General features: G+C 44.5%; 406 protein-coding genes, 6 tRNA genes and 3 pseudogenes (1 of these 415 cut by a window edge). 172 read left to right on the top strand and 243 right to left on the bottom strand.

Going from position 1 to position 461,373, the window contains the following annotated elements:
- Window positions 1-148 precede the first annotated feature (148 nt).
- From MY523_RS07855 to MY523_RS07845, 3 genes are read left to right on the top strand one after another with little or no spacing between them, the layout of a single operon-like run.
- Complete coding sequence (locus MY523_RS07855) at window positions 149-571, top strand: MAPEG family protein (protein WP_250658234.1); 423 nt, start codon at window positions 149-151, stop codon at window positions 569-571.
- A gap of 55 nt (window positions 572-626) precedes the next feature.
- On the top strand, window positions 627-1,079 hold the full coding sequence (locus tag MY523_RS07850; RefSeq protein WP_250658792.1) for a phosphate-starvation-inducible PsiE family protein: 453 nt from the start codon (window positions 627-629) through the stop codon (window positions 1,077-1,079).
- Between the two features lie 28 nt (window positions 1,080-1,107).
- Entirely contained in the window at window positions 1,108-1,380 is a 273-nt protein-coding gene (locus MY523_RS07845; protein ID WP_250658233.1) for a hypothetical protein, read from the top strand.
- A 60-nt stretch (window positions 1,381-1,440) separates the two neighbouring features.
- Here the strand turns inward: MY523_RS07845 and MY523_RS07840 are convergent, their stop codons facing one another.
- Window positions 1,441-3,303 (bottom strand): acyl-CoA dehydrogenase, encoded by a 1,863-nt coding sequence (locus tag MY523_RS07840; RefSeq protein ID WP_250658232.1) that lies wholly within the window; start codon window positions 3,301-3,303, stop codon window positions 1,441-1,443.
- Window positions 3,304-3,451: 148 nt separating this feature from the next.
- Between MY523_RS07840 and MY523_RS07835 the strand changes: the two genes are divergently transcribed.
- The 4 genes from MY523_RS07835 to MY523_RS07820 all read left to right on the top strand — a co-directional run bounded on the left by MY523_RS07835 (window position 3,452) and on the right by MY523_RS07820 (window position 7,840).
- Window positions 3,452-4,423, top strand: coding sequence for a GlxA family transcriptional regulator (locus MY523_RS07835; protein WP_250658231.1), 972 nt, complete (start codon window positions 3,452-3,454; stop codon window positions 4,421-4,423).
- A gap of 88 nt (window positions 4,424-4,511) precedes the next feature.
- Window positions 4,512-5,420, top strand: coding sequence for a M23 family metallopeptidase (locus tag MY523_RS07830; RefSeq protein ID WP_250658230.1), 909 nt, complete (start codon window positions 4,512-4,514; stop codon window positions 5,418-5,420).
- Window positions 5,421-5,555: 135 nt separating this feature from the next.
- Window positions 5,556-7,469 (top strand): DNA topoisomerase III, encoded by a 1,914-nt coding sequence (locus MY523_RS07825; RefSeq protein WP_250658229.1) that lies wholly within the window; start codon window positions 5,556-5,558, stop codon window positions 7,467-7,469.
- A gap of 116 nt (window positions 7,470-7,585) precedes the next feature.
- Complete coding sequence (locus MY523_RS07820) at window positions 7,586-7,840, top strand: cold shock domain-containing protein (protein WP_250658228.1); 255 nt, start codon at window positions 7,586-7,588, stop codon at window positions 7,838-7,840.
- A gap of 65 nt (window positions 7,841-7,905) precedes the next feature.
- Here the strand turns inward: MY523_RS07820 and MY523_RS07815 are convergent, their stop codons facing one another.
- Window positions 7,906-8,244, bottom strand: a complete 339-nt coding sequence (locus tag MY523_RS07815) for a YkgJ family cysteine cluster protein (protein ID WP_370301522.1) — start codon at window positions 8,242-8,244, stop codon at window positions 7,906-7,908.
- Window positions 8,245-8,442: 198 nt separating this feature from the next.
- Between MY523_RS07815 and MY523_RS07810 the strand changes: the two genes are divergently transcribed.
- The 3 genes from MY523_RS07810 to MY523_RS07800 all read left to right on the top strand — a co-directional run bounded on the left by MY523_RS07810 (window position 8,443) and on the right by MY523_RS07800 (window position 13,480).
- The gene (locus MY523_RS07810) at window positions 8,443-9,231 is read left to right on the top strand and encodes a ribonuclease H family protein (protein WP_250658227.1); all 789 of its coding nucleotides are present in this window, start codon (window positions 8,443-8,445) and stop codon (window positions 9,229-9,231) included.
- A 101-nt stretch (window positions 9,232-9,332) separates the two neighbouring features.
- Window positions 9,333-11,219, top strand: a complete 1,887-nt coding sequence (locus tag MY523_RS07805; RefSeq protein WP_250658226.1) for a propionyl-CoA synthetase — start codon at window positions 9,333-9,335, stop codon at window positions 11,217-11,219.
- Between the two features lie 236 nt (window positions 11,220-11,455).
- Entirely contained in the window at window positions 11,456-13,480 is a 2,025-nt protein-coding gene (locus MY523_RS07800; protein ID WP_250658225.1) for an NADPH-dependent 2,4-dienoyl-CoA reductase, read from the top strand.
- 59 nt (window positions 13,481-13,539) lie between these two features.
- On the opposite strand, the gene MY523_RS07795 is transcribed toward MY523_RS07800, so the two are convergent.
- Window positions 13,540-14,130 carry a Crp/Fnr family transcriptional regulator gene (locus tag MY523_RS07795; RefSeq protein WP_250658224.1) on the bottom strand — a complete coding sequence of 197 codons (591 nt, stop codon included), beginning with the start codon at window positions 14,128-14,130 and terminating at the stop codon, window positions 13,540-13,542.
- 371 nt (window positions 14,131-14,501) lie between these two features.
- Here MY523_RS07795 and MY523_RS07790 point away from each other — a divergent pair, with 371 nt between their 5' ends.
- Window positions 14,502-15,062 (top strand): Hsp20/alpha crystallin family protein, encoded by a 561-nt coding sequence (locus MY523_RS07790; RefSeq protein WP_250658223.1) that lies wholly within the window; start codon window positions 14,502-14,504, stop codon window positions 15,060-15,062.
- Between the two features lie 69 nt (window positions 15,063-15,131).
- Here the strand turns inward: MY523_RS07790 and cynS are convergent, their stop codons facing one another.
- The 3 genes from cynS to MY523_RS07775 all read right to left on the bottom strand — a co-directional run bounded on the left by cynS (window position 15,132) and on the right by MY523_RS07775 (window position 18,247).
- Complete coding sequence (cynS, locus tag MY523_RS07785; protein WP_250658222.1) at window positions 15,132-15,581, bottom strand: cyanase; 450 nt, start codon at window positions 15,579-15,581, stop codon at window positions 15,132-15,134.
- A gap of 44 nt (window positions 15,582-15,625) precedes the next feature.
- Window positions 15,626-17,347 carry a bifunctional protein-serine/threonine kinase/phosphatase gene (locus tag MY523_RS07780; RefSeq protein WP_250658221.1) on the bottom strand — a complete coding sequence of 574 codons (1,722 nt, stop codon included), beginning with the start codon at window positions 17,345-17,347 and terminating at the stop codon, window positions 15,626-15,628.
- 66 nt (window positions 17,348-17,413) lie between these two features.
- Window positions 17,414-18,247 carry a formate/nitrite transporter family protein gene (locus MY523_RS07775; RefSeq protein WP_250658220.1) on the bottom strand — a complete coding sequence of 278 codons (834 nt, stop codon included), beginning with the start codon at window positions 18,245-18,247 and terminating at the stop codon, window positions 17,414-17,416.
- Between the two features lie 467 nt (window positions 18,248-18,714).
- Here MY523_RS07775 and zwf point away from each other — a divergent pair, with 467 nt between their 5' ends.
- Genes zwf through eda form a run of 4 tightly spaced genes read left to right on the top strand, consistent with a single transcriptional unit; the run spans window position 18,715 to window position 23,410 of the window.
- Window positions 18,715-20,217: a glucose-6-phosphate dehydrogenase gene (gene zwf, locus MY523_RS07770; RefSeq protein WP_250658219.1), complete on the top strand. Its 1,503-nt coding sequence runs from the start codon at window positions 18,715-18,717 to the stop codon at window positions 20,215-20,217.
- Window positions 20,214-20,936, top strand: a complete 723-nt coding sequence (gene pgl / locus MY523_RS07765; RefSeq protein ID WP_250658218.1) for a 6-phosphogluconolactonase — start codon at window positions 20,214-20,216, stop codon at window positions 20,934-20,936. Before zwf ends, pgl begins: the two co-directional genes overlap by 4 nt.
- Window position 20,937: 1 nt before the next feature.
- The gene (gene edd / locus MY523_RS07760; protein WP_250658217.1) at window positions 20,938-22,743 is read left to right on the top strand and encodes a phosphogluconate dehydratase; all 1,806 of its coding nucleotides are present in this window, start codon (window positions 20,938-20,940) and stop codon (window positions 22,741-22,743) included.
- 40 nt (window positions 22,744-22,783) lie between these two features.
- Window positions 22,784-23,410: a bifunctional 4-hydroxy-2-oxoglutarate aldolase/2-dehydro-3-deoxy-phosphogluconate aldolase gene (gene eda / locus MY523_RS07755; RefSeq protein ID WP_250658216.1), complete on the top strand. Its 627-nt coding sequence runs from the start codon at window positions 22,784-22,786 to the stop codon at window positions 23,408-23,410.
- 54 nt (window positions 23,411-23,464) lie between these two features.
- Here eda and MY523_RS07750 read toward each other — a convergent pair whose 3' ends face one another.
- The 4 genes from MY523_RS07750 to xrtA all read right to left on the bottom strand — a co-directional run bounded on the left by MY523_RS07750 (window position 23,465) and on the right by xrtA (window position 31,579).
- Entirely contained in the window at window positions 23,465-23,695 is a 231-nt protein-coding gene (locus MY523_RS07750) for a hypothetical protein (protein ID WP_250658215.1), read from the bottom strand.
- Between the two features lie 127 nt (window positions 23,696-23,822).
- The gene (locus tag MY523_RS07745; RefSeq protein ID WP_250658214.1) at window positions 23,823-25,073 is read right to left on the bottom strand and encodes a tyrosine-type recombinase/integrase; all 1,251 of its coding nucleotides are present in this window, start codon (window positions 25,071-25,073) and stop codon (window positions 23,823-23,825) included.
- Between the two features lie 377 nt (window positions 25,074-25,450).
- Window positions 25,451-29,920: a Kelch repeat-containing protein gene (locus MY523_RS07740; protein WP_250658213.1), complete on the bottom strand. Its 4,470-nt coding sequence runs from the start codon at window positions 29,918-29,920 to the stop codon at window positions 25,451-25,453.
- 144 nt (window positions 29,921-30,064) lie between these two features.
- Window positions 30,065-31,579 (bottom strand): exosortase A, encoded by a 1,515-nt coding sequence (gene xrtA / locus MY523_RS07735; protein ID WP_250658212.1) that lies wholly within the window; start codon window positions 31,577-31,579, stop codon window positions 30,065-30,067.
- A 346-nt stretch (window positions 31,580-31,925) separates the two neighbouring features.
- Here xrtA and MY523_RS07730 point away from each other — a divergent pair, with 346 nt between their 5' ends.
- Window positions 31,926-32,957, top strand: coding sequence for an acyltransferase family protein (locus MY523_RS07730; protein ID WP_250658211.1), 1,032 nt, complete (start codon window positions 31,926-31,928; stop codon window positions 32,955-32,957).
- 128 nt (window positions 32,958-33,085) lie between these two features.
- On the opposite strand, the gene MY523_RS07725 is transcribed toward MY523_RS07730, so the two are convergent.
- The 8 genes from MY523_RS07725 to MY523_RS07690 form a co-directional block, all read right to left on the bottom strand.
- Entirely contained in the window at window positions 33,086-35,719 is a 2,634-nt protein-coding gene (locus tag MY523_RS07725) for a PA14 domain-containing protein (RefSeq protein WP_250658210.1), read from the bottom strand.
- Window positions 35,720-35,948: 229 nt separating this feature from the next.
- A complete protein-coding gene (locus tag MY523_RS07720) occupies window positions 35,949-38,633 on the bottom strand; it encodes a tetratricopeptide repeat protein (RefSeq protein ID WP_250658209.1) in 2,685 nt (894 codons plus the stop codon).
- Window positions 38,634-38,644: 11 nt separating this feature from the next.
- Window positions 38,645-40,012: a PEP-CTERM-box response regulator transcription factor gene (gene prsR / locus MY523_RS07715; protein ID WP_250658208.1), complete on the bottom strand. Its 1,368-nt coding sequence runs from the start codon at window positions 40,010-40,012 to the stop codon at window positions 38,645-38,647.
- 280 nt (window positions 40,013-40,292) lie between these two features.
- Window positions 40,293-42,344 carry an XrtA/PEP-CTERM system histidine kinase PrsK gene (gene prsK, locus MY523_RS07710; protein WP_250658207.1) on the bottom strand — a complete coding sequence of 684 codons (2,052 nt, stop codon included), beginning with the start codon at window positions 42,342-42,344 and terminating at the stop codon, window positions 40,293-40,295.
- A gap of 32 nt (window positions 42,345-42,376) precedes the next feature.
- Entirely contained in the window at window positions 42,377-42,622 is a 246-nt protein-coding gene (locus MY523_RS07705; RefSeq protein WP_250658206.1) for a hypothetical protein, read from the bottom strand.
- A gap of 168 nt (window positions 42,623-42,790) precedes the next feature.
- Window positions 42,791-43,738, bottom strand: coding sequence for an SDR family oxidoreductase (locus MY523_RS07700; RefSeq protein ID WP_250658205.1), 948 nt, complete (start codon window positions 43,736-43,738; stop codon window positions 42,791-42,793).
- Window positions 43,738-44,553: a lysophospholipid acyltransferase family protein gene (locus MY523_RS07695; protein ID WP_250658204.1), complete on the bottom strand. Its 816-nt coding sequence runs from the start codon at window positions 44,551-44,553 to the stop codon at window positions 43,738-43,740. Before MY523_RS07695 ends, MY523_RS07700 begins: the two co-directional genes overlap by 1 nt.
- A 385-nt stretch (window positions 44,554-44,938) precedes the next feature.
- Window positions 44,939-45,790, bottom strand: coding sequence for a YiiX/YebB-like N1pC/P60 family cysteine hydrolase (locus MY523_RS07690; protein ID WP_250658203.1), 852 nt, complete (start codon window positions 45,788-45,790; stop codon window positions 44,939-44,941).
- 212 nt (window positions 45,791-46,002) lie between these two features.
- On the opposite strand from MY523_RS07690, the gene MY523_RS07685 reads away from it, so the two are divergent.
- Window positions 46,003-46,416 carry a phasin family protein gene (locus MY523_RS07685; protein ID WP_250658202.1) on the top strand — a complete coding sequence of 138 codons (414 nt, stop codon included), beginning with the start codon at window positions 46,003-46,005 and terminating at the stop codon, window positions 46,414-46,416.
- A 189-nt stretch (window positions 46,417-46,605) separates the two neighbouring features.
- Here MY523_RS07685 and MY523_RS07680 read toward each other — a convergent pair whose 3' ends face one another.
- The 3 genes from MY523_RS07680 to MY523_RS07670 all read right to left on the bottom strand — a co-directional run bounded on the left by MY523_RS07680 (window position 46,606) and on the right by MY523_RS07670 (window position 49,744).
- Window positions 46,606-47,220 carry a TetR/AcrR family transcriptional regulator gene (locus MY523_RS07680; RefSeq protein WP_250658201.1) on the bottom strand — a complete coding sequence of 205 codons (615 nt, stop codon included), beginning with the start codon at window positions 47,218-47,220 and terminating at the stop codon, window positions 46,606-46,608.
- A 142-nt stretch (window positions 47,221-47,362) separates the two neighbouring features.
- A complete protein-coding gene (xthA, locus tag MY523_RS07675) occupies window positions 47,363-48,175 on the bottom strand; it encodes an exodeoxyribonuclease III (RefSeq protein WP_250658200.1) in 813 nt (270 codons plus the stop codon).
- Between the two features lie 102 nt (window positions 48,176-48,277).
- The gene (locus MY523_RS07670; protein WP_250658199.1) at window positions 48,278-49,744 is read right to left on the bottom strand and encodes an HD domain-containing protein; all 1,467 of its coding nucleotides are present in this window, start codon (window positions 49,742-49,744) and stop codon (window positions 48,278-48,280) included.
- 365 nt (window positions 49,745-50,109) lie between these two features.
- Between MY523_RS07670 and MY523_RS07665 the strand changes: the two genes are divergently transcribed.
- From MY523_RS07665 to sixA, 5 genes are all read left to right on the top strand, one after another.
- Window positions 50,110-51,297, top strand: coding sequence for a PP2C family protein-serine/threonine phosphatase (locus MY523_RS07665; RefSeq protein ID WP_250658198.1), 1,188 nt, complete (start codon window positions 50,110-50,112; stop codon window positions 51,295-51,297).
- Window positions 51,290-51,802 (top strand): STAS domain-containing protein, encoded by a 513-nt coding sequence (locus MY523_RS07660; RefSeq protein ID WP_250658197.1) that lies wholly within the window; start codon window positions 51,290-51,292, stop codon window positions 51,800-51,802. Before MY523_RS07665 ends, MY523_RS07660 begins: the two co-directional genes overlap by 8 nt.
- A gap of 184 nt (window positions 51,803-51,986) precedes the next feature.
- Window positions 51,987-53,015: an NAD(P)H-dependent glycerol-3-phosphate dehydrogenase gene (locus tag MY523_RS07655; protein WP_250658196.1), complete on the top strand. Its 1,029-nt coding sequence runs from the start codon at window positions 51,987-51,989 to the stop codon at window positions 53,013-53,015.
- A gap of 59 nt (window positions 53,016-53,074) precedes the next feature.
- Window positions 53,075-53,347 (top strand): DUF4389 domain-containing protein, encoded by a 273-nt coding sequence (locus MY523_RS07650; RefSeq protein WP_250658195.1) that lies wholly within the window; start codon window positions 53,075-53,077, stop codon window positions 53,345-53,347.
- A 21-nt stretch (window positions 53,348-53,368) separates the two neighbouring features.
- Window positions 53,369-53,851, top strand: a complete 483-nt coding sequence (gene sixA / locus MY523_RS07645) for a phosphohistidine phosphatase SixA (RefSeq protein WP_250658194.1) — start codon at window positions 53,369-53,371, stop codon at window positions 53,849-53,851.
- Between the two features lie 97 nt (window positions 53,852-53,948).
- Here the strand turns inward: sixA and MY523_RS07640 are convergent, their stop codons facing one another.
- The 11 genes from MY523_RS07640 to phnR all read right to left on the bottom strand — a co-directional run bounded on the left by MY523_RS07640 (window position 53,949) and on the right by phnR (window position 64,739).
- A complete protein-coding gene (locus MY523_RS07640; RefSeq protein ID WP_250658193.1) occupies window positions 53,949-55,127 on the bottom strand; it encodes an aminotransferase class V-fold PLP-dependent enzyme in 1,179 nt (392 codons plus the stop codon).
- A gap of 59 nt (window positions 55,128-55,186) precedes the next feature.
- Entirely contained in the window at window positions 55,187-55,351 is a 165-nt protein-coding gene (locus tag MY523_RS21925) for an SMR family transporter (protein WP_370301446.1), read from the bottom strand.
- A gap of 28 nt (window positions 55,352-55,379) precedes the next feature.
- Window positions 55,380-55,940, bottom strand: a complete 561-nt coding sequence (locus MY523_RS07635; protein WP_250658192.1) for an HD domain-containing protein — start codon at window positions 55,938-55,940, stop codon at window positions 55,380-55,382.
- Window positions 55,941-55,959: 19 nt separating this feature from the next.
- Window positions 55,960-56,613: an HAD family hydrolase gene (locus MY523_RS07630; RefSeq protein ID WP_250658191.1), complete on the bottom strand. Its 654-nt coding sequence runs from the start codon at window positions 56,611-56,613 to the stop codon at window positions 55,960-55,962.
- A 132-nt stretch (window positions 56,614-56,745) separates the two neighbouring features.
- On the bottom strand, window positions 56,746-57,669 hold the full coding sequence (locus MY523_RS07625) for an EamA family transporter (RefSeq protein ID WP_250658190.1): 924 nt from the start codon (window positions 57,667-57,669) through the stop codon (window positions 56,746-56,748).
- 5 nt (window positions 57,670-57,674) lie between these two features.
- On the bottom strand, window positions 57,675-58,547 hold the full coding sequence (gene phnX / locus MY523_RS07620) for a phosphonoacetaldehyde hydrolase (RefSeq protein WP_250658189.1): 873 nt from the start codon (window positions 58,545-58,547) through the stop codon (window positions 57,675-57,677).
- Complete coding sequence (locus MY523_RS07615) at window positions 58,544-59,656, bottom strand: 2-aminoethylphosphonate--pyruvate transaminase (protein ID WP_250658188.1); 1,113 nt, start codon at window positions 59,654-59,656, stop codon at window positions 58,544-58,546. The genes phnX and MY523_RS07615 overlap by 4 nt, the downstream gene beginning before the upstream one ends.
- Window positions 59,657-59,777: 121 nt before the next feature.
- Window positions 59,778-61,550 (bottom strand): putative 2-aminoethylphosphonate ABC transporter permease subunit, encoded by a 1,773-nt coding sequence (locus MY523_RS07610; protein WP_250658187.1) that lies wholly within the window; start codon window positions 61,548-61,550, stop codon window positions 59,778-59,780.
- Window positions 61,550-62,626 (bottom strand): putative 2-aminoethylphosphonate ABC transporter ATP-binding protein, encoded by a 1,077-nt coding sequence (locus tag MY523_RS07605; protein WP_250658186.1) that lies wholly within the window; start codon window positions 62,624-62,626, stop codon window positions 61,550-61,552. The genes MY523_RS07610 and MY523_RS07605 overlap by 1 nt, the downstream gene beginning before the upstream one ends.
- A 144-nt stretch (window positions 62,627-62,770) precedes the next feature.
- Entirely contained in the window at window positions 62,771-63,793 is a 1,023-nt protein-coding gene (locus tag MY523_RS07600) for a putative 2-aminoethylphosphonate ABC transporter substrate-binding protein (RefSeq protein WP_250658185.1), read from the bottom strand.
- A gap of 226 nt (window positions 63,794-64,019) precedes the next feature.
- Entirely contained in the window at window positions 64,020-64,739 is a 720-nt protein-coding gene (phnR, locus tag MY523_RS07595) for a phosphonate utilization transcriptional regulator PhnR (RefSeq protein ID WP_250658184.1), read from the bottom strand.
- 785 nt (window positions 64,740-65,524) lie between these two features.
- Between phnR and MY523_RS21920 the strand changes: the two are divergent.
- From MY523_RS21920 to MY523_RS07585, 3 genes and pseudogenes are all read left to right on the top strand, one after another.
- Window positions 65,525-65,698: pseudogene (locus tag MY523_RS21920) on the top strand (helix-turn-helix domain-containing protein); the annotation flags it as partial.
- A gap of 136 nt (window positions 65,699-65,834) precedes the next feature.
- On the top strand, window positions 65,835-66,731 hold the full coding sequence (locus tag MY523_RS07590; RefSeq protein ID WP_250658183.1) for a radical SAM protein: 897 nt from the start codon (window positions 65,835-65,837) through the stop codon (window positions 66,729-66,731).
- Between the two features lie 28 nt (window positions 66,732-66,759).
- Window positions 66,760-67,338: a DUF1285 domain-containing protein gene (locus MY523_RS07585; protein WP_250658182.1), complete on the top strand. Its 579-nt coding sequence runs from the start codon at window positions 66,760-66,762 to the stop codon at window positions 67,336-67,338.
- Between the two features lie 162 nt (window positions 67,339-67,500).
- Here MY523_RS07585 and MY523_RS07580 read toward each other — a convergent pair whose 3' ends face one another.
- Window positions 67,501-69,120 (bottom strand): IS1182 family transposase, encoded by a 1,620-nt coding sequence (locus tag MY523_RS07580; protein ID WP_250655547.1) that lies wholly within the window; start codon window positions 69,118-69,120, stop codon window positions 67,501-67,503.
- Between the two features lie 282 nt (window positions 69,121-69,402).
- A complete protein-coding gene (locus MY523_RS07575; protein ID WP_250658181.1) occupies window positions 69,403-71,058 on the bottom strand; it encodes an electron transfer flavoprotein-ubiquinone oxidoreductase in 1,656 nt (551 codons plus the stop codon).
- Window positions 71,059-71,567: 509 nt separating this feature from the next.
- Between MY523_RS07575 and MY523_RS07570 the strand changes: the two genes are divergently transcribed.
- Both MY523_RS07570 and MY523_RS07565 read left to right on the top strand, forming a co-directional pair.
- A complete protein-coding gene (locus tag MY523_RS07570; protein ID WP_250658180.1) occupies window positions 71,568-72,317 on the top strand; it encodes an electron transfer flavoprotein subunit beta/FixA family protein in 750 nt (249 codons plus the stop codon).
- A complete protein-coding gene (locus tag MY523_RS07565; protein WP_250658179.1) occupies window positions 72,318-73,250 on the top strand; it encodes an electron transfer flavoprotein subunit alpha/FixB family protein in 933 nt (310 codons plus the stop codon).
- Between the two features lie 167 nt (window positions 73,251-73,417).
- Here the strand turns inward: MY523_RS07565 and MY523_RS07560 are convergent, their stop codons facing one another.
- The 9 genes from MY523_RS07560 to MY523_RS07520 form a co-directional block, all read right to left on the bottom strand.
- Window positions 73,418-75,394, bottom strand: a complete 1,977-nt coding sequence (locus MY523_RS07560) for an acetoacetate--CoA ligase (RefSeq protein ID WP_250658178.1) — start codon at window positions 75,392-75,394, stop codon at window positions 73,418-73,420.
- Between the two features lie 19 nt (window positions 75,395-75,413).
- Window positions 75,414-76,304, bottom strand: coding sequence for a hydroxymethylglutaryl-CoA lyase (locus MY523_RS07555; RefSeq protein ID WP_250658177.1), 891 nt, complete (start codon window positions 76,302-76,304; stop codon window positions 75,414-75,416).
- The gene (locus MY523_RS07550) at window positions 76,294-78,315 is read right to left on the bottom strand and encodes an acetyl/propionyl/methylcrotonyl-CoA carboxylase subunit alpha (RefSeq protein WP_250658176.1); all 2,022 of its coding nucleotides are present in this window, start codon (window positions 78,313-78,315) and stop codon (window positions 76,294-76,296) included. Before MY523_RS07550 ends, MY523_RS07555 begins: the two co-directional genes overlap by 11 nt.
- Before the next feature lie 2 nt (window positions 78,316-78,317).
- Complete coding sequence (locus MY523_RS07545; protein WP_250658175.1) at window positions 78,318-79,181, bottom strand: enoyl-CoA hydratase/isomerase family protein; 864 nt, start codon at window positions 79,179-79,181, stop codon at window positions 78,318-78,320.
- Between the two features lie 76 nt (window positions 79,182-79,257).
- On the bottom strand, window positions 79,258-80,865 hold the full coding sequence (locus MY523_RS07540; RefSeq protein ID WP_250658174.1) for a carboxyl transferase domain-containing protein: 1,608 nt from the start codon (window positions 80,863-80,865) through the stop codon (window positions 79,258-79,260).
- Between the two features lie 53 nt (window positions 80,866-80,918).
- Complete coding sequence (locus MY523_RS07535) at window positions 80,919-82,088, bottom strand: isovaleryl-CoA dehydrogenase (protein WP_250658173.1); 1,170 nt, start codon at window positions 82,086-82,088, stop codon at window positions 80,919-80,921.
- Between the two features lie 43 nt (window positions 82,089-82,131).
- Complete coding sequence (locus MY523_RS07530; RefSeq protein WP_250658172.1) at window positions 82,132-82,512, bottom strand: MerR family transcriptional regulator; 381 nt, start codon at window positions 82,510-82,512, stop codon at window positions 82,132-82,134.
- A 151-nt stretch (window positions 82,513-82,663) separates the two neighbouring features.
- A complete protein-coding gene (locus MY523_RS07525) occupies window positions 82,664-83,326 on the bottom strand; it encodes a transglutaminase-like cysteine peptidase (protein ID WP_250658171.1) in 663 nt (220 codons plus the stop codon).
- A 48-nt stretch (window positions 83,327-83,374) separates the two neighbouring features.
- Window positions 83,375-84,043, bottom strand: coding sequence for a type II secretion system protein N (locus tag MY523_RS07520; protein ID WP_250658170.1), 669 nt, complete (start codon window positions 84,041-84,043; stop codon window positions 83,375-83,377).
- Between the two features lie 268 nt (window positions 84,044-84,311).
- On the opposite strand from MY523_RS07520, the gene gspE reads away from it, so the two are divergent.
- The 11 genes from gspE (at window position 84,312) to gorA (ending at window position 94,396) form a co-directional block, all read left to right on the top strand.
- Window positions 84,312-85,829 (top strand): type II secretion system ATPase GspE, encoded by a 1,518-nt coding sequence (gene gspE / locus MY523_RS07515; protein WP_250658169.1) that lies wholly within the window; start codon window positions 84,312-84,314, stop codon window positions 85,827-85,829.
- A gap of 3 nt (window positions 85,830-85,832) precedes the next feature.
- Window positions 85,833-87,047, top strand: a complete 1,215-nt coding sequence (gene gspF, locus MY523_RS07510; RefSeq protein ID WP_250658168.1) for a type II secretion system inner membrane protein GspF — start codon at window positions 85,833-85,835, stop codon at window positions 87,045-87,047.
- A 45-nt stretch (window positions 87,048-87,092) separates the two neighbouring features.
- A complete protein-coding gene (gene gspG, locus MY523_RS07505) occupies window positions 87,093-87,530 on the top strand; it encodes a type II secretion system major pseudopilin GspG (RefSeq protein WP_250658167.1) in 438 nt (145 codons plus the stop codon).
- A gap of 27 nt (window positions 87,531-87,557) precedes the next feature.
- Window positions 87,558-88,121, top strand: coding sequence for a type II secretion system minor pseudopilin GspH (gspH, locus tag MY523_RS07500; RefSeq protein WP_250658166.1), 564 nt, complete (start codon window positions 87,558-87,560; stop codon window positions 88,119-88,121).
- A 2-nt stretch (window positions 88,122-88,123) separates the two neighbouring features.
- Window positions 88,124-88,555 (top strand): type II secretion system minor pseudopilin GspI, encoded by a 432-nt coding sequence (gene gspI, locus MY523_RS07495; protein WP_250658165.1) that lies wholly within the window; start codon window positions 88,124-88,126, stop codon window positions 88,553-88,555.
- A complete protein-coding gene (gene gspJ, locus MY523_RS07490; RefSeq protein WP_250658164.1) occupies window positions 88,555-89,325 on the top strand; it encodes a type II secretion system minor pseudopilin GspJ in 771 nt (256 codons plus the stop codon). Before gspI ends, gspJ begins: the two co-directional genes overlap by 1 nt.
- A gap of 80 nt (window positions 89,326-89,405) precedes the next feature.
- Complete coding sequence (gspK, locus tag MY523_RS07485; protein ID WP_250658163.1) at window positions 89,406-90,422, top strand: type II secretion system minor pseudopilin GspK; 1,017 nt, start codon at window positions 89,406-89,408, stop codon at window positions 90,420-90,422.
- 79 nt (window positions 90,423-90,501) lie between these two features.
- Window positions 90,502-91,800 carry a type II secretion system protein GspL gene (gene gspL / locus MY523_RS07480; RefSeq protein WP_250658162.1) on the top strand — a complete coding sequence of 433 codons (1,299 nt, stop codon included), beginning with the start codon at window positions 90,502-90,504 and terminating at the stop codon, window positions 91,798-91,800.
- A gap of 2 nt (window positions 91,801-91,802) precedes the next feature.
- Entirely contained in the window at window positions 91,803-92,327 is a 525-nt protein-coding gene (locus MY523_RS07475) for a type II secretion system protein M (protein ID WP_250658161.1), read from the top strand.
- A gap of 35 nt (window positions 92,328-92,362) precedes the next feature.
- Window positions 92,363-93,001 carry a GNAT family N-acetyltransferase gene (locus MY523_RS07470; RefSeq protein ID WP_250658160.1) on the top strand — a complete coding sequence of 213 codons (639 nt, stop codon included), beginning with the start codon at window positions 92,363-92,365 and terminating at the stop codon, window positions 92,999-93,001.
- Between the two features lie 42 nt (window positions 93,002-93,043).
- The gene (gene gorA, locus MY523_RS07465; protein ID WP_250658159.1) at window positions 93,044-94,396 is read left to right on the top strand and encodes a glutathione-disulfide reductase; all 1,353 of its coding nucleotides are present in this window, start codon (window positions 93,044-93,046) and stop codon (window positions 94,394-94,396) included.
- A 34-nt stretch (window positions 94,397-94,430) separates the two neighbouring features.
- Here the strand turns inward: gorA and MY523_RS07460 are convergent, their stop codons facing one another.
- From MY523_RS07460 to MY523_RS07440, 5 genes are all read right to left on the bottom strand, one after another.
- Complete coding sequence (locus tag MY523_RS07460; RefSeq protein ID WP_250658158.1) at window positions 94,431-95,279, bottom strand: ExeA family protein; 849 nt, start codon at window positions 95,277-95,279, stop codon at window positions 94,431-94,433.
- Between the two features lie 91 nt (window positions 95,280-95,370).
- Window positions 95,371-96,198 (bottom strand): CpsD/CapB family tyrosine-protein kinase, encoded by an 828-nt coding sequence (locus tag MY523_RS07455; protein ID WP_250658157.1) that lies wholly within the window; start codon window positions 96,196-96,198, stop codon window positions 95,371-95,373.
- Window positions 96,199-96,210: 12 nt separating this feature from the next.
- Window positions 96,211-97,968, bottom strand: a complete 1,758-nt coding sequence (locus MY523_RS07450) for a GumC family protein (RefSeq protein ID WP_250658156.1) — start codon at window positions 97,966-97,968, stop codon at window positions 96,211-96,213.
- 21 nt (window positions 97,969-97,989) lie between these two features.
- Window positions 97,990-99,174, bottom strand: a complete 1,185-nt coding sequence (locus MY523_RS07445) for a hypothetical protein (protein WP_250658155.1) — start codon at window positions 99,172-99,174, stop codon at window positions 97,990-97,992.
- An 85-nt stretch (window positions 99,175-99,259) separates the two neighbouring features.
- Window positions 99,260-99,940 carry a polysaccharide biosynthesis/export family protein gene (locus tag MY523_RS07440; RefSeq protein WP_250658154.1) on the bottom strand — a complete coding sequence of 227 codons (681 nt, stop codon included), beginning with the start codon at window positions 99,938-99,940 and terminating at the stop codon, window positions 99,260-99,262.
- A 473-nt stretch (window positions 99,941-100,413) separates the two neighbouring features.
- Between MY523_RS07440 and rfbF the strand changes: the two genes are divergently transcribed.
- The 9 genes from rfbF (at window position 100,414) to MY523_RS07395 (ending at window position 110,126) form a co-directional block, all read left to right on the top strand.
- Window positions 100,414-101,184 (top strand): glucose-1-phosphate cytidylyltransferase, encoded by a 771-nt coding sequence (gene rfbF, locus MY523_RS07435; protein WP_250658153.1) that lies wholly within the window; start codon window positions 100,414-100,416, stop codon window positions 101,182-101,184.
- On the top strand, window positions 101,185-102,240 hold the full coding sequence (locus tag MY523_RS07430; protein ID WP_250658152.1) for an NAD-dependent epimerase/dehydratase family protein: 1,056 nt from the start codon (window positions 101,185-101,187) through the stop codon (window positions 102,238-102,240).
- Window positions 102,241-102,293: 53 nt separating this feature from the next.
- On the top strand, window positions 102,294-103,520 hold the full coding sequence (locus MY523_RS07425; RefSeq protein ID WP_250658151.1) for a class I SAM-dependent methyltransferase: 1,227 nt from the start codon (window positions 102,294-102,296) through the stop codon (window positions 103,518-103,520).
- Between the two features lie 38 nt (window positions 103,521-103,558).
- On the top strand, window positions 103,559-104,752 hold the full coding sequence (locus tag MY523_RS07420) for a class I SAM-dependent methyltransferase (protein WP_250658150.1): 1,194 nt from the start codon (window positions 103,559-103,561) through the stop codon (window positions 104,750-104,752).
- A 13-nt stretch (window positions 104,753-104,765) separates the two neighbouring features.
- Window positions 104,766-105,992: a class I SAM-dependent methyltransferase gene (locus tag MY523_RS07415; protein ID WP_250658149.1), complete on the top strand. Its 1,227-nt coding sequence runs from the start codon at window positions 104,766-104,768 to the stop codon at window positions 105,990-105,992.
- A 48-nt stretch (window positions 105,993-106,040) separates the two neighbouring features.
- Entirely contained in the window at window positions 106,041-106,985 is a 945-nt protein-coding gene (locus tag MY523_RS07410; protein ID WP_250658148.1) for a putative capsular polysaccharide synthesis family protein, read from the top strand.
- Between the two features lie 79 nt (window positions 106,986-107,064).
- On the top strand, window positions 107,065-108,201 hold the full coding sequence (locus MY523_RS07405; protein ID WP_250658147.1) for a phosphotransferase family protein: 1,137 nt from the start codon (window positions 107,065-107,067) through the stop codon (window positions 108,199-108,201).
- A gap of 68 nt (window positions 108,202-108,269) precedes the next feature.
- Window positions 108,270-109,184, top strand: a complete 915-nt coding sequence (locus tag MY523_RS07400; protein ID WP_250658146.1) for a glycosyltransferase family 2 protein — start codon at window positions 108,270-108,272, stop codon at window positions 109,182-109,184.
- A 72-nt stretch (window positions 109,185-109,256) separates the two neighbouring features.
- Window positions 109,257-110,126 carry a sulfotransferase family protein gene (locus tag MY523_RS07395; RefSeq protein WP_250658145.1) on the top strand — a complete coding sequence of 290 codons (870 nt, stop codon included), beginning with the start codon at window positions 109,257-109,259 and terminating at the stop codon, window positions 110,124-110,126.
- Window positions 110,127-110,299: 173 nt separating this feature from the next.
- On the opposite strand, the gene MY523_RS07390 is transcribed toward MY523_RS07395, so the two are convergent.
- The 3 genes from MY523_RS07390 to MY523_RS07380 form a co-directional block, all read right to left on the bottom strand.
- A complete protein-coding gene (locus tag MY523_RS07390) occupies window positions 110,300-110,725 on the bottom strand; it encodes a type II toxin-antitoxin system VapC family toxin (RefSeq protein ID WP_250658144.1) in 426 nt (141 codons plus the stop codon).
- Window positions 110,722-110,961, bottom strand: a complete 240-nt coding sequence (locus tag MY523_RS07385; protein WP_250658143.1) for a type II toxin-antitoxin system Phd/YefM family antitoxin — start codon at window positions 110,959-110,961, stop codon at window positions 110,722-110,724. The genes MY523_RS07390 and MY523_RS07385 overlap by 4 nt, the downstream gene beginning before the upstream one ends.
- Before the next feature lie 295 nt (window positions 110,962-111,256).
- On the bottom strand, window positions 111,257-112,723 hold the full coding sequence (locus MY523_RS07380; RefSeq protein WP_250658142.1) for a lipopolysaccharide biosynthesis protein: 1,467 nt from the start codon (window positions 112,721-112,723) through the stop codon (window positions 111,257-111,259).
- Window positions 112,724-113,203: 480 nt separating this feature from the next.
- Here MY523_RS07380 and MY523_RS07375 point away from each other — a divergent pair, with 480 nt between their 5' ends.
- Window positions 113,204-114,196 (top strand): hypothetical protein, encoded by a 993-nt coding sequence (locus MY523_RS07375; RefSeq protein ID WP_250658141.1) that lies wholly within the window; start codon window positions 113,204-113,206, stop codon window positions 114,194-114,196.
- Between the two features lie 7 nt (window positions 114,197-114,203).
- Here the strand turns inward: MY523_RS07375 and MY523_RS07370 are convergent, their stop codons facing one another.
- Window positions 114,204-115,064 carry a formylglycine-generating enzyme family protein gene (locus MY523_RS07370; protein WP_250658140.1) on the bottom strand — a complete coding sequence of 287 codons (861 nt, stop codon included), beginning with the start codon at window positions 115,062-115,064 and terminating at the stop codon, window positions 114,204-114,206.
- 513 nt (window positions 115,065-115,577) lie between these two features.
- Between MY523_RS07370 and MY523_RS07365 the strand changes: the two genes are divergently transcribed.
- The 4 genes from MY523_RS07365 (at window position 115,578) to MY523_RS07350 (ending at window position 119,953) form a co-directional block, all read left to right on the top strand.
- Window positions 115,578-116,357 carry a sulfotransferase domain-containing protein gene (locus MY523_RS07365; RefSeq protein WP_250658139.1) on the top strand — a complete coding sequence of 260 codons (780 nt, stop codon included), beginning with the start codon at window positions 115,578-115,580 and terminating at the stop codon, window positions 116,355-116,357.
- A 9-nt stretch (window positions 116,358-116,366) separates the two neighbouring features.
- Entirely contained in the window at window positions 116,367-117,602 is a 1,236-nt protein-coding gene (locus MY523_RS07360) for a glycosyltransferase family 4 protein (RefSeq protein ID WP_250658138.1), read from the top strand.
- Between the two features lie 33 nt (window positions 117,603-117,635).
- Complete coding sequence (locus tag MY523_RS07355) at window positions 117,636-118,925, top strand: hypothetical protein (RefSeq protein WP_250658137.1); 1,290 nt, start codon at window positions 117,636-117,638, stop codon at window positions 118,923-118,925.
- A gap of 161 nt (window positions 118,926-119,086) precedes the next feature.
- Window positions 119,087-119,953: a glycosyltransferase family 2 protein gene (locus MY523_RS07350; protein WP_250658136.1), complete on the top strand. Its 867-nt coding sequence runs from the start codon at window positions 119,087-119,089 to the stop codon at window positions 119,951-119,953.
- A gap of 139 nt (window positions 119,954-120,092) precedes the next feature.
- Here the strand turns inward: MY523_RS07350 and MY523_RS07345 are convergent, their stop codons facing one another.
- Entirely contained in the window at window positions 120,093-121,826 is a 1,734-nt protein-coding gene (locus tag MY523_RS07345; protein WP_250658135.1) for a polysaccharide lyase domain-containing protein, read from the bottom strand.
- Window positions 121,827-122,001: 175 nt separating this feature from the next.
- On the bottom strand, window positions 122,002-123,117 hold the full coding sequence (locus MY523_RS07340; RefSeq protein WP_250658134.1) for a glycosyltransferase family 4 protein: 1,116 nt from the start codon (window positions 123,115-123,117) through the stop codon (window positions 122,002-122,004).
- A gap of 508 nt (window positions 123,118-123,625) precedes the next feature.
- Here MY523_RS07340 and MY523_RS07335 point away from each other — a divergent pair.
- Window positions 123,626-125,683: a heparinase II/III family protein gene (locus tag MY523_RS07335; protein WP_250658133.1), complete on the top strand. Its 2,058-nt coding sequence runs from the start codon at window positions 123,626-123,628 to the stop codon at window positions 125,681-125,683.
- Between the two features lie 186 nt (window positions 125,684-125,869).
- Here the strand turns inward: MY523_RS07335 and MY523_RS07330 are convergent, their stop codons facing one another.
- The 6 genes from MY523_RS07330 to MY523_RS07305 form a co-directional block, all read right to left on the bottom strand.
- Window positions 125,870-126,634, bottom strand: coding sequence for a uroporphyrinogen-III synthase (locus MY523_RS07330; RefSeq protein ID WP_250658132.1), 765 nt, complete (start codon window positions 126,632-126,634; stop codon window positions 125,870-125,872).
- A gap of 58 nt (window positions 126,635-126,692) precedes the next feature.
- Complete coding sequence (locus MY523_RS07325) at window positions 126,693-127,091, bottom strand: GreA/GreB family elongation factor (RefSeq protein ID WP_250658131.1); 399 nt, start codon at window positions 127,089-127,091, stop codon at window positions 126,693-126,695.
- A 295-nt stretch (window positions 127,092-127,386) separates the two neighbouring features.
- Window positions 127,387-128,553, bottom strand: a complete 1,167-nt coding sequence (locus MY523_RS07320) for an alkaline phosphatase PhoX (RefSeq protein WP_250658130.1) — start codon at window positions 128,551-128,553, stop codon at window positions 127,387-127,389.
- 42 nt (window positions 128,554-128,595) lie between these two features.
- Complete coding sequence (locus MY523_RS07315) at window positions 128,596-129,795, bottom strand: glycosyltransferase family 4 protein (protein WP_250658129.1); 1,200 nt, start codon at window positions 129,793-129,795, stop codon at window positions 128,596-128,598.
- A complete protein-coding gene (locus MY523_RS07310; protein ID WP_250658128.1) occupies window positions 129,779-131,092 on the bottom strand; it encodes a nucleotide sugar dehydrogenase in 1,314 nt (437 codons plus the stop codon). Before MY523_RS07310 ends, MY523_RS07315 begins: the two co-directional genes overlap by 17 nt.
- A 214-nt stretch (window positions 131,093-131,306) precedes the next feature.
- Complete coding sequence (locus MY523_RS07305; RefSeq protein ID WP_250658127.1) at window positions 131,307-132,680, bottom strand: CREC-EF hand family protein; 1,374 nt, start codon at window positions 132,678-132,680, stop codon at window positions 131,307-131,309.
- A 749-nt stretch (window positions 132,681-133,429) separates the two neighbouring features.
- Between MY523_RS07305 and MY523_RS07300 the strand changes: the two genes are divergently transcribed.
- Window positions 133,430-134,884, top strand: a complete 1,455-nt coding sequence (locus tag MY523_RS07300) for an undecaprenyl-phosphate glucose phosphotransferase (RefSeq protein WP_250658126.1) — start codon at window positions 133,430-133,432, stop codon at window positions 134,882-134,884.
- A 356-nt stretch (window positions 134,885-135,240) separates the two neighbouring features.
- Here the strand turns inward: MY523_RS07300 and MY523_RS07295 are convergent, their stop codons facing one another.
- A complete protein-coding gene (locus MY523_RS07295; RefSeq protein ID WP_250658790.1) occupies window positions 135,241-136,968 on the bottom strand; it encodes an SLC13 family permease in 1,728 nt (575 codons plus the stop codon).
- 5 nt (window positions 136,969-136,973) lie between these two features.
- A complete protein-coding gene (gene cysC / locus MY523_RS07290; RefSeq protein WP_370301439.1) occupies window positions 136,974-137,567 on the bottom strand; it encodes an adenylyl-sulfate kinase in 594 nt (197 codons plus the stop codon).
- Between the two features lie 211 nt (window positions 137,568-137,778).
- On the opposite strand from cysC, the gene bioA reads away from it, so the two are divergent.
- Window positions 137,779-139,071 carry an adenosylmethionine--8-amino-7-oxononanoate transaminase gene (bioA, locus tag MY523_RS07285; protein ID WP_250658125.1) on the top strand — a complete coding sequence of 431 codons (1,293 nt, stop codon included), beginning with the start codon at window positions 137,779-137,781 and terminating at the stop codon, window positions 139,069-139,071.
- Between the two features lie 20 nt (window positions 139,072-139,091).
- On the opposite strand, the gene MY523_RS07280 is transcribed toward bioA, so the two are convergent.
- The 4 genes from MY523_RS07280 to MY523_RS07265 form a co-directional block, all read right to left on the bottom strand.
- Window positions 139,092-140,348: a cyclic di-GMP phosphodiesterase gene (locus MY523_RS07280; RefSeq protein ID WP_250658124.1), complete on the bottom strand. Its 1,257-nt coding sequence runs from the start codon at window positions 140,346-140,348 to the stop codon at window positions 139,092-139,094.
- Between the two features lie 67 nt (window positions 140,349-140,415).
- Window positions 140,416-141,429, bottom strand: coding sequence for a dihydroorotate dehydrogenase-like protein (locus MY523_RS07275; RefSeq protein WP_250658123.1), 1,014 nt, complete (start codon window positions 141,427-141,429; stop codon window positions 140,416-140,418).
- Window positions 141,422-145,087, bottom strand: a complete 3,666-nt coding sequence (nifJ, locus tag MY523_RS07270) for a pyruvate:ferredoxin (flavodoxin) oxidoreductase (protein WP_250658122.1) — start codon at window positions 145,085-145,087, stop codon at window positions 141,422-141,424. The genes MY523_RS07275 and nifJ overlap by 8 nt, the downstream gene beginning before the upstream one ends.
- 370 nt (window positions 145,088-145,457) lie before the next feature.
- Complete coding sequence (locus tag MY523_RS07265; RefSeq protein WP_250658121.1) at window positions 145,458-145,616, bottom strand: DUF2986 domain-containing protein; 159 nt, start codon at window positions 145,614-145,616, stop codon at window positions 145,458-145,460.
- 169 nt (window positions 145,617-145,785) lie between these two features.
- Here MY523_RS07265 and MY523_RS07260 point away from each other — a divergent pair, with 169 nt between their 5' ends.
- A complete protein-coding gene (locus MY523_RS07260; RefSeq protein WP_250658120.1) occupies window positions 145,786-146,385 on the top strand; it encodes an RNA polymerase sigma factor in 600 nt (199 codons plus the stop codon).
- Window positions 146,379-146,645, top strand: coding sequence for a zf-HC2 domain-containing protein (locus MY523_RS07255; protein ID WP_250658119.1), 267 nt, complete (start codon window positions 146,379-146,381; stop codon window positions 146,643-146,645). Before MY523_RS07260 ends, MY523_RS07255 begins: the two co-directional genes overlap by 7 nt.
- Before the next feature lie 74 nt (window positions 146,646-146,719).
- On the opposite strand, the gene lpdA is transcribed toward MY523_RS07255, so the two are convergent.
- Together lpdA and MY523_RS07245 are read right to left on the bottom strand one after the other, a co-directional pair.
- Window positions 146,720-148,915, bottom strand: coding sequence for a dihydrolipoyl dehydrogenase (gene lpdA / locus MY523_RS07250; RefSeq protein WP_250658118.1), 2,196 nt, complete (start codon window positions 148,913-148,915; stop codon window positions 146,720-146,722).
- Window positions 148,916-149,097: 182 nt separating this feature from the next.
- A complete protein-coding gene (locus tag MY523_RS07245) occupies window positions 149,098-149,490 on the bottom strand; it encodes a hypothetical protein (RefSeq protein WP_250658117.1) in 393 nt (130 codons plus the stop codon).
- A 216-nt stretch (window positions 149,491-149,706) separates the two neighbouring features.
- Here MY523_RS07245 and MY523_RS07240 point away from each other — a divergent pair, with 216 nt between their 5' ends.
- Window positions 149,707-150,042 (top strand): DUF4156 domain-containing protein, encoded by a 336-nt coding sequence (locus MY523_RS07240; RefSeq protein ID WP_250658116.1) that lies wholly within the window; start codon window positions 149,707-149,709, stop codon window positions 150,040-150,042.
- 48 nt (window positions 150,043-150,090) lie between these two features.
- Here MY523_RS07240 and MY523_RS07235 read toward each other — a convergent pair whose 3' ends face one another.
- Complete coding sequence (locus MY523_RS07235; protein ID WP_250658115.1) at window positions 150,091-150,627, bottom strand: outer membrane beta-barrel protein; 537 nt, start codon at window positions 150,625-150,627, stop codon at window positions 150,091-150,093.
- 24 nt (window positions 150,628-150,651) lie between these two features.
- Complete coding sequence (locus MY523_RS07230; protein ID WP_250658114.1) at window positions 150,652-151,479, bottom strand: DUF3943 domain-containing protein; 828 nt, start codon at window positions 151,477-151,479, stop codon at window positions 150,652-150,654.
- Between the two features lie 365 nt (window positions 151,480-151,844).
- Here MY523_RS07230 and MY523_RS07225 point away from each other — a divergent pair, with 365 nt between their 5' ends.
- The 5 genes from MY523_RS07225 (at window position 151,845) to MY523_RS21915 (ending at window position 156,000) form a co-directional block, all read left to right on the top strand.
- Window positions 151,845-152,813 carry an NAD(P)H-dependent flavin oxidoreductase gene (locus MY523_RS07225; RefSeq protein WP_250658113.1) on the top strand — a complete coding sequence of 323 codons (969 nt, stop codon included), beginning with the start codon at window positions 151,845-151,847 and terminating at the stop codon, window positions 152,811-152,813.
- 112 nt (window positions 152,814-152,925) lie between these two features.
- Entirely contained in the window at window positions 152,926-153,630 is a 705-nt protein-coding gene (locus MY523_RS07220) for a crotonase/enoyl-CoA hydratase family protein (protein ID WP_250658112.1), read from the top strand.
- 219 nt (window positions 153,631-153,849) lie between these two features.
- On the top strand, window positions 153,850-154,122 hold the full coding sequence (locus MY523_RS07215) for a helix-turn-helix transcriptional regulator (RefSeq protein WP_250658111.1): 273 nt from the start codon (window positions 153,850-153,852) through the stop codon (window positions 154,120-154,122).
- Window positions 154,119-155,342: a type II toxin-antitoxin system HipA family toxin gene (locus tag MY523_RS07210; protein WP_250658110.1), complete on the top strand. Its 1,224-nt coding sequence runs from the start codon at window positions 154,119-154,121 to the stop codon at window positions 155,340-155,342. The genes MY523_RS07215 and MY523_RS07210 overlap by 4 nt, the downstream gene beginning before the upstream one ends.
- Before the next feature lie 424 nt (window positions 155,343-155,766).
- The gene (locus MY523_RS21915; protein ID WP_370301438.1) at window positions 155,767-156,000 is read left to right on the top strand and encodes a cysteine-rich CWC family protein; all 234 of its coding nucleotides are present in this window, start codon (window positions 155,767-155,769) and stop codon (window positions 155,998-156,000) included.
- 14 nt (window positions 156,001-156,014) lie between these two features.
- On the opposite strand, the gene MY523_RS07205 is transcribed toward MY523_RS21915, so the two are convergent.
- Entirely contained in the window at window positions 156,015-156,788 is a 774-nt protein-coding gene (locus MY523_RS07205; RefSeq protein WP_250658109.1) for a ferredoxin reductase domain-containing protein, read from the bottom strand.
- A gap of 131 nt (window positions 156,789-156,919) precedes the next feature.
- Between MY523_RS07205 and MY523_RS07200 the strand changes: the two genes are divergently transcribed.
- From MY523_RS07200 to MY523_RS07180, 5 genes are all read left to right on the top strand, one after another.
- A complete protein-coding gene (locus MY523_RS07200; protein ID WP_250658108.1) occupies window positions 156,920-157,828 on the top strand; it encodes a LysR family transcriptional regulator in 909 nt (302 codons plus the stop codon).
- 154 nt (window positions 157,829-157,982) lie between these two features.
- The gene (locus tag MY523_RS07195) at window positions 157,983-159,005 is read left to right on the top strand and encodes a DUF1852 domain-containing protein (RefSeq protein WP_250658107.1); all 1,023 of its coding nucleotides are present in this window, start codon (window positions 157,983-157,985) and stop codon (window positions 159,003-159,005) included.
- A gap of 26 nt (window positions 159,006-159,031) precedes the next feature.
- Window positions 159,032-160,132, top strand: a complete 1,101-nt coding sequence (locus tag MY523_RS07190) for a methionine synthase (RefSeq protein ID WP_250658788.1) — start codon at window positions 159,032-159,034, stop codon at window positions 160,130-160,132.
- Window positions 160,119-160,949 carry a sulfite exporter TauE/SafE family protein gene (locus MY523_RS07185; protein WP_250658106.1) on the top strand — a complete coding sequence of 277 codons (831 nt, stop codon included), beginning with the start codon at window positions 160,119-160,121 and terminating at the stop codon, window positions 160,947-160,949. Before MY523_RS07190 ends, MY523_RS07185 begins: the two co-directional genes overlap by 14 nt.
- A gap of 196 nt (window positions 160,950-161,145) precedes the next feature.
- Complete coding sequence (locus tag MY523_RS07180) at window positions 161,146-162,849, top strand: protein adenylyltransferase SelO (protein ID WP_370301437.1); 1,704 nt, start codon at window positions 161,146-161,148, stop codon at window positions 162,847-162,849.
- A 347-nt stretch (window positions 162,850-163,196) separates the two neighbouring features.
- On the opposite strand, the gene MY523_RS07175 is transcribed toward MY523_RS07180, so the two are convergent.
- The 8 genes and pseudogenes from MY523_RS07175 to MY523_RS07140 form a co-directional block, all read right to left on the bottom strand.
- On the bottom strand, window positions 163,197-163,418 hold the full coding sequence (locus tag MY523_RS07175; protein WP_250658105.1) for a hypothetical protein: 222 nt from the start codon (window positions 163,416-163,418) through the stop codon (window positions 163,197-163,199).
- 130 nt (window positions 163,419-163,548) lie between these two features.
- A pseudogene (locus MY523_RS07170) lies at window positions 163,549-163,704 on the bottom strand (GTP cyclohydrolase, FolE2/MptA family); the annotation flags it as partial.
- A 33-nt stretch (window positions 163,705-163,737) separates the two neighbouring features.
- Window positions 163,738-164,157 (bottom strand): phosphoribosyl-AMP cyclohydrolase, encoded by a 420-nt coding sequence (hisI, locus tag MY523_RS07165; RefSeq protein WP_250658104.1) that lies wholly within the window; start codon window positions 164,155-164,157, stop codon window positions 163,738-163,740.
- 177 nt (window positions 164,158-164,334) lie between these two features.
- A complete protein-coding gene (locus MY523_RS07160; RefSeq protein ID WP_250658103.1) occupies window positions 164,335-165,375 on the bottom strand; it encodes a nickel/cobalt transporter in 1,041 nt (346 codons plus the stop codon).
- Window positions 165,376-165,401: 26 nt separating this feature from the next.
- The gene (locus MY523_RS07155; protein WP_250658102.1) at window positions 165,402-166,073 is read right to left on the bottom strand and encodes a DUF1007 family protein; all 672 of its coding nucleotides are present in this window, start codon (window positions 166,071-166,073) and stop codon (window positions 165,402-165,404) included.
- A 50-nt stretch (window positions 166,074-166,123) separates the two neighbouring features.
- Window positions 166,124-166,801 (bottom strand): DUF1826 domain-containing protein, encoded by a 678-nt coding sequence (locus tag MY523_RS07150; RefSeq protein ID WP_250658101.1) that lies wholly within the window; start codon window positions 166,799-166,801, stop codon window positions 166,124-166,126.
- Between the two features lie 116 nt (window positions 166,802-166,917).
- The gene (locus MY523_RS07145; protein WP_250658100.1) at window positions 166,918-167,778 is read right to left on the bottom strand and encodes a metal ABC transporter permease; all 861 of its coding nucleotides are present in this window, start codon (window positions 167,776-167,778) and stop codon (window positions 166,918-166,920) included.
- Complete coding sequence (locus tag MY523_RS07140; protein WP_250658099.1) at window positions 167,771-168,544, bottom strand: ATP-binding cassette domain-containing protein; 774 nt, start codon at window positions 168,542-168,544, stop codon at window positions 167,771-167,773. The genes MY523_RS07145 and MY523_RS07140 overlap by 8 nt, the downstream gene beginning before the upstream one ends.
- 167 nt (window positions 168,545-168,711) lie before the next feature.
- Here MY523_RS07140 and MY523_RS07135 point away from each other — a divergent pair, with 167 nt between their 5' ends.
- The 4 genes from MY523_RS07135 (at window position 168,712) to MY523_RS07120 (ending at window position 172,967) form a co-directional block, all read left to right on the top strand.
- Window positions 168,712-169,740 (top strand): zinc ABC transporter substrate-binding protein, encoded by a 1,029-nt coding sequence (locus tag MY523_RS07135; RefSeq protein ID WP_250658098.1) that lies wholly within the window; start codon window positions 168,712-168,714, stop codon window positions 169,738-169,740.
- A gap of 49 nt (window positions 169,741-169,789) precedes the next feature.
- Window positions 169,790-171,238: an aldehyde dehydrogenase family protein gene (locus tag MY523_RS07130; RefSeq protein WP_250658097.1), complete on the top strand. Its 1,449-nt coding sequence runs from the start codon at window positions 169,790-169,792 to the stop codon at window positions 171,236-171,238.
- Window positions 171,239-171,552: 314 nt separating this feature from the next.
- A complete protein-coding gene (locus MY523_RS07125) occupies window positions 171,553-171,957 on the top strand; it encodes a PA2779 family protein (RefSeq protein WP_250658096.1) in 405 nt (134 codons plus the stop codon).
- A gap of 53 nt (window positions 171,958-172,010) precedes the next feature.
- Window positions 172,011-172,967: a PA2778 family cysteine peptidase gene (locus tag MY523_RS07120; RefSeq protein ID WP_250658095.1), complete on the top strand. Its 957-nt coding sequence runs from the start codon at window positions 172,011-172,013 to the stop codon at window positions 172,965-172,967.
- 210 nt (window positions 172,968-173,177) lie between these two features.
- On the opposite strand, the gene MY523_RS07115 is transcribed toward MY523_RS07120, so the two are convergent.
- Together MY523_RS07115 and MY523_RS07110 are read right to left on the bottom strand one after the other, a co-directional pair.
- Window positions 173,178-173,549 carry a helix-turn-helix domain-containing protein gene (locus MY523_RS07115; protein ID WP_250658094.1) on the bottom strand — a complete coding sequence of 124 codons (372 nt, stop codon included), beginning with the start codon at window positions 173,547-173,549 and terminating at the stop codon, window positions 173,178-173,180.
- A 66-nt stretch (window positions 173,550-173,615) separates the two neighbouring features.
- Window positions 173,616-174,119, bottom strand: coding sequence for a hypothetical protein (locus MY523_RS07110; protein ID WP_250658093.1), 504 nt, complete (start codon window positions 174,117-174,119; stop codon window positions 173,616-173,618).
- Window positions 174,120-174,459: 340 nt separating this feature from the next.
- On the opposite strand from MY523_RS07110, the gene MY523_RS07105 reads away from it, so the two are divergent.
- Window positions 174,460-174,738: a type II toxin-antitoxin system RelB/DinJ family antitoxin gene (locus tag MY523_RS07105; protein ID WP_250658092.1), complete on the top strand. Its 279-nt coding sequence runs from the start codon at window positions 174,460-174,462 to the stop codon at window positions 174,736-174,738.
- Window positions 174,739-174,741: 3 nt separating this feature from the next.
- Window positions 174,742-175,026 carry a type II toxin-antitoxin system RelE/ParE family toxin gene (locus tag MY523_RS07100; protein ID WP_250658091.1) on the top strand — a complete coding sequence of 95 codons (285 nt, stop codon included), beginning with the start codon at window positions 174,742-174,744 and terminating at the stop codon, window positions 175,024-175,026.
- Window positions 175,027-175,243: 217 nt separating this feature from the next.
- Here MY523_RS07100 and MY523_RS07095 read toward each other — a convergent pair whose 3' ends face one another.
- Complete coding sequence (locus MY523_RS07095; RefSeq protein ID WP_250658090.1) at window positions 175,244-175,726, bottom strand: imm11 family protein; 483 nt, start codon at window positions 175,724-175,726, stop codon at window positions 175,244-175,246.
- Between the two features lie 339 nt (window positions 175,727-176,065).
- Window positions 176,066-176,485 carry a hypothetical protein gene (locus MY523_RS07090; protein WP_250658089.1) on the bottom strand — a complete coding sequence of 140 codons (420 nt, stop codon included), beginning with the start codon at window positions 176,483-176,485 and terminating at the stop codon, window positions 176,066-176,068.
- Between the two features lie 85 nt (window positions 176,486-176,570).
- Here MY523_RS07090 and MY523_RS07085 point away from each other — a divergent pair.
- A protein-coding gene (locus MY523_RS07085; RefSeq protein WP_250658088.1) for an IS3 family transposase occupies window positions 176,571-177,739 on the top strand; the annotation gives its coding sequence in 2 pieces (ribosomal slippage) (window positions 176,571-176,832 and window positions 176,832-177,739; 1,170 coding nt in all).
- A 110-nt stretch (window positions 177,740-177,849) separates the two neighbouring features.
- On the opposite strand, the gene MY523_RS07080 is transcribed toward MY523_RS07085, so the two are convergent.
- The 3 genes from MY523_RS07080 to MY523_RS07070 all read right to left on the bottom strand — a co-directional run bounded on the left by MY523_RS07080 (window position 177,850) and on the right by MY523_RS07070 (window position 179,310).
- Window positions 177,850-178,398: a hypothetical protein gene (locus MY523_RS07080; RefSeq protein ID WP_250658087.1), complete on the bottom strand. Its 549-nt coding sequence runs from the start codon at window positions 178,396-178,398 to the stop codon at window positions 177,850-177,852.
- Window positions 178,399-178,687: 289 nt separating this feature from the next.
- The gene (vapC, locus tag MY523_RS07075; protein WP_250658086.1) at window positions 178,688-179,080 is read right to left on the bottom strand and encodes a type II toxin-antitoxin system tRNA(fMet)-specific endonuclease VapC; all 393 of its coding nucleotides are present in this window, start codon (window positions 179,078-179,080) and stop codon (window positions 178,688-178,690) included.
- A complete protein-coding gene (locus MY523_RS07070) occupies window positions 179,080-179,310 on the bottom strand; it encodes a hypothetical protein (protein ID WP_250658085.1) in 231 nt (76 codons plus the stop codon). Before MY523_RS07070 ends, vapC begins: the two co-directional genes overlap by 1 nt.
- 852 nt (window positions 179,311-180,162) lie before the next feature.
- Here MY523_RS07070 and MY523_RS07065 point away from each other — a divergent pair.
- The 7 genes and pseudogenes from MY523_RS07065 to tnpC all read left to right on the top strand — a co-directional run bounded on the left by MY523_RS07065 (window position 180,163) and on the right by tnpC (window position 185,022).
- Complete coding sequence (locus tag MY523_RS07065; RefSeq protein ID WP_250658084.1) at window positions 180,163-180,408, top strand: type II toxin-antitoxin system CcdA family antitoxin; 246 nt, start codon at window positions 180,163-180,165, stop codon at window positions 180,406-180,408.
- A complete protein-coding gene (locus MY523_RS07060) occupies window positions 180,408-180,725 on the top strand; it encodes a CcdB family protein (protein ID WP_250658083.1) in 318 nt (105 codons plus the stop codon). The genes MY523_RS07065 and MY523_RS07060 overlap by 1 nt, the downstream gene beginning before the upstream one ends.
- A 124-nt stretch (window positions 180,726-180,849) precedes the next feature.
- Window positions 180,850-181,836: a transposase gene (locus tag MY523_RS07055; RefSeq protein WP_250658082.1), complete on the top strand. Its 987-nt coding sequence runs from the start codon at window positions 180,850-180,852 to the stop codon at window positions 181,834-181,836.
- Between the two features lie 216 nt (window positions 181,837-182,052).
- A pseudogene (locus tag MY523_RS07050) lies at window positions 182,053-182,274 on the top strand (group II intron reverse transcriptase/maturase); the annotation flags it as partial.
- A 478-nt stretch (window positions 182,275-182,752) separates the two neighbouring features.
- A complete protein-coding gene (gene tnpA / locus MY523_RS07045; RefSeq protein ID WP_250655120.1) occupies window positions 182,753-183,067 on the top strand; it encodes an IS66 family insertion sequence element accessory protein TnpA in 315 nt (104 codons plus the stop codon).
- The gene (gene tnpB / locus MY523_RS07040) at window positions 183,064-183,423 is read left to right on the top strand and encodes an IS66 family insertion sequence element accessory protein TnpB (RefSeq protein WP_250655121.1); all 360 of its coding nucleotides are present in this window, start codon (window positions 183,064-183,066) and stop codon (window positions 183,421-183,423) included. Before tnpA ends, tnpB begins: the two co-directional genes overlap by 4 nt.
- A gap of 24 nt (window positions 183,424-183,447) precedes the next feature.
- A complete protein-coding gene (gene tnpC / locus MY523_RS07035) occupies window positions 183,448-185,022 on the top strand; it encodes an IS66 family transposase (protein ID WP_250655122.1) in 1,575 nt (524 codons plus the stop codon).
- Here tnpC and MY523_RS07030 read toward each other — a convergent pair whose 3' ends face one another.
- The 3 genes from MY523_RS07030 to MY523_RS07020 form a co-directional block, all read right to left on the bottom strand.
- Window positions 185,023-185,517 (bottom strand): GIY-YIG nuclease family protein, encoded by a 495-nt coding sequence (locus tag MY523_RS07030; protein ID WP_250658081.1) that lies wholly within the window; start codon window positions 185,515-185,517, stop codon window positions 185,023-185,025. It lies immediately after the preceding gene.
- Between the two features lie 118 nt (window positions 185,518-185,635).
- A complete protein-coding gene (locus tag MY523_RS07025) occupies window positions 185,636-186,061 on the bottom strand; it encodes a hypothetical protein (RefSeq protein WP_250658080.1) in 426 nt (141 codons plus the stop codon).
- Between the two features lie 98 nt (window positions 186,062-186,159).
- The gene (locus tag MY523_RS07020; protein WP_250658079.1) at window positions 186,160-186,450 is read right to left on the bottom strand and encodes a carboxymuconolactone decarboxylase family protein; all 291 of its coding nucleotides are present in this window, start codon (window positions 186,448-186,450) and stop codon (window positions 186,160-186,162) included.
- Between the two features lie 709 nt (window positions 186,451-187,159).
- Here MY523_RS07020 and ltrA (MY523_RS07015) point away from each other — a divergent pair.
- Entirely contained in the window at window positions 187,160-188,452 is a 1,293-nt protein-coding gene (gene ltrA / locus MY523_RS07015) for a group II intron reverse transcriptase/maturase (RefSeq protein ID WP_370301520.1), read from the top strand.
- Between the two features lie 649 nt (window positions 188,453-189,101).
- Window positions 189,102-190,394: a group II intron reverse transcriptase/maturase gene (gene ltrA, locus MY523_RS07010; protein ID WP_370301520.1), complete on the top strand. Its 1,293-nt coding sequence runs from the start codon at window positions 189,102-189,104 to the stop codon at window positions 190,392-190,394.
- A gap of 656 nt (window positions 190,395-191,050) precedes the next feature.
- Here the strand turns inward: ltrA (MY523_RS07010) and MY523_RS07005 are convergent.
- The 5 genes from MY523_RS07005 to MY523_RS06985 form a co-directional block, all read right to left on the bottom strand.
- Complete coding sequence (locus MY523_RS07005; protein WP_250655473.1) at window positions 191,051-192,181, bottom strand: IS91 family transposase; 1,131 nt, start codon at window positions 192,179-192,181, stop codon at window positions 191,051-191,053.
- Window positions 192,182-192,558: 377 nt separating this feature from the next.
- Window positions 192,559-192,963, bottom strand: a complete 405-nt coding sequence (locus MY523_RS07000) for a hypothetical protein (protein WP_250658078.1) — start codon at window positions 192,961-192,963, stop codon at window positions 192,559-192,561.
- Window positions 192,964-192,995: 32 nt separating this feature from the next.
- Complete coding sequence (locus MY523_RS06995) at window positions 192,996-193,700, bottom strand: hypothetical protein (RefSeq protein WP_250658077.1); 705 nt, start codon at window positions 193,698-193,700, stop codon at window positions 192,996-192,998.
- Between the two features lie 246 nt (window positions 193,701-193,946).
- Window positions 193,947-194,798 (bottom strand): SPFH domain-containing protein, encoded by an 852-nt coding sequence (locus MY523_RS06990; RefSeq protein ID WP_250658076.1) that lies wholly within the window; start codon window positions 194,796-194,798, stop codon window positions 193,947-193,949.
- Between the two features lie 17 nt (window positions 194,799-194,815).
- The gene (locus MY523_RS06985; protein WP_250658075.1) at window positions 194,816-195,277 is read right to left on the bottom strand and encodes an NfeD family protein; all 462 of its coding nucleotides are present in this window, start codon (window positions 195,275-195,277) and stop codon (window positions 194,816-194,818) included.
- Between the two features lie 201 nt (window positions 195,278-195,478).
- On the opposite strand from MY523_RS06985, the gene MY523_RS06980 reads away from it, so the two are divergent.
- Window positions 195,479-196,768, top strand: a complete 1,290-nt coding sequence (locus MY523_RS06980) for a DsbA family protein (protein WP_250658074.1) — start codon at window positions 195,479-195,481, stop codon at window positions 196,766-196,768.
- Between the two features lie 40 nt (window positions 196,769-196,808).
- On the opposite strand, the gene MY523_RS06975 is transcribed toward MY523_RS06980, so the two are convergent.
- A complete protein-coding gene (locus tag MY523_RS06975) occupies window positions 196,809-197,270 on the bottom strand; it encodes a nuclear transport factor 2 family protein (protein WP_250658073.1) in 462 nt (153 codons plus the stop codon).
- A gap of 145 nt (window positions 197,271-197,415) precedes the next feature.
- Entirely contained in the window at window positions 197,416-197,550 is a 135-nt protein-coding gene (locus MY523_RS21800; RefSeq protein ID WP_256469610.1) for a hypothetical protein, read from the bottom strand.
- 298 nt (window positions 197,551-197,848) lie between these two features.
- On the opposite strand from MY523_RS21800, the gene MY523_RS06970 reads away from it, so the two are divergent.
- A complete protein-coding gene (locus MY523_RS06970) occupies window positions 197,849-198,514 on the top strand; it encodes a glutathione S-transferase family protein (protein ID WP_250658072.1) in 666 nt (221 codons plus the stop codon).
- A 101-nt stretch (window positions 198,515-198,615) separates the two neighbouring features.
- On the opposite strand, the gene MY523_RS06965 is transcribed toward MY523_RS06970, so the two are convergent.
- Window positions 198,616-199,020, bottom strand: coding sequence for a hypothetical protein (locus MY523_RS06965; protein ID WP_250658071.1), 405 nt, complete (start codon window positions 199,018-199,020; stop codon window positions 198,616-198,618).
- Between the two features lie 377 nt (window positions 199,021-199,397).
- Between MY523_RS06965 and MY523_RS06960 the strand changes: the two genes are divergently transcribed.
- Window positions 199,398-199,793, top strand: coding sequence for a hypothetical protein (locus MY523_RS06960; protein ID WP_250658070.1), 396 nt, complete (start codon window positions 199,398-199,400; stop codon window positions 199,791-199,793).
- 25 nt (window positions 199,794-199,818) lie between these two features.
- On the opposite strand, the gene MY523_RS06955 is transcribed toward MY523_RS06960, so the two are convergent.
- From MY523_RS06955 to MY523_RS06945, 3 genes are all read right to left on the bottom strand, one after another.
- Entirely contained in the window at window positions 199,819-200,856 is a 1,038-nt protein-coding gene (locus MY523_RS06955; protein ID WP_250658069.1) for an ACP S-malonyltransferase, read from the bottom strand.
- Window positions 200,856-203,294: a thiamine pyrophosphate-dependent enzyme gene (locus MY523_RS06950; protein ID WP_250658068.1), complete on the bottom strand. Its 2,439-nt coding sequence runs from the start codon at window positions 203,292-203,294 to the stop codon at window positions 200,856-200,858. The genes MY523_RS06955 and MY523_RS06950 overlap by 1 nt, the downstream gene beginning before the upstream one ends.
- A gap of 62 nt (window positions 203,295-203,356) precedes the next feature.
- On the bottom strand, window positions 203,357-204,532 hold the full coding sequence (locus MY523_RS06945; RefSeq protein WP_250658067.1) for an acyl-CoA dehydrogenase: 1,176 nt from the start codon (window positions 204,530-204,532) through the stop codon (window positions 203,357-203,359).
- Window positions 204,533-204,723: 191 nt separating this feature from the next.
- On the opposite strand from MY523_RS06945, the gene MY523_RS06940 reads away from it, so the two are divergent.
- Window positions 204,724-205,578 carry a LysR family transcriptional regulator gene (locus MY523_RS06940; RefSeq protein ID WP_250658066.1) on the top strand — a complete coding sequence of 285 codons (855 nt, stop codon included), beginning with the start codon at window positions 204,724-204,726 and terminating at the stop codon, window positions 205,576-205,578.
- 23 nt (window positions 205,579-205,601) lie between these two features.
- Here MY523_RS06940 and MY523_RS06935 read toward each other — a convergent pair whose 3' ends face one another.
- The 3 genes from MY523_RS06935 to MY523_RS06925 form a co-directional block, all read right to left on the bottom strand.
- Window positions 205,602-208,190, bottom strand: coding sequence for an efflux RND transporter permease subunit (locus MY523_RS06935; protein WP_250658065.1), 2,589 nt, complete (start codon window positions 208,188-208,190; stop codon window positions 205,602-205,604).
- Window positions 208,191-208,239: 49 nt separating this feature from the next.
- Entirely contained in the window at window positions 208,240-208,857 is a 618-nt protein-coding gene (locus MY523_RS06930; protein ID WP_250658064.1) for an MlaC/ttg2D family ABC transporter substrate-binding protein, read from the bottom strand.
- Window positions 208,858-208,972: 115 nt separating this feature from the next.
- Window positions 208,973-209,632, bottom strand: a complete 660-nt coding sequence (locus MY523_RS06925; protein ID WP_250658063.1) for a class I SAM-dependent methyltransferase — start codon at window positions 209,630-209,632, stop codon at window positions 208,973-208,975.
- Between the two features lie 311 nt (window positions 209,633-209,943).
- Between MY523_RS06925 and MY523_RS06920 the strand changes: the two genes are divergently transcribed.
- Window positions 209,944-212,196 (top strand): YgiQ family radical SAM protein, encoded by a 2,253-nt coding sequence (locus MY523_RS06920; RefSeq protein WP_250658062.1) that lies wholly within the window; start codon window positions 209,944-209,946, stop codon window positions 212,194-212,196.
- On the opposite strand, the gene MY523_RS06915 is transcribed toward MY523_RS06920, so the two are convergent.
- Complete coding sequence (locus MY523_RS06915; RefSeq protein ID WP_250658061.1) at window positions 212,183-213,061, bottom strand: DHH family phosphoesterase; 879 nt, start codon at window positions 213,059-213,061, stop codon at window positions 212,183-212,185. The two genes, MY523_RS06920 and MY523_RS06915, sit on opposite strands and share 14 nt — an antisense overlap.
- A gap of 387 nt (window positions 213,062-213,448) precedes the next feature.
- Here MY523_RS06915 and MY523_RS06910 point away from each other — a divergent pair, with 387 nt between their 5' ends.
- From MY523_RS06910 to MY523_RS06890, 5 genes are all read left to right on the top strand, one after another.
- The gene (locus tag MY523_RS06910) at window positions 213,449-215,014 is read left to right on the top strand and encodes a SulP family inorganic anion transporter (RefSeq protein ID WP_250658060.1); all 1,566 of its coding nucleotides are present in this window, start codon (window positions 213,449-213,451) and stop codon (window positions 215,012-215,014) included.
- 190 nt (window positions 215,015-215,204) lie between these two features.
- Complete coding sequence (locus tag MY523_RS06905; RefSeq protein ID WP_250658059.1) at window positions 215,205-215,618, top strand: hypothetical protein; 414 nt, start codon at window positions 215,205-215,207, stop codon at window positions 215,616-215,618.
- 119 nt (window positions 215,619-215,737) lie between these two features.
- Complete coding sequence (locus tag MY523_RS06900; protein WP_250658058.1) at window positions 215,738-216,616, top strand: OmpH family outer membrane protein; 879 nt, start codon at window positions 215,738-215,740, stop codon at window positions 216,614-216,616.
- A 331-nt stretch (window positions 216,617-216,947) separates the two neighbouring features.
- Entirely contained in the window at window positions 216,948-218,855 is a 1,908-nt protein-coding gene (locus MY523_RS06895; protein ID WP_250658057.1) for a putative bifunctional diguanylate cyclase/phosphodiesterase, read from the top strand.
- 165 nt (window positions 218,856-219,020) lie between these two features.
- A complete protein-coding gene (locus MY523_RS06890; protein ID WP_250658056.1) occupies window positions 219,021-219,602 on the top strand; it encodes a hypothetical protein in 582 nt (193 codons plus the stop codon).
- Window positions 219,603-219,700: 98 nt separating this feature from the next.
- On the opposite strand, the gene MY523_RS06885 is transcribed toward MY523_RS06890, so the two are convergent.
- From MY523_RS06885 to MY523_RS06870, 4 genes are all read right to left on the bottom strand, one after another.
- Window positions 219,701-220,000 carry a hypothetical protein gene (locus MY523_RS06885; RefSeq protein WP_250658055.1) on the bottom strand — a complete coding sequence of 100 codons (300 nt, stop codon included), beginning with the start codon at window positions 219,998-220,000 and terminating at the stop codon, window positions 219,701-219,703.
- 149 nt (window positions 220,001-220,149) lie between these two features.
- Window positions 220,150-220,746, bottom strand: a complete 597-nt coding sequence (locus MY523_RS06880; protein ID WP_250658054.1) for an SCO family protein — start codon at window positions 220,744-220,746, stop codon at window positions 220,150-220,152.
- 1 nt (window position 220,747) lies between these two features.
- Window positions 220,748-221,218 (bottom strand): hypothetical protein, encoded by a 471-nt coding sequence (locus tag MY523_RS06875; RefSeq protein ID WP_250658053.1) that lies wholly within the window; start codon window positions 221,216-221,218, stop codon window positions 220,748-220,750.
- A 17-nt stretch (window positions 221,219-221,235) separates the two neighbouring features.
- Entirely contained in the window at window positions 221,236-221,634 is a 399-nt protein-coding gene (locus MY523_RS06870) for a PilZ domain-containing protein (protein ID WP_250658052.1), read from the bottom strand.
- 384 nt (window positions 221,635-222,018) lie between these two features.
- Between MY523_RS06870 and MY523_RS06865 the strand changes: the two genes are divergently transcribed.
- Window positions 222,019-222,444: a response regulator gene (locus MY523_RS06865; RefSeq protein ID WP_250658051.1), complete on the top strand. Its 426-nt coding sequence runs from the start codon at window positions 222,019-222,021 to the stop codon at window positions 222,442-222,444.
- An 11-nt stretch (window positions 222,445-222,455) separates the two neighbouring features.
- Here MY523_RS06865 and MY523_RS06860 read toward each other — a convergent pair whose 3' ends face one another.
- A complete protein-coding gene (locus tag MY523_RS06860; RefSeq protein WP_250658050.1) occupies window positions 222,456-222,998 on the bottom strand; it encodes a helix-turn-helix domain-containing protein in 543 nt (180 codons plus the stop codon).
- 210 nt (window positions 222,999-223,208) lie between these two features.
- Between MY523_RS06860 and MY523_RS06855 the strand changes: the two genes are divergently transcribed.
- Window positions 223,209-223,388, top strand: a complete 180-nt coding sequence (locus tag MY523_RS06855) for a hypothetical protein (RefSeq protein WP_250658049.1) — start codon at window positions 223,209-223,211, stop codon at window positions 223,386-223,388.
- 28 nt (window positions 223,389-223,416) lie between these two features.
- On the opposite strand, the gene MY523_RS06850 is transcribed toward MY523_RS06855, so the two are convergent.
- The 18 genes from MY523_RS06850 to MY523_RS06765 form a co-directional block, all read right to left on the bottom strand.
- The gene (locus tag MY523_RS06850) at window positions 223,417-224,541 is read right to left on the bottom strand and encodes a helix-turn-helix transcriptional regulator (protein WP_250658048.1); all 1,125 of its coding nucleotides are present in this window, start codon (window positions 224,539-224,541) and stop codon (window positions 223,417-223,419) included.
- A gap of 93 nt (window positions 224,542-224,634) precedes the next feature.
- Entirely contained in the window at window positions 224,635-226,476 is a 1,842-nt protein-coding gene (recD, locus tag MY523_RS06845) for an exodeoxyribonuclease V subunit alpha (protein ID WP_250658047.1), read from the bottom strand.
- On the bottom strand, window positions 226,469-230,032 hold the full coding sequence (gene recB, locus MY523_RS06840) for an exodeoxyribonuclease V subunit beta (RefSeq protein ID WP_250658046.1): 3,564 nt from the start codon (window positions 230,030-230,032) through the stop codon (window positions 226,469-226,471). Before recB ends, recD begins: the two co-directional genes overlap by 8 nt.
- Entirely contained in the window at window positions 230,029-233,391 is a 3,363-nt protein-coding gene (recC, locus tag MY523_RS06835; protein ID WP_250658045.1) for an exodeoxyribonuclease V subunit gamma, read from the bottom strand. Before recC ends, recB begins: the two co-directional genes overlap by 4 nt.
- 114 nt (window positions 233,392-233,505) lie before the next feature.
- Window positions 233,506-233,718, bottom strand: coding sequence for a hypothetical protein (locus MY523_RS06830; protein WP_250658044.1), 213 nt, complete (start codon window positions 233,716-233,718; stop codon window positions 233,506-233,508).
- A 90-nt stretch (window positions 233,719-233,808) separates the two neighbouring features.
- Entirely contained in the window at window positions 233,809-234,261 is a 453-nt protein-coding gene (locus tag MY523_RS06825; protein ID WP_250658043.1) for an immunity 22 family protein, read from the bottom strand.
- Between the two features lie 95 nt (window positions 234,262-234,356).
- Window positions 234,357-234,860 (bottom strand): MarR family winged helix-turn-helix transcriptional regulator, encoded by a 504-nt coding sequence (locus MY523_RS06820; RefSeq protein WP_250658042.1) that lies wholly within the window; start codon window positions 234,858-234,860, stop codon window positions 234,357-234,359.
- A 124-nt stretch (window positions 234,861-234,984) separates the two neighbouring features.
- Window positions 234,985-235,473, bottom strand: coding sequence for a glutathione peroxidase (locus MY523_RS06815; protein WP_250658041.1), 489 nt, complete (start codon window positions 235,471-235,473; stop codon window positions 234,985-234,987).
- Window positions 235,474-235,619: 146 nt separating this feature from the next.
- The gene (gene nspC, locus MY523_RS06810) at window positions 235,620-236,810 is read right to left on the bottom strand and encodes a carboxynorspermidine decarboxylase (protein WP_250658040.1); all 1,191 of its coding nucleotides are present in this window, start codon (window positions 236,808-236,810) and stop codon (window positions 235,620-235,622) included.
- A 119-nt stretch (window positions 236,811-236,929) separates the two neighbouring features.
- Window positions 236,930-238,141: a saccharopine dehydrogenase family protein gene (locus tag MY523_RS06805; RefSeq protein WP_250658039.1), complete on the bottom strand. Its 1,212-nt coding sequence runs from the start codon at window positions 238,139-238,141 to the stop codon at window positions 236,930-236,932.
- Between the two features lie 253 nt (window positions 238,142-238,394).
- The gene (speA, locus tag MY523_RS06800) at window positions 238,395-240,305 is read right to left on the bottom strand and encodes a biosynthetic arginine decarboxylase (protein ID WP_250658038.1); all 1,911 of its coding nucleotides are present in this window, start codon (window positions 240,303-240,305) and stop codon (window positions 238,395-238,397) included.
- 185 nt (window positions 240,306-240,490) lie between these two features.
- Complete coding sequence (locus MY523_RS06795; protein ID WP_250658037.1) at window positions 240,491-240,877, bottom strand: DUF2218 domain-containing protein; 387 nt, start codon at window positions 240,875-240,877, stop codon at window positions 240,491-240,493.
- Window positions 240,878-240,923: 46 nt separating this feature from the next.
- Window positions 240,924-241,700, bottom strand: a complete 777-nt coding sequence (locus MY523_RS06790; RefSeq protein WP_250658036.1) for an ABC transporter ATP-binding protein — start codon at window positions 241,698-241,700, stop codon at window positions 240,924-240,926.
- On the bottom strand, window positions 241,700-242,800 hold the full coding sequence (locus MY523_RS06785; protein WP_250658035.1) for a FecCD family ABC transporter permease: 1,101 nt from the start codon (window positions 242,798-242,800) through the stop codon (window positions 241,700-241,702). The genes MY523_RS06790 and MY523_RS06785 overlap by 1 nt, the downstream gene beginning before the upstream one ends.
- A gap of 19 nt (window positions 242,801-242,819) precedes the next feature.
- The gene (locus MY523_RS06780; RefSeq protein WP_250658034.1) at window positions 242,820-243,992 is read right to left on the bottom strand and encodes an ABC transporter substrate-binding protein; all 1,173 of its coding nucleotides are present in this window, start codon (window positions 243,990-243,992) and stop codon (window positions 242,820-242,822) included.
- 263 nt (window positions 243,993-244,255) lie between these two features.
- Complete coding sequence (locus MY523_RS06775) at window positions 244,256-246,268, bottom strand: TonB-dependent receptor domain-containing protein (protein WP_250658033.1); 2,013 nt, start codon at window positions 246,266-246,268, stop codon at window positions 244,256-244,258.
- Window positions 246,269-246,392: 124 nt separating this feature from the next.
- Window positions 246,393-247,811, bottom strand: a complete 1,419-nt coding sequence (locus MY523_RS06770; RefSeq protein ID WP_250658032.1) for a sensor histidine kinase — start codon at window positions 247,809-247,811, stop codon at window positions 246,393-246,395.
- On the bottom strand, window positions 247,808-248,497 hold the full coding sequence (locus tag MY523_RS06765; RefSeq protein ID WP_250658786.1) for a response regulator transcription factor: 690 nt from the start codon (window positions 248,495-248,497) through the stop codon (window positions 247,808-247,810). Before MY523_RS06765 ends, MY523_RS06770 begins: the two co-directional genes overlap by 4 nt.
- Window positions 248,498-248,860: 363 nt before the next feature.
- Between MY523_RS06765 and MY523_RS06760 the strand changes: the two genes are divergently transcribed.
- The 6 genes from MY523_RS06760 (at window position 248,861) to MY523_RS06735 (ending at window position 258,035) form a co-directional block, all read left to right on the top strand.
- Window positions 248,861-250,219 carry an MATE family efflux transporter gene (locus MY523_RS06760; protein WP_250658031.1) on the top strand — a complete coding sequence of 453 codons (1,359 nt, stop codon included), beginning with the start codon at window positions 248,861-248,863 and terminating at the stop codon, window positions 250,217-250,219.
- Between the two features lie 331 nt (window positions 250,220-250,550).
- Window positions 250,551-252,422, top strand: a complete 1,872-nt coding sequence (locus MY523_RS06755) for an IucA/IucC family protein (RefSeq protein ID WP_250658030.1) — start codon at window positions 250,551-250,553, stop codon at window positions 252,420-252,422.
- Window positions 252,409-254,319: an IucA/IucC family protein gene (locus MY523_RS06750; RefSeq protein ID WP_250658029.1), complete on the top strand. Its 1,911-nt coding sequence runs from the start codon at window positions 252,409-252,411 to the stop codon at window positions 254,317-254,319. The genes MY523_RS06755 and MY523_RS06750 overlap by 14 nt, the downstream gene beginning before the upstream one ends.
- Window positions 254,320-254,417: 98 nt before the next feature.
- Window positions 254,418-255,791 carry an AMP-binding protein gene (locus tag MY523_RS06745; protein WP_250658028.1) on the top strand — a complete coding sequence of 458 codons (1,374 nt, stop codon included), beginning with the start codon at window positions 254,418-254,420 and terminating at the stop codon, window positions 255,789-255,791.
- A 34-nt stretch (window positions 255,792-255,825) separates the two neighbouring features.
- Window positions 255,826-257,163: a DUF6005 family protein gene (locus tag MY523_RS06740; protein ID WP_250658027.1), complete on the top strand. Its 1,338-nt coding sequence runs from the start codon at window positions 255,826-255,828 to the stop codon at window positions 257,161-257,163.
- 2 nt (window positions 257,164-257,165) lie between these two features.
- Entirely contained in the window at window positions 257,166-258,035 is an 870-nt protein-coding gene (locus tag MY523_RS06735) for a sugar phosphate isomerase/epimerase family protein (protein ID WP_250658026.1), read from the top strand.
- 52 nt (window positions 258,036-258,087) lie between these two features.
- Here the strand turns inward: MY523_RS06735 and MY523_RS06730 are convergent, their stop codons facing one another.
- On the bottom strand, window positions 258,088-258,756 hold the full coding sequence (locus MY523_RS06730; RefSeq protein ID WP_250658025.1) for a DNA-3-methyladenine glycosylase I: 669 nt from the start codon (window positions 258,754-258,756) through the stop codon (window positions 258,088-258,090).
- A 136-nt stretch (window positions 258,757-258,892) separates the two neighbouring features.
- On the opposite strand from MY523_RS06730, the gene MY523_RS06725 reads away from it, so the two are divergent.
- A complete protein-coding gene (locus MY523_RS06725; RefSeq protein ID WP_250658024.1) occupies window positions 258,893-260,107 on the top strand; it encodes a pyridoxal phosphate-dependent aminotransferase in 1,215 nt (404 codons plus the stop codon).
- 27 nt (window positions 260,108-260,134) lie between these two features.
- Complete coding sequence (locus tag MY523_RS06720) at window positions 260,135-260,581, top strand: hypothetical protein (RefSeq protein WP_250658023.1); 447 nt, start codon at window positions 260,135-260,137, stop codon at window positions 260,579-260,581.
- On the opposite strand, the gene MY523_RS06715 is transcribed toward MY523_RS06720, so the two are convergent.
- From MY523_RS06715 to MY523_RS06690, 6 genes are all read right to left on the bottom strand, one after another.
- Window positions 260,567-261,514, bottom strand: coding sequence for a class I SAM-dependent methyltransferase (locus MY523_RS06715; RefSeq protein WP_250658022.1), 948 nt, complete (start codon window positions 261,512-261,514; stop codon window positions 260,567-260,569). The genes MY523_RS06720 and MY523_RS06715 overlap by 15 nt on opposite strands.
- A 7-nt stretch (window positions 261,515-261,521) precedes the next feature.
- Window positions 261,522-262,652, bottom strand: coding sequence for an ATP-NAD kinase family protein (locus MY523_RS06710; protein WP_250658021.1), 1,131 nt, complete (start codon window positions 262,650-262,652; stop codon window positions 261,522-261,524).
- Between the two features lie 80 nt (window positions 262,653-262,732).
- Window positions 262,733-263,413, bottom strand: a complete 681-nt coding sequence (locus MY523_RS06705) for a flagellar brake protein (protein ID WP_250658020.1) — start codon at window positions 263,411-263,413, stop codon at window positions 262,733-262,735.
- A 36-nt stretch (window positions 263,414-263,449) separates the two neighbouring features.
- Window positions 263,450-264,589: a 4-phosphoerythronate dehydrogenase PdxB gene (pdxB, locus tag MY523_RS06700; protein ID WP_250658019.1), complete on the bottom strand. Its 1,140-nt coding sequence runs from the start codon at window positions 264,587-264,589 to the stop codon at window positions 263,450-263,452.
- Window positions 264,590-264,602: 13 nt separating this feature from the next.
- The gene (locus tag MY523_RS06695; RefSeq protein ID WP_250658018.1) at window positions 264,603-266,090 is read right to left on the bottom strand and encodes a DEAD/DEAH box helicase; all 1,488 of its coding nucleotides are present in this window, start codon (window positions 266,088-266,090) and stop codon (window positions 264,603-264,605) included.
- Between the two features lie 146 nt (window positions 266,091-266,236).
- On the bottom strand, window positions 266,237-266,782 hold the full coding sequence (locus tag MY523_RS06690; RefSeq protein WP_250658017.1) for an elongation factor P hydroxylase: 546 nt from the start codon (window positions 266,780-266,782) through the stop codon (window positions 266,237-266,239).
- Between the two features lie 343 nt (window positions 266,783-267,125).
- Between MY523_RS06690 and dsbD the strand changes: the two genes are divergently transcribed.
- Window positions 267,126-269,000 (top strand): protein-disulfide reductase DsbD, encoded by a 1,875-nt coding sequence (gene dsbD / locus MY523_RS06685; RefSeq protein ID WP_250658016.1) that lies wholly within the window; start codon window positions 267,126-267,128, stop codon window positions 268,998-269,000.
- 19 nt (window positions 269,001-269,019) lie between these two features.
- On the opposite strand, the gene tusA is transcribed toward dsbD, so the two are convergent.
- Complete coding sequence (gene tusA, locus MY523_RS06680; RefSeq protein WP_256470520.1) at window positions 269,020-269,262, bottom strand: sulfurtransferase TusA; 243 nt, start codon at window positions 269,260-269,262, stop codon at window positions 269,020-269,022.
- A 186-nt stretch (window positions 269,263-269,448) separates the two neighbouring features.
- Here tusA and MY523_RS06675 point away from each other — a divergent pair, with 186 nt between their 5' ends.
- The gene (locus MY523_RS06675; RefSeq protein WP_250658015.1) at window positions 269,449-269,733 is read left to right on the top strand and encodes an antibiotic biosynthesis monooxygenase family protein; all 285 of its coding nucleotides are present in this window, start codon (window positions 269,449-269,451) and stop codon (window positions 269,731-269,733) included.
- A 119-nt stretch (window positions 269,734-269,852) separates the two neighbouring features.
- On the opposite strand, the gene rlmM is transcribed toward MY523_RS06675, so the two are convergent.
- Window positions 269,853-270,920: a 23S rRNA (cytidine(2498)-2'-O)-methyltransferase RlmM gene (gene rlmM / locus MY523_RS06670; RefSeq protein WP_250658014.1), complete on the bottom strand. Its 1,068-nt coding sequence runs from the start codon at window positions 270,918-270,920 to the stop codon at window positions 269,853-269,855.
- A gap of 88 nt (window positions 270,921-271,008) precedes the next feature.
- Here rlmM and MY523_RS06665 point away from each other — a divergent pair, with 88 nt between their 5' ends.
- From MY523_RS06665 to MY523_RS06590, 16 genes are all read left to right on the top strand, one after another.
- The gene (locus tag MY523_RS06665) at window positions 271,009-272,883 is read left to right on the top strand and encodes a sensor domain-containing diguanylate cyclase (protein ID WP_250658013.1); all 1,875 of its coding nucleotides are present in this window, start codon (window positions 271,009-271,011) and stop codon (window positions 272,881-272,883) included.
- Window positions 272,884-272,966: 83 nt separating this feature from the next.
- Entirely contained in the window at window positions 272,967-274,529 is a 1,563-nt protein-coding gene (locus MY523_RS06660; RefSeq protein WP_250658012.1) for a methyl-accepting chemotaxis protein, read from the top strand.
- Window positions 274,530-274,562: 33 nt separating this feature from the next.
- Window positions 274,563-275,300 (top strand): helix-turn-helix domain-containing protein, encoded by a 738-nt coding sequence (locus MY523_RS06655; protein ID WP_250658011.1) that lies wholly within the window; start codon window positions 274,563-274,565, stop codon window positions 275,298-275,300.
- A 330-nt stretch (window positions 275,301-275,630) separates the two neighbouring features.
- Window positions 275,631-277,058, top strand: coding sequence for a cytochrome-c oxidase, cbb3-type subunit I (gene ccoN / locus MY523_RS06650; protein ID WP_305883236.1), 1,428 nt, complete (start codon window positions 275,631-275,633; stop codon window positions 277,056-277,058).
- An 11-nt stretch (window positions 277,059-277,069) separates the two neighbouring features.
- Complete coding sequence (ccoO, locus tag MY523_RS06645; protein WP_250658010.1) at window positions 277,070-277,678, top strand: cytochrome-c oxidase, cbb3-type subunit II; 609 nt, start codon at window positions 277,070-277,072, stop codon at window positions 277,676-277,678.
- Between the two features lie 6 nt (window positions 277,679-277,684).
- On the top strand, window positions 277,685-277,870 hold the full coding sequence (locus tag MY523_RS06640) for a cbb3-type cytochrome oxidase subunit 3 (RefSeq protein WP_250658009.1): 186 nt from the start codon (window positions 277,685-277,687) through the stop codon (window positions 277,868-277,870).
- Complete coding sequence (gene ccoP, locus MY523_RS06635; RefSeq protein ID WP_250658008.1) at window positions 277,863-278,759, top strand: cytochrome-c oxidase, cbb3-type subunit III; 897 nt, start codon at window positions 277,863-277,865, stop codon at window positions 278,757-278,759. The genes MY523_RS06640 and ccoP overlap by 8 nt, the downstream gene beginning before the upstream one ends.
- 211 nt (window positions 278,760-278,970) lie before the next feature.
- Entirely contained in the window at window positions 278,971-280,398 is a 1,428-nt protein-coding gene (gene ccoG, locus MY523_RS06630; RefSeq protein ID WP_250658007.1) for a cytochrome c oxidase accessory protein CcoG, read from the top strand.
- A gap of 146 nt (window positions 280,399-280,544) precedes the next feature.
- Window positions 280,545-281,051, top strand: a complete 507-nt coding sequence (locus tag MY523_RS06625) for a FixH family protein (RefSeq protein WP_250658006.1) — start codon at window positions 280,545-280,547, stop codon at window positions 281,049-281,051.
- The gene (locus tag MY523_RS06620; protein WP_250658005.1) at window positions 281,052-283,475 is read left to right on the top strand and encodes a heavy metal translocating P-type ATPase; all 2,424 of its coding nucleotides are present in this window, start codon (window positions 281,052-281,054) and stop codon (window positions 283,473-283,475) included.
- A 96-nt stretch (window positions 283,476-283,571) separates the two neighbouring features.
- On the top strand, window positions 283,572-283,790 hold the full coding sequence (ccoS, locus tag MY523_RS06615) for a cbb3-type cytochrome oxidase assembly protein CcoS (RefSeq protein WP_250658004.1): 219 nt from the start codon (window positions 283,572-283,574) through the stop codon (window positions 283,788-283,790).
- A gap of 29 nt (window positions 283,791-283,819) precedes the next feature.
- A complete protein-coding gene (locus MY523_RS06610) occupies window positions 283,820-284,503 on the top strand; it encodes a sulfite exporter TauE/SafE family protein (RefSeq protein WP_250658003.1) in 684 nt (227 codons plus the stop codon).
- A gap of 123 nt (window positions 284,504-284,626) precedes the next feature.
- Complete coding sequence (gene hemN, locus MY523_RS06605; protein WP_250658002.1) at window positions 284,627-286,018, top strand: oxygen-independent coproporphyrinogen III oxidase; 1,392 nt, start codon at window positions 284,627-284,629, stop codon at window positions 286,016-286,018.
- Window positions 286,019-286,181: 163 nt separating this feature from the next.
- A complete protein-coding gene (locus MY523_RS06600) occupies window positions 286,182-286,712 on the top strand; it encodes a phosphoribosyltransferase family protein (RefSeq protein WP_250658001.1) in 531 nt (176 codons plus the stop codon).
- Between the two features lie 36 nt (window positions 286,713-286,748).
- On the top strand, window positions 286,749-287,330 hold the full coding sequence (locus tag MY523_RS06595; RefSeq protein WP_250658000.1) for a Tll0287-like domain-containing protein: 582 nt from the start codon (window positions 286,749-286,751) through the stop codon (window positions 287,328-287,330).
- Window positions 287,331-287,637: 307 nt separating this feature from the next.
- On the top strand, window positions 287,638-288,177 hold the full coding sequence (locus tag MY523_RS06590) for a hypothetical protein (RefSeq protein WP_250657999.1): 540 nt from the start codon (window positions 287,638-287,640) through the stop codon (window positions 288,175-288,177).
- Between the two features lie 27 nt (window positions 288,178-288,204).
- Here the strand turns inward: MY523_RS06590 and ttcA are convergent, their stop codons facing one another.
- Window positions 288,205-289,053, bottom strand: coding sequence for a tRNA 2-thiocytidine(32) synthetase TtcA (gene ttcA, locus MY523_RS06585; RefSeq protein ID WP_250657998.1), 849 nt, complete (start codon window positions 289,051-289,053; stop codon window positions 288,205-288,207).
- Window positions 289,054-289,302: 249 nt separating this feature from the next.
- Here ttcA and MY523_RS06580 point away from each other — a divergent pair, with 249 nt between their 5' ends.
- Window positions 289,303-289,932, top strand: coding sequence for a TetR/AcrR family transcriptional regulator (locus MY523_RS06580; RefSeq protein WP_250657997.1), 630 nt, complete (start codon window positions 289,303-289,305; stop codon window positions 289,930-289,932).
- Window positions 289,933-290,016: 84 nt separating this feature from the next.
- Here the strand turns inward: MY523_RS06580 and MY523_RS06575 are convergent, their stop codons facing one another.
- Window positions 290,017-290,829, bottom strand: coding sequence for a DUF547 domain-containing protein (locus MY523_RS06575; protein WP_250657996.1), 813 nt, complete (start codon window positions 290,827-290,829; stop codon window positions 290,017-290,019).
- Window positions 290,830-290,899: 70 nt separating this feature from the next.
- Here MY523_RS06575 and MY523_RS06570 point away from each other — a divergent pair, with 70 nt between their 5' ends.
- The gene (locus MY523_RS06570) at window positions 290,900-291,535 is read left to right on the top strand and encodes a DNA-J related domain-containing protein (protein ID WP_250657995.1); all 636 of its coding nucleotides are present in this window, start codon (window positions 290,900-290,902) and stop codon (window positions 291,533-291,535) included.
- Window positions 291,532-292,560 (top strand): polysaccharide deacetylase family protein, encoded by a 1,029-nt coding sequence (locus tag MY523_RS06565; RefSeq protein WP_250657994.1) that lies wholly within the window; start codon window positions 291,532-291,534, stop codon window positions 292,558-292,560. The genes MY523_RS06570 and MY523_RS06565 overlap by 4 nt, the downstream gene beginning before the upstream one ends.
- 39 nt (window positions 292,561-292,599) lie before the next feature.
- Here MY523_RS06565 and MY523_RS06560 read toward each other — a convergent pair whose 3' ends face one another.
- From MY523_RS06560 to MY523_RS06495, 14 genes are all read right to left on the bottom strand, one after another.
- Window positions 292,600-293,853: a MalM family protein gene (locus tag MY523_RS06560; protein WP_250657993.1), complete on the bottom strand. Its 1,254-nt coding sequence runs from the start codon at window positions 293,851-293,853 to the stop codon at window positions 292,600-292,602.
- On the bottom strand, window positions 293,853-295,481 hold the full coding sequence (locus tag MY523_RS06555) for an OmpP1/FadL family transporter (RefSeq protein WP_250657992.1): 1,629 nt from the start codon (window positions 295,479-295,481) through the stop codon (window positions 293,853-293,855). Before MY523_RS06555 ends, MY523_RS06560 begins: the two co-directional genes overlap by 1 nt.
- Window positions 295,482-295,508: 27 nt before the next feature.
- Entirely contained in the window at window positions 295,509-296,519 is a 1,011-nt protein-coding gene (locus MY523_RS06550) for a hypothetical protein (protein WP_250657991.1), read from the bottom strand.
- Between the two features lie 54 nt (window positions 296,520-296,573).
- Window positions 296,574-297,374, bottom strand: coding sequence for a C39 family peptidase (locus MY523_RS06545; RefSeq protein ID WP_250657990.1), 801 nt, complete (start codon window positions 297,372-297,374; stop codon window positions 296,574-296,576).
- Between the two features lie 277 nt (window positions 297,375-297,651).
- Window positions 297,652-299,520 (bottom strand): SurA N-terminal domain-containing protein, encoded by a 1,869-nt coding sequence (locus tag MY523_RS06540; protein ID WP_250657989.1) that lies wholly within the window; start codon window positions 299,518-299,520, stop codon window positions 297,652-297,654.
- Between the two features lie 113 nt (window positions 299,521-299,633).
- Window positions 299,634-299,906: a nucleoid-associated protein HU-beta gene (gene hupB, locus MY523_RS06535; RefSeq protein ID WP_250657988.1), complete on the bottom strand. Its 273-nt coding sequence runs from the start codon at window positions 299,904-299,906 to the stop codon at window positions 299,634-299,636.
- Window positions 299,907-300,156: 250 nt separating this feature from the next.
- The gene (lon, locus tag MY523_RS06530; RefSeq protein WP_250657987.1) at window positions 300,157-302,583 is read right to left on the bottom strand and encodes an endopeptidase La; all 2,427 of its coding nucleotides are present in this window, start codon (window positions 302,581-302,583) and stop codon (window positions 300,157-300,159) included.
- A 194-nt stretch (window positions 302,584-302,777) separates the two neighbouring features.
- A complete protein-coding gene (gene clpX, locus MY523_RS06525) occupies window positions 302,778-304,061 on the bottom strand; it encodes an ATP-dependent Clp protease ATP-binding subunit ClpX (RefSeq protein ID WP_250657986.1) in 1,284 nt (427 codons plus the stop codon).
- 194 nt (window positions 304,062-304,255) lie between these two features.
- Complete coding sequence (clpP, locus tag MY523_RS06520; protein WP_250657985.1) at window positions 304,256-304,888, bottom strand: ATP-dependent Clp endopeptidase proteolytic subunit ClpP; 633 nt, start codon at window positions 304,886-304,888, stop codon at window positions 304,256-304,258.
- A gap of 142 nt (window positions 304,889-305,030) precedes the next feature.
- A complete protein-coding gene (gene tig, locus MY523_RS06515; protein ID WP_250657984.1) occupies window positions 305,031-306,341 on the bottom strand; it encodes a trigger factor in 1,311 nt (436 codons plus the stop codon).
- A 379-nt stretch (window positions 306,342-306,720) separates the two neighbouring features.
- A tRNA-Leu gene (locus MY523_RS06510) sits at window positions 306,721-306,805 on the bottom strand.
- Between the two features lie 56 nt (window positions 306,806-306,861).
- Window positions 306,862-306,937 (bottom strand) — tRNA-His (locus MY523_RS06505).
- A 40-nt stretch (window positions 306,938-306,977) separates the two neighbouring features.
- Window positions 306,978-307,054: transfer RNA gene (locus MY523_RS06500), tRNA-Arg, on the bottom strand.
- A gap of 56 nt (window positions 307,055-307,110) precedes the next feature.
- Window positions 307,111-307,187, bottom strand: a tRNA-Pro gene (locus MY523_RS06495).
- Window positions 307,188-307,439: 252 nt separating this feature from the next.
- Between MY523_RS06495 and folD the strand changes: the two genes are divergently transcribed.
- Entirely contained in the window at window positions 307,440-308,294 is an 855-nt protein-coding gene (gene folD, locus MY523_RS06490; RefSeq protein ID WP_250657983.1) for a bifunctional methylenetetrahydrofolate dehydrogenase/methenyltetrahydrofolate cyclohydrolase FolD, read from the top strand.
- A 102-nt stretch (window positions 308,295-308,396) separates the two neighbouring features.
- Here folD and cysS read toward each other — a convergent pair whose 3' ends face one another.
- Both cysS and MY523_RS06480 read right to left on the bottom strand, forming a co-directional pair.
- Entirely contained in the window at window positions 308,397-309,803 is a 1,407-nt protein-coding gene (gene cysS / locus MY523_RS06485; protein WP_250657982.1) for a cysteine--tRNA ligase, read from the bottom strand.
- 74 nt (window positions 309,804-309,877) lie between these two features.
- Window positions 309,878-311,554, bottom strand: a complete 1,677-nt coding sequence (locus tag MY523_RS06480) for a glutamine--tRNA ligase/YqeY domain fusion protein (RefSeq protein ID WP_250657981.1) — start codon at window positions 311,552-311,554, stop codon at window positions 309,878-309,880.
- 237 nt (window positions 311,555-311,791) lie between these two features.
- Here MY523_RS06480 and MY523_RS06475 point away from each other — a divergent pair, with 237 nt between their 5' ends.
- Together MY523_RS06475 and MY523_RS06470 are read left to right on the top strand one after the other, a co-directional pair.
- Window positions 311,792-312,313, top strand: a complete 522-nt coding sequence (locus MY523_RS06475) for a peptidylprolyl isomerase (RefSeq protein WP_250657980.1) — start codon at window positions 311,792-311,794, stop codon at window positions 312,311-312,313.
- The gene (locus MY523_RS06470) at window positions 312,313-313,044 is read left to right on the top strand and encodes a UDP-2,3-diacylglucosamine diphosphatase (RefSeq protein ID WP_250657979.1); all 732 of its coding nucleotides are present in this window, start codon (window positions 312,313-312,315) and stop codon (window positions 313,042-313,044) included. Before MY523_RS06475 ends, MY523_RS06470 begins: the two co-directional genes overlap by 1 nt.
- 41 nt (window positions 313,045-313,085) lie before the next feature.
- Here MY523_RS06470 and MY523_RS06465 read toward each other — a convergent pair whose 3' ends face one another.
- On the bottom strand, window positions 313,086-313,697 hold the full coding sequence (locus MY523_RS06465) for a MiaE family protein (protein WP_250657978.1): 612 nt from the start codon (window positions 313,695-313,697) through the stop codon (window positions 313,086-313,088).
- Window positions 313,698-313,994: 297 nt separating this feature from the next.
- On the opposite strand from MY523_RS06465, the gene acnB reads away from it, so the two are divergent.
- Complete coding sequence (gene acnB, locus MY523_RS06460) at window positions 313,995-316,592, top strand: bifunctional aconitate hydratase 2/2-methylisocitrate dehydratase (protein WP_250657977.1); 2,598 nt, start codon at window positions 313,995-313,997, stop codon at window positions 316,590-316,592.
- 276 nt (window positions 316,593-316,868) lie between these two features.
- A complete protein-coding gene (locus MY523_RS06455) occupies window positions 316,869-317,354 on the top strand; it encodes a CBS domain-containing protein (RefSeq protein ID WP_250657976.1) in 486 nt (161 codons plus the stop codon).
- Between the two features lie 64 nt (window positions 317,355-317,418).
- Here the strand turns inward: MY523_RS06455 and MY523_RS06450 are convergent, their stop codons facing one another.
- Window positions 317,419-317,850, bottom strand: a complete 432-nt coding sequence (locus MY523_RS06450; protein WP_250657975.1) for a YiiD C-terminal domain-containing protein — start codon at window positions 317,848-317,850, stop codon at window positions 317,419-317,421.
- A gap of 204 nt (window positions 317,851-318,054) precedes the next feature.
- Here MY523_RS06450 and MY523_RS06445 point away from each other — a divergent pair, with 204 nt between their 5' ends.
- Complete coding sequence (locus MY523_RS06445) at window positions 318,055-319,041, top strand: NAD(P)H-quinone oxidoreductase (RefSeq protein ID WP_250657974.1); 987 nt, start codon at window positions 318,055-318,057, stop codon at window positions 319,039-319,041.
- Between the two features lie 71 nt (window positions 319,042-319,112).
- Here the strand turns inward: MY523_RS06445 and MY523_RS06440 are convergent, their stop codons facing one another.
- The 3 genes from MY523_RS06440 to MY523_RS06430 are packed head-to-tail and all read right to left on the bottom strand — an operon-like array spanning window position 319,113 to window position 322,128.
- Window positions 319,113-319,997, bottom strand: coding sequence for an HpcH/HpaI aldolase/citrate lyase family protein (locus MY523_RS06440; RefSeq protein WP_250657973.1), 885 nt, complete (start codon window positions 319,995-319,997; stop codon window positions 319,113-319,115).
- A complete protein-coding gene (locus MY523_RS06435; RefSeq protein ID WP_250657972.1) occupies window positions 319,994-320,857 on the bottom strand; it encodes an HTD2 family dehydratase in 864 nt (287 codons plus the stop codon). The genes MY523_RS06440 and MY523_RS06435 overlap by 4 nt, the downstream gene beginning before the upstream one ends.
- Before the next feature lie 59 nt (window positions 320,858-320,916).
- A complete protein-coding gene (locus tag MY523_RS06430; protein ID WP_250657971.1) occupies window positions 320,917-322,128 on the bottom strand; it encodes a CoA transferase in 1,212 nt (403 codons plus the stop codon).
- A 116-nt stretch (window positions 322,129-322,244) separates the two neighbouring features.
- Here MY523_RS06430 and MY523_RS06425 point away from each other — a divergent pair, with 116 nt between their 5' ends.
- The 6 genes from MY523_RS06425 to mce all read left to right on the top strand — a co-directional run bounded on the left by MY523_RS06425 (window position 322,245) and on the right by mce (window position 330,067).
- Window positions 322,245-323,297: a zinc-dependent alcohol dehydrogenase family protein gene (locus MY523_RS06425; protein WP_250657970.1), complete on the top strand. Its 1,053-nt coding sequence runs from the start codon at window positions 322,245-322,247 to the stop codon at window positions 323,295-323,297.
- A gap of 284 nt (window positions 323,298-323,581) precedes the next feature.
- Window positions 323,582-325,270: an acyl-CoA dehydrogenase family protein gene (locus tag MY523_RS06420; RefSeq protein ID WP_250657969.1), complete on the top strand. Its 1,689-nt coding sequence runs from the start codon at window positions 323,582-323,584 to the stop codon at window positions 325,268-325,270.
- 15 nt (window positions 325,271-325,285) lie between these two features.
- Window positions 325,286-327,316 (top strand): protein meaA, encoded by a 2,031-nt coding sequence (locus MY523_RS06415; RefSeq protein WP_250657968.1) that lies wholly within the window; start codon window positions 325,286-325,288, stop codon window positions 327,314-327,316.
- Window positions 327,291-328,316 (top strand): P-loop NTPase family protein, encoded by a 1,026-nt coding sequence (locus MY523_RS06410; RefSeq protein ID WP_250657967.1) that lies wholly within the window; start codon window positions 327,291-327,293, stop codon window positions 328,314-328,316. Before MY523_RS06415 ends, MY523_RS06410 begins: the two co-directional genes overlap by 26 nt.
- Before the next feature lie 44 nt (window positions 328,317-328,360).
- Window positions 328,361-329,611 (top strand): crotonyl-CoA carboxylase/reductase, encoded by a 1,251-nt coding sequence (ccrA, locus tag MY523_RS06405; protein ID WP_250657966.1) that lies wholly within the window; start codon window positions 328,361-328,363, stop codon window positions 329,609-329,611.
- 54 nt (window positions 329,612-329,665) lie between these two features.
- The gene (gene mce, locus MY523_RS06400) at window positions 329,666-330,067 is read left to right on the top strand and encodes a methylmalonyl-CoA epimerase (RefSeq protein ID WP_250657965.1); all 402 of its coding nucleotides are present in this window, start codon (window positions 329,666-329,668) and stop codon (window positions 330,065-330,067) included.
- Between the two features lie 88 nt (window positions 330,068-330,155).
- On the opposite strand, the gene htpX is transcribed toward mce, so the two are convergent.
- From htpX to MY523_RS06345, 11 genes are all read right to left on the bottom strand, one after another.
- The gene (gene htpX, locus MY523_RS06395) at window positions 330,156-331,007 is read right to left on the bottom strand and encodes a protease HtpX (RefSeq protein ID WP_250657964.1); all 852 of its coding nucleotides are present in this window, start codon (window positions 331,005-331,007) and stop codon (window positions 330,156-330,158) included.
- Window positions 331,008-331,061: 54 nt separating this feature from the next.
- Window positions 331,062-331,694 carry a dTMP kinase gene (gene tmk / locus MY523_RS06390; RefSeq protein ID WP_250657963.1) on the bottom strand — a complete coding sequence of 211 codons (633 nt, stop codon included), beginning with the start codon at window positions 331,692-331,694 and terminating at the stop codon, window positions 331,062-331,064.
- A 33-nt stretch (window positions 331,695-331,727) separates the two neighbouring features.
- A complete protein-coding gene (mltG, locus tag MY523_RS06385) occupies window positions 331,728-332,759 on the bottom strand; it encodes an endolytic transglycosylase MltG (protein WP_250657962.1) in 1,032 nt (343 codons plus the stop codon).
- Window positions 332,756-333,619 carry an aminodeoxychorismate lyase gene (gene pabC / locus MY523_RS06380; RefSeq protein ID WP_256470554.1) on the bottom strand — a complete coding sequence of 288 codons (864 nt, stop codon included), beginning with the start codon at window positions 333,617-333,619 and terminating at the stop codon, window positions 332,756-332,758. The genes mltG and pabC overlap by 4 nt, the downstream gene beginning before the upstream one ends.
- A 13-nt stretch (window positions 333,620-333,632) precedes the next feature.
- Window positions 333,633-334,883 carry a beta-ketoacyl-ACP synthase II gene (fabF, locus tag MY523_RS06375; RefSeq protein ID WP_250657960.1) on the bottom strand — a complete coding sequence of 417 codons (1,251 nt, stop codon included), beginning with the start codon at window positions 334,881-334,883 and terminating at the stop codon, window positions 333,633-333,635.
- A gap of 115 nt (window positions 334,884-334,998) precedes the next feature.
- A complete protein-coding gene (acpP, locus tag MY523_RS06370; RefSeq protein ID WP_250657959.1) occupies window positions 334,999-335,232 on the bottom strand; it encodes an acyl carrier protein in 234 nt (77 codons plus the stop codon).
- 116 nt (window positions 335,233-335,348) lie between these two features.
- The gene (gene fabG, locus MY523_RS06365) at window positions 335,349-336,092 is read right to left on the bottom strand and encodes a 3-oxoacyl-ACP reductase FabG (protein WP_250657958.1); all 744 of its coding nucleotides are present in this window, start codon (window positions 336,090-336,092) and stop codon (window positions 335,349-335,351) included.
- Window positions 336,093-336,191: 99 nt separating this feature from the next.
- Complete coding sequence (fabD, locus tag MY523_RS06360; protein WP_250658783.1) at window positions 336,192-337,130, bottom strand: ACP S-malonyltransferase; 939 nt, start codon at window positions 337,128-337,130, stop codon at window positions 336,192-336,194.
- Between the two features lie 161 nt (window positions 337,131-337,291).
- Window positions 337,292-338,389 carry a phosphate acyltransferase PlsX gene (gene plsX / locus MY523_RS06355; RefSeq protein WP_370301519.1) on the bottom strand — a complete coding sequence of 366 codons (1,098 nt, stop codon included), beginning with the start codon at window positions 338,387-338,389 and terminating at the stop codon, window positions 337,292-337,294.
- The gene (rpmF, locus tag MY523_RS06350; RefSeq protein ID WP_250657956.1) at window positions 338,379-338,558 is read right to left on the bottom strand and encodes a 50S ribosomal protein L32; all 180 of its coding nucleotides are present in this window, start codon (window positions 338,556-338,558) and stop codon (window positions 338,379-338,381) included. Before rpmF ends, plsX begins: the two co-directional genes overlap by 11 nt.
- A 41-nt stretch (window positions 338,559-338,599) precedes the next feature.
- Entirely contained in the window at window positions 338,600-339,139 is a 540-nt protein-coding gene (locus MY523_RS06345) for a YceD family protein (protein ID WP_250657955.1), read from the bottom strand.
- A gap of 114 nt (window positions 339,140-339,253) precedes the next feature.
- Here MY523_RS06345 and MY523_RS06340 point away from each other — a divergent pair, with 114 nt between their 5' ends.
- Entirely contained in the window at window positions 339,254-339,844 is a 591-nt protein-coding gene (locus tag MY523_RS06340; protein WP_250657954.1) for a Maf family protein, read from the top strand.
- 237 nt (window positions 339,845-340,081) lie between these two features.
- On the opposite strand, the gene MY523_RS06335 is transcribed toward MY523_RS06340, so the two are convergent.
- The 3 genes from MY523_RS06335 to rluC form a co-directional block, all read right to left on the bottom strand.
- The gene (locus tag MY523_RS06335; RefSeq protein ID WP_250657953.1) at window positions 340,082-341,053 is read right to left on the bottom strand and encodes a S49 family peptidase; all 972 of its coding nucleotides are present in this window, start codon (window positions 341,051-341,053) and stop codon (window positions 340,082-340,084) included.
- Between the two features lie 126 nt (window positions 341,054-341,179).
- The gene (locus tag MY523_RS06330) at window positions 341,180-341,824 is read right to left on the bottom strand and encodes an HAD-IA family hydrolase (protein ID WP_250657952.1); all 645 of its coding nucleotides are present in this window, start codon (window positions 341,822-341,824) and stop codon (window positions 341,180-341,182) included.
- Complete coding sequence (gene rluC / locus MY523_RS06325; protein WP_250657951.1) at window positions 341,824-342,816, bottom strand: 23S rRNA pseudouridine(955/2504/2580) synthase RluC; 993 nt, start codon at window positions 342,814-342,816, stop codon at window positions 341,824-341,826. The genes MY523_RS06330 and rluC overlap by 1 nt, the downstream gene beginning before the upstream one ends.
- 1,017 nt (window positions 342,817-343,833) lie before the next feature.
- Here rluC and rne point away from each other — a divergent pair.
- Both rne and MY523_RS06315 read left to right on the top strand, forming a co-directional pair.
- Window positions 343,834-346,653, top strand: a complete 2,820-nt coding sequence (gene rne, locus MY523_RS06320; RefSeq protein ID WP_250657950.1) for a ribonuclease E — start codon at window positions 343,834-343,836, stop codon at window positions 346,651-346,653.
- Between the two features lie 83 nt (window positions 346,654-346,736).
- Window positions 346,737-347,306 (top strand): YecA/YgfB family protein, encoded by a 570-nt coding sequence (locus MY523_RS06315; protein WP_250657949.1) that lies wholly within the window; start codon window positions 346,737-346,739, stop codon window positions 347,304-347,306.
- 17 nt (window positions 347,307-347,323) lie between these two features.
- Here the strand turns inward: MY523_RS06315 and MY523_RS06310 are convergent, their stop codons facing one another.
- Window positions 347,324-348,175, bottom strand: a complete 852-nt coding sequence (locus MY523_RS06310) for a PHP domain-containing protein (RefSeq protein ID WP_250657948.1) — start codon at window positions 348,173-348,175, stop codon at window positions 347,324-347,326.
- 151 nt (window positions 348,176-348,326) lie between these two features.
- Between MY523_RS06310 and MY523_RS06305 the strand changes: the two genes are divergently transcribed.
- From MY523_RS06305 to MY523_RS06295, 3 genes are all read left to right on the top strand, one after another.
- Window positions 348,327-348,626, top strand: coding sequence for a YciI family protein (locus MY523_RS06305; protein ID WP_250657947.1), 300 nt, complete (start codon window positions 348,327-348,329; stop codon window positions 348,624-348,626).
- Between the two features lie 93 nt (window positions 348,627-348,719).
- Complete coding sequence (locus tag MY523_RS06300) at window positions 348,720-349,385, top strand: TIGR04211 family SH3 domain-containing protein (protein ID WP_250657946.1); 666 nt, start codon at window positions 348,720-348,722, stop codon at window positions 349,383-349,385.
- Between the two features lie 218 nt (window positions 349,386-349,603).
- Window positions 349,604-349,915, top strand: coding sequence for a PilZ domain-containing protein (locus MY523_RS06295; protein ID WP_250657945.1), 312 nt, complete (start codon window positions 349,604-349,606; stop codon window positions 349,913-349,915).
- Between the two features lie 107 nt (window positions 349,916-350,022).
- On the opposite strand, the gene rraA is transcribed toward MY523_RS06295, so the two are convergent.
- From rraA to ppsA, 4 genes are all read right to left on the bottom strand, one after another.
- On the bottom strand, window positions 350,023-350,511 hold the full coding sequence (gene rraA, locus MY523_RS06290; protein ID WP_250657944.1) for a ribonuclease E activity regulator RraA: 489 nt from the start codon (window positions 350,509-350,511) through the stop codon (window positions 350,023-350,025).
- 1 nt (window position 350,512) lies between these two features.
- Window positions 350,513-351,202 (bottom strand): NAD(P)H-binding protein, encoded by a 690-nt coding sequence (locus MY523_RS06285; protein ID WP_250657943.1) that lies wholly within the window; start codon window positions 351,200-351,202, stop codon window positions 350,513-350,515.
- A 27-nt stretch (window positions 351,203-351,229) separates the two neighbouring features.
- On the bottom strand, window positions 351,230-352,252 hold the full coding sequence (locus MY523_RS06280; protein WP_250657942.1) for an alpha/beta fold hydrolase: 1,023 nt from the start codon (window positions 352,250-352,252) through the stop codon (window positions 351,230-351,232).
- A 75-nt stretch (window positions 352,253-352,327) separates the two neighbouring features.
- On the bottom strand, window positions 352,328-354,697 hold the full coding sequence (gene ppsA, locus MY523_RS06275) for a phosphoenolpyruvate synthase (protein ID WP_250657941.1): 2,370 nt from the start codon (window positions 354,695-354,697) through the stop codon (window positions 352,328-352,330).
- Between the two features lie 280 nt (window positions 354,698-354,977).
- On the opposite strand from ppsA, the gene ppsR reads away from it, so the two are divergent.
- The gene (ppsR, locus tag MY523_RS06270) at window positions 354,978-355,796 is read left to right on the top strand and encodes a posphoenolpyruvate synthetase regulatory kinase/phosphorylase PpsR (protein WP_250657940.1); all 819 of its coding nucleotides are present in this window, start codon (window positions 354,978-354,980) and stop codon (window positions 355,794-355,796) included.
- Window positions 355,797-355,936: 140 nt separating this feature from the next.
- On the opposite strand, the gene MY523_RS06265 is transcribed toward ppsR, so the two are convergent.
- The gene (locus MY523_RS06265) at window positions 355,937-358,867 is read right to left on the bottom strand and encodes an insulinase family protein (protein ID WP_250657939.1); all 2,931 of its coding nucleotides are present in this window, start codon (window positions 358,865-358,867) and stop codon (window positions 355,937-355,939) included.
- A gap of 322 nt (window positions 358,868-359,189) precedes the next feature.
- The gene (locus MY523_RS06260) at window positions 359,190-359,630 is read right to left on the bottom strand and encodes a methylglyoxal synthase (protein ID WP_250657938.1); all 441 of its coding nucleotides are present in this window, start codon (window positions 359,628-359,630) and stop codon (window positions 359,190-359,192) included.
- Between the two features lie 207 nt (window positions 359,631-359,837).
- On the opposite strand from MY523_RS06260, the gene MY523_RS06255 reads away from it, so the two are divergent.
- The 3 genes from MY523_RS06255 (at window position 359,838) to MY523_RS06245 (ending at window position 363,164) form a co-directional block, all read left to right on the top strand.
- A complete protein-coding gene (locus tag MY523_RS06255; RefSeq protein ID WP_250657937.1) occupies window positions 359,838-360,341 on the top strand; it encodes a hypothetical protein in 504 nt (167 codons plus the stop codon).
- A 191-nt stretch (window positions 360,342-360,532) separates the two neighbouring features.
- Window positions 360,533-362,011: a PEGA domain-containing protein gene (locus tag MY523_RS06250; RefSeq protein WP_250657936.1), complete on the top strand. Its 1,479-nt coding sequence runs from the start codon at window positions 360,533-360,535 to the stop codon at window positions 362,009-362,011.
- An 82-nt stretch (window positions 362,012-362,093) separates the two neighbouring features.
- A complete protein-coding gene (locus MY523_RS06245) occupies window positions 362,094-363,164 on the top strand; it encodes a response regulator (protein WP_250657935.1) in 1,071 nt (356 codons plus the stop codon).
- Window positions 363,165-363,257: 93 nt separating this feature from the next.
- On the opposite strand, the gene MY523_RS06240 is transcribed toward MY523_RS06245, so the two are convergent.
- From MY523_RS06240 to MY523_RS06205, 8 genes are all read right to left on the bottom strand, one after another.
- Window positions 363,258-366,134 (bottom strand): sensor domain-containing phosphodiesterase, encoded by a 2,877-nt coding sequence (locus MY523_RS06240; protein ID WP_250657934.1) that lies wholly within the window; start codon window positions 366,132-366,134, stop codon window positions 363,258-363,260.
- 315 nt (window positions 366,135-366,449) lie between these two features.
- Window positions 366,450-367,031 (bottom strand): CDP-archaeol synthase, encoded by a 582-nt coding sequence (locus MY523_RS06235; RefSeq protein ID WP_250657933.1) that lies wholly within the window; start codon window positions 367,029-367,031, stop codon window positions 366,450-366,452.
- A 61-nt stretch (window positions 367,032-367,092) separates the two neighbouring features.
- Window positions 367,093-367,710 (bottom strand): CDP-alcohol phosphatidyltransferase family protein, encoded by a 618-nt coding sequence (locus tag MY523_RS06230; RefSeq protein WP_250657932.1) that lies wholly within the window; start codon window positions 367,708-367,710, stop codon window positions 367,093-367,095.
- Window positions 367,707-369,395 carry an AMP-binding protein gene (locus tag MY523_RS06225; protein WP_250657931.1) on the bottom strand — a complete coding sequence of 563 codons (1,689 nt, stop codon included), beginning with the start codon at window positions 369,393-369,395 and terminating at the stop codon, window positions 367,707-367,709. Before MY523_RS06225 ends, MY523_RS06230 begins: the two co-directional genes overlap by 4 nt.
- Before the next feature lie 45 nt (window positions 369,396-369,440).
- Window positions 369,441-370,550, bottom strand: a complete 1,110-nt coding sequence (locus tag MY523_RS06220; protein ID WP_250657930.1) for a hypothetical protein — start codon at window positions 370,548-370,550, stop codon at window positions 369,441-369,443.
- Window positions 370,550-373,282: a phosphoenolpyruvate synthase gene (locus MY523_RS06215; protein WP_250657929.1), complete on the bottom strand. Its 2,733-nt coding sequence runs from the start codon at window positions 373,280-373,282 to the stop codon at window positions 370,550-370,552. The genes MY523_RS06220 and MY523_RS06215 overlap by 1 nt, the downstream gene beginning before the upstream one ends.
- Before the next feature lie 131 nt (window positions 373,283-373,413).
- Complete coding sequence (locus MY523_RS06210; protein WP_250657928.1) at window positions 373,414-376,197, bottom strand: hydroxymethylglutaryl-coenzyme A reductase family protein; 2,784 nt, start codon at window positions 376,195-376,197, stop codon at window positions 373,414-373,416.
- A gap of 117 nt (window positions 376,198-376,314) precedes the next feature.
- Entirely contained in the window at window positions 376,315-377,298 is a 984-nt protein-coding gene (locus MY523_RS06205) for a UbiA prenyltransferase family protein (protein ID WP_250657927.1), read from the bottom strand.
- 347 nt (window positions 377,299-377,645) lie between these two features.
- Here MY523_RS06205 and MY523_RS06200 point away from each other — a divergent pair, with 347 nt between their 5' ends.
- Window positions 377,646-378,497, top strand: coding sequence for a 6-pyruvoyl trahydropterin synthase family protein (locus tag MY523_RS06200; protein WP_250657926.1), 852 nt, complete (start codon window positions 377,646-377,648; stop codon window positions 378,495-378,497).
- 114 nt (window positions 378,498-378,611) lie between these two features.
- Window positions 378,612-379,040: a DUF3010 family protein gene (locus tag MY523_RS06195; protein WP_250657925.1), complete on the top strand. Its 429-nt coding sequence runs from the start codon at window positions 378,612-378,614 to the stop codon at window positions 379,038-379,040.
- 201 nt (window positions 379,041-379,241) lie between these two features.
- On the opposite strand, the gene MY523_RS06190 is transcribed toward MY523_RS06195, so the two are convergent.
- The 4 genes from MY523_RS06190 to MY523_RS06175 all read right to left on the bottom strand — a co-directional run bounded on the left by MY523_RS06190 (window position 379,242) and on the right by MY523_RS06175 (window position 381,807).
- A tRNA-Glu gene (locus tag MY523_RS06190) sits at window positions 379,242-379,317 on the bottom strand.
- Window positions 379,318-379,350: 33 nt separating this feature from the next.
- Window positions 379,351-379,426: transfer RNA gene (locus MY523_RS06185), tRNA-Ala, on the bottom strand.
- A 70-nt stretch (window positions 379,427-379,496) separates the two neighbouring features.
- Window positions 379,497-380,990 carry a glutamate--tRNA ligase gene (gltX, locus tag MY523_RS06180; protein WP_250657924.1) on the bottom strand — a complete coding sequence of 498 codons (1,494 nt, stop codon included), beginning with the start codon at window positions 380,988-380,990 and terminating at the stop codon, window positions 379,497-379,499.
- Window positions 380,991-381,174: 184 nt separating this feature from the next.
- Entirely contained in the window at window positions 381,175-381,807 is a 633-nt protein-coding gene (locus MY523_RS06175; protein ID WP_250658782.1) for an MBL fold metallo-hydrolase, read from the bottom strand.
- 215 nt (window positions 381,808-382,022) lie between these two features.
- On the opposite strand from MY523_RS06175, the gene MY523_RS06170 reads away from it, so the two are divergent.
- Entirely contained in the window at window positions 382,023-383,030 is a 1,008-nt protein-coding gene (locus MY523_RS06170) for a zinc ABC transporter substrate-binding protein (protein WP_250657923.1), read from the top strand.
- 35 nt (window positions 383,031-383,065) lie between these two features.
- Here MY523_RS06170 and MY523_RS06165 read toward each other — a convergent pair whose 3' ends face one another.
- Both MY523_RS06165 and MY523_RS06160 read right to left on the bottom strand, forming a co-directional pair.
- Window positions 383,066-383,977 carry an AEC family transporter gene (locus MY523_RS06165; protein ID WP_250657922.1) on the bottom strand — a complete coding sequence of 304 codons (912 nt, stop codon included), beginning with the start codon at window positions 383,975-383,977 and terminating at the stop codon, window positions 383,066-383,068.
- Between the two features lie 58 nt (window positions 383,978-384,035).
- The gene (locus MY523_RS06160; protein ID WP_250657921.1) at window positions 384,036-384,902 is read right to left on the bottom strand and encodes a transporter substrate-binding domain-containing protein; all 867 of its coding nucleotides are present in this window, start codon (window positions 384,900-384,902) and stop codon (window positions 384,036-384,038) included.
- Window positions 384,903-385,097: 195 nt separating this feature from the next.
- Between MY523_RS06160 and dusA the strand changes: the two genes are divergently transcribed.
- The 4 genes from dusA to MY523_RS06140 all read left to right on the top strand — a co-directional run bounded on the left by dusA (window position 385,098) and on the right by MY523_RS06140 (window position 388,451).
- The gene (dusA, locus tag MY523_RS06155) at window positions 385,098-386,129 is read left to right on the top strand and encodes a tRNA dihydrouridine(20/20a) synthase DusA (RefSeq protein ID WP_250657920.1); all 1,032 of its coding nucleotides are present in this window, start codon (window positions 385,098-385,100) and stop codon (window positions 386,127-386,129) included.
- Window positions 386,130-386,232: 103 nt separating this feature from the next.
- The gene (gene tal / locus MY523_RS06150) at window positions 386,233-387,189 is read left to right on the top strand and encodes a transaldolase (protein WP_250657919.1); all 957 of its coding nucleotides are present in this window, start codon (window positions 386,233-386,235) and stop codon (window positions 387,187-387,189) included.
- Window positions 387,186-387,650, top strand: a complete 465-nt coding sequence (locus MY523_RS06145) for a tellurite resistance TerB family protein (protein WP_250657918.1) — start codon at window positions 387,186-387,188, stop codon at window positions 387,648-387,650. The genes tal and MY523_RS06145 overlap by 4 nt, the downstream gene beginning before the upstream one ends.
- A 63-nt stretch (window positions 387,651-387,713) precedes the next feature.
- A complete protein-coding gene (locus tag MY523_RS06140) occupies window positions 387,714-388,451 on the top strand; it encodes a glycerophosphodiester phosphodiesterase (protein WP_250657917.1) in 738 nt (245 codons plus the stop codon).
- A gap of 73 nt (window positions 388,452-388,524) precedes the next feature.
- On the opposite strand, the gene sthA is transcribed toward MY523_RS06140, so the two are convergent.
- The 10 genes from sthA to MY523_RS06090 all read right to left on the bottom strand — a co-directional run bounded on the left by sthA (window position 388,525) and on the right by MY523_RS06090 (window position 399,287).
- The gene (sthA, locus tag MY523_RS06135; protein ID WP_250657916.1) at window positions 388,525-389,919 is read right to left on the bottom strand and encodes a Si-specific NAD(P)(+) transhydrogenase; all 1,395 of its coding nucleotides are present in this window, start codon (window positions 389,917-389,919) and stop codon (window positions 388,525-388,527) included.
- A gap of 58 nt (window positions 389,920-389,977) precedes the next feature.
- Window positions 389,978-390,214: a (Na+)-NQR maturation NqrM gene (gene nqrM, locus MY523_RS06130; protein WP_250657915.1), complete on the bottom strand. Its 237-nt coding sequence runs from the start codon at window positions 390,212-390,214 to the stop codon at window positions 389,978-389,980.
- A 10-nt stretch (window positions 390,215-390,224) separates the two neighbouring features.
- Window positions 390,225-391,304, bottom strand: coding sequence for an FAD:protein FMN transferase (locus MY523_RS06125; protein WP_250657914.1), 1,080 nt, complete (start codon window positions 391,302-391,304; stop codon window positions 390,225-390,227).
- A gap of 10 nt (window positions 391,305-391,314) precedes the next feature.
- Complete coding sequence (gene nqrF / locus MY523_RS06120; RefSeq protein ID WP_250657913.1) at window positions 391,315-392,541, bottom strand: NADH:ubiquinone reductase (Na(+)-transporting) subunit F; 1,227 nt, start codon at window positions 392,539-392,541, stop codon at window positions 391,315-391,317.
- Window positions 392,542-392,587: 46 nt separating this feature from the next.
- Window positions 392,588-393,199, bottom strand: a complete 612-nt coding sequence (gene nqrE, locus MY523_RS06115; protein WP_250657912.1) for an NADH:ubiquinone reductase (Na(+)-transporting) subunit E — start codon at window positions 393,197-393,199, stop codon at window positions 392,588-392,590.
- Window positions 393,199-393,864, bottom strand: coding sequence for an NADH:ubiquinone reductase (Na(+)-transporting) subunit D (locus MY523_RS06110; protein ID WP_250657911.1), 666 nt, complete (start codon window positions 393,862-393,864; stop codon window positions 393,199-393,201). Before MY523_RS06110 ends, nqrE begins: the two co-directional genes overlap by 1 nt.
- Before the next feature lie 3 nt (window positions 393,865-393,867).
- Window positions 393,868-394,671 carry a Na(+)-translocating NADH-quinone reductase subunit C gene (locus MY523_RS06105; protein WP_250657910.1) on the bottom strand — a complete coding sequence of 268 codons (804 nt, stop codon included), beginning with the start codon at window positions 394,669-394,671 and terminating at the stop codon, window positions 393,868-393,870.
- A complete protein-coding gene (locus MY523_RS06100) occupies window positions 394,664-395,857 on the bottom strand; it encodes an NADH:ubiquinone reductase (Na(+)-transporting) subunit B (protein WP_250657909.1) in 1,194 nt (397 codons plus the stop codon). Before MY523_RS06100 ends, MY523_RS06105 begins: the two co-directional genes overlap by 8 nt.
- 2 nt (window positions 395,858-395,859) lie before the next feature.
- Window positions 395,860-397,206, bottom strand: a complete 1,347-nt coding sequence (locus tag MY523_RS06095; RefSeq protein ID WP_250657908.1) for a Na(+)-translocating NADH-quinone reductase subunit A — start codon at window positions 397,204-397,206, stop codon at window positions 395,860-395,862.
- Between the two features lie 608 nt (window positions 397,207-397,814).
- Window positions 397,815-399,287 (bottom strand): glyceraldehyde-3-phosphate dehydrogenase, encoded by a 1,473-nt coding sequence (locus MY523_RS06090; protein WP_256470519.1) that lies wholly within the window; start codon window positions 399,285-399,287, stop codon window positions 397,815-397,817.
- A 290-nt stretch (window positions 399,288-399,577) separates the two neighbouring features.
- Here MY523_RS06090 and mfd point away from each other — a divergent pair, with 290 nt between their 5' ends.
- Window positions 399,578-403,045, top strand: a complete 3,468-nt coding sequence (gene mfd, locus MY523_RS06085) for a transcription-repair coupling factor (protein ID WP_250657907.1) — start codon at window positions 399,578-399,580, stop codon at window positions 403,043-403,045.
- A 171-nt stretch (window positions 403,046-403,216) separates the two neighbouring features.
- Window positions 403,217-404,044: a CsiV family protein gene (locus tag MY523_RS06080; protein WP_250657906.1), complete on the top strand. Its 828-nt coding sequence runs from the start codon at window positions 403,217-403,219 to the stop codon at window positions 404,042-404,044.
- A 58-nt stretch (window positions 404,045-404,102) separates the two neighbouring features.
- Here the strand turns inward: MY523_RS06080 and MY523_RS06075 are convergent, their stop codons facing one another.
- The 8 genes from MY523_RS06075 to MY523_RS06040 all read right to left on the bottom strand — a co-directional run bounded on the left by MY523_RS06075 (window position 404,103) and on the right by MY523_RS06040 (window position 413,255).
- On the bottom strand, window positions 404,103-405,848 hold the full coding sequence (locus MY523_RS06075) for an HAD family hydrolase (RefSeq protein ID WP_250657905.1): 1,746 nt from the start codon (window positions 405,846-405,848) through the stop codon (window positions 404,103-404,105).
- Window positions 405,849-406,137: 289 nt separating this feature from the next.
- Window positions 406,138-406,878 (bottom strand): S-methyl-5'-thioinosine phosphorylase, encoded by a 741-nt coding sequence (locus MY523_RS06070; RefSeq protein WP_250657904.1) that lies wholly within the window; start codon window positions 406,876-406,878, stop codon window positions 406,138-406,140.
- 29 nt (window positions 406,879-406,907) lie between these two features.
- Complete coding sequence (locus tag MY523_RS06065; RefSeq protein ID WP_250657903.1) at window positions 406,908-408,047, bottom strand: mechanosensitive ion channel family protein; 1,140 nt, start codon at window positions 408,045-408,047, stop codon at window positions 406,908-406,910.
- A 52-nt stretch (window positions 408,048-408,099) separates the two neighbouring features.
- Complete coding sequence (nagZ, locus tag MY523_RS06060; protein WP_370301517.1) at window positions 408,100-409,116, bottom strand: beta-N-acetylhexosaminidase; 1,017 nt, start codon at window positions 409,114-409,116, stop codon at window positions 408,100-408,102.
- A 119-nt stretch (window positions 409,117-409,235) separates the two neighbouring features.
- Complete coding sequence (locus MY523_RS06055; protein WP_250657901.1) at window positions 409,236-409,730, bottom strand: L,D-transpeptidase; 495 nt, start codon at window positions 409,728-409,730, stop codon at window positions 409,236-409,238.
- A gap of 86 nt (window positions 409,731-409,816) precedes the next feature.
- A complete protein-coding gene (locus MY523_RS06050) occupies window positions 409,817-410,458 on the bottom strand; it encodes a TetR/AcrR family transcriptional regulator (protein WP_250657900.1) in 642 nt (213 codons plus the stop codon).
- 349 nt (window positions 410,459-410,807) lie between these two features.
- Window positions 410,808-412,097: an ammonium transporter gene (locus tag MY523_RS06045; RefSeq protein ID WP_250657899.1), complete on the bottom strand. Its 1,290-nt coding sequence runs from the start codon at window positions 412,095-412,097 to the stop codon at window positions 410,808-410,810.
- A gap of 285 nt (window positions 412,098-412,382) precedes the next feature.
- Window positions 412,383-413,255: a hypothetical protein gene (locus MY523_RS06040; protein WP_250657898.1), complete on the bottom strand. Its 873-nt coding sequence runs from the start codon at window positions 413,253-413,255 to the stop codon at window positions 412,383-412,385.
- Window positions 413,256-413,542: 287 nt separating this feature from the next.
- On the opposite strand from MY523_RS06040, the gene MY523_RS06035 reads away from it, so the two are divergent.
- Window positions 413,543-413,959 carry a CBS domain-containing protein gene (locus tag MY523_RS06035; RefSeq protein ID WP_250657897.1) on the top strand — a complete coding sequence of 139 codons (417 nt, stop codon included), beginning with the start codon at window positions 413,543-413,545 and terminating at the stop codon, window positions 413,957-413,959.
- A gap of 23 nt (window positions 413,960-413,982) precedes the next feature.
- Here the strand turns inward: MY523_RS06035 and MY523_RS06030 are convergent, their stop codons facing one another.
- Entirely contained in the window at window positions 413,983-414,966 is a 984-nt protein-coding gene (locus MY523_RS06030) for a tRNA dihydrouridine synthase (protein WP_250657896.1), read from the bottom strand.
- Between the two features lie 241 nt (window positions 414,967-415,207).
- On the opposite strand from MY523_RS06030, the gene MY523_RS06025 reads away from it, so the two are divergent.
- Entirely contained in the window at window positions 415,208-415,819 is a 612-nt protein-coding gene (locus tag MY523_RS06025; protein WP_250657895.1) for a riboflavin synthase subunit alpha, read from the top strand.
- A 123-nt stretch (window positions 415,820-415,942) separates the two neighbouring features.
- Here the strand turns inward: MY523_RS06025 and MY523_RS06020 are convergent, their stop codons facing one another.
- Window positions 415,943-417,106 (bottom strand): methyltransferase, encoded by a 1,164-nt coding sequence (locus tag MY523_RS06020; protein ID WP_250657894.1) that lies wholly within the window; start codon window positions 417,104-417,106, stop codon window positions 415,943-415,945.
- 275 nt (window positions 417,107-417,381) lie between these two features.
- Between MY523_RS06020 and elbB the strand changes: the two genes are divergently transcribed.
- The gene (elbB, locus tag MY523_RS06015; RefSeq protein ID WP_250657893.1) at window positions 417,382-418,035 is read left to right on the top strand and encodes an isoprenoid biosynthesis glyoxalase ElbB; all 654 of its coding nucleotides are present in this window, start codon (window positions 417,382-417,384) and stop codon (window positions 418,033-418,035) included.
- 353 nt (window positions 418,036-418,388) lie between these two features.
- On the opposite strand, the gene MY523_RS06010 is transcribed toward elbB, so the two are convergent.
- The 15 genes from MY523_RS06010 to urtA form a co-directional block, all read right to left on the bottom strand.
- Window positions 418,389-418,679 carry a putative quinol monooxygenase gene (locus MY523_RS06010; RefSeq protein ID WP_250657892.1) on the bottom strand — a complete coding sequence of 97 codons (291 nt, stop codon included), beginning with the start codon at window positions 418,677-418,679 and terminating at the stop codon, window positions 418,389-418,391.
- 199 nt (window positions 418,680-418,878) lie between these two features.
- The gene (locus MY523_RS06005; protein ID WP_250657891.1) at window positions 418,879-419,646 is read right to left on the bottom strand and encodes a substrate-binding periplasmic protein; all 768 of its coding nucleotides are present in this window, start codon (window positions 419,644-419,646) and stop codon (window positions 418,879-418,881) included.
- A gap of 168 nt (window positions 419,647-419,814) precedes the next feature.
- The gene (locus MY523_RS06000; RefSeq protein ID WP_250657890.1) at window positions 419,815-420,777 is read right to left on the bottom strand and encodes a pseudouridine synthase; all 963 of its coding nucleotides are present in this window, start codon (window positions 420,775-420,777) and stop codon (window positions 419,815-419,817) included.
- Window positions 420,778-420,975: 198 nt separating this feature from the next.
- Window positions 420,976-421,629: an urease accessory protein UreG gene (gene ureG, locus MY523_RS05995; protein ID WP_250657889.1), complete on the bottom strand. Its 654-nt coding sequence runs from the start codon at window positions 421,627-421,629 to the stop codon at window positions 420,976-420,978.
- A 75-nt stretch (window positions 421,630-421,704) separates the two neighbouring features.
- On the bottom strand, window positions 421,705-422,370 hold the full coding sequence (locus tag MY523_RS05990) for an urease accessory protein UreF (RefSeq protein ID WP_250657888.1): 666 nt from the start codon (window positions 422,368-422,370) through the stop codon (window positions 421,705-421,707).
- A gap of 7 nt (window positions 422,371-422,377) precedes the next feature.
- Window positions 422,378-422,821: an urease accessory protein UreE gene (gene ureE, locus MY523_RS05985; protein WP_250657887.1), complete on the bottom strand. Its 444-nt coding sequence runs from the start codon at window positions 422,819-422,821 to the stop codon at window positions 422,378-422,380.
- Between the two features lie 65 nt (window positions 422,822-422,886).
- Window positions 422,887-424,593 (bottom strand): urease subunit alpha, encoded by a 1,707-nt coding sequence (gene ureC, locus MY523_RS05980; RefSeq protein WP_250657886.1) that lies wholly within the window; start codon window positions 424,591-424,593, stop codon window positions 422,887-422,889.
- A 41-nt stretch (window positions 424,594-424,634) separates the two neighbouring features.
- Window positions 424,635-424,940: an urease subunit beta gene (locus MY523_RS05975; RefSeq protein ID WP_250657885.1), complete on the bottom strand. Its 306-nt coding sequence runs from the start codon at window positions 424,938-424,940 to the stop codon at window positions 424,635-424,637.
- A gap of 26 nt (window positions 424,941-424,966) precedes the next feature.
- Entirely contained in the window at window positions 424,967-425,269 is a 303-nt protein-coding gene (gene ureA / locus MY523_RS05970; RefSeq protein ID WP_250657884.1) for an urease subunit gamma, read from the bottom strand.
- Between the two features lie 42 nt (window positions 425,270-425,311).
- Window positions 425,312-426,292, bottom strand: a complete 981-nt coding sequence (locus tag MY523_RS05965) for an urease accessory protein UreD (RefSeq protein ID WP_250657883.1) — start codon at window positions 426,290-426,292, stop codon at window positions 425,312-425,314.
- Window positions 426,289-426,984, bottom strand: a complete 696-nt coding sequence (gene urtE, locus MY523_RS05960; protein WP_250657882.1) for an urea ABC transporter ATP-binding subunit UrtE — start codon at window positions 426,982-426,984, stop codon at window positions 426,289-426,291. The genes MY523_RS05965 and urtE overlap by 4 nt, the downstream gene beginning before the upstream one ends.
- 4 nt (window positions 426,985-426,988) lie before the next feature.
- On the bottom strand, window positions 426,989-427,762 hold the full coding sequence (gene urtD / locus MY523_RS05955) for an urea ABC transporter ATP-binding protein UrtD (protein ID WP_250658780.1): 774 nt from the start codon (window positions 427,760-427,762) through the stop codon (window positions 426,989-426,991).
- Between the two features lie 59 nt (window positions 427,763-427,821).
- The gene (urtC, locus tag MY523_RS05950) at window positions 427,822-428,907 is read right to left on the bottom strand and encodes an urea ABC transporter permease subunit UrtC (RefSeq protein ID WP_250657881.1); all 1,086 of its coding nucleotides are present in this window, start codon (window positions 428,905-428,907) and stop codon (window positions 427,822-427,824) included.
- 3 nt (window positions 428,908-428,910) lie between these two features.
- The gene (gene urtB, locus MY523_RS05945; RefSeq protein ID WP_250657880.1) at window positions 428,911-430,557 is read right to left on the bottom strand and encodes an urea ABC transporter permease subunit UrtB; all 1,647 of its coding nucleotides are present in this window, start codon (window positions 430,555-430,557) and stop codon (window positions 428,911-428,913) included.
- A gap of 147 nt (window positions 430,558-430,704) precedes the next feature.
- Window positions 430,705-431,997, bottom strand: a complete 1,293-nt coding sequence (urtA, locus tag MY523_RS05940) for an urea ABC transporter substrate-binding protein (RefSeq protein ID WP_250657879.1) — start codon at window positions 431,995-431,997, stop codon at window positions 430,705-430,707.
- Between the two features lie 435 nt (window positions 431,998-432,432).
- Between urtA and MY523_RS05935 the strand changes: the two genes are divergently transcribed.
- Window positions 432,433-432,849 (top strand): hypothetical protein, encoded by a 417-nt coding sequence (locus MY523_RS05935; RefSeq protein ID WP_250657878.1) that lies wholly within the window; start codon window positions 432,433-432,435, stop codon window positions 432,847-432,849.
- A 256-nt stretch (window positions 432,850-433,105) separates the two neighbouring features.
- On the opposite strand, the gene msrA is transcribed toward MY523_RS05935, so the two are convergent.
- Window positions 433,106-433,747 (bottom strand): peptide-methionine (S)-S-oxide reductase MsrA, encoded by a 642-nt coding sequence (gene msrA, locus MY523_RS05930; protein ID WP_250657877.1) that lies wholly within the window; start codon window positions 433,745-433,747, stop codon window positions 433,106-433,108.
- Window positions 433,748-433,907: 160 nt separating this feature from the next.
- Here msrA and MY523_RS05925 point away from each other — a divergent pair, with 160 nt between their 5' ends.
- On the top strand, window positions 433,908-434,405 hold the full coding sequence (locus MY523_RS05925) for an acyl-CoA thioesterase (RefSeq protein WP_250657876.1): 498 nt from the start codon (window positions 433,908-433,910) through the stop codon (window positions 434,403-434,405).
- A 330-nt stretch (window positions 434,406-434,735) separates the two neighbouring features.
- A complete protein-coding gene (locus MY523_RS05920) occupies window positions 434,736-436,121 on the top strand; it encodes a substrate-binding domain-containing protein (RefSeq protein WP_250657875.1) in 1,386 nt (461 codons plus the stop codon).
- A 5-nt stretch (window positions 436,122-436,126) separates the two neighbouring features.
- Here MY523_RS05920 and MY523_RS05915 read toward each other — a convergent pair whose 3' ends face one another.
- Entirely contained in the window at window positions 436,127-436,927 is an 801-nt protein-coding gene (locus tag MY523_RS05915; protein ID WP_250657874.1) for a methyltransferase, read from the bottom strand.
- A gap of 87 nt (window positions 436,928-437,014) precedes the next feature.
- On the opposite strand from MY523_RS05915, the gene MY523_RS05910 reads away from it, so the two are divergent.
- Window positions 437,015-437,281 (top strand): acetyltransferase, encoded by a 267-nt coding sequence (locus MY523_RS05910; RefSeq protein ID WP_250657873.1) that lies wholly within the window; start codon window positions 437,015-437,017, stop codon window positions 437,279-437,281.
- A 55-nt stretch (window positions 437,282-437,336) separates the two neighbouring features.
- Here MY523_RS05910 and MY523_RS05905 read toward each other — a convergent pair whose 3' ends face one another.
- Both MY523_RS05905 and MY523_RS05900 read right to left on the bottom strand, forming a co-directional pair.
- Window positions 437,337-438,344, bottom strand: a complete 1,008-nt coding sequence (locus MY523_RS05905; protein ID WP_250657872.1) for a methyltransferase — start codon at window positions 438,342-438,344, stop codon at window positions 437,337-437,339.
- A 99-nt stretch (window positions 438,345-438,443) separates the two neighbouring features.
- Window positions 438,444-439,301 (bottom strand): cell envelope integrity protein TolA, encoded by an 858-nt coding sequence (locus MY523_RS05900; protein WP_250657871.1) that lies wholly within the window; start codon window positions 439,299-439,301, stop codon window positions 438,444-438,446.
- Window positions 439,302-439,474: 173 nt separating this feature from the next.
- Between MY523_RS05900 and MY523_RS05895 the strand changes: the two genes are divergently transcribed.
- Together MY523_RS05895 and MY523_RS05890 are read left to right on the top strand one after the other, a co-directional pair.
- The gene (locus MY523_RS05895; RefSeq protein ID WP_250657870.1) at window positions 439,475-439,660 is read left to right on the top strand and encodes a hypothetical protein; all 186 of its coding nucleotides are present in this window, start codon (window positions 439,475-439,477) and stop codon (window positions 439,658-439,660) included.
- A gap of 343 nt (window positions 439,661-440,003) precedes the next feature.
- Window positions 440,004-440,798, top strand: coding sequence for a substrate-binding periplasmic protein (locus MY523_RS05890; protein ID WP_250657869.1), 795 nt, complete (start codon window positions 440,004-440,006; stop codon window positions 440,796-440,798).
- Window positions 440,799-440,831: 33 nt separating this feature from the next.
- Here MY523_RS05890 and MY523_RS05885 read toward each other — a convergent pair whose 3' ends face one another.
- Window positions 440,832-441,581: a TIGR01621 family pseudouridine synthase gene (locus MY523_RS05885; protein WP_250657868.1), complete on the bottom strand. Its 750-nt coding sequence runs from the start codon at window positions 441,579-441,581 to the stop codon at window positions 440,832-440,834.
- On the bottom strand, window positions 441,578-443,539 hold the full coding sequence (locus MY523_RS05880) for an AarF/UbiB family protein (protein WP_250657867.1): 1,962 nt from the start codon (window positions 443,537-443,539) through the stop codon (window positions 441,578-441,580). The genes MY523_RS05885 and MY523_RS05880 overlap by 4 nt, the downstream gene beginning before the upstream one ends.
- A gap of 205 nt (window positions 443,540-443,744) precedes the next feature.
- Here MY523_RS05880 and MY523_RS05875 point away from each other — a divergent pair, with 205 nt between their 5' ends.
- The 5 genes from MY523_RS05875 (at window position 443,745) to putP (ending at window position 452,264) form a co-directional block, all read left to right on the top strand.
- On the top strand, window positions 443,745-444,497 hold the full coding sequence (locus MY523_RS05875; RefSeq protein WP_250657866.1) for a pseudouridine synthase: 753 nt from the start codon (window positions 443,745-443,747) through the stop codon (window positions 444,495-444,497).
- A 334-nt stretch (window positions 444,498-444,831) separates the two neighbouring features.
- Window positions 444,832-446,259 carry a wax ester/triacylglycerol synthase family O-acyltransferase gene (locus tag MY523_RS05870; RefSeq protein WP_250657865.1) on the top strand — a complete coding sequence of 476 codons (1,428 nt, stop codon included), beginning with the start codon at window positions 444,832-444,834 and terminating at the stop codon, window positions 446,257-446,259.
- Window positions 446,260-446,489: 230 nt separating this feature from the next.
- Window positions 446,490-447,239: a helix-turn-helix domain-containing protein gene (locus tag MY523_RS05865; RefSeq protein ID WP_250657864.1), complete on the top strand. Its 750-nt coding sequence runs from the start codon at window positions 446,490-446,492 to the stop codon at window positions 447,237-447,239.
- A gap of 253 nt (window positions 447,240-447,492) precedes the next feature.
- Window positions 447,493-450,708: a bifunctional proline dehydrogenase/L-glutamate gamma-semialdehyde dehydrogenase PutA gene (gene putA, locus MY523_RS05860; protein WP_250657863.1), complete on the top strand. Its 3,216-nt coding sequence runs from the start codon at window positions 447,493-447,495 to the stop codon at window positions 450,706-450,708.
- Window positions 450,709-450,737: 29 nt separating this feature from the next.
- Entirely contained in the window at window positions 450,738-452,264 is a 1,527-nt protein-coding gene (gene putP / locus MY523_RS05855) for a sodium/proline symporter PutP (RefSeq protein WP_250657862.1), read from the top strand.
- A 54-nt stretch (window positions 452,265-452,318) separates the two neighbouring features.
- Here putP and MY523_RS05850 read toward each other — a convergent pair whose 3' ends face one another.
- Window positions 452,319-453,116, bottom strand: coding sequence for a DUF1338 domain-containing protein (locus MY523_RS05850; protein WP_250657861.1), 798 nt, complete (start codon window positions 453,114-453,116; stop codon window positions 452,319-452,321).
- An 82-nt stretch (window positions 453,117-453,198) separates the two neighbouring features.
- Window positions 453,199-454,215, bottom strand: a complete 1,017-nt coding sequence (gene astA / locus MY523_RS05845) for an arginine N-succinyltransferase (protein WP_250657860.1) — start codon at window positions 454,213-454,215, stop codon at window positions 453,199-453,201.
- A 145-nt stretch (window positions 454,216-454,360) separates the two neighbouring features.
- Here astA and MY523_RS05840 point away from each other — a divergent pair, with 145 nt between their 5' ends.
- On the top strand, window positions 454,361-454,786 hold the full coding sequence (locus tag MY523_RS05840) for an Lrp/AsnC family transcriptional regulator (protein ID WP_250657859.1): 426 nt from the start codon (window positions 454,361-454,363) through the stop codon (window positions 454,784-454,786).
- A 32-nt stretch (window positions 454,787-454,818) separates the two neighbouring features.
- Here the strand turns inward: MY523_RS05840 and MY523_RS05835 are convergent, their stop codons facing one another.
- From MY523_RS05835 to cspE, 4 genes are all read right to left on the bottom strand, one after another.
- A complete protein-coding gene (locus tag MY523_RS05835) occupies window positions 454,819-455,754 on the bottom strand; it encodes a LysR family transcriptional regulator (protein WP_250657858.1) in 936 nt (311 codons plus the stop codon).
- A 292-nt stretch (window positions 455,755-456,046) separates the two neighbouring features.
- Window positions 456,047-457,642 (bottom strand): isocitrate lyase, encoded by a 1,596-nt coding sequence (locus MY523_RS05830; RefSeq protein WP_250657857.1) that lies wholly within the window; start codon window positions 457,640-457,642, stop codon window positions 456,047-456,049.
- 524 nt (window positions 457,643-458,166) lie between these two features.
- Window positions 458,167-458,889, bottom strand: coding sequence for a patatin-like phospholipase family protein (locus MY523_RS05825; RefSeq protein ID WP_250657856.1), 723 nt, complete (start codon window positions 458,887-458,889; stop codon window positions 458,167-458,169).
- 150 nt (window positions 458,890-459,039) lie between these two features.
- On the bottom strand, window positions 459,040-459,246 hold the full coding sequence (cspE, locus tag MY523_RS05820; protein WP_250657855.1) for a transcription antiterminator/RNA stability regulator CspE: 207 nt from the start codon (window positions 459,244-459,246) through the stop codon (window positions 459,040-459,042).
- Window positions 459,247-459,610: 364 nt separating this feature from the next.
- Here cspE and MY523_RS05815 point away from each other — a divergent pair, with 364 nt between their 5' ends.
- Entirely contained in the window at window positions 459,611-460,468 is an 858-nt protein-coding gene (locus MY523_RS05815) for a PA4780 family RIO1-like protein kinase (RefSeq protein WP_250657854.1), read from the top strand.
- 45 nt (window positions 460,469-460,513) lie between these two features.
- On the opposite strand, the gene MY523_RS05810 is transcribed toward MY523_RS05815, so the two are convergent.
- Together MY523_RS05810 and MY523_RS05805 are read right to left on the bottom strand one after the other, a co-directional pair.
- Window positions 460,514-460,906: a hypothetical protein gene (locus tag MY523_RS05810; RefSeq protein ID WP_250657853.1), complete on the bottom strand. Its 393-nt coding sequence runs from the start codon at window positions 460,904-460,906 to the stop codon at window positions 460,514-460,516.
- Window positions 460,907-460,987: 81 nt separating this feature from the next.
- Window positions 460,988-461,373, bottom strand: partial view of a succinylglutamate desuccinylase/aspartoacylase family protein gene (locus MY523_RS05805; protein ID WP_250657852.1) — the 3' end only. The gene runs 1,192 nt beyond the window's last position; 386 of the gene's 1,578 nt are visible here — the last part of the coding sequence; its start codon lies beyond the right edge, outside the window — the gene reads right to left on this strand; the stop codon is at window positions 460,988-460,990.

Below are 461,373 nucleotides of genomic sequence, written 5' to 3'. Positions count from 1 at the left end.
CAACTACTGATGAGTGATATAGAGTATTAGAAAGTCGCTAATATATGCCTATACGGCTACGTCATAAGCTAAATCAGAGTCTATAACCTCTTAGTAGCGATGTATTGTATCAAGAAAAATCATAACCATTCATTGCAGGAAGCTCTATATGAGTAAAATTGATATTCTATACCCAGTACTCGCGCATGTTTTGCTTGTTGTGTTGTTATATATTCCACTGGTTATCAGGAAAGCACAAGCAGTTAAAAGCAAGGCGGTTGATCTAAAGGTGACAGCGCTTAACAATCAGGCCTGGACTGAGGATGTCATTAAAGTATCAAATAATATCGCCAATCAATTTGAAACCCCCATACTCTTTTACGTACTCTGTATTATTGCGGTATTAACAAGTACGGTTGATATGTTAGGGGTTGTTTTAGCGTGGAGCTACGTCGCTTTGCGTTATATTCACTCATATATCCATACACACTCGAACTATGTTCCATACAGGATGCGTGTGTTCGCTTTGTCTCTGCTTATATTGCTTATTATGCTGATAAACACTGTCGTGCAGTTGGTCAACTTAACTTAAAAGCTATACATATCACTCGCCGCTTTCAAAAAACAAAATATGGTTAACTGTGAATATGAGACATGAAGAGATACCAGAAGAACACTCCGACCCGTTGATTCGGTTTTTGCACCGGGCGATTAGGGTAGCGGTTAAATTTCTGGCCGTATTAATGGTGCTGGTGATACTTTGGAGTATCGCAGATGTTGTGTATGTGCTGTACCAGAAAATGCATACGCCTCCCTATTTTTTGCTGGATGTAGGCGATATTCTCGAGACGTTTGCGGCGTTTATGGCTGTGTTGATTGCGATTGAAATATTCACCAACATAAGGCTTTATCTCGGGACTAATATCATTCCCGTTCAACTGGTTATTGCGACAGCGCTGATGGCAGTAGCCCGAAAAGTCATCGTGTTAGACCTCAAAGATGTGACAGCCGAGCAGATAGTGGGGCTATCTTTGGTCACGATAGCGCTGGGTGTCTCATATTGGTTGGTGCAAGTAAAAAACGCTGAAAAAGCTCAATGAGTAAGGTTGCATATGTAAAGGTGTCAATATGAGTGAAACCGTTGTCGTCTGTATTGTTGTTATTGTCGCGCTTATTGCCCATATTGGATTGTTTAACTGGATAAAATTCAAGATGGATGAAGCCGCAGTAGTTAGCTTCTTCAAAGCGCAATCTGAAAATGCTATTAGCAACCTAGACGCCATTTCTGCGAGCACGGGTATCCGTCGTTCGCGAGTTTCAAATATATGCCACAAAAGCAAAGCGCTTAAATCCGCAGGGGAGCAGTGGTGCTTGAGTGACCGCGTTAAAGCTTTGCTCTAGCGCCAATATCTCATCCTAATGCTTATTGTTAGCCGTTAACTCCTCCTCTCTGGATAAGACCTAAAACCATTCGCTTTTCATGGCCATACAGGTGTCGTCTCTGCGTGAAAGCAGTGACAAGTCTTGCTGAATGCTGGGAAGTTCCCAGTTAAAAAAGTACTGAGCGGCGTGTAGTTTGCCCAAATAAAAGTCACTTTCTTCACTATTAAGTTGCTTAAGAGCACCTTGCTTTATCAAGCCTTCTCTGGCGGCATTCGCTTGTCTTAACCACATCCATGCGACGACGACTTTACCAACCACATTCATATAGCAGGTTGCGTTCGCCAGGGTTTCATTAACGCGCTTATCGGCAAGATCCCCGCCCAGCTGAACAGTGACTTTTTGAACAAGGGAGAGCGCTGATTTCAGTTCGTTGGCCCATTCTGATAGGCGGTTATCGTCGCCGTTAGTTTCGTTGCTCGCCGCCGTTTGAGTCTGATTAACAGACAGAGCATGTTCAATATCGGCTTGAATTCGTTTGCCCAAAAGTTGCAAGCCTGAGCCCTTATGTTGCCATACTTTACGTCCCAGCAGGTCAAGTGCCTGGATTCCGTTAGTACCTTCATGAATCGGGTTAAGGCGGTTGTCACGCCAAAATTGCTCAACAGGGTACTCCCTTGTATAACCCGCTCCGCCCAATACCTGTATAGCCAGGTCATTTGCTTTTGTCCCATACTCGGAGCACCAGGATTTAATAACCGGCGTTAACAAATCCAGCAATATCTGCGTCTCAGCAACACCGCTTTTATCTTCCAAGGTATTGATATCGTCTAGTAGGGAGGCGCCAAATAAGCAAAGAGAAAGACCGCCTTCTACATAAGACTTTTGCGCCAGTAACATACGGCGGACATCGGCGTGATCAATAATTGGAACTGGCGCAGAAGTGGGGGCGTCTGTAGTGTGCCGCCCCTGTATGCGTTCTCGTGCGTACTCAAGTGAATACAGGTAACCACGGTAACCAATCATGGACGCGCCCATTGCAACGCCTACGCGAGCTTCATTCATCATTTGGAACATGTAGCGCAGCCCTTGATGCTTTTCGCCAATCAAGTAACCCACGCAAGAGCCATTCTCGCCAAACGACAAAGCCGTTGACGTCGTACCACGATATCCCAGTTTATGAATAAGGCCGGTTAGTGCAACATCGTTACGGTGCTGCGGTTGCCCCTCTTCGTTCAAAACAAACTTAGGCACCAAAAACAGTGAAATACCTTTAACACCCACAGGAGCCCCTTCTATTTTCGCTAATACCAAATGCACGATGTTTTCTGTGAGCTCGTGATCTCCGCCCGAGATAAACATCTTGTCGCCCTTGATCAAGTAGTGCCCTCGATCTGTTTGTTTTGCAGACGTGCGTATATCTGCAAGGGAAGAACCTGCATGGGGTTCGGTCAGTGCCATCGTGCCACTAAACCGACCTTCAAGCGTGGGGCTTAAAAACTGCTTTTTTAAGGTATCACTTGCAAACTTGTCTATTAGATTTGCCGCTGCTGCCGTTAAAAATGCGTAGCCTGAGGTCGAAGGGTTTGCGCTGGTAAAGTATCCCATGCAAACAGACATGATCACCTCGGGTAACTGCATTCCGCCTAGCGCGTATGCTTGCCTCCCGGCGATAAAACCCGCCTGCGCTAATGCGTCAAAGGCTTCTTTCACTTCCGGGATAATAGTGACATTTTTGCCATCAAACTCCGGCTCTTGGCGATCCAGCTTTGCGTTGTGTGTCGCGAATAGATTCTCTGCTATTTTTGCGGCGGTACCAATAGCCGCATCAAAGGTTTCCTGGTTATGCTCTGAAAAATGCGCTCTGTTGGGGAGCGAAGCAGTATTGAGCACTTCATATAATTGAAACTGAACATCGCGAGCACTTAACAGGGTGTTTGACATGGGAAGCCTTTAAGCATGTTGAAAGACAAGAAAGATGAAGACAAATCAATAAGTTCACTATCTCATAGAAATTATCTCGATATAACTGTCCTGTATGACATAATGTGTGCTGATCACGCCAATATCGATATAGTAATCGGGAACCTATATGCGTCATGTCACTGTTTTAGGATTTGATTATGCTTTTGCATCTGCAATTACAGGGGCTGCAGACCTGTTAAGTACCGCAGGTGTTACATGGAACTATATACATGGCCAGGCATTGGAATCGCAGTTTACGGTTGAGGTGGCAACACTGAAAGGAACCCCCGTTAAGTGTGCCAATAATATCGAAATAAAAGCACATAGGGCATTGTTTGATATTGAACACACTGACTTAATATTGATACCCACGATTGCCGGTGACATCCAACAGACACTTGAGCGCAATGGTGAATTAATGCCTTGGATTATAAAGCAGGCTGAGTTGGGAGCAGATATAGCGAGCAATTGTACCGGCGCATTTTTACTGGCTGAAACAGGTCTTTTGGATAATAGGCTTGCAACGACACACTGGGGCTTTATTGATGAATTTAGAGCACGTTATCCGAAAGTTAACTTGCAGGCCGATCAGTTAATAACCTCTGACGGTCCCTATTTCTGTTCAGGTGGAGGAATGGCCTGGTTAGACATGGCTCTATTCCTGATAGAGCGTTACTGCGGATATGATGTTGCCATTGCAAGTGCAAGGTCAAATGTCATCGATATTACCAAAACAAGCGGATCGACTTACAGTAGTATTCCGGGAAGGCGTTATCACCAGGATAGTGCAATCCTTAGTTTGCAAGATTGGCTCGACCAAAACTATCGACAAGATATTTCAGTCGCCTCTCTCGCTGGAAAAATGGCAATGACGGAGCGCACCTTGATAAGACGTTTTAAGCAAGCGACAGGGGATAGCCTTATACACTATTTACAGAGCTTAAGAGTTGATGCCGCCAAAAAACTGCTCAAGAGAGAGCATATGACAGTCGAATCGATCACTCACGAGGTTGGCTATAAGGACGTTTCGTCATTCATAAGGTTGTTTAAGAAGCATACGGGGGTATCGCCAAGTGCGTATCGAGCACGTTTTTCATAAAGACGTGTCTAAAGAGTATCGGGATTGAAAGACTCTCAGGAGGGGAGCTGTGCGTTATAAAATAAAACAGTATGAGGGGGGTATCTAAATGAGAGTACTCGCTATTATTGCCTCGCTCTTTGCGCTACAAATTTTTTGTATTACAACGTCTAGTGCACAAACTGTTTATAAGTATCAAGACTCAAAAGGCCGTTGGCACTTTACTGATAAAAAGCCCACGTCAGAGCGTTTTGAGCGTTCGGAGTACAAGAAAAATATTAGAAAGCGGGCGAGGCCTTCTCTTGTCACCAAACGAGAGGGCCTGCAGCAGCAACTGTTTGCGTTTAACCCCTACTATGGCCCGGTCGAATTCAAGGTCGTTTATGGGGAGTCTGCCAACAGCTTCAAAACGTTGGTGTTGCCTGCTAAGTCGAGCAAGCTTCTCTTTACCTATGGCAGTGAATACCAGGCAAAACCAAAACACAGATACTGGTGGGTCGCGGGTGACCCGGAGGCGGAGTCAGAATCTTACATCTATACACCCCCAGTACCTAAAGGCAAAGGCTTTAGAATTACACAGGCATTTGGCGGACGGTTTTCTCACTCGAAAGAACCCAGCTATTATGCGGTTGATATAGCAATGCCCGTCGGTACGATTATTAAAGCGGCCAGGGCAGGGGTTGTGATGTCGGTAAAAGATGATTATCACATGGGGAGCGTGAGTAGTAAGTACTTTTTAGATAAAGCAAACTTTCTTACCGTACTGCATGATGATGGCACAATTGCCAGTTATGTCCACATTCTGCTTGGAGGCCTTATGGTTAAGGCGGGGGATAGAGTAGAGGTCGGTCAGTCGCTTGCGCGCTCAGGTAGCACAGGTTATTCAAGTGGCCCTCATTTGCACTTCGTGATTAGAAAAAATATCGGGATGAAGCAAAAATCTATTCCATTTAAGTTTCGTTCTAACGACGGAACGCCGTATAAACCAGAGAGGAATATGTATATATGGCGCTATTAAAGCGCGCTGTTGGCTCATAACATAGCACGAATCTCTATAGATGTATCTTGCGTCCATTTATTATAACCAGTAGTCTATACAGTGTTATGGCTGCTTTGGTCAGCCAATGCCCGATTATCCACTCTTAATGGCCAAATGAAACTTTATATCGCTGAAAAACCAAGTTTAGGCAGAGCAATTGTGTCTGCGTTGCCAAAGCCCCATATTAAACAGGACGGATTTGTTAAGGTAGGAAACGGGGATGCGGTTACCTGGTGTATTGGCCACATACTGGAGCAGGCCGAACCTGATGCCTATGACCCGGCTTTTAAAAAATGGCAGTTAGAACATTTACCGATATCGCCCAATCAATGGAAGCTGATTCCCAAACATAAAACAAAAAAACAGTTTAATGTTGTTAAGAAGCTTATCAAGCAAGCGAAAGCTATTGTGCACTGCGGTGACCCCGATCGCGAAGGACAATTACTGGTTGATGAAGTTATCAACCATGTGGGCGTTTCCAGTAGCGTCAAAACAAACCTGCAACGCTGTTTAATCAGTGACCTTAATCATGCAGCGGTTGCAAAATCATTATCAAACCTACAGCCGAACAGCCATTTTGCTGCCCTCTCTATTTCTGCACTGGCTCGATCAAGAGCTGACTGGTTATACGGGATTAACATGACGCGAGCCTACACAGTGCAAGGCCGGAAGGTGGGTTACGAAGGTGTCGTTTCGATAGGTCGAGTTCAAACCCCTTTACTGGGGCTTGTTGTTAAGCGCGATCTGGAGGTTGAGGATTTTAAACCTACCACATACTTTGAGGTGTTGGCTCATATCCAGCACGAGCCTCACCCTCCATTTACTGCCAAATGGCAACCTAGTGAGGCATGCTTACCTTATTGTGATTCCGAAGGCAGGGTGATTAATAGAGCACTGGCTGAAAACGTTATTGGCCGGATCTTTAATCAGCAAGCAGTGGTTAAAAATGTTGAACGCAAACCCAAAAAACAGGCACCTCCTTTGCCGTACAACTTATCGTCACTGCAAATCGATGCGTCCAAGCGGTACGGCCTTAACGCCAAGGTCGTATTAGATACGTGTCAGGCGCTATATGAGAACCATAAGTTAATTACCTATCCCAGGTCAGATAATCGCTATTTGCCAGAGGCGCACTTTCATCAAGCGTCAGATATCATCCAGGCAATTAAGGCTACGAGCCAGCTAAAGGGGGAATGCGAAGGGGCTGATAGCGGAATAAGAAGTAAGGCCTGGAGTGACGATAAGGTTGGTGCCCATCACGCTATTATTCCCACGGCCGCGAAAAACCGCGCCATGCTTTCAAGCGTTGAAAGCCAGGTTTACGAATTGATAGCCAGGCAGTACCTTATGCAGTTCTATCCGCGCTGGGAATATGTCGATGGCAAAATTGAACTGGATATTGCCGGGGGCGTTTTTGTCACGAAAGCGCGGCATACCACGGCTATTGGCTGGAAGCAGTTACTGCCATCCTCCGGTTCGAAAAATGAAGATAACCTGCCAGACGTTAAGAAAGGGCAATTGTTATTCTGTGAACGCGGGGAGGTGTTAGACAAGCAAACGAAGCCTCCAGCAGCTTTCACCGATGCAACCTTGTTGGCCGCCATGACGGGTATTAGCCGATTTGTCTCCAATCCAGAGGTTAAAAAAATACTCAAAGATACCGACGGTCTGGGGACGGAGGCAACACGAGCAAACATTATAGAGTTGCTCTTCAAAAGACATTTTATTGAGCGCAAAGGTAAGCATATACACGCCACACCAATAGGGCGAGGGCTAATAACCAGTTTACCTGAGGCAATGACCTTGCCCGATATGACCGCACAATGGGAGTCAATGCTTAACAAAATCAGTTTAAAAGAGCAGAATTACACCGACTTTATGTCGCCTCTGGATAAATCGTTACTTGACTTGCTGGATTACGCACGCTGTAATCTTCCTATTGGCTTGAAAGGGCTTAAACAGAAAAAATCTGCTAAATTTATAAAAAGAAGAAAAAACAGCAAAAATGTAAGTGCGCGAAGTCATTAGCAAAGCGCTGAGGCTCAATTTCCCTATTAATAGAGGTTAATACCTGGATGTGTCCAAACAGGACTCGTCGTCGTTTTAGTTTGCCATCATCATGTCAGCACATTGGAGGTTCTATTTTGCAAACTGTTGTTAAAAAGTGGTTTAGAGATAAAGAGTATGGTTTTCTTGAGAATGGTAGTGGGCCTGATATTATGGTCCGCAAAGCAGACTTACTAAACTGTCAGTTTCTAAGAGTTGGCGTAACCGTTGAGTTTGAATGCCATGCAGATAAGTCAAAGCTTGTCGCTAAAAAAGTTAAGCTATCCCATCAAAAGAATCAGCATAATGGCGGTAGAAACGTTAAACAAAACCCTTTTGGTGTGATGACCTAGTTTTGATGTGATGATATAGCCTATCGCATAAATCGTCAGGTGGTAGCAGGTCGGCAGTTTACGAGTTAGAGCTTTCCCTCTGTGTCAGGATAGTGTTTTTCTGAATAGTTGCTTCGTGCACTCACACACTCATCTTCACCCATTGCAAACTCTCTACATATCAATGGTCTTTTTTCGTAAATTGAGCACATCATCGTGTTGCGGTTCAGTGCTGCGCACCATCCATCATCAAGCCGGGCCATGGTTTCACTGCCCCATTTATCTGTATCTATATAGTGATCGGGTACGCCTGTATCAGTAATAATCATTACTTTCATACGGCAACATATCGCTTCACAGCTTGAGCAGGTGGCTTTGCTATTATCGGTATTGTCGGTCTTGTTGATAGTATCTGTGAGATTAATATTATCTGTGAAATTAATATTATCTGTGAGATTAATAGTATCTATGAGATTAACTGTCATTGTTGGCTGCTGCTGTGTAAGTTGAGTAGGTATATAATTTCCTGCGAGAGTCCACCAATCATTGACGCAGATGGCAAATTATACCCGGTAGTAAAACAATTAACTGTTAGTTCGACCAAACAATCTTAAGGAAACATTGTGGCATCGAAATATTATGTAGTGTGGCGTGGTAGAGAAACTGGAATTTTTACTGATTGGGCAACCTGTAAAAAGCAGATTGATAAGTTTGCTGGTGCAAAATATAAATCATTTAAAACGTTAGCTGAAGCGGAGTCTGCCTTTAAGGGGAGCTCAGTATCGTCAAGCGTGGGGACAAAAGGCGGAAGTGCTCCACAAGCAACCAGGCGTAAAGCGAACACAGCAAGTCGTACAATAAAAACCTACTCCGCTCAGGAGGTTGAGCAGCTTAAAGCAGAAACAAAAATTTTTACTGATGGAGGCTGTGAGCCGAACCCAGGCGAAGCCGGGTCTGGGGTGGCGGTCTATCGAGACGGTAAAATAGATAGCCTGTGGTATGGCCTATATAATCCGAAAGGCACTAACAATACTGCTGAGCTCAATGCGTTGCACCAAGCGCTGCTGATGGCGGAAAACGAGGTAGATGCAAAACGAACCGTTGCCATTTTCTGTGATTCAAAATACTCAATTCAATGTATTACACAATGGGCTGCAGGTTGGCAGAAAAAAGGCTGGAAGAAGCCAGGCGGAGAAATTAAAAATCTTGAGCTGATTAAAGAGATATTTTCACTCTACCAAACGCTAAAAGAGAATATAAAAGTACTTCATGTAAACGGGCATGTTGGGGTTGAAGGCAATGAGTTGGCTGACCGAATGTCTATTTTGGCGATGGAGTCAAAAGAGGAAGCATTTGTTCGTTATACCGGAAACATTGATGTTCCTGCAATACTGGCATTAAGGGCCGGCTAAATGATCACCTTGTTAGCCTTATGTCTTAGATGAATTGATCAAATAGTGTTCTAAACTCTTTGTAATTGTATACAATTTGTAACGTTGCAGGGAGTTTTGTCATGTCATACAACGCCACCTATAATTCATCGATCTCAAACCCCGAAACTTTCTGGAAGAAAAAATCTGAACTTATTGCCTGGTATAAAAAACCAGAAAAAATCCTTGGCAAAACGGACGAGGGATTAGATTGCTGGTACGCCGACGGTGAACTTAACACGTCTTATCTTGCGCTAGATTACCATATCGAACAAGGCCGAGGGGATCAAACGGCCTTGATCTATGACTCGCCTGTAACGAACACTGTTGAGAAATACAGTTATATAGCGCTTAGAGATAAGGTCGCTTTGTTTGCTGGAGTACTTGATGATTTAGGTGTTGGCAAAGGTGATCGAGTAATTCTTTATATGCCAATGATTCCAGAAGCTGCAATAGCGATGCTGGCGTGTGCGCGAATCGGTGCTATTCACTCGGTTGTATTTGGAGGTTTTGCTGCAAACGAGCTAGCAGTGAGAATTGACGATGCAACGCCAAAAGTTATCATTTCTGCGTCCTGCGGAATCGAAATCAACAAGGTGATTGCATACAAACCGCTATTGGATCAGGGGGTTGAACTAGCCGAGCATACGCCATCTAACTGCATTATTGTTCAGCGTGACCAAGCCCCGTGCACTCTCGTTGAAGGTCGGGATCTTGACTGGAACTCACTCGTAGATCAAGCAACCCCGAAAGACCCTGTTTCAGTGCGTTCGACAGACCCGCTTTACATACTTTACACCTCTGGTACGACGGGCAAGCCTAAAGGTGTAGTGAGGGATAATGGCGGCCATGCAGTCGCAATGCGATATAGCATGGAGTGGGTCTATGGTGTTAAGCCTGGCGACGTATACTGGGCGGCCTCTGATGTAGGGTGGGTCGTAGGCCATTCATATATTATCTACGCACCGTTATTAACGGGGTGTACAACTATTTTGTATGAAGGTAAGCCAGTTAAAACACCGGATGCGGGGGCTTTCTGGCGAGTCTGCAGTGAGCATAAAGTGAAAATACTGTTCTCGGCACCCACCGCGTTTCGAGCCATACGTAAAGAAGACCCAGAGGGTCTACTTATTAATCAGTATGACTTAACTTCACTGGAAAGGCTGTATTTGGCGGGCGAACGGCTTGATCCGCCGACCTACGAATGGCTAAAAGAAAAATCTGGTATACCCGTGCTTGATCACTGGTGGCAGACAGAAACTGGTTGGGCCATCGCTTGCAACCCCGTGGGTGAAGAGCTGATGCCTGTAAAACCGGGTTCTGCAACCATGCCGACGGTTGGGTTTGACGTACAGATATTGAACGAGCACGGCGAAACGGCACAACCCAATGAACAGGGAAATGTTGTTGTTAAGCTGCCCATGCCACCAGGTTGTTTGTCGACCATATGGAATGATACTGCGAGATATAAGCGTTCATATCTGGAAACGTTTACCGGGTATTATCTATCAGGTGATGGAGGCTATATAGATGAGGACGGTTACTTGTTTATTATGGGGCGTACCGACGATGTGATTAACGTAGCAGGGCACAGACTCTCGACAGGAGAGATGGAGGAAATCGTTGGTTCACATCAAGCGGTGGCGGAGTGCGCTGTTTTTGGCGTTGCAGATCCACTAAAAGGGCAAGTGCCGATAGGGTTAGTGCTGCTTAAAGATGGTGTCGATGTAGATGAGGAGATACTGGAAAAAGAACTCATTCAACTGGTACGTGATCAGGTGGGGCCGCTAGCCTGTTTCCATCGTGCAATGGTAGTGGATAAATTGCCGAAAACCCGGTCAGGGAAAATATTACGCAAAACGATTCGTCAGATAGCGGATGGAGAAGATTACTCTATACCGTCAACCATTGACGATCCGACGATCCTAGCGGACTTGGAAGAGCGCTTTGCCGCACTGGGGATGGCTTAGCACCAGCCAGACACAATGAAATGGTGAAAAGGGTGAAAGGTTTACCCGGTTTTACCAAACCTATTATCAAATGTTAAGGAACGCAACACAGGTAATGATTAGTATGGTCGATAATTAGACAAAACTCTGGTTTATCTAAACTCAGAGTGAATACAAAAAAACTAATTCAGCATGGCCTTTTTATATACGTGACGGTTCACGTTCAAAGCGGTGCTGAGAGATACCTGGAGATAGAGATGTCAGCAAAACGTTACCCAAATATGTTAAAGCCTCTGGATTTGGGTTTTACCACCCTTAAGAACCGCGTACTAATGGGCTCTATGCACACCGGTCTTGAAGAACAGCCCGATGGCCTGGAGCGCATGGCCGCATTTTTTGCAGAGCGCGCGCGGGGTGGTGTTGCGTTGATTGTTACTGGTGGTTTTGGGCCAAGTGCAGAGGCCGCAACACACCCTCAAACGCAACTCATTAAGACCAAAGAAGATGCGTTGGCACACCGGGTTATTACTGATGCAGTACACAAAGAAGGCGGTAAAATCTGTATGCAGATTTTACATACCGGCCGCTACGCCTTTAACCCAAATTCAGTCGCTCCTTCTGCCGTTCAAGCACCTATTAACCCATTTAAGCCTAAAGCGCTTGACGAAGAGGGGATCGAAAAGCAGATCAATGACATCGTACAACTTGCAGTTAACGCGCAAATAGGTGGCTATGACGGTGTTGAGGTGATGGGGTCAGAGGGTTATTTCATTAACCAGTTTTTGGCCAAACGAACTAACCATCGAGATGACCGCTGGGGTGGTGAGTACGAAAATAGAATGCGCTTGGCCGTTGAAGTTGTCAGACGGGTGCGCGAAGCAGTTGGCAAAGAGTTTATCATTATCTACCGCCTGTCAATGCTAGACCTTGTAGAAGGCGGAAGTACTTATGAAGAAGTGCTTCAATTAGGCAAAGCGATTGAAAAAGCCGGTGCAACGATTATTAATACCGGCATTGGCTGGCACGAAGCGCGTGTTCCGACCATTGCGACCAAAGTTCCTCGCGCGGCATTTACATGGGTGACTGCGAAGTTCAAGAAAGAGCTGAACATACCACTTATTACCTCTAATCGTATCAACACGCCCGAAGTGGCTGAAGAGGTTTTGGAGCGTGGTGATGCCGATATGGTATCGATGGCACGCCCATTCCTGGCTGATGCGTTTTTCGTACAGAAAGCGATTGAGGGTAAGAGCGAAGAGATCAATACATGCATTGGTTGTAATCAGGCCTGTCTCGATAATGTATTTAGCGGCAAACTAACCAGCTGTTTGGTTAACCCTCGGGCATGTCATGAGACAGAAATGGTTCTTAAGCCAGTCGAAACCGTTAAAAAACTGGCTGTAATTGGTGCAGGGCCTGCTGGCTTGGCCTTTGCGACAACCGCCGCAGAGCGAGGACATCAAGTCACACTATTTGATGCTGCTGATCAAATCGGTGGCCAGTTCAACATCGCAAAACAAATTCCAGGTAAAGAAGAGTTTTACGAAACACTTCGCTATTTTGGTAAACAAATTGAAAAAACGGGGGTTCATTTAGAGCTAGGGCGCAAAGTCACTGTTGATGATTTAAACAATAATGATTTCGACGAAGTTATTATTGCAACAGGCATTCAGCCGCGTTTGCCGGAAATTGAAGGCATCGACCACCCTAAAGTACTGGGTTACCTTGATGTTCTTCGAGACAAGGCTGATGTTGGCAAGAAGGTTGCGGTGATTGGCGCAGGTGGCATAGGCTTTGATGTCTCTGAGTATCTGTGTCATAGCGGAGAAGCAACCAGTCAGAATATTGAGGCGTTCATGAAAGAGTGGGGCGTCGATATGACCCTTAAAGCCCGCGGTGGCATTGAAGGCATTGACGCTGAAGTAGCGCCCTCTGCGCGCAAGGTTTATCTGCTGCAAAGGAAGAAATCGAAGGTGGGTGCCAAGCTCGGTAAAACAACGGGGTGGATTCACCGCACCGGACTTAAGAACAAAGGGGTTAACATGATTCCTGCATGTTCGTATGAAAAGATTGATGATCAAGGGTTACATATTGATGTAGCGGGCGAAAAACGCGTTCTTGATGTTGATAATGTGGTGATCTGTGCAGGACAAGACCCATTAAGGGATTTGGCAGAAGGGTTAAACAAGCCTTATCAACTAATCGGCGGTGCCGACTACGCTGCTGAGCTTGATGCAAAGCGTGCTATTGATCAGGGCACACGACTCGCGTTGGCAGTCTAATATAGGCCATTGCGTTGCGGGCAGCTAGTCAGGCTGCCCGCACTCCTGGCTTCTTCTTTTTAATTAGTCTGGTTAAGATTCTTCTTTAGTCTGGATAGACTGACTGGCGTCATACCTAAAAATGAAGCGATGTGATACTGAGGAATTCGATCCAGTAGATGTTGGTATTCTTTGCAAAACCAACGATAACGCTGCTCACCATTGCATATTAAACGTTTGGCATCGCGCTTGGCGTTGCTGACAAACAAACTATGCATAAAGGTTATTTCAAAGTTCAGTATTTCCGGTTTATCCAGAGCATATGCGTGAAACTTTGGATAGTTTGCGATCAGTAAGGTGGCTGGTTCAATAGTCTGAATGTAGTACGGGCAGGGAGCTCCGCTTACGAAGCTAGAGATAGGTCCCAGTAGCATCCCTTCCTCATAAAAGCCTTCGTTTACTTCGTTTCCTTCCTGGTCGACATAGTAAATTCGAACCAGACCTTCTGCGATGTAAAAGAACTCTTCACAACTCTGGCCCGCTTTGATCCAGTGTTCACCCTCATCGAGTTGCTGCAGATGAAAAAAGTCTATGAACCGGCTCCAGTCAGAAAGTTCAGCTTTAAAGCGTTGTTCGAGTGTTTCACGCATTTTTAAAAAATGTTGATTCACAGCTATTCCTGTATTGGATACTCAGACTAAGTGCATTATCTTAATATGCGTTATCAGTTCGGCGATTATCGCCCACTCAAGTACGCCAGTAAAGCGTGAGTTCCTATTTAAGTTGCTGAATACTCGTCACTCTTTGGCGTATAAATCATCTAGCTATAAACAGCTGTATCCATAATAAAAATTGGTCTTTCAGTGCTTCTTGAATAACACTCATGCCGCAATTATATACTCAACAGGAAGCAACAAACGTCAGTTGAGAGTTGACGTTAGAGCTTTAGGGTAGAGGTTGTCTCTGAGCTGGTTGGTCTACCGATAGTCGACGATAAGATGGCTCAGAGTCCTTAGTAATAGTAACGAGAGGAGGGTGCGCTATGGATCTTAAACAACTAAACCCCTGGAACTGGCTAAATCATGAAGAAGGTGAAAGGCGTGAAAGGGAACGTAACGAACACTCTTTGGCGCCCAGCCCTATGATGCAAAGCCCTATAATGCGTTTGCATCAGGATATTAACCGTTTGTTTGATGAAGCATTTAAGGGATTTGGCACTTTGCCAACAGGTTGGGATACGTCCTTTTTCAGCGAGCAGACTAACTTGCTAAAGCCCAATATTAATATTGAATCAGATAGCAAGAACTACACGATCTCGCTGGAAGTGCCAGGCGTAGATGAAGACGCGGTAGAACTTGAGGTGTCAAATGATACGCTGGTAATAAAGGGTGAAAAGAAGCAGGAGAAAGAGGATAAAAATAAAGAGTATCACCGTATGGAACGGACTTACGGGAAATTCCAAAGGGTCTTATCCCTTCCAGAAGATGCTTCGCAGGATGATATTAAAGCAGACTTCAAAAATGGGGTTTTGACGATCAATATACCTCGCAAGGAAGTTGCAAAGACTAATGTAAGGCATATTGATATTAAAAAGGCGAGTTAACGCTATATTGTTGTCTGCAACATGACCGAAAGGCAGCCTGATGAGGCTGCCTTTCTTTTATATACAAAGTTAGTAGGTTTTATAGGGTAAGAATTTACCTGACAGGGTCACATCAACTCTGTCTCCGTTTGGGTTTTTTTCTCGCTTGATATCCATCGAAAAATCAATAGCGCTCATTATTCCATCACCAAACTCTTCGTGTATAAGGGCTTTAATCGTTGACCCGTATACATTTACCACTTCATACCATCGGTACAGAAGAGGGTCTGTAGGAACGGCGGTGGGCAAAGACCCTTTATAGGGAGGAATTTGTAACCATGCAATGGCTTCGTCTGGGAGCTCAAAAATATTGCCAACGATCTCTGCTTGCTGCTTACTAAAGGTCATCTGCCCCAGGCAAGCTGCGGTCGTCCACTCTTTTGAAAGTTCAATAGAGGCTGCTACTTCACTCCACTTGATACCTTTCGCTACTTTTTTTGAAAGAATCAGGTTTGTTACCTCTTCACGACTGTTAATCATTATATTCTCCGATTATTTAGATTGACTAGAAGGATTCATCATCGTTATTGACTGATCAGGTAAACGACTATCATGGCGAGTATTGCTGAAATACCTTGCCATACCCTTACTGGGTTTCGCTGTATGAGAGGAGGCCGTGTTTTTTCTATGAACCTGCGGTTTGGCTTCTTCAAGTCATGGATAAACTCGAAAACCTCTTCATACCTGTTTTCCGGGAAAGGGTGAACGGCTCTATGTATTGCATCGTCAACCCATATTGGAATCTCTACCTCGTCATTGATAATCGTGCGGTACCAAAGTTTTTTTTGCGCTGCTCGAGTTTTGGCTTTGGCTACGTCAGTATCATATGGGTAGCGTCCAGAAAGTAAGAAATAGGTGATGACGCCGAGTGAAAACAGCTCGGATTTGACCGTACCCGAGCAACCCAAAAAATATTCCGGTGCACTATAGAGCGCAGTTCCTTTTAAATAGGTCAGTGGCTGTTGTACTTCTGTTTCAACCAGGCCAGCAACGCTAACAGAACCAAAATCTATAATTTTTACGGTACCCTCCGTATCGATCATAATATTCTCTGGCCTTAAATCTTGATGCAGCATTTCCATTCGATGAAATGCATGTAGACCCTTTGCAATTTGCTCTACAATACCGCGAACCGTTTCAAGCGATGGTTTTGGGTTGTCTATTGCCCATTGAGCAAGGGTTTGGCCTTCTATAAATTCAAACACAGTGTAAATGTACTGGCGTTCCCGGTCGGGCCGTTTAGCCTTAAGTACATGAGCGCTGCTGAGGCGTCTGGCTATCCACTCTTCAAGTAAAAAGCTCTCTATATAACGCTTATCGTCGTGGGAATTTGATGTCGGTATCTTCAAGACAACGTTCTTTTTAGACACCTTGTCTTGCGCTAAGTAAACCAGGCTGCGGCTACTTGTATGGATCTGGCGCAGAACTTCGTATCCGTCAAATTCAACACCGGCTGTTAGTGCTGGCGGAAGATTTAATGCTTCAGCAGTTTTTTTAATGTCGTTGTGAACGTCTGTGGGAAGTGATTCAATTTTAACAATTTGTATGGTTAGGTTATCCTCGCTACCTTGGTTATATGCATGCTCTGCAATCGTGCGGGCGGCCTTATTCAGGTCATCATTATAATGTCTGACTGTTTCAACTATTTGTTGTGTCTTAACGAATTCATAGACCCCGTCAGTGCAGATGATATAAATGTCGTTGTTTTGAAGGGGAAGCGCTTGATAATCGAACTCGCACTGGGCAGCCATGCCCATTGCCCGGCTAAGATAACTTTTTTCTTCAGTTTCCCATAAGCGGTGATCGTGAGTTAGTTGTTCAAGGCCGTTCTCATTGAGGCGATAGACTCTTGAGTCGCCCACATGAAAAATATGAGCGGTGAGATTTTTTAGAATGACTGCGCTAAAAGTGCAAACATATCCTTTGTCTCTGTCGTAGCGACTTGAATCCTTTAAGGACTGAGAGTTTAGCCAGGAATTTGTCGCTTTTAACACTCGTTCGGCTGAGGTTTTTACCGACCAGGCTTCTGACGTGCAGTAGTAGTCTTCAAGAAATGCATTAACGGCAGTTTCGCTCGCTATATGACTTACATCGCTGGAACTAATGCCGTCAGACATTGCGATCGCAACGCCTTTCAGTGCTAGTAGTGAATCATTGGGAAGGCGGGCGCCATGATTGTCCTGGTTTTCTGACTTTCTGCCGCGATCAGAGCATTGTCCAAGGGAAACCTTGAGCTTTTCTTTCATAATACTCATTGTATAAACAAGCCTAAACAGATTTACCGGGTTTAGGCTTGTTTAACCTATTGAAGGTTATGCCACTTTGCTCATGTAGGGTTCAGCTGAGCGCTTTGGTGCCGTTTTGACGTGTGTTGTATACAAGGTTAACCCTGTAAAGGCGAGACCGCCGATTAGGTTGCCTAACGCTGTTGGAATTTCATTCCAGATTAGGTAATCCATAACCGAGAAGTCCCCCCCCATGATGATACTAAAGGGGAATAAGAACATGTTTACGACTGAGTGCTCGAACCCCATAAAGAAAAATAGAAATATTGGCATCCACATCGCAATAACCTTGCCGCTAACTGACGTTGAGATCATTGCGCCTACAACACCGAGAGATACCATCCAATTACACAGCATTCCGCGTATAAAAATAGTTAACCAACCATCAGCGCCGTATTGTGCATAGCCTAGTGTGCGTGCTTCGCCAATGCCTGCTACCTTCTCTCCGATAGGGCCAGCCTCGACATTAAACCCGTAGGTGAAAATAAACGCCATCATAAACGCGACGGTGAGGGCTCCAGCAAAGTTGCCTACAAAGACTAGTCCCCAGTTTCTCAACACGCCCTTGGCTGTAACGCCTGGGCGCTTATCGAGTAGCGCTAAAGGCGCTAACACAAACACTCCCGTTAGCAAATCAAAGCCCATTAGGTAGAGCATGCAAAAGCCGACCGGGAATAATATTGCTCCGAGTAAAAACATTCCTGTTTTAACTGCGACGGTAATTGCGAACACCGCAGCTAAAGCTAATATTGCTCCGGCCATAAACGCTCGGATTAAGGTGTCTCTGGTAGACATAAATATTTTTGATTCTCCGGCGTCCACCATCTTGGTGGCAAACTCGGAAGGCGCTAGATATGACATATCGTTTCTCTCTTCACTAGTATCATTTGTTTAAGTGCAAATGGTTCTAACCATATTCCTGTAAACGCAATTGATATGCCAGATATAAAATATTACGAAATAACAGAGGGATACGCTATTTTATATGCAGAAAATAGTGATTTTTAACGAGCAGCCAGAATCAATTTACGGGCGATATTAAGACATTCAACTTAAGATATTTCGCATCCTGCACACCTTTTGTGCACGCATCAAGCAAAGGCCTTGGCATGTTATTCTAGCTGATCACTATCGTCAGGCTGGTCTCTATTGATCGACATAATCTTTAAATGCTTGGCTAGGATGCTGTTTGGCCTTACCCTAATAAACTATGGTATAACGATAAGTCTGACTGCGGTAAGCATGTCTCTTTTTCAGTTTTGTGGCTTTACCGTTGTTACATCCGAAGTTGTTCAGCGAGTCAATTTGTAATAGGGGCCGTATTGATTATGATGCCGTTAAATGAGCCATTTGACTTAGTGTTGTTTGGGTCAACTGGAGACCTATCTACCCGCAAACTCTTGCCAGCACTGTTTTCGCTATACGCTGACGCGAGGCTTCCTAATGAGTGGAGGCTGGTTGCTTTATTTAGACGAGAGCACAAAGACTTTATCGAAACGTTGCACAAGTCTGTCGGGGTTAAACACGACCTTAATGATAAAAAATTAAAATCAAAGTGGGCGTCTTTCACAAAACATGTTGTCTGCTTGTCATTTGACGCAACAGAGCCTGATAACTACGGTGAGCTAAAGGAGCTGGTTGAACAGCAAGCCGACAGCAATAAGATATTTTATCTTGCTACGCCGTCAGCGCTGTACGGAAAAATATGTAATGGGTTAGCCAAGGCCCGCTTAAATAGCTTAAAAAGTAGAATAGTGTTGGAAAAGCCTATTGGTTCAGATTTGGCTTCTGCGAAAAAAATAAACCAACTGGTGTGCCGCCACTTTAAAGAGCAGCAGATCTTTAGAATCGATCATTACTTGGGGAAGGAGACTGTTCAAAATCTGCTGGTTTTGCGGTTTGCCAACACAATATTTGAGTCTCAGTGGAATCAGAAATATATCGATAACATTCAGATTACGATATCTGAAACCTTGGGGGTTGAGGAGCGAGCACAGTTTTACGATCACGTGGGTGCGCTTAGGGATATGGGGCAAAACCACCTTTTGCAACTGCTGTGTATTGTCGCCATGGAGCCTCCTGCCCGGTTTAACCCGGATGCCGTTCGTGATGAAAAAGTAAAAGTGCTTAGAGCGCTTCGAGTACTGGGCGATCAGGACGTACAAAAAAAAGTCGTTAGGGGCCAATACAGTTCAGGTATTTCGAACGGCGTCGCCGTCGCTGGTTATCTGGACGAGGAGGGCGTAGCTCCTTCGAGTGAAACAGAAACATTCGTCGCCATGAAAGTTGAAATTGATAATTGGCGTTGGGCTGGGGTTCCTTTTTACCTTCGAACGGGGAAGCGGTTAGTTCATAGAGCCTGTGAAATTGTTGTCCACTTTAAGGAAGTTCCCCACTCAATTTTCGACTTACAGCATAAAAATACCATGGCCAACAAGCTGGTATTTCGACTCCAGCCTGATGAAGGAATCAGGTTAAAACTGTGTGAAAAGAAAAGAGGCCCAGGTGTTAGTGTGCGGTCAACCGAGCTTAGTTTAAGCCCTGACTACCTTAACCGTAAACATATACCTGATGCTTACGAAAGACTGCTTGGTGATGTCATTAGTAATAATCAAACGCTATTTGTCAGGCAGGACGAACTAATCGCTGCCTGGGAGTGGCTTGACCCAATTTTGAAGCACTGGGATGAGTCAGAGCAGGAGCCTGAACCCTATATTGCCGGTAGCTGGGGGCCAGCTGCTGCCACACTATTGCTGGCTAAAGACGGTCGTCTGTGGGATGAGACAAGCAGCCCTCTACAAGAGAGTATGCTTAACGAGGGGGAAGAGTGATTGAGCGATTATTTAATAACCATCAGGAAATGCTCAACGAGCTTGTAGATACAATTGCACGAGATATTTCGAGGTCTATAAAAGAGTCGGGCGAAACTAGTCTCGCGGTCAGTGGCGGAACAACACCTGTTAACCTATACGACGGTCTTTCCTTAGTCGATTTGAGCTGGCATAACGTCACGATAACCTTAACAGATGAGCGTTGGGTACCTGTTGATCATACTGCGAGTAATGAGAGAATGGTTAGGCAGCACTTATTACAGAATAGCGCTCAAGGTGCTCGTTTTATCAGCCTTAAAACTCATCATCCTTCAGCAGAAAAGGCTGAAGCTGAGCTCGAAAAGTATCTTCAAAATGAACTCCCATCTTTAGACTTGGTCATATTAGGGATGGGGGCTGATGGCCATTTTGCTTCGCTGTTTCCGCATTCCGATGTTTTAGCAAAAGGGTTGGATCTAAGCAGTTCCAGGCAGTGCCTGGCGACCTTTGCTCCGTCAGAGCCAAAGGAGCGAATATCTCTTACTCTAGCCAAAATTCTAACAGCAAAGAAAATCTATCTGCTAATGACAGGTGAAGATAAATTGGCCGTATATAGGCGTGCTTGCAAAGAGATTAACGCAAGTGCGGTGCCAAACTTACCCATTACAGCAGTACTCAAACAAGACGCTGTTCCGGTAACCGTATTTTGGGCGGCTACTAGCGATAACAAGGCGAGCTGATATGAACAAAACCATATCTATGATTACAGATCGAATTTTGCATCGCAGTGCGCAAAGCAGGGCTGCCTATCTTAACAAGGTTGAGACGGCGTTTGTGCAAGGCCCAGCAAGAAGCCAGGTAAGCTGTACCAACTTGGCGCATGATGTGGCGGCGTCCACAGACCACGAAAAGTTAATTCTTAAACAGCGTGAGCAGCATGCAAATATCGCTATTATCTCTGCCTATAATGAGTTACTTTCAGCGCACCAACCGTATAGCGCATACCCGAAACTTATAAAGGAAGCCGTTGCTAGAAAGGGGCATGTCGCGCAGTTTGCCGCTGGTGTTCCGGCAATGTGCGATGGCATTACTCAAGGCCAGCCAGGTATGGAGCTTTCGCTACTGAGCCGTGATGTCATAGCGATGTCCGCCGCAGTTGCATTGAGCCACAACGTTTTTGACGGCGCTCTGTACTTGGGAGTTTGCGACAAGATTGTGCCCGGCCTGCTAATCGCGGCTTTGGAGTTTGGTCACCTGCCAGCGGTATTTGTACCAGCAGGCCCTATGCCAACAGGTTTACCGAATAAACAAAAAGCGCACATCAGGCAGCAGTATGCAGAAGGTTTAATAAGTAAAGACCAATTGCTCGAAGCAGAAGTTAAGTCCTACCACTCTCCTGGTACTTGCACGTTTTACGGGACGGCGAATAGTAATCAGATGCTGATGGAGTTTCTTGGTCTGCATCTTCCTGGTTCATCTTTTATTCCGCCTGGCACTGAATTGCGGGATGCACTGACAGTATCGGCCGCGGAACAAATATGCAAAATTACAGCACTTACTGATCACTATACCCCACTGGGAAAAATGATTGACGAAAAGTCCGTTGTAAACGCAATGATTGGGCTTATTGCCACTGGAGGCTCTACCAATCATACCATTCATCTTGTTGCGATTGCTCGTGCCGCTGGGATAGTGATCAATTGGGATGATTTTTCAGCATTGTCAGCCGTCGTTCCTTTGCTCGCTCGGGTCTACCCTAGTGGGGATGCTGATATTAATCAGTTTCATCACGCAGGAGGTGTCCCACTGGTTATTAAGGAGCTTCTTGAGCTTGGTATGCTGCACCGCGATGTAGCGACGATTATGGGGCAAGGACTTGAAAAGTATACTCAGAGACCTTCATTGGGCAATCAAACTTTGTCCTGGACAGCCTCCACTGAGAGCCTTGATAAAAGTATTATCAGAATAGGTTCTGACCCCTTTGCAGCCAGCGGCGGCCTCTGTTTGATTGCCGGAGATATTGGACGGGCCATTGTAAAACTATCGTCTGTGCCCGAAAAGCATCACAAAATCAAAGCTCCAGCAGCCGTCTTTTGTTCGCAGGAAGCCGTTAAACAGGCCTTTGAAGAAGGGTTGCTAGATAAAGATTGTGTTGTAGTGGTAAAAGAGCAGGGGCCACGCGCGAACGGAATGCCCGAACTGCATAAGCTTATGCCTGTGTTGGGCGTATTACAGGATAGAGGCTATAACGTTGCGTTAGTGACGGATGGGCGTTTATCGGGTGCATCGGGTAAAGTGTTATCGGTGATTCATGTCACCCCGGAAAGTAATGCAGGGGGGGCTATTGCAGTGATCGCTGAGGGAGATGTTATAGACATTGATGCGGTTAAAGGCACTCTGTCAGTTAATGCAGACCTCCAGTCCAGACTGAAGCAGTTTACCAATGAGAGTCTCAAGCAAAGTTCAAGCAGTCTGGGAAGAGGGTTGTTTCAAGGCATGAGATCGAGAGCAACATCAGCAGAGGAGGGGGCTACAACGTTTCAATAGCGACAATTACTTGCCCTTCAAGGATATAAGGAAACAACTGATGAATAAATCCGATGCTATGTTTGATGCTTGGTTATTGCATACCAAGCCCGTTATTCCGGTTATTGTGATTGATGATGCTGAAGATGCAATATCACTTGCAGGCGCACTTACCAAAGGCGGAATTCGATTAATTGAAATTACGTTACGAACACCCGCAGCGCTTAAAGCAATACATATCCTGGCTGGCAGTTTTCCCGATATTATTGTGGGTGCAGGAACAGTAGTGAGGCCTGAACAGGTCGCAGACGTTGCAAAAGCGGGTGGGCGTTTTATTGTAAGCCCTGGCTTTTCACTTGATATTGCCGAACAAGCCGAGAAACATGGATTAGCTTATTTACCCGGCGTTGCTACAGCAACAGAAATTATGACAGCGACAAGTAATGGGTTTAATTTCTTAAAGTTTTATCCGGCGGCCCAGGCCGGCGGTGTTGATATGTTGAAAGCGTTCTCCGGGCCTTTTCCTAACGTTATCTTTTGCCCGACAGGGGGGATCAGTGAGCTGGACTACCTTAAGTACCTTGAACTGAGCAACGTGAAGTCTATTGGTGGTTCCTGGGTTGCTTCACGCAAGCTTATTGCGGATAAACAGTGGAATGAAATATACGAGCTTTCAGCCCGGATATAGCCGCAGAAGTTCAAATTTTCTCAGAACCGAAGACTATTTGTTTAACAACAGCGTTTATGATGTCTCAAGCTCTTGAAGGTGTGCATTTATTTCCTCAGTCGATTGTTGATACACGCTGACCGCTTTTCGGATCAACTGAACCTGTTCCAGTGCAGTGAGGTTTGTACTATTAAATGAGGGGGAAACGCCGTAATTTGTTGACCCGGGTCGACCATTAAACTTAAAGACACTACCTGAACTATGTGTCACAAGTTGCTGTTTTATTGAAACTTTCCAATCATCCATAATATAACCATACATTGAGTTGAGCGACACAAAATTGTAGCAATAATTCCTACGGTGTGTAAGTCGCTTTAGTAAATAACGTAGGTTAATGCTGCGTATGCTTATATTCTTTTAGATTAGCCGACTGTTAGCTTGGCTTAATAGACTTCTTTCGCGCCGACGCATGCCTTTCACGCAGTTCAACGTCAATATACTTGTCAGTAATTGCGCTTGAGCCGTGCCCGGCATCATCTCTTACGTGTTCTCTTGGGCGGCGCTTAACATCGTCGGAGATTCCTGTGTGGCGGAGCCAGTGAACCGTCGCTGTTTTTAGCCGCTCAGAATCCTCAATGAACCCATCTTCAACCATCCGTTTGACGGCTGCATCAAAACAAGTTTGTACAATATTTCTGATCTGACGCGTGCTTGATACAGCACCCGTTCCCCTGGTTTTTGGGATGAGTGGAGTCTGCTCTCCCGGGTAGGGTAAAACAGATAAATTCCTATAGGTTCGGTAGCGCTTTAAAGCGGCCAGCATTTCATCACTGACAGAAACTGATCGCTCTTTGTTACCCTTACCAACAGTGATAAACCACCAATTGCCATCCATATCTAGCTGAAAGTCTCCCATTTTGGGGTACCAGCGCTCACTTTGTGTCAGTTCGGAAATACGCAGATACATGCCATACAGCGCGTTCATGACAAACAGCGTTCGCTCGTGCACAAGCGGGTTTTGTTGCGCCATTATTTCTGCTGTTTCAATTACATATTCCCATTGTAAATCAGATAAGCGGCGAATCTTTTCGCTCTGCTTTTTGCGGATGAATTTACTCTTTTGGCGAATAAGGGCAATAGGGTTGACGTCACTGTGTTCTTCCTGAATCAGAAAGTTAAAGAAGCTACTGAGAATTGAAAAGATCGCTTGAAATGATTTTTGTGATAATACCCAGTTATTGATATCTGGCGTATGTTCAGACGAGTACTCAACTTTACCCACTTTAGAAACAAAAGGTCGCCACTCCCGGTTAATAACGCGTTGCCCATGCTGGTCAACAAAGCGAGAAACCGTTTTCAAACCAATCCACTCCTTAGGGGGATGTTGACAAAAGTCCAGAAAGTCATCTATTTCAGAACGTCGTATGTCTTTGAGGCTAATACCTGCCACGAACCAGGCCCATTGCAATAGACGCTCAACTTCTCGGCGATACGACGCAAACGTATCGGCACTACCCCGATAACTGCATAAAAACTCACAGGCAATATTATAATCTGATTCGGCATTGGCTGGTGCATCTGACTTTATACGAGCCAGCACAGTTGGGTTTTTCTCGTACTTCTCTTCTAGCATCACTTTAAGCGTGTCGAACAGGGGGAGGGGGCTTTTATGTTTATATTTCAACGCTATTTGCTCTTTGAGTCTTATTGTTGCCTAACGGTAAAACGAGTAATCAATATACCGCATAGAGTGGCCATAGTGTAAAAATTACTATCGACTATCACAAAATAATTTTTACTTTAATAGCTGCAAAATCAATTTTTTGGGCTAATTGGTGGGTCGTAGTTGAAGAAGCACTAATGACTTATTACGTGTGCTGTTGGGGGCGAGGGGCTTAACTGTGACGAAGACATTCAGTAAGTATATTTCTTCGAGTAAACGTGACTTCCGTATCCTAATCTTTATTTGAACCTAAAACAGACTTTATGATGTTGCTAACGGGGTAATAGCTGCATTGACTGCTCCGGTAAAGGGGAGTCCCTTTACCGGAGTATTGCTGTTTAGCGGGTAAACTTCTCGGTTGTATTTGTAAAAGAACTGCCTCCTTTTTCTCCGCCACCATTTATGTAAAGCGCATTATTGATTGTAGAAAATGCAGCTCCGTGCCTCGGATAAGGCGTTATAGGGAGGGCCGTCCACGTGTCGAAAACAGGGTCATATTCTTCATTTTCCCTGAACATAAAGTCGGGAGCTGCGGGGTTATACTCTCCTCCAATTACTTGTATTTTTTCGTTGAGTGCGCCAACCACCATTGTCCTTCTTCCTGTTGGCATATTGGCTATACTGTTCCAACTATCGTTTGCTGGGTTGTATACCTCGCCTGATGACTTGGTTCCATTTATTGTTACGCCATTTGATGTACGCTCTCGTCCACCAATAACGTACAACTTGCCATTTATGACTGCTGTTCCAGGGTTATCCCTCACCTCATTCATTGGTGAGCCTGACGACCAGGAATTGCTAACAGGATCATATATTTCTAGAGTATTAATAGAGGCTCCAGATTGATCCATACCGCCAGCAATATAAATCAAGCCGTTGATGACTTCGGCTCTAATTCCCCCTCTCGCTGTTGGCATATTGGCTATAGCGCTCCATGAGTCACTTGCGATGTCGTATCTATATGCCTCATGAGTTGCACCAGAAAAGGGAAGAGTGGAGCCGCCGAAAACGTATATCGCATTGTTAAACGCAACTGCGGCAGGATTTTCTACTGGGGTTCCTGGTTTGTTGGTAAGTTGGCTCCAGGTATCAGTTGAGGTCGAATATTCGAATACGCTGTTAACTGGGCCAGAAGGTGTTTTACCGCCAACAGTGTAGAGTTTTCCGTTGTAAGAGGTACTACCTGAATCTAACAGCGATTCTGGTGAATCAGAAAGCGACTCCCAACATCCGCTAGAAACAGCTCGTAGCGAGGTAATTTTTCCACTTCCAAACTCGGCTACAAATATGTCTCCACTTGAGTTTTCTGAGAGTGTTAGAGGGTCATTAAAATTACCGACCAAACTCTCCTGCGATAGCACGGAATTCCCACTCTCATCAAGCCGAACTCTTACAATGTTATCGCCCAGTGAGTAGTTGGTAATTAGCAGGTTTCCTTTAAGCTGACCGCAGACCGCATTTGACTGATACTCAATAATGCCATTTGAAGATGTATGGGCTCCTATAATGGCAAGAGGTGGTTCATAATTTAGAGAAGGCGTAACTCCCTGGTAACTGCCATCTTTAAATACGCACTCGTCTATAGAGGGGTTTGGGTGGCCATAAAACATCCCTTCTTTTAATTGTAGTAGTAAGTCTGGTTGTTCAAGTGGATTTTGACCTCCTTGAGTCCATGGTGTTGGGCTGGCAAAACCAGAGCAGTCTGGGAATGGTTGCGCCGGGAAGGCGCCAGTAACGCCTAAACCATTGTCAGGGGCGTAAATTGAACCATTCGAGTGAAATACAAAATCGTAGGTATTTCTAAGACCGGTAGAATAAGCGGTCACATCGCAAGGCGCTGGGCCATAAATATCAGCATTATTCGCGCAGCTTCCATCAAACCCGCTAGCAAATACATCAGCTACCACCAATGCTGCGGAAAGAGGTTGCTCTGCTCGATCTCCGAATTCCGTTGGTACGTTAACCGGAGCTCCTGCGCCAGTGTTTCCGCCAATTGCAATATATAGCCTATCATCTGGGCCAAAGTGTAGACTGTTTGGTGCATGATTGGCTTTGGCTCTAGGGAGGCCCGTGACAATATCTTCAACAACGCCAAAACCTGTACCGCTTAATCTTGATACTGTGCCTGAGTTGGCAACCCCATTGTCAATTGAGGGGCTGGAATGAGAAACCCAAAGCGAAAAGTCACTAGGATCCGACGCACTATCTTGATGATAAGTGATTCCTAATGTAAGTCTGCCCCCATGCGTACTGGTTAAAGAACTGATAACTTCGTCATCAATGACGTTAAGATTGTCATCATAGGTCAGCGCATGAATGGTTCCAAATAGCTCAGTTACATACAGTCGGCCATCAGGAGCCCAGACCATGCTGGTTGGAAAGCTGATATCATAAGACTTGCGTGTAAAGTCAAAATTAGTTCCGCCAGGAGGCGTTAGGTTTTCTTTAACGGTAAAGTGATCAAATGTATAGGTCAGCTCTGTCGTGCTATGACGGTTTGTTGCGAATATGCCTGCAAAAGATCGGGTTCCAATTTCCGGGTCAATACCGGCTGCGTCAAAGCTAAACATTTCAGGTGATACGGTTAAGGTATCGACCTTGTGTTCAAAGCCGCCATTAATTGAATAATAACCGGTGACAGTTTTGCTGGATGGCGTTGCAATTATTCTAAACGTAAGATCTGAGGATGAAACGTTGGGAACATTAACGTACGTGCTACTGCTGATTACCCCGCCACTCTCGTAGGCTAACTCAACGGTAGCGCCTGAGGGAGTTGAAAGCAGTACTAGCTTAACGTAATGATCTTCATCAAACCCAAACCACAGCCCGGCTTGCTCATAATTTCCCGACCCTTCTGGGGGAGATATTAGCGTTGTTGATATGTCGGTTATTTGATTAGGGCCTGCGAAGCCGACGCCCAAGGCATTGTTAAGGTTATTGTTAGCAAGGTATTGTATTCCCGCTGTTGTGGTTAGCACCAGATTATCACTGCCGGTATCAACTTCAAATTTACTATTCAGCAGCCCCCCGCCATTGCTGCTGGGCTGGATATAAGTAAACCCTGTGCCCATGTTGTTTTTGTCTAACAGGTGCCCATTGTCTGTGTCGAAGTTTAACTCATAAGGAAGAGGCACTTTAATTGCTGAGCAAATCACTGGGGCGCATTTGTCACTATCAGAGATTGTAACATTGACAATAATGCTTATAGAGTCGAATGAACTGGCGGATACCGTCAGTACGCCTTGATAGCTACCGTTAGCCAGGCTATTGGTATTCACTTTGATGGTAATGTCTTCGGGAGTTAAACCGGTAGGTGAAGTTACTGTCAACCAGCTCGAATCACTTGCTACTGAATAGTTTGTAGCGGTGTTGTCGCTTGTTGAAATGGTCACTAGTTGCGATACTTCGCCAGAGTTTGGGGTACTACTTATGTTAATCGTACCGGAACTGGCTTCCAATATATGGCCAAACTGTGAAACGGTCATTGCTACCGGCAAACTAGCAGTTTCAAAACCAGGTGAAGAAACCTGTATATTTGCGTTATGCGTTCCATTGGATAAACCCGTTGGATCAAGTGTTACCAATAAGGTTTCCGGTGCTGAGCCAGTGGAAGGGCTAACGGTAAGCCAGGGTGCGCTACTTACCGCACTATATAACGGGCTAGAACCGTCAGCCGCTGCATTGAGGCCAAGCAATACGTTAATTTGAAGTGGTGAACTACCCGATATGACATCTTCGTTTATTATTGATGGTGAAAACAGAAAACCACTGGTAGAGTTTGCAACTGAGAAGTTTGCGGTTACGACTTCTTCGCTAGAGTCGTTCATGATGACTTTTGCCTGCAGTGTATGAAAACCGTCAACAAGTGTGGTGGTATCATACGGAATTGCGTTTGTGTTTGTTTGAGTTCCGCCTAAATCAAAAGGCTTAACGTTCTCTATTTTTGTGGCAGGGTCTGTTAGTGGGCTGTCTAGGAAAAACTGGACCTGTTTTACATTATCTTCTGGTGAAATAAATATGTGAGTGTCGCCTGACAGAGTTGAATCGTTCAATATAGATGGCGATGATCGATCACTTTGGTCGCTTACCAAAAGTTGATAAGCACCTGTACCTTGAGCGGTAACCAATAGAGTTATGGATAGTTGAGTGGGGTGAAGCCCAGTCGCTGTAAAATTTATAACTGAATTGTATTCACCGGGCGTCAATGACGATGGATCTATAACAACATCAATATTTGAAGGTGTCGTGCTGGAAGATCCGGATACGTTAAGCCAAGACGTCGACTCTGTTACATTATATACGGAGTTAGTTCCATCACTGGCAGAAACAGTGGTGCTGAGGGTAATCGGAGAGGAGCCTTCGGTTACACTTGCGTTTAATAGGGCATTTCCAAGTACCAAGCTAGGCTCGCTATTGGCAACCAAAAATTGTGACTCTAGTACTTCTATATTGCCGGAGTTGTCTTCTATCTCTACAGATAAGCTATGGTATCCGTCCGTTACAGTAGTGGTATCAAATGCAATTGCGGTATTGTCTAGTTGCGTTCCTGCAAAATCGTACGGTTCAAGGTTTTCTATTTTTGTCGGCTGTGTGCTTGTTCCAGTATCAAGGTAGAAGCGAACCTGTTTTGTGCTTGTCGAAGTCGGTTCTGCATAAATATATGTGTCGCCGACTAGTGAAGCACCTTCCAGTAATACCGATGCGCTGCGATTGGCATTTGGACTCGCCCGGAGTTCTGAGGCGTTGGCCTGAACAGCTAAGCATGTGGATAGTAGGGTTAATAAAAGGTAATTTATTATTTTTTGCATTATTCTTCCCTCATGTTGGTCGTGAGGAATAGAGCAAAAAACGAACAAATATCTATAGAGTCTTTAAGAAACAGATAGATATTTGTGCTGGAAGTATTCTCTCTTGTTAGAAATCACATGAAGTGTAAAAATATGTGACATCAGTCACATATTTTTATTGACGTAAAGGTTTAGTTCTAGTTTGGCTGAGTTAAGGAATTGAGCTGAAATACGTTTTTCATCTGCACAATCAGTGCTACATTTTATTCGTGCATAAGTTAGGGTAGAAGGAGGGCTGCCAACCAAAGGCCTAATTACCTCAAGCAGTTTTGCGTTTAGGCGGCTGCTGGTTTCGGTGTAAGAAACATTATATTGATAGGTAATCAGTTCTCGTTTGTCGGTTTTTTCTTTAATCACTATATAACCATACGTATTGCCTTCCGGGCGAAGTTGTCCTGAAGACAACTTTATATAGCGCTTACTGCTAAATAAATGGTTGTTAAAGTTAATTAATTCCTTTCCTGGGGCTTGTTGTATGTAGCTTCTTATTGATAGTTGAATGTCATGCGCCTGATTAGAATAGATACCATCAAATGCAATATCGGGCGCATTAAACTGTGGAGGTTCAATCAAGTATTTCTTAAGGTAGCTTCGTGTCCAGTCTCCAAGTTTTGATGGGGCTGCTAAGCTACTAATTTCTACATCATTTGAGGTGTTTGCCATTGATATGGCAGCATATCCAGGGGCGCCAAACGCTGCAATGAAGGCTAGAAAAATAACTAATATAGCCGCTTTCCTACTAATGCTGTTAGGCGTCTGCTTACCAGCGGACTTATTTTCCTTTGTTTGATTATCTGCGTTTCGTTCAAGCTTGTGAGCGAGGAAAAATAACGGGATCAGTGTTACGGCAAAAACAAGCCATCCAAAGTGATCATGTTCGTTAACAAGCGAGTGCTGCATATTGGTGGCATTCCCTGCCAGAATAATTATAAAGACTCGAATCCAGTTCGCCACCAGTGCTATCAAGATACCCGATGCGATCAATATGGCTGTAGAGGCAAGGCGGGTATAGTTTAAGTAGCTATACAGTGTGGTGAGCGTCATACTGATAATCAAGTATCTTAGCCCTGAGCAGCCACCGGCTATTTCAAATTTCCCAACAGGCAGTGTGACGAACACATCCTCTATGTGCGCTGTGACACCTGCAATACTTAATAAAACACCGTTAACATCGGTGGTGATATATTGAAGAGGAATTATCAGTACATCCCAAATAGGGATAGCAAAGTAAAGAAATGCAATAGGGAAAATGAGCTTTTTAGATGCTTTCCAGCCTAGAGTGGTTAAACAAAAAAGCCAGATTATCCATGGAAGAAGAAGTTGCTGTATTGCCTCGATGCTAGCGTAGTAAGCGAGTACCCATAGAACACTTGAGCCAAAAATAAGAAAAACACCCCAAGGGGCTGGTCTAAACTGGGCTTCTGGCAGCTCTCTTAATACCATGAATAGGTAATAGGCGCTTATCGCTAAGACCAACATGCCGTGAGAATATGACTCGTCAAACTTATTCCAGCGAACCCAAAGGTCAGTCAGCGTTGGGAAAAAGGAATATACAAACATCGCCATAAAGGCGATAAACAAAAAGCAAAATGTTTTCTTCTGTACTATTAAACTCTGCATATCCCTTTACCCTGTGGGGCTCCATAATGAAGTGCAAAATCTAGCAGATGTTGCTTAGCGGTTAAAGTGCAATCGGTTTATATTTTACGTTTGTTATCACTTGCTACAAGAATACGTTGATTACCTTCTCCTTATGAGTTGGTTATATGCCTGTAAGGGTAATCTTCATAGCAGATCTATCCTCTTGCTTATGATGTTTTTGGTTTAAAAAATTGATTTCACTACTATTTATATTGGTATTATTTATGTAGAATCCCTAAATCGAATTTTGAGATAAAAATAATAACTGAATTTCGTTGACCCCACACTTTACACTTATCTACATTTGTAAAATTAGGAATAGCGAATGGCAGTTAGACGATTGGAGTCTCTTGATGGATTAAGGGGAGTTGCCGCTGTAGCGGTTTTAGCTTTTCACTATATATATCACTACAACCGATTATACGGACATGGCTTTAACGTCCCTGAGTGGACATTTGCTGGTTACTATGGCGTCCATCTGTTCTTTCTCGTTAGTGGCTTCGTTATCTTTTGGACTCTGAGCAAATGTGAGAAACCCTTTGACTTTATATGGTCTCGTTTTACTAGGTTATATCCTGTTTACTGGGCTGCCTTATCATTAACGTTTCTTGCTGTATCTATTTATGGTCTAAGTGGGCGAGAGGTATCCTTAGATACTTTTGTGGCAAACCTGCTTATGATTCATGAATACTTAGGATTCAAGCATGTGGATGGCGTGTACTGGACGCTAACACTTGAACTTGCATTTTACTTCTGGATGTTCCTTCTATTTATTCTTAATCAGCTCAAAAATATAGAAAAGTGGCTGTTATTGTGGCTCACAATTGCAGCTATGTTTTTTATATCAGGGCTCGACCAGAAAACCGATGCACGAATAACAAAATTTTTTCTGTTCGATTTCATTGCTCTTTTTTCAGCGGGTATTTGTTTTTATAAGGTGTGGAGTCAAAAGGCAAACGTGCTAACCGCTATAGTTCTGGGGGCGTCATTAGCATTACTTTTTATTATCTACTCTTTTAAGGTTTCGGTAGGCTTAACCTTAATGTACTTTGTATTTTACCTTGCGATTTCAGATAAAATAAAACTCCTTAGAAATCCCGTGACTGTTTGGTTGGGGGGAATCTCATATTCGTTATATCTAATACATCAAAATATTGGCTATATGATAATACAAGGGGCATATTCGTATGGGGTTTCGCCTGCAATTGGAATTACTATAGCCACCATTGTTTCAATACTCCTTGCTGTTATCTTAACTTATAAGGTTGAGAAACCTAGCATCATTATTCTTAGGCGGATCTATCAGAAAGTGCCTGATAAAATAAGCTTCTTCACTGTAGCGAATAAAGATGGTTAAACATCTTCTAGTCCTTTGAAATAGACTATTAAGTTTTTATTTGTTGTTCTAGTCATATTTAATTCGAAAGCAAGCTCTCCCCGTTAAGGGGAGGGTATCTCCTTCACGTCCCTGCGCAAATGAACTCACTATTTCAGGGTAGCCCGCACTGGCGATGACGCAGGCCCTGTTAGCCCGTTGGTATCGGTTACTTTAATGTAAAAGTCATAAATACCAGGCTGTAGCCCCTCATAGGTGTGTGTTAGTTGATAGGGAGAAGATATTTTTGTATCAACAAGTGAGCCCGAGTCTTTTGAGTAGCTGACTGTGTACGATGATATTTCACTTGTTTGCAGCGAACTACCATCAACTCGTTGTGTGGGCGCAGTCCAACTTAAAGTAACGGTTCCACCTGTAATTACGATACCCTCTTCTTCTGAGGGTGGATCTGTTTCGTCTGGAGGAGTTACAGGTGGAGGAGTTACTGGTGGAGGTGTGACCGTTCCTCCGTCTGAGCCACTGGGTGGTGGTACAAGGCCTGTAGCTCCAGGGTTTGAGTTATTAGCAAACTCTTCACTATTTGTAAGGCCATCACCGTCATTATCTAGTGACCCATCGTTACTATTGAGAGGGTTAAGTCCATACTGAACTTCCCAAAAATCCGGAATTCCATCCTTATCTGTATCCGTTGAGAGGTCGGCTTCTATATCTGTAAAGGCTGCGAACTCTTCACTTACCAGGCTACGCGTTTGACTGGCTGACTCCCATTCCAATTTAATAAACGCACTGCCTAGGCCTTCTGCGTATTCGAGTATTAGGTCGTAGGTTTCGCCTGCGTTTAGGTTGACTGTTCCAGTATGGGTCGATGTAGAGCCTGGCTCCCAATGCTCGACAATAACATTGCCGTTGACGTAAAGCCGTGTGTAGTCGTTAGCGGTAACGTAGAAGGTATAGTTTTCACTGCCTGAGGTATGAGAAGGAGTCAGTCTGGATAAGAACCTAACCGAAAAGTTATCACTTGGAACCCCTGAATATGGACTGGACTTACCCCAATCAAAGTCAATGACTGGCTCCTGTTTTGTGAGAATGAAGTTGTCCATTTTAATGCCAGAGAAATACTGAGCTGTAAAGCCTGCAAGCTGCTGACTTGGTTTTTGCGAGTTTAGATACGAGGTTAAATTGTCAATGCCATCGCCGTCGATATCCCCGTCGGCATCTGATGGATCAAAAGGGTCTGTGCCGGTTATAAGCTCCCAATAATCGTGAATCTGATCACCATCACTATCAGTTACTTTGTCATTGCTGGTATCAATAGTCTGAATCTTTGAACTATCAAGCAATGCAAGTGACCGGCTGGGCGTTTTAAAACTTAACTTGATAACGGCGCTTCCAACACCTTCTGCGTATTCGAGCTTAATTGGGTATTCGTTACCTTTTTCAAGATTGATCGTACCCCTATGAGCGGTTGTTGAACCTGTCTTCCAGTGGTCAATAACCAATACATCCCCGACCCATAGTTTTACGTAGTCATTTGCGGTAGCCTCAAAGGTGTAAGTGCCTTGTTCGGTTGCGGTGTAAAAGCCCGTAAACCGTACTGAGAAATTGTCATCAGGCACATCTTGGTCTGGCGCTCCTCTAGCCCAGTCAAAGTTAATTGAACTATCGTTTCTGAATTTTACCGGGTCTATTAAAACGCCTGTTCTAAAAAACTGGGTTGACCAGCCTGCTACCAGGTGCTTATCAGGTGCGGGTGGTTCAGGAGGGGCTGGTTTTGAGTCGCTATCATTAGCATCTGTGCCGGCGACATACTCCTCATAGTTTGATGCGCCATCTTGGTCAAGGTCGAGTGCAGCGTCACTTGAATCCAGAGCATTAAGGCCGTAGGCTACTTCGTAACCATCGTCGATGCCGTCTCCATCGGTATCCTGATTAAACGTATCTGTTCTAAGCAAAAATTCATCAAGGTTGTTAAGCAGGTCGCCATCTGGGTCGGCTATGGCGTCTGAGCTATCTAAGGGATCAAGCCCTACTGCAAGTTCATAACTATCGGGGAGGCCATCTTCATCACTATCACTGGGAGGAAACGTGTCGTTATATGGTTGTCCAAAGCCTCCGTCATAATAACCAAGGCGATACCCTGTTGAGTACCCCGCACTCGAATCTTCATCTGCCATATCTATAGGGGAGAGGTTTTCTCCTGGAATGATCTGTCTAGAAATACCGGGACCTTCCCAGTAAACAGCGAGTTGATCGCTACCTGATCCTTGCTTTTGAAGGGCTTCAATATAGTAAACTTTGCTTGATTCCAAATTAATCGGAGCTGACTTCTGAGTTGCGTATTTTTGTATATCGCCAACTGCCGCATAACCATCCATATAGGCAACGAGTCGTTTGTTATTAGGGCTTTCTCCAGTAGATATCCAGAGTTCGCTTGAGTCATTGCTTGTAATATAAAATGTATATGCGCCAGATGTCTCAGGGTATAAATACCCGCGAATTCGACTGCCATAATTTGTTGCTTTGTTTGTTGCACCTTTAAAGCTGTTAAGCGTAAGAGTTGAGTCCGGTTGCGCAACGAACTTGTTAGACTTTGTAAGGTCACGGACTGTTGTTCCACTTATTTCATCCCAAAACTCTTGAACGATTGTGCCTTTATTTGCAGTGTCTGGCCCAGCTGCAGTGGGGGGGAGCGTTGATATATCAACGTCATCATCCTGGGTGCCCAGAATTGTACAACCGGACAAAATGCTTAAAGCTAGCGTAATGCAAAATAAGTAGCGCATAGTAAAAGTCCTGTTATTCTTGTTCAAAAAACGAACTAATTATTTGTGTAAGTTTTAGTTAAGAAAGGTAACTAATCAAGTTAGACTTCTGGAATAGCCTAATTCTTTTGTTATGAAAAGTACTACGGATATAGGCGTTAGTTATTTTGGTCAGTGCTTTTGTCGCTTTGGAATAAAGCGTCTGAAGGGGAATTAGGGGGAAGGTATCCCCCTAGTTATAGGCCACTTTTTAGTTAAAATTTTCAGGGTCAAAAGACTTTCCCAAAGACTTGTATGCAGCCATTAGGTGTTCTTTAATTTCTGGTGAGTTTTTGTCGAGACGATAGGCTTTTTCAAGAACTGAACTAGCCTCTTCTGTGCGGCCGTTTTTAAACAGTATCCAACCATAGGTATCTAGAATAGCGGGATTCTGTGATGCAATTTCAGACGCGCTTTTGGCTAACTCTTCGGCTTTAGGGTTCTGTTTTTCATGATACAACCAAGCCAGGTTATTCATTGCGACCGCATTACTCGCTTGCACTGTTAGTAGCTGCTCATATATTGCGATTGCAGCGTCTTTGTTTCCGGCTTCTTGATGACTCATGGCGAGCATTGTCATCACGCGAGGGCTGTTCTTTTCAATTTCCAACCAATCCTCAAGAGGTTTGAGAGCCTCATTGCTCTCAAGCTTCTTCAGTGTCTGTGACATCCTGATCGCCAAAAGTTCAGAGGGCTTTAATTGCCAGGCTTGGGAGTACTCATTTATGGCAGATTCATAGTCTTTGTTTTGAAAGTAACGGTTTGCGATAAACTCATAGGGCAGGGGAGAATCTTTATGCGACTTTTTAAGGTCATTAACCAACTCTAAACCGAGCTCTTCTTGATTTGACAGAAAATAGATATTTGCAAGCAGAATGTTCAGGTCAATGTCATTGCTGTTTTGCTTGGCGATTAGGGCGTCGATGAACTCTTTAGCTTCTTTGGTTTTTCCTTCGGAGACTAACCTTTTTGCTTTTTGTTGAGCTGCGCCTTTTATCAGGTTTTTAGCAATAAGGTTGTTGCTAAAACGAGGGTCCTGGATAATAGAAAGCGCCTTATCAGTTTTGCTCTGCTTTAGATATAGCTCTGCAAGAGCAAGGTTTGGAACAGCCGCATCAGGAACTTCAGCAACAAGCTTCTCATAAATTGAAGTTGTTTGATCGATACTTCTGGTTGAGTTCAGATAACCATATAGTATTCGGTTCGCATCTGCTGAGTCAGGTGCTGCCACTACCGCTTGATATAGCGCTTTTTGTGCTTCTTCTGGTTGGCTGTTTTTCGAATACGCCTTTCCCAGGTTAATGTGTATTAAAGGGTTTTCTGTATCAATCTTTTTGGCATTATCAAACTCTTTTATCGCTTGAGCGAAGTTATCATTGCTCAAGTATAGTGACCCAAGCACTAAGTACCCTTCTGCCGAGGTTTTGTTTTTACTGATCCACTCCTTCGTAATTACCAATGCTTCTTCAGTTTGATTTAGGTCGCTTAAAAGGTAGCTGTATAGCGTAAGTAGCTTGCTGTTGTCTGGGTGATCTTTATAGGTGTCTTTTACAAAGGACAATGCTTTTTCTTTATCGCCTGTTTTGGCCAACGCTTGGGCATACTTTATCTTCAGCTCAATGTCATTGGGTGCTTTGGAAATAGCGTCTTGAAGGTTATTAATTCCCTCATCATTAAGCCCGGAAGCGATTTGAGATATTCCAAGGAGTGACCGCATGGATGCATCAGAGTCGTTTTTGTTCAACCCCAGTTGAAGAGTATCGATAGCAGATGATGCCTTGTTCAGCTTAAGTTGTAACGATGCAAGCAGCTTAACAATTTCTGGCTTGGTATTGTCATTGACATACATGGAGAGGAGGCGCTCGGCTTCTACAATGTCACCTTGTGCATTTTTAACGACACCCAATAAAATACCACTGGGATTATGAGCGGATGAAATATCAAGAATGGCGTTAAGTTCCTTTTCAGCTTCGGCGTATTGTTTCTTCTGGAAGCTTGCCAGTGCAGTCTCAAAGCGCAGTTTGATCTCACCTGGAATCGATTTATCTAATATCTCTTGGTAGCGGCTGGCTTCCACAATTTTGCTTTGTTGTCTTAATACATAAATAAGCGATGATATTGTGGCATACTTCTGCGGCGTCATTGTGTCGACTTGAGATATATCTTCAAGCGCTCTTATATAAGACTCTTCCGCCTCTTCAAACTTTTGTTGAATGTGTGCCAATCTCGCTTTCCAAAGCCACACATCCGTTGTCGCATTTCCTGACTCTGTGATTTCTAGAACTATTTCCCGAGCGAGATCTGGGTTTTTATTTATAAATGCGACCTTTGATAGCCCTAGCTTTGCATCGATGTTTGTTTTATCAGTCGCCAGGATTGAATCAAGCTGCTTCTTTGCACTTTCAGTGTCGCCTCTAGTGAGGTAGATATCAGCCTGCAGTAATTGCTCTTCAATAGTGCCAGGTTTGAAATTTGACGCAATATAGTTGAGTTCAGATTGAGCCTGATCCAGCTTTTGTTGAATGTATAGGGATTTAGCGAGTAAAAAACGTAGCTGCTGTTCGTGCCCTTGAAGGTTAACTCCCTCTTTATTGAGCAGCTCTTCAATTCTTGTCTCGACCTCGCCTGGGCTGCCAGCGAGCAACAGCGTTTCAAATATAAGCGTGTACGGTTGTAAACGATTAGGGTACAACTGAATTGCACTGGTTGACTCTGAAACAGCGGCTTTTAACTGTCCCTGGTTCTGGTAAAACTTTGCCTGATCGATATGACTTAGAAACTGCACCTCTTTAGGCGAGGGAGAAGCGTTTTCTGTGTCATCACTACAGCCAGTCATTGATGCAACTGATACAGCCAAAATCAATGCAATTAAAGGGGAGGTCGATTTGTTCTTCATCCTAGTCTCGCTTAATCCGTGTTTTGTTCATTGGTTGCTAGCTTGTACTTATCAGTCAAGTTGTACAATGTAGGTCTGGTTACACCTAATAGTCGTGCAGTTTGTGCCATATTGTACTGAGCTATCTGTAACGCGTGTTGAATAGCATGTTTCTCTGCGGTCTCTCTCACTTGCCTTAGATTAAGAACAGAGTCTGTGGTGTTGCATGGTTCGCTGAGTTCAAGGTCTTCGGCGGTTACGCGCTTTCCATCAGCCATTATTGCTGCGCGCTTAACTTTATTAATCATTTCCCGAACATTACCTGGCCAGCTATACTCACGAATAGCGCCAATAGCATCATCAGTGAAATTCAGGTTTGGGCGATCAAGTTGATTTGAAAAGTTGTGCAAAAGAGACTGGGCGATTAAAACTGCATCGCCTTCCCTATCTTTTAGTGGAGGAATATTTAAGGTGATTTCACTGACTCTGTAATATAGGTCTTCGCGAAAATCGCCCATTGAAATTAGGTTTTGAATATCCTGGTGAGTTGCACAAACAACTCTGACGTCTACAGGAATCTCTCTAACGCCGCCCACGCGTTCAATAACCCTTTCCTGAAGAAACCTGAGCAGCTTGGCCTGTAGAGGCATCGGCATATCACCGATCTCATCGAGGAAAAGTGTTCCCCCGTCGGTCATTTCAATTTTGCCTTTTTTGGTTTGATTAGCGCCGGTGAATGCGCCTTTCTCGTAGCCAAAAAGTTCACTCTCAAGCAAGTTTTCAGGGATCGCGGCACAGTTTATCGCAGAAAAGGCTTTGTCACATCGTGGGCTCAAGTCGTGTAGCGCCTTGGCAATGACCTCTTTTCCCGTTCCGGTCTCACCTAAAATGAGTGTGGTGACGTCCGCAGGTGCAATTTTTTCAACTGTTCGGCAAATTTTAAGCATCTGTGGGCTGTTGGCAATCAGGCCTTTCAGCGTAGAAGACTGTTGAGAACGATTAAACTCGATGTTCTCTTTTTCCAATTCATACAGCCTAAAAGCCCTGTTGACGACAAACGATAATATATCGGCATCAAGGGGCTTTTGATAAAAGTCGCATGCTCCATTGCCAACTGCTTTTACCGCATTTTCTTTTTCCTCTCGCCCGGTAACAACGATGATTTTCGTGTTTGGGGCGAGGCGAAGGATTTCGTCTAGCAAGGCAAAACCTTCGGATGAACCACCTGGGTCTGGAGGAAGCCCCAAATCCAATGTGACTACTTGAGGTTCTACGCGTCTTAAGTGAGATAAAGCAGACTCCCTGTCATCGGCGATATAGACTTCGGTATCTTCGAAACACCAACGCATTTGGCTTTGCAAGCCAGGGTCGTCTTCGATAATTAGTAACTTTTTTTTCACCGGGAGATTATTTCCTTATTTGGTCTATAGAGGTTCTCTTGCCCCCATTTGACGAGAGCTGAAAAATTCTAGCGTGCAAGATAACAACTTGGGTGCTAAAAGGGAACGCGGTTGTTTGCACGAATGATTAGAGTGTGAACCTTATTCAATACATAGAGTATAAATTAATGAGTGGCTTTACAATACTCAAACCAAGCTAAACCCATGATATTAATCGTTTGCTTAGTCAATTTGGCTATATCTACAAATTTCGTATCTACATATAATGCGCTTCTGGGGGCTATGCCGTCGGTATTTTTACGCTAAAGCATGAGCCGATTCCTTGCTGGCTTGTTACATCAAGTGAGCCACCTATTTTTTTGATATATTCACGGCTCTGATAGGCTCCAATCCCCATACCGGTAAGCCCTTTTGTACTCTCAAAGGGCTTAAATAGCTGATTTTTGATAAAGTCTTCACTCATTCCTATGCCTGTATCCTGAATAAAAAGCACCGCAAAACCAGGGGAGGTTTTGACTGAAATGATAACTTCACCGTCTTTATCTGTTGCATCCTGCGCATTCTGTATAAGGTGTCCCAAGACAGTATGAATTTGCTCTTTTGAAGATCGAATTAGAATTTCTCTGTCTGGAAGGTGTACTTGTGGCACAGGAAGTGTTTTTGAATGATGTGAGACAACATCCTCCAGTAAAGGGCCAAGCTCTATCAACTCGGGGGCTTCTTCTTCTGAGGGGTTCCGAATTTGCTTTAACAAATAGCCCATTTTCTGCACCGCGTGCTCTGTTGTAGAGATCATATCATCTACAAATGCCGGATTACTCTTGTGCTTGTCGGCGTTTTTTACAAGTAATGACAGCTGAGCAATGATCGTTTTAAGGTCATGAACCATAAAAGCGGAGGTTCTATTCACTGCTTCGAACTGCTTTGATTCTGCAAGCCGCTCCTGACTCTGGCTCTGCGATAGGTAGCTACACGCCTGCCTGGAAACAACTTTTATCAAGTCGTAGTTCTCCCAGTTTAGTTCCATTCGTGTATAGGGTTGCGCGACAAGGACTAAGCCCATTAACTCATTTCCCAGGAAGAGAGGAATAACCAACCAGGGAGACGGATGGTTAAGTATAATTTCGGGAATTTCCAAAAGGTTATATGTCGTTGGGTCGTTATTGTATTCGTTGAGATTTATTATCCAGTCGTGCTCACGAAAATACTCAATAATATCCGCGTTGGCATCGATCAGATCATGCTTGATCGTTGGACTGTTGAGGTAGCCTCTCGCGGTAAAATTCCCTTCGTCATCTTTGCACCAGAGTACACCTGCGTTGCTTTCGACAAGCTTTGCCAAAATCCTGATGATACTGACCGGGAGTTCTTCATCTGAGTCGGAGAAAGATAGGGTCTTGGTGCTCTTGAGCCACTCTTCTCGATAATCGTACTTATAATGAAAGAAGTTCTGGCTGATAAAAACCATTAGCTTGGCCCTTAATTTAGGCGAGCTAAGGAGAAGTGTCAGTATTGTCACTGCGGTAAAGAAAAATAGTACCTGTACCGCATCACCCCAAGTGCCACCAAACGTACGGAGGTAATAGCCTCCCAACGATATAGCGAGCAAGTAGCCACCTGCGAGTACCAGTGACCCGGTGTAAAAAATGACCTGCCTGGAGACCTGAACTTCTATCGGCTGCTTACGGCTGTTAATCATAGTGAGCGCAATCAGAGGCGCTACTACGGCATTGACTGCGCCACGGGAGTCCCACATCGGGCTCGATATTTCCTGAAACAGAAATGCATCCGAATACATCAAAAAGTCATAGCCAAATATGGCGCCTATCGCGATCGACAGGTACTTAATGCTAGATCTCCCGTAGATATTGGCATTGCGCCATATCTGTTCGAGCAGAATAAGCCCTACCAGGGATAATGCAATTTGCCCGGCCAGCAGAACTTTCCCTGATACCAGATCTACGTCGGTAATACCCTCAATTAATACTGCAACCAGCATCAGCAATAGTACGACCATTGAGCCGAGTGATAAGACTCGCCGTGAGTTTTCTATATTGCTCGTTGGCACAAACTTGATACCCAGAAGAGCATATAAAACGCCAAACCAGGCGGCATTTCTCAATATTTCTATTGAATAGCGGATATAAAACGGGGGAGAGTTATAGCGTAGCTGATAGGCAAGTAAACCCAGCCAGACACATGTGAGTAGTGAAGCAATAAACAGTGAACGGTCGGTATTGCGTCTTAAGTAGCTTTTTGCAATAAATGCAGTGACTAAAAAATAGATGCCAAACCCAATAGCGTGACTGAGGGTTCCAAAAGATATATCCATAGTTTTTATATTTGCCTGGTGCCGCCGCTACGTTAAGTTTCGTCGAGTATACAAAAAGCGACAAAGGACGTAAAAAGTAATGTCGGTACTATGAATTGAATAAGTGGAAACGCAAGCATCATAAACCCTGACACAATCCAAATATTTTTCACCGTTTTTTTTCGCCTGCTGTATTGTTTGGTAAATCGTCTACGGTAAAAGTGCTCGGGGTCTGGTTTTTTTTGGTAGGCCCATTTGGGAGTTAATACTTTACTGACCCACTGAATGATATCCAACATAGTCCCACTCCTTATTATTACTGCGTAAAACAGGGCCGACATGCAGAGAGAATATAGCGATCGTATAAGTAAGGATATTAGTACAAATATTGAGACAGGGAAGAGCGGTTGCGGACTCATGCTACATAGATACCGCAGCCTATTGGCTGCGGTATCGAATATTGCAATTTAGCTGGGGTTCTTCATCTCCCTGTAATAGCGGAATATTTCTTTAAGTGGGCGCTTCACCTTAAACCCAAATGTTCTGTTAAAACTCCTCCCATCTATTACAACCGGGTATTTAAAATAATTAAGCAAAAAAGCTGGGAAAATTTTCAGATCCATTACTTTGGTAAGAAATTTCGGTAACCCAGGGGGGATCGAAGGCAGTGGAACTTTACTGCAACCTGCTAACTCCAAGGCTTGTTGATATGACACCCAGTCTTCGGGAGCGACATTATAGATGCCAGACTTATTTTTTTCGTACGCTAGCACGATCGCATCCGCCATATCATCGATGTGGATAAACTGCATTACCGGCGAAAAGCCCGCTAATACCGGGGCATGTTTGCTAGAAAGTAGTAAGCTCATCGTGTTTTGAACGCCAGGCCCAACGATATTGCAAGGGCGCAGGATGGTGATATTCAGGTCACGATATTTCCAAAGGTATATGTTTGCCAAATTCTCAAGTTCGACAGAATCTATTAAGTCCATCGTGAGTTCGGCAGCTTTAAGCGGTGCGGTTTCATCGATCAGCGCAGGGTTGTAAGCGTTGGCACCGTAGACATGATAAGTGGAAAGAACAATAACCTTCTCGATGCCGTACTTGTGACTAAGTTCCAGTAGCTTTTGGGTTCCCAGAACATTAGCGTTGTAGCGCCTCATACGGGTTTCTTCGCTAGAGGTAATTCTCCCCAAGTGAATAACCCCATCGAAGTCGTATTTACGAAACAGGTCTTCAAAAACACGTTTGTTAAAATTTATTTGATAGCTGGGGATATCGTCACTAAGGTATGTTTGCTTACGAAAATCGACTGCTACGATTTGGTATGTATCGCGCAGACGGTTAATCACCTGTTGCGCCAGCGCACCTGCTGCACCAGTGATCAGAACGGTTGGTTTCTGTTTTTTACTCATTAGAAAAGCCTTTTTCTTTCGCTTAGTCCTTTGTCGATAAGGTCACTGATAACAGATTTGACTTGTTCAACTCGACGGGTGACTTCTTCTTCCCTGACATCTCCGCCTTCGAACTTCATTGGTTGTCCGAAATTTAAGCGAACCTTTGCGGGGAGTATGAACGGGAGCGTTACCGGCACATAGGGAATACCCAGCAACTTGGCCAGTGGTTTAATATTGGCAATAGCCGGAATGGTTTCTTCACAGCCTACCACGCCACAAGGGACGATGGTTGCGTTGTATTTCATTGCCAAATGCATAAAACCGTTGCCAAATCGTTTAAGCTGATAGCGGTCTTTGTAGAGCTTACCTGACCCTCTAATTCCTTCTGGAAACACGATAACCGCTTCGTCATTTTCAAGCATCTTTGCACAATTTACAGGGTCGCCAAGCACGGCCCCGGTTTGATTCAAGAAGTTGCCTAAAAATGGAACCGTTGGGAAAAAGCGCTCGATCATCGCCCTGGGAAGTCTTGGAGACACTTTTCTGGTGGCTAGCGCGTAGCCAATAAGTGTTCCATCTATGGGGAGTTGGCCGCTGTGATTGGCGATAATTAATACTGGACCATTTGCTGGTATATTTTCTATGCCGTCTGTTTGCACTCGAAAGTACTTGTTATAAACGGCACTATAAAGGGAAAGAACAATTTTATTGGTTTCGGCGTTAAACCCCCATGGGTCATATCCAAGCGTACCGACTGATTTTTCGATCTTATCTAACTGCGCGTCTAGCTCCTTAGACACGAACTTTTCCTTTAAATACGACTTAAGGCTCATTAGTTTCTTCCTGTCATCCAAATAAGCATTTTGGTGTTCATTGTTGTTTTTGATTGTAAGCCCGATGTCGGTAATAGTGACCTATTCTAACAATCGGTTTTTTTATAATTGAAGAGAGTATATCTATTTGATATGCAGGTTACTAATCTTGATCAAAAAAAACCCGGTCACCTGGGGAAGGTAGCCGGGAAGAGTGTGAGTAGTATCCATGAAAGACTTCCTACTAGACTGGCAGCAGGGTTATGCAAACCAGTCACATCTAAGTATTGACGAAGTTCTCAATTTTTCAAATTAAAATTGTACAAATTTTAATCACATTTACGCATATATTATTAATGCTCTAGTTAATTACGACATAACAGCTTATACGTTGCTCGATGGTATGTTATTGGGTGGGCGAAGAGGGCTTTTTGTCGGTAATGTACTGACCCTCTTCGTGGCTTTTCAATATACCTTCTCTGGTCCAGGGCATCAGGCGGTAGTGCGGCTTGGCTTTCGAGTAATCGATAAATGGGTATTTAATGATGTCGAAATAAGGTGAGTAATCGAAATCACTTGGGGTGCACAGTTTTGGGTTTCGTCTATACACTTTTACTTCATTTTGGTCATTTCTCTTAACGAGCGGAAGTATCGGATACTGGATTGATGCAAACGCCTCTGCAATCATTGTTGAGCACACTGTTTTAGTTGCTAGCCCAATGTTGTGCTGGAATATGCTTGAGCGCCAACGCCTGGGCATTACTCGCCAGGGGAACAAAAAACGAGCCAAGTCAAATATCTGTCTAATGTCATAGTCAGAACCGAGTCTACTGATGGCGTAATTGACGACGCTTTGCATATCTCTGTAGGTTAAATCTCGAGGTCTACAAATTCTTATATGATCTCTGTCGTAGAAGGTTAGTGGGCGTACTATGGTTCCTTTCCCCAGTTCACTCTCTACTATTAATTGAACATCGGGTTGCCCATCAAAAAACGACTTGACCCGCTCTCTACTCATGGGGTGATTTATTTCATGCAATCTCCCCAAGTATAGGGCTGCATGTGACCATCGGCTCTGCGTTAGCAGTTTGATAACTTCACTGACACGCGTACGCCCTTCGACCAGAATGACATCTCCGGGTTTAATTTCGTAACGAACACGTTCGAAGTCGCTAAGGGGGATTTCACTAGGAGGGTGTTCGCGATTTAGCCACTTTACAACTAATTCAATGAGAGTGTGTTTTGCTCTCATTCCCATTCTCTGCACCCTGTTTTTAATTGGCTTATTTTATTGTCACTTATTAAATTTATAGTTAATAAATCGTATTTGACCAAGTTATTTGTGAGAAACGCGATACAAACTACAAATTTAGTCGCTTTTTAAGTGAGAAAAATGAACTGTTCATTTAGAATAGCTGTAGCTGGCACCGTCCGTGCTGTTACGTTTTTTATCCTGAGGTTTCGTTGGATATGTCCGATAAAGAAAATATGAAAGATACTCATTCAGAAGAGCTTTCAGACGAAAAGCAGCTCTCCAATAAAATAAAAGATTCCGCTCGCCAGATTTGGCTAGCGGGCTTAGGTGCCTATAACAAAGCTGAGGAAGATGCAGGTAAGATCTTTGATAAACTCGTAAAAGAAGGCGAAGAAATTGAAAATATGACCCGTGGAGTGGTCGAAAAAAGGATTAAGGTCGTAGAAGATACGGTAGAAGGCGTCAAAGAAAAAGCTAATGGAACAATTGGTAAGCTTGAAAGCGTGTTTGATCAGCGTGTTTCAAAAGCGCTCCAAAAAATGGGCATTCCTACCAGAGCAGAAATAAAAGAACTGGAAGCTCAAATTGCAGATCTTAAAAAACAGTTAGAAGAATCTCGCAAAGGTTAGGTTAGTATCTGTAGCCTTGATGAAAACAGGTACGACCGGAATCAGGGTCGGGTAGTTTGAGTTTCGGTGCCCCCTTGATTCCGCTTCACCGCTACCAGTTTGTTTATATGTGAGTAGCCTTGATGAAAGGAGATATGACTGGAATCAGGGTTGGGCAATTGAGAGTTATTTAACTTTTAGATGCTGAGCCTAAAGGTAAGCTTCGCCCATTTCACGTAATATCGCCCGTTCCTCTTCACGTAAGTAAGGCAGCACAAGAGTCATTACCTGATAAACTCCCTGGTTTAGCGTTTCATCACTCTGCTCGCCATCCATTACCATCGAAAAGCTTACCCAGTAGGTGGCCGTAAGTACGATGCTTTTACAAAGTGCGTCTATTTCTTGCTCAGAGGCTTTTAGAATTCCTTGCTGAGCAAGGTTTTGGCAGACCTGCCGAGAAGCGTTTTTCTTTTTAGCCATTATCTTCTTAAACTTGCCTGCGAGTTTTTCATGCCTCGACATAACGTTGACTAAGTCTTGATATAGGAAACGATACCTTGCAATGACTTCGAAGATTAAGTGAAGAAATAGCCACTGGTCTTCAACAGATAGGCTGGATTCAGGTACGTCCAAAATTTCGGCAATTTCTCTCTCGTACCAGTTGAATAGTTCACTGAGAATTTCAGTTTTGTTTTTAAAATGATAATAGAGATTGCCTGGACTGATATCCATTTCATCGGCAATTTGAAGGGTTGTAACATTAGGCTCACCACACTCATTAAATAACTCAAGTGTTGTGTGTAGTATCCGCTCTCGGGTTTTCATTGTTCAAAATACGTCCTGTAACTATAGCGACATAATAACCTGTTTAAAATGCCTAACACAAAGGGCTTGAGCAAAGTCTTACCAAATAGGATAACTACTTCACATCGCAGAGCCCTTTATGCAGTATATGGGTTAAAGGTCTCTAAAGGTTAAAGTCTGACCAGATCGGACAGTGGTCAGATGGTTTCTCCATACCCCTAATATCGTAATATATTCCTGAAGCGGTGAGCGTGCTTATTAGAGGGGGGGTTGCCCATATCTGGTCAATTCGTAACCCTCGTTTTGGCTCTCTATCAAACCCCTTGCTGCGGTAGTCAAACCAGCTGTATAACTCCGCTTCGGTCGGGTAAAGCTTGCGATAGCTATCCTCCAGCCCCCAGCTTTTCATTCTTTCCAGCCATTCTCTTTCTTCTGGCAAAAAGCTGCACTTTCCTGTGCGTAGCCATCGTTTAGCGTTGTCTGGGCCTATTCCAATATCAATATCTTCTGGAGAGATGTTTAGATCGCCCATGACAATAACGTTTTGTGTGTTGCTATATTGTTCGGTTAGCAGGTGTTGAAGGTCTTCATAAAATTTCTTCTTGGCCGGAAATTTAGTTGGATGATCCCGGCTTTCTCCCTGAGGAAAATAACCATTGATTACCGCAAGTTCCTGGCCGTTAACTTCAAAATGTCCAACGATCAGTCGTTTTTGATCCTCTTCATTGTCAGATGGAAACCCTTTCATTATTTTTGTTGGTTTTTGTTTCGAGAGCAGTGCAACACCATAATGGCCTTTCTGCCCCCAAAACTCGACATGATAACCAAGAGATTCCACGTCAGACAGCGGGAATTCAGGGTCATGAACTTTGGTTTCCTGAAGGCCAATGATGTCTGGCGAATAGGTGGATGCAAGATGTTCAAGCTGATGTAGTCTAGAGCGAAGTCCATTAACATTAAACGATACTATTTTCATATGCGTAATTTGTTTAGTTTCCAGTTACTGATAGTGTTTTTAACGGTTAAATTAATGTGTTCTGTTGTAACGTAAATTAATACGCGCATTTATATAAGTTTGCTATTGATCCAGGCGGCTTGGCTTTATATAAAAGTGAGTAATCGTACCATCTGTGAATTTGTTAAAAAAAGTACTTACCTCAGGAATCAACCTTAATTGATGTTTTTGGGTGATTGGGTCTTTTACAAGCACTTTCATCTGATCGAAGTTATCACTTATTTCTGAAAATTTTGCATTCATGGTACATGATACGACTGAAGACTTATCAACGTTGAGCTGAATCGCAAGCTCATGCTTACGCTGATCAATTTCTGTCGAGGGCAGGTCAAACTGGGTGTCAATGTGCTTTAATTTGACTCGGTTGATAATGCAATAAGAATAGCTATCAGGCCTTTTTCTGGCATGGCTTCTGAAACATTCCCAGAAATAATTATCTGTTAAATGTCTGAACTCTGTTAAGTCAGTTAAACACTCATTTACATAGGCTTCAACTTCTGGGTTCTCTAGAACTTCATTTATGGCTTCTCTGAGCAACCAGTCAAACCCCAGTGCTGTTTTATGTGCATAAACGTGGCGATACATCTGGTTTCGGCTATAGACGAAATCTTCCAGCGCGCTCAACCCTTTCGAGGTGACTGCAAGTCCAAGCCAGGGTGCCTTTGGCTCCCAGCCAAACCGAAGATTGCTTAGCAGGTGGTCAAGATTGAAACCTCCAATGGTTACCGATGAATGGAAACCATCCCTTAGCATGTAGTCTGCTCTATCAGCATCGACTTCACCGGAAATAATTGAAGATAACAATTGCTTAACGAGTTGAGGTGCGGAAGCGCCGTTCTGCCACTCCATAGACTTATTAGGAGTAATAAATTGCCAAAACTGCTCTGCATGTTTGTTAAATAAGGTGCTGGTTGATGCGTCAGTGGTTTCCATTATTGCAAGCACATCTATGGGGTAGATACCTGACTCTTCAACGTCTACATCTGTTAGTAACTGGTGTGCGCATCGTACCGAGTAATGCTCATGTTCCAGTGTGCCGGGCGGTGTTGAATACAGTGGTGTTGTGTCGATCCCGTCCCATAGCTGTTCAAAAAGGCCGGGAGACCTCATCATTTTCTTTATTTTTGATGTTCTGGTGAACTGGTGAGAGAAGCTGGAGTGTCCGCAGTCGTGCAGCAGACAGGCTAGCCTGATAACCTTGTTGAAATAATCAATGGCAAAAAACTGCTCTTTTGTTGTGCTTTCTTTAGCTTTGTAGCGTCTTGATTCAAGGTAGCTTTTAACCATTGAAAGGAAAATTCTCTCACCTACATGCATTACTCCAATACTATGTAAAAAACGAGAATGGGTTGCGCCAGGAAATACTAGCGAAAGAATGTCATTTTGGCAGATATTGCGCAGCCGCTGAAAAAGAGGGTGGTCTATAATGGCAACTTCATGTGGGAATAGAGGGATACCGCCATGAACGGGATCCATTATCAGTTTAGTGTGAGCCCCAAGTAAGTCTTCAGGAAAATAATCTATAACCATTCAAGTACCTGCTATATATTGTAGGCGCAACATTCAAGTAGCCTAAGGTCGAACAGAGAAATTAGTATGCATGCTCTAAATTATGAGCATAACCTTAAAAATAAGGTTTCACACATGGTTTTTAAAATTTAAAATAATAAAGCGCCATAACAACATAGTGGATATTTATAATATCATCGGCTTTAGTGAACAATTTTGTTAACTCGTGTGAACTTACAGCGAGTTGTGATGGTTTTCACGGTATTCACTGCGGCGGACGTTAACCTTCATAAACGCTCTAATAAAGTTAGACTTGTTATCGACGAGGCCTATACTGAAATGTATGTAAACCTGTTACTTAACAGCACATTTGTGGTTTTCTAGTTATGTCAAGTCACGCCGAGAGAATGCTCGTAATCGATAAGGATGATAATTGTCGCCATTACTTATCGGATGGTTTGCTTGCGGTCGGGTATTACGTGGTCTCAGTTAAAAACATCAAAGAGGCGCTCGTCAGCATAGCGAATGGTCGTCCTGACCTTATTTTTGGGGATTTATCCTCCGATGAAATCAGCTTATTGTCAAAACTCAAAGACCCTCAGTTTCCACCTTCACCTGTGATAGCGTTCTCTCATACTGACAATGCATCAGATGTTGTAACAGCATTGAGGGCCGGGGCGTCTGACTTTATTATAAAACCAATCAAAGACTTCTCACTGGTTGAAGAAGTGATTAAACGTATTTTTGAACAAATTCGGTTGGTTAGGCTAAACCAGCGTTACAGGGTTGAACTTGAAGATGCTAATAGAGAATTAAAAGCAGGGATTGCAGAACTAAAGGCTGACCAGAAAGCAGGCTTAAAAGTTCAAATGAAAATGCTGCCTGAGCGCGAAAAGAAGTTGAAGGGAATTAAATGCAACCATTTAATTAAGCCTTCTCTTTATCTTAGTGGCGACTTTCTGGATTATTTTAAAATAGATAGTACAAAAGCTATTTTTTACATTGCCGATGTTTCTGGTCATGGTTCTTCTTCTGCATTTGTTACGGTGTTATTAAAAAACCTGTCCAACCGTTTGCTTAGAAACTTCAAAAGAGGGTCTACTGACGATATCCTCTATCCTGACAAGATTCTGCATCGAATTAATCGCGAGCTTCTTGAAAATGACTTTGGCAAACATCTTACGATGTTTGTCGGGGTGCTGGAAAATGATACCAATAAGCTTACATATTCTGTTGGAGCACACTTTCCTATGCCTGTGTTGGTCGTCGACGGAAAAGCGGAGTATCTCGAAGGAACCGGTATGCCCGTTGGCTTGTTCGAAGATCCAACATACAGAGTGTATGATCGTGTTCTGCCTCAGAAATTTGACTTATGGATGTTTTCAGATGGCATCCTTGAGGTAATCAAGGCAGATAGCCTGGCAGAAAAAGAACAGAAGCTACTAACATTAGTTGAAAATAGTGGTCATAGTATTGAGTCTCTGGCTGAATCAGTGCAGCTTAATGAAATGAATGAGTTACCAGACGATATTGCAATTTTGACTGTTTCCGGGGTAGATAATCAAGATGGCTAGCTATAAGATTTTACAGGCTGAACAACAAGGTATATATGTATTAAAGTTCGTAGGTGAAATACGCTTATATCTTTGTTCAACGCTGGATATTATTATTGACTCAATGTCGTCAAACCCTGTGTTTAAGACGGTTGTCATTGACCTGACCGAGACAACGATCATCGACAGTACAACGCTTGGTTTATTAGCCAAGATAGCGGTACTGGCCCGTAAGAAAAGCTCTTTTTTACCTACTATTATCTCCACCAACCCAGATATCACTCGGATCATTCAAACTATGGGGTTTGGTGAGATCTTTATCATCATGAAAGAACCTGCAGCCGAATTATCTGAGCTGGAAGAGATCCCCATCCTTAAAGCGACCGAGCAACAGGTAAGAGAGAAAGTGCTTGATGCTCATCTCACTTTAATGGAGCTGAATGACTCAAACAAAAAAGAGTTTAAAGACCTGGTTCAAGCGCTCGAATGCGAAAATATTGTTGAGCAGGCAGCGCTAACTCATTGAAATCCTCAGAACACTTCTAGATACTATAATTCTTTATGTAACGTAATGATTGCAACACTAGTATATTGATAGTGTTGCAGCAGGCTCGTTCAAGAACATGCGCTGTGTCTACTCATCCTGTACAGATAGATCATACAGGGCGATGGCGTCAGGGCTTTCTTATTATTATAACTCTGGTTTAGATATGTCAGTTACTAGAACAATTACTGTATTGGGTGGTGGTAGCTTTGGTACTGCAATTGCGAATATTGCCGCCACCAATGGTCATCGTGCTTTTTTGTGGATGAGAAACCAACAGCGAGCAGAAGATATTCAACGCATGCGCGAAAATAAAAGGTATATGCCAGATTACCATTTGCATGACAACCTCATCGCTACAACCGAGCTTGAAAGCGCCGTATCCCAAAGTGACATTATTTTTGTTTCGATACCCAGTAAATCGTTTCGCTCAGTCGTTGAAAACGCCCGCCAGTATATTAAGCCTAATCAAATAGTTGTTAGCACAACAAAAGGGATAGAGGGCGACTCATTTTTGCTAATGAGCCAGATTTTAGAAGAGTTGTTGCCGCAAAACCCTGTTGGTGTGTTGAGTGGCCCCAACTTAGCAAAAGAGATCGCGCAAAAAACATTAACTGCAACCGTTATTGCAAGCGAGTCGCCAGATGTGCGGTCTAGCATTCAAGAGTTACTGGGGTGTAGTTACTTTAGGGTCTATGCAAACCTCGATATTTACGGCGTTGAACTGGGAGGCGCATTAAAAAATATATATGCCATCATGTCGGGGTTAGCGGAAGCCTATGGGATGGGCGAAAACACAAAGTCCATGCTGGTTACCCGAAGCTTGGCCGAAATGAGTCGCTTTGCGGTATGCTTAGGCGCAAACCCTATGACATTTCTCGGCTTGGCGGGAGTAGGGGATTTAATGGTTACCTGTAGTTCTTCTCTTAGCAGGAATTACAGAGTCGGTTATGCGGTAGGCAAAGGGCAAAATCTCGACGAGGCGATAGCTGAGCTAGGTGAGGTCGCAGAGGGAATTAATACGCTACGCTTTGTTAAGCATAAAGCCGATGAGCTTGAAGTTTATATGCCGCTTGTTCAAGGCCTTTACTCAATTTTGTTTGAAAAGAAAGAAATAAAGAGCATCATCAGTGGAATGATGCTGGCTCAGCAGAGTACGGATGTGGAGTTTATTCTTCCAAGAAGCGAAGTTTAATTAAGTGCGACAACGTCTAATATACAGAAAATGCTTAAGAAATTTTAAAAGGGAATATTATGTCTGATAACAGAGAGTATGATAAAGAAGCACATTGGTTAAGAATTATATACATGATAGGTTTTTACGTCGTTTATAAAATAATTGATTTATTAATTATTGTTATGCTGATACTTCAAGCTGTTGTCACAACGTTTGGGACTGGGCCAAACCAAAGGCTAACTGAGTTTGGTGCCTCTTTGGCGACGTATGTATCACAAATAATACGCTTTCTTAGTTATGCCGATGAGAAAAAGCCTTACCCATTTTCGGAATGGCCGAAGGGTAAGTAAGCTCATTAGTGGAGATAGGCTATGCTAGACATTTTTTTGATGCGCCACGGTGAGGCTTCATTTAATGCCGATAGCGATATTAACCGGGAGTTGACCGTCCGAGGCCAGAGTGAAGTTCGCCGCGCAGTTAAAGGCTTGTCAGAGCAATTTGGGAGCGTGGATCAAGTCTGGTCGAGTCCATACCTGCGAGCTAAGCAGAGTGCACAAATTGCCATAGAGGAGCTAGGGGGCAGGCTAAATATTCAGCAGAGGCTGACCCCGGATTACAATCCATCAAAGGTGGCTGAATGGCTTTATCAGCTAGATGGTGAGGCAAGTTCCGTGTTGATCGCCTCTCATATGCCTCTCGTTGGAAAGCTTGTCAGCTTAATGGTTAATGCAGACCTTCTTCACCCGGTATCGTTTGGTACTGGCATGATTGTGCGCCTCACTGCTGAAAGCCCGTTTGATGGTTGCTTCACAGCGAGGCATATTGAGCCACTAATGGTTGATAATAACCAGTAAGAGCACGCATGGCGTGTAGGGTTATCTACCACTCAAGATCTTAACTGTAATCTTAACTTTAGTCGTGCAAAAGTCTCGTTTAGATTAGATCTGCCAATTACTGATTTTGTAACTGGCATACTGTGGTTTTTACTATTTCAATGGCTCTATCGATCACATGTTCTGGCGTGTAGAAATGGGGAGAGAATCTAACGCCGCCACCCCGACAGGCACAAATTACGCCCGCTTTCATTAGCTCGCTATACAGTTCATTAGGCTCTATGCCGTTAACGGTAAATGTGACGATTCCGGCCAGGCGGGGGTGTTCAATTGACGAAACAAACTCGATTCCGGGTATGTCCTTCAATTTGCCAATGAGGTAAGAGATATTGCTATCAAGCGCTTCAGAGATGGTCTCTATACCTATCTCATTTATAAGCGATAAGCTAGCATTTAACGCATGAATGCCCAGCATGTTTGGGCTTCCGCATTCAAAACGAGTGGCATCGGGTGCGAGCTCCCAACTGTTACGGGTGTAGTCACCTCGATGTTTGACCATATGCCAGCCATATTGGTTTAACGTCATGCTGTCGCGTACTTCTGGCTTTACATAGAGCAAAGCCAGGCCTTCTGGCCCCATCATCCATTTATGGCCGTCTGCAACAACGAAGTCAGCCAGGCTTTGGGCAATATCAAACTTATATGCCCCTAAACTCTGTATGGCATCGACACAGAATAGTACGTTCTTTTGTTTGCAAACCTTTCCAAGTCGATCAATATCAATTTTCAACCCTGATGCATATTGAACGGAACTGATAGATACGAGTTTTGTTTTGGATGTTAACCGCTTTTCAATAGCGCTTACGGGATCATCCTTATCAATATTCACTACTTTGAGGTTTACGCCTTTATTTGATAGCGACTCCCATACAATTCTATTTGAAGGGAACTCCTGATTACTTATCACTATCTCATCGCCTTGCTCCCACTGAAGTCCGTAGGCAATGATCGACAAAGCTTCGGAGGTGCTTTTTGATAGCGCAATGTCACTGGGGGATGGCGCGTTGATTAGCTTGGCCAGGTGTGCTCTCAACGCAGACTCGGTTTTTAACCACTCAAGATAGTTTGTCGCGCCAAAAATAGCATTTTCTTCCGCAAAACTTGAGACAGCAAGCTGTGTTCTTTTCGGCCAAGGGGAAACCGCTGCATGATTTAGATAACAGATATCGTTATGGAGAGGGAATTCACTTTTTAGTTTCGTTCCAAGCGCGTTGAGTGAGTGGCGAGTGTGGTTCACGTTAGTACCTTTTTATTGATCAGTAACGGTTTAATCTTGCTCAATTTGGGCTGTCGAGTTTAGCTATTATAGTTGAATTTAACTGTTACTCTTCGAAAGGCCAAGGAGTAACCTGTAACAACAATGAGGTTTGGACCGATTAGGCGAAATTGTTCGGTATACTTTTGCGAAAAGGTCGCAATGACCTCAGCAAGAATTGCTAAGGAAAGGAAAACGAAACTCATTTAGTGGAGTACCCATAGGTTAGTTGGGTTAAGAAAGGTATTTCTCAATACGCCTAAGCCAATAATCAAGTTGTGGTAGATTGAAATCATCTGCTTTTCCTAATTCGTCTAATTCACGAAGACGAATAGCTTGATCAAAGTGTGGGGATGATTCGAAGTTGAGGCATTCTGCTTCGGTAAAAGGTCCGCCTTGCTGCGCTAACGTGGCTTTGCTGGCTTCACTTAACCCTCTTTCATAAGACTTATTTCTAGTGACAAGATAACGCTTGGCTTCTACGTGCATTCCAATGGGAATACAAACTTTTTCTGGTAAACCTTGCTCCAGTAACCATTGTTCTGCCAACGAATCGTGTTGCGGATAGCCTAGGGCATCACGTCCTTCGATCTCTTGATCTTCTGCTATCAAATGGCCTACATCATGAAGAAAAGCTGTAATGGCAAGCTCTTCTCCATAACCTTTTTGATCTGCCCACCAGCCGCATTGGGCCATGTGCTCATACTGTGTGCAGTTTTCGCCGTAATGGCGTTGTCCATAGTCTCGGTACAAACGTTCTAATTGAGTAATGAAGCTGTTTGTTAGTTTTGCCATGATCTGAACCCTCTTTGTGTTAACGTAGGGATATAATTTCCCATGTTTGCTCACGAGCAATTCTTTCCAAGACCGGATCGGGATCGACGGCGACAGGGCGATTTACCGCCTTTAGTAGTGGTAAGTCGTTTAGTGAATCACTATAGAAGCTGGCTTGCTCTATATTGTGCCCCCGTTTAGCTGCCCATTCCTGAGCACGTTCAACTTTGCCTTCACGAAAAGTTGGCGTGCCTTCAATTTCACCTGTTATAAAGCCATCTTTAACTTCCACATTGACCGCCAAAACATGATCCACATTAAGACGTTCTGCTATGGGTTCAACTAGGTGCGTGCCAGTGGCAGAAACAATTACCAGTTCTTCGCCTTTTGCCCTATGTGATTCCAGTAGATCGAATGCCTTGGGAAGCAAAAGGGAAGGTAGAATCTGATCTAGAAAATCATTGATGAGTTCTCGTACCTGCATTTTTCCCAGGTTGATAAGGGGAGACAGGGTGTAGCGCATGTAAGCGGACAGATCCAGATTTCCGGAATCATAGTCAGCCATATAGGCTTCGTTTACGGTGAGAAAATCTTCAGGAGTACGTAGCTCGCTGTTAGCAAGATACTCCGAAAAGGATTGAGAACTGTCACCCGAGATTAGAGTATTATCAAGGTCAAATAGTGCTAGAGACATAGGTGTTATCCAGATACTTTGCCTTGCCTGGCTGGTGCGCAGGTTAAGCGAAATTTTACGTTAAAGGGATTAACCAAGTGTTCTGAAAAACGCTTGGAAAATACGTTCTGTGTGCCTTCCATATTTGTTTAACTATCCTAACGCAACCGCTAATAGACCACTGAATGTGATCGCAACGCCTACGAGTTTGGGCATGTAGAGGTGCTCATTAAGCCAAACTATTCCCATCATCACTCCAATAGGAATACTGATCTGACGGAAGGCAACGACATAGCTGACGTTACTGACGTAAGCCATGCTGGCTACCACGAGGGCATAGGTTCCGAACATCATGACGGCGGTAAGTAAGCAGTGATGTAGTGAGTTTCTGACAAGCTTGGGCACTTGCTGTTTGTCACTAGGACAGAAGTAAACGAAAAGAGCCATCCAGACAGAGGCACTGATACCTTGCAAAATGACATAAACCAAGGCGATATCACCTGCACTTGTTAGTACCTGTTCTGTGCCGGGTGAGCTTAAACTCCGCATGAGAGAGGTGGCTTTGTCGTCGACGAGAGAATAGCCGGCAGTCGAGAAAGCAGCCAGAATTGCGAAGGCGGTTGAGCGATTAAGGTAGTTGTCCAGGCTCAGGTCACTGAACTTCCGCATTGGTACTAGCAAGCAGCCCCCGACAATAAGTACTATTCCGATGATTGCTTGTAATGAGATGCTGTCACGTTGACCCAGAATAAAGGCTGAGATACAGACAATTATCAGTGGTGAAGATCGCGCAATGGGATAGGCGATGGACATATCTCCTGATTGGTAAGCTGCAGCTAACCCCCATAGATAGAGGCTCTGAAATAAGCCTGTTGCCACCAGTAGCCAGATGATTTCGGTTGATAGCGCTCCGATTAAATCCAGATGCCATAGCAAATAAGGTGAGAACAGCGCCGATCCTCCCAGCGTCACTATAAAGAAAAATGCCAGGGTGGGGCTGAACTTCTTGCCATAGAAATTCCAGCCAGCATGAGCGACAGCTGAAATCAGGATTAGAACCAGAGCGGTTGTGGTCATTCGGCTTAAGACTCCGCGCTAATGACGCGCCCCATCAGTCGATCAGAATCGGGTGATAGCCCTTGGGTCAACCAGTCATTAACTTGATCAACCGCAAGCGCCAGATCTGCAACGCTATCGATGATGATGTGGGTTCCATTTGCTTTAAAACGTTGAATGGCTTTTGTTCTAAGGTTCTGTTTTTCAACTGGCCCAATAGCCTGCCAATCCTCCATGCTGTAGCCTGTTTCGTTTCCGGAAACGGCAACGCCAACGGTCCACATCCCGGCTGCAAGGCCTTCTTCGATACCAGGGATTGTGTCATCAACTTTGATACAACTACGCACATCACTAACGCCAAGCTCTAAGGCATTTTTTAGGCTCATGTGTGGAAAAGGGCGACCTTTGGCAACTTCCGATGCGCAAACGCTGCTCTCAGGGGCATAGCCGTGACCTCTAGCAATTTCAGACAAGGTCTCAAGCATTTCTCTGTTATAGCCTGTGTTTGCTCCGATTTTGATACCTCGATCTTTAAGAATGCTAACAGTATCAAGCCAACCGGGAATGGCTTGGGCGCATTCTCTAATAGCATCAAGCTGCAAAGGCAGAAAATCATGATAAAGTCGATCAATAACCTGTTCATCTGCTTCTTTATCATGCTTATCTAACCAAGCTTTTTTTATTCGCGGCATCGCTAACAGCTGAGTGATGTGTTCACGTTTTTCAGTCCCCATCGGTTCACGTGCTTCGTCAGTGGTAATTGGTACGCCGTTGGATTCAAAAAGTGATTGAAATGCCCTGATGGGTGCCATCGAACCGAAGTCATAGGTGGTGCCAGCCCAGTCGCAAATGACGGCTTCAACCTGACCTTGGAATACGCGTTGAAAAGCTGTGCTCATGACAATTCTATCTCCATTACGTTTAAAACTTCACTAATCGTGGATAACAACCGAGCAACCTGCGGGGTATCAATTTGACCGATACAGCCGATGCGGAAACTCTCGGTTTCGGTAAGCTTGCCTGGATAGATTACGAAGCCCCGGTGTTTCAGTTCCTGGTAGAACCGTTTAAAGTCAAAATTAGGATGCGCTGGACTCAAAAAGGTGACGATAATCGGAGACAACCATTCACTATCGAGAAGCGTGTTGAATCCAATTTCTCTCATCCCGGAAACAAGCAGATCCCGATTGCGCGTGTAGCGAGCCAGCCGTCCAGAGACACCGCCTTCATCTGCGTGTTCTTTCATTGCTTGAGAGAAAGCGGCAACCGTATGCGTGGGAGGGGTGTAACGCCACTGACCGGTTTTTTCCATATACTGCCACTGATCATAAAGATCCATGCTCAGGGAATGCGCGTTGCCTGAACACTGTTCTAAAACAGATTTCTTGATAATGGAAAAACCAAATCCTGGTACACCTTCAAAACACTTATTGGCAGAAGAAATCAGTGCATCAAAGGGCAGTGTGTCGGCATCGATAGGTAATGCGCCAAAAGCACTCATGGAGTCTATAATTAGCTTACAACCGCTCTCGAACACCTCTTTCGCTACCGCTTCAAGAGGGTTGAGAATACCGGAACTGGTTTCGCAGTGAACGATAGCAACGGTCGTAATGGTCGGGTCGGATTCAAGCATTTTCCTAACCTCTGCAGGGTCAGGAGGCAGATAATCGCCCGTGTTGATGCTAACGTAGGGGCGGTTTAGGTAGTCACAGATTTTCCCAATGCGTTGCCCGTAAGCGCCATTCATTAGTATGAGTAGCTTGTCTTCAGTGCCAAGCAAGGTGGCCAAGGTAGCTTCTACAGCAAAGGTGCCGCTGCCCTGCAGTGGTACACAGGCATAGTTTTCATCGTCGGCATTCGCGGCCTTGAGAAGATTGCTTCTTATTTCGCGAGTTACCTCGTTGAAATCGTCGTCCCATGAACCCCAATCAGTGAGCATTGCCTCCTTAACTGTGTGTGTAGTCGTGATAGGGCCGGGTGTCAGAAGGTAGTAGTCGGGTTCACGCATAGTTTTACCTAATCTTTGATTTCTTAATTAACAGCTTGGTCTCGACTGAAAATTCGTCGTGATCCAAATTGAGTTTTATTTGTTAATGTCGTATGGGCCTGATTCTGTACTTGTTGGGCGTCTAGCTGGGTGCTATCTGAAGCGATTCACTTTGCTCTCGATATCGCCACCGTTGTGTTCGCTTGAGAAGGAAATTTCCCACTAGCCACTGGAGACTTTTAGCGACGATACAGGTCAGCATGATCATGACGGCCATGGCTGCGGCAGGAGCAATATCTCCAGCATCATCCATATTGAGAACCGCAACGGATGCCAGCATGGTGTTATAGGAGTAGAGGAATATGACGGCAGAAACCGTCGTCATGGCATTGACGAATAAATAGATAGCGATTTCAAGCACTGCTGGTAAGCAGACGGGTAATGATACTCTCCAGAACGTGGCGAACTGAGACACTTTTAAGGATGCAGATACAGATTCAAATTCGGGATCAATCTGTTTTAGAGCAGTGACAGCGGTAAGGTGGCATACAGTATAAAAGTGAGTAATGGTGCAGATGACGAGAATAACCATCGTACCGTAAATGCTATTTAAGGGATTGTTAGGCGCATTAAAAAAGAAGATGTACGCTAGGCCCAGTACTAGCCCTGGTACGGCCAAAGGGATGATCGCGACTAGGTGGAAAACCTGTTTTAGAATAATGAATCCCTTTAGCTTCTCAACTAGATAGGCATTGAAGAAGATGAAAAAGGTACCGAATACAGCTGTATAGCAGGCCATGCGAATTGAATTCCAGTAAGCGTCCCAGCCTCCGCCGTCCATTAAATCAAACTGATAATTGTTGAGCGAAAGGTCCAAATTGTAAGGCCAGAAGGTGACAAATGATGCGTAGATTGCCATTCCGATTACGCCAAGAATAACAATGGATGTCAGAGTCAGTAGCAATAGGAAGCATCTATCTGTCCACGGACGGGGTTCTGGTACCCAGGGTACGGCTTTGGACGTTAATAAGGCCGATTGGCGACGTTGCACCCAGCGGTCTGCAAGAAAAGTCAGAATTGCCGGGAACAAAAGGATAACACTAACCGCTGCGCCCATTTCGAAATTCTGTTGGCCGATAACCTGCTTGTAGATATCTGTTGCTAGCACATTGTATTGGCCTCCAATCACCTTCGGTACGCCGAAGTCAGTAATGACCAATGTAAACACGACGAAAGCGGAACTGATCAAACCATACTTAACGCTGGGTAGTGTTACTGTGAAGAAGGTACGCAAGGGAGATGCGCCCAAGACCTTGGCGGATTCATAAAGGCGGGCATCGCTATTACCCATAGCCGTTAGAATGATCATCAAGGCGTGAGGGAATGTCCAGAAACAGGAGCCAATGACAATACCGATAGGCCCATAAATGCTTTCACCCATTAATAGCTCTTTTAACACGCCCTGATTACCAAAAAGATAAACCAGGCTAATAGCAGGTAATAACGAAGGGGCCAAAATGGGCAGAACTAAAACCATTTTGAAAACGCCTTTGGCTTTAATCCTGGTTCGGCTGATCGCGTATGCTGCGCCGAAGGCCAGAGAGGTGACAATCACGGTGCTGATTAGCGCCATGGTTAACGAATTACCAAAGGAGTTAGCGAGACTTGGCGTTGACACGTAGTGCGCGAAATTGGCTAAACCAACAAATTCTCCACTCTGGTTTTGAACACTTTTTGAAAGCAGACTGTATAGTGGCAAGACAACTAGAATGAATAAGGCGATAAGGCCAAAAACCATTGCACCACCGAGTACTAACTCATCCGTACTACGACTTTTTAGCCAGTTCCTTTTTGCGATACCTTCGCTATTAATGGCTTGGCTATGAGTAAAATTTTGGCTGGTACTAACTATCATTACGCTAACTCCGAAAACAAATGCAGGCGATCTTTCGGAAGTTGCAGTTCAACTGTCTGTCCTGCACTCAGCTTTAGTTCGGCCATTTCATTCATAGAAATATCCGCGATGATAGGCTCTTTATGTTCACAAATTGCTAAGTGAGATCTGACTTTTGATCCCATGAACTCGAGATCGAGGACAGTGCCTGAAATAACATTGTGACGATCACCATTGAGGCGTAATCGAATGTCTTCAGGGCGCACGGCAACTTTAACGGGTGTGGTTTCGTCAAGTCGCTCTAGCTCGGAATACTCAAGTTTAAGTGCTCCGCTGCATAAGGTTTGATTCGCGCCAATTTGGCCATCTAAGAAATTCATCTCACCGACAAAGTTAGCGACAAAAGGTGTGTTCGGTTGACTATATATTTCTTCTGGTGTTCCGATTTGCTCGATACAGCCATGGTTCATCACCACAATCTTATCGGCCATGGTCATGGCTTCTTCTTGATCATGGGTCACCATAATAGTAGTAACACCTAGCTTAACCTGCAGCTGCTTTATCTCGTGTCGTAAATGAGCGCGAACGCGTGCATCCAATGCGGAAAGAGGTTCGTCCAGCAGCAGTAAACCAGGAGAAGTGGTTAGCGCACGTGCTAAGGCAACGCGCTGTTGTTGGCCGCCGGACAGCTGAGATGGATATTTTTCTTCGCTACCGGAGAGACCTACAGTCTCAAGTAGTCCTGTAACGCGGTTGCGTATTTCGGATTTATTTTTGCCTTTTGATTTCAGGCCATAACCAACATTTTGCGCCACATTAAGGTTCGGGAAAAGTGCGTACGATTGGAATACGATGCCAAAATCGCGATTTGTCACCGGAGCATGAGTAATGTCTCGACCCGCTTGTGTAATGGAGCCTTGAGAGAGTTTCTCCATACCTGCAATGACCCTTAGCAGGGTCGTTTTACCGCAACCGGATGGACCTAAAAAACAAACGAACTCTCCTTCTTCGATAGCCAGGGAAATGGATTTCAGGGCTTGGAATGATCCAAAGTACTGATTGATGTCGCTCAGTTGCAAATACGGCTTGGAGCTCATGCGTATAGTCTCTTCTTGTCTGTCAGATTACCTAAATAACCGGTGGTGAGCTGGTTACTTAGGTAATTTGAAATGAATGGGTAGTATGCTTTAAAACGGGAACGTCCTTTTCCCAAAACACTCTTCCGATGATTAGGAGCCTAATTATTTAGGATCACTCTTGCTGTCATAACGTTGCTGCCACTTTGCAAGAATTTTTTCTCGGTTGCTGGCTGCCCAGCCAAAGTCGTTGTCGATCATTAGCTCTTCGGCGTTCTCTGGGAAGAACTCAACTGGCTTGGCTACGCCTGGCATTGCAACCACGGCATACCCTTCGTTGTAGGTTTTGTTAGCTTCTAAAGATACACTCCAGTCAACTAGTTTCTTCGCAGCTTCTAGCTTGTCGGTACCTTTCACGATTGCTGTCGCTTCCATATCCCAGCCAAGGCCTTCTGAAGGGAAGATGATATCGAGTGGCGCGCCTGCTTTTTTAGACTTTGCAGCGCGGAAAGCGAAAGAGATACCAATTGGCGTTTCACCCGCTGCTGCTAGCTTGCAAGGCTTAGAGCCAGAGTGTGTGTAGCGGCTAATGTTCTGATGGAGAGAGTCCATGAACTCCCAGCCTTTGCCTTCACCGAACATTTGCAACCAGCTGCTTACATCTAAGAAACCGGTGCCAGAAGAGTTTGGATTTGGCATGATGATGTGATCTTTATAAACAGGCTTGGTCAAATCTTCCCAAGAAGATGGCTTGGGTAGATTGTGCTTTGCTGCTTCTACTGTGTTAAAACAAACCGCTGCCATCCACGCATCCATTCCTGTCCAAACAGGGTTTTCACTGTTGTCACGGAACTTCGGAGAAAGCTTGTCGTACCCTTGAGGCTTGTATGACTCAAGCATGTTTTGCTCATCTAGAAGCATCAGGCTTGTTGCTGCCAAACCCCAGATAACGTCAGCTTGCGGGTTCTCTTTTTCAGCCAATAGTTTGGCTGTCACAATGCCAGTGGAGTCTCGTACCCAGTTGACCTTTATGTCTGGATGTTGCTCGTTGAAACGTGCTGCGTATTTCTTTAGGTCTTCTGCTTCGACCGCTGTGTAAACCGTTAACTCTGTCGCGTTAACGGCTAGAGAGCAAAGTGCTGTACTTGCTAGTAGCGCCAGGCGTTTAAATTTATTCAGGCCTTTCATGGGTATTCTCCGTGTTAAAAATGTTGTTAGTGTTAACTGGTATAGACCAGATTAAGTGTCAGGCTAAAGATATAATGTTTCAGTAATGTGACGACTTTATGAATGATTGATTGAGATTTTTTTGAATGGCCAGGAACGCTAAGACGTGTAAATGGAACTTTGTTTGGGCGGAGTTTGAAAATAGAAGATGAAGCGCAATAACCAAAGGCTGAACAGTTCGAAAGTACTATTCACCCTTCATGTTGATTTCAATGGTTACTGCGTCATGTCGCCAGTACTCATAATCGAGCTCTAATACCACGCCATCTGGACGGTAGTTAGTGCGCTGGATATGAAGGCCAGGTAAACCTGTGGGGATTCCCAGATCTGCCGCAGCGGTGGTGGGTAGAGCAGTGGACTTAAACGAAAGATCCATACTGTGATAAGTCTCGCCATAGTTACGGCGGAGCAGTTGAGTCAAAGATTGAGACAGTTCTTCGTGCTCGATATTGGGGAGAAGGCATGGATTAATGTATATGTGCTCTATCAATATCGGGCGACCATCTACGGACCGGCGGCGGTGTAGATGGAGTAACAGCGTTCCCTTGCTAATCTGGAAGACGTTAGCCATATTTGTATCTGCGGGAACAAGCGTTTGGTTCAGTACTTCTGTATTAGGAGTAAAGCCTTGGCTAGAAGCGTACTCAACGAAGCTCTGCCATTTGGATGGGTTGTAGCTAAGGGTAGGAGGCGAGACGAACCAACCCTTACGGTTCATGCGATAAATTAATCCGTCAGCTTCAAGGGTTTGCAAGGCTTGGCGCACTGTAATGCGTGTAAGGCTGAATTGTTCTCCTATCTCCCGCTCTGAGGGCAGTTTATCGCCTGCCTTCAAGGCTCCTTGTTGTATGAGGTAGTGGTAATGCTGATGAAGTTGAAGGTACTGGTTTTCGTTGGCTTTTTGCATTAGTGGTAGCGACCTGTTAGTTCTTTTCTTTTGGTATAGTCCAGTGTTTATATTATTTCAATAATGTTACTTTTTTATGATGTGATCGTGACTATATTAACTATTGATACACAAAGGAATGCTTCTTAGTCGCTGAAGCTAGTTAATCTGAAATGAAAGTCAATTCTTGAACGTTCATATTGGGTTGTATTAGGAAATTGGCGGCATTTCCATCATAAACGTCTTGGGGGAGAAATGGCCAAATTATCCAACTGGCCACCTTTTATTCTATTGCGTAATTCATAGACATAGCAGACCATTTGTTGAGCTTTTAATCTCTTCCTCAAGGCCAATTTCCATCTTAAAACCCTTCGACTTGAATCTTCAGTCAACTCATACGTCAAGACAAAAAAAGGGAGCTTGCTTCGTGGGCAAAATTGTCCGAAATGGATCATTCGTTATACTTGTTTGATCGTTTATTAATTCCGATCCAATAAACTGATATTCCATCGGGGCTTACTATCTGATTCTAAGATAGGCACATTGAGGTGTAACTTTATTTGGGTGAATCAAGCTTTAAATAGTATTATTAGGCTAATAAAGGGCACCGTAATTTGCGCTAGCACGAACAACCATCTTGGCGGATATGCGTTCGTACTAGCAACAAACTACGGTACACAAAAGCGACGTGTCTCCGTATGGGGTACTCTATAAGGATAGGATCCCATTTTTGCACTTGATAAAACCGTATTATCTGATAAATATGCGGCACTTAAAGCAGAGTTAAAGCAGAGTTAAAACAAGCTAGAACCAATAAAGGGATGTCGTTGAGGGGATTGGCAGACGAATTAGACGTGACTCATAGCTTTATTCAAAAAATAGAGAACTGTGAAAGGCGACTAGATGAGCTTATATTTGCTTATATTTGCTTGGCAGCAGGAATAGAGCCTTCACAAATAATCAAAAAGCTTTATGAATGAGCGTCTATAGAAATAACCGTATTTGCGCACGAATATTATGCGTAAACAGAATTAGTGATGATCAATGGCGATCAATAAAAATTAGATAATTGATAATATAAGGGCGAACGTATAAGCGTTCGCAGAATGGTATTCAATGCAATATTTAGATATGGATTATATAGAGCCTGTTTTCCGTCCCCCTTCTGAGGCAAGGTCATTAATACTTCAGGTTTCCAATGGTTGCTCATACAACAAGTGTACATTTTGTGAGATGTACACAGCGCCCCAAAAAAAATTTAAACCTAAACCGATATCCAAGGTAGAGGAGGAGCTCAAACAGGTTGCCCTAAACATGCCAGGTATGAGCCGCTTTTTCCTTGCGGACGGTGATGCTATGACACTCTCATTCAGAAGGCTAAAGGAAATACTGGAGTGCATTAATAAGTATTTCCCAAACCGTGAGCGAGTGACCGCATATTGCCTGCCGAGGAATATAAAAAATAAGACAGTGGAAGAGTTAGCTGAACTGAGGGCTCTTGGTCTTGCTATGGTTTATGTCGGATGCGAATCTGGTGATGATAAAGTTCTAGAGTGTGTGCAAAAGGGCGAAACCTTTGAAACGTCGAAAGATGCTCTTCTCAAGCTTAAGGCAGCGGGTATTAAATCTTCAGTTATGATCTTGAATGGTTTGGGTGGCAGAAAGTTCTCAGAGCAGCATGCTATTAATACCGCTAAATTGATGAATGACACTCAGCCTGAGTATGTTTCTACCCTGGTTGTGTCTTTCCCAATGGGAGATGAGCGGTTTCGAAAAGGATTTAACGGTGATTATGAGCCTCTTCAGCAAAGCGATCTTTTCCAGGAAATTAGAACGCTTATCTCTAATTTAGAACTTAACAACACTGTTTTTCGATCTGATCATGCATCCAATTACCTGGTATTGAAAGGAGATCTGGGTAAAGATAAGCAAGCAATGCTTGATAAGATTGACTTGGCATTGAATAAGCCAGGAGCCATTCCGTTGAGGCAGGAGTGGCAGAGGGGACTCTAGCCTTTTAACTCATCAATTGGGTGTTCTTATGACTGATAAAAAGCCTGTAAACAAGCTTGATGAAACAATGCAAGTTTTGGCTGATATAGAACAAAGCAAAGGTCAGAGCCAATATCCCCCCGTTGATCAATGGAACCCTGAATTGACAGGCGAAATTGATATTCGTATCGATAGGGAGGGAGGCTGGCACTATCAGGGAGACAGAATGGCTAGAAAAGAGATGGTAAAGCTCTTTTCTTCAATTCTTCGTTTAGACGATGACGGTAGCTACTACTTGGTTACGCCTGTTGAGAAAATGAAGATAACGGTAGATGTGGCCCCATTTTCGATTGTGGACTTCGAGGTTGTTGACATAGACGGTAAGCCTACTTTTGTTTTTGAGAATAATGTGGGTGACAAAACTATTCTGGATAGTCAGGGGCAGTTGGTTGTTGGGAGGGTGAAATCTGAAGAGCCGGTACCACTGTTAACAGTAAGAAGAAACCTGAAGGGGTTACTCAACAGAAATGTGTTCTATCGCCTGGCAGATATTGCAGAGAGTCATACAGTTAACGGTAAGGAGTTGATTGGTGTGTGGAGTAACGGACTATTTTTCGCTCTCCAGTAGGCTATCTTATAAACCCTGATTCCGCTTCGCTGCATCAAGGCTACAAGGGCTGCTAATGATTTAGGTTATCGTAGCCGTGATGTAAGGAGGCACGACTGGAATCAAGGACTGTTGGTTGCAGTGAAGTATAAACCCTGATTCCGCTTCGAGGCTGTGAAAGTATTAACAAGCAAGAGATTCTTTGACTTCAAAACGAACTCGAAGCGAATCTGGCGTCATTACAACGGCCTTTATAATTATTGTCTGTAGAAACAGGTAATACTTATAGGCCTTTAAATATAGCTCTGGGCTCCTTCTATTAAGGCGAAACAGAGCTTTATTTTTTATCTCCTCAAGGAGCCTGTCGAACCCCAACACATTAAGTGCACGTGTGAGATTATAACATAACGCCATTAAACTAAACTCAGCCGCTACCTTCTCTTGGCCTCTTAGCAGGAAGTGGCTCCAACCTGCTCTAGATTTCATCGTGCCAAATGGGTGCTCAACGAGTGTACTTCGCTCGCGCATTTTTCCTTTGCTTACCTTCATTCGTTCTTGATGAGCTGTGAGCAGGTCTGCATTCTCACTTCGCCACACGACTCGGCAAGGTATTTTCTCCCCAAGACAGCTTGCTTTTTGGGGGCAGCTTTTACAGACTGTTTCTGATGCACTGAAGCGATGAAATACTTGTCCGTTCTGTGTGCGGGGCGACCCTCGTTGGTTTAATGACTCTCCTGCAGGGCACACATAATGATTTTTCCTCGCATCATATATGAACTGGTCTTTTGTGTACCTTCCCTTTTTCCCTTTACCCCCCGTTTTAGGCTTGGGAACATAAGGTGTTATCTTATCTTTTACACACTTAGCAATATGCGCCCCGCTGTAATAGCCCGCATCAGCAAGCACTTCTAACTCATCTGAATTCAGTATTTTCTTTGCTTTTAGCGACATTGGGTGCAATTGTTTAAGGTCGTTTGGCTCCGTTGTGACTTCTTCGCAAACGATCAAGTGATGCTTGTTATCTACTGCTATCTGTACGCTGTAGCCGGATACCTTTTGAGTTCCTTTGTTCAGTAAACGGGCATCTTTGTCTGTACTGCTCTCTTGTGTTTTTTTAGATTTTTCTAACCTTTTTAATTCGCTCTCTTTATCTTGTTTTTCTTTTTTCCAGTCTTCGAGTTGCTGAAGCACTTTTTCCAGTTCAATATCACTGGGCTTGTTTTCTTCTTCCTTTTCCTGCGCATCTTGCTGATCTAGCTCGTTCTGCCATTGCTCGATATGCGCCTCTAGCTTTTTGAGCTTCTTCTTGAGACCTGTGGTGGTCGTAAAGCTCTTGCGGCTCGCGCTTCCTTTAAAGAAACTGCCGTCAATAGCAATGCACTGGCCTCCAAACAACGAAAGTTTCTTGCAGAATAAAATAAACTCTTTATGAGTCTCCCGAATCGCACGCCGGTTTTGGCTGCGAAAATTAGCGATCGTCTTATAGCTTGGCTTAAGCCCTTGAACTAACCACATCACCTCTATATTACGGTGGCACTCTTGTTCCAACCGACGACTCGACTTAATGCGGTTTAGATATCCGTAGAGGTAAAGCTTGAGTAACGCACCGGGAGGGTAGGCAGGCTGCCCGCTATTAACCTTGTTTTCTAAGGTATGTTGATAGCCGAGCTTTCCTAAGTCTAAACATTCAACATAGGCATCAAGGGCTCTGATGGGATGCCTCTCATGCACGTAGTCATCCATATGGCTCGGAAACAAATCCCCTTGATCGCGGGAGTGTGTTTTCTTGTATTGTCTTCCCATTTTCTTATATCTTCGAAGTCGTTAGGCGACGATATTATACAGCGGGGAGCCTATGGATACTTTCACAGCCTCTTCGCTGCATCAAGGCTACAAGGGCTGCTAATGATTTAGGTTATCGTAGCCGTGATGTAAGGAGGCACGACTGGAATCAAGGATGTTGGGTGCAGTGAAGTATAAACCCTGATTCCGCTTCGCTGCATCAAGGCTAAAAGTGCGGTTACCTTAGGTGAAAAAAAGGGCTTCATATTTCTATGAAGCCCTTTTTTAGTCATGCAGACAGGGCTACATGTTTGGATAGTTCGGACCACCGCCACCTTCTGGGGTGACCCAGGTGATGTTTTGTGCAGGGTCTTTGATATCGCACGTTTTACAGTGTACGCAGTTCTGTGAGTTGATCTGGAACTTCTTCGATCCGTCATCGTTCTCAACAACTTCATATACCCCGGCAGGACAGTAGCGCTGAGCTGGCTCGTCATACATTGGTAAATTATCGCGAATCGGGAGTTCGGGATCCTTAAGCTTAAGGTGGCATCGCTGATCTTCTTCATGGTTTGTATTCGAAATAAATACAGAAGATAGGCGATCAAACGTTAACACGTTATCAGGCTTAGGATATGTTATTTTTTTGCACTCTGATGCAGGTTTCATCTGTGCATAGTCATGGTGCGTATCATGCAGAGTGAATGGCAGGCTTCCGCGAAGGATATTCTGCTCAAAGAATGCCACTGCGCCGCCGATCGTGCTGCCGAACTTATGCATAGCCGGGCCGAAATTACGAGAATCGTATAGTTCTTTATACACTGAAGACGATTTGTATTTGTCAGCGTAAGCTACCAGATCTTCGCCACCTGTCGATCCGCCTTTAATAGCTTCAAACACAGTTTCAGCACCGAGCATGCCGGTCTTCATCGCAGTGTGAGAGCCTTTGATCTTGGAGAAGTTCAAGGTTCCTGCATCACAGCCAAGAATTAAACCACCTGGGAATGTCATCTTGGGTAATGCGTTAAAACCGCCTTTGGTGATCGCTCTGGCGCCGTAAGAGATTCGCTTACCGCCTTCCAGATACTTTTTGATCTCTTTATTGGTCTTTAGGCGTTGGAACTCTTCGAATGGGCTAAGGTGAGGGTTGGAGTAGTTAAGGTCTGTAATCAAACCAACGTACACCTGGTTGTTCTCGAGGTGGTATAGGAAAGAACCGCCACTCGCACCATTTTCGTCCAGAGGCCATCCGGCTGTGTGAACGACCAGACCTGGCTCGTGCTTCGCTGGGTCGATATCCCAAAGCTCTTTTATGCCAATTCCGTAGTGCTGTGGATCTGAATCTTTATCAAGCTCGAATTTCTCGATAAGCTGCTTACCTAAATGGCCGCGGCAACCTTCCGTGAAAAGTGTGTACTTGGCAAGTAGTTCCATACCTGGCATGTAAGTGTCTTTTGGGTTGCCTGCTTCATCGACACCCATGTCGCCAGTTAAGATGCCGCGAACGCTTCCGTCTTCGTTATATAGAACTTCGGATGCTGCAAAGCCTGGATATACTTCTGCACCCATGCCTTCTGCTTGTTCTGCTAGCCAGCGGCATACGTTACCAAGGCTTACGATGTAGTTGCCATCGTTATGCATGTTTTTTGGCACAAATGCATTTGGCACCTTAATTGCTTTTTCTTCATTCTTTAAAACAAAGATGTCATCGCGTGTAACGGGGGTGTTTAGCGGGGCACCAAGTTCTTTCCAGTTAGGAAACAATTCATTTAAAGCGCTTGGCTCAAAAACAGTCCCTGCTAGTATGTGGGCTCCAACTTCCGAGCCTTTTTCCACAACACAGACTGTTAATTCATCACCAGATTCCTGTGCAAGTTGTAGTATTCGACAGGCAGCAGATAGACCTGCTGGGCCGGCGCCTACGATTAGGACGTCAAATTCCATTGATTCGCGTTCCACTATAGGTCTCCTCGGTCATCTCTTCTCGTTTAGGTATATAAGCAGCTTAAGGGGTCGCACGACTGCCTATGCTTATTATTAAATCGTTTCAGCTTCTTTGTTCTATATAGAAGCCCAATTTATGGACGCGGATTATAACGCCCTGACCACTAAAAGGATATACTAAAACGAGTTTCAAACAAACGTTTGTTTGAAATGAAACTTAGCTTACATCAATATTTATTTAAATAATCAATACATCAATAACTTAGCGAGACTATTGCCGGGTAGGCAACTCATCAAAAGCGAACAGTTGTTCTGCGAATTATCGGTAAAAACGGGCATTTATTGTTCTGAATTGACTTATTAGTATTGACCAATTCAATTTTTATAGTCAGTATTAGGGCGCTTTGCGTAGGGTGGAGAACTACTGAGCATGTCCTTTTGCATTTCATGCTGCGGACTTTTTGCTATCTCTCCTTCATTCGTAAGAGTCAATAATCAATCAATCGCTAATAAACGAGGAATCTATGAAGGTTCTGGTCGCTGTTAAACGTGTAATCGACTACAACGTCAAGGTTCGAGTAAAACCTGATAACACAGGTGTTGATCTGACAAATGTCAAGATGGCAATGAACCCCTTTTGTGAAATCGCAGTTGAAGAAGCTGTGCGCTTAAAAGAGAAGGGTGTAGTCAGTGAGATCGTAGTTGTCTCCATCGGTCCTAAAGTTGCTCAAGAGCAAGTACGTACTTCTCTGGCATTAGGTGCTGATCGCGGTATTCTAATTGAAACCGACGAAGAAGTTCAGGCTCTTGATGTAGCTAAACTTCTTAAAGCTGTTGTTGAAAAAGAGCAGCCAAATCTGGTTATCCTTGGTAAGCAGTCTATCGACTCTGATAACAATCAGACGGGTCAAATGCTTGCTGCATTGACCGGCATGCCTCAGGGCACATTCGCTTCAGAAGTTGCTGTTGATGGCGATAAGGTAAATGTTACGCGTGAGATCGATGGCGGTTTGGTAACTGTTGCGCTCAACCTGCCTGCAGTTGTTACAACTGACCTTCGTTTGAACGAGCCGCGTTACGCTTCTCTTCCAAATATCATGAAAGCTAAGAAGAAGCCTTTAGAAATGACTTCTCCAGCTGATTTGGGTGTTGAGCTTAAGCCAAGCCTGACAACGCTGAAGGTTGAAGAACCTGCTAAGCGTCAAGCGGGCATTAAAGTGGCTGATGTTGCTGAACTGGTAGACAAACTGAAAAATGAAGCGAAGGTGATCTAAATGAGCATTCTTGTTATTGCTGATCATGAAAATGGTAGCCTTAAGGCTGCTACTTTAAACGTCGTTTCTGCAGCTAAGGCTATTGGTGGTGACGTTGAAGTTCTTGTTGCAGGTGAAAACTGCAGTGCTGCTGCAGAAGCTGCAGCAAAAGTAGAAGGTGTTAGTAAAGTATTGTTGGCTGACAATGCGGCATATGGCCATCAATTGGCTGAAAACCTGGCTGCATTGGTTAGCGATCTGGGTAAAGGTTACAGCCACATTCTTGCATCTGCAGGAACGACAGGTAAAGACTTCTTGCCTCGTGTTGCTGCTCTTCTAGATGTCGCTCAAATCTCCGATATCACTAGCGTAGAGTCTGCTGATACATTTAAGCGTCCGATATATGCAGGCAACGCGATAGCAACTGTACAGTCTTCTGACAGCATTAAAGTTATCACTGTTCGTGCAACAGCATTTGATCCAGTAGCTGCAGAGGGTGGTTCAGCGTCTGTAGAGAATGTTGACGCAGCTCAGGACGCAGGTGTTTCTGCATTTGTTAGTGCTGAACTTGCTAAGTCAGACCGTCCTGACCTTACTGGTGCATCAGTTGTTGTATCGGGTGGACGTGGCATGCAGAACGGCGAGAACTTCAAGATGCTTGAAGCGATTGCAGATAAGCTAGGCGCAGCAGTAGGTGCTTCACGTGCCGCTGTTGATGCTGGCTTCGTTCCAAACGACATGCAGGTTGGCCAAACTGGTAAAATTGTAGCGCCTAACCTTTACATTGCTGTGGGTATCTCTGGTGCAATCCAGCACTTGGCAGGTATGTCTGGTAGTAAGGTTATTGTTGCAATTAACAAAGACGAAGAAGCGCCAATTTTCCAGGTTGCTGATTACGGTCTAGTTGCAGACCTGTTCGAAGCAGTTCCAGAGCTTGAAAAAGCACTTGGTTAATTGCTTAATTAGTGTGATAGTTTAGATTAATAAATTATTACAACTGATTGAAAAAGCCCGATTTATTCGGGCTTTTTTGTATCTGAATAGTAGTGATTACACGAAACAGATCATCTTTCCAGAAACTGAGGGAAAAACTATAGGGTGCGCCGTGCGCAGCGTTCTCTCTAGCTTTTGAGCTCTTTTATATCTTTAAAAAACCTTAAAGCCTCTGGGTTGGCAAGCGCGTCCTTGTTCTTTACTTCCACTCCATGTACTACATTTCTTACCGCTAGCTCCACTATTTTTCCGCTGATTGTCCTGGGAATATCATCTACCTGAATTATCTTTGCTGGAACGTGTCGAGGCGTGGTATTTGTTCTAATGACAGATTTAATCTCATCGATTAGCACGGTATTCAACGTTATTCCCGGTTTAAGTTTTACAAATAGAATGACTCGAACATCTGACTCCCACTGTTGACCAATCGCAATTGATTCCAGGACGGCATCAACCTTTTCTACCTGGCGATATATCTCTGCGGTTCCAATTCGAACGCCACCCGGGTTAAGCACGGCATCAGAACGGCCATGAATTATCACGCCTTGTTGTGTTATCTGTTTCTGGTCATTGGTGTGCGTGACAATTTCGCCATAGTCGCCATGAGCCCAGCAGTTATCGAATGATTTAAAGTATGCTTTTTGATATTTCAAATCGTTTTCGTCATTCCAAAACCCTGTTGGCATTGAAGGGAAGGGGGTTTTACAAACTAACTCACCTTTACCTTCGGGCAGTGCTTGTCCACTCTCATTGTAAAACGAAACATCCATCCCAAGGCCTATGCATTGCAGCTCGCCTCTATAGACGGGGAGTGTTGGGTTTCCAAGGGCAAAACAAGAGATAATATCAGTCCCTCCTGATATGCTCGAAAGACAAATATCAGACTTTACTTTGTCATATAGGTAATCAAATGTTTCGTGCGCAAGAGGAGAGCCGGTTGATAGAAGTGATTTTAGAGCACCCAGGCGATGTGTTGATTTTGGGTTGAGCCCCGCCTTTTCGCATGCAGAGTAGTATTTTGCGCTAGCACCAAATACCGTTATATTTTCTTGTTCGGCTATATCAAACAGAACACTTGGAGAAGGGTGGAATGGAGAGCCATCAAACAAGGTAATTGTTGCGCCGAGAGACAGCGAGCTGACCAGCCAATTCCACATCATCCAGCCACAGGTTGTGTAGTAGAATATATTATCGCTTTCAGTTATATCAGTATGCAGAGATAGCTCTTTAACATGCTGCAACAGTGTGCCCCCGGCGCTATGGATAATGCACTTGGGCACGCCTGTTGTTCCCGATGAGTACATAATGTATAGCGGGTCAGAAAATTTAGTCTGTGTAAATGAAAGGGGAGTTGGTTTTACTGGGGAAAAGTCGTCCCAACGTGTAGTTGCAATGCCGTAGTCCAGCATTGGCTCGCTGTTAAGTGTTTCTACAATAACCAAGTGCTCGAGGCCTGAAAGGCGTTTAGTAACGCTTTTGACCCTTTCTGTTGTGCTAATGCGCTTTCCGGAATAGAAGTAGCCATTGGTCGCGAATAATAGCTTTGGTTTGATCTGGCCTAGCCGGTCAATTACGCCATTGATGCCAAAATCAGGTGAGCACGACGACCAAACAGCACCAATGCTCGCGGTGGCAAGCATGGCTGCAATCGCTTCATAGCAATTTGGCAGAAACCCGGCGACCCTATCACCTTTTGTTATGCCAAGTTCGCGCATTGATGCCGAAACTCGCTCTACTTCGTTGTAAAGTGATGAATAGCTTATGGCGCGGCGTTCGTCGTTTTCATTGCGTTCAATGATTGCTAAGTCGCCGTTCCGCTTACTGAGCAGGTTTTCAGCAAAGTTGAGGGTCGAGTCTGGAAACCACTGGCAGCGGCTGAACACGTTATCTTCAAGAAAAACATTGCTTGAGCTAAAGTCACCTTTGATATCGTAAAACGCAACAAGACCGCTCCAAAACTGTTCTTTACAGTCAATGCTCCATTTATGAAATTCCGGGTAAGTCTTAAACGTAATACTATATCTCTCAGCTAAAAATCTCTGGAACTGAGTGATGGTTGCGCTGTTAATACGCGCTGTATCTGGCTCCCAAAGTAAGTTATTCATTTTACTGTTCTCTTCTTTGCTAGTGTGATGCGAACGCAACTTTTGAGCCATTCGGGCGATTGAGTTCATGGCATATATAGCGACCAGCCTTGATTAACTTTTCAAGGTTAACGCCAGTTCGCATGCCTAATCCGCTAAGCATATATACGACATCTTCGGTGGCGACATTTCCAGATGCGCCTTTGGCGTAGGGGCAGCCACCGAGCCCTGCGACTGATGCATCAACTGTTCTAATGCCCTGGTCCAGAGAGGCATAGATGTTTGTGAGCGCCTGGCCATATGTATCATGAAAGTGAACTGCTAGCTGGTTCTCGTTAAACTCTTGTTTTAATTCACGAATAAGCGCTGTCACTTTATTAGCCGTCCCAACGCCTATGGTATCGCCTAGAGAGACCTCATAGCAGCCTGCTTCGATGAGCTTTTTCGTAACAGCTAAAACCTGTTTATGGTCTATATCGCCGTCGTAAGGGCAGCCCATAATGCATGAGACGTAACCTCTGACATTGATATTATGTTTAGTGGCCTCTTCTATCAGAGGTAGGAATCTTTCGATACTCTCTTCAATCGAGCAATTGATATTCTTTTGGCAAAATGCCTCTGACGCAGCGGTAAATATAGCAACTTCGTCGGCTTTTGCGGCCAACGCCAGCTGCAGGCCTTTAACGTTTGGCGTTAACGCCGAGTAGGTAACGGCAGGCGAGCGCCTTATAGCTCGAAAGACTTTGTCGCTGGATGCCATCTGTGGAACCCACTTAGGAGATACAAAACTTCCTGCCTCAATATGCGTTAGACCGGTTTCCGAGAGCATGTCTATAAATTGAACCTTTTGCTCAACTGACAGCGATGACGGTTCATTTTGCAGGCCATCTCTTGGCCCAACCTCGACTATTCTTACTGAGTCAGCTGTCATCACTATCCGCCTCGCAAGTTGTGGTGAGAGGCTCGAATTCGATTAGCTGTTGGTCTGCATCAACGATATCGCCAGCAGAGCAGTAAACTGCATTGACGGTACCAGGTTCAGGTGCAGTAATTGTATGCTCCATTTTCATCGCCTCAATGATAATTAGTGGGGCACCTTTCTCGACTTGGATGCCAGCGTCGGTCTCAACGCTAACAATCTTGCCATGTATGGGGGCAACCAAAGACCCTTCAGGTTGCTGTTCTTCGTAATGCTGTTTTGCAATGGGAAAGGTGAATACTAAGCTGTAACCTTGTTTGAATAGGTTGACCTGCTCTTGGGAAAGAAAAAACTCACTGGATGTTTTTGTTCCGTCTATCAGTGTCGTTATCTTATTTGCGTTTATCGAATAGGTGACCTGGTATGTCTTGCCGTCATATACAAAAGAAAGTTGTTCAGACTGCCCTTTTGAGACCTGAAATGCATAGGAAGTATTTTCATAGTTCAAACTGAATGTATGAGCTTGTGTGCCATTTAAGTTCCAAAAATCGGTGTTATCCCAAGGGCTATAAGGATTATTTGGGTAACCTGAATCCGAAAGGTGCTCAGTTATCGAATATATGTAAAGTGTTGCCGCGGTTAAGAGATCATCAACTGTCGGTAAAACAGACTCAAACAGTGAGTCTCGGTGAGCTTCGATAAATTCGGTTGTGATATCTTGCTCTAAAAAGGCTTTATGTGAGGTGACACGCTTCAGGAAGTCGCAGTTTGTATCTATACCGGCAATATGGAAGTTATTTAGTGCCAGATTCATCTTTCTTGCAGCGCTTTGTCTACTATCCCCCCACGTGATGAGCTTAGCGATCATTGGGTCGTAGAACACGCTGATCGCGTCATTTTCCCTGATACCCGTATCAAGTCTCACATCACTCGATACTTCAGGTTGCGCCATATAGCGAATTTTACCAGTAGCGGGTAAAAAATCGTTAGCTGGGCTTTCGGCATAAATTCGAGATTCGAATGCATGGCCGATACACGGAATTGCCTGCTGAGTCAGGGGTAAGGGTTCTCCGCTAGCTATTTTCAGCTGCCATTCAACGAGGTCTACTTGAGTGATCATTTCGGTCACTGGGTGTTCGACCTGAAGGCGTGTATTCATCTCCATAAAGTAGAATGTTTGATTTTTGTCTAACAAGAACTCAACGGTTCCCGCGCCGACGTAATTGATTGCTTTTGCACAGTTAAGAGCTGCTTCGCCCATTAACTGTCTCGTTTTATCCGACAGGCCTGGGGCGGGAGCCTCTTCAATTATTTTTTGATGCCGGCGTTGGATAGAGCAGTCTCTGTCATAAAGGTAAACACCTTGACCTGCCTGATCACAAAAGATTTGTACTTCAATATGCCTTGGTTGTTCTATATATTTCTCTATCAATAGTTTCTCATCGCCAAATGAAGAGAGCGCTTCTCTCTGGGCGGCCTTTATAGACTGCTCGACCTGATCTTTTGATCGAACGATACGCATGCCTTTACCGCCACCTCCAGCAGAGGCTTTAACCAGCTGGGGAAAGCCAACTTCCAAAGACGCGTTTATCAGCGTGTCGAGTGATTGATCATCGCCATGGTAGCCGGGAATAAGAGGAACGCCAGCTTTGCTCATAATGAGCTTTGATTGGCTTTTCGAACCCATCGCCTCTATCGAAGATGCTGATGGGCCAATAAACGTGATATGGTTCTTTTCGCACTGGGTTGGCAAGGCAGGGTTTTCAGAAAGGAACCCATAGCCGGGGTGTATGGCCTGAGCACCTGAGATTTTTGCAATCTCTATAATTTTGTCCACTTTCAGATAACTTTCTGATGGTTCAGCACCTCCCAGATAATAAGCTTCATCTGCCAGTTCGACAAAAAGAGCATTGCGGTCAGCATCAGAATATACTGCAACGGTCTTTATCCCAAGTCGGCTCGCCGTATTAATAATTCGGCAGGCGATTTCACCACGATTTGCTACCAGTATTTTATCAAACATAGTTAGCCTGCCTCGATAGAGTTTGAGTCGATGTTATTCGGGTTTAATGGTTTTGTTCTAGGTGGCCAATTTGGAGCGCGCTTTTCCAAAAATGCGCTTAATCCTTCTTGTCCTTCTTCGGACACCCTTAAGGCTGCGATTAATTCGCAGGTATAATCGGTCAACTGTTCGTTGTTCTCATGCCTACTGACTTTATCGATGAGTGCTTTTGTAGACGCAATCGCTGTTGGCCCGTTTTTAAGCAATGATGAAATAATTGAATCAGTTGTTTCGATAAGTAGGTCGGGAGGCGTAACTTCACTTATTAGGCCAATGGAGAGCGCCTTATTGGCGTCGAATACTTCGCCAGTTAGGAACAGGCGTCGAGCGGCTCGAGCGCCAATGGCGTCAATGACATAAGGGCTTATCGTTGCCGGGCTCAAACCAAGCTTAACTTCACTCAACGCAAAGCTTGCTCCATTTTCCGCTATAGCAATGTCCGAGCAGGCAATGAGCCCAATGGCACCGCCGTAAGCAGCCCCTTGAACCCGTGCAACGACGGGTTTACTGCATGCGTTAATCGTTGACATGAGTTTTGCGAGCCTGTGAGCATCTGAAAGGTTTTCATCGTAGTTAGCGTTAGCCATGGATTTCATCCAGTTCAGATCTGCACCAGCGGAAAAATGTTTGCCGTTGGAGCACAGTAGAATCACCGAAACAGAATCATTGTTATCAGCATCTATGAAGGCATTTGTAAGATGCTTGATAAGGTTGTCATCGAATGCATTTCCAAGCTTGGGTCTATTAAGCTTTATCAGGGCAACACCATTGTCGTGCACCTCGTAGATAAGGGCGTTGTCAGTCGGCGTTGTTGTATTTGATCTCATGATTTGTCCACTGAAATAGTATCAATATGATTGGCTTAGCCAAATTTGAATTAAACTGACTGCGCTTTCAGATACGTTACATTCGGAATACGCCAAATTTGGTTTCTTCACTTTTTATGTTGAATGATGCTGATATAGCAAGCCCAAGTACACGTCGGGTATCGGATGGTTTGATGATCCCGTCATCCCAGAGTCGGGCGCTTGCGTAATACGGGTCAGACTGTTCTTCAAATTGCTCAATTATTGGCTGTTTAAACTCGCTTTCAGCCTGTTCGCTCCAGTTTACGCCCTTGCGTTCATAGTTTGCTCTTTTAACCTGAGCGAGAACCCCTGCCGCTTGCTCTCCGCCCATCACTGATATGCGGGCGTTAGGCCACATCCATAAAAAGCGAGGCTTATAGGCCCGACCACACATGCCATAATTTCCGGCACCAAAGCTGCCACCGATGACTACGGTATACTTGGGGACTTTTGCACAGGCGACTGCGGTTACCATCTTTGCGCCGTGCTTGGCTATACCGCCTTCTTCATATTTTTTACCAACCATAAAGCCCGTAATATTTTGCAGGAACACCAATGGAATATTTCGTTGGCAGCATAGCTCGATAAAGTGAGCACCTTTTTGCGCGGACTCTGAAAACAGGACGCCGTTATTGGCGATAATTCCGACCGGGTAGCCCATAATGCGGGAAAAGCCGCAGACCAGAGTGGTTCCATAGAACTGTTTGAATTCGTCAAATTCTGAGCCGTCGACAATTCGGGCGATGACCTCACGCGCATCGTATGGTGTTTTGAGGTCAGCCGGTACCACGCCTGCCAGCTCGTCGGGTGAGTATAGAGGTTCTTTTGGTGGTACAGCTTGTGCCAATGGCTGCTTTTGATGATGTGTGTTTTTAATACACTGCCTGGCAAGATAAAGTGCGTGCTCATCATTTTGTGCATAATAATCAGCAACGCCGGATACTTTACAGTGAACATCGGCACCGCCTAGCTCTTCAGCTGAGACCTCTTCACCTGTTGCAGCTTTAACTAGAGGAGGACCAGCCAGGAATATCGTGCTTTGTTCTTTTACCATGATGCTTTCATCAGCCATCGCGGGGACATAAGCGCCCCCGGCGGTACACAGCCCCATAACTACGGCTATTTGGGGAATGCCTTTAGCAGACATGTTTGCTTGTCTGTAAAATATATGTCCGAAATGTTCAGCATCAGGAAATACTTCGTCTTGCTGGGGGAGGTTAGCGCCTCCTGAGTCAACAAGGTATATGCAGGGTAGGCCGTTTTCTTCTGCAATTGTCTGGGCCCTGATATGTTTTTTAACTGAAAGAGGGTAGTAGGTTCCACCTTTCACTGTAGAGTCATTGGCGACGATCATACATTCGACCCCTTCGACTCTTCCGATACCAGCAATTACGCCTGCGGCAGGGACTTTGTCATCATAAACTTCATGCGCCGCGAGCTGACAGATTTCGAGGAACGGCGTGCCAGGGTCAAGCAACTTTGCAACACGTTCTCGAGGGGGGAGCTTTCCTTTTGAGAGATGCTTCTTAAGGGCGGCTTCACCCCCACCTGATTTGATGTCATCGACCACCGAATCAAGCTTATTGACCAGCGCATTCATTGCTGATTCGCGCTGGCGAAATGTGTCCGAGTGAGTGTTAATTTTACTCTTGATGACTGCCATGATCTTATCCGCTTTATGTTAGGCTTTGCTTGTAATTTGACGAGGACGAAGGGTTATTTTGACTCTACATAGAGTTCTCGCCCGATTAACATTCGTCGTATTTCGGATGTCCCGGCTCCAATTTCATACAGCTTTGCGTCTCGTAGCAGACGGCCTGCGGAAAACTCGTTAATGTAGCCATTACCGCCGAGTATCTGAATTGCTTCAAGCGCCATTTTTGTTGCAGCTTCAGCGCAGTACAGGATAACCCCAGCGGCATCTTTACGTGTTGTTTCGCCTCGGTCACAGGCGTTGGCAACAGCGTATAAATACGCCTTGCAGGCATTCAGTGTGGTATACATATCGGCGACTTTTCCCTGGATCAACTGAAATTCACCAATAGACTGATTAAACTGCTTTCGCTCATGAATGTAGGGTACAACAATATCCATACAGGCCTGCATGATGCCGATTGGGCCGCCTGCCAGTACGACACGCTCGAAATCCAGTCCGCTCATAAGAACTTTTACGCCGTTATTTTCCCCTCCCAAGATGTTTTCTTCTGGCACTTCACAGTCTTGAAAGACCAGTTCACAGGTGTTTGAACCACGCATGCCTAACTTGTCCAGTTTGGGAGACCTTGAAAAGCCGGGAAAGTCACGCTCAACAATAAATGCCGTGATGCCGTGAGGCCCTTTAGCGATGTCTGTTTTTGCATAGATGACGTAGGTGTTAGCATCTGGCCCGTTGGTGATCCACATTTTAGTGCCGTTCAGTATGTATTTATCACCATTCTTTTCGGCTTTAAGCTTCATACTGACAACATCACTTCCCGCATTGGGTTCGCTCATTGCCAGCGCGCCGATATGCTCACCAGATATTAATTTGGGAAGGTATTTCTGTTGTTGCTCCGGGGTGCCATTACGATATATTTGGTTTACACATAAGTTTGAGTGCGCCCCATAACTCAAGCCAATTGATGCAGAGGCCCGGCTGATTTCTTCCATTGCAATCGTATGGGCTAAATACCCCATGCCTGAGCCTCCAAGAGACTCGTCGACGGTAATACCCAGCAAACCCAGCTCGCCGAATTTTTTCCACAGGGCATTCGGGAACTCATTTTCACTATCGGTTTTAGCGGCTATGGGGGCTATTTCGTTGTTGGCAAATTGCTTCACCTGATCTCTTAGCATGTTGACGGTTTCGCCAAGGCCAAAATTTAGTGAACTGTATTGGTTTGCCATGTGTTATTCCCTCAGTTTTTATTATTGAAGATGGGTCAATAGGTTATTTGTCAGTGTTAGAAAATGCTTCTCTACATCTAAGCTCTGCATCGTCCAGTTCAGCTTGCATCAACTTTATGTCTTGGAGTTGCTGGCTGAGTACTGAACGTTGTTGCTCTATCTTTTCAAGCAGTGTATTCAACTGCTTTGTGTTTCCAGACTCCGGGTCATATAGCTGAATTAATTCCTTTGACTCGGAAAGGCTAAACCCCAGCCGTTTACCTCTTAGAATTAGCTTTAAATTAACTCTATCCTGGTCTGAGTAAACTCTTGTTTGGCCGTTGCGGGTAGGCGCTAACAAGCCCTCCGACTCATAAAACCGAATAGTTCGCGTTGTCACATCGAACTCTTTTGATAGCTCACTGATAGAAAATGTCTTAGGCATCGTATTTTAAAATCGCATCCGTAAAGAGTTTTTTGGCTAATTGAAAGCATTGCCTTTAATAAGAGTATAATGAATTACGTTTACGTTAACGTCAACTAATCGATTGGCATATACCTAATCTGGTAATGAAGAAATGTTATTTGGATCTGTGCTACTTCAAGTCATCAAGTAGTCTGGAGTTAAGATCGACCCAGCGAGAGAGTTTTTCAGATTCGCCAATTCTTTTTCCTTGGCCTCTTTGTTTAGACAGCCATAGGCCATCACCATTAAAGCTATAAACGGGGACTAAATCTGTGCGCTTTGAGGCAGGTTTGATGTCTGCTATGAGGTTATCGAGTATGAGTGGTTCAGCACTGGGCGTTTCATAGTAAGCAAGTACCATATGCGCTTGGTTCAGGCGAATGGCTTTGACGTAGGTAATGCGGAGTTTATCTACCGGGATGCCCATTGTCTTCAGTGTAAAGTATTTAGCGATGGAATAGTCTTCGCAGTCGCCTCCATTGGTTGCAAGAAGCTCTACAGGTGTCGCCCAGTAGTCCTCTTGCCCCCAATGTTGCAGGTCAGACTTAAACTTTGCAGTGTTAAAGAAACGGTTAACCTGGTTTAACTTGTCCGCCTCAGAAAGCTGAGAGGGAGTGGTCGCGAGTTTCTGCCATAACTCAAGCCGGCTTCTGGCAGATTGACCATATTTGCTTTCGATAAAGCCTAGTAGTTTATCGCTTAACTCAAACGCATAGAGTGCTGAAATACTGAGAGAAAAAGCCAGTATCAGCGGATTACGAAAATGACTGTTTAGCGTTTGTGATAACAGCATTGGTTTAATCTGGTTTGTGTTATTTTTATTTCAGGCAAGGTTTATTGGTTAGGGTGCCTGCTTCATCTTTTCTCTAAGCTGTTCCAGCCTGTTTTTTATCTCTTGTTTTCGTTGCTCACTAAGGGTGTCCAGGTTGACGGCTGGTCTGGTAAAGTTTTTAGGTACTTCAAGTGGCTGGGTTCTTTTTTGCTGAGCCGCACGCACGTTTGAGTTGTTATTATCATTGCGAACGATCCCGATGCTGACATCATCAGGGAAGTATAGATTTTCCAATCGGCCATTTCTCTCTATTACAATCCGCTTATCGTGAACACTTCGAAGTTTTGCATTACCTGGCAGAACATCATTAATAGAGTACTTTAGGGTTTCTTTATCGGGGCCTTCTATCAATGCACTCACTTTTCCTTGTTCAGAGGATGCTGAAACCCCCCGCAGGAGCAGCCTTAAATTGGTCTTGGGGAGATCTTCTGTTTTTACTTCCGCAGGTTGCTGGCTATCATCCTTTGCGATTCCAAATAGTGCAAACTGATCGATATTCCGTTGCGGACGTGTGTTTTGGACAGGCTGTACCGTTGTTTGACTAACTGTTTCTTGAGACGTGTTTTGGAGAGGGGCAAAAAAGTTATAAGCTTGCAGAGATAATGTGGCGATCATAGCCGCAATCAATAAACATAAAACAATGACTGGTATCTTTTGTTGTATCGCAATTTTGTTCACTGTAGGTGCTAACCTTTGTTCTTATAGAGTGTTTATTATATTAGAGTGCCAATGTGAATAATTATAGTCTTGTTTGTCCTGCCAGGCTTCCTTAATTAACGTATTGTTAATAAAATAAATTTTGCGTTAGCGTCAATTTACAGACAAAATGTGTTTAATACCTTATTAATTCGGTTTATTTTTACGGATATTCCGCTATTACTTTTATTTAGATGACTATAATAAAAATGTCCATGGTTAAATATTTGTTACCCGCAAGGAGCTCGCTTTGACTCTCGAAACAAGCTCAGATCTTGTTCGTTCTGAACCAGAAGTTACCTACCGAAGGCTCCCGTTTGGCTTTGCTAAAAAGCACTCTGTAGTGATTACTCAGGATCACTCTGGTGAACGCTGTGTTCTGCACTTGGAGCCATTAAACAATAGCGTGTTTTGTGAGTTAAACCGCTTTATGCAGGGTGAGTTGCGGTTTGAGCAAGTCTCGAAAGAGGTGTTTGAGGAGTCATTGTCATTCGCTTACCAAAACGATTCTGCCGAAGCGATGCAAATGGTTGAAGGGTTAGGGGACGATATGGATCTCGCAAGTCTCGCAGACTCCGTTCCTGAGACTGAAGATTTGCTGGAACAGGAAGATGACGCCCCGATCATCCGCTTGATCAATGCAATTTTAACTGAAGCTGTAAAAACCAATGCATCGGATATTCACATCGAAACCTTCGAGAAGCAGCTTGTTGTTCGTTTCAGGGTGGATGGTGTGTTGCGGGAGATCGTACAGCCAAAACGTGCTTTGGCACCACTCCTTATCAGCCGTATAAAAGTAATGTCTAAGCTTGATATTGCTGAAAAAAGAATTCCTCAAGATGGCCGGATTTCATTACGTGTCGGAGGGCGTGAAGTTGATATTCGAGTATCGACCATGCCGTCAGCTAACGGCGAAAGAATTGTACTTCGACTACTGGATAAACAAGCCGGACGACTTAAGCTTGACTCGTTAGGCTTGTCGGCAAGGGATCTTAAAATCCTTAAAGGACTTGTCTCCAGACCTCATGGCATTATTCTGGTTACAGGGCCAACGGGCTCCGGTAAAACGACAACGCTGTATGCCGGCCTGTCAGAAATTAATGATAAAAGCCGAAACATACTGACCGTAGAAGACCCGATTGAATATAACTTACCAGGGATAGGTCAGACTCAGGTCAACAATAAAGTGGATATGACCTTCTCCCGAGGGTTAAGGGCAATACTTCGTCAAGACCCTGATGTCGTTATGATTGGCGAAATACGAGACCTTGAAACATCCGAAATTGCTGTCCAGGCTAGTTTGACCGGTCACCTGGTTCTATCAACACTGCACACAAACAGTGCTGTTGGGGCCATTACGCGACTGATCGACATGGGGGTCGAGCCATTCCTTATTTCATCAAGTATGGTGGGTATCATTGCCCAGCGTTTGGTGCGAGTGCTATGTTCCAACTGCCGGGAACCTTATCAGCCAGACAAGGAAGCATGTGAATTCCTGCAGCAGGATCCATCTTCGCCGCCCACTATATATCGGGCTACAGGGTGCACCGAGTGTAACCATTTAGGTTATCGGGGGCGAATGGGCATTTATGAAGTTATCGATATAGACGATCAAATGCGCAACCTTATTCATAGCAAAGCCGGTGAGCTGGAGCTTGAAGAGCATGCTCGTAAAAACGGGCCGAGTATTCATGCTGATGGTGTGGCAAAAATTCTCGCAGGTGTTACGTCTGTTGAGGAAGTTCTACGCGTCACACATAGGGAGTAATGAATGGCTGCGTTTGAATATAAAGCCCTCGATGAAAAAGGACGTCAAAAGAAAGGGGTGATCGAAGCTGATAGCGCGAGGCAGGTTCGTCAACAGTTACGAGAGAAGAGGCTTACCCCGTTATCAGTTGAAACGACGGTAGAAAAAGAGACTCGATCCAAGTCGTTTGCGCCTAAAGGCAAAGGTCTGAGTGTGAAAGACCTTGCACTGATCACTCGACAAATTGCTACGCTAATTCAAGCCGGTATTCCTATAGAAGAGGCGTTGAGTGCGGTTGCTGATCAAAACGATAAACCCCGCATTCGCGGCATTATGTTGGCTATCAGGGCGAAGGTTTTGGAAGGGCATACGCTCGCCGACAGTATGGCAGAATTCCCCAGTGCGTTCCCCAAGCTTTATCGTTCGACGGTTGCTGCAGGAGAGCATGCAGGCCACATGGATTTGGTGCTTAATCGCCTGGCCGACTACACAGAAGCTCGCCAGCAGGCCAGACAAAAAATTCAGCTGGCAGCCATTTACCCGGTCATACTGTCTGTTGTCGCAATCTCTATCGTCGTGTTTCTGCTCACCTATGTCGTCCCCGATATTATTGAAGTCTTTATTAATAACGGGCAAGAACTCCCCGCATTAACTCAGTCGCTTCTGGTGGTGAGTGACTTTCTCAGTAACTGGGGGCTGTACATTTTTATCGTTTTGGTTATCGCTTTTGTCATCTTTCAGTACTTTATGAAGAAAGATACATTTCGGTTTTCTGTGCATAAAAAGATACTCACGACGCCTTTTGTCTCTAAGCTGTCTCGGGGAATGAATACCGCACGTTTTGCCAGTACCCTAAGCATCCTTAATAGTAGTGGGGTTCCGCTGGTTGAAGCGATACGAATCTCTGGTGAAGTGCTATCCAATGATTGCCTCAAGTCTTCCATTATGGATGCCGCAGTCATGGTGAGTGAAGGCTCAAGTCTTACCAAGTCACTTGAGAATACGGGTTACTTTCCTCCAATGATGCTGCATATGGTGGCAAGTGGTGAGTCCAGCGGTGAGTTAGACCAGATGCTGGAAAGAACGGCAAGAAATCAGGAAAACGACCTTGAAGGGCTTATTTCAACCATCGTAGGGTTGTTCGAGCCGCTAATGCTACTCGTAATGGGGGTCGTTGTTCTTATTATCGTGTTAGCGATAATGCTGCCTATATTAAGCATGAGTAATCTGGTCGGATAGTTTTAAAAACAATACTTCGTAATAATATTTTTGAGATTAAATAAAATGAACACTATTAAACAGCAACAAGGTTTTACCTTAATCGAAATTATGGTGGTAATGGTTATTCTAGGGTTATTGGTCGCGGTAGTAGCACCCAATATTCTTGGTCGAGGTGAGCAGGCACGAGTGACGGTGGCGGAGACCCAAATTCGCGAAATATCGAATGCGCTTGATCTGTATAAACTCGATAACTTTAGCTATCCGAGTACTGAACAAGGTTTGGAAGCGTTGGTTTCTAAACCCAGTGGTTTCCCAGAACCCAAAAACTGGAACAAAGATGGTTATATGAAGAACGTCCCTGTAGATCCATGGGGTAATCCGTACCAATATATTAGCCCAGGCGTGAACGGCGCTTTTGATCTTTACTCTTTAGGCTCAGACGGTAAAGAAGGGGGCGAAGAAGAAGGCGCAGATATTGGTAATTGGGATGTAAAAGAGTAGCGAATTATAAGGCTATTTTTGTACATCATGATCACTTCAATAACTCAAACCAAAGCGGGCTGCTCATCAGGGTTAAATGTGAGGGGCTTTACCCTGATAGAGATACTTGTTGTCATGGTTCTGTTAGGGCTCCTCACCGGCGTGGCTGTTTTCACGCTTGGAAGCGGTAAATTGCAGCGCGAGCTTGAAAATGAAGCGGAACGGTTACACGCACTATTGAGGATGGCCTCTGACGAGGCGGTTTTGTCCAATACTGAAATCGGTTTTAGTATTGATGAAGAGGGCTATCAGTTTCTTGAGTATGATGAAGAGAAACTAACATGGTCTGACTCTGGTGTTGATGTCTTGAAACCCAGAGAGTTCCCTGAGTGGCTTGCGATTGAGTTTCGTCGAGATGGTGAAGAGAATAAGATTTTAGGTAAAGAGGGTGAAAACCTGAAAAAACCAGACATGATGTTGTTGTCTAGTGGCGAAGTAACCCCGTTTACTATAAGCCTGCAGGTAGAAAAGAACTCAGATGGCCAATATCTTATTTCATCGGACGGGCTGGAAGATATAAAGTTGATCGAGCCCGGCAGGGAAGATGAGTGACGATGGCTAAGTATAAGAAGGGATGTGTTGCTGGCTATGGCAGTAAAAAGACTTTCAGCAAAACAAAAGGGTTTACACTGCTAGAGGTGATGGTAGCAGTAACAATATTTGTCTTTGTGGCTGCAGTGATCTTAAAAGCTACTTCGCAAAATATTGCACAGTATGAACGAATAAGGCTTAAAATGATGGCTAACTGGATCGCCGAAAATAAAATGGCAGAAGTTCGTTTAAGTGAAGGGTTACCTCAGGCAAGAGAGTCTAAACAAGATATAGAATTTGCAAATGAGCATTGGAAATTAGTTTCAAAAGTTACTAAGACCGAAAACCCTTTTGTGAATCGAGTTGATTTAGTGATCTTTCATAAACTAAGCGATGATCAGTTTGAAGAAGGAAATCAAGTGCTGACGTTTTCTGGGTACGCTGGTCTCCATTAATGACTAATTTCAACAGGTCACACAAACAGAGCGGATTTACGTTACTTGAGGTGCTGATTGCAATCGGCATTACAGCCCTGATAGGGTTGGGCACGTGGCAGCTAATGAGTGGCACAATTAGAGCCCAGAACATTACTCAAAATAACAGTGAGCGATTCGAGAAGCTCCATAAGCTGATGCTGATTTTGTCTAGAGATATTCAGCAACTAACGACGAGAGCCATTAGAGACGAGTACGGCGATGTTCAGCCTGCATTGACCAACAGAAATCAGCTCTACCTGGTTGAATTTACTCGGGCGGGATGGCGCAACCCCATGGGTGATGCTAGAAGCGACCTTCAACGCGTTGCATACGAGCTGGTAGATGGGGAGTTGCTGCGCCATTACTGGACGGTATTGGATCGCGCGCAGGATAGCGAAAGTGTGTTTCAGGTTTTGATGGACGATATAGACACTATCTCCCTGCGATTTATGAAGAGCGACAACCAGTGGATTGATAGCTGGCCCGAACAGCAAGCGGCAGGCACTGGGCAAAATATTGAGAATAACCTATTACCTAAAGCCGTAGAAATTACCATTGAGCATCGCTACTTTGGCTCTTTAGTCAGGCTGTATGATATGCCACAGTATATCGACTTATCAGCTAGTGGCTCTGGCAGTGGCTCTGGCAATGGCTCTGGCTCTGGCAATGGCAGTGACGGAAATGAAGGAACGGGTGGAAACGGTTCTGAGAATGGAAACAACAGCAACCAGACTGACAATAATCAATAAAACAGTAACCAAGAAGAGGCAATTTGATCTAATGTCAATGAGTAGTTACTTAAGCCATCTCTCCCAATGGGTTAAACGCATTGCAAGCTAAGAGCAAAATCATCACCCGTGCGCTACCTCTACGCCAAAAAGGCGTTGCCCTTATGATGGTGCTGTTTGTAGCCACGTTGGTAACGATTTTAGCCAGTGGCATGATATCCAGGCAAAGTCTATTTATTAAAAAAGCGGCAAATACCCTAATGCAGAGTCAGGGTTATGAATACGCATTAAGTGCTGAACAGTATGCCCGCGAGATTTTGTTTGCGGACTGGGAAGAAGATAAAAAAGAAGGCGTGTATGCAGATGACCTGAAAGAAAATTGGACTTACGCCGTTAGCTTACCTGTCGATTCTGCTGTTATTGAGGCACAACTTGATGACCTGCAAAGCAAGTTAAATATCAATAGCCTGGTGAATTCAAATGGCTCTAAAAACCAAGTCGCAATAGACCGGTTTAATAACCTGTTTATCGTTCTGGGATATCCCGAACTAAAGGTTGAGAAATTGATCGACTGGATAGATGCCAATAACGAAATTGATGGTGCCGATGGGGCAGAAGAAGGCGAGTACCTGATTAAAGAAAAACCCTATAGAACAAGTAACCAACCGTTTCATTCGGTGTCTGAGTTGATGTTGGTAGATGGAGTTACTGAAGAGATATACCAAAAGCTCCTACCTCATGTTACCGCGTTGCCGGTAGGCGTGAACGGAATCAATGTTAATACCTGTACACCGGAAATAATACGGTCACTACCAAAAGAAAAAACGTTATCCGAAGCAGAAGGTGCATCTATAATTAGTCATAGAGATAACGAACCATTTAAAGACATTAACGAATTTAAAGCGCTGCCCGAGTACGCGGGTTTAAACCTCGAAGGCCCTTTGTCAATTAATACTGAATTTTTTCAGGTATCATCAAAAATAACCTTGGGTGATCGAGTAAGCCGGTTGGTTTCGGTACTTTACCGTGAGAATAGTAAAGGGGAAATGACGCTAATGTCGCGTGATCAAGGCCGAAAGTATATTATTACTAAGCCGATAGAGGTGCTAACTCAGTAACTCGTCACACGGTTATTAGCGGCAACTGACCTAAATGTAATAAACCCGAAAAGATTTCAGGGATATAAAGAGAGCAATAATGCCAAACAAGTTGTTTATTCGAGCACTGTCGTTGCCCGAAACTGAAGAACAAACGCTGTCGGACTTTCAATGGGCGCTCTATGCGCTTGGCGGGCAAAAGTTAGCGGGTGGTGTAGCGGCGCAGTTCGATGACGTTCAGCAACTGCTTGATCAAAACTCGATTGATGAAATCCAGATAATCGGGCTGATCCCCGCCAATATGATCAACTCGACTCAGGTCTCAATACCGGGTAAACAATCTCGGTTCGTTCAGCAGGCGTTACCGTTTGCCGTTGAAGAGCAGCTGGCAGAAGATATTGATAGTGTTCATATCGCATTGGGTGAAAAGTTAAGTAACGGCAGCTATGCGGTCGAAGTAATCAACTATAAACGGTTTGAATCCTACTTCGAGGCGTTAACCAATACGGGTTACCCTGTTAGCGCGATCTATAGCGATGCTTCACTGCTGCCGTTACAGGGAGTAGATGCGGTCATCGGCTTCGAAGATGATTGGGCGTTGGTCGATATAAAACCAGGCACCGTAAGCCGCGTTAAGTTATTTAACTTGGTCAGCTATTTTGAGTCTGTATTATTGGATGATGAACCTGCTGACGAACATAAGAAGCAAGTTAGTTGTTATATACCACCGAGCCAGCTCGACTCACTTAAATTGGTCATGGCAGAACTCCAGCAGACAGAAGGCTTTGAGTGGGTTAGCCATGACTTGAATGTCCCCATGATCGACCTCTTATGCGAATCCTGGTTTCAACAAGGTACTAAAGGCATAAACCTCTGCCAAGGCGACTTTAAAATAGCTAGCGCAGCAGCGCCTTCATTAAAGAAATGGAAAGCTGTAGCCGCCGTAGCCGCCATCTGGTTCGTTTTACAGGTTGGCGTTGATATTGGTAAAGGTTATTACTACCAGCAGGAAGCTGAAAAATATCAGCAACAGGCATTGCAGGAGTATAAAAAGTTATTCCCAGGTGAACGAAGAGTTTCGGTTAACAATCTTAGACGAACGCTTCAAGGTAAGCTTAATTCAGCGAGTAGCGCTCAAGGGAGTGTGGATTTTCTGGCATTATTGAGTGAAACCGGATACCAATACTCAAAGTTGCCCAATAACCAGGCTGTCGAATTTAAGAGCGTGAACTACAGCGACCAGCGTCAGGAGCTTACCATTGAACTAAGAGCCAGCTCCTTTCAACAACTTGACCAGCTAAAAAATAGCCTGACTGATGCAGGGCTAGGTGCAAAAATCAGTTCTGCAATTAATGAGCAAAATAGTGTAAGAGGGCGCTTAAGCGTCACGGGCAGTTAACGATGTCAATTATAAACAAAATTAAAAATACGCCAGCAGTTGTTTCAGCGACACGACAATTGGGCTCGCTGCCCAAAGGGGATCAGCAGGCATTATTAGTGCTGTCTATTGCGCTTGCACTGGCTGTGCTCTATTTCCTTGTCTGGTCTCCTGCTCATAATTATGCTAAAGACCAAGCCGCCAACCTGACAAGTAGCAAAGAGCTTTTAAGCTGGGTTAATGCGAATAAGGGCATTGCCAAGTCACTCGCATCGAGCTCAGGAAGCAATTCATCGCAAATTATGGATAGCCAGACATTAGTCTCAACGGTGAGTGCTAACGCGCAAAAACATAAAATAAAGTTAAAGAGATTCGAACCATCAGGTGACCGAAAGGTCAGAGTCTGGTTAGAAAAAGTACCATTTAACACGATCATAGTTTGGCTAAGGGATCTGGATACAGCTTATAACATTAAGGTATCACAGGTTTCTTTAGACAAGGACGAGAAAGGTGGACTGGTTAACGTTCGGTTAACGCTGAAAGGTTAGCAGATTCGCTATAAGCCAATGCCGGAGGAACAATAATGACAGACACTGCGGAATGTGAACAGGTAGAAGTTGTAAGACTTGACCCTGCTGCAACGACAGAAGCAAAGGTAATTCTTTATCACGCATACCGTGATGAGCCAACATTTAAATATTTATTCGACTCGTCTCGTGCCGGATATGATCAGAGAGTGCGTGCCACGATCAGGGAATTGATCGATCTCCATTTTGCTAATGGACAGGATGTAATAGGGCTCAGTGTGGATAATAAGCTAGTGGGTATAGCGCTAGTGGGTAGCCCCACGGTAAGACTTAATCTGGCAGAGCAGTTTAACTGGCGTATCAGAATGATGTTGACTGCGGGTCTAAGCTCCACACGTCGTTATATTGAATACCATACGCAAGTAAAAGATGCCCTCCCAGGGACTGAGCATCATGAACTGCCATTAATGGGCGTAGACGCTTCTCACCAAAGAAAGGGGTATGGGCGGATGTTGCTTAGCGCGGTAGAAAAACTCTGTAGCGAAAATCCTCGTTCATGTGGTATTGGTCTCGATACAGGCAATACCCGCTACCTCAAATTTTATGAGTCTATGGGCTACAACAAAGTGGGTGAAATTCAACTGGGTGAATTTACCGAGACTGTTTTATTTAAACCCCGTAGCTGCCCGGTTTAATACTTATCTCGTAGCAAACTGAAACTTAGGAAGTTCCTCAATATGTCTGAATACGATTATGACCTGTTTGTCATTGGTGCAGGTTCAGGAGGTGTTCGCCTCTCACGCATTGCCTCTGGCCTGGGTGCTAAAGTCGCGGTTGCAGAAGACCGTTATATGGGTGGTACGTGTGTTAATGTGGGTTGTGTGCCTAAGAAACTGTTTGTGTACTCATCACACGTTGCCGAAGACCTGGAGGATGGTGCAGGTTTTGGCTGGACGAATAGCGGCAATCTTAATTTCGATTGGAATACCCTTAGAGATAATAAAACAAATGAAATCAATCGGTTAAATGGAATTTATAATAATTTACTTGAAGGTGCAGGCGTTACCGTTCATAACGGACGCGCACGCTTTGTTGACAACCATACCGTTGCGATTGGAGAGGTGACTTATACCGCAAAATATATTGCTATCGCGACAGGGAGTTGGCCGTATGTACCAGAGTTTGAAGGCTCAGAGCATGCGATTACGTCGAATGAATTTTTCTTCTTACCCGAATTACCAAAATCTGCCATCGTACTGGGCGGCGGTTATATTGCTGTAGAGCTGGCGGGGATTCTAAATGGCTTAGGAGTCGATACAACACTGGTATATCGAGGAGAGCTGTTTCTGCGCGGGTTTGATGAAGACATACGCTTATTTGCCAAAGATGAGATTGAGAAAAAAGGCGTTAAGCTTGTTTTCAACAATAACATCCGCTCAATTACGAAAGCTGGAGAGGCGTATAGTGTCGCTCTTGAAGATGGCTGCACTATCAATACTGGTTTAGTGCTCGCAGCAACCGGGCGAAAAGCGCATACGCAAGATATTGGCATTGAAAATACCGAAGTCGAAGTCAATGAAGCGGGCAATATTAAGGTCGACAGTAATTTTGCTACAACGGTCAAAAATATTTTCGCAGTGGGTGATGTAAAAGGTGGGTATCAGCTTACGCCCGTTGCCCTTGCAGAAGGAATGGCGCTCGCACGAAACCTATTTGCTGGCAAGCCCATTGATATGGATTACGAAAACATACCGACAGCGGTGTTTTGCCAGCCAACGATAGGGACGGTCGGGTTAACTGAAACTCAGGCGCGTGAACGGTTTGGAGAGGTGGATATTTACAAGTCAGAGTTCCGCCCAATGAAACATACACTTTCTGGCCGAAACGAACGAACCTTTATGAAAATGATTGTTGACGTAAAGAGTGATCGAGTTGTCGGTGCCCATATGGTAGGGCCTGAAGCGGGCGAAATCATGCAAGGTATAGCCATTGCTATCAAAGCGGGTGCCACCAAGGCTCATTTTGATGAGACCATCGGTATACATCCAACGGCCGCTGAAGAGTTCGTTACGATGAGAGAACCCGCATAGAACGTGGATGAAATCTCCCTGGATGGAAGGCTCGTTACATGGAGCCTTCTTTCTGCACCTGTTTCAGGGTTGGAATTTCCATACCTTTATCATGAAGTACTTCTTTAATAATGCACGGATAAATTTTATCTTTCAGCTGCGCCGAATATCCGTATACCAGCGATAGATCACAAAGCACATTAATGATCCTGGGCACACCGCCGCTGTGTTCCCATATCAGGTGCATCCCTTCTTCACAAAACAAAGAGGGGCTACCGCCTACTGTTAACAGCCGATGGCGTATGTACCCTGTTGTTTCCATAAAGTTTAAAGCGCCGAGGTGGTAGTCGACAATAACCCGTTGCGTAAACTGTTGAAACTCAGGTTTCGCCAACTGATCTCTAAGTTCTGGCTGTCCCACAATCAAAAACTGTAATGCGGTATGTTTGCCTGAGTTGAGGTTCGACAACAGCCTGACTTGCTCTAGCAGTTTCATTCCAAGGTGTTGTGCCTCATCGATAATAATCGCAACATTACGCCCTTCAGAGTACTCTTTGATTAAAAACTTTGTGAACGTATCGTAGAGTTCAACATGACTTTTACCGGAGTAGTCGAGGTTAAAGGCAAATAAAATCCACTGAAGTAACTCGAGCGCGTCAGTACATTGCGTATTGTTGACAACACCAATGGTCAGGTTCGGCGAGTCCTGGGAGATCACTTTTGAAATCAATGTCGTTTTCCCTGAACCTACTTCCCCCGTTATAACCGCAAACCCGGCTTGAGTTGCCAAGGCGTAGCGCATCAGCATTAATGCCTTTTTATGTTTTTGAGTTAGAAAAAGAAAATCGGGATCGGGCGAAATGCAGAAGGGCTTATCTCTAAAATGGTAATATTGATTGTACATTTCCCAAACTCCTGGTCTGCATTATGACAGGCCAAATTAGTTCAGAGGCTTTAGAGAGTAGTAGTGGTTCATTCTATAACTCTGTTTTGCCTCAATAATAGTCTTTATAATTGGAGCCGTTCCCTGGCGCTTTATTCAAAACGGTCCCTATTAAGTTAACACCCGAAAGCAACTCTTTTGCCTGTTTTAGTGATTTATCCTGAGTAACGCCATCTTCGACCACTAATAACATTGCATCAACAAATGTAGAGAATGCGATTGCATCGTCACCTATGAGAATAGGGGGCAAATCATAAATAATAATATGGTTTGGGTGCAGCCTTCTCAACGTTGTTACAAGTTCGAGCATTTTAGGTGACTTAAGTAATTCCGGGCCTCCCCGAATTTTTTCGGAGCAGGGGAGTACCGCAAAGTCTTCAATGCCCGGGCTAAATAGCAAGGACTCAACGGCTGCACCATTAAGCAAAAAGTCCTCTATGCCTTTTTCAGGCTCTATGCCAAAGTACTGGTGAGTGCTGGGCCGTCTGAAATCAGTATCCACAACAATAACCGATTGGCCGGGTTCTTTGGCAATCGCAATACCCAGGTTAATGGTCGTCAGTGACTTGCCGTTCTTGGGTTCAACGCTGGTGATCCCTAAACTTTTCCAGCCATTCTGACTCATTCGCTGAAGTATTCTTGTCCTTAACAGCCTGAATGCATCGGCAATCGGTTCTTCCCAGTAGCTGCTGATAACTTTCTGTTTACGCAAAAAGTCTTCTGGGATTTCAATGGTTTTTACTGGTGCAGACTCTGGAGAAAGCGGGTCTCCTTCTGCGCCACTATAGCCGGTAGCTGGTGAGACGTTAGCACGACTTTTTGGCATGTCTAACGTATGTTCTTCTTTAGCAAGTTTAAGTGCTTGAGCAATGCGATCCATAACTCATTCCTTCTATTCGCTTTGACTATTTATGACAGCGCTTTCTTTTTGAACCTCTGGCTCTTCTACGCTGGATGTTGCCTGAACATAGATATACCCAGCGACCAGTAAAACAAAGAGCACTATAAAGTAGGGGGCGCGAGAACTTTTTTGTTCAGTAGAGAACTTGTCTTCGTTGATCACCGGAATGCTAACCAGAGGTGGTGCTTCCATGATAGCGATAACATCGTGCGCACCATGAATCGAATGATCGGTTAGCTCTGCACCAGAAGCGGCTCCAATACCGCCAACAAACGCGAGGAAACCACCAAGAAGGACGATCCCCAGTTTGTTCGACTTATCAGGGCTTTGGGGTAACTGTGCGTACTCTAAAAGGGTCAGGCGTTCTCCTTTTTGATCCTTTTCAACCGACTCGGCAATTTCAGCTTTTACGAGTTTTGCTTTAACTTCTTCGTATGTTTTTAATTTCTCTCTATATGCTCGTTCGAGTGACAGGTACTCTTTCTCGACGACAGGTGAGTTAAAAATTCGTTTTTGGTATTCAGCCAAATCGTTTTGTAGCTCAGCCATACGCGCTTTTGAGGCTCTCAAGTTTGTAATCGCGGCCTTTAATTCACTCTTTATTCTGGCCACGTCAGGCGAGTCCATAATATTGGATGCCGATAACGCTTCATCGTAGTTCCCTTCGCTTCTGACTAACTTAAAGTCGGATATTTTTTCTTTAAGCCTTATTATGTCCGGGTGTTGAGGGGAGTAACGAGCACTCAACTCAGCCAGTTCTCGCTTCATTTGTGCCAGCTGCTCAGCCTGTTTGTCGATTTGAGTCAGGTTCCCTACCTGGCTTTCAAGCGCTGCGATCTCGTTACCCAGCTTGACGATATCTGGGTGGTCAGGCCCATACACGGACTCTGCCTGCCTTTTTTCCGCCTTTAAGGTGTTAAGTTGTTGCAGAAGTGGAACGGTTTTTCCGTCTGATGTAACAGAAGGAAGTGCGGTTTGCATGGAGGCGAGCTGATCGACTAACGCTGACCTTCTTAATTCAAGATCCCTCATAATTGCACTTTCACTATCAATTTGTGCGTCTGTTTTTTGAAACAGTGCGAGATTGATGCTTACTCGGTCGGGCAGCTCTGTAATATTTTGCTGTTTGAACTCAGCTAGCTTATTTTCAAACTCGGTAACCTGCGCGGCATGTTTTTCAAGTTGATCCTGAAGAAAGCGTGTGACCTTTTCCGCTTCGACTCGTCGCTCTTTACTATGGGTTTCTAAAATAAGCTCCGTAACTTTGTTTGCCCCAAGCTGGGATAATTCTGGTGTTTCTGCGGCAAATCCGACCGTAATTGCGATGGTGGTGACGCGTGGACGGTTTGTTTTTGATGTGGTCGACTGTATATCAACCACATCGATGGATATCGACTCTTTAATGTTAAAGGTGACCGCCCGATCAATTGTGCTGGCGTCGTCTTCTACAATGGAGAGCTTCTTAGCCAGTTCCCATAGGTTTTCTTGGGTTAACAAACGTTTTTTAAACACTTCAATCCGGTCAATAACATATCCTGTAACCGTGCTTTCAAGTAGATCTGCTGGCACATCAGGCTGTTCTACCAATATTGAAGCTTCAGACCGGTAAACAGGAGGGATAAAACTGCTTACGATGAGCGCAAGTGCAAATATAACAGCGCTTGTGTTGATTAAAATCCACTTTCTTCGTTTAAACGCATTAAGGTATTCTTCCAGGTTGAACGAACCTTGTATTCCATTGGATTCCACAATGACACCTCAATTAGCAAATTACATTCTAAAATCACTCATATAGCGCACGGAAATAAAGAGTGCATTACTGTCCGCTTCAGTGAGTTCTTTTTCTTTTCGAAATCGGTAACCGAAATCGAGATCGATTGATTCTGTTATATGCCAATAAAGCGAGGTTCTTATAGTTGTATAGCGACGATTGCTGTTCGCAATTTCTTTTACTATGGATCTGTTTCTGTAATACAGCGCGCTTAATTCGTAACCCCACTTGGGGTCGATTTCGCCCGTTAAGCCAATGATATATCGATCTTTCGCAACGATATTGCCAAAATCTCCGGGGGCAAGGACTCTTTCAGCGGATGCATTTACCGCTAATGAATCCAGTGAATACACGCCGGATACTTCGTATAGCAGGCCGGTATCTGTTTCTGAAATATCACGTTTCTCGCCATCAACATAATATACACCGACCGAAGCGTAGGAGGTGAAACGCTCTCCATATAGCCTTTCATTTGCCACTGAACCGATTAAAAAGTCATAATTCTCGTCATCTTCCGATTCGTAATGATTGACCCCAATACTTGGTGTAACTTCATTTACCTCGCTGGTTTTGAATGAGTAGTAACCTGTTAAATTATGGCTAAACGCATCGACCAAATTGGTGTTGCTGTTATTCTCATACTGGAGGTCAGAGTATTTATATCTCATCCCAACGTCACTTGTTTCTGTTAAATCATATGACCAGGAAGGGATTAGGTAGTAACGGTTACGGGTAACATCATCGCGTATAAACCCCACATCACTGCCAATATCTTCATCATCGCTGGGAATATCCGCCTCATCATCTATAGTTATGTCTTTCGCCGTTGAGTCCTGAATGCCAATTGCATCTAACTGCCAGAGATGCCGTTCGTAATCGCGTCGTCCTCTTAATTTAACTTTATAGTCATTACGGCTATCGAGGCCTTCGCCCTTCTGGTAGCTCACGTTATCCCACCTGATATCTCCACTTAACAGAGAAATGTCATCTTTGTAGACACCTTTTCCACCTAATGATGTGGTCGTCTCGACCGCCTCTACCGGGTCATCATCTAATCTGATGTTATCGTCGTATATTGTTTCAACCTGAGCGAGTGGGGTGAGTTCTTTAAGGCCTGCATTCGCCCTTAAGGAGACGGATAGCGCTAACAACGCCCACAACGCAACTTTGGTAACTCGTCGCATGCTACTCGGGAACTCCATATTCCACCTCATTTTTACCACTCACGTTAGCAACTTATCGCTTCGACAAATTATTGTTATGGAAACCCTATGGCACTAAAACGACATCTCCACTTTTTAAAATGATATTTTGGCCCAGTTTGGTGCCCGCACTGGCAGACGAATACTCAAATGGAAAAGCCCTCTCAACCCCTTCTATTCGTCTCAGTATCTTAATATTGTCAGATGCTGCGTACGGTGTTAGGCCATTAGCGATCGAAAGTGCTTGAAGTACATCGACGTAGCTACCCAACACATATTGGCCAGGTTTGTTGACTTTACCCAGCACGTAAATTTTGTAGCTTGAGGCCCTGACTAATGAGACAGACACTTCAGCCTTAGGTATGTATTTGCTAATTTTCTTACTGACCATTTTTTTAACTTCATTGATGGTTTTGTCTCTAACCTGTACATCCCCAACCAACGGAAATGAGATGCCTCCATCGGGTCTGACAACAACTTCGCGGTCTAGCTCAGGCTCCTTCCATACCGATATTTTCAAGACATCTTCCGGGCCGATCAGGTAGGTTGAGCTGTGTGTAGGCATTGCTCCATTGGCGGCAGGTGCAGACGCTTGCTTATTAGCCTTGTTCATTGATTTATTTGATGCGCAGGCTGAAATCGCTATCGTCATGAATGAGACTAAGATGATTTTAAAACACAAGGAAAGCCTGTTAACTACATGGCTGCGCGAAGGCGTACGATTTGGTTTGGCGGTTAGAGAGTTCATTTTCCGTACCTGTCTTATTCATGGATGTTGTTATTAAGAGCGTTACAAAAAATTACTTTATGTAACTCAGGGTAGGACTAATCATAACGTTGCGCAAATATTGACCAGCATTTGGAACGACTCATCTCAATAGCGCTAATTTGCTGATTTAAATAACTAAACTTAAGCTCGCTATTAACAGCATTTTTTATAGAAAATAAAATTATAAAATCATCAACTCCAATCACTGGCGGTATATCCGTTTAAACTCTACTTTTTAGCTTAAGGAAACTAAAAACTGAACGCGTTATTTTTCAGATATAAAATAATTGATTGAGTTAATGGAATAACCGCTACAAATTGGTCGCCTTGTAAACTCCTTGTTTTTGAATCGCAGTATTACGCCTAGCCATAGCACAACATACGGTAGGCATGGTCGCGCTCAAACGGTTACGTCATTTGTCGTTGTTTGAGAATCAGCTGGAGATAACAAGATGAAAGTTGCGATACTTGCAGGTGGTTTGGGGACTCGCTTAGGCGAAGAAACCGAACTCAAACCAAAGCCAATGGTTACCATTGGTTCCCAGCCAATCCTTTGGCACATCATGAAGCATTACTACCAGTACAACTTTAAAGAGTTTGTTATAGCGCTGGGTTATCGCGGTGAATATATCAAGCGCTGGATGACAGACTATTGTCCTTTGAACTCAAACATGACTGTCAGAATGGCAACAGGAGATGTCGAACTCCACTCGCCTGATACACCTGACTGGATTGTAGATCTTGTTGATACCGGGCAAGGGACGGCAACCGGTGGCAGAATCAAGCGCCTGAAAGAGTGGGTGGGTAACGAAACGTTTATGCTCACATGGGGTGATGGCGTTTCAGATATCGACCTTGACGAATTGCTGAAGTTTCATAAATCGCACGGTAAGTTCGCAACATTAACGGCGGTGCGCCCACCCGCAAGATTCGGCCACCTAAGCTTTAAAGGCGACCAAGTTTGTCAGTTTCAGGAGAAACCCCAAACGGCAGAAGGGTGGATTAATGGCGCCTTCTTTGTACTGGAGCCCGAAGTATTTGACTATGTTGAAGGCGATGCAACTCAATGGGAGCTAGAACCTTTAGAGGGGCTGGCCAGTGATGGACAGCTTATGGCCTATAAACATCATGGTTTCTGGCAGTGCATGGATACCGTAAGAGACAAAAAGTCGCTCGAAAGCCTCTGGTCTCAACCTAACCCACCTTGGAAATCCTGGAGCTAAATGATGAGAGTCTTAGTCACCGGAAATAATGGATATATTGGTTCGGTACTCGTCCCCATGCTTATAAACCACGGTTTTGACGTGGTCGGTTTGGACTCTGACCTATACCGGCGTTGTACATTTATAGGCGACCTGACGCCTGTTGATCAAATTGAAAAAGACATACGAGATGTTGAGTTATCTGACCTTGATGGAATCGACTCAATTGTTCACTTGGCCGGGTTATCAAATGATCCATTAGGGGATTACCAACCATCACTCACGCAAGATATCAATGAAAAAGCATCAATTAACCTGGCGGCGCTTGCAAAACAAGCGGGTGTACAGCGATTCATTTTCGCTTCTTCATGTAGTAACTATGGCGCATCAGGTGACAACTTTCTTAATGAGGCTGCGGCATTTAACCCTGTTACACCTTATGGTGAATCAAAAGTTGCAGTAGAGCTAGCGCTTGCACCGATGGCAAGTGACAAATTTTCACCCACCTTTCTCAGAGCCTCAACGGCTTATGGGGTATCGCCCCGGCTCAGGTTTGACCTGGTATTAAATAACTTGACGGCATGGGCGTTTACTACCGGTCGAGTACATCTTAAAAGTGATGGTACGCCATGGCGACCACTGGTTCATGTTGAAGATATTGCTAGAGCCTATATTGCTGCGTTAACCGCGCCCATTGAATCCGTCCACAATAGAGCGTTTAACGTCGGGTTAACCACCGAGAATTACAGAATGAGAGAGCTGGCTGAGTTGGTTAAATCAGTTGTTCCTGATTGTGAAATTGACTTTGCGGATGATGCAGGCCCAGACAAACGCTGCTACCGAGTTGATTGTGACTCAATTGCTACCACGCTCCATGGTTTTAAACCTCAATGGACAGCACTGCGCGGTGTGGTTCAACTCTATGAGGCTTATCGAGAAGTAGGGTTAACGCTAGACGAATTCGAAGGATTTAAGTTTAAGCGAATTGCGCATGTAAAACAGCTAATTGAAGAAGGCCTGCTTGATAATAACTTGCGTTGGGTGTTGCCTGAACATAGCAGGTTAGTAGCAAATTAAAACTCAAAATGGGCTTGTTACGATTGAGAGACTAAAAAAAGAGGAAATAGAAAATGAGCAGAATCACCGAATGCAGAATATGCGGGGGTTCCGACATAAAGCCGGTACTTGACCTTGGCCACACGCCTCTTGCTGACAGGCTGGTTAAACCAAGCCAATTGTCAGAGAAAGATCCGGTTTTTCCTCTTGAAGTGGGCTTCTGTCCAAACTGTAGCTTGCTACAGATAATGGAAACGGTTCCACCATCGGTTCTTTTCTGTGAAGACTATCCATACTATTCGTCTTTCTCAGAGCACCTCCTCAAACACTCCAAAGAAAATGTTGAAGCGATTATTGCGGAAAGGGGGTTGGGCTCGGAGAGCCTGGCAGTAGAACTTGCCAGCAATGATGGTTATCTACTTAAGAACTATGTAAACCATGGTATTCAGGTGCTGGGAATCGACCCAGCAGAAGGTCCGGCTAGAGAAGCTGAAAAAATAGGTGTTGAAACCCTGAATGATTTCTTTTCTAAGGCACTGTCTACGAGGTTGGTCGCAGAAGGGAAAAAGGCCGATGTGATCCACGCTAATAATGTGCTGGCGCATGTCGCTGATCTAAACAACTTTGTCGCCGGTATTGCGCAGTTATTAAAAGACAATGGTGTGGCTGTTATAGAAGCGCCTTATGTAAAAGATCTTGTTGACCACTGCGAGTTCGACACAATGTATCACGAACACCTCTGCTACTTTTCGGTGACGGCATTAAACCACCTTTTCTCACAACATCACTTATCCTTGAACAGAGTGGTTCGCTTATCTATTCATGGCGGTTCGTTGAGGCTGTTTGTAGGCAAGCAAAAAGAGGTTGAGTCTTCGGTGACTGAACTGCTGGAGCTAGAGCATCGTTCAGGAGTTGACCAAATAGGGTATTACCAGGATTTTTCCAAAAGGGTTAACCATGTCGTTGAGTCTCTCAATGCATTACTGCATAAACTTAAGTCCGGGGGAAGCAGTATCGCCGCATACGGAGCAGCAGCAAAGGGGAGCACGTTGATCAATACAGCCAAGATCGGCACAGATTTGATCGACTTCGTGGTTGACAAAAATACCCATAAGCAAGGCTTATATATGCCAGGACAGCACATTCCTATTTATGCGCCAGAGGCCTTGCTGGAAAAAATGCCTGACTACACGCTTATTTTACCTTGGAACTTTACAGACGAAATACTGAGTCAACAGAGAGAGTACACAGAGAAGGGGGGCAAGTTTATCGTGCCAATCCCCGAACCAAAAATCATTTAGTCACTCAGTTGTAAATTAACCGAACGAGCAGGTTCATTATGAATACTTATCATTCATGCCCTAACTGCGAAACAGGCACCATGAACGTATTTCATGAAGCATACGAAGTACCCACAAATAGCTGCATACTACTAAAATCAAAGGAAGAAGCGGTATCGTATCCCAAAGGGCATATTACCTTGGGCCATTGCAATCAGTGTGGTTTTATTTCCAATACATCATTTGATCCAAAGCTAACAGAATACTCCGGGCGTTATGAAGAGACGCAGGGTTTTTCTGAGACGTTCAACCAGTTTCATAAGATGTTGGCTGAACGATTAATAGAAAAGCACCAGTTGAAAAATAAGCGAGTCATTGAAATCGGTTGCGGTAAAGGGGAGTTTCTAATCCTGTTATGTGAGTTGGGAAACAATACCGGGGTTGGCTTTGACCCTGGCTTTTCTGAAGAGCGGATAGACCCTGCCAGCAAAAATCAGATTACATTTATAAAAGACTTCTACTCCGAGAAATACACCAATTATCACGGTGACTTTCTCTGCTGCAAAATGACCCTCGAACATATATCTGAGACAGCCAAATTTGTTAAAACCGTAAGGCGGTCTATTGCTGATCGCGTTGATACGACCGTGTTTTTTCAAATCCCTAATGCAGAGCGGATTATAGAAAGTTGCGCCTTTGAGGACATCTACTATGAGCACTGCTCATACTTTACCAAGGCATCACTGGCAACGTTATTTACGTTGTGCGGGTTCGATGTGCTCGATGTCACCACCGAATATGATGATCAGTACCTGGCCATTGAAGCAAAGCCCACGCTGAATGACATTGGAGAAAACTGTTGTGCAGGTTTCCAGACGGAAGATGAAATCGCCTCGCTTAAGCAGATGATTACTCAATTTCCTGCTTTATTGGAAGAGAAACTCGACTACTGGAAATCGGTGTTGGCTTCGCACCATAAGCAAAACAAAAAATTGGTATTGTGGGGTTCAGGTTCAAAGGCCGTGTCGTTCTTAACGACGTTGGGTGTTACCGATGAAATTGAATTGGTGGTAGATATTAATCCATATAAAGACGGTTACTTTATGGCTGGAACCGGCCATAAAATTGTCATGCCCAACGCACTTACAGAGTATCAACCAGATACAGTGATTGTTATGAACGCGATTTATAAACAAGAAATAGAAAAAGAACTCAAAACTCTAGCCGTTTCGGCTGAAGTTTTGACCTTATAAACGGGCCGTATTAATGATAAGCCAAGCAACAACAGAAAAATGCCCCGTTTGCGACTCTTCCGACCTGAGTCGCTGTGCAGAAATAAAGGGGATTCCAGTGTTTTGCAACGTTCTGCTCTCGGAGCGCCCCAAAGCATTGGGGGCAAAAAAAGGGGATTTAAGGCTCGAACTGTGCGGTCAATGTGGTCATGTTCATAACTCCGCATTTGAGCCAGATCTGGTTAAGTATACCGACGACTATGATTGCTCGTTGCATTACTCTACAAGCTTTCAGTCATTTGCAGAGCAGTTAGCGGAGCAGTTGGTCACTCGCTATCGTTTGAACAATAAAACGGTTATCGAAATCGCCTGCGGTAAAGGGGATTTTATCAGCCTGTTGTGTACGTTGGGGAACAATAAAGGCATTGGGTTTGACCCTAGCTATAAGGCGAGTGACAGCACTCAGCAGCCATCTTCTAACTTCGAAATTATCAAGGATTATTTTAGTCCAAAGTACGGCGATCTTGATGCCGACTTTATCTGTTGCCGCCATGCCATTGAACACGTTGCTAACCCTGTAGCGTTTTTGGAAACGATACGTAGGGCGATTAACGGCAAAACAGGTGTCGCCCTCTATTTTGAAGTCCCTGATATGAATTATACGTTTAATGAAGTAGCGATATGGGACCTTATTTACGAACATTGTGGTTACTTTTGTAAGACATCCTGTGAAGAAGCTTTTACAAAAAGCGGTTTTAAGATGAACCGTATTGCAACCGTTTTTGGTAATCAGTACCTGGCTATCGAGGTAGAGCCAGAGCAGGCTTTCGAGAAGAATAGTCATCAGTCTGCAAGCGACGGGGTTTTGGTAAGTGGCTCAGCTTCAGTGTTTGATCTTGACAGATACCTCGAGTCAGCCAGTCACTTCAATATTAGCTATCGCTCTAAGTTAGGTGACTGGAGCAAAAGACTGAGTGATTTCAAAGATGAAAACCTAAAGGTTGTTGTTTGGGGCTGCGGTTCAAAAGGTGTGACTTTTTTAAATATTCTGAATGTAGATGATGAAGTTAGTTATGTGGTTGATATCAATCCCAATAAGTGTGGCAAGTTTACAGCGGGAACAGGTCACGAGGTGGTTTCACCGGACTTTTTAAAACACTATCAACCACATATCGTGATTGTTATGAACCCACTTTATAAAAACGAAATTCAACGGGACATCAGCAAGTTGAATATCAAACCGGAGGTTATTACAGCCTGAGTACTCACCATGCTGCGTAACCCATTATAAAAGAGAGAGGTTGGGAAAATGAATGCCTGGACAGCCAAACTGATCGATACACAGGGTGATGTGCGTAAACTAGCCGAGCAAACGTATTACAATGCTCGTTCCAGCTTTAGATATTTTAAAGAAGCGAGAAGAACCCATAGCGCAAACGGAGATTTGTTCGTATTGGCAATGGGAAAGGTGGGATCACGCTCGCTTACAAACTCACTGGCTGCTGCAAGACCCCAACATCATCTGCGAGTCGATAAAGCACATTGTGTCTGTAAAGAAGGTGAGCAGTACTATGGCCAGATATTTGAGCGCGCTTATGGAAGCTGGGATAAATTTCCCGAGAAACATAAATTTCTGATATACAAACGTAAGGCTCAAGCTCGTTACATCAGGAATGCGTTAGAAAAAGGAAAAAACATCAAAATTGTCGTGCCGTTACGCGACCCCATTGCGACCAATGTGTCGTCTTTCTTTCATAATTTTATTTGGTGGCCCAAAGAATTGCTGACCATATGTCAGGCCAATGCGCCGGGTTGTATTGAGAAGTTAAAAGCCCATTACCTGGAGCATCACCTCCATGATGTGCCGTTAACCTGGTTTGATATGGAACTTAAACAGGTTTTTGATATTGATTTTCTGGCTACAGAGTTTCCCAAGGACACCGGTTACAAAATATATAACGGAAAGGGTTATGAGGTGATGATTGTTAGATTGGAGAATCTCAATCACTGTGCAACAAAGGCGTTTAAAGAGTTTTTGGGGTTGGATGACTTCCATATCGTGAGTGACAACGAAGGTAAGGATAAGTGGTATAACAGTGTTTATAAAGAGTTTAAGAGCAATGTTAAGTTCCCGGCTGCCTATATAGACATGATGTATAACTCAAAATGGTATCGCCATTTTTACAGTGAAGAAGAGCTACAGAACTTCCGTAAGCGATGGGAAGAGACTCAGCCGTTGAGTTTGGTTCATTAAGCTAATAATTCTATGAAGCTAAAGGCATTAGCGGTTAACCCTGAAGGAAATTAGCGTATGTAATCGGGAATATTCGACCATGGTTACAGTTAAACGGATAAAAAATATTATCGCATCCCGGTGGAGATGGTTAACTAAACGAAAAACCAAGCCTGACATTAAGCCGGGGCTACCAGAAGGTCTTTCGTTTGATACCGTGGACGAGGTTGCTAAACAGACGTGGGGAGAAGCATTACAGGGCACGCGCTTTTCTCATCTGTCTGGTTGGAAAGATGCAGGGGCTTTTCGGCTTTACCTGCAACTCAACGCCGGGCGAAAAAAAAGCCTTATATTTAAGAATGCGATCTATGGGCGGCGAGATATCCCTGCTTTAGATGGGTTTCCTCTTCGCCCAGGGCCTCCTGAGTGCCTAATTTATAACAAAAAAGACAGTTTGCTAAACGTCTTTATTCCAAATGTATATCTTAATAAAGAGATTCAACCGGGGGTGCAATACCACTACCTGTTGGAAGACTTGAGTAACCAGTATCGCGGTGTTGGGTCGTTTGCAGGGAGGCAGGCATTCTTCAAGACGGTTGACGTATTGCCTCTGTTATATGATGCCCTCAACCGCTCCTGTACTGCTGAAGACAAAAAAGCACTGCTGCAATACAACCAAACGTTTTCCAAGCTACTTGAGGAATACAGCCTTAATAGTCTTAACCGCTACAGCCAGAACAGCAGTAGCGAACAAGTCGTTAAAGTACTTGATTTGTGGCACAAAATCGCCAGCGTCCATAGTCGCGAAGGCATTCGTGAAATGCACCCGTTAAGTCTTATCCACGGCGACTGCAACCCCGCAAATGTCATGATCCACAAAAAAAACAAAAGTAGTATTAAGTTTCTTGACTGGGAGTGGGCAGGTGTTGGTTATCCCCATGCTGATTTTGTCTCGCTGTTTCCTTCAGCAGGCAATGAAACGGTTACTCGAATAATTCGCCACTACCAACATAGCACCTCGTTGCTGGGTGTCGACAACTACCTAACAGAGAAAGAGCATTACCTTCTATTCGAGTGGTGCCGACTGGAAAGGGGGATCAACAATGCGTCTTACGTGGCTGCCCAGTTGTTAGGTTCCAAAGGCGAAACATTGGGCAGACCCGGATGGGCGGTATCGTTTATTGATAATGCCTTGAACGAAGTGTTGCGCGCATATGGCAAGTTGTCATGTGTTTAAAAACTATATGTTTAAAAGCGATGCGCTAAAAATTGGTTTCTCTGGTCACGAATAGTGGAGAGAGTGTTATGACAAATCTGGTCGAAAGTATTTTTATAAAAAATAGCCCTGAGCACACGGTTCCCAGGCTTTCTATAGGTTTGCCTGTCTATAACGGTGAAAACTATCTTGAGCAGTCATTAAAGAGCATTCTTAGCCAGTCGTATAGGGATTTTGAACTGATAATTTCAGACAATGGATCAACAGATGGAACCGAAGCGATTTGCCGAAAATATGCGAATAAAGACAGCCGTATTCGATATGAGCGGTACGAAGAGAATAGGGGAGCGTCTTGGAATTTTAACCATGTCGTTCATGTCGCCCGAGGAGAGTATTTTAAATGGGCCGCGCACGACGACCTGTTAGACCAGACATTAGTCGAAGAATCGATAACTATATTGGATGAAAACCCAGATGTAGTCCTTTGTTACTCAGGATCAAAAATTATTGACGCGGAAAACCATATTATTCGGCAAGTGCCGATAAGCGAAAACCTTAATCACAAGCAACCCCATTTAAGATTTGCAGCAAGCTGGCGTTACCCGCCCAATCTGGTTGTTTTTGGTGTAGTGCGCACCGAAGCCATGAGAAAAACTCACTTGTTAGGGCCTTACTCGTCATCAGATCGCATATTGTCAGCGGAGCTGGCCCTATTGGGGCGTATATATGGCATACCTCGCTACTTATTCTCGTTCAGGCATCATCCCGCACAATCAACGGGCGTCAGCTTCCCCAGCCGTAAGGGGCGTTCTGCCTGGTTTGACCCCAAAAAGAAAGGCGAGCGGTCATTCCCCCACTGGCGTCTACTAAAAGAGTTCTATGCCAGCATTGCAGACTCGAAGTCTAACCTGGGACTCGTAGAACGCATTTTTTGCTACCGGTCTGTCATGCGATGGTGCATCAGACATTACCGGCTACTGGCATGGGACTTGGTTAAACAATAGGCTTTTTGTCGTTTGGTAAATTTGCGAGTTAGATTTGTTGGAAAACCGGCGGAATGACCTAGGGAAAACAATATGAATTTGCCTAACTTTATTATTATTGGCTGTGCTAAAGCGGGCACAACATCCCTTTATCACTACCTTAAAGAACACCCTGATGTGTTTATGCCTGAACTCAAGGAGCTCAGATACTTTGCTTATGACAAATCTAACCCTGAGCATATAAAAAAGCCCGACCGGGTTTACCCGATACGCTCAATGGACGCGTATAAACACCAATTTAGTAAAGTGAAGAATGAAACAGCCATCGGAGAAGCCTCTCCCAGATACATCAACAGTGCTTTTGCGGCCCACAAAATACACCGGATTATTCCCCACGCAAAACTGATTCTGTCTATAAGAAACCCCGTAGATAAGCTCTACTCGGCATATAATATGGAGGTAAGAGACGGTCGAGCGAGCGGAGATATTGAAAAGGAGTTATTCGATAGTCAAAGCCTGTTGCTACACAATGCGCTAATTTACGATAAATTAAAACTCTATCTCAGCCTGTTTGATGCCTCTCAAATAAAAATAATTCTGTTTGATGACTTGATTAGAGATGCAACGAAAGAGGCGCAAAGTCTTTACCGTTTTTTGAACGTGGATAGCGCGTTTACCCCCAATACCCAGGTTAAACATAATCTCGGGGGCGTGCCCAAAAGTGGCTTCATGGCCTTTGCACATAACGTTTATCGCAACAATAAGCTTGTTAATAAGATGTACAAAGCGCTAATGCCTGACAAATTGCGAGGCAAGCTTTATGCAGCCAGACGGGGTAATATCGAAAAATATGCGTCAATGCCAGACAGCCTGAAAGAGCGGCTATCTCATTACTACAGAACAGATGTATTAAAAACCCAAGAGCTTATACAGCAAGACCTTTCGCCCTGGCTTTCGAACTAATAATCGGCTTTTACTTCAAGATGTAGCCTTGTATGCAGCGAGGCGCGAACGGGATCATGTGTTGCCAATTGCTTCCAGAATTTCTTCTGGTTTCAACTCCATACTTTCGCAGATCTCAGCAACTTAGTCTGAGAAGTCTTGCCGCGTTTGTTGCATAGTTCACTCATGTTGTTTTAATCTAAATATATAATTACATCAGCTTTCTTAGCTGCTTTGCGTAAGTCTTTATCCAGAGTAGCAATTGATAGGCCTTCTCTGATCGCTAGCTCCAGATATGCGGCGTCATAGCTGCTTAGGTTATATGCCCTTGCAAGGGCAATCGTTCGAGAGAAGGATTGATGTGACGTTAGCGGATCAACAAAGAGCGGCAAGCTCTCAAGCTGAGTGATAAAAGCCTCTACCTCGCCAGTGGTCGTATCCTTACGTTTCTCTGCACCTAACAACACATTAGTAGCTTCCAAGTGCCAAAGATTAGGAACCAAAGCGTCAGCATCAGCCAAACTTTTTAAGACAGCTTCAGCATAATCCTGGTCAGACTGCTTAGGGCTCTCAAGATGCCATCTCATTGCTACAGAGTTATCTAGAACAAACCTACTCATTTTCGGCCAGTTTCCTTCAGCTCGTTCAACTCACCGTCGGTAACGCTGTGCTTTTTGGCGCTAAGAATATTATCAATAGCTAACAACGTGCGATTCTTACTGCTTGCACGACTAGGGACTACATCTGCTACCGCTTTACCCCGATTGGTAATAGTAAAAGCTTCCCCCGCTTCTACTCGACGCAATATTTCTGGCAGCTTTGTTTTTGCTTCATATGAGCCAATTTCATTAAGCATAATCAATCTCCTAAAACCATATAGACCAGTATATAAGTCTAATGCGAAAAATCAACTATAGACTAGGTATATGGTCTATTTATTTTAGAACCCTTAAGAAATAATTTATTCCATATCTGAAGGGTTGGTATCTCAAAGTTTCTAGTTTTCTGATGAACATAGAATCGGGCGCGGGGCTTCCTCATACAAAGACTATGGCAAAATGTGTGGCTACATAGAAGTAAGGGAGCCCCCGCCCGATAAAATGAACTTTAACAAGCAGATAAGTAACAGTTTAACTGCACTGTTGATACCTCTAAGCGATTTTTGCTTTAGTGGGTTTCTTTTTAGTGAATGATTTGACAATTTTTTCGAGCTGCTCAAACGTATTCGGTGACACGATACGAAGTGCGGCAAAGTACGCAACAATAGCCCCCAATATCGCTAATAGCAGTCTGATTTTTTCGGGCATGGGTGTATCCCATTGCTGTATTAGGTAAACAGGGATTAACATCACAAGCGTGCATACTATTGGCGGTAAACACTCAATTACAAACTGCTTAATGGAGACATCTACAAGCTGTTCGACCTTGATATACCAGAAGGGAAATACACAGGTAGACACCACGACGAAAGCCATGGCAATGGCATTGATACCCCAAAAATGCGCGATGTAAATGCCAATAATAACACCAAGCGACTCTGCAAATTGTAGCTGTAAGCGCCAATTGGCCTTACCCAGGCCCATAATCAGTGTCGCCATAGGTGACCTCAAAGAATCTATGATGGCAAATATGGCTAGCAGCTGGAGCACCACAATGCTGTTTTGCCAGCGGTTACCAAAGACTGTGGTGAGAAAGTCTGGTGCCAGGTAGATAATACCGACGAACGCAGGAATAACAAAAAGCGCGGTAAACCGGGTGAAACTATAAAACGCACTGATAACCCGGTCAGGTTCATTCTGTAAACGAGAAAAGGCGGGTAATCCCACATTGCCGATTGTGGTTGACAGTAAACGCTTGAGTATTTTAATGATTCGGGCGGCAATCACATAATAACCCAAAGACTTTGCTCCAAGGAAAAAGCCAATAAGCAGTGTGGCAGAGTGGTTATAAATAAACCCTAAAAAGTGAATGCCGGTGACATGAATGCCAAAGTTAAAAAGCTCTTTGAAATGCTGAAATGAAAACTCTCGTTTTGGTCTCCAGTCACAAACACGCCATAATACGACTATTTTCACAACGTACTCTGCTATTTGTTTGCCAACCAGGCTCCACACCCCAAAGCCCGATACCGCCATTACGATACCTACCACACCGCCAGCGGCGGATGCGATTAAATTTCGAATGGCTAACGATTTGAAGTCGAGATCCCGGCGAAGGATAGCTTGTTGAACGGTACTAAGAGAGCCGAGAATCAGTGATAACGTTAAACACCAGATAATGGGGGATAGAATAGGTTGTTTGAAGATGTCAGCAATCGCATCACTACTGGCCATTGCTATACCGGTTAGCAATAACCCCATACAAAGATTTGACCAAAATGCAGAGTTTAGGTGCTTCTCATCAAGCTTATCTCGCTGAATGATCGCGCTGGTAAAGCCCTGGTCGAGAAATATCTCAATAAAGTGCATGACGGCGATAGCCAGTGCAACCGTACCGAATGCTTCCGGGCTGAGCAGCCTCGCGAGAATAAGAAATACGACAAAATGAATAACCTGTTCAATAGCCCTTTGCAGAGCAAACCAGCCAGCACCCTTTATAGCTTTTTTTTTGATACTCATCTTATACAGCCTTGCAACGGTTGCAGCGTAGCGATACGACTAAGTGGGCTTTACTTGGAAATTAAAACGAAACTGAATCAATAAATTGCCGTTGTTTTTATAAAAGTTATTGTTGTTGTGATGCTTATAGTCTAGTTCAAATATACTGTAAGGGCTGTTTATCTTGGTATTATGGTGTTTTTCACCGGTAACCACTGTATTGCGCTGTAATTTCCCAAAATGGCAAATGGGGTTTCAGCAAAATGCCTGTTCAAATGCATATTTTGTTGCAAAGAATCAATACGCCAATATGTTTATATCATCTCAATAGACGCTTTACTTAATCCAGTATCGGTTACTTTTACGGCCCTTATAATCTATAATCTGCCATTACCAATCAGGATGAATGGTAATGAAATAAATACAATATTAACCAGTCTATGAATAACCATGGGCTAACCCCCAACCCCAACAATATTGACCACTCAGCAAGGATGCTAAATGACCTCTCTCTGTAAAGAAAATCCAAAGAAAATGCCTGGCATTGCACCACCTGCGTGCGCCATGTTATCGACTAAATTACTGGTACAAACAAAGCCTGGCGATCTGAGTGTTGGCGGCGAGATGAACGGTAACGTGTTTGCTGGAGGCATGCTAAAGAATGAAGCAGAGCTTAAAATCGAGTGGGCGAAACCTGTGAGCCAAAGCAGGCAGCAATCTGGCAGGGTCGTTCAGCCAACACTAGCTGATTTTAGCGAGCTGATAAAGGTCTCGCCCAGCGTCTCCGTTGCGTTTGGTGTAGGGTTAGGGCTGGATTTCAATGTCGGGTATTCCCGAGGCAAGTTTGTTGCTGAGTTGAGCGCTCAGTTGGTGTGTGGCCCTGGCGGGGCGGGTGGTGTGGCAGCAGAGTTAAGTGTAGAGCAGGTCGTTGAGCTGATTAAGTTTGTACGGCATGCGCTGGAGGCGTCGGATTTTCGGTTTTTGGAGTGGCTGTCTGAGGCTGCGTTTGACATGATATCGAAGATTACGGAGCTGTATTTAAATCTAGATAGAACGCTTGAGTCTTTAGTGTCGATGACGGAGTTAGAGTTATCAACTTATTGGAAAAAGGTTTCTTTGGCACAAAAAACAGTTAAAGATGAGTGTCGTAGAATATTGTCTGGCACGGAAAGAGTCTCCTATATGACACCAATAGCAAAGGCCAGAGTATTGAATCGGGTTTCCAATACATATCTTTTTGAAGCTGGTAGTCTTTTGCTTGATGATGAGCTTCAAGCGGCAGCCTGCATGAGGTTGTTAGAAAGTATCCGCTCTGAAAGAGAACTTATAGAGATACTACGTTTGATGGGTGGGGAAGAAAGCAAAGGGCGCTCAGATATACTCATTAAGAACTTTAAGAAAATCTTTGATTACTTACTTTTTCAATCTAAACAAAAAAGCAAGGCCCGTATCTGGCTTCAAAATAGAGGGGGAACTTCTGCTTTTTTAGAATAACCGCAGATTAATCTTTTTTCATACACCTAAACCCAGTGTCTAGCCCTAGGAGGTTTTTTGGCCCGCTCATGCGAGAAACGGTTGTATTGCCCCAAAAGTCATAAAACCTCCCTCCTCGCAGGACTTTTTGTGGGTGTATGTTTGTTTGTGCAGGGTCGTGCTCTTTTCCTTTCGCGGGCCCTTTGGGGTTGTATTCCGGTGAATATAAGTAAAAGTCTGGTTGATAGTTGTCTGATACCCATTCGATTGCATTGCCAGACATATCATATAAGCCTAGCGGGTTAGCGGGAAAGTGCCCAGGAGGGTGGGGCAGAGACTTTGGGTTAATTAAGTCTAACTTTGACGCTGGTGCCATGTTTATATCTGCAACTGCTTCACCAGTATCAGTGGCAAAGCGATACATTTTTCCTCTTGAGCGAGCCGCATATTCCCATTGAGCTTCTGTAGGAAGCCCTATAGTCTTTTTTGTGCTGATACCTATCCAATTGCAGAAAGCCATGGCATCATCCCAAGTCACAACAGCTGGTAGTTCTTTAGAGAACCTGTCGGGAGCCATGTCTCGAGTTTGCTTATAAAGCTCATAATTAGATGTGTACCCTGTCACCTCCATAAACAGGTCCATATCCCCTTGAGTCACTTCATACTTCTGAATAGAAAAACTATCCAGCGTGACTTTATGGGCTGGATAGGCGTCTGCTCCTAAAGCCCAACCTAATCCCGGGTTCCCCATCATAAATGATCCACCCTCTACAAACACAAAGGCGTCCATATGACGCTGTAGCAGGTCTTTCACTTTGTCTTCGGTTGAGGTACAGGCGGTAAGGAGTGCTGTAGATAGCAGCGCGATGGCTTTAAGGGAGGGATTCATCCATGTCTTCCTTGAATAATTGAAATCCGTTTTCAATTTGTGAGGTTCGTAATTATAGCAGCAAATGCCGCTAGGGTGACAGCTATGGGCTCTGTTTTAATGAGCGGGTTAAGGTTTCGCCCAGTTGTCTCCGTTGCGTTTGGGTGTGGAATAGGGTTTTAATGTAGGTTATTTGATGTACAGTCAAATATGGACTAATCTGGAAGTGTAGCCGTAACGCTATGAGGTGTTCCTGTTGGTTATCATGCCAGTAGCGAATGGAACAACCATGTGCGATAGCGTTATCGCTGGAGTTGTAGTTAAAAGAAAATGCACCATTGCTTAATAAAGCAGATGGCGTAAGAAGCAAAAATTGAAGTAGTCAATCTAAAAATCAGTACCTAATAATAAGAAACCACCTCGGCTAATTGTTGAATTCAACACCCGGAATTTTTGGTTGTAGGTCTCACCATACCCTCTGTATTGGTTGGTAAGGGGAGTATCAAACTAATCATTGGTTGATGAAGACATTACATGAAAGCTATTCATACCTGGCCGAAGTTTGCCCGCCATATAAGACGTAAAGAAGGCGCCCGTTTACTCAAAAATCTTGGTGATTTTCCTGATGCCGTTTTGGTGTCTGGCTGCCAGCGCTCAGGCACAACCGTGCTTTCGAACTTGATTACCGCCAGCAACGGTATGGTTAATTTTGTGACTGGCCGAGATAGTGAGCTTGATGCAGCCCTTATTTTGTCTGGTTATCATTCAACAACACGCGCTGGTCGCTATTGTTTTCAAACCACTTATTTAAATGAGAGCTACCCAGAATACTTCTCGCATAACGAGCGCTTTAAACTGATCTGGGTGGTTAGAAACCCTCATTCAGTCGTATGCTCCATTCTTTATAACTGGCGTCGCTTTGCCTTTAATGAGCTTTTTGAAGCCTGTGGCACACAGTATTTATCACCTCAGGAACTGACAACGTTTAATCGTTTTGGTCACTTTACGATTCCTAAGGTTAAGAGGGCCTGTCTGGCATATAACGGAAAGGTCTCGCAGCTTTTTGATATCGACAAAGAACTGAATGACCGGCTGCTGGTCATTGATTACGACAACATGATTCGGGATAAAAAGAGTGCACTTATGCGAGTGTACGATTTTATTGGCCTCGATTACAAAGCCAGTTATAGCAATATTTTAAGCTCAAAAAGTATGAGTAAGTCGGACAAGCTATCCCGGAAACAACGTGATGTCATCGATCAACTTTGCACGCCTATATACCAGCGTGCAAGGTCATATGCGTTTAACGCTTAGGTGGTCAAAATGGACACTAAAAATCAGAAGTTCAAAATGCTGTTTATCTCTAAGGATAAGTATCCGACGTTTCGAGTGGATGTTGCCGACTTATTTGGCGATAAAATGGTTTCAAAGGGCCATGAGATTGATTGGCTACTGCAATCTGGCAACGACTGCCGTTCTGCATATTCAACGCGCTGGAGCGGCGGAGACGTTTGGGTAGGCCGTACTAACAATGGCACCACCAGATTGGCTCGAGTGAAAAAGCACTGCTTTGGAATTCTTAATGACCTGCGTTTATTCAGTTTGGCGAACAAAGAGCGGTACGATTTTATTCAGGTAAAAGATAAATTTATTTCTGCGCTCATTGGTTTGGTGGCTTCAAAAATTTATGGCACACGATTCTTTTTCTGGTTGTCGTTCCCTTATCCAGAAGAGGCGCTTCTGAACGTAAAAGAGGGGACAGCCCGCTACCCTGTTTACAGCTACATTCAGGGGCAAGTTCTTAAATTTGTCCTCTATCACATGATTGGTCGTTATGCGGATCACATTTTTGTGCAGAGTGAGAAGATGAAGAGTGATGTCGCTGAAGAGGGCGTTCCTTTAGAAAAACTCACAGCCGTACCCATGGGGGTGTCTGTTGAGAATGTCAGCGTAACGCCAGCCACAGAAGACTGTTTGGTTGATAAAAGCCGGTTTGCAATCGTCTATCTTGGCACCTTAAACAAAACACGAAAACTTGAATTTGTGGTGAGTGTTTTCGCAAAGGTTAGAGACGTATTACCCCATTCTATGCTCTATTTCGTTGGCGATGGAGACGACCCATCTGACCGCAAATTGCTTGAGTTTGAAGCAGCAAGACTCGGAGTCTCTAACGACGTTGTGTTCACCGGCTTTTTGCCAAGAGAGCAGGCGCTGGCCTATGTGAAAGAGTCAGATGTCTGTTTATCTCCCTTTTTTCCAACGCCCATTCTGAACTCGACTTCGCCAACGAAGCTCATTGAATATATGGCAATGGGGGCTGCGGTGGTAGCAAACGACCACCCCGAACAGCGTCTCGTTATAGCAGAAAGTGGTGGTGGAATATGCGTGCCTTATGATGAAAACAAGTTTTCTGAAGCGATTGTTTATCTGCTTAACAACCCCGATACAGCACAAGAAATGGGGCGTAACGCCCGGCAATATGTATTGGAAAAGCGCAGTTATAACGTGATCGCAGACAAATTAGAGGAAACCTACCTTAACCTGTGTCATACACCATAAGGATGAAGCAACCTGCTGATAGAGGTAACGCGTATGCAACGTTTAGTATATGCATTGATTATTGCAGTATTCTTTTTTGACTATATCGCCTCACAAACAGGGGCTGGGCGTGCTATTGCGTTAGTTCCTGAGCTGCTATCAGGTCTGGCTACCGTACTTATCATCTTTGAGTGGGTACGCAGTAAACAGATTTTTATCAGTGCCAAATATATCTTCATTTTTATACTGTTCTGCTTACTGGCGGTGATTGGGGTTGTACTAAACGATGTTGAGCCCGGCGCTATTGTTGCGGGTATAAGAAACCACTTTAAGTTTGTACCGTTTTTCCTTTTGCCGGCACTGTTTTATTCAACCGATAAAGAGCTTAGCGTTCAATTTAAAGTAGTGCTTATCATATTGTTGATACAGGTTCCGCTTGCCTATTTTCAGCGCTATATTCAGTACCCGAACAAGTTAACCGGCGATGTAGTGTCCGGGACGGTCGGTATCTCATCAATATTATCAATACTGTTGATTTCTTCGATTGCCATTCTTGTTGGTTTTTATTTCAAGAACCGAATTCCCTTACGGTGGCTAGCCATTTTATCCTTGTTTTTATTCTTGCCCACGGTTATTAACGAGACAAAAGGAACGCTTTTCCTACTGCCTATCGCGTTATTTGTACCGATGTTTTTTGCCATGATTAGTAATCGCTCAAGAATTAAAAATATATTACCGATGATTTGCATCAGTAGCCTTCTAATTGGCGGATTTGTCGCTCTATATCACCAGCCCAAAGAAGAAAAAGAACAAAATATTATTAACTTTGTGACTGAAGGGAAGATGCAAAAATATCTGTATAAGCAGAATACCGAGGGTGATGTAACAACCATCGGTAAGTTTGACAGCATTGTTATTGCGCTAAACCATATGAGTCAGAACATACCTAAACTTTTCTTCGGGTTGGGTATCGGCAATGTGGCTCCTTCGTTTTCTGAAAAGTTCTCAGGTGAATACAGCGAGTCTCATGTTCGGTATGGCGTTAATATTACGTCGATAGGCTATCTAATTTGGGAGACAGGCCTTATCGGGTTAATACTAATTCTGTGTGGCTGCTATTTTGTTTTCTCTGATGCTATTTATCTTTCGAAATCTGAAACGATATCGGGTGACTTTGCTATTGGCTGGGCGGCAGTGATGGTCATTTTTACGGTTTCGCTTATGTACAAAAATATCCTGGTAGAAAATGTAATTATCTATCTGGTCGCGTACTTTTCAGGGGTTATTGCATCGCGTAGACGGTATTTGCAATATGGCTTTACAGGTGAGCCAAAAACGGCATAGATCCAAGTTGGTTTAGACCCACACTGGTATAGAACTACACTAGTGCAGTCATAAACTGACATAGCCCTGACTAATACCAGAATGTTCGTTAGCACGGCATTGACCTTTCTAGGTCTCAGGCATCCTGAAGCCTCTGGGAGCAGAAAAGCAACAGGTGTTATATGAAAAAAGTGAGTATCGTTATCCCGGTATATAACGGTGTAAATACCATACAGCAAACTGTAGATAGCGCCTTGTGTCAAAGCTACCCAAATACAGAGGTTATTGTGGTCGATGACCACTCCAGTGATGGCACCTGGGCGCTACTCAATGAACTTTATTCAGATAAAGCCATGCTTATAAGGCACTTGAAAAATAGCGGAGGGTCAGCTGCCAGGAACTCAGGCGCCAATGCCGCATCGGGAGATTACATCGCTTTTCTTGATGCTGATGACGAATGGTATTCCAGTAAGCTACTAAGCCAGGTCAGGCAGATAGAAAACTCTGAACTTAACAACTGTGTAGCTGTTTACTGCAAAGCCCATAACGATAAGCTTGAAGTGTTAGGCGAAAACCATACTGGTCAATTTATTCGCGAAGTGTTTTGCGGAGAAGCCAGCATTGTCAGCTCGTCAGCACTTCTAATAAAGGCCGACGTTTTTCATAAAATACACGGTTTTGATCCGTCGTTTATGCGCCATCAGGATATCGAACTGGTTATCAGGCTTATGAAAGAAGGCAGTATTGATATAGTGAACGAGCCATTGTTTAGAAAACACTACTCCGGTGATGCATCAATGCGGGCGGTTATTCAGGGGATATCGCGCTTTTGGCGAACCTTTGAAAACGATATTGCCACGCTGAGTGCACGAGATAAAAGGATGGTATACGCGAGAGGGTATTTACGGTTCTTCGAAGTGGCGTATAAAGAAAACCAGTATTATAAATCCATTAAATACTTCTTACGCTCTTTGCTTTGCACTCCACGAGCACTCTGGAAGAAAAAGGGAGAGTACACCTCTAGTCTTAATAAACGATTGTCTTGGTAGCTAACATATTGCTCACCGACTAAAATCAGGATTGGCTGGAAATAGTGAGCTACTACAAGTGATAGTTTGCGAGAGTCAGGTAGAACGAACGCATACCTCCTTGTACGCTATTATTCGGTACCCTTTTTGTCAAAAGGCGCTACTGAACTCTATCTATATTAACGATCTTTGGATGCTTAGGTGGAGATGTAGAGGTACCTTTCTCCTCAAGCTCAAGCGCTCCAATATCCAGTTTATAATCAGAGACAGCGAGGTTAACGCCTGCACCGTCTGACCAGGAAATACTTCGATCCAAGGTGATTTCATTTCTGCTGATATCGATGCCTTTTACCGTCACGCGCTCCGTGCCTACAGCGATCACATCACCGTCTACAATGCCGTTCCCGTCACTAAAATAACTCGCATCATCAACGGGGACGACTGTACCTGAACCCTTGGATCGTGTGGTGGTCAAATCACCCGCCTGATCAATGCACCGGCTTCCATCAGACAACATAAAATGTTCTCTCGAACTAGGGGATTTATTCACAAAATCAGGTTGTTGCTGAACATTCTTAAAAAATGTTTTAGGGTGATTGTCTTCGTAGTTATCGAGCGAAGACCGGGAATCAGCACCACTGAAAACCTGCTGATTGGAGGCATTTTCGTCATAGGCGATGCAGTTGTGAGCAACAATATTGCCTAAGTGGGGGTCTCCGTAATAGCCCTTGAGGCTTTTATCAAAGTAAATCTCTACATCTCTACCGCTGGATGTTGGCCTGTTTCTGGCCTTAAAAACAATGTTATTTTTGAACACATTGTTTTTGGGCGCGCTGTATTGAGAGTCAAATGAGGCTACTTCCCAAGCAGGCCCCCCAATGTTGTAATACGTATTGTTGTATATCTTGTTGTACTGGATGATTGGAGATGACTTAAATAGAACCGAGCGCATTGCTGCACCCTGGCTGGTAGAGTTAATAAAGAAATTTCTTCTGACGATCTGGTATGTACCGCCAATTTTTGTAATTCCCACGTCTGCCTGGTCTACTGATTCAGGAATATTGGCAAAGATATTATTTTCAACCAAGTTCCTTTTGCCTTTCCTTAACTCAATGGCTCGGTTACCCACCTTATCACCAGACTTGATATCGCCTTTTTTAAAGGAAAACGATGAGCCGTCGTAGACTTCCCAAAAGTTGTCATAGTAGTTATCCCTAATCACATTGTAACTTCCTTCTATGAGCCCTAAGTCATGGCCAGATCTCTTAAATACATTTCCCTGAATAAGGTTGTGGTCATTGCCTGACTTTATCCACATCATACTGCCGGAGTCATCATATTCGCCCTTCCATGGTTTAACATTCCATACACCATTATATTCAACGTGATTGTTAAGGATTTGGTTGTAATCTGAATTATTGATAAACCGAAACGCCGAATATCCCTTAGACCGCATGAGCTTCGAGTTTTTCAAAATAACATGGGTGGTTCCGTCAAAGAGTATCCACTGGTTGTATTTACTATCTTCATAGATTCCACCTCCATCAGCATCTATTCCGTCGATGGTTATATATTTTTTGCCGACCAGGGACATAGGCGAGTTAATTGATTTCGTTGGTCTGAATTCAGGGGTTTCAGAGGGGTATGCTTGATAAATAATGCGTTGGGATTCCGAGGTTCCAGAGCGGGAAGGGGCGATCTGCTCATTTTTGTAATTACCCCCTCTCAGGATGGCTTTATCGCCAGGTCTAAGTTGAGCGTTTGCGTAGCTAAGGCTCCATGGGTCACTCTTGCTGCCGCTTCCTTCTCCGCCACTTGGATGGACATAATAGTCTTCTGCAAATGCAGGCAGGCTTACGAGTATAAGCACACCAATGTTAAATCTGTTAATCATCACCGCATACCTCTTGATTAAACGAGCTATAGCTATCAATACACCCTTCACATGGTTATATTATTGATCAAAAATTATACAGAAAGTATAGTACATGTTACACCTCCGTCATTTTTTTAAGTGATATTTCGTCTGTCTTATTGTTGGTTAAAATATTTAACATAATCGCGGTTAGTCAGGCGGATAACTGGTCATATATTTGCTTCATTTTACGGCCAACAATGGGTGCAGAATAATTCTCGGTGGCTCTCTCTTTATTCATCTCGCCAAGCTGTTTCAGGCGTATCCGATCCTGAGATACGCGCAATATGCTAGCCTTAATATTACTGGCCGATACGTGTTTTGGTATTTGCTGATAGGTGCATTGCAACAGCTCTGGAATGGCTCCTACAGGGGTCGCAAGAATGGGCAGGCCTGCAGCCATGGCTTCCAGTATGGCTACCGGGCAACCTTCACCATGGTATGTCGGCAGAATAAACAGGTCTGAGCTTTGAAGTAGTTGGGCTTTTTTTTCTCCGTGTAGATATCCCGTCAAATCGATATATTCAGACATATTGTGAGCGCTAATCCAGTGTTCTATTTCCGTCCGAATAGGGCCATCACCCGCAAGTATGAGTTCGTAGTCAGTGTTCTCGGCAATGATTTGTTCGAACGCCTCTAGTAGCTCGAAGAGACCTTTCTCTTTAACAAAGCGGGACATAAAAAGAATCTTAAACTTATCGTTATACAGGCGGGGCGATAGTTCGTTTGAGTCTGTCTGGTTGTTCGTTACTTCATTGTTATACATTGTGGTTGAGACAATAATCTTCTCTCGATCTATACCCAATGAAACCAACTCTCGCTTAAAGTCTTCTGCCAACACGGATACCACGGCGGCTTTACCAAATGTCTGATTAAGTAGAAACGTGCGTAGTTTGCTGCGCTTAACTTTTATAAGCTCACTATTGTTCCAACCATGAATGAATACCAAAGATTGTTTAACTCTCATTAGTCTTAACACGAGAAGAAAAAGGCCGTCCCTCACAAGGGAGCGTTTATCAAAAGAGGGGTTAATGTGAACCACATCGTATTTGGAGTTAATCAGTTTTCGGATCAGACGAAGCACATCGCTAAGTGTTGTTAAAACGGCAGAGAAAGCACCCGCAAGTTTTGCGGTTCTTCTACCTATATAGAAATCTTCAAACTTAATGGACTGATTGAGTGTGGACTTTAAGCTGGCCACGTATTCAACTACGCCGCCACCCCAGTTGGACATCGGCATGAAGATAAGTACTTTCTTTGTTTCGACCACGGCACCTATACCTCAGAGTTAAATTATTAAAAAACAGTAAGATAAAGCGGTAATCGTATAACTTGGAATAATTTTCAAGGAGGGGATTACAAGTGCACACAGCCTAGGCATAACCAACCACCTCAGTCGCTTTATTACAAAGAAACAAGATATGTCCGAGATAACACTTAGGCGTAGAAAAATCTCAAAATGAGATTAATGCGTATTTTTATTGTTCCCTAAATATAGTTGTAATTCTGTTTCTGTCTAGAGAATGCCAAATAATTATGGCCAATTTTTTAATCAGTTATCTTGTTCTTTAATCTTGTTGATCTAGACTTAATGCAGCTCGATAACAATAACGATAGGGCGACTTAGTATAGTTGCAGCCTGGATCTGACTAAGGTGCTAGGTTTGGCCTAAAGCGACGGGCTTTGCCCAAAACGATAGCTAAAAAAAGCGTCGTAGCAACAGGTGATATAAATCTCAAATCGGCATTTTGTTTATCTTAATCAGGTAGGGTAAACCTATGTCGGCAGCACTTATCAAAAAGTCACAATGGTACTGGAACCGTCTGAGTTGTATGACGCCTCCAGAGCTGGTTCACCGGGTGCACAATACGCTGTATGCACAATTGCAGAAGTCAGGTCTGTTCCTGGATAAGGATGTCCCCAACGCTGAAATAACCAATAAGGCCTGCGTTTGGCTTAATATGCCTGATGCGCTTTCTAGTGACTATTGCAAATCGGCAGACCTCATTTTAAGCGGCTATTTATCTATTTTTGAATGTAGTCACATATATGTTGGTCACCCACCAGTATGGAATAAAAATCCCCGTTCTGAACATCTATCGCCTCTGACCTTTGGTAAAACCCTTGATTATCGAAATGAAGCGTTAGTCGGCGATATAAAATATTTGTGGGAACCCAGCAGACATCTTCACCTCGTAACCATTGCTCAGGCATACGCAGTCTCAGGGGATGATAAGTACCTTGAAGCGATCAAAGTACAACTTTCATCATGGTTTGAGCAGTGCCCTTATATGATGGGGGTACATTGGAGTAGCTCGTTAGAGCTAGGCATTCGGTTAATTAACTGGAGTGTGGTCTGGCAGCTCATTGGCGGGACTGAGTCGACTTTGTTTTCTGGGAGTTCAGGTAAAACGTTTTTACATGACTGGCTCGCATCGATCTATCAGCACACTAGATTTATAACCGGCCACTACTCACGCTTTTCTTCTGCTAATAATCATTTGATGGGCGAAGCCTCGGGTGTCTTTGTGGCTGCACTTACCTGGCCGTACTGGAAAGACAATGAACCACTCATTGAAAGCGCGCAAAAAATCATTGAACAAGAAGTCGAGAACCAGATTGCGCCTGACGGAGGAGACCGGGAGCAGACCACGTCCTATCAACAATTTGTACTGCAGTTTTTGTTGATATGTGGTGTTGCTGCTAACAAAACAGGCTATAAGTTCTCAGAAAATTACTGGAGAACGATAGAAAGAATGATTGAATTTATCGCTGCAATGATGGATCGAGAAGGGAATGTGCCCATGATTGGGGACGCAGACGATGGCTATGTCGTCCGGCTGTCGCAGGAGCCCCAATGGAACCCTTATCGGTCGCTGCTAGGTATCGGCTCGATTCTATTCGATAGAGATGATTTTGCGTCGATGGGTGGCCAAGTAGATGACCAATGCCGCTGGCTCATTGATAGAGAAAAATATGCCAGCGCTGCAAATAAAACCATGCTGACATGGATAAAAAGCTCAAAACGTTTCGGAAGAGTACAGCGGGACTTAGAGATTACATCGTTTCCCGATAGTGGTTACTACATTATGACTCACCGGTCGGGTATGACTAATGAAGTGAAGGTCATCATTGACTGTGGCCCCTTAGGTTACCAGGGCATTGCAGCCCATGGCCATGCAGATGCGCTGTCGCTTGTGCTTAATTACGGCGGGCTGGAGTTTTTAGTTGACCCTGGCACTTATGCGTATCATACCAAGAAAAAATGGCGGGAGTATTTTAGAGGCACATCAGCACATAATACCGTACGCGTCGACGGGGTTAGCCAATCGGTTAGTGGTGGCAACTTTATGTGGACTCACAAAGCTGAGGCAGACTGCAGCCAGTGGGAGAGTGGCGATAGCAAAGACATTTTTACCGGTCAACATAATGGTTATCAGCGGTTAGATGACCCGGTTACTCATATTAGAACCATTACGTTTAATAAAGTGGCTAACCGCATAGATGTTGTCGATCGGCTTGAGTGCAACAAAGAACACAGGGTTGATCTTTTCTGGAATTTTGATGAGCACTGTATTGTTGAAAAAAACACCAGAATGAGCACGACCACCAAGGAGGGCGTATCAACCTCTGCCTACATCGCGAGCAACCAGGATAGGAAAATAGGCATTTCGATCAATGGCAAGAATGTGATAACCAGCTTGCATAGAGGAGAGGAGCTTCCCCCATTAGGTTGGGTGTCGAGGCAGTACGGCAAAAAAGTCCCTTCGAGCACCCTCAAGTGTAGCGGTACGATCACTGGGACCACGGAAATCAAGACACTTATCTTGTTATAGATAAGTGGTGGGAGTGATGTTTATGTTTTCGATTGCAATTGCAGCAGAGGCAATTGTAGTCATGACTTTTTAGAGCAGTCTTCTACGCCATTAAAAGGTACTTCTGCATAAGGGGTTTGGGGTTGCGTCAAGTCGGAACTTGGTATTTCCTACATTTTTAAAAGAGAACACCAAGTTCGACGGTAATTAATGATACTGACTGGTAATAGTGTTGGCTAAGCCTATCAAGGTATGTTGAGGGCTTTCCAGCAAGATGTTAAACCCTAGTTCTTCACAGGCAATGCTGGTTTTTGGGCCAATACTAGCGATAGGAATCGACTTCAAACTGTTATGATGTTCAGTGAGTTCAGGAAAAGAAAGTAAATTGAACATTGCAGATGGTGATGTCACCGCGATACATGAGATGCTGCCTGAAGCAATGCTATCACGAACATAATTGGGTAAAGTGGGAGGCTTTTGATTTTTGTATACTGTCACTGGAGTAACTTGATTTCCAAGAGCATCTAGCTGATTCATCAGCCAATCATCAGATCGATCACCCATTGTTAACAGAACCTGTTGGCGTGTAATCCCCTTCCTCCTAAAGCTATCTACAATACCTTTTGCAGCAAATACATCCGGCATCAAATCAACAGTAAAACCATATTTTTCAACAATTTTAGCGGTAGCAGGCCCCACTGCACAGACTTTTTTTGCCTTCATAAAGTAGTTGAGTATTCCTTGTTTTTTGAGAGACTCGAATAAAATATGCACTGAGAATCGTGAATTGAAAATAATCCAGTCATAATAGCCTGAAAGATAGTCCAAATTTACGTGCTTCGGGTGTTCGATAACCTGAATCATTGGGCAGCCAATAATGCGCCATTGATGACTGCGCAATTGTTTGGAGAACCCAGATGCTTCTCGTAGAGATCGAGTGAGCAATACTGGGTCGGGAGAGAATGATAGCATTATAGTGCCTTCTTAGTTTCTGTATTATAGGATGTTTGATATTTGCAATGCATATGGACTATTTGCTTCTTTGTTCAACGATATCGATCCGTAATGTTTCAACCTGACCGCTTGGCATCGGCCACTGAATTTGATTGCCTTCTCGCAAACCAATCAAAGCGCTTCCAACAGGGGATAAGATTGATACGCGTTTAAGGTCTATATTAACCTCTTGGGGCGGCACAATCTGAACCACGTGATGTTCTCCTGACACCAGGCTTGTGTAATTTACAATTGAATACACCATTACGACATTTTTTGGCATGGCGGCGGGATTTTCAAAAAGTTCTGCGTTACGCAGCTCTTCGTCAAGCAACTCGATGGATAAGTTATCAAAGTCTTTTGAGCTTGAAATTAGCGACGAAATAGTATTGTAGTCTTGTTGAGATATATAGACACGGTTTGAGTGCTTTATCATGATGTACCTTGAGCGTCTTATTAACAGTAAGAAAGAAGCTCGGTTTTGTGCTAACCGAACACCTTGTAGAAAGTTAAAGTAAATAAAGAATGTGCTTTGGCGACCAGCAGAAAACTAGCCGCCGAAAGTGAGTAAGGCACGAGCAACTCGGGCCGTATAAGACAAGTACTGGGGAGTAAGAAGTATTGAATATATATTCATCATGTTTAAGACACTAGCATGAATTCTGCGTCTTGGTCAATAGAAATGGGAGTAGTACGTATAAATTAGAAAAAAACAATCTACACGTCTATTACTAAACTTCAATGGCAATCTCATAAGGAGATATAGGCCATGTGGGGTCAGTGAATGGCCCGCTGACCTCAAAGGTAACACCTTGATGTCGGTGGCCTGCGGGGCCTCGCTGAGAGCTAAAGTATAGGCGCTTAAAGTCTGGCGTAAATGCCAGCCCGGTAATTTCTGACCCTGCATGGCCGGCAACCTTGATAATGGGGGTTGCAGCGCCATAGTGATCTAGCGCCACAATTTGCATGTTCCCCCTGTCTTCTGCAACCAGTAGCTGGCCAAATGGCATAACCGTTATATCATCAATCCCCGACAGGGTTTCGGGCTGATCCTCCAATGCCGAATAGATAACACTGATGTCGGTTGTTCTAACGTCATATTTCCATACTTGACCACTGTTTCTAGTCGTGAAATAGATACAGTGATTGTTATAGACAATACCTTCTGCACCTTTAAACTGAGTGCTAGTTGGCTGCTGGAAGCGGGTTTCAGCGCTTTCGGCTGAAGGGTCTTTGATATCGAGCCAAACCAGTTGATTGTTTTCCAACCTTGCTACTTGTAACAAGCCATCGTGTAAATTCAGGTGGTTATTTTCGTCTAAGCCATTGGGTAGATAACGGTATAACCTTCCATCGTCTTTATAGTCTTCGGTTAGGTAGACCACGTTTCTATCGGTATCAAAAGCCACGGCCTCGTGTCTAAATGTTCCCAATGCAGGCAGCACCCTAGGCGGCTGCTTGCCATAGGGGTCTGTTTCCAACACTTGACCTTCAGGTACTTCTTCGCACGATAGCCACGTACCCCAAGGGGTTACGCCGCCATTACAGTTCCTGGACGTGTTACTCAGAATCGAGTAAGCATCGACAATTTGCCCTCTATGATTAAAAGAAAGCGCGCTTACACCGCCTTCGCCATCTTTTATTTCGCTATTTGACACATATATCCAGCCATCATGCTTTGGAAACGTAGCGCCGCCATCAGGTAATGAATGCCATTCAATTGATGAATTTTCGACTGGTTTTTCGCCTGACACTGCAACGACACGCGCAGTGAAGCCTTTTGGTAGATAGAGCAGGTGTTTGTCTGGGCCGAATATTCTACAACTGGTGATTGAGAGAGGCAGAACCATGGGGCCTGACAATGCAGCTAAATACCCTAAAAAGCTCCTTCTATTCATGGTTCACCTACACGTATTGACTTCCATTGGTATCAAGAGGTACTAAGTGGCTTCTACGGCCTGGTAAGCCGCCAATAGTTTGGGGACTTCATGCTCCCATTCAAGTTCTTGTTTGACCCTGTTTTGTCCATACTGACCCATTGTAGTTCTTAATTCATCGTTTTCGAGTAGTTGAACAATTTTGTTCGCTAAATCTATAGGGTCATTTTTATTGGCATATAACGACGCTTGCTGCGCAGAAACCCGACCTTCGGTTAAATCAAACTGAACGATGGGTTTACCAAGCGCCATATACTCCATAATTTTATTCATGGTCGACTTATCATTCATTTCATTAGCGATATCCGGGTTAACACAGATATCTGCCGTATTTAGCATTTCAAGCAGTTCACTATCCGGCACACGACCTGTGAACGTTACATAATCGTCGACTCGAAGTTCTACCGCTAAACGTTTTAGGTTTTCAATCTCCGTGCCTCCACCAATAAGCCCGAGATGAATATCATCACGCTTTCGGGTGTGAACGATATAAGCGAGCGATTCCAATAAGAGATCAATACCTTCCTGCTTACCCATCACGCCAACGTATCCAATCAGGTATCGCCTGCCTTTTTTAAGCGACTCAACAGGTGGTATTATTTTTAAGCGGTCGAGACTTGGCCCGCTTCTGACCACAAACACTTTGTCTTCGGGCATACCTCCCCGTTTAACGGCTATCTGTTTGTACGAATTGTTGGTTGCGATCGATATGTCTGCTGTACGGTAAGTCAATCGTTCAAAAAACAACATTAGTCGGTAAAAGAAATCGCGTTTTCCAAATTTTGCTTCGTATAGCTCAGGGTTAATATCGTGATGATCAAAGACAAATTTTTTGCCTAACAGCTTAAAAAATAGTGCCACGATAAATATCAGGTCAGGTGGGTTACAGGCATGGATTACATCAAACCCTCTCGTGAACAGCACCCGCCAGGCCAATACAAACTCCCAGAACAGTGCGGTTGAGTATTCGCACAAATAGCCTAATGCGCCGTCAGCCTCAAAAGGCAGTGGGTGCCGATAGATATGGATGCCGTCAATAACTTCGTAGCGTTTCTCATACCCCTTACCTGTCGGGCATATAATCGACACTTGATACCCGGAGTCCCTTAATGTGGTGGCTTCCTGCCATACTCGGCGATCAAAGGGGAGGGGGAGATTCTCAACGATAATGAGGACACGAGATATTTTACCAGCAGATGCCATCGTACTTACCCTCTTGGCTTCGAGTATCAGATATACGCACAAAATCGACGACGACCTGATCTGGCCGTGTTTTGCCCAGAACCTGACAGAACTCCTGAGCATTGTTGCCGATAACAACGGTTTCTGCGTGCTCCATAACTTCATCCATGGAGTCAACCATGAGTCGAGAGATATGTGGGATTTTATTGAGTATATAATCTTTGTTTGCACCACTGATGGTGGCCAAATTGACGTTGTAGTCATAGAGTTTTAGGTCATACCCCTTTCCCAGTAAACTCTCGATAACTTCAACGACGGGGCTCTCTCTCAAATCATCAGTTCCTGCCTTAAAGCTAATACCCAAAATGCCCACTCGTCTATGTCCTTTAGACGTGATCATATCCACACCGCGCCGTATATGGCGCTCGTTGTCATGGAGAATTGAGTTGATAATGGGGAGCGTGAGATCCAGGTTTTTACTTTTGTAGGCGAGGGCTCGCACGTCCTTTGGCAGGCATGAGCCGCCAAATGCGAAGCCTGGTTTAAGATAGTTTGACGATAGGTTGAGCTTACGGTCACTACAAAAAATATCCATTACTTTATGACCGTCAATGCCTACCGCTTTGCTGATTAAACCAATCTCATTGGCAAAGCCGATCTTAAGCGCATGCCAAACATTATCCGTATACTTGACCATCTCTGCGGTAGCCAGGTCTGTTTGAATCAATGGCGCCTCAAGCCCTTCATAAAGAGAAGATACAATTTGACAGGTCTTCTTATCACTTGAGCCAATGACCGTTTTAGGAGGGTGATAAAAGTCATAAATGGCAGTCCCTTCTCTAAGAAACTCGGGGTTGATGCATATTCCAAAGTCTTTGCCTGCGTGTTTGCCAGAGGCATTTTCCAAGGTGGGAATAACAATATCGCGCATTGATCCGGGCAGCATCGTACTGCGAACCACAACGGTGTGATATTGTTTTTTATCCTGGAGTGCCGTCCCAATCTCTTCGCATACCCGCCGCACATATGAAAGATCGAGGTTACCATTTAGCATACTGGGCGTGCCGACGCAGATTATTGAAAGCTCAGTGTCTCTGACAGCATCCGTTGTTTTGGTGGTTGCTGAAAGTAGGCCATCATTGACACTTGACCTGATGATCTCACCAACATCTTTTTCAATTATAGGCGTCAACCCACTGTTAATTAAATCAACTTTGGTTTGGTTAGTATCTACACCAATGACAGTGTGGCCATTTCGAGTAAGGCAAGCTGCTGATACAGACCCAACGTAACCCAAACCCATAACGCTTATTTTCATTTTTTAATCCTCGTTGAATAATTATTCTGATCAAACAGAGGATTCAAAAACTGATAATTCCGAGTGCCTTTTAATCATTATTATTTTTTTAGAAGGGGCTGTTTGTTGGTTATAAAAACAACGTAAGCAGCCCTAAAATGGGATCAGTATTCAGAGCTGCTTTTCCCTTTTTTTATATTTATGGAGCCTAACTAGTTAGAGCCCATCCAATTGCTTATGGAGCAATCGTAATACTGGCAACTTCCGAAGGATCACTCTCAGTCCCATTTGTGTCCGTAGCCGTAACGGTAAAGAAGTAGTCACCATAATTATTCATTTCCAATTTATAGCTTCTTAATGTTGGATCATCGACAATCACACTATTGCTTAGCGAGCCCTGTGATGTTCCATAATAGATAGTGAAACTGGCTATTTCATCCTCAGAAAGCGTCGTGCCATCTGTTCTTGCGCTGGGTGCCTCCCATACCACGTTAACACTGTAGGTAACGGGGGTGATGACTGGGTACTCAAGCGGGTTACTTGGGTCTGTCTGCTTTAAATACTCATCCAGGTTGGTATATCCATCGCCATCCATATCAGTTAACGAGTCCGCAGAATCTAATGGATTGAGCGAATAAATAACCTCGTAGCCATCGGGCATACCATCGCCGTCACTGTCAGGGTCTTTAGGGTTGGTCGCGGCATAAAACTCTTCTCGCGCAGTGAGCAGATCCTGATCGGGGTCAGATGCTGAATCTGATGCATTTGAAGGGTCTAACCCGTATGCAATCTCCCAGCTATCGGGCAGCCCATCTTTATCAGAGTCTACACTCGCAAAACCATCTCTATAGCCAAGGTCATAAACGGGTTTGACTAAAGGGTCGTATGCTTTCCCGGTATAACCAAACTCTAAAGGAGATTCCTCTGGGGGAGGGGTGGGGTCGGGCTCAACCACTTTATCAGAATACGTTACCATTAACTTTGGCGCGCCACTGGTGCTGCCGTTATATGATTCTGCAGTACGGGTTCCTGAGCCCGTAATGATATAGACAATGTAGTTGCCGCTTTTCCAGCCGGGTCTATCAATCACTTCCTGTGTAATGCTTGCCAAGGATGGGGTTCGCTGACCCGATCCTGACTCGCTTCTATTATTCCAGGCAGGTGGTGTCCAATTTACTGAGTTGCTCGTTTTCTTACGATTGCTGATATTGTTGTCGCCCCCCTTGAATATTGGTGCATTATCGGAAGCTTCGGCATAAATTTTAAGTGATGTTGAGACCGTATCGGTTTCGTCTGCAGTAAACTGAATGGTTGCATCTTGTATTTGTTTGCCTTGGGGCACATTGAGCTTAAACCTAAGGCCAACGATTTGCTTCATATCCCGGTCAGTTGTTAGTTCCAGGTCACTGCTACCAAGCACTACTCTGCCGTCAGGCCGCTGTTCCGCATCGTCGTCAGACGTTGAAACTTGCGATGTTACATCTGTAACACCGCCAGCAGCACTGGGCGGCAGAACATTTGGGTCGAACTCTTCAGTGGGCTCAAATAGTGCGCAACCCGTTGTAAACGCAACGTTAACACCTAAGATGAGAGATAATATTTTCTTCATTTCTACACCCATCAAAACGTTTGGAACCTAAAAATTGTCCAGCCCACAAGCCAAATCTGCTTCCGTCTCTTTCTGTAAAGATAGTTAACTTTTTGTATAAATCCACTTAGATTTGATCATATTTTGTACAGTTATTTTTTACGCTAATAAAGTGAATTAATATACTCATTCGCGATAGATTCGAAGGTATTTTCTGCGATTGTCAGTTTTTTTTACAGCTATAAAAGGGTGAAATCAAACAGTAATAAAAGTGTGATGAGTGTCACAAAAGATCATTTTTTACACAATTTAACAACTTAGGATCGTTTTATTAAGCGAACTGACATACAAGAGATAGCGACGATTTTTTTTACTAACCGTTCATATTTGCTGATCTCTTTGCTGACTTCAGGTTTCAACAAACACTCATAATTGATCATAAAATGTACAGTTTTCTTTGGTTGGTACAGAAATAGCGTAGCTGCATAGGCTAACGCAAACCATAGTTAAACGGAGTTAAAACTCATTAGGAGTTGTAACGTAGGGAGGCATAAACGTAGGGAGTTTTAATAAAAACGAGAGCGTTTTTCACGGCGTTATGAGCGAAACAAAGACAAGGCAAAAAATGACGAAAAGGCGCAGTATATATTTAATATAGTCCCGGTCGACCCAGGAGAGCGCACCATTTTGAGTCATTTTTTAACGCTGTATTTGTAAGCGCAATAGTCGTGCGAAACCCTCTATAAAAATAAAGAAGATAGGAAAGGGATATGTACTACGATCAAACCTTATCTATTTCTGATGCCCGTCCAAAGCGTTTATTGCAAGACCACATATCGTTATTCGTGTGGCTACAAGTGCTGATTGATAATGCCGTTGCGATACTGGTGCTCTATGGCGTTGTTGTTGCCCAAGGGGAGTCGTTCAGCAAAGAACATAGCCTATTAGCAGTTATTACTGTGCTCCTGATGTGGATGGTATATCGAAAAAATGGCGTGTATCGCTGCTTTATAGGCCATTTAAAAAGCCTGTTTACACTTGGTAGGGCGTGGGTGTCTGTTTTATGCCTGCTCGTGGTGATTGGGTTTATTACCCAAAGCATAGAATCTTTTTCAGCGAATACATTTTTACTTTGGGCGGCGCTTGCCTTTGCAGCCCAGGTCGGAACCTATTTAGCGTCAACCTCGATCATTAAGGCGTATCAGAAACATGCTATTGCGGTGGAGGGAGACCTTCATGTGCTTGTAATCGGCACCAGCCATCTTGCGCACCACCTTACGAATAAGATCAATAGTAATATTTGGCTTAGAGATCATGTTGTTGGCGTTATCGGTGAAGGGAGTGTTACTGATAAAGATGGTAAAGAATCTGATGAGAACTGGGACGTAAAAGATGTGCCTGTATTAGGCAACATTAACGACCTCTCGTGGGTGATAAACCGCTATAAAATAAAAAAAGTCTATATCGCGCTCCCAATGAACCATGTGCAAGCACTGAGTTCCATCAACCTTATGCTTCTTAATAAAAACATCGATGTGATTTGGGCGCCGGATGTTTTTGGCTTGACGTTGCTCAATCTGAATGTCAAAGAGATTGCCGGCGTGCCACTGATATCACTGTCTGAGTCGCCACTTGGCGGGGTGCAGGCGCTGGCAAAAGAGGTGATCGATAGGTCGCTTGCGTTTATTGCGCTAATTATCTTGTCACCACTTCTTCTGCTCGTTGCCTTACTGATCAAAATAACGTCGCCCGGCCCTGTATTTTTCAACCAAAAACGCCATGGCTGGGAAGGAAAGGTGATAACTGTCTGGAAGTTCCGAAGTATGTATCTCCATAAGGATGATGGTTGTAAACAAGCCACCCGCAATGACCCCAGAGTCACGCCGATTGGCCGCTTTATTCGCAGAACAAGTATTGATGAGCTTCCACAGTTGTTTAATGTGCTTAATGGCAGTATGGCACTAGTAGGCCCAAGGCCTCATTCGGTTGAACACAACTACTTTTTTCATAAAAAAATTGAGGCCTATCTGGCCAGACACCGCATCAAACCGGGTATTACCGGGCTTGCCCAAACCAATGGCTGCAGAGGTGAAACCCGAACAGTGGCGCAGATGCAAAAGCGGGTCAACTACGATTTCGCCTATATAAACAACTGGTCAATTTGGCTGGATATAAAAATTCTAATTAAGACTGTATTTATATTATTTACTGATGATGCGTACTAGACGCTGTTGTCAGATGGGAAGAGTGTGGGTAGTCTGCATGGTTTCCTAACGGAAGCTCAGTAGGGAAGAAAGCTAAGAGACATCTGATTAAATCAGATTTTACGAAGCATCCGGGATCATTACGCAAGCAACCCCTTTAAAAGATGGGTGTTCAGCACGACTATAGGGTGCGCCACGCGCACCAGTGTCAGCAGTTCCTCCACTGTATTTTTAATGTATCCATATTAACTATTCATATACTATCGCTTTAGCGTGAGATAGAGGTGGTCGCTATTGTTCGTGATTCCTGCGCATTTAACCAGGTAATTGAAAGTTTATCGTTATACCAATTAATGTCGGTGTCATAATGTGTGCCGTTAGAACGGAAAAAACTCAGGAACAATGTTGATTACAGTCAGACTGTAGGCGACCGAAATAGGTAAACCAACCTTCAGATAGTCAATCAGCCGGTAATTGCCAGCGCTATACACGATAAGGTTGGTCTGATACCCATAAGGAGAGAGAAAACTAGCGCTAGCACCGTAAAGAACTGCCATGATGAAAGGCAGCACGGACACGTCAAACCCTTGAGCAAACCCCAACGCAATGGGAAACATCACCGCTGCTGCGGCGTTATTGGTGATAAGCTCTGTCAGAACTAACGTAAGCAAATACACCGCAACAAACCCTGCCCAGACGGTTACCCCGGGCGCAGCCAGCAATACAAGCTCGACTAATTTGGCGACGGCGCCGGTCGATATCGCCACTTGAGCCATTGCTAGTGCAGACCCTACTACGAGTATCAGCTGAAATGGAAACCTTCGTCTGACGTTACCCGGTTTGAGTATCTTGGTTACCAAAAGCAGAATGGAAAACAGCAGCAAGCTTTCAGGTAACGACAGAGAAGTGAATGTCCCCACCAGAATAGCAACAGGGAAGCCAATAGCCATCAGCCACATCTTCCAGCCATTAGTAGGGGGCACACCGTTCTTGGAGAGTATATAAAAGTTTTGAGATATGTTTTTGCGCATCAGGAAGTCATGGCCGGTGGCAAGCAGTAAAGAATCACCGGGTTGAATTCGATGTACGCCCATTTTACCAGATAACTGCTTGTCACCCCGTCTGATTGCAACAACCGCAGCATCAAACGTGGCTCTAAAATCGCAATCTTTAATTGACTTGCCAATAAAGTTAGCCGTTGGGCTAATAACAACCTCGACAAGATTGCGCTGCAGCACTTCGATTGATTCATCAAATAGTGTTAGGCCGGGAAGTTGCATAATGTCATCAAGCTTCTTTACTTCACCGGTAAAAATAAGAATATCGGACGCTTCAATCAACTCGTTGGGCGAAACAGGTGAAATCAGTTGATCCCGCCTGATAACTTCAATCAGAAACAGGTGTTCAAGGTTTCGCATACCATTTTCGAGTACCGTCTTGCCGATCAGGGGAGAGTCATCATTGACTTTCGCCTCGACAAAGTAGCGCCTGCCATCTCGCATAACGTCTTTATCGTTACTCAGAAAGAGGTAAGCGGTTAGCACGACTAGCGGAATGAGTAAGCAGAGCAGAATAAGACTGGGCACAAAGAATGAAAACAGATTAAAACCAGGCAAGCCTTGCTCCACCATTAAGCCATTAATAATCAGGTTCGTCGAAGTACCGACGAGGGTTAATGTGCCACCAATAATGGCCGCGTAAGAAATTGGAAGCAGTAGCCGGTGAGCAGACAGTTTACTGTTATTTTTGATCCCGCTGATCAAAACACTTACAACAGCTGTATTGTTTAGCAAAGCAGAGAGTAATGACGTCGTCAGCAGTGCCTTTAAAATCCCAATAAAGCCTTCACCGACGCAATTTCTTACCATCATGCTAATCATGCGGGTACGCTCAAATGCGGTAGAGATAATAATGAGTAGTACCAGTGTGACAAGTGCAGGGTGTGTATAGCTATTGAGTAGAGGTTTAAGCTCGATAAGGTCTGTAACTAAATAGGAGAGTCCACCTGCGCTGAAAAGTACAGCAGGGTTCACTTTGGTAAAAATAAGCCCGAGTATTAAAAGAATAGAGACTAAGGCTACGATTAGCTGCTCGACAGGCATCACATCGCTCAAAAAATATAGTGATGCCGTGTTAGAAAATCAATTATCTTTATGACGCATTCGTCGGTAGAGTAAACGGCCGTATTTAATGTGAGTTCCGGGTTTTCTGGTGCCTCATATTCTGAATCAATCCCGGTAAAGTGTGGAATAATTCCGGCCCTGGCTTTCTTATACAGCCCTTTAGGGTCTCGTTGCTCGCACACCTCCAGGGGTGTATTCATGTGAATCTCTATAAACTCACTTTCTTCAACTAACGAACGAGCGATATCTCTATCGCTTTTAAAAGGGGATATAAAGGCCGTCATCACTATCAACCCGGCATCAACAAACAGTTTTGACGCTTCGCCGATTCGCCTGATATTTTCGACACGGTCCTCGTCCGAAAAACCCAAGTCTTTACTCAAACCATGGCGGATGTTGTCTCCATCTAATAGATAAGTATGATGGCTATCAATATAGAGTTGTTGTTCCAGCGCATTTGCAACGGTTGATTTACCCGAGCCGCTTAGCCCGGTAAACCAGATGAGGCAGGGCTTCTGTTTTTTCTGTTCTGCTCGGTCTTCTTTTGATATATGGTGGTCGTGCCATACAATATGTTTCATATCGATACCCATCTGTTAGACAAACAGTATGATTACAGAAACGCCGAGAGTTTATGGAGTATGAAAAGGATCGTTATTTTTATTAGGTAACTACCTTACTTCAAAAATAGTTTAGAAGGACAAGTATGTAAAGATGACTAAATAATAAGATTACTATTAGTATAAGCCTCCTTTTTATTATGCAAACATGCACATGTTTACTGGAACCAAAATGACTGAGACGCCCAGCGATAAGCTACTTGATTACGATAAAAATCATATTTGGCACCCTTATAGCGCCATCGGTGCTGATCACCCTCTGTGGCGAGTCACATCAGCCGACGGAGTCAAACTTAAGCTGGCAGATGGAACCGAATTGATTGATGGCATGTCTTCATGGTGGTGCGCAATTCATGGCTACAATCACCCGGCAATGAACGAAGCGCTGCAAGCTCAATTATACAATATGTCACATGTCATGTTTGGGGGGCTTACTCATGACCCTGCTATTAAACTGGCAAAGTTGTTAGTTGATTTGACTCCAAAAAATATTGAAACCGTCTTTTTTTCAGATTCGGGCTCTGTTGCCGTTGAAGTGTCGATGAAAATGGCGATTCAGTACTGGCACGACAAACAACAACCCGGAAAACAGCGTTTTTTAACCGTTAGAAATGGCTACCACGGCGATACATTTGGTGCCATGTCGGTGTGTGACCCCGTTACGGGGATGCACTCTCTGTTTTCTGAAACGCTGACCAAACAGTATTTTGTAGAAGCCCCTCAGTGTCGCTATGAAGACGAGTGCACAGAACAAGATATCGAACCAATGAAGCAAAGTCTTGAGCGTCACCACTCTAACATTGCAGCGGTGATTATTGAGCCGGTTGTTCAGGGGGCAGGGGGTATGCGCTTTTACTCACCCGATTATCTCAAACGGGTGCGAGAGTTATGTAATGAGTATGGCGTCCTGTTAATTCTGGACGAAATAGCGACAGGGTTTGGCCGCACAGGAAAAATGTTTGCTTGCGAACACGCAGATATTGAACCCGATATTATGTGTGTAGGCAAAGCACTCACGGGTGGGTACTTAACCCTGGCTGCAACTATGACCACGAGAGAAATCAGTGAAACAATAAGCGGCGGTAATCCGGGGTTGTTTATGCATGGCCCAACCTTTATGGCGAACCCACTTGCATGTTCTGCTGGAGTAGCCAGTCTTGAGTTGTTGCTAGATTCAGACTGGCGTAAAACGGTTAAGAATATTGAGACTCGTTTAGCCGATAACCTTGCGGCTTGCAATGAGTTGAGTTGCGTTGAGGATGTGCGCGTCCTTGGTGCCATTGGCGTCATAGAACTTAAGGAGCCGGTTGAGCTGTCTGAAATTCAGCCCAGATTTGTAGAGCAGGGGGTTTGGGTGAGACCGTTTGGAAAACTGGTTTACCTAATGCCCCCTTTTATAATTTCTGATGATGATCTGGATTTTCTCACACAGGCGCTGTACCGAGTTCTGAGTGACTCATGCTAAAAGGGAGATAGCCTGGTGCCTTACTCTTCGGCTTCGCTTAAGCGTAGCCCCTTTTTCAGGTAGGGCTGAATATCAATACCAAATGCGCCGTTAGGGTGCACATCTTTTAAGCGTATGGGATTACCGTTGTCGTCAGTAGGGGTTTTGGCGAGATCAATAATGACCTCTTTGGATTTTATGCCGTGTTTGTCAATGAGCCGAAGTATCTTGGGTTTTAGTCGGTGCTCATTGTTAGATTTTATGATGATGCCCACTTCACCAGAAGTTAACTCCGCGATATGCCCGGTAGGGTAAACCCCGATCAATTTGATAAAAAGGTCTGCGAGTTCAGGGTCAAAATGCACGCCTTTCTCTTCAAATATAATTCTTAGTGATTCAAGAGAAGACATCGCAGACTTATATACACGTACTGATGTCATCGCATCATAAGCATCGACAATACAAACGATTCTTGCAAACCGGCTGATTTTATAACCTTCAAGCTTTCTAGGGTAGCCGCCACCATCGATGCGCTCATGATGAGTATAGGCAACATCAACAGCTATGGGCGGCACGCCAGCTTGCGATATAAGGATGTTTTTACCGTGAGTAGAATGGCTTTTCATAAGCTCGAACTCTTGTGCGGTAAAGCGGCCAGGTTTATTCAACACTTCATTAGGGATGCGAGTCTTACCAACGTCATGAAGAAACCCACTAATACCCAGCTCAATAAGCTCTCCTTCAAGCATACCCAGCTCTCGACCAAGTGAAACCGCAAAAACACAAACCCTTAAGCAGTGTTCGGCGGTATATTCGTCTTTATTTTTGATAAGAGATAACCATTGCATGGCATTGGGGTTTCGTAAAATGCTGCCTACAATGTCCGTCACAACTGATTTAACTTCGCTTATATTAAATGAACGTCCAAGTTTTACCGTAGCGAAGATATTAGAAATTAAGCGCTTGGCTTCATTAAAAGTCGCCCCGGCTTTCTCAAGCTCACGATATGCAGGGACTTTGTTGATATACGTGATTTTCTGCTTTTCAACGGTACGAACCCGCTCTTTGCCAGTGGATAGCGTGACCTTTTGTTTTTCTTCCCAGACCTCTTTTTCGGCTTGGACAAAAACAGTTTTACACAACGCCTGTAGCTCCTGAATGTCCTGCTTGTCATACAGGTAAAAGCCCTGATAAATAAAAGGCGTTTCCTCCCAAGGGCAATCTAATTTAGATACGTACATTCCAATTTCCAGGTCAGCAACTGGAATCTCTACCAATACTTTATTCGAGACTTTCATTTTTAGTGAATTCTACCTGTACAACTGAGAACAATATTTTTATCCCTGTTTTAGTTATAACCTATTTTTAGACTTTAACACCCTTTGATGGTGTGAATGAGTCCATTACTTCCAGATAATTGCCTCTTGCATATAGCGCAGGGGAGGCGGCATTGTCATAACTTAGACTGCCTTTTAATTGATCAACTGATTGATATTCCTTTTCCTCCATCCAGAACCGCAAGTCTTTAATAATGCGCCCAATAACCTCATGACCTTGCTGCATTAACACACTGCAAAGATAAACCGCATCAGCCCCTGCCAATAGTGCCTTGGCGATATCGTTGTAACCATGAAACCCGCCTGTCGCAGCAAGAGACAGTTTTAACTGACTTTTCAACAGGGCAATCCAACGAATCCGCATAAGTGACTCGATGGGCGAAGAGAGCTCAATTGTAGGGCTGAGTTCCAGTGTATTAAGGTCTATATCTGGTTGGTAGAAGCGGTTAAAACAAACGATTCCCGACGCGCCCTGTTGTTGAAGGTTTAGCGCAAAGTTGCTCAATGAGGAAAACTGCGATGAAAGCTTTATCGTTACAGGTACCGTGACTTCATCATATAGACGGGCAACGATGCTTAAAAAATCACTTTCAACATCTGCCGCTGTTCTTTTCGAGTCTGCTTCTATCGAATAAAGGTTTAGCTCAATTGCATCACAGCCCGCCGTCTGTAAGTCGACTGCACAATCGACCCAGCCACTCGGAGTAATCCCGTTAATACTGCCAACAACCGGGATTTCAAGCGCATGTTTGCATTGGTTGATTAGCGATACGGTTTTATCCAAGTGGGACAGATACTGATCAGGAACCGGAAGAAAGCTATCAGCCTCATGGTGGCCTATGTCCTGATGGTCCAGAAAACGAGTCATATGTTGCTGCTCATGTATCAGCTCCTCCTCAAACAGTGAGGGTAGTACAATGGCAGCCGCACCACTGTCTTCAAGCCGCCGGACACTATCGATATTATTGGTGAGAGGACATGACGAGGGAACCAACGGATTTTTTAATGGTAGCCCCAAATACGTCGTCGTTAGATCAATCATGGCTCGTCTCCTCGGTATTTGGGGTGTTTGGAGTGGCGTGTTTCGTAGTCGCCTCAGGGACGATAACGGACTCGTCCGACTTTCTGTCGGGATCTGAAGCTAACGCCAGGTATTGCTCGTAACGGCGGTTAATGTCATTTTGAGCTTGAGTGTTAAAACGTTCCGCTTGTTCAGGGTGGGAGTGCTTAAGCATACTAAACCGAGCTTCAGTTTTGGTAAACTCACTGTAAGCCAGTGCGGGTTTTTTCGAGTCCAGATGTAGAGGGTTTTGGCCTTCGTGAGATTTTCTCGGGTCATAACGAAACAGAGACCAATGCCCGGAATCAACCGCCATTTTCTGTTGTCGATGGTTATTAACCAGATCAACACCGTGAGCAATGCAGGGGGAGTAGGCGATAATCAACGACGGGCCGGGGTAAGACTCCGCATCAATAAATGCGCGTAATGTTTGTACATCCTTAGCGCCATATGCCACGTGAGCCACATAGCAGTTCTCATAAGTCATGGCGATTTTGGCCAAGTCTTTTTTAATCGTTGGTTTACCGGATGCCGAGAATTTTGCCACCGCGCCTTTGGGTGTTGCTTTGGAGGTCTGCCCGCCTGTATTAGAATAGACTTCTGTATCCAACACCAGAATATTGACATCTTTACCTGATGCCAGCACATGATCGACACCACCAAACCCAATATCATAAGCCCAGCCGTCACCGCCAATAATCCAAATGCTTTTTTTGCTTAGCGCATCAGCTACGCTCATTAGTTGCTCTGACTGAGGCGATTTTATTTGGGTCAAATACTCCTTAAGCTGTGAAATGCGTTGTCGCTGCTCAAATATTCCAGCTTCATCTGATTCATCGGCGTCTGCAATATCCTGATAACAATTTGGAGGTAACTCAGTGCTCATTTTCTTGAGCAAGGCTAATGCGAGCTGCTTCTGCTGATCACTCGCAATTCGCATCCCTAACCCGAATTCTGCATTATCTTCAAACAGTGAGTTGTTCCATGCAGGGCCGCGCCCTTCAGCATTTTTACTCCATGGCGTAGTGGGTAAGTTCCCTCCATAGATTGAAGAGCAGCCGGTTGCGTTGGCGACTAACATTCTATCGCCAAACAATTGAGTCGCCAGACGTATGTAGGGCGTTTCTCCACAGCCCGTGCATGCCCCGGAAAATTCGAACATCGGTGGCAATACCATGGCTCCTTTCATGGTGGTTCGTTTGGCATTCGTTATATCCCAGTCAGGCAGTGACTGAAAAAACGCCCAGTTTTCTTTTTCTTGCTGTTTGATCTGCGCTTGCGGAACCATGTTGATCGCTTTTCGTTTAGCCTGGGTTTTATCTCTTATAGGGCAAATATCGACACAGAGAGTGCAACCGGTGCAATCTTCCGGCGATATCTGATAACTGATATTCACCCCTTGAGGGTAATCCTTGCCTTTAATCTGTACCTGCTTGAAAGAGGAGGGGGCATTAACCGCCGCGTCTGCTGCGAATGCTTTGCTTCGGATAACGCTATGAGGGCAAACAAACACACACTTACCACAATGAGTGCACAGTGTCTCATCCCAAAGGGGCAACTCTAACGCGAGATTACGCTTTTCAAGTTTCGCGGTGCCACTCGGAAAAACACCGTCATCAGGAAGCAAACTCACCGGAATAAGGTCACCCTCCCCAGCAATGATTCGTTTTGTCACATCATTGATAAAGTTATGTTCTTCTTCAGAAACTGAGTGAGTCGGCTGAGTATCAAGGGCCGCGGCAGATAACGCTTGTTTGTAGTCAACCTCGTAAAGCGCGTCAACCGTGTTGTCGATGGCAGTAAAGTTAGTTTTGGTAATGTACCGGCCTTTTTTACCGTAAACTTTTTCAACTTGCGTTTTAATGGCTTGAATCGCGTCTTGCTGAGGTAAAACATTTGAAATTGCGAAAAAACAGGTCTGCATAACAGTATTAATTTTGCGACCCATACCGCTAAGTTCAGCAATTTTGTAGGCATCAATGGCGTAAAAACGGATGTTTTTTTCAACCACAGTTTGCTTAAATTTGCTCGGCAGCGATTGCCAAAGCTGGTCTTGCGGCATTGAGGTATTTAATACAAACACCGAACCTTTCGCCGCATATTCAAGCACATCATATTTATCCAAAAACATAGACTGATGGCACCCTACGTAGTTGGCAGAATGTTTAGCAATCAGATAGCTGGATTTAATGGGTTGAGGCCCGAACCTCAAATGCGAAATAGTAACCGCCCCTGACTTTTTGGAGTCGTAAACAAAATATCCCTGCGCGTATATGGGGGTATTTTCACCGATAATTTTTATGCTGCTTTTGTTCGCACTAACCGTACCATCTGCCCCTAACCCGAAGAATACGCACTGCGTTGTTTGCTTATTAGCATCCGTATTAAAGTGCTCATCCCAGTTTAGGCTAGTATGTGTCAGGTCGTCATAAATACCAATAGTAAAGCCATTCTTCGGGCTGGGCTGCTTCAACTCATCAAAAATAGCCTTGACCATCCCCGGTGTAAACTCCTTAGAGCCCAAGCCATAACGACCGCCTATCACCTTTGGAATGTTGAAATGTTCATCTTGAGTGGTTTGTGAATGGAGCATTAACGCGGAACAGATATCTTTGTAGAGAGGTTCCCCTTCGGCCCCAGGCTCTTTGGTTCTGTCTAATACCGCCAACGCTTTGACTGAAGACGGCAGCGAATCGATAAACATCGAGCCAGAGAACGGACGGTATAGACGAACTTTGACCAAACCGACCGATTCGCCATTGCTTATCAGCTGATTCACTGTCTCTTCGACGGTTTCAGCCCCTGACCCCATCAATACAATAATGCGCTCTGCATCATCGGCCCCTATATAGTCAAAAGGTCGATAGTGTCTGCCAGTGAGCTCGCCAAATTTGGCCATTTGAGCCGCCACGACGTGTGGAAATTGTAAATAGCGCTCATTAACCGTTTCTCTACCTTGAAAATACACATCCGGGTTTTGAGATGTACCACGCACATCCGGGTGAACCGGAGACATCGCTCTTTCGCGAAAACTCCGTACGAAACTTAACGGAATCATCTCTTCGATCACTGCATCGTCAATTGAAGTAATCTTCGAGATCTCATGAGAGGTGCGAAAACCATCAAAAAAGTGAACCAGGGGGATTCGACCTTCGAGGGCAGCAGCTTGAGCAATTAAGGCCATGTCCTGTGCTTCCTGCACAGAGTTAGACGCGAGCAAGCCAAACCCTGTCGCCCGTGTTGCCATCACATCGCTGTGATCTGCGAATATCGATAATGCCTGCGCGGCCAGTGAGCGGGCCGCCACATGAAAAACGGTAGGGGTCAGCTCTCCGGCAATTTTGTACATGTTTGGGATCATCAGTAACAACCCCTGTGAAGCGGTAAAGGTGGTGGTTATTGACCCTGCTTGTAATGCACCGTGAATAGCTCCAGCAGCGCCAGCTTCACTTTGCATTTCAATAATTTGTGGGACGCTGTGCCAGATATTGGTCTTCCCCATTGATGACCATGCATCTGAATGCTCTCCCATAGGCGAGGCGGGCGTGATGGGGTAGATGGCAATGACTTCATTGGTTTTATGGGCGATTCTTGCAACCGCCTCATTCCCATCAACGGTGATTGTATCGTTATCTTTCATGCCCACACTCCTGCTAATTAACACGAATGTGTAGCTTAGACCAACTATTAACCAAATAGCACCTATCTGAATAGCTAGTAAAATCTAATTATTTACATTAAATATACGACGTAAAATATTGTTTTAATTAAAATATTCGTTAATCATTTTGAGTAATGACTGCATGTTGAGTTGAAGAATATTTGAACGACAGATGACCTGCATCAGTTTTACATTACCGGTGACAGGGGGAGGGGTTAAGAAGAGTCACCGGCTATCTGCCTATAACCGGGTTGCACATAGTAATGCGGCTGACCTTAAGTTAAATAACTAAATATCAATTAGTTACAGAATATATTTAATGTTTTATATCACGCTATAACTAGCAAAGTTATTCTATCTCTTGTTCCTGCTTTTTTTGCTCTTCGGCTTCTAGAGCTGCTCGTTCTGCCTTGGATATATAGCGCACCTTGTTTTTGGGCTGCTTTTTAGCGTTTTCCTTTTTAACCAGCTTTTTAATCGTCTGTTTTATCTTCTTTTTTCGGTTCATCTTCGTCTCGTATTTCTTTATGCTGTACTCAGTTGTCTATGTTTATATAATGCATAGTTTAAACCAGTCCGTCTTATAAAGCTCTAGTATAGATGTAGTCGGATGTTGAGGTTCACTCACATTGAAGAGCGCCCACCACATATTCTCAAATTGAGGTAACCAGCAGCCTATGGATGAAGGTGCATTAGTCGACGATGCGTTAAACGATCACCAAGCATTTAGAGTGTTGGTTGAACGTTATTACTCAGTCATGATGGCCGTCGCCACGTCCATCATTGGAGACTCGCTGGCTGAAGAGGTTGTACAAGAGGCATGGATTTCCGCATATCGCAACCTTGCTAAATTCGAACATCGATCAAGTCTTAAAACCTGGCTTATTTCAATTGTTTCAAATGAGGCGAAAAGCAGGTTAAGAAAGGAAAGCAAAACCATCTCTATCAGTGAACTCACTCAGGATGGCAGCGACGAGTTTTTTAGCCGCTATGGAAGTGACGGGCACTGGTCAAAGCCCCCGTCAAACTGGCACTACGATACGCCCGATGCACTGCTAAGCAATCAGCAATTTTTGAAGTGCTTGAACAAATATATGGCCAAATTGAGCGTGCAAGCCCGCGCTGCTTTAACGTTAAAGGACATGCATGGCATTAGCCTTGACGAGATATGTAACATCTTGGACGTTACTGCGTCTAATGTAAGAGTACTGATTCACCGCTCAAGGCACAAAGTATTCGAACATATTGAGAACTTTCAGGAGACAGGAACGTGTTAACCTGCAAAGAGCTGTCAGCGCTGTCAGATGAAATATTGGAAGGGTCGCTCCCGTTCAAACAGAAAGCGTCGGTCAAGCTTCATCTGGCAATGTGCAAGCACTGTCGCCGTTATCTAAACTATCTTAAGTTAACCGTTGATATGATTGGTAAAAATGAAGGTCACTCAGCCACGGGTTGCAATAGTGACGTGTCGAGCGCTGAGGGTGTTAAAATCGATCAAATCATGAGACGCATAGATAAAGAAGTCTTAAAAAAGTGACGCCCTAACAATCTCCCATCGAGATTATTAGGGCAAACCGCTTTGGCTCTGAGCAGGTTTGGCCCCAATTAGGTTTAGTCTTGAGCCGGTTTAACAGACGGCTCGAAGCGGCTGGGCTTTGACGTTATACCTTTTTCGCCTCGCTGCCAGCGATGAAACTTTTCGACCCAATTCAGCAGTTTTTCCGGCTTATGAGCGCGTTTCCATTCTCCCGCCGCATATTTGTTCATCTCTGCCAGGGTAGGGTAGATATGAATCGTACCGAGTATTTTGTTTAGCCCTAAGTTATGCTTCATCGCCATAACATATTCGGCAATCAGGTCTCCGGCCTGCTCTCCGACAATGGTAGCGCCTAATATTTTATCTTTACCGGGTACCGTTAGCACCTTAATAAAGCCGTGAGCTTCTTCATCAGCAATCGCTCTATCCAGCTCTGCCACGTCAAACTTGGTGACCTCATAATCAATACCTTTTTCTTTAGCATCTTGCTCGTTGAGTCCAACTCTCGCAACTTCCGGTTCGGTAAAGGTCGCCCAGGGAATGACAGAGTAATCAACTTTGAACCGTTTAAACTTCCCAAACAACGCATTCACTGCGGCATACCAAGCCTGATGGGCTGCCGTGTGGGTAAATTGAAAGGGGCCTGCAACATCGCCCACTGCATATATATTCGGAAATTTGGTTTCGAGAAACTCATTCACCTCGACGGTTTTAACGCGGGTGGTCGGGATATCAAGTTCTTCCAGCCCAAAGCCTGATACGTTAGCGACTCGCCCAACGGCGACCAGCACTTTATCGAACGGTATCTTGACCTCTTGTTCATTGTGCTTACAAATTAAAACCTGCTCTCCATTTTCGACGATAAATTCCACCGCTTGGTGATTGGTAAGAACAGTGATGCCTTCTTTTTTAAACCGTTCATAGACCAGTGCGGATACATCCTCATCCTCCCTGATCATTAGGCGATTATTCATTTCAATTTGAGTCACCTGACTGCCGAGCCTTGCAAACGCTTGGGTTAGCTCACAACCAATTGGGCCACCGCCAAGCACGATTAACCGCCTGGGCTGCTCTCTCATATCCCATATGTTGTCAGAGGTCAGGTAATCAACATTCTCGATCCCCTTGATTGGTGGGACAAAAGGTCTTGCGCCTGTGGCGATGACAATATTGCGGGTCGTCAAGGTTTTACCATTAACTTCAACGGTGTAGGGGGATGTGATCTTGGCTTCACCTTCAATCACGTTAACGCCCAGGTTGGTATATCTTTCGACAGAGTCATGAGGTTCAACGGTTTTTACGATACGTTGAACGCGCACCATGACATCTGAAAAATTAAAATCGACCGTTGCAGACTCAAACCCCAGGTCTTTTGACCGTTTGGCATCAGCCATAAACTTGCCTGATCGAATCAGTGCTTTTGATGGCACACATCCGGTATTGAGGCAATCGCCACCCATTTTGTGTTTTTCAATTAACGTAACGTTTGCCTTCACCGCAGCCGCTATATATGACGTTACCAGCCCGGCAGAGCCAGCGCCCAATACGACAATATCTTCGTCAAAAGAGCTTGGCGTTGGGTAATCTTTTAGTACTTTCTTACGTTTAACCGCAGCTAATATTCGTTTTGCTATTAGCGGGAATAACCCGAGCAGCACAAATGAGAAAATAAGGCCGGGAGATAGAATTCCAGACAGTGAATCGATGTCAGCCAACTGCGTCCCTGCATTAACGTAAACCGCCGTTCCTGCCAGCATCCCAACTTGGCTAACCCAGAAAAATGTTCTGGCAGGGATTGATGTAAGACCCATCACGAGGTTTATCACAAAAAATGGTACAACAGGCACAAGTCTCAATGTAAAAAGGTAAAACGCGCCTTCTTTTTCCATACCCTCATTGATAGATTTGAGTTGGGTAGAAAACTTTTTCTGTACTATATCACGCAGTAAATAGCGTGAAAAAAGCATAGCTAACGTCGCCCCGACGGTGGAAGCAAACGAGACAATAATCAGGCCATTAAGCAGTCCAAACAGTGCTCCGGCTATCAATGTCATTACAGCTGCGCCAGGCAGGGAGAGCGCCGTAACAAGCACGTACGAGATAAAAAATATCACAACGCTATTGGTAAAGTTTGATGCGACGTATTGTTCAACTTCAGCCTGCTGGGACTTAAAGTAATCCAACGTCATATATTGGCTTATATCAAAAAACAAAAATGCCCCGATAGCGGCGGTAATGACCAAAGCCAACAACAACTTGCTTTTACTCATATTCAAAACCTTTATTTAGTCGTAGATCGTTCGCAACAAATAGATCGTAAAAATAAATCGAAACAAACAGGACGCCCCAAACAATACTGCAAAGAAAACGTCTGTTTATCTTTTGACGCAGCGCTTGCGTAAATGTTACATAAAACTTTGTATTTATTTTGATTGCTGGCTGGTAAATTCGTTTAAGAATTGTACTTGTTATCATTTAACCATAGCACGGCTTCAGATAAAGAGCGGGCTTTGCCTTGGTCAATCAGGGTTTGCAGTACTTTATGGGCTCGAGGCTTAAGCGTGATAGTGATATCGGTATTTGACTGGCGATAACGCATTTTACGAATGCTTACTTTTAGTCGGTTCCATTGCTCAGTGGTGAGATACTTTTCACACCAGCGGTTGAGTATCTCAGCCTCATGTTCCAGATCATCGTCTAAGTCAATGCGCCCCAGATACTGCCGAAACTGATATGACACTGAATTTCCGCGGGTAATGTAATGGCTATCCTCCATTGCTCGTAGTAAATAAGCGTGCACAAACGGCAAGTCTGAGGCGGTAATTTTATATTTAGGGCGAGACATACTTAAGGCGATACCTTGTAACGGTTTTATCTATCATACCGATGAACGGCAAATAATCCAATTTCCACTAGTACAATTCTTAAAACCAATGAGTGTTTTAATATCCGAAAGTAAACCTTTCGCAATAAGATATTTATAATATTGCTATTGTCTCTGCCTCTAGCAATTGTATATTCTTTGAAGGTGTAATAATTAACTGGTTTATATGTTATGAGAATGGCCATTGTAACCCTGTCGAGCATTTTAAGCGCCTCATGCAGTTTAATCGAAACAGCGGAACTCCACCCGGATGCACGGGATGTAAGAATGTTTGATTCCTATGAGCAGGTTGAAAAATGCGCTTTTATTAAAGAAATAGTGGGTACAGAAGGGCACTGGTACAATTATATTTTCATTACAAATAAGGATTTAACGTTAGGTGCGGTTAACGATTTAAAAAATGAAGCGCTATCGCTAAACGCAAATTCCGTTCACGTTCACACTAATATGTCATTTACTACATCAGTAACGATTTTAGGCCAGGCTTATCGGTGTGAAAGGGCCAGAATATAGATTTGGCCCTTTCACTTTTTTAAGCGTTCAGCCATACAGGCTTGGTTGTTATTTGCCTTTTTCGCCACTTCCCGGCCTGTAGCCCAGAGTCATCATATAGGTTTGATCGTTATAGCTTTCATCGAAGCTATGGAAGTTGCGCATATCCGCACGAATTGACCATTTTGGAGTTAAGCGGACATACAAACCCAGTCCGCCATTAATAATGGTCTCATCTTGTGTTTTATCGAAATCAATTTGGCCAAAGCCCCCAACGATATAGGGCCTCAACTGAGAGTCCGTATTAAAAAAATACATCCCATCAATGTGATATTTCTGAATGTCGATGGATTTAGCTGCCGAAGCCTGGTTGGATTGACGGTTGAGGCTTGAATAGTGTAAGAGTGCAGAGAATTTACGAGAGAAATTTAACCCTAACCCCATCCCCCAAAATGCATCATCTTTAAGGTTTCGTTCACTATCAAACGAAAAATATCCTACGCCAGGGGAAAACTCAATAATGCTGGTGTCAACTTCGTCTGCTCGACAGGTATTTGTCAGTAACGCCATCAACAAGAAAGAAGTTATAAATAATTTGTTATTCATGCTTACTTACCAAAGTTAGAGATATTAAAACGTGAAAACCATATCGACACCCCAATAATCACCGTAGGACTCTCCGGCTACCGCCTCAAAATAGGTAGGGTGAGGAGATATCATTCCTGTTCCGGTGTTAATGACGTCTTTGCCTAACATGCTATTTATACCATTGCCAATTGAGCCAACCGGATCAAGAAAAAAGAGTGAAATACCTCCCCATCCTTTTGACCCCCAGACAGTTCCGCCGTTAGCGATAATGTCTTTTTCAGTTTGGTGAGCCCACTCCCCATATATCCAGCCACCAACCGGTGTTACTACCAAGTCTTGAATAGATGGCACTTCGGCAAAAGCTTCAAGGCCATACTCCCAATAAAAGGTAGACATCAATGCGGAATAAGAAAAGGAATCCCACTGGCTATAACCTGACTTACGGGCCACCTGGTAATAAACACCTCCAAAATATGGATGCCCAATATAGTTGATTGTCCAAACATCCTCATCCCATACGGGGCCTGCTCTTACATTATCCCACCATTTTTTTGCCAAACCATCGTCGCCATCGCTTCGATCCCAATTAGATATGTCTGGTGGTAAAAGAGCAATAAAGCCGGCAACACCCACACCAAGCCCAAACATAAGTTTAGTTTGCGACCAAAGTCGATCTTTATCCTCACCGTGTTTCGGATTCCATAACGTGATCTTGTAGGGGGATTCTTTCTCTTGTTCTATTTGTTCCATATTTGCCTCGGGGCTGCTACCGGAAAAGGTATCGCAATTGCTTGATGACTCCGGACAGGAGGCAGAGGCGGCATGAGGAAACAGCAGTAAAGCGCTTAATAAAATCGATGTTTTATTCATTTGTTATATCTAATAAGGTTGAATTCGTTTATAGGCATTACAACTAAAAACTACCGGTTAATAGTGATATCTATATTATTTATCATCAGAGGCCATTGTATGGCTTCGTAAAAAATACTCTACAACAGATACTTAGCACATGTAAATGACGTGTGTTTCAGGCTACCAAAGGGTGATAAACATAGTACTCTTGGGCAGCCCCAATTTATATTTTCATACCAGACTTTCACCAGTTATTTATGCCGTCTATTACTTACCGCTTTTATTTAAAGTTCTCTCCTTAAAATTACGTTAATATATCGCGCCACCCCTGACAGCCGAAAGAGGGGATAGCTAACATGAGACACAAAACAGGATAGAATTTGATGAAAACCCGTTTAACAGAATTACTCGGAATTGAGAAACCTATTATTTGCGGCGGTATGATGCGCGTAGGCACAGCGGAATTAGCTGCTGCGGTATCAAATGCCGGTGCGCTGGGCACCATGACGGCACTGACTTTGCCCACCCCGGAATTACTCAAGGCCGAGATTAAAAAATGCCAGTCATTAACTGACAAGCCATTTGCGGTAAACCTCACGGTAGGTGTGGTTGCATCAGAAATTAACTATGACGACTATGTGGACGTTATTTGTGAGAGCGGGGTAAAGATTGTTGAAACGGCTGGTCGAAGCCCAGAGCCCTTTATGGAAAAATTCAACGCGCATGGCATCAAAGTCATTCATAAATGCGTAGCCGTTCGCCATGCACTGAAAGCTGAACGATTAGGGGTGGCTGCAGTGAGTATTGATGGTTTTGAATGTGCAGGGCACCCTGGCGAAGAAGATGTACCAGGGTTGGTGCTGATTCCTGCTGCGGCCAAAAAGCTCTCTATTCCAATCATCGCTTCAGGGGGCATAGCAGACGGCCGCGGTTTAGCTGCTGCACTCGCATTAGGGGCAGAAGGTATCAACATGGGCACTCGCTTTTTGGCGACTCAAGAAGCCCCTGTGCATGAGAATGTTAAGAAATCGATTGTTGATATGGATGAAACCCAGACTGCACTTATTTTTCGTAGTTACAAAAACACCGCTCGGGTATACAAAAACAGCGTAGCCTTGAAAGTTTTAGAAATTGAAAAGGCCGGTGGTGACTTCTCTCAGGTTCATGGTTTGGTGTCAGGTAAAATGCAGGATATTGCCTGGAGTACCGGCGATGTTGATGCCGGAATGGTCACCTTCGGGATGTGCGGTGGTTTGGTTGACGATATACCCACTTGCAGCAAACTGGTAGAAAATATCATGTCAGAAGCCAAAAACATTATTAATGAACGATTTGCCGCTATGATGGCGTAGCATAGAAGGATAACGTTATATTCCCTAGGGAGTGTTGACGTTTCTAATATGTGCTATTGGTTAGCCCCATATTTACACATAATACTGTAGAGAAAAGAACAGAGAGATAAACATGACGGATTTGGTTAATTACCAGTTAGACGGAAAGATCGCAACCATTACCTTGCAAAACGGCAAGGTGAACGCGATGTCCCCAGACCATATCGCAGCGATTAATGACGCATTGGATAAAGCAGAGCAGGACAAAGCAGTCGTAATGATTGTTGGCCAGCCCGGAATATTCTCAGCTGGCTTTGACCTAAAGGTCTTTCAGGCAGACGCGGTTGCCGGTGTTGAAATGGTTAAAGCAGGCTCGTTGCTTTGCCGACGACTGCTGGCTTTCCCTATGCCTGTAGTCGGCGTCTGCACAGGCCATGCAATTGCGCAAGGCTGTTTCACATTGATGGCATGTGACTACCGCATTGGGGTTGATGGCCCGTTTCAATTAGGGCTTAGTGAAGTTAAGATCGGTATGACCATGCACCACTTCGGCATTGAGCTACCGCGTGCTCGATTAACACCGTCTTTCTTTCAAACAGCGGTTAATAATGCCCAAATGTACTCGCCGGAAGAAGCTGTTCAAGGCGGCTTTTTGGACAAAATTGTACCTGCGGACGAATTGATGAAGGCCGCACTCGATGAAGCAAAGCGTTTGGCTGATTTAAACCTTCATGCACACAAGGCTACCAAGTTAAAAATGCGTGCAGGTTTGTTAAAGACCATTGATGAAGCCATTGAGCAAGATTACAAAGAGCAGATGGCTGCCTTAAATAAATAAAAGGCTGATAAAGCTCAACCCAAGAGCCTGTCTGTTAGGCTTGGCAGGTTGGGCTTTATCATTTTAAACACGCCAAAACCCGCAAAACACCGACCCATTTAGCACCGAATCAAGCATTCTCGACACAGCTAAAAAGCCTATTATATTATACTAAATTGACACATTTAAATAATTAGCCTATTTTATTAGGCATTACCTTATCGATAGGATGTGTTAGTTATGCCTCAAACCGATGACTCCACACTTCATAACTTGGGCTTAAATCTAAAAAACGCACGAAAACGCTACTTCCCACGTGATGATCAGCGACGTTTTGCTGCGCGCATCAACGTTAGTCGAGCCACCTATCAAAAAATGGAAAAGGGCGATTCGACTATATCGTTGGGGAGCTATTTGGCTGCTGCTCGTCTGTTTGGCCTTGAAGATCAAATAAATCTTCTATTTCTCCCTCCCAAAGAGAAAACTGATTTACTCAAGGAGCTTGATCTATGAGTGCCAGCAGGCGAGAGGGCTTTTATCTATGGCGTTGTTTGCCTGATGGGGACGTGATAAAAGCAGGCGCGCTTGCATTAGAGCAACTGCCAAACGGACGAATAAACAATATTCAGTTTAAGTATGATGCTGACTACCTCAGCCACCCAAGCGCTATTCCTCTCGACCCCCATCATGCACCGTTGACACAACAAAGGCTGGATTATGAGACCGCTGGCCGCCAGCTACCAGGCTTTATTGATGACTGCCTACCCGATGACTGGGGCAGACGAATTGTGGCTGCCAGATTAGGCGTTCGACATGTGGACACGCTGACGTTGATGAATCATTTAACGGGCGCAGCAATGGGCGATGTAAAGATCGTCTCTGCATCTATAAACGGAACACCGGATTGGCAAAGCGGCGTAGATTACTCGAGCATTAGCAGCCTAGCTGATGCAGTATGGAACGGAGACTGGGAACTGTTGGCGAAAGCGGATCAGAGCCTTTCATTACTCCTGTCGGGCGGCAGTCGAACTGGCGGGGCAAGACCCAAGTTATTAGTCAATGATCAGGGAGAAGAGTGGCTGGCCAAATTTAACCGCGTTCAAGATAGCTTTGATATGGCAGCGGTCGAGTGGGCATGCCTTCAATTGGTTAAGTTAGCCGGTTTAAATGTACCGGAAGCTAATATTGGAACTGTCGGCCCACACCGCTGCTTAAGGGTAAAACGCTTTGATATTTCACCCAAAGGAGGGCGCTTACATCTGTTAACCTGTAACGCTTTGCTTAAAGAGGTTTATTCTCAGGAAGATCCACACCAAGGTCGATATGAAGATATTGCCGACTTGATAAAAACCTATTGTGAAGACCCTGTTAAAGACTTGCAGCAGTTATTAGGGCAACTCTTAATTAATAGCGTCTTACGTAATACGGATGACCACCTGCGCAATTTTTCACTGCTTCACGATGGTGTTGGATGGAATTTGAGCCCAGCCTACGACATTGTGCCTGACGAAACCATGGGGGCATATCACCAGATTACGTTAGCAGGAAAGCCATTTCTTCCAAAACTGGACCAAGCCGTTGAAGCGGGAAAAACGCTCGGGATGGGTAAATCGGCAAGCCTTAAAGTCGCTAAAAATGTTCAAGATGCGGTACGTCAATGGCCTGATTTATTAAAAGCAGCAGATGTTGATGAAAACACGTTGAGACGGTTTAGCAAGATGGTGGAGGATTAACAGCCATCTCTATGGGCCACCAACAATAGAGAGTTAAGGAAAAATAAGCTCAGTAAGCTTATAGCTAACATATGGTTTTAAGGTTATTCTTCTATTTTATATCGAGCATCAAGCAATCATACTTTTAAGGAGATAAGCCATAAAATGTCCGGTATTTGTGAATATCGGACATTTTATAAACGGTAAAATCTCGTTACCATTTTTCTCGACAATTATTGGTAACCTCTTTATGAGGGTGAGTGACTTACTCTTTTCTAAAATTCCTAAATGCACCACGGATAAAACTAGACAATTTGTTCAGCTTTATGGATCTCAGCACCATCAGAATGTACTGGCATGGTTTCATAAAGCAAACCTTGCGTTGTTTCTATCTTTATCTTGGTGAAAGCACTGTTTTACCAGTTTAAATGCGTTGAAAAAATATATGCCGAACCACGAAGAAATCAGATGCCCACGTTGTGGATCACCATTTGAATGCAAAATGGGGTCAATCACAATTTGCCACTGTAGTGATGTTCACTTGTCTAGAGAACAAATGGCATTTATCTCAGAGCATTGGCAAGGCTGTTTGTGTCATTCTTGTTTGCGAGAGATCAAGGCATCATTACCTGAGAACGAAGATTTATACACACTTGATGAGTCCGCAGAGTTAACCTAATTCAGCCGTGTTTTTTAGATCGCTATTCTTCGCTCTCTAGGCGCGTATTCAAAAACATCAGAGTAGCAATTTGCTTCGTTAAGACCTATTGGCTTCAGCTTATCGATAGTGCCGTATACCATTTGGGGAGAGCCGCATAGATAAATATTGGTTTTATCGAGTTCTTCAAAATCTTGCTCGATAACCTTATAGATATAACCATAGCGGCCATTCCATTCATTATTTACTGTTTCTAAGATAGGGGTGAAGGTGAGGTTCTTATGTTGTTTTACCCAGCGTTGAAATTGGTCTAACAGGTAGAAATCGTCGATATTTCTATTCGACCAATAGATGTTAATCTCGGCGTTAGGCTGCCTTGCCAGTGCTTCTTCGGTTAAGCATTTAATCTTGGCTATGCCTGATCCAGAGGCAATCAGCAGATGGCGCTGTCCAAGGTCGGTTTGCAAAAAAGCTTGCCCCATTGGCAGTGTCACGGATATCTGCGACTCATCGTTACTACGCTCAGCAAGGTGCTTCAATATTTTACTGGTTAACTCACTGCTGTTCTGAATAAAAAGCTGCAGGCGACAAGCGTGGTTTGGATTGCAGCTATTCGCAATGGAATAAAATAAGGCCTGTGGTTTCCCTCCACCATTTATATCGAGTTCCAGCTGCAGGTATTGTCCTGCATGATAATTCAGCGTTGTACCGGTAGACGAAAGCAATTCGACCTCAAAGGTATCTTCGGTCAAGGGTTCTACGCTCAAGACCTGACATTCATGCGTAACTTTATTCGCGACTTTATTCATATGGAAATCCACAATCACTACCTTAATAATCTATTTCTAGAAAGCTTAAAGTACTTTTATGATGAGTAAAAATGGTATATTTTCACGTACCGATTAATATGTCTCATGAATGATATTTACTAAACTTAACTATGATTGAACGTACGCACCTTAGAATTCTGCACGCAGTTGAACAGAACGGCTCACTAACGGCGGCTGCCAAAGCGCTTTGCGTGACGCAATCCGCTCTGAGTCACACAATGCGAAAGCTGGAAGATAATCTAGGCGCCGACATTTGGTTGAGAGAAGGGCGCAGTTTGCGCCTCACTCAGTCAGGCCGCTATCTTTTAAATATCGCGAATCGAGTACTCCCCTTACTAGATCATGCTGAAGAGAAGCTCAAACAAATGGCTCAAGGTGAGCGAGGCACTTTGCGAATTGGTATGGAATGTCATCCCTGTTATCAGTGGTTGTTAAAAATCGTTTCTCCATTCCTGGATGCCTGGCCGGATGTGGATGTAGATGTAAAGCAGAAGTTCCAGTTCGGTGGAGTGGGGGCACTGTTAGATTACGAAATTGACCTATTGGTGACACCAGATCCATTTTATAAAAGTGGCCTTAGTTTCACGCCTGTATTTGATTACGAGCAGGTTTTAGTCGTGCCTCGGGATCACAATTTAGTAGGATGCCAGTATGCAAAAGCAGAAGATTTAAGAGATCAAGTTCTACTAACCTATCCAGTCGCTACTGATCGACTCGATATCTATAGTCTATTTCTAAATCCAGCGGGCGTGGTTCCCAGACTTCACAAAACCAGTGAAACTACTGAGATCATGCTGCAAATGGTCGCTTGTGGTCGGGGCGTGGCAGCGCTACCACGTTGGTTAGCAGAGGAATATTGTAAAAAGCTACCTTTAGCTGTGGTGCGTTTGGGTAAAGAGGGTATTGCTAAGCAGATATTTTTAGGAACGCGTGAAAGTGATGGTGATATCGAATACCTCAACGCATTCATTGATATGGCACGCGGCTACGAACATCCGATTTCAACCAGTAAAACCTAGGTTTCTCGCTAGGTTTTATATTCTCGCTCAAATTACGCATGAGAATAATTCATAAAATAATGAAATAAAATCAATTTTATTCATGTAGTGATCTAAGTATAACTATATCCAGCTTTTAACGCGGCATAGTATTTATACAGGAGGTCAGGTCACCATGAGAAAAGGTTTTACATACACAATAAAAAGTATTCGTTTCGATGAAAATTATCGGCCATCAGATAGCACTCGAATCACAACGAATTTCGCTAACTTGGCGAGAGGTGAAAGCCGTCAAGAGAATCTGCGCAACGCCTTGAGAATGGTTGATAGCCGCTTCAATGCACTGGCTAATTGGGATAACCCGAAAGGAGATCGCTATTCAGTTGATCTGGAGATTATCTCGGTCGACATGGATATCGAAGGAAATGGAGAAAAATTTCCATCAATAGAAATACTCAAGACCTATATTGTTGATCACCTTACGAATAAAAGAATCGAAGGTATCGTAGGGAATAACTTCTCTTCTTATGTCCGCGATTACGACTTTAGCGTGCTGCTGTTGGATCATAACAAAGGCCAAGATCAATTCAGTATTCCTGATAATTTCGGTGATCTGCATGGCAATCTATTCAAAGATTTTATCTGCTCGGATACTTACAAAAAGAACTTTAACAAGCCACCTGTGATTTGTCTGAGCGTGTCCGACAACAAGATTTATCATCGCACAGAAAACCACCATCCAGTATTGGGTATCGAGTACCTACCAAACGAGTCCTCGTTGACTGAACAGTACTTTAAGAAAATGGGCTTTGAGGTTCGCTATTTTATGCCGCCAAATAGTGTGGCACCGCTCGCATTTTACTTTTTTAGCGACTTGCTTAGCGATTACACCAATCTGGAGTTGATTAGTACCATCAGTACGATGGAGACATTCCAAAAAATCTATCGCCCTGAAATTTATAATGCTAACGCGGTGGCGGGTAATCACTATCAGCCAAAATTGAAGCATTCAGATCACTCATTAACGCAAATTGTTTATGACAGACAGGAGCGCAGTCAGTTGGCGATTAAGCAAGGTAAGTTTGCCGAGGAGCATTTCATCAAACCCTACCAGACTGTTCTAGATAAATGGTCTGAAAACTATTCTTCATCAAACGACTCTTCACCAAACCATTATTTGCAAAATCGTGCCTCGTAAGTTGCCTCAGTAAACGGAAATTAATGATGAAAAAATTATTACCTACTTCGACGGCTGGCAGCTTACCCAAGCCTTCATGGTTAGCTGAGCCGGAGACGCTCTGGTCGCCTTGGAAGCTGGAAGTCGAGGAGTTAGTCTCCGGTAAACAAGATGCACTACGCGTTACCTTGCAGGAGCAAGAGAGTGCGGGTATTGATATCGTAAGTGACGGTGAGCAAACGCGTCAGCATTTTGTAACCACTTTCATAGAGAACCTGATCGGCGTTGATTTCGACAAGCGCAAAACGGTTAGAATTCGCAATCGTTACGACGCCAGTGTGCCAACTGTTATTGGACCAGTGAGTCGCCAGAAATCTGTGTTTGTTGACGATGCGAAGTTCTTACGCAAACAAACCAAACAGCCAATAAAATGGGCGCTTCCCGGTCCTATGACTATGGTGGACACGCTTTACGACGAGCACTATAAAAGCCGTGAAAATTTGGCCTGGGAATTCGCCGTCGCGCTAAACGAAGAGGCTAAAGAGCTAGAGGCAGCTGGTGTAGATATTATCCAGTTTGACGAGCCTGCATTTAATGTCTTCATCGATGAGGTGAACGAATGGGGCATTAAGTGTTTAGAAAGAGCGATTGAGGGGCTGAAGTGTGAAACCGCCGTACACATTTGTTATGGCTATGGCATTAAAGCCAATACAGATTGGAAGAAGACCTTAGGTTCGGAGTGGCGACAGTATGAAGAGACCTTTCCATCGTTACGAGAATCTAATATCGATATTGTTTCATTAGAGTGCCATAACGGTCGCGTGCCGGTTGAAGTTCTTGAACTTATTCGAGGCAAGAAAGTGATGGTCGGTGCCATTGATGTAGCAAATGAAACCATCGAAACACCCGAAGAGGTTGCCGAAACCTTGCGAGGTGCTTTGAAATATGTCGATGCGGACAAGCTGTATCCGTGTACCAATTGTGGCATGGCGCCGTTGCCCCGACACGTTGCAAGGGCCAAACTCGAGGCCTTATGCGCTGGTGCCGATATCGTCCGACGAGAATTGGTGGCCTCAAAGCCAAAACAGTACGATGAAAACCTAGATAAACCGCTCGAAGCAGAAGTAGTCACTAATGAGTATCATTGAATTTTTAACACAGAATTTTTCCACCTTTTTAGCTCTGTTAGCGACAGGCGTATTTGCCGGCATTCTTGCCGGTTTGCTAGGTGTTGGCGGCGGAATCGTCATTGTACCTGTATTGTTTTTTTTATTTCAGAGCTTTGGTGTATCGCCCGAGTCTTCCATGGTGATTGCAACAGCTACTTCCTTGGCGACGATCGTGCCCACTTCAATTAGCTCCATTCGCTCTCATCACAGTAAAGGTAACGTAGATTTTGACCTGCTAAAACGTTGGGCCGCATTCATACTTGTTGGCGTATTGGCGGGCAGTTGGTTAGTCACTCGCGTCGATGGTAGTTGGTTTACGATGCTATTTGGTGTAATTGCGACTTTATCTGCACTCAATATGTTATTCAGAACTGGAAAGTCGGCGCTCTTTGCAAGTTTGCCTGGAAAGTCAGGGCAGAAGGCAATGGGCACATCCGTTGGTCTTTTTAGTTCTATGGTTGGTATCGGTGGCGGTACAATATCCGTCCCCTTGCTTACCTTGTATAGCTATCCGGCTCACAAAGCGGTTGGTACAGCCGCCGCAATTGGTTTGATCATATCCTTACCAGGTGCGTTGACAATGCTGCTTCTAGGAACCACGCCAAGCGATGCTCCCGTCGGTACATTTGGGCTCGTAAATTTGATTGGTTTCATCTGTATTGTCCCGCTTACCGTTTTCTTTGCACCAGTCGGCGCTTCGCTAGCGGCTAGATTGAATGCGGCCAAACTGAAAAGAATATTTGCAGTCGTATTGCTTATTACCGGTATTCGAATGTTGGTTCAGTTAGCGATGTAGACGATATTAGCTTATTTGAATCCATTGATTGCGAAGATTACACCTCAATTATTGGTATCCCATTGATGTGGACGGCAAAAACGTTGACGCAACAGGGAGTGTCAGTTCCTTAATAGCATTGTAGCGGTGGGCATTTAAACGGCGTATTATAATTTCGATGTCTAATGCAATATTCAATGACAATAGGGAGCCATAATTGATAACCGAGCCATCACAACCGACCAAAGCTTGGGTTACGACCTTTGACGAGCTTGCAAAGCTAGCGAACTACTCGCTGATGGACAATTTAACTGCCGACCCTGATGCGACAAGCGATGGTGGCGATCACCGCGCGCGCCAAGTCTATTCAGGGCACTTTGTGCCGGTCACTCCGTCGCCTTTAGCTGCACCAAAGTATGTTGCTCATAGCCCTACGTTATTTAATGAGCTGGGCTTAAGTGACAAGCTCATTAATGACGACAATTTTTGCCGACTATTTTCGGGCGATATTTCCGTGGCTCGGCCACCAATGCGTAAAGTCGGTTGGGCAACCGGTTACGCACTGTCAATTTATGGCACCGAATATACTCAGCAATGCCCGTTCGGTACTGGTAATGGCTATGGTGATGGCCGCGCGATTTCGGTTTTTGAAGCATTAATTGATGGCAATCGTTGGGAGATGCAATTAAAAGGGGGCGGTCCGACGCCCTATTGCCGTGGTGCTGATGGTAGAGCCGTTTTGCGCTCGAGTGTGCGTGAGTTTTTAGCCCAAGAGTTTATGCACGCACTCGGTATTCCTACATCGCGCTCGTTGACGCTATTTGTATCTCAATCAGAGACTGTTATGCGGCCATGGTATTCCGAAGGTTCCCGCTCTGAAGACCCTGATATTTTAGTGGCTAATCCGGTTGCAATTTCAACGCGCGTAGCTCCGTCATTTTTGCGCGTCGGGCAGTTAGAGTTATTCTCCCGTCGCACGCGAAACGCCTCGCGACCGCACGCACGCGATGAATTAAAAATGATCGTTAGCCATTTAATTGAGCGCGAATATTCAAAGGAGATTGACCGAGCGTGTGGCTTTAATGAACAAATCGTCATGGTGACTAAATTGTTTCGCCAGCGGCTAACATCGCTAGTCGCGGGCTGGCTTCGAGTAGGTTACTGCCAAGGCAATTTTAATAGCGATAACTGCGCTGCTGGTGGCTTTACACTCGATTATGGCCCATTTGGTTTTTGCGAAAATTTTGACCCGGAATTTCAACCCTGGACCGGTGGCGGCCAGCATTTTTCAAGTTTTAATCAGCCCGCGGCCGCTGAGGCGAATTTTCATATGTTTTGGAAAGCGGTGCGGCCGTTGCTCGCAGATGACGCTGAAGGGTTAGCGCAGCTGGATGACGTGCGCCGCGGCTTTGCAGATGAAATGCAAAGCCGAATTCAGCGTATGTGGGCAGCTAAGCTTGGCCTCGCGGAATTTGATCCCAAACTCTTTCAAAAGCTACTGGCCTTAATGACGCGCTCAGAAGTGGATTTCACGATATTCTTTCGTGAGCTATCGGCTGTGCCATCTCGCATGCAGGCTTTAAAGAAAAGCTTTTACGTTGAGACGAGTGAGGCGCTCGATAACGAGTGGCAATTGTGGCTAGACAGCTGGCGAGCGTTAGTTGCTACTCAAGGTGATGTGGTAACGGTTAGCGAAAATATGAAGCGACTCAACCCAAAATATACTTGGCGTGAGTGGTTAGTGGTACGAGCCTATGAGCAAGCAATGCAAGGCGACTATTCGTTAATTAGAGAGCTGCAAGAAGTGTTTAGCCAGCCCTATGAAGAACAGTCAAAAACGGTCGAAGAAAAATACTACCGCTTAAAACCAAAAACCTTTTTTAATGCCGGTGGGATATCTCACTATAGCTGCTCATCCTGAGAGGTGGTATTACATTACTTGAATCTGGTCAGCGTAATAAAAGCAAAACTGGACTCGAAAGTGGAAGAAGCTAACTCACGATAATTTCAGTAAATTCAAATCATTACGTACAAAGTGGCTAATTTAATAATACTAGGGTGCTATTAACCTTACTACTATTTCCTGTAATCTGTATTACAGGAAATAGTGAAATACCCAAAGCTGGGGGAATTAAAACCGAATAATAACGTTGTATTCTCTTTTTAAAGCTTTCGGCACTGGTTTAAAGCATCCACGAATGTCTAAAACCGACCGTATTTACCGGCAGTATTTGATTGCTGCCTGGGTCTATTTAGTACCTAGGCCTTTTATGCTTCTACCTGTTCTTTTGCTTGGTGAAACCAGGCTAATACACGCTGGTGGTATTGGGCGCCATATAGTTGAATAAACTGCTTTGTTTTAAAGTCATTTGTGTCTTGCATCGCTGCTATACGTTTATCTATAAATGTGGGCGTTAAAGGAATTCCACATTCAACGGTAATACAGTGGTGCCATTCATCATAGTTCTGGGGAATTGGGCCTTCCATCATTGCTCTAGCTCTCCTGTGCAGGTTCCTCAAATGTAAATTAAGGTCAGGTACATTATCACTTGTGTTATATATGTAATGCCCGTTGTTAATACTCTGTTTTATCTTATATACGTTAAAACTCTTAATTCGTTTAATACTTCTGATCTATCACGACGACATTGTGTGCATGCAGACTTTCTTGATGTTCTACTTTTAACCAATAGTCGGTCACAAATTCCATCCTATCCAAACCATTTTTGATACGTCGTGCTGCATCCTCACAGAACATGAGATTTTCCGCGTTCATAACCTGACTACCAGCCAGTTAACAGCCTAACCCTTAACTACCGTCACCGACGATACGAACATGTTTGGCTTGATTGTCGACCTTTAGATAAAAACAATCGGGGCGATGCGTATGGCATGCTGAGCCAACCTGATTCACCAGGCAAAGCACGCTATCGCCATCACAATCAAATTGCATCGACACTAGCTCTTGGGTATGTCCACTGGTTTCCCCTTTTGTCCAAAGTGCTTTGCGGCTGCGTGACCAATAGGTTACCCGGCCCGTTTCCAGGGTCTTCTCCAGTGAGGGTTTGTTCATCCATGCCATCATCAGAACCGTTTTACTCGTTGCGTCTTGCGTTATGACGGGTATCAAGCCTGAGTCGTTGAATGACAAATTCTCGATCACCTCATCTAAGCGCACGCTATCTCCATCGGTCTTTGTTTCCAGCGAATGAAAAAACTTACGGTACACCTTTTTATCTCCTATAAATCCTTAGCCCTTAGCCGACAACTTGGAACTATAACGCTACGTTACATCACATCATTAATGTTATGTACTTAGCTTATCGATTCTCGTGCTACGCCTCTACCACCCTACTTACCCTGTTACTCTACGAGCATTGCCTCATAAAAAGTGATGACGGTAGACCTAGAACAAAGGGTGCCCAGCACTGATCGCCGACGCAGCGCTATAAAAGCTCCAACCCAATGCGATCAGCACAAGGCCTCCAACTAGACGTGCATAGTGACTAAAAGCGTTCTGGTAGCCCCCACTCCCCCCACCTGAGGTTGTTATAAACCGCTGTAGCCAAGAGCGCGCGTACAGCGTTGCGATGGCGAGCAAACTAACCGACAGCCCCGTGCCAATTCCCATCATCAAAGTAGCGATAACGCCATACGAATAAACGCCCACCAAATGCGCATAAATCAAGACCACAATAGCCCCGGAGCAAGGGCGAAACCCCATCGACAAAATGACCGCCAGTGTTTGCAAAGTTGATTCATTCTGTTCCGGCACATGCGTGTGAGAACAGCCGCAACCTGAACTATGTTCATGCGTATGGCTATGTGCTGAATGGTCATGATGATGGTCATGATCGTGCTCGTAGGCTTGACTATGAGCGTGTTGTTGATGTGAGTGATACGTTTTTTGCCCACTTGAGCGGTGAAGTTTAAGCATACGTCTAATTGCTCCCACAACTAACATCACGCCAAGCATGATGACCAATATGAAACTTACCAGCGCCATACCGTTTCCGTAATTATGCACCTCAGCTAATTTAAACTGGAGAATTCTCGCTAAACCGCTCACCAGGGTAATGGCAATCACCGATTGCAATATCGCAGCCGCGAAAGAGATCAAAATACCTTTTCTGAAACTTTCTTTATTCGTTCCCAAATAGGTGACGATAACCGCCTTCCCATGACCAGGCCCTACCGCATGAAACACACCATAACAAAAGCTTAAGGCAACAAGTGCACCGCCGTATTCAATTACGTCTTCAGACACAGCACTGATATGACTCGCCAACATCCCATGCAGTGACTTTTGGTATTCTATCGTCGTCGCAACGAATGTGTTCCATTCGGTATAAATCGTAAAACCTAAACCAATTACCAAGACTAGAACAACGAGTTTTAGCAGTATTGTTAAATAGGATGTCTGGAAGGGAGTCGTCAATCGATTCACACTGATTCTCTCTTTGTGCTTAGTAACTAGATACAGTTAATAAAAGCTGTTTCGGCAAAACTTGCACCCAAACCGTCTGTGTTGTTCTGGGTTTGATCCAGACTTTGTGCGTAGTCGATTTGATCATCTGTGGGCTGGGGAAGTTCAAGTTTCGTTGAACATTCCGTTGCATTTCCGCTAATGATCTTAATATTCTTCTCTGTCGCGTGGTTCATGGCGATGTAATAGGTTGGATCATACACTTGCCAGCTTAAGGTCTTATTTTCAATCTTTGTTTCCGTCTCTATATCAAAGGTCATTTCTAGCACCAGTATCAACTGCCCTTCTACATTCATTGTAGAGAGCTGATATTCATCGGGCACCCCAAGTTCAATAGGCGATCCATTCAACTTCAGTGTAGAAAAGTACTGGTATGACTCGAGATTCTTGATCATGTCCGCCGCGGTCGCTCGCAAGCCTAACTCTTCATTCCCGTATTGCTTCAACAGATCCGCATGCGTCATCAAGGAGTAATAAAAATCAAACTCCCATCGTTGGTTGACTTGTACTAGACGTGCCCTGTCATCTAAAACAAAGCTAGAGTTCAATGCAATCCAGTTATGCGGGTGCGCTTGAACCAAAGTGCCAAAGCTCAGTGCCGCAGTTATAAAGACAGGCATTATGGTAAATTGACTAAGCCGTAGTATTGATACAATCATCACACACACAATTGATTTCTAACTGTGGACTCGCCCCATCTCATTTTCCCTTACCCGATAAAATCAAGCGTAAGTAACAAGCGCTTTTCACCGGGCTTAACGCCTGGCGAACGGTGCACTAAGCCGGCATTCTCATTGCCTTCCCATAGCTCACCTTTTAGGAGGGCTACATCACCAGATGTTAATTGGCGGATATCAGAAACATCTTGATAAATACCTGACTCCTCATCAGGTAGACCATTATTGCCATGCCCCAACTTCGAACGATCAACCGCTTCATGGGGTAGCCACTGTGTTGAAGAGCCTTTAAACGTGGTGACTAAACGACACGGCACTCTATCAACATGGAATCGGGGACACATTGCATGATCAAGCATGGTCAACCGAAGCCCGGCATTTTCCAACTCAAATAGACAACAAAACATATCGACCAGTTCTGCAATTTCGCTACTCAAGGGTTCAGCCCAAGCCAATCCTTTTAACTTATCGAGTAAGAATGCTTTAGCCGACTCAGGCCTTACACTACCTTCAATTTTAAGTGAACGGGTTTCGGCAAAGAGCTGATCAACAGAGGACAGTACGGCCTGGTTTAATTCTCGCTTCCAGATTGCAATATTATTCGCAGAGTCATAAATATCCGCCAGTACCTCTGGCTCACTTGATTCTGACGACTTGCGATGGCCTATGAGGGCTATATTCTCGTTAGAAGTTCTGTAATAAGGTCTCATGATTCTCTCTTGTTTATTCTATGGGCTGTTTTGGTATCAATTACTGCGAAAGCCTGTATTGACATTGGTAGGTACTGCTTCTATCGCTGTGTTATTTAATGCAGAGTCTTTATCTGTCACACCCTGTCCTCTCCCCCATTCACTCTGTGAGCGCCGCCATCGGGGTTGGGGAGTTGCCATAAAGAAATCTTTGGAAGTAATCTGTACAAAATATTGATAATGATGAACAACAAAGCGCTGATGCAAACAATGGTCGGCCCGGTTGGCGTATCCATAACATAAGACGTACGTAACCCGGCCAGACTTGCCATCACACCCAGGCATGCTGCCACGACCGCCATCATTTCTGGAGTTTTACTGAATGGACGCGCCGTTGCCGCGGGTATAATCAACATGGCAGTAATCAATAACACGCCAACCACTTTGATCGCCACAGCAACCACGACCGCCAAGGCAGTGGAAAGAATCAGTTGCTCTCGTTTGGGGTCAAAACCACTGGCCCGCGCGAGATCTTCATTCAGGGTCGAGAGTAATAAGCCTGACCACCGCCAAGCCACCAACGCCAATATAATTAGTGCTCCGCCCCAGATCACCATGAGATCCATTTTGCCAACAGCCAAAATGTCACCAAACAGATAGGACATTAAATCAATGCGAACACCCGATAGAAAAGAGACGGCGACTAAGCCCACTGCAAGCGAAGAATGGGAAACAACACCAAGCAAGGTATCCATGGTAAAGCCTTTGCCGTTGAGCGAAGACACCGTCATGGCCATGATAAAACAAACACCGAGTACGCTCACAAACAACGGTGCCGATAAAGTGAGTGACAACGCAATACCAAGCACTGCGGCATGAGCAGTCGCATCACCAAAGTAAGCCATACGCCGCCAGATCACAAAACATCCCAAAACGGCGGCCGATAAGGCTACACCAACACTTGCCAGAGTGGCTCGCACCAGGAAATCATCAAACATGGTCAGCCCTCTCGGTATCTGTAGCGACGTGCACGCCAGGGTACGTCCTGGCGTGAGAATAGTGATGGTGATTTTGATGAAGATATAGCGCTGCTTCGTCTTTATCTAGACCAAACAAGCTTCGGTACTCGGGGGAAACGCCAACAACCTCGGGCTTCCCCTGGCAACAGATATGGCCATTCAAACAAATAACACGATCAGTTTGACGCATCACCACATGCAATTCATGACTGATCATCACGATGCCGCAGCCTAAGTTCTCTCGCACGTCTGCAATTTGCCGGTAAAAGTCGGCGATACCTCGGTGATCCAAGCCTTGCGTGGCTTCATCAAGCAGCAGCAAATTGGGTGAACCCAATAACCCTCTAGCAAGCAGCACGCGCTGGAATTGCCCGCCAGACAAATCCATCACCTGTTGCTTATCCAGGTTAGGAACGCCGGCTTGCTCCAAAGCCTTAGCAACAGATGCTGGACGATGAACAGCCGGTAAGTTCATAAACCGCTTTACGGTCATCGGAAGGGTTGAATCGATATGCAACTTCTGAGGAACATAGCCGACTTTCAGATCAGGCGACTTTTTTAACTCACCTGCACTCGGCTGAATGGCACCAATTAAGGCTTTAAATAACGTCGTCTTACCGGAACCATTTGGGCCGATAACGGTGACTATTTCACCCTTCTCAACCGACATCGTAATATCATGCAGAACCTGGCGCTGGCCAAAGTGCACAGACAACGATTCGCATTCAATTAGCTTGTTACTCAACGAGCACTCCCATCAAAATTTTTTAATCTCATCGCGCACAAATTTTTTGTGAGTAAGTGATTTTCATTTGCATAGCTCAAAAACTAAACGTTATGATATATCATATCCTTTAATTGATCTACCCAATTTATAGGTAGCTAATCATCCAACTATTTCTGGAGCCCCTCATGCGGAAAAAAATTCTTGCCTGTACTTTATTTAGTTTAGGTTTCCCCCTCAATGTACTTGCGGAAGCACCTAAGGTAGCTGTCGACATCGCTCCCTTACACTCATTAGTCGGCCAGGTAATGGAAGGCGTTGGTCAACCGGAGCTAATCATTCCTCCCGAAGCATCTCCACATTACTACTCGTTGCGTCCTTCTCAAGCGGATGCATTGGCAAACTCCAAGATTGTATTTTGGATAGGTGAACCGTTAACGCCCTGGTTGGATAAGGCAATGAATAATGTTGCAAGTTCAGCTCAGAAAGTTAGCATGTTGGATCTTGAATCCACCACCACTCATGAATTTCGTGAAGGCGCGACCTTTGAAGAACACGTACACCATGAGAAAGATGAACATCAAGATGACCATGATGACCATAACCCCGGACTAATTGATCAATTCCTATCTCTCTTCAGCTCGCATGATCAAGAAGAAGACCATCAAGACGGTCACAACGAACACCATGATGACCATAAGGGTGTTGACCCGCATGCCTGGTTAGACCCCGAAAATGCCAAGAGCTGGATTAACGAAATCAAAAAGGCCTTGTCGGCACAAGACCCCAAAAATGCCATGACCTATGACGCCAACGCGCAGAAAGCGATTGCTCAATTGGATCGCCTTATCGTACAAACTCGCAGTAGCGTTGATAACCTCGGAGAATTGAAGTTCATCGTATTTCACGATGCTTACCAGTATTTCGAAAGACGGTTCGGCGTCGAAGCAGTAGGATCAATTTCTTTGGGAGATGCTGAAGATCCGAGCCCTGCTCGCATTACAGAAATTCGCGATACGGTTAAAAAACTCGGCGTGAATTGCGTATTTGCAGAGCCTCAATATGATCCAGGCTTGGTAGAAAACGTATTCGAAGGGTCAAGCATTATAGCGATTGGCGTGATGGACCCTTTGGGTGCTAGTATCAAAACTGGCAACCAGCACTATCCAGAATTAATTAAAGGCATGGTTACAAGTCTTGCTGAATGCAATAAGTAACTAAAATGCCATGTTGCTGCCAGTATATTCGGTATATGGAGATAGCCCAATGCTTAAGAAGAGTTACCCTTACTATTTAGCAAATAAAGCGGTTTATGCTAATCAAGAGCTTGAGGTTACCGACAAATACTCCGGCGATGTCGCGACCACTGTCGCACTGGCAGATGCCAAGGTCATAGATAATGCGATTGCAGCAGCAGAGAACAGCCAGGAAGCCCTCCGACAATTGGCGCCTTACGAGCGACAGGACATTCTTAACCATTGTGTCAGCCGGTTTCAGGAGCGCTTCGAAGAGCTGGCCACGACGCTTTGTATCGAAGCGGGTAAACCTATCAAAGATGCGCGTGGTGAAGTTACTCGCCTTATCGATACCTTTCGAGTTGCAGCTGAAGAATCAGTTCGCATGAACGGTGAAGTCATTAACCTTGAAATAACGCCCAGAGCCCGAGGCTACAGTGGCATGTACAAACGTGTACCGATCGGCCCCTGCTCTTTTATCTCTCCATTTAACTTTCCCTTGAATCTGGTGGCACACAAAATCGCTCCTGCTCTGGCGGTTGGCTGCCCATTTGTTCTAAAACCGGCTAGCCGGACGCCTATTGGTGCGTTAATAATTGGAGAAGTGTTAGCCGAAACCTCGTTACCAAAAGGCGCGTTTTCCATACTGCCCTGTAACCGAGACGGCGCAGACTTGTTTACCGTAGATGAGCGATTAAAACTTCTCAGTTTTACCGGCTCACCCGATGTGGGCTGGGAGCTAAAAAAACGGGCAGGAAAAAAATCGGTAGTGCTGGAGCTTGGCGGTAACGCCGCCTGTATAGTTGACCAGGATATAATGGATAACCCCGGTGATTTGGAAGATGCTATCGAACGGATTATTTTTGGCGCGTTCTATCAGTCAGGCCAAAGCTGTGTGGGGGTGCAGCGTATTATGATTCACCATGCGGTTTACGATAAATTCAAACATGAGTTTGTCGCTAAGGTCGAAAAGCTACAAATGGGCGACCCTAAAGATGAAAATACGTTTATTGGGCCTATGATTTCAGCTTCAGAAGCGAGCCGCCTTAAAGGCTGGATCGATGATGCACTTGCTGCCGGAGCCGAACTCCTTACAGGCGGCAAACAAGAAGGAGCCATGCTCGAAGCAACAGTGCTGGAAAATGTTCCTGAAGATGCAAGCATAAATACAGAAGAGGCCTTTGGCCCAGCTGCGATACTAACTCAATTCGCTGACTTCGACCTCGCACTGCAAGCGGTTAACAACAGTAGGTTCGGCTTACAAACCGGTATTTTTACCCGTGATATTTATAAAATTAACAAGGCGTGGGATACCCTGGACGTGGGCGGCATCGTTATTGGTGATGTTCCCAGCTGGCGAGTCGATAACATGCCCTATGGCGGCGTAAAAGATTCTGGCAAAGGTCGAGAAGGCGTTCGTTTCGCAATGGAAGATATGACCGAATTACGCTTACTGGTTATTCGTGATCGAAACCGTTAAGTGAGCCGCTAGAGCACTGTTTAAACAACGCACCTCATGATGGTCGCCTCGGTTCAACAGATTCGAGGCAGCTGCTCTCCTGCCAATATATTAAGCGCCCTTGCGGACACATCTCTTGATAATATAGACAAGGGAATACATTGACGCTACTACGAAGGGCCTTGAATTTTACCAAGAGTAACGCAACGCTCGACTTTTTCCTTGGTATTCAAAACACTGTATATTCAAAACACTGTATACGTAAAACGATGAGTAAATGGTGATAGACTAAGCCAGACAACGTAATTCACTTTATAATAACTAACGAGGTATCTATGCATAGTATTCTTGCTTTCAGACGTTTTGTTTCTTCGGTAATGATGTGCGCAATATTCCTTGTTGGAATGCAAGTCAGCGTTGCAAATGCCAAGATGGTTTCGACAGCAACAGTTATTTCTACTGAGCAAAATCAGCTAGACCGTGAATTTGTTTTAGACAGGCTGAGTGAATCACAAGCCGAGTCAATCATGGTCGATATGGGAGTTGACCCGGAGCTGGTTAAACAACGCGTCAGTAACATGACTGATGAGGAGTTGGCTCAGTTTAATGCTGAGTTCGAGCAGTTGCCAGCGGGTGGTGATAGCATTGTTGGTCTCGTCATTTTGGTCTTCCTAATACTGATTGTTTTAGACCTGCTGGGTACAACTAACATATTCCCGGCTATCAAGCCTATTAATTAATTACGATGATAGATAAGGCTCTGAAAGGGGTGCGCTACCTAGCGTGCACCCTTTTGCTCAGTTTATCCGTTGGCTGTTCAACGCCGCACCTTACGCAACAGCTCTACAGAGAAAAAACAGCCGATAGTGTAACGTCTGCGTCCATCGCGAATGTGCCATTCTTTCCGCAACAGCGATTTCAATGCGGCCCTGCAGCGCTGGCAACTGTGTTTAATTACCGCGGATTAAACATTACGCCTGACGAGCTTAAAGATGAAGTATACCTGCCAAAGCGAGAGGGTAGCCTGCAAGTAGAATTAACCGCAGCGACTCGAAAACGCGGTTTAATTGCCTATCCACTCGCCCCTTCACTAATAGACTTGTTTAAAGAAATTGATGGAGGCAACCCCGTACTGGTGTTACAGAATCTCGGTATCCAACTAATTCCCAAATGGCATTATGCTGTGGTTGCTGGTTACGACATGGAAGAATCAACCATTACATTACGGTCTGGCACGACTCAAAATCTTACAATGCCAATTTCAACCTTTGAACACACCTGGGAAAGAGGCAGCTACTGGGGGCTGGTTATTCTGCCACCCTCTCAATTGCCCGAAACGGCAGAGCCGCTTAAATATTTAAAAGCCGCACAGTCATTGGAAGCAATAGCGCAGTTTGGTACCGCACAAAGTGCTTATGAGGCTGCACTAAAACGTTGGCCGAATAACCGTATTGCACTGTTAGGGCTCGGCAATGCCCATTATGCTCTGGCACGTTATGACGAGGCAGGAAAAGCGTTTAAGCAGCTCACAAGCAAGTTCCCTTACGAGCCCGAAGGCTGGAATAATCTAGCGTATGCCATGCTGGCTCAGTACTGCAAAGACGCAGCGATTTTAGCCGCACAATGTACCGTCACCCTTTCAAATGGCTCACCCCAATACATGGCAACATTACAAGAAATCCGCTCTGCTAGCCTAACCTCAACACCTGCGGGTCATTGCGAACCTGTTGTTTGTCCTGTCCGGGAATAACATTGTCTTTTGAGGGGGCATCTTTAAGCTTTGCGCACTATTTTATCAAACCGATTATCCGTACATACGCTGATATCAGTGGTGATATAGTCCATTTGCCCCTCCTTTCTTAGCGTAATCTCCCGCCAATAAGGTTTTGGTGCTTTGCATCTATGCTGATGTTAAGAGCATTTACGCGCCCCGGAGCTGGCAGGCGTTAACCAACCAACTTTATACTCGCCCTGGCGTATTGGATGCGATCGCCCGGAACTCTCTGGTCATATGAGCCTGATCACTGAAGCCAAACTGTTGAGCTACATCCGCCAGATTTGCGCTTCTATTTTGCCGCAAAAAATTGATTGTTTTCTTAATTCTTAAAATACGCTGATAGTGTTTTGGCGTCATTCCTAGCCAGAGCTGAAAAAGGCGCTCAATTTGTCGTTGACTCAGCTTAATGCTTTCACCGAGTTGACCCGGAGCTTCGTCTTGCTTTATGCCTTCCAATGCTTTTTCAAGAGAGTCTGGAATGATATTGGTAAAATCCAGATTATAATTTATCCAACGATACATAGCCTCTATCTGACTCTTGTTATCTTTTATCATCCTAAGTTCAGAGTAAATTTGGTGGAGATTATAAAGTGAGCCTTCATTTGATGAGAGAGCACATTGCTAGAACCCTTTCTTCATAATATTTCGAATCCGGGCTTTTACAGAAGGAGCCTCATCACGCATAGCCATCTCAAAGTGTTGCTTAGTCTCATTCAAATATTCTGGATACTGTCTACTTAATTCATAAAACCCATTGTATGACCAGGCTCTCACGAATTTATTCCGGTCAGTAAGCGCACGTTGTAAAAAATGGTGTAGATTTTTAATTTCAGCCTCGGGGATGGGCATAAAAGGGATACACTGAAGCACATGCAATTTGGCCTCCCAGTATTCCAACTGGTTGAGAGATTCATATACTCTATCGATATGGGATTGCCCAAACCCATTTCCGGATTCAAGCCATGCCTTTATCAACCAAGTGGCTCCTTTTTCGCAGGCCTTCGAACATGACAGATCTATAATTCTATCGGCGAAATTAGTTTCCGTGTGGTGCGTATCATATACGGCCTTAATATCAGCAGACGATTTCCCATCCCATGCTACAATCTTTTGTTCAATGGACATATCTTCACCGCACGTTTCTAGAACCGAAAACCTAGCATAGCGCTAATATCCTCAATGTCCACAGGAGGCAAAAGAGTAGCTTTATATTCGATCAAATCATCTTTCAGCATAAATGGAAGCTCAAGATCTAGCAATGGCACGAGCGTATAGCGAGTAAAATCTACATCAAGTAGAGCCCAACAACATATAGCGTTGATGGTAGCTTTAGGACTTGAACTTGGGCCGCCAAGCTTTGCAGGAACGGTTCAGCCTACAAGCCCTTTCGTTCTCGATGATGAATACACTTAATAGTTATTAAGTGCTAACATTTGTACACACAATCATATATATGGTCTTTATTATGGATACTAGAGTTCAATTTCGAATTGATGAAGAAACTAAGCGCCTAGCCCAACAAAGGACAGAAAGCCAAGGGCGCACACTTAGTGATGCATGTCGAGAACTTACAGAACAACTAGCAGATCAACAGCGTAAAGCCACTTCTCATGATGCTTGGCTGACTGAACAAGTTAATTTGGCTTTTGAAAAGTTTCAGACCAACAGATCAACTTTTGTTGAGCATGAACACGCGAAATCCAGTATGTCAGAGCGCAAAGCCAAAATACGTGAAAGGTGTTAATTAGTGATTTATTGGGAGGAAGAGTCTCTAAACGACCGCGAAAGGATATTCGAATTTCTTTATGACTTTAATCCAATAGCAGCAGAGAAAACAGATAAAATCATCGAGGAAAAAGTTGAAAACCTACATCAGCAGCCTTTAATGGGCGTGCAACGCGGTGGCATTCAAGGCCGCTTGCTAGTCATTCCAGAAATATCAATGATCGTATCCTACTGGACTGACAATACCGTGATACGGGTTATGAGAGTCCTTCATCAGAAACAAAAATTTCCGGCTAAAAGACCGTAAATTTCACCCCCTTGAACAGGGGCCTCTTTAACATTAACAACCTGATGTTCCTCACAAATAGTAGATACCCTATCTATGCATCAAGCACTGCGTTTTCTTCAAACTCAACTGGACTCATTCCGTCATTCGCTGAGCAAAACGTCCACTGAGGGCCGCATGCTTAATTTCGTGGAGAGCAACGGGTTAGGTTAGGCCTCCGTCGGTACCCGATTATATTTCATACAACGTCAATCTCTTCTACAACAACACCCCAACCTTCATCAGGTTTGTTGGTCTTCAATGCAGCAACGATATCTTGATCAACAATTAGCGATATCGGCTCTTCTGCAAGGCGGAACATTTTCTGCCCATGAATTTTTTTACTATCAATCACCATCTCTTTAAAAGCTACTAACGGTAATTCCCCATCACCTTTCATAATCTCATCGTATTTTGATGAGTCCGTGTCCGTTGCACTCAACAAACCAAGTACATTAAATAAATAATAATCTTTCCTAACTTCTCTGGACTCAGTGTTTATCAGAACAACAGGGAACGCTTGATAATTATCTACACCTATATTTGATATGACATCAATTAGCCTTTTAGACGCGAGCACTGTTCCGCCAGTAAGGAAGTGCGGGATTGCTTCGCCTGTTGGGAAGCTGTGCTCGAAAACTAACTCAGGTAGTTTTTCTGGGTCAATATACCGTCCTTGCATTATACTACTCTCACCAAGCTTGGGAGAATTTACAATTCCATAATTCACATAGTTGCTAGATTCGAATTTATAATAGTCCTTCATACGGTTTCTCTTTTGTGATCTACCCGGTACAGGCTGCTGCGTGTGGCATTACCGTTAAGGGGCCGTGGCGTAACGCTAAAATCATAGGAATCAATATATTAAAAATACAATTAGGCATAATTTTCCGGACTATGGAAAGAAATGTAGGGAAACATTCCTGATTTTTCTAGATGATCACGAATATTCGATGATACTACCATTGCGGTTCTTTTGTTCAGTGGACGAAACAAATGAAGATTCGTTGAAACATTCCCATTAAAGACCTTTTTTATAGAGCATTGCCGTATGGGTTGGCGAGCAAGGTGAAATATCTGAAGCAGAATTATCGATAATATCCACAATGCCTATTATATTGCCTAATATATAATCAAAACTTTCACCCGTCTCTAGGTCATTAATTTTTGCAGACCAGGCTTGAATATTATCTACACCACACTCCTTCAATGCCGAAAAAAGTTTCGGCGTCATAAGAAACGTCGGAGAACCAAACAGTTCAGGAATTATACCTAGAGGCTTTTTATCAAAATAGAATTGGGCAACCGCATCCTCAGGAACATCTAGCACCTTCCCTTTTCGTAACATCCTTGTCGTAATTCCGGGGAAAGGATCCGTATTATCAACAGTTCTAAGTGAGTTCCCTTTGCTCGTAAAACAGTCTAAAAAGAAATAGTCCATCTGATTATTCCATTGCTCTATCTGACGTGATCTAATAGATTTGTACACACCAGTTAAGAGATAATCCTCAAAACTGGAGTGTAAAATGGCTGTAAGAAAAAATTATTCAAAAGAGTTTAAATTGGATGCGATTAGCCTGGTAACTGAGCAAGGCTATTCGAAGGCGGAAGCGGCACGAAACCTTGGCATTAATCCAAATGTGCTTGGACGTTGGATTAAAGAGCATGAAAATGATGACGGTCATGCATTTCGTGGTAATGGGAAGCTTACTCCTGAACAAGAAGAGCTTCGCCGCCTAAGAGAAGAAAACAAACGGCTAAAGATGGAGCGCGATATCTTAAAAAAAGCGGCCACCTTTTTTGCCACGGAAGCAAAGTAAAATACGCTTTCATCACCCAGCATAAAAAGGTGTGGCCCGTTGGCATTATGTGTCAGCAATTGGGTGTAACACGCTCAGGTTATTACAGCCATTTAAAGCGTCAAGACAATAAACCTGATGATCCGATTCACTCGGAGATGATTGAGTGGGTCCAAGATATAGCCAAATCAAGTGATGATACATACGGCTATCGCAGAATGAAAACAGCATTAAATGTTCTGGGTTACCCGGTTGGCCGAAATAAAACCCGTAAGCTAATGAAAGAGGCAGGTGTAAAAGTTAAACACAAGAAAAAATACAAGGTAACGACAAACAGTAATCATAAACAGCCGGTATTCGACAATCTTCTTGATCGTGAATTTTCTGTTGAACAGCCTGACCAGGTTTATGCTTCTGACATCACGTATGTCTGGACGCAAGAAGGCTGGTTGTATTTGGCTGTGGTGATTGACCTGTATTCTAGAAAAGTTGTTGGATGGAGTATGAGTTCGCGCATGAAAGCTCAAATGGTTTGTGATGCGCTCAAGATGGCAGTTTGGCAGCGTCGACCTAAAGCTGGCTTGATACACCACTCAGACCGTGGCTCTCAGTATGCCAGCAGGGATTTTAGAAAGCTGCTGAACTTGCATGACTTTAAAGGCAGTATGAGTAAGCGTGGAGATTGTTGGGACAATGCCGTTGTTGAAAGCTTCTTTGGCACCTTAAAGCAGGAACGAGTGCATTGGAAAAACTATCAAACAAGGCATGAGGCTCAACAGGATATTCTGAAATATATCTCAGTGTTTTATAACAACGAGCGACGGCATTCGTACCTCGATTATAGAAGTCCGGTACAGTTTGAAAAAGAAATGGTTGAATTAAGAAAAGTTGCTTAACTGGGTTGTACAATTTTGCTTGACCACGTCAATCAGTTAATCACGCGAATAATTTACACTTATTAGGTGTCCTGTGCTGCAACTGGTTAGGGGCTATTGGTTTTGCTTACTCAATTTTTAACGCAGACCGTTTTGAAACCATACAGCGCACCAGACTCACTCTTCCATTCCTTCACGTAGGAAAGCGAACAGGACTCTCCCTTCAAGTTCAGGTATTTCAATGGTACGCCAGCTGTAAGGTTGAACACCTCGCCTGCGACCGCAACTCGCACGTAAACGCCTTTGCTCCAAGACTTCTGAAGGCCGAATGGAGTAGTGCCTCCTAGGGTTCCTCCTTCTCCCACGGAAATCCAGAAATCTGCTTCGAGTGAGACATCTTCGGGCGTTGACCTTACTCGACTTAGATTTGTCTCAAGCGCCCGGGCTTGATTCTCGGCCTTCGAGAGAAGATCCTTCACTTCTTCAGGGGCATTCGATTGGGTCACTTTGGCCTTCAGTTCCGCGATCAGCCCGAGTAAATTTTTAGTACCGATATCCGTTCGCTCAGGAGCCGCTGCTAATGCGAAGCTGTTGTTGAAGTAAGCGCCAGCCGCCGCACCAACGATTGCTGTGAAAAGCGGTACCAAAACAACAATAACAAATTCCTTTTTGTTCAACATCTCTAGTCTCCTTAAATGAGCGACAAGCTTATTTCGCCAAACGCCTCAATCCGCCAAGGCTTTAGCGGTCGGCTGCATTGGTTTGTGTACGCCCGACATAGGCATTAAATAATGAGGTGAAAGTCCTCTGTAGGAAGATCACCGCTAAGTCAATCTTAAACGATTTAACGATAACTACTAGCGAATGGCAAGGGCCAATCCGTGAGGAACGGTCTGGAGGAAGCAGCATGCAGGGTGTTGTTGGGGCTGAGGGTTAGATACCCTCGGCTACCCAATTAGGTGTTTGTTATTAATACCAATTTTCTAATTTAAGGTGCTTAACTCTTTCAAATTCTTTGGTGTTATTAGTAACAAGTATACCGTTTACAGATAAAGCAGTACCGGCAATTAGCGTATCATAAGGACCAATAGGGGCTCCCTGCTTTTCTAACTTTGCTCGAATATTTGCAGAGTTTTTTGCTTCTTGCTCATTAAAAGGAAGAACGTTAACCAGAGAAATTAGTTCTTCTAATTGCTTTTGTCGTTTATTGGGGGAAGTTGATTTTGCTATACCGTATTCAAGTTCATAAACGACGACAGAAGGGATGCCAATGTCTTTCGGTAAAACGGATAATAACCTTTGATTAACATTACCCATACCTTTAAAAAAGTATATAAGGGTATTGGTGTCGAGTACATACATTAAAATTGTTCTCGTTCGGCGTCATTCGCTTCAGAATGACGAAGTTCATCAATACTGGGAAAATCACTCCAAGAACCTGCCATATCAGCTACTGACTGAGGCCATTCGGTTTTCACTCTTTCACTAATAACCTGAGCAATCCATTTGCTCTTTGACAAATGTGCTGATTTTGCTGCCTCAGTCATTTTTTGCTCAATTGAGTCTTCTAAATATATTGTGACTTGTCCCATAAGTATCGCCTCTACATAATATATGTGGAATTATATGTTATCAGGCTTGTAATGACCATCCTTATCACCTAACGCCACTATATAGACTATATAGAATGAGCACTATATAAAGTGAGAGTCTTGGTAGTGGTGGAGGAAGCCGCATACAGGGTGTTGTGGAGTATATAGAGTGAGTGTCTTGGTAATGGTGGATTAAACAAGACATCCATATTAACAGTTGTAGGGAGTTATTGTCAGCCTGATGAGTATATAGAGTGAGTGTCTTGGTAATATATAAAGTGAGTGTCTTGGTAGTGGTGTTGAGTATATAGAGTGAGTGTCTTGGTAATGGTGGAGGAAGCCGCATACAGGGTGTTGTGGGGTCTGAGGGTTAGAGCCCCTCGGCTACCCGATTAGGCATGAGGCACCAATAGCTCGTAACTCATATATTTTTGACCAAACATTGTACTTTCATAAACACGTGAAGCCATTTTTTTGAGAAACTTGTACTCAGGCCGTGTATGAAATAAACAGATTAAACAAGACATCCATATTAACAGTTGTAGGGAGTTATTGTCAGCCTGATAACCTGTTTCCAGGCTTTCGCCTGAGGATTCATGACGATCTCGAACTGACGGATTTTTCGTCAACCCTACAACATGTCTATCAGACTCCAACAGGAACCGAGTAATGGCCTGTTGACTTACTCTTTTTCACGTTATTGAGAGCGAAATATTGAATGGATGATGAATTATTGACTTTTTATAGAGTGAGTGTCTTGTTAGTAGCAACATTTTCTTGTTAAATGATTTGCTGTCCACTAAAATACAAATGCGCATCCCGATTGCGCATAAATTGTGTGGAGCCAACATTATGCAACAAGCCTTCAATGAAAATGCACCTAAAAAAGCAACTAATTTAAGCATCAATAGCGATCTTCTTAATAAGGCTCGCGGCCTTAAAATTAACCTTTCTGCGACCCTTGAGCAAGCCTTAACTATACAAGTAAGAAACGCTGAAAGAGAACTTTGGGTAGAAGAGAACAAAGAAGCAATTCAAGCCTTAAACGAGTTAGCCGATAAAAATGGATTATTTTCAGACTCTTTTCGAGACTTCTAATGACACAATTTACTCTATATAAAAACGAAGACAGAAGTTCTCGAAAAACTTACCCATATTTTGTTAATGTACAAAGCGACTTACTCAAAGACCTAAACTCCCGTTTAGTAATTCCCCTTTCGCCAGGTTCAGCAGTAAATAACACGAACGCAAAAAAACTTTGCCCCATTATCAACCTAGACGAAGGAAGCTTTATACTTTTGGCCCATCAAATGACATCGGTGCCGAGGTCTATATTGAAGGCTGAAGTTACTTCTCTTGAGAGCTACAGGTACGAAATTATGGATGCTATTGATATGCTCATAACCGGCATTTAACGAGGGTATAGAAAAACGATTAAACAAGACACCCATATTATAAGTTGACAGCACTCTCTAAATACTGGATATTTAACCAGTCTCATTTACAAGGAATGTAAACAGTCTTACAAGGAGTTGTCTCATGCCCAAAGCCCGAAAAACGCTGATTGCCCTCGACGCTACCCCCTACTATCATTGCGTTTCCCGCTGTGTCCGTCGCAGTTTCTTATGTGGAGACGATCATCACACCGGTATCAGTTACGAACATCGACGCCAATGGGTTGAAGACCGGCTGATCAAACTGGTTGAAGCATTTGCCATCGAGTTATGTGCCTATGCAGTGATGTCGAACCACACTCATACCGTCCTGCGAGTTAATGAGCGACTGGCCAAATCCTGGAGTAAGCAACAGGTGATCGAACGCTGGCACCTGCTATATGCAGGCAATCATCTATCCCAACGGTTTATCGCTGGGCAACCGCTGGGGCCTGCCGAACAGCAACAACTCGACAGCGTGGTGAAAATCTGGAGGGAGAGGCTCTACAGTATCAGCTGGTTCATGCGTAACCTGAATGAGCACATCGCACGCAAGGCCAATCACGAAGATAACTGTACCGGCCGCTTCTGGGAAGGGCGATTCAAATCCCAAGCCTTGCTCGATGAAAAGGCACTGGCAGCCTGTATGGTCTATGTGGATCTCAACCCGATCCGCGCGGGCATAGCCGATACGCCGGAAACCTCTGATCACACCTCCGTCAAAGCGCGAATCAAATGTGCTCAACCAACTGAACGACCTCATCAACCCCGGCACATGCTGCCGTTTGCCGGCAATCCACGGCAGGATATGCCAGACGGGCTCCCCTATGAACTCAACGATTACCTGGCGCTGGTCGATTGGACCGGCAAGATATCTCGTGATGACAAACGCGGCGTTATCGATCACAACCTGCCACCGATATTGCAACGACTCGCACTAACGCCATGCCAATGGAAGACACTCACCCAAGACTTCGAAAAACACTTTCAACACTTTGTTGGTGATGAAGACAAGATGAAAGAGGCTTATCAGACACTGGGTTACCAACGGCATAGAGGGTTGCAACGTTGCAGGGAGTTATTGTCAGCCTAATAACGGGTTTCTAACGCCCCCTTACCTATCAAGATGATCAGGCTTGCGCCTGAGGATTCATGACGATCTCGAACTGACGGATTTTTCGTCAACCTTACAAAATGTCTATCAGACTCCAACAGGAACCAAGTAATGGCCTGTTGACTTACTCTTTTTCACGTTATTGAGAGCGAAATATCGAATGGATGATGAATTATTGATTTTTTATAGAGTGAGTGTCTTGTTAGTGTTTGGCGAAAGCCACGAACCAAGGTAAGAAACTTGATGAGGCTAGGTGTTCATGTCCAGGCCGCAGTCGCGTGTGGCATTACCAGCAAAGGCCCATGGCGTAGCGCTAAGACCCCAGGGATCAATCAGGCTTTATCTCTGGATTACCTGAAATCTCAGGGGCTTTACTCGTTACGTGATGGTTGGATTAAGCTTCACTATCCTGAGTGAAACGCCCTGTGCGGACCCGCATGCAGGGTGTTGTGGGGGCTGAGGGTTAGAGACCCTCGGCTACCCGATTAGAATTTTTCTTTATTGTCGTTTGATTGAATTAATAATGTTTTTTCTAATGATATAACTCTATAAACTATTTCGACTAGCCTTACCTTAGTAAATAAGTCTGGGGAATTTAAATCGATTCTTACCAATTTTTTGGGCCCATAAAGCTCATAGCCAATAGTTCTTTTTGCTAAAGAACACCTGTGTTTTCTACAGAAATTTTTAACAGGCAAAAGCGTACTTTCAAGTAAGTTAAATCCCTCATGGTTTGGATAAATTGTATTATCTATTGTGCTCAATAAACCATGGAACCGGTTGCCCACTTTTCCAACAGCCTTTGTGGTTTCAAAAGTAAGCGATCAATAAACCCCATCTAACATCAGCTCAGATGTTCAATTACGCTCAAACCTCACCAATGATGGGGTAAACCATGAGCAAACCAGCATTAACAGAGAAACAAACTTACTGGCTCAATCACATCCAACAATGTGAGCAGCAGAAACTAACAGCTCCGGTCTACTGTGATCAACATGACTTAAAAGTATCACAGTTTCATAGCTATAAACACGAGCTTCGACGCAAGGGCGTTATTCGAACAGAGCCGTCATCAGCTGCTTTTGCAAAAGCCACCGTCACGCTTCCGCAAAAGTCTGTCCCTCGCAAGCAACCACCCCCCGTTTTTTCTTGCTCTGTTGTCTGGGGCAAGTTCAGATTACAAATGACGATGGGTAGCCCGCTGTTATGATGAGACCTGATAACTCGTCGGTTACCGTCTATCTGCATAGAGAGCCAGTGGACTTCCGTAAATCAATCAATGGGTTGGCAGTTTTGGTGGAGGCTGAGATGAACCTGAACCCATTCGAGGAAGCCCTATTTGTGTTCTGCAATCGTCAGCGAGATAAAATTAAGATACTGTACTGGGAGCGTAATGGATTCTGTCTCTGGTACAAGCGCTTGGATAAAGAGCGATTTAAGTGGCCTAAAAAACTGGGGGAAGATGTTATTAACCTGACAGGCCAGGAGCTAAATTGGCTGCTGGACGGCTTTGATCTTTGGAACAATAGACCTCACCAAACCCTGAATTATCAGTCGGTTATCTAAGCGATTTTGGGTATAATACCAGGCATGAAAATCACCCCGGACAACCTACCTGACGACGTTGAAAGCCTTAAGGCTTTAGTACAAGAGCAACAAGTGCTGTTGGATAAAAAGCAGGCTCGTGTGGAGCATCTAGAGGAGCAGTGGCGTCTGTTCCTACATCGTAAATTTGCCTCGCAAAGCGAGAAAGCGCCGGGTCAGGGTGAACTCTTTGATGAGGCTGAAGCAGCCGCAGAAGATCCTATTATTGAACTCGATGCGGAAGCTACCCCAAGTTCTGAAACTAAAACTAAAGCCAAGACTCGTGGCCGTAAACCATTACCGTCTGAACTGCCTCGCGTTAAAGTAATCTATGATCTTCCTGAATCTGAGCTTCAATGTCCTTGTGGCTGTCAACTCACGGAAATGGGTGAAGAAACATCGGAACAGCTTGATATCATTCCTGCCAAAATCCGCGTACTGCAGCATATTCAGAAAAAGTATGCCTGCAAGGCCTGCGAGGGGAATATCAAAATAGCCACCAAGCCAGCTCAACCAATCCCAAAGAGCAACGCCAGTGCGGGATTGTTGGCTCATGTTGCGGTCTCAAAGTATCAGGATGCGTTACCGCTTTACAGACAAGAAGGCATGTTCAATCGTGTAGGCATTCACCTTCCTCGGCAGACACTAGCGAACTGGATGACCCGTGTCAGTGAGTTACTGCAACCACTGATCAATCTAATGCGTGACCGATTGCTTGAGAGCCCCGTCATTCATTGCGATGAAACGGTGGTTAAGGTTCTTAAAGAACCGGACAAACCTGCCAGTAGTCAATCCTATATGTGGGTCCAGGTTGCGGGGCCACCACAACAACGTATTGTCCTGTTTGATTATGATCAGAGTCGTTCCGGTCAGGTACCTCTGCGCCTGTTGTCCGGCTATCAAGGCTACCTGCATACCGATGGTTATGAGGGCTATAATGCCGTCGCGTCACAACCAGGTATTACCCAGCTCTGCTGTATGGCGCATGCTAGGCGCAAGTTTATGGAAGCAAAAAAAGCGCAACCTAAAAATAAAGTCAAGACCAGAGGAAAAGCTGATGTTGCCATCGACATGATCGGTAAACTGTATGGACTTGAACGGGCTTATAAAAGTGCGAAACCGGAAACCCGCTATCAAATGCGACAGGAAAAAGCGAAACCGGTAATAGACAAGCTTCGAAAATGGTTAGACAAAACTGTCTCGACGGTGCCACCGACCACTTTACTGGGAAAGGCCCTGCATTATATGGATAAATACTGGTCGCGCTTGACCATATATTTAGACGATGGCCAACTACAGATCGATAACAATGTTGCGGAAAATGCTATTCGCCCGTTCGTAGTGGGGCGTAAAAACTGGTTGTTTAGTGATACCCCGAAAGGAGCCCATACCAGCGCCCGAATTTATAGTGTTATCGAAACAGCCAAAGCGAATGGACTGGAGCCTTATGCTTATCTCAAGCAGCTGTTTACCCAGTTACCGTTAGTCGCAAACGTCAATGACGTGGAGGCACTGCTGCCATGGAATCAGGACCTAACGACTTTGCTCATGAACGAAACGTTACCGCAAGGTGTGAATTAATTACCGCTTACTTTCAAAAGGGCTCCAACCATAGATAATATAGGAGTCATTATTTTCACCATTTTTTCTATAGTTGACCTTTGGCAAATCGGTTAATATCTTTTTTACATAAAGGCTCTTTTGGTTGCTAAATAGGCTCGACGCTGAAGCTTTTATTGTTGTAGCATCTGTTTTTAGACGATTCTTATTTGAAGGTAAAGAAAAAGATGCCTTAGTCTTACATACAAATTCAAGTGTTCGTGAAGCTTTTAAAACTGATATTTTAAAAAACTCTCGATTTTTTGAATAACGATAACTATCTAATTGTTGATGAATAACCCTCTCGTCGTCAACTGGGTCAACTGATTCACAGTAACCCTCAAGGTGAAATGGCTCTGCTACACCTGTGCTACTAGAAAGTTCCTGAATTCTCTGTTTGAGACTAGTTGTTGTATACCCTATTTTTAACAATTCTGGGATAGAAGGGTTCGATAGGATATACACATAACCTTGCATTTATGATTCTCTTTTCTAAATTCTAACGCCTTGCTCAACGGAGTAGTATGTTTGGCGGTTTTTATGCGGCTCTTTGCATAAAAAGTGACAAATATACGGAATCCGTTGCAGCTACTGGTTAAATGTTTATTTCGGCAATATTGCCATTTTCAATATATTGAAGGCCTTTAAATAGTTTTGTTTCATTAGACCACTTAGCTCTGGCCTCGACAGGTAACTCCAAGTTATTGCTTGATAGTAGTTGTCTGGTTTTTTCAATGTCTTTATCTGATGGTTTTGCTACACCAAACCAAAACATTAATAATTCCCCATTAAGAAGAACACAAAAATTTGTTCCATTGTAATAACCGAAAGCAATTTCCCCGTTATTAAATTGGAACTCAGCTAATTCAAGCTCAATAACATGATGAGAGAAGTGCTTATGTGAGTCAGGAATGACATGTTCAAAACAATCATATCCTTCATCATCATTGTGATATAAACACCAACGATGAGCCTTCAGGTCATTAACTGTAATATCTTCAATAAGTTTCGGTTCGCTCATGCTGTATACCATTTAACGCCTCAATAATGGGCCGGAAGCCGCGTAGCGGTTGGAGGTCCAGCCCGAAGGGCGATCATTGATTGACTGGTTATAATTGGTCATTTGAACGAGCTTAAATCAATTTTATGCTCTTCAATGACTTGTTGCGCTTGTAGTTTCTTTTGCCCTGCGGCAACAGCCATTACTTTTGCTATAACTTCTGATACTTCACCCTTCTTCACACCTGCTTTTTTGGCTTGATGAAGATAGTATTTAGTACATGGTTCGCAGTTCATTCCCATTGCAGCGGCTAAACCAACTAGCACCTCTGTTTTGGTGTCTAAATGCTCATTTGCATGAGTAGCTTCATAGAACGAATCGTAAAGTTCTTTGTGATGCTTAGTGAGCATGAGTGCACCTCCTTGTAAAGTTATAACGCCTGCATCACCGCGTGTTGTTTAGCTACCGTCTTTTGCGCAAAGTGGCTTGTCCACGCGCAAAAGGCGGCAGCTAAACAACATCCGGTGCATGCCCTTGTGTACGCCCAGCATGGGCATGAACTAATGAGGTGGAAGTCCTCTATAGGAAGATCACCATCCTTTAGCGATTAATATCGTTATTAGATGCTAACTATTAGCGAATGGCAAGGGCTTAACCGCGAGGTTTGGTCTGAAGGAAGCCGCTAGCAAAACTGCGAGCTGATGAACAAGAACATCATATGAGGCGTAGGCTGAAGGCGAGTTGGCACAAGACGACGAAGCCATGTGATCTAACGGCCACCGTAAATGATGCAGTTGCGCAGGGAAAGTTCATGTTCTTATCTGGGGAGATCTGCTTAACAAGCGATCGGTCAATAACCAGTAAGGCTCTGGTATAGAAGTGCCTTGGCTCTTTGGACTCATCAACCAAAGAGAGCGAACTAGATGAAAACCGATAGCGCCAGCAGGGGTAACCTTGTGGGTGATTAAGCAGAAGTCAGCAGACGGCATAGTAGCCCAACGCCCATCGTAATGGATGGGACATGGTGAAGGCCTGAACACTTAGTTGAATAAAGGAGGAGCCTTGTCAGACTTGAATACACGAACACCGACCGGTGAAGACGTGACTCAGCGTACTGGTATGAAGCCAGCCTTTAGCGAAAATCTACTTGAACAAGTACTACGCCCTGAGAACTTTCAGGCAGCATGGAAACGCGTTCGAGCTAATAAAGGGGCCGCTGGCATTGATGGTATGACCATCGATGAGTTCCCCGCTTGGGTTAAAGCAGGCAACTGGATTAAGGTGACAACTGATCTCGAAACAGGTCAATACTCACCCTCTCCGGTCAGGCGTGTTGAAATCGATAAACCAGATGGCGGTAAACGGCAATTAGGGATTCCCACGGTCACAGACCGTGTTATTCAGCAAGCCATTGCCCAAGTCCTAACACCCATTTTCGACCCAGACTTTTCGAACAATAGTTTCGGGTTTCGTCCAAATCGTAATGGGCAACAAGCGGTTAAGCAGGTTCAAGGCATCATCAAAACGGGACGCCGCTTTGCTGTTGATGTTGACCTGTCTAAGTTCTTTGATCGAGTTAACCACGATTTATTGATGACGCACCTTGGCTACAAAGTAAGGGACAAGCGTCTTCTCAAATTGATTAAGTGTTACCTCCGAGCTGGGCTGACCTTAAAATTGAATGGCGATAACCAGCTCTATAGTGAGAGTCAAGAAGGTGTTCCGCAAGGCGGGCCATTATCGCCGTTACTCGCTAACATCATGCTCGACCCGCTAGACAAAGAACTAGAGAAACGAGGCCACCAGTTCGCTCGTTATGCTGACGACTTTACGATTTTAGTGAAGAGTGAGCGTGCTGGCGAACGGGTTCTTCGGAGTATCAGTGGATACCTGCAACGCCGTTTGAAATTAGTCGTTAATACGACCAAAAGCCATGTCGTTAAAACCAGTGAAAGCAAATTCTTAGGGTTTACCTTCAAAGGAGGACGCATTCAATGGCACCCGAAAACGCTGCTGAAATTTAAGCAGCAAGTACGGCAACTAACGAACCGTAACTGGGGCGTGTCGATGAAATACCAACTCTTCAAAATCAGCCAGTACTTACGAGGCTGGATTAATTACTTTGGTATCGCCAATTGCTATCAACTTTGTGTCGATCTGGATCATTGGATTCGACGCAGAGTGAGAATGGCTTATTGGCGACAGTGGCGAAAGCCACGAACCAAGGTAAGAAACTTGATGAGGCTAGGTGTTCATGTCCAGGCCGCAGTCGCGTGTGGCATTACCAGCAAAGGCCCATGGCGTAGCGCTAAGACCCCAGGGATCAATCAGGCTTTATCTCTGGATTACCTGAAATCTCAGGGGCTTTACTCGTTACGTGATGGTTGGATTAAGCTTCACTATCCTGAGTGAAACGCCCTGTGCGGACCCGCATGCAGGGTGTTGTGGGGGCTGAGGGTTAGAGACCCTCGGCTACCCGATGTACGCCCAGCATGGGCATGAACTAATGAGGTGAAAGTCCTCTGTAGGAAGGTCACCATCCTTAGCGATTAATATCGTTATTAGATGCTAACTACTAGCGAATGGCAAGGGCTTAACCGCGAGGTTTGGTCTGAAGGAAGCCGCTAGCAAAACTGCGAGCTGATGAACAAGAACATCATATGAGGCGTAGGCTGAAGGCGAGTTGGCACAAGACGACGAAGCCATGTGATCTAACGGCCACCGTAAATGATGCAGTTGCGCAGGGAAAGTTCATGTTCTTATCTGGGGAGATCTGCTTAACAAGCGATCGGTCAATAACCAGTAAGGCTCTGGTATAGAAGTGCCTTGGCTCTTTGGACTCATCAACCAAAGAGAGCGAACTAGATGAAAACCGATAGCGCCAGCAGGGGTAACCTTGTGGGTGATTAAGCAGAAGTCAGCAGACGGCATAGTAGCCCAACGCCCATCGTAATGGATGGGACATGGTGAAGGCCTGAACACTTAGTTGAATAAAGGAGGAGCCTTGTCAGACTTGAATACACGAACACCGACCGGTGAAGACGTGACTCAGCGTACTGGTATGAAGCCAGCCTTTAGCGAAAATCTACTTGAACAAGTACTACGCCCTGAGAACTTTCAGGCAGCATGGAAACGCGTTCGAGCTAATAAAGGGGCCGCTGGCATTGATGGTATGACCATCGATGAGTTCCCCGCTTGGGTTAAAGCAGGCAACTGGATTAAGGTGACAACTGATCTCGAAACAGGTCAATACTCACCCTCTCCGGTCAGGCGTGTTGAAATCGATAAACCAGATGGCGGTAAACGGCAATTAGGGATTCCCACGGTCACAGACCGTGTTATTCAGCAAGCCATTGCCCAAGTCCTAACACCCATTTTCGACCCAGACTTTTCGAACAATAGTTTCGGGTTTCGTCCAAATCGTAATGGGCAACAAGCGGTTAAGCAGGTTCAAGGCATCATCAAAACGGGACGCCGCTTTGCTGTTGATGTTGACCTGTCTAAGTTCTTTGATCGAGTTAACCACGATTTATTGATGACGCACCTTGGCTACAAAGTAAGGGACAAGCGTCTTCTCAAATTGATTAAGTGTTACCTCCGAGCTGGGCTGACCTTAAAATTGAATGGCGATAACCAGCTCTATAGTGAGAGTCAAGAAGGTGTTCCGCAAGGCGGGCCATTATCGCCGTTACTCGCTAACATCATGCTCGACCCGCTAGACAAAGAACTAGAGAAACGAGGCCACCAGTTCGCTCGTTATGCTGACGACTTTACGATTTTAGTGAAGAGTGAGCGTGCTGGCGAACGGGTTCTTCGGAGTATCAGTGGATACCTGCAACGCCGTTTGAAATTAGTCGTTAATACGACCAAAAGCCATGTCGTTAAAACCAGTGAAAGCAAATTCTTAGGGTTTACCTTCAAAGGAGGACGCATTCAATGGCACCCGAAAACGCTGCTGAAATTTAAGCAGCAAGTACGGCAACTAACGAACCGTAACTGGGGCGTGTCGATGAAATACCAACTCTTCAAAATCAGCCAGTACTTACGAGGCTGGATTAATTACTTTGGTATCGCCAATTGCTATCAACTTTGTGTCGATCTGGATCATTGGATTCGACGCAGAGTGAGAATGGCTTATTGGCGACAGTGGCGAAAGCCACGAACCAAGGTAAGAAACTTGATGAGGCTAGGTGTTCATGTCCAGGCCGCAGTCGCGTGTGGCATTACCAGCAAAGGCCCATGGCGTAGCGCTAAGACCCCAGGGATCAATCAGGCTTTATCTCTGGATTACCTGAAATCTCAGGGGCTTTACTCGTTACGTGATGGTTGGATTAAGCTTCACTATCCTGAGTGAAACGCCCTGTGCGGACCCGCATGCAGGGTGTTGTGGGGGCTGAGGGTTAGAGACCCTCGGCTACCCGATTATATGTTTAGTTGATTTTTTGGCCACAGCTTACACACTCTCGAGGAAAGTATGCCCACCTTTTTTGTGACATAGTAATTCCCGCTTTTTGGTTGCAAATAGGACATTTGAGAGAATACAAAATATCTTTGTACACTCCACTAAATACTGCCAATAATATCAAGCAGACAGCGAAAGCAATGCCACTTTGCCCACCTTTAGACAAAGTAATAAACAACGCTGCGGTAAAAAAAACTGCTACTAGGGCACAAACCACACCAAGTATTTTAACAGATGACTTAATATGCAATGCTTTCTCCATACATATAACGCTTTGATCATCGACCTTACTCGGCCCCTAAAAAAACGACCAGCACCGTTCTATCCCGAGTGAGGTCGTTGCATCACCTTGTTAAATTCACAGCTCCGGAATTCGACGCTTCCCCTTCCTGATCTATGGTGGTTTGATCTATTTTTTCATTACCACAACATCTCTTCTGCTGCCTTTTAACCTGTTTTTGAGTGTGCATGCTAGACGCCTGTTTCGTCAATCTCTTTTTATCGGGCACGACTAACCCCATAGCTATCAACGGCTATGTCTCTTATTATCAATGAATCTGTTTTAATTTTTCTATTGCCTCTCCATGGTAGATCGGTAAACCGCAGGTACTGCATGCGGGTCTAAATCCTTTTTCTTCGAGGTAGCTACTCCAGTCCAGCTCTAATCTCTTCGGCACCGGCTTTTGCCGTAATTGTTTGCGTGCTACGTTTAGTTTTTCTCTTTGTACTGATGTATAAAGGCCACTGTATCTTGTACTTTGCTTTCGGGGTAAAGGTATGTGCTGCATAAAACGCTGAACAAACGCTTCGTAGCTGATCGTCAGCTTTTCCTTTCGTCCTGTCTGGTGTGATTGATAGCTGAATGTCAGGTGGCTTTCATTAGTCGATTTAATCTGCTGGTTTCGAAAGGGCCCTCCTTTAACATATCGTGCAAGATACTTGGCGACACCTCTAGCATGGTCGTAGCGTTTACAAAAATGTACCACCCAATCTTTTCGCCCCTGCTGATTTAGCATCGCTTTTACTTTATGAGTCATTTCGCCCTTAGGTAAAACCAGCTTTTCTTGCTCTAGCGCTTTCTTAAGTGTTGCCAATAACTTACCTCTAAATACCATCATCACTGGTTTTTGAGGAAAGAGACTACCCTTCTTTGGCTCAACCCACTGACCTTTGGCATCTAAACCACCATGACTGATCAACACATGTATGTGCGGGTGTAGTGATAAGTTTCTCCCCCAGGTATGAAGAACTGACAGTATACCCGGCGTTGCCCCCAAGTATTTTGGGTCATTAGCGAATTCACGGAGTGTTTCCTGCACTGCCTTAAACAAGACCCCTGTCATAAACTCGCGGTTATATTGCCAGAGTTTATTCAGGGCTTCAGGGATGGTGAAGATGACGTGGTGATGCGGGCAGTTCAATAGGATGGATTGGGTATTACGAAGCCACTCTTCACTTGCAAGTCCTTGGCATTGCGGGCAAGCTCGATGTTTACAGGAGTTATACCAAATGCCATTAACATGACCATTGGGACAATACTGGGTATGCCCTCCCAGCGCTTGTGTGCGACAAACGGAAAGGCGATCCAACGCTTTATGTTGATACACCGGGAGCTTTATATGTTCCCGCACTTTAGGTAAGTGCTGCTCCAACAGTCCTTGTAGAGTCTTCGTTTCCATAAACGAAGTTATAACATTATACTGTTTTTATTTACAGTACTTATTCTATGCGTGCGAGATCATTGATAGGTCTTCCCCAGGCTTTGCCTGGCGAATTTAACAGCTAATTCATGGGAAGCTTCCCAGAAATTCTATTCCCAGAAACTCCAAATAATTTTATTTCACTCTAGCACTTTTATTCCATAAAAACAGTAAATTAGAGCTTTTTCCTAAATATTTTTTCATTAGTAAACGAGAAGCTTCCCAGAAACATCAAAAACACATCTTATTCATATTTTTCAAGATGTTAAATAATCTAATTAAAGTGTTTTATAGAACAATTTTTCACTACATTTAAAAGAGTTTTCGGGAATAGTCTCAAAAACTCTCTCAGCCTGTTACTTATCAGGTGCTTTGCCTCCAAACAGCGCTTCTAGCTCTGACAGCGCTTTTTGGCTTTTGGTCTCGTTCGTTTCTTCGGTTTCCGTTTCACTGGTGACCGGCTCTTCACCAAACAGCCTGGCTAACTCGTCCTCGGCTTGCCGTTTTTTTGATTGTTGACTGGCTGTGTATGCATGTGGATTGGGTGAAAAATAGTCACAGAAATTGGCTGATTCCTTATCGGTTACTTCTTCTGCCAAGTCTTCGTTACAGGCTTGTGATACGCTTGGGTTGTACTCTTTACATAGTTTGCACACATGCTGGTCTGCCCCACAGTTCGCGCACTCTTCTCTACGGGAAAGATGCAGTATTAAGTTTTCTAAACGGTGTCCACACTTCCAACAGTTAATTTCTTGTGCCACTTTTGGAGCCCTCCCCTTCGCTACCCACAAGCCTATTCGTTTATGATTGATTCAAGCAGTGTATCAAAGTCCATTTCGATATCACCTTCTTCAACTCGTTTAGTCAACGCGACGATAGAACACTGTAGCCCAATTTCTTCATCTGGCATTAGCAGCTCGGAGTTAAAGATTATTTTAGCCGTCTCTTTAATAAAACCAGGGGCACGGTTAAATTGGCTACGCAACAACCGTGTAATAAGAGGGGCTTTTTTGGGGTTTTCCAGCGCTTTCTGAAATGTGTAGCCGCGCTCGGTTATCAGGTAGCGGCACAACTTTTTCATTACCGGTGTATCGGCATCATTTATGATCACTGTACCTCGTGACACCAGCATTTTATCAACGTAGTAAAAAGCCACTAAGGCCTGATCAAACGGCCCACTTTCATTGATGATTGCTAAATCGACGGTTCTGTTCTGAAAGTAGAAGTCTGGAAGTACTTCGTCGGCGGGCGTTCTTATCAGTTCTACCAGATCATTTAACAGGCCAAGTTTGAGCTTGTTCATCTCTTTCATAAAACTTGAGTGCTGAGAAACGCTGGGTGTGATAAGCGTTAGTACTGCATTTTCGATTTTATTGAGTGATTGACAAATTGAAAGCGTGAGATCAAGATTCCCTAACCCTAACTGCAGGGTATCTTGAGGGGCATGCTCGTCTATCAGTGATGTAACAAAGGCCGTTTGTTGGTTTAGTAAGTTCATAATTCCATTTAATGCTCAGGCTCACCTGGCAATGTAGTTTGTAAGACGCTTGCTATAGCGAAGCAAGATCAGCATTAATATAAAGCAGATTGATACTAGAAGGCAGCGCTGGCCAAAACTCTTTGGTCTGTTAACCACTCTCTATTCAACTTAATTGCCATAACTGTTTGAACGGCTAGAAACACAAAATGGATGATGCTCGCAGAGAGCGTCATCCATTCTTGGTCACGAACCAGAATACAGCGACTACTTAACTTTGTTCACCAGGCCTTTTACCGTACCAACCAAGTCAGCGGGGTAAACAACTGTCTTGGCATTTTCAGAGTTCGATAGGGTTTTGATAGAGTCGATATATTTCTCGCCAAGCAGATACATGACTGGCAGTTCGTCTTCCTTAATAGCTTGCGTCACCAGCTCTATTGATCGGCCCGATGCCTTCGCCAATACAATTTGAGCTTCAGCATCTTTTTTCGATGCTTCTAAACGCCCTTCGGCTTCCAATATTGTCGCCTGTTTTTCACCCTCTGCTCGGGTTACTGCCGCCCTGCGCTGGCGTTCGGCTGCAGCCTGTTCTTCCATAGACGCCTGCATGGTTTCGCTTGGGTTGATATCTTGAATCTCGACGTTTTTTAACGTAATGCCCCAGTCAGCGATATCATCAGAGATGCCATCTTTCAAACGCGTTTTTATATGATCACGCGATGAAAGCGCTGCATCAAGTCGCATTTCACCAATAATCGCCCTAAGGGTGGTCTGGATAAGGTTTTGAATCGCTATCTGGTAGTTTTCAACACCATAAACGGCCTTTTCCGGGCTTAAAATATTAATGTAAGCGACTGCGTTAGCCAAAATCACCGCGTTGTCTTCTGTAATCACTTCTTGCGACGGGATATCAAGCACAATATCTTTTGTTGTAACCTTATAGGCAACGGTATCAACGTAAGGAATTACAAAATTAAGGCCGGGGTTTAAGGTTTGGTAAAATTTGCCCAAGCGCTGAACAACATACTTTTCGCCTTGAGGAACCAAACGCACGCCTTTAGCGATGGTAATAAGTACTAAACCAACGGCAACTGCCGAGACAATAATAATTTCCATTTAACTCACTCCCGTGTTTATTTCTTTCTTACAATTAAGTCATTACCACTAACGTCAGTCACTACAGCCCTATCGCCAACGTTTAGCATTTCTTCGCACCTGAAACCCCATTCATCATTGCCGACAATCGGCGCTGAAAAGCGCAACCGCCCTTTTGAAACGCTCTGATTAAATTCGGTAATGGTGCCCTCTTGCCCTATAAGGGCCTCTCGGCTCATACCAGATAAAGACTTGTTCTTCATTGAAGGGGCTATTAATTTGAACCATATAATAAGGCTGGCTAACGAAAATATCCCCCATAATATTATTTCGCCACTAAACGTAAGGTTGATAAAATAACCTATTGCGCCGACCAAAACAGCACTCACACCAAGCCAAAGTAGAAAAAAACTGGGGGCAAAAATCTCCGCCCCTGCGAGCAATATTCCAAAAACCAACCAATGCCAGTAAAGAACATTGGCATCTAACCAATCAACCATAAAACACTCCGCCTCTGTAAATTAGATGCTCAAGACTTACAACGAGTCATCTATAAAAAACTATCAGGTAATCCAATCATAGTAACAGTGTTTTCTCATAAGGAAATAGGTAAAGTAGATTAAACATCATTTAGATGTTTTTATTGGTCGCAGTAATATAAAAAGTAAAAAAAGATAAAAAAGAAAAAAAGGAACACTGGCTTGAAACAGTATTTAATGCCCCATGTTGCACACGCGGTATCGAGCGATACACTGTTAAATTTTCGTAGATCAATAAACGAGAGCAAGCGAAGGTTATTAAACAAGCCTCATATCGCTGATGTGTTTTTACACATTAATGACCCATATAGTTTCGTTCTTGTACAAGCTTTACAAGAGTTGGCACAGCGTTATGTGTTGAGGTTCAGGTTTAACACTGTGTACACCCTAAACCCTGAGATGTTCCCTGAATTCGAAATGTGGCAGGCCAATGCCTTCAACGACGCCCGGAGTCTTTCACAGCTTTACGGGCTTAACTTCCCCGGCTCACCTCTATCGAAGTCAGATGGAGAGATACGAAACTTTACAAATCAACTGGTTAACATTGAAAGTTCAGATCTGGCATTAGGTAAAATCAATGATATTTTCCAGCAGTATTGGTTCACTGATACGTCCGAGTTTCAGTCTGTCGATGTAGCCTCCCAAGTGACCAAAAACGAAGCGCGACTTAACCACCTTGGGCACTATATGAGTGCCATGATTCATTATGGCGGCGAATGGTACTGGGGTGTTGATCGCCTGGATCACCTTGAAAAACGCGCCAATAAACTAGGCTTATCGACGCTTATTGACCCCATTATTCGTTACAACCGCACTTATAACGAATTCTGTAAGCCCACAACTCGCGCGCAAAATTTGGCACATGCAACCAAGCCTCTAACACTCTACTTTTCAATCAGAAGCCCCTACTCTCACTTAGGGTTAGAGCGCGCTGTCGCACTGGCTAAGCATTATAATATCGAACTGATTGTTAAACCTGTGTTGCCAATGCTTATGCGCGGCCTTTCAGTACCTAAGACAAAAAAAATGTACATTTTTTACGATACAAAACGTGAAGCCAAAAAGTACGGTATAGACTATGGATATGTGGCAGACCCCTTAGGCGCTGGCGTAGAACGCTGTTATGCACTATTCAAATATGCTGAAAGCAAAGGCAAAGCCGTTGACTACTTACTGGCATATGCCCGGGCTGTAAATAGCCAAGGCGTGCGATCTGACACAGATAAAGGCATCAGGCAGATACTGTCTGCCTGTCATTTGGATTGGGAAGAGGCAAAGCCGCTGTTGAACAATCAAAGCTGGAGGACGTGGGCTGAGCAAAATTTGCAAGAGATGTACGCGTTAGGGCTCTGGGGCGTACCCAGTTTCAAATACCACAATACGGCCGTGTGGGGACAAGACCGGCTTTTTATAATCGAAAACCTCATTACTAATGAGACAAGCTGTGCTTAACGGCGCAGTTTGCTGCGCTAATCATTGGTTAACGACCGTTTCAAGCCTTTTTCATAAAGCTGCGTAGCGATTTATTCGCCATCTGGCTCACCTTGTTTTGCAGCATTGAACTCCAGCCTAGCAATAACCCTGGCGTGCCAAGGGCCTGGCGGCTCCAGCGCCAGAAATTAAACTGGTCTCTATGCTTTATGATTTTGCCGTCTTTAAATTCAAACTCTGCATCGATAATATTGTGCACTTTCCGCCCAGTTTGACTAAACGTATAACGGGGTTCCCAATGCGCAGAGACCTTGCCTGACTGCTCAGACACAGAGAATGATAACTCCAAATCAGTGCCTCGCTCACATAGCATGTGCCACATTGCAGCAATTTCATTCCCTTGTAGCTTAAATGCTTCATCCTCGAATTTAGCATCAGGGTGATAGCAGTTTGCCATGGTCTGATAATCCCGCTGCTGAAATGCGCGGTAAAACTTTTCAATTAATTCTTTTTCTGCACTCATCTAAAAGGCCTTATTACTGTTTGCTGCACCAATTATAGGTAACACTTGCCAAGCAATAGTAAAGCTAGAACCTGAGAGTATAAAGTGTCAAAAACGACACAGTTTGTTGTTTAATCAGACAGGGTTCGCCATCCAAGTGTGCCGATTAATGAACAGTTAAGATGGGTTCACGCTTATACTTTACCCATTCACTTCCCACACGCTTGTAATAAAATGCTACAACTTGTTGATTAACAGGCATTCTTACGCAAATAGTGTCGCCATCCATTGATATGTTCATAACGTCTTCCCCTACCGTTTAATTTATGTTGTTTGCTTATACTGTTTATTCGTACAGTATAGTGTCATTTAATTTGGAGTCAACGAATATATGATTGAGTGCTCAATTTTTTTAACTGTCGTTACATCGAGCCACATTACAAGTCTCCCTCTTCTGCATAATCTGTATTTATGGCATACCATAAAAGCAATTTATTCGAATAATAGTGGTAACCTCTATACACTTTAAAACTATAAAGATATGCGGCCCGCGGCTTTTCGTCCGTCACTGCGGAGTCAAAAACCTTTAAGGAGATACCATGGTAATTGTTCATCATTTGGAAAACTCACGATCTCAACGAATTCTGTGGGCACTGGAAGAGCTTAACGTTCCCTATGAGGTTAAACGGTACGAACGGAATAAAAAGACCAGCCTCGCGCCGGAAAGCCTAAAAAAAGTCCACCCGCTAGGCAAATCACCGGTTATTACAGATAACGGAGTTACCGTTGCAGAGTCTGGGGCAATTATTGAGTATCTGGTAGGAAAATACGGGGATGGCGAGCTAACCCTCAGTTCGGGCACCGCAGAGCACAGGGAGTATATCTACTGGCTCCACTTTGCAGAAGGCTCTCTCATGCCACAATTGCTTTTAAAACTGGTGTTCGACAAAGTTAAATCAGGCCCAATGCCCATATTTGCCAAGCCCATTGCAAAAATGATCTCAAAAAAAGTGATGGCGTCGTATGTCGGCCCTAATATCAGAGACAACTTAACCTTCATAGATAACCACTTGGCTAACAACGCATGGTTTGCCGGCAATAAATTAACCGGTGCAGATTTACAGATGAGTTTCCCGTTGGAAGCAAGCGTTGCCTCAGGTGTCGCAGATAAATACCCAAACATTAAGGCCTATGTGCAACGAATTCACGCAAGACCTGCCTATCAGAAGGCTCTGGAAACTGGCGGGCCTTATGATTACGCATAGCTAGCGCACATTATTTTTACTGTGTTTGTCGAAAACATCAAAGAGCCGATCAGCAATATGCTATCGGCTCTTTGGAGTTAACCTTGTCTTTACTGGCCTAACTACATCAGCTCTACAGTTTGGCGACCATCGCGGCTAAAGCCTGCAACCAGTGAGAATTTCATAAAGTCAGCGCTGGTCGTCAAGTGATCTCGAAGCCAGAACTTTATCGTCTCAGTTTGCTCTTCAATAGCCGCTTGTTTAATGCCTTTAAAGTGGACTTTAACGGTATGTTTACCATCATTTGTTTTACTGTGATCGGTCACCGAGATAGATAATAAGGACTGCTCGTCACTCCATTCAAACAAGCAGTAAAGTGCGTCATCATGAATACTCTCTTCCAACATCGATAATGCGTAATCGGCAGATGCCAGCATTGACGCCTTTATGTCCGTTTCAGTGATTTCGGTACAGGTAGATGAATGACAGGCACGTTGAGGCGATAAGTTATCAATAGACCAGTTCAAAATAGTTCCTACAAAAATTGATCCTACAAAATAGTCATGCTGCACTAACCTGCTATTCAAGCTGAACGACAGTTTGCAACGTCAAAATACGATCAATTATTATACCAAGATTTTTCTGGCTAAAGCCTCATGTGAGTTACAGTTTATTACTAATTTTTAACTCCCTAATTGAGCCACTATGGACTACATTATGGATAGGCTAAAAGAAGGTAAGAGAGATCAATGGTGTTACTTAAGCTAGTCATCCTCGCGAATGCGGGGATCCATAGGGGTGTAAACTCCGTTCCAAATGGATTTCCGCCTGCGCGTAAATGACAGAGCTGGGTCTTTATGCCTTAAGTTAAGTGCCATTCGTAAATTCGTAGAGGGGAATAGCAATGGATCTAAGCGACAAAACACCCATCCGCCTGGTGCAAGTCTCGTTATTGTTTTCAATAGCAAATTTTCTTATCAGTGGCTTAAATACCCAAACTATAATTTTGTTTGTCGTATTTACCTTAACGGTATTTGTAGGCACCAAATTATATTTACTATTTAGGGCGCTAAAACAAACGTCCTCTGCGGATGTGAGCGAGCTTCAAACCTATTTACAGATTATGAGCATACTGTTTATCGGAATAGCGACATTCTCATACTCTTATCTATTCGGCGCTTTTTACGTATTTGTGTTTGCAATTTATTATATCTCTCCTTACGACCGGGACTGGTTAGCCGGTCGATCAGAGATTGTATTCAACGAAAATAAACTGGAATACCGCCGTAACCAGGCATAGTTGAGTTGATCGCACTGGTTGCTTACTACCGGACAACCAGTGCCCTTTCACTCTCTCGCCCCATTGAGATCACATACGGGTGTTGCATTTGCCGTTCAGCAAATGCGTTTTTACTGTCCATGCCATCCCATTTTAGTTGTACCAACTTTTGCGCCACACTCGCGCCAAGGTTTGACCCCGGCCCCGTTACGATGACCTTGTCAGGTGCAAACTCTTTCACCGCAATTTCCACCGCTCGTCCGAAATAGTATGGCTCTATCACCTGTGCACCCAGTGTATATTCATAGATTTCTGCAAGATCAAAGCACTTCGGTTGCCATATTTTTCCTTTACCATCAATCAACGGTATAGAAGGCGTGTTAAATAAAGATTGAGATAATGACTGTTTAGCCTGTTCTGACACACTATGCAGCAAAGGTGTATGAAACGCCGCATGATTATATAGCCGCATCGGGAACCGGTCTTGTACGCGGGTCAGAGATGAATCCAGTAAACGCAGTGCGGGCTCATTGCCCCCCAGCACCCGATAGCCGCCTAAATCGATTGAGAGATACAGTTCGCAGCCCGGGCGACCTTTAATATCCTTAACCACCTGGTTTAAGTGGGCGGCTTTTTGTTCATCATATTGCCAGTTGTCATCAATTACCGGGTAAATGACCTGCCCCCCAATAATGCCGTTCTGCATCATCGACCCCATGGTATTTATTAGATTAATAGCCCCCGTATCGGTTAGTACTTCTGCACAACGGAGGGCAATATACCAACCCATGGAGTTTCCGGTGACGGCAACGATGTCATAACGGTCTCGATCAATATCGTAAAAGTCACCGAGTGCGCAAGCGTAGATAAGTGCTGATGCGTTTTCGCCTGCGGTATGCTTTTTCAAATTGAATTGAGTCATTTCATCAAGCTGGGTGATAGGTATCTGCTCTTTTTCAGCCCGATGTTCATCAATGGTTTCGATCATCGATGTTTTTTTTGAATGATAGCGGCTCAAATAGCCCAGTTCTTCTTTATTGTAGGTTCCTCTACCTGAACATACGACAACCACTTTTTCTTTCATTATGGCGTTACCTCAATAGCATTAGAGTATGGGTTGTTTATCTGTTGAGTGTGACCTTCTGATATCATGGATAAAGACTTGTTAACGATCTCATCATGTGTTGGCATGCCAAGTGTAGACGCCCTCCCTAACGCAACAAAACAGTCATCACCCGTCAGCCTTTCTATTCTCACGCCAGCCTTAGAGCCGTTTTTAAAGCCTGACTTAGCATCTGGTTTTTTACCTAAGTTAGAAACACTCGGGTTATTGATAGTGCGCCCGATATTTTCCATCAGCAGTGTCATTAGCCCTTCACTTAACGAGCCTGTTTTACGGCATTCATCTACAACTAAAATATTTTCAAAACGCTCTGCTTCGCTAATTAAAGTCGCCTCGTCTATTTCTGACAGCCATCGAAGATCAATTACTTTAACGAAAACGTTATACCTTTCACTTAGTATTTTCGATGCCCTGCGTGATAGATAGTAACCATTAGCATAACTAATGATGACGATACTTCTTCTGGCGCCGTCAGCGGTCTCACTATGGTTATCAGCACGCTTATTACGTTCAATGTGAATGCCAATTTGGCCTACGTCTATTCGTTCGAAGGTATCGCTTTCAAGGGTATCGCTGTCAAGGTTAGCGGCATCACCTGACAGCGCGGGTTCGAATACGTGGCTCCATTCTCCATCTCCTTCTTCGTGCAAATCACGCGTCATATAGAGGGCTATAGGCTCAACAAAGATCACCACGCGTTTTTGCTCCCAGGCAAACTTAATGCAGCTACGCAGCATTTTTGACGCATCGTTTCCGTTCGATGGGCACGCGATAACGACCCCCGGAATATCTCTGAATACAGCCAACGAGTTGTCGTTATGAAAATGGCCTCCAAACCCTTTTTGATAGCCAAGACCAGCCACTCTAATCACCATTGGATTGCTATATTGACCATTTGAGAAAAATGACAGCGTCGCAGCCTCTCCCCTGATCTGATCTTCAGCATTATGCACATAGGCAAGAAACTGGACTTCAGCAATCGGCAAAAAGCCATTGTGAGCCAAACCTATTGATAACCCCAAAATACTCTGTTCATCCAGCAGGGTATTAATAACCCGGCTTGGGCCAAAGCTCTCAACTAACCCATGGGTTACATGGTATACCCCACCCTTTGCCGCCACATCTTCTCCGCAGACAACTATATTTCTCCGCACCTCCATCTGTTCCTTTAAGGTCCAGTTAATCAGTCGACCCATGGGCTGAGGTTTACCCAAAAGCGTTTTATCCCGATAAAAAAGAGACTCGAACTCTGGTTTGGTTATGCCCATTTGTGAGGCAACACGCTTTCGCTTCGGGGCCAGTGAACTAACCACCTGGGATATTGTGTTGAGCTTCGGTCTTTTAATGGCGAACTCTCCAACGCGTATCACCCGTTCAGCGATTGAGCAATATAAGTCAACCACGTCCGTATTGGTCAAGATATGGCTTCGTGTCAGTATCGAAGCAGTCCAAAGCAGCGGGTCATTAGATTCCGTCTCTTCAATCTGTTTTTGCGAACGGTAAGCAATTTCGGCATCAGACCCTGCATGTCCCATTAACCGAACGGTCTTCATGTGCACAAAAACCGGCTTTTTCAGGTCTCTGGCAATATGCTCTGCCTTCTTCATTGTTGCGTAGGTTTCAATAAGGTTCAGCCCATTGCAGTAAACGTAGTGAAGCCCAGGTCTGTTAGAAAAACTTGCGGCTATCCACCCTTTTGGGGTTGTTGTTGATATTCCTATTCCGTTATCTTCACAGATGAATACAATTGGCAGCGGCGCGCCTTGAAACGAGGCCCAGGATGCCGCATTAATCGCCCCTTGTGCGGTCGAATGATTAGCTGAGGCATCACCGAAATTACAGACGATAACACTGTCAGCGGGTAACACTGCATCAACGTTATTTTTTTTACTGCCTGAAAGCGGGATGCTAAACGCAGTGCCTACAGCCTTGGGTAGATGAGAGGCAATGGTACTTGTTTGAGGAGGAATGTTAAGCGGTAGGCTGCCGAGTACTTTGTGGCGGCCACCTGATATAGGGTCGTCTGATGAGGCCGCAAACGACAGCATCATATCATAGAGCGGCGTCTGGCCAGGCAGCTGTTTGCTTCTTTGAAGCATCAGCGCTGCGCTTCGGTAGTGAAGAAAGGCCATATCGGTATAGCGGAATACCTTTCCGCACGCGGCATTCCCTTCATGACCAGCGCTGCCAATGGTATAAAAGCTCTCTCCCCTTGCTTGTAAGCGCCGTGAGTGAAAATCCAAATGCCTGCTCATAAGCTGAGATTCAAACAGGTCAACCAGCTCGTGCTTCAATAGGCCGGAACTTTGATGCGCTGTGCCCGGTGAGACTACGGGCAGGTCGTTATCCTGCACTCGCCTGACAAAATTTTCATCAATGATATCAGCCCTGCTTTGCATATAGCCCCCCACTGCAACCTGGCATTTATAGTCTGTTCACTATTCAGTTCGATCTGGCTAGATCAGAAAAATGCTTGAATCCCGGTTTGTGCACGCCCTAGAATCAGTGCGTGAACATCGTGGGTTCCTTCATAGGTATTCACCGCTTCGAGGTTCATAACATGCCTGATAACATGATATTCATCCGATATTCCGTTCCCTCCATGCATATCTCTTGATGTGCGAGCAATATCCAACGCCTTTCCGCATGAGTTTCTTTTGATCATGGAAATTGTTTCTGGGGGCAATAAATCATCATCCATCAACCGCCCCGCTTGCAGGCAGCTAATCAGGCCAATAGTAATCTCTGTTTGCATATCAGCGAGTTTTTTCTGAACAAGCTGTGTTGCAGCCAGCGGGCGATTAAATTGAATACGCTCTAAGGCATATTGTCTGGCGGCGTGCCAACAAAACTCCGCAGCACCTAATGCTCCCCACGAAATACCGTAACGCGCTTTGTTCAAACACCCAAAAGGCCCTTTCAAACCGGCTGCATCAGGTAAAATTTGTTCATCAGAGACAAACACGTTATCCATGACAATTTCACCCGTAATAGAGGCGCGCAGTGAAAACTTGCCTTCTATTTTCGGCGCACTCAGACCTTCCATTCCTCGCTCCAAGATAAACCCGCGAATAATGCCATCCAGTTTTGCCCATACCACAAATACGTCGGCAATGGGTGAATTGGTAATCCACATCTTGGCGCCGGTTAAGCGATATCCGCCGTTAACTTTTTCTGCTCTTGTCCTCATACTGCCGGGGTCAGACCCCGCATCAGGCTCAGTCAACCCAAAGCAGCCAACCCACTCACCGCTTGCCAATTTGGGGAGATACCGGTTCTTTTGGTCTTCCGAGCCATAGCTATAAATAGGGTGCATCACCAACGATGACTGAACGCTCATAGCAGAGCGGTACCCGCTATCAACTCGCTCTATCTCTCTGGCGATAAGACCATAACTGACATAATTGACCCCGGCGCAACCATACTTTTCAGGCAGTGTTGCCCCTAACAAGCCCAGCGCGCCAAGTTCAGTCATAATGTCCCGGTCAAATTGCTCCTCACGATTTGCCTGCAATACGCGACTCATTAATTTATCCTGCGCATATTCATGAGCCGTATCTCTTATCATTCGCTCTTCATCTGTAAGCAGGCTTTCTATATTTAGTGGATCACGCCAATCAAACGCTTTTTGACTCATTTATATCTCCGAAACTGTTCTATTCATTGAAACTGGGCTATTCGTCGAAACCTTTCAATTCGTCCAACCTATAGAATTGATTTACTGAATAAGAATTTTTGAATGCCAATCAACTTAATCTGATTAAAGAATATGCAACAAATCACTAAAGGTATAATATTGATTATCTCTGGCTAATATAGGAATATCCTATGGATCTAAAGTCACTAAAGTACTTTGTTTCGGTTTATGAGAGTGGCAGCATAACTGCGGCGTCTAAACGCTGCTATGTGGCGCAGCCTTCAATCTCTTCTGCTATTAATCAGCTTGAGGATTCGCTTGATTCATTGCTATTCGTGAGAGTAGCCAAAGGAGTCATACCTACTGAGGCAGGCAAGTCGCTCTACCCCCTCGCCAAGAAGCTATTGAGTGATGCTAAAGCGATCAATAATCTTTTTCGCACGCCCAAAGAGAAGGTTCCTTTTCGGCTTGGGCTTATCAGGTCGCTTGGGGCTGAACGGGTGAGTGCGCTGTTAAAGGAGCTCGCCAACGCAGTCGATGAAATAGAACTAACACTGCTTCAGCCGGAGGAAAACTGCGACGCCAGGATAATTACAACGGCATATTTACAAAGTAATGAGCATTTTCAACCGCTATGGCGAGATCACTATTACCTGGCTCTTCCGATTGGACATCCATTAAGCTTAAAACCTGAACTACAAGTCAGCGACCTAAATGGCCTGGCATTCATATACAGAACTCCCTGCGAAGCCGTTACTTCTCTGGAGCAAGTGATGTCGAGACAAGGAGCCGCATTTCAGGTTAGAGCCCGCATACAAACAGTCGAATATGCTTTAGGGCTTGTAGGAGCAGGTATAGGCTCAGCCCTTATCCCAAGCATACCCCAACTTATCAGCAGAAAAGACATCGTGCTTAAAGAGATTTCTGATATCGATTTATCTCGCACTGTTGGCCTGGCGTATAGCGATGAAAATATTAGTACCGAACCCAAAAACGCGATTATTGATATCTGTCGTCAGCAATGGAGTGAAACCCATTCGCACTGATACTCAAATCATCAGCTTGGATATTAGTGCTCTTGCCCAAGCGGCTTAAGTGTCAGCATCATCCGCGGTAAGAGGATCAATGCCCCTAGCAGGGCCGAAAACATCGCAAAGCCGGTTAACAGGCCAAAGTAAATAGTCGGCGTAAAGTTGGAGAGCGAAAGAATTGAGAAGCCAACAATAATTATGACGGATGTGTAAAACATTGCCCGCCCGATACTGCCATGACAACGATACATGGTCGCCGTGTAATCCCGATCTTTTTCAAACTCATTCTTAAATCGGTGTATATAGTGAATTGTGTCATCAACGCCAATTCCGACAGTTATTGCTGCAACCGTGATGGTCATCATATCTAAAGGAATACCCAGCAACCCCATCCCCCCCAGTACCATTCCGGCTGCCAATAGGTTCGGTGTAATTGCAATGAGGGCCAAGTACAGTGAGCGAAACAGAACGGTAAACATTAGGGTAATCGCAATAAAAACCGCGCCGAGCGTCATAACCTGGGAGCTGAAAAGGCTTTGAAGCATATTGTTATACAGCACCAACATGCCTGTAAGTTCGTATTGTTCGCTACTGAACCCCATCTCGTTTTGAAGAAAACCTTCCAATTCTTTAAGCAATTCATTCCTGTTGAGCTGGTGGCTTGTCTCTTTAACCCGAACCGAAATCCTTGCCTCATCGCCCTCCGGTGACAGGTAAGGCGTAATTAGTGCATCTTTTATATCGCTCGTTAAGTTCTGGCCAATCAATGCCAGTTGAAAATCATCAATATCAGAGCCCGTAACATCCTTCATGACTCGATATAACGATGCCAACGAAACAACCTTTCCGGTTTCATCTAGCTGGTCTAGGTGTTCATGCAGTTTTGATATCTGATTAAGGCCGTATCGGGTAAACCAGTACCCATACCCTTTGCCCGCAGAAGGTTGGCCAAAAGGGTCTTCCAGATCACTGTCAAACGAATCAAAAGAAATCTCATCAAAAGACTCTGCATCTTCGGTCGATGAGTTTTCAATACCGGCAACGATATCGCCGGAGTCAGTATAGTCAGAAGCGATGTCTTCGTCCCCCACATCGTCTTCAGTCACTAAAGAGGTCGCTTTGTTTCTGATAATAATATCGAGCGGTATAGTTCCGCCGAGTTTTTGATCAATAACCTCCATGCCTTGATAAATTTCTGTCGTCGAATCAAAGTAATCAATAAACCGGTTTTCAACTTTTAACTGTGTGATACCAACAGCACTTGCGGTCAGTAGAATGGTGCTGACTACCCACACCCATCCAATTCTTTTATCCGCTATTTTGGCAAAATAACAGGTAAAGGCCGGAGCCTGATTGTTTACCATTTTTGCCCGGCTACTTTTTAATGGAACCAGCATTAAGCCGGCAGGGATGACAAGGAACGTAATAACAAATGCGCTAGCTACCCCTATCGTCATCATCCAACCAAAATCGATAACTGGCCTAATGCCACTGACGACTAACGAGGCAAACGCAACGATTGTCGTAATAGCGGTATATAAGCAAGGCCGCATCATATAGTGAACCGTACTCATAACGAGCTTAAATGGATTTTCATCGGCAAAATCAATGCTGAGTTCACGATAACGAACAGCCAAGTGGATGGTGATTGAAAGCGTAATAATCATCAACAGAGCAACAAAGTTTGACGAAATAACCGTTAGTTTCCAATCCAATACGGCTATAACCCCCAGCATAACTAATACAGCGGTTAAACAAGTCACCAGAGGAAGTACCACCCAGGTGATACTACGAAAAATCACCGCCAGTAAGACAATAATAAATACAAGAATACCAATACCAAAAATAACCAGGTCCTTTTTAATAAAGTCAATCATATCGGAGGCGATCATGGGGACGCCCCCCAGATATAACTCAACAGAACCTCGGTACCTATCCAAAATATTACGAACAGTTTGGACCAGCTGCTCCTGTCGGTTATTGGCATTAACCGAGTATTCACTGAACGCTCGCTCTGCACTTAATAGCTCGTGCTCCTCTGCGTCAGTTAAACCAATAGACGTTTTCTTTTCGCGAATTTTGTCGCGCTCATGCAATAATTTGAAGAACTGTTCGTCCCGTTTCAGGTTGACCTGAATGGCTGTGGTATCAAAATTTGGGCTGGTTAACAGTTGAGAATATAGCGGGCTGTTCAAGAACTCTTGTTTTGCCAGTTGTTTGTCCGTTGAGGTATCGGACAGATAGTTAATTCCGTCTGGTAGCTCACTAATTTTAACTGGCGGGCTATACAGTAGAGGAACATCAAGAATAGTGACTACACTTGAGACCTCCGGCAGCAGGGAGAGCTCGTCTTTAAGAGACTTAAGCGTGGCTAATGAGGTATCAGAAAAAAGCGCAGATTTTGGGCTATAAGTAATAACTAAAAAGTCTTCCGAGCCATATTTTTTATTGGTCTCCCTGTAGATTTCAAGTGCTCTGTCACCTTCGAGAACAAGTGAGTCAGCAGAGGCATCCAAGTGCAGCCTGGAATACTGGGTAAGCAACAGCACTACGACGGCTGAAAGAATAAGGCACACCGCTCGGGGGTATTGGTAGACTTTACCCAGAACTGAAAAAATATTATTCATTTAATTGATTGCACATCCAGCTCATTGTCTACGGCCGGCCTTACCAAAACTAGGATCCGGTGCTTTCATTCGTTGTTTGCGCGAGCGTTCGTATGGTTTTCTCCAGGCCGTCGCTCTGTATCTGCTGGCTGATTGAACTGTAAAGCGTTTTGCTAACGCCTATCCCATCAACCGAAAAATCGAATACTTTCCATGCACTGTCAAACTGGCGAACCGCAAAATCGATGGTATGGTCATTCTTGCCATTAGTATTGATTTTTATCCTTACTATGTCGTAGGACTTTTTCTTTTTGCTATCAATAACTTCAATTTTCTGACCACTATAGGAACTTACCGCCAGCCGATATGTCCTTTTAAGTGAGATGACCACAGCATCAATGGCATTCTGTTTCTGCCCCTTCTGGAGTATGTCCTTCCAGTGCTCTCTAAAAACCCTTTTACAGAGTGCTTCAAGGTTTAGGTGTGGAAGAATCTCCTGATCTATAAGTCGGTCAATATACTCGACATTATCGAGCTTGTTGTCTTTTTTGGCCTCAGTGAGAGTGACTTGGAGACGTTCTGATAACGACCCTATAAACTGCTCAGATGTGCTGTTTTCTGCCATCCCGCTATAACTTAAACTGGCAAGCAAGATAGCTGAACACAAGAGAATGATTTTTCTTAGCATGGATAACATCCCTTTTTTAGATTCTGTCCCCTGTAGTCTAAATCATAACCGCTATAGGAGACCAAGTATCCGTTAAGAATAGCACTGATTACTGAAGCCAGCGGCAAACGTCGAATCAACTTGACGCAGTTTTCTTTCCTAAAAAAGCCGTATACGCATTAATACCCAAAACTTTGCTGTACTTTTTGTCGACAACATCAAGACCTTGATTGCTCATGTGTCGGCGGTAGTCATAGACTGGATGCAGCGCTGCTCCGGTCGTAACCCAAAAGATACCAATAGCCAGATACCAGTAGACTCGTTTAGCCAACCGGGCAAAGATATTACCTTCTGGCATTGCGAAATCACCAATTACTATCGCTGCATCTTCTTTACCCAGTTTGATAAGGTGCTTGAGTACCTCAGCCATAAATGGCTCATCAAACACGTTCAAAAAGAAGTTGGCTACGACCATGTCATATTCGCCAAATGCCTCAATCTTCATAATATCGCTATGAATAATATTGATTTTAAGGTCTTTATTGGTTTTCTCTAAGCCTTGCTTAAATTTGTCCAGCATCGCCTCCGAGAGATCGACCACGGTCACGTCCGCTCCCTGCTCTGCTGCATATATAGCCTCCTTTCCATGACCTATGCCGGCAAAAAGAACCTTATCTCCTGGCTTTAGGTTTTCAGGCGTTAACATAGCACGTTTGCACTCGAGAATTGAGTTACCTGCAAACACATAACTGAGCGCGTCATAGACAGGCCCCATCAACCAATATTTATCTTTCATTTTTTATTACCACACCCTTTCGTTATTTTTATATCCCCAAATGCCTGCGTAACATGGATACACTTTTAAACAAATCATACATTTTTCTTTAAACAGGTCTGCCAGTGTAATAGAACAATTCGATTAACCCCATATTATTAATAGAGAAATGTGAGACCATTCAAACATCACTCAAATTAATGAAATGTCTCTTACAGAATATAAATGCCTTAGTGAATTAGTCAGATATAGTTTGATCAGGTAAAATAGCCGATTCGATAATGTATTCGTCAATATAAAGATCAACACACTCTATTCAGGCCTAATTTACTATGCGTCCATCAAAGTCTCTGTTTTCTTACCCCAAGTATTGGGCTGAGTGCTATGGAACGGCTCCTTTTTTGCCGATGTCTCGTAAAGAGATGGACGAACTGGGTTGGGATAGCTGCGACATTATCATTATTAGTGGCGACGCTTATGTTGATCACCCCAGTTTTGGCATGGCGGTCGTTGGCCGGCTTCTCGAAGCACAAGGGTTTAGAGTAGGCATCATTGCTCAACCTGACTGGTCAAGCAAAGACGAGTTTATGAAGCTGGGGAAACCCAATCTGTTTTTCGCGGTTTCCGCGGGTAACATGGACTCGATGATCAACCGCTATACCTCTGATCTGAAAATCCGGCACGAAGATGCCTACACCCCCAATAACGAAGGGGGCAAAAGACCAGACCGGGCGGTTATTGTTTACACGCAACGTTGTAAAGAAGCTTACAAAGACAGGCCAGTACTGATCGGTGGAATTGAAGCCAGCCTGAGGCGGATTGCGCACTATGATTACTGGTCAGACAAAGTTAGACGTTCGGTATTACAGCATTCAAAGGCAGACCTGCTTTTTTACGGCAATGCTGAACGCGCGCTTGTTGAAGTGAGCCACCGTATCGCTAACGGCGAAGATATAAAAAGTATCACCAATGTTCGGGGTACTGCTGTTATGCTCTCCTCTCTGCCTACAGACTGGGAGGAGAAAGATTCAACGCGTATTGATAAGCCAGGAAAGGCGTTTAAAAAAGATAACCCTTATAATGTGCCTGGTTACAACGAATCAGCTCCCGCCTGTAGCCCAGAGGATAATGACAATACGCCTGTAGAAGACAAACATCTAAGCGTAGTAAGAATTCTCACACCAGAAGGTAGTAAGAAAACCTATATTCGCCTGCCCTCTTTTGAAAAAGTGAGCAAAGACCCTGTGCTATATGCGCACACTTCAAGGGTTTTACACTTGGAAACCAACCCATCAAACGCCCACACACTGGTTCAGCAGCACGGCGAACGATTTGTTTGGCTAAACCCGCCGCCAATTCCGCTATCAACAGACGAGCTGGATGATGTATTTGAGCAGGCTTTTCAGCGAGTTCCCCACCCGAGCTATGGTGATGCCAAAATTCCTGCTTACGAAATGATTCGTTTCTCTGTCAATATTATGCGAGGTTGTTTTGGCGGCTGCTCTTTTTGCTCTATCACCGAGCATGAAGGGAGAATTATTCAAAACAGATCTGAAGACTCTATCGTTAGAGAAATAGAAGCCATTCGTGATAAGACCCCCGGCTTTACCGGAACAATCTCAGACCTTGGCGGGCCAACCGCCAATATGTATCAGCTTGCGTGTAAAAGTGATGAGATTCAAGCGAGCTGCCGTCGTTTGAGTTGTGTATACCCAACCATCTGCTCTAACCTCAATACCGATCACTCGCCAACAACTCAACTTTACCGAAGAGCAAGAAAAATTGAAGGTGTTAAACGCATAATGGTTGCATCGGGTTTACGCTACGACCTTGCCGTTGAAGACCCTGAATATATAAAAGAACTGGTCACTCACCATGTCGGCGGGTATCTCAAAATAGCGCCTGAGCATACGGAAGATGCGCCGTTATCCAAAATGATGAAACCCGGGATGGGCACCTACCATCGATTTAAAGCTCTGTTTGACAAGTTTTCCAAAGAAGCAGGGAAACAACAGTTTTTGATTCCCTACTTTATTTCGGCGCACCCGGGAACCACTGACGAAGATATGATGAACCTGGCTATTTGGCTGAAATCAAACGGGTTTAAAGCCGATCAAGTGCAGAACTTCTATCCATCTCCGATGGCAAACGCAACCACAATGTATCATACCGCACGCGACCCGCTTCATCGTCTCGACTATAAGTCAAAGGCCATGAACGTACCAAAAGGTGCAAGACAGCGTAAGCTACATAAAGCTTTTTTACGATATCATGACCCGGAAAACTGGCCTATTCTAAGAGAAGCACTCAAGCGCATGGGGAAGTCTCACTTAATTGGCAATGGCGATAAGCACTTGATCCCGGCTAACCAGCCTGGTGGGAAATCCAGGACACATGGTGGCAATAGAGCTGCCTCAAAAGCTGGCAATAGACAAGGCCCGCATCGCAACAGGCAGCCTAAAAAGGGTGAAATACTCACTCAGCATACGGGTTTGCCGCCCAGAGAGACGACAGACAACCGACCAAACAAGACTAATAAAAAACGCACAAAAACCAGGGCCAACCAGCGATCTACTCGCCGCTAGGAGGTTGACTTTTTACCTCAAAGACCTGCTCCGCAATATCCGTAGAAAAACCCGCTGCATTGGGGTGCCCACCGCCGCCAAATGCAGCGGCAATCGTCGCTACATTTTGACCGTCTTTTACTGAACGAAGTGACCACCCTCTTTTATTTACTCTATCACTATAGGCGGCAGCAAAAGGATTCCCTACAGCCAGTTCACTGAGTAGCTCACTGGTTATGACATTAGGGCAGCAAACGATAGGAACGCTAAAACCCTCAATGGTGCCGTAAACAACCTTTTTCTTATATGTTTCAATCATTTTGTCTCTAAATCGATTGATTGCACGCCCTTCCAATACAAGAGTCTTAAAATGGTCAACACTATTTGCAAACTCATCCCATAGCTCAAATTCATAAGGGTAAGACATTAACGCTGCATTCACATGTTTACTATCAGGAATGCGAAACTGCCAAAGGTCTCTATCCTGAATGTGTGCCAGTAACGGTGGGACGGGTTCTTCATGAAAATATTCCCATGTAATAACAGCGCCAGAACGATTCATATCAAACACGACCGTAAGATTTACGTAGACATCATCAAGTCCTGCCAGTTCTTTCTGAGCGCTTTCATGATGATCCAGTATGACGACGTTAGCGGCCTTGTCGCAGAGTCTGCCAAGCTCTTCCCGCTTGTACGAAAAATCCAGAATATAAACATCGCGCCCCTCAACATGAACTTCCAGGCTATCTCCATGACCAGCGCCCAAGTATTCAGCATCAATGCCTTTCTTAATTTTAAAAAAACGGTATGCAGCGTACGCACTGCCAAAACCATCTAAGCACCCTGTTCCGTGATAGATAACGAGGGGAGCTACGTCGTTTAACATGATAATCTCCTGAGTGAGGCATCGTTCAATTATGAGCACTTCTCAAGTAATTGCAAAACAGCGAGTTAGGGCATCGTAAAAACTTTTCAACCGCTATCATCAACGTGGACAGCAAATGGATAAAAACAGACTAACCTCTTTTATTCAACACGTTATGCTTACAACTTAAATTACTGGTTAAGTTACTACTGTATCTAAATTCAGGGTTTATTTGATAACAGGTGCTCAATTCACTAGAATGGCGCCCCTTCTAAATTTCACCCCGTTAATAGCTTAATCGTTAACGGGAGTCGTTAGTAAAGTAACAAATACCCGCCTAACCTGAGGCGGCACTCCGCTATAGCGATAACTATTGCATTATCGGGACATTCAAGTTTGAGGAAATAGATGTTTGAACTTAATACAAGCACGGCAAGTAGTGTAAAAAATGATGTACTGTCCGGCTTAACGGTCGCATTGGCGCTTGTACCAGAAGCAATCGCATTTGCGTTTGTTGCGGGTGTAGAGCCTCTTGTCGGGCTATATGCCGCGTTTATGGTCGGCCTTATCACTGCATGCATAGGCGGCCGACCCGGTATGATCTCCGGCGCCACAGGGGCCTTGGCTGTTGTTATGGTCACCCTGGTAGCCGATCACGGCGTCGAGTACCTTTTTGCTGCCGTCGTGTTAATGGGTATTCTTCAAATCCTCGCTGGTGTGTTCAAACTTGGTAAATTCATCCGCATTGTGCCTCACCCAGTCATGTTAGGTTTCGTAAACGGTCTCGCCATTGTTATTTTTCTTGCCCAACTTGGACAGTTTGGTGTTAATGGCGAACAGGGCTGGCTGAGCGGTACGTCGTTTGAAGGAACAGTTATTGATGTCGCCTGGATAGAAGGCACCAAGCTCTATGTCATGCTGGGTTTAATATTCTTAACAATGGTCATTATTCATTTTCTGCCGAAAATCACAAAGGCTATTCCTTCATCCCTGGCTGCAATTATTATTGTTACGCTGGCAGTCATAGGCTTAAACCTGGATACCAAGGTGGTGGGCGATGTCGCGTCAATTGCTGGTGGTTTCCCAAGCTTCCATATCCCAATGGTGCCTTTGAATTGGGAAACCTTCATGATCATACTGCCTTACTCGATTATTCTAGCTGCAATCGGGCTTATTGAGTCTCTTCTTACGTTGACACTGGTGGACGAAATTACCCAAACACGCGGTAAAGGCAATAAAGAGTGTGTCGGCCAGGGCGTTGCCAATACAGTAACCGGTTTCTTCGGTGGTATGGGCGGTTGCGCGATGATTGGCCAGAGTATGATCAACGTAAATTCTGGTGGCAGAGGAAGACTCTCGGGCATCACGGCTGCACTGTCACTCCTGATGTTTATACTATTTGCATCGTCGTTAATTGAGAAAATTCCTGTTGCTGCGCTGGTTGGTGTTATGTTTATAGTGGTGCTGGGAACGTTTGAGTGGTCCAGCTTTCGAATACTTAAGAAGATTCCAAAATCTGATGCGTTTGTATTAATACTGGTCTCTGCAGTCACTGTCGCAACAGATCTGGCGATTGCTGTTGTTGTAGGCGTTATAGTGTCTGCACTCGTCTTTGCATGGGAGCACGCAAAACACGTAATAGTAACGAAGAAGCAAGATGAAAACGGTTCAACGGTCTATGATGTTCAGGGCCCTCTTTTCTTTGGATCAGTCAGCTATTTTTTGCAACAGCTTAGTCCTTCAGAAGATAGCGATGACGTTATCGTTGATTTCAGGCAGTCCCGCGTATGTGATCATTCGGGCCTTGAAGCAATAGATACATTAGCTGAGCGGTTCACCAATGAAGGTAAAACACTTCATATACGTCACCTTAGTGAAGAGTGCAGGCAGCTATTGGTTAAAGCAGGTGATCTTGTTGAAGTGAATGTAATAGAAGACCCAACCTACCATGTTGCTGTAGATAAGTTAGCATAACGCTAAAACGGGTTACGAGAGTATTTGGCCAGCTAGGGTAAGCCACTCGAATGGCCAAATACCGTTCATTATCGTTTTCTAAAAATTACATTAAGATTAAGCAACAATCCGGTGAAATAGTTGCAATTTTTTCGCCAAAGTTTAAAATTTAACCAAATTTAAACAATAATAGATTAAGGAAGAAATGACTTTGACAGCGGATTGGGACACGGATCAGGTAACCGTTCAAATACCCGACCTAACCATTCGAGTGAAAGTTCGTAGAGGTTTTTTAAAGAGTGAGTGGGTAGACGTTAAAAGCTATATGCTCAATAGAAAACACTGCATAATCAAAACAGACGAGTTGTTTTCACTCAATAGTAAAATCAACATCTCCCTCCGGCTAAAACTTGAGCCTACCGACCTTGTTATAGATTCATTAAGTGCAACTGTTCTCAAGCAGAAAAAAGAGTGCAGCTGCTTTTTTTATTACCTTGAACTTAATGATGAAAACACAAAAAACGCTAACTCAGCAGAGTCGCCTATTAGCCGCTTGGTTAGTTTAATTGATAAAAAGCAGCTAATTAATAAAAAGTTTCTAGACCTTTCTCAGGCCTCATCCTAGCCTTTAAAAAAATATTTGCATTAATTGATGCATGTAAACATTTCCAATGCATATTCATGCGTCAATTAAATTTGGTGTTAAACTAATACTGCTACGCTGCTTAATGGGAGATATCTAGGATGGCAAAAAACGATAAGTTAGGAATCGACAAGATCATTAACCGAATCAGTCAGGAGTTTGAAAAAACATCTGCACAATTCGACAAGTTAGTAAGTGATGCTCAGAAACAAATTGATGCCTTACAGGCTCAAATTCAGGAGCCGATCAAGAAGCTCATGGATGATATTGATAAGGTTAGAGACCGAGAGCTGAAACGCTTCCAGAGTGAATTTGATCGTAGACTGCAAGAGTTTAACGACCTCCAAAACGATATTCTCGAGCGACTAGGTATTAGTAGCAAGCCAGAAGCGAAGAAGCCGGCTGCCACTGCAAAAAAACCGGCGGCAAGTAAGCCCGCTGCGAAAAAACCAGCAGCCAAGAAGCCTGCAGCCAAGAAGCCAGCTACCACCGCAAAAAAACCAGCAGCTAAGAAACCTGCGACCACTGCAAAAAAACCAGCAGCTAAGAAACCTGCGACCACTGCAAAAAAACCAGCAGCTAAGAAGCCTGCAACCACTGCAAAAAAACCGGCGGCAAGTAAGCCTGCAACGAAAAAACCAGCAGCCAAGAAGCCTGCAACCACTGCAAAAAAACCAGCAGCTAAGAAACCTGCGACCACTGCAAAAAAACCGGCGGCAAGTAAGCCTGCAACGAAAAAACCAGCAGCCAAGAAGCCTGCAACCACCGCAAAAAAACCAGCGGCAAGCAAGCCTGCGACCACTACAAAAAAACCAACAGCTAAGAAGCCTGCGACCACTGCAAAAAAACCGGCAGCACGTAAGCCTGCTGCGACATCAAAAAGTCCAGAAACGCCTTCTAATAGCACACCAAATAAAGCGCCTGTTTCGGCGACAAGAAAACCTTCAACTCAAGCAACAACTAAGTCAGGTGAAGGTTAGCCGCTTAACTATTAATCATTTCACCCCCTTTCAACTCATTAAAATGCCGCTACAAAGCGGCATTTTAACTACACAAATATTCGCCACTGTTCTGCCACCACAAATGTAAAATTCAAAACACATTTTCCATTGTGTGTCGCATTGTATGCTACCCGTTACAAAGCACCCACCTCAACTCTGTATGTAACCGATAAATAGTAATAGTTACGATACACATACATAAGGTTACAACGCCCTGTAACACCATGAATTACTATTCATATAACCCCTAATCAATGGCTATCCCATGTTCGCTAAGTTATAGAGCCCTATTTTATTATGGTGAAAATTAGTGCATAAGCGCCCTCTCAAAATATCTATTGCTATTTTGACTGTTGTCTCCTTGACCGCCGCGTTGGCGAGCATTTCCAGCTCGGGTGTGCAGATGGGCGAAAGCGCGCTTGGGCTTAAATTATTTGCATCTGCGGGCATTGCTATACTTTTCGGCATTATCAGCCTTGTTCTGATAAGGCTCAATTTAAAGCTACAGCAAAATATAATTCAGCGGGAAGAGACCGAGCTATCACTGACAAAACTAAGCAGCGCGGTAACAAATAGTGGTGCTTCAATTGCCATAACTAACACTGAAGGCATCATTGAGTATGTTAATGATAAATTCTGCGAACTTACAGGGTTCGAACAGTCCGAGACTATAGGGCGCTCTATCGATTTACTGGGCCCCGCTCAGTTTCCGGACGGTGAAGAAGTTCCATCCTGGAGTATGAACTGCCTCCAGGAAAACTGGGAAGGCGACCTCCTGAGCAGCCGAAAAGACGGCACTCAGTTTTGGTGCGCAACAACCATTTCTGCCGTTTACGACAAACATCAATCGATCACGAATTACGTAGTATCTGGTATTGATATTACCGACCTCAAAGAGGCCAACAGTGCCATGCAGCAACTGGCTTTGTTTGATTCGCTTACAGGCCTTGCAAACCGCCGCTTATTTATTGACCGCATGGGGCAGTCAATTGCAGCAGCGCAAAGAAGACGTACTATAACCGCGCTTTTATTTCTTGATCTTGACCAATTTAAAAGAATAAACGACACACTTGGCCATGATGCAGGTGACCAACTGCTACTAATCGTCGCTGAACGATTAAAATCATGCGTTAGAGCACAAGATACCGTTTCAAGGTTAGGAGGCGATGAGTTTACCATTCTTCTAAATGATATCCGTGATACTCAGTCAATAACTCATATTACCAACCAAATACTGAAAGACCTTAAAGAACCGATTATGCTGGGCAAGCATGAAGTCATCATATCTACCAGTATCGGCATTACCTTAGCGCCAAATGATAGTCAGGAAGTCGACACCCTGATGAAGAACGCCGATTTGGCACTCTATCATGCAAAAGAAAGAGGTAGAGATGGCTATTACTTTTTCACCGAAGAGCTCAATACAAACGCTCTCAAGCTGCTTCATATAGAACAAGAGCTTCGTCACGCGCTTCAAATGGACGAATTTACAATACTATACCAACCTCAGGTATGCCTTAAAACAGGCTCCATAATGAGTGTAGAAGCACTTATTAGATGGCATCACCCTATTCGGGGAGAGGTTTCACCCGATGACTTTATTAGCATTGCCGAAGAGACCGGGCTTATCGTACAAATTGGTGAATGGGTTTTGCGAAATGCCTGTATGCAAACCAAAATGTTGCAACAACTAACAGGGCAAAAGATTAAAGTCGCCGTTAATTTATCATCAAGGCAATTCTCTGACCCTAGCTTTGAGCAGGTTATTAGCGAAGTTATTGCGTCGTCAGGACTGGAACCTAAATACCTAGAGCTTGAAGTAACCGAAAGCATGCTGATGAACAACATAGACAGAGTTATCGAGCAATTAAACCGGATCAAATCGAGTGGTATAACCATTACAATCGATGATTTTGGATCGGGTTATTCCTCTCTAAGCTATTTAAAAAAACTGCCTGTAGACATTCTTAAAGTAGACAGACAATTTGTGCGTGACATTCCTGAAGACCTGAACGATATGGAGATAACGTCAGCAATCATTGCAATTGCACACAAACTAAACTTAAAGGTCATCGCAGAAGGCGTTGAAAATATAGACCAACGAGACTTTCTCGTGATAAACAAATGTGATTACGCACAAGGCTACTATTTCAGCAAACCCCTCACGTTTGAAGACTTATATAGTTTCTTTACCGCTAGCCAGCTTAAATCTGCCTGATATTCTATAAACAGTAGTGATCATTTAGCCCGCCCCCCCCCCCCAATTAAAAAACATAAATAATATGTGAACAACAAGTCATAAGCGATGACTAAACCATCACGTTACCTTTTGATACATTATGTATAATATCCTTACAATCACTGTTGTATGGATGATATGGAAATGATTTCATTTTTGATTTACGTTTTGGAGTTTGTACTCATTTGCCTGTTGGGTTACCTGGGCTTCAAAGTCATAACGCTCTTTAATAACAGCCTACCTGTGCAAGCAGATAGAGTTGCCGCTTCTAACCCCTCAAGGGCTGACATATTCAAAGATAGTACGGATACCGCCAGTCACTACTCGAGAGCCGAGAGCATCACCAGCTCGCAAATTTTTGCAGGCATCCAACTACTCGAAATTAAACGGAAAGGAATTAACCCTCACTCGCCAGGCCAGGACTGGATTGATAACGGTATCAGCTATTATTTACTGGGGGCGGTCAGTGCAATTACTGAGCACTTTGATTGTGACGGAAATGATAAAGACGATGTAATGAAGTATTTGCTGACAAAAAATTTAAAATACACCAATGAACAGGCAGAAAGGCATATTTCAAACTTATACCAGGTCAACGATGAAACGATCGAGCGAAACGCTTTTTATGCAGGTATCGATGCGGCAAAAACCTGGTTGTCAAAGAAGTTTATACCAGATGAGCACTCATTATTCAGCAACCTAAACACGTTAGGGTTTGTTGCGTAAAAACTACGATATATATCGAAAAGCTTTATTGGCACGGGACAAGGGCATATAAATGGGAGACAGACTCTCCCGTTTATATATGTGAATAAGTAGCGGGCTTAGGCGACAAGCTCCCAGCGTTTACCTATCTGTATAACGTCCTTTCCAACAGGTTTTTCATTGCTATCGAGCAAAACACCAGAGACCTGAGGCTTGCTCCACTCCCCTGCTTCATTTCTTACCATTGAGTCCAGGTCAACCGCTTTTACCAAGTAGACAGAGTCGTTACACGACACCTTTGAACGGTGAGATATACCATACACAAAGCGACAGTAATCGAGCTTTAACTGTTGAAGATCTCGTTCGGCTTTATTAATTTTTCTAACAAGCACACCTCTAAGACTCTCCGTATAATCCATTACCCTAACTCCGCACTTCATAATAAACGACAAGCGAGCGGCGCTATATAGCTCAGCGAACGCTTGATATAACAAATGTGAAATAATGTTACACGGTTAAAATAACAAAGAACAGTGAATATCTCACAGTATAAAGGTTATAGAATTGCTTAATTAAGCTTCTGAATCATTTTGGTAAGCGTTTTTCCATTAACACCATGATCCACTACGTAGGCGAGCGCCCCCTCTTTGTCGATTAGAAAGAAGTTTGCTGAATGCTCTATTGTATAGCCCAGAGTAGAATCTGACATGGTTACCTTTTTATAGTAGACCCCATATTGCTCTGCTATCGTCTTAAGCTCAGCCTCAGTGGCACTTAAACCAATAATTCTACTATCAAAAAATGGTAAGTACTCCTTAAGTCGAGTATCGGTATCATTCGCTGGGTCAACAGAAACAAACAACACCTTGATATCATCAGCGTCATCGCCGAGCTCAGAAAGCGCTGATTTTATAGTCGAAAGACCTGTTGGGCACACATCAGGGCAGGATGTGAAGCCAAAATATAACAAAACGACTTGGCCACTTAAATCTGAAAGTTTGAAAACCGAGTTCGCCCTCTTGACTTGAAAGTCCCCTCCTTTCAAAAAGTTTGCTTTAAGTGCGGCTGGATCTTGGGTTTCCGGCTTGTATACTTTCAGGCCACTCCAAACACCCGCTACCAATATAGCGAGCATAAGCATAGCCACAATAATTTTGTATTTCATATCATTTCTGTGGGTGTGTTGATTTAATAGTAAAGACCAGACGCTCAGGCTCCGCCCCATGAAGCGTTATAGAGAATAACCAAACCATCTCGTCATCGATAGTACAAACCGGGATAGTTATAACTCCATCCCAACTATCCTGGGTTGATCGTTTAAGAAAAGCCTTGTTGACTCCCATATACATATCTCGTCCGTCCAGGCTAATGATCGCTTTACTGATTTTCTGGCTACTGGATATTAAAGAAACGTTAAGTGGTTTGAGTACTGGAAGGTCACTGGGTGAAACGGCAACGGTAATATCCCCGTATATTGAAGACAGGTACTGACAATCTCCCATGTTCAAGTCGCAATCAACATTACTTACGCGTTCACCTTCAATTTCTGAGGGTGACTTAAGTAAACGAGGAACTGAAATAACGAAAGCGAGTAGCACTAACAGAGACAAAACGGTTAGCAAGTGTTTTAAATTCAAGACAAAAACCTCAAACGTTACATATCTTCAAGACGGGCTTTCATCTGTTCATGCTTAGTCAGCACTTGTTCAATATGCTCAAGATCTGACCTTACAGTTCCTCTTGCAATGATTTTTGAGGCGTAATCAAACTCTATTCCATAATCAAAGCGGCTATGATGTTTCTCTCTGTAGCGCACAATACCGGGTATTAAATCGATCTGAACAACCCCAACTTCCATCTCTAGAGAAATAGACAGATTGACAGTCTCTTTAAGCTCGAAGATTTCATCTGTCTGTATCCCCATCCCGTATTTACTATAATCAAACGGGACAATCTCAATCCATTCACTAGAAAAAAGCCCTCGGCGAACTTTCACTTTGGAGTTAAATTTTATCCAGGGTAGTCGAGGTTTTTGGCGCCTTTCATCTGACATAAGGTTATTTTCAAATAATTCGAGTTAATGAACGGCTAATCTGTGGCACACCTCAAATCCAAGATTCGGGGCAAACCCACATATTAATCGCTTTATAGTAAATATAGCTTGGTTTTTATCCTAACTACACAGAATACGTAAATTAAAATGTGGCTCAGTTTGACAAGCGAACCCAGTCCAGCCTTTTTATCTACTTCACTTACTGGCGCCGACAAACTAACAATGGTACTTGGGTATCAGCACAATCACAATATCGATTCAACTTGGTATTTAACTGACTCCAGACAACAAAAAACAACATTTTTGCTGCAATACTGGCTCTTAATTGTTTTACAATATGTATTATTGATAACTAGTTCCTTTTATTTACTAACGGTAGGCACTATGGCAATAGGAAAACATACTCATATTATTTTGGTTGAAGATAACCCGGATGATGAGCTCCTAACCATTAGAGAGCTTAAAAACAGTGGATTTAATGGAAAGATAACCAGCTTTTCAGATGGTGAAGAGGCATACAATTACCTGTCAATGCCAAAGAAAAAACCGACCTTAATTATTCTTGATGTAAAGCTACCCAAGCTTAACGGTATCGACATTTTGAGGCAGGTTCGATCACAAAAAGAGTTGCTGATGACACCTGTTGTAATGTTTTCGTCGTGTGACGAGCCTTGCCTGGTAGCCGAAGCGTACTCACTCGGCGCAAACTCATACGTAGTGAAAGAAAATCAATTTTTGGAGAGCGCTGATCAATTAACAGGGTTGGTTAACTACTGGACTAAAATTCACAAACCGATTTCAGCCGTGTAAAAGAGGAGCCGTTAAGTCTCAGACTCAGCATCCACCTCCTCGTCATCAAGTCTATTCTCAGCCTCTTCCTCTTCTCTCCGCTTTTGCTCTTCGAGCAACAACTGCTTCTCTCGGCGCGCCTCATTAATAAATATATCTTTAAACTGCCTTCGGCTTTCTTGCCATAGAATATTCTGCGCTTCGATGACCTCATCCCTCAAAATCATAGAGTACTTAATGAAATACAGATAATCAGAGTTTAACCTGTATCGAGTATAGAAAAGCTTAATGAACTCCCGGTGCTCTGGAGCAACGGTTAGCTCCCACTCTTTTGTCCCGTTCATTAAGTATTGAGGTGAAACACCAAGCAGCTCACACAACTTGTTGAACTTTATCAGGTCATTCGGGAGAGCTTTATCTTCAGGATCTTCCCAACGGGCAATGGTGTTCCTGTCGACCTCGATTAAACGAGCAACATGCATTTTAGATAATTTCCGGTTGTTCTTTTCCCGTGCCTCTCTAAGCCGAACGGCAAAGTCTTTTTTAATCACAGGGAATTGAGTTGTATAGTTCATTATTGTTCTTATACCCGCACTTCATTAAGAGTGCTTTTTCTCATATTTCCAGGAATTAGTAAAACGGGACTGCTACACCAATGTAGCATTTTGATTTTAAAATTCGATTTTGCTACACCAATGTAGCAGTTATTTTTTTTTGTTAAAAAATAAGCACTATTTATGATATAAATATTGCGATAACTAAAAACTAAATATAAGGTTAGGCAGATGAATCCACACATCAATGAAAAACTAACATCACTATTAAACAGCATGGATGAAAATGAGGCAGAGCAGCTTACTGAGTTGTGCGTCCACTTTTCAGAACTGAGTAAAAGTAACAAACAGGATATTGTTGATCACACAAAGCTCTATCATAGTGCTGTACAACTAATGTCCCCACAGTAACCCTTGTTGTTACTTCTTGGTGTTATCTTTAGCCAGTATCTTCGCTGTAATTGCTCAACAATGCCTGTAGCTCTGAAAAGATATCGTTTCTGATAACATCAGGGGACACAATGGTTGCCACACGCCCTAACGCCATTATCCAGTTTTTAAGCTGAACAGTCCGTTTCACCGTCGCGGTCAATTCGTAGCAGCCTTCTCCACGATCAAGCAGTACCTGATCGCCACTAATAGGGTTTTCAGATAAATCTGTTATTAAGTTACTCCCGTTATCGGTACTCAGTTGAAGTACCAATTTGTATTCTCGCTGATCAGTCTGATTTACATAAACATCCATACGCCCTTCATCGAGATAAGCGCTTAAACTAAACGTTTCTGGAATATTTGACGAAAAGCTTATGACCTCGATGTCGTCTATCTTATGAATGAGAAAATGCCTGTAACTGTCCGTTTTTTCGATATCTTCATTCTTTTTTGCGACTAGATAGAGCTTGGGTAACAAAATAACAACGCCAAAAGGATGAACCTGATAAGTCTTACCTCTATAGGATATTCTTAACTGTTTCCCCTTCAATATGGCACGGTACACCGTATCCAGTGTGTTTATGTCATAATTCGCCGCTTGTAACCGCTGACCTCTTTGGTAAAACTCAACCGAGTCCTTAAGTCGTCCAAACTGTTGAGGTGAAATTCTCGACGCTTCTTTTTGCAGCTTAGTGTCAGCATTTTGAAAGAACCGCTCCATTTCGCTCAATGTATTGCTTGGCATGACAGCAGATAGATGCTTTTGTGTCATAGAAAACGAGAGAGCCAAATAAGTAGGCATTTTTTCAAAATCATAAGAGAGTCCCGAGTATGGGTCTATCGACCACATAAGGCTTTTACCCTCACCGCGCAGTGCCTCAAGACCAAAATCATTATCGCCTTCCAGATTCAGCACATTACTTGTTCCGTAAAGGAAATTCAGATCTCTCTGCACTGTTCTTCGTTGCGCAGAAAGGCTGCGCTCTGATTGGCCTAGATATGCCCCCCTATCACTTTCATCCTCCAGATAGTCGCTATTAACAAGGTGGTTAAGTATTTCGTCTGTTGACCTATAGGCCCTGGAAGATCGCAAATAGTCTAGAATTGCTAGCCGTCTCAAAAACGTTTTCATAACAAACTCTGAATAGTTGGCCCCATATTGAAAATCTGAAAGCAACAACGGCTCATTCCAGTTTTCAGCCCAATACGGCCGGAAGGAGCGTTATCAAATAAGGCTAATCTGTACGACATCTCGATAGAGCTTATCGAACAAGCCTGAGTTTCGACTGACTCTTCGTTTTACGGTTTTGCCCCACACGCTTTTTTGGCAATTTATTTCCAGTGCACTCTTAGCTCTCGTTAGCCCCGTATAAATTAGCTCACGACTTAGTATTGGTAGGTGCTGGTGGGGCATCGCTATTGCAACATGGTCGAATTCAGAGCCTTGTGTTTTATGAATTGTCATTGCATAAACCAATTCAAAAGATGGAAGCCTGCTTAAACTAAGCCATCGTATCTCAGCTCCCATTCCTGGAAAAGCGGCCTGAAGCCTATCTTCATGGCGCCATATCATCCCAATATCGCCATTGAATACACCGGTTTCATAGTTGTTTTGGGTAATCATTATCGGGCAACCGTGGTAAAACCGTTTAGACAGAGGAATACCTAGTTGGCGCTTAATAACTCGATCAATTTCAGCATTAATAGCATCGACGCCTCTATCCCCTACACGAGTGGCTGCCAGCAACCTGAAAGATGAAAACTGTTCCAGTGCCACGGCCACATCGCTACTTTGGGCGATATTTGAGTAGAATTGCTCTGTGAGTTGTCTTAACCAGCAGCTAAAGTTAGTCTCCTGGCTCAGTCTTACCTCACTATCGTCGCCATTCAGTAGCGTCCAACTGCTATCTACATCGCCTCCAATAACGCTTTTAGCCAACTGCCCTATTCCGCCACTATCCTTAAAACGATAACTTCGCGACAGGTGGGTCAGGCAATCTATGGCCTCGGATTTAGCAACAGGTACGGGGTAACCCGTTAACTGCTCCAGACTCTCAGCGTTGCGCTCGCTGTAGCCAGGATGAGGGCTTGGCGCTATATCTGCCAATACACTGCCGGCCGCGACAGAAGGGAGCTGATTCGAGTCTCCCAACAAGATAACCCTAGCGTGATCAGGTAGCGCGCGGAACAAACGCGCCATAAGAGGTAAGTCAACCATCGACGCCTCATCTACCAGTAAAATATCGAGCTTGAGCCTGTTGCTTTCATTGAAACGAAACTGATGGTGATGCGGGATTACGCCTAACAATCGATGGATTGTCATTGCTTCATCCGGGATTGATGACCAAGTACTCTCTGGTAGATCATGATCGGGCTTAAGCAATGCTTTTGCATTAGCAATAGACTCAGTTAACCGTTGAGCGGCCTTGCCTGTGGGCGCAACCATTTTAATTGAGAATGGCTCATCATAGACTTCGCACAACGCAATTAATAACTTGGTTACCGTTGTCGTTTTGCCCGTTCCAGGCCCGCCAGTTACGATACTGAACTGTTTACCTATCGCGTTGGCGGCACTTACTTTCTGCCAATCAATTTCGGTATCTTTTTGATTGCCCTGACTAAATAGCGCTGACAAAATAGCATTAGCTTTGGTTGTGTCATATATAAGCGACTGACTAAAGCCTTTAATGGCATTTGATAATTCATCTTCAAACTGCCAATAGCGTCGAAGATATAAACGAGCGTTTTCGTACACGATAGGGTGAGCTGATGCCGGAGAAATGGATGCTGTGCATAGGTGCTGCTGCCACGCTAATAACTCAGGGAAGGTATAACCGCTTGTTTCGTCGTCACCTGCCTCGTTGTACCAGTGTCTCGAGCCAGCCCAGTCATTAAGCTGCAAGCAGCTATGCCCTTCTCTTAAGGATTCACTGCAGGCAACAACCGAGAAAAACAGTAGTGTATCGCCTTCTCGATTAAGGGCAGACACAACAGAGCGGGCCAAAAAGTAATCGATCTCTTTAATGCCAGGATAACCCCTCACAAAATCAGCGTACCGGCTATGCATCTGTCACCTCTTTGTGCTTATCTGCGCCGGTCTTTTCAAACAGCCGCTCCATGCGATCTAACAGTGTTGAGCCAATAGGTGAATAATAGACCCCAGTATTGCTGGAACAGCTCATACCTCTTAGATAGAGATAATAAACCCCACCAAAGTGGGTCTCAGGCGTGTAATTATCTATTTTCAGCTTCAAATAGCGGTGCAGCGCCAGACTATAAATCAGGTACTGCAGGTCATAATAATTATCTTGAATATTGATCGTCAGGTTTTGTTCTATGTAGTCATCTAGATTGTCGCCAAGGAATGTAGACTTGTAATCGGCAACGTAGTACTTACCTTCCCATTCGAAAACAAGGTCAATGAACCCATGCATCATGCCTCTTAGCTGTGGCCCTTCAGGCAGTAGAGGAAACGAGGAAGACTCCCGATGCTCTTTTAAGATGGCACCAAGCTCCACTCTTGAAGCATGCTCGACTGGGAAATAAAACTCCACTTCTCTAAGTGTTTTTTCTATGGGCAACATATTAAGAGCAAGTCCGGGTGATAGCTTTGCCTCAAGGCATTCGCTCAGCCATGCAGTTAACTCGCCCTCTTCGCTTTCACACAGCTCCCCAAATCGCACCAGTGGTTTAGTCAACGCGTCTGACCAAGCGGGGTTTTGGAAATCTAAGACTTCTAATACGTCATGCAATAAGTTGCCAGCGGCTGCCCCTTTTTTGAGAGCAAAGCGCAGCGCCAGTTTACTATCAGTTTCCGCCGCTGCGGACAATTCCGTATTGTCTCGATCAGGCTCTGCCATCACACCGTGCCTTACATTCCGTGTTAAGGCTGAGAACGAACTTATCCACCAATCATTCTCTATTTCATGATTTAGTTTTTGAACCACTACGGATCGATCAGCTTGCTTGCCTACTGCCTCGTCAAGCTGATTTCGGGTTAACGCTGGCTCAACTGAGTGATCATCAATCACTAGCAGTTGTGCACTTTGCGGCGTATCTGCAATCAACTGGGAAAGAGACGCCAGCAGATCATCATCTTTACCGAGGCCCAGCATAAGCCCAAGCGGAGATCGATAGTAGTCTGAAAACGGGGTTGCGCCGATATAGCATGCGTACTTAGCTCTGGTAACTGCAACATACAGCAACCTGACATCTTCTGCTTCACGCTCGCTTTCTGACAGCGCGTATATTGCCGGGTCGTGTCCAATAAATGTCTTTGCTTGCCTTGTCTGCACATCATGATAAGTAATAAATGCAGGTTTTACCTTACTTGACCCCTTAGCTCTTGTAGCGAAAGGGACAAAAACGACTGGGTATTCAAGCCCTTTTGAACCATGAAGCGTGATGATTTGAATTAAGTTCTCATCACTCTCAAGCCTCAATTCCGACTCACTGTCTGGCGTGGGGGCATCAATTTTTTCTCTAAACCAGTTTATTAACTCCCATGGTTGCCGGTATCGCTGGCTTGCGTTCTGGAGCAGCTCCAGGAGATGCATCGTATTGGTCAGAGATCGTTCATGACGTTGAGGGTCGGGTTTAAAGCTGTTATGCATTAAGTTGAATAAGCTGGCCATCAACCCTTTACGAGCCCAACTATTCCGCAAATCAACAAATCGAAGGCGGCAATCCTCCCAAAAACCTTCATCTTCTTGCAATCTCAACAATTGCTGACTATTAAAACCGCATAAACGGGTTGCCAATGCGGCTGTCAGCATTCGGTCATCCTCGACCATTAGAATTCCCAAAAGCACCGTCAGCAATTCCGAAGCTTCAATGCTCAAAAATACATTTTCCCGATTACTTAGATAAACTGCAGAGCAGCCACGCTTTGAAAGTGCCAGCTGAATCTCTTCTGCTTCAATTCGATCTCTAACCAAAACGGCAATATCTTTTTCTTCGACAGACCTCACAGCAGACTGGTCTTGCTGTAATACATTGTCCGTTAAAGGTTGACCAGCCAGCAGCTGTTGGATTTCTCCTGCACACCAATCTGCAATTACCGACCTAAACTGCTGGTTGTTTGTGCCTTTCCCGTAATCTTCATGCTCGGGAAAGTAAACGTATTTCATTGCCTTCTCAAATATCTTTGAAATAGGTTTACTATCTGCAACGGGGGCTGACTTAACGGGGCTATAACCAATTCCGTACCTGAATACATGAGTTGTCTGTTCGATGCCTGAATGGTCATCGGCCTCACCCATTGTCTGCCCCCAAAATAAGCGATTGTAGGCTTCGATCATTTTTGAAGACGAGCGCCAGTTGGTATCCATAAACCATTGCACATCGGCTTGATCACGCGCCGTCAAGTAGGCAAAGACGTCCCCCCCTCTAAAGCCATAAATAGCTTGTTTCGGATCACCAATCATATAAAGCGCTGATGGTTCATCAGTATTAATTTCAGGATTGCAGTAAATTTTATCGAAGATAGCGTACTGAGCGGGGTCCGTATCTTGAAATTCATCCACCAGTGCCACGGGGTATTGGTTAATAAGCTGAGCGGCTAGCGCTTTTCCATCATGATCACTAAGTCCTGCCGAAAGTGAGGATACCAAGTCGTCAAAATCCATCGACGCTGCCAACTTCTTTCTTTCGATGATTCTTTTACTAATATCTGCAATGCCACTTTTGACCATTTCATCGACCTTGGCACGATGAATGTTCCCCTCAATTTTAGCAGCCGCTTGTTTCAACTCTTTTAACGGGGTAAACGCGCTATTAAGTGGCTCTTTTACAGCGGGTGCTTTTCTAGCGTAACGCTTTCCATCAAAAACGGATGCTGCACGCTTTGGCATAGGCCCCAATTCGTCGCTTGCCAGCCACTCAATTAAGTCGTTATATTCTTCGGTTCTTTGCAGGCTATCTTTATGGCTATTTATCAGCTCTTGAAATACTAACGCCTGCTCAGATGCAAGCGCCTGTTTAGCTTCGTTTTTTAAACGTTTAAACGCTTCTATTACTTTCCCGGGGCTATTGCATTCCAATGCCTGCTCTGTACCTAGTAATGAACGAAAGACATCAGTAAAAATTTCAGGCGTAAGCCAGTACTCAGTGATATCAAGATAGTCGTCAGGGTTAAGGCTACGGTACCAATCCCTTACGGCATCCAGCTTGATCTCATAGCTGTTAATTTCCATTTCCAAGTCAAAAGGAAGGCCGCTTTCAAAGGCATGCTGCGATAAAACCCGCTTACAAAACCCATGAATGGTAAATATCGAAGCTTCATCAAGGTCACCAATTGCTGTACGCAAAATGCTACCGGCTTGCTCTGCAGAAACCTGTTCTTCTATTGAACGATAGAACTCATCGCTACTCTCTCGTTGCCCCCAGAGAGCCAAGGTATCTCTCAACTCTGAGTCAATTCGCCCCTTCAGCTCTTCAGTGGCCGCTTTGGTGAAGGTAACGACGAGTATGTTTTGTACCTTAAGTTTTCGCAGCAAGAGTAGCCTGAGATAGATACGGGTAATATTGAACGTTTTACCTGTTCCTGCACTCGCCTCGATCAAGTGTGTACCATACAAAGGTATTGAATGAGCATCTAATTTTTGAATATTGGCTTGGCTCATTGCGCCTGCCCCCGCAACGAGCTAAAGAGGTCACTGTACAGATCTACAATTTCTTCATGCCACCGGCCAGGCCAATCGGGCATGGTTTGCCAGAACCAGTCAATATACGGGTCAAACACCAACCCTCGCTGGCTGAAGTTATCGCACCACAACGCTTCAAAATCCTGCCTGGTGAACTCTTTCCCTGCGCGAGTTTTGTCAAATACCTTGTTCGCGATCTCGGCATTAATCAGCTTCGGCGAGTTCATCCCCTCTTCCATGCACTTGAGCCATTTTTTAACCTCATCTACTGGCGACGCCACTGACCCAAACTCGAGAATTTTGTACCCTTCTTTTTTCTGATCACGAAACACACCCTTAGTCGATTCAATAAAATCAAACTCATTTCCTGAAGCAGCTAACGATACAACATTGTGGTATAGCCACATGCGGACAAGGTCTTTTCCTTTTGGATCTGCGGGACGCCAAAACACCATAGTATTACCGCTAATCCAACAAGAGCCCGTAACGATATAACCTCCAATGGCCACTGAGAACGCTTTTTTCTCGATAGGTTTGTCAATGAGGTTGATTAGCGCTTCTGAAAACACGTCTGCCTGCTCTTTCCATGCATCGAGCTCAATCTCTGTGCGCGGAGAGTCAGGTAGAGCCCCCCTAAGAACTTCATGCTGAAGGCGCAACGCAGAATCCTCGCCATTAATGTGGCTGGCAATCAGTTCTGATTGAATAATATACCGATCAAGATAGTTGGACGTGAACGGTTCCGTATCTTCCGGTATTTCCTGAGAGCCCTGATTAAAGAACAGTTTCAAGCGCTCAATACCGAAAGCTTTCGACGGATGGTCAAAAAAAGCGACTAACTTTTCTATATCAAGCTCTATCGGTTGGTTCAAGGCATCTGAGCCACCTTCTACCGAGGGATTATCTGAGTTAGCTTGCGCTGCACTTAATTCAATAGCGTTATCCCTGGTGTCCGCCTCTATTCCCAGCGAGAGCCAACGACGATTAAACCCAAAGAATGGCTCTATGTAGTTGCGCTTGCTAAATGGTTGTAACGGATGTTGCTTGATTTGGCGCCCCGAACACCAGCCATATGCCGAATCAAGATAGTCCGTAAGCTCTTTTACTAATAGTGACGGTTGGCGTTCCTGATTGTTTTTAATATCACTACCCTGATAACTTAAATAGAGCTTGTCTCGGGCTGAAATCAACGCTTCCAAAAACAGATATCTGTCATCGCCTCGTCGAGAGCGATCTCCAAGCCTGGGGGGGGATGCCGCTAACAGATCAAACCCCATTGGCTGCCGCTGGCGGGGAAGATCACCATCGTTTAAGCCTAAAACGGCAATAACTCTGAAAGGAACGCTACGCATTGGAATCATGGAGCAAAACGTAATTTGCCCAGTCATAAAACTTTGCCCTTGCTGAGGCTGGCTAAAGCAGTTGCTTAAATAAGACAAAACAACTGAAAGTGGTATTGTTTCATCAAACCCTGCTGTAGTGGTGTGCTCGGCTAGCGAGCCAATAGCATTCAATAATATTTGATAGCCATTTGAGTCTTCGCCCTCTTCATCAAAAATGCTTTCAACTAATTCAGTGAGGAAATGCTGCCAACTTAGAGGTGTTCGCTCTACTAGCAGCTGTTTTGAGTAAAACTGAAGTGCTTCAATCAGCCCCATTAATTTACCAAGCTTCTCAGCACTTTCCCCCTCAACCCAGGGTAGTGCAAGTAAAGGCTCACCATGATCGTCTAAATAGATTTGCTCGCTGTCTGCCTGAGCAAACCCCAGTAATAAACGATTAAGGCCTTGTTTCCAGGTAAATCGTTCGCTTGATTTTGATGCCCCGGAAACACTTGCTTTATGCTGACTATCTAGCCCCCAATGAATTGAAGCGACCGAAAGCCAGTGAGTAAACAGCTCGACATCTGAGTTGTCTAACCCAAACTTTCGTTGAACAGCGGGAAGTCTCAGATAACCTAAGATTTGGCTGACCTGAAAACGACTGTCTGGTAACGTCAGCAATTCCAAAAACGCTTGAATCAAGGGCTCCAAATCGCTGAGTTTGCGATCAGCAATAGAGCAAGGAAGCTGCGGATCAGCGTCATCATCAATAAAGCGGCCACGTTTGAAAACCGAGTCAATATAGGGGGCATAGTTTTCAACCTGAGGACTCATTACCAATACATCTTTTGGCGTCAGCGAATCATCAAGCTCGAACTGCATTAACAACCAATCATGTAACGCCTGAATTTCGCGCAGTGCGCTATGGGCTGAGGCGACTGTAATACTGTTGTCTGAGCTTCGTGCGTGATCGGTGTTTTCAGCACTGCCAATACGGCTCTCTTCAGGGTTGTCTCGCCTATCGCTCAAGGTAAGAATATCATCCTGAACTTTATGCAATAGCGTATCTCTTCCGGCGCTGTAAAACAGCGGTATTTCTGAATCAACCCTATCACATAACAGTTTTAAACATTCTTGTCCCTGCTGGCCAAGGTTGGCCAGTAACGGGTTACCAATTTCATCTGCAATCGAGGGTAAAGGCTGCCCTCGCTCGACCCACTTTGCTCTTTCTCGGATAATCGCTTTTTCGGTTCTCAAGTCGCCCCAATATTCATCGGAAGGGTTTAACATAAAAAAATGAATATCTGAGAACGCAGACATGGATTTAATAAAATCCATCCAAATGGGAGGTAGTGCGTTAATGCCGAAGATAAATAAACGCTTTGGAATATCAGACTGACTAACAGGCATTCTAGCCAGCGCTTTTTTAATCAGCGTTAGAGGGGGCTCACCTAACCGCTGCCGGAGTTCGCTCCACAACACACCTTGCCAGTGGCTTGCAACCGACTTAGGGGGCGTTTTGCCTTGGGACTCTGTTGCACTGGATTGCCATAACTCAATCCACTCTGGTCGATATATTAAATATTGTTCAAAAAGATCAGCTAGCTCGCGCGCAAGCTGAAACCTTTTAAGCTGATCCGGCGAGCTGTCAGACGCCTTAAACCAGTATTCTTTAGCCTCTTTACACAGGTCATTATTAAAAAATGAGTCAGCGCCCAACACCTCATAAATAGCCCAAATAAGTACCTCACGACTGTAGGGCGAGGCATCGGGAACATCGTCATCAGACAAAATCGTGTTAATCAGGTGCCAGAAAAAATTTCCTGGCAGAGGGAAGCGTGCATTCATTACGATGCCTCTTCGGCTCGCCAGCTCCAGCGAAAGCCAATGATGCATGCCATGGTTCTGAACAAGAATAATATCTTCAGACAATGGGTTTTCTGTAGGCACTTCCAATAGACGGCTTAGCAGCGTTACCAGGTCTTCCATTCGGTTACCCGGATAAAAATTCAACATAATAAACCTATCGACCGGAATATTTATAAGAGACAAGCACTACTCGGCAGGTCTCAATGCTAATTAACGCCAATTCTACATGGCTGAACGATCTATCAATACTGCCTTGCTGCGCTATTCAGCCTCGTGAATATAAGGTTCTGTTCGCTCAGGGTCTAACAAATAATCGAGGTCGCTTCTTCGAGTTGCCATTAATGCGACCCAGTCAGAAACTGCTTGTGCCCATTCGCTACTTGGCCTTATTTTAGGTGCGGCAAAAGATTTTGCAGTCACCCCGTTTGGAGCAAAAACAATTAAGGGGCCTAGTTCGTATGCTTTTAAACTCATTTACTACCTTCACCGCTCATTTGTTTCATGCGAATAACCATATACAGCCCACGTTAGCCAAACAATCATTTACCGATGTTTGCATAAAAGTTACTTAACCTCATAAAGGTTTTCGGCCTCATCATCATATGTGAAAGCACCTAAAAATGTAGTAACCCCGTCTTTAGCAACACCTGACACTTTAGGGCTATATTCGTAGTCAAATAATAAGATAATCCAGGTAATTTCATCAATGTCCTTTTTCTTTGCCTTGCTCATGAGTGTATCAATATAAGATTGAGAAAATGAACATTGGCCAGCCGCTTTTTTAACAAAAACAGTCCCTTTTTCTGCCCCATTGGTTTCCATATTTTCGGGTTTAAAATACGTTATACGATAATTATCTGACCAATCGTTTGACGCCCGCGTATTATTCTTGCTAAACCGCTCTTCAAAATAAGAATCAGGAATGTCTTCATAAGGCTGCCTGGACACCCAAACCGAAACTTTATTCTTTTTAGTAAAGTCATGTTTTGTTGATTCGCTACTGTTTTTTAGGTTCATGTATAACCTTTAAGATAATTTTTAGGGCCGGCTAAGTTTAAGTATTCTAGCCTGCCCCCTATTCTAGCCAGTTCTCTGCTCTAAAGCGCACCGTTTCAAATCAAGCCCGGTATTTTTTTAAGAACCGCATGCAGTTCGGAGTAGATTACTGAAAAATCATCCTTGCTCAACCCACTATTACATAAAAGAGCTTGCGGTACCTTGCTCGCCCTCTGTTTCAAGCAGGCGCCTTCATCTGTTAACCCGATTCTGACTACACGTTCATCGTTTGAGTCTCTTCGCCTTGTTATCAGTCCTTGCTTTTCTAGCCGTTTTAAAAGCGGCGTCAGTGTACCGCTATCCAAGCTTAGTTTTTCAGATAACAAGCCTACCTTGACTCCCTGCTCTATCAACGTGTTTTTTGCGCTGTCGTTTGATGGCGAGCCAATAGACTCCCATAGTACCAACATTACAAGGTATTGAGGATAAGTTATATTCAATTCGGCTAATAAAGGACGATAGGCAGACGTCATCTTCCGTGAGGCAGTATAGAGCAAGAAGCACAATTGATTATCGAGCTTAAGTGGGTCTTCCTGATCGGTTTCACTGGGTTTGTTCATAGTTTTCTATCAAGCGAACATTTAGCGGTTTATAAAAGACAAAAGCAGGAGAAGGTTCCCTGCTTTCGTTATCCTATCACCTGCTCAGAAATATACGAGCAAGCTTACCGAGTCGTTGCAACTGTTATTGATCCAGTAATTTCTCGATGGTAGGAACCAATTTGGAAGGCTCCGTTGTGGGCGGGAAGCGTTTAACCACATTCCCATTTTTATCAACCAGAAACTTGGTGAAGTTCCACTTAATTTTCTCAGACCCCATAACGCCTTTGGCCGATTTTTTTAGGTTCTCATACAGAGGGTGTGTCGCGTCACCGTTTACGTCAATCTTGGCAAACATGGGGAACGTGACGCCATAGTTTAAAGAACAGAATTCACTTATCTCTTCATTGCTACCAGGGTCTTGATGTAAGAACTGATTCGATGGAAACCCGAGTATCACCAAGCCCCTATCAACATACTCGTTATACAGCTTTTCCAAGCCTTCGAATTGAGGCGTGAAACCGCATTTGCTCGCTGTATTTACGATAAGCAGAACCTTCCCTTTATATTGCTCCAGGTTAACCTCTTCGCCATTAATCTTTTTTAGCGGAATGTCATAAATACTGTTTTCCATCACTTCATCTCCTGAAAGTTAGTATCAATACAGAGCGTATCAACTCAGACCACCAATATCGCACACATTTATATTTTACACAACTATATTGTGCACAATATAGTTTTCAATTATTAATAGAATACCGAGAGAACCACCTGCTCGAGCTACGATAGACGCCCTTTGAAGTCCTCATAACCGAATTGTTTAACCACTTTCAATGCATCAGTTTCGCTATTCCAAATGGCAATGCTTGGCAGGTTAATACCGTTAAAGGTCGTCGTCTTAACCATGGTGTAGTGAGACATATCATCAAACACCATACGATCACCCACTTTGAGCGGGTTAGCAAAGCTATAATCATTAATGACATCACCCGCCAAACACGTCATTCCGCCGACTCGATAGGTATGAGGCAAAACATTTGGCTCAGCTGCATTCAGCACGTCGGGTCTGTAGGGCATCTCCAATGTATCCGGCATATGACAGGTGGCCGACGTATCCAGAATGGCCAGATTCATTACATTGTGCGTAATATCGAGTACTTCTGTTACTAACACGCCAGTATGAATGGCGATGGCTTCACCTGGCTCCAGATATACATCAACGTCGTAGTCCTGCTTAAAGCGTTTGATGCGCTTAATCAACCCTTCTACGTTATAGCCTTCGGCGGAAATATGATGCCCTCCACCAAAGTTCACCCACTGCATTTGCGGGATAATAGAACCAAAGGTTTCTTCAACTGCTGCCAAGGTACGCGCCAATGGTTCATAACCTTGCTCGCACAAGGTGTGAAAGTGCAGACCGCTGACGCCTTCCAGATAAGCATCCCCCTGCTCCGCCTGAGCTTTCTTAAACTCTGCGTAGGGAATACCCAGCCGCGAACAGGGCGCACAGGGGTCATAGATTGCAACAGTTCCCTCAGAGTGTTCAGGGTTAATACGCAGGCCCACTTCCGGTTTACCTTCGCGTTGCTGCTGTGTTTTTTGTACTAGCGGCTTAAATCGCTGCCATTGGCCAAATGAGTTAAAAACAACATGGTCTGCAATGGGCAGGATCTCTTTTAAATCCGACTCCGTATAGGCGGCAGAAAATACATGCACTTCACCACCATACTCTTCAGCTCCTAACCGAGCCTCATTTAAGCCACTGGAACAGGTTCCGGATAAATACTTGTTAACCAGCGGCGCAAGGCTCCACATCGAAAAGGCTTTCAAGGCAGCCAGCACTTTGGCACCGCTTTGCTCTTGGACGTAGTTTAGTGTTTTAAGGTTATTTTCAACCGAAACTTCGTCGACAACGAAGCATGGAGAAGGTACACGATACGGGTCGAACTTATAGAAAGGGTTTGTCGGCATTTAAGGCATCCGAAAGGCAGGTTGTGAAGTATCCGAAGCATATCAATAGAGAACACAATGCTATGCTCTCTATTGGCTACACTCAACGGTTCATTGAACCGTGTTATTCCTAGGTAGTACTATTTTTCTAATGGGTGCTTGTCTAGCTCAACCTCTGTCCAAGGCAGACCATATTTATTCAGGTCTTCCATGAATGGGTCGGGGTCCATCTGCTCGATGTTCCATACGCCTTCTTGCATCCACTTGCCTTCGATCATCATTTTGGCACCGATCATCGCAGGTACACCTGTAGTATAAGAGATGGCCTGAGAGTTTACCTCAGCATAACAGGCTTCGTGATCACAGATGTTATACACATAGACCAACTTTTCTTTTCCATCTTTAATACCACGAACAATACACCCTATGCATGTGCGGCCTTTGGTACGAGGGCCAAGGCTCGCGGGGTCTGGAAGGACTGATCGCAGGAACTGGAGCGGAATCACCTCGGTACCATTATAATCCACAGGTTCGATTGAGGTCATACCGATGTTCTCTAACACTTCAAGGTGCTTCAGGTAATTTTCAGAGAAGCTCATCCAGAACTGGCCTTTCTTAAGTGTCGGAAAATGCTTCGACAAAGACTCTAACTCTTCATGATACATTCGATAAATATCATAAGTTCCAACGCCTTCCGGACACTCAAAGCGAGTTGATTTCGACATCGCATCGGTGGTCTGAAACGCGCCGTCTTCCCAGTGACGACATTCAGCAGTCACTTCCCGGATGTTAATCTCCGGGTTGAAGTTGGTCGCAAATGGGTATCCGTGATCACCGCCATTTACATCGATAATGTCCAGTTCATGTATTTCATCAAAATGATGCTTGGCCATATAAGCGGTGTAAACGTTCGTGACACCCGGGTCAAAACCCGACCCCAGCAGTGCCATCAGACCTTTCTCGCGGAACTTTTCCTGATAAGCCCATTGCCATTTGTATTCGAATTTGGCCTCTTCTGGTGGCTCATAATTCGCTGTATCTGAATAATGAACGCTTGCTTCCAAACACGCATCCATGATATGAAGATCTTGATATGGCAGCGCCACATTGATCACCATAAATGGTTTTTCTTCTTTCAAAAGCGCTGTCAGCTCTGGCACATTGTCCGCATCAACCTGTGCGGTGCGTACTGTTACACCCGTTTTGTCGGCGACTTGCTGTGCAATCAACTTACATTTTTCTTCGGTGCGACTGGCCAAAATGATGTCTGTAAATACATCAGGTAGCTGAGCACACTTATGCACAACCACACCACCAACACCACCGGCACCAATGATCATTACCTTAGCCACGTAACATTTCTCCTTAATAAGTGAACTCATCTATCTCAAAGAGAGTTTTGCACAACTACTGCGCTTACAAATACAGCGTTAAAAAATGGCTCAAAATTGTGCGCTCTCCCAGGTCGACCGGGACTTATCACATATAAAGTGCGCTTTTTCGTCATCTTTTGCCTTGTCTTTGCCTCGCTCGTAACGTCGTGCAAAGCTCTCTAAAAACAATATGAGGCGAATCTAAAACAACCACTATGTATCAATTGATACGTTAACTTTCGTAATAGGTATAGCCACCTAAACTGTCTGAAAATGCTGCTAGAATCTGTTGTCGTGTCGAGACGCTTATTTTCCCCCGCCGCACCGCTTTCTCTACTGTATTCCGAAACATATTTCGCAAGCTCTTTGGGTCGTATTCGACATAACTTAAAACATCAGCAATGCTGTCACCATGCAGCTCTCGCATGAAATCGAAGCTTCCATCTGCATTAATATGAATACTCACTACATTGGTGTCGCCAAATAAGTTATGCAGGTCGCTTAGCGTTTCCTGGTACGCTCCGACCAGAAATACACCTAAATAATACTCTTCATCTTTTTTCAAAGGATGCAGTGGCAACGTTTTTCGATCACCAATGAAGTTGTCAATTTTGCCATCACAATCACATGTCAAATCTGCAATCATCGCCTCGCGAGTCGGCATTTCATTTAAACGATGTACCGGCATAATTGGAAATACCTGTCCAATCGCCCATGAGTCTGGCAACGACTGAAACACACTGAAATTACCATAGTAAATATCGGCCAAATCTTCCCTTAAGTTTGTCAGTTCTTCAGGCAATTGCTCGACCGACGGCGCAATTGCCTGCACTTCTTGAACAATACTTAGAAATAGATTCTCAGCCTCAGCCCTGACACGAAGATTCACCTGCCCACGATTAAACAGCTGACGAATTTCATCACGATAGAACACTGCATCATTGTAGCACTCCTGAACGTTTTTCGGATTTAAACGCTCGGTCACCTCAAACAGGTTTTTGAGTGTTTCATTGCTCCCTTCCGAGGGCCTCTCCACTTTAAATACGGGGTCAAAGTGCGCTACATCCAAGGTATTAAACAGAAACAAGCTGGAATAGGCTACGGTGGCACGACCAGATTCAGACATCAGAACAGGATGAGGGATACCCAGTGGGTCTAATGTCTGCATCACCGCTTCAACAATATCTACACAATACTCACCCATGGTGTAGTTTTTACTGTGAGTACTACGATGTTGATCGCCGTCATAATCCACCGCGAGCCCGCCGCCGGTGTCCAAATAGCCCATCGGCGCACCTTCAGCAATCATACTGATATAATAGCGGCAGGCTTCCTGCACCCCTTGGCGAATGTTATGAATACTGGGGATTTGAGACCCCAGATGGAAGTGCAACATCTCAAGGCAATCAATCATGCCGGCTTCTTTCAGCTGATCAATCACCTCTACCAGCTGTAAGCTGTTTAAACCAAAGATGCTACGGTCACCACTGTCATTTTCCCAATGACCTTCCACCTTGGTGGATAGTTTGACTCTCACCCCAATCATCGGCTTCACGCCCAGCGCTTTGCTGCGACGAATGATCAAAGGTACTTCGCTTGGGGTCTCCACCACAAAGAAACACTTCCAACCCAGTTGAATGGCATGCAACCCCAGGTCAATGAACTCCTCGTCTTTGTAGCCATTACAGACAATATAACTTTCATCGCTGGACAGTGACGCCATCGCTATAATCAGTTCAGGTTTACTGCCGGCTTCCAAGCCATGATTGTAGCGATTTCCGAACTGGACGATCTCTTCCACTACATGGCATTGCTGGTTGACCTTAATGGGAAATACACCGCGATAGATATTCTGATATTTCGCGGAGGCAATTGCTGCACGGAACGCTTCATTAATGTTGCTGATACTTTGATCCAGCAAATTCTCAATGCGCAATAGCACCGGCATATCAAGCTCGCGATCCTTCATCCCTGCAATCACATCCATCAGGGGCACTTTAACCGTACTCGACCCGTTTACCGGGCAAATGATAATGACCTCGCCTTCTTCTGAAACATCAAAGTAACCATTACCCCAACGCTCGGTACCATACGTTTCTTTCGCGGTTTCAATATCCCAGTGCTCGAAGGGGCTTGATTTCATAATAGTTACACCCTGACTAACAGAAAAACAGGCATCATCCGATGCAGACTAAATCGTTTGGTCACGCTATAAAACGAGAACTCAACGCAAGTTAACGCTTAATATTCTCTTTAGCCTGACGCAATAAACAAGGGAGCGGATTTTTCCACCTTTTTGGTTTCTCGTCGACTAATTTTTTGACAAATTTACAGCCAGCTTAAAACTAACTGGTCTTTTAGTGCAAAACGATCAAAATGCCGCTTTAACGTCTCTAAAATCTCTTCCAGCTCTGCTTCAGAGTGAGCTTCACAGCGCACCTTTAGTTCTTGCTCCGTTGCAGTCATAAAGCACCACCCCATATCAAAGAACACTTTGCCTCGCTGTGCATTCCAGTGGGCAGGTACCCGGTGAGTAAAGTGCCTGCACATCTTCTGCAAATACATACTGGCTTTGGGTGTATTGATTATAGCTTCTCTGACATTTTCCCCTAGCCCTGTTTCAGCATCGGCCAATTCAAACTCGTTGCTCTCTTTTTGCTCACTTGTCATCGCACTGATCAACGAAAACGGCTTTACTTTATCATCTGCTGTCATAGCTTTACCTACATGGCCTCGCTTTTATCTAACACCCTATTATTTTTCAGGCTGGAATCGCTCGGTCTGCCAACACAATAGGATACCCCTTTGAGCACTGTTCAACTCGCCCTTCTATACCGTAGGCTAAATGCAGGTTTTCCGGGGTTAGCACATCCTGAGGCGCCCCAAAGGCCAAAACGCCATCCCGGTTCAAAATCAGTAACAGATCACAAAACCTCAGCGCCAGATTCAAGTCATGACTCGCTACCAAACCGATCGCACCGGTATGGGTAACTTCTTGCCGAATAGTTTCCAATACGTTTAGCTGCCAATGTAAATCGAGAGCACTGGTCGGCTCATCCAATAGCAGCAACGTCGGCTGACGAACCAACACCTGGGCCAGACCTACCATCTGCCGCTGACCACCGGACATTTCAGCCAGCCGACGCAACGCAAGATGTTCAATACCCAAACGTTGGAATACGGTATCGATGGAGTGCTCTATTTCCGCTTGCGAAAGATCAGTTCGTACAGCACGACATGCACTGAAAACCAACTCATAAGCGACCAGCGTCGTGGCTTGAGGAAGTGTTTGAGGCAAGTAACCCAGCGCTCGAATAAGTGCCGAATGGGGCAACTCAGATAAGGCTACATTGTTAAGCAGCGCCTCACCTGAATATTTGTTGATGCCTGCCAGTGATTTCAGAAAGGTAGATTTACCCACCGCGTTTGGCCCTATTACTGCGACCAAAGACCCCGAGGATATCTCCGGTAAATTAATACCACTAATGACTCGGCGAGAACGGTAGCCAACACTCATATTTTGAATACGTAATGCCATTAGCTGTACTCCTTGCCACGCGCCATGATCAAACTGATAAACAATGGAATACCGACCAGAGCCGTGACTATTCCCACCGGCAGAATAATACCCGAAATAAGTGCTTTGCTTGCTATAGAAGACAGCGACAGCAAAATTGCACCAGCCAATGCACTTCCCGGTAAGAAGAAGCGGTGATCTTCACCTAACACCATTCTGGCAATGTGCGGACCAACCAAGCCGATAAAACCAATTTCACCCACAAATGCCAAAGCCACTGCCGTCAACAGGCTAACTCTCAGCAGCACCACCAAACGGACACGCTCAACATTAACGCCGATACTTCGGGCCTGATCTTCACCGCTGCGTAGCGCCGTTAACGACCACAGGTGTACCGTTGACCAGATGGCACAAATAACAAACACTGCAAATACTATAGCCACTTTTTCCATGCTGGCCCGTGCCAGGCTTCCCATCGTCCAGAACACTATTTGCTGAAGCGCGCTACTGTCAGCAACAAACTGCAATAGACCCACTACCGCGTTAAGACCAAACATAAGCGCAATACCGAACAGCACCACGGTATGTACACTGGCCCCCAGATTTCTGGACAAAAACAAAATAAGCAACGACGCTCCCGTGGCAAACACAAATGCTGATAGCGGCAGCAAATAGGTAAAACTTAATCCTAGCCAAGTGAAATCCCAAACAATTGTCAGAGACGCACCTAGTGTCGCCGCAGCCCCTACTCCGAGCGTAAACGGGCTGGCCAACGGGTTATTGAGTACCGTCTGCATTTCAGCACCGGCTAACCCCAGGCAAGCGCCTACGACGAGAGCCATTAATGCATAGGGCAAGCGCACATCCCATATAATCACTCGAGTGCTGGCATCCAGCTGATCTGGTTGTGCAAGGCCAGAAAACACATCAAGCAACCCCAACTGTGCTGGCCCGGTCGACACATCCCACAACAAGGAGAGCAAAAGCGCGAGAGCCATCACTATTAATAGCGCGCTACGCTTCCATACAAATCGTCGATAGTCCGCTGCCAGCACCGGACCACCGTTTTTACCAGTGCCACTTTCTACTCTGATCGTTTCAGGCCGAATTATTTCTGACATAACCCGCTCCCCACAATATTCATAAGCTAACCCAATATGTGCCATTCAACGGCACAGGCTGAAAACGATCAAACAGGGTTTGCATTGTTTGTTTTGGTTCCATGTCTGCAAACTCATTCGGGTACATCCACTTAGCGAATACCTGTACAGCGACCACATTCAACGGCGTATTATAAAAGTGATGCCAAACTGCATACGCTTTTCGGGATTTTATCGCGTTTAGTTCCATCACACCGGCGTCTTTAAGCGCATCTTCAAACGACGCTTTTGCCATAACCTCATCCACGCCTGCACCTAATACAATATACAAAGGCTGGTTTTCATCACCTGATGCAGCCCTTTCTTTCGACCCTTGTGACGAGCCCACTGCCGTTGCGATGTAGATATCTGGCTGGTTAGTCAACAAATACTCAAGATTCATCACGCCTGCTGCGCCCGGTACAATATCTCTCGCAACGTTCTCACCCTGGCTGGCATCAACAAATGAAGCCATCATTCCATGTACCATGGTTTCACAGCATAAATCCTGCAACCCCACTCTACTGTGAAGAAACACACTTGGGGCTTTTAATGCCCCACCAGCACGAATTTTCGCCAACCTGTTTTCTACCCTTGCCAGTTGTTCCTGGTAAAATTCAACATACTCATTCGCTCTTTTTTCACGCCCCAAGACCTTCCCTAACAACTCTATGCTCTTAACTGTATTGACCAAAGGGTTCTGGCGGAAATCGACAAATATCACTGCGACCCCGGCACGCTCCAACTGCTCAATCAGCTCCGCATTTCTTGAGGTGGGGCCATGCCCTCCCAACCCGAAAATCGCTACGTCCGCCTTGAGTGATAGCACACGCTCAACACTGAAACTGTCCGCAGAGGCATGGCCTACTTGCGGAATGTTTTCAATCTCCGGGAACTTGCTACGATATTGCTGGTAGCTTCCTGGGTCTGTCTGTTTAAAATCTGCCAACATCCCCACTATTCTCTTTAACGGCTGCTCTTTATCTAAAATCGCCAGTGCCGGTATATAGCGGCTCTCACCCAAAATAATTCTTTCAACCCGGCTTGAAACTTGTACCTCTCGCCCCGCTAAATCAGTTACTTTTACCATCGTACTTTGTGCGGAAACTGACGATGTAATTAACCATCCCACCACACTCATCAACCAGGGTGCGGTTGTTATTAAGCGTTTCATCACTCTCATTGTTGATCTACTCATCTGGATAATTGCCAAATTGGTTCTCAGGCGCGACTGCCGTTTTAAACGGTCTTTTTCACGCGCTTGAGCTACTTAGAGGAAAATTTACGGGTAGAACAATCCTTGTTCGACGTTCTGAGCTCCTGAAAACACTGTTTAATCATTGACCGGAGCCCCTAGCCCGTAGAATACAGCCACCCGCTATGAGTTTTTGCTGTATCCCCGTTTAAGAACGACTACCCTATTACAGAGCCGACCCACTAGATACGCAAGGCCGCTGTGATACGAATATCTCGACCTGGTTCCGGTGAACCGACAATATTCTCATATCCCGAACCGGCAGTAAGGTCTTCAACGCTCGAGTGATCCAGATACTGCTTGTCGAACAGGTTTTTCACCGTCAACGTCAAAGAAAGGTTTTCATCGCTGGTAGGCAACCAACGGGCGTATACATCATGAATACCGTAGCCGGGCTTGCTTGGCTTCAATGGTTGGCCCGCATCATCATTCAAATTAATGTCGATATCATGTATTCCCTTCACATACTCTGCTGTCCAACCCAGCATAAAGTCTTGTGTGAACTCATAAGAAATATCAGTAACCAATGTGTCGCCTTTTGACGTGGCGGTAGAACCGTAGATATAACGCGTCGTTTCGTAACCACCCGCTTCGGTTTTGGCACTGTTAAAGCTGGCTGTTACACGCAGGCGGTCATAAACATAATCAGCCCTGACGTAGTAGCCCAATGTCTCTATGTCGTTATCGAGGTTTTCACTGACACGAGACCATGGCAGGGTGCCACCGATTGGTTTTTCAATTTCTGACAGGTAGCCACCTGCAGCCAGGCTAAATCCGCCTCGATTAAAATCCAAACCTATTTCATAGTTCTTTGCTTTTTCTGCTTCAAGGTCTGCTGCGTTGGATGAAGAAGAAAGCTTAAACGAGTCCTTCACCTCAGGGCCGCGCAATGCCTCTGCATAACCCGCACTCACACTCCATTCATGGTTAATGTCGTAGTTCGCGCTGATATTTGGGCTAAAGCCGCTGTCGTCAAAACTCTGACCGTTAACATCGTCTAACTCGTAGTCATCGAATCGTACACCAGCAGATATCGTCAACTTATCGGTCAGGTCATGGGTATCCTGTAGATAGATGCCTTTTACAGAGCCTGTCTCTTCAAAGTATGGATTAGGAAAATCAACATCATTTAGATAACTCTTATCATCCCGATAGTTAACACCATAAATTAACTTTGAGTCGCCGATAAGTGACGTATTTTGAATGGTGCCACCATATGTTTCCACCGCGCCATCATATGAGGTTCCCCGAAACTCACGCTCCTGCTCGTTTTTGGTTTGATAGATTGTCACAGCAACATCGACCAAATCATTGCTGTTTGAGTCGAACCCATAATTCAAGATAGCAGTATCTCTCGTCCCTTCGGTTGGTTCAGGCACATTACGAGGGCTTGCGACAAGCTCTGGCTTATAGAGGATATCGCCCTCTTCATTGAGTTTTTCATAGCTAACAGACAATTTTTGCTCATCTGTCAGATTTGCGACGATTTTTGCGTAACCCATTTTTTGGTTTGATTCAGAGCCGATAATATCATCGCCATTGCCGTCTTCTGCATCATCGTGTTCAGACCGAACAAAGCTGGCCAATACGCTCAACGTATCCGACTTATCACGCCCAAACACCGATGTAGTTGTTTTGTAACCTTCAGTATTGCTGTAATACGTTCCTTTAATCAATGCGCCGGCGGTTTCGCCAGGCTCAAGTAAATCGCTTGGGTCTTTTGTGGTAAAACGAATCGAACCACCCAAAGCTCCAGGGCCTGCCGTCGCACTGCCTGCTCCGGCCTCTACTTCTACCTGCTTCAAGAGGTCAGGCTCAATCGCTATCCGCCCAGAGTGGTGGAATACCGCACCTGCTTGTTCTGCGCCGTCAACAGAGATATTTAACGCATCTTCACCGATATTACGCACATAAATTTTTTGCCCCATCCCTACTGATCCACCGGCACTTACCTGCGGGTCTAACTGAAAGACCTCTGACAAATCGTTTGCCTGTAGCTTGTCTAATTCTTCATCGGTAATAAGGATATCAATCCCGCCAGTCGCCTGACCTTTTACCTCAATCATATCTAGCTCTCGCTGCTCTTCTCCTTCTTGTGGAGCGGCAAATGCAGCATTACTCGAAATAGCCGCCGAAACCGCTGCGGCAAGCAACGTATAACGGTGTTGTTTTTTAAGAGGGGCTTTCTTGCTCATATCAAACCTCATTAATGAGAATAATTATCAATTGCGAGGAATTATCAACAAAATTTCTGAAGAGTGAATCATTTTTACAACTGTTACTATTTCAAATAAGTTTCTACAGGTTCGTAGCAGCCTATCAGGCTGGCAAAGTAATCCGCATCTCTAAGCCGATCGATGCATGATTCGCCGCTTTTATGCATCCGCCTACCGCTTCCAGTTGGCGTCTGGCCAACGCAAGCCCCAAACCACAACCGCCGTTCCAGGTTTGTTTAGTTTGGGAATGACCATCTTCGAGGACCATGTTTTTAGGCGCTGCGTTATCACGGGCTATCTCGTTAGCCGCATCATTACGCGATTTCTCTACCCGAAAAAATGGTTTGAAGATATCTCGAATATACTGTTCGGGGACACCAGGCCCCTCATCCTTAACTAATATCTCAAAACCCGCCTCATAGCCCTCAATCGTCACACTGACCGTCCCCCCTTCTGGGGTATATCGCAGAGCGTTGCGAATAACATTTTCAAACGCCTGCCCCAGGGCTCTATGACTGCTGTGCGCCAACAATGCGGATGATGGAAACGTAGTCTTGAGAATGCGATCCGGGTATTCAAAGCGAGCGTCACTGGTAATAATTTCTAACAGCTCAACTAAATCCACCTCCTCCTCGTTTAAACGGGGTTTTTCATTTTCAAGCCACGCAAGTGTTAACGTATCATCAACCAGGCCGCGCATATTTTCGGATTCTCGTTTAAGTCGCGCTAATGACTTATCCGGTTTAATGTTGTGCTCAAGGCAATCCACAGCCATATCAATTCTGGCCAACGGCGTTCTCAGTTCGTGAGAAAGATCAGCAATGAGCTGTCGCTGCCTGATAATTAATTTTCCGGTGCGCGCGGCCATTCGGTCGAACGTTGCAGCAAGTGCTGCCAACTCATCATTGCGTCCACCCAGGCACGCTTTCACTCTGACATCATATTGGCCTTCGCTAAACTGGCGTGTCGCTTTCTCTAGCTGCCTCAAAGGCTTCATTACATGCCGGTAAAGCACAATACTCATAACGATCAGCAACACCATCGGCAAACCAAATTGCAGTAAATTTTGAGTGTATTGCAGATAAGCACCCGGCCGCATTCGCTGGGGCAACTGAATTAAAAAGTGGGTATGTCCATCCGAAAACGTTAAGTCCATGATCGGATTTTCTTTAAAATATAGGTGTATTTTCCAGGTGACACTTCGTCCCAAGCGAAACCCTTGCAGAAACTGTTCTGATAGATGCCCATTAGCCAATGGGTTAATTTGAGACGTCACTACTGCCGCCCAGGTATTCTCGCGCTTTTGCAGCGCCTCTAACCAAACAGCCAGTGCGTCTTCGCCTTGCTGCGTGTAAATCCGCTCAGCTTCTTGCCCCATTAACGTCAGTTCTTGTTGATATACCACATCAATAAAACTCATACGCTGTTCAGTGCGCTGGGTTAAAACATCTATAGCCCAGAACAAAAGGACAGTACCTGCGGCAATGGTGTAGCAAAGCTTCCAAAGCAGACGCTTATTCATGCAAAGCAGTAACCTTTGCCGTGAACAGTCGAAAGCCGATCAGCTGCCATACCGGCATCAACGAGCTTGCGTCGCACCCGGCTCAAATGCATATCCAAACTACGGTCGTACTTACTGAACTCGCGCTCCAGTACTAATTGATACAGATACGGCTTGGTGAGCACATCATTTTGGCTATCGACCAATACCCATAACAGCTTGAACTGTATAGGGGTTAGTGTGATAGGTTGCCCATCGAAAGAAACCGTTTGCCTAAGACGGTTCAGCCTTAAACCATCCACCAGAATTTCGGTACTTTGGTTGCGGCGATCCCCTAGCCCGAAAGAGCGGCGTAACAACGCATCAATCCGCAAACCAAGCTCGGTGAAGTTAAAGGGCTTTGGCAAGTAATCATCTGCGCCACTGCTATACCCTCTAATCCGGTCTTCCTCTGCGCCGCAGGCAGTCAGCATCATAACGGGCGTCTGCCGGGATTTACGCAAGTTCTTTAGCACAGAAAACCCGTCCATGGTTGGCAACAACACGTCCAGTAAAATCAATTCGAACTTGTCTTTAATTGCTGCCATTAGCCCCTGCTCACCATCCCTGCATTGGGTGATATTAAAACCACGACCTCGCAACAAATCTGCCAACTGATCATTTAAGGTCACATCATCTTCTATGATTAATATGCGCGCAGAATCCATAGTGGTCATACCAAAGCCTTTTATAGGGTTACCTGTCGAAAATGTGTTGCGTCCACTACCTCTTAAAGATTGGAAAGCGCAAGTCGCGTACCAGCGGACGAAAGTGGAAAAGTAATTTATAGTGCGCACGGTAATACGAATGATAATGATTATCAATACATTTAGAGTTTCTTTATGCTACCATCCACGCCAGCAGTGAAATGTCACAAGTGTAAAGGGTTATTGATCAGGGTATTAGCAACAGATACTATCCACAAAATGAAAACGCCCCCGAACTAAACACGAACCGGAATTAGACACGAACCTGAATTAAACACTGCCCGCGCATTAAATGGCTCATGATCTATTTGGAACGATTACGCAATGAATGAAAAAACGAAGGCAAACCCCGTTCTGAGTGGTTCGATTATCCCTACTTTCTTCTATTACGTCGTGCCCTCCATAATCGGGCTGGTCGCCATCACCACAGCAAATTTGGTCGACGGGGCGTTCGTGGGCAACTTTGTTGGCTCTGAGGCGTTGGCGTCGATTACGTTGCTTATCCCATATTTCACACTATTGTTCGGCATTGCATTAATGATCGCCATTGGCGGTTCTGTTCGCGCAGGAACTTATATTGGTGAAAACAATATCTCCGCAGCCTCTTCCATATTCAGCAAATCATTGATTGCTACGCTGGGGTTCTCATTCATTGCGGCCGTTTTAGGTTTTGTATTCGATAACACTCTTTACTGGGCATTAGGTGCGCCGGAAAACCTGTACCCATTGATGGCCGAGTATTTCCAGATCATCACCTTCGTGCTTATTATTCAGTTAGTCACGATGACTCTTTATTACTTCGTTCGTGCAGATGGGCACCCTGTCATCGCCACCATCGCATTGGTGACTGGAGCCCTGATTAACATTGCTCTCGACGCACTTTTCATCGGCTATTTAGAGATGGGATTAAAAGGTGCGGCCTATGCCACGGCTATCGCTCAAATTATCCAACTGCTGATTTTGCTGCTCTACTTTATAAGTGATGACAAGACGCTTAGCTTTTCATTCAAACAAACTGAATGGCTGGAAATGGCGAAAGCCTCATTCAATGGTTTATCAGAGTTTGTCAATGAGATCTCAGGCGGGCTGATCATATTCTTGTTAAATTGGTTGCTGATCTCCCGTTTGGGCGTCGACGGGGTTGCCGCCTTTACCGTCGTCAATTTCCTGATATTTCTTAGCCTGATGCTCTCTTACGGCGTTGCAGACGCCCTTCACCTGTTGGTCAGCCAAAACTTTGGGGCAAAAAACAGCCTCCGTATCCGACATTTCTTTTTAACGTCTATCGTCTCGGTGTCTGCTATCGGCCTGGTGTTGATCAGTATTTTACTGTTCTGGCAAGAGGCGATCATCCAGCTATTTCTGGACGATAACTCAAAACAAGTGGCCAATATTTCAGCTGAGCTTATTTCGGTAATCTGGCCACTATTTCTGGTCAATGGCGTTAATGTCATGCTGTCATGCTATCTAACTGCCATGCATCAACCAATCCCTTCCACTGCCGTCGCTCTATCACGCAGCCTCTTTTTACCAGCGGGGTTGCTGGCAGCCTTTTACCTGTTACTCCCCGAACAACCTTTCCTGATCGCCCTCCCCCTGGCCGAGTGGACGACCTTCTTTTTTGCCGTCGCGCTTTGTGTGTATTACCGCCCAACCAAGTTGGTGATCAAAGCCTCGGCATGAAGAGGCAAATGATCTAAGAAAACCTTGCACACTTACTGCAAATACCAATACAGCGTATGCCAACGTAACTCAACTGACCCACGCACCTTCTGGGCTGACCGTGACTCACCTCCTGCATGATGAGCCCTACGTGGCATTAACTTTAGCTTTTGTCTTGCCGCTGCTTCACCCCTGAGCTGTTTCAAAACCCTCTCTAAGTAACAAATGTAAATATCTTTGCTAATGATAATCATTCTCATTATATTTGTTTCATATTCTGGTTATTGACATTCTCTGCACGAGAACACTTTGGCGCCACTGGAATCTTAAGAAAATTACAAATAGGAATGATATGAGTCGGTCCGCACAACAAATCGCTGACAGCGCTTCTTTTCAAGCGTTTATGAATTGTTATCTCAGGGAGCTGGATTCAGGCGTTTGGCATTCAGCACAGCATTGGTCGAACCTAACAGGTCTTTCTTTCAATGAAGGTGAAAGCTATGTTATAGAGCTACAACTCCCCTCTCAACAACTGACCTTGGCCGTTGGTGTCGGTTACCGTTCTTTGGTGGGTCGTCACACACTAACCCGCATCTATCAGCAGCCAAACCATCAACTAAGCTGGCAATCGGTTGAATACTTTTCAGTACTGATGCTATTGGTGAATGAAATCTACGGTGCTACAGAATACCGAAATCAACAAGTTCACCTGCAAGATGCGTTAAAAACCAACCAACTGGAGTTGATGGCAAGAATAATTGAGAGCCACCAGGTCATGACTAGATATCTGGAGAGTCGAGCCGATGATAACTCACTGAATAGCGAACGCTTCATTGACTCCGAACAGTCGCTGCTGTTTGGTCATTGGTTGCACCCGACACCCAAAAGTCGTCAAGGCATTCATGAGTGGCAACATCAAGATTATACACCTGAGATGTGTGGTCAATTTCAGTTGCACTATTTTGCGGCCCAGCGTTCGTTGGTTAAACAGCGTTCAATTCTTGGGCAAAGCGCTGAACAGATTATTTTAAGCAACCTAAATGAGACAACACCTGAGTTGAATGATCAGCAAGTACTGCTTCCCGTTCACCCCCTTCAAGCGCAATGGTTATTGCATCAGGATTACATCATCCAATTAATCGAAAACAACCAATTGTCAGACATTGGCCCCCTTGGCCCTCTTTACACACCAACATCCTCGGTCAGGACCGTCTACAGTGAAGATAGCAACCAGATGTTCAAGTTATCCATTCCTGTTAAAGTAACCAACTCACTTCGAATCAACATGCATCACGAACTCGAAGCGGGCGTGGTTGTTGCCAATTTGCTTCGGCTGACTGAGTTTTCCAAGCGTTATCCAACCTTTCAGACCATAAACGACCCGGCCTATATTTCACTCGAACTACCCAACGTTGAGCAGAGCGGTTTTGAAGTCATCATTCGGGACAACCCTTTCAAGCGTAAAAAAAATGACGACCCAAGTAGCAGAGAGCCTAGCGTCCACTCTATTGCCGCCATCACTCAAAACCCGATAGATGAGCAGACACCATCACGGCTGGCAAAGGTAATAATGAAGCTGACCCAAGATGAACAACGCACGACCGAGGCCGTCAGCCTGGAATGGTTTGACCGTTATTGGGACTGCGCCATTGAGCCAGCCATTCGGTTATACGACCAGCATGGTATTGCTCTGGAAGCCCATCAGCAAAATAGTTTACTGGATGTCACCGAGGGTTACCCAAGCCAATACTTTTATCGGGATAACCAGGGGTTTTATCTATCAGAAAGCCATCGGCAATCACTTATTGCTCTCGAACCCAAGGTGCAGGACACGGAAGATCTTTTCTATACCGATGAAATGATCTGCGACCGCTTCACCTACTATCTCGTTGTAAACCAGCTATTCTCCATCATCAACCGGTTTGGCATCGACGACCTGATCAACGAAGCGCAACTGCTAAAAGTCACCAGTAACAAATTGCAGCAGCTACAACCTAGCCTAAAAGGCGTCGGGGTTAGCTTGGTTACGTCCATTCTCAATCGCAGAGAGATTCCCTGCAAAGGTAATTTACTGACACGCATCGATGATGTTGATGAACTTCAGGCGGAGCTGGAGTTAGCCGTTTATACCTCCATCAGCAACCCTCTGCTTGGTTTTGCTTCCAGCCCGAGAGTTAATACCCATATATCTAAAAGTCGTGAGGTTCACCTTGAACCCGCATAAAAAAGCCACTGAAACAAAACCAGAACCATTCGAACAGCGCGTCTGTCGCCAATTGATAGAAGCGCTTTTATTTGAACAGGTTGTCGACTACCAGTACGCGCAAGGCACGTTCAACTTCGTTATGAATCAGGTCTCGTACCAGGCACGAGGAACTATAGCCAGCTTCGGGCGCGTCCGACTGGTAGCGGGAAGTATCTGTTATCAGCAAGGGCCAGAACAAACAGAAGTTACACTACAGCAGCTAATTGATGACTTACCGGCCAACAACGCGATCAAAGAAACGCTCAACAATGAACTTCAGCAGACCATTAAACTATGCCAGTGGAATCAACAACACCTGCTGAAGCCCTCCTCCCGAAGGGCGTTATCCTATCTGGAGCTGGAATCCGCATTGGACGAGGGCCACCCCTATCACCCTTGCTTTAAAGCCAGAACAGGCTTTAGCCTTGAAGATCACGCCTTATACGGGCCAGAATCCGGGAATTCATTCCAGCTCCATTGGCTCGCCATTGACCATAGCCTGTTGCAGCAAGCCCTACCGCAAAAAAACCGCGACTTCTGGCTGGCCGAATTAGGTGCTGAAACGTTGGTCGAACTGGAACTACGACTGTTCCTGGGGTCAGCTGAAACCGCCTATCAGCCGAATCGTTTTAACTTAATGCCCATTCACCCCTGGCAATGGAAGTCGATTGGTCAATCGTTGTTAGGCGAACTAATGGAGCAAGATAAAATTATTCATCTAGGGCCTGCTGGCGATTATTATCAGGCCACTATCTCGGTGCGCACATTAGTCAACGTCACCCACCCCGACAAACCTAACATCAAGCTGCCGATGAATATGGTGAACTCCTCGTCCCTAAGAACCATTGAACCCCACTCGGTATGTACAGCACCCTTCATCAGCCAGTGGTTAAATACACTCATACAACACGATAGGTTCATTCAAGACCGACAACACCTGGGCTTACTGGATGAGTACGCAGGCATTGTTTTGGACGAAAACAAAGCAAAAGAGTGGGTGTCCGACCCGGCATGGGCAAGCAAAATTGAAGGCCAGCTTGCGGTTATCTTCCGAAAGAGCTTAACGCACGAAACCCCGGACGCGCTGAGCGCAGTGCCTTTTCCCGCGCTGATGACCAAAGAACTGGACGAGAAGCCCTTTGTTGATCTGTGGGTCAATGAGTTCGGTATTGATGCTTGGGTTCGCCGTCTAATCGATGTGACATTGATCCCCGTCTGGCACCTGCTGGTACATCACGGTATTGCGCTGGAGGCTCACGGCCAAAATATGGTGTTATTGCATAGAAATGGCTGGCCCGAAAAAGTGGTACTGCGTGATTTTCACGAAAGCCTGGAATATCAGAAAGACTACCTTGCTGAGCCATCACTAATACCGGACTTCGCCAATCTACACTCAGATTACACAACAAAATCAGGCCATCCTGCACCGGACAATCAGTATTTTTGGATGGATTCGGTCGAAGCCCTGCGAGAGCTAATTGTCGATACACTGTTTGTATTTAATCTCACAGAAGTTAGCCATTTATTGAGTGTGGAATATGGCTTTTCTGAGAATAAATTTTGGCAAATTGTTGATGCGCAACTTACCGCCTATGCGGAGGAAGGTCATACCCCTCAAGCCCGAATTTCGGCAATACCTTTGGATGCGCCTTATATCCAAGCAGAATCACTGATTAAGAAAAAACTAAGCGGGCAACGTGCAGGCGAGTTTCACCATACGATCCCTAACCCACTGCGTTCCGGTACGCGTTTAACTCGCAAAACACCACGGCAACCGCCTATTCCAAATACGTCGCCCAGTCCAGATACGTCACGCAGCCAGGCATGTAGTATGCGGCACACAACCAATTCATCAGACCTGCGTGCCAGCACTTAACCGTGCCTAACACAATCACCATAAACCAGTGGCTTTCAGCAGTTTATTCAGCAACTAACAATTCAACGAAAGACAGATTAGAAGAACTCGGAACGACTATGTTTTACATAAATGACGATTACTATACCTCAGACTATGTTGCTCAAAGACACCTTGAATTCAGACGCTCGGACGCACTGGCCAACAACAGGCGCCTGGCTGTTTGTCTGGAAGACGCCGCACAATGGATAGCGCTGTGCTTGTTTATTAAGGAGCAAGGCGGCTCGGTGATGCCGATTCACCCAAGTACGCCATTGGATGCGGCAAAACGCATGGCCACTAGAGCGGGTTGTGAGCAACTTCACTTCAAAGAAATATCCAACATCATTCAGCTGGAAAGCCCCGCCGTAGGAGTAGAGAGCCCCGCCGCAGGAGTAGAGAGCCGCAACCAACCAGATGGCGTACTCATTCAGATGAGTTCGGGAACCACCGGTGAGCCGAAATGCATTGAGCGCAGCTGGGCAACCATTGACGAAGAAATTCAAAGCTATTGCTCTGCTTTTACCCAACCCAACGACATGATGCCGTTAATTGCCTGCCCGGTCACCCACTCTTATGGGCTGATCTGCGGGGTATTGGTCGCATTGGCCCGAGGCCAGCAACCCATTGTCATCACGAATATCAACCCGAAGTATTTGGCAAAACGACTACTCAGCACCCAAAAGCCACTGCTATACACTTCACCGACGATGCTTCATGGCCTGATCCGTTTATTACCTAAAGACAGGAATATCCACGCAGCAATGACATCGGGCACCATTATGCCGAAACAGCGGTTTGAACAACTAGCGCCCCGCATTGATCATTTCTTCCAACAGTACGGCTGCTCCGAGGCAGGTTGCATTGCCATCAACCCAAACATGACCTTAGCCATGGATGTTGGTATCCCGCTACCACACTTAGACGTTGTCGCAGGAGATAGCGCCGATAACCCGGCAGAAATAGTTGTCACCACCAAACAAGGTCAGCAAATCCATACTCAGGATCTTGGCCACTTTCGTTACGATGCCGCCATAGACGGGAATATGCTTTCGTTCTTGTCCCGCCTGGATGACACCATCATAGTGGCAGGCCTGAACGTTTATCCACAAGAAGTGGAAGATGTGATTCTGACCATGCCGGATATCAACGACGCCGTGGTATTTAAAATTGAAGACCCTTATGCAGGTCAACGAGTTTGTGTTCAATACTCTGCCGACACGCCAGTGGAACCTTCGTTAATTCGCCAATGGTGCGCTGATCGCCTTGCTCCATTTCAACTACCTCAACTGCTTATTCAGGTTGAACAGGTCGACCGGCTGGCCAACGGAAAAGTAAACCGCAAACAATTGGCCATTCAGTTTGCGAATCAACAACGCGAAAACAGGCCAGCACAAATAGAACCCGTAGCCCAAAACATGGCGCCTGAGAAAACTGACACCGCAGCGGTTTAACTATACCTCAGCAGATTAACGATAGAGACAGCCCATGAAACATCAAGACATAATAAACGCTATCCATCAGGTACTATGCGATACCATGTTCATTCCACAAATAAACGCATTCCATGAAGAGGCTCGCCTTAATGAAGATCTTTACTTGGACTCCGTGCTGGTATTGGAACTTATTCTTAATCTGGAAACTGAACTGGGTTTTGATATTCCTGATGATGCCTTGAAAAAAGACGACTTCGATACCGTTGCCAGTTTGGCTACCTTTTTGAACAGACGCATCACCGGAAATTCGCTACCAGAATCTGAAATGGAAGCTGAGCCCGCGAGCACCGAGCCGTCGGAAGAGTTTGAAGATATTAAAGTACATTGTTTTGTCAGTTGTATCTGTGAAATCGTCAAAGCTGACCCGCGTGTTGATCATCGTCCATTTTATTTTGGTGTGTGGGATGCGGAAGTTGTGGTTGATGAACAATTCCGGCTTTCCTACCACTCCGAAGAGATCAATCACGATTTCTTCAAGCGCTGGTATCAAACACTGTACGGCGTGAAAATGCACTCCTGGTATCAGGATCACGCTAGCAAAGCTGAGAACATCAACAGCCTTCTCTCTTTGCTGCACAATAAACCGGAACAGCGCAGGGTCATGGTGATGCTAGACATGTACCGCTTGCCGGAACGTGAAAACAAGTTCAATCAAAACCCCTTCCCTCATTACGTTTTATTGGAAGAAACAGACGACCCCAACACATGGTTCATGACCGACCCGGATTTTCGCTGGGAAGGCCCATTACCCAAGACGAGAGTCCTCAATGCCATTGAGTCTCCAGCGGTATCTGGCGGTTACTACTTCGACGGCGACGACATTCGACCCACAGACCGCCAAAGCATTCACGATTACTTCATGGCCTGCATTAAGCCTGATCACAACCCTATGACTTACGCCGTTAGAGCCATCATCAGCGCACACCTAAGCCCTGATAAAAACCTGGTATTAAGCGACCTGTCAGATGCTTTGAAACAGATTCCAGTATTAGCCATTCGGAAGTACGCATACGAACACGGGTTTGCTTACTTTTGGCGAGAAATGAACTTAGACGACGATGTGTTTGAAGCCTGGTGCGTAGTTATTGAGGCACTGGTTGAAACATACACGTTGATCCAGTTCCGGGCCATGAAAATCGCTAAGTCAGGCACTATTGAGAACGTTGACCCACAATTGGTCAGTGAAGTGTACAGCTTGCTCGATCAACAAGACGAACGCGAACTGCATATCAAGAAACACCTGATTGAAGCCTTCGAACAATGGAAATCACTGCACTTAGCGCCTAACCAGCTAGCCGCTCCAGTGGTGAATCTTGTGGAGGAGGTATAAGCATGAAACTATCAATCTGTACCATCTCGTTCCGTCATCAACTCACCTCAATTGATCAGTTGGTCAACTGGGCCAGAAGCAACCACTTTCATGGTATCGAGCTTTGGGGCGTGCATGCCAAAAACCTCGCTGAGCAACCGAGTTACAACAAAGAGTGGCTGGCCGGATTCGGGCTTCACGCATCAATGATCAGCGACTATTTACCGTTACAGGGGGCTGAGCAAGAAGCCTTTAGTAAAGTTCAACAACTTTGCATGTTAGCCAAACACTGGGGGGCAAAAAAACTTAGAACCTTCGCGGGCGGACAAGGTAGCGACGAAGTAACCAAAGAAGAGCGTGCAGACATTACCGCTCGTTTAAGAAATATTTGCCACTGGGTTGAGCAGCACGGTATTACTCTGATTGTAGAGGTGCACCCAAAAACGTTGGCTGATAATATTGAATCGACCTTACAGCTAATTGACGAAGTTGGTCACCCTAGCCTGAGAATTAACTTTGATGTGTTGCATGTCTGGGAGTCAGGAGCAAATATCATAGATGCCTTCGAAACACTTAAGCCTCATATTCAGCACTTCCACTTGAAGAACATACGATCAGCTGAGTTATTGCATGTGTTCTCACCTCCAAACGTCTACTCCGCTTCAGGCTCTCGTGAAGGCATGGTGTCAATTTTTGAAGGCGCTGTAGATTACCATGAGTTTCTGGAGTATCTAATATACAACCAGACGGCACCAAATGGCCTCGACATTCGCGATATGGATGCCTCACTGGAGTGGTTCGGCAACCAATGCAAAGAAACTCTGAGCCAGGATCGATATAAGATTCAGCGGTTAGAGCAGCAGTGCCAACACCCCTTTCGTATCGTCGGATAACATACGTGCAGAGCGAATGGCTCCGCACCTTTTTTGGCTACTCTTTTTATTGCTACTCTAACGATAACGCCAATAGCTTACTGATATGAGAAAGGGGTCTACCTGAATGCTGTTGTAGCTCGGTAAAGAAGTCGCTGACTTTCTGTATGCTCGCTTTAGATGTCGGTTTACTATCGATAATATTATGGTTTAGCAACGCGTTAACAACATCATGGGTCAAAACAAATGTATCTTTACCCACCATACGGAGAAAGTAAGGCGTAGACTGTCCACCCATTCTTTTAAAACGCTTCGAGATATGTGCCCATAATAAGGTAATATCCTGATCCCACTCGGCAATAAATTGACCAAAACTGACGCCTTGTGATGAGACTAATTCATTCATTTCAAACGCATTGACTGGAATCGTCTGCAACTTACCCCAATGACGAATGAGCCCTTTGTCCTGCATGGCCCGTTCCATAAAAGTATCGTCGATTAACACCAGTTTTTTGGGGTCAAAACCCCAGAACACCTCTTCAAAATGAGGCCATTTCGAATTAATGACCAAGTGTGTCATCCCCGCTTGAAAAATACGCCGTGTCATTGCGGACAAGTAAAATGCGTCACTTTGAGACTTAAGCTGGTCGGCAGTTAATACGTGCGGCATCGCCTTCTCAAGAGCATCCAGTGAGTCAAACTTTTTAGCTGCTAGGGAAAATACCTGATCAAAAACATGCAAAATGGAAGTCCTCGGTTTAAGGCACTAGATTATTGAATTAAATGCTTTTTCAAATGGATTGCTATTATATACAATAAGTGATCCATGAAACTAACGTTTAGAAGCCACACCACCTCATTTAAGAAAGTCAGCATTTATGAAAACAATTAAAAAGTCGAGTAAGTTAGATAACGTTTGCTATGAAATCCGCGGTGAGGTGTTGAAAGAAGCAAAAAGGCTTGAAGAAGAAGGTCACCGAATATTAAAGCTGAATATAGGTAACCCGGCGCCTTTTGGCTTTGATGTTCCAGAAGAGCTTCAAACCGATATTATTCACAATCTGCCTTCAGCTCAGGGGTACTGCGATTCAAAAGGCCTTTTCTCGGCCCGCAAAGCGGTGATGCAGTACACTCAGCAGAAAGAGATAATCGGTGTTGAAATAGAAGATATATACCTGGGCAACGGTGTTAGTGAGCTTATCGTCATGGCAATGCAAGCCCTGCTTAACCCCGATGATGAAGTACTGATCCCGGCTCCTGATTATCCGCTTTGGACTGCTGCAGTTAAGCTGAGTGGCGGAAACGCTATTCACTATAAGTGCGATGAGCAGAATGACTGGCAACCGAACATAGATGACATTCGCAGTAAAATTACCCCAAATACTAAGGCGATTGTCGTTATAAACCCGAACAACCCTACCGGCTCAGTTTATTCTCTTGAAATTCTGAACCAAATTGTTGACGTTGCCAGAGAACACGGCCTGATTGTGCTTGCCGATGAAATTTATGACAAAATCCTCTATGACGACGCCGTTCATACCTGCCTGGCGTCTCTCGCCGACGACCTGCTGTTTCTCACATTTAACGGCCTGTCAAAATCCTACAGAGCTGCGGGTTATCGGTCTGGCTGGATGATTATCAGTGGCGCAAAACATCAGGCCACTGATTTAATCGAAGGGATCGAGATGCTTTCCTCGATGAGGCTATGCGCCAATGTACCCGCCCAGTACGCGATACAAACGGCACTCGGGGGCTATCAAAGCATTAACGACTTGGTTCTCCCCGGTGGACGGCTTAGAGAACAACGGGATGTTGCATGGAAACTGCTAAATGAGATTCCCGGGGTATCATGCACTAAACCCAAAGGTGCACTTTATCTGTTTCCTAAGCTAGACCCAGAGTATTTCAATATCAAAAATGATGAACAACTCGTACTTGATCTACTAAAACAAGAGAAGATGCTGTTTGTTCAAGGGAGCGCGTTCAATATCGATGATACTCAGCATTTGAGAGTGGTTTTTCTCCCCAGAGTCGACATACTGGAAGATGCCATCGGTCGGTTTGCTCACTTTTTAAGCAAATATAAGCAATAACCTCGACAATAATAAAAACCATAAACTATGGCTGATTTACATATAGAAGATTTTTTTAAAGATGCGGCTAAAATACTAAGCCAGCTTTACATGAACTTCCCTAAAAAAAGCAGCGTCTTTGTCGAAGATATTTCGGGTGAAGACACGCCCGATGAATATGGCCTTCATGCTCCCAGGCATCAGGCTTGTTTTGGTTGTATGCTGTGGCTTGAAGAAGAGGGATATCTTCGATTTGAGTCTACAATCAGACAAGACGCCATTGACCAGGCCGTTCTGACCCAGAAATCATTTTCGCTGCTGTCACGAGTATGTAACGATGCACGTATAATTGAGCTGTCAGAGCGCAGTAACAGCCAAACAAAACAAATACCATCAGACCTTCAAACCAACATCAATCTGGTTAGAAAAATTCAACTCAAAGGCACATCAACGCAATTGGCAGAAGCGATGCAGCGTCTCTTATTTAAAGATTGAGCCGCACTCATTAACCGCCGGGCTGGTTGGTCGTTTTTTATAGTGCAATACCTTAAGGCCAACGTCTACCTGGGCTTCCCTCATCACCTCAGGGTTTTCAATCCGTTCAATAAACTCAAAGTGCTCACTGTTTAGCATCTGCTTGAAAGAGTCTACGGTAACGAGCGGGTCATTGAGGCAAAATAAAACGTCTGCATCATCAAGCGTCATTTCAGAAAGCCGCTTAACCACTTTCATGTAGTCTTTACTCACTGAAAAACTTCCCTTTTGGAACGACGGAGGGTCGACAATCACAAGCCCATAGGGGCCATATTTTTTAATTCTGCCCCAGCTTTTTAAGATATTAAGTTTTTGGAAGACAACCTGCTCTAACGGCTGTTCATTAAGCTGATGATTTTTTCTACCTACCGACAAAGCAGCTGAGCTCATGTCGATATTGATCACTTTTTCGGCACCGCCTGATATGGCTGCCACAGAGAACGAACAGGTATAGCTAAAAAGGTTAAGCACTCTGTGTCCACTCGAGTGTGCCTTTACCCATTTACGCCCATTGGCCATATCGGTAAAGAAGCCAAAATTCTGGCAATCCCCAAGGGTTAGCTGATACTTTAATCCGTTTTCAGTCATCGTTTTATCGAGTCGCACAGCTTCGCCGCTCTCATTTAAAACAGGTGCGTTCTTTAAATAGCGCATTTGAAACAACACTTGCACAGGCGCGCCTATTGGCACCGTTTCAGATAGCTTGACTGAGAACGCCTTGAGCCATGTAACCGGTCTTTCAGCGAACAAAATGACGAGCAGTGTTCCTGACAAATATTCAACCGTGATATCTTCGAAACCGTCAAGGGTTTTGCCTCTGCCATGAAAAACCCGACCACTATCTTTGTTAAGTCGTTGTATATTATGGTTAATCTCGCTAATCAGTTCGTTCATCGCCACCCTACTCCGTCAGGTACGCGACAGGGTATACAATCCGGTCATCATAGCCTGTAATTATCTGCCGCATTCCTGCTAACTGCTTGTCCAGCTGGTCATCCCCGGTATCAACAACAAGCGGGCGACCTTCCATTTCTTTAATTTTGCTTTTGGTAGCCACTATCGAAATATTTTCCAGACCTATTTTACGCAAATTGCGGGGGCTTAATTGTTGATTACCCCTGCCAAAAAGGTGTCCCTGCCCACCAATAAGCGTAATCACTAAGCGGCCGGGGTATTCAGATAGCCAGTCATGTAGCTGGCGCTCATTAACATCTTTCGCAACGAGTTTATGGTTTAGGAACAGATCAACACCTAGCAGTGAGCACTCATCACTACAGAGCGAACGCTTTATGTGCATCACAGTCCCGCCAGACCCCATTACATAAAGCGTATCGTCTTCCATCGACTCAGTGATTTCAGCAGCAATATCATCAAGTACAAGCTCTTCTAATTCCTTGCCACCACATTTTACATGCTGCAAATAGCGCCCTTCTTGAGGGGTTAGCATTTCGCCGTAGTGCCTGGATTTAACTACCCCCTCTCTAAAGGCGATCTCATCAATATCCCTGACTTCGCTTTCAGCAATCGACACAAGTCCCCCATGTATCATGTCTGCTACTAACTGACCGGCCGCTTTAGGCGTAACCGCAAACACGCCAGAATGCATTTTAACGCCAGCCGGAATCCCTAACACCGGCTGATTGGTACCAACCACCGAACAAATATCTCTGGCAGTGCCATCCCCACCGACGAACAAAATTAAATCAACCCCGGCCCCCATGACTGACAGTGCAGCTTGGCGCGTATCCTCAGCGCGTGTATGAGACTCATCTTCGGCAGCGTAAACAGCGGTATAGTTTAGTGTTGAGTGTTTAAGGCAGTCCTCCCCCATTGAGCCTGAGCACGTGATGAACGCCAATGAATCTGCAAAAGGTTCAAGAAAGTTAACGACAATCATCGCTCGCTGTATTGCCTTTGCTTCAAACCCAAGTGATTTGGCTTTCTGGTAGATATTTTCCCCATCACTGCCTTTAAGGCCTGCTGGCCCGCCAATGCCTGCTACAGGGTTTACAATAAGTCCGATTTTAAACATGCGAAGCCTAAATAAATGAAGAGAAATGTCTGAACGAATAGCGCGTTAATAATAGTGGAACGGAAGACAGAAAATACGTTTTAGACCCCATGGTCATTTTCATAAATAAAACTGGTTAGAGAAAGCGTGTCTTCATCTTTGAGATCAACAAACTGAACACCAAACGTAATATTGCCTGAACCATCATCTGCTGACTCTTTGTTGCGAATCACTGCGTTCAATTGCAGTGACCTTTTCAAACCACTGACCTCAATATCCAAAACGACAATGACCTCATGTCCTGCTTCACCAAACGATTCCGCGCTTGATATCGCCGCCCCTGTCTTACTCAGGTTTGTAATTGTTGCACTCTTTGGCCACTCATCAGTCCCTATATCGAAATCGCTATCGATTTGAACCGGAATATGAATATCAACACGCTCCGAACTTCTAACTTGAAGCGAGACGAGTTCAGTTGGATATTCCAAGTGGTAGTACGAATAAGGCTGCAATGAGCGATACTTAACCCGCGTTTCAAATGCACAAATCTGCTTTCGAATCAGCATCCTGACTGCAACAATATCACCAATTTCCAGCAGTTGTTCTTTACCATCTTTAACTGGCGGCGAAACCAGAAGGCTTTTGCCAACAAAATAGCCTATTACCTTTACATTCATGCGTCTACTAGGCGACACGGTTTCAATGGTTAATGGTGCGCCAATTGAAACACCTAGCTTCTCAAATAGTTGCTGACTGTTGTTTTGATTATTTTCGTCTGCCAAAGCTATGTCTCTATTTTATTACTGTGCGTTCAGTATCTAAGCACTTTTTACATTAAAACCTAACGCTTTAAACTGACTATGCATTGAAGAATCGGTATTTTTTAGCAAAACTTTAATCGTTGAAAACTCACGACGGGGCCTATAGCTCTTTCTTAGCTGATCAAAGGCCTGACTGCGCTGAACTTCAGTTCCGCTGAGGCTAGACATCAAAGCATAGTGATCATGCCTGACATCGTAACAAGCCCTAATTGCGGTATGCATTGACCAGCTCAGTTCTGCTTCTGAGGTGAAGTACAGCTTTGACAGTGGGGGGGAAGGTATAAACTGAGCGGCCTTATGCCGTGAAGGCAAACCAAAATGACGACACATTGCTTGATAGATCATCTCGGTACCGGCAACTTTGCCGTCCAAACTGTATCCTGCAATATGGGGAGTACCTATTGTTACCAGATTGGCCAATTCGATATCTATCGCAGGCTCAGACTCCCATACATCTAATACGGCGGTAAATGATGGCTGCTTTTGTAACTTATGCTTTAAGGCCCTCCCATCAACAACCGCGCCTCGACCTGTATTGATAAGAATTTGTTCTTCTTTAAGCCGGGAAAGCACTTCATCATTAAACATATGATGAGTGGGGTATGGGCCATCCTTCGTCAATGGCGTGTGTAGAGTAATAACATCACAGCTTAGAATTTCATCAAAAGAGACCAGGCCAGTCTGATCAATCAACGGGTCATTGCAGCAAACATCAATACCCAAGCGCTTTAAGGTTTCGACGACTCGACTGCCAACATTACCGCAACCGACAACACCCACTCTAATTTTTTCAAGATTAAGACCGTTGCTCTCTGTTAGAGACGAGAGCGCACTAACCACATATTCAACAACTGAAGTTGCATTACACCCAGGCGCACTGGCAAAGGCGATATTATTTTGCTGCAAATATTCGGTATCAATATGATCCATACCAATCGTGCAGGTACCAACAAATTTAACGTTGCTGTTTTTCAGCAAGCCCTCGTCAACGTTGGTGACTGAACGAACAAGCAAGATATCAGCATCGCCTACATTCTGAGCATTCAGTTCACGACCCGGAAACGTTTCAATGGGGCCTATATCACTGAAGAAGTTGTGTAGAAGCGGAATATTTTCATCTGCAACGATTTTCATCATTCAATCCGAATAGTTATTTTTGTGTAAGGGTCTCATCTGGGTAAGTACACTCTAACTTCATACCGATATAACGCTCTAGCTCCGGCAATAAAAACGCATCATCCTCACAGGCAAAACTAATAGACTTCCCTTCCTTGCCTGCACGCCCCGTGCGGCCAATTCGGTGCACGTAATCTTCCGGGTCTTCCGGCAAGTTATAGTTAAAGACGTGAGTGACATCATCTACGTGTATACCACGACCTGCCACATCCGTTGCCACCAGAATTTCAATGTCTCCCTTCTTAAAACCGTCCAGCGTTTTTATACGTTTATGTTGGGGAACCTCTCCAGATAGCAGCGCACATTTGATTCCCAGTCGTCTGATCGTTTCCTGTAAGCGCCTGGTTTCATCTCTACGGTTACCAAAAATGATTGCCCTTTTAACATCATTCTTTTGAATATAGTTGCAAATAACCGTTAATTTTTCGTCTGTTGAGACCATAAATACAGTTTGGTCTACCTTTTCCGTTGTTTGTTGCTCAGCTTCTATTTCGATAAATTGAGCGTCTTTAGTCCAGTTATTCACCAGGTTTAGCACGTCATCATTGAACGTTGCACTAAACAGTAACGTCTGCCTCTCACCCACCGGTTTGTTGTGCCTGATAATTCTCTTAACATCAGGAATGAAACCCATGTCGAGCATTCGATCAGCTTCATCTATAACCAGTGTTTCAACCTGATCCAGAAACACATCCTGGCTTCCCAAGAAGTCAATTAACCGACCTGGAGTTGCAACCAGAATATCGACGACTTTATCCCTCAAATGCGTACGCTGTTTCTGATAGTCAATCCCTCCCATTACCGAATAAACCTGCAAATCTGTATGAGCCGTTAGGTGATGCGCATCTTTTTCAATCTGCATCACCAGTTCACGTGTGGGTGCAATAATCAGCGCCCTGGGCTCACTCGCATAACGTTCTTCTTTAGGAATGGGGTTTAGTAGAAAGTTCTGTATCGTAGTGATTAGAAAGGCTGCTGTTTTACCCGTCCCGGTCTGAGCCTTACCTATGAAATCGTTACCTTGTAATGTATATGGTAGTGAGGCGGCCTGAATTGGGCTGCAATATTTAAAGCCCAAGTCTGCAATCGCATGCAACAATCGATTATCTAAATTAAAGTCATGAAAGCGTGACTTACCTTCTTCTGGGGGAACAACAAATTGATCAGCGGTCCACTCCTTTTGTTTTTGTTGACCACTACCGTCCTTTTTCGCGGTATCTCGTTTTTTTGCCTCAAACTTTTGCTGCTTGGGGCTGTCTTTTTTAGGATTATTTTGGCTTGCTGATGACTGGCCTTTGCCAGCTTTATCCTGCCTGTTATGGCCACTTGAGGATTTTTTCTTGCCCGCACTTGCAGGCTGACCACCATTGGGTTTTGCGCCACCGGTATTCGGTGTGTTCTTCGGCTTTAACCCCAAGATTTGGAATAGTCGGCTAAAAAGGTCAAATAATTTGTTTAACAATGGGTATTCCTTGATTTTAATAAGGTTTAGACACCCAATACTGGGTGAGTTTGTATAACATTTCAACTATATATTTATTCGCTGCACGTTTGCCTTTAATCGAATGCAAACAGCTTTACAGCATTTAATTTACAACCGTTCATTATTCACAACCGCTCTGCCAGAAACGTATCTGGAACTAGTTTACCCTCTGTTCCGTAATAGCTCACCAATATCTCGGTAAACTGCCGCGCATTGTTAGGCAAGCCTTGTTCTAAATAGAGAGCCGCCTGATTGCGCACGTTTTGCGTAAAAGTCGCTGCCGTTGGTGAAACCTCCCCCCCGAGATTGTCGGCACTAATGTTGAACTTGACCCCTGCCGCAACAGAGAAAATCCATTCCAGCGCCTGGGGCTTTACCTCGACCTGCTCAAATGCGTGCTGCTGCTCTATTGTTCTTCCATCCGGCTCATACCAGTATCCAAAGTCGACAAGCTTACGCCTTGCTTCACCCGCAATGCACCAATGACTTATCTCATGTAATGCGCTGCTGAAATAACCATGGGCAAACACAATGTGATTGTGAGGCTGCTTATCACTTGAGGGAAGGTAGATAGGTTCGTCTTCACCCTTAACTAATATAGTGTTCTCGGTATATTTGAAGCAGTCATTAAATAGCGTTATAAGGTTGGCTACGTCTTGGTTTACAGGCATTAACTACGAATTCTCTTTAATATGCCCCAATATCTACTCATAGAACATGGTGGCATATAAAACATTAATAAATATTAACCAACGAAACTTGATAATCAACCACCGAAACGGTAAAAACCTCGAAGCGTTGGCGGGCCCTTTTGGCTCATTACCCAAATGAGTACATAAAAACCCAAATGCCAAACAAAAAGTGAGCAAGCTCTCGTTATTCACATAATTCAACGCGAGAATTTCGCGTTTATTAACCAAGGTCACTTACTAAAAGGAACTTTGGCATTATATTGGCGTCAGACGTATAAAGTGTGCGTCAAACTACTGTTTCATAATTAAGCGGCTAAATTTTATGCACAGGTTTTTATCCCTAATAGCATTTATTCTACTTATTTCTTCATCAAGTTCATACGCCCTGCAAGGCACTAACGGCTCTACGTTCGGTAAAAGCTTGTTTGGAGACGCTGAATTTCTTCCTGTCGATAACGCATTTCATTTTAGCTCAAGCGTTGAAGGAGAAAGTCTTGTCTTATCCTGGCAAATTGAAGAAGGGTATTACCTCTATAAAGAGCGCTTTAAGTTTAGCTTACCCGATACCAACGGTAGCTTGGGTAGCCCCGTCTTTTCAAGGCAAGGTTCCGAAAAAGATGATCCTAACTTCGGCAAGGTCACGGTGTTTCATGAAGACATTGACATCAGGATACCTGTATCGCTAGCAGGCCTTTCAGAAACCCCGGTCGAAGTGAGCTATCAAGGCTGTGCCGATGCTGGGCTGTGCTATCCTCCGCAAACCAAAACCGCCCTCTTTTTAACTAACGCACAAACCGATAGTAACGGTAACGGTAACGGCAACAGCGCACAAAGCTCAGTGCCCGCAAAGGCGGGCGTTGCGCCAGATTATGAGAGTGCCAGCGGCATATTTAGCTTCATTCAGTCAGCATCCTTACCTGCAATAATCGGCATATTTTTTCTCCTGGGTATCGGGTTGACATTTACACCCTGCGTTTTTCCAATGATCCCCATTATTTCCAGCATTATTGCCGGCCAGAAAAACCCCAGTACCTGGAAATCATTCAGCCTGTCATTATCATATGTTTTAGGTATGTCTCTGACCTACGCAACAGCTGGCGTTGTTACCGGCATGCTCGGCGCAAGTGCAAATATACAAGCCTATCTACAAGCGCCCGCAGTACTTATAACGTTTTCAATAATCTTTGTACTTCTCTCACTTTCCATGTTTGGATTCTATGAGTTACAACTACCTGAGGGGCTTCGAAATCGCCTGAACAACACCAGTCAGGGTATTAAGGGCGGAAAGTCAGTTGGCGTCTTCTTTATCGGTGCGCTGTCGGCACTCATTGTATCGCCATGTGTTTCAGCGCCTCTTGCAGGCGCACTGCTATATATCAGTACAACGGCCGATGCAACGCTTGGAGGGCTTTCTCTTTTTGCGCTTGGCCTGGGTATGGGCGTTCCACTCATCGCAGTAGGTGTAGGAGGAGGTAAGTTTTTACCCAAAGCCGGTCACTGGATGGAAACCATAAAAACCGTATTTGGGATAATGCTCATCGGTGTCGCAATATGGTTGCTCGAACGATTACTTCCATCATCAATTACCTTAATGCTATGGTCTTTATTGGCAGGGTTGACCGGGGCTCAAATGGGCGCCTTCGAAGCAGCCCAAGCGGGCAAACAAAGAGTAATCAAGGGGCTCGGGCTGTTTCTCGTATTGTATGCTTCAACTCTTTTTATCGGCGCACTCACTGGGGCACAGGATCCACTTAACCCACTTGAAAATATCGTAACGAAGAACACCCAGCAGGCCTCAACAGAGCAACAGACGCACACCCCGTTCAACACGGTCTATAACTTGAACCAATTCAATAGCGAGATAGAGCGCTCTAAAGCGACAGAAAAACCGGTTTTGTTAGATTTTTACGCTGACTGGTGTATTAGCTGCAAAGTAATGGAAAGAGAAGTGTTTACTCAACCATCAGCCGCTCAACTAATGTCTCATTTCACCTTGGTGCAGGCAGATGTTACTGAAAACGATCAAGGCAACCAGAGGTTGCTCGATACATTCGGCCTATTTGGCCCTCCTTCAATTTTATTTTTTAACCCCAATGGAGACGAATTAGTTGAGTATAGAGTGATGGGGGAACTAAACGAAGAGCAGTTTATAAAACAGCTGACAAACGTGCTCAGCGCCCTAAATAAAGCGACATAACGAGCACGCCACATTCTGTTTAGGATGCGCCCTTTCTAATTACATAGTAATAGCATGAATCTTCTTCACGCTGTTCAACTAGCTCATGCCCGAGAAAGTTGCAGAACTTGGGTATATCTCTTTTGGTCGACGGGTCGGTGGCAACAACCTCCAGCAAGCCCCCTTCTTCGATTTCTCCAATTTTGGTATGCAACATCATCACAGGCTCGGGGCAATATAGCCCCTTGGTATCCAGCCGGGCGCTCTCTTTCTCGTGACTCACTTTGATTTACCTAGATAATTATTTAATTAAGAATTAAGAACAAAAAATTGACTGACATTTCGTTCCAAAATCAGCCATGCCGTACTATTATAATTCATATAACCTTTAAAACAGTTCTATAGCATACAGCGACTTAGGCGGCTTATGCTAATAAATACTTAAATCAGAAAAAAGGAATTCAACTATATGATCAGAGTGATTATTGAACGACATATTGCTCATACCTTAGAAACAACCTATGAACTGGTAGCAAAGAGAACACTGCAAAAGGCAGTGTCCGCAGATGGGTTTATATCGGGTGAGTCACTAAGAAACGCAGATGACCCCAACCACCGTTTAATCTTATCAAACTGGAGAAGTGTTCAAGACTGGTACCGCTGGTTTCAATCTGAAGAACGAAAAGAAATGATGAACGAACTAAACCCTATACTTGAGACTGAAGAGAAAGTAACCATACTCGAACAAGCCTAGCGCTACATGCCTGCAAATCCGTCACTGCAAAGCCTGTCTTCATGCAATTATCCAATTTAGCTTTGCAGCTGATTTTTAGTAATCGATCACCATGCAACCAGTTAATATTAAGCGAAACACTACATCACCTGTATAAAGCAGGTGATTTCCTCTCGATCATGATATAGATGTTTAGCTTGAATTCTGCAACGCTGGTTATTTTCAGCCAAAGCAGACTCGATTAATTGGAGGCACTCTTGCACCTCCTGATAGCGTTTTTTCATCGGTAATTTCAAATTAAATACTGTTTTTGTACAATACCCACCAACAAGCCACTCGATAATCATCGCGCTTACACGCTTGGGCTTGTCAACTATATCACACACCATCCAATCTACCTTTTTGGCAGGTTTATAAACAAATCCGTCCTCGAGTACGTGTGTAACATGGCCACTATTCATTAACCCTTCATCCATAGGGCCGTGATCTACAGAAAAAACATCCATCCCTTGATTAACCAATTGCCAAGTCCAGCCACCAGGGCAAGCCCCGAGATCAACCGCTTTTTGGTGCCCCCCAAGGAGGTCATACCACTCATCTGGATGCAAGAAAGTTCGCCATGCTTCTTCTAGCTTCAGCGTAGAGCGGCTAGGTGCGTCTTTTGGAAATTTTAACCTTGGAATACCCAAGTGATCCCGGCTGCTGTTTTCTTTATCCAGCTCCCCGATATAAACTTTATCGAAGTCTGAAAAAAACAAGCACAATGTATGTAAGCGCGAGTCCTGTTTAGGTGTCAGAAATCCATTACCTCTGAGCGCCTTAGCAATAGGGGCAGTAAACTTTCTAACGAATGTTTTCAGGTGTGCGGCACCTTCACTATCAGGACAGTCCACAGAGACTCTGCCCCAAGTATTTTTATCCTCATTAGCGAGAAACTCCAATATGGGCTGTACACGGTCTTCTCTTGGAACGTCGTCTAACGGCTCACTTACGCGAGCCCACTGACGAGCAAAAACAAGTTCACTTAATTGAACCTGCTTAAATATTTTTGAGGCATCTTTGGCTGTAGGTAAAACAAACTCAACAAACCCTTGCCCTTTATTGGTTCTGCAATAACCAAATACGCCCAAATACGACGCTTTGTCTTGTATTTCCTGGGAGCACTCACCTTCGAAGCCGGCACGGCAGTACAATAATATTATGTTCATTTTTACCAATTATCGGTGTATTTTGTATATATATTAATCATCAACGGCAATATAATTACGTCTGCCATTATCTAATAAAACTATAAAAATGATTAAACGGGTTTACCTTTTTCTGCCTGCCAAGGCTACAGGTTTGTTGCTTTCGGTGATGCTTCTATTGTTATCGGGTTCAAGCCTTGCGAGTACATCTGACAAACCATGTAACGGTGCTTGCAGCCTCTATCTTCTTTCACCTGATAGCCCGATTCACGACTTGGCATCTGCAATCGCGTATTATGAAGACAAACCTGCCAAATTGACACTAAATGACGTCATTGAACTCGATAAAGCGTTAGCATTTACAAAATCAGAAGGTAACGCCCCATCTTTTACCAGCACAGACTCTGCCTACTGGTTTCACGTTAAGCTGCTCAATAGCACCGATATGCCCATAACCTGGTATGCACAAATTAACTACCCATTACTCGATGATATTAGCTTTAATATAGTCCGCAAAACCGGTGTATCCTCAATAGACACTGGCGACTCAAAACCTTTTGACTCAAGACCTGTCAATCATCAGTATTTTGTATTCCCTATATTATTCGAACCAAACGAAGAATTAGATATTTATGTGCGAGTCGTATCCAGCGGCGCTATCACCCTTCCGTTGCAGCTTTATCAAGCAGAAGAACTTTTATCGACGAGCAATACACATTCGCTGCTTCAGGGGCTTCATTACGGCACCCTGCTAATCCTATCTATTTACAATTGCCTGCTATTTGGCTCAACGAGGAGTGCGTCGTATCTATACAATGCGCTTTATATGCTCTCCCTTGGGTTGTTTATGTTCTCCATTAGCGGCCTTTCCTTTCAGTATATATGGCCAGATAATCCGGGCATTGCCAATACATCCATACCTGTCACAGAAGGCTTTGTAATACTAACAATTGCGCTGTTTGCCCGATCATTCCTCCTAACATCTGAGGAGCAACACAACACTCTCAGAGCAATCAATGTCATTACGGCATTTGGTGTCGTTATTATCTTACTTGGCCTCACGACCCCTTATCATATCGCGGTTAAAGTAGGCACTCTTCTTGGAGTTATAGCGATAGTGATCGTATACCTGATTGGCGTTACACGTCTCTCAGAAAACTATAAACCCGCTAAACAGTTTGTTCTTGCCTGGACAATATTTCTCGCAGCCGCCCTAACCTACGCGTTGGCAACATTCGGCTTTATACCTAACCAATTTATTCAAGAATATATCATTCGGATAGCAACTGGCGCGCAGGTGATTTTTATCAACATCGCTTTGGCCACGCGTGTAAGAGTACTAAACCAACAACTCATTGATTCAGAAACAAAAGCCAAAGAAACACTGGAAAGCCAGGTGGCACAGAGAACGCAGCAACTCGAAAAGGCAATGACAACGTTATCGAACCTTAATGAGACGTTACAAAGCATTAGCACAACGGATGAATTGACAGGCATTGCAAACCGGCGATTTTTTAATGACACACTTGACGAGAACATTAAACTGGCAAACCGAGAGCAACAGTCACTAAGCCTTTTACTCATCGATATTGATCACTTTAAACTGGTGAACGACGCTTATGGGCATTTAGTGGGAGACAAGTGTCTAATACACTTAACAACGGTTATTAACCATTGCCTTCATAGACCGGGGGACTTCCTTGCTCGGTATGGTGGAGAAGAGTTCGCTGCGGTTTTACCGAATACTTCGTCATCCGGGGCCGAGTTAATTGCAAGACACATTCTGGACTCTGTAAGGCAAAGCCATTTTACAGCATCAGGGCTCGAACTATCACTAACCGTTAGCATTGGTATCACCACCCATGATGCGCCCATAAGCGATAAGAATATTCTCATTAGAGAAGCCGACCAAGCATTATATCTTGCCAAAAACAGTGGGCGTAACAACTGCAAGCGATATCAGCAACAGGTAACCACCACCTAATTGATTGAAGATCATTTGTCTAACGCTGAATCGCCACCTATTCTTAAGGTTTAACCTTTACTCTTTTAACTAGTGGATAGTTAGTGCAAAAAATCTTATCTAATACAACCGAAGAGCGATGTTTTGATGCTGCGACATCCCTGGTTTCCAGAACAAACGGCGAAGGAGAAATCGAATATTGCAATGATGCATTTATTGAAATTTCCGGTTTCTCTGCGGAAGAATTATTAGGCAAACACCACAATATCCTTCGCCACCCAGAAGTGCCTAAGCCCGTTTATGAAGAATTATGGCAAACGATAAAAAGCGGTAACCCATGGATGGGGATCATTAAAAACAGGAGCAAGAACGGAGAGTTTTTCTGGCTTGATCTATATATCGAACCACTAATTGAAAACGGGGATGTTATTGGGTATGAATCAGTTGGCGTTGCAGCAACTGATCAACAAAAATTAAGAGCAGAGATTATTTATTCACGCATAAACCAAGGGCTGAAGCAGTACACTCCCAAGCATTATAAGATCCCGCCCTTCACCATTGGCTTACTCTCCTATGCGATATTGGCCAGCATTTGCGTGGCACTGGTACGAACCGCACCGCTATCCTGGTCGCTGCCAATTATTGCGCTGGTGACCATTATCACTGGCTCTTTTTTTAGTTTATACCTCACCCGAGAATCTAAATATATAAAGGATATTGTCAATCGGGTTTCCTCAAGTAAAACAACCCAATACATGTACACGGGTAAAGTATCTCACACATCAAACATTCATACCGCTCTGAAAACACTGGAGAGACAGCGCGGTGTAATGAAGCTTCGTTACAAACAATCAGCAAGTGACATTATTACCTTGTCTTCATTTATAGATGGCTCGAGGAATAGTATTCAAGAGGATATTAAGTCTTATAACGAACAATTTGAGACACTATCAAAACAACTATCAGATTGCATTTCCCATTCCGAAACATTGCTGCTATCAGAAAGGGGCAGTAAATGCACAAGTGAAGCCCTACTCGACCTGGCAACAAAAGCCAATAATGACAGCAGCCAATTTTTGGGACAAACCCAACAACTCTGTAACAATGCTCTTCACGCAACAACGCTGTCCGATAAACTCATTGAAGACGGTGAGCAGATCGCGGTCATTCTATCCGAGATTAAGGGCATTGCCGAGCAAACAAACCTGCTAGCATTGAACGCATCAATTGAAGCCGCAAGAGCAGGAGACGCAGGTAGAGGGTTTGCAGTTGTAGCGGACGAAGTCAGAACACTGGCAACAAAAACACAACAATCAACAGAGTCGATCGATCAAATAATTGAAGCCCTAAACCTAGATACCGCTGCTACAAAAAGCGAGCTAACTACGACTGTACAAAACGCCCAAGAGACAGTTGCCGGGCTAGAACAGCTTAGTTTGTCCCTAAAAGAAGTTAGCCGCGTTGCTCAGCTGTTAAACCAAAACCGCACAGATAAAGAAGCAAACCCGGCTAATCAACCGTTATTTAATGACTTACAGGTGTTGCTGAATGCATTACGAGTCGCACACGAAAAAACAGAGCTCGAAGTAATGAGCAGCCTTAACAACAGCAGTGACGTTCAAACGACAGCCAAAAAGTATTTGGAGCTGGTTGATCGTTATCAATGACCAAAACCTGTGCACTGGCGTTTAATCCTTTTTATGAAATATATTCACTTACCCACCTCAGAGAACTCTCGCCATATAAACTGCAGTGATTGCGCACTCTCTCCAATTTGTGAACCTACCCCCATTGGAAGTGTCGAGTTTGACGTTAAAGAAACGCTACTAATGAAGAAGCAGCCGTTTAAAACAGGTGAACTCATTTATAAGGAAGGCCAACCTTTTGAGTTCCTGTACGCAATCACATCAGGTTCTGCTAAAGAAGTATGTTTATATGGTCAGCCGCAAGAGCAAGTAATATCGTTTAAATTGAAAGGAGAGCTAGCGGGTCAAAATGCAGTAGCAACCGATATATACCCCAATTCATTGGTTGCTCTGGAAGACTGCGATATTTGCGTTCTCCCGTATAAAGATGTTCTCGAAAGTGCGACCAGCCTTCCTCAGCTGTTGACCAAAATAGTCACATTATTTTCTATCGATAGCTATCATGAGTCTGAAGTTAGAAAGAGTCTTGCCTCCGCAACAACCGCAGAAAGTAAAGTCGCGGCATTCCTTTACAACATTTCACTCCGCCATAAAAACCGCAATCAGAACTATATTGATATTAAACTAAGCATGAGCAGGAGTGACATCGCCAACTATCTGGGCATTACTAAAGAAACGCTTAGCCGCTCACTTACGAGAATTCAAAATAGAGATCTTATCGAGACGAGTGGCAAGTACATTCACATATCAAACTTTGAGCATTTGAAAGAGGCTCAAGGGCTTAGTATTTAAGCCAAACACCCCTTACCTGCAACAAAATACCTCCATAGAGGTATTTTTGTATTTGATATTGACATATATCAACCCCCCTATAACCACCTACAAAATACACTTTGTCCATGAGGTGCGTCTATTGACATTTATCAATAACAAAACGTATCCTTCGCGCGCTGCTACTATAGATATCAATCGATTTTGATCGATTGATTCATAGGGCAGCAAATAGGTTGGAATAACTGGTCGGGAGCACGGTTATGTTTTTTCAACGACAAAGAGATAGCTAACGTTATTTCTAGTAGTCCTCTTCACTTCTAGCTTGTGATAAAAATTGGATCCTGAATAATGAGCACAGTAAACAATCAGACGACATACAACTACAAAGTGGTGCGCCAATTCGCCATTATGACTGTCGTGTGGGGTATTGTTGGGATGGCCGCCGGCGTATTGATCGCCTCGCAACTTGTATGGCCAGAACTCAACTTCGATACGGCCTGGCTTAGCTTTGGTCGCCTTCGTCCGCTTCACACTAATGCAGTTATATTCGCTTTTGGTGGTTCTGCACTTTTTGCAACCTCCTTCTACGTTGTGCAGCGCACCTGTCAAGCACGACTATTTTCCGACTCTCTGGCGTCTTTCGTCTTCTGGGGCTGGCAGCTGGTTATCGTATTAGCCGCGATTACCTTACCTCTGGGTTACACTTCTTCTAAAGAGTATGCAGAACTGGAGTGGCCAATCGATATCTTAATTACTATCGTTTGGGTCGGTTATGCAGTGGTTTTCTTTGGTACTATCATGAAGCGTAAAGCCAAGCATATCTACGTTGCTAACTGGTTCTTTGGCGCATTCATCATAACGGTTGCCGTTCTGCATATCGTAAACAACCTTGAAATACCCGTTACGCTATGGAAGTCTTACTCTATCTACCCTGGCACTATCGATGCGATGGTTCAGTGGTGGTACGGCCATAACGCGGTAGGATTCTTCCTGACTGCAGGCTTTTTGGGCATCATGTACTACTTTGTGCCAAAGCAGGCAGAGCGCCCTGTTTACTCCTATAGACTATCGATCGTTCACTTTTGGGCCTTGATATCAATTTATGTGTGGGCTGGTTCGCACCACCTTCACTACAGTGCACTTCCTGACTGGGCTCAAAGCGCAGGTATGGTAATGTCCCTGATCCTTCTTGCTCCATCTTGGGGTGGTATGATCAACGGTATGATGACACTATCGGGTGCATGGGATAAATTGCGTACTGATCCTATTTTGCGCTTCCTTGTCGTATCACTGTCTTTCTACGGTATGTCGACCTTTGAAGGTCCAATGATGGCAATCAAGACTGTTAATGCGCTATCTCACAATACCGACTGGACTGTAGGTCACGTTCACTCTGGCGCACTCGGCTGGGTTGCGATGGTTTCTATCGGTGCAATGTACCACTTGATTCCAAAACTATATGGCCTCAAGGGCATGTATAGCACATCAATGATTAACGCACACTTCTGGTTGGCGACTATAGGTACTGTACTTTACATCGCTGCGATGTGGGTTAACGGTATTATGCAGGGCTTGATGTGGAGAGCGATAAACGACGATGGAACACTAACCTATAGCTTCGTTGAATCACTTGAAGCAAGCCATGCAGGTTATCTTGTCCGGGCCATTGGCGGCGCTATATTCCTTGCCGGAATGCTGATCATGGCTTACAACGTATGGATGACTGTGCGCGTAAAAGACGCTCAGGCTCTTGACAACGTCCCACAGACAGCTTAAGGAGGTTTAGCATGAATCATGAAGTTGTAGAAAAAAACCTTGGGCTGATGATTGTTCTGGTTATTGTAGCAATCAGTTTTGGCGCACTAGTTGAAATTGTTCCTCTGTTTTTCTCAAAGCAGGTAAACGAACCTATTGCAGGACTTAAGCCTTTAAACGCCCTTCAGCTGGAAGGTCGCGATATCTATATCCGTGAAGGCTGTCACGTTTGCCATACACAGATGATCAGACCCTTCAGAGCTGAAACCGAGCGTTACGGTCACTACTCTGTTGCCGGAGAGCACGTATACGAGCATCCATTCTTGTGGGGCTCCAAGCGTACCGGACCTGATTTGGCACGTGTAGGCGAACGATACAGTGACGACTGGCACAGAGCTCACCTATACAACCCAAGAAACGTTGTACCTGAGTCTAAGATGCCGTCTTACCCATGGTTATTTACCGCGAAGATCGACCACAAGATCACTCCAAAACGTATGGAGGCTCTAAGAGCTGTAGGTGTTCCGTACACGGATGAGGATATTGCTGGTGCATCCGAAGCAGTAAAAGGTAAAACCGAAATTGAAGCAATGGTGGCTTATCTTCAGCAGCTGGGTACAGTGCTCAAGAACAAGCGGTAATACATCATGGATATTAATACGTTACGTGGCATTTCAACAATATTGGTAATGATAGCGTTCATCGGTATTTGCCTTTGGGCTTATAGCTCAAAGCGTAAAAAAAACTTTGATGACGCGGCTAATCTGCCTTTTGAAGATGAAGAGATAGCCAAACGTACTACGATCGAAACGGAGAAAAAAGACCATGAGTAGTTTTTGGAGCGCATGGATCATAATCATCAGTTTGGGTAGCGTCTTCGGTTGCTGGTGGCTTCTATACGCAACCCGAAAGAGCCAAACAAGTAATACTGAAACAGAAGAAACAACGGGCCACACCTATGATGGCATTGAGGAACTGGACAACCCACTTCCAAAATGGTGGTTCTACATGTTTCTTGCGACAATCTTTTTCGGGCTAGCTTACTATGCTCTTTACCCTGGTTTGGGTTCATACCCTGGCCTTCTTGGTTGGACCTCTACCAACCAGTGGGAACAAGAAGTTGAAGAAGCAGACGCTGAATACGGGCCAATATTTGCCGCATTCGCTGAGAAGTCAGTTGAAGATCTTTCAAAAGACCCAGCTGCGCTTAAAGTCGGCCAGCGTCTGTTTGCAAACAACTGTGCGATATGTCACGGCTCAACCGCTAGAGGGTCACTAGGCTTTCCAAACCTGACTGATTCTGATTGGTTGTATGGTGGCTCTGCTGATGCTATCAAACAAACGATTGGGCACGGTAGAAACGGGAATATGCCAGCAAAAGGTTTAAATCCTGCAATGTCAAAGTCTGACATTGATGATCTAACAAACTACCTTTTGGCGTTTAGCAACAGAGCTGAAGACAAAGCATCAAGTGAGCGTGGAGCAGCGATGTTCCAAACTGCTTGCGCGGCTTGTCACGGAGCTGATGCAAAAGGCAATTTGGCAATGGGTGCTCCAAACTTAACAGATAATGTTTGGCTCTACGGTGGCACACCATCGATGATCAAACAAACAATTGAGTTTGGTCGTGCTGGTGTAATGCCAGCCCACAATGAGCTTCTTGGTGAAGAGAAGGTTCATGTGCTGTCAGCCTATATTTATAGCCTTTCACAAGGCAAATAGGTTAGTTGAGGAGGGTGCAACGCCCCTCCTCTAACTTTCTAGCAAAGCTAGAATCAGAAGCGCTTAATTTGACCGATAACAGCGCAAAAACTCATTAATAGAGATTGATCGGTAGCAAACGTTAGTTAATCCAAACGACTCCACTAGTCTTTTTATGCAATGTAGTTAAACCAAACTCCATTGCTAAACAGATTAAAATACGGTGAGTGCAATGAGCGCCAATATTCCTGTCAAAAACATAGATCCCTCTCCTAAGAAAAAGCCTGAAGAAACGACAATTGATCTTTATGCTTCAAGGAAAAAGATATATGTAAAAGAAATAACCGGTGTATTTCAACGAATCAGAACCGCCTCACTGTGGCTCTTAATGAGCATGTACTTTATTTTTTGCTGGGTTTCGATCAATGGTGAACAGCTAATATATTTTGATATTCCTGGTCGGAAGTTCCACCTGTTTGGCGAAACATTCTGGCCCCAGGACTTTGTCTTGCTCTCCTGGCTTCTCATCATTTGTGCCTTTGGGTTGTTCTTTATCACCTCACTGTTTGGCCGCATCTGGTGTGGCTATACATGCCCTCAAACCGTATGGACATTCATCTTTATGTGGGCTGAGGAGAAAGTCGAAGGGAGCAGAAATAAGCGAATTAAACTGGACAAAGCACCCAATGACGCCTCTAAAACCCTTAAAAAAGTTATTAAACACAGTATATGGCTTCTAATCGCTTTCGCGACTGGGCTAACATTTGTTGGTTATTTTTACCCTATTCGTGAGCTGGTCGTTGACTTTTTCAGCTTTAACTTTATCGGTGGCTGGGCTTACTTCTGGATCCTGTTTTTCACTGCTGCCACGTACATTAATGCGGGCTGGTTAAGGGAGCAAGTCTGTCTTTACATGTGCCCATACGCACGTTTCCAGTCAGTAATGTTTGATAAAGATACAATGGTTGTTTCATACAACCCCAACCGGGGGGAGCCGCGAGGCAGCCGGAAAAAATCTGCTGACCCCAAACAAGCAGGACTAGGGGATTGCGTCGATTGTGGAATGTGTGTCCAGGTATGCCCTACTGGAATTGACATTCGCGATGGTCTTCAATATGAATGTATTGGTTGTGCCCTCTGCATTGACGCCTGTGACCAGATAATGGACAAGATGAATTATCCGAAAGGGCTTATCAGCTACAGCACCGAGAACTCACTAGAAGGAAAGCAGAGCCATCTTGTTCGCCCAAAATCAGTGGGTTATGGTTTGATGCTGCTGTTTATGATTGCGTCTGTCATCTACGGGGTAACATCCAGAGTACCATTGGGTCTTGATGTTATTAAAGACCGCGGTGCGCTATACCAACTAACCGGAATGGGCCTGGTAGAAAACTCTTACACGCTTAAGGTCATTAATATGTCTGACCAGCCGCGTGAGTTTGAGCTGGCGGTTACCGGTATAGAAGGTCTATCAATCTCGACAGAGACAAGGTTCACGGTAAACTCAGGTGAAGTCTACTCTTTACCCACAAGTATTGAAGTCGACCCCGCTAACATGACACAAACCAACCATGACATTGAGTTTGTCGTTATTGCCAACGATGACAAGTCTGTTAAAGCAACATCAGACAGTCGTTTTCTTGGCCCGCTTAGTTATTAATTTGCTCTCGAATCAATCCCAAAACCAAGAGTCAATATGCATTTGACGCTTGGTTTTGACGGATACAATTGAGATAATCCCATATTGAGTGCTGGCACGAATATGTGCCCCTCGATTTCTTTAGTTTTATGTAGAAGCAGCCTGATATGACAAACTTTGATAGAGACACAACACCTTGGTTTAAGCAGTTCTGGCCATGGTTTCTAATCGTAATCCCTTTGGTCACAATTATTTATTGTGCCATTATGATCTATCTCGCAGTTACATCAGAAAACTCCCTTGTCAGTGACAATTATTACAAAGATGGGCTTGCGATAAATCAAAGTCTTGCGATGGACAATAAGGCAAAAGACCTTAATTTGAGTGCTGAACTACGTTTTGGCGAGGCCGGACGAGTCTCTCTCATTCTGGATGGAGACTTACCCACTCAGCCCTCATTCTTAACACTTAAACTGCTTCACCCAACCGTCGATGGCCAGGATATCGAACAAAAACTCCTACCTGAACCAGGGTACGTCTACTCGACTCAACTGGCGACTCCTTTAACTGGCCGTTGGTATGTTGATGTTATTGCGCAGGATTCAAGCTGGAGGTTGAAAGGCCAAACAGCCCTACCAAGCTCCACTCCTACTGTACTCGAATCGGGCTCATAAATGGGACAACATTCAGGGCTCTGCTATCACTGTGGGGAGCCCAATCCCAGTAACTCCGAAATAAGTCTACTTATCTCAGGTGAAGAGCATGCATTCTGCTGTCATGGCTGTAAAGCCGTTGCACAATTAATCTCAGAAAGCGGGATGGAGGGCTTTTATCAGCATAGAAGTCAGCCATCCGTTACCCCTCAGGAAATTGAAGAGACAACACTAAACGAGTTGAGGCTCTATGATAACATTGAGCTGCAAAAAGAGTTTGTCATCCCGGCTTCTTCAACTGATAACAGTCACGCTCGCAATGAAGCAACGCTCATCATAGAGGGCATTACCTGTGCTGCCTGCATATGGTTATTGGAAAAGCACATATCGTCAAAGGTCGGGGTAGACTCTTTTTCGATCAACCATACCACACAGCGAGCAGCTCTGTGCTGGAACCCTGAAGAGATAAAGCTTAGCAATATTCTCATGATGGTGTATCAGCTTGGCTATAAAGCACACCCGTTCAAGCCCAACCTGGAAGAGGAAATTCTAAATAAGGAAAGAAAAAGAGCTATCATCAGGCTCGGAGTAGCTGGCTTTGCAATGATGCAAAACATGATGTTCTCTGTACCACTTTACGTTGGTATGGTCAGCGGAATTTCCGATAACTTTCTCTTGCTGTTCCGCTGGGTTAGCCTTTTAGTAACGACCCCTGTTGTTCTGTACTCAGCACGCCCTTTTTTCCAAGCGGCTCTCAGAGATATAAAAACACGCCATTTGACGATGGATGTTCCTGTCTCGCTTGCAATATCTATTGCCTATATTTCAAGCGTGTTTATAACCATATTTGGCGGAGAAGACGTATATTTCGACTCCGTCGCCATGTTTACTTTTTTCCTTCTACTTGGCCGTTTTTTGGAAAGCCAGGCCCGATTGAAATCAGGTCAATCAATCTCTCAATTAACTAACCTTATTCCCCCATCAGCGATAAAACTTGTTGATGGAGAAGAGGTGGTGATTGCAGCCAAGGATCTCAAGGTAGGAGATATAGTGCGTATAAAGCCTGCCACGCCCATTCCCTCAGACGGGGTCATAACCAAAGGCCAAAGCAGCGTCGACGAATCTGCCTTAACCGGCGAGTTTATGCCTATTGAAAAACACGTCGGAGATATCGTTGTTGGGGGCACCAGCAATGTTGAGAATATGATTGAAGTATCAATTACTGCGGTTGGCCAAAATGCACGGTTGAGCTCTATTATGAGACTCCTGAACCGAGCTCAGGGAGAAAAGCCCAGAACTGCATTGATAGCAGATAAGGTCGCTAGCTACTTTGTTGCCGCAGTACTTGTTATAACAACATCGGTTTTTGTCTATTGGTGGTTACAGGGCTCTCAGGATGCCTTCTCAATTGCACTTTCTGTTCTGGTCGTCACCTGCCCTTGTGCACTGTCTCTTGCAACACCAACGGCGCTCACTGCAGCCACAAACCTGCTACGGTCTAATGGGTTTCTGATTACCAGAGGCCACGTATTAGAGTCCCTGGCGCAGGCCGATGAGCTTATTTTTGATAAAACCGGTACGCTTACTGTTGGGCAAATTGTTATTAGCGACATTGTGCCAAAAGCAAATCTCGATGCCTCAGCGTTACTTTCAATTGCAGCGAGCCTGGAGCAGCATTCAGAGCACCCGATAGCAAAGGCCTTCTCTCGCGATAAAACAACGGTTATTGCCGACGCCATTGTTGCTACCCCCGGAGGAGGCGTCGAAGGCGTCATCGACAACACCACATACAGACTGGGACACGCAAAGTATGCAGCTCAGATAGTCTCCAAGTTAAAATCGCCTTTTATGCCCCCTACTGATGGGCAGTGGCTTGCTCTAACCTCACCTGGCGGCCTTCTTGGCTGGTTTCAGATTGAAGACAGACTAAAAGACGAAAGCAAAGAAGTTATTGGCAACTTAAACGCTCAAGGCTATAGGTGCTCTCTTTTAAGTGGAGACCAGTCCGGCTCAGTCTCATCTACAGCCCAGGAGCTGGGTATTAGCAATGCAATTGGCGGCGCAACACCGGAAGACAAATTGGCATATATGCAGTCAATACAAGCAACAGGTAGCAATGCAGTCATGATAGGCGATGGACTAAATGATGTCCCGGTAATGGCAGGAACCCAGTTATCGATAGCCATGGGTAATGCTAATGACCTAACAAAACTGAAGGCTGATGCCATTCTACTGTCTAACAACCTAAAAACGCTACCACTCGCGCTATGCGTTGGGAAAAAGACTCGGCATATTATCCGCCAGAATATTAGCTGGGCCATAGGGTACAACCTGATTGCTCTGCCTATGGCAGCGGCCGGTATGATACCGCCATACGCTGCGGCTATTGGAATGTCTGCTAGCTCACTCATCGTGGTTTGTAACGCAATGAGACTCAGAAACTAATGCAGCTGTAACCACTGGGCTGAATAAACCGCTGAGTATCTAGCCGCAGCATAATTCGGTATAATTTACCTGCCACTCCCATTTGAGGAAGTTACCGTGGAAATTCTTTACGCGCTGATCCCCTTATCGATTGTTTTAATCACTCTAGCTGTAATGGTGTTTAGCTGGGCAGTAAAAAGCGGCCAATTTGATGATCTTGAGGGGCCTGCACATAGCATTCTTTATGATGATGATAAAGATATGATCCCTCCAACAGAGGAAACTGCTTCCGAGAATGAGCGCCCCCTTAGTGAAGATGAACGTACTTCATCATAGCATTTCAACAGCCCCTGACCTTTATCCATATGGAAAACACGCTCGAACTTAGCACCGCATTCATCATCGGACTTCTTGGTGGCACACACTGCATTGGCATGTGCGGCGGGATAACCGGGGCACTTTCAATGGCAATTCCTACCGGTGAAGGGTACCAGAAACGCCTTATTACAACGCTACTCTTCTATAACACCGGTCGAATTTTTAGCTACTCCCTCGCCGGATTTATTGTTGGGAGCTTTGGCTGGCTACTTGCAGAACAGGGCTCATTTGTATTTTTTGCACTTCGGAATATTGCGGCAGTGTTATTAGTGCTGATGGGGATCTATATCGCCGGATGGGGCAATGGATTGGTCATCATTGAAAAAACAGGAGGTCATTTATGGAAAAGAATTCAACCCCTGTCTAAGAAATTGCTACCAGTTAAGAGTTTAAAAAATGCACTATTGCTGGGGACTCTTTGGGGCTGGCTACCCTGCGGACTGGTATACTCAACACTTGTATGGTCAAGTATGGCGAGCTCCCCTCTTACCTCTGCAATATTAATGGTTGCCTTCGGTCTAGGAACATTACCCGCTATTATGACTACAGGCCTTCTCGCCGAAAGGACATCCTGGCTGATAAAAAGCACCGGTTTTAGATCAGTGTCAGGCGTTTTACTAATAACTTACGGCGTATGGACACTGCCGTATGTCCAATCACTTGCCGCCTAGTGAACAAGTAATAAAATACGCAAAAAGCATCCGTTGATATGTATCAACGACCCATTTATAGATGCCGCTATACTGAGCAGCATACTTTGAACCTATTCCACCCCTATCAGGTTAGCCCTAAGCATGAACAATATCGACAAGTTAATTTGGAATGAAGATCTAATAAGGCGCTATGACCTTTCTGGCCCAAGATACACTTCATACCCTACAGCAGTACAATTCGATGGAGAGTTTGGTGCAAAAGACTGTGTTTCCGCTTCAAATATGTGTAGAGGGAGCTCGGCGCCGCTTTCATTGTATGTGCATATTCCATTTTGCGCTCATGTTTGCTACTACTGTGCATGCAATAAAGTTATCACTAAACATAGAGACCGCGCACAGCCTTACCTGGACAGACTGTATAAGGATATTAAGATGCAGTCTGACCTGTTTGCCGAAAACCGAATTGTCGAGCAACTGCACTGGGGTGGTGGCACTCCAACCTTTATCGCCGACGAGCAGATGCGAGAATTAATGGCAGAGCTTCGGAAAAACTTCCGGTTGCTCGATGATGACAGTGGCGACTACTCTATTGAGATCGATCCGCGAGAAGCCAGCGAAGATACGCTAAGTACATTAAGAGACATTGGCTTTAACAGAATCTCATTAGGTGTTCAGGATTTCAATCCCAAAGTTCAAAAAGCGGTTAATCGTGTCCAATCTGAAGAGGAAACCCGTTTTGTTTTGGAAAAAGGCCGTGAGCTCGGATTTAAGTCGATAAACCTGGATCTGATTTACGGGCTTCCCTTCCAAACGCCGGAAACATTTGCAGAGACAGTAAAACGTGTGCTCGATATGAGCCCGGACAGGCTTTCTGTGTTCAACTACGCACACATGCCTCATCGTTTTATGCCACAACGCAGAATTAACGAAGAAGATTTACCCACTCCTGACCAGAAGCTCGTCATTCTTCACGAAACAATTGAGACACTGCTGAATGCTGGCTATGTCTACATCGGAATGGATCACTTTGCTAAACCAGACGATGAGTTAGCTATTGCTCAAAAGCAAGGTAAACTTCACCGAAACTTCCAGGGTTACACAACCCATAGTGACTGCGACCTTATCAGCATGGGCGTCTCATCGATAAGCCAGGTTGGTCAGTGTTACTATCAAAACCACCACGACCTTGAAGAATACAATAGCGCTATAGATCAAGACTTACTGCCTGTTAAGCGCGGAGTTTGGCTTACTGATGATGACCTGATTCGAAAAGATGCGATTATGCAACTCATCTGCCATTTCAGCCTCGATATGAAAGCATTCGGAGAACAGCATTCATTAGATTTCTCTGAGTACTTTAAGGGCGAGCTGGACAGGCTGTCCCAATACGTAGCTGACAACCTGATAAAAGTTGAAGGCGATACAATCTATGTTCAACCTGGCGGCCGACTGCTTATTCGAGCAATTTGCAAAGTTTTTGATAAATACATCCCTGCAGAAGAAATTCAAAAAGGATACTCTCGAATAATATAGTCTCTCGATGACTGGTAGTGGTTATTGCATTCTGCCTCCACTCCCAGTCATTCCCCCTACCCTTTCCAGTAAGTTGTCCTAAACTTAGCCTATAGACCCAAGATATTTATATCACGCTGCACGCAACTTTCTCATTCATACGATAATGACAATGGTGAGCGCTATGGTATTCGATGATTATCTTATAAAGTCATTAATTACTCGTTTTAATAATTGGCCTGAAGACAATTTAAGCTATTTTGATTTATCAAAAATATCCTCAAACCCAAAAGCATTTAGAATGGTAGTTGATGCTTTAGTGCACAACTATATTGACTCTGATATCAACCATATTGTCGCTATAGAGACGAATGCCCTTCCTTTTGCCTCGGCAGTATCCTATTCGCTAAACTTGCCGTTGTCTTGCATAAGAAAATACAAAAGAACCCCTGAAAGCTGGTATGAAGAAGCACATAAAGGGGTCAATTATGATTCGCTTTATATTAGAGAGCACGAGTGCGCAAGCTCTGACAACGTGCTGCTGTTTGATGATGTTATAGCCACCGGCCAAACAGTGAGCACGGCAACAGCGCTCATCAGGCGTAGCGGGGCCACAATAAATGAAATTTGCTGCATCGTCGCCATTTCAGACTGTGGTGGCGTTTCTCAAGCCCAATCACTTGATTTAAATCTATTTCCACTTATATCAATTTAGTATTATTATATAACCACATATCGATATAGGTGAATCATGTTTACAAAAATGCGAAAAACAAAGTCCTCTACCCTTCTTCTGGTAGCACTATTAACCACCCAAGCTAACGCGTCTGAACGCATCGCCAGCCTTGAAAACCAAAGCAGAGATGCAATCAAATCACTTGCAACCGAGCTAAAATCTGAACTGGTTGCAAAAATGAAAGAAGGAGGCCCTATTGCAGCACTTAAAGTGTGCAATGTGAAAGCTCCAGTAATTACCTCATCCGTTTCGCTCAGCAAAAATCTTGAAGTGAAAAGAACAAGCCTGAAAACAAGAAACCAATCTAATACCCCAGATAAATGGGAACGCGAGATACTGGTCTCGTTTGAAAAACAAAAATTGGCGGGAGCTAACGTCAGTGAACTTGATCAAAGCAGCATAATGAATATAAATGGGCAAAAATATTTTCGCTATATGAAAGCGATACCCACACAAAAACCCTGTTTAGCTTGTCATGGAAAAAATATCGATAAAGCCTTGCGTGAATCAATCGCTGAGCTTTACCCAAACGATCAAGCAACAGGCTTTGATCATGGCGATATAAGAGGTGCTTTCACTGTAAAAATACCGCTCTAGCCCAATTCATATAAACTGAATTAGTTCAGACTAAATCTCACACCTCTCTATGCCCCAAATATAAACGCTCAATTTACTTAATTGTCTGTTTTTTGGCTGGGGCTTCGCCACCTTATTGACAAGCCCTATCACTTACAATCTGTAACAATTAAATTTCACAGACTTCCAGCACCAATAACGTTTAGTACCTATACTAACGTTAACAGTGTGTTAGCGTGCTTTATTAAAAAATATTTTATAAAAGGAAGCTAACTAAATGGCCCAGGATTTGCCTTTTTAGTTTGTAGTTAGTTTAGCGAGCTTTATCATGTCAATAGATGCGCAGAGTTTAAAAGAACAGGTTATTGAGCCAACTCTCAAGTATTTGAACGGGTATACGCCTGCTGCGGTGAATCTACTACTAGGCACTGCAGCGGTTGAAACCCAGCTAAAACCATTAGAGTTTTACAATTCAGGCGTAGAGAAAAGTGGGATAGGCCTGTTTAACATTTCACGTCAGCGCCACATAGATATTTGGGACCAATTTCTTGCATTTGATCCTGATTTAGCAAGCCAGGTTCGAGGGCTTGCTAGCCAAAGAACCTTCTTAACTAACCCTCACACGGAACTTGGTACCAACCTGTCCTACGCCACAGCCATTGCATGGTGTATTTATAAGCGATCAAACCTGATAATAGAAAACGGGGCCACCAAGTCACTTGCCGCCTACTGGAATGAGCATTACCGGCAAGAAGAGTCCGATTACAATCTATACGATTTCCATAAACGCTATAACAGCCTGATTATGGCTACCTCACACCCTATTGAGGGCAGTAAGAATAAGCTTCAGGCTATCGATGCGGCGTAAGCCAGCGTGGAAAGTAACACAACTTCATTATAAGTTGATCACATCCAACTTTTCAAAAGGCTCAATTGGTTCTGCGTGAGTCATGTTATCAAAGTCGTATTTTGAGGTATCAGCAAGGTGCGAGGGAACTACATTTTGGATAGCTCTAAACATATTTTCTAGCCGACCTGGATGCTGCCGATCCCAATCCTGGAACATTGCTTTTATTTTTTTCCTTTGCATGTTCTCTTGCGAACCACAGAGATTGCAAGGAATAATGGGGAAGTCTTTTATGTTTGCATAACGAGCTATGTCTTTTTCCCTGCAATATGCCATCGGACGGATAACAATATTCCGGCCATCGTCGCTCTTTAGCTTTGGTGGCATTGATTTAAGCTTGCCGCCATAAAACATATTCAGAAACAGTGTTTCCAGAATATCATCACGGTGGTGCCCTAGTGCTATTTTCGTCACGCCATGCTCAGCTGCAAAATTATACAGAATGCCGCGCCTAAGCCTTGAGCAAAGCCCGCATGTTGTTTTGCCTTCAGGTATTTTATCTTTAACAATACTGTAAGTGTCTTTTTCTATGATGTGATATTCAATGCCTAACGATGTTAAGTAACCCGGCAAGACAGTATCAGGAAACCCTGGCTGCTTTTGATCGAGATTCACGGCAATAATGTCAAACTGTACTGGAGCCCGTTGCTGCAAGTTCATGAGAATATCGAGCATCGCGTATGAATCCTTACCACCGCTCAAACAGCACATAACTTTATCGCCTTCGCTAATCATATTAAAATCAGCAATGGCCTTCCCTACTTCACGCCGTAACAGCTTTTGTAGTTTGTTTTTCTCTAGCTGCTCTTTTTTGTCTACTTTTACCGCATTCGTCATAACAGTCTATCTACCGCTTATAAGACACAATTTTCAGGCAGCGATTATAAGGCATTTGCTCTATAAACCATAATGCAAAACCAACGGGGTTTATATCGACTCAACCAAATAAAATGTCGCTACTTAATTGATAAACCTATTAATATCGGCTTAAGGTCACACTTTTGCGCAATTTAGCAACGCCCCCTATGTGCAATAAAAATTAAAAGAGATATAATCCTTTTGCTCTAATTCATAAAGGATATAAGGATGATTAAAGAGAACTTAGGGAAGAGAGAGCTAAATCGGATCAACAACAGAAAAGCAATAATTTCTGCTGCACGAGACTGCTTTAGCGAAAAGGGATACGATCAAGTCACCGTTCGGGATATTATTCGACGCACAGGTCTAGCGTCAGGAACTTTCTATAATTATTTTGAAGATAAGCAGTCTATATTTTCAGCCTTACTCTCTGACTATATTGAACGCCTGGGATCTCATCTTCACGAACTTAGAAAGAGCTCAGAAACGCTGGAATCATTCATTCATTCGACCTACCTCGCCGTTTTCACAGCAATTTCCGAAGACCCTGTGGTTTATCAGCTAGCGCACACCAACAATAGAGTCATTCGTGACCTATTCGGGGAAAGTATTATCGGCACTAACATCGCGACACTTGAAAAAGATATCGATGATGCAATAAAACGAGGCGTTATTCCCGAAATTGATTCTCACTTTCTCTCCGCCGCATTCTTTGGCGTGGCTTACGAAATAGGCCTGAGAGTGGCAAATACCTCTATGCCAGACCCAACAATGGCTGCAAAATTTGCAACCGGCTTATTTATGGGTGGAATCAAAGAGATTTCCCAAGCGACCCTACTCTCGGACTCGGTCAGTTAGTACATCGACCAACCGCTTTCCACTTATAGTTCTTTCGCTATAAGTGGAAGGCATACAGACCTCTTTAATAAGGCGTTCTGTGGTTTAGTTAGTATCGTTCAACTGCCAATCATACTCATAATCTACATCTCCCTGAAATGACTTTAACACAGTTGCTTTCGACTTATCTAAATAGTGCGATAGATGCGTTTTTAGCTCCTGAAAACTCCCAAAGTCAACCGAATACCAATCATAGATTTTCGATAAAATTAGCTTATCGCCATAAAACCTTAGAGCCTTATCAGAGTTAATAAACTCCTTTGCAGCGGAGTCCAGCTGCTCATTTAGGTTCAATGAACTAATCGGGCTCAATGGCAAGTTAGGGCAACCAATACTTGCACAATTGACAACATAGTGAATTCTATTGTCATTCCATATAGGCCGTAAAATTCTATGTTCAATGTCATTCAACGAAATACGCTTTCCGGCAATCGTAATAATATCTTGATCCCATGGCCCAAACGAAAAGAAGCCGCCAAGCTTCGTGATACTAGTTGTAGGGTAGTTATCCAAAATCAGATCAATCGTCGTTGAGTTATATAAATTCACCCAATAAGCAAACTGCTCATTGCGATTAAAGTCTCGGGGATCAAGTTGACTAAGGGTCAAAATATACCCCTTTAACTCCCGATGGTCTGATCGGGTAACGCTTGAGTAGTCGACAAGCCTTGTTTCACTTGAAGGCTCAACGAATGACGCATATTTAACCAAAAAACGTTCCCAGGCTTTGTGAGAGATAGTCTCGACACTACCCTCGTTTGATGCGTCCCAGTAAACCCAAAGATCGGCCTTAGGTGCAGATTGAGCCGAGAAAACAATGCATAATGTTAAAATGGTAAACAGCGAAATTTTAGCCATACTAATATCAGCTCCAATTAAATTAATAAACGTCTATACTACACGCTCAACTCTCGGTTAAAGTCATTCGATGCTTGAAAACGATCAAAACTCAGACACTCTTATATTTCAGCTATGCGACACTATAAAGACGGTTATTTTGACTTCATCCAAGCCTACTTTATCGGAGTACGAGCTAATAAAAATGTTGCAGTCTGATCAATATAATACGCTCTCGAAGCTCCGTTTTGATCAATCAGAGCAATTATTTCAGCTTCACTTCCTAATATTCCACTCACTATACAAGCTACAACAAACGCTTCTGGATGAAAAGATTGGTTACCTTGAAATCTCGCCACTTAATATTACGCTCACACCCTATAAAGAAAATGAGTCAAATGAGCTAACGTTTTCTCATAACACTAAGATTGCACAATATTACTTAAACATTGAAAACCTGAAAAACACAACAAAACAAGAAATCGACCAACTCCTATTGTCTTTCTGGAAGACATTTATCAGCCCAGACAAACACTTAGAGTCTCTCAAAGTACTAGAGCTTACTGCCCCTGTTTCTTATGATGAAATAAAAATACAATATAAAAAGCTGGCATCAAAACACCACCCAGACAAAGGGGGAACAAAAGAAAAAGCTCAACAGATCAATCAAGCGATGGCTACATTAAACAGTATCTATAAAAACAGAAATCTAGCGTCTATAAAATGAAACCTCACAATTTAGTTCTTAGCATATTACTTTTTCAGGCGGCTCTCTCAAACGCCGCCGTTGTTCTTCAATATCACCATGTTGATACAGAGACTCCAGACAGCACTAGCACCTCTCCAACGCTGTTCAAAGACCATATAGAGTTCATAGTGAATAATGACTTCAAAGTCACCCCACTGACAGAGATCACCCACAAACTAACTAATAACGAAAAAGTTGAAGATAAGACCGTTGCCATTACATTTGATGACGGCTACATTTCAGTTTATGAAAACGCGTTCCCTATTTTAAAGAAATACGGCATACCCTTTACCGTCTTTGTAAATACTGACCCTATTGAAGCAAACCGACCCACACATATTTCCTGGTCACAACTCAGAGAAATGAAAAACAACGGAGGAACAATAGCAAACCATACTCATAATCATAGTTACCTGATTGAACCCAGGAGTAATGCGAAAGTCCGGGAAAACCATATCATCAATGAAATTAATACTGCGCAGTCAATTATTAACAAGAAGCTAAAACAGGATATTAAGCTGTTTGCATATCCTTATGGGGAGTTTGACAAAACTACAAAGAAAATACTCTCTGAACTGGGGTATATCAGTTTTGGACAGCATTCGGGGGCTATTCCTTCTGAGCCTGATTTTCAGGCTTTGCCCAGGTTCCCTGCTTCGAACCAGTATGGACAATTTCCTCAATTTGCTCAAAAGTTAAACAGCACAGCATTCGAGAATACAACGTTTAAGCCAAATAGCGGTATCGTATATCAAGATAGGAATAACCCTCCAGAATTATTTATCTATGGGGATTCATCTGCAATAAAAAACATCAATTGCTTTGGTTCTTCAGTTGGTAGGTTAGAAAAAGTGAGAGAAAGTGCATCAACATACATGGTAAAAGCGCCAACTCCATTCAACATGCGAAGATTTCGCTATAATTGCACATCACGATCTACCGAAACAGGGCGTTTTAGCTGGATATCTATACCTTGGATCAACCTGTCAGTAAGTAACCAATAACGTATAACGTAGATTGTTAAACCTCTGCGCCCTGCCCAGTTATATTTTCTTAATTTCTAACTCTAAGGAACCAGTTTTTTGGTTTTTAAAATTAATAACTTTACTGCCTCTAATTTGGTTCCTGGTTAACAAGATTTTTTTTGTTGTATTGATAAGAACATAACGTTCCTTATCTACTCCATTTATTTTAAAAAGTCCTTTTAGATAGCCGTGCCGCCGCCAGTTCTCAGGAGAAAACTCCATTGAGGGGTTTCTAATGATCCGAACGACTTCGAAATTATCATCCAGGAAAACAAGTTGAGGGAAAAAAACGCCATTCTTTACGCCTGTTTTGCCGCTACTTTTAACGAATGTTTTGAGACTCAGACTATAGGTTTCCTGGGTGTTGGGTAGTAGAAATAGCTGGAACGGGCTTTTTCCTTCAGCAAAATTGAAGGATTCCGATTTTTTGTCAATTTCAACATAAACAGAGTCTTCAAACGTCAGAGTATCGGGTGATTCTTTTGGCAATTCTTCACAACATTTCTTTGCAAAGGCATCAATAAAGTTTTCTTCTTCCTTACCAAAAAACAACTCCCTTGCGTACTCATCAGCCTGGTTAGCAACACTAACGGTTTTAATCCCGCGTCTGTATTCCTCATATACCGAATATTCAACTATATTCGTCTTTTTTGGTTGAGCTGCCTTGGACGTCATATTTGATACGGCTGGCTGATAAGGCGTATTTCTTACTCTACCCTGCTCATCAGTCCATGTGTAATATGGCAAGTCACTCTGACTTCTAACGCCCCCTTGCTCCAGAAGCAGATCACCATCGACATAATCTTCTTCATTTATGACAATCTTGCGGCTAGAGGGTGTTACTGAATCAGGCTCAGGCTCCAAATCATTAATAGCTCGTTTGTCCGTTGTAGCCACCTCATCAGGCTGTAGAACGAGTTCTTCAGCACCGTTAGTGCTTTCATTTTGGCGGCTAACCTCGAGCTTTTTTGTATCCACTGTGGACGTTGCTTTTTCTTCTACCGAATCTGAATTATTTAATTTCGATGAATAGCTCTCACCATCAATAACCTCTTGGTCAAGCTTTTCCTCTCGTTTATATTTGATTAAGGGGTTATCCTCTTCAGGGATAAGCGTATGATTAACACGCCCCATTTCATCAACCCAAGTGAAATACTTTTCAGCCTGTGCTAAGGGAGAATATAGCGAAGCTATAGAGAGAATAAATATACCCACCATAAACACTGCAAGGTAATGAGCATTTTTGACGGGTATTGATAGAAACTTGATCATCAAAATTTTGTTCTAAACGAAAAACCTAACGAAGCAAACCTCAACGATGTCTTTACATCCAGGCCCGCATAAGGGTTATAAATAATATTCGTAAGGTTATCACAGTTAAGGTTACAACTACCATTTGCAGGAATGTACTCAATGGATTGGAGATAAGAGATGTGAAAATCAACAACACTATCCTTATCCCACTGATAACCTAATCCTGCGCCCCACAGAATTGAGTCACCGAAAACACCTAACAAGCTCCGCTGGTCATCAGGGGTAATAGAGTCTCGGATCTCTGCCCCAAACCTTAAATCAAGACGTGACGTAACGTGATGTTCGAAGCCGATTCCAATATTCCATTCATCCGTCCAGTTAAACGGAAGCGTTAGGGTATTAGATGTTGCGTTTTCAGGTGAAAGAATTTTCGCGGCCCCCAAGAATTCAAGATTCCTGTCAAACTGCAAATGAAGTCCGTCGAAGGTACTCCAGTCATAATAGCCAACATCGGCATTGATGGTTAACTTGGGGTGCACCTTAAGACTTATACCTGACTTAAAGTGCTGAGGATAGGTTAACTTGGAAGAAACATTGCCCGCTTCACGAGGCGCCCCCGAAGGAAGACTTAAAATGGCTGCGCTTATCGCGCCAATAATAGAGCCATTTAAGCTTTGCCAAAAACCTGACCAATCATCAGTATAGTTCAGCTCGAATGTCCCTTTTAAGTTCATATCGGCCTCACTGTAGTAGGATGCCCCCCAGGAAAACCAGTCATTTGGCTCCCACAAGACCCCTAGTGAGTAAGTTGGCGATATTGTTTCCTGGAGATCCAGGCTCATAGCGCCCACGTCATCCCATGGACCAACATTACCACCACATAGCGCGATAAAAGGCGCTAAAGGCTCATTCCCACTTTCACAGTTAAACGCATCCTGTAGTATTTCGGCAACGCCCAACAGCATATTGGGAGCCCTCATCCACTGGTCTGCTGCAATAGCCTGATGTGAGAACTGTACGCCGGCACCAACAGACCACTCGTCATTTATTTCATAACCGACAGTAGGCGAAAGATAGGTAACCCGTTGCATAGCGGTTGCCTTAGGCATATATTTCCCGGGGTCGCCTTCGTCCCGGTAAAAACCAGCGAACATAGGCATATAAAACGCATTACCAAAAGTAAATTTCGAACCAGGGGCATTAATGGAGAAACCCATGGTAGGTAAAACACCGGGGCCTCTTGGCAGCTTCTGTAAGCCATAACCAGGCAAATAAACCGCTACTGTGTTGGTATGGCTGTGGTTATTTGCAGCCCAATCTTTCTGCTGTCCCGTAACCGGGTCAATAGCCAAGCCATCAATGCCAAAAATTTCATACCCCGGAGGCGCAATGAAGTCGGCATCAATGTCCATATAGGCATTCAACAAATTAAACTGGAATTGACGCCCTTTAACTTTTGATAAACCAGCTGGATTGTACTGAATTGCAAATACTCCGGGGGTATCTGCAGTAACCGCATTACCAAGCGACATTGCCTTGGAAGGCCCAGTCAAGTTAGTTGTCATTTGGGCCATTACTGGCATGCCCAAGCTACACAATGCAATAGCTTGCACCAATTTGTAGCCGCTACGTCTAATACTTTTCATTAGCAACTTCTCATCCCAATTAGTTTGTTATTCGTCCTTTAAACCCGCTAGATTAATAGGCAAGGAGAAGCCTATAAGGACATCGGGAGAGTCTTCTGTTAACCCGAAACCAACATTAGTATTGATGATTGTTTTTTCACTAATTCGATTACCGAGTGAGAAGTTGAGTATGCTACTTACCTGATCCTGCGCTTTGGCTGCTGTGCCATCGCTAAAATGAAGAATGGTTTCGTCTGAATAACTAATTTGCACTGACGCGCTCAAAGAGGTGTCATAAGAAAGCGAGTAGGAATACCCGCCAGATAGAGACAGACTGATTCCTGGTTCAACACTTCTAAGTAACCTAGCTCCTCGAACCTGGTTCAAGTCCTCCTGCTCAAAATTATAGGTCATACTCAGCGAGCCAAATAGCACAACAGGATCAATAACTTTGGAAGTACTAACACCACCAGAAACCGAATAGTAACCACTGCCCGAAGAAAGCTCACGGTTCACGTCGATCTCGTAGGGGCTAACACCTGTTTTTGTTTTTACAGAACTAAACAGTGTAATCGATGGTTTTCCAGGAACATAAGCCAATGGCTGCCAACGCAGTGTAAAACTGATGTCTCCAAGATCAGTATTTGACAGCTCATCTTGAGTATCAAACTTTGACGATAGCGGAACCCTTGCACTAACAGTCAAGTTATTGAGCAGTCCGTAGTCGTACGAAAAAGAGTTAGTAAATGTGTGGGTCGCTGCAGGGGTGACGTCAAGGTTCCGCACAGAGTTGTTCACGATTTCGATATCAAACCTTTGATCACCAAAATAGCTATAGTCAAAACTATAGCTCATGGACTGCTTGCCCTTTTTTAACAGAGAGTAGTTTTTCTCTGCTGCCTGAAAAACCTCCTCGAGCTGTTTAGCAGAGTCTGAGTCCCCTTCTTGTTTAGTTAAAGCTTCCCTGGCTTTATCAACGCTTGATTTTTCTTCAGCGTAAACTTCTGAAGCGAGTATTGACACAAATAAGAAAGAGCATGGTACTACCCAACGGTTCATTCCTGATCCCTTTTATTAGTAATTAGTTATTGTGAGTATGTGTATTATTAGAATTTATTGTCTTTTGTAATGCAGGTGCTTCACAGTATTGTCAACTGAGCCATCGGGATTGTTCTTCTGACGCTCAAGCTCGTTTTGTATCTTAAACTCCAACGCTTCGTTGAAGTCTGGAAATTGCTGAAAAGCAAGATAGGTAATCGTCTGATCATCGATATGCCTAAGATCTTCTTCCCTGAGCTCCAGAGCATCTATAGGCTTTGAGTTCCCCGGGAACACCACAAACAGCACGTTCTGATCCCACTTTTCTTTAAATCGCTCTACTGTGAACGTTATATTCCCTTGAGATGGGTCGGCTATGTATACCCTGCCATTTTTTATAGTTCTCACCACTACGAAGTGCTTAAAGCCAGCATGATGAATTGGCACAATTGCAGGGTGATCAAGCTCTTCCAAGTCTTCAATTTCAGCCTTAAACCCTCCAGCCGGATACCCCAAGGCCGACACAAGGCGTTTCATATCTAACATAGAAAAGCCTCTTCGCTCGACAATCCTTTCACTTTCTCCGTAATGTAGCAGCCCTTCCATAACCTGCCTTTCCTGGAACTTACGCCCCAAATAGAACTCAAGAACAGTAGTCAACGCTGCGGACCCGCAACTATAGTCGTATGCTTGGCGAGTTATATTTCTAAACCGTAACTCTGAGAGAGGCTCAACGACTACCCGTTCTTGAACGAAGGTTGATTCATTATTAATAGAGCGCTCATATATTACCAATCCCTTTTTATGAGGTTCGATAACACTAGCCTCTTGAACCATGGTAAACGCTAAGACAGAGCCGACAAGTACAAGAATCATAAGATTCGAGATTCCTTTTGTTTAAAATTATTAGTTAACTTTTCTTATTATATTTCTATTAGTTTTACCCATTTACCTTAGTAACTTGCTGTTACTTAAAGATACATTATTTATGGCGTAGTTAAAGATAACCAGTACACAAAAAGTTATGGGTGTACTCTCGTAACGTGAAGAAGGTCTCGCTATTGGTACTATTAAACCGTTAATTGCGTGTTCAACTATACACTGGGCAAAAAAAACGAGGCGCTACGGCCTCGTTTCCTGTGGAGCAACAATGCTATATCTTTTCTATATCCGCTTTAGACTTAAGCGAAGTTTGATATATCTGATACTCCGCATTGCCAAGACCGCTGCCTACAACTTTTTCGATGGTTTTACGCTCCTGAGGCTCTAGCTCATCAGCGCTCGGAACGTTTACACCATCTAACTTAACGATATAGTAATCGCCATTTATTTCTGTACCAGCAACGGGGGCTTCATCCTTCGAATTTGGCATTGAAAAAACCAGCTTAATTAGCTCTGGAGATATTGCCACCTCATTTCTTTTTACATCACTAAATGACTCCCACACCACATCATCTTTAACAGTACTGCCGGATCTTAAGTTTTCGACGATGCGTTGTGCTTCTTCAGTCGCTTTTGCTGTTGCTTTTTGAGACTTAAGTCTATCCAAAATATCGACCTTAACCGTTTCCAACGCTTTCTGAGCTGAGGGGTAATGATTTGCTACCCTCAATACAATGACACTGTCGTTGCTAATTTCTATTAAGTCACTGTTGTTTCTTTCTTCAAGCACTTCGGGCGAAAAAAGAGATTTTTTTACCTTTGGGTTTGCGAATATTCCTTCCGTAGAAAAAGTCGTCACTTTTTTCAGTGATTGAACCTCAAGACCAAGCTCTTCCGCTGGTTCAGAAAGGTCTGATGACGAATAACTCAAGTCAGCCAAGTTTTCAGACAGCTCTACATACAATGCCTCAGCCTTTTCAGACTTTGCGTCAGCTTCAAGGGAATACTTCATTTCCTCAAATGTTGGAATCTCCTGCACCTGAACTTCGTGTAACTTAATTAAGTGGTATCCGTATTCCGTTAGTACAGGCTTAGAGACATCCCCCTCTGATAAAGCAAAAAGAGCCTCATCAAACTCAGGAAGGAAAGCACCTTTAGCCGTAAATCCTAAGCTACCACCTTGGGCAGCTGAACCAACATCGTCGGAATACTCTTTCGCCAGAGCTTCAAATGATTCACCAGCTGCAAGTTTTTCGCTAATCTCTTGTATTTTTTGTTTTGCCTGGGAGTCGCTAACCTGATCATTGATTTCTATCAGAATGTGCGATGCATTCCGCTCTTCGGCGGCCTCAAAGTCTTCCAGCTCCTGCTCGTAAAGCTTAGTCAGCTCAGACTCGGAAACCTCGATACGATCAAGCAGCGCACTCTTATCCAGTTGCACAAATTCAGCATCTACAGATTCAGGTGTCGTATAATCGCTCTTATTTGCTTCATAAAATTCTGTTATCTCGCTATCATCAACAGTTACATCATCGAGATAGCTCTCGCTCATCAGCTTAGCGACCGAATAGCTCCGCGTCTGCCTATCTATTTCTATAACCCGATTAAATTCGTTGTCAAGTATAAATGACGAAGCGACAATGGCGTTTCTAGGCTGAGAAATCAAGACCTCCTTTTTAATGGAGTCCTTAAACATGTTCGTTGTCATTCCAAAGTTTCTAATAGATGCCAAAAAGAGATCGTTATTGAACTGTCCGTCCAATTTAAACTGATTAATTCCTGTAATAAGCCCATCAATAGCAGAACTTGAAATATATACACCTTGCTCAAGTGCATCCTGTAGCAGAATTTCCTGATCAATTAAGCCTTCCAGCACAGACTTTTTAAGTAACTGATCATCAATGAGCGTCGGGTCTGCATTTTCGCCCATTTGCCCCAGAATTTGGCGCCGTTTTATATCAACAGCTCTTAAAAATTCTATTTCTTTAATTTCATTACCATTAACAACTGCGACCTCAGGTTCACCGCCAAAACCACCAACAATAGAGTCAACCCCAAATAAGGCAAACGTTAATACTATAAGCCCGACAATCACTTTCGCGACCGTACTCTGAGCGTTATCTCTTATATCCTGAAGCATGGCTCCCCCGACAGCTATATTCTTATAAATTGGATCGATATTTCTTTTCTATTCAAATTAAAAAGGCGCACTCCAAAGAATGCGCCTTTTATATTGACTACTAAAAGAACTGCTTAGTTCACAGCATCCTTTAGCGCCTTACCTGCTTTAAAGCTAGGCACTTTAGCAGCAGCAATTTGAATTTCGGCACCAGTCTGAGGATTACGACCTGTACGAGCAGCACGATCCTTAACAGAAAAAGTTCCAAAACCGATTAATGTAACCTGATCTCCATCCTTAAGAGCAGTTGTAACAGACTCAGTCATTGCATCTAATGCACGACCCGCTGCAGCCTTAGAAATATCTGCTGATGCAGCAATTGCGTCAATAAGTTCAGACTTGTTCACACTTAACCCCTTTTTTTATATCTTAATTAACAGAAAATCGAATTAGAAAAACCGTACCACTCCAACGGCAAATATCGCAGCAGGAATATTAAATTATACGTATTTATTTCAGTTTAAAGTTTCTACTATTTCTATTTGATATTTTTAACAGAAACAATTTCGAATGAGCCCCCGAGGCCTTATTTTGGCTGCTTAACGGCGTTTTATTTTATACCAACTTGTAGAAAGGCATGTCAAGCAGCCAAAGCACCTAATGTGTATTTATTCGCTCGTTTCCCTCTAAATCCTCATCAGTTCCACCGTCTTTCGGTTTATGAGCACTTTTTTCAACTGAGAGTGGCTCTGGCTGATAAGCTAGCGCAACATCTAATACTTCATCAATCCACTTCACAGGAATGACATTTAGCGATTCTTTTATATTATCAGGAATCTCTTTTAAGTCTTTCTTATTCTCATCAGGAATAACAACTGTTTTAATACCCCCACGATGAGCGGCCAGTAATTTTTCTTTAAGCCCTCCAATTGCCAACACTTGACCTCGCAGCGTTATCTCTCCTGTCATGGCAACCTCTGACTTAACCGGCACACCTGTTAGAGAAGAAACCAGCGCGGTACACATAGCAATACCGGCACTGGGCCCATCCTTGGGAGTAGCCCCTTCGGGTACGTGGATATGTATATCATTTTTTTCATGAAACTCTTCTTCTATACCCAACGCCATCGAACGGCTTCTAACGACTGTTAAAGCTGCCTGAATGGACTCTTGCATAACATCCCCAAGCGACCCAGTCTTAATCGTTTTACCCTTCCCCTTAACCGATGTGCACTCGATGGTAAGGAGCTCTCCACCAACTTGTGTCCAGGCTAAACCGGTTACCTGGCCAACGCTATCTTCTTCGTCAGCTACACCATAACTGAACTTACGAACACCTGAGTAGTGCTCGAGATTATCTGTAGTAACTTCAATCAGCTCATTGCTATGTCTTAACGTATTCTCTTTAACGACCTTCCTGCAAACCTTCGCAATTTCACGCTCCAACCCCCGCACACCGGCCTCACGGGTGTAGTAACGTATAATCTCTTTTACTGCTTGCTCACTAATAGAAATCTCATCACTTTTCAGGCCATTGTTCTCTTGTTGTTTTGGAATGAGATACCGTTGTGCAATGTTGACTTTTTCGTCCTCGGTATAACCTGGAATTCGAATAATTTCCATTCGGTCAAGAAGCGCAGAGGGGATATTCATTGAATTCGACGTACAGACAAACATCACATCCGAAAGGTCATAATCAACCTCAAGATAATGATCATTAAATGTGTGATTCTGCTCCGGATCCAACACTTCAAGCAGCGCAGACGCTGGGTCTCCCCTTTGATCCATACCCATCTTGTCGATTTCATCAAGCAGGAACAAAGGGTTTTTAACCCCTGCTTTTGAGATTTTCTGAACCAGCTTCCCAGGCATAGACCCGATATAGGTCCTTCGATGCCCCCTAATCTCTGCCTCATCTCTAACCCCGCCTAACGCCATGCGGGTATACTTCCGGTTTGTCGCTTTTGCGATAGACTGGCCCAATGAAGTTTTACCAACCCCTGGTGGGCCTACGAGACATAGCACAGGCCCCTTGAGCTTCTTAACGCGACTCTGGACTGCCAGATACTCTAGAATACGATCTTTTACTTCTTCAAGACCATAGTGGTCAGCATCAAGAATTTCTCGCGCTTTATCAATATCATGACGAACTTTGCTGCGTTTTTTCCAGGGAAGTCCGACCAACCAATCCACATACCCACGAACTACTGTAGCCTCGGCAGACATAGGTGACATCATTTTAAGCTTATTTAACTCTGATTCCGCCTTCTCTTTTGCTTCAGCGGTCATCCCCGAGGAGGCAATCTTCTGTTCAATATCATCAAATTCATTGCCAGAGTCACCCAATGCGCCCATTTCTTTTTGAATGGCTTTCATTTGCTCATTGAGGTAATACTCTCGCTGACTCTTTTCCATCTGCTTCTTAACACGGCCGCGAATTCTTTTCTCTACCTTAATTAGATCAAGCTCACCTTCAATCCTGGCAAGTAAAAGCTCAACACGGTCTGTAATATTAAGCTCTTCTAATAGCTCCTGCTTTTCAGGAATTTTGAGCTCAAGGTGCGCAGCAATTGTATCCACTAACCTGCCAGGATCAGTAATACTGGAAAGCGATGAACTAATTTCTGATGGTATTTTTTTACTAAGTTTTCCGTACTGCTCAAACTGACCAGACAACGTTCTTAGCAAGGCGCTAGAGTCTTCCTCTGATAGCTCAGTTTCATCTAACTCTGTAATGTCAGCGGTATAGAAAGCCTCTTCTTTAATAGAGTTTATTTGAGCCCTTGCACCACCCTCAACCAACACTTTAACCGTACCATCAGGCAGCTTGAGCATTTGTAAAATAGTCGAGATAGTACCAATACTGAAGACATCATCTTGTCTGGGGTCATCTTCACCAGCATCTTTTTGCGCAACCAGAAGTATTTGTTTATCGCCCTGCATTGCAAACTCTAAAGCCTCGATAGACTTTTCACGACCAACAAATAGAGGTATTACCATGTGAGGGAAAACCACCACATCTCTCAACGGCAAAACGGGTAGCTCTGAGCTAGTTTGAGTCACTGGATTATCAATATCTGTCATAGATGTCCCCTGGACGACTTATTATTTGGCAAATTCCACACTTTGAAACCTAGATGGGGGCAAAGATGGAGATTACAACTATAAAATTTTGCAGAAGCTTAGTTTAACTATAGACCGACTAATCATTCACACACGCAAAGTTTTTATCCGCCACAAAAAAAGGGCCAAACGGCCCTTTTTGTTTAATGAGATCTCTAATCATCAGGAACAGCTTTAGGCTGATCTGTATTCTCATATATTTTTATTGGATCAGAGTCTCCTTTAATCACACTCTCATCAATAACAACTTTTGAAACACCGACTTCCGAAGGTATATGGTACATCGTATCAAGAAGCACATTTTCCAAAATTGAGCGAAGACCACGCGCTCCCGTTTTACGCTCCATAGCTTTCTTAGCAACAGCACGCAAAGCATCCTCGCGAAAGTCGACTTCAACACCCTCCATTTCAAACAGCTTATGATACTGCTTGGTGAGAGAGTTCTTGGGTTCAGTTAGAATCTCAATGAGTGCATCTTCGTCCAGTTCGGTCAACGTAGCAACAACCGGAAGACGCCCAACAAACTCAGGAATAAGACCATACCTGACCAAATCTTCAGTCTCAACGTCTTTAAGCGTGTCTCCCACACTCTTAACGTCATCCTTTCCTTTAACTACCGCAGAAAAGCCAATACTACTCTTTTCAGAACGGTCACTTATAACGCGATCAAGCCCGGCAAACGCACCACCACAAATAAACAATATATTTGAAGTATCAACTTGCAAAAATTCCTGCTGAGGGTGCTTCCGCCCGCCCTGAGGTGGCACAGACGCAACAGTGCCCTCAATCAACTTCAATAGCGCTTGCTGCACTCCTTCCCCAGAGACATCCCTGGTTATTGAAGGGTTATCAGACTTGCGAGATATTTTATCGATCTCATCTATATAAACGATACCTCTCTGCGCCTTCTCAACATCATAGTCACACTTTTGAAGTAACTTTTGTATGATATTCTCGACATCCTCACCGACATAACCTGCTTCAGTCAGCGTTGTCGCATCAGCAATCGTAAATGGCACATTTAGTAGCCTGGCTAGAGTTTCTGCCAGCAACGTCTTACCAGAACCTGTCGGGCCGATAAGCAAGATATTACTTTTTCCAAGCTCAATATCAGACTTCTTATCATCGAATCGCAATCGCTTATAATGATTGTAAACGGCTACAGAGAGAACCACCTTCGCACGATCCTGCCCGATAACATAATCATCAAGTGTTGTTTTGATTTCCTGTGGAGCTGGGAGACGATCACTGGTCTCTTCAGTGCTACTCTCCTGAATCTCTTCACGAATAATATCGTTACAAAGATCCACGCATTCGTCGCATATAAAAACAGAAGGTCCAGCAATTAGCTTTCTGACCTCATGCTGACTTTTTCCACAAAAAGAACAGTAAAGCAATTTACCGTTGTCTTCGCCTTTACCGTTTTTATCGTCAGCCATTCGACTACCTCTAAATTCGCTTTTTGCCTTAGGCTCATAACTTAAGAACGGATTCTATAAGTCCCAATACACTAAAACAAAACCATTATTCTTAGACTGTTAAGAGCACTTTACTCAAATAACAATTCACATAACCAAAATACTTGCGCAACTATATAAATGCAAGCGATCTATACCATCTAGTATTGGCTACACTAACCTCTTTTTTCAAGTACGGAATCAATCAAACCGTATTCAACTGCCGCATTTCCATCCATAAAGTTATCGCGATCAGTATCTTTCGCAATTGTCTCCATGTCTTGACCTGTATGGCCAGCCAACACGCGATTTAGCTTCTCACGAATGGTCAATATTTCTTTCGTGTGTATTTCGATATCAGTAGCTTGCCCCTGATACCCGCCCAAAGGCTGGTGAATCATCATTCTTGAGTGCGGAAGGCAGTAGCGCTTACCTTTTGCTCCACCAGTCAACAATAAAGCCCCCATGCTGGCTGCCTGGCCTATACACATAGTTGACACGTCCGGCTTGATAAACTGCATAGTATCATAAATTGACATTCCTGCCGTTACTGAGCCACCTGGAGAGTTTATGTATAAATGAATGTCTTTGTCGGGGTTTTCGGACTCAAGGAATAGTAACTGAGCAACCACTAAGTTAGCCATATGATCTTCCACCTGACCAACCAAAAAAATAACCCGCTCTTTTAGCAGGCGGGAATAGATATCAAAAGAACGCTCTCCTCTTGCAGTTTGCTCAATCACCATTGGCACTAAGCCACTGCTAGTGATAATACTTGAACCGTCCCCGATAATCTTTTGATTACTCATATTTTTATAATTCCCTCAAATGACACAAAAAAAGAAAAATACCGTACCCTAAACATAAAACAGCCGGTTTTCGGCCGGCTGTTTTTATTTTAGCTAAATTTAAAAAATATTCAGCTTTTTCTTTGCTAGTTTCAGATTTCTATTAAGCAACTGGCTGTGCAGCAGGCTTAACAGCATCTTCATAGCTCACTTTCTTGTCTTTGACACTCGCCTTATCCAACACAAGCTCTACAACCTGGTCTTCCAAAACGACTGACTCGATTTGAGCCATCTGCTCCTGATTACCCTTATAGTACTCAATCACCTGCTCTGGATCTTGATACGTGCTAGCTATTTGAGCTATTTTTTCATCTACCTTTTCAGCATTAACGCTAATGTCATTAGCCTTAACAATCGCAGAGAAAATTAACCCCGTCCTAACACGCTTCTCGGCTTGATCTTTAAATAGCTCAGCAGGAAGATCCGCCGCCTTCATCTGACCACCGCCAAACTGACGCACAGCATCTTCACGCATGCGATCAATTTCCTGATCAACCATCGTACCTGGAACATCAAACTCATTTATTTCTACTAACTGGTCAACGATTTGCTGCTTAACCTTGTTATTGACAGCCTGAGCCAGTTCACGCTCCATGTTTTTAAGTATTTCTGCGGTAAACTTCTCTTCATCTGCGTCTTCAATGCCATACTTTGAGAAAAACTCTTGATTCATTTCTGGAAGAATCATCTCTTCGTTAGCTTTAACGGTTACAGCGAACTGAGCTGCCTTACCGGCAAGTTCCTTATTCTGGTAGTCTTCAGGGAACGTTACGTCAAGCGTAAGCTCTTCACCAGGCTTGGAACCGATCAACCCATCCTCGAAGCCAGGAATCATCTGACCCGACCCTAGTGTTACTTTAGAGTCTTCCGCACTACCACCAGCAAACTCCTCGCCATCGATCGTCCCCTTAAAATCAATAGTCAGTACGTCTTTCTTCTTAGCCTTACGCTTAACAGACTTCGGAGTAGCATGCTGACGACGCAAAACATCGATCATATTTTTGATGTCAGTTTTCTTAATTTCAGCAGTTTCGCGCTCGATTGAAATGCCCGACATATCGGCTGGTTCAAACTCTGGATATACATCAAACACCGCTACAAACTCAAGATCCTTTCCGTCTTCTACAGACTTGGTCTCAAATTTCGGGTAGCCAGCAGGGGTGATTTTTTCTTCTGCCAACGCTTCTACATAAGCATTGCGCATCACTTCACCAAGAACCTCTTGACGAACACCTTGCCCATAACGCTTCTTAACAACATTAAAAGGCACTTTGCCTGGGCGAAAGCCATTAATCTTAACAGTTTTAGCAGTCTGCTGTAGACGCTTTTGCACTTCGCTTTCTACCTGCTCCGCAGGAACACCGATAGTCATGCGACGTTCGATTGAAGACGTCGTTTCAACGGAAACTTGCATGGAAGATCCTCGAATCTAATTTCTAATTATTACTTAAAAGGTAAAGCCTAGCCTCACCACCCTCATAAAGGCTAATGAGATCACGACCAAACACCCAATGCTAAAATATATGACAATATACTCTACACATCTGGAACCGTTAATTAGAAGTCTAATTAACAGGAAACCGAAAAACTCGGTAATGCACTGACTGCGATTTCGCTAAACCACGTATGATAAAACAGGGAATTATATTTTATATTCCTGCCCAGATACAACCTAAAACACACAGAAATAGGCACAACAGTACGATTGAATCACACCAATAAACAAGTCAATTTTTTAGATTAAATCGAGCTGAGCGCTCTGAGAACTTTCTGAAGGATCACCACTTAAAACGTGGTGCGAAAGGAGAGACTCGAACTCTCACATCTTGCGATACTGGAACCTAAATCCAGCGCGTCTACCAATTCCGCCACTTTCGCATTTTTTAACTATACACTATTTACCAACCTTAGAATACCCTTAGATATTAGAAAGTTGGGGTGGGCGACGGGGATCGAACCCGCGACCGCAGGAATCACAATCCTGAGCTCTACCAACTGAGCTACGCCCACCATCACTTGTATTGAATCTTTCTCTGCCAGCTACCTAATATGGCGCGCCCGGCAGGATTCGAACCTGCGACCCACGGCTTAGAAGGCCGTTGCTCTATCCAGCTGAGCTACGGGCGCATAGATCCCGATCCAACAAGACACAAAAACCACAACCAGCCATAAAACAAACTAATTGGTCGGGGTAGAGAGATTCGAACTCCCGACATCCTGCTCCCAAAGCAGGCGCGCTACCAGACTGCGCTATACCCCGTCTCGTTCTTCTGTGTCTCAACAAGATGGCGCGAATAATACAGCCGGTTTCAACATCCGTCAACCACTGCATGCATATTTATTTTTACAAACAGGAAATTGTGTAAATAGCAGCTAAGCAGCATTTAATTGCTGCTCACTCATTTCAGTATAACGATTAATCAGCTCTTTTTATTCAGCTACCAGCATGAGAAAATATACGCATAGTTTGTTTTACGTTTCCATACATTAATCAATAGGCGAAGACACTCATATGAGCGCAAATCTCATTGACGGCAAAGCAATTGCTGCATCAGTTAGAAAAAAAGTAGCAGACGGAGTTAAAGAACGGGTCAACAAAGGACTTAGAGTGCCTGGCCTGGCAGTCGTTCTTGTCGGCGAAGATGCGGCCTCACAGGTTTATGTAAAGAATAAAACCAACGCTTGTGAAGAGGTCGGCTTCCACTCACGCTCATACAAGCTTGAATCATCAGCAACACAAGAAGAGCTAGAAGTATTAGTAGATCGGTTAAACGAGGACAGGGAGATTGATGGCATCCTGGTGCAACTCCCCCTCCCTCAACATTTGAACGCAGACAAGATTCTTGAGCAAATTCGTCCTGATAAAGACGTAGACGGGTTTCACCCGTTTAACCTGGGTAAGCTAGCACAAAGACTCCCACTACTGAGGCCATGCACACCAAAAGGAATCATGACCCTGCTTGAAAGCACAGGTGAAACCATTAGAGGAAAGGACGCCGTCATTGTTGGCGCTTCAAATATTGTTGGCAGACCCATGGGGCTTGAGCTATTACTAGCGGGCTGCACGGTAACAACGACCCACCGATTCACACAAAACCTAGACCAGAAAATCTCTCAAGCTGACATTGTAGTAGTGGCAGTTGGAAAACCAGGGATAGTTAAAGGGGAATGGATCAAGCCTGGCGCCATTGTAATTGACGTAGGCATTAACCGACTCGATTCGGGAAAACTTGTTGGCGACATTGAATTTGATACAGCCAAAGAGAATGCAAGCTGGATCACACCCGTTCCCGGAGGGGTCGGCCCAATGACAGTCGCAACCCTTATGGAGAACACACTTTATGCAGCGGACAAACTCCACTCATAAAGAGACCCGCATTTATTGGGTGAAAGCATAACAAAAAAGAGCGCTATTTTGGCGCTCTTTCTTGCATCTAACACTTACAACTTGGATTCAACCTTAAAATCTCTACCCTCGCCGCCAGACAGTTCCCTCTTTTCTGTCATCCAGAATTATGCCTGCATCCTTTAGATAGTCTCTTATACGGTCAGATTCAGCCCAATCTTTACTATTTCTTGCATTGACCCGATCGGCAATTAACATTTCAACCTCCTCTTCACTTATAAGATCTTCTCCAAAACTTCCGCTGGATTTTAGAAAAGCTTCCGCGTCCAACTGCAGAACCCCCAAGATTTCACCAAACTCCTTGAGCAAGCCTGCCAGCTTCCCTACTCGCCCATCTGAGTCCGCTTTAGCTCGATTAAGCTCTTTAACAAGATCAAACATCACCGCCAAGGCCTCCGGAGTATTAAAATCATCATTCATCGCACTCTGAAATCGAGCTCGATATTCATTTAAATAATCCGAGTCATCACCGACAGTCTCGACCGGCAAAACATCTCTTAACGCCGTATATAAACGGGACAATGCTGACTGAGCCTCCTTAAGGCTTCCTTCAGAGTAGTCAACCTGACTGCGATAATGGCTGGACACCAGAAAATATCGTACAACCTCTGCAGGATAGCTTTCCAACACATCCCGAATAGTAAAGAAGTTACCTAGAGATTTTGACATCTTCTCTTTGTTAACCCTTATTGCGCCGGCGTGCATCCAGTAATTCACATACTTCTGCCCTGTCGCCCCTTCTGATTGGGCAATTTCATTTTCATGATGAGGGAATGGCAGGTCAGGCCCACCACCATGAATATCAAATGTATCCCCAAGGCAGCAGGTCGACATAGCAGAGCACTCAATATGCCAGCCTGGACGCCCCTCACCCCACGGACTGTTCCAACTCACCTCACCTTGCTTAGCCGACTTCCAAAGCGCAAAGTCCCTTGGATCTTGCTTCAAGTCTTCAACGTCTACACGCGCACCAGCCAACAACTCTTCAAGATTTTTCTTCGACAACTGGCCATAGGTTGGGAATTTCTGAACCGAGTAGTAAACATCGCCGTTCGGAGCCGCGTACGCAAAGCCATTGCTGATCAATTGCTCAATCATCTTTATGATTTCTGCAATATGAGCAGTCGCTTTAGGTTCAAAATCAGGCTTTTTAACATTTAACCTGGCTTCATCTTCATGCATTGCATCAATAAAGCGCTCTGTTAATGAGGTAAATTTTTCTCCATTTTCATTCGCCCTATTTAAAATTTTGTCATCAATATCCGTGATATTTCTTACATAGGTCACGTCATAACCTTGCGACCTTAAATAACGGACTATCACATCAAAGCAAACCAATACCCTCGCATGCCCCAGATGACAGTAGTCATAGACTGTCATTCCACAGACATACATCTTCACTTTATTTTCCTCCAAAGGAACGAAGACATCTTTTTTGCGAGTTAACGTATTAAAAATTTGAAGCGACATTAAATAAAACCCTAAATAGACAACTATTATTTGAGGTAAAACCTCTTACAAAAAACAAATCAACACTAAACAAGCTACTTATTAGCCCATGTATCTCTCAAGCCTATAGTCATATTGAACACAGGCCTTCCAGCTGCATGATCATAACGATCAGCCACAAAATACCCCTCACGCTCGAACTGGAACGAAGACTCAGGCTCACAATCAGCAATAGAAGGCTCAACTACCGCAGAAATAATCGACAGGCTTTCGGAATTAATATACGAGATAAAATCTTCCTCTCCCTGATCAGGCGACTCATGATTAAACAACCTATCGTAGAGGCGAATTTCAGCGGGCACACCACATTCAGCTGAGACCCAGTGAATGACGCCGCGAGGCCTAATTCCTTCTGGCGCATCATTTCCAACAGTGTCAGGTACTAGTGAGACATTAACCTGCTCAATCTCACCATCCGCCCCTCTAACCACTTCATCTGCTTTTATAATGTACGCCCCTCTTAGGCGCACCCACTCACCTAGCACTAACCGCTTAAACTTTTTACGCGACAGAGAGCTATCTTCGTTGAAGTCGTCGCGATCAATTAGCAATTCACGTGTAAACGGCAGCACTCGCTCACCCAGTTCCGGCTTGCTGGGGTGGCAGGCGGCAACCATCTCTTCAGTCTGCCCCTCTGGGAAGTTAGTCACCACAATTTTCAGCGGATTCATAACACACATAGCTCTAGGAGCATGATCATTTAGATCATCCCTAATAGCGCGCTCTAGCACAGATACATCGATGACACTGTTGCTTTTACTCACAGGCACCATATCGCAGAATGCTTTCAGTGCGGTCGGCGTATACCCTCTTCTGCGCATACCCGAAACGGTTGGCATTCTTGGGTCATCCCATCCGTTAACGCACTTTTCATCAACAAGCTGCTTTAATTTCCGCTTGCTGGTCACTGTGTAATTTAAATTGAGCCTTCCAAACTCATACTGCTTTGGTTTGTTTGGCACTGGCAAGTTATCCAAAAACCATTCATAAAGCGGCCTGTGATCTTGGAATTCAAGGGTGCAGATAGAGTGAGTAATTCCCTCAATAGCATCCTCTTGGCCATGAGCAAAGTCGTAGCTGGGATATATACACCACTTATCACCTGTTTGATGGTGAGCAACCTTTCGAATACGGTACAAAATAGGGTCGCGCAGGTTCATATTGGGCGAAGCCATATCAATTTTTGCCCTCAGCACACAAGCGCCCTCATCGAACTCTCCCGCTCGCATCTGCTCTATCAGCGCAAGGTTTTCTTCGACCGTTCTGTTTCTGTAGGGGCTATCCTTACCGGGTTTGGTTGCCCATCCCCTATACTCGCTTGATTCCTTGGCAGACAAATGGCAAACATAAGCCTTGCCCTCTCTAATCAGGTGAAGGGCCCACTCATAGAACTGGTCAAAATATTCAGATGCATACTTAACGCCCCCACTCCACTGATACCCAAGCCACCGAACATCCTCCTTAATAGAGTCAACATACTCCTGTTCCTCTTTTTCAGGATTTGTATCATCAAATCTCAGATTGCACTCCCCGGCAAACTCTTGGGCCATACCAAAATTAAGCCAAATTGAACGAGCATGCCCTATATGCAGATAACCATTTGGCTCTGGGGGAAAGCGCGTGACCACTTTTTCTTTCTTGTTGTTTTTTACATCGTCTTCAATAATGTTTCGAATAAAGTTGCTTGATGCTTTCGTCTCGGTGGTTGCCATATACTTTTACTTGTACCTTGCGAAATTAGAGGATGCGAATTAAATAGTTAAACTCATAGCAGTGCATTATATACAATAAAAAAACACAATACCTCGCCAGATTTAACTAATGAACGACCAATTTGCCTGCAGAGAGCCATTTTTTTTATCTTACAGATTAACTACAATAGCTACATCAATCGGTTGATAATAGATTATTGACCACCCACTTAAACAAACCAACGATAGGTTACATTGATGATTGAACTAAAAACCAACTTTGGAGACATTACTCTCGAGCTTGATTACGAAAAAGCACCTGTGACGGCCAAGAATTTTGAGAAAAATGTTCGCGACGGTTTTTATGACGGATTAATTTTTCACCGAGTCATCAGCAATTTTATGATCCAGGGCGGCGGATTCGGCCCAGGCATGACCCCGCAAGAAACCAGAGAAACCATTAAAAACGAAGCAAATAATGGTCTTAGCAACCTAAACGGCACCATCGCAATGGCCAGAACAATGGATCCTCACTCGGCATCAGCTCAGTTTTTTATCAATGTTAAAGACAATGGCTTCCTTGATCACACATCTGAAACTACGGAAGGTTGGGGGTATGCTGTTTTTGGCAAGGTCACCAGCGGAATGGAAGTTGTCGATAAAATAAAAAATGTTCAGACGACTATGGCCGCAGGGCACCAGGATGTTCCTGTTGAGGACGTGGTGATCGAGTCAGCTCAAGTCATCGATAATGCAAGCGAAGATGAGTCTGCGAGTTAATGACCACTCTATTTATCTCGGATTTACACCTTGAGGAAGAGCGCCCTGAAATAACCAGGGCGTTTTTTGAGTTTCTCGATAACAAAGCACAAGGTATTGATGCGCTTTACATCCTTGGTGATTTTTTTGAAGCCTGGATCGGTGACGATGAAAATACCCCACTTCAGGTCAAAGTAAAAAGCAAGCTAAGAGAGACATCAGACTCTGGAACCCATATCTTTTTAATGCATGGCAACAGGGATTTTCTAATAGGCCAGCAGTTCTGCGAAGAGACAGGGGCCACCTTATTGGAAGACCCCACGACAGTAAACCTTTACGGCAAGGATGTTCTGTTGATGCATGGCGATAGCCTTTGCACTAATGATATTGAGTACATGAAGTTCCGTAAGAACATGAGAGATAGCGAGTGGCAAGTGCTATTTTTAAAGCGCAGCCTGCCTGAGAGGCAAATCGTAGCACAACAACTTCGTACGATAAGCCAGGCAAAAAACAAGGGCAAAACACTCGAAATAATGGATGTTACTCCGTCCGAGGTTGAATCTTCGCTAGTAAAATATAACGTTAACACACTCATTCACGGGCATACACATCGCCCGGCAATACATGAGATTGAAGCCAACGGAAGAGCCGCCAAACGGATTGTACTTGGCGACTGGGACAAAAACGTCTGGTATCTGAAAGCAGATGCCACGGGCGAAATTGAACTACTGAGCCACCCTTTAGAGCACTAGACTAAAGGGTTGCCCTTCACTCATAAAACGAATTTTGCTGATTAAGGCATCACACCACTGTGAAACCGGAACTCGTTATCAGCACTTGTAATTAAAGCCTTCTCCACTTCACAGAACTCCGCAACCCTTTGATCTATTGATCCATTCGCCGCATCTCTCGCCAGCTTTAAATAATCTTGATAGTGCCGGGATTCAGACTTTAATAGCGATTGATAAAACAGTCTCAACTCATCATCCAAAAATGGACTAATCTTCGCAAACCGCTCACACGATCGAGCTTCTATAAATGCACCTATAATTAAAACATCGACCAACTGCTCTGGCTCGCTTTTTCTGACGTACTCTCTCATTCCACCGGCATAGCGAGATGCCGACATCCCCCTAAAAACGATATTTCTTTTTTTCATTATCGCTAGCACCTGCTCAAAATGCCGCAACTCCTCTCGAGCTAATCTAGACATTTTTGCCTGCAAATCCAACTTGGCCGGATAACGATACATTAGATTAATAGCCGTTGACGCGGCTTTTCGTTCACAGTGAGCGTGATCAATCAGCATTATGGATTGATTATCTAACGCACATTGAACCCATTCATCAGGTGTCTCACAGGGTAAGAATGAATAGATTTCAGTTAAATCCTGTTGATTCGCCACGCATAACTCCAAAATAAGGTAAATAAGCCAGCCCCAAAAAGGGGCGATTATATAGCCCGAACACCTAATTAACCACCTGACAACAATGACTATTATCTACTAAAGACCAATAATACACGCCGATTCCAATCTTAACTTTTTTATTAAAATACTGTAGAATACCGCCGCTTAAAAAAATTAAGACTGTTATATCCCTAAAGATAATCAGATACGTATCGGCAAGGATATATCAATCAACAACTCCCGGGATAACGATGTAAAGTCATCCGGGCTCAGGAACTGATGAGGGTTTAAATTGTGCTAGAAGCATATCGTAAACACGTAGCAGAGCGTGAAGCTGAAGGAGTACCACCTAAGGCACTTAACGCCGAACAAGTAGCGGGTCTCGTTGAATTACTTAAGAACCCGCCAGCAGGTGAGGAAGAGACTTTAGTTGACCTACTTGAAAATCGAATCCCTCCAGGCGTTGATGAAGCCGCATACGTTAAAGCTGCATTTTTGACAGCAATCTTGAACGGTGAAGCTACCTCACCTTTAGTCAGCGATGAAAAAGCTGTTCAGTTATTGGGCATGATGCAAGGCGGCTATAACATTGCCACTCTTGTTGAGCAATTAGACAAGCCTGCGCTTGCAGAACTGGCAGCCAAAGAGCTGAAGCATACTCTTCTTGTATTTGATGCATTCAATGACATTAAAGAGAAAATGGATGCAGGTAACGCGCAAGCTAAATCTGTTATTGAGTCTTGGGCAAATGCCGAGTGGTTCACCAGCCGAGACAAAGTGGCTGAAAGCATCAAAATGGCAGCCTTTAAAGTAACAGGAGAGATCAATACTGATGACCTTTCTCCTGCGCCCGATGCATGGTCACGCCCAGACATCCCTCTACACGCGCGTGCTGCATTTAAAATGACTCGTGATGGTCTAACGCCTGAAGAACACGGTGTTACAGGCCCAATCAGTCAAATCGAAGAAATTAAATCCAAGGGATACCCTGTCGCGTTTATCGGTGATGTTGTAGGTACAGGTTCTTCACGTAAGTCTGCAACCAACTCAGTACTATGGTTCTTCGGCGACGACATGCCAGGTGTACCTAACAAGCGTACTGGCGGTGTATGTTTTGGCTCTAAAGTGGCGCCTATTTTCTTCAATACTATGGAAGATGCCGGTGCGCTTGTATTTGAAGCGCCTGTAGACAACATCAACATGGGCGACATTATTGAAATTCGTCCTTATGACCGTAAAATTTTAAATGAAGCGGGCGAAGTTGTTTCTGAAATCAACATCAAATCTGAAGTTATTTTTGATGAAGTTCAAGCCGGTGGCCGTATCAACCTGATCATTGGTCGAGGCTTAACGACAAAAGCACGTGAAGCGCTTGGTTTAGGCGCAACAGACGTTTTCCGTCTGCCTGTTGACCCAGAAGCTGGCACAAAAGGGTTCACCCTTGCACAGAAAATGGTGGGTCGTGCTTGTGGTCTTCCTGAAGGTCAGGGTGTACGTCCTGGCACATACTGTGAACCTAAAATGACTACCGTTGGTTCACAGGATACAACAGGCCCAATGACTCGTGATGAACTGAAAGACCTGGCATGTCTAGGCTTCCAGGCTGACTTGGTTATGCAGTCCTTCTGTCACACTGCGGCTTACCCAAAGCCTGTTGACGTAGAGATGCAACACACCATGCCTGATTTCATCCAAACTCGTGGCGGTGTTGCTCTTCGCCCAGGTGACGGAATCATCCACTCCTGGTTAAACCGTATGCTTCTTCCAGATACTGTGGGTACAGGCGGTGACTCTCATACGCGATTCCCAATGGGTATTTCTTTCCCTGCCGGTTCTGGTTTGGTTGCATTTGCTGCCGCTACAGGCGTAATGCCTCTTGATATGCCAGAATCAATATTGGTTCGTTTTAAAGGCGAAATGCAGCCAGGTATCACGTTACGTGATCTGGTACATGCGATTCCTTTGTACGGCATTAAGCAAGGCATACTGACTGTTGAGAAGAAAGGCAAGATCAATGAGTTCTCAGGCCGCGTACTGGAAATTGAAGGTCTTGACAACCTAACCGTTGAGCAGGCGTTTGAGCTTTCTGATGCATCTGCTGAGCGATCTGCAGCGGGCTGCTCAATCAAGCTTTCGAAAGAATCAGTTGCCGAATACCTGAACTCAAACATCACCATGTTACGCTGGATGATTGCAGAAGGTTACGGTGACCCACGCACGCTTGAGCGTCGCGCACAATCGATGGAAGCCTGGTTGGCTAACCCAGAACTGCTTGAAGCTGACAGCGATGCAGAGTACAAGCATATCGTAGAGATCGATCTCGCCGATATTAAAGAGCCTATCGTTTGCTGCCCTAACGACCCAGATGACGCAAAAACACTATCTGATGTTGCCGGCGTTGGCGTCGATGAAGTATTTATCGGTTCTTGTATGACTAACATCGGCCACTTCCGTGCAGCCGGTAAACTGCTTGCCGCCAATAAAGAGCCTCTTAAGACTCGCTTCTGGATGTCTCCACCAACCAAGATGGACGAAGCCCAGTTGATGGAAGAAGGTTACTTCAATACATTCGGTACAGCTGGCGTTAGAACTGAAATGCCAGGCTGCTCTCTATGTATGGGTAACCAGGCGCGTGTTGCAGCTAGCAGCACAGTATTGTCTACATCGACTCGTAACTTCCCTAACCGTTTAGGTGATGGAGCCAATGTATACCTTACTTCAGCAGAACTAGCAGCTGTTGGTGCAATCCTGGGTAAACTTCCAACAACTGAAGAATACATGCAGTATGCATCCAAACTAAACAGCATGTCTTCAGAAGTGTACAAGTACTTGAACTTTGACAAGATGCCTGAGTACACAACAAAAGCAGCGACCGCCTCAGTTGAAGCCTAAGTTGTTTTAATTACGTAACTCACAGCAGCGATTGGGCTGTAAGTTACGACTAAAATACCCACATTTTTAAATGTGGGTATTTTTTTGCGTTAAACCTTTCTACCTGCACGCCCCTCCTTACCCGTATCAAGCTCACCACTGATCAGTTTCCGCTTTGTTGTAAGACATAACACTAAATTAACCGTCAAGTATGAGATTAATCAATAATCAACGCCCTAAATGCCTGCTATCCTATACACAACAAAATAATAATCTGAAAAACAACAGGATTTTAAAATGGCTTTAGTTAAAAAAGTGATGAAAACAAGCCTCGTAACCGCAACATCACAAGAAACGGTTACCACCGTCTGCCAACGAATGAAAGCGTCTCATCTAGGAGCGATTCTTGTCATTGATGAAAACAAGTTGTCAGGTATATTTACTGAGCGCGACCTTCTCAATCGCGTCGTTGCAGAAGGAAAAGACTCTTCAACAACGCTAGTTAAAGACGTTGCGACCCCTAATCCAATTGTGGCTAAAGATGACACACACATAAAAGAGTGCGCTAAAATTTTACGCGATCAGGGTTTTCGGCATCTGCCAGTAGTGGATCAAGATGGCAACCCCGTAGGTATTGTCTCATCTCGTGACTTCTTTCAGTACATGGCAAACGAGCTTGAACAAGTTATTGATAGAATGCGGGGAACAGACGAGAAAGTTGACGAAAGCTTTGATATCTATGAGTATCTAGGCGCAGGTGGTTGCGGACTACCTAGAATGTAAAGAACTAGAATATAAACAGCTAAAAAGCGTAGCCTAACTTACCCTACAAACGGGCTACGCGGCTTTAGGCTCTACCGAGCACAACATAATCGGCATTCAAGTACGCACACCTCTTATCCTCAGAGTAAATAGCTATAGTCAGCGGAAAGTTTATTCTACCCTCCTCTGCCATTTTACTTCGCAATTCACTGTCATTCATCTCAACTTCAAACTCGGCTTTTAAAGTAATATCCGAGGTCACAGGATATTTATAGTGAATCGTAGCTTCTCGAACGACCAGCTGCCCCTCCATTCCTGCCACATCAAGCCTGTTTTGAACCAGCGCCCAACCGGTTGCAACAGCCAATGAGTATTGTGCACCAGCAAATCCGGTGCCGTGCATATTGCGGTTCGGCTGAATGGGTGCGGTAGCGATAATTGAGTGAGACTCCAAAGACTTTATCGCCAACTCCATAAACCCACAAAGCGGTATATGCGTTTTTAGTAAGCGATTCATTTGTTCAACATTCATATAGTATTTATGCTTCTTCTCTCTATAAAAACTAACGTCAAAGTATACACGCATTCAGGTAGTATATTTAACATCTGCCCGTTATATTATTGGGCGGTGCATATTAACTCGCGAACCCAGCTTCAATGTGACGAGTCATCGTGAGAACAACACAATATAGCGAGAATCACACAATATAGTGAGAACAACATGAAATTTATCGACATCACTGAATTTGGTGCCCCCGAAGTTCTTTTCACCAATACTACCCCCCCGCCACACCCGGGCGATAACGAAGTACAGATCAGAGTAATAGCCGCTGGAGTCAATAGACCAGATGTCGTACAACGTCAGGGGCTTTACCCCGCTCCTGCCGGCGCATCACCCATTCTTGGCCTGGAAGTAGCCGGTGAAATAATTGCGCTAGGCGATAAAGTAGATAGCTGGAGTATTGGTGATCACGTTTGCGCACTGACAAATGGAGGGGGTTATGCTGAACAGGTTTGCGCTCCCGCATCACAATGCATGCCTATCCCCAAAAATCTGTCTTTTGTTGAGGCAGCTGCACTTCCTGAAACATTTTTCACCGTATGGAGTAATGTCTTTGACCGGTGCGGGTTGAAGCAAGGCGAAACATTGTTGGTTCATGGTGGTTCCAGTGGAATAGGCACTACCGCAATTCAAATGGCCAAAGCATTGGGTGCAAGCGTGTTTACCACCGCAGGAAGTGAAACAAAATGTGACGCATGCCTGGAATTAGGAGCAGACTTGGCGATCAACTACCATGAATCTGATTTTGTTGACGTGATCAAAGAAGCCACAGCAGGAAAAGGCGTCGATGTCATACTTGATATGGTCGGAGGTGAGTACATATCAAAAAACCTGAAAGTCGCCGCAATGGATGGCCGAATTGTCAACATAGCATACCTTCAAGGGCCTGTTGTGAAAACAAACTTCCTTCCCATCATGCTCAAACGCCTGACACTGACCGGCTCCACACTTCGCCCACAAACAGAGCAACAAAAAGCAGCCATCGCAAAAAATTTAAAAGAAAAAGTATGGCCACTCATCGAGTCAGGAGCAATAAAACCTGTTATTGCAAAAACCTTTCAGCTCGAAGAAGCCGCTAGCGCTCACCAGCTAATGGAAAGCAACCAACATATAGGAAAGATCGTACTAAAAGTCAGCGACGAGTAGTATTTGGAAGTGTGCCCCCCTCAGTGTCGGAGGTTAGCTGCGCCTCGACACTGAGAGTGCGCTCGACTTGATTAAGATTGAACAATACTCTCAAAACGCCTGATCAACTCCTTTGCAGCGATAACAACAGGCATGTCGATCATTTTGCCACGATACTCTACCGCGCCCCGCCCTTCTTCCAACCCTTTCTCAAACGCCTCAATCAACCCTCTCGCATGTTGTACATCATCTTCACCAGGCATCAGCTCCTCATTAAGAATATCGGCCTGCTTGGGGTGGATGCAAAATGCTCCAACAAACCCAAATTTATCTGCAAGCTGAATCGTTTTACGAAACAGATCCAAGTCACTATAGTCAGCAATTGAGCCGGGAAACCCTAAAGGCGAGATTCCAGCCCTTCTACATGCGAAAGCAATCATCTGATTTGGAAGCAGCAACGTCTCGGGAATTGAATGCATTCCCGCCGAAGCGGAGAAGTCTTCAGAGCCCAATGTAACCGACACAACACGGGGGTGGGCGTCAGCGATTTCATCAAGCTTGGGCAGCGCCTCGACAGATTCGATCATCGCAATTAACAGTGTGTGACCATTCTCTATTCCCCGCTCTGTCTCTAGCTGTTCTATCTTCTGTGCAATTGCCACGACCTGATCTGCACTTTCAACTTTGGGGATTACAACTGCTTTTACGGACACGTCAATCGACGCTTCGAGATCCAGCTGTGCCATATCCTGATCGAGATTAATACGAACCAGCGCTGACGCCCCTTCTACAGATACCTGCTTGGCCGCAGCAATCACTTTACCACGGGCAGCGTCTTTCTCGGCCAGTGGCACACTGTCTTCAAGGTCAAGAATATAAGCATCAGCACCTCTTGTGTGGGCCTTTGCTACAAATTTGTCGACATGTACCGGAATGAATAGCAGTGAACGCCAACCGGGATATAGAGAATGCTTCATTTATCTGTTTCCTCATTTAGTCGAGCATCAATTTTCATGCATAACGCATTGCTGCTATCCACTGACCAAAGCTGTAAATTGTCACCATCCCGCTTTGCTTCAACGTTAAACGGCTCTGTATCAAATGTTGGGCGAACCGCACGAAACCGGATGTGTGATAATGCCTCTTCAGGCAACTCAGTTCGAGCCAGCTCAAGCAACAACGTGACTAACAACGGGCCATGAACAACCAATGCGGGGTACAGCTCCTCTTTGACCGCATAATCCCGATCATAATGGATACGATGGCCATTAAACGTTAAGGCCGAGTAACGAAACAGTAAAACAGGGTCGGGTGTAATCACTTGGCTCCAGGTGGCATCCTCAGGCGGGGCCTTAACAGGAGGCAAGGCAGCGCCCTCAGCAGGCTGCTCCCTATATACGATATTCTGCACTTGGCTAATACAAAGCGCATCACCCTGATAAATTTCGTGCTTAACCGCAACGAACACCAATGTGCCGGTATTTCCTTCTTTTAATTCAACGGAGTCAATCGTAGAGACACGCCTGGCAGGGTTTCCGATAATAAGAGATTTATTATAGTTTGCCTCCCCGGCCGCCCACATTCTTCTTGGTAGTGGTACGGGTGGTAAAAAACCACCCTTGGCAGGGTGCCCGTCAGCCCCAGTTGAAGACGCCCTTGGCGTGGGTAAAAAGTACAACCACTCCCAAAAAGGTGGCAATGCATCACCTTTGCTTGGCAATAGTTCGTTATCAAGGGCAGCAGCTAATGCCTGAGCAGGGAACAGTGAAATATCATCGTGCAGGGTTTCCTGTTTTCCGACCCAGGTTTGTAAATGCGTTATATCGATGGCGGACATGTATTTGCCTTATTTGTTTTATTAATGAACCAGTTCAATCCCAGGATAGAGCTTAATCCTTAAGCTCCGGCGATGATGCCTTTATCATGAAGCGCTCCGATCTGAGGTGAATCAAACCCCAGTAACTCAGATAATACTTCATCTGTATGTTGCCCCAGTTTCGGAGCTGGCTTTGCTGGCTCTCGCTCAAAAGCCGAGAAACTCCAAGGCGCTCCAGCAGCTAAATAACTTCCAACCCCCGCCTGATCGATACTATTAAACATCGGGTTGTCAGCAGAACAATCAGGATTAGTTTCAACCATTTGCTTAACCGTCCGATAACGGCTCCAGCAAACTCCATTTGAATTAAACGATGCCTCTACCTGTGCATAGGTATGGTTTGAAATCCAGCCACCGATAAGCTCTGAAATCTGATCCCGAGCAGTAAAGCGGTTCCCTTCTTGCGAGAGATCCAGCTTAAGCCTGTCACTAAGTGAGGCCATGGCTGCGGTTGTATCCGTTGCATTACATAGCGACTTCCATTGGCGACCAGTCAACCCTATCACCATGACTCGTGCACCATCCGAAGTTAAAAAGTCTCGGCCAAACGCGCCAAACAAGTAATTGCCATACCGAGGCCGCTCTTCTCCCAATTGCGCTTCAGCGATAAAACCTAAATGCCCCATTACGGCCATTGCCGCATCAGCCAGTGCTAATTTTACATGCTGACCTTCTCCCGTTCGGTTGCGGTGGCGCTCAGCAGCAAGCAAACCCAAAGCAGCCATCTGTCCTGTAACCAGATCCCAGGCAGGCAGTACGTGGTTAGAAGGCTCCTTACTTTCTGCACTTCCAGTTAAAAAAGGCAGCCCAATAGACGGGTTAACGGTATAGTCAACCGCCGACCCACCATGCCTGTCTCCCTGTATTGTTAACTGGATTAGATCCGGTCTATGAGTTGCCAGCTCTTCAAATGAGAGCCAACCTTTAGGCGGAAAGTTGGTAAGCAGCATACCCGCTTCTTTACCGGGCGCGGTAATAATCTGGCGAGCAAGCTCTGCCCCTTCAGGGGATCGAAAGTTAATCGCAACTGACCGCTTAGACTTATTAAGGCCAGCCCAGAATAAGCTTACGTTGTCATCGGTAACTGGCCACCGGCGATAATCCAGCCCGCCGCCAATGGCATCGACACGAATAACATCTGCTCCCAATTGTGCTAGTGTCATCCCTCCTAGTGGCGCAGCAACAAATGCTGAGGCCTCAACGACCCTCATACCTGACAGGATACCTTTCATACGTAACTCCCTAAAATTTTTCCAGAATCATAAACCACAGTATGCTATAAATCCATTTTTGCTATTCATATCATCAAAATGCATGATCATCACTCAAATCTAACGGGGTCTTTTATATGCGTGCACTTATTTTTAAAGAGCAAGGGCCGATAGATTCAATTGAGCTCGCTGATCTGCCATTACCAATGCCGGGTAAAGGCCAGGTTAGACTGAAACTCACCTCCGCAGGCCTAAACCGCTCGGATACGCTTTTTCCGGAAGGTCGTTACTTTTTCAAACCAACATTCTTACCTCTAGGGGAAAGTGATTGTACACAACCCGCAAGTGAACAATACGCGTATAGCCGGCTTGGGTTCGAAGGCGCTGGAATTATCGATGCGGTAGGAGAAGGTGTTAGCTACCGCGTTGGTGACAGGGTTGCGATCACCCCACTCGCATTAGACGTTAGCCGCGACGGTTGTTTCGCTGAATACGGTATCTACAACGCTAACAATTTAATAGCGACGCCCGAGTCTGTATCCGATGAAGACGCCGCGTCAATTTGGATGCAGTATCTAACAGCATGGGGCGGTTTGGTTACTGACGGAGGTTTAACGCAAGGGCAAACGGTTGTTATCACCGCCGCATCAAGCTCTGTCGGTATTGCAGCCATCCAAATTGCAAACATGCGTGGCGCCACCTCCATCGCGACAACAACCAGTGATGATAAGGTTAGCCAGCTTAAAAAACTGGGGGCCCAGCACGTTATCAACATGAAAAATGGAGATTATGTTGAGCGAATTAAAACAATTACCAACGGCACTGGCACAGACCTGGTTTTTGATGCCGTTGCTGGCCCTGATACCCGTTACTTGGTTCAGGGTTCAGCCAGAGACTCCAGAATAGTTATACAAGGAATGCTCGACCGGCGCCCGATGGATATACATGCAGGCGTATTAATGAAAAGACGACTAACCATTAAAGGCTTTACCTTAGACATAGTGTTAGATAATCAGGAAGTGTTAGGTGATTGTGTAAGAAAAATCACACAAGGTATAAATTCTCAGCAACTAACGCCTATCATTGCTAAGAAGTTTGATTTGGATTGCTATAAAGAGGCATTCAAACTGCTCAAATCAAACAAGCACACCGGCAAAATACTGATCACCCCTCAGACCAACGCGCTATAAAATTACTTAATTTTTTAGCTAAAAAGCACCATTAATGCACTAAATGCGGGCTATTTTTTGATAAAAATCACATAGATGCCCGCTTTTAGCGCAAAGCCCCCACATTTTCTTTTGTTATATTGGTAATTAATATACGATACCGAGCATCATTAACTAATACTTTAGGCTAATACAGTTTCGACAAATAGTATGTTTGTCATTTGTTGCAAATTTATCAAACGGTACTAATTTCTTTAGTCTGGTTTATAAAAAGCTATTGCCTATAACGCTACTTAGGAGGCCTCTTGTCTCAGCACCCTTCACAACTGATTGACCAGGCACTTGTTGCCGTCGAATCAGGGCAACAACTACTTAATAAGTCACTTAGCTTTATTAAAAGCAGCTGCTTAAACGAAGCTGGTCGAGTATCCGCCACTAAGTTAGACCAGTATCAACTGGTATCGTACGACCTTGCATTTTCGGCAGCAGAGCTAGCGGGTGCCAAGTGTATGATCGATTATGCTCGAAAAATCAGGTCAAACAGGGATAACCATCCAGAACTGCAAATTGAAGAACGTGTAACCTTACAGTTTTGCGCTGAGATTCTTCAGAACATCCGGAGTCGTCTAGCGCCGAGAAAAAGAGAGTTCGGCCTCTCTATGGAAGATTTTTCGAACACGCTGGATTCCTCTTCAGTTCAGGCATTTTGTGACGAACACCTGGCAACCGAAAAGTTGGTAGCGCTTGGTCAGCTAGCATTACAGGAAAACGGACGCACCGGCGACTACGTTTTGGAAGAAGATAAAGAGATCATGCGTGAAACCTTTAGAAACTTCGCATCAGACGTTGTGATGCCATTGGCAGAAGAGATCCACCGACACGATTTGATTGTCCCGGATGAAATCCTCAATACACTGGTTGAAATGGGCTGTTTCGGGCTATCTATTCCGGAGAAGTACGAAGGCCTTCAGCCAGATGACCAAGAAGACAATATGGGAATGATCGTTGTTACTGAAGAGCTTTCAAGAGGTTCGTTAGCCGCAGCGGGAAGCCTGATTACTCGACCCGAGATCCTCTCACGAGCGCTAATGGCTGGTGGAACAGAAAAGCAAAAACAGTATTGGCTACCAAAGCTAGCGGCGGCAGACCCGTTTTGTGCTGTCGCGATAACTGAACCGGATTATGGCTCAGACGTAGCGGGCATGAAGTTAAAAGCCGAGCGAGTCGAAGGCGGCTGGAAACTCAATGGTGCAAAAACCTGGTGCACATTTGGTGGCAAAGCAGGCGTTTTGCTTACCCTCGCCAGAACAGACCCAGACCCGAGCCTTGGCCACAAAGGTCTCAGTATGTTTCTGGTCGAAAAGCCCTCTTTTGACGGACACGACTTTGAGTACCAACAAGAAGGCGGAGGCAAGCTCACCGGTAAAGCCATTCCAACCATTGGTTATCGTGGCATGCACTCATTCGATGTATTTTATGATGATGTATTTGTACCCGATTCAAACCTCTTAGGTGGTGAAGCCGGGCTAGGAAAAGGCTTTTACTACACCATGGCAGGGTTCTCTGGTGGACGCATACAAACCGCAGCCCGAGCCAACGGTTTAATGCAAGCCGCATTTGAAGCAGGTATCAATTATGCCAAAGAACGTAAAGTGTTCGGCGCGCCTATTGGCGAGTATCAGCTAACACTAGTAAAGCTGGCCAAGATGGCCACCTTATTGACCTCATCCAGACAGTTCACCTATGCAGTAGGACGACTAATGGATGAAGGAAAAGGACAAATGGAAGCCAGTTTAGTCAAACTCTTTGCCTGCAAAAGCTCAGAGTGGTTAAGCCGGGAAGCCATGCAAATCCACGGAGGCATGGGCTATGCTGAAGAGTCCGCTGTAAGCCGGTACTGGATCGATGCTCGGGTCTTATCAATTTTTGAGGGCGCAGAGGAAACGCTCGCACTTAAGGTAATTGCCCGCTCACTTATTGAGAATGCCGCCTAAATTCAGGAAGGGACTATGACTGAACAAAACAGCCACACGATCTATGATAAGGACGGTAAGCCTACGCGAGACCGCCCCTGGATTTTCCGTACCTATGCCGGACACACCAACGTATGGGCAACCAATGAACTTTACAGGGACAACCTTTCTAAAGGCCAGACCGGTTTAAGTATCGCGATGGATCTGGCAACACAGTGCGGTTATAGCTCCGACCACCCTATTGCCAAGCCTGAAATTGGCAAAGTTGGCGTTCCAATCAACTCGTTAGACGATTTTCATATTCTTTTTGACAATATACCGCTTGAAGAAATGAATACGTCAATGACAATCAATGGCACGGCAATGTGGCTGCTGTCACTGTACGTCGCGCTTGCAGAAGAACGGGGCGTTGACATCAGTCAATTGAAGGGCACAACCCAAAACGACCTTATAAAGGAGTACCTTGCCAGAGGGACGTACATATTTCCTCCTGAAGACTCAATGCGGCTTATCGTCGATATGTATGAGTTTTGCCTTCACAACATCCCTAGCTGGAACGCATCAAACATTTGCTCCTACCACCTTCAAGAAGCCGGAGCCACGCCTGTTCAAGAGCTTGCTTTCGCTTTAGTTACAGCTATTACCATTCTTGATGCCATTAAAGAACGAGACTGTTTTAGCGAAGAGGAGTTTGAGCGCTGCGTTGGACGCATCTCGTTCTTCGTAAACGCGGGAATGCGGTTCGTAGAAGAAGTGTCAAAAATGCGGGCATTCTGCGAAATGTGGGATGAGATCACACAAGAGCGATACGGTGTAAAAAACGCCAAATATCGACGCTTCCGATATGGCGTACAGGTTAACTCGCTTGGCTTAACAGCAGAACAGCCAGAGAACAACGCCTGGCGTATTCTTATCGAAACGCTAGGTGTTACATTGAGCAGGAAGGCACGCTGTCGAGCATTGCAACTACCCGCGTGGAATGAAGCGCTGTCGCTCCCCCGCCCTTGGGATCAACAGTGGTCATTACGAATACAGCAGATCCTCGCCTATGAAACAGACCTGCTCGAGTATCCGGATCTTCTGGAAGGGTCAGTGGTCATCGAATCAAAAGTTAAACAACTAAAAGACCAGGCTTATGACGAAATAAACCGCGTTCTTGACTTGGGAGGCGGTGTCGAAGCCGTTAAAACAGGTTATATGAAATCAGCCTTGGTGGCGTCTCAGAGCGAGCGAATGGGCCGGCTTGCCAATGGAGAACAAATAGTCGTCGGTAAAAATAAGTGGATGGAAGGGCTTGAGTCTCCGTTAGTCGGCGACAGCGATGGCGGTATATTCATGGTAGACGCCAAAGCGGCTCAAAAGACGCTCGACGCACTGGCGGAGACCAAACGAACAAGAGACGACGAACGGGTTAAGGCAGCGCTTGCTCGTCTGGCAGAGCATGCAAAAAATAATACGAACTTGATGGAAGCCTCCATTGAGTGTGCTAAAGCACGAGTAACGACTGGAGAGTGGTCCGAGACGTTACGAAGTGTCTTCGGCGAGTATCGCCCCCCTACGGGTGTTGATGGACAGTCAATGTCAATTGACGACGATAGTAATAGCCTGACCTCGGTTCGTAACAAAATATCTGACTTTATCGAGACTCATGGTTACAGACCTCGTATTGTGGTCGGCAAGCCTGGATTAGACGGCCACTCAAACGGTGCTGAAATGATTGCTGTAGCCGCAAAACACGCGGGCTTTGACGTCGTATATTTTGGCATTAGGCTCAGTGCGTCAGACATTGTCCAATCAGCCTTGGAAGAAAACGTAGACCTAATTGGCGTGTCGCTACTTTCAGGTTCACACAATGAAATCATGGCACAGCTATTTGATGAGCTGGATAAGAATGGGGCCAAAGACTCAATTCCAGTAATTTTGGGTGGCATCATTCCTGAACCTGATTATGAAAAATTAGAAAACATGGGAGTTAAACGTATATTTACTCCTAAGGACTTCGACCCAATGGCTGTAATGGACGAAATCATGGACGTGATCAATGAGCAAAAGTCAAAACAGCTTTGAGTCCATCATGCCTCCTGAGCTAAAGGAGATGGTTACGCGAGCAAAGAGGCTTGAAAAATGGCCTCTCGCCCAGCTAATTTCATTGTTCGAGGTCAACACAGAGCGAGCCAAGCAGTCCCGCCACAGCATAATCACCTATTTAAGCGAACAACCGGAAAGTGATCGTAAGCAAGGGCTTGTTCTCGGCATAACAGGCACACCAGGCGCCGGTAAATCCAGCCTGATAGGAGAGTTATGCTTGAGTATGCTTAAGGAAACCCCGTCACTCTCAGTTGCCGTTTTAGCCGTGGATCCATCAAGTCAACGGTCAGGGGGCTCATTATTGGGAGACCGAACACGTACCAACTTTCCAGTAGACGACAACCGGCTGTTTTTTCGTTCTCAGGCATCAGATCTGGATTTGGGAGGCGTGGGGAAAAAAACATATCAAGTAACCCGCCTGCTAAGATACCTGTTTGATATCACCATTATTGAGACTGTTGGCATAGGACAGAGTGAAGTTGAAGTCGAGCAATTAAGTGATCATACCTGCCTCGTTCTTCAACCCTTTGCAGGTGATCAGGTCCAGTTTATGAAAGCTGGAATAATGGAAGTGCCTAACACCTTTGTTATTAACAAGTGTGATGAAGATAGCCTCGCCAAAAAAAGCTATCACTTGCTTAAGTCAAGCTTGAAGCTTGTTAATGTATCTATCGATCACAACGCTGATGACGCCAAGCAAATATTTTTAACTAGCGCATTAAAGCAAAAAGGTATCGATGAGCTTGCCAGCTTTTTGCTCAAGCTACATCAGGACAAATCAGTTAGAAAATCAGCCCTGGATCAAGAGCTGTTTTATCTTCGAAAGTGGGTTTTTCAGGAGTTTGGCCGCTTTGGGCTAACTCATTTTGATGCGACATTAGAGTCAGAGCTCAAGTTACATAAAAGTTATGAAGAGAAGGAGCAATACATTATTGGTGTAATGCGAGCACTCATACCTTCTCTAACCAGTGCAGGTTAACCAGCTATTCAATCTTTAAATTTAATAATAATAGGGGAACTGTAATGACAGCAACCAAAGAACTATACGAAATAGGCGAAACACCACCCTTGGGTGAGGTACCTGCAAAAATGCATGCATGGCTCATTCGACCAGAGCGTTTTGGAGAACCCACCAAAGCCTTTCAGAAAGAAACCCTTGATGTGCCCGAAATAGGCGATGACGAAGTGCTTGTTTACGTTATGGCCGCAGGTGTTAACTATAATAATGTATGGGCTGGCCTGGGGATTCCCGTTAATGTCATTGCAGCACGCAATAAAGCCGGTGAAACCGAAAACTTCCATATTGGTGGATCAGACGCATCTGGCATTGTTTATAAAATCGGCAAGGATGTCACCAATGTTAAGGTTGGTGACGAGGTCGTTGCTCACTGCGGCAGCTGGAAGAAGAACTGCGCCATGGAGCAAGCAGGTAAAGACCCTATGTACGATAGCACCTTTCGTATCTGGGGCTACGAAACAAACTATGGCAGTTTTGCCCAGTTTACAAAAGTTCAGGATCACCAACTTCTACCTAAACCAAAGCACCTGAGCTGGGAGGCAGCGGCCACCTATATGTTGGTAGGCGCAACTTCCTACCGTATGCTCATGGCGTGGCAGCCCAATACAGTTAAAAAAGATGATGTTGTACTGGTCTGGGGTGGTGCCGGCGGCATTGGCTCTATGGCAATCCAAATCGCGAAGGCGCAAGGCGCTAAGCCAATTGCCGTTATATCTGATGACAGTAAGATCGACTTCTGTATGAAGTTAGGCGCAGTAGGCTGCATCAACCGAAATGACTTTGACCACTGGGGAATGATGCCTCACTGGAAAGATCAGGAAGGGTATGGTCAGTGGCTAAAAGGGGCTCGTAAGTTTGGTAAAGCTATTTGGGATATCATCGGGGAGAAGCGTGGCGTCGATGTTGTATTCGAGCACCCTGGTGAAACAACGCTCCCTACCTCAGTATTTGTGTGCGAAACCGGCGGTATGGTAGTCATTTGTGCAGGTACCACGGGCTTTAATGCCACCCTGGATCTGCGTTACCACTGGATGCGCCAAAAACGTCTGCAAGGCTCTCATTTTGCCAATGATGACCAGGCAAAAGGTATTAATGATCTAGTTGCAGAAGGAAAAGTTGATCCATGTTTAGCCATGACATATACCTATGACCAACTTCCTCAAGCACATCAACTGATGTATGAAAACAAGCACCCGTCTGGCAACATGTCTGTACTTGTTGGCGCACAAGATACCAATATGGGTATTAGTGAGTAACATACACTCCCCTCATCTATTTTGATGAGGGGCTTTCAATTTGAGTTTTAAGCCATGATTAAAAAGATAGACCATTTAGGAATAGCAGTAACTGATCTGGAAGAGGCAATCGAGATCTATAAGAATATAGGTCTAGAGTTTGTGGGCACCGAAGTTGTTGACGAACAAAAAGTTGAAACCGCATTCTTCAAAGTTGGCGAGTCTTACTTTGAATTGCTTGCAGCGACTGACCCATCGAGCCCTATTGCAAAGTTTATTGATAAAAATGGTGGCCGTATGCACCATATCGCATTAGCTGTTGACGATATCGAAGCTGAAATACAGCGACTTATTGACCTTGATTTTGAGATGATTGATAGCGTTCCAAGAAAAGGTGCTCATGGTAATCAAATTGCCTTCATGCATCCACGTTCAACCAAAGGAACGCTGCTAGAAATTTGCTCTAAGCAGAAATAGGCTCATAAGCAATTTAAGCTAAAAAACTGCGCCACTCTCTCGTATTCATTCAATAATAGAGCTGCGCAGTTTTTACATCGCCCCTGTTTTACATTTGCCCTTGCAGTGCAGCGATTCGCTTTTCCAGCGGAGGGTGGCTCATAAACAGTTCAGACATTCCACGTTTTCCGCTAATACCAAACGCCGTTAGCTGACCATCAAGCTGACTTTCAGTCCTATCTCCCTGCAGCCTTCTAAGTGCATTTATCATCTTTTGCTTACCCGCCAAATCGGCTCCGCCTTCATCTGCTCTAAATTCTCGGTAGCGAGAAAACCACATAACGATAATACTTGCTAGCGCACCAAACACGACTTGAAAAAACATCACGGTGATGAAGTATATAAACCTGTTATCACTTCCTCTGCTAATGGCGCTTGCAGCTATTCGAGCAAAGAAAAATACAAAGGTGTTCATAACACCTTGAAGCAGCGTCATTGTTACCATATCACCGTTAGCGACGTGGCTTACTTCATGGCCCAATACAGCTTCTGCCTCATCCTGAGTCATACTTTGTAGCAAGCCTGTACTGACGGCAACCAATGCACTGTTTTTATTCATGCCGGTAGCAAATGCATTAATTTCTGGAGAGTTATACATGGCCACTTCCGGCATGCCTATTCCAGCAGCATCGGCTTGCTTTTTCACTGTGCTTAGAAGCCAGCTCTCTTGAGCATTACGAGGCTGCTCGATAACATAAGCTCCAACACTTTTTTTGGCGATCCACTTCGACATCGCAAGTGATACAAAAGCCCCCCCCATCCCAAAAACAGCTGAGATAAGTAAAAGCCCTCCCGTTCCTTCCGGGTGAATTCCCAGAATAGGCAACACCACGTTCAAAACAACGCCCAATACAATTAGTATCGCGAAGTTCGTCGCAATAAACAGCATTATTCGTTTCATATTATCCCTCACTCTCAAGGTTGACCGTTATCTACCGGTACCATTCGTTTATCTCTAAACCGTCTGATCAACTATCGACTCAACGACACTTTTAAGTTGAACCTGAACGTCTACAAGTTGCTTTGATGCATCAATTAACTCGAACCGATCAGGTTCGTTACTCAGTCTTTCCAAATAAACATTTCTAACACGTTCAAAGAACATGCCCTTCTCATTCTCAAATCGGTCAAGCTCACCTCTTTTATGGGCTCTAGCCATACCAATTTCAACAGGCGCATCCAATAATATTGTTTTATCAGGCCGAAAATTTCCTTGTACGAACTTCTCAAGAATGCTAATTCTTTCAGCATCCACTTCTCTCCCCCCGCCTTGATACGCATAGGTTGCATCCGTAAAGCGGTCTGAAATGACCCAGTGACCTTTTAAAAGAGCGGGCTTAATCAGATTCTCAATATGCTGGGCCCTAGCCGCAAACATCAACAACAGCTCTGAATTTTCAACGACACGTTCGTCACGATTTTTTAGTAAGATTTCCCGAATCTCTTCAGCCATCGGTGTACCGCCAGGCTCTCTGGTTACAACAACCTTAATCCCCTTAGACTCCAGAGTGCTGCGAATAAACGAAATGTTAGTGGACTTTCCAACACCCTCAGCCCCCTCTACCGTTAAGAAAAGCCCTTTTTTCACTATGAATAAACCTCAATTGTCCCGCTTGGCTGATTATTTGGTCGAGCGATAGCTCTTTTTTCGATTATAGATTTGGTACTTGTTTACAGCATTGATGTGTTCTTTCAATGTCTCGGAAAAGTGATGCAGCCCATTACCCTTAGCGACGAAGTATAGCGTTTTAGATGAGTCAGGGTGCAACGTGGCATGTATTGCCTCTCTGCCCGCCATGGCTATAGGCGTCGGAGGAAGGCCGTTAATTTTATAGGTATTGTACGGCGTATACTGCCTTAAGTGTGCCCTGGTAATATTTCCCTTGTAGTTATCTCCCAAACCATAGATAACAGTTGGATCAGTTTGTAATCTCATTCCTTTAATAATGCGCCGCACAAACACGCCAGCAATCTGCTGCCTCTCAGATGCATCGCCTGTTTCTTTTTCTACTATCGAAGCCAGAATTAGCGCTTCATATGGCGACGCCAATGGTACGTCTTTATTGCGGGCTTCCCACTCTTCGTTTAGTACTTTTTGCATACGATTAAACGAGCGAACCAAAATGCTGAGATCTGTATCGTTTTTCTTGTACAAGTAGGTGTCCGGGAAAAATAAGCCTTCGGGGTGTTGATACTCATCAGTCACAGCACGAAGTATATCCATGGGCTTATTTCCAATAACCACTTTTTTCAGCTTGTCGTGACGAGACAGCTCATTGATTAATTCTTTAAAAGTCCACCCTTCTACAAGGGTTATCTGGTAACTAACAGAGCGACCTGAAACAAAAACGTCAACCAACTGTGGAATCGTTAATGCCCCTTTTAAGCTATATTCTCCCGCTTTAAGCTTCCCACTCAAGCCACTGACTCGGCCATAGACCTTCATAATCTGGGGCGACGTTAACACCCCTTTTGTAACCAGTTGATGCGTAACGGAGGTAAAACTTTGCCCCGACTGTATCTCCACATCTAGCGTATCGCCTTGTGCAACGACTACTTTTTGAAGCTCATAGTTGTAGTATGCCCATGCTGATAGAGCCGCCAGGCACATCAAGAGCAGCGTTATAATTAGTACAATAAATCGTTTTTTCAAACTTTATACTCGAACATTAATTTTTCATTAAAAAGTCGCTGTATATCATATACCAGAGGGCTTATTGGCAACAATGCACCGTCCATCTGTCGAACGGGCCAAATACCTAGTACGCTATTGGTCACGGCCATGCCTTCAAACTGATGTATGGCAGATGGCAACACCCTCTCAAAACGAGCACTTAAGCCAAGCTCTTGGGCGTTCAGGAAAACAAAGTCTCTGGCGACACCATCAACTCCACATAAGTCTGTCGCTGGAGAGACAATCTCGCCATCACCAAAAAACAGAATATTAGACTTTGTCCCCTCAATTAAGCGGCCACGCTGGTCAAGCATGATACCTTCTGAAGAGGATTTGGGTACTTCAGAACTGGCAAGCACTTGATCCAGTCTGTTCAAGTGCTTTATTCCTGCTAGATATGAGTTCTCAGACAGACGATATCGACAAGTGGTCACGTTGACCCCCTCAGATGGGTGAGTCGACGAATAGCTTGGAGCTGGATAGCATATAACGACTTCGGTCGCTGTACTCTGCTCAGGCACTTGATAGCCACGGCCACCAGCACCTCTTGATATAATCAATTTAACAATACAGGTGTCTGACTTGGTTCCAGCAATTTCGATGACACGGTTGAGGCCAGACCATAGCCGCTCAATTAGCTTATCGTCAGTCTCTATTTTGAGCTTTTCACAGCCTTTAATTAGCCTTTTACAATGGTACTCCCATAAGGGTGCAATACCTTTAACAACCCTGACAGTCTCGAAAAGACCGTCTCCGTACATGAACCCTCTGTCAAAAATGTCTATAGATTGTTTCAAACAACCATTTATAAGAACTGGAAACGCCGACAAACCAGTCACTCCGAAAATCGTATCAATGCGTAAATTTGGCAAACACTAAGGAGCCATTAGTGCCACCAAACCCAAATGAGTTTGACAACGCGTATCGTACCTCGCCCTCTTGAGCCTGATGGGCAACAAAGTTCAAGTCACACTCTTTATCAGGGTTATCAAGGTTAATGGTTGGCGGTACAACACTATTTAAAATACTATTAATGCAAAATATTGCCTCAACCGAGCCCGCCGCGCCAAGTAAGTGCCCGGTCATCGATTTGGTCGAACTAATCTTCAATGCTGACGCGTGCTGTCCAAAAACAGCCTTAATCGCTCTGCACTCGGCTATATCACCTTGTGGCGTCGACGTTCCATGGGCGTTTATATAGTCAATTTCAGAAGTATTTATGCCCGCGTCTTTAAGCGCTCTTTTCATTGACATTTGCGCCCCTTCGCCACTTTCTGGTGGGGACGTAATATGGAACGCATCATCGCTCATTCCAAAACCGACAAGCTCACAAAGAATATTCGCTCCCCGTTTTTGGGCTGACTCCAGCGATTCCAATACAATAACTCCTGCACCATCCCCCAACACAAAACCATCTCGGTCAACATCCCATGGTCGACTCGCCTTCTCCGGCTCATCGTTACGGGTCGACAGCGCTCTAGCCGAGCAGAATGATGCCACGCCGGTTGGTGTGGTAGCCATTTCTGCCCCGCCTGCAATCATTACTTCTGCGTCTCCATAGGCGATAGTTCGTGCTGCATAGCCTATATTATGGGTTCCCGTTGTACATGCCGTGGTGATGGCTATATTGGGACCTTTAAAGCCGTAGCGAATGGCCAAATTACCTGAAATCATATTGATAACAGAGCCAGGCACAAAAAACGGAGAAACCTTTCTTGGCCCGCCTTCTAGCAAGGCCTTATAGTTGTTTTCAATGGTTTCGAGCCCACCAATACCTGAACCGATAGCAACGCCTGTTTTTTCAAGCAACTCTGTGTCTTTGCAGTCTGCTAAGCCCGCATCTTCAACAGCCTGTATGGATGCAATTAAGCCATACTGCATAAAGCGATCGATTTTTCGAATCTCTTTTTTACTGAGATATTCCTCGACGTCCAAACCTTTGACCGCGCCTCCAATTTTAGTCGCAAAGCTTTCAGCGTCAAAGCTCTCTATATAACCAATACCACTCACACCTTTAATAGCCGCATTCCATGAATCGGTTACATTAGTACCTAAAGGTGAAACCATACCGGTGCCCGTAACTACTACTCGCCTCAATGCCATCTGAAACCTCTCAAAGCCTGCTATCAAGCTGTAAATGCCACGCCTAGAAACTAAAAAGCCGCCCGAAATATAATATTCGCGCGGCCTATGGCTTGGCTAAAATAAAACTGATTTGTTATTGATTTGAAATAATATAGTCAATTGCATTCTGAACAGTCGCTAGTTTCTCAGCTTCTTCATCAGGAATTTCAGTCTCAAACTCTTCTTCAAGCGCCATCACCAACTCGACTGTATCGAGAGAATCTGCCCCTAAATCTTCTACAAAAGATGAAGTGTTTTGAACTTCAGATTCTTTTACACCAAGCTGTTCACAAACAATCTTTTTAACGCGCTCTTCGACAGTACTCATACTTTCCTCTCTATATATAAACCAAGCACTTAGTTGCGTGCTAGTCTAGTAGAATATAACCCCTTAAACAAGCGTGAATTCAACATAAAAACAATGTTGGTAAGCGGCCAAGGGGGCTACCCCATGTACATTCCGCCGTTCACATTAATTGTTTCGCCTGTAATATACCCGGCAGACTCACTCGCCAAAAATCCAACAACACCTGCAATTTCTTCTGGCTTACCCAACCGTTTAGCAGGAATGATTGAAAGCATTGCATTAACCTGCTCTTCACTTAATTCCTTTGTCATATCCGTTTCGATAAAGCCCGGAGCGACCGAGTTTACCGTTACCCCCCTGCCCGCAATTTCTTTTGCAAGAGAGCGCGTAAAACCTTCAACTCCTGCCTTTGCAGCGGCGTAATTAACCTGACCGGCATTCCCCATGGATGCAACGACAGAGCTGACGTTAATAATTCGCCCCCACCTTGCCTTTGACATACCCCTTAATACTGCTTTCGAAGTTCGATACATTGAAGAGAGGTTTGTGTTCAGAACTGAGTCCCACTCATCTGACTTCATTCGAAGCAGGAGGTTGTCCTTCGTAATACCGGCGTTGTTGACCAGAACCAACGGAACACCATAAGCTGATTTAACCTGATCAATCCCCTCTTCTACCGACTCAGAACTCGAAACATCCATTACAATTCCGTCACCGCGCAACCCCCAACGGGCAAAATAGTGCGATATAGCCGATGCACCTTCTTCGGTAGTCGCGGTGCCGATAACAGTATAATCTTGAGAAGCCAATGTTTTAGCAATAGCCTTCCCAATCCCCCGACTTGCCCCCGTGATCAATGCAACCTTATTATCTAAAGACATTAACAAACTCCTTTTTTTGGTTATCGCCGCGCTGAAAGCGGCCAACATATCATAACCATTTGTATATAGAGACTTATTGATTTACCCAATATCAAACAATCACTTTGCCGTTTCCTGCAAAGCATCACGCAGCTTCTCTGGGCTTTCAATGTTAAATCCAGTGAGACCTCGATCAATTCGCTTCGCCAACCCCGTTAACACTTTCCCCGGGCCACATTCTACTATTGCCTCAGCACCATTCTCTGCAATACATTTCACACTCTGAGTCCAGAGCACTGGCGAGTATAACTGCTTTACCAAATTATCAATCAGCTTAGCTTTGTTGGTTTCCATTTCAGCAGTGACATTTTGAACAACGGGTATTACGGCATCATTAAAATCAAGGGAGCGTAACGCATGCTCTAACCTTTCAGCAGCCTGTTTCATCAACGCGCTATGAGCTGGAACACTGACAGGAAGAGGTAACGCCCTTTTCGCACCCGCTTCTTTGCACGCAATGATAGCTCTATCAACTGCATTTTTTGCACCCGCAATAACGACCTGTCCAGGCGCATTAAAATTAACGGCTGATACGACCTCGCCCTCTGCAGCACTATTGCACGCAGAAATCACGCCGCTGTCATCTAGCCCGATAACCGCTGCCATCGCGCCTTCGCCGAGAGGAACAGCCTCTTGCATTAATTGGCCGCGCAATCTAACGAGCTTTACAGCCTCAGCAAAGGGCAGCGCTCCAGCAGCTACCAGTGCAGAGTACTCTCCAAGGCTATGACCAGCTAAACACACAGGTTCAGCACCGCCCAACTCTTGCCATACGCGATAAAGCGCAACACTTGCAATTAGAATAGCGGGCTGAGTATGTTCAGTTTTATTTAACTCTTCTAGCGGGCCATTGCTGATTAATGACCACATATCAAAACCCAAAACCTCAGCGGCTTCAGCAAAGCACTCACGTACAGTATTAAACTCTTGATAGGCTTCTGAGAGCATGCCTATTGATTGTGATCCCTGACCTGGAAATACTATCGATGTTTTCATAATTGCAGCGTAATTTATAAATTTAGTTAATGCGATTAGCTATAGGTATAGTTGCCTTCCAGCTCAGCCTATACTTGCAAAAATCGCTCATAATAACTCTAAGCACCAATAACCAAGCAGCGCCTAACGTGAATAATAAGAAGGATAGCAGTATATATGCAGCGCTAAAACAATAACTCATCAAGGCGGTCATTGATTAAGTCGGGGACTTTCCTCTCGGCCTCATCAAAAGCCTGATCAATGGCATACGCAAACGCTTCTGAGTCTGCATTTCCATGACTCTTAACAACAACGCCTTGTAAACCAACAAAGAGTGCGCCATTGTGCCGCGAAGGATCGACCTGCTGAAGTAGCCCACCAAGCAAAGGCATAATAAGCTTACCCAGCAAACGTGTATACCAGTGTTTTTCGAATATATCACGCAATGCCTGATGCACAAGCCTTGCAACACCTTCACCGGTTTTAAGGGCAACATTACCTACAAAGCCATCGCACACAATGACATCTGCAACACCGTTAAATAAATCGCCACCTTCAACAAACCCGACGTAGTTTAACCCTTCACACTCAGCCAGCATCGTTGATGAAAGCCTGACCTGCTCACTGCCTTTAATCTCTTCTTCGCCAACATTAATAAGTGCAACACGAGGCGCTTTTACGCCCTCCATCGCTTCTACCAATATTGCCCCCATCAACGCAAATTGGTACAAGTGCTCTGCCGTACTATCGACATTAGCTCCGAGATCCAAAACATAGCAGTATCCTGCTGGTGAAGGTAGACGTTTGGTTATCGCAGGCCTATCAATCCCTGGACACATCCCTAGTATAGATCGCCCCAAAAGCATCAACGCCCCCGTATTGCCAGCACTAACACACCCTTCTGCAGCGCCATCCCTGACTAACTGAAGTGCTATTGCCATTGATGATTTTTGCTTGGTTCTCAGGGCTCGAGAAGGCCTGTCGCTCATTAGAACCACATCTGGCGCATGATGGATTGTTAATCGACCACTATCTTGGAAGTCATTAACAAGGGGGATAAGAGCTGGTGGTAATGAAGAACTCGATGGATGAGAACTATTAGCAGATTGCGGATGCAACAAGGCCTCAAGATCATCCTGATTACCAACCAGAATAATGCTTAAGGCCTCATTTTTTTTGAGACTTTCTAGTGCTGCGATGACTGTTGCCTGGGGAGCTAAGTCCCCACCCATTGCATCAACAGCAACAGTGACTCGGTCAACCAAAGCAGTATTAGTCGTCAGAAGACTCAATTACCTTTTTACCACGAAGGAAGCCATCAGGAGTCACATGGTGACGACGATGAACTTCACCAGTAGTCGGATCGGTCGATAGTGTAGCTGCACTTAGTGAATCGTGCGAACGACGCTGTCCACGTCTGGATCGAGTTACTTTACTCTTTTGAACTGCCATTGGTTATTTACTCCCAAGTAATCTCTGATAAGAATACGACGTTACTTATCAAATTTAATGTTAGACAAAACCCCGAAAGGGTTTGGCTTTTTATCTTCAGTTTTATCAGCTTCTACTTCTTCGTCATAGAAATCAACGACAGAAGCATCAACCTTACAGTCTTTTGGCTCATGGTAAGCAAACATTGGAACACTCAAGAGCAACTCTTCATCAAGTATATCAGAGAGCTCCATATTGTCATCCAGCTCAACCATCAGCGGCTCGTAAATCTTTGGAAGATTTACTGCTTGCTCATCAGTTAGCACAAGCCCCAAAACAAATTCTGATTGAATCGTTTTAGATACCGGCTCCAGACAACGCTGACAAACCATAGACACGTCACACGACAGCTTGCCACTTAATATTCTTAACCTTTGCTCATCGCGACCAAACACTAACTCTGCATTCACTTCACCCTCAGAACTAACCAGTAGTTCTGATACTCTTGGCAGCTTACTCAAGGCGATTGAACCAATAAGTTCAGTTCCCTGTTCTGCAAGTTTTACTGGGTTAACAGTTAATGGTAAGGGCATATTCGACATAAGCGCGCAATTTTAGGGGCGAATTTAAGTATTGTCAAAACATTATGGCGAAATTAGCATATATTCTAAACATATCACTCAAATACTGTTTAAAAGCAGCCAACAGGTTCACACATGAGCACGTTACCTCTCGTTTTAGCCTCTACATCTCCGTATAGAAAGCAAATCCTGGAAAAGCTATGCCTTCCTTTTTCAACAGCGGCCCCCAACATTGATGAAAGTGCTCTGGAAGGCGAACAGCCAAAAGACATGGTGGAAAGGGTTACCAAAGCCAAAGCACTGGCAATCAGGCACAAATACCCAAATCACCTTATTATTTCGTCTGACCAAATTGCCACACTAGATGATGGAACCGTACTCACCAAACCGAACGGCCATGAAAACGCCGTCAAACAGCTGAACGCCTGCAGCGGCAAACATGTGACATTTCTTACCGGTTTAGCTTTGCTGAACAGTAAAACGAACAACCATCAGTTTGTTCTAGAACCATTCCGCGTCCACTTCAGGACGCTGACAACACGAGAGATAGAAAATTACTTAAACATAGAGAAACCATACGACTGTGCTGGCAGCTTTAAAGTTGAAGGAATGGGGATATGCTTATTTGATAAATTATCGGGGGATGATTTTAACGCACTAATAGGGCTCCCCTTGATTCGCCTGCTCACCCTACTGAGAAATGAGTCAGTCAACCCATTGAGCTAATATTTTGCGCGACAAGCCACCAAGTACAGTCGGCGTTTGCCGACTGCACCAATTAACCAAAATCTTAAAACACCGTATTATAGATCGAAGCGTTTTATTGTGAGCACAGTCTTAGTGCTACTTCCTTAGTACTACTGCCTTAGTGCTACTGCCTTAGTGCTACTGCCTTAGTGCTACTGCCTTAGTGCTACTGCCTTAGTGCTACTGCCTTAGTGCTACTGCCTTAGTGCTACTGTCTCATTGTAGCTTCATAACTCCATTAACTACACTATTAGAAATAGCACTCCCAATTGAGGTACCCAGCCTTTGAGTAAACTTCTCAAAAGGGTCTGGCTTCGGAGTAAAGTCGACAATATTTTCCACCCCTATTACTTCACGGGCAACATAGCCAGGACTTCCCAGCCCATCGATCAGTCCAAGCTCTAGCGCCTGCTCCCCGCTCCATACCAAACCTGTAAATAGATCGGGATTATCCTTCAGTCGTTCTCCCCGCCCCTCTTTGACCTTGCCAATAAACTGATTGTGCGTAGTCTTGAGAACCTTCCCCCAAAACTCAACCTCCTCTTCCTTTTCTGGCGAGAATGGGTCAAGGAAACCTTTATGCGCTCCCGAGGTATAGTTACGTCGCTCTATACCGAGCTTATCGAGCGTTTCAACAAAGCCAAACCCTGCAGCGGTCACTCCAATTGACCCTACCAAACTGGCTTTATCTGCGTATATATGATCAGCCGCAGCAGCAATGTAATAAGCACCCGACGCCCCTATATCGCCAATAACGGCATAAACCATAACGTCAGAATTAAGTGCTTTTAACCTTTTTATCTCATCATAGATATAACCAGATTGCACTGGACTACCGCCAGGACTATTAATTCGAAGAATAATACCTTTGGTATTTTTGTCCTCAAATGCACCACGAAGCCCCTGAACCACAACATCAGCTGCGGCATCTTCATTTGCGGCGATAACACCATTTACATCAATCAATGCGGTATGCGCTCCACCTTTAGTAACAGAAGCACCATCACCACTTACGTTAAAGAGGTAAAGCAAAGCAAAAAGATAGGTAAACGTTAATAGTTTGAAGAACACCCCCCAGCGCCTGGAGCGGCGTTGCTCCGCACTTAGCTGAAGCATCGTTTTTTCGATAATTTTCCATTCCTTACTACTTTCAGGTCGAGTGTCGCTCAATTGGTCTTCCCCTAACATCCGCATTAGCCTAAGAATTATTTAATAGGTACAAACTTATATAAAACCAGCTTAGAATTCAATTTTTGGCGCTTAAATCAAGCCACCACATTATATTCAAACCACCATGCTACTTAATTCAAATCACTATGCTATATAGTGCATTAAGTCGCCGAGGTCATCAATGATCCCAACCGGTCGGTAACATTCTAACCTTTCAACAGGCTGGGCACCGAAAGATACACCCAAGCGATCTACTCCCGCCCTTTGGGCCATATCCATATCATAATCGGTATCACCGACCATCAACATGTCTTCAGGTTGAATATCAAGCGTAGCCATAATCTGATTAAGCATCAGAGGGTGCGGTTTTGATCTGGACTCGTCAGCACACCGCTCAACCGAGAAGTGTTTTTTTAGCCCTGTTGTTTTCAGAGCTATATCTAACCCCCTCCTACTCTTACCTGTCGCAACAGCAAGCCTCAATCCTCGCGTATTCAGCTCCCCTAAAAGTTCATCAGCATTCGGGAAAAGATCTTTCCTCCCAACTTCAGTGGAGAAAAACACATCACTATAGTGCTGCCTAAACAGATCAATATCGCTATCAGACATATCTGAGTACAGCGTCCTTATGGCCTCCTTCATCCCCAGACCGATAATATTTCTGATATCTTGATTTGCTCGCGCTGCCAGAGACATTCTTTCTGCAGCACCTTTCATGCTACCGACTATGTGATCAATCGAATCAACCAGCGTGCCATCCCAGTCAAAAGCAATAGCCTTGTACCTCATTAACCTTCCTCCCGCAAAGCCCCTACGACATTATGAAAGGTTTGCTCATAAGGTGCTTTAAAAACGGTCACTTTACGATCTGAAGGGAGTTTAACGGCTAACTCAGCGGCATGAAGCATCAATCGTTTTGCGCCTAAGCGTTTCATTCCTTTATTTACTTCATCCACTCCGTATTTCTCGTCGCCCAATATCGGATACCCCGCAAACGCTGCGTGAACGCGAATCTGATGAGTACGGCCAGTAATGGGGCTAGCCTCAACCAAGGTAAAACCTTTAAAACGTTCAATTAATCTGAACTTAGTTAGAGAAGGCTTACCCTCTTTAGTCACCGTCACAACCCTTTCACCAGACTTGAGTTCATTCTTAAGTAAAGGAGCGTTTACCTCCCGAACATGGTTTGGCCACTTCCCAACCACAACGGTGTGATAAATCTTTTTCATGCCATCTTCTCTTAGGCATTGATGAAGATACCTAAGCATAGTCCTTTTTTTCGCAATCAATAAGCAGCCGGATGTATCCCTATCCAAGCGATGAACCAACTCAAGAAAGTCATGATCTGGTCTCATTGCCCGAAAAGCTTCAATCACCCCAAGATTTATCCCGCTCCCCCCGTGAACAGCCATCCCAGAAGGCTTATTGATAACCAGTAACTCCTGATTCTCGAATATAATGGAGTTTTGCAGCAACTTAACGACGTTATTACCCGGCTTAACTGAATCTCGCGCTTCTCGAACAGAGACTGGCGGAACCCTGACTACGTCACCAATACTCAGCTTGTATTCAGGCTTTACACGACCTTTATTAACCCTGACCTCACCTTTCCTGATGATTCTATAGATCTTACTTTTTGGAACCCCTTTCAGGTTTGACAATAAAAAGTTGTCAATTCGTTGCGCTTCACTACTCTCAGTTACGGTTACAAACCTTACTTTTGTCCCTCCGGAACCATTTTCGGAACCGTCGATAGCAGAAGTATTCATTTCATTTGACATATGTGGACTTAAACTAATAATTGGGCTAGGTGAATGAACGCTCACTATACATCACAGAACCTATTACCCAGTTACTTTACTCAATTCCACCTGAATATTGTCAGTAGGTTTGATGCGGTATAGAAATGCTGTTATATTCTGTAAGTGCTCAAAAAAAGGCCCATTCTAACAGATTACGTCGATAATTTCAGACGAAATACATGTGGTCATTTCGAAAGAGCCATGAAATATCACTTAAAAGTACTAAGTAGATGATATTTCCAGAAGGCTTAAGCTTATAAACCTTCTATAATTTATTTAGGAATAGAGCAGGCAAAAGTACTTGGCTTTATTGTATAGCCAACTTGTACCCAGTCAGCGATATATAGACACCCTGATTACAGGAAGTTCAGCGACACATCACCCAACGCTATGAATTGGTGCATACCTATAGGGTTGAGCCGATGGTTTATTCGCTGATCAGCAACACCGGACGTCTTTAAGTAGCTCAAAATTGAGCATAAAAAGACTTTATTTTAACCGCTCTGAAGTAGATTGCGGGATAGAGAACAGTTTTCGAATTTGTAGTGTAGTCAGTCGGCAGCCCATGATCGTTTAACTTTTCAGTCAAACAGAAGGGATGTAAGACCAAGCTTACCGCACATGTAACAAGTAATTAGATGATTGAGTCAGGAATTAACAAACGGTTTAGTTAAAGGCTAGCAAAGCTTTGCTATGTTAGCATGCTCGCAAACCACGGGGATTCTACAAGTGTTTTGCAACCCCTGTAGGGCGAGCCAGTTTAGCAGAACCATCAATGTTTTATTCACTGACCCAGAGCTGATTTAGAATCAGTCAAGAAGTTGTGATTTCATCATCAACTCACCAAAGCGCTGGTTATATACCATGCTGTTTGGTTTTTTTGAAAAACACAGTATTCGTGTGTTTTTCCCGATAGTTATATAATTATCAATCATCATTCGAAAGCCACACTCCCCCACATACTCCTTTCAGTGCTAACTGGAAAAAAATCCTTACATGAAGAGAATGCTAATTAACGCAACTCAGGCAGAAGAGTTACGCGTTGCGCTTGTAGATGGTCAAAAACTATACGACCTTGATATAGAGTCGAGTACCCGCGAGCAAAAAAAAGCAAACGTCTATAAGGGCAGAATAACTCGGGTAGAGCCCAGCCTGGAGGCAGCTTTTGTTGACTTCGGAGCCGAAAGACACGGTTTTCTCCCTCTAAAAGAGATATCTAAAGAGTATTTCAAGCGTACCGCATCCAGGGGAGAAGGCAGAATTAACATCAAAGATGTTATTTCAGAAGGCCAGGAAATAATCGTACAAGTAGACAAAGAAGAGCGAGGCAATAAAGGCGCCGCACTAACTACATTTGTCAGCCTTGCTGGTCGCTATTTGGTACTCATGCCGAACAATCCGCGAGCTGGCGGAATATCCAGACGTATAGAAGGTGAAGATAGAAACCAGCTAAGAGACGCCATTTCGGGCCTTGAAATACCCAAGCAAATGGGAGCAATTGTTCGGACTGCTGGAGTTGGTAGAAATACCGAAGAGCTTCAATGGGACCTCGATTACTTACATCAGTTCTGGGAGTCAATCACTCACGCTGCAGACAGCCGCAAAGCCCCTTTCCTCATTTATCAGGAAAGCAATGTAATTATCCGGGCCATTAGAGACTACCTACGTCAGGATATAGGCGAAGTACTTGTCGACTCTCCAGAAGTTTATGAAGATGTCGTTAACTTTGTGCAATCCGTAATGCCTGCTTATGAGAATAAGATTAAGCTATATGAGGATGATATTCCCTTATTTAGCCGATATCAGATCGAAGCACAGATCGAAACAGCATTCCAGCGAGAAGTTAAACTTCCTTCTGGCGGTTCAATCGTCATCGACCCAACAGAGGCACTGGTCTCTATCGATATTAACTCTGCCCGAGCGACAAAAGGGAGCGATATCGAAGAAACCGCTTTAAACACAAACCTTGAAGCAGCAGATGAAATTGCCAGGCAGCTTCGCCTTCGTGACATGGGTGGGCTGATTGTAATCGACTTTATCGATATGACACCAGCTAGAAACCAGCGCGAAGTAGAAACCAGAATGAGACAGGCTCTCGAGTTGGATCGCGCCCGCGTTCAAGTCGGCAAAATATCCAGATTCGGTCTTCTTGAAATGTCTCGCCAAAGGCTAAGACCCTCACTGGGAGAAACACGAAATGAAGTTTGCCCACGCTGTAGCGGCCAGGGCACGATAAGAAGCATTGACTCAATGGCGCTATCAATTATGCGTCTAATGTATGAAGAGTCATCAAAAGAAAAAACAAGCGAAGTTAGGGCCCTGCTACCGATATCTGTAGCAACGTTCCTTTTAAACGAAAAACGAGCTCAGATTGCTGAAATCGAAAAGAATCAGAATGTTTCTATCGTCATTGTACCGACTGAGACAATGGAGACACCGCATTACGAAGTGCTAAGAATGCGAGATGATGAGTCTGATGACGATACTGTAAGCTACGAGCTTAAATCAGAGGTGACAGAACAACAGGCCTCGACGACTGCACCAGTTAAGCAAGTAGTCAGAGAAGAAGCCGCAGTAAAAACACTTAAACCCAGCTCCCCGGCCCCAACATCAGAAGAGATAGGGCTGCTTAAAAAGCTTTCGTTGAAAGTTGCAGCCATATTTGGCGGCAGCGCGGAAGAGGAAAAAAAGGTCGAAGTTAAGCCAGAACACAAAGCTCGCCAAACTTCATCGCGTAACACGCAACGGAACCGCCCTGAACGAGGCAGCAAGCAGTCGAACCGAGGCCGCCAAAAAGGGTCTCGAAATGAGTCAACTGCAAAATCAATCAGAAATAACCAGCAAGAGACTGATAGCCAGCAAAAAAGCGGCAGCGCATCAAGCAGTTCGACGGATGAAAACCGTCGCCCTAGACGCAACCGCAGTGCATCCTCACGCAATCGAGATGCAGGCAACCGCAATGATAACCGGCAGTCAGACAAACGCACTAGAGGCGGTAAAAACAGTACCGGTGAGCGTAGCCCAGCTAACCAGCCTGTCAATACCAATGAAAAGCAGAGCGCGCCGAGCTCACCTGCAGCTGCAAAAACGCAAGACACACCAGCAAAACAGTTGCCGACAGTGACTGAAAGCAATACTGCTGGCGCGACGAAACAGAGCCAGGAGGCTGTAGCACCGCGAGAGAAAAGTGCAGAAAGAAAGCGTGCACCTAGACGCGACTCTTCGAGCAGCCGAAAGTCTCCAGTTAACGAAAAGCCTCAAACTTCGTCCGATAGCGAAGTAAAAACCTCAGACGCCAAAGCTGATGCGGTAACAAAGGAAACTAAAGCGCCTAAGCACGCAGATGCCGCACCAATAAAAGTTTCTGAAGACACCAGCAAAGCAAGTACAGCTACTGCAGCATCGGTCAAAAATGAAACTGATGCTCCGATAAAAAAGGCAGAGCCTGCACAAGATAAGCATGAAGTACCAGCCAGTAAGGTGTCTGATAACAAAGCCTCCAAGCCCGAACAGGCTGAAACGCTAGCCGCAACACCAGCGGGTAGCAGTGGTGCAAGCTCAGAAAAAGCTGAAAAAGCTGAAAAAGCAACTGAGACCACACAAAAGGCCTCGACAGAAGAAGCAAAGAGCGACAATAAACCTTCAGAGTCACCTGAAACAAAGCCGGCACGGCCTCGTCGTCAAAGAAGAGCGCGAGCAGCCAATGACCCTCGCCAGCAGAGAAAAAAGGAAGCAGCTGAAAATGAAGCCAAGCAATCTGAAGTGACCGACAGCACTAAATCAGAAAGCGCGGATTCAAAATCAGTAGAGTCCTAATCGAAGGAACGCCAGCCAGTTTATGGACTGGCTGGCGCTCATTCACCAATAGCCCCACAAACCAAGAACCAGGATCCGCATAAATGAGCTCATCACAGACATCTTCCATTACAGATCACGATATCGATACTCTCGAGGATATTCTATTTGAGGATGAGCTTTCCGAAGATGCACTCGACTTTTTTGGCGTTCACGGACTTGTCTGCTCTTATGTGGTGGGCCCTAAAAACATCAATGACTCAGAGTTAACAGACCTGGTATTTAACAGCCATAAAGGGTTAGCTTCTGACAAGCTGAAAATAGCAGAGAGCATTATATCAAAACTCAGGAACAACATATCAGCAGAACTTTCTGCAGGAAAGACGCTTGAGCTTCCCATCTACGACGCTGATGAAGAGTATTACGAAGAAGCATTAACCAACTGGTGTGCAGGTTTTGTAGAAGGCTTTCTTGATCATGAAACCTCATGGTTTGAGCGCAGTCAGGAATTAGTAGCAGAACTCTTACTCCCCATAATGGCCCTGTCTCAACTTTTTGACGATGAAGACTTTTCTGAAATCAATAATAATCAAAAGATTATGGAACAGTTTGAAGAGCAGCTACCCGAGCTAATGACAGACCTATTTTTATTTTTTCACTCAGACAACAAGTAGGCAGACATTGGTTAAAACTAGAGTTCCAGCCCCCAATCTTTCCATACTGGTACAACACTTTTAGGCAAAGGCGGTATAGCCCCCATGCGAACCCATGGCTGCTTGGGTGAATGGAAATCACTCCCCAAAGACCCTTTCAGCCCATACTTGCGACACAAATCAGCCAGAAGACCTATCTCCCCCTGTTTCTGGCCCGATGTAACCACTTCCAGCCCTTCACCACCCGACTCAACAAAATCCTCAATAAGCGACCTAAGTTTTGTAACCGTCATATTGTACTTTCGTGGATGAGCAATAATTGCGACTCCCCCGGCATCAATAATCCAACTAACAACCTCATTCAACTCAGGCCAAACTGATTTTACATCCCCAACCTTTCCCGCACCCAGATACTTTTTAAATGCCACCGCGCTACTGTTTACGTAGCCAAGTTCTACCATTGCAGAGGCAATATGAGGGCGCCCTGGCGCTTGACCGGAAGATAGCTCTAAAGCCTTATCATAAAGTCCACTAAAGCCTTTTTTAGCTAACCGATCCCCGATCGTTTGCGCACGGCTGAAACGGCTCTCTTTCTGGCGTTCGACCGCTGAATGAATCACTGGTGAGTGACGATTAAAATCGAGCCCTAAAATATGAACCCCTTGATTTTTCCATTGCGCTGAAAACTCTACACCAGCAAGCACATTAACTCCTAGCTCACCTCCACATAAAAGGGCCTCATCTAACCCACTAACCGTATCATGGTCTGTCAGCGCCATATGCTTGACTCCATTATCATAAGCCAACTGAACTAAAGCAGAAGGCGTTAAAAGCCCATCAGATGCACTGCTATGACAGTGAAGGTCGATTTGAGAGGAGAGGTGAGACATCAATTTAAAGCCCAATATAGAATAAAGCACAACCATAACACATTCAGTTCAACCGTGCGTTATGCAGTATTTTCATCAATCAAATGAATTCATCGCCACTTACTTATATAATCTAGGAATATTCTCGAAATATTCACAAAAAAGGAATAGCATGTTTTACGCAATTATCAGTGAAGACGTACCTAATAGCCTCGATAAAAGGAAGCTTGCACGACCTACCCACATAGAGCGGCTAGAGTCACTGAAAGAGTTAGGACGCCTATTAGTTGCCGGCCCACACCCCGCTATTGATTGCAACGATCCGGGTGAGCATGGTTTTACAGGAAGTCTGGTCATCGCCGAGTTCAACTCATTGAGCGACGCACAAGAGTGGGCAGACAATGACCCCTATGTTGAAGCCGGCGTGTACCGTAAGGTTACTGTTAAACCATTCAAACATGTATTACCCTAGCAACAGTTAATTGGTATCAGAATAATTCTGTAATAAGATACCTGTTTAAGCGCTAAATACTGACCCACTTTGCCATTACTGCGGGATATAAACGTGAAGAAAATTTTGTATATTTTAATGCTGATTATAGCGCCATCGCTATCTTTGGCTGAATCAATGTATATAGACGATACCTTACTGGTTCCTCTTAGGAGCGGCGAAGGTCTTCAATTTAGAATTGTACACAAGGGTGTGAAAAGCGGAACTAAAGTTGAACTTATTGCCCATAACCCCGACTCAGGTTATAGCCACGTTAGAACACCGGATGGCGTTACCGGCTACCTGCCAACACGTTATCTGGTAAAAAATGAAATCGCGCGAGATCGACTGAAAAAGGCAACCGCTCAACTGGAAAAAGCTCAAAATAGACTAACTGAACTACAATCAGAGCTTAAAGAGCTCCAGGAAAAGTATAATTCTTTATCAAGTAGTCATGAGCAGCTAACACTTGAAAGCCAGGCAACCAGTAGCGAATTGAAAAAAGTAAAAACGATATCCTCAAATGCTCTAACCCTCGATCAGCGTAACAGAGAGTTAAGAGAAACCAACCAAGAACTAAAAAACGAAGTCGAACTACTGACAACAGATAACCAAAGGCTTAAAGACAAAAGTGAAACCAGTTTTATGATGATCGGCGCTGCGCTCGTACTCTTGGGCGTAATACTTGCCTTAATTATTCCATGGCTCAAGCCAACCAAAAAGAACGACAGCTGGGCTTAACCTGTCTGCACTGTTTCGCACATTGCGCAGCAATGGCGATTCGCCACATCGCTCTAATCATTTCCCATGTTCTAATCATTACCCACATATAGTGGGTAATGATTTTTAATAATACTATATACTATCTATCCCGCCTTTATTATAACTTTTTCTACTTTGACAGCCTCAGTTATAACACGTATAAAGTTAAGGACAACAACAAAAAGGGCTCATAAGTTATGATTAATTCAATCATTCGAGACTATAGTGAAAAACGTGATTTCATTAGAATGAAAGTTGATACAGAGATTCGGCTATCTTTTGAGAATTCAGATGAGACTATGACTGCGGTATGCAAAGATTTAAGTGGTACAGGCATGCTTATTGAAACAAGTGAAGCGCTAGAAGAAAACAGTGAATTTCATACATCCCTTCCCTCAAGCAACCCCGCATTTCCGTCTTTTGAAACTAAAGTTAAAGTGATTCGCTGCGAAGAGTCTGATAACAACAGGTTTCTCATAGGGGCAGAGATACTAAATATGCCCAAATAGCATGGCTCCCAGATAAGCTTAAGTTAACCTTTGCCTATCTGGGTAAGCTCTAACAGACGTTTAAGAATAAAACGCCTTAGTTATTGCTCGATAGTTATGGTCAATAGTTATGGCTCAATATTGAGCTTGGTCGGGGTTACGACAATGCCATTATTATCGGCATATACATAGCTCCCTGGCTTAAACGTTACACCGCCAAACGTTACCGGCACATTTAAATCACCAATGCCTCTTTTATCAGTTTTCATTGGGTGGGTTGAGAGTGCCTGAACCCCTAAATCTGTTTCCATGATGACGTCTACATCGCGTATACAGCCATAAACAATAATACCTTCCCAGCCATTCTTGGCCGCTTTTTCAGCTAACATATCTCCAAGAAGTGCAGCTCTCATCGATGCCCCTCCATCGACAATCATTACCTTTCCATGACCCGGAGTTCCAACTTGCTCCTTCACCACAGAGTTATCCTCAAAGCACTTTACGGTAACAATCTCTCCACCAAACGATTCCTTGCCACCATAGTTATTAAACATAGGCTCAACAACTTCAATAATATCTGGATACTCGTCACACAAATCTGGCGTAATTATTGGCACATCATTCTCCTTGCATTTCGTATTCTTGAATTTGTCGGGATTTTATCACAACAATAGGTTGATACCTCAAACCATCAACGATCTTTGATGACTCTTTTACCATTACCTGTGCAACTTTATCTGCTTCCACAGGGCTAATCTCAAGCAATACCCCCTTCATAAAAGGTTTAATAAGCGAACCAACCGCGCCACTTAACGACTCGCCCAGGCGAAACTCGTCCCGATCCCCCGTCAACAAAGAGGGTCGCATGATCGTAAGAAAGGGAAAGCCAACATCAGCAAGTTTTTTTTCCAATTCACCTTTTACCTGATTATAAAAAAAATGCGAGTGCTCGTTCGCACCTGCTGCGCTCACCACGCAAAAATGCTCCGCTCCGTTTTTGCGCATAACAGAGGCAATATCTAATGGGTATTGATAGTCAACGGCTCTGAATGCAGCCTTGGTTTTCGCTTTTTTGATTGTTGTACCAAGGCAGCAGTACACATCATTTGCCTTGCAGTCCTTCAAGACGGAGCTTGCATCTGATAACTCTCCGACCAACTGCGTTAGCCGGCTATGAGCGAGGTTTAACTTACGGCGGCCAAACACAACGACTTCGTCGTAAATAGCAGAGTCCAGAATTTGCCTAACGCAATGGCCTCCTACCAGTCCTGTTGCACCAACAATCAAAGCAGTTCTACTACGACTCATATCGCCCCCAAAAACATAACGGCATTATTAAACGGCTACTTCTTCTGATACTCGCTGATTATAGTGCAGACGATGCTGCTGTTCCTTTACCGTTCGCCCATGCAATCGAAGCCAGTGGACGACATCTCCCCAACACCCATTCTTGCCAGGATAAATTGTTCTCCCGCCTTCTTTATACGCGGGCTGGGCTTGATACTGGCAATAATCATAACGCTTAAATGTCTTCGAATTGCCACTTAACTGATCGAAAATCCACTTCGCGTTTTTAGCAACCGCTTGCTTTTCATCAGAAGAGGTAGAAACCACCATTGCAGGCACATCAATTTGACCAAACCCGTTTTCTAGCGAAAGCCCGGCAGGTGTATTAAATGAGGCGCGACTCTTCCAATAAAGATACTGTTTGACCGTTTCATAACTCTCATTTTCAGAGCCTAAACCAACTTTTCGGCCACTAATAACACCTTGCTTTTTCCATCGCCACAACGCATTTTTCGTCAGTATTCGCTCGCTTAAATATGACGATAAAGGTGTTTCTTCTTCAATATATATACAACCTGATACAGTTTTTTGCTGTATTGCACTTATTTCCATCGCGGTGAGGATAGCAAAACCGCCCATCCCTTCGGCAATGTAAGATATATTTTTGCCTGTCTGTTCGATAATAAACTTATGAATCGCCGGCAAATCATACTCAACAACTTTGTCCAACGAGTTTCCTGAGTAGTCTTCATTAACAGGCGAGAGGCCGTGTCCCCTCATTTCAGGAATCCATACATCAAACCCGGCCTCAACGAGATACGCAGCCACACCGGCACCATCTGGGGACAGCCAATGGCGTCGATTTGAGAATGCACCATGCAGAAGAATGACCGGTTCTCCATGCTGCGGATGATTCACGCTATTATGCTTCCTGCTAATACGTGTAACGGCTAACTCTACTGTTCGGTCTGGGCTGTTGTTTGGCTTGAGAAGGTATATGTCCTCAAAAAGAGAACCTACGACCTCAGCTGAAACAAGCTGAACCGGAAATAGTTGACTGCTACTTTGCATCCCTACCTCTTTCTTTAAAGCAATCAATAACTAAAAAGTAAGCGCCTAAAATAAAATTAGGCGCTTACCAAGTGGTTAGGCTTGCGCATCTGCAAGAAAAAACCAAGTATCCAAAACGGAGTCGGGGTTTAATGACACACTGTCAATCCCCTGCTCCATTAACCATTTTGCCAGATCGGGGTGATCAGAAGGTCCTTGCCCACAGATTCCGACATACTTACCAGCCTTTTTACAAGCTGAGATAGCATTAGAAAGCAATACACGAATGGCCTCATTACGCTCATCAAACAAGTGAGCAATAATCCCTGAATCTCGATCAATACCGAGCGTAAGCTGAGTTAGGTCATTAGAACCGATAGAGAAGCCATCAAAGTACTGTAAGAACTGGTCGGCTAACAATGCGTTGGCAGGCAGTTCGCACATCATAATAACTTTTAAGCCGTTCTCGCCTCGTTTCAAACCATTTTCTTCAAGAAGCTCAACGACCTGCTTGGCTTCACCCACCGTTCTGACGAATGGAACCATGATCTCTACATTGGTAAAGCCCATCTCATCTCTGACTTTTTTCATGGCTCTGCATTCAAGCTCGAAACAATCCCTGAATGCTTCCGATATGTATCTTGATGCACCTCTAAACCCAAGCATTGGATTCTCTTCATCAGGCTCGTATATTGTCCCGCCTATCAGGTTCGCATACTCATTAGATTTAAAATCAGAAAGCCTAACGATGACCCGCTTTGGAGAGAAAGCCGCCGCTAGCGTTGAAATACCTTCAACCAGTTTTTCAACATAAAAGTCGACTGGTGAGTCATACCCGGAAATACGCTTTTCGACAATCTGTTTCGTTTCTCTCGGCAATGAATCAAAATTGAGAAGCGCTTTAGGGTGAACCCCTATCATTCGGTTGATAATAAACTCAAGGCGAGCCAGGCCGACACCTGCATTAGGAAGAGACTGAAAATCAAATGCCCTGTCAGGATTTCCAACATTCATCATGATTTTAAATGGCAACGCAGGCATCGAGTCAATATTGTTTTCCTGAAGCTCGAAATCGAGCATACCGTCATAGATAAATCCGGTATCCCCTTCAGCACAGGAAACAGTCACTTTTTGCCCATCCGTCAGCTTCTCTGATGCATTACCACAACCAACCACCGCAGGCACACCCAACTCTCTCGCGATGATCGCGGCATGGCATGTTCGGCCCCCCCGGTCAGTAATGATAGCCGAGGCACGCTTCATAACAGGTTCCCAATCTGGGTCTGTCATATCGGCTACCAGCACGTCACCTTCATTAACTTTATCCATTTCATTAACGCTATGAATAACCTTTACAGGGCCGCTTCCGATTTTGTGACCAATACTGCGCCCCTCTACCAGCACATTGCCCGTTTCCTTCATCAGGTAGCGTTCTAGAACAGACCCCGACGCACGACTTTTGACCGTTTCAGGGCGAGCCTGAACGATATATATCTTGCCATCATCTCCATCTTTGGCCCACTCAATATCCATTGGCCGCTTATAGTGCTTTTCAATAATAATGGCTTGTCGAGTTAGTTCTAAAACCTCCTCATCGGTTATGGAAAACAGGCTTCGTTGCTCAGTGTCAACCTTAACCGTTTCAACCGAACTTCCGGCATGGGCTTGATCTGTATAGATCATCTTAATCGCCTTACTACCGAGGTTGCGCCTCAATACTGCAGGTCGGCCCGCTTCAAATGTTTCTTTATGAACATAAAATTCATCAGGGTTAACGGCTCCTTGAACGACGGTTTCACCCAAACCGTAAGACGAAGTAATAAACACTACATCATTAAAACCGGATTCAGTGTCCAGTGTGAACATAACGCCACTACTTGCAGTTTCACTGCGAACCATTTTCTGGATGCCAGCCGACAGAGCCACCTCCGCATGATCAAAACCATGGTGAACCCTGTACGAAATTGCTCGATCATTAAATAGTGAAGCGAAGACCTCTTTAACAGCCACTTTAACACTATCAAGCCCAACAATATTTAGAAATGTCTCTTGCTGACCCGCAAAAGAGGCGTCCGGTAAATCTTCGGCAGTTGCCGATGAACGGACGGCGACCGCCATTCCTTCATTGCCGTCCAGAAGCTTGTTATATGCAACCTCAAGCGCCTCATTCAATTTTTCAGGGAGTGGTGCTTCTAGTACCCAGCGTCGAATCTCTGCTCCAGCCTTAGCAAGTGCGTTTACATCGTTCACGTCAAGCTGTGTCAGGACGTCATTAATCTTTTCTGTTAGCTTATTAACCGTGAGGAACTCTCGAAACGCAAGGGAGGTCGTTGCAAAACCACCGGGGACAGAAACGCCAACATTTGAAAGATTGCTAATCATCTCCCCTAGTGACGCGTTTTTCCCGCCGACCCGGTCAACATCGTCTATACCAAGGTGTTCAAACGATACAATGTAGTCTTCCAAAGTACTTCTCCCTTGTGTTTTGCAAATTAGCTAGTTGAATAAAAATGTTGGTGAATAATACTTCATATCGGCCAATATTTCACAACCAAATGGGGAGATATTGAATTCTTTTTTTATATAACCGAGAGTTAGCCTAGACTTAACTGGGGACACTCGGTTCAAAACCACAGTCAGCTATGGTTTAATCTGACAGCATCTAACGAATAACGACAAGTAATCAAGCCCTGCAAACGGCGTGCTTTAGGCGCTTGTGTGGCTTTCACTACGCTATGGTATAACAATGAAACGATCTGCTTTTTTTATATCAGACGGCACAGGTATTACGGCCGAAGGACTGGGCCAAAGCTTGCTCGCACAGTTTGAAAATATCGAATTTGATAAAACAACCCTGCCTTATATTGACTGTATAGAAAAGGCTAAAGAAGCAGTTAAAACGATTAATAAAACCGCCGAATCTGATGGTGCAAGGCCAATAATTTTTGACACTATTGTAAACAATGAAATTAGAAACGAGATAGCCCAAAGCAACGGTTTCATGATCGATATTTTTGGAACGTTTCTCGGCCCTCTTGAGTCTGAACTGGACTCCAAATCTTGCTACACCGTTGGTAAATCCCACTCCATCGCAACAAACAGAAATTATGATAGAAGAATTGAGGCCGTTAACTTTGCACTCGATAATGATGACGGAGCACGAACCCGACACTACGACCAAGCTGACGTAATCTTGGTAGGTGTATCAAGGAGTGGCAAGACACCATCATGCTTGTATCTGGCGCTTAATTATGGGATCAAAGCTGCGAACTATCCAATTACAGAAGAGGACGTAGATGATCAAAAGCTTCCCGCTCCGCTTAAAGAATTTAAGCATAAGATATTTGGGCTCACAATTGAGCCAGAGAGACTTTCAGTAATCAGGAACGAAAGGCGGCCAAACTCACGCTACTCATCCATTAAACAGTGCAATTATGAAGTCGAAGAAGTCGAAATGATGTATCGCCGGGAACGCATAACCTTTATGAACACAACAGACTACTCAGTGGAAGAGATAGCAACACGGATTATGGTTGCAACAGGAATTGAACGAAGAGCTAAGTAGAGCGTCAATTTTTACAAAAAAAGGCGTTTTAATTAAAAAGAGAGGGCGCACACCGCCCTCCCTATAACGTACTTGCAATCAAGAACCCGTGGTACATTTAGGAAATGACCAAACAAGAGTAATTGAGCCAAACTCGGGAACTAGAGCTCATATACATCCAAACCCATGCCCTCAACCAGCTTTTGGTTGGCTGGACTCGTTACTACGGCTACACTGGCCTTTTCGGGGCTAAAGTACTGCGCAGCGACTCTTTTTAAGTCTTCCAAGGTAACACCAAGAATACGCTCTCTAAAGCGCGCTCGCTGATCTGCCGTTCTGCCAAATAATTCACTATGATAATCAGCTTTGGCTTCTCCAGCAGGAGATTTAGGCTTGTCTATCTGACTGACGACGCCTAATACAGCTTCTTCTATCGCCGACGCTTCATGCTCTTCGTTCAACATCCAGTTTAATGACTCATCAAAATCAGAGAAGGTCTCTTCTAATCTTGGGTCTCTATATGAAAAGAACCTGAAAGCTGCGATAGCAGAATCCTGGCCTGCGCCTCCACCGTATGCTCCACCCTGCTCCCTAATCGTTCTGTGCAAGTATCCATTTCTCAGAAAACCGCCCAGTACGGTCAGCGCTGCCGAGTCTGGATGCTCAATAGCAACAGTTGGGTATGCTTTAGCACAAAAGTTAACCTGCGTAGCGGTTAACCATGCCTGTTTGGCCTGAGCTCTCACAGGGCTTAGCGTAAAGGTCTCATGTTCAACGGACTTCACACTCGACCAGGCACGCGATACAGATTGAGCTACATCGTGAACTTTTTCGGGCTCTGCTACCACTAAAAACTTACGTTGCGATACCGCTACTTTTTTATGTAGATCTGCAAGAGCACTTTGAAGCTTGGCCAGTTCGGATCTGTCAGCTAAACAATCATCTAACTGCTTCACACGCTTAATACCTTGCAAGCCACCCAAGCTAAATGAAAGCTTGGAAACGGGGCTCATCAAGCTGGTTGCAGCGCCCATCGCCAAACCATGACCATTGCTCGTTACCGACTGCTCTTTTTTCGCTCGAATCTGAGAAACCAGTTCCTTTAAACGCTCAGCTTCATCAAAGCGGGCATTAAGGACGATTTCTTTCATAAGCTCCGAAAGCCCAGCTGAATTTCTAGACAACGCCTTACCTGAAAAAATAATATAACCCGAAACATCTTGCTCATCTTCTATCGCACCTTTTACAGATGAATAAGCACCTATCCCGCCAGTCACCTCAGATTGTTTGTTTTGCATCTCCAAGTAACTAAACTCGCCCGCCCCCATCTCTGTTAAGCAACTGGTATAGATAGGCAATATTTGTAGTTCATCTTCTGTCAAGGAAGGCAGGTCAACGATTATCTGCTGATAGACCAGACCATTCGTACCCTGGCTATAAGTACAAATATCAGGGCTCTTTGAAAAAACACTACTTTGGGGGATATTCAGCGTAACAGGAACATCTTCAATACCGACTTTAGGTAAAATTGATTCATCATCTTTCTGGCACTGCCTGTCTGCCAGGGCTTTGGCTTGGCTTACAATTTGCTGTTTCTCATTATCTGAAAGCTGGCTCTTAATTCTTTCCAGTGTTTGATGTAATGCTTTGTCCCGCTGCTCTTCAAAAGATGCATCAGGTTTTAGCGAAAGGGTGACTCGGTGGGGGTTTTCAAGCAATAGTCGCCTAACCAGCTCTTTGATGTACTCTGGGTCTTCAATTTTCTTGCGAAGATTATCCAGCACTGGTTCAAGGTCAAGCAGTTCAACCGGGTCTCCACCGTGAATCATTGGCGACAACGCCCCAAGAATAAGCTGTAGTCCGTAAGGGTAGTGATCGCCAGAAATCTCTCTCTGGCTTAGCTCGAGCTGGTGGAGAACGGCCTCAAGGCGTTCTTTCGCTACACCTTCTGACGCCACGCTCTCAAGAACCGACATTACAAGGTTTTCAACGGCCTCGGTGTTTTCTGCGTCTCCGCCTTCAATCCCGCAGACAAAAGTCATTTCTCTATTGGAATCTTCCAAACCGCAAAGAGGTGAAGGCGCATGCCCCAAAGTTGTAGTCTCTAACGCCTGCTGAAGCGGAGAGGCACTATTCTCAAACAAAACATTGGAAAGCAGATGTGCCTCCAGATTTTCTTCGAGGTTAAAGCTATGCCCTAACAACCACCCCATTACAATGTGCGTTTTTTTCTCGGTACCTTCTGTACTGTTTACAGGATAACTTTCCTGAACTTTAACAGGAGAAAAGTAACGTTTTTCGTCAGTTACAACGATTTCTTCAGGCTGCTTATCAAACCTGGACAGCACCAGCGTATCGAACTTTTCATGGTGCTCATTCGCGGGGATATTACCAAATGTAAGAAATACCGCATTACTGGGATGGTAGTGCTTTCTATAAAATGCAATCAGCTCATCATAGGACAAGTCTGTAATGTGTTCCGGCTCCCCTCCACTGTTAAAGTGATAAGTGGATGTAGGGAACACATACTTGGTCAGTGTTTGCCACAATTGACTGACAGGAGAGCTCATGGCGCCTTTCATTTCGTTATAGACGACACCTTTGTATGTCAATTTTGACTCGGTATCTTCAGCGTCTTCAAACTCTAAGCGGTGGCCTTCCTGCGCAAAATCCAACGGGTCAAGGCTGGAAAAAAATACAGAATCCAGATAGACAGCCAGTAAGTTGTCAAAGTCCTTGCGGTTTTTACTGGCAAATGGATAGGCGGTCCAATCACTACTGGTAAACGCGTTCATAAAGGTATTTAAGGAACGCCTGATCATCATGAAAAATGGATCACGGACCGGGTATCGCTCACTTCCACATAGCGCGGTATGTTCAAGGATATGGGCGACACCAGTATTATCTTGAGGAACCGTTTTTAAACCAACTAGAAACACATTTTCATCATTATCAGATGCCAGGTGCAAGTGCCTCGCCCCGGTTTTAGTATGCACATACTCTTCTATACTGACTTTCAGCGAGTCTATCTTTTGCGTTCGCTGTAACTCAAACGCTGGATGTGGACAATTATTAGATGATGTTTCTGACATTTAAATCGTATTCCTCGTGAATTATGTATGCTCTGAAATCGGTGACAATAGCTGTACAGGCAAAAAATGGCACTGGAACAGAACAGAATTAATAAAACCTGTCCCACCTCTTTTGGGTCACCTAACAAAGGCCTTGTGTGTAGCATAAACCAAAGACGCATTAATCTAAACACGCTGAATGATCAACAGCGACTAATCGTTCACTCCCCCCCCTTCATTTAGCTCAATGGGCTTATCAAAAATATCCACTGCAGTGCGTCCTGCACAGCTTACAAGCAGACAAGACGCAAGCAGCAACAGGCACTTTATTAAAAACGCAGGATTACTCCACGGGTATTGGCCTTTTTTGGTAACTTGAAAAGTCAGGCACTACACGATCATAACTTTCCATTAATGGAGAGCTGATGATAAAGTCGGCAGAGCTTTGGTTGCATGCGATAGGGATATTCCATAAGGTCGCAATGCGCAACAGTGCTTTAATGTCTGGGTCGTGGGACATTGGTTCCAGTGGGTCCCAAAAGAAAATAAGCAAATCAACCGTCTGCTCCGATATTCTGGCACCAATCTGCTGATCTCCACCCAAAGGCCCGCTGTGCACACGCGTCACAGGCAAACCCGATGCCTCATGAATTAATGACCCCGTCGTTCCCGTAGTGATTAATTCACACTCTGATAACCGTTCTTGATTCGACAAAATCCACTTAAGTAACACTTGTTTTTTGTTATCGTGAGCTACCAACGCAACTCGTTTTATGGCGGCCATTGCCCCTCCTGGAAGTCAGATATTAAAGAACACTCTCTCTACTCAGACCATGATATGACATCAGTACCCACATGTCTCACATGTTTAGTATTGCAGGTAATTTTTGATTGCGTGGCATACCTCATGTGATAAAGTTAATATCGATTAACTGGCTGTTGGTAGCTGTTAATATTATATTTTTCGTCAACAACATTATGGAAATTATGCATGCTAGGTTTTCGGCACGAGTCACTTGGAAAAGATGGAGTCACAACTGACAGCACTGCCGTGCAATCAAGTCAAAATGCAACTCATTCAGGTGCGCCAGAGCAGTACTGGATAGAGCGGAAAAAATACCTCGAAAAAATCAAGCAGGTACCGGAGCTGCGCAAACGTTTTTTTAGCTCATTATTAGTTTACCTGCTTCGCCGCTTCTTATGGTCATTTGGCTTTTTCCCGGTGTTTCTGTCGTTCTGGCTCCCCTTAGTACTCAACCGGTTTAACCCGGTCGCAACAGTATCGAGCCTTCTTCCTAGTTTGGAGAACTTCGTTAACTCTAATCCTCAGGTACAAGCGAATACTATAGAGACGCTTTTCATCGCATGGTTTTCGGTTGGGTTTATCTTTGCGATTTTTGATTTCGTGCTTACGCCTTATAAATCACCCTACGAATATGAAGCAGATGTCCATATGCGTGCGTGGGAGGAATTACAAAATAGTAACGAAAAATAACATGGAGCGATCAATAAGTGAGCTATGTTGTCTACGCGGCGTGAGCTACATAGCGAACAAAGTGTGAAACATATTACAAATACACTATGAAACCTCTAATTCAGTTACAATCTCTTATTTTTAGCGCTACCATCAATCTAATAGGTTAATTTATTTGTTTACAGCAAACAGTATTTAAGGTGCAGTTTCTTATGGTCGATATTAGACCTCTTATTTTTGCAAACGCTCTATTTTTAATGCTTTTAGTCACTGCGGGGTTCGCTCACATTAGTGGACAAAACGAACACTCTGGAGCCCACATCCCCACAACCGACGTAAGTGAGCAAAATACCGTCAAAGCGCCGACTCAAGAAAGCCCGAAAAAGGCCACGCCACCGATTAAACCTGAAGACTCGGCCATGGTCGGTCATGCAGACAGGGAAGCGCCCGCTGCGACTGAAATTAAAGATGAAGATATTTTCGCAGATAGCGCATCACCTGAAACGATTTCATCAGCTGACAATAGCACCTCTGAAGATATCGCATCAACAGAAGCTGAAAGTCGATCATCAGCCGAAACCAATAGCAATAAACAGTCAAGCACAAGTGAAGATGCCTTGACCTCGAAGAGTACAACAGAGACAGCAGCTATTATGCCCGCTGCTATCCCCGCTGCGCCCAAAAAGGAAGAGCCAGTAACGCCTAAGCCAGAAGTCACCAAACCAAAGCCAGTTGTGACCAAACCGAAACCGGTAATAACTACAGGTACATTGGTTATCCGCTCAAACATCGAAGGCGATATGGTGCTGATAAACGGTAAACCATACGGTTCTACTCGGCTCGAAGTTGACTTGGACCCCGGAAACTATTCAATCGAAGTGGCTAAAAATGGATACTCAAGCTGGCAGAAAGATGTATCGGTCGTAAAAGGGAAAAAGCAAACCCTCAAAGCAAGACTTGAGCACTACACGACTGTCGACTACCGCAATGGCGAATGGATAAACGGTATTACTACCGGCGAAGGAAGCTATTTAGCCGATGACGGCACTCAATACCGAGGCGCCTTCCTAAATGGCAAGTTTCATGGCATAGGCAGCATTACTTATCCTGATGGAACAGAGTACCGTGGCGAGTGGTTTGAAGGTGTTATGCAGGGAGATGGAACGCTGATAACCAGCCAGGGCGATACCTTTGTTGGCATATTTAAAGATGGTGAGTTCAATGGCGAAGGAACACTGACAAAAGCCAATGGTGACATCTATACTGGATATTGGGTTAACGGTTCGTTGAACGGCCAAGGGTCATTAACAACTAAAGACGGCCTGCTCTACGTTGGCGGCTTTTCAGATAATCAGTTCCATGGCGAAGGGTCGCTGACATATCCGGATGGCCGCCACTATGAAGGCTCTTTCTCTAAAGGCCAGTTCCATGGAAAAGGAACCGAAATCTATGCGAATGGTAAAAAGTATGCAGGCCAGTTCATGGAAGGCAAATACCATGGCAAGGGCGAGCTAATGAACCCGAATGGAAGCAAGATAACCGGAACGTTTAAGTTTGGGCTACCTTTTGGCAAAGCAACACTCACAACGCCTGAAGGAGAGATATTTACTGCCAGGACAACTGAACCAGGCGTGTGCTACCGCTTGAAAAGCTATAGGGCAACCCAGTGCCCTCCCATGGAAGGCTGGTAACAGACATACAATTTTTAAAACAGATGGACAAATAGCTTATAGCGTTTAAGCGATTTGGGTGGTTTAAAAACCGAGGTTAGAAATGACAATTAAAAGTGCATTATTGGTTGATGATTCAAAAGTGGCGAGATTTGCCTTGAGTAAACTACTCGAGAAAATTGATCTTAATGTCAGCATGGCTGGTTCAGCAGAAGAGGCGCTGGACTATCTCAGCTCACATGATAACCCAGACGTTATATTTATGGATCATTTGATGCCCGGCATGAATGGTGTTGAAGCCACGAAGGCGATCAAGAGCAACCCTGATACTGCCGCCATCCCTATTATCATGTGCACCTCGAAAAAGTCTGAAGAGTTTGCTGATGAGGCAAAAGAGTTCGGCATATACAATATTTTAACTAAACCCCCTCAGCCAAAGGGTGTTAGCAACCTTCTGGAAGAACTGGGACAGGCGGTTGAACGAGGAGACCTCCCTCAAGCAGAAATATCGCCTGCAGCGGAGAGTCCAACAACAGAAGAACCCCTATCTACAGAGAGCAGCAACGTACAGGAGCATGATATGCTTAATGCGAACGTGGTGGCCCTGCCAACTGAGATGATCGAACAAGTTGCACGATCAGCAGTGAAGACCAATGTTAACAATCGCCTTCATGAGCTGTTAAGCAACCTGTTTGATGAACAGTATGACCACCTCAAGAGAATACTTGAGGAATCTAAAGCAGAGCAAGGAGAGCGCTTAAACGGCACTATAGAGTCACTAGCCACGCAGATCAATGAAAAAACCAGCGCGGTAAAAGAAGAGATTGCAGCTGAGGTTAGCTTATTTCTCAGCAACCAGTTAGCAGAGCTCAAGGCTGAAATACTCAACAATCAAGGTTCTCAAGGTATGTCTGCGGAGCAGATGGAAGAGCTTAAGGATCATATGACGTCGGTTCAGTCGATCGATACTGAGTTCTGGCAAACCCTGCAATCTGAAGCGATACAGCAAGCTCACGACATATCTCGTGAAACAGCAGAAGATATAGCACAACGCACTATCGATCTGTATACGCAAAATCAGCGCTCTGCAACCAATAAAATATACGTCATAGCACTTGCAACAAGCATTGGGGTATTCAGTGCAGGTATTGCCTTCTTGTCGGGCATGTTTTAGAACATATTAGAAGACAAAAAGCACGGAGGCGTCCGTGCTTTTTTATTTCAGTTCACTAGCTGTACAACTACTCTTCACTATTTAGTAAATCAGTCAGCTTAGCAGATCAATCAGCTTAGTTAGCGGTAGCGGCTTACTATAATAGTACCCCTGATAAGCACTACACCCATGCCCTTCAAGGAACAGCATCTGTCCCTCAGTTTCTACCCCTTCAGCCAATACCGACATATTTAGTTCATTAGCGAGCGTTATAATAGCAACCGTTATCGCCGCATCGCTCGCGTCAATACCAATATCTTTAATAAACGACCGATCAATCTTCAATGTGTCTATCGGTAGGTTTTTTAGATAACTGAGCGATGAATACCCTGTACCGAAATCATCAATTGCTAACGTTATACCTAACGCTCTAAAAGCGTCTAGCGTACTGATAACCGATTCCAGATCGCCAATCAGCATGCTTTCAGTCAACTCTAACTCTACATTACCAGGCTTAAGACCAGTCTCTTTGAGCTGGCTGGTGATAAGCTCAATTAATTTATCCGACTCGCGAAACTGGCTCGCTGAAAGGTTAATGGCAACATTTATTTGATCTGCAAACTGATCGTTCAATCGCTCGGCATCACTGATTGCCTGCTTGATAACCCACTCACCAATTTGGTCCATCAAGCCACTCTCTTCAGCAACCGGAATAAACTTATCTGGAGGTATGTATTGTCCATCATCGATCCACCGAATAAGCGCCTCAACGCCTTTTACTTTGCCCGAATTCATATCAATCTGGGGTTGGTAATAAAGCTCAAATGAACGGTCCTGTATCGCAACCTTTAGCCTCTTCTCTAAATCAAGTTGCTCAAGCGCTCTATCATTCATTTCTCGAGTATAAAACTGAAAGTTATTTCTCCCTTCTGCTTTTGCATGATACATGGCCAAGTCGGCACACCTAAGCAGATCCCCTCCATCAACGGTATCCATCGGGTGAAGGCTGACACCAATGCTTGCTGTTACAGAAACGGTATTTCCTTGAACGTCCATCGGCTGTCTTGTTTTTTCCAACAGTTTCTCAGCAAAATAAACAACCTCTTTCATATCCCGAACATTCGATAATACAACAATAAATTCGTCTGCTCCTAGCCGAGCAACCGTATCCCCATGCCCTACATAATCGGTCAGCAGCAATGAAATGTTTTTAATCAACTCATCCCCTGCTGTGTGACCCAATGAATCATTTATTGTTTTAAACTTATCGATATCCAGCATGAGAACGGCAACATAAGAGTAATTTTTGGCCGACAGGCTTATTGCCTGTATCAATCTGTCATGTAACAAACGCCGGTTAGGTAAGCCTGTGAGGCTATCATAAAAGGCGAGCTGTTCGATCTTGTCTTGAGCCTGCCTTAACGCTGAGTAGTCCTCTGAGGTTGACACATATTGAGTAATAGCACCACTGTCATCCTTTATTGGCGAAATAGTATCCATAGACCAATACTCTTCGCCACCCTTCTTCCGGTTTAAAAATTCGCCCTTCCACTTTCTACCATTATTCAGGTCATTAAATACCTTTAGAAATTTCTCTGACTCCCCTTTGCTACTGCACAAAACTGACGGAGACTTCCCTTTTATTTCATCTAATGTATAACCAGTAAGCGTTGTAAAGCGGGGGTTAACGTATTCAATACCCCCACCGGCATTCATAATCGTCACGGCATCAGTACTCTGATCAACAACACTTGAAAGTAAACGAAGCCTTTTCTCGGCGTCCAAGCGAAGGCGCTCAGCATTGATGTTACCAAATGCATAACTCAAGTCCTCCGACAGGTTCGTCAATAACTGAGCCAGCTTTGTGTTGAATATATTTTCTTGTGAAGAGTATATAACCAGAACAGAGCAAACGTCTTGTCCAACAAAAATTGGAACTGATGCAACGGAGTTAAACCCTCTTTTCAGTGCTTCCACTTTTAAAGATTGAAAACCTTTTTCGTTACTCAGGTTATTTATAAAGATAACTTTGCGTTCATTGATGGATCTTACTACTGGCCCCTCCAGATATCGCTCTATATCCAAGTCGATGTTTAAGTTTTCTACATACCCTTCGTTGACCCCTGAATGGCAAATCGGTAGTACCTTTCGATCTTCCAGGTCGCCAATCCAGCCGAGCAAAAAACCACCCTCTCCTACGGCAAGGTCGCATATTTTTTCAGAGAGCTTGCGCCGATCTTTGATTCTCGTAATGGCCCGGTTTGATAGAGTAAGCAGTTGATATAGCTGATTAAGTTGGTTAATTTTTCGCTGTGACAGCTGGCGGCGGGTTAAGTCTCGCCCCACCGCCAATACGACTGAGCGCCCGTTCAAATGAATGTGTTTTAACGCAACCTCTACAAAAATCGTAATATTGTCTGAACGCATCGCGTTTACCTCAAACTTAATGCGCTTCTCAGTCTGTAGTGTCTCTCTAACCCGTTGCTCAACCATACCAAAGTCATTCGGATGGATTGTTTTTAAATGCATACCAAGCATATCAGCACGGTTATATTTCAATGCAGCAGCACCTGAGGTATTTACATCTAGATACCTCATCGACTCTGGGTCTAACACGTATATTCCTTCGAATGCGTGTGCTGAAATACTACCTAATAACCCATCAACTGGCCCTGAGTCATCATGGTTGACAGCCTCTTTTCCAGTCTTTAGCAGTTTTCGAATTTCACGACGCATCGAGGGGCTAAGTACGATAGCCGTAACCAGCACACCCATAATCGCAACTGGGAGGTTTAGCTGTAGAGAATACTCATGGGTACTGATGGTATAGACAATAGGAACAAAACAGAGCGCAACGACTAGCAAAAACAAGGTCGACAAAACCGGCTGGTGATATTTTGCACTAAGGAAGTATTTAAAGAAAATAAAGGCTAAAAAAAGCCACAACGTGGCAGTTCCGACCTTAAACAATATAAGTAATTCAATCCCCATCAATACCAACGTAACCTGTGTGCTCTAATAAGCTTGAAAAAGCGTTAATTTATACCTGATGAGACCTTTGCACGACGTTATGAGCGAAGCAAAGACAAGGCAAAAAATGACGAAAAAGCGCAGTTTATACGTAATAAGTCCCGGTCGACCCAGGAGAGCGCACAATTTTGAGTCATTTTTTAACGCGGTATTTGTAAGCGCAATAGTCGTGCAAGAGTCTCCTGATATATAGCGTAGTTCAGGTTACGTCCTATGTCGCCCAGGTAACTAAAATTGTAGATAAATCCCTTAACACCTATTGAGTATCGCTTGCGGCTATAGGTAAGACTTTTTTAAACGAACCCAGTACAAAACCCGCTTAACCAGCAACGCAACAAAAGGAAACTCAATAAGCAAAAGAAGATAAGTCACAGCTGGAAAGTCAAAAAACAAGGCATAGACAATAGCAAAGCCGATTGCCGAGTCCAGTTGATCCATGGCGATAAACCAGAACGCTCCCTGATCTGGCGCGCCCCCAGGCGGAATCCCTAGCTTTCTTTTTAGGTAGGAGTTTGGCAGCTCCAAAATAACATAGCCAAGCCCTAAACAAAGGCCTAGCAGAGTTAACGAAACATCAGGTAATGAAGATGATAACGAGCCAGGTTGAACGCCCCCCAACATACCTAACAGAAGCGCGCCAGGAATCGTTACCAAGGGCATAACAACAACACCTCTCCAGGTTTTGTTCTTACCAAAAAGCGCTTCGTTTATCGGTACTTTCAGCGATGGTAACCAGTCATTCGCGACAAAGAACATGTGCGCAACACCGCCTATTACAATTGGAAGCGTTAGCCACAGCGCAACAATGGCGCTTTCGTATATTGTCGGGGAGTTAAGCGTACTAATACTATCTATCAAAACATTATCTCAAAAAGTAAATATTTGTCGGTATTGTTCAGTTTGTTGATAGGCAGAACAATCAACCAAACAAACCCGCCAGAAAAAACACCAACGCACCACCAAACACCAGGCTTACAATGACATTGATACTTGAAAATTTAAAAAACGGCCCGTTGTAAATCATAAGGAAGCAGGCCACCGGGTAAATGACGCACAATAGAGCCATTACGATGGCTAGACCGATAAACCAAGAGAGTATGTAGGCACCACCCAAAATGAAATTCAACCAAAATACCGGCATACCTAAGTACGCAAGGTTCCCGTTTTCATCTTTTACATTACCCGACTGATTGAACACCGACAGCCGCAAAATTCCGCAGCACAACACCAGTATGATCAGCATTCCTTCAAAGACGCCGTTGAACCCCCAAAAATAGAGAATGAAACCCGGCACGATGAGGTAATCCAACACGTCAACAAAACTATCAAGATAACGTCCGAATTCACTTTCATAGCCAAGTTTTCGGGCCAAAATTCCGTCAAATGCATCAATCAACATGGCGATATAGAGCAATGAAAGTGCATACGCAATTTGATGCTCAAACGCAAACCACAAACTTCCTGCTGCCACCCAAACGCCACTTAAAGTCAGCCAGTCAACGGGATTTAATGACACAATCAATAGTGGCTTTTTCATAGCATTTTTCTCAGCTTTGCCCGATCTATTTTACTGTTATGGCGACTGTCTACAGGTAACTTATCGAGGCAGACAATACCCGTTCCCACTAAACCTTCATCAATCAATAATCCCATAACCAGATGTTTTAGTTTGATCTCTGCATGTTCTATTTGAGTTGATATATCAATCGTTGAGTAACGTTCTACCTGCTGAACTTGCTCACGCTCAAAGACCAAAACAGGCTTGTTGTCAGGTGTATTTTGAATCAGGGCAGACCGTTTTACCCCTGGAATGGCATCAACTTTACTTTCAATGATGTAGGTAAATACCGGTTTTCCATTAAAATGTATGGAGTCGGACATTCGGCCCATCAACCAAATGCTCCCTTTCTCATCAAGCTTGGCTAAGTCCCCTGTTCTATGCCAGACGCTGCCATCAGCACAATGAATTTTGTTCTCTTTAGTCGCTTCAGGGTTATCAACATACCCTTTAAGCACATGCTTACCCTTAACGACAAGCTCCCCGACTTCACCCTGAACACAATAATAAGGTGCCAACGTATCGTCAGTGATCTGGCCTGGATCTTTCGGTAACTTAACGATCAACACCTCGGATTGATGTGCAGGCATACCAACCAGGTAACCTTCATGTTGCTCTAAAGCCACCTTTGCTGTTTCAACACTGGCAATGGGCTCAGCTTCTGTAGAACCATAGACAACGCGGCTGACTGCTCCTGGAAATGCCTCATTAAGTTTTCTCGATAGCTTCGCAGTCACGGGAGCTCCGCCTAGACTAATACTGTTAAGTGACAACGCCACCGTTGATGAAGATGCGTTCGCCAATGCCGCATCTGCAACCTTCTCTATGAATGCAGGGGCCCCACTCAATCGAGTAACATTTGACTCCAGCAGCTGGCGTAATACCAAATAGCCATCAGCACTTCCGGGAGCCGAAAATTCTATAGCAGGCAAAACACTAGGCATTCCGCAGCAAAGGTTATGCAATACAACTACCGGCAGCGAAGTCATATCAATGTCTTCTGCTGAATCCTGCCAGTGATCCCTAATGGCAATGTGTTGCTGTATCAAGCTATCGTGAGTCCGGTCAGCACCTTTTGGCCTGCCGGTACTCCCAGAGGTAAAGGATATTAAGCCTCTATTACCCTGTTTGATTTCAGCACAAGGCATTTCCTCCAAACTGGAAGGCGTAACACCTTCAAGTAATAAGTCGAGTGTCTTTATTCCTAACAACGGGCTATCAGCCGAAATGCAACGCCTTCCCCAAAACGCAGGAAATAGCCAACGGAAACGTAATAGAGAAGAGGTTGCGACAATCATACTGGCATCGCTCTCCTCTAATGCATTAAGCATTTTTTTAGCCCCCATACCTGTATCTATAAATACAGGGACCATTCCTTCAGCCAAAAGCGCGACAACCAGTGCATAAAGGTTGATGCAGGGCTTAAACATCACCACTACTCGATCCTGCTTTTTTAACCCCTCTCGATTAAGCAGAGATCTAAGTTTGGCTACTCTATCTCCAAGCTCTCCAAAAGAGATCTCTTCAAAATGAGTGATTTTTTGCGCTCGCACCTCATGCGGAATATTCAGCGCAGTAACAAAAGGCTGGCGCTTTGCATGCCGGAGAATAAGGTCAGCGAAATTTCCGGATTCAGGTACCAAAGATGGAACAATCGCGTGCATTACGACTCCTTATAAACCTGCATTGCTATACATCTAACGCTAACCTTATAGCGTCTTCGAAAATAACGCATACTCATGTGACCAGTCCCCTGGTTGTGAGAAAAATAACCGCCCTACTCGTGCAGAAGGGTTGTCTTCTCGTACTAACGTTGCACCACCTAGCTCATAGCTAGCTTCAGACCACTGTGTCAGCAGATAGCTCATGACCGAGAACAGCCCACTTTTCCTGTAGGCAGGACTAACACCACCGCTTTTACCCAATACTTTAGGATGTTCTAAAAGTTTAAAATGATCGTTGTAGCGTATTTGGCTCGCTTCCACTTTCTTTGGTGAAGATTGCTTTAATAAGGGGGAGTAATCTGGGAAGGCAACAAAAAAACCTGCGATGTTACCTTCTGCATCCGTTGCCAATACAGAAGCCTTTGGACAAAAGCGATAAGCAAAGCCTTCGCCAAAGGCCTTTTCAAAAGCTTCAAATGTAATTCCGCTATAGGCAAAGTTATCTTTAAAGATCTCATCTACATTAAGAAAGATTTCCGGTAGATGGTTCAACCAGTACTCTGGGGTAAGGCGACTAAATTTAATACCTTGCTGCTCCAGTTTGGCCACCTCTTTTGACATCAGTGGCGCAGACTTCTCTGCACGATTGTCCAGCCGCCCAAACCAGCTATAGAAACGTTTACTGACACCATACCCTAGCTTCTCCATCAATTCTGGATAATAGCTGGGGTTATACGGTTCACCAGGAAAGTAACCATTTTCATGATGGCTCATTCTAATGCGATATAAGCCAAACGTGTTAAAATTTATTGGGCCGTAAATCACATCTGCACCACATGCTCTGGCCCACCTCTCAAAACGTTCGAAAAGCGCCTGATTAGCTTCCAGTTGATTATCACACTCCCAAAAGCCAAAGTACGCAGCTCGCTTACCGTCTATTAATTGATCCGGATTATAAAATCCTGCGAGGCGAGCACAATTTTTTTCAGTATCAACCCACGCTTTGCCACTACCAAAGAAACTATTCTCGGTCGAGAATAGTGTCCGTATATAGGGTTCACTTTCCTTTATCCAGAAGTCATCTGACGCATAGACTTTTTCCGCAATGCTGAAAAAGGACGCTGGCAGTTGGCTGGCTGTATTCCATTCACTCATTAAACTGTCTCAGTTGTTGTATCTAACCTTTGTATAGTGCCCTTAGCACCATCCATTTTTACTCGCTCGCCATCGTTGATAATTTTGGTAATACCAGGAATATTAACGATAGCCGGAATACCCAGCTCTCTCGCGACAACCGCAGAATGAGAAAGTGTTGAGCCGCGCTCGACCAACAACCCACCCGCCGTTGGGAATAGTGGCGCCCAACCTGGATCAGTCCTAACGGTGCACAATATTTGTCCATCCAGGCTAAGCTCATCTTCTGGCGAAAATATCAGCCTTACCGGTTGCTCCACAATTCCAGGGTAACAACCAAGCCCCGATAGCTCGTCACTATCGGCATCCAGAGCTTCGTGACCGCCTTTGTATTCATAACTATTGTGATGATAAACAGGCCCCCAGGTACTAAAGTGATGAGGGAGTTCTTCCTGCTCGTATGAGGCAAACTCTTTTTTGCGCAGTTGTGCAAGGTCATTAAGGGAAGATACGCTCCTGCCTTCCATATAGGCATCAAGTTCTTCAACGGTGAGATACAGAATATCTCTCGCTTCATCAAGCTGCTTATCCATTTGAAGCTGACGACCTATCTCAATATAGATATCACGATAAAGTCCGAACATACGGGTTCTTGCCAGACGCATATTTTCACGATGTTTAATCGCATCACGCAGCTTCGCCAGATGAACCTTAAATGTGGCCAGTTTTTTAGCACCTAACTGTTGTTCAATCTTGCCGAAGGCCTCTTGCTCTGCCTCCTGCCTGAACGCCGTTTCGTTACTGGAAAGGGTTTCTTCGCTCAGGTCTTCCCGGCTTAAGAAGTTTTTCAGTACTGCAAACATAAACGACGGGTCTTGGCGAAGGCTCACAGATTCAAGCTTCAACTCACCAATCGTTCGATCACCGTACAGCTCGATATACTCAAGACATTGAAGATAAAACTCTGGAGACTGAACCTGAATAGCATCAAGAAGATATTGATTTTCAGTGCCGTTAATAAGTGCTTTAAGCGACTTATCAGACCGAACAAAGCTACACATACGAAGGAGCATTTTAGTCGGCTCTGTGCTTTCTATTCCTTCTTCGCCCGACAGCAAGTTGTTTTGCACAACTTCGGCGTTTTCAATGCCAACCTTTGTGAGACAGCTATTCACTTTTCCGTTATAAATCATCACGTAAAAGTCATTAACAATAGGGGTTGTCCAGCGATTCAGCAGGTTGTTATCCAGCTGCTTGGTCAACGCCATCAGTTCAGCCATTTCCAATGTATGCAGCTGAGTACGTGGAATCGCATTGTACTCCCGCTGAAACATCGCCTTGAACTGATCAACCAAGCTGCCCATTCTTACAAAATGGCTCAGCAGAATGATCAGAGCTTTCAACATGCCGGGCAGTTTTTTTAACTTCTGAAAAGCGGAAAGATGTGTGTCCTGGATCATATCAACAGGGTCTTGTAACCCCATCATTCTTTCCATCGCTTCTTTATTAGTGCCAAATGATGGAAGAAACAGCAACCCTCGATACCAGTTGTTGATGTTGTAGTACACTCGTCCTTTTATGAGGCCCAACATATTACGTAACATACCTTGATTTTTCTGAATCTCTTTTTCAGAGATTCCCATCAACCGCATCGTTTGTTCATACACAGTTGCGTAGGCACGATTGGCAAAACTAAATGTCAGAGGTGTTGTTACCCCACAGTAGCTTTCCTGGATGTTTGAGTTATCCCATACAATTCTATCCCCTTTAGGCTTTTCTGGTGGCGGCATAGAGGTGACAGGTCGTGTTTGAAGAATATAGATCACGCCACTTTCAACAGTCCACTCGATGTCTTGTGGAAACAACCGCGCTTCCGCGATGCTTTTGCCTGTACGTATAAGCTGCTTCACTTGCTCGTTGGTGAGACACGCCTTATTTTTTAACGCTTCGGGAACAGGCTTTTCTATCGTCCCTAATCCCCTTTCCTCGTCAAATACCAACTGAATATCTTTTTCATTAATAGTAGATTCGACCTCTCTGGCATCGAGAGAGGCGGTATATTCATCGGTACTGCAAAGCCCGGACACAATACCTTCTCCGGCCCCATAACACGCAGAAATTAATCCCTGGTCACGACGACCATTAATGGGGTGAGCGGTAAACATTACCCCGGAAACTGACCCGAATATCATTCGCTGGACAATAACAGCAGCTTTTATATTTCTGTAATCAATATTATGGTGTAAACGATAGATCAGCGCACGCTCAGTAAATGCGCTGGCAAAAACACTTTTTACCGAGTGGGTTATTGCATCAATACCCTTTTGAAATAACTCTGAGTCCATTTGGCCGGCAAATGAAGCGGATGCTGCATCTTCGCCAACTACCGAAGAACGCACTGCATAGAAATCTTCGACTCCATTAGGCATTGTCGCGAGCGACTCGCTAATTTGCTCTTCCAGGGCGCATGGCAACACCCCGGATAAAAGTTTGTTCCGAATCTCTTCAGATACTGGACCGACATTTTGATCAGATAATGTTTTTAGCTTCTCATCTATCCAGTCACCCAATTTGTTTTCAGATACAAAGCCGTTAAAAGCTTCCGTAGTGATAACAAACCACTCGGGTACATTAAACCCGTTACGGGTTAACCACGCCATCTGGCTGGCTTTCCCGCCTAGTGTGTTTTCGCTAAAGCTTGACGCTCCTTTTGAGGAAAGGACATAGCCTAAACCTTCACTTTGAACTGTCATATTATCGTTACCCAAACCGTTTCTGTTAAAGCCAAGCCGCGACCTATGGCCGGAATTTGGCATTAGCTTTTATCATTAATACATTAATACCCCGAACTTGAAGCATCCAAGGTAGTCGCGTTTATTGCTCGCTATTTACAAGCCCGCTCAATCTCTATTTCCAAGAGACGCCTAAATGAGCTGTGCACGCGTTCCATAAACTTATAATGTCTAAAGGTATGAGCCATCGCATACAACGACATTCGGGTGACTAACAAATCAACAATACAAAGGCTAAACCCGTCTCTCCAGCCCGCTGCATCAATCTCTACACCGGTGTTTTTCTCAAGCTCTAGTCGATGATACTCAACAAGTTCATCGATATCCGCTCGAGTGAAATCTCCGGTCAGTGTAAACGCCATCAACTCTGCCACATCATATTGAGGCAGGTGAACAGTCGCCAATTCCCAATCGTAAGCGCATAACCTCAACCCGTCTGACGTTTTTCTGAACGCTATATTACGCGGGTTGAAATCGTTGTGGATAAGTGTTTTTGGCATACTTTCCAAGCGATCCCACAGTTTAGGCATCGCCTTAACCAAGTCGCGGTAACGCACCAGGTCATCATCAGAAAACCACTCGGGAAACTCTTCTCTTGCATGAACACCGAGCATTTCCCAAAGACGCTGCTTCTCAACTCTCGACTCCTTAGTCGGTGCGTCGATAATCCACGGCTGCTGGCGAAGCTCTTCCTCACGGCCAAACCAAATACTATGAACTTCTGAAATGCCTTTGATTGCGGCTTTAATATGCTCATTTGTCCAGCCAGTCACGTCATCTGCACTGTCCATCAGAACCATATCCGTCATCAACTCTTCTACAATCAGGTACGCCTCACGCTCCTCATTTTCGTAAACACCATAAACCAAAGGGGAGTTTCGCGTAAAACGAGGGTCTTTTTGAGTCATCACCGCAAGCTCCCGCTGGTGACATCCACGGAATCCTAGCTGATCTTTATATCGATTATATTCCTGCGCTAAACGTGGGTCACACATTGCAGCCATGCTATTTAGCATCATGATGACCTCTGCATCCAAAGGCTTAACTTTTACCATTACATCCTTTGTTTCTTCCTTCCCCAGATCATTTTGCAGAGACAGAGAATAAGGAAAATGCCCCAGTATTTTGTTCACCTTATGGGCAGTTAATTCAGTGATAATACTGCTGCCTTTGGATTCGTGAACAATCGGCTCTGCAGTTCCGACAGTGAGGTGTTCACTTTCAAATTGCTTGCGCATGATACGCTGGAAAAACTGCGGATTTAAGTCGCCTTGCTTGAGTGTATCTACGGGTCTGTTTCGACCCAAGCGCTCGTGAGCACTTGCGAACTGGCCACTAGCAATAGCTGATAACGTCGACAAATCAAGTGCAAGACAGTAGCCACAAATAATTTCTGCAAGACGCGCCGCTTTCCCAGGCCCTGCACACCCCAACAGCTCCAGGCATTCGCGTTGCTGGGTAAGACTTGTTCCGCCGCCCACTGTTCCAATTACCAGGCTAGGGAGGATCATGCTTGCGTACACTGAACGACCGTCATCGGTCAATTCCAAATGAAACTGCCCTATCGATGATTCATGAACGCAGGCAATATCTTGCCCGGTCGCTGTAAACATCGCCCCAATAACGTTGGCTATGTTGATGTTAATTCCAACCATACCGGCACCGATACTTCCAGTAACAAAGTTCTGGTAGGCTTCAACCAGCTGTTTGGGCGTCACTTTGAGTACGCGTTCGGTATGTTCGGCAGGCAGTATGCACTCAGCCATCACCTTAACCCCGCGCCCCTTAAGAAACGATTGATAGGTGACTTTTTTGTCGTTCGACAGGTTGGCCTCAATCATAAAGTTTTCAAACTTTAGTGATTCAAATTGCTTCATTTGCTCCATGACCCAAAGACATGCTTGCCAGGTACATGTAGTCGTCATATTTTGGCCAGCCGCATCGCCTGTTTCATACACAAAATGAACATGCACGGCCTTGCCAAATACTTGAGGTTCCACCTCTTTCAAGTCAGCATAGTTGGAGAAACGCTTAGTCTGTTCTTTAATTTCGTTGAAGTGACTTTCTATCCAGTTAGCGAAAAATAGAGCATCCTGCATGTTGCTCAATACAAACAGTGGTACACGCAGCATTCTCTGCCCCAGCACCTTGGTATTTACACCACCGCACCGCGAAAGCACCGTGGCTCCTCGCGTTGCAGAAGCCACTAACGCACCTTCCGATGTAGCCATTGGGGCATACATCAGGCCATTCACGTTTTGGCCATTGATTAAAAGAGGACCAGCTACCCCCACGGGGACTTCTACAGAGCCAATAAACGCCTCAATGTTACTCATCAATTTATTGGCATCAAAGCTGTTTTTCTCTACAGCCGTTAGCTCTGCATCCGTGTTTTCCCTGATAAAAGCCAAACGTTCCAATCTCGCTTCTTCGCTATAGACTCCGCGAGCAGGTACCTTAGGCAGTGTAAGGGCATCGTAAAGAGGTTGATCATCGGCCTTGCTACTCTCTCGATGTATTTGATAAAGAACCTGCCAAAGGCAGCTGGCATTATCAGTCTCTGGAACAACAGTTTTTACTTCAAACAGTTGTAAGCGTCCATTTTCCGCGCTTACCGTTTGGGGAGTGATACTGGCAATGCTAAGGTGGGTATCGCATAGAAATTCGCCATCAATAAATACTTTGGGGTCTTCAAGGAACAGGCCAAGGCAGGATTCATCAAAATATTCAGATGATTCAACAATGAATGTTAGACCGTTAGGAGTAATGGTTAAAATATCGCCAGACAGAACCTCTCCTGACTTCGTAAAAGAGAGCATTCCCTGGTGGGCAGTATTGTTAATATATCGCCCAAATTCTTGAGTATTAGGTAGCATTTAATCGCTACTCCTTCTATTTATATAAAACAACATAATCGAAACGTTAAGACGCTCGGCATTAATTAAAAATGTGCATAGCATCTCTTCTACAAGTAATAGTGAAAGCAGCAACACTTACATGAGGGTTAACGTAATCCCCCGGTTGACAAATACACTGACCAATACCACCAAATACCCTAACAACGTACCAAGAGCGACAGCCATCTCATTCTTCTCCCGCCCTTTTTCTGTCGGCTCAGCAATAAAACTTAATAAGCTTTTTAGGCATAACAGCAACACAATCGCCAGAACAACTAATGCAGGCCAGTACCCAGCGCCTCCTACCTGAAGAATGATGAAGCATTGAGTAGCAATCATTCCCAACACTAATGAAATAACCAATATAGCAGCGCCTTTTGCACCAAATATTTTTGAGTATGAGTCAACCGTATCTCGTTCTTCTTCTGGCCCTCTGGTTTTTCGTGTGATTTCAAAAGCAAAACCACTAATAAATGCCAGAAAACCCAACGCAATAACTTCATTGCTTAAAGGCGCGCTGGGGCGTCCCATTTGAACCAGCCACCACACGATAAAAAACATCACGATCATATGAGAAAAGGCATACAACGTTAGACGCTTCTCAAGCCATTCACCGCAGAAAAATTCCTTCCCCATTAAACATGTCCAACCAAAAACCATTAACCAGGCAAACATTGTCGGCCCCACTGCACTGGCATTGGTTGTCTGCACAGAGTCAAGAATAAGTGAATAAGTGATTTGCAGCGCAATTGCTGCCAGGGCCAACCCTTTCAGGTGGTTTAGGGTGATCAAGCCACTTTGCAGTACCCGCTGTGGATGGTTAAGCACATCAAGCTCATAGTCTTTGTGCTCATCAAATATACGAACCACCAAAAAAAAGCTCCAAGTGATCAGGCACCCTACAATATCAATGAGAGCTAACGAAACAGCACCTTCGGTTGAGGAATAGCGAGCGATTACCGCAGCAGTCAGATACAAAATAAAAAAAAGCAGTGCATTTACAAATGGGAAACGTTCATCCATCCATGCTTTGATTCTAGTCGCTAAGGGAGATTCAATCGTTACTGAATTAGGGTTCACTTATTAAGTCCTTTGCTTGCTGATATAGAGTTATCTGTTGGTGCAGAGCCGTCACTTGCGGGAACAGACATTGGTACGATGGCACTAGTTTAGTATTTCGAATCAAACCGTGTCGTTCACAAGTGTTTCTTTTTGTAACATTATGCCACCAACAAACTTTATTGTGCATATGTACCATTATTTTTTTATAAAATATTACATTTGTGCACATTTTTATTAATAAAACGATCAAAGGGCGACCAGCTTTATGGCATGGTATTTTATCTGGTATAATTCTCCGCATTCTTAACCTCCTTCTGACTTAGATAACCTAGTCACCACCCATCAGAAACCCTGGCTAACCTCTCATGAATCAGCTCTTTGTAAACAACCTGACCGTAATTGATTTTTCATACCTGCATACCGAAAGAGGGATTTTAGGCGAGAGCTGGATCGTTGACATAGAGTTGGAAGGCGACCTGGACGAACAAGGTATGCTGTTTGATTTTGGTGATGTAAAAAAGAAAATTAAAAACATCATCGACCATGAAGTCGATCATAAATTTGTTGTTCCGGCAGCTCATCAAAGCATTAGCATCAACACACAGGGCACCCTTGCCAAGGTTGTGTACAACGCGCCTAGCGGCGAGCAAATTATTCATCATTCGCCATTGGAATCCCTTACCCAAATAAAAGATGTAGAGATTAGTAAAGAGAACATATCTGCTTATTTGTGCGATAGAATACTTCATCAGCTCCCCTCCAACGTGAAAGGCATTTGCATTCAATTAAGGGAAGAGGTTATTAAGGGTGAGTTCTACCACTACAGTCACGGACTTAAAAAACATAAGGGTAATTGCCAGCGCATTGCACACGGCCACCGCTCCACAATCAATATATATAGAGATGGTAAGCCAGCCCATGACCTTGAAAAGCAGTGGGCTAGCATCTTTGAAGACATTTACATCGGAACAGAGAGTGATATTGCAGGTAACCCGTTAATCAATGGGCACCCCCATACCCATTTTGCCTACTCTGCCATTCAAGGTGACTTTGAACTGATAATACCCTCCCGCCAGGTGTATATAATCAAAACCGATTCAACTGTTGAGTGGATCGCAACACATATTTCAGAGCAATTGAAAGCTCAATATCCGACCAGTCAGTTTAGAGTCAAGGCATTTGAAGGCGTAGGCAAAGGGGCCATTGCCGAGCGGTAATATGGCGGCAAACCAGGGCCTGCATCGCACATCTGTGATGCGCGGATACAAACCTCCTCAGCGGTTTTTATTTAAGCTATAATGGCTCCCTTTTTTTATTACATGGTACCAATCATGAAAGTCTGTGGTGTTGAATTAAAAGGCAATGAAGCCATTATCTGCCTTATGTCCCTGTCTGATGGTTTAATAGATCTTCCTGATTGTCGAGTGCGCCGACTCACTCTCGTTGACGTGAACAGTAGAGATCAATTAATAGACTTTCAGTTTGCATTTGCAAAGCTAATGGAAGACTACAAAGTTGACAAAGTCATTATTCGACAAAGGCCAACCAAAGGTAAATTCTCAGGAAGTGCAAACGGCTTTAAGATGGAAGCAGCCATTCAATTGTCGGACGGCTTTGAGGTAGAAACGCTATCGGCAACAGAAATAAAGGAACAGCTTAGCCACAACCCTATACCCATCCCGTTCACAAGCACCGGATTAAAAGCGTTTCAGGAACCAGCCTTCACAACCGCATTTGCAGCTATTTCTCGCAAGAAGTAGCCCTACTCTCATACAGTGCCCCCTCTCACAACGTGAGAGGGCTCCGCTAGCCTGGCAACCAGACCCACGCATAAAACATCAATAACCACGAAAACCAAGCCATAGACAGCTGACCCAGCTTTGCGCGTAGAACTGCCGAGCAAAGGCCATACATCAGGCGAAAAAAAACCTGAAACAAGGTTTCAGGTTTTTTGGAATAATTGGCGTCCCCAAGGGGAGTCGAACCCCTGTTACCGCCGTGAAAGGGCGGTGTCCTAGGCCTCTAGACGATGGGGACCCGGAACTTTCTATCTTGTCGATGACATAAAATTGGTGGAGCCATGCGGGATCGAACCGCAGACCTCAACGCTGCCAGCGTTGCGCTCTCCCAGCTGAGCTATGGCCCCAATCTGTCATCGGGGCCGTATATTATTGAGTTACCTTCGATGAGTCAAGCATTTTGCTGATCTAATTTGTTTATACTTCGATCTGCGCTAAAACAGCCTGATATTCCTTTTCTACTCGCTTAGTTTCTTTCTTGGAAAAGCCCCCCAACAGGTTTAAAGCATACCGCAAGCGTGCTCTTGTCATGTCTGGGCCTAGCAGATTCATTGAGTCCATTACTGACCATGAGTTTGGCGTTCCGGCAATAGCGACAAACACAGGGAAGTTGAAATCCCCCATTTTCAACTCCATCGCCTTTGAGAGTGCTTTTATATCAGCAAATATATTCTCTTTCGTCCAATGGCGTTGAGCCTCCAACTTCCAAAGGGCAAACTGTAATACTCGCTTAACCTGCCCTTCGTCCAGTTTATTATGAGCAAAATCATCCGCAGAGAGGTTCAACATTCCCGAAAACATAAACCCCGCCAAAGGAACAACATCACTGAATGTGTCTACTCTTCCTTTAACATGCGGAATAAGCGGTGCCATTCGCTCGGCATTAAATGCCCAGTTTTGTAACCTTAGAGAGAACTCTTCGTCGGAAAGGTTTTCTCTAATCCATAAACCATTCAACCAGCTCAGCTTTTCGACATCAAAAATAGGCCCACCAAGCGACACTCGAGATATATCGAAATGGCTAACCATCTCTGATAAGCTGAATTTCTCGCTCTCGTCTGGCATTGACCATCCCATTCGTCCCAAGTAATTAACCACAGCCTCAGGCATAAAACCCATCCGCTCATAATAGTTAATACTGGTAGGGTTTTTGCGTTTACTTAACTTGCTTTTGTCAGGATTCCGCAACAGCGGCATATGGCACAACACCGGCATATCCCATTCAAAGTACTGATAGAGCAACTGGTGCTTGGGTGCAGAGTTAATCCACTCTTCCCCACGTATTACATGGGTGATATCCATAAGATGATCATCAACCACGTTAGCCAAGTGATAAGTAGGCATGCCGTCAGATTTTAGAAGTATTTGACAGTCAACCTGAGACCAGTCAATCTCTATTGTTCCCCTAAGCATATCTTCGATAAGACATGTCCCCTCGTCAGGAACCTTCATTCTGATAACGTAGGGATCTCCAGCATCCAACCGGGACTTAACTTCATCCTCTGACAGCTCAAGATCACCCTTAATACCGGGGTTTAGGCCTGCGGCTTTTCGTTCTTCACGAATCTGATCCAGCTCTTCTGGCGTTCTAAAACAATAAAACGCATGCCCTTTTTCAACCAATTGCATTGCATACGCTTTGTAATCATCTTTCCGCTCGCTTTGGCGGTAAGGGCCTTTAGGGCCACCCACATCAGGCCCTTCGTCCCAATCTAGCCCCAACCAGCGTAAAGCGCCTAAGATATCCTGCTCAGACTCCGCCGTGCTGCGAGCCTGATCAGTGTCCTCTATTCGTAATATAAACTGTCCACCGTGCTGGCGAGCAAAACACATATTGAAAAGTGCAATGTAGGCAGTTCCTACGTGAGGATCGCCTGTTGGAGAAGGCGCAATACGAGTACGAACAGTCATAAAATGAATATCTCTCTGTAGATGACTTAAAAAGGGGCTATTATACGCAAAAACCCAGCGCGGACATCATTAAAATAACCACGCAACGGCATACAGCTCATATTCGATAGTAGCTTCGCTCAGATCAACCCAGGATTTGACAGAGTAGTATGCGAGCGGTGCCTCAAGCCAGTTAACACTGGCATTAATCTGCTACAAACGGATTACTTCTTCTCTCTTCTCCGAACGTTGACATTGGCCCATGCCCCGGAATGAACGACGTATTGTTGCCAAGAGGCCAAAGGTTGCTTTTAATCGAGCGGATCAACGTTGCATGATCGCCTTTTGGAAAATCCGTTCGCCCGATTCCACCATGAAAAAGCACATCCCCCACTAATGCCAGCTGTGCGTCACTGCTATGGAATACAACATGCCCTGGAGTATGACCTGGGCAATGAACAACATTTAACGTTTCATCACCAACCGTCACCAGATCACCATCTTTCAACCACCGGTCAGGTGTAAACGTCTCGACAGAAGGAAAACCAAACATCTGACTCTGCTGAGGCAGCGCGTCAATCCAGAATTTGTCTTCTTTGTGAGGTCCCTCAATCGGCACGGCATATTGTTTTGCCAGTTGAGCCGTTCCACCTGCGTGATCTATATGGGCGTGAGTCAAAAGAATTTTTTCCAGCATTAACCCTTCTTTATCCAATACCGCGGTAACTCTACCCAAGTCGCCTCCTGGATCAACAACTGCGGCCTTTTTTGATTGATCGCACCACAGTACAGTACAGTTTTGTTCAAAGGGTGTCACAGGTACAATTTGATACTTAATAGCCATTCAGTTCTCTCTATCCAATATAGTTATTAGCGGTTTCTATATAGTTTTTAGCGGTTTTTATAAACGTGATTTAGCGTGACTATATCAAAAATGGCATCCAGCGAAAAACTACTACTCGTTGGCCACTCACTGCCGTGCTATACTTCGCGCCGCACGCCTGATCTGAGCCCTCTTGATTCATCTACAGCCTTAACAACGAAGATTTTTGAATGATCCAGTATTTCACAATAGCACTACGCAACATGACTGTTAACCGCGTAAGCTTATTTACCAAATCAATCGCAGTGACACCGTTAATCATTGCGCTTGCTGTAGCTCTCAGTTCAGCTTCGATAAAGGCCGACGATAAAAACCCTCAAAGCATTAACGTCCTTAGCTCAATCAAGCCCATTCAATTAATCGCAACGGCTATTGTTGGAGACTTGGGTCACTCCAACCTGCTTCTGCCTCCGTCTGCTAACCCTCATCACTATCAGTTAAGACCCTCACAAAGGGCACGCCTTAGCAATGCAGATTTGTTCATATGGGTTGGCCCAGAGCTTGAGCTATTTCTTGTGAAAGTACTTCAAAGCAGCGGAGTAAACCAGCTGCCACTCACAGCCGCACTCAAACTACAGCAAGACTCTACCGAGAACCACTCTTCAAGGCGCGACACTTTAGAGCACCACGAACACAGCCACAATCATGAGAATGGTTACACTAGCGCGTTTGACCCTCATATCTGGCTGAATCCGGCATACACGCGCAGCATTGCCGAGTCTATCTATAACGAGCTTTCTACCCACTACCCTGCGCATCAAATACGGCTACGGGAAAACACAGATACGTTTTTAGCTCGTCTCAAAACGTCAGAAGAGCAAATCACTAAGCAGTTTACAGCTCAAAGTCAGATTGATATTTATACCTTCCATCATGCCTTCTCTTATTTTGCAGATTATTTTGGCATGACAATATCAGGAACGATTACCCTAACTCCAGAGTCCCGGCCTGGAGCCAAGCACCTTGCTCAGCTTGCCAGTGAGATCAGTAATAAAAAGAGCATATGCCTGATCAAAGAGCCCAATTTCAAAGCCCCATATGTCGAAACGATCACTCAAGGAACTGATGTAAAAGTCATTACTGCCGACCCGCTCGCCACAGCAATGGTAAACTCTGAGACGGGTTACATTGAGTTCATTCACGCAATTGCAGATAGTTTTTCCCAATGCCTGAAATAAGCGCACTTAAACCAAAAGAGCTGAGTTGCAAGAGATCAAAGAAGTAAGGTCACCATAAACGGAATGGTGACTATCGCTAAAAGGGTTTGGCCACTAACAATGGTCGCCATCAAATCGGCATCTCCCCCTAACTGCCGGGCCAAAATGTAAGAAGAGGATGCCGTCGGGAGGCAAGATAGCAGGATAACAACGGTGCTTGTAACAAGGTCTGCCCCGACCAGTCTCAGAATCAACAAGCTTATAACAGGAAAAACCAGCAACTTAATAAAGCTCGACACGACAAAAGGCATTGAGGCACCACGCAGAGACTTTAAGTTGAGTCCAGCACCCACCGCCATTAACCCCATCGGTAATGCCAGCTGGCTCAATGGTTTTATCATACCTTCTACAACCGAATAAAACCTGACACCAGCCATATTGAGCGAGATGCCAATCACACAAGCTACGATTAACGGGTTAGTCACAATCGCTTTAAGCACCCCTGAAAGCCCCTTAATCTCTTTCTCCCCCCAAACCGAAAAGACCAAAATACATAGCAGATTTATCAAAGGGATCATGATCGCCATGGCAACAGCCGCAGACGGAAGATAAGCATCTCCAAACAGTTCGCTAATTGCTGCCAAACCAACGTAAGAGTTGAATCGGATTCCTCCCTGATAGATCGAGGTAAAAATGGCACCAGGCCACTTGAGTAACTTCTGGGCAATAATCAGTAAAGCTGATACTGACAGCAGAAAAAGCACTACAATGAGTGCAATATCTGCAAGTTGGACGCCCCCTCTTTCGGCATTGGTTAATTTGTAAATCAGCATTGCCGGGAAGAGTAAAAAGTAGGTGAATTTTTCAGCTTGCGACCAAAATGTATGCCCGGGGAAGTTAATGCGTCTCAACAGATACCCCAGCATAATGAGTGCGAACACAGGTATTAGTGCAACTGAAACAGACATAGCATTACCTACTTAGAAAAGCCTATTGAGAGAAGTCGATTTCTACTGGTGCTGAACGTTAGTCGGCCTTATACCAAAGCTCATCAATATCGAGAGGCGTTTTTTCTGGTAACCCGGGGTTAACAAGCTCAAACGTTTTTCTACTGCGAATATTGGCGAGACTAAAAAAGTTCTGATGCACTGGAAAGCCGTAGAATAGCGCATCAAAACTACCATCCTCAATGGCAGTCAATAAGCCTTTCTCAATTCTGTTTGCTAGCCATTCATCGCTTCGGTTAACAAAGAAATACATGGGGGCCGCATATTTTAATAGAATTGACGGCTCAACAATTAAGCCTCGTTGAGCGTGATGTTTGAGTTCCGCCCACGCCTCATTAATGCCTCGCGGAAAATAATCAAACCGTTTCTCCTGTAACATCGTAAAAAGCAGTTCAAACCTGACACTCGTAACCACATCTATACCATTTTCCCTAAGAACGCGAGTGTCAGGCCAGTGCGCCCCCTGCCCTGCTTTAAATCGCCTTAAGCCGTCCAGAGACTGGATAGATCCAAATGTGTTTTTATCTTCCTTTCGTATTAAAAAAACCCGATACCCTAACAACCCCTTTAACAATGGAATTCGAATCGGTAACAATCTATCTTCTCTCTCCTTCGAGGTCATTGTCCATAAGACGTTCAGGTTATGTCCTTTTTCTAGGTCTAATAAGTTTCGAGCCTGAGATCGATCCTTTTGTGAGCGCGTAATCTGATATCTACCGTCGCTAATTGTTTTTTCCATTGCTAGTTCGAGTAATTTAACGAAATACTCCGCATGCTCGGCATTGGACACATCGACTCGAGGGATGACAAGATTAACCTGTTCTTGATGGCTACTCGTTAGCCCTAGCGCATAAGAGGGGAATAGGCAGAGTGTTATTACCGTCAATACTAGCCTTTTCCCAAATAACGCCTGCGGCAAACAAGAGCATAAAGCTCCAAAGAAAAAGGCACACCTGATTAACAGCTTCACTGACAACCTTTATAGGAAATAAACAATCTCTGTTATAATAACCCACGTTTTGCCGGTATCCTACAACCATCGTACCTAAACCATCAGATAAACTGGGTAGCCCTTACAGAAATGACAAACATCGACTCTCCCAAGCCTCTTAACCGCAAGTTCTGTATAGCCCCGATGCTCGATTGGACCGATAGACATTACAGGTATTTTGCGCGCCTTATTTCCAGAAACGCTGTGCTCTACACCGAGATGATTACAACAGGTGCATTGGTACATGGCGATAGAGATCGATATTTACAATTTAACCATCAGGAGTCTCCACTCGCAGTGCAGCTAGGTGGAAGCAACCCTGACGAGCTGGCTGCGTGCGCCAAAATGGCTGAAGACTTGGGTTACAACGAAGTTAATCTTAATGTTGGCTGCCCGAGTGACCGAGTCCAGAACAACATGATTGGTGCATGCTTAATGGCTCACCCTGAACTCGTCGCTGAGTGTGTTAGCAACATGCAGCGTTCGGTGTCAATACCTGTTACCGTAAAGCACCGCATCGGCATAGATGAAAAAGACAGTTACGAAGAGCTTCACCATTTTGTAAAAACTATTTCTGAGGCCGGTTGCTCCACATTTATAGTGCACGCTAGAAAGGCAATCCTTCAAGGTCTATCGCCAAAAGAAAACAGAGAAATTCCCCCTCTTAAATATGATGTAGCCTATCAACTAAAACGAGACTTTCCATCGCTTGAAATAATCGTTAATGGTGGAATCAAAACCATCAACGAAAGCCTAAGCCATCTCGACCAGCTTGACGGTGTAATGGTCGGAAGAGAGGCGTATCAAAACCCATGGTTATTATCGCAGGTTGACCAAAAAATATATGGCGAGCAAGAAAGTACACTCACTCGCCAGCAAGTCCTTGAGGCTATGATTCCATATATCGAAGAAGAGATGAGCAAAGGTGCTTATCTCGGACATATTACTCGTCATATTCTAGGCATCTTCCACAGTATGCCGGGAGGGCGTAAATTTCGTCGTCATTTGAGCGAGAATGCGCATAAGCCTGGTGCCAGTATTGAAGTGCTTAAACAGGCACTCGCTATCGTGACCTCTGAAAGGGCGGCAGCGGTGGAAACACAAGCCGCATTTCCGCAGTAAGCTAAAAAATCCAGCTGAAAGCACGATAATTTACTTGTCCTCTACTCGCCTGTTCAGTATTGTTTACCATATATGAATTGCTTATATAAGGTGCAGTACCGTTATGGAAAACAAGCTAGAACAACTTAGAAAAATGACCACCGTCGTAGCTGATACGGGCGATATCGAAGCGATAAAACGATGGCAACCCGAAGACGCTACAACCAACCCTTCTTTATTACTAAACGCCTCAGAGATAGCCGAGTATCAATCACTCATTACCAACGCACTAAACTGGGCCTCACAGCAAGGTGGCGATTCAGAACAGTCATTATCTGATGCGACCGACTATCTTGCAGTATCAATAGGTAAAGAGATTTTAAGCTGCATCCCCGGCAAGGTATCAACAGAAGTTGACGCACGCTTGTCTTTCAATACCACAGAGACCGTAAAAAAAGCGAGAAAACTGATCGCTTTGTATGAAGAACAGGATATCGACCCCAATCGTGTATTAATTAAGATTGCATCAACATGGGAAGGTATAAAGGCAGCGGAAGTACTTGAAAAAGAAGGCATAAAGTGCAATTTAACACTCTTATTTAGCTTCGCTCAGGCAGTGGCAGCAGCACAGGCAGGCGCGTATCTTATATCACCATTTGTCGGCCGAATACTTGATTGGTACAAGAAAGACACGGGTAAAGCCGGATACCCTCCCGCTGAAGACCCTGGCGTATTGTCTGTTACTGAAATTTATAATTTCTATAAAAAGAATCAATATAGTACCGTCGTTATGGGTGCAAGCTTTCGCAATACCGGCGAAATAGAAGAGCTTGCCGGTTGCGACAGACTAACAATCAGTCCGGCCTTGATGGAAGCACTCTCACAAGACAATGGTGAGCTCACTCGCAAGTTATCACCATCCACTAAAACAGGTAATTCAGCACTATCTATGGATGAAGCATCTTTCAGGTGGGAGCTAAATGGTAATGCCATGGCAACTGAAAAGTTGGCTGAAGGTATTCGCAAATTTGCAGAAGATCAGGTCAAACTCGAGCAAAAACTTAAAGGTTTCTCTGCATGATTAGCAAGATTAAACGTTTTTTTGAAGAGAACTTACAGTTATCAGACCACAAACCTGAGGAAAATGAAAAGCAGATAGAGTTAGCCTGTATAGCGTTACTCATTGAGCTGGCTAAAGTAGATCAATCTATTGACGAAAGTGAACTCAGGATTATTCGTGAATTAGCCAATAAGCAATTCGAAATTGATAACGGTAAGATAGACGAAATTATCGCATTAGCTAGAGAAGAGTCTGAACAATCTACTTCGCTATACCAGTTTACCGACCTCGTAAATACAAACTATTCCGATGAGATGAAGTATCAACTGATTTTATCGATGTGGAAAGTAGCATTCGCAGATGGTGAACTTGATAAATATGAAGAGCACCTTATACGCAAAATATCCGACTTAATATATGTTCCTCATGTTAAGTTTATGGAGGCGAAGTTTGATGCTCAAAAGGAAAACTCCGTTCGTTAGCAAGTTAAACTACTTGAGAGTAGGATTGAAAAGCAAAACTAAGACCGTGAGGAAAGCAGTGCCGTGAAAATATATGGACATAGGGGTGCTAAGGGAGAAGCCCCTGAGAACACTCTAGAAGGTTTTGTGCATGCATACAACCAGGGAATAAAACGTTTCGAGTTAGATATACAGCTCACGAAAGATGGCCAGTTGATAGTAATTCACGACCCGACACTTGAAAGAACCACTGGCGTTGTAACTAAAGTAAAGGATGCGATCTTTAGCGAAGTTGCAACACTGGATGCTAGACAAAATACAGCCGCCTGGAGCACGCACTGCCATATCCCCAGCTTATCAGAAGTGGTCGAATCATGCCCTGATGTGGAGCATTGGCAATTTGAGGTCAAAAGCAGCTCAAAAGATCGGCTAAATATTCTATGCAACCGGCTAGTAGAATACATTCAGGCAGACAAATTAAAAGAGCGCTGCGTTGTAACATCTTCCAACACCTGGTTTTTAAAAGAGATAAAGCGAAGGGATACCAGCATAAAAACAGGTTTTGTAGCCGAATATCGATTTCCAAACCCACTAAATACCGCAAACACTCTCGGCTGCGAGTACCTTTGCCTGAATTACAGCCTTTGCAATAAAAGTGTTGTGGAAGAAGCGCATAAACTAGATATTCATGTGTCGTGCTGGACTGTTAACAATATACACGAAATGCTTCTACTGAGAGAAAAAGGGGTGGACAGCATCATTACTGATTTCCCTACCAGTGCGCTAATGTACTTTGAAAATCATGGATTGATTTCTAACTGAAAGGGTTATCTCACGCCGAAGCGGTTGGAAAACCAATCGCTCAGCAACAGAGCGATTGGTTTAAAGATAGCAACTAGAAGATTCTGTTTAAACCATTCAAGGCTGCAACACGATAGGCTTCGGCCATAGTCGGATAGTTGAACGTTGTGTTAATAAAGTAATCCAGAGTATTTGCCTCTCCTTCCTGACTCATAATTGCTTGACCGATATGAACGATTTCGGCAGCCTGATCCCCAAAACAATGAATTCCAAGAATAGCCTTTGTATCCCTATGGAATAACACTTTGAGCATTCCAACAGGCTCACCTGTTATTTGCGCTCTCGCTAAATCTTTAAAAAACGACTGCCCTACTTCATAAGGTACTTTTTCGTCAGTCAGCTGCCTTTCAGTTTTACCAACTGAGCTTATTTCCGGAATGGTATAGATACCTGTAGGAACATCATCTACGTAGCGATAAAAACTGTCACCAACCAGCTCTGAAGATGCCGCACGCCCTTGGTCATACGCTGCACTTGCCAGTGCAGGCCAACCTATAACATCTCCCACAGCATAGATGTGTTCAACCTCAGTTCTATACTGTTTGTCTATAGTTAACTGTCCTCGCGAATTAGGCTCTAGCCCAACATTCTCAAGCCCCAGATTGTCTGTATTTCCGCTTCGCCCGTTACACCACAAGAATGCGTCAACTTTGAGTTTCTTACCCGACTTAAGAGTAACAACCACACCATTCTCTTCACCCTCAACCGACTCGTACTCTTCATTGTGGCGAACAAGTACACCATTGTTTCTAAGGTGATAACTTAAGGCATCCGAAATTTCATCGTCCAAAAATGAGAGTAAACGATCACCCGGGTTAATAAGATCTACTTTCACGCCTAAGCCAGCGAAGATTGACGCATATTCCGACCCAATAACTCCCGCACCATAGATCGCTAGCGTTCTAGGTGTATGGCTTAACTTCAAAATCGTGTCACTATTGTAAATACGGGTATGGCGAAAGTTAATATTTGAAGGCAAGTAAGGACGAGAGCCTGTCGCAATAACGACATTTTTTGCATTCAAGATCTCATTTGAGGTTTGGCTACCTCTTATTTCTATTCTATGTGGGTCAAGAAAATAGGCGGTTCCGGTATACAGGTCAACCCGGTTACGCGCATAGAATTGAGTACGCAGTTTAACTTGCTTCGATATCACTCGTTCAGCATTTTTAAGGACGCGAGGAAACGAAAACCAGCGTGGCTCGCCAATATCACGAAACATGCTATTTGTGTTAAACGTAATAATTTGCTTAACAGCATGCCGCAAGGCTTTGGAAGGAATTGTCCCAAGGTGAGTACAGTTTCCACCCACCATCTCTTTATTTTCTATTATAGCAACTCGCTTCCCGTTCTTTGCTGCATTCATTGCAGCACCTTCTCCTGCAGGACCTGCTCCTATGACAACTACGTCATAATGATATTCAGCCATTACCCTTTGCGCTCCAATATTATTCTTAATTAACTTATGCCGTGCCCAACGCTACACTTTAGCTTTTTGTAGCATCGTAACTTAAATCTCTTACCGCTTTTCTGGCTTTCGCTTTCTCTTGCTCATCATCACAAATATTTTTGTCGCCCTTACATATGTCACACGCTACATCCATTCCCAGAGCGGCCATTCCCCCACAAGAGCCGGATATAGGTTTGCGACCCAAAAGAACACCTACGGACATCGCAATAATAATTAAGCCCATAACCAAAAAAACTATAATAAATGTATTCATAATCAACACCTCATTGGGTCAAATACCGCTTAAACGCTTGTGTAGATTGACTCTCAAATTCATCGCCGTTGCGAAAAATAAAAAACGCTGCAATGTTGTTTTCTACAGCAAATTTGTAGCCTCTTTCTGCCCCCATCACCATAAACATCGTGGCCATTGCATCAGCCTCTGCTGATGTCGGCCTTACAACGCTGACGGAAGTCAACGAGTGCTGCACCGGCTTACCGGTAAAAGGGTCTATAGTATGAGAATAACGAACCCCTTCCTCTTGGTAGTAGTTTCGATAATCGCCAGATGTTGCCAGCCCCGCATTCGTTAACTCGATAACTTTGTAGATTGAGCGCTCACCGACTGTAGGCGCTTCGATTGCAAGCCGCCAGACACTGTCATCTGGCTTAAAACCCTGTGCTCTGATTTCACCACCTACTTCAACAAGATAATCTGTTACTCCATGTTGTTGTAAGTAATCCGCAACCACATCTACAGCATAACCTTTGGCGATTGAAGATAAATCCAGGTAAATATCAGCTCTTTTCAAAATGGAGCTAGATTCGGGTTTCAACTCCAGATAGCCAAATCCTACGCGATTCATAACCCTTTGTAACTGACCTTCATCAGGTATTTTTACGGGCTTTCCCGTGGGGCCAAACCCCCAGCTATTAACCAGCGGCCCGACAGTCATATCATAATAGCCACCACTTTTTTCACTGATTTCCTGCCCCAAAGCAATCACATCAAATGTCTCATGCGAGACCGGAAACCATATATTTTGTGGCGCAGCATTGAATCGGGAAATTTCAGAATCTGGCTTGTAAGTCGACATAAGGCGATCAATGCGCACTAGCGATTCATTAACCCCGGCTGCCAAATTCTCTGATAACTCCTTACCATCGGTCAATACGACCTTTATATGATAACTACTTCCCATTATAGGGCCAGAAAATTCAAATACCTGCTTAACAGAGTGCTTAGTTTGACTTGTTGAAACAGCAGGTTCATTTTTTTCGCAGCCAGAAAGCAGCAAGCCCGCCAAGGCGACAATGCTTATAAGCACTGTCATCTTGGCGGGCTTAATTGAAAACATAACCATGGATTATTCGTTAACCTCCGAAATCATCCAAAAGTATATTTTCATCTTCGACGCCTAAATCCTTAAGCATCTTAATTACCGCAGCATTCATCATAGGAGGTCCACACATGTAGAACTCACAATCTTCTGGTGCCGGGTGATCTTTCAGATAGTTCTCATACAACACGTTGTGTATAAAACCTGTTAACCCTTCCCAGTTATCTTCTGGTTGAGGGTCAGAAAGCGCAACATGCCAATCGAAGTTATCATTTTCCTTAGCCAGCATATCATACTCATCTTGATAGAACATCTCTCTCAAGCTACGAGCACCATACCAGAATGACATCTTACGCTTCGAGCCCAAGCGCTTGAGCTGATCAAAGATATGAGACCTCATCGGGGCCATACCTGCACCGCCACCAACGAAAACCATCTCGTTTTCCGTTTCTTTAGCAAAGAACTCACCGAATGGGCCGGAAACAGTAATCTTGTCGCCTGGCTTCAAGTTAAATACGTACGATGACATCTGACCCGGAGGGAAGTTAGTTCCCGGAGGTGGTGATGCAATACGAATGTTAAACTTCACGATACCCTTTTCTTCAGGGTAGTTGGCCATAGAGTAAGCTCGGATAACCGGTTCTTTAACCACTGACTTATATTGCCAAAGGTTAAATTTGTCCCAATCTCCGCGGTACTCCTCTTCGATATCGAAATCCTTGTAATCCACTTCGTGGGGAGGAACCTCAAGCTGTACGTAACCACCTGCGCGGAAGTCTACATTTTCTCCTTCAGGCAGTTCCAATACCAACTCTTTGATAAATGTTGCAACATTCTCGTTTGAGCGAACAGTACATTCCCACTGCTTTACGCCAAACACTTCTTCTTCGACTTCGATCTCCATGTCCTGCTTAACAGCAACCTGACAGGAAAGTCTCCAGCCTTCAGCTTCTTCACGTTTTGTGAAATGAGATTGCTCTGTAGGCAGCATCGAACCACCGCCTTCCAAAACCTTACATTTACACTGAGCGCAAGTACCGCCGCCTCCACAAGCCGAAGCGAGGAATACGCCTTCAGCAGCAAGAGTCTGAAGCAGCTTACCGCCAGCCGGTGTTTTAATAGTATGTTCAGGGTTACCATTTACGCCAATCGTAACATCCCCGGTACTGACAAGCTTTGCTCTAGCTATCAGTATCACCGCCACCAGTGATAGTACGATGACGGTAAACATGACCACGCCTAAAATAATTTCTGCATTCATGTTTTAACCTTGTTCTTTATCATGAGACCAGTTTCGAACTCGCGCTCTACAGCGAAATTCCCGAAAATGACATAAAACCAAGTGACATAAGACCTACTGTAATAAAGGTAATACCTAACCCTCGTAGGCCTTCTGGCACATCACTATACTTAAGCTTTTCCCGGATACCCGCCAAAGCGACAATAGCCAAAGCCCAGCCAACACCGGCACCCACGCCATATACAGCACTTTCACCCAAGGTATAGTCACGCTCCACCATGAACAGTGAGGCCCCTAATATGGCACAGTTAACTGTTATTAACGGAAGGAACACCCCTAAAGCGTTATATAAGTCAGGGAAATACTTATCAAGAACCATCTCCAGAATCTGAACCAAGGCAGCAATAACACCGATATACGTTAGCAGTCCCAAAAAGCTGAGATCTACGCCCGGATAACCGGCCCAGGCCAAAGCACCGTCTTTCAGAAAGGTTGTATAAATAATGTTGTTAACCGGAACAGTGATCCCAAGTACAACAACAACGGCAATACCAAGCCCTAACGCAGCATCTATTTTCTTGGACAAAGCCAAGAAAGTACACATGCCAAGAAAGAACGCCAACGCCATATTTTCAACAAATACAGCCTTTATAAACAGGCTAATATAATGTTCAAACATTAGAAGGCCTCCCTGGTGACGTGAGCTTTGATTTTATAATCAGGAGCTTCAGTTTGCTCAGTTTTCCACGCACGCAAACCCCAGATAATAAGACCAATAAGAAAGAATGCACTAGGTGGCAGCAACAACAACCCGTTTGGCTGATACCAGCCACCATTATTAACCGTTGTCATAATTTCAATACCGAACAATGAGCCAGAGCCCAGCAATTCTCTTATTATCGCTACTGAAATTAGCATAGCACCGTATCCCAAACCGTTACCGATACCGTCTACAAAGCTCATAACTGGCCCGTTTTTCATTGCAAATGCTTCTGCACGACCCATTACGATACAGTTTGTGATTATCAAACCAACAAATACAGACAATTGCTTACTCAATTCATAAGCAAAGGCTCGCAAAAGCTGGTCTACAACGATTACAAGCGTCGCGATAATCGTCATCTGAACGATAATACGAATACTTGAAGGAATATGATTCCGTATCATCGATACAGACATACTTGAGAATGCGGTTACCAGACATACAGCTACAGTCATTACGATCGATAGCTGCAAGCTTGTTGTAACTGCAAGTGCAGAACAGATCCCTAAGATCTGAAGTGCAATAGGGTTATTATTGGCAATCGGGTCCAGAAGAACCTTTTTCATAGTGACTTCAGACATTTTCTAAGCCCCCTCTCTTAAACGGTTCAAATATTTCTGAAAACCGTTGTCGCCCAACCAGAAATGCAACAAGTTAGTAACACCACGACTGGTTAGTGTCGCCCCGGATAGGCCATCAACACCATACTCTGCACCTGGTTTACTCGTGTCCACACTTCCTTTGACTAGTTTGATCATAGGCTCTTGACTGGCTTCCAAATCATAGATTTTCTTACCCGGCCACTGCGCCTTCCACTTTGGGTTATCAACCTCACCGCCCAACCCTGGCGTTTCACCATGCTGGTAAAAACCAAGTCCGGCGATTGTATTTGCATCACTATTGAGAGCTACAAACCCATAAAGCGTTGACCACAGGCCATAACCATGAATTGGCAAGATGATAGTCTCAACATCCCCCTGCTCTTCAATCAAATACACCTTCGCATATTTTTCGCGACGCTTGATACTGGCAATATCTTCTTCGCCACTTAGAGCATCCGAAAGTTTAGGGTTCTTTGAAGCTTTTTTCTGATCAAAATCGATCGCTTCGGTAACCCCTACAACCTCTGGAGAGACGTATTGCCCGGTTTCCAAATCAACTAATTTAGCAGTAATACGTTCGAAAGATTTTTCTACCTCAGCTGACGTAGCCCCTTCTTTCAATATTCCAGCTGCCGCCAGAATATTAACTTTCAGGTTCAGTGCTTTGTTTTTTTCTTGAATTGGGCGTAACAAGACAACTGACGCCGCTACAACAATCGAACAAACTAAACAAAGCAGCAGAGCAACAACAATCGTTTTTTGAGTACTCTCTTTATGACTAGACACGTGCTAACCTCCGCTTAATGTTGGCCTGAGTAACGATGTGGTCGATGAACGGAGCAAACAAGTTTGCAAACAGTATCGCTAACATCATCCCTTCTGGGAACGCAGGATTAACCACACGAATCAACACAACCATAATTCCTATAAGTGCACCAAACGCCCACTTACCCTGGTTGGTCATGGATGCCGACACGGGGTCAGTCGCCATAAAGATCATACCGAAGCAGAAGCCACCAACAACCAAGTGCCAGTGCCAAGGCATTTCGAACATTGGATTGGTGTCTGAACCGATTGCATTGAACATCAAAGACGTCGCAACCATGCCCAGCATTACACCAGAAACGATTCGCCATGATGCTATCTTGGTAGCAAGTAAAACAACACCACCAAGAAGAATGGCAATTACTGAAGTTTCACCAATAGACCCTTGAACAGTACCAACAAAAGAGTCCATCCAGGTTACGTTAACCGCATCCATACCACCTACAGCAGCGAGGCCTAACGTGGTGGCACCACTAAAGCCGTCTACCGCAGTCCAAACGGCATCACCGGAGATTTCAGACGGATATGCGAAGAACAGGAATGCTCGACCGGTTAAAGCGGGGTTGAGGAAGTTTTTCCCTGTTCCACCAAATACTTCTTTGCCGATAACAACACCAAAAGAAATACCCAAGGCGACTTGCCACAACGGAATATCAGGCGGAAGAATCAAGGCAAAAAGAATTGAAGTAACAAAAAAACCTTCATTTACTTCATGCTTGCGAACCATCGCAAAAAGAACTTCCCAGAACCCACCGACGGCAAATGCTACGAAGTAAATTGGTACGAAATAGGTCGCGCCATAAATTATATTATCCCAGATGCTTGATGCGTCATTGCCTGCAAGCATTGCAATAATCACTGATCGCAGATCGTTGCCCATCACGGCACCAGACTCTGCTAAGTACGTGTTGGCTTGGTAGCCGATATTCCACATGCCAAAGAACATGGCAGGGAATGCACAAAACCACACCGTAATCATCATTCGCTTAAGGTCGATACCATCACGAACGTGAGATGTAGTACTCGTCACACTTGGAGGAGTATAAAAAATAGTATCTGCGGCTTCGTAAAGTGCATACCACTTCTCGTACTTACCACCTTTGTGAAAGTGCGGCTCCATCTTATCCAGAATTTGTCTTAATCCCATGATCAGCCCTCTTTCTCGATGAGTGTTAAATTATCGCGAAGAATTGGGCCGTATTCATACTTGCCGGAACAAACAAATGAACAAAGTGCTAAATCTTCTTCTTCCAACTCCAGACAACCCAGTTTTTGAGCTTGCTCCGTATCACCAACAACGAGCGCACGTAGCAATTGCGTTGGCAAGATATCAAGAGGCATCACCTCTTCATAGGCTCCGACGGGAACCATTGCCCTCTCACTACCATTGGTGGTCGTCGTAAAATTGAACAATTTCCCGGACGTTAACTTGGACAAATATATATTCATAACAGAGAATTTGTTAGTACCAGGGGACAACCACCCCATAAATTCTCTGGTATCTCCTTCTTCCAACACAGATACCTGATTTGCGTAACGTCCCAAATAGTCAACAGGCCCTTCAGCTCTACGTCCACCGAAAACCGAGCCTGAAATAGCACGGTTATTGGTTGAGGAGTCAACCTCACCTGCAAGCAATTCTGTTAATGAGGCACCTAAACGAGTTCTAACAAGGCGGGGGTTATTAACTTTTGGCCCTGCAATTGAAACAACTCGACTTACGTTTAACTCACCAGTAACAAACAGCTGCCCAACTGCAATAACATCCTGGTATCCAATATTCCATACGGTTTTTTGATCACTGACTGGATCAAGGTAGTGTATGTGGGTACCTGCATTACCAGCAGGGTGAATACCAGAAAAAGCCTTGGCTTCGATTGCGCTGTCACTTGGAAGTGTTATATCGAAGTCTTTATCTGTGCAGACAAATACCTTTCCACCGGTTAACTGTTTTATAACAGCAAGGCCGTTGTTAAAGTCTTTTGCGCATTCTCTTATCACCAACTTTGGGTCTGCCGCCAAAGGATTGGTATCTATAGCAGTTACAAAGATAGAGTTTGGAGTACTATCAATCTCAGGTACTTTACTATATGGGCGCGTTCTTAACGCCGTCCATAAACCGGACTGTACTAAATTATCGACCACCTGCTGGCGATCAATATTAGCTAACTGGTTCTCTTCGTATTTTGAGAAAACCTCTGCGTCATCACCCTCTACCTCAATAACGATAGATTGAAATACTCGCCTTTCACCACGGTTAACTTCTTTAACAGTACCTGCTGCCGGAGAAGTGTACCGAACACCTGCTGTTTTTTTATCTTCAAACAGCAGCTGCCCGCGCTTAACCTTATCTCCCACCTGAACAGCCATAGTTGGCTTCATGCCGATGTAATCAAAGCCAATTAGAGCTACATTGCTCACGGCTTTTCCATCGGTAATCTTTTGCTCAGGGGCACCAGATATAGGTAATTCCAGGCCTTTCTTGATATTAATCATTAGCCCCGCCTAATCATCAGAAACTTAAAACGTTTACGCCAACATATAACAAATGCTTAAGACACTTTTAAGCCAAGACAATCCACTGGTTGCTCCCGAACCGGATTAACTTGGCCTGCTATATATTTAACGCACCCAAAAACGCCCCAATTATAAAGAGCATAAAGCCATTTTTCTATACAACTTCACAATTTAATCGTTAAACTGACTTATTCATTTGGGATGAAAGTACAAGTTTTTGCTCTGCCTTGAACAAGATCAAGAAGAGACCAGAAACAAGTATCTCTAAAGAGGTAATCGATTTTAAAGTTAGACGCCAACATGCCAAAATTTAAAACCTTATAAACACAGTGAGACCTTTGCACGACGTTACGAGCGAAACAAAGACAAGGCAAAAAATGAAGAAAAAGCGCAGTTTATGCGTAATAAATGAGCATTTTAAGTCATTTTTTAACGCTGTATTTGTAAGCGCAGTAGTCATGCGAATGTCTCATAGTACAAGAAACAAAAAAGCCCGGCGAACACCGAGCTTTTTTTAGAAATTGACAGCAACATCACGCGTAGTTACATCATAAGACTACCAAGTGCGAAGCTGACACCGCAGATCGTTACTTAGCCAGCTTTGGAAAAACCGCATAGTTTACGCCGCAAATCTGGTTTGATAAACGAATAACCTGTGCACTATAGCCAGCCTCATTATCATACCAAACATAAAGAACAACGCGATTGCCATTCACAATAGTTGCCTGAGCATCAACGATACCGGCCGAGCGAGAGCCTACGAAGTCAGATGATACAACCTCAGGAGAGTTAACATACATAATCTGCTTCTGTAGCTCGGAGTGCAGCGAAACCTCTCTCAAATATCCATTCATCTCTTCCAGAGTTGTCTCTTTCTCCAGGTTAAGATTAAGAATAGCCATAGACACGTTTGGAGTTGGCACTCGAATAGCGTTACCCGTCAACTTGCCTTCCATTTCTGGAAGTGCCTTGGAAACAGCTTTAGCCGCCCCAGTTTCAGTCAATACCATGTTTAGCGGCGCACTTCGGCCACGACGACTACCCGAATGATAGTTATCGATCAGGTTTTGATCATTTGTGTAAGCATGAACAGTTTCGACATGACCGTTTACTACACCAAATTGATCGTTAACCGCCTTAAGTACGGGCGTTATAGCATTGGTCGTACAAGACGCGGCAGAAACAATATTGTCATCATCTGTTAGCATATTATTGTTAATGCCGTAAACGATATTCTTGATATCGCCTTTACCCGGCGCCGTCAACAATACTTTACTAACACCTTTACATTCAAGATGTTGACCAAGGCCTGCCTCGTCTCTCCAAATACCGGTATTATCGATAACCAGCGCGTTATCAATACCGTACTCGGTGTAATCTACCTCAGATGGAGAGTTGGAGTAGATCACTTGAATGTAATTACCGTTTGCGATAATCGCTTTGCGCTCTTCATCAACTGTAATTGTTCCGTCAAATGAACCATGTACGGAGTCACGACGCAACAAGCTTGCACGCTTCTCCAAATCATTTGAAGCCTTACCCTTACGCACAACGATGGCACGCAAACGAAGGTTTGCTCCACCACCTGCCTTTTCGATCATAATACGGGCAAGCAATCGACCTATTCGACCAAAACCATACAAAACAACGTCTTTTGTTTGCGAGCTATGCTGCTTTGTTTCTTCTGCGTCGTATTTACCAACGATATCAGCTAACTCTTCACGTAAAAACGCTTCAAGAGAGAGCCCACCACTCTGCTTTTGATACTTAACAGCAAGCTTACCAATGTCGACATGCGCATGGCCCAACTCAAGACCATCGAGTATTTCAAGAACTTTATAGGTTTCGTGTACTGATAGCTCGTTGTCTTCTACCTGTCTTACGAAACGGTGAGACTTGAGAAGCCCGATTACAGATTGGTTAATAATTGCCCGTCCGTAGATGGATGTAACCACGTTATTCTTGCGATATAAACGTCCAATCATTGGAATCATTGCTTCAGCAACAGTTTCTCGCTCGTTCCAGTCAACAAAACACGTATCCGTAATGTTCTGAGCCACGTTAGGCACCTCTCAAGTTGCACAAAAATAAAGGCGCACATTATCCATCTTCATGCATTCATAAGCAAATTCTGTTTTATGTACTCTCGTACAGCTTTGTTATTTAAGCTTTAGCCATTAAAGACCGCTCACCGACCACCAGGCTTAAATCAATATACCGTCATGACAGTGACACCGAACATGGTTAGAATATCGGGCCATTAGCGTACAAAAGATGCCTGGCCTTAATCATTACTACCGCCGAACCTTATACTCTTTTGTGAGACTCATACTTATAAAACGATCACTACATGACTTCAAATACACTTAACATTCCAAACCTCCCCACAGCTTCAGCGGATCACAGGCAATGGGGATCCGTTGTGCCTGGTTTTTCCCCCCTGATCGCTCTTGAGGCAATAAAAAAGCACCAGGGACTCGGCCTGTTAATTACGCCAAACACTGAAACAGCCCTCACATACGAAACAGCACTTAAGTTCTTTAACAATGATCGTGAGCTTGAGGTTCTTAATCTACCGGACTGGGAAACGCTACCCTACGATAATTTTTCCCCCCATGAGGATATCGTTTCACAAAGGGTAGAAACACTCTATACGCTGCCTAAGCTAAAAAGAGGGGTACTGATCATTCCAATCAGTACGCTACTTCACAAACTCGCCCCAACCTCCTTTCTACAAGGAGCCGGGTTACTGATATCCGTAGGTCAATCACTCAACATCGATAAATACCGGCTTGATCTGGAGGCCAACGGTTATCGGTTTGTTGACACTGTTTATGAGCACGGAGAGTACGCCATAAGGGGATCTATTTTAGATATATACCCCATGGGTAGCGAACTACCCATACGCATTGAGCTGTTTGATGATGAAATCGAAACACTGAGAACATTTGATACCGACAGCCAACGCTCTTTGGAAAAGATTGATCATATTAACCTGCTTCCCGCAAACGAGTTTCCATGGGACAAATCTTCTCGTGCAGCTTTCCGCACGCGGTGGCACGACCAATTTGAATCAGCACCTACAAAAGAGTGCTCCATTTACAAAGATGTTCAATCAGGCATCAAGCCACCAGGGATCGAGTATTATCTGCCGCTTTTTTTTGATGACAGCGCGACCCTGTTTGACTACCTGCCTGACAACACACTGATATTTACCCCCCCTGAACTTCATCAGGTCAGCGCACACTACTGGAGTGACATTCAACACCGATACGAAGAGCGACGGCATGACAGACTTCGCCCTATTCTTCCTCCCGATTCACTCTTTGTTCCAACCAACGAACTGTTTTCGGAGTTAAAGCGCTTTCCCAGAGTTACCTTATCTGCTGAAAAGCTCGAAGACAGCGCATCAGTTACCAATCTATCAAGCAGCCCGCTCGGCGACCTTTCTGTCAACGCTAAAGCATCAGACCCCCTGCTTCATCTTCGTACGTTTAAAGAAACGACATCATCACGAATATTAATTTGCGCTGAATCAGCTGGAAGACAAGAAGCACTAGAAGAGCTCTTTTCTGATCACAATTTAAATATGCAAAAGGTTCTCAACTGGACAGACTTCCAATCCAGTAAAGCGCCTTTATGTATGACTATCGCGCCAATCTCAGACGGATTCAGCGACTTATCACGTAATATCACAGTCATTTCCGAATCAGAACTGTTTGGTCAGCGAGTCATGCAACGGCGTCGGCGTAAACGTGCGACAGACTCCGGAGAAATTGCCGTCAAAAACCTCTCTGAATTGAGAATTGGCGCCCCGGTTGTGCATATTGATAATGGTGTAGGCCGCTACCAAGGCTTACAGACTATTGAGTTTGATGGCCAAACCAATGAGTTTTTAGTGTTGGAGTACGCACAGAGCTCCAAGCTATACGTCCCGGTATCATCATTACACCTAATCTCAAGGTACAGTGGAACCGATGAGTCACTAGCCCCTCTTCATAAACTGGGCAGTGACAAGTGGTCGGTCGCCAAGCAGAAAGCCGCTGAACGCATAAGAGACACAGCGGCCGAGTTGCTGGACGTTTACGCCAGGCGAGAAGCAAGAGTAGGATTTGCTGCCTCAAAACCGGACGATAGCTATCATGCTTTTTGCGCTGGTTTTCCTTTTGAAGAAACACCTGATCAAGCCGCAGCAATTGAAGCCGTAGAAAAAGACATGTTAAGCCCCAAGCCAATGGATCGGTTAGTCTGTGGAGATGTGGGATTCGGCAAAACCGAAGTGGCAATGCGCGCAGCGTTTATTGCAACAAACTCAGGCAAGCAAGTTGCGGTACTTGTTCCCACCACACTTCTTGCTCAACAGCACTACGAATCATTCAAAGACCGTTTTGCAGATACCCCCGTTCAAGTGGAACTGCTATCTCGCTTTCGCTCAGCTTCTGAACAAGCAAAATCCCTAACCGCTATAGAGAACGGTAATGCAGATATTATTATTGGCACTCACAAGCTCATTCAGAAAGATGTAAAATTTAAAAATCTTGGCCTGGTTATTATTGACGAGGAACATCGCTTTGGTGTTCAGCAGAAAGAGCGCCTTAAATCTTTGCGTTCAGAAGTCGATATACTTAACCTCACCGCCACCCCAATACCGCGAACACTTAATATGGCAATGGGAGGAATTCGTGACCTTTCCATTATTGCAACACCTCCAGCAAGACGACTATCAGTAAAGACATTTGTTCGAGAACGGGACGATGCCACAATTAAAGAGGCGATACTTCGTGAGTTGTTGCGAGGTGGGCAGGTTTATCTTCTGCACAACGAAGTGAAAACAATCGATAAGGCTGCGGAAGAGATACAGGCACTGGTAGAAGAAGCAAGAGTCGGTGTTGCCCACGGGCAAATGCGAGAGCGAGAGCTGGAACAAAAAATGTCAGACTTCTACCATAAGCGTTTTAATGTTCTGGTTTGCTCAACCATTATTGAAACGGGTATCGACATTCCAAGTGCCAATACAATTATCATTGAGCGCGCTGACAAGTTTGGCCTTGCACAACTTCATCAATTAAGGGGCCGAGTTGGAAGATCCCACCACCAGGCCTACGCCTATCTGTTGACTCCCAACCAAAAATCAGTGTCACCTGATGCGACCAAAAGACTCGAAGCAATTTCTGCCGCACAAGACCTTGGGGCCGGGTTTATGCTGGCAACACACGATTTGGAAATCAGAGGCGCAGGTGAACTGCTCGGTGACGAACAAAGTGGCCAAATACAAAGCATCGGGTTTACCCTTTATATGGAGATGCTTGAACAGGCTGTTGAAGCAATTAAGGACGGTAAAACACCTAACTTGGACAGACCTCTGAAGCACGGCGCGGAAATCAACCTTAGAATACCCGCCTTAATCCCCGACGATTACTTACCTGACGTGCATAACCGCTTAATTTTGTACAAGCGCATTGCCAATGCAAAGACAAAGCCTGAGCTGAAAGAGCTACAAGTAGAGATGATTGACCGGTTTGGCCTGCTGCCCGACCAGGTTAAAAACCTGTTTAGACAAACCGAGCTAAAGCTTACTGCCGAAACCCTCGGTGTAGTAAAACTTGACGCTGGAGCAACATCAGGAAGAGTTGAATTCTCAAGCGATACCGAGGTAGACCCATTAACGATTATTCAGCTCATACAAAGCACCCCCTCAAAATACCGGCTCGATGGAGCAAGCGCACTTAAATTTGAGATAGACCAGAGCGATACAGATGGTAAACTGAAAGAAATTAACCAGTTGCTGGACACATTAGCTAAAAGCACCAGCAATTAAGAGTACTAATAATTACAAGTACCAACAATTACAAGCACCAACAATTACGAGTACGAGTACTAACGCCTAAACATGGTATTTATATGATAGTGAGGCTTTCACAGCGCTACAAATCTGCGGCACTGCAAAAGCCTCATTACAATTTTAAGCCCTCTATTTGACAGAACTTAAATGAAACCTAAAAACTTACATCGAGCGATCACACGTTTTACACTGGTCTTAACTTTGGCGTTATCAACCATTGGCGCTGCAACCGCACAAGCTAACAGTAAGGACAACGAAGCCGTATCCTGGTATCAAATCGAAATCATTCTATTTAAACATCTGCAAAAATTTGAACTAGAGAAGGAGCGCGACACATTAGACCTGCCGCCGATTAGCCAGAAGTATGTTTTGGTCAAAGGCAAACCGATGGTTAATAGCCAACTTCAAAGGCTGGATACGTCTAAGCTTAAGCTGGCAAAATCATACAAAGCCATGTCTCGCAGTAAGAACTATAAGGTTTTAGAGTTCGCAGGATGGAAACAACCTCTGATAAAAGAACAAGGTGGCATTCCTCTTGTTATAGAAGCAGGCGAAAAGTTTGGCAAACACCATGAACTTCAAGGCAGGTTAACGTTCAGAAAGAGTCGATATTTACATCTTATTGCAGACCTCTATATGGCTGACTATATGCGAGGCTCTGATATAAATCTCCAAACCTGGCTGCTAGAGGATGACAGTATTGCACTGCCTATCACTCAACTTAACAAAATCGCTAACGATATTAGCCTTCACACTAATGGCAACAAAACCGATAAGAACGGCGATAACAATGAGGACAATAAAACGTTCGACACAGAACCGACAGAAAACTATATCGCTAACAACATATCTCACATGAGTGAAGCGAGAAGAATGAGAAGCGGTGAAATCCACTATCTGGATCATCCCGCCTTTGGTCTACTTGTCACTATTGAACCAACCGATCCTCCATTTGTTTATAACGAAAGGCGCTAACTTCTAGCCAGCTCGCGGAATAACACTTAAACTCCCGCAGACAGGTGGGAGTTTAGTTTCACTGCTCTCTTTTCAAGTCCATACATGTCAATACCATTGCCCAAAATTCGGAAAAATCGTTTACTACAACATCGGGCTTGTGTGGATAGCGCTCATTGCCTGGGAATATTTTCTCAAGCCAAGACTGATCCCATTGGGCACCATTAAAAAACACCCCCGTAACACCCGCAGTACTCGCGGCAATGATGTCAGTTGTACTATCACCTACATACCAAATATTTTTCGATATCGGCAACCCCATTGTATCGCACGCTTTAATGATCTGATCAGGGTGAGGTTTTCGCCTGGGTGTATCATCCCCGCATACATCGGTATCAAATAGGCCAACCCATGCACGGCTCTCCACACGTTCAAGCTCCTCTATATAAAATTCTCGATCCCGGTTGGTAATAACACCAACTCCCAAACCAATCTCTCGTAAGCCTATTAGCATGTTTCTAACATTCGGCTCAAACGGCAGAACTGTACCGAAGTGGTTACGGTAGTGATGAGTGAAGGCACTATGCGCAATCTGTTTAGCATCCTGATCATCGCCAAATAGCACTTCAAAAATATCCGTCCTTGATATTTTTCGGTCAACCTTTACCTTGGGGTGTAACTCCTGGTAGTGAAGCACATGCTCAACCAGCTTCGCATCTTCCGGCGACTTACTTTGTTCAGCAGAAATTAACCGACCAACAAGCCCCAAAGACTCAAATTCAGGGATCATGTCATCGACCGCATGGTACATTGCATCCAGTGTATCCACTAATGTTGCATGCCAGTCAAACAATATGAACCTGGGCTTGGTAAGCTTAACAAGCGCCGGATGCCAGTCAGGCTCAATTCGCTTAGGCGGCGGCTCTCTGGGAGGATATGGCCGCGGCCTAAGCCTGTTAACAGGTTCATCAAACAGCGAAAGCCCTTTTGAGCGATAGCTAGTCTGCAGGCCTTCCAGAGCATCAATCAACTGCTCAAATGAGTCCACAACTAATTGAGGCGATTCTGGGTTGTGTACTCTATGGGCAATTATTCGGTCAATCCAACGCTCTTCCCAATGCGCGCCATTGAAGAATACGCGTGTTACACCTGCGTGATATGCAGTAATCATATCGGTGTGACTGTCACCTACATACCAAACCGATGATTCTTCGAGTCCTCCGAGCCGAACAACCGCTTGATGAATAACATCTGGTGAGGGCTTGTATTCAGGCACATCATCTGCGCAAACGGTCGTATCAAAAAGGTTTTTCCAACGCCCACCATCGACAATTGATAGCTCATGATCCAGAAACTCACGACTCCGGTTAGTCGCAACGCCAATTTTTATACCCAGCGCCTTAATTGCAGAAAGATACTCTAATACCCCTTCCTGAAAGGGTTTTACCTCACCATAATGAGAGCGGTAGCATTGGTTATATGCATTATGGGCTATCCGCCGTGCATCCGGGTCGCTCTCAAACACCGCATTAAATATTTCTGTTCTGGAAACACGTCGTTCGGCCAGGATTTTGGGGTGAAGGCGGCGAAAGATTCGAATATACCGAATAAGCTTGGCGTTCTCATCATTTTTACAGTCCGCTTCAGGAGTCAACCTGCCAACAAGATCAAGTTCTTCAAGCTTCGGCAGCATCTCTTCCATGGCTGAATACATCGCGTCCAATGTATCAACCAGCGTACCATGCCAGTCAAATAGCAACGCCTTTGGAGCTGGCAACGAGTCATAATCCACTACAAACCTGTTTTTGAGCGAAGTTTCCGACATTGCAAAACACTCCAACACTATAGCACCGTCTTAAGGTGAGCCCGGCAGGGCAAGCGAAAAAGAGAACCACATTGGATACAGTATAAGACACATTAAAAAATGTATAAGGCGAGAGCTGGGTTTATTATAGAAAACGTGCGATGTGCTTACCTAAAACTACCACAGCTTAGCGGCTAAATTGATTTAGCCGTGTACAGCTACGGAATGAGATTGGGAACCAAAAAGACAGCGTCGGAAACACGCTGCCTAACAACCACTATCTTTAAAAAGTAGTGTCCTTAACAAATTACTAACTATTAATAACCTCTATTAAAATCTTTTTAACGTAACCCATCCCCTCATCGATTGCCTGCTCTATCTCTTCCATCGTTATAATGCTTTCGGTTTTCCCTGCAGCCCAATTAACCACAAGTGCCAAGCACGCATAATCAATCTCTTGTTCGGCAGCAAGTGCCGCCTCAGGCATTCCGGTCATTCCAACAATATCGCAGCCATCTCGTTCAAGTCGTGCAACCTCAGCCGCAGTTTCTAACCTGGGACCTTGTGTACAGCCATAAACGCCATAATCACTATACGCGACATCGTGAATCTCGGCGGCCTTTATTAACATCTGCCTGACACTCTCGCTATAAGGGTATGAAAAGTCGATATGATTAACCGAGTCCATCTCACCCTCAAAATAAGTGCTTTTTCTACCGTGGGTATAATCGATTATCTGGTCAGGAATAACCACATGGGCAGGCCCCATCACTCCCTCAATACCACCGACCGCATTAACAGCAATAATTGCCGTTGCGCCTTCCTGCTTGAGTGCATAAATATTAGCCGCATAATTAACTTCATGAGGCGGAATTCGATGAGGGTTCCCATGTCGAGCAAGAAATAAAACTTTTTTCCCATCGTATTGCCCCTCTACAATGGGGCCGCTTGGCTCACCATAAGGCGTTGTCACTTTCTTCTGACCTAAAACCTCCACCCCCTCTAACTCTGCTAACCCTGTGCCGCCAATAATGGCCAGTTTTTTCGTCATATTAAGTACCCTTTACTTAAGATAGGATGTTACTGAGCCTCTGAAGCGATGCCTGCCAGCTCCGGCGAACTGGCCGATATCTTCATTTCATCCGGTAAATGAACCGTCGTCGTCGGGAACGCAAACTCAGCGCCCTGCTCTTCAATAATCGCCATAATTTTCAGCAACACATCCTGCTTAACTTCATGGTATTCAATCCAGTTAGTTGTTTTAGTAAACGTATAGATAAAGAAGTCTAATGAAGATGCGCCAAATGCATTAAAGTTAACAATGAGCGTTTGTGTACTGTCGATTCCGTCATGCTTTAAAAGCATATCTTTAACACTGGCAATAATGCTGTTAACACTGCTTCCATCCTGATAGCGCACACCAATCGTCTCGTAAATTCGACGATGACTCATTCTGGACGGATTTTGCACTGAAATACTGGTGAACGTTGCATTGGGTACGTAAAGAGGTCTTTTATCAAAGGTTCTAATGGTCGTTAAGCGCCAACCAATATGCTCGACGGTGCCTTCAATATCCTTGTCTGGCGAGCGAACCCAATCTCCCACCTTAAACGGTCGATCCAGATAGACCATTAACCCACCAAAGAAGTTTGCAAGAAGATCCTTGGCGGCAAAACCAACCGCAATACCGCCAATACCGCCAAATGCCAATACGCCAGAAATGCTGTAACCTAACGTTTGCAGAACAATCAACCCTGCGGTAATTAATACAGAAGCGCGAAGAAGCTTACCCATTGCCGATACCGTAGTGGCATCCATCGGTTCCTTCATTTTTTCAGGCGACACGACTATTTTCTCAGCGCCGCTGATAAACCTGACAACAAACAGTGCGAGCAGCAGGATAACGCCAACTTCTCTTATCGGTTCAACCAGTGAGAAAATTTCAGCTTCTGAGTATTTATTTGCTGTATGAGCTGCCACCGACAACCCTAACAGCCAGATAAGATAAGACGCTGGCTTGCGCCCCGCATGGAGCAGTGTGTCATCCCACAAGTTTTTGGTTTTCTCAAACTGACGTTCAATCTGAGAAAAAAACTTACTGGAGATAAAACTTAGAATGGCCGTAAATAGCACTACGGCAAAAATCTGAAACATCCCTCTATAGGCTTCATCACCAAAGTTAAGTGATTGAAACCATTCATCTATAAGCGACAAATCCATACATAAACCCCAAAATTCAATGCGTATGTAATTCTAAACAATTTTTAATTGGTTAATTATCGAGACGGCTCACCGCCTGACACCATCGACTGCTTCTTTTGAGTGACTCGAAATCTGTTTTATCTCGCCCCCTCATCTTTTCGAGCCGGTTCATAGAGACTCTATTGGGCGAATAGTCGGTAGAATTTTCCAGACACGCCAAGGTTTCAAGCGCCCCGTCACGGTTATTACACACTAAAACCATATCACAGCCAGCAGCCAGAGCTGCCTTGGCTCGGCTAGCGTAATCCCCCGCCACACTCGCCCCTTCCATACTCAGGTCATCACTGAATATCACGCCGTCAAAAGACAGCTGGGTACGTAAGACATTTTTTAGCCAGAATGAAGAAAAGCCTGCGGCGTTTTCATCGCACTGAGGATATATGACGTGAGCAGGCATGACGGCATTTAAACCATTCAACATCAATGCCTTAAAAGGCCTTAGATCGTCTGCTTCAATTTCCTTAAATGCACGATTATCTACCGGCAATGCAACATGTGAATCAGCCTCGATTGCGCCATGCCCAGGAAAGTGCTTTCCAGTCGACGCCATACCCGCTTCATTCATCCCGGCAATCAACGAAGAAGCCAGTTCAATGACAACCTCAGGGTCACCTGAAAAAGCACGATCACCGATCACAGAAGAAATACCGTAATCGAGATCCAAAACCGGCGCAAAGCTGAAGTCTATGTCCGATGCCCGTAACTCAGACGCAAATAACCAACCACACTCTCTAGCAAGGGACATCGCATTGGCCGGATTCTTCGCATATAACTCGCCGAACATTCGCATGGGCGGGATACGGCTAAACCCCTTTCTAAATCTTTGAACCCGCCCTCCCTCGTGATCCACTGCAATCAATATATTAGGGTTGCATGCCCTTATTTCAGCGACTAACTCAGCCAATTGCATTTTGTTTGAGTAGTTGCGAGAGAAAAGAATGAGCCCTCCGACAAGGGGGTTAGAGAGCAACTGGCGATCCTGGTCGTTAAGGCTTTTCCCTTCGACGTCAACCATCAGCGGGCCAATATTACCTAACGCATTCATACCGTCGGTATTTGCAGATAGTGTGCTCTTCTGCATATTAATTATTATTCCCTGAAAATTGTAGTTGTGAATATTTAAGTCTAGCGAGTTGCCAAAGAGCGCTAAAAAATAGTGACCTGACAGCCTGGCTGAACTCTATCAAAAAGATCGATTATGTCCATATTTCTCATACGGACACAACCATGAGATAACGGCACTCCCATAGGCTCTGAGTCCGGAGTTCCGTGGATATAGATATAACGACGCATTGTGTCTACAGCACCTAAGCGATTAACGTCAATTTCGATGCCCGATAGCCACATAATCCGACTCAGTATCCAGTCTCTGCTCGGGTATTGTGCCGCCAAGGCAGGCGAGTAGATCTCACCTGTAGGCCTACGTCCAACGAACACCGCCCCCACTGGTCGCTCATCGCCAATCATAGCTCTTATGATGTGGCGCCCTCTGGGCGTGCAACCACTATTAGACCTTTCCCCAGGGCCGTTTAATGCCGTTGAGACACGATAGCACAACCACGGCGTTGCAGACTTTAAAAGCGTAAGCGTTTGAAGCGGAATATCAATTTCAATCGATAGTGTACTTGTAGTATTAGCCATTAGCTAAGCTTAACTGACCTTTCATTCTGTGTCATACCCTAAAGACAGAAAGATCAGCTACACCACATGAAGGGGTTTGGTTTGAGTTATTTCGGTAAAGGAGCCTGCAAACCCGCAGCCAAGAAAGGAACAAGGCGTTTAACCACTTCCTCAGTCGAACTATGAACCTGCATTTCATTTTCTAAAATGTCAGACAGGGCTTCGATACTCGACATGGTGAAGGCAGTCGTGCCAAGCATAAACTGAATACGCCAAAAACGATCAACAGCAGAGAGCTGTGGCGTAGCCTCTCGCATATGTTTCATGAACATCCTGAATGCTCGGCTGTATTCTTGTTCAAGGTATTTACGAAGGTGCCCTTGTGATTGCGTATAGGCTAACCCGAGCAGACGCATAAACACCGAAACACCGGTTTTACTTTGAGATGGCACCCTAACAATACAGGAAGTGACAATCCCCAGTAACGTTTCAATATCGATGGGGGTGTCTGAATGTTTGTCGGAAGCGCTTTTTAGCTCATTCTCAAGATTGTTTGCAAAAGGAGATAGAAAGCGGGAAAAAACCGCCTGTATAAGTGCGTTTTTTGACCCAAAGTGGTAATTGACCGCCGCTAGATTTACGTTAGCCTTGCTGGTTATCATCCGTAGTGACGTTTCAGAAAACCCCCGCTCTGCGAAAAGAATTTCTGCTGCATCAAGTATGCGATCTACTGTATCTGATTGAGCCATGCTGAAAACTTCGTCTATTCATTGATCTATGCGAAAGAAATGAAATGCCCACATTCATAATCGACACGTGCCGTCACATTAGTTAAAACATTCCAAACAATTGTTTTAAACATACGTTTGGTTGGTTGTTATGTCAAGCTTCATTAACAATCCATGACATAACTCAATAATTAAATACCACGCACTTACAACCAGCGGCAAAGATCAGTAATTGCAACCAGACGCGAAGGGGTAATCCAAAGAAATGAATACAGCGGAATGATTCTGAATAGTGGCTCTGAACAGAGATGAGGCCGGGTAGTATTTGAACATGAAAGGAGGGGGTGATTCCCCTCCCTCTTATTGAACTTTAAAGGTTATAACCTTTTTCTTCATGGGAAGAGGTATCAAGCCCCTCCACTTCGTCTTCCTCAGAAACACGTAGCGGTGCAAATAGACTGACTAATTTAAGTATTACGTATGTAACGATTGCGGTATACACAATAGTTGAAACAATGCCGATTAACTGAACTTTTAGCTGGCCGCCAATAGATGAGATACCCTCTGCAAAACCAAACCCGCTAAAAACTCCTAGTTCGGTCGATGCAAAAATACCCACCATAAATGTTCCTAAGATGCCCCCTACACCATGCACAGGAAATACATCAAGGCTATCATCTATCTTAAGCACACGCTTAACGTACTGAGTGGCATAAAAACAAACAAGGCCTGCTGCAAACCCGATGATTAACGCACCACCCGGCCCAACAAAACCAGACGCAGGGGTAATCGTACCCAAACCTGCAACCATACCTGTTACCGCACCCAACGCACTAGGCTTGCCAAACTTTTTCCATTCAATAAACATCCATACCAGTGCGCCAGTCGCTGAAGATATGTGAGTCACCAGCATCGCCATCGCGGCATCACCATTGGCACCCAAAGCGCTACCACCATTGAAGCCAAACCAGCCAACCCATAGCATACCTGCACCCGTAACCGTCATAGTCATGTTGTGGGGAGGCATCGCTGTGGTTGGAAAACCTTTTCGTGGACCAAGTACAATAGCCGCAACCAATGCTGCGACGCCCGCAGTGATATGAACAACTACTCCGCCGGCAAAATCGTATAGCCCCATTTCGGCGAGCCAGCCTCCGCCCCAAACCCAGTGGGTAACAGGCACATATACCGCCAGCAACCATATCGCACTAAAAAGAAGCACAGCAGAAAATCGCATTCTCTCAGCAAATCCACCAATAATAAGCGCAGGTGTAATAACCGCGAACGTCATTTGAAAAAGCATGAAAAGCGACTCAGGAATATCGCCGGATAATGTATCACGACCAATTCCCGACAACATAACCTTACTAAAGTCACCAATCAGCGCATTGCCTTCGCCAAAAGCCAGACTATACCCCATTATCAACCAAAGCAGAGAAGATACCCCGGCAATTGCAAAGCATTGCATTAGCACTGAAAGCACGTTTTTAGAACGAACCAAGCCACCATAGAACAGAGCCAAACCCGGCAAAGTCATAAACAGCACTAATGCTGTTGAGGTTAATATCCAGGCTGTATTGGCGCCATCGATCTGTGCATCTTCAGCTAAAGCAACACTCGGCAATATTGCCATCAACAACGGTAAAAATAGTCTTGTCATATCCTCTTCCCAGTAATTGGTTAAATGCACCACTATTGTGCAGTATGTTTATTTTCGCACCATTATAACTCTTTACTTGCACTAAGCTTTCGCAAAAAAGAGTCAGCTAATCAGAATATTATTATTATAATTCAGAACGTTATGATTCTTTTTTATAGCTAAACATTAACTTTTACGCTTAGCGCTTCAAATGAATGCACCAGATAAAAGCACTTTTTATGCCAAATAGGTGCACTCGCACTAATTACGAGCATAGCGGATTGTGTGGGTGCTAAAATACGGAGGTTAAGTCTTTCTGGTGGGCTGCTGGGTAACTGGGGCTGACTCGGGTACAGACACGGTCACTGCCTGCTCAGGGGCCGAGGGTTGTCGTTCAGCGATTTCTTGAACTGTATCATCAATACCTTTTTCAAGGTTACTAAAATGGTGCTTAAGATAATCTTCCTGAAGTCTTTTATAGGCTTTCTCAGCTTCAAGCATTAACTGTAGGTAGAGGCGGATATGCTTTTTTTCTTTCAACACTCCAAATAGCCGTTTCTTGGCAGATACATTCATCACGCCCTGAAACAGTGTCCGTTCAAGGTTTTGGTTGTATTTCGCTAGCTTGCGACATTTCCAGGCCAACCCATCCTGCCCCTCTAAGAGCTTTATATGATTAAGCGCCCTGAATTCCAGTTTTTTTCGCTCATGAAGGAGCTCAGACAAGGTAGGCTCGGAGCTAAAAAACCGTCGAAAACCCTTTAGTGAAAAGCACAACGTAATAAATAGCAACCCGAATGCACTCCCTCCTACCCAAGCGGGAACAAGTTCTAAGACACCGGCAACAAAAACAATGAATTCGATGACACAGAGCAAGAGCCAATAGTCTCGATTTCTCTTCGCAACAGACACCGTTCGATTATCAGGGTAGTCGTCTAAATAGAGCCAGTCGTAGTTTACATTGAGCAATGTTTGGCATTCCGCCAACAGTTTCTTTCGTATATGCTGCTGATGCTGCTCTTCGGATACACGCTTGTGCTCAGCCTCTTGACGCTCTTTGCGCTTGCGTGCCACGTCCAATTCCTTGGACGTCGTCGGCTTAAACGCAGCCGCCCCTGACACTGGTTCTGCTGTTTGACCGCGGTTTTCGTTATCGCTTTTTGCGTTTTCGTTATCCATTCACACTCTATCACTTTATTCTTAAGTTCCTTCTTACTATATCGTTCACAGTATCCTGATCTTTAAGTGTTTTTTAAATTGATTAGCATCATGCCGCTTAAACGATTGGATTGATAGGATGCAAGGGCGCCCGGTGCTTTTCTTTGGAGTTGTGCGCACTGCCACTGCACAATTTCCACTTGGTGAGTGCGAGGCAGGGACAGAATTTAGTTACTCCGTCGGTTTCTTTTTATCTGAAAACTGACTATACATTAGAGAATAAAAGCAATTAAAGCAGAGGATCAACAATGACCACACCCGCGATTTTAGTAAGTGACTACATGAAACCGGTCACAGAGTACTTTTCTCCAGACACCAGCGTTGAAGAAGTCGTAAAAACGTTAGTGAAAAGCAAGCTGTTTGGTGCGCCGGTATTGGATCAGGACAAAAAGCTTATTGGCTTTATCTCTGAGAAAGACTGCCTGAAACAGATGGTGAACGATAGCTATTATAGCCAAGACCATCACGTAGCACGTGACATCATGCGTGAAAACCCGCTCTCGGTATCTCCAAACTCAGATATTATAAGTTTGGCAGAAGAGATGTTAGGTCGTCGTCCTAAACTTTACCCTGTTGTCGAAAACAATCAGGTAATTGGAATAATCACTCGTACAGATGTATTGAAAGCGCTTAGCATAGCTCGCCTGGAATCTCATAAGCACTAACGGTTTAAGCCAGAGCACCGGCCTTACGCCAGAACGCCTACCTGCTGCTCCAGCTTATCAATAATCGGCTGAGGAGTTTTATCTTTTCTGATCAGGGTAAAAAACTCCTCAGCATCCGCGTATTCTCGCGACAAGTATCTTAACCACTGCTTCACTCGACCCACAGATTGTTTTTCGTCCATCTGATCTAAAGACATGTCCAAAAACTCAGCAAGAAGCTCAGCAACGTCTTCCCAGCTAAGTAACTGATCTCTCCCGCCGCCAATGGTACTCTTCTTTTTTCGCTCATTAAGCACCTTGCACTGATTCGCCAACCCCGGATTACTGATTAAACCCCGCCCTATCATTATGTCACTACACTGACTCTGCTCCTTGCAGCGGAGGTAATCCTCTGTATTCCAAATTTCGCCATTAGCCACAACCGGTAGCTGAACTACCTCTTTAATTTTTGCAATCCAGTCCCAGTACGCTGGAGGCCTGTACCCCTCCACCTTGGTTCTTGCATGAACAACAAGCTCGCTAGCCCCCGCTTCTTCAATAGCTTTTGCACACTCCAGCGCGAGACTTTTGTCTTCGTAACCAAGGCGCATCTTTGCGCTTAAAGGTGTGGTAGCTGTTAGCCCGTTTCGTACCGTTTTAACGATTTTGTAGAGGTTTTCAGGGTCTGTCAGTAGCACGGCTCCGCCATTACTGCGGTTAACTGTTTTAGCCGGGCAGCCAAAGTTCAGGTCAATGGCGGGAGCCCCTAGCGTGGAGACTAACTCAGCATTTTCAGCCAGGCAGACTGGGTCGCTACCCAATAATTGAACCCGAACAGGAGTGCCCGATTGAGTTTTTCCGCCGTGATGAAGCTCCGGGCAGGCACGATAGAATACTTTTTTGGGTAATAAGGTATTGGTTATTCGGACAAACTCGGTGACACAAACATCAATACCGCCGACACGCGTAAGAATCTGCCGCATAATATCATCTGTAAGGCCATCCATTGGGGCTAAAAAAATTCTCACGCACTACCTGCTTTACAAGCGCCGGTGTTAAGGGCGCCTATTTTACTATCAATCAATTTTGAACCATATGCAGGCTTACTCCCTACACAAAGGCTCGATTCGCTAAAAAGATGCGTATGATATAATCCCTTTCGCTTTTTACATAGCAACAATTTGTTTAATAACGTCATACCGGGTTACCGCTAGATATATCCATACTCAGTTGATCCGTATTTATGACTCTAAAAGAGATAAACCGTATATGTTCACAGGTATTGTTCAAGGCACCGCTATTGTTAAGTCGATCGATCAAAAAAAAGACCTTTCGAGATTAGGTATTGAGTTCCCGGCATCATCTCTGGAAAAGGTAGCACACGGTGCAAGCATCGCGATCAATGGCACTTGTCTTACAGTATCAGAGTATACAGATACCATAGTTTACTTTGATGTCATGATAGAGACGCTAAGAGTGACTAATCTGAGCCAGCTCGAAATTGGCAGTCTGGTAAACTTTGAAAGGGCGGCAAAGTTCGGAGATGAGATTGGTGGGCACCTGCTCTCTGGGCATATCCATACAACGGTAGTCGTCTCGTCGGTCGAAAAAACAGAAAACAACTGCATTATTAAATTCAAAGTACCCGAAGAGTGGATCAAATATATCCTGGAAAAAGGTTTTGTTGCTGTTAATGGCTGTAGCTTAACGGTGGGTGAAGTAACAGAAGACGAGTTTAACGTTTACCTGATACCGGAAACTCTCAGCATAACGACATTTGGCAGTACCCGCCCTGGTGCTATCATTAACCTGGAAGTAGACCACCAAACCCAGACGATAGTCGATACTGTGGAACGCTTAGGGTTAAAAATCACACAGTAGCCCTTTAACAAGCCATTCACTATTAAGTCGGTAAAGCAGTTCGGGGCTAAAACACTTGGCCCTGAACTACCTCCACTAGTGTTTTATCTCTTTACCTCTTTACCTCTTTACCTCTTTACCTCTTTACCTCTTTACCGCTTTAATGACGACAAATTTACTGCTTGAATCAACCAGTGTTGCATTACCGAATAGCTTTTTCAGCTTTACGTGGTACCCCAGGTGGCGGTTGCCCACAATCCAAAGTTCGCCACCTGGCTTCAAGCACCCTAGTGACTCTTTAAACATCTGCCACCCGACATGTTCACTAACCGTATTTTGCTGGTGAAACGGTGGGTTACATAGCACCAGATCAACACTGTTTGGGTCAACGCCAGCCAGACAGTCAGCATGGTTAAACGTTGCCGATCGATCAGGAAAATGCCCTTTAAAGTTCTCCTGAGCAGACGCCACAGCCATATTAGACTCATCGCAAAATATAAGATCCGCATTGGGGTTTAGCTGAGCCGCTGATACGCCCATCACGCCATTTCCGCAAGCCAGGTCAACAATTATTAAGTCATCATCTGACTCAGGCATCACTGCCAACAAAAGCCTTGTACCAATATCCAGACTTTCACGTGAAAACACATTTGAGTGATTTACAAGCTCAACATCAATCTCTTCAAGACTGTAGGAAGAGGGATACGGGTTATCAGGCTGTAACGTTGGGTCGAACGAAGAGAATATAAGCCGGGCTTTTTTAGCGGCGAGCGATGTCTTTGTGCTCCCTATTGTATTTTCCATTAGAGAAAGCGCATTCTTGGGCAAATACTTCACCATCGCCCCGCCAATAACCGCTGTTTTTTCACTAAGGCACGTGCGCAAACGCTGCATGACGTCAGCCAGGTAACCGTGATTTCTTGGCAGTTTGTAAACCACCAAGTCATAATGCTTGTCGGGAATGGCGGTATTATCAATAAAGCGAATATGGCTGTTTGTGCTGTCGAACCCGTTGACGGTGAGGTTTTCAATAATCGCCTGCTGTGAGATAAATGAGTCTGTCATCACGTCAACGACGACTGGCTTATTCGACTTAGCTAAAGCCAGGCAAATATAACTGGTAAGCGCGCCAAACTGATCATCAAACACTAGCACGCAATCTTTGTGAGTTAACAGTTGTTGCTCATCAAGATGATTGATCAATAGCTCATCGGCCGCATCCCACGCTCTCAGGCGGTCTCCGCTTCTAACCGGAAAACGTTTAAGTGTAAGTACCCCTAGTGGTGTTTGAAGTTCAATCTCGTTCATCAAGTTCTAAAGCGCCTATGACTAATCAACTAAAATCAGCGCCCATTGTACACACTTATAGACAAGGTACACACTTATAGACCAAGCACACACTTATAGACCAAGCACACGCTTATAGACAGGGCACACAGCAGCAACGCTTTCAGTACGCACCTTCATAGCCCCCCTTTAGAAAAGAACGACAACACGTTATGCTTTATCAACAACGACGGTTAAAAAACATCAATCTGCATAGTTGTCTGTAAACCACTTTATATCTTCAATGGAGCTGTTTAATGAAAAAAGTAGCGGTAGTTCTCTCTGGGTGTGGCGTATACGACGGTTCAGAAATATATGAAACAGTCATTACATTACTGGCACTTGATAGCAACGATGCTCAGTATCAGTGTTTTGCGCCTGACATCCCTCAATTGCACGTTGTCAACCACTTAACAGGTGAGGTCGAGTATGGCGAAACACGCAATACCTTAGTAGAAGCAGCAAGGCTGGCGAGAGGAGAAATTAAAGACCTTTCAGCGCTTGATGTAAAAGACTACGACGCCATTATCTTCCCCGGAGGGTTTGGCGCTGCGAAAAACCTTAGCGATTATGCCGTTAACGGCTCATCAATGGTCATTAATCTACAAGTCAAAACAATTGCTCAAGCATTTGCCAGAGCCTCTAAACCAGCGGGCTATATCTGTATTGCGCCAACACTCATCGCGGGTATATACGAAGAAGGCGCAAAGTGCACCGTGGGGAATGATGCCGACACCGCAGCGGCTATTGAGACCATGGGGGCCAAACACATTAATTGCGAGGTAGAAAACGTCGTCATTGATGAGGAAAACAAAGTCGTCTCAACCCCTGCTTACATGCTCGCAGAACGAATATCAGAAGCAGCCGTGGGCATTGAAAAGCTTGTAAGCCGCGTACTGGATATGGCTTAGGGTAAACGAGTGAGGTTGATTGCCTAATCGTTTCAGCTAAAGAAAAATTTTTCACTGAATCTGCAATCATTCTCACTCAATCTTTAGGCTGAAAAGATCGTCATCTACGATGCACTATTGCAGTGGCTGCGCAAAGCAGGCAGGGATTAGCCGTTTCCCGCAGTATACATATCATTTCCTGCGGCCAAAGACCCAGAATGTCTGAGTAACCTATAGCAATAGCCAATTGCCGATAAGGTATAACAACTAAAAAGGCTCGTGTTTCATCGCCTACTCTTTGGCTATCCATAATCCTGAGGAAAAGCGAGAACGGACCTCAATCGTTGACATACGCTATCGCCTTGATACTGGCTTTATATATCCAGTGACTCATAATAATTAACTGTAGGAGGGTCTGAAAGATAACTCATTAACTGGGCCATGACACCGTTATTCTGGATATTCAACAAGTACTTTTCGTGTGCTTCTTTCGACGACCACTTTTCGTAAAATAGCAGATCCCCACTATCTCGATTAAGGCAAATCGATACTTGCATACACCCACTAAAGCCTCTAACTGCGGGTAGCTTTTCTTCTATAAACGAGATGAGTTTAGTAGTAGTTTCAGGCTTGGCTTTTGACTGTAAATTAACGACGATACTCATATTAGACGTCCTTTCGAGTAATTCTATCTGATATTGGCTGCAAACAAGCAAGTCCATTCTATTTGCACTAGCACAATCAAAAAACATCACTTTTAGAAGTTTAATAGTGAATAATATTCAACAACACGCCACTTCCGAACGCCCTTGGGACACAACATTGTCATATAACTGGATTAAGTTTAATTCAAGCTCTCTTTACCTAGAAACAGTCTTGCCGGCAGTAATAGTGATGAACCAAGCTACTGTAGCGGCCCGAGGTTTTAATCGCCTCAAGGGCTCCTCTCCACTTTTTAACCGTTTCAAGTGGCGTACCGTTTGGAAATGCCAGGAAAGCTTCATCTGCAATAACGACATCTGTTTTACTCAATTTATCAACCGTCACACCAGCTATTTTCTCTATGGTTGGAAATAGCACTGCACTCAATAACGTGAGATCTGAACGGCCATCTGCGACTCGATCCCAGCATGCCTTATATGATGAGGCATAATCAATATTGGTGAACCCTCGTTCTTTTAGAGGCTGCACTTGAGGGCTAGCGGTACGAACACATACCGAAGCTGCACGTTTCGCGTCTTCCACCGTAGCAAGCCTTATATCGCTATCTCTACGTTTAATAAAATATGATGACTCTTCCAGAAGGGGGCCGACCCATTGATAGTCGTTGGCATTATCACTGGTACGCCGGATCCCAAGAAACCCGTGTGGGCCATTCATCTTGGCTGCCCTTGAAGCGCCTGTTTTTTCTATAGGAATAATATCTGGCGTCAGGTTAAGCTTTATCATTAACTCGCGTGTAAGCTCCGCTAAAAATGCTTGCCGGCCGCCGTGATGCTTTCCCCTCAATTCTTGACTACTATCGGTATAAGTACTCGACTTTATGTCGTAGCCATATATATTGATAGGCTCTTCTGCGAACGCACCACCGGCTGATAACATAATGCAAAGCAGCAACCATTTTCTCATCATCGATCTCCGTTTGTTTAACCACTTACTATTGATACACACCACAGATCATACACACCACAGATAGAGTTGATGTTAAGGTCACTTTGACACACTTTTTATATAGTTATATTGATCTTAGTACAAACAAATGAGTATTTTATTTGTTCAGAGAAGCATTTAGCTGTTCAGTTAGCGTTCCGCTTCAATAAAGTTATTTTTAACAAACTCACGCCACTCTGGCGGGAAATTATCATCTCTGATGACCAGTTCAGGGTCAGCAGGATGACTAAGGTTATGCAAATGCAGCTCATAAGCGTGCAGAAGGTGATGAGATGTAACAAGTTTTTCGTTATCTAGGCCGGTAAGCGGCTGGTTGATTCGCTTTAAATACATTTCTCCACTAAGACTATATATTTTATCTCCCACTATTGGGTGCCCCAGAGCTGCCAGATGCGCACGAATTTGATGCTTTCGCCCTGTCATAAGCTCACACCTGACCAGTGAAAACCCCTCGGTAGAGCTGAGAACCGAGAACCCTGTGCGGCTGTACTTCCCCTCGCCGCGCTTTACCTTATGCATCTGGCATCGAATTGGGCTGTCAGGAAGAGTGGCTAAATCACACTCGTAATCAAGCGCTGTCCATTCAGGGGTTCCGTAAACAACGGCATGGTATATTTTGCGTTTTATAAGCCCCGGCAGAGCAGGTTGGTATTTACGAGCCACCTCATTGTTTTGACCAATTAAAATAACGCCGGATGTTTCAATGTCTAATCGATGAAGCAAGTGAGCATTTGGCCAAGGACTCTCTCGTCGCAGCAGTTGAATGAGTGTGTTATATACGTTGCGAGTGGTTCGGTTAACCGGAAGGTTGGCGGGTTTGTGAATGGCTGCAATTTCGTCATTTGACCACAGTAGCGACCAATTTGGATCAACCGCAGCCTCCTGATAATCGGGCACAGTGTAATCTATAACTTGTCCGGTCTGAGTCTGTATATTTTCAGATATTGCCACACCATTGACTTTAATCTGCCCCGATTCTAACAGCGAGCACCACTTCTCCCGACTAAGGTAAGGTATACAGGGCAAAAGACAATCGATGAGGGTTATACCTGCCTGTTTGTCTGTAACGGTCAATGAAAATTTGGCATCCATTATGTAGCGACTTTACCCGATGTAGAAACTTTACCTGATGTAGCAACTTTACCAGGCCAACCAAATACTATTTTTCCGTCTTTAACTGGGCCAATCGCTCTAACTATATTTGTTTTATCCATAGCGTCGCAGATTTACACGTTTACTCAATTCGCCTTTGCAATAAAGCCCATTCCCGCTTGCGCGGGAATCAGTTCATCATGCCGTTTGAGGCTCTTCAAAGCTAACATCATCTGAAATACGTTTATCCAACATGCCTTTATCGACGATGAAGTCAATAATAGACCTGAGCCCTTCGCCTTTAATGAGGTTGGCAAAAACAAACGGTTTCTCTCCGCGCATTTTCTTTGAATCCCTATCCATAACATCAAGAGACGCATTGACCATCGGCGCAAGATCCGTCTTGTTGATTATCAACAGGTCTGACTTGGTAATACCAGGCCCCCCTTTGCGTGGAATTTTATCACCTGCACACACATCAATAACATATAAAGTGAGGTCTGAAAGCTCAGGGCTGAACGTAGCAGAAAGGTTATCCCCTCCACTTTCAACCAGCACAAACTCCAGCCCCTCATGGCGCTCCTGCAGTTCGTCAATGGCTGCCAAGTTCATCGATGCATCTTCACGTATCGCCGTATGTGGGCAACCACCGGTTTCAACCCCCATGATACGGTCTTGTTCGAGCGCGTCGTGGCGTATCAAAAATTCCTGATCTTCTTTGGTATAGATATCATTGGTCACAACAGCCATGTTGTAATGCTTCCGCATAGCCAGACATAGCTGCCGTAAAAGCGCTGTTTTACCTGAGCCAACAGGGCCACCAACACCGATTCTCAAACATTGGGTCGTCATGAATATATCCTACTGATTTGCGTTTATGTGAGGCCTTTGCACGGCGTTATAGTCGTGAAAAAGTCTCTATGTCTATTAGCTTCTAAATAAACGTGAGTACTGTGTTTCATGTATTGCACTGGCTATGGCAAAACCGGGCAATGTCGCTCCAATTTCGCTATCACTGACAAGCTTGGCATGCGCTATCGCCCGCTCAATTTTTTCCATCATTGGTAACATTACTTTTTGCGCTGCGGTTTGCCCTAAAGGGATCGCCTTACAAGCAACGGTCACTTGATTCTCTAACCAGCTCCAACATAGCCCGAGTGCCGCTTCGTCGGTATCAATAGAAAAGTGCTTGGCCGCAAATGCAAACAACGTAAAAAAACCTGCATTTTCGGGAAGCTGAACCTGATCCAAAATATCCAGCGAAATCAGCAGGCGTTTTAACGAACGCCCTAACTGTTCATCTTCCAACAGTAGCTCAGCACTTTCCCGACTGGCTCTAAAGTGCTGGTTCCAGCGGTTCAATGACTCTAAGTCCCCCTTATCCCACGCGGAATACATGCGGTAAAAAAGTGGCAAGTCTTGTTGTGCGAGGCCGTTAGATAATACGCCCGACAGCCACTCTGCCAGGTCGTCACCATCCTTAACCCATTCCATTTCAATCGCGGACTCCAGGCCTTGTGAGTAGGCAAAAGCGCCAATCGGCAATGCAGGGCTGGAAAGGTATAACAGTGATAATAGTGATTTAGCGTTCATTGTTTTCCTAATGGTGATGGCCACCCTTATATGCACCACTCTCAGGGTCAAAAGGGCTCAACTCATGTTCAATGGTCATACCATGGATGCGAACCATATCTTCAAGTACGTGATCCGGTTTAAAACGTAGCCACTTCTCACCCACCTGCAAAGGCACGTGACGATTTCCGAGATGATAGCAACATTTTGAGAAGACCAACCAGTCATCACAACGAGCTGTCGTTACAGCCTCATCTTGAGAAATGATGATAATGACCTTCCCGCATTCGGTTTTTAACGCTTGCCCCTGCTGTAAGACTTTACCCCTTTCGAGAAAAAGCCCAATATCTTCCCCTGAATCCGTGACGCTTCTTAAACGCCCTCGTTTCCTGTCATCATAATTCAACGTCAACGTATCATCAGCTGACAACCCGACAACGCCATCGGCATACTCGACTACTTTTAACACCATGATCTCCGGCTACTGGTTAGTAAATATATTCGTGCACACATTACTTAAACAACTATTACCCTTCGCTAGAATAAGAAATAACGCTGAGCCATCGGTAACACATCAGCAGGTTCGCAGCTTAATAGCACGCCATCAGCAGTGACTTCATAGGTCTCTGGGCTAACCTCAATCACCGGCATTGCATTATTATGAATCATGTCCTCTTTGGTCACCGAACGAACACTATGGCAAGCGACCAGTGTTCGGCTTAACCCTAACTCTTTAGGCAAGTCTCTTTTTTCAGCTGCTTTGCTTACAAACGTAAATGATGTTTTGGCCGGTGCGGTACCGAAACCACCAAACATATAACGATAATGGACAGGCTGCGGAGTGGGTATTGATGCGTTAGGGTCTCCCATTGGTGCACCGGCAATAAAGCCACCTTTTAGAATCAACGCGGGTTTAACCCCGAAGAATGCAGGCTTCCATAACACCAGATCAGCTAACTTACCCACTTCTATAGAACCCACTTCATGAGAAATACCATGAGCAATTGCGGGGTTGATCGTGTACTTCGCCAGATAGCGTTTTGCGCGGAAGTTGTCATTACCTTCTGGCTTATCTTCGTCTAACGCGCCTCGTTGGGTTTTCATCTTATGTGCGGTTTGCCAGGTTCTGGAAATAACCTCGCCGACTCTACCCATCGCTTGTGAGTCTGATGCGATCATCGAGAGTACACCCATATCGTGCAATATATCTTCAGCTGCTATCGTTTCCTTACGAATACGAGAGTCTGCAAACGCGACGTCTTCAGGGATATTAGGATCTAAATGGTGACAAACCATCAGCATATCCAGATGCTCATCAACCGTATTAACCGTGTAAGGTCTGGTTGGATTGGTTGATGAAGGTAGGACATTCAACTCGCTACAAGCTTTGATAATATCCGGCGCGTGTCCGCCTCCAGCGCCTTCAGTATGATAGGTATGTATGCATCGACCTTTAAAAGCCGCCAATGTGTCTTCTACAAAACCGGATTCATTTAAGGTATCAGTATGAATGGCTACTTGAACATCGTACTTTTCAGCTACGGTTAAACAGTTATCAATAGACGCAGGGGTTGTTCCCCAATCTTCATGAAGTTTGAGACCAAATGCACCATATTCCAACTGCTCTTCCAGCGCCTCGGGGAGGCTCGCATTCCCTTTACCTAAAAAACCAAAGTTCATTGGCAGGTTATCAGTCGCCTGAAGCATTTTAGCCATGTTCCAGGGGCCAGGCGTACAGGTTGTGGCATTCGACCCGGTTGCCGGGCCCGTACCGCCACCCAACATCGTTGTGACCCCCGACATTAGCGCTTCTTCTACCTGCTGTGGGCAAATAAAGTGTATGTGAGAATCAACAGCACCCGCAGTTACGATCTGCCCTTCCCCTGCTATAACTTCAGTGCCTGGGCCTACCGCAATTGTGATACCTTCCTGGGTATCCGGGTTTCCCCCTTTGCCAATCGCCGCTATCCTGCCTGCTTTTATGCCTATATCTGCTTTTACAATACCCCAGTGATCGAGAATCAAGGCGTTGGTAATGAGCACATCAACGACATCAGAAGAGACCATTTGGCTCTGCCCCATGCCGTCGCGAATAACCTTGCCACCGCCAAACTTAACTTCATCGCCATAGACGGTGTAATCTTTTTCTACCTCTATCCAAAGCTCTGTGTCTGCTAGACGGACTTTGTCACCGACAGTGGGTCCGAACATGTCTGCATAGGCTTTGCGGGAAATTTTTGTCATTTTAATATCCTTGCTACCGAAGGTCATTTCCGTGAGAAAGGCTAAAGCGCGCCCATAACATCACCACGAAAGCCATATATTTCTTTCTTACCGCCGAATTCAACCAGCTCTACCGTGCGGCTCTGCCCTGGTTCAAAGCGAACAGCCGTACCTGCCGCAATATTCAGGCGATAACCCCTTGCTTTGTCCCGGTCAAACTCAAGCGCTAAGTTGGTCTCTGAAAAATGGTAGTGAGACCCAACTTGAACAGGCCGGTCTCCAGTATTGGAGACTGAGAGTGAGATCACCTCACGGCCTGCATTGAGCTCAATATCTCCATCCTTCAATGCATATTCACCTGGAATCATCTCGATACACTCCTTTAACAGCAGTATTAAATAATGGGGTTATGGACAGTAACGAGTTTGGTTCCGTCAGGAAAAGTGGCTTCTACCTGCACCTCATCTACCATCTCCGGAATACCTTCCATCACCTGGTCACGAGTCAGTATTGTTCGTCCATAACTCATTAGCTCGGCAACCGTCTTTCCTTCCCTGGCACCTTCCAGAATTTCTCCTGAAATTAACGCAACGGCTTCCGGGTAATTAAGTTTTATGCCTTTGGCAAGGCGCCTTTCTGCCAGTAACGCGGCAGTGAATAGTAGTAATTTGTCTTTTTCTCTAGGCGAAAGTTGCATCGTGTCTCTCTTGTGTATAAACAGACATTTTTTGAATAAAATTTAAGTCGACCAAATTCTCGGCTCACAGGCCTCAAGCCCTAAAAGCGCTTTTCTAACCTGCTTCCAACAATGGATCAATAAATTTTTTGCCTCCTCTGAGCATGGTCCGAGATAGCGTACAATCACAACGCCAAGGCGCTGAGTGACTGCGATCAAACCGGCAATGGAAGAGGTTGAAATCAACGGTTCCAGTGAGGAGCGCAACGCATCTACTGAGGCTTGAGGGTTTTCCAATCCAAACATAATCATGGTGCCGGAAACTGAGTGCCCTGCGAAGCCATAGGGCTGAGTCAGTGACTCCCCGCCACCTTTGACAACCTGCCGTTCTAACAGCAGGGGTAAGCCGTCTTTTGAGACACTTAGCGTTTGAACAACGCTTCCGCTATCAAACGGTTTGTTGCCTGCAGTCCTGCCCAGACAATAAATATCCCAACCAATAAATTTGGCGTTGCCTGTCAGGTCGATGTGGGTACTCAGTCGGCCATTTGCACCGTTAAAAACAATGGTCTCCTGTGGGAACCATTCGCATATTGCGTCATCAACCGATAGCTTTACATCTTGCAACTGCGAGACATTGCACGAGTCTGCCTGGTAAACCTTTCCGGCCGAAGGGGTCGTCATTAACACATGGCTATTCTTCGCGCACGTTATGTCGATTTTAAGGTTATCACCACTGACCAGCCCACCTGGCGGATGAAGGATATATACGTGACACACCTTATTTTCAGGATAAAAAGGCCGCTGAACTCTAAGAGGCCCCTTAAACTGAAAGTCCTTCATCAGGGTTTTGTCTGCACCTGCGACAAACTCCAAGCTCAGTTCTGCCAGCCAACGCCTGCTCTCGCCGTACCCAAAGTTAGCGCGACCACTATCGGTGGTACGGCTCTCTATCGTACTGTCGATCATTGAAGCAGCAGCTAACACAGCATCATCTTCAGCCGTAACTACGTTTGGTGTGTTTACATGTTGAGATATTGTCAAACTGTGAGGTATTCCTTAATCAGTTCTTCGGAAAGTTCAGAAATATTGCCGGTGGCAACACTTTTCCCTCGCTCCATAATACAGAAGTTATCCGCCACTTTTCGAGCAAATGGTAACTTTTGTTCAACCAACAAAACCGTGAGCCCAGTCTGTTGGTTTAACCTGCGGATGATATCGCCTATTTCCTGCACGACATTGGGCTGAATACCCTCTGTCGGTTCATCCAGAATCAGCAGTTTGGGGTCTACGACCAGTGCACGGCCAATCGCTAATTGCTGTTGCTGCCCTCCCGACAGGTCACCCCCACGCCGATTAATCATCTCCTTAAGCACTGGAAAAAGCTCGAAGATAAAGTCCGGTATTTTTTTAAGTTTATCTTTACGAGCTGATAATCCAATTTGAAGATTTTCTTCAACCGTCATGGCAGGAAATATCTGCCTGCCTTGCGGGACATAACCAATCCCCATTGAGGCGCGCTTTTCCGCCGAATGATCAAACAAGCGCTGCCCCATAAATTCCGCATTCCCTGATTTGATTGGCAATAACCCCATAATGCAGCTTAGTAACGTCGTTTTACCTACGCCATTACGCCCCATTAGAACAGTACATTTGCCTTCTTCTACATGAAGATTAAGGTCCCAGAGCGTATGACTTTCACCATAAAACTGATTCAGGTTTTCTATTTTAAGCATCCAGTTACTCTCCCAGGTACACTTCTTTAACACGCGCATCACTTTGAATCTGATCCATAGACCCTTCAGCCAAGACGCTTCCCTGATGCAGCACGGTTACTTTTTTAGCAATTGAGCGGACAAAGTCCATATCGTGTTCAACAACGATAACCGAGTGCTTACCCGCCAATGACGTTAGCAGCTCGGCTGTTCGATCCATTTCCTGATGAGTCATTCCTGCAACCGGCTCATCCACCAGCAATAAACGCGGGTTCTGCATCAACAACATACCAATTTCGAGCCACTGTTTCTGACCGTGGGACAAAGCACCAGAACGCGCAAAACGATGCTCCTGCAATCCGATTTGAACCATGACTTGTTCAATATGATCTTTTTGTTCGCCATTAAGTTTAGAAAACAGAGTGGGTAGAACGCCGCGAGGCCCAGCCATCGCCAATTCTAGGTTGTCGTACACTGACTGCTCTTCAAAAACAGTCGGCTTCTGAAACTTGCGCCCAATACCCGCTTGCGCAATTTCCGGTTCACTCATTTCCAGCAAGTTAATCTTCTGCCCGAAGTACGCAGAACCTGTGTCGGGTTTGGTTTTACCCGTGATGATATCCATCATGGTGGTTTTACCGGCACCATTTGGTCCGATAATACAACGCAGTTCACCTTCATCAATATAGAGATTAAGGTTATTAATAGCCTTGAACCCGTCGAAGCTCACACTCACATCTTCCACGTAAAGCATACAGCCGTTTTTTATATCTAACCGCTTGTCAGCCTGCGGAGCCATAAAGTCAAACACTCGGTCACGCTGGCGGATTGAGTCCAAATACGATGCAACGGAAATACTCATGCCACTGCCTCCTTACGCTTCATAAAGCCTGCCATCCCTTTTGGAAGGTAAAGTGTGCCAAGTACAAAGAGCCCTCCTAGTGCAAATAACCACACCTCAGGCATCGCAACTGTAAAATAACTTTTCGCATAGTTAACGGCAATCGCACCAATAACGGCCCCATACAGTGTAGCCCGTCCACCTATTGCGACCCAGACTACCAGTTCAATCGAATTAAGTGGTGAAAACTCATTCGGGTTGATAATCCCCACCTGAGGAACATACAAGGCACCTGCAATCCCTGCCAAAGAGGCAGAAAATACGAAGACCCATAGTTTGACCTTATCAACTCGATAACCGATAAAGCGGGTACGGTCTTCAGCATCACGAATCGCCATACATACCCGGCCAAGCTTGGACGTTACGATATAGCGGCATGCGATATACCCTAGCGCCAAAAACAATGCGGACAACCCAAATAACCAAAGCCTGGTACTATTCGATTGCAAACTGAAGCCCAGAATATCCTTAAAGTCAGTCAGGCCATTATTGCCACCAAACCCCATTTCATTGCGATAGAAAGCAAGCATGAGTGCATAAGTCATCGCTTGTGTAATGATGGAGAGATAAACACCCGTTACACGAGAACGGAATGCCAGCCAGCCAAATACGAATGCCAGTATTCCAGGCACTGCTACAATCATTAGTGCTGCAAACCAGAACATATCAAAGCCGTGCCAGAACCAGGGCAGCTCTTTCCAGTCCAGAAACACCATAAAGTCGGGCAGAACAGGGTCACAATATACCCCTCGATCTCCAATTTGGCGCATCAAGTACATTCCCATTGCGTATCCGCCCAATGCGAAAAAAGCGCCATGCCCAAGACTCAATATCCCCATGTAGCCCCAGACAAGGTCGACTGCAATTGCCAGTAGAGCAAACGTCAGGTATTTACCTAACAGGGTGACCGTATACGTCGATATGTGTAACGCGCTCCCTTCAGGAACAAAAAGGTTAAGCGCTAACACTGCCACCGTAACAGCGGCTAAAACCAGGAGAAATATTTGAGATTTTTTATCAAATAGCTGTTTTTCAGAATGCATAATTTACCCCTCCGCTCCACGGCCTTTTTGAGGAAAAAGCCCACGAGGTTTTTTCTGAATAAAAAGAATTATAAAAATTAGAACCAAAATCTTTGCCAGAACAGCACCTGAAACCGGCTCCAGCAACTTGTTAGCTACACCGAGCGACATACCGGCAACCAATGTCCCCCAAAGGTTTCCAACGCCACCGAACACCACCACCATAAAGGAGTCGATAATGTAAGCTTGCCCTAAGTTAGGCCCTACATTGGTTAACTGACTTAGCGCTACACCGGCAACGCCTGCGACACCCGAGCCAAGACCAAAGGTAAGCGCATCGACCCATTCAGACCTTACCCCCATTGCTCGTGCCATCGCCCTATTCTGGGAAACAGCTCTAACCTTAAGGCCCAATGTCGTTTTCTTAAGTACGAAAAACAGCATCGCAAATACGATTAAACAGAAAATAATGATGTAAAGTCTGTTGTATGTAATCGAAAAAACAGGGTTGATCTCTAACGCCCCACTCATCCAGTCTGGCGTTTCGACACTTCGGTTTAAAGGCGAAAACACTGAGCGCACAGCCTGTTGTAGAATCAGGCTAATACCAAATGTCGCAAGCAGTGTTTCCAACGGTCGACCATATAGGTGCTTGATAACCCCTCTTTCAATCGCGATGCCTGCCAGGCCAGAAACCAGGAATGCAGCGGGGATAGCCACAAACAGCGACGCGCCAATATTATTTGGCATGATTAGTTGGATAACATACGTGGTATAAGCCCCCAGCATGATGAGCTCACCATGAGCCATGTTGATGACCCCCATAACGCCAAAGGTAATAGCCAAACCGATTGCAGCAAGTACCAATACTGACCCGAGACTTAAGCCGAAAAACAGCGTCTCCATTAATGCATAGTTATCAATTTTTTGGTCAATTTTCGCCAATGCTTTATGGGTCGCGGCGATGACACTTTTGTCCTCCTCGGTATCAACTGCCGCCTGGAGGGCGTTTCGAACCGCAGGCTCCAAGCTGTCTTCGAGGGTTTTAACCGCAGCAATTTTTTCAACGACTGACCCGGTTTTTAGTTTCCCTAACGCAATACCCGACGCGATAAGTGAGCGAACCTTATTGTTTTTCTCTTGCTCATACATTCTTTCAAACAAGACGATTTGCTCATCATCGACCACATCATACAAGCTAATAACTGCTGCTCCTCGCTTCGCAGGGTCAGGGTCTGTCAATTGTATTTGTGAAATGGCCGCCTTTATCCTGATTCGCAACTTATTATTTATTGCAACACGTTTTATTTTACGTTTACTGGTAACTTCGTATGTTTTACCGCTATCCAGCACGTCTGCAACGATATAACCCTTACCCAGTTTTTCCTGAATGGTTACAAGTCGCTTCTCTTTTTTATGGCGGTAAAGGTCTCCCGCTAGCAATATTTGAAGTATTTCCTCCGCACGTTCATCACGGCTTTGCGCCAGCAACTCAACGCCTTGGGTGACGCTTTTAAAGTTCTTACCTTGCAATTTGACCATGGCCTGATCAAAAAAAGTATCCGATGACGCAATGGTCGGGCTTAAAAGTGCCGCGAACAACAACATTATGGTGCACGCTGTTAACAGTTGCTTCCCTCTTGCCAAGTCGCGCTTTCTAAAACAAAACATGTCTAGTTTCCTAATCAATCACTCAGCCCGTTATTATTTCAGGCTTTTGAGGACGAAAATGGTCTAGGCCACAGACTCAAGCAAGCTAATATACTTTGCTTGAAATCAGTGGCCTACGTTGCTGATATGTCTATCGTCTCTTAACGATTAAAAGTTTTGCCCTGAACATTTCGCTGTTTTGACGTTATAGTTACCGCAAGAAAGTGGTGCTCTCCAGTCAGAAATAATGTCTTTTGAGCCTGGCAAGAAATCAGACCATGCATCACCTGCTACGTTACCTGTAGTCTGCCAAACAACTTGAAACTGACCATCATCCTGTATTTCACCAATAAGTACTGGCTTGGTTACGTGATGGTTCGGAAGCATGGTTGAAATGCCCCCCGTCAGGTTTGGAACCGCTACACCGATAATGGCATCCTGAACCATTGAAGGCTCGGTGGTTCCTGCTTTCTCAACAGCCTGAACCCACATATTGAACCCAATATAGTGCGCCTCCATTGGGTCATTGGTCACACGATCCTGGTTCTTGATATATGACTGCCAGCTATCGATGAACTCTTCATTGGACTCATCTTCGACACTCATGAAATAGTTCCACGCCGCCAAGTGGCCAACAAGTGGTTTGGTATCGATACCTGATAGCTCTTCTTCGCCTACAGAGAACGCAACAACTGGAATATCTTCAGAAGAAATCCCCTGGTTACCCAACTCTTTATAGAATGGAACATTAGCATCGCCATTGATGGTTGATACGACAGCCGTCTTCTTGCCAGCCGAACCAAACTTCTTCACATCAGACACAATACTCTGCCAGTCAGAGTGACCGAACGGCGTGTAGTTAATCATGATGTCTTCTTGCTTAACGCCCTTCGCCTTCAAATACGCTTCCAGGATCTTGTTTGTGGTGCGAGGGTAAACATAGTCAGTTCCAGCCAATACCCAACGCTTAACACCAAGGTCGTTCATCAAATAATCAACCGCCGGAATAGCCTGTTGGTTTGGCGCGGCACCGGTATAAAATACATTTTTCGAGGATTCTTCACCTTCGTACTGCACAGGATAGAACAAAAGGCTATCCAGCTCTTCTACGACCGGTAATACAGACTTTCTGGAAACTGACGTCCAGCAACCAAAAATTGCAGACACATCTTCCTTGTCAATCAACTCTCGTCCCTTCTCTGCAAACAGTGGCCAGTTTGATGCTGGGTCAACTACAACAGGTTCCAACTTTTTACCTAATAGACCGCCTTTGGCATTTTGCTCTTCAATAAGCATCAGCATTGTATCTTTCAGTGTTGTCTCACTAATTGCCATGGTGCCAGACAACGAATGCAGAATACCTACTTTGATAGTGTCATCAGCTGCGATTACGTGTGAAGCAGAAAACGATAGCGCTGCGGCTGCCGCTATGCCCGAAATTGAAGCAGTTAATTTTTTCATTCCTATCTCTCCTAGAGACCCAAACCTGTTTATGATTTTTATCAGTACATTTATCGTTGCCCATGCACTTAATTGAGATACATATCAGGTTTTAGTCCAAAGTCAGGTATAGTCTTTTATATCAATATGTTATGTAAACTCGCCTTAAAATATGGATAAATACAGCAACCTCCATGCACCAACTAATTGCAAGCTTAAAACCACTCGCACCACAATCATGCATAAAAGGTAAAAGGATTATAAATGCACCACTATTGAATCACTCATAGTGCATAGCACCATATCGCAGCATCATTTATTGCAAGTAGTACTCACTTAATTACCTGCCCTCTTAAATATTAAATTAGGATGAATATTCTAATTTATTTCCCTAACATCCACTCCATAGACCATTAACCGGTAATTAAATTACTTCCTATTATTCTGAGGCGTTAAATGATTCAGGAAACGTTTAAAAGTCAAATCAAGCAGATTCAATCAGTCAGCGAGAAAGTTCAGTCACAATTGAAACCTCAACTGGACAAAGCGACGAAAGAAGGTAAAAAAGTTCTGAGTCAACTTGGATCAACAGACACAGATAACAAGAGTGCAGCAGAAATTATTGCAGAAATTCGCGAGCACAACCCTACACTTAAGCGTTTGATTCTTAATCTTGACACGGCAACTTACGATGCTCGAAAACAGCTTTCCTGGAATGCAGCGATGATGGGTTCTTATGCAAAGCTTCAAGCTGAGAACAAGTTTAATACTGATGTAAAGCCTGCAATCGATAGCTACTTGTCAACTGTAGATAGCAAAGTTAAAGAGTTACTAGAGAAAGCAAACGAGTTAAAGGCAAAAGTAACTAACTAAGCACGTGTACATCAAGAAACAAATGTCATTCCCGCGAAGGCGGGAATCTATAACTTGAAAGTACGCAAAAACACTGGATCCCCGCCTTCGCGAGGATGACAACGAGGTACAATCACGGTGTTTTAGGACGGATCCTTAGCTAGTTAGATCACTCAGCTATTAGATATACCCCTTCAGGTATTACCCCTCACTAGCGATAGTAGTATGCGCTAGAGAATATTCGCCCCTAACCCCAGGGGCTTTTTTTTTGCCTCTATCAATCAGCATAACAAATGCCTGTTCCCCCTAGCCCACAATAGCCCTGCGGGTTCTTCGCCAGGTATTGCTGGTGGTACGTTTCTGCATAATAAAAATCACTCGCAGGAACAATCTCTGTTGTAATTTCGCCTTTCCCTGCACCGTTTAGGTTATGTTGATAAGCTTGGGCTGACTTTTTGGCTAGCGATTCCTGCTCTTCGTTCATCGTGTAGATACCTGAACGATATTGGGTTCCCATATCGTTACCTTGTCTCATCCCTTGTGTTGGGTCATGAGACTCCCAAAACACCTTTAGCAAATCGTGGTAGCTAACTATACGCGGGTCATATACCACCAACACCACTTCATTATGGCCGGTAAGGCCACTACAGGTCTCTTCATAGGTTGGGTTTGGGGTTAAGCCTCCTGAATACCCCACTGCGGTGGAATAAACACCTTCAATGCTCCAAAACTTTTTTTCTGCTCCCCAAAAACACCCCATGCCAAACATTGCGCGCTCACAATGCTGAGGAAAAGGTGCTTTTACGGTATTCCCCGTAACAAAATGAACGGGGTCGACCACCATCTCTTTCGCGCGCCCAGGGAGCGCGGTTTCAATTGTGGGGAGTTGAAACTTTTGTGGTGAGATCTGTTTAAACATTCTTTTTCCTTTATGGTGCTACATTTAAACTACCTGTAGAATTTATACAGGTTAACCGCCACATAGAGCAATTTCAGGCTCGACTTTTTACCTATATCAATAACTATATTAGTCGATTCTTTAACCTATGCCCTATCGCAATCATCATTCAGGAATAGTTATGTCTCAAATAACCACTAAATCTGTCTCAGATTCTTCTATAGAAGGACATGTATATAAAGTATTTCCAAACGACTTAAATGCACATGGTACGGCTTTTGGGGGCATGATTATGGCTAAGTGTGACCGCCTGTCGCTGGTCGTTGCTGAGCGGCATAGCGGATACGTTTGTGTTACAGCGTCAGTCGACTCTATTCACTTTATGGCTCCAGCAAAAGAAAATGACACCTTAATTTTCAAGGTGTCCATTAACAGGGCCTGGGGATCATCAATGGAGGTCGGAGTAAAAGTAGAAGCTGAAAATAGTTATACGGGTGACAATAAGCACATATTATCCGCCTACTTCACCTTCGTAGCGCTTGATGAAAACAACAAACCTGCAAAGGTTCCTTCGTTAATCACAGAGTCAGCTATTCAGGAACGTCGTTTTCAACAAGCAGCAGTTCGCCGTGAAGCCAGGCTCCAGACCATTGAGAAACTCAAAAGTTATGAGTCATAGAATAAGTTAATGAGAGCTTTGCACGATGTTATGAGCGAATCAAAGACAAGGCAAAACATGACGAAAAAGCGCAGTTTATGGTCTATAAATGAGCATTTTGAGTCATTTTTTAACGCTGTATTTGTAAGCGCAGTAGTCGTGCAAAACTCTCTTAATGACAATTTAGCCCATTAAATCAGCCCCTTATTTTCATGTAATATTCTTGTAATACTTTTTCTCTACGATGCTCTCGCCTGCGGACTAATCAATTATTTGACGTCAATCGCAGGGATTCATGTCAACAAAACATCATTTCCTGCCTTTGTTTTCTATTACGTGGAGTATTCGTAGATGTTAGTGAACTTAAGACCCCAGCGATTTATCATATTACTTCTGATACCACTGTTGTTTTCCAGCCACTTAACCGCAAACCAAAACACTGACTCTCTTACATCATTCGCCAATGAGCTTCCAGATAGGGAGTACCTTTTTGAAATACACGGCTCTAACACTATTGGTGCAGTACTGGCTCCAAATATGGTATCCGCGTATCTGAAAAACAAAGGCGTATGCAATATCCTAATTAGTACAACAGACATTGTTAATGAAACAGTGGTTGAGGGGACCATTCTAAACAGTAGCCGGAAGGCTAAAGTCAGAATTGCTGCGCATGGCTCCAGTACTGGTTTCAAATCGCTACTGAATGGTTCAGGGCAAATAGCAGCCGCATCCAGAGCGATTAAAGCCAAAGAGATCAATAAGCTAAAACAGTTTGGTGACATGACAAGTGTTCGGAATGAACATATCGTTGGAATAGACGGGCTAGCAGTTATTACGCATGCTAGTAACCCAATCAAACAACTGACCAAGCAAACAATCGCCAAGGTCTTTTCAGGAAAAATCCGAAACTGGAATCAATTAGGCGGCCCAGATCAAACCATTACACTTTACGCCCGCGATGATAAGTCAGGTACATGGGATACATTTAAGCAACTAGTACTCGGGAAAGGCCTCCCTCTGCACTCAGCAGCCCAAAGATTCGAGTCCAATGATGAACTTGCCAGAAGCGTTAGTAATGACCCTTCTGGTATTGGTTTCACCGGTATCGCATCGACCAACAACACCAATATTATTGCTATTTCTGATGGTGAATCTAGAGCATTGATGCCAACAAAGCTCAATATAGCCACTGAAGACTATCCATTGGCCAGAAGGCTCTACATGTATACAAAGTCCGACATGACCAACCCTTTTGCAAAGGAGTTCATCAAATTTTCCGAAACCTACGATGGACAACAAGTGGTTACAGAAACGGGGTTTGTGTCTCAGAATATTACGACATCTATCCCCGAAGACGATGCAACGATACCTTCTTCATTTAAGCAGCTTGTCGAGGGCTATCAGAGGCTATCGGTAAACTTCCGCTTTTCGGAAGGAAGAACAAAGCTCGATAATAAAGCTGAACGGGATCTCGACAGGCTTATCTACTTTATGGATAGCAATAACATCCCCAACGAGGACATTATGTTGATTGGCTACTCGGATAAGCAATCAAACGAACTTCGAGCCCAACTAATATCTGAGCTCAGAGCGCTTTCCGTGAAAACAGCCATCAAACGACGCGGGAAAACAATCAGAGCCTATACCGGGTATGGCCAATACATGCCATTGGCAACAACCAGTGGCGATAAAGGTGTGTTCAAGAACGGTCGTGTCGAAGTGTGGGCTCGTCTCTAAAACAGTTATATGGGCCGTTTTCTCGCGATAACATGGATGTAGCGGCCCAACGACAGATAAGGCTCCTGACGACACAGGAGCTTTTCCATATGCAGGATATCTTCGTAACTTCTGCTCTTCTGTAAGTCGCGGCTCAGGTAGTCGTTTACCACTCTAATGCCGGTTTTGCTCACAATATCGAAGCCCGCCACGTCAAGCCAGCGATAGACGTCAACCGGGTCTAACGGGCTTATAGGCGTCAGCCCACCTCTTTCGCCAATAAAGTCATTTGAGACAACTTTTCTAAAGTTGCCTTTTAACAGGTTTTTCATAATCACGGAGTGTTTGTTATAAAACATTAAGGATAGATATCCTCCCGTTTCAACCTGCTCTATAACGTTGGTAAGGCCTGATTCCGGGTCAGCAAGCCATTCCAATACAGCGTGAAATAAAACAAGCTCGGATGGAGCCTGAATATGCTCAGGCAGTTGATTGAGTGAAATATTTTTCAGCTGATAGTGACTTGGTGCAACCCCCTCAGCAACGAAATGCGCTTTTGCCAAATCAAGCATATCCTTGGATACATCCGTAACGGTGACCTTATGCCCCTTGTTTGCCAACCTTGCCGAAATTTGGCCAATCCCCCCTCCAACATCGAGCACTGACAGGCTATCATTCTCGGCAAGCCGATTGAGAAGGTTCTCTTCAAGGTCTTCCCACAGCAACTGAAGCCTAATTTCACCTTTCGACGAACCGTATATTTTTTTCTTAAAGTGTTCAGCTAAACCGTCAAAATTACGATCCTGAGTGTGTTCATATTTGTTCATTTTCAAACTCATTAGAAGAAAGGGAAACAGTTGACTATAATTTAACCAGGTCAATTAGAACCGAAATACCTTATTCGAGGTGGTGCAATGTTACTCAAACTAGATTCAAACGGTAAGTTGGTTGATATTATTGATATACAGGCATTGATAAACCCTTTTCATCATGAAGTCGAAGGCCAGCCCCAGTGGGGTGAAGATTTGGCCGACCCTGAGAACTATTTAAAGTCTGATTTGCGCTTTTTATCTGGAGAACACCTGCCCTCCTGCTGGGTAAACTCTCATTACCGTGAATATCAGACATCGACGAATCATATGAAAAAAGGAAGCCCCGTACCTCAATATTACGGGGCCTGAAAGCACATTACGTCGTGCAAAGCTCTCTAATATATTTACCCGACTAAAGCAAAGATCACCTAAATGCTTTGTAGACGCGAAACTTGGTGTTTTCTGTAACAATGTCAAAACGCTCTAGCGCGGCATCTATAAGCGCAGAGTATTTGAGGAAGCTATTAGCCACTAACCTCAATGGAGCGTTTTTAGTCATATGCTCTGGAAGCGTCTTAATAAAGGTCTCGGTAATACTGTAATTTGTTTTTACACCGCTATGGAAAGGCGGATTTGTAAATACGCCATTAAAACGGCCTGTCACATCTTGCAATCCGTTTGAGGGATAAACCTGTCCTTTTAGTTGATTGCGAGACAGAGTCTTCTCGGCACAGTAAAGTGACAACGCGTTAATATCGACCATTTCAACCATGGCTTCCGGGTTTCGTTTTGCAATCATTGCACCCAGCACACCACAACCACAGCCAAAATCTAACACCCTGCCAGAAGGTATTCTGCCCAAATTGTCCAGTAACAACGCAGTGGCATCATCTAAACGGCCATGGCTGAAAACACCCGGTATAGAAACTGCTGTTAGTTTATCGTCGCCCGCACTAATTTCGTACTCCTCTAACCAGTCGTCAAGATTAAACGGTGCGCTCTCAACGGACTTAATGACACTCCAGAGTTGGCAATGTCTGGCCATATCTATTTTTTCCGGGTGCTCCCCGACTGATACCAGCTTCTTGGCAGCACTATTTATACCCTCTTTCTTGGCACCAACAAGAAACAGCTCGGCTCCCACGTCCATTCTTGACGATACCATCGCAAATAGCAGGTCAAGCTCAGACTTTGACTTAGGCATAAACAGCAAAACTTGCTTAAACACTGCATCTGAATCTAACTCAGCCCCCCATGACACATTCTTATAACCGCCTCGAGTGAGCGTTGAATAAACGGAATAGTCCCATGTAAATGCTTGTGTATACTCGATCTGAGATAGCAAGTCATCATCAGGCATACCGACAATCAGCAAAGATGATTTATCAAATAAGTGCAGGTTTCTGGCCACGACCTGGGAGGTGTTTTGCATGAGAGGGTCTCGAAGTAAAAAAGAAGGAATTATAACTTAGTTTTGGTCATTCTTCTCAACCAACGATACGAAGAATAAGGGATATGCCAATGGCACGAACTATTGGTCAAATATAGTTTCATCGTATCGAATAACGAGTCGTTGGTAATATTTTTCTGCAACTTTTCTCGACGCGGGCACTTCGAAACGGTGAACCCGTTTAATTGCTTCCATTACCGATAGGTCGAGTACAAAATCACCGCTGCTTTTCGAAATTTTTGCATCCATAAGATAGCCATCACTTCCCAAAACAATATGAATTGTTCCACGCCCAGGCCTGACCGGTTTTCGAGGTTGTACAAGGTTTTCAGTTATTTGTTTCATCATTCGCGCCAAATAGAGGTTTTGCATTTTAACCTTATCTGACTGCTTTTCACTGAATACTTGCCTGCTTTTTTGCTCGCTGTTTGTTTCGTCTATATCTGGTTTTTCGTCTGTGTTTTCAGGCTTTTTCTCTAAGTTGTTATCATTTGAAACGACTGTCTGTGCTTTAGCCCGCTCGGTTTTATCCGCTTTAAGCTCCTCCTTCTTATTGTCTTTTGTTTTTTCTCCCGTAACATCTATTTCATCCTTATCAACAAGCTCGTCAGGTTTTAATTCAGTGGCACTGCGATCAGTATTATTAGATGATGCAAACGTATCAGCATTGTGCATAGGAAGATGCCTTTCCTCCTCTACTGTTTCTTCGTTGACTTGCTTTTCCTTCGGTTTATTTTTTTGCACTTCAGGTTGAGGCTGTTCTGGTGGTGTCGGCTGAGCAGGAGGCTGTTGTAACGTTATGTGAACCGTCGTCGAGTCATCAATCGGGTCAGGGTCGAAGAGCGCCGTTATATCAACCCACCACCACGCAAGGAGATGCAGCAAAATACTGACGGCTAACAAGACCAAAAATAAGACCTTGGACTGTCTGTTTAACATAAGGGGGAGTAGCTCATCTTCTTTGCTGATTGTGCATCACGCGTTTTATTATTGAGTCGCTTCACTAAGTGATCATTTTTACCATATCATGCGGGTTAAGAGTAGCCTCCAGTGATTCTTGAGTTCATAATAAGTCAACTGAGTTACCAACTATCGCTCCACAAGTATTCGTTATGTCTAATGTCATTCAATTCAAGCGCCCCTCCCCCAAAGAAAAACACAAGGGGAAAACGCTTTGCAAAAGCGGCTTTCACAAATGGGTCGTTATTAAAGATAAGCAGTTCGATGTAAAGCAGGGAAAGTTAGTCACCGCCTACCAGTGCAGCCGGTGCGGAGAAAAGAAAACCAAAGCCCTGTGAGCCGGCACGATACACCTCTTATAGCACTACTAAGAACCAGTAGTGACTTTAATAAGAACCAGTAGTGACTTTAATAAGAACCAGTAGTGACTTTAGAGAAACTTATCGTGCACAAGCGTACATATTAATGATAATCTAACCGTTGATGTACCTGTGACTCTTTAAAACCGAGAAAATCAATTTGCCAACTATCTCATGTTTTAATGCTATTGGTGTGCGCGCGTTAAGTTGAGAAGGCATATTACAAACATAACTTAAAGAGCCAGGGTTAATAGAATGAGACCTTTGCACGACGTTACGAGCGAAGCAAAGGTCTCAGAATAGCAGTACGGTTGTCGTTTTAATGAGTATATCCACCCCAGCAGCGCACTATTTATGTGCCAAGATATTGCTACTTTATATAGCAATAAGCCCCTTTTACTCAAATGCTAATGAAACAATTACCATTACTAATGGAGAGTGGCCTCCTTACCTATCTCAGTCCATTGACCATAATGGTTACGTTTCTCATATCGTGTCTGACGCGTTCAAGTTGAAATCCATCAATGTTAAATACCTGTTCCGCCCATGGAAACGGGCTATTACAGAAGCGAAAAATGGAGCCGCCAATGGTTCAATCGTCTGGAGCGTAACAGAGGATAGAATCAAAGACTTTCTGTTTTCAGACCCGGTCATTATCGGGAAGTCGGTGCTGTTTCACCTTAAGGAAAAGCCAATAAGCTGGAATTCGTTCGAGGACCTTGCTCAATACAAAATAGGCGGCACACTCGGCTATGAGTACCGCTTTGAACACGCTAAAAAGGTCACGATTGAACGGGTTGCAAGTGACAGCGTAAATTTCCGTAAGCTTTTATCAGGCCGTATCGATATCTTTCCTTCTGATAAAGAGGCCGGCTACCTGATACTCAATAAACAATTTTCGGTAGATGATATCACTAAAATTACCTATCACCCCGTGGCCTATGACGAAACATCATACAGCTTAATGCTGTCCAAAAAACACCCTGACAGTGTTCGATTACTGAAGGTATTTAATGAAGGGCTGCAAGCGCTGCGCGCATCCGGCAAATACCAGCAGATCATCGCAGCACAACAATCTGGCAAATACCGCTCTCATGTGGTCACAAGGCACCGCTAAGCACCTGTCACTGTCATTGTCATTGCACGCAAACTACCGTAAGGGCCACTTAAGCGACCATGGCTCAGAGTATTGTAGTAATGCCTCTTTGAACGCGTTGGTTTGGAACAAATCCCCTTCAGTTGGCTCGCATTTAAAGCAATACGCCCTTTCATTCAAAGAGAACCTTATTGCAAATGCATGCAAATATCCTCTGGATGCGTTTTTAGCCGATTCGGTATTATATAAAGGGTCGCCCAATATTGGCGCACCAATACTGTTGAGTGCCACGCGTATCTGATGTGTTTTACCTGTTTTAGGTCGCAGCAAAAAAAGCCGTTTACCGGGCTCTATAGAGGTAGAAAAAAACTGGGTAATAGCCGGATTATCTAACGTTTTGGCCAACTTCCACATGCTGCGGCGAGAACGAACCATGTCCCCTTTAATCATCCCCTGCTTCTTATTCGGTTTACGATCAGATATTGCGAGGTAGTATTTCTCAACTTCACGCGCCCGAAAGGCTTGGGAAAGCGCCCTGTTTGCCTGCTCGGTTCTGGCCAATATCAACAAGCCTGATGTTATTTTATCGAGCCTGTGAACAGGGTAAAGAACCTCTAGAGAGAGGGAAGATTTAACTCGCGCCACAATACCAGGGACGTCATTCTCGGTATGAAAAGAAATCCCTGGCATTTTGTCGATAACAACAAAATCGTCATTTATTTCAATAAGCTTAAATGAGTCGCTGTTATTTTCTGAGTTTAGGGCGGCTAATGAGAAATGAGAGCCATGTTGTGCGTCGTTCATTCGCCTACCGTCAAAATACGACGAACCTCTTCACTCTTAAGAGAGAGGCGGTCTTTGATTAGGTTAACAGGGAATAGAGACAGGTCTTTAATCAAATCCGCAGTCATAGTCAGTTTTGACACCCCGTTATACATATTCAGGTAGGTTCCGGCCATTGCCACAATAGAACGAGACAAGTGTAAATAGTCGCTTTGCACGACTAACCCTAGCTGATAAGTATTTGACATCAGTTGCAGCGCTGCTTGTAAGCGTCGATGTAACCCCTCCTGCCCTTCACGATACAGCGTTCTTAGTATTTTTTTATCAAGCGGCGTAATTTGCTTTTTAGCTAATGTTTCATCAAGCGCCTGCCTGATTTCATCAAACCTCTGTTCGTTGCCTTCCGGGTCGGTACTCATCTCTATAAGCACTTTTGCCAGGCGGTCAGTATCACCCGCTAAAACAGCGGTCAAATAGTTCCAGATCAACGCCCACCGGCCATTCATGTCAACGGCATTTCCCCAGTCAATAAGATAAAGTTGGGCGTCAGCATCAACCATAATATTGCCGGGGTGAAGATCGCCATGAAACTCCTGATGGATGATCAGGTGCTCTAAAATCGTGAACAGGAAATTTTCAGCGATTTTACGTTGAAAGCGGGTTCTGCTCCTTTCTTCATGAGACTCAATGGCCTGTTTAATCGCCATTGCATCATCAAGAAACTCCATTTCCAGTATTCGACCTGATGAGAAATATAGCTGCGGCACATGCCATACATTTGATTTTTTCGAGCGATCAACAAAGCGACGCTGTATCATCGCTTCATCTTCAAAATTAAGCTCTTGCTCAAATCCCTTTGTAAACTCCTTAATCTGCTCTGACATTGCCGACAAAAACGGCAATAACTTGGAGTGAGGAGCCCAATACTGACTACTCATGAGCATAAGTTCGATTGCCAGCGAGCCCATTTGAAATTCACGCTCAAGGTTGTGTCTGGCAACCTTTACGATGACTGGCACTAATACCTCGACACCGTTTTTGGTCATGGGCTTTTTAGCCAGATATACCGAACCAATTGAGCCCGATTTAAGCGGCTTGTCTATATCGAAATTGAAGTAGATCTCCTGGGGTGGTTTACCAAAGACCTCCATAAATGCCTGCATCACGTCTTCAGGCAGCATAGGATCAACATCTTCCTGGAAAACACGTAGCTCGGAGGCAATTTCTTCAGGCAAGAGATCTGCATTAGCCGCTGCGACCTGAGCCATTTTAATGAATAGAGGCCCAAACTCTCGCACCATTTTAGAAACAATTTCAGCCTGGGCAGAAAAGTCCTTAGGGTCAGTTTGTAAAAATGGTTTGATATAACGAATCGCTTTTATCTGGCGTCGCAGTATACGAAGGTCACCTCTTAATACCTGAGACTTCTGCATCATATCGGTGACAGCAATCTGGTTAACCTTGCGAATCTGTTTAACCTTGTTAATCAGTTCGACCAGCAAGGGCTCGTACGTTCGCAATACCAACCGAACAATATCAAGGTTCAGCTCGACTAAACCTTTTAGCTCTGGCGCACTGATCAGCTCCTGAAAAAAAGACCAGAACTCCTCGACAATAACATCAGGTATTTCAACAGGGCTACGTGCTACAACCTGCTTGACCAGAAAACGAATCAGGTTTTCTGTCGACTCCTCGTTGGGAAGCAGTTTGTATTTTCTAAGATAGGTCGTAAATGAACGCGAGTGCTCAGACAAAGGGTGTTGGTATAACACCTCAAATAAGCGATCCAAATCCTCCGCCAGCTCTTCACGAGTAATAGGGTTCTCACGAATCAGCAGCTGCGCCACAGGCCAGAATGCTTTAGGTAACTTTACAGTACTTACCGCAAATCCACCTGCCCCCCTCAACACACTGTCGGTGCGTTGTTTGAGAACCGGCAAATTCACCTCAACTATTTTCTTGCTTTCCTGCTCCGCCATACCAGTTTAACTTACTCTCAAATACTAATGTTTTTATGGGGTGTTTGAAGGTCTATCGTTATTTTCCAAATAGTTACAACGCGACTGAACCAAAAAAACAACGTATGAGTCAGCACAAACTGTTACCATTCTATTATTTAAAGTGAAGTTTATCAGCCCTATTCAGCAAATTCTGATCAATTAAACCAACTTATATGGCGAAGATGTGACAACTGAGCAAGAAAAGCTAGAGATTATATATAGAGATCAATATCTTATTGCAGTAAACAAGCCTTCTGGATTGCTCGTTCACAAAAGTCCGATAGACAAACATGAAACGCGCTATGCAATGAAAATCGTCAGGAATCAGATTGGGCAGTGGGTCTACCCGGTACATCGGCTAGACAAACCAACTTCGGGCTTACTGCTATTCGCATTAACGCCCGACATTGCCAAATATGTCAGCGACCAGTTTGCGCTCAATTCAATAAAAAAGGCCTATCTTGCCGTGGTAAGGGGATATACGCCGCTAGGGGGCATTATTCGGCATCCACTAAAAGAAACGGCAATGTTCAAGCATCAAAAAAAACGGATCGAGAAGAAGGAGCCCCAAGACGCACTCACACTATTTAGGCGGTTAGCGATTTCCGAGCAGCCATACTCAATCGGCCGATACCCTTGCACACGCTACTCTCTCATTGCGGCTTATCCAAGAACAGGGCGAACTCACCAGATAAGAAAACACCTCAAACACATCAGTCACCCTATCATTGGGGATGCCAAGCATGGAAAAGGTAATCTGAATAGAGCATTTACCGAGCACCATGATAGCCAGCGTCTCCTTCTCGCAGCTATTGCAATAACCCTGACACACCCCGTCACCCATGAAACGCTTCACCTACAAGCCCCCCTTCACAACGACTTCCAATCTGCGTTATGTGCCTTAGGTTGGAGCAATGTAAAAATTCCTGCGATGTAACAAGCGTTGGATTTCCATTGTAATGTCGTTGTATTACCGCTGCTGTACCGTTGTATTGCTAAAACAACTCACTAAAACATTAAGCATGCCATAGATAATTTCGAAGCATTGGCGCGCAGTGTCAATAACCATTTCTTTTGGTCAATACCTCAATATCTAATCGCTTTAAAATACTGACGATTACGATAATTCCAACTATCTTGGATAGACAGAACTCAATTTGTACTCGCACGAGCGTAGGCAAGCCCAAATGATGTTCAGCCTAGACTGGCCAATAACTTGTGTAAACGCAGTCAGCATCCTCGATAAATAAGCAGATCAGGAAACTCAGAGAATGGATAAAAGGCGCTACCTTTCAGTTGTCGATAATGGCTTTTTAATTACAGAAACCCAAAACAGCCCTAAACACATAGCCGGTTTGCAGATCTATCAAAAACCCGAAAAAGCGGCTGGTGATTTCGTGAAGAACCTCGTCGACACCTGGTCGAAAGAAGATGATGCCTGCGCGCCCTACAACCTTAAGATAAATACCGACAACCCCCTATCGCCCTACTGGGAAGAGGATAAGACATTCACGGCACGCGAGCATTTGGAATATGTGCAACTGGAAAAAGGCAGCCGGGAAGAACTTTATTCTCTGATTTCAGGGCTCCACGAACCCAACCTTGATCGTTCAAAACCACTTTGGCGCTGTTTCTTTATTGATGGGCTTTCCAAAGACAGGTTCGCTATCTATTTTAGCTTTCACCACAGCGTGCTGGATGGCATCTCTGCCGGGAAGATAATGGAGCGAAGCCTTAGTGCAAAAGCATCACAAACGGGCCGTCCTCCTTTCTGGGCGATGAAAGATAACCCATACAATAGAAAGTCATCCCGCCCGAAACCAACATTCATGAATAAGGTTTCCAGTATCGCGAAAGGCAACGTTAGAGCGGCATACGGTTTATCCCGAATATCAACACAGCTTTGCCTGGAAGCGATGGGCCTCACGAAAAATGCAGTCTCATTGCCGTTCACGGCAGCCTCTTCACCTCTAACGGGGAGCGTAACATCCAAACGGGCCTTCACTACGGCATCTCTGCCTCTGGATCGAGTGAACCACCTTAGAAAGATCACCCGCAATACATTGAACCACATCGCGCTGACGTGCCTCGATGGAGCCTTGCACCGTTACCTCGAATACATCGGTAACCCGTTAGATGGAACATTAACCATCACTATGCCTGTCAGCCTCCGTAAAGAAGATGCCAAAGTGGGTGGTAACCAAATTGGCCTGGTCACCACAAAACTGGCACCGAAGACCGATGACCCTGTCATCAGGTTGCGGGAAATAGGTGTGTCATTGCAGGCCATTCGACACCAGATTGACGACTCACCGGCAGTCAGCATTCAAGCCTACTCGCTGGTTACCAATGGGTTGGCTCAGCTCGCCGACTCGGCCAAGATTATCGGGCTAGTTCCCCCTCTTTCGCATACCATTGTGTCAAATGTACCAGGCCCCAAAAACGCCCTATATCTTGAAGGCGCTGAGTTATTAGGCTGGTATCCGGTGAGTACCTTGGGGCCTGGGCACCGTCTAAACGTGACGATGTTCTCTTACAATGGCAAGCTGGATTTTGGCATTATTGCTGCGTCAGATTACCTACCAGAACTTAACAGACTTGGGCGTTTTATTTATGAAGAGTTTGAAGAGTTAGAAAAAGTCATCATGTCGCCCGATATGGGAACCGAACTGCTCGCACAAAAGCGCACGACGACATAATCTAAACCATAATCTAAACCATAAACTACAAACATATACGACCCAGAACTATAGGGTGTGCTCGCACCCTATATATTTGACTATTTGTTTATGATCTCAACGCACCATAATGGCATCGAAGGTCGATGCTCAGTCACCCGTGATTAAAAGGAGTTTGTGTAAGTATTACGAACAGACTAACATTAGAGTGATCACATTTTAACCACCCACTCTAAGATATGACAATTTAGATGATCGACGCAGAGATTTTACAATTACCAAAGCAAAGCAATCGACATAACCACCGGTTTAATCAGCTAATTGTGGGCGTCAGCGGATCAACTAAATTTGAAGTTGAAGGGCAAAGAAATACAGTTGATGCCTGGCAAGCGTGTATCGTTCCATCGACCTATAATCATTACTATTGCGGCATTGAAGAAAACCGCATATTGGTGTTGAACCTTCCGATGGGGCAGAATGGTTTTATCTCTCCAGACATCGTAGAAGCATTATTTGATCAAGCGGGCTACCTAAAACTGGACAACCGGTTGCAGCAGCTCATTCAATATGGCGCTAGGGAAATAGAAACGTATCCTGAAGATACGCTGCTTGCCGGGCACATCGCCGCCAGTTTTCTACATGGCATACACCACCGCCAGCAAAAACCACCTCAACGCAAAACAACAAAGAAGCTGGATTTGGCTTACCTGGACGCGTTCATTGAGAACCAGCTAGAGTCTCGCATTAGCATTCATCAATTAGCCCAGTTATCGCACCTTAGCCCCAGCCACTTCCAACGCCTATTCAGAGAGAGTCAAGACATCTCACCTCACCAATATGTTCTCCAGAAGCGCTTAAACAAAGCACAGCAACTTTTGCACGATAGCTCAACCTCTCTATGTGAAATCGCACAACAGTGCGGTTTTTCGAGCCAGGCAGCAATGAGTAATAGCTTCCGAAAATACCTAAACATCACGCCTGGACAGTTCCGGCGTCAGTAAAACTGCGCTCGGGTAGGCTCTAATGAACACCCGTAAAATTTGTCAATTTTGGTACATTTCTATAAAAAAATAGTCATTTTCTGTAATACAAAAGAAACATCAAACGTTAGATTTAAAAAATCTAACTCGAATAAGAAGCAGCATTACCACAGTCATAACAGAAGTAATGGGTTCACTATTCGTTCAAATTAAGACACCCCCCTGCCATTTTCGCAATAGCATTAGCAGGCTTGAGTCGAGATAGGAGCTAACGATGTTCAACGCTACAGATGCACTTAACGACCAGTTCACTCAACAATCTCCCGCTGAACTCAAACACGCTATCTCACCCAATTACTGTGTCGACGAAAATCGCTATCTGGAACAGCTATTGGAGCTTGCCAAAACACACAGCGTACAGAACCAATCGATAAAAGAGGACGCAACAACCTTAATTGAGCAAGTGCGCGATCAAGATGGCTCTATTCATATGATCGATTCTTTGCTGCTGGAGTACAGCCTGGATACCCAAGAAGGTATTCTATTGATGTGCCTTGCCGAAGCATTAATGCGAATACCCGATGCCGAAACAGCCGAAGCATTGATTTGCGACAGACTAGGTATTGCAGACTGGAAAAAGCATCTTAAAAAGAGCGAATCCGTACTGGTAAACGCGGCAACCTGGGGGCTGATGCTAACAGGAAAAGTGGTTATTTTAGATAAGAAATTGGATGGAACGCCATCAAACGTAATAAACCGCTTAGTCAAGCGCTTGGGTGAATCAGTTATTAGAAAAGCCATGCATCAAGCGATGGCCGTAATGGGCAAACACTTTGTATTAGGGCGAAATATCGACGAGGCATTTAAAAATGCGCGTAAAAATATCAACAGTGGATATACCTACTCCTTTGATATGTTGGGTGAAGCGGCCCTCACCCGCGCGGATGCCGACAAATACCTTCAAGATTACCTAACGGCAATCGCTTGCGTTGGTAAACATAACGCAAGCCATACTGATAAAGAGAATAGAAGTAAGATTCTGTTACCCTCGGTTTCAATAAAGCTATCGGCCCTGCATCCTCGTTATGAAGAAGGCCAAAAGCATCGCGTCATGACAGAGCTTTATCAGAGTGTACTAACGCTTGTAAGGGAGGCTCGGAAGCTAGATGTGGGTATCACCATTGATGCGGAAGAGATGGACCGGCTTGAACTCTCGCTCGACTTGTTTGAAAAGCTATACCAGTCTGACGAAGTCAGGGGCTGGGGGAACTTTGGCCTGGTCGTGCAGGCATACTCTAAACGCGCACTGCCCGTATTAACCTGGCTTGCCGCATTGGCTCGAGAGCAAGGGGATCTCATACCGCTTAGGCTGGTAAAAGGGGCCTATTGGGATAGCGAAATCAAGTTATGCCAGCAAGAAGGCCTTTCTGAATACCCCGTATTTACCCGAAAAGAAGCAACCGACGTATCCTATCTTGCCTGTGCCCGTTTTTTATTCAGTGATGCTGCTAAAGGTCGAATTTATCCTCAATTTGCGACTCACAACGCCCATACTGTCGCAAGCATAAAAAACCTGGCAACACACGACGATTATGAGTTTCAGCGTCTGCACGGAATGGGTGACGCGTTGTACAACATCGTATTAAACAAAGATTCCAAGTTTAATGGCTCTAACAATGTTCGCATTTACGCACCTGTAGGTGCGCATGTTGACCTTCTCCCCTACCTGGTTCGCCGACTACTGGAAAATGGTGCCAACTCTTCATTTGTGCACCGTTTGGTTGATGCCAACACGCCCATCTCCAGCCTGGTTCACCACCCCGCCGACGTGTTGCAACAACAAGCGCCTTTGAGGAATGAAAAAATCCCTCTTCCGGCTGATATCTTCGGCGCTGATCGTAAAAACTCTGCAGGAATTAACATCGACATAAATAGTCAGTGCAAGCCTTTTAGCGACCAGATAAACGCTTTCATGACCCAGCAATGGCAAGGGGGCGCAATCATTGGTGGAGCACTCGTAACGGATAATAAATCAGTTAAAGTCAGAAGCCCATATAAGCAAAGCAGCCTGGTCGGCGAAGTCTACTGGACAGATAAAACGGGCGTCACAAAGGCGATTGACGCGGCCCACTCTGCGTTTGAGAAGTGGAATAAAGTCCCCGTAGAGGCGCGAGCGCATTGCCTGGAGAAAATGGCTGATCTAATGGAATCTAACACACCAGAACTCATTGCCTTGTGCCACCGCGAAGCTGGCAAGATTATTCAAGACAGCATTGATGAGATACGCGAAGCGGTCGATTTCTGTCGTTATTATGCCTGCCAGGCTCGCTCTCAATTTTCAGCACCACTGGTTATGCCAGGCCCAACAGGAGAATCCAACGAACTATATCTGGAAGGCCGTGGCGTATTTGCATGCATTAGCCCATGGAATTTCCCGCTAGCCATATTTATCGGTCAAGTCGCCGCCGCACTGGTAGCAGGCAATACCGTTGTTGCAAAACCTGCAGAACAGACGACGCTGATTGCAAGCCGAGCGGTAGAACTAATGCATAAAGCAGGCGTTCCGCAGGACGCTCTCCACCTGCTTGCCGGCGAAGGCTCTGTAGTAGGTAATGCCATCACACAAGATGAACGTATTGCGGGCGTAGCATTTACCGGCTCCACCAACACGGCGCTCAGGATTAACCGCAGTTTGGCGGCACGTACAGGCGCTATTGCACCATTAATCGCCGAGACCGGTGGCCAAAATGCGATGATCGTTGACAGTACTGCACTCCCCGAACAGGTCATTAAGGATGTGGTGCAGTCGGCATTCAAAAGCGCAGGCCAACGTTGTTCTGCACTACGGGTTTTATACCTGCAGGAAGATGTCGCACCACGCATGTTGACCTTGTTAAAAGGGGCAATGGCAGAACTCAAACTTGGCGACCCGTCTCTGCACGAAACCGACATTGGCCCGGTGATAGACGAGAATGCCCAAAAAATGTTGCGCGATCACATCGATAAAATGCGAAACTCCGCGACCCTTATCTATGAGACAAGCATGCCCGCAACATTAAGCAGCGAATGTTTTATTGCGCCTATAGCATTCAAGATTGACAACATGGCGCAGTTGGAAAAAGAAAACTTTGGCCCAGTCCTACATGTCATTACATACAAAGCCAGTGAGTTGAATCAGGTGATTGAGCAGATAAACAACTCAGGCTATGGACTCACATTAGGCATTCATACTCGAAATGAGACCACTGCCAGCTATATTGATAGCAAAGTACATGTAGGAAACGTCTATATCAATAGGAACCAAATTGGCGCAAGTGTCGGTGTGCAACCATTTGGAGGACAGGGCCTTTCAGGCACCGGACCGAAAGCCGGTGGCCCCCGTTACCTAATGCGTTTCGCCACAGAACGAACCCGAACCATCAATACGACGGCGGTTGGCGGAAACGCGACACTTTTGTCATTGGAAAGTGAACAAGTTACCGATCATTAAAACAAATATAAAAGTAAGAGAGGTTTAATATGATAGAAAACTCAATAGTCGTCACGGCGACCTTCATCCTGTATCTGTTAATGATGCTGGCGATTGGTTATGTTGCCTACCAGCGAACCACGAACTCTTCAGACTACTTTCTTGGTGGACGTTCACTAGGCCCGTGGCCCGCCGCGCTGAGTGCCGGGGCTTCCGATATGAGCGGCTGGCTCTTATTGGGGTTACCAGGCTATGCGCTGGCATCGGGCTTTGAAGCTTTTTGGTTAGCCGGAGGGTTGCTGACAGGATTCTGGTTGAACTGGTTGGTGACAGCCAGGCGGCTAAGGGTCTATAGCATCATATCCAATGATTCGCTGACGTTACCTGAGTTTTTTGCCAACCGCTTTCGCGACAACAGCAAATTGCTACAGCTTGTCTCTGCGTTTTTTATCTTGTTGTTTTTTCTTTTCTATACCAGCTCAGGCCTCGTTGCAGGAGGCAAACTGTTCGAGACCGTATTCGGTTTGGACTATACATGGGCCGTTATCATTGGCACCCTATGTGTGATCTCATATACGCTATTTGGCGGTTTTCTAGCCGTGTCCTGGACAGATCTGGTGCAAGGCCTTTTAATGGCCGCAGCATTGCTGATCGTCCCCATTATCGCAATGCAAAGCAATGGCGGATTCAGTGCGGTGTTTGATGGAATGGAAGCGAGTAACCCGCACTTTCTCAACATGTTTACTGATAACAAAGGTGAAGCCCTATCGGCCATCTCGATTATTTCACTCGTTGCGTGGGGGTTAGGTTATTTTGGGCAACCTCACATTTTGGCACGTTTCGCTGCGATTAGATCAAATAAGGACATCCCTACCGCACGCCGAATATCTGTAACATGGTCTGGCTTGAGTCAGATAGGTGCGCTGTTTGTTGGTTTTGCCGGTTTGCTTTATGTAAATAGTACAATGGGTGGCCAAATTTCGGATTCCGAGAAAATTTTCATGTTGCTGGTTAATGCGCTATTTCATCCGGTTGTGGCGGGTATCCTGCTGGCCGCAATTCTGGCTGCGGTAATGAGTACAGCCGACTCGCAGCTTCTGGTCTCATCATCAGCGTTGGCAGAGGATTTTTACAAAGTACTGATCAATAAGAATGCATCACCCAAACAGGTTGTGACGGTAGGTCGTTTGGCTGTCGTGCTAATATCCGTCGTCGCACTCGCTTTGGCCTTAACACCTGACAATACAGTACTGGGTCTGGTTTCTTATGCATGGGCTGGATTTGGTGCCGCATTCGGCCCTGCACTGTTGTTATCCTTATACTGGAAAAGAATGAATCGAAATGGCGCGCTGGCAGGTATTTTAGTAGGTGGCGTTACCGTCGTTGCCTGGAAACAACTCAGCGGCGGAATTTTTGACTTATACGAAATAGTGCCCGGATTCCTGTTCAGCAGCATCGCTATTGTCATTGCCACACTGGCAACTCAAGACCCCATCGGGGAGATTGTCACCGAGTTCGAAAAAATGAAACAGGAACTGGACAATGACGGTGTCATTGAGGTCTCCAGACGGCACTAAGCTGGCCTCAACCTGAGCCGCCTCTTGCCGATATGAGGCGGCTAAACTGTATGTCTAACGACTATGGGTACTCTCAAAGATCTTATCAGCCGATGCGGCCACAAACCCTTGATATAATTCGCCGCACTTTTGGGGGTAACGGTACGCAAATTCATAAAAGCAACCGGGTATTTTCTTTTCCTGATCAGAAAACACCATCTCGTGCATGTCTGCCAGGGTTGCAGATTGCTCCAGCATAACCTCAGGCGAGCCTTTTATTTCGCCACCCGAAGTATTGAGCAAAAACTGGTTTTCTTTTAGTACGCCGTTGACCTCGGCCAGGGTCGAGTAATCTTCAAGATCATTTACACTCACAGTGAAGTGGTTCGCCCTAAAGCCAAACGCGGCTAACCAGGCGGCGTACTCACTTTCATTAAGCAGATCCAGGTAATCCTGATAACTCACCTTCCAGTGTGTTCCAGAGTATAGGAAGCTGCTATCGCAAATAACGTTAGAGTCCATCTGCGAAACCAACGTTTTTACAATGCCATTCAATTTATCAGAGCATTGCTCAAGACATAGCTCACTAATAAACACCTTGGGCAGGCGTTTATTCGGGTGCTCAAAATGTTTCGCTTTCAGCTTTTTCGCGTCAAACGTATATTGCCCCTTTTCTTGGTACCCCATTTCTTCAAAAAAGGCTGCCAAAATTCCCAGGTTAATATTGGGCAAGTTAAACGTACGAAAAGCCACATGATCATTAATGATATCTTTACCTGAACCCAGCACGCTGTGAATTTTTTGTGCTGAAGGGGTAATCTCCAGGTAGTTAGCCCACAACTTCTCAAAAAAATCATTCACTTTTTGACTCATAGATTTACTCTCAGCTATTTAAAATATTGGACTTTAGCCGAATACTCTCCGGCTTAAAGGTATATATTTTTCAGACTCAGCACTAAACGGGCACAGCACTGACAATATCGCCTTCGTTTATCTTTAAGGCCGATGCAGTCGGCTGGTCTATAACGGCATAGCCGGTTTTGTTATCAACTAACAGGCTTGATACCGTGGCTCGATAGGACTCAACTTCAAGATTGGAGAGGATATAAGGGCTACCTGAGTCAGCGTGACCTATTCGGACGTTAAACTCTTTGCGCTGCGTTACCGTCACGATATCTTCAGTCTTTGCTTCAACAGTAGGCCCAGCATCAAAAATATCGACATATCCTCGGAACGAAAAACCCTCTCGCACAAGCAGCTTTAGCGCAGGCTTGGTTTGTTCGTGAACCTTACCAATGACAGCTTGAGCTTCAGGACTTAATAAACTGGCGTAAATTGGATACTTCGGCATTAACTCCGCGATAAATGACTTTTGTCCCATGCCGACTCGGTGAACGGCATCAGGGAATTCCATCGAAAAAAAATGCTCCTGTAGCCATGACCAAAAAGGAGAACGCCCCTGCTCATCAGACACACCGCGCATTTCAGCGACTACGGTATCCGCAAACCTGGCTCTGTTTTGAGCGATAAACAAGTAGCGAAACCTGGATAGCAAACGCCCATTAAATCCCTGGCGCGCTTTTTGACTTAAAAAAAGCGTACAGATTTCAGTTGCGCCAGTGTAGTCGTTACCCAAAGTAAGAATATCTACCGTGTTATAGACATTTAGCTCGTTGGAATAATGAGTAACCTTGCCCTGGTGATAGTGGTAAAACGGGTCTCGAAGACCAACTGACGACTCAATTCCACTGGTACCCACAACTTCATCGGTTTCTGCATCAGCCATTACAAAAAGATAGCCATTGTTATCCATTGAGGAACTGGGCGACAAAAATGCGCGTTCAGAGCGCCTGATTTTAGCCTTAAGTAACCCTTCGTCTACTGGCAACGAGGTAAACCCGTGACCGGACTCAATCGCTATTTTATGCAGCGACGGGTAGTCGTCTTGTCTAATTGGTCTAATAATCATCATAGGCGTTACGTTCAAGAGCTCATTGTTCAAGTTTATTGCCGCCTAGTTTATCGAACGCTGTGACCGTATTTAATAAGCTGTTTTTTCGAATTAGCACTACAATTAGACATATTAACGACGAAAAACATCAATATGACGAATAAATATGAAACCAGTTGACCAACGACTACTATCATTATTGAAAACAAATGCCAGGATGAGTACATCTGACCTGGCACGAAAACTCGATCTATCGCGTTCAACAATACAAAGCCGAATCAAGAAGCTAGAGCAAGAAGGGATAATTAAAGGGTATACCGTAGTATATGGGGATGAGTATCAGAACCGCCTCGTTTCTGCTCATGTATTAATAAAGGTGATGCAAAAACTGACGGTAAAAACCAACAATGCTCTCAAAGAGATGCCCGAACTCTCAGCTTTGCATGCAATTAGCGGGGATTTTGACTTAATCGCAATATTGAAGACAGAGTCAACTCAGGAGCTCAGTCAGATATTGGATAGAATTAGCAATCTGGAAGGTGTGGAGCGCACGAATTCATCGGTTATTCTAGAGACAAAATTCAGCCGTTAAACGGGTTATATTACTTACCCTGGGCTGTTATGTCAGTGTTCGTTGTTCGCTACATCAACAATCAACCTGCGCAACCACTGGTGACCCGCATTATGATGAAGCAGAGGGCTCCATGCCATTTTAAGGTCAAAAGCAGGAATTGAAAAGGGTGGCTCCTTGGAAACCAGCTTGGAGCTTTCGCTCTTGAGCCGTGCAGCCTTGCTCGGAAGCGTTGCTATAAGATCATGCTGTTGAGCGAGCAGCATAGCAACCTGGTAATGGCGGGTAAATACACTAATATTACGTTTGGCACCAATTTCATTTAGCGCTTCATCCACCCAACCCAGCCGCTGAACGTCTTTAGGGTTCATCCCCACCCCGACACCAAAACCTGTTTTACTGACCCATATATGGCTCGCAGCAAGGTAATTCTCAAGGGTAAAGTTATCTGCAATATCATTATCAACATTCATTAGGCAGGAGAACGTATCGGTCCAAATTGTTTTTTGGTGAAATGATTGAGGCAATGTGTCGAAGCGATTAATTGCCATATCAACCCGCCCCTGCTCTACATCTTCGAACGAAACATCACTCGGCGTTAACACATCAAGAGTGACATTGGGTGCGCGTTGACGGACGACACTTAGCACAGAGGGTATAAGCGTGGACTCAGCGTAGTCACTGGCCATAATGCGAAATACTCGACTGCTATCCAGATCAAAACCTCGATCTGGCTGAATAACTTTTTCGATATTAAAGAGAATTTCCCGTACCGCAGGCTTTAGCTCTAATGCCAGCTCAGTCGGTGCCATGCCATCCGTCGTACGCACTAACAGCGGGTCTTCAAATAGCACTCGAAGGCGCTTTAATCCGTTGCTCATCGCAGGCTGTGTGATGCCCAAATGACTCGCAGCCTTGGTCACATTCTGCTCGCGCAGTAACACATCAAGATGAATTAATAGATTAAGATCTACCCGACTGATATCCATTACCGACCACTGCTGAAAGATATTTTAAATGATGTAACATTTTAAAAACGCTATAGCCTACCACCCTAACATTCACAAAATAAATAGTAAATCAAAACCCCATATATATTTAATATACTTTAGTATCAGTTTTGCTACCGCATCGACCTTTCATCTATTTATGCCAGCTATAGACAATAGATGCAGATCGTAGACAACAAAAAAGGCCGAACACACAATGTATTCGGCCTTTTTATAAACACTTCCGGTTAAATAACGCTAACCGGATAACTCAATTCTTTTATAACGAGTATTAAGAGAATTGGTTAGATGTGTTTTTAGCGCCACCCGCTTTAAGCGCGTTTTCACCAGCAAAGTATTCTTTGTGGTCGTCACCAATGTCAGAACCTGACATGTTCTGGTGCTTAACACATGCGATACCCTGACGGATCTCTTTACGCTGTACGCCAGCAACGTAACCAAGCATACCCTGCTCACCGAAGTACTCTTTAGCCAGGTTATCAACAGACAGTGCAGTCGTGTGATAAGTAGGCAGAGTGATCAAGTGGTGGAATACGTTCGCTTCACGCGAAGTATCTGCCTGGAAAGTACGGATGCGAGCATCAGCTGCTGCAGACAACTCAGAATCATCGTATTCAGCAGACATAAGGTTAGCGCGGTCGTATGCAGACACGTCTTTACCTTCTTCAACCCATGCATCATAAGTTTGCTGACGGAAGTTCAATGTCCAGTTGAAAGATGGAGAGTTGTTATAAACAAGTTTCGCGTTAGGGTGAACCTTGCGAACTTCGTCCATCATACCCTTGATTTCGTGAACAGTCGGTACTGCAGTTTCAATCCACAGCAGGTCTGCACCAGCGTTGATAGCTTCGATACAGTCAAATACGCAACGCTCATGGCCAGTGCCTTCACGGAACTGATACAAACCAGATGGAAGACGCTTAGGACGAACAAGCTTACCATCACGGCTGATTAGTACATCACCAGGTGCAGTTTCTTCTGGAGTAACTTCTTCAACATCAAGGAATGAGTTGTAAACGTCGCCCTGGTCACCAGGCTCTTTAACAACAGCGATTTCTTTAGTTAGGCCAGCACCTTCAGAGTCAGTACGAGCAACGATAATACCGTTGTCAACACCCAGCTCAAGGAAAGCGTAACGTAGTGCACGTAGCTTAGAGTGGAAATCAGCATGAGGAACAGTCACTTTACCGTCCTGGTGACCACACTGCTTCTCATCAGCAACCTGGTTTTCGATCTGAAGTGCACAAGCACCTGCTTCGATCATCTGCTTAGCCATCAGGTAAGTCGCTTCTGCGTTACCGAAGCCAGCATCGATATCTGCAACAATTGGCACAACATGAGTTTCGTGGTTGTCGATCTTGTCTTGGATTTCAGCTTCAAGAGCAGAATCGCCAGCTTCACGAGCCTTGTCTAACTCACGGAACAAACCGCCAAGTTCACGTGCATCAGCTTGACGCAAGAATGTGTATAGCTCAGCAACCAAAGATGCAACAGACGTCTTCTCGTGCATAGACTGGTCAGGAAGAGGACCGAAGTCTGAACGAAGAGCTGCAACCATCCAACCTGAAAGGTATAGGTACTTACGCTCAGTAGAACCGAAGTGCTTCTTAATAGAGATCAGCTTCTGCTGACCTACGAAACCGTGCCAGCAACCCAAAGACTGAGTGTACTTAGTCTTATCAGCATCGAAAGCTTCCATGTCTGCACGCATAATGTTTGCAGTGTACTTCGCTACGTCTAGACCAGTTTTGAATTTGTTCTGAGCACGCATACGAGCAACAGATTCTGGGCTAATTGCTGCCCAAGAGTCGCCAGCAGCTTCAACTACTGCAGCAACTGATTTGATTTCGTCTTGATAAGCTGACATAGATCAATCCTTCATTTGAGTGTAAATGTATCCAGTCGTCTACAAATCACTTAACAACCCTTAGTCAACTATGTCGGTACTTATCAAAAGTACAACTAAGCAGCACTAATCAAACTGGGCTATAAAACAACTTTTAAGCGCCTGGCCTACCGGTGTTCTAATTTCAGGTGGGGATTCTAAAGAATAAGTAGCAATAAATAAAATATATAGAAAATATATCCAATATACATCTTATGAATATAAGTAATTACCTAGACGCTTTCAGATACATTTTGTCAGCCATCAAAAATAGATTTAGCATTAACATATTATCTTAATAGATTGTTTAATCTGGCATTATTAGGGCTAGCCTTCATAAAATCACCACGTTAGAAATATAATTTCACTGCCAACCAGCTCACATAAATTAATAATTTTTAACAAATCTTACAGGAATATTCATTCAATTAGGTATCAAGTTTCGGCCTGCTGGATAGCATTGTAGACCTTTCTTTCTTACTACCCACCTCAATAACTTTCCAGGCTTAATCCTTATCCAGCGCTTGTCGTGTTTGCTCTCTTGCGAACTTAAAAGCCGCTTTGCCCTGCTCCAGATCATTCGGGCCGACCCTGGGAATGCCATTAATTGCTAATGACTTCATGTTATTCCTGCTTGGTATGGTTAAAGCTGCACTGTTTTTTCGGCGCCAAGGTGAGCGAGATACTATATGATGATAAAAAACTCTCTCCTGCTCACCGACGCCCTTTAACCCCGCTCGATCTTTGATGCCGCCGTCAAGGTAATATCGGTTATCAACACATACTGGCTGAAATAGCAGCGGAAAAGCGCAAGATGCTGATATTACATTCTGAATGGCCCCAACCGTTAAAACATGAGTATCCAAACTTGCTAAATCAAACGCAGAGAAAGCAGCGGGCACCCGACACTGCTCCAACTTATCAACCTTACATACATCAGAGACGATTTCTCTAAACTTTCGCCCCTTCAACAATCCAAAGCCTAAACCGGGATCCCAAAAATCTTCCTTGGTTAAACTGAAAAGCCTACTTTTAAGCTCCTCCACAGAACAACCTGAAGCCCAACAGCCCCCCACTAGAGCACCAGCACTTGACCCAGTCACCTTAGCAGGCAAAAGATCTTCACTTTCCAGTACTGACAACATTCCAGCATGGGCAAAAAAACTAAAGAAACCCGACGACATGCTCAGTGTAAAAGGCTCGGCAGCAAGCCATTCGCGAAGAGTCATAACCACTCCAGTTACAGGGACTAATCAACTACAAATTTGTTCCAAAAAAAAAGGCAAGACCTTAAGTCTCACCTTTTTTTCGCGCTTAACTCGTTAAAGTTTAAGCTAGGTCATTGTTCTTTTATGAACAACGCCTTATAGCACTTTAAATTAAAGCGCTACGATGTTTTCTGCTTGAGGTCCTTTCTGACCTTGAGTTACAGTGAACTCAACTTTCTGACCTTCAGTCAAAGTTTTGAAACCAGAGCTGTTGATAGCGCTGAAGTGAGCAAATACGTCTGGACCAGACTCTTGCTCGATAAAACCAAAACCTTTAGATTCGTTGAACCACTTAACTGTACCAGTAGTAGTAGACATATTAATATCCTAATAATTCAATTTGTAATTTAGACATTTACTCTTAATTGAACAAATGTCGATCTGGCTGAAATGTAATGCTATTACTTATGAAATCAGGACGAGCTACTAATACGAGACATCGAAATGGTGTGCATAAATATAAGACGTTCTTTCAAGCTGATGAGTATTATATAGGGATTCAGCATATAGTCAACAGTGATCAGCATATAAGCGATCACTATGGCTGGTCAGTGATTTGCTTTTATTTCAATATATTAACGTCATTACGAATTATATAGTAATAGGTACTGCAAGTAAGAGGACTCACGCCAAGCGCTACCCCAGTATTCCATCCAACGCCAATTTACTGTATAAGAGCGCTATGAAAACACCAAAGAGAATTCAACCCCTTGTCGAAGACGGGTTGGTGGATGAAGTCATCCGTCAACTGATGAGTGGCAAAGAAGCCACAGTGTATGTTGTGCGTTGCGGATCAGAAATTCGTTGCGCCAAAGTCTATAAAGAAGCCGCCAAGCGCAGTTTTAAAAAGGCTGTTCAGTACCAGGAAGGACGAAAAGTACGAAACAGCAGACGCGCTCGCGCGATGGAAAAGAACTCTTCATTTGGTCGCAAACAACAGGAAGAAATTTGGCAAAACGCTGAAGTCGATGCACTTTATCGTCTCGCCAGCGCTGGCGTTCGCGTTCCTCAGCCTTATGGCTGTTTTGATGGCGTTCTATTGATGGAACTCGTCACAGACGATGATGGAGACGTCGCACCGCGTTTAAACGATGTTGAGATGTCAGCTGAACAAGCCAGAGAAGACCACGCAACAATTATGCATTACGTCATGCTAATGCTATGTTCTGGATTGATACATGGTGACCTGTCAGAGTTTAACGTACTGGTAGATGACTATGGCCCTGTGATAATCGACCTGCCTCAAGCAGTCAACGCCGCAGCAAACAACAACGCATATTCCATGTTGGAACGAGATATTGAAAACATGACCACATACTATGGTCAATTTGCACCTGATTTGAAGCAATCTCGATACGCAAAAGAGATGTGGGCATTATACGAAGATGGGAAACTAACGCCTGATACCAAGCTGACAGGTAATTTTGAAGAGGATGACTCTTTAGCAGATGTTGACGCTGTCGTTCAGGAAATAAAAGCAGCGCTTGCCGAAGAGAATGCACGACAAGAGCGTCTAAGAAATGCGGAAGAGCTAAACTGAGGTAAGGCTTCCGCATCCTGCAACCAAGAGCCCCACTAACTAGCTCTACCCTACCACTTCACCACGAACTTCCTTTTCAACCTTTCCGTTGCGAGCAAACCGCTTATTAATAAATTCGCCCCTATCATTTGGCGAGACACGACCATAAGCGGTGGATTTATCGAGCAAAAGCCCAACAGATGGTGACAGATAAAGTAATGATTTGAATAGGCTGGTAACAGCAGACAGCATCTGTTCCTGAGCCCGTTCAAGCTCTTGGTCTGCAGCCAAAAGTCTCTGCTCTGCACTCATGGAGTCCACATCGACAGCAACATCTTCTTCAGCTTTGGCAAACGCATTGCGTAACTTTTCAAGCGAAGCCTGTTGTGCTTTTTGCACTTCCAAGGCCACTGGATAAAAAATTGAGTTTGCGATACTGCTAATATGTTTGAAAATCACTTTATATACCTCCCGAAATCCTTATCCCAGTTAGACAGTGGTAATGCGGTAATAATGTCAAAGCGAGACACACCACACCTGTTACTCTACCGTTTTATCCGCTTCTTCATCCAGTTTATTTGGTTTCTCTTCAGCCGCCCTTCTGGATATATCTTTCTCAGACGCTTTAATCCCCAGATGATAGGCTGCAAAACCCGGCATAACCACTTGATTAACGGCCATACCGATAACGCGCCCCGTAAACGGGGCTGATATAACAGAGACGCTATTGGTAATAGGGTCAGTCACTTCACCAAGAACCTCTCCCTTCTCAACAGTATCTCCGAGCCCTATCTTACTGAACAGAATGCCGCCTCGTTCAGCCCTTATCCATACCGACTGATAGTAAATAGGTTCCGGGTCACCCCAACTGAAAAATCGTGAGTACATACCTTGACGATCCAAAAGACTATTAATACTTTTGACGC

The organism is Alkalimarinus coralli, from assembly GCF_023650515.1.
Taxonomy (GTDB): domain Bacteria; phylum Pseudomonadota; class Gammaproteobacteria; order Pseudomonadales; family Oleiphilaceae; genus Alkalimarinus; species Alkalimarinus coralli.
This window is presented reverse-complemented; position numbering and strand designations above follow the sequence as displayed.

Coding starts and splice junctions, on each gene's coding strand:
- MY523_RS07855 (WP_250658234.1), top strand. CDS start 149: ATGAGTAAAATTGATATTCTATACCCAGTACTCGCGCATGTTTTGCTT.
- MY523_RS07850 (WP_250658792.1), top strand. CDS start 627: ATGAGACATGAAGAGATACCAGAAGAACACTCCGACCCGTTGATTCGG.
- MY523_RS07845 (WP_250658233.1), top strand. CDS start 1,108: ATGAGTGAAACCGTTGTCGTCTGTATTGTTGTTATTGTCGCGCTTATT.
- MY523_RS07840 (WP_250658232.1), bottom strand. CDS start 3,303: ATGTCAAACACCCTGTTAAGTGCTCGCGATGTTCAGTTTCAATTATAT.
- MY523_RS07835 (WP_250658231.1), top strand. CDS start 3,452: ATGCGTCATGTCACTGTTTTAGGATTTGATTATGCTTTTGCATCTGCA.
- MY523_RS07830 (WP_250658230.1), top strand. CDS start 4,512: ATGAGAGTACTCGCTATTATTGCCTCGCTCTTTGCGCTACAAATTTTT.
- MY523_RS07825 (WP_250658229.1), top strand. CDS start 5,556: ATGAAACTTTATATCGCTGAAAAACCAAGTTTAGGCAGAGCAATTGTG.
- MY523_RS07805 (WP_250658226.1), top strand. CDS start 9,333: ATGTCATACAACGCCACCTATAATTCATCGATCTCAAACCCCGAAACT.
- MY523_RS07800 (WP_250658225.1), top strand. CDS start 11,456: ATGTCAGCAAAACGTTACCCAAATATGTTAAAGCCTCTGGATTTGGGT.
- MY523_RS07790 (WP_250658223.1), top strand. CDS start 14,502: ATGGATCTTAAACAACTAAACCCCTGGAACTGGCTAAATCATGAAGAA.
- cynS (WP_250658222.1), bottom strand. CDS start 15,581: ATGATTAACAGTCGTGAAGAGGTAACAAACCTGATTCTTTCAAAAAAA.
- MY523_RS07780 (WP_250658221.1), bottom strand. CDS start 17,347: ATGAAAGAAAAGCTCAAGGTTTCCCTTGGACAATGCTCTGATCGCGGC.
- MY523_RS07775 (WP_250658220.1), bottom strand. CDS start 18,247: ATGTCATATCTAGCGCCTTCCGAGTTTGCCACCAAGATGGTGGACGCC.
- zwf (WP_250658219.1), top strand. CDS start 18,715: ATGATGCCGTTAAATGAGCCATTTGACTTAGTGTTGTTTGGGTCAACT.
- edd (WP_250658217.1), top strand. CDS start 20,938: ATGAACAAAACCATATCTATGATTACAGATCGAATTTTGCATCGCAGT.
- eda (WP_250658216.1), top strand. CDS start 22,784: ATGAATAAATCCGATGCTATGTTTGATGCTTGGTTATTGCATACCAAG.
- MY523_RS07750 (WP_250658215.1), bottom strand. CDS start 23,695: ATGGATGATTGGAAAGTTTCAATAAAACAGCAACTTGTGACACATAGT.
- MY523_RS07740 (WP_250658213.1), bottom strand. CDS start 29,920: ATGCAAAAAATAATAAATTACCTTTTATTAACCCTACTATCCACATGC.
- xrtA (WP_250658212.1), bottom strand. CDS start 31,579: ATGCAGAGTTTAATAGTACAGAAGAAAACATTTTGCTTTTTGTTTATC.
- MY523_RS07730 (WP_250658211.1), top strand. CDS start 31,926: ATGGCAGTTAGACGATTGGAGTCTCTTGATGGATTAAGGGGAGTTGCC.
- MY523_RS07725 (WP_250658210.1), bottom strand. CDS start 35,719: ATGCGCTACTTATTTTGCATTACGCTAGCTTTAAGCATTTTGTCCGGT.
- MY523_RS07720 (WP_250658209.1), bottom strand. CDS start 38,633: ATGAAGAACAAATCGACCTCCCCTTTAATTGCATTGATTTTGGCTGTA.
- prsK (WP_250658207.1), bottom strand. CDS start 42,344: ATGGATATATCTTTTGGAACCCTCAGTCACGCTATTGGGTTTGGCATC.
- MY523_RS07705 (WP_250658206.1), bottom strand. CDS start 42,622: ATGTTGGATATCATTCAGTGGGTCAGTAAAGTATTAACTCCCAAATGG.
- MY523_RS07700 (WP_250658205.1), bottom strand. CDS start 43,738: ATGAGTAAAAAACAGAAACCAACCGTTCTGATCACTGGTGCAGCAGGT.
- MY523_RS07695 (WP_250658204.1), bottom strand. CDS start 44,553: ATGAGCCTTAAGTCGTATTTAAAGGAAAAGTTCGTGTCTAAGGAGCTA.
- MY523_RS07690 (WP_250658203.1), bottom strand. CDS start 45,790: ATGGGAATGAGAGCAAAACACACTCTCATTGAATTAGTTGTAAAGTGG.
- MY523_RS07685 (WP_250658202.1), top strand. CDS start 46,003: ATGTCCGATAAAGAAAATATGAAAGATACTCATTCAGAAGAGCTTTCA.
- MY523_RS07680 (WP_250658201.1), bottom strand. CDS start 47,220: ATGAAAACCCGAGAGCGGATACTACACACAACACTTGAGTTATTTAAT.
- xthA (WP_250658200.1), bottom strand. CDS start 48,175: ATGAAAATAGTATCGTTTAATGTTAATGGACTTCGCTCTAGACTACAT.
- MY523_RS07670 (WP_250658199.1), bottom strand. CDS start 49,744: ATGGTTATAGATTATTTTCCTGAAGACTTACTTGGGGCTCACACTAAA.
- MY523_RS07665 (WP_250658198.1), top strand. CDS start 50,110: ATGTCAAGTCACGCCGAGAGAATGCTCGTAATCGATAAGGATGATAAT.
- MY523_RS07660 (WP_250658197.1), top strand. CDS start 51,290: ATGGCTAGCTATAAGATTTTACAGGCTGAACAACAAGGTATATATGTA.
- MY523_RS07655 (WP_250658196.1), top strand. CDS start 51,987: ATGTCAGTTACTAGAACAATTACTGTATTGGGTGGTGGTAGCTTTGGT.
- MY523_RS07650 (WP_250658195.1), top strand. CDS start 53,075: ATGTCTGATAACAGAGAGTATGATAAAGAAGCACATTGGTTAAGAATT.
- sixA (WP_250658194.1), top strand. CDS start 53,369: ATGCTAGACATTTTTTTGATGCGCCACGGTGAGGCTTCATTTAATGCC.
- MY523_RS21925 (WP_370301446.1), bottom strand. CDS start 55,351: ATGAGTTTCGTTTTCCTTTCCTTAGCAATTCTTGCTGAGGTCATTGCG.
- MY523_RS07635 (WP_250658192.1), bottom strand. CDS start 55,940: ATGGCAAAACTAACAAACAGCTTCATTACTCAATTAGAACGTTTGTAC.
- MY523_RS07630 (WP_250658191.1), bottom strand. CDS start 56,613: ATGTCTCTAGCACTATTTGACCTTGATAATACTCTAATCTCGGGTGAC.
- MY523_RS07625 (WP_250658190.1), bottom strand. CDS start 57,669: ATGACCACAACCGCTCTGGTTCTAATCCTGATTTCAGCTGTCGCTCAT.
- phnX (WP_250658189.1), bottom strand. CDS start 58,547: ATGAGCACAGCTTTTCAACGCGTATTCCAAGGTCAGGTTGAAGCCGTC.
- MY523_RS07615 (WP_250658188.1), bottom strand. CDS start 59,656: ATGCGTGAACCCGACTACTACCTTCTGACACCCGGCCCTATCACGACT.
- MY523_RS07610 (WP_250658187.1), bottom strand. CDS start 61,550: ATGATAGTTAGTACCAGCCAAAATTTTACTCATAGCCAAGCCATTAAT.
- MY523_RS07605 (WP_250658186.1), bottom strand. CDS start 62,626: ATGAGCTCCAAGCCGTATTTGCAACTGAGCGACATCAATCAGTACTTT.
- MY523_RS07600 (WP_250658185.1), bottom strand. CDS start 63,793: ATGAAAGGCCTGAATAAATTTAAACGCCTGGCGCTACTAGCAAGTACA.
- phnR (WP_250658184.1), bottom strand. CDS start 64,739: ATGCAAAAAGCCAACGAAAACCAGTACCTTCAACTTCATCAGCATTAC.
- MY523_RS07590 (WP_250658183.1), top strand. CDS start 65,835: ATGCAATATTTAGATATGGATTATATAGAGCCTGTTTTCCGTCCCCCT.
- MY523_RS07585 (WP_250658182.1), top strand. CDS start 66,760: ATGACTGATAAAAAGCCTGTAAACAAGCTTGATGAAACAATGCAAGTT.
- MY523_RS07580 (WP_250655547.1), bottom strand. CDS start 69,120: ATGGGAAGACAATACAAGAAAACACACTCCCGCGATCAAGGGGATTTG.
- MY523_RS07570 (WP_250658180.1), top strand. CDS start 71,568: ATGAAGGTTCTGGTCGCTGTTAAACGTGTAATCGACTACAACGTCAAG.
- MY523_RS07565 (WP_250658179.1), top strand. CDS start 72,318: ATGAGCATTCTTGTTATTGCTGATCATGAAAATGGTAGCCTTAAGGCT.
- MY523_RS07560 (WP_250658178.1), bottom strand. CDS start 75,394: ATGAATAACTTACTTTGGGAGCCAGATACAGCGCGTATTAACAGCGCA.
- MY523_RS07555 (WP_250658177.1), bottom strand. CDS start 76,304: ATGACAGCTGACTCAGTAAGAATAGTCGAGGTTGGGCCAAGAGATGGC.
- MY523_RS07550 (WP_250658176.1), bottom strand. CDS start 78,315: ATGTTTGATAAAATACTGGTAGCAAATCGTGGTGAAATCGCCTGCCGA.
- MY523_RS07545 (WP_250658175.1), bottom strand. CDS start 79,181: ATGAGATCAAATACAACAACGCCGACTGACAACGCCCTTATCTACGAG.
- MY523_RS07540 (WP_250658174.1), bottom strand. CDS start 80,865: ATGGCAGTCATCAAGAGTAAAATTAACACTCACTCGGACACATTTCGC.
- MY523_RS07535 (WP_250658173.1), bottom strand. CDS start 82,088: ATGGCAAACCAATACAGTTCACTAAATTTTGGCCTTGGCGAAACCGTC.
- MY523_RS07530 (WP_250658172.1), bottom strand. CDS start 82,512: ATGCCTAAGACATTTTCTATCAGTGAGCTATCAAAAGAGTTCGATGTG.
- MY523_RS07525 (WP_250658171.1), bottom strand. CDS start 83,326: ATGCTGTTATCACAAACGCTAAACAGTCATTTTCGTAATCCGCTGATA.
- gspF (WP_250658168.1), top strand. CDS start 85,833: ATGGCTGCGTTTGAATATAAAGCCCTCGATGAAAAAGGACGTCAAAAG.
- gspG (WP_250658167.1), top strand. CDS start 87,093: ATGAACACTATTAAACAGCAACAAGGTTTTACCTTAATCGAAATTATG.
- gspH (WP_250658166.1), top strand. CDS start 87,558: ATGATCACTTCAATAACTCAAACCAAAGCGGGCTGCTCATCAGGGTTA.
- gspI (WP_250658165.1), top strand. CDS start 88,124: ATGGCTAAGTATAAGAAGGGATGTGTTGCTGGCTATGGCAGTAAAAAG.
- gspJ (WP_250658164.1), top strand. CDS start 88,555: ATGACTAATTTCAACAGGTCACACAAACAGAGCGGATTTACGTTACTT.
- gspL (WP_250658162.1), top strand. CDS start 90,502: ATGCCAAACAAGTTGTTTATTCGAGCACTGTCGTTGCCCGAAACTGAA.
- MY523_RS07475 (WP_250658161.1), top strand. CDS start 91,803: ATGTCAATTATAAACAAAATTAAAAATACGCCAGCAGTTGTTTCAGCG.
- MY523_RS07470 (WP_250658160.1), top strand. CDS start 92,363: ATGACAGACACTGCGGAATGTGAACAGGTAGAAGTTGTAAGACTTGAC.
- gorA (WP_250658159.1), top strand. CDS start 93,044: ATGTCTGAATACGATTATGACCTGTTTGTCATTGGTGCAGGTTCAGGA.
- MY523_RS07460 (WP_250658158.1), bottom strand. CDS start 95,279: ATGTACAATCAATATTACCATTTTAGAGATAAGCCCTTCTGCATTTCG.
- MY523_RS07455 (WP_250658157.1), bottom strand. CDS start 96,198: ATGGATCGCATTGCTCAAGCACTTAAACTTGCTAAAGAAGAACATACG.
- MY523_RS07445 (WP_250658155.1), bottom strand. CDS start 99,174: ATGCGACGAGTTACCAAAGTTGCGTTGTGGGCGTTGTTAGCGCTATCC.
- MY523_RS07440 (WP_250658154.1), bottom strand. CDS start 99,940: ATGAACTCTCTAACCGCCAAACCAAATCGTACGCCTTCGCGCAGCCAT.
- rfbF (WP_250658153.1), top strand. CDS start 100,414: ATGAAAGTTGCGATACTTGCAGGTGGTTTGGGGACTCGCTTAGGCGAA.
- MY523_RS07430 (WP_250658152.1), top strand. CDS start 101,185: ATGATGAGAGTCTTAGTCACCGGAAATAATGGATATATTGGTTCGGTA.
- MY523_RS07425 (WP_250658151.1), top strand. CDS start 102,294: ATGAGCAGAATCACCGAATGCAGAATATGCGGGGGTTCCGACATAAAG.
- MY523_RS07420 (WP_250658150.1), top strand. CDS start 103,559: ATGAATACTTATCATTCATGCCCTAACTGCGAAACAGGCACCATGAAC.
- MY523_RS07415 (WP_250658149.1), top strand. CDS start 104,766: ATGATAAGCCAAGCAACAACAGAAAAATGCCCCGTTTGCGACTCTTCC.
- MY523_RS07410 (WP_250658148.1), top strand. CDS start 106,041: ATGAATGCCTGGACAGCCAAACTGATCGATACACAGGGTGATGTGCGT.
- MY523_RS07405 (WP_250658147.1), top strand. CDS start 107,065: ATGGTTACAGTTAAACGGATAAAAAATATTATCGCATCCCGGTGGAGA.
- MY523_RS07400 (WP_250658146.1), top strand. CDS start 108,270: ATGACAAATCTGGTCGAAAGTATTTTTATAAAAAATAGCCCTGAGCAC.
- MY523_RS07395 (WP_250658145.1), top strand. CDS start 109,257: ATGAATTTGCCTAACTTTATTATTATTGGCTGTGCTAAAGCGGGCACA.
- MY523_RS07390 (WP_250658144.1), bottom strand. CDS start 110,725: ATGAGTAGGTTTGTTCTAGATAACTCTGTAGCAATGAGATGGCATCTT.
- MY523_RS07385 (WP_250658143.1), bottom strand. CDS start 110,961: ATGCTTAATGAAATTGGCTCATATGAAGCAAAAACAAAGCTGCCAGAA.
- MY523_RS07380 (WP_250658142.1), bottom strand. CDS start 112,723: ATGAGTATCAAAAAAAAAGCTATAAAGGGTGCTGGCTGGTTTGCTCTG.
- MY523_RS07375 (WP_250658141.1), top strand. CDS start 113,204: ATGACCTCTCTCTGTAAAGAAAATCCAAAGAAAATGCCTGGCATTGCA.
- MY523_RS07370 (WP_250658140.1), bottom strand. CDS start 115,064: ATGAATCCCTCCCTTAAAGCCATCGCGCTGCTATCTACAGCACTCCTT.
- MY523_RS07365 (WP_250658139.1), top strand. CDS start 115,578: ATGAAAGCTATTCATACCTGGCCGAAGTTTGCCCGCCATATAAGACGT.
- MY523_RS07360 (WP_250658138.1), top strand. CDS start 116,367: ATGGACACTAAAAATCAGAAGTTCAAAATGCTGTTTATCTCTAAGGAT.
- MY523_RS07355 (WP_250658137.1), top strand. CDS start 117,636: ATGCAACGTTTAGTATATGCATTGATTATTGCAGTATTCTTTTTTGAC.
- MY523_RS07350 (WP_250658136.1), top strand. CDS start 119,087: ATGAAAAAAGTGAGTATCGTTATCCCGGTATATAACGGTGTAAATACC.
- MY523_RS07345 (WP_250658135.1), bottom strand. CDS start 121,826: ATGATTAACAGATTTAACATTGGTGTGCTTATACTCGTAAGCCTGCCT.
- MY523_RS07335 (WP_250658133.1), top strand. CDS start 123,626: ATGTCGGCAGCACTTATCAAAAAGTCACAATGGTACTGGAACCGTCTG.
- MY523_RS07330 (WP_250658132.1), bottom strand. CDS start 126,634: ATGCTATCATTCTCTCCCGACCCAGTATTGCTCACTCGATCTCTACGA.
- MY523_RS07325 (WP_250658131.1), bottom strand. CDS start 127,091: ATGATAAAGCACTCAAACCGTGTCTATATATCTCAACAAGACTACAAT.
- MY523_RS07320 (WP_250658130.1), bottom strand. CDS start 128,553: ATGAATAGAAGGAGCTTTTTAGGGTATTTAGCTGCATTGTCAGGCCCC.
- MY523_RS07315 (WP_250658129.1), bottom strand. CDS start 129,795: ATGGCATCTGCTGGTAAAATATCTCGTGTCCTCATTATCGTTGAGAAT.
- MY523_RS07310 (WP_250658128.1), bottom strand. CDS start 131,092: ATGAAAATAAGCGTTATGGGTTTGGGTTACGTTGGGTCTGTATCAGCA.
- MY523_RS07305 (WP_250658127.1), bottom strand. CDS start 132,680: ATGAAGAAAATATTATCTCTCATCTTAGGTGTTAACGTTGCGTTTACA.
- MY523_RS07300 (WP_250658126.1), top strand. CDS start 133,430: ATGTACTACGATCAAACCTTATCTATTTCTGATGCCCGTCCAAAGCGT.
- cysC (WP_370301439.1), bottom strand. CDS start 137,567: ATGAAACATATTGTATGGCACGACCACCATATATCAAAAGAAGACCGA.
- bioA (WP_250658125.1), top strand. CDS start 137,779: ATGACTGAGACGCCCAGCGATAAGCTACTTGATTACGATAAAAATCAT.
- MY523_RS07280 (WP_250658124.1), bottom strand. CDS start 140,348: ATGAAAGTCTCGAATAAAGTATTGGTAGAGATTCCAGTTGCTGACCTG.
- MY523_RS07275 (WP_250658123.1), bottom strand. CDS start 141,429: ATGATTGATCTAACGACGACGTATTTGGGGCTACCATTAAAAAATCCG.
- nifJ (WP_250658122.1), bottom strand. CDS start 145,087: ATGAAAGATAACGATACAATCACCGTTGATGGGAATGAGGCGGTTGCA.
- MY523_RS07265 (WP_250658121.1), bottom strand. CDS start 145,616: ATGAACCGAAAAAAGAAGATAAAACAGACGATTAAAAAGCTGGTTAAA.
- MY523_RS07260 (WP_250658120.1), top strand. CDS start 145,786: ATGGATGAAGGTGCATTAGTCGACGATGCGTTAAACGATCACCAAGCA.
- lpdA (WP_250658118.1), bottom strand. CDS start 148,915: ATGAGTAAAAGCAAGTTGTTGTTGGCTTTGGTCATTACCGCCGCTATC.
- MY523_RS07245 (WP_250658117.1), bottom strand. CDS start 149,490: ATGTCTCGCCCTAAATATAAAATTACCGCCTCAGACTTGCCGTTTGTG.
- MY523_RS07240 (WP_250658116.1), top strand. CDS start 149,707: ATGGCCATTGTAACCCTGTCGAGCATTTTAAGCGCCTCATGCAGTTTA.
- MY523_RS07235 (WP_250658115.1), bottom strand. CDS start 150,627: ATGAATAACAAATTATTTATAACTTCTTTCTTGTTGATGGCGTTACTG.
- MY523_RS07230 (WP_250658114.1), bottom strand. CDS start 151,479: ATGAATAAAACATCGATTTTATTAAGCGCTTTACTGCTGTTTCCTCAT.
- MY523_RS07225 (WP_250658113.1), top strand. CDS start 151,845: ATGAAAACCCGTTTAACAGAATTACTCGGAATTGAGAAACCTATTATT.
- MY523_RS07220 (WP_250658112.1), top strand. CDS start 152,926: ATGACGGATTTGGTTAATTACCAGTTAGACGGAAAGATCGCAACCATT.
- MY523_RS07215 (WP_250658111.1), top strand. CDS start 153,850: ATGCCTCAAACCGATGACTCCACACTTCATAACTTGGGCTTAAATCTA.
- MY523_RS07210 (WP_250658110.1), top strand. CDS start 154,119: ATGAGTGCCAGCAGGCGAGAGGGCTTTTATCTATGGCGTTGTTTGCCT.
- MY523_RS21915 (WP_370301438.1), top strand. CDS start 155,767: ATGCCGAACCACGAAGAAATCAGATGCCCACGTTGTGGATCACCATTT.
- MY523_RS07205 (WP_250658109.1), bottom strand. CDS start 156,788: ATGAATAAAGTCGCGAATAAAGTTACGCATGAATGTCAGGTCTTGAGC.
- MY523_RS07200 (WP_250658108.1), top strand. CDS start 156,920: ATGATTGAACGTACGCACCTTAGAATTCTGCACGCAGTTGAACAGAAC.
- MY523_RS07195 (WP_250658107.1), top strand. CDS start 157,983: ATGAGAAAAGGTTTTACATACACAATAAAAAGTATTCGTTTCGATGAA.
- MY523_RS07190 (WP_250658788.1), top strand. CDS start 159,032: ATGAAAAAATTATTACCTACTTCGACGGCTGGCAGCTTACCCAAGCCT.
- MY523_RS07185 (WP_250658106.1), top strand. CDS start 160,119: ATGAGTATCATTGAATTTTTAACACAGAATTTTTCCACCTTTTTAGCT.
- MY523_RS07175 (WP_250658105.1), bottom strand. CDS start 163,418: ATGATGGAAGGCCCAATTCCCCAGAACTATGATGAATGGCACCACTGT.
- MY523_RS07155 (WP_250658102.1), bottom strand. CDS start 166,073: ATGATTGTATCAATACTACGGCTTAGTCAATTTACCATAATGCCTGTC.
- MY523_RS07150 (WP_250658101.1), bottom strand. CDS start 166,801: ATGAGACCTTATTACAGAACTTCTAACGAGAATATAGCCCTCATAGGC.
- MY523_RS07145 (WP_250658100.1), bottom strand. CDS start 167,778: ATGTTTGATGATTTCCTGGTGCGAGCCACTCTGGCAAGTGTTGGTGTA.
- MY523_RS07135 (WP_250658098.1), top strand. CDS start 168,712: ATGCGGAAAAAAATTCTTGCCTGTACTTTATTTAGTTTAGGTTTCCCC.
- MY523_RS07130 (WP_250658097.1), top strand. CDS start 169,790: ATGCTTAAGAAGAGTTACCCTTACTATTTAGCAAATAAAGCGGTTTAT.
- MY523_RS07125 (WP_250658096.1), top strand. CDS start 171,553: ATGCATAGTATTCTTGCTTTCAGACGTTTTGTTTCTTCGGTAATGATG.
- MY523_RS07115 (WP_250658094.1), bottom strand. CDS start 173,549: ATGATAAAAGATAACAAGAGTCAGATAGAGGCTATGTATCGTTGGATA.
- MY523_RS07110 (WP_250658093.1), bottom strand. CDS start 174,119: ATGTCCATTGAACAAAAGATTGTAGCATGGGATGGGAAATCGTCTGCT.
- MY523_RS07105 (WP_250658092.1), top strand. CDS start 174,460: ATGGATACTAGAGTTCAATTTCGAATTGATGAAGAAACTAAGCGCCTA.
- MY523_RS07095 (WP_250658090.1), bottom strand. CDS start 175,726: ATGCAAGGACGGTATATTGACCCAGAAAAACTACCTGAGTTAGTTTTC.
- MY523_RS07090 (WP_250658089.1), bottom strand. CDS start 176,485: ATGGACTATTTCTTTTTAGACTGTTTTACGAGCAAAGGGAACTCACTT.
- MY523_RS07080 (WP_250658087.1), bottom strand. CDS start 178,398: ATGTTGAACAAAAAGGAATTTGTTATTGTTGTTTTGGTACCGCTTTTC.
- vapC (WP_250658086.1), bottom strand. CDS start 179,080: ATGTATGTACTCGACACCAATACCCTTATATACTTTTTTAAAGGTATG.
- MY523_RS07070 (WP_250658085.1), bottom strand. CDS start 179,310: ATGGGACAAGTCACAATATATTTAGAAGACTCAATTGAGCAAAAAATG.
- MY523_RS07065 (WP_250658084.1), top strand. CDS start 180,163: ATGCAACAAGCCTTCAATGAAAATGCACCTAAAAAAGCAACTAATTTA.
- MY523_RS07060 (WP_250658083.1), top strand. CDS start 180,408: ATGACACAATTTACTCTATATAAAAACGAAGACAGAAGTTCTCGAAAA.
- MY523_RS07055 (WP_250658082.1), top strand. CDS start 180,850: ATGCCCAAAGCCCGAAAAACGCTGATTGCCCTCGACGCTACCCCCTAC.
- tnpA (WP_250655120.1), top strand. CDS start 182,753: ATGAGCAAACCAGCATTAACAGAGAAACAAACTTACTGGCTCAATCAC.
- tnpB (WP_250655121.1), top strand. CDS start 183,064: ATGATGAGACCTGATAACTCGTCGGTTACCGTCTATCTGCATAGAGAG.
- tnpC (WP_250655122.1), top strand. CDS start 183,448: ATGAAAATCACCCCGGACAACCTACCTGACGACGTTGAAAGCCTTAAG.
- MY523_RS07030 (WP_250658081.1), bottom strand. CDS start 185,517: ATGCAAGGTTATGTGTATATCCTATCGAACCCTTCTATCCCAGAATTG.
- MY523_RS07025 (WP_250658080.1), bottom strand. CDS start 186,061: ATGAGCGAACCGAAACTTATTGAAGATATTACAGTTAATGACCTGAAG.
- MY523_RS07020 (WP_250658079.1), bottom strand. CDS start 186,450: ATGCTCACTAAGCATCACAAAGAACTTTACGATTCGTTCTATGAAGCT.
- ltrA (WP_370301520.1), top strand. CDS start 187,160: ATGAAGCCAGCCTTTAGCGAAAATCTACTTGAACAAGTACTACGCCCT.
- ltrA (WP_370301520.1), top strand. CDS start 189,102: ATGAAGCCAGCCTTTAGCGAAAATCTACTTGAACAAGTACTACGCCCT.
- MY523_RS07005 (WP_250655473.1), bottom strand. CDS start 192,181: ATGGAAACGAAGACTCTACAAGGACTGTTGGAGCAGCACTTACCTAAA.
- MY523_RS06995 (WP_250658077.1), bottom strand. CDS start 193,700: ATGAACTTACTAAACCAACAAACGGCCTTTGTTACATCACTGATAGAC.
- MY523_RS06990 (WP_250658076.1), bottom strand. CDS start 194,798: ATGGAAATTATTATTGTCTCGGCAGTTGCCGTTGGTTTAGTACTTATT.
- MY523_RS06985 (WP_250658075.1), bottom strand. CDS start 195,277: ATGGTTGATTGGTTAGATGCCAATGTTCTTTACTGGCATTGGTTGGTT.
- MY523_RS06975 (WP_250658073.1), bottom strand. CDS start 197,270: ATGAGTGCAGAAAAAGAATTAATTGAAAAGTTTTACCGCGCATTTCAG.
- MY523_RS21800 (WP_256469610.1), bottom strand. CDS start 197,550: ATGAACATATCAATGGATGGCGACACTATTTGCGTAAGAATGCCTGTT.
- MY523_RS06970 (WP_250658072.1), top strand. CDS start 197,849: ATGGTAATTGTTCATCATTTGGAAAACTCACGATCTCAACGAATTCTG.
- MY523_RS06960 (WP_250658070.1), top strand. CDS start 199,398: ATGGATCTAAGCGACAAAACACCCATCCGCCTGGTGCAAGTCTCGTTA.
- MY523_RS06955 (WP_250658069.1), bottom strand. CDS start 200,856: ATGAAAGAAAAAGTGGTTGTCGTATGTTCAGGTAGAGGAACCTACAAT.
- MY523_RS06950 (WP_250658068.1), bottom strand. CDS start 203,294: ATGCAAAGCAGGGCTGATATCATTGATGAAAATTTTGTCAGGCGAGTG.
- MY523_RS06945 (WP_250658067.1), bottom strand. CDS start 204,532: ATGAGTCAAAAAGCGTTTGATTGGCGTGATCCACTAAATATAGAAAGC.
- MY523_RS06940 (WP_250658066.1), top strand. CDS start 204,724: ATGGATCTAAAGTCACTAAAGTACTTTGTTTCGGTTTATGAGAGTGGC.
- MY523_RS06935 (WP_250658065.1), bottom strand. CDS start 208,190: ATGAATAATATTTTTTCAGTTCTGGGTAAAGTCTACCAATACCCCCGA.
- MY523_RS06930 (WP_250658064.1), bottom strand. CDS start 208,857: ATGCTAAGAAAAATCATTCTCTTGTGTTCAGCTATCTTGCTTGCCAGT.
- MY523_RS06925 (WP_250658063.1), bottom strand. CDS start 209,632: ATGAAAGATAAATATTGGTTGATGGGGCCTGTCTATGACGCGCTCAGT.
- MY523_RS06920 (WP_250658062.1), top strand. CDS start 209,944: ATGCGTCCATCAAAGTCTCTGTTTTCTTACCCCAAGTATTGGGCTGAG.
- MY523_RS06915 (WP_250658061.1), bottom strand. CDS start 213,061: ATGTTAAACGACGTAGCTCCCCTCGTTATCTATCACGGAACAGGGTGC.
- MY523_RS06910 (WP_250658060.1), top strand. CDS start 213,449: ATGTTTGAACTTAATACAAGCACGGCAAGTAGTGTAAAAAATGATGTA.
- MY523_RS06900 (WP_250658058.1), top strand. CDS start 215,738: ATGGCAAAAAACGATAAGTTAGGAATCGACAAGATCATTAACCGAATC.
- MY523_RS06890 (WP_250658056.1), top strand. CDS start 219,021: ATGATTTCATTTTTGATTTACGTTTTGGAGTTTGTACTCATTTGCCTG.
- MY523_RS06885 (WP_250658055.1), bottom strand. CDS start 220,000: ATGGATTATACGGAGAGTCTTAGAGGTGTGCTTGTTAGAAAAATTAAT.
- MY523_RS06880 (WP_250658054.1), bottom strand. CDS start 220,746: ATGAAATACAAAATTATTGTGGCTATGCTTATGCTCGCTATATTGGTA.
- MY523_RS06870 (WP_250658052.1), bottom strand. CDS start 221,634: ATGTCAGATGAAAGGCGCCAAAAACCTCGACTACCCTGGATAAAATTT.
- MY523_RS06865 (WP_250658051.1), top strand. CDS start 222,019: ATGGCAATAGGAAAACATACTCATATTATTTTGGTTGAAGATAACCCG.
- MY523_RS06860 (WP_250658050.1), bottom strand. CDS start 222,998: ATGAACTATACAACTCAATTCCCTGTGATTAAAAAAGACTTTGCCGTT.
- MY523_RS06855 (WP_250658049.1), top strand. CDS start 223,209: ATGAATCCACACATCAATGAAAAACTAACATCACTATTAAACAGCATG.
- MY523_RS06850 (WP_250658048.1), bottom strand. CDS start 224,541: ATGAAAACGTTTTTGAGACGGCTAGCAATTCTAGACTATTTGCGATCT.
- recD (WP_250658047.1), bottom strand. CDS start 226,476: ATGCATAGCCGGTACGCTGATTTTGTGAGGGGTTATCCTGGCATTAAA.
- recB (WP_250658046.1), bottom strand. CDS start 230,032: ATGAGCCAAGCCAATATTCAAAAATTAGATGCTCATTCAATACCTTTG.
- recC (WP_250658045.1), bottom strand. CDS start 233,391: ATGTTGAATTTTTATCCGGGTAACCGAATGGAAGACCTGGTAACGCTG.
- MY523_RS06830 (WP_250658044.1), bottom strand. CDS start 233,718: ATGAGTTTAAAAGCATACGAACTAGGCCCCTTAATTGTTTTTGCTCCA.
- MY523_RS06825 (WP_250658043.1), bottom strand. CDS start 234,261: ATGAACCTAAAAAACAGTAGCGAATCAACAAAACATGACTTTACTAAA.
- MY523_RS06820 (WP_250658042.1), bottom strand. CDS start 234,860: ATGAACAAACCCAGTGAAACCGATCAGGAAGACCCACTTAAGCTCGAT.
- MY523_RS06815 (WP_250658041.1), bottom strand. CDS start 235,473: ATGGAAAACAGTATTTATGACATTCCGCTAAAAAAGATTAATGGCGAA.
- nspC (WP_250658040.1), bottom strand. CDS start 236,810: ATGCCGACAAACCCTTTCTATAAGTTCGACCCGTATCGTGTACCTTCT.
- speA (WP_250658038.1), bottom strand. CDS start 240,305: ATGAAATCAAGCCCCTTCGAGCACTGGGATATTGAAACCGCGAAAGAA.
- MY523_RS06795 (WP_250658037.1), bottom strand. CDS start 240,877: ATGACAGCAGATGATAAAGTAAAGCCGTTTTCGTTGATCAGTGCGATG.
- MY523_RS06790 (WP_250658036.1), bottom strand. CDS start 241,700: ATGGCATTACGTATTCAAAATATGAGTGTTGGCTACCGTTCTCGCCGA.
- MY523_RS06785 (WP_250658035.1), bottom strand. CDS start 242,800: ATGTCAGAAATAATTCGGCCTGAAACGATCAGAGTAGAAAGTGGCACT.
- MY523_RS06780 (WP_250658034.1), bottom strand. CDS start 243,992: ATGAAACGCTTAATAACAACCGCACCCTGGTTGATGAGTGTGGTGGGA.
- MY523_RS06775 (WP_250658033.1), bottom strand. CDS start 246,268: ATGAGCAAGAAAGCCCCTCTTAAAAAACAACACCGTTATACGTTGCTT.
- MY523_RS06770 (WP_250658032.1), bottom strand. CDS start 247,811: ATGAATAAGCGTCTGCTTTGGAAGCTTTGCTACACCATTGCCGCAGGT.
- MY523_RS06765 (WP_250658786.1), bottom strand. CDS start 248,497: ATGGATTCTGCGCGCATATTAATCATAGAAGATGATGTGACCTTAAAT.
- MY523_RS06760 (WP_250658031.1), top strand. CDS start 248,861: ATGAATGAAAAAACGAAGGCAAACCCCGTTCTGAGTGGTTCGATTATC.
- MY523_RS06755 (WP_250658030.1), top strand. CDS start 250,551: ATGAGTCGGTCCGCACAACAAATCGCTGACAGCGCTTCTTTTCAAGCG.
- MY523_RS06745 (WP_250658028.1), top strand. CDS start 254,418: ATGTTTTACATAAATGACGATTACTATACCTCAGACTATGTTGCTCAA.
- MY523_RS06740 (WP_250658027.1), top strand. CDS start 255,826: ATGAAACATCAAGACATAATAAACGCTATCCATCAGGTACTATGCGAT.
- MY523_RS06735 (WP_250658026.1), top strand. CDS start 257,166: ATGAAACTATCAATCTGTACCATCTCGTTCCGTCATCAACTCACCTCA.
- MY523_RS06725 (WP_250658024.1), top strand. CDS start 258,893: ATGAAAACAATTAAAAAGTCGAGTAAGTTAGATAACGTTTGCTATGAA.
- MY523_RS06720 (WP_250658023.1), top strand. CDS start 260,135: ATGGCTGATTTACATATAGAAGATTTTTTTAAAGATGCGGCTAAAATA.
- MY523_RS06715 (WP_250658022.1), bottom strand. CDS start 261,514: ATGAACGAACTGATTAGCGAGATTAACCATAATATACAACGACTTAAC.
- MY523_RS06710 (WP_250658021.1), bottom strand. CDS start 262,652: ATGTTTAAAATCGGACTTATTGTAAACCCTGTAGCAGGCATTGGCGGG.
- pdxB (WP_250658019.1), bottom strand. CDS start 264,589: ATGATGAAAATCGTTGCAGATGAAAATATTCCGCTTCTACACAACTTC.
- MY523_RS06690 (WP_250658017.1), bottom strand. CDS start 266,782: ATGCCTGTAAACCAAGACGTAGCCAACCTTATAACGCTATTTAATGAC.
- dsbD (WP_250658016.1), top strand. CDS start 267,126: ATGCACAGGTTTTTATCCCTAATAGCATTTATTCTACTTATTTCTTCA.
- MY523_RS06675 (WP_250658015.1), top strand. CDS start 269,449: ATGATCAGAGTGATTATTGAACGACATATTGCTCATACCTTAGAAACA.
- rlmM (WP_250658014.1), bottom strand. CDS start 270,920: ATGAACATAATATTATTGTACTGCCGTGCCGGCTTCGAAGGTGAGTGC.
- MY523_RS06665 (WP_250658013.1), top strand. CDS start 271,009: ATGATTAAACGGGTTTACCTTTTTCTGCCTGCCAAGGCTACAGGTTTG.
- MY523_RS06655 (WP_250658011.1), top strand. CDS start 274,563: ATGAAATATATTCACTTACCCACCTCAGAGAACTCTCGCCATATAAAC.
- ccoN (WP_305883236.1), top strand. CDS start 275,631: ATGAGCACAGTAAACAATCAGACGACATACAACTACAAAGTGGTGCGC.
- ccoO (WP_250658010.1), top strand. CDS start 277,070: ATGAATCATGAAGTTGTAGAAAAAAACCTTGGGCTGATGATTGTTCTG.
- MY523_RS06640 (WP_250658009.1), top strand. CDS start 277,685: ATGGATATTAATACGTTACGTGGCATTTCAACAATATTGGTAATGATA.
- ccoP (WP_250658008.1), top strand. CDS start 277,863: ATGAGTAGTTTTTGGAGCGCATGGATCATAATCATCAGTTTGGGTAGC.
- ccoG (WP_250658007.1), top strand. CDS start 278,971: ATGAGCGCCAATATTCCTGTCAAAAACATAGATCCCTCTCCTAAGAAA.
- MY523_RS06625 (WP_250658006.1), top strand. CDS start 280,545: ATGACAAACTTTGATAGAGACACAACACCTTGGTTTAAGCAGTTCTGG.
- MY523_RS06620 (WP_250658005.1), top strand. CDS start 281,052: ATGGGACAACATTCAGGGCTCTGCTATCACTGTGGGGAGCCCAATCCC.
- MY523_RS06610 (WP_250658003.1), top strand. CDS start 283,820: ATGGAAAACACGCTCGAACTTAGCACCGCATTCATCATCGGACTTCTT.
- hemN (WP_250658002.1), top strand. CDS start 284,627: ATGAACAATATCGACAAGTTAATTTGGAATGAAGATCTAATAAGGCGC.
- MY523_RS06600 (WP_250658001.1), top strand. CDS start 286,182: ATGGTATTCGATGATTATCTTATAAAGTCATTAATTACTCGTTTTAAT.
- MY523_RS06595 (WP_250658000.1), top strand. CDS start 286,749: ATGTTTACAAAAATGCGAAAAACAAAGTCCTCTACCCTTCTTCTGGTA.
- MY523_RS06590 (WP_250657999.1), top strand. CDS start 287,638: ATGTCAATAGATGCGCAGAGTTTAAAAGAACAGGTTATTGAGCCAACT.
- ttcA (WP_250657998.1), bottom strand. CDS start 289,053: ATGACGAATGCGGTAAAAGTAGACAAAAAAGAGCAGCTAGAGAAAAAC.
- MY523_RS06580 (WP_250657997.1), top strand. CDS start 289,303: ATGATTAAAGAGAACTTAGGGAAGAGAGAGCTAAATCGGATCAACAAC.
- MY523_RS06575 (WP_250657996.1), bottom strand. CDS start 290,829: ATGGCTAAAATTTCGCTGTTTACCATTTTAACATTATGCATTGTTTTC.
- MY523_RS06570 (WP_250657995.1), top strand. CDS start 290,900: ATGCTTGAAAACGATCAAAACTCAGACACTCTTATATTTCAGCTATGC.
- MY523_RS06565 (WP_250657994.1), top strand. CDS start 291,532: ATGAAACCTCACAATTTAGTTCTTAGCATATTACTTTTTCAGGCGGCT.
- MY523_RS06560 (WP_250657993.1), bottom strand. CDS start 293,853: ATGATCAAGTTTCTATCAATACCCGTCAAAAATGCTCATTACCTTGCA.
- MY523_RS06555 (WP_250657992.1), bottom strand. CDS start 295,481: ATGAAAAGTATTAGACGTAGCGGCTACAAATTGGTGCAAGCTATTGCA.
- MY523_RS06550 (WP_250657991.1), bottom strand. CDS start 296,519: ATGAACCGTTGGGTAGTACCATGCTCTTTCTTATTTGTGTCAATACTC.
- MY523_RS06545 (WP_250657990.1), bottom strand. CDS start 297,374: ATGATTCTTGTACTTGTCGGCTCTGTCTTAGCGTTTACCATGGTTCAA.
- MY523_RS06540 (WP_250657989.1), bottom strand. CDS start 299,520: ATGCTTCAGGATATAAGAGATAACGCTCAGAGTACGGTCGCGAAAGTG.
- lon (WP_250657987.1), bottom strand. CDS start 302,583: ATGACAGATATTGATAATCCAGTGACTCAAACTAGCTCAGAGCTACCC.
- clpX (WP_250657986.1), bottom strand. CDS start 304,061: ATGGCTGACGATAAAAACGGTAAAGGCGAAGACAACGGTAAATTGCTT.
- clpP (WP_250657985.1), bottom strand. CDS start 304,888: ATGAGTAATCAAAAGATTATCGGGGACGGTTCAAGTATTATCACTAGC.
- tig (WP_250657984.1), bottom strand. CDS start 306,341: ATGCAAGTTTCCGTTGAAACGACGTCTTCAATCGAACGTCGCATGACT.
- folD (WP_250657983.1), top strand. CDS start 307,440: ATGAGCGCAAATCTCATTGACGGCAAAGCAATTGCTGCATCAGTTAGA.
- cysS (WP_250657982.1), bottom strand. CDS start 309,803: ATGTCGCTTCAAATTTTTAATACGTTAACTCGCAAAAAAGATGTCTTC.
- MY523_RS06480 (WP_250657981.1), bottom strand. CDS start 311,554: ATGGCAACCACCGAGACGAAAGCATCAAGCAACTTTATTCGAAACATT.
- MY523_RS06475 (WP_250657980.1), top strand. CDS start 311,792: ATGATTGAACTAAAAACCAACTTTGGAGACATTACTCTCGAGCTTGAT.
- MY523_RS06470 (WP_250657979.1), top strand. CDS start 312,313: ATGACCACTCTATTTATCTCGGATTTACACCTTGAGGAAGAGCGCCCT.
- MY523_RS06455 (WP_250657976.1), top strand. CDS start 316,869: ATGGCTTTAGTTAAAAAAGTGATGAAAACAAGCCTCGTAACCGCAACA.
- MY523_RS06450 (WP_250657975.1), bottom strand. CDS start 317,850: ATGAATCGCTTACTAAAAACGCATATACCGCTTTGTGGGTTTATGGAG.
- MY523_RS06445 (WP_250657974.1), top strand. CDS start 318,055: ATGAAATTTATCGACATCACTGAATTTGGTGCCCCCGAAGTTCTTTTC.
- MY523_RS06440 (WP_250657973.1), bottom strand. CDS start 319,997: ATGAAGCATTCTCTATATCCCGGTTGGCGTTCACTGCTATTCATTCCG.
- MY523_RS06435 (WP_250657972.1), bottom strand. CDS start 320,857: ATGTCCGCCATCGATATAACGCATTTACAAACCTGGGTCGGAAAACAG.
- MY523_RS06430 (WP_250657971.1), bottom strand. CDS start 322,128: ATGAAAGGTATCCTGTCAGGTATGAGGGTCGTTGAGGCCTCAGCATTT.
- MY523_RS06425 (WP_250657970.1), top strand. CDS start 322,245: ATGCGTGCACTTATTTTTAAAGAGCAAGGGCCGATAGATTCAATTGAG.
- MY523_RS06415 (WP_250657968.1), top strand. CDS start 325,286: ATGACTGAACAAAACAGCCACACGATCTATGATAAGGACGGTAAGCCT.
- MY523_RS06410 (WP_250657967.1), top strand. CDS start 327,291: ATGAGCAAAAGTCAAAACAGCTTTGAGTCCATCATGCCTCCTGAGCTA.
- ccrA (WP_250657966.1), top strand. CDS start 328,361: ATGACAGCAACCAAAGAACTATACGAAATAGGCGAAACACCACCCTTG.
- mce (WP_250657965.1), top strand. CDS start 329,666: ATGATTAAAAAGATAGACCATTTAGGAATAGCAGTAACTGATCTGGAA.
- htpX (WP_250657964.1), bottom strand. CDS start 331,007: ATGAAACGAATAATGCTGTTTATTGCGACGAACTTCGCGATACTAATT.
- fabF (WP_250657960.1), bottom strand. CDS start 334,883: ATGGCATTGAGGCGAGTAGTAGTTACGGGCACCGGTATGGTTTCACCT.
- acpP (WP_250657959.1), bottom strand. CDS start 335,232: ATGAGTACTGTCGAAGAGCGCGTTAAAAAGATTGTTTGTGAACAGCTT.
- fabG (WP_250657958.1), bottom strand. CDS start 336,092: ATGTCTTTAGATAATAAGGTTGCATTGATCACGGGGGCAAGTCGGGGG.
- rpmF (WP_250657956.1), bottom strand. CDS start 338,558: ATGGCAGTTCAAAAGAGTAAAGTAACTCGATCCAGACGTGGACAGCGT.
- MY523_RS06345 (WP_250657955.1), bottom strand. CDS start 339,139: ATGTCGAATATGCCCTTACCATTAACTGTTAACCCAGTAAAACTTGCA.
- MY523_RS06340 (WP_250657954.1), top strand. CDS start 339,254: ATGAGCACGTTACCTCTCGTTTTAGCCTCTACATCTCCGTATAGAAAG.
- MY523_RS06335 (WP_250657953.1), bottom strand. CDS start 341,053: ATGTTAGGGGAAGACCAATTGAGCGACACTCGACCTGAAAGTAGTAAG.
- MY523_RS06330 (WP_250657952.1), bottom strand. CDS start 341,824: ATGAGGTACAAGGCTATTGCTTTTGACTGGGATGGCACGCTGGTTGAT.
- rluC (WP_250657951.1), bottom strand. CDS start 342,816: ATGTCAAATGAAATGAATACTTCTGCTATCGACGGTTCCGAAAATGGT.
- rne (WP_250657950.1), top strand. CDS start 343,834: ATGAAGAGAATGCTAATTAACGCAACTCAGGCAGAAGAGTTACGCGTT.
- MY523_RS06315 (WP_250657949.1), top strand. CDS start 346,737: ATGAGCTCATCACAGACATCTTCCATTACAGATCACGATATCGATACT.
- MY523_RS06310 (WP_250657948.1), bottom strand. CDS start 348,175: ATGTCTCACCTCTCCTCTCAAATCGACCTTCACTGTCATAGCAGTGCA.
- MY523_RS06305 (WP_250657947.1), top strand. CDS start 348,327: ATGTTTTACGCAATTATCAGTGAAGACGTACCTAATAGCCTCGATAAA.
- MY523_RS06295 (WP_250657945.1), top strand. CDS start 349,604: ATGATTAATTCAATCATTCGAGACTATAGTGAAAAACGTGATTTCATT.
- MY523_RS06285 (WP_250657943.1), bottom strand. CDS start 351,202: ATGAGTCGTAGTAGAACTGCTTTGATTGTTGGTGCAACAGGACTGGTA.
- MY523_RS06280 (WP_250657942.1), bottom strand. CDS start 352,252: ATGCAAAGTAGCAGTCAACTATTTCCGGTTCAGCTTGTTTCAGCTGAG.
- ppsR (WP_250657940.1), top strand. CDS start 354,978: ATGAAACGATCTGCTTTTTTTATATCAGACGGCACAGGTATTACGGCC.
- MY523_RS06265 (WP_250657939.1), bottom strand. CDS start 358,867: ATGTCAGAAACATCATCTAATAATTGTCCACATCCAGCGTTTGAGTTA.
- MY523_RS06260 (WP_250657938.1), bottom strand. CDS start 359,630: ATGGCCGCCATAAAACGAGTTGCGTTGGTAGCTCACGATAACAAAAAA.
- MY523_RS06255 (WP_250657937.1), top strand. CDS start 359,838: ATGCTAGGTTTTCGGCACGAGTCACTTGGAAAAGATGGAGTCACAACT.
- MY523_RS06250 (WP_250657936.1), top strand. CDS start 360,533: ATGGTCGATATTAGACCTCTTATTTTTGCAAACGCTCTATTTTTAATG.
- MY523_RS06245 (WP_250657935.1), top strand. CDS start 362,094: ATGACAATTAAAAGTGCATTATTGGTTGATGATTCAAAAGTGGCGAGA.
- MY523_RS06240 (WP_250657934.1), bottom strand. CDS start 366,134: ATGGGGATTGAATTACTTATATTGTTTAAGGTCGGAACTGCCACGTTG.
- MY523_RS06230 (WP_250657932.1), bottom strand. CDS start 367,710: ATGAAAAAGCCACTATTGATTGTGTCATTAAATCCCGTTGACTGGCTG.
- MY523_RS06225 (WP_250657931.1), bottom strand. CDS start 369,395: ATGCACGCGATTGTTCCATCTTTGGTACCTGAATCCGGAAATTTCGCT.
- MY523_RS06220 (WP_250657930.1), bottom strand. CDS start 370,550: ATGAGTGAATGGAATACAGCCAGCCAACTGCCAGCGTCCTTTTTCAGC.
- MY523_RS06215 (WP_250657929.1), bottom strand. CDS start 373,282: ATGACAGTTCAAAGTGAAGGTTTAGGCTATGTCCTTTCCTCAAAAGGA.
- MY523_RS06210 (WP_250657928.1), bottom strand. CDS start 376,197: ATGCTACCTAATACTCAAGAATTTGGGCGATATATTAACAATACTGCC.
- MY523_RS06200 (WP_250657926.1), top strand. CDS start 377,646: ATGAATCAGCTCTTTGTAAACAACCTGACCGTAATTGATTTTTCATAC.
- MY523_RS06195 (WP_250657925.1), top strand. CDS start 378,612: ATGAAAGTCTGTGGTGTTGAATTAAAAGGCAATGAAGCCATTATCTGC.
- gltX (WP_250657924.1), bottom strand. CDS start 380,990: ATGACTGTTCGTACTCGTATTGCGCCTTCTCCAACAGGCGATCCTCAC.
- MY523_RS06170 (WP_250657923.1), top strand. CDS start 382,023: ATGATCCAGTATTTCACAATAGCACTACGCAACATGACTGTTAACCGC.
- MY523_RS06165 (WP_250657922.1), bottom strand. CDS start 383,977: ATGTCTGTTTCAGTTGCACTAATACCTGTGTTCGCACTCATTATGCTG.
- dusA (WP_250657920.1), top strand. CDS start 385,098: ATGACAAACATCGACTCTCCCAAGCCTCTTAACCGCAAGTTCTGTATA.
- tal (WP_250657919.1), top strand. CDS start 386,233: ATGGAAAACAAGCTAGAACAACTTAGAAAAATGACCACCGTCGTAGCT.
- MY523_RS06145 (WP_250657918.1), top strand. CDS start 387,186: ATGATTAGCAAGATTAAACGTTTTTTTGAAGAGAACTTACAGTTATCA.
- sthA (WP_250657916.1), bottom strand. CDS start 389,919: ATGGCTGAATATCATTATGACGTAGTTGTCATAGGAGCAGGTCCTGCA.
- nqrM (WP_250657915.1), bottom strand. CDS start 390,214: ATGAATACATTTATTATAGTTTTTTTGGTTATGGGCTTAATTATTATT.
- MY523_RS06125 (WP_250657914.1), bottom strand. CDS start 391,304: ATGGTTATGTTTTCAATTAAGCCCGCCAAGATGACAGTGCTTATAAGC.
- nqrF (WP_250657913.1), bottom strand. CDS start 392,541: ATGAATGCAGAAATTATTTTAGGCGTGGTCATGTTTACCGTCATCGTA.
- nqrE (WP_250657912.1), bottom strand. CDS start 393,199: ATGTTTGAACATTATATTAGCCTGTTTATAAAGGCTGTATTTGTTGAA.
- MY523_RS06110 (WP_250657911.1), bottom strand. CDS start 393,864: ATGTCTGAAGTCACTATGAAAAAGGTTCTTCTGGACCCGATTGCCAAT.
- MY523_RS06100 (WP_250657909.1), bottom strand. CDS start 395,857: ATGGGATTAAGACAAATTCTGGATAAGATGGAGCCGCACTTTCACAAA.
- MY523_RS06095 (WP_250657908.1), bottom strand. CDS start 397,206: ATGATTAATATCAAGAAAGGCCTGGAATTACCTATATCTGGTGCCCCT.
- mfd (WP_250657907.1), top strand. CDS start 399,578: ATGACTTCAAATACACTTAACATTCCAAACCTCCCCACAGCTTCAGCG.
- MY523_RS06080 (WP_250657906.1), top strand. CDS start 403,217: ATGAAACCTAAAAACTTACATCGAGCGATCACACGTTTTACACTGGTC.
- MY523_RS06075 (WP_250657905.1), bottom strand. CDS start 405,848: ATGTCGGAAACTTCGCTCAAAAACAGGTTTGTAGTGGATTATGACTCG.
- MY523_RS06070 (WP_250657904.1), bottom strand. CDS start 406,878: ATGACGAAAAAACTGGCCATTATTGGCGGCACAGGGTTAGCAGAGTTA.
- MY523_RS06065 (WP_250657903.1), bottom strand. CDS start 408,047: ATGGATTTGTCGCTTATAGATGAATGGTTTCAATCACTTAACTTTGGT.
- MY523_RS06055 (WP_250657901.1), bottom strand. CDS start 409,730: ATGGCTAATACTACAAGTACACTATCGATTGAAATTGATATTCCGCTT.
- MY523_RS06050 (WP_250657900.1), bottom strand. CDS start 410,458: ATGGCTCAATCAGATACAGTAGATCGCATACTTGATGCAGCAGAAATT.
- MY523_RS06045 (WP_250657899.1), bottom strand. CDS start 412,097: ATGACAAGACTATTTTTACCGTTGTTGATGGCAATATTGCCGAGTGTT.
- MY523_RS06040 (WP_250657898.1), bottom strand. CDS start 413,255: ATGGATAACGAAAACGCAAAAAGCGATAACGAAAACCGCGGTCAAACA.
- MY523_RS06035 (WP_250657897.1), top strand. CDS start 413,543: ATGACCACACCCGCGATTTTAGTAAGTGACTACATGAAACCGGTCACA.
- MY523_RS06025 (WP_250657895.1), top strand. CDS start 415,208: ATGTTCACAGGTATTGTTCAAGGCACCGCTATTGTTAAGTCGATCGAT.
- MY523_RS06020 (WP_250657894.1), bottom strand. CDS start 417,106: ATGAACGAGATTGAACTTCAAACACCACTAGGGGTACTTACACTTAAA.
- elbB (WP_250657893.1), top strand. CDS start 417,382: ATGAAAAAAGTAGCGGTAGTTCTCTCTGGGTGTGGCGTATACGACGGT.
- MY523_RS06010 (WP_250657892.1), bottom strand. CDS start 418,679: ATGAGTATCGTCGTTAATTTACAGTCAAAAGCCAAGCCTGAAACTACT.
- MY523_RS06005 (WP_250657891.1), bottom strand. CDS start 419,646: ATGATGAGAAAATGGTTGCTGCTTTGCATTATGTTATCAGCCGGTGGT.
- MY523_RS06000 (WP_250657890.1), bottom strand. CDS start 420,777: ATGGATGCCAAATTTTCATTGACCGTTACAGACAAACAGGCAGGTATA.
- ureG (WP_250657889.1), bottom strand. CDS start 421,629: ATGACGACCCAATGTTTGAGAATCGGTGTTGGTGGCCCTGTTGGCTCA.
- MY523_RS05990 (WP_250657888.1), bottom strand. CDS start 422,370: ATGAACGCTAAATCACTATTATCACTGTTATACCTTTCCAGCCCTGCA.
- ureE (WP_250657887.1), bottom strand. CDS start 422,821: ATGGTGTTAAAAGTAGTCGAGTATGCCGATGGCGTTGTCGGGTTGTCA.
- ureC (WP_250657886.1), bottom strand. CDS start 424,593: ATGACAAAAATTTCCCGCAAAGCCTATGCAGACATGTTCGGACCCACT.
- MY523_RS05975 (WP_250657885.1), bottom strand. CDS start 424,940: ATGATTCCAGGTGAATATGCATTGAAGGATGGAGATATTGAGCTCAAT.
- ureA (WP_250657884.1), bottom strand. CDS start 425,269: ATGCAACTTTCGCCTAGAGAAAAAGACAAATTACTACTATTCACTGCC.
- urtE (WP_250657882.1), bottom strand. CDS start 426,984: ATGCTTAAAATAGAAAACCTGAATCAGTTTTATGGTGAAAGTCATACG.
- urtD (WP_250658780.1), bottom strand. CDS start 427,762: ATGGCTCCGCAGGCTGACAAGCGGTTAGATATAAAAAACGGCTGTATG.
- urtC (WP_250657881.1), bottom strand. CDS start 428,907: ATGCATTCTGAAAAACAGCTATTTGATAAAAAATCTCAAATATTTCTC.
- urtB (WP_250657880.1), bottom strand. CDS start 430,557: ATGTTTTGTTTTAGAAAGCGCGACTTGGCAAGAGGGAAGCAACTGTTA.
- urtA (WP_250657879.1), bottom strand. CDS start 431,997: ATGAAAAAATTAACTGCTTCAATTTCGGGCATAGCGGCAGCCGCAGCG.
- MY523_RS05935 (WP_250657878.1), top strand. CDS start 432,433: ATGATTCAGGAAACGTTTAAAAGTCAAATCAAGCAGATTCAATCAGTC.
- msrA (WP_250657877.1), bottom strand. CDS start 433,747: ATGTTTAAACAGATCTCACCACAAAAGTTTCAACTCCCCACAATTGAA.
- MY523_RS05925 (WP_250657876.1), top strand. CDS start 433,908: ATGTCTCAAATAACCACTAAATCTGTCTCAGATTCTTCTATAGAAGGA.
- MY523_RS05920 (WP_250657875.1), top strand. CDS start 434,736: ATGTTAGTGAACTTAAGACCCCAGCGATTTATCATATTACTTCTGATA.
- MY523_RS05915 (WP_250657874.1), bottom strand. CDS start 436,927: ATGAACAAATATGAACACACTCAGGATCGTAATTTTGACGGTTTAGCT.
- MY523_RS05910 (WP_250657873.1), top strand. CDS start 437,015: ATGTTACTCAAACTAGATTCAAACGGTAAGTTGGTTGATATTATTGAT.
- MY523_RS05905 (WP_250657872.1), bottom strand. CDS start 438,344: ATGCAAAACACCTCCCAGGTCGTGGCCAGAAACCTGCACTTATTTGAT.
- MY523_RS05900 (WP_250657871.1), bottom strand. CDS start 439,301: ATGTTAAACAGACAGTCCAAGGTCTTATTTTTGGTCTTGTTAGCCGTC.
- MY523_RS05895 (WP_250657870.1), top strand. CDS start 439,475: ATGTCTAATGTCATTCAATTCAAGCGCCCCTCCCCCAAAGAAAAACAC.
- MY523_RS05890 (WP_250657869.1), top strand. CDS start 440,004: ATGAGTATATCCACCCCAGCAGCGCACTATTTATGTGCCAAGATATTG.
- MY523_RS05885 (WP_250657868.1), bottom strand. CDS start 441,581: ATGAACGACGCACAACATGGCTCTCATTTCTCATTAGCCGCCCTAAAC.
- MY523_RS05880 (WP_250657867.1), bottom strand. CDS start 443,539: ATGGCGGAGCAGGAAAGCAAGAAAATAGTTGAGGTGAATTTGCCGGTT.
- MY523_RS05870 (WP_250657865.1), top strand. CDS start 444,832: ATGGATAAAAGGCGCTACCTTTCAGTTGTCGATAATGGCTTTTTAATT.
- MY523_RS05865 (WP_250657864.1), top strand. CDS start 446,490: ATGATCGACGCAGAGATTTTACAATTACCAAAGCAAAGCAATCGACAT.
- putA (WP_250657863.1), top strand. CDS start 447,493: ATGTTCAACGCTACAGATGCACTTAACGACCAGTTCACTCAACAATCT.
- putP (WP_250657862.1), top strand. CDS start 450,738: ATGATAGAAAACTCAATAGTCGTCACGGCGACCTTCATCCTGTATCTG.
- MY523_RS05850 (WP_250657861.1), bottom strand. CDS start 453,116: ATGAGTCAAAAAGTGAATGATTTTTTTGAGAAGTTGTGGGCTAACTAC.
- astA (WP_250657860.1), bottom strand. CDS start 454,215: ATGATGATTATTAGACCAATTAGACAAGACGACTACCCGTCGCTGCAT.
- MY523_RS05840 (WP_250657859.1), top strand. CDS start 454,361: ATGAAACCAGTTGACCAACGACTACTATCATTATTGAAAACAAATGCC.
- MY523_RS05835 (WP_250657858.1), bottom strand. CDS start 455,754: ATGGATATCAGTCGGGTAGATCTTAATCTATTAATTCATCTTGATGTG.
- MY523_RS05830 (WP_250657857.1), bottom strand. CDS start 457,642: ATGTCAGCTTATCAAGACGAAATCAAATCAGTTGCTGCAGTAGTTGAA.
- MY523_RS05825 (WP_250657856.1), bottom strand. CDS start 458,889: ATGACTCTTCGCGAATGGCTTGCTGCCGAGCCTTTTACACTGAGCATG.
- cspE (WP_250657855.1), bottom strand. CDS start 459,246: ATGTCTACTACTACTGGTACAGTTAAGTGGTTCAACGAATCTAAAGGT.
- MY523_RS05815 (WP_250657854.1), top strand. CDS start 459,611: ATGAAAACACCAAAGAGAATTCAACCCCTTGTCGAAGACGGGTTGGTG.